Here is a 374104-nt window from a genome sequence, read left to right on the forward strand (position 1 = left end):
TTCGGTCTCGGCGCCGAAGGCCAAGCCGTCGGCGAAGTCTGCTTCAACACCGCGATGACCGGCTATGAAGAGATCCTCACCGATCCCTCCTATGCCGGCCAGCTTATCACCTTCACCTTCCCGCATATCGGCAATGTCGGTACCAACGAGGAAGACATCGAGACGGTGAACATGGCCGCGACGCCCGGCGCGCGCGGCGTGATCCTGCGCACCGCGATCACCGATCCTTCGAACTACCGCGCCACCAAGCATCTCGACGCCTGGCTCAAGGCGCGCGGCATCATCGGCCTCTCCGGCATCGACACCCGCGCGCTGACCGCGCTGATCCGCAGCAAGGGCATGCCCAATGCCGTGATCGCGCACGCCAAGGACGGGCAGTTCGACCTGCATGGCCTGAAGGAGGAAGCGCGCGAATGGCCCGGCCTCGAAGGCATGGACCTCGTGCCGATGGTCACCTCGGGCCAGCGCTTCACCTGGGACGAGACGCCCTGGCTGTGGGACAAGGGTTTTGGCCGCCAGGACAAGCCCGAGTTCAACGTCGTCGCCATCGACTACGGCATCAAGCGCAATATTTTGCGCCTGCTCGCCGGCGTTGGCTGCAAGGTGACGGTGGTGCCGGCAACGACCTCGTCCGAAGACATCCTGGCGATGAAGCCGGACGGCGTATTCCTGTCGAACGGTCCGGGCGATCCGGCCGCGACGGGCAAGTATGCCGTGCCTGTGATCCAGGACGTCATCAAGTCGGGCACCCCGACCTTCGGCATTTGTCTCGGACACCAGATGCTTGGTCTTGCCGTCGGCGCCAGAACCAAGAAGATGCATCAGGGCCATCACGGCGCCAATCATCCCGTCAAGGACGAGACCACCGGCAAGGTCGAGATCACCTCGATGAACCATGGCTTCGCGGTAGACGAGAAGACGCTGCCAAAGGGCGCGACCCAGACCCACATCTCCCTGTTCGACGGATCCAATTGCGGCATCCAGCTCGACGGCAGGCCAGTGTTCTCGGTGCAGTATCACCCCGAGGCCTCGCCCGGCCCGCGCGACTCGCACTATCTGTTCCAGCGCTTTGCCGATCTGATGCGGCAGAAGAAGAGCGCGTAAGGTACTATCGCGGTGCATTCAAAAAGCCCGGGCCATGCCCGGGCTTTTTCGTCAAGGAACGTCGCCTTACGCCATCCGTTGAACCCTGCTACGCCCGTGCAGGAGCCTGTCATGTCCGTCGTCCGCGACTATGCCGAACCGCTCGCCATCGTGTTCGAGGATGACGGGCTCGTGCCGAACAACATCCTGCCATTCCTGGTCTACCAGGGCGCAGTTACGCTCGATCCGAAGCAGCCCGAGCAGACCATCGAAAACCTGTTCGAAACCAACAATTGGGGCGGTACCTGGCGTAACGGCGTCTACGACTATCTGCATTACCACGCGACCGTGCATGAGGTGCTCGGCGTCGCGCGCGGCCACGCCCGCGTTCGCTTCGGCGGCGATCACGGCCAGGAGCTGGAGATCAAAGCCGGTGATGTCGCGATTTTGCCGGCCGGCACAGGACATCAATGCATCAAGGCGAGCGAGGATTTCTGCGTGATCGGCGCTTATCCGCCGGGTGCGAAAATGGAGATCACGCGCGCGACGCCGGAGAACCATGCCAAGGCGCTGAAGACGATTCCGAAAGTTGCATTGCCCCCGGCCGATCCGGTGACGGGCACGCACGGCGCGTTGATGCGGCTGTGGCGGTAGCGACAAGCGCGATGCCCGTAGGGTGGGCAAAGGCGCGCTCTTGCGCGCCGTGCCCACGATATCTATCGACCGCGAAAAATGCGTGGGCACGCTTCGCTTTGCCCACCCTACGAGGATTCCCTACGCCGCGTTGCTACCTTCCTGCCGTGTCGCCTCGAACAGGAACCACGTCCGCCGCTCGGTCTCGTCGATGAAGACTTCGAGGATGCTGGCGCTGGCGACATCGCCGGCATCGTCGCAGACCTCGTGCGCCTTGCGCATGGCCGCCGCGACATGCTTGTTGTCCTGCATCAGCTCGCGCAGCATCTCGCGCGGGGGCACGTAGTCCTCGTTGTTGTCCTTGATGGTCTGGAGCTTTGCGACCTGGCCGATCGACTTCAGCGTGGTGCCGCCGATCTTGCGGACGCGCTCGGCAAGCTGGTCGGTGGTGGCGAAGACCTGCTCGGACTGCTCGTCCAGCAGCAGATGGTAATCCCGGAAATGCCGACCGCTGATGTGCCAGTGGAAATTCTTGGTCTTGAGGTACAGCGCGAATGCGTCGGCCAGAAGCACGTTGAGCGCCTCGGAAACCTTGTTGACCGCCTGGGGCTGCAGATCGGTGGGGGTATCGAGATCGGGCGAGACCTTGCTGGGGGCTTTGCTCACGGGAAACCTTCCTGTTAGGACGCGGACATTGACGGCGCGCCGTCGCACCCCTAACGCAAGGCGGGCAATGCAGTTCCTCGGTAGGAACCGCCGGGCGGGATACCATGGACGATTGGATCGATTATTACGACTCGACGCATACGATCTATGTCAGCAAGCTGCATCGCGACTTGCACTTCCAGATCATTGCGCGGGACATCATCGGCTACATCACCTCGCCCGACGCGACGGTGCTCGACTATGCCTGCGGCGAGGCGCTATCGGCGAACGAGGTTGCGGCTGCCTGTGGTCAGCTGATCCTGGCTGAGCCCGCGCCCGGTGTGCGCGGCCGGCTGATCGCGCGTTTTGCCCCGAACACCAAGATCCGCGTCCGCTCGCTCGATGACGTCCGCAAGATGCAGGACCAGTCCATCGATCTCATCGTGATGAACTCGGTCGCGCAATACATGACGGCGGAGGAGCTCGATGCCGCGCTCATCAATGCCAGGCGGATCCTGAAGCCATCTGGCAAGCTCGTGCTCGGCGATATTCTCCAGCCGCATGTCGGCATGTTCAGAGACGTGACTGCGCTGCTCTCCTTCGGCCTGCGTCACGGATTCCTGAAGGATGCGCTGATCGGGCTCGTCAGCACCGCGCTGTCGGACTATCGCCATCTGCGCTCGCGCATCGGGCTGCAGCGCTACAGCGAGGACGAGATCGCTGCCAAGCTGAAGGCGGCGGGCTTCGCCAGCCAGCGCGCCAACACCAATATCGGCCACAACCGCTGGCGCATGACCTTCATCGCGCGGCCGCCTCTGGTCCGTTAAGCATAACGACCACCTGAGGTGGCTTGTCGCACCCCGATCGGACATGATCGCCGCGGCCCGGTGGCGGAAGCGTCTACGCGAGAGCGGTGCATCGCTCTTCATCCTGGTTCAAATCCAGGCCGGGCCTCCACGCTTCGCCCCTTCGGGGCTACGCGTGGCGCAGCCACGCAAGGCCTGAAGGGGCGAGGCGTGTCCGGCGTAGCTGGAGCGAAGCGCAAGCGAAGACGGACTGGATCCGCAGTCCTCACCCCGCCTCAACCACCTCACACTCCGCAACAAGCTGAAGCCTGTCCGCGTCCTTCGCCGCTGATTTGAGCACGGCATCGAGCAGGCCGGGGAAGCGCGCCTCGAGGTCCTCTCGCCGCAGCCGCATGAAGCGGTTCGTGCCCGCCACGCGCGTCTGCATCAGCCCGCAATCGCGTAGCTTTGCGAAGTGATAGGTGAGGTTCGACTTGCCGGCGAGCCCATTGAAGTCGCCGCAGCAAAGTTCGCTGCTGACACGTTCCTGCTGGGCGAGCTGATAGACGATCGCGAGCCGGATCGGATCGCTCAGACAATCCAGAACCAGGGGCAGCTCGATCTGCTCGCGGGTGGGGTGGGGCGGCGTGCGGCTCATGACCTGCGAATCATAGCGACGCGAGCGCAATGTTCAATAGTTCTTGAACCAATTGACTCCCGAATCGTCTTCTTTGATAGTTCAATAAACATTGAACATAGGATTTTGGACCATGAGCGTGTTCTGGCTGGCCCTTGGGGCCTTCGCAATCGGCACTGAAGGCTTTGTCATTGCGGGGCTTTTGCCCGCGATCGCCAATGATCTCTCGATTTCGGTGCCGGCCGCCGGCCAATTGGTCACCGCCTACGCCCTCACCTATGCCGTGGGGTCGCCGATCCTGGCGGTGGCGCTGAACAACATCGATCGTCGGACGGTGCTGGCCCTCGCGCTCTCGACCTTCATCGCCGGAAATCTGGCGGCGATGGTGGCGTCGAACTATTCGCTGCTTCTGGCCTCGCGGATGCTAATGGCGCTGGGTTCCGGGCTGTGCATGCCGACGGCGCTCGCCGTATCGGTTGCTGTCGCCTCGCCGGAACGCCGCGGCCGCGCCGTGGCGCTGGTGACCTCGGGCCTCACGGTTGCGACCGTCATCGGCGTGCCCCTCGGCAATCTCGTTGGCAGCCTGCTCGGCTGGCGCGCGACCTTCGCGATGGTTGCGGTGATCGGCACCGTCGCGCTCGCAGGCCTGCTGCTCGGCCTGCCCCGCGGCCTGCCGCGCAACACGGCCTCGCTCAGCGAAAGGCTGGCGGTGGCGCGCCATGGCAATGTCGTGATCGCCCTTGCCATCACGATTTTATGGGCGCTCGGCGGCTTCACCGTATTCACCTATTTCGCAGTCCCGCTGCGCGGCCTCGGCTTCGATGCCTCCCAGATCAGCCTGGCGCTGCTGGTGTTTGGCGGCGCGGCCGCGATCGGGAACATGCTGGGCGGCATCCTGGCGGACCGCCTGGGAACGCTCACGACCGCGGCCCTGGGGCTCGCGGGCATGGCGAGCGCACTGATCCTGCATTCGCTGGTCTTGAAGCTGATGCCGGGTCAGGCCTACTACGCGGTGCTGGCCGCGATCTTCCTCTGGGGCCTCTCGGGCTGGGCGTTCTACCCGGCCCAGATCGCCAGCATCATCCGGATCGAGCCGCAGGCCTGGATGATCGCCCTCTCGCTCAATGCCTCCGCGATGTATCTGGGCTTTGCCATCGGCGGGGCCGTAGGGGGCGCGGTGCTGGCCACCCTCTCGCCTGACGATCTCGGCTGGATCGGCGGATCGAGCGTTGCCGCCTCGCTTCTGGTGCATCTCGCCCGCGGCTGGCAGGCCCGGCCAAAACCCGTCAAAATTGCCGGTTGATGGGCATTTTTCGGGGTTTCGCCGCCCCGAAAACTGGTCTAAGACCCACCCGCGCGCGAGGGAAGACCCCGCGCTCTCGGCTCAGGGGACGCGCGGCAGCGCGCCCTTTTTTTGTGCCCAAAATCCAGTCCGGCGAGAGTTGATGCCCAAACGTACAGACATCTCCACCATCCTGATCATCGGCGCCGGCCCCATCGTGATCGGCCAGGCCTGCGAGTTCGACTATTCGGGCACGCAAGCGGTGAAGACGCTGAAGGAAGAGGGCTACCGCATCGTCCTCGTCAATTCCAATCCGGCCACGATCATGACCGACCCGGAATTGGCCGATGCGACCTATATCGAGCCGATCACGCCCGAGATCGTCGCCAAGATCATCGAGAAGGAACGTCACGTCATTCCCGGCGGCTTCGCGCTGCTGCCGACCATGGGCGGCCAGACCGCGCTGAACTGCGCGCTGTCGCTGCGCCGGCAGGGCACGCTGGAGAAGTTCGACGTCGAGATGATCGGCGCCACGGCCGACGCCATCGACAAGGCCGAGGATCGCCAGCTGTTCCGCGAGGCCATGACCAAGATCGGGCTCGAGACGCCGAAGTCGCGCCTTGCCAATGCTTCCGAGCTGAAGAAGTCCTTCCGCGACAAATACCACGCCGAACGCGAGAAGCTGTCGGGCGCAGCGCTCGAAGAGCTCGACCGGCAATGGACGCTCGGCGAGAGCGACCGCCGCAAGCGCTACCAGGAATACGCTTTCGGCCAGGCCATGATGGCGCTGTCCGAGATCGGCCTGCCCGCGATCATCCGCCCCTCCTTCACCATGGGCGGCACCGGCGGCGGCATTGCCTACAACAAGGAAGAGTTCCTCGACATCATCGAGCGCGGCCTTGACGCGTCTCCCACCAACGAAGTGCTGATCGAAGAATCCGTGCTCGGCTGGAAGGAGTACGAGATGGAGGTGGTGCGCGACAAGAAAGACAATTGCATCATCGTCTGCTCGATCGAGAACCTCGACCCGATGGGCGTGCACACCGGCGATTCCATCACGGTGGCGCCGGCGCTGACGCTGACGGACAAGGAATACCAGATCATGCGCGACGCCTCGCTGGCGGTGCTGCGCGAGATCGGCGTCGAGACCGGTGGCTCCAACGTGCAGTTCGGCGTCAATCCCGAAGACGGCCGCATGGTCGTGATCGAGATGAACCCGCGCGTGTCGCGTTCGTCCGCACTGGCCTCGAAGGCGACGGGCTTCCCGATCGCCAAGGTCGCGGCCAAGCTCGCGATCGGCTACACGCTCGATGAGATCGCCAACGACATCACCGGCGGCGCGACGCCGGCCTCGTTCGAGCCGACGATCGACTACGTCGTCACCAAGATCCCGCGTTTCGCCTTCGAGAAATTCCCCGGCGCCTCCTCCACGCTGACAACCTCGATGAAGTCGGTCGGCGAGGTCATGGCGATCGGCCGCACCTTCCAGGAGAGCCTGCAGAAGGCGCTGCGCGGGCTCGAGACGGGGCTGACCGGCCTCGACGAGATCGAGATCGAGGGGCTGGGCCGCGACGACGACAAGAACGCGATCCGCGCTGCGCTCGGCACGCCGACACCGAACCGTATCCTTCAGGTCGCGCAAGCCATGCGACTGGGTTGGTCGAACGAGGACATCTTCAACTCCTGCAAGATCGATCCATGGTTCCTCGGCGAGATGCGCGGCATCGTCGACATGGAGGACAAGGTCAGGAAGCACGGCCTGCCCGGCAACGCCTTCGGCATGCGCACGCTCAAGACCATGGGCTTCTCCGACGCGCGGCTTGCAGTGCTCGCCCAAACGACCGAGGCCGAAATCACCGCCAAGCGCCACGCGGTGGGCGTCCGCCCGGTCTACAAGCGCATCGACACCTGCGCAGCCGAGTTCGCCTCGCCCACGGCCTATATGTACTCGACCTACGAGTCGCCGTTTGCAGGCAGCGACGCGGACGAGAGCACGCCCTCGGACAAGAAGAAGGTCATCATCCTCGGCGGCGGCCCGAACCGCATCGGCCAGGGCATCGAGTTCGACTATTGCTGCTGTCACGCCTGCTTCGCGCTGCATGACGCCGGCTATGAATCGATCATGGTCAACTGCAACCCGGAAACGGTATCGACCGACTATGACACGGCAGACCGGCTCTATTTCGAGCCGCTCACCGCCGAAGACGTGCTGGAGATCATCGCCAAGGAGCGCAGCAACGGCACGCTGCATGGCGTCATCGTGCAGTTCGGCGGCCAGACGCCGCTGAAGCTCGCCCGGGCGCTCGAAGCTGCCGAAGTGCCGATCCTCGGCACCTCGCCCGACGCCATCGACCTTGCCGAAGACCGCGACCGCTTCAAGCGCGTGCTCGACAAGCTCCGCCTGAAGCAGCCCAAGAACGGCATCGCCTATTCAGTTGAGCAGGCCCGTCTCGTCTCCGCCGATCTCGGCCTGCCGCTGGTGGTGCGCCCGTCCTACGTGCTCGGCGGCCGCGCGATGCAGATCATCCGCGAGGAGAACCAGCTCAACGACTACCTGCTCGGCACGCTGCCGGAGCTGGTGCCGGCCGACGTCAAGGCGCGCTACCCGAACGACAAAACCGGGCAGATCAACACCGTGCTCGGCAAGAACCCGCTGCTGTTCGACCGCTATCTGTCCGATGCCACCGAGATCGACGTCGACTGCCTCTGCGACGGCAAGGACACGTTCATCGTCGGCATCATGGAGCACATCGAGGAAGCCGGCATCCATTCCGGCGACTCTGCCTGCTCGCTGCCGCCGCATTCGCTTGATGCCAAGATGATTGCGGAGCTCGAGCGGCAGACGCGCGAGCTCGCGCTCGGCCTCGACGTCGTCGGCCTGATGAACGTGCAATACGCAATCAAGGACGGCGAGATCTACGTGCTCGAAGTCAATCCGCGCGCCTCACGCACGGTGCCGTTCGTCGCCAAGGTGATCGGCACGCCGGTTGCCAAGATCGCCGCGCGCATCATGGCCGGCGAGAAGCTCGCCGACTTCAAGCTGAAGAAGGCGGATCTCAAGCATGTCGGCGTGAAGGAATCGGTCTTCCCGTTCGCCCGCTTCCCCGGCGTCGACACGGTACTCGGGCCCGAGATGCGTTCGACCGGCGAGGTCATGGGCATTGACCGCAACTTCGAGGTCGCTTTCGCCAAGAGCCAGCTCGGCGGCGGCACGCGGGTACCTCGCAAGGGGACAGTGTTCGTCTCGGTGCGCGAGAGCGACAAGGTCCGCATTGCGGATGCCGTGCGCCAGCTGCATTCGCTCGGCTTCAAGGTGCTGGCGACCTCGGGCACGGCGCGCTTCCTCACCGATCAGGGCATCCCGGCCGAGAAGGTGAACAAGGTGCTGGAGGGACGGCCGCATATCGTCGACGCCATCACCAATGGCGACGTCCAGCTCGTTCTCAACACCACGGAAGGCCCACAGGCGCTCGCCGACAGCCGTTCGCTGCGGCGCGCGGCCCTCTTGCATAAAGTGCCGTATTACACCACTCTTTCCGGGGCCGTGGCGGCCGCGCAGGGCATCCGCGCCTATCTGGGCGGGGACCTTGAGGTTCGTACCCTGCAGAGCTACTTTTCGGAAACCTGATCGTTGGCGGCGGCAAAGCCTCCGCTAAGTGATTGGCAATGAAGCCACAATGGCCGGAGGAACTGTCCGGCCATGTGGTTGTTCTGTTCCGGCGCCGGACCCACATAACGCTCCGGCGGCCGCGTGTTCAGCGCCGGGAGCAGTGACGAATCAAGGTTGCGGCGCCCTTCGTTTTGGGGCGCACGACTGGAGAACGAGAGAAGCGATGGAAAAGGTTCCGATGACCGCGAGCGGCTTTGCCGCGCTCGGGGAAGAATTGAAGAAGCGCCAGTCCGAGGACCGTCCGCGCATCATCGAGCATATCGCGGAAGCGCGCTCGCATGGCGACCTGTCGGAAAACGCCGAATATCACGCCGCGAAAGAAGAACAGTCCCACAATGAGGGCCGGATCGCCGAGCTCGAGGACAAGCTTGCGCGCGCCGACATCATCGACATTTCCAAGCTCTCCGGCGACACCATCAAGTTCGGCGCCACCGTGACCCTGGTCGACGAGGACACCGAGAAGAAGACGGTGTGGCAGATCGTCGGCGAAGTTGAGGCCGATGCCAAGAAGGGCCGCATCTCCATCACCTCGCCGCTGGCGCGCGCGCTGATCGGCAAGAAGAAGGGCTCCACCGTCGAGGTCAACGCACCCGGCGGCGCCAAGGCCTATGAGATCACCAAGGTGGAGTGGCGGTAAGGACTTGCCTCTGCCACTGACGTTTGAAAAGGCCGCGCGTCGAGCGGCCTTTTTGTTTCGGCGTGGTGCTTGTGCAAATAAAGCAGCGCTCGCACCAACCGTCATTGCGAGCGCAGCGAAGCAATCCAGACTGCCACCGCGGAGACACTCTGGATTGCTTCGTCGCAAGCGCTCCTCGCAATGACGAGGTAGGAGCAGCGCGCCCAACTACATCACCGTCATCCTGAGGTGCTCGCCTCTTCGGCGAGCCTCGAAGGGCGACGGCCCGACTATTGCCGCACGTTGATACATGCGGGCCGTTCATCCTTCGAGGCTCCCCCTGCGGTGCTCAGCACCGCAGGCCTTGCACCCGATAGGCCGATCGGCGCCCTACCGTCTTCCCTTCACCTCCAGCGGCACCGCCGCCTCGTATTTCGAATTATGCAGAACCAGCGATGTGCGCACGTTGCGCACGTGTGGTGCTGCGGTCAGGTGCGTCACGAAATCCTGGAACGTTGCCATGTCGGGGGCGACGCATTTCAGGATGAAATCGACCTCGCCCGACAGCATCCAGCATTCCCGCACCAGCGGCTCGGCACGGACGAACTCCTCGAAGGCTCGCAAATCCGCTTCCGCCTGGCTGGAGAGGTGCACTGCGGCGAACACAGTGACGTCGAAGCCGAGCTTCCGCGCGTCCAAGAGGCCGCGATAGCCGTGGATATAGCCTTCCTCCTCCAGAGCCCGGACACGGCGCAGGCAGGGCGGCGGGGAGATGCCGACGCGTTTGGCCAGCTCGACATTTGTGATTCGACCGTCAGCCTGGATCTCGGCGAGAATTTTGAGGTCGATCTCGTCTAGGTTCCGCGACACGTGATTGGAACTCCTGGCCTTGAGGCGGTATCGGGTGGGTCTGTCGCAATCCTCATAACCCAGTCTGCAGCAAATGAGCAATTTTATTGCGCGTGCAGCGCAAGCGACTTTTGTTCCTTGTTGGAAAAATCCGCTGATTGGGAATGCAATTCTTGCATAGCTCACCAGAAGGCTTAGATTAGCTCTGATATTTCAGCGCCTCCGCGAGGCCTCCCGGCACTTTCCGCGCCCGCGCTGCAAATCCCCCGTGAAAGGCGTCCATCGAAATGTCCGCTCCTATTCATGCAAAGGTCGTCATCATTGGCTCCGGCCCCGCCGGCTACACCGCCGCGATCTACGCCGCGCGCGCGATGCTCGAGCCGATCCTGATCCAGGGCATGCAGGCGGGCGGCCAGCTCACCATCACCACCGACGTCGAGAACTATCCGGGCTTCGCCGACGTCATCCAGGGTCCCTGGCTGATGGAACAGATGGAGAAGCAGGCAGTCCATGTCGGCACCAGGATCGTCACCGACCTGGTTATCAAGCTCGACACCTCGCAGCGGCCGTTCCGCCTCACCTGCGACTCCGGCGACGTTTATCTCGCCGACAGCGTGATCCTCGCCACCGGCGCGCAGGCGCGCTGGCTCGGGCTGCCTTCTGAACAAAAATTCCAGGGCGGCGGCGTTTCGGCCTGCGCCACCTGCGACGGCTTCTTCTACCGCAACAAGGAGGTCGTGGTGGTCGGCGGCGGCAATACCGCGGTCGAGGAGGCCCTGTACCTCACCAACCATGCCTCGCAGGTCACGATCGTGCACCGCCGCGATCACTTCCGCGCCGAGCGCATCCTGCAGGAGCGCCTGTTCAAGCACCCGAAGATCAAAGTGATCTGGGATTCGGCCGTCGACGAGATCTGCGGCACCGAGAACCCGAACAAGGTCACCCATGTCAGGCTGAAGAACGTCAAGACCGGCGCGCTCAGGGACGTGAAGACCGACGGTGTCTTCATCGCCATCGGCCACGCGCCCGCGACCGATCTCGTGAAGGACCAGATCAAGTTGAAACCGTCGGGCTATGTCGAGGTCGCCCCGAACTCGACCGCGACCTCGGTGCCCGGCCTGTTCGCCGCCGGCGACGTCGCCGACGAAACCTATCGCCAGGCCGTGACGGCCGCCGGCCTCGGCTGCATGGCCGCACTCGAAGCCGAACGTTTCTTGGCCCTGCGCGCCAGCGAGCGCGCGGCAGCGGAATAACGATCATGCCCCGAACACGCGACGGATTCACGGATATGGACTGGGACAAGCTGAAGGTGTTTCACGCGGCGGCGGAAGCGGGCAGCTTCACGCATGCGGGCGAGCAGCTCGGCCTGTCGCAATCGGCGGTCTCGCGCCAGGTCTCGGCGCTGGAGCAGGAGCTCTCGGTCTCGCTGTTCCACCGCCACGCCCGCGGCCTGATCCTCACCGAACAGGGCGACCTGTTGTTCCGCACCGCGCATGACGTGTTCATGCAGCTGCAGGCGGCGCGCGCGAAACTGACCGACAGCCGCGAGCGGCCGAGCGGCGATCTCAAGATCACCACCACGCCCGGCGTCGGCATCAACTGGCTGATCCCGCGGCTCGGCGAGTTCACTGCGCTGTATCCGGAAATCCGGATCTCGCTGATCGTCACCGACGAGGAGCTCGACCTGTCGATGCGCGAGGCCGACGTCGCGATCCGCACCCGCAAGCCGACGCAGCCGGATCTCATCCAGCGCAAGCTGTTCGCAATGGGCTTCCACGCCTATTGCTCGCCGGAATACATCAAGCGCTTCGGCACGCCGCGCACGCTGGAGGAGCTCGACTCCCACCGCATCATCACGCTCTCGGACGGCAACTTCGCGCCGCATCTGCAGAACCGCAACTGGCTGGTCGAAGCTGCGCGCAACGGCTCGGGTCCGCGCGAGGCCTATTTCAAGGTCAACAACATCCTCGGCCTCGTCCGCGCCTGTCAGCAGGGCCTCGGTATCGCCGCCCTGCCCGACTATCTGGTCGAGGAGCAGAGCAAGCTCGTGCAGCTGTTCGGCGAGTCGGATTCGATCCAGCTCGACACGTACTTCGTCTATCCCGAGGAGTTGAAGACGGTCGCACGCGTGCAAGTGTTCCGCGACTTCGTGGTGAGCAAGGCGCAGCGCTGGCCGTCCTGATTTCCGCATGTCTGACATGCGACCTCGGCTGTTGCTGCATGGCGCTCGTCAAGCTCATACTGGTTACACGCTGAGCCTTCGCGTTGCGCATTTGTCCCCCTCCTCCAGTGGCGCGGGAGTTCAGTAATCCCTCTTGGAAGGTGATTGTGTCGGCCTCACGTGGCCAATACCTAAGCCGGGCCCTTCGGGTCCGGCTTTTTTTCTGTCCAAACAAGCGTTCGCCTTCCGCGAGTATTGACAGTTCTGGGTATACCCCTCATCATTTCCAAATGATCACGAAGTCGTGCGCAATCATCTCGAAAAAAGGCCCCCATCCGGGGACCTCGGATTTTTGCGCGCGCTAGGCTGACTTCGTCATCGCGAGCCAATCCCGAAAACCCCGCCACCTGGACGGGGTTTTTTCATGTGCCCTCCGTCTCAGGTCCATCTGTGAGAAGGAGACAGGAAACATGACCGATTTGCGAACCCATCTGCATGGACTCTGGCTACCGCTGGTGACGCCGTTCCGCGACGGCCGTCTCGACGAGAATTCGCTGCGGCGGCTGACGCGGCACTACTGCACGCAAGCGATCGACGGCTTCATCCTGGGGGCGACCTCAGGCGAAGGCATGACGCTGCGCGAGGTCGAGCTCGAATGCCTCGTCGCCGTCGTCCGCGACGAGATCGCGGCCAGTCGCCGAACGTTGCCGATCGGTCTCGGCCTCTCCGGCGCGGACACCTCGCGGCTGAAGGACCGGCTCGATGAGAGCGCGGACTGGCCGATCGACTTCTATCTGATCGCGAGCCCGTATTACGTGCGGCCGTCGCAGCGCGGCATCCTTGCGCATTTCGAGGCGCTGGCCGATCACGCCGCCTGGCCACTCGCGCTCTACAACATCCCCTATCGCTGCGCCGTCGGCATCACCAACCAGACCCTGCTGCGGCTCGCCGAGCACCCCAACATCGTGGGCTTGAAGGATTGCGGCGCCAGCCGCGAGCAGTCGATCGCGCTGCTGCGCGACCGGCCGAGGGGCTTTGGCGTGCTCACCGGCGAGGACGCGAATTATTTCGAGGCGCTCAGCGACGGCGCCGATGGCGGCATCCTGCTGTCCGCCCATCTCGAGACCGCAACCTTTGCCGCCGTCCATGCCGAGCTGAAGCGCGGCAGTGCCGCCGCGGCAGAGGCGCGCTGGCAGGAGGTCGCGGAGCTGACGCGGCTCTTGTTCACCGAGCCGAGCCCAGCGCCGGCGAAGTACTGGCTGTGGCGGACAGGCCTGATCGACAGCCCCGAGGTGCGCCTGCCGATGGTCGAGGTGAGCAGCGAGCTCGCCGCCACGCTCGATCGCGAGATCGAGCGGCGGGTGAAGGTCGCAGCGTAGCGCGTTCTCTTGGCTCTCCCCGCAGAAGCGGGGAGAGCATCACCTTGGTTAACCGGGCGCGAACGGCCTTCGCTGTCGCGGCATGGCGCATCCACGACTCGTTTACGCAATGGCGCCTATCGTTTGGCCTCGACGTCTTTCAAAAGGGGGAATGACCATGGGGCAACGCGCTCGCCCGACTGCGGCGGAAACCTTTGCGCCTGCCGATTTCCTGCAGGGAATCCTGCTGGTCTCGTCGTTCGGCTTCTGGGCCGTGATGCTCGGCCTGATGCCGGTGCTGCTATTTCGGGTCTGGCTCGCAGGCTGACGGGATGGTTAAGCCGCGGTCGCAAATGCGCTCAAAATGCGAGCGGAGCTGCAACCCGGAATTTTAAAACATCCTGCGTATCGTTCACCCCATAAGCGAAGAAATCGCGGGGGCGAACTTGACCAATCAGAACGATATGGCGTCGCATTACGGCGCCACGCAGCGCAGCCTTGACGACACCGAGCAGCAGGGCTTTTCCACCGAGGACATCATCTGGGCCGTCGGCATCTGGTCGGTGATCCTGACGCTGTCGCCGGTCATCGTGTTCTACATGCTGATGGTCGCGTAACTTCGTCGACATTTTGAGCACGATCTCCGCGCAAACGCGTTCCGCGTTTGTCGCGAGGGAAAACCGCTTCACACTTTTCCGGATCGTGCTCGCCCCACAAACGCAAAACGCGCGGACTTCCCGCGCGTTTGTCGTCCGGGGAATGATTGAATGAAATTATGCCGCCTGCTTGTGCATTGCGCCGGACGCCGACGCCGTGCCGCGAATAGCCTTCACTGAACGCTCGATCGCCGCCCACAGCCTTGCAATTTCCTGGGCCGCACGGCTCTCGGCCTGATACTCACGCGCGCCTTCGCCGTGGCTGAGTGCCATCAACAAATCCGAACGATTGGTGATCTGACCGCCCCATACCGGAGCGCGGAACTTGGCCAGCGCCTCGCGGGCGATGGTGACGATCGGGCTTTCGGCTTCGTCGCGCTTGGCCGGCGCACCGTTGAGCACGACCGCGTAGGGCTTGCGCGCCGCGCGGCACATCTGAATGGTTTCCTGCACCGCATTGACGTCGAACACGCCGGGACGGGCGGGGATCACTACCATCGTTGCATTCTTGATCGCGTCGTCGACGACGGCCGACAGGTTCGGCGGCGTGTCGATCAACACCCATTCGTAACCGTCGCGCTTGGCAGCGGAGACGATGCCGCTGACCGAGTTCACGGCCGCCTTGATCGGCGGCTCGTTGGTGCCGCGCAGCTTGTGCCACAGCGTCAGCGAGCCCTGTGGATCGGCGTCCACCAGCATCACCTGCTTGCTCGCCTTGATCTGCGCAGCGAGATGTGCAGCCAAGGTACTCTTGCCCGAGCCGCCTTTACGCGATGCAAAAACAATAACGTTCATACCTCTGGCCTCCAGATTGACCCCAGGCCGCGAAAATGAATCAGCGCGCTGATTCGTGAAAGAAAAATTTATCGAAGGTTGCGACGCCGCCACGAAATAACAAGACGTGGCGCATTTGAGTCACACTGCTTCGCGCGACGACCGGGGCGAACTGCCATAAATCAGCGGTTTGCGCAGGCAACCGCGCATTTTTTGCGGCAATCACGCGGGAAACATCCAGCCACAACCTGGCCGCGCAAATCCTCGCAGCGAGCTTTTCCATCGCGCGCGAAGCGCGATCGTTGCAGGCGTGTGAACAAAACGAGTCCGGTAGCTGTCGCGAGGCTGATGCCGCTGCCGGCATTTCGGCGCAAGGGGCATCAAGGAGCTTCAAGCAGGGGACGTGAGCGCCTAGCCGTCGTCGGTCTTTTTCTTCTTGGCTTTCGGCTTGGTCTTCTTCGCCGCGACGGGCCTGATGTTGGTGGGGGCGCCTGCTCGGCCCTCGCCCGGCTCGGGTCCGCGGCGGAAGAACACCGCGCATTGCGGCGACAGCTGCGCCTTCTTCTGGACCATGCAGGCGGTGATGGCATCGACGTTCGGAACGAACTCGCCGCACAGCCGCATCGCATCCGGCGTGCAGGCCTGCTGCTGCTCGGGCGTATAGGCGAGACCAACGCCCGGCTGGACCAGCATGGCGAGCGCCGTTCCGAGGGTTGCAGCAGCCAAAAATGTCCTGAAGCGAGATACCGGCATCGATCCCCCCAAAGTGTCGAACAGGCCAGGAGTGTGGGTGAACGGGCCTGCGTTGGCAACGAGGCCGGAGGCGAAACCCGCGGGCTGTGCGGTCTCGGCAACAGGAGGGAGCCCACCATCTTCTCTGCTGTCGTCACCCGCGAAGGCGGGTGACCCAGTATTCCAGAGGCGCCCGACGTCCCCCGAGAAGCCGCGGCGTACTGGATCCCCCGCTTTCGCGGGGGATGACGGCGGTGGGTGCGGCGGCCCCTCGGCCGAAACCGCGAAAACAACCCCATGCACAGTAGCGAGGGCCTTGCGCCGCCTTGCGAAGTCGCCGATTTTGCGGATTTTACGAATTTCCTTTGACTTGTCGGGCAAAACACCGGCATGATGGCATGATCGAGACGCGCGTGGGGTGGTCGGCCGAAATCCCCGTGAGGGGGAGGACCGCATGGCCACAATGTTGATCGTTGCACCGGTATTTGCGCTGATCGCGGCCGGCTATGCGGCGGTGCTGTTTCGCTTCGTCTCCGAGGGCGCGCACAAGGGCATCTCCGAATTCGCCTTCAGCATCGCGATCCCCGCGCTGCTATTCCGCACCATCGTCGTCTCGGAATTTCCCGATGTCAGTCCGTGGCGGATGTGGGGCGCCTATTACGGCGCGCTCGCCCTCACCTGGATCGCGGCGCTGCTGATCTCGGCACTGATCCGCGAACGGCGCGAGGACCGCGAGGACGGCGTCGTGTTCGCGATCGGTTCGGTCTACGGCAACATCGTGATGCTCGGTATTCCGCTGGTGCTCTCCGCGCTCGGCAACGAGGCGGCCGGCCCGATGTCTCTGATCCTGTCGGTGAACACGCCGCTGCTCTGGCTCTGCGGCATCCTGCAGATGGAGCTGGTTAGCCGCAAGCGGACCGGCTCGGTGCTCTCGGTGCTCCGGCCCATCCTCGCCGATCTTGCGAAAAATCCGCTGATGCTGGGCATCGGCTTCGGTGTCGTCTGGCGCTTCACCGGCCTCGGCCTCACGCCCGTCGTCGACAAGACGATCGAGCTGCTCGCGCAGGCGGGATCGCCGGCCGCGCTGATCGCGCTCGGCATCAATTTGTTTCGCTTCGAGGTGAAGGGCGAGATGACAAGCGTCGCCGCGATGAGCGCGTTGAAACTGCTGGCGATGCCGGCAATCGCCTTCGCGCTAGCCAAGCTGTTGAACCTGCCGCCTGTGGTAACCGGCGTCGTCGTGCTGTTCGCGGCGATGCCAACAGGCGCGAATGCCTATATCTTCGCAGTTCAATATCAGCGCCTGGTGAACCCGGTCTCGGGCGCAGTGGCGCTGTGCACGCTGCTGGCGGCACTGACGTTGCCGGTGGTGGTGATGGTGGTGGCGGGAGTGAGGTAGTTCGGCCCACCCCAATCCGAACAAGAAGAAGCCCCGGCGCAGGCCGAGGCTTCCCGATAGTGACGGCGCGGCCCGTTCGCCGATCCCAGGGCTACTGAAACTTGTAGCTGAACCTCACGCGCGCGACGTCGGTCGTGAGCTGGCTTCGGATGACGCAACCGGAAGCGGGTCTGTCCGTGCAAGCCGCGCTGCCGTTGGCGAGGCGAAGCGGCGCATCGCGATCCCCATACATCGTATGCAGGAATTCGCCGCCGACAATCCAGTTCGAGTCGAGCGCATATTCGACGCCGATGCCGATTACGCCACCCCAGACAACGCCGCTGGCATTGGCCGTTGTCCCCGTCGGCTGTCCAAAGGTTGGGCTTGAGAGGACATTGTTGATCTCCGTCCCGGTCTGCCTGAGATCGGCCCAGGCTGCACCAGCCGTCGCATAGGCCAGGACGTTGTCGATGACGAGGCCGGCGCGTGCGCGGATCGTGCCGCTGGTCTCCGCCTTGAGACCGACCTGCAGGGCCCTGAAGTCGTCACCGCCAATCAGCGATTCCTTGAAGCCGCTGTTGCCGTTGATGTCAGCTTCGACGCCAACGAGGCCGTGACCGAACTGATAGTTGTAACCGATTTGCGCGCCGCCGGTGACGAAACCCCGCGTGGGGGTCGCCGACGAGCAAAAGAAGCAGGGGTCGTCGAAATGCGACGAAGCCATGCCGCCGCCGACATTGCCGCCGACGTAGAAGCCGGTCCAGCTATACACGGTCGCCGCAGGCGTCGCCTTGAACCTCATGGCGCCGATGTCGGCCGCGGAGCTCGCGGCCGTGGCGGCCAGCAACAGAGCGACCGCAGCCGCGAAAGTGTGTCTCATAGTCAATCTCCCAATGGACGTGTCTGGCGCTGCTCGCCATCACCCGGACTTGAATCTGTCGTCCGAGGCGCTGACAGAAAGCCGCGAAATCGCGCCGCGCGCGTCCTTCGAACGCGGTAGATCGGTTGCAATCTTCGGTGGCGTTGCAGAATTGACACGCCGGCGCTGATCCAGCTCGCGCCGGTCATTCTTTCGGAGGATGCGGCCCCGATCGTCGCAATTGCGATGACGGCGTGGCCGTCACTCGATAGCCATCTTGATCTGGTTCGACTTGAGCCTGGATACAGGTCGACATGGTGAGCTCAGGTGATCACCCCGGGCAGATACGCCGTTTGGTTCAAGACGCCGGTCGGTGAAGGCGCCGGCGTGGTCGAGTTCGGTCCTGACGGAACACTCGCCGGCGGCGACGATACGTTTGCCTATGCGGGAAGTTGGACGCAGCAGGGCGAGCACTTCAAGGCCACTCTTTCCGCCCGGCGCGTAGCACCGGGGCCGCCCGGCGTCTTCGGATTGGATGAGATCGACATCGTCGTGTCGGGGCGGTCGGTCGACGACTCATCCACGTTGTGCACGGGATTTGCGAAGCAAGCGCCCGGCTTGAGGCTGGAGGTGGAGTTGGTGCGGATTGTTGGCGATGACTGACAATCAGCGCTGGCTTGCGCGGCGGAGGTTTAGTGCACTGGACTGCGCCCCTGAAGTGAGACACGGTAATTGCAGCGACAGTAGCGCGTAGATGGGTTGAGCCCCTGCGAAACCCATCTTTGTATTAGCGCGATCGCCTACGAGCTGCCGAACGGGCTACTGAACGTGCTGGCCCGCGCGCCAGGCCATCTCCCAAAAGTCCGCCTCGAGTCGGGTGGCTTCCTTGAAGATCGCAATCAGCTCGGCCTCGCGGGCCGGCGTGGCGTAGAGATCGGCGAGATGGTCCAGATGCGCCCGCGCTCTGGCTGCGACCTCCTGGTACGGCACGCCGGCGTACTCGGCGATCCAGACGCGATAGGCGTTCGTCGCAACGTCCGCATGAGGTCGCGAGGCGAGCCGCGTTGCGATCTCCGCGTACCCGATCACGCAAGGCGCAAGCGCCACCTTGAGCGCCAGCAGATCGCCTCGCATGCCCGCATCGAGCACGTAGCGTGTATAGGCCAGCATCTCGGCCGCCGGAGGGGCCCGCTCAAGGTCGGTCGGGGACAGGCCCCAATCTGCACATAGCTTCACATGCAGGTTCATCTCGACATCGAGGATGGCCGAAAGGCCGGCCGCGGCTTCACGCATGTCGGCAAGCATGGGCGACTTGTAGACCGCGAGCGCGTAGGCGCGGGCAAACTCGATGAGGAACAAATAGTCCTGAACGAGATAGTGACGAAACGCCGCTTCGGGGAGCGAGCCGTCTGCCAACCCGTTCGTGAAGGGATGTTCGGTGTAGGCCCGCCACTCAACGGATGCTTCTGTCTTGAGACGCTCGAAGAAACTCACGATGTTTTCCGCCTGGTTTGCTTGTCCATGAACGTCCTTGGCTCGCTACCGATATCGCATTGCGAACCAGGGAGCTACGGTGCCGCGCACAAAACTAGAGAGGCATCGCGGATAGGACACTCCCCGCGTCGGGAGTTTGGTGCGTCACCGTAGTCCCGTAATCCCTGTGCACGCTGCTGGCGGCGGTGGCGTTGCCGGTGGTGGTGATGGTGGTGGGGGGGGGTGGTAGGGCTCGCAAGGTCCGCCGGACGGCCCCAGGGCGAGCTCGCGAAGAGGACGCGTTTGGCCCGCGATGGCAACGCCATCCTTATTTTCGATCCGTCGGCTTTGTGGTCTTCTAGCGCCCGGGCGGCGCTGGTAGAGCATTGAGCACAGCGTCCGCTTGATTGCCTTTTTCATACTGATCAAATTGGAGAAGAGTTATGAAATACATGATCGAGTATACGATCCGTCATGGCCTCGGACATGAGCAGAATTTCGGGACGGCAGAGGGACTGCTGACCGCGTTCGGCAAGTGGAAGCCTGAAGACGGACTGACGGTGCACGCATTTCTTTCGAACCTGGTGGGCGACAAAGGTTACGTGTTTGTCGAGGCGAATGATCCAAAAGTGGTCGTCTCGTTCGTTTCGAAGTTCACCTTCTGGAACGATGTGGACGTTCATCCTGTGGTCGACGTCGGCGACGTGATCCCGGTGACGTCAGCTTCGCTGGCGTGGGCGCGGAGCGCATCAAAAGCCTGAAGGCTGAACCCGATAGTTGCGCAGCCAGGGCCGACGGTCCCCTCACGGGCACAACCGTCGGCCCGGTGCGCGCCAGTGCGCCGGCGATGATTGAACCGAAGGAGACCGATCTTGCGCCTGCCATGGCCGCTTCTGTTGGGATATGCCGTCGTCACCAATTGGTTCGTGACCATACCGCTGGCGCTCGCGTTGGCATTTTCGGCCTGGTATGGCTCGCCCTGGATCGGCGGACTGCGCTTTGTATTGATTGCTTGCGCTGCCCTTCTAACATTGCCGTTTCCAGCGGCGGGCGCCCTCCATCTTTACCAGAGCTACGACGCAACCAAATACTGGCGCACTCTCGAGACCGGCGAGACCATCGCTGATTTGCCTTTGCCGGCCGGCAGCAAAATCCAGTTCGCCGACAAGGCGCATTCCATCGTCGTCTTGATCGAGCTGCCGCAGGTGACCGAGATTCTCGGCATGCGGCTCACGGGAACTCTCAAGCCGTGGAAGAGAGAAGGCAATGACGTCACGCATTGGGGAGGCGATCTCCACGGCTATCAGATCATCGACGGATTGCCATGCAAGGGTGGACCCTACGCGAACGACCGCTTCGGCGGCGTTCTGTTCGATAAGGCCGGTACAATCCACCGCTTCACGCTCGGTGCGCCGCACGAGCTGCTCGGGCTGAAGCTGCCAGACCAGACGACGATCCGGCGCGGCAACGACATGGAACCCTGGAGCTTTCTTCTCTCGGCGCGCGAAGCCTACATCCCGATGCTGGACACGACGGCCCCAGTCGGAGTCACGCTGGATGTCGCGGATGACGGCCGGCTGGTGCGCATCAGCTCGGGACACGGCCAGACCATCGTCCTTCGCGGTGTGCCCTTGAACAGCGGGAGCTTCGAGGTGCGGGGAGGCACCGTCATCTCACAGCTCGCCGAACCATTCGCCCTCGCTGGAGACATGCGACCGGCCGGCACTTGGTTGCGGATAGATTTGGATACGGGAGAGATGTCGGTCATAAGCGAGTGATGAGATCTCCCGGGGTTCGGGGTGCACGGCTAAACAACGGGACCGGTACCGCAGATACGGTGGCGGGCACGACAGGGAATTTTGTGCACCGTCACCGCAATCGCGGCCGCCACGCGGCCATTTGCTACTGCGCCAGTTTTGTGCTGCCAGTATCATTCTGGATGTTTAAGGTTGGTTTAGAAAGCGGTCATGGAACAAGAGCCGAAACTCATCGATTGCCTCTTCAAATCGACCAAAACCCTCCTGGCGCATTAAGGCGGCAAAGCTAACGCTCTTCTCAGTGCCAACGATGGCTGACCAGTAGTATTGGATCATCCCGGCTGCATCTCGCTCTTCCAAACGCATGATAGTGTACCGTATGCCCTGCTTTAATTTTGCAGAGGCGGTTGGAGAAGTTAGTATGGGATCGAATATCCGCTCGTGAAGGAACGACATGATCTGGCGCTCTTTCGCTCCAAGCAACTTCATTCAAAATCTCCGTCGACTGGCGAGCTGTGACTACGGTGATGGTGTACTCAATTGAGCAGTCTTCACGTCGTGAGTTTCGTGCACAAAACTGACCGGCGCTACGGATAGCGCGCTCCTGCGATCGAGAGCTTTGTGCGCTGTTGCCGCAATATCAAATGCCCAATTTGTGGAAGAAGACCTTGTTCCGCATTTCGGCATCACGCTGCACCTTGGTCCAGCTTAAGACCTCAATATAAAGCTTGATATTGCCGTACCAACGAAAGTAGCCGAGGCCATCCGGCATCACAGTGAAATCCTTTTCCCGCTCCAGCCAGTTCTTCACCTTTTGCGGAAAGTCGCACACCACGTACCCATAGAACGGTGTGTTAGGGCTGACGAGGATATCGCGCCCGTAAGGCGTCTTGTACTTTCCGTCCCTTATGTCGTTCACGTAGCGGACGATCTGCTCGATCGGGTCTTCGTCGGATGAAGGATTGACGAAGTCGTGACGCTGAGGCTTTTTGAACTCGAAGATCGTAATCGGATTCGAGGCCTCGTTGTCTCCGCGAAAGGCAACTCGTTTGCCGAAGATCGACAAATCCGTTCGGTCGCCGTTCCTTCGTCCATAGGCTTATCGGACGCGACGTATTCGGTGAAATTAAGCCGCTCGTCGAGTATCCAAAGATTGTGCTGGTCGTAGTCGATCTGATCCGTATCTTTCTTGCGCGGCATCACGATGTCATGCACGTCGCCTTCGGACTTGTATTTTCCGTCATCGCCGATTCGCAGCGACTTATCGAAGAGTTCGAGAACGCATTTACGCAGCGACACGTAGTGAATAAGGTCGTTCTTGCTCGTCTGAGATATTTTTCCAACTACTTCCGTTACCCGATCTTTCAGGTCTTCAGTTTCCTCGCTCTGGAGTATCTGTTTCACCTCTGCGCGGACGCGCGTTTCCAACTGGAATTTCGCAGCCTGAAGGTGGAGTTCGATCTCCTGTGGAGTAGGCTTCATGGATAATGACGAGAAGTCGGTTTCGCGGCTCAAGCCTCGGTGCCACGGCGCTTCATCGTTTATGTAATCTCTGATGCGCGCCTGTTTGCGCTCTCTTCGCGCCGAGATTTCATGACCGACTGCCTGCTGAGCAATCGTTGCCGCTTGCGCCTCGATTTGAGACTGCGAAATTCCAAAGACCAGGTCATTGTCCTTGCCAAAGCTGAAAGCTCCGCGCTCGAGCGAGACATTTCGATCGAGATAATCACCGAAGACGTATGCTTTTATGATGTAGTTCCGATCTTTGGCGTCCTCTACTTCATTCGTCTTGTCGTAGAACTCATCGGCAAACTCCGGAATGTACGTCTGCATCGTCACGTCGGTGACCTCTCTCCGATGGGCCACCAAGCTGACCTTACTCTTGTTCGCGCGGGGAGCGTAGAACTTGAACACGCGCACGGTGAATACTTCGTCCTTGTCTTTATCGAGAGACTTGAGACGCAGTTCGTTGTTCTGCACGGACAGTTCGACGATCTGTCTATTGGCTTGACCGAGATAGTCGTTGAGTAGGATAGGGTCCCCGCCCAGATCATCGCGCATGACGATTTGGGGGCATTCCGAATTTGGATCGATGAAGTAAGGAAGCAGCTTCTCAACCAGGACTCTCGCGATGACATCGAGTCCCTTGTCTGGAAACTTGACCGCTTGCGCACCAGAGATGGTGACCGTTGATCCGGTCGCGGCAACTCCCGCGTCTGTCACTTTCTCATCGATTATTATGTCGTTGCCATGCCCCATCGCGAAAGAGCGCTTCTTCCGCATTAGCCCATCCTCGAACACGCTCTCGACGGTGAGCCGATGGAAGTATTTGAGGCATGTGAATCGCCCGAAACCCTTCCCCCCATCGCCGGCTTTGAGGGCCGTATACAAGGTGTCGAAGGAGTTTCGGTGTTCTTCGTTAAACCCGATGCCATCGTCCCGAACGATAAAGCCATCCACCGGGGCGATTTTGTCGATCATGTCGGCTTGATCGTGCCGAAGGATTCTAACCTCGATCAACCCGCCCTTTGGCTTTACCGCTCGAATGGCTTGGATCGCATTCACGATAAGTTCGATAACAGGGGTGTAAACGGTCGTGCCCGAACGAATGTTCTCAACCGCTCGCCTGATGTTAATGCTGCTCAACTCGTTCCCCCTCTGCCGCTCAAGCTCGTAGGATAGGTTGAGCCGTCGCGAAACCATCTAATCTGGTTCTTCGTGGCGTCACATCAGGACAAACGCCACGCATCAAGTGACGCAATCGCGGAAGTACTAGCCACGCGTCTTTATCGAAATGACTCGATCGTAGCGGAAAGTCTTTCCAAATATATCGAGATAGCGGATCTCGATTTTGATTCCGTCCAGTGCTTCGCTCCAATCCTGCAGCGCCTGGGCGGTCTTTCCCTCTGCAACAGCGAGCATCAGCTTGTCGCCAGGGCGCACGAAATACTGATCTTGCACAAAGTCGATGAAGCCGCGAATTTTGTAGTTCGGTGAATAAGTCAATAGAGCACCTAGCGACGTCTCTGACGAGCCGCTCCCTCGGCATATCGAGATTTTCTTGATGATCGCAACACCAGCTCCAGTAGTTTGAGAGTGAAACACTCATGTCGTCCGCAGCAAGGTGCACGCCTGTACTCAAATATGGCCTGACGCTTTCTCTGGCGCGACGATCCCCACGGAGCGATAGAATCGCGGAAAAAATCGAGACAGTCAGTGCGATCGCGGAAGTAGGTGCAGAAACCGCTGAAGTAAGCTCGGATATGGGAAGAGCTGAAAAAAATTCAGAAATACTCATCGGCGCCATCTCTCAATTTAGTCTTGCGAGACACACTCCTGATATTGTTGAGCTAACGCAATCTTGAATGTCAATGACAATTCCTGGCTCGTTCAGAGCGAGATTACGCTAGCAAACGTGGGCCCTCGCTCATGCTGCAATATCCGCTCGTACTGCACATGCCAGTCGATCGGTATTGCTATGCGATGCGTTCGGCGGCGCCGTTGCCATTCTGGGGAGATCTTCGGCGAACAGGATCTTCGCTCTCGGACGCTTTGAAGCCACCGGAATAGCGAAGGCCGTTCAGTCGCTGGTAGCGGAAGCGCTCAGGAAAACCGCTGGTACAGTTGGGTGGGCTCGAACCACCGACCTCCTGTTCCACAGACAGGCGCTCTAACCAACTGAGCTACAACTGCATCCTTGCGAGCCGCCCTTTGGGCGCCCTTGACGGGCCGATAACCGAGGGGGCTGGACGGGGCGGAAACTAGGTGCAACGGGCGTTTTTGGCAAGGCCGCAAAACCCGTTATTTGCCTCTCTTGAGGGCGATAAATCCCTCAGATTCGAGGGCGGCCGGTGGTCCACCTCTCCCCGACGGGGAGAGGTCGGATTGCGGAGCAATCCGGGTGAGGGGCCGCAGCCCCAAGTGAGACCTGAACCCCTCACCCGGATCGCGCCGGCCGATGCTGCGCATCGCCGGGGCGATCCGACCTCTCCCTTCGGGAGAGGTAAAAAAGAAAAAACCCGGGCCTTGGGGCCCGGGTTTCTTGATTGATCGATCCGCCGTTTTGGATCAGGCGGCGGGCTTGTAGAACTTCGAGGCGCTGGCCTTGATCGGCTCGGCGGTCTCGGCAGCGACGCGCTGGGTCAGCTCGACGAGCTCCTTGGCCTGGGCCTGGAGGGTCTCGAGCTGGGAGCGGGCATGGCCGGTCCAGAGCTGGAAGGCGTCGTTCGGCGACTTGGTGCCAAGCAGCTCCTGGGTGAAGTCCAGATGGGCCGTGGTGTTGGCCTTCATGAACTCCATCAGCTTGGCGGCATACTCGTTCGCGCCCTTGGAGGCCGAAGCGAACACGGCCTCGACGGTGCCGTTGTGGGTTTCGGCGGCGTCCTTGAACTTGGCGTAGTTCTCGCGGGCCTGCGACACGCCCTTTTCGGCGAACGCACGCACCTGCTCGGGGACCTCGAACGGGATGATCGAGGCAGAAAACGGATCAGTCGCACCTGTCATTGATGTCCCTCACGCTAATGAAATGAAAAGTGGGCCTTCTGGCGCGCCCGCCGGCCAACCGGGGCCATTTCTTGTTACGAGGTGGCGGGTACGAAGACTGGACACGCAGAACCAACAAGATGGCTCGTCCAGCGCCAGTACTGTGGCTCACTAACATGTCAACATTGTGCAACGCAATGTGATCACGGGGTGCGTTGCGATAATTTAATCCGGAGCGCGAGGTTCCCCGGGTGGGGAACCGGGGGTTGAGGCGCCGAGGCGGCGGAGGCTTACCCCCTGGAGGGGTCCGGGACGAGCGTCGCTCGCCCGTGGTCGATCGCGCGAAGCGCGAGCGGGGTGGGGTGATCTCTCCACGCGGGCAGCGCCTGAAGGGGAGAGACCGTCACCCCACCTCGGTTCGCATGTCATGCGAACCGATCCTCCCCCTCCAGGGGAGGATGGGGTACCGCAGCCGGGGCGACAGAGCCCTAATGCTTCGCCCTGGTCGCATCCATGGCGGCGCGGCTGACGGCTTGGCTCATTTCGCTGGCCTGGTCGGCCAGGATGCGCATCTGGGCCTGGACGTAGTCGCCGTGCAGCCGCATCACCTCGGTGAGATCCCTGGCGTGAACCAGCGACTGGGCGTAGTCGAGCGAGGCCTGCACATTGCTCTCGGCGAAGGCGATCGCGCGGGCCCCGATGTCCTTGGCGCCGGCGCGCATGCCGGCGCCGCGTTGCTCCATCGAGCCGGCGGCGGCCTCGGCATTGGCGAGCAGTTTCTCGAACGCGTCGCGGGCCTGCCTGAAGCTCGATTCCGCCATGTTGCGCATCTCCGGCGGAAGCTCGAAACGATCGTGGTCTTGGCGTTGGGCCTGGTCGGTCATGGCTTGGCTGCTCCTGTGCTGTTTTTCTGGTTTTGCCGGCCGCCTCGGCCGGTCCGCCCCGCCCGGCCCAATACTAGCTTGCGATGGTATTGCCGGTATGACGCCCGCCCGCTGGCGGATTCCTGCGGATGCAACGACCGCGCGGCTTGCGGGTTCGGCCACATTAAGGTTATCGCGGCTTAGGCTGCCCCTTAAGGGTCGGGGGCCGTGGACCTGCCCGCGCCCGCGGGCGATACTAACTCTTTCTTAAGGCTGTCATTCCCGGCAGCCTCGAACGTGTGCCTTTGGACGTGAACCAGACAAGCGGGACTTAAAGCCGGTCGGATGACGAGTTCGGATTTCCAGTTGCGAGGCGTCGGCGATCCCAGGCTGTCCGTGCATGCCACCTCGTCCCTGCCGGCGTGGCTCTGGTCGCTCGACGGCAGCCGCGTGCTGTGGGCCAATGCGATCGGCGCAAGGTTCTTCGGCGCGGACAACGCGGCGGCGCTGGCAGACAAGACATTCGGACCCGCCGATCCGCATCGCCGCCAGGTCGCGCAGCTCGGCCGGCAGCTGTCCGCAAACGGCGCTATCAGGCTCGAGCGGCTACGCGGCTTCGGCGCCCGGCTCGGCACACTGATGACCTGCGCCTGCGCGCGGCTGGTGTTTGCGGATGGCGGCGAAGGCGTGCTGGTCACGGCGATGGAGAGTTGCGCGCGCACCATGCCGCTGGTCGAGCGGCTGCATCGGCTGGTCGACGGCGTCACCACGCCGATGGCGGCGTTCGCACCGGACGGAATGTTCGCCGGCGCCAGCGAGGCCGCGCGCCCCCTGCTCGGCTTTCGCGATCTCGGCGAGGCCGGCCTCGAACAGGCGCGCAGCGAGGCGCTGAGACAAGGCCGCGTCGAGCTGCCGATCGGCATCGGCAAGATGGTGCTGCAACGGGTCGGCGTCGGCAGCGATGTCGGTCTGGTCGCGCTGATCGAGCCTGCAGTGGCGGAAGCTGTGCCTGCGGCGAACGAGCCCGCGCCGCAGGACCAATCTTCCGCGAACGAGCCTGTCGCGGGAATCGACCTGTTCGATGCCTTTGCCGAGCTCGACGAGACGCCAGCCGAGACGAGCACGCCGGAACCGGCTGTGAGCGAAGCCGCAACCGAGATCGTCGCGATCCAGGACGCTGTGACGGACGTGGCTGAGCCGCCTGCCCCGGAGACGATCGCGGATGCGGCGGACGCCGCGCCGGAAACACCTGTCGAAAACCCGCCTGCGGCCATCGTGCCGCCGCAAGCCGCGCCGATCACCGCAGCCATGGTCGAGCCGCCGTCCGGACACACGGAACAGCCGCGCCAGCATCCGCTACGCTTCCTCTGGCAGATGGATGCGGAAGGCCGCTTTGTGCTCGGCTCGGACGAGTTCATCCGCCTGATGGGCGCGCACACCGCGGCCGGCTTCGGCCGGCCCTGGCGCGAGATCGCCGACGAGTTTGCGCTCGACCCTGATGGCCGCGTCGCGCAGGCGCTCGCCAGCCACGACACCTGGGCCGGCATCACCGTGAACTGGCCGGCCGATGGCGGCGAGCATCTGCCGGTCGAGCTCGCCGGTCTTCCTGTTTACGACGGGATGCGCAATTTCGTCGGCTTCAAGGGCTTTGGCGTCTGCCGCGATCTCGACGGCCTCAACCGGCTCGATGCGCTGCGCCGCTATGAGCTGTTCGCCGAGCCGCACACGCAGAGCCTGTCGGCCGACGTGGTCGAGCCTGATCCCGAAGCGGAGGCCAAGGCTGAGATAGAGACGGAGGCAGAGGCTGCGCCTCCGCCGATCGAGCCGCCGCCGGAGCCTGAACCGCCCACTGCAACCGAACCCGAACCGCCCGCACTCTTCATCGAAGCGAATTCACACCCAACCGATCCGGAAACGCCAGTGGAAACGCCCCCGAATGTCGTGCCGTTCCGCGCACCCGGCGATCCCCGCTCACAGGGCGATCAGCGGGCGCCGACGCTGACGCCGGTCGAGAACAGCGCGTTCAACGAGCTCGCGCGGCAATTGTCCGAGCGGCTCGAACGCGAGCGCGAGCAGATCGCCTCCGTTGCGGCCGAGCCGCCCGCGGACGAGATCGCATCCGAACCGCAGATGCCGCCGGCGCCCTTGATTTCGGAGCCCCTGATCTCGGAGCTCGCAGCACCGCCCCCCGCGGCCGAATGGCTGGCCGAGCCGGCGCCGCCGGCGCGCGGCGACAGCGCGCGCGACCGCACGCTGCTCGACCTGCTGCCTTCGGGCATCCTGATCTACCGGCTCGACCGCCTGCTCTATGCCAACCCCGCCTTCCTCGCGCGCATGGGCTATGCCGACCTCGCCGCGCTGGAAGATGCCGGTGGCCTCGACGCGCTCTATGTCGAGCCGGGCGTCTCCGCCGCCTCGAGCATGTCGCAATCCGGCACGCCGGTGACGATCAGCGCCGCCATCGCCAATGGCGAGCAGCCCTTAGCGACGACGGAAGCGCATCTGCACACGATCGACTGGAACGGCGAGAGCGCGCATGCGCTGATCTGCGCGCTGCCGCATGCGGTGCCCGTCGTCGTTGCGCCCGTGGTCGCGCCGCCTGAAGCCGCCGAGACCGAAGTCGACGAGCCGATCGTCTTCGCGCCCGAGCCGGAAGCCGGCGATGCCGACGCGGAAGATCTCGCCGCCATCCTCGACACCACGGCCGAGGGCATCCTGATGTTCGATGCCGAGGGCAACATCCACGCCTGCAACCGCAGCGCGGAGGCGCTGTTCGGCTATGACGGCGAGGCGCTGATGCAGCAGAATCTGCTGACGCTGTTCGCGCCGGAGAGCCAGCAGATCGTCGTCGACTATCTCGACAGCCTGAAGAGCCAGGACATCGCGAGCCTGCTCGATCACGGCCGCGAGGTGCTGGGCCGCGAGAAGAAGGGCGGCGTGCTTCCGCTCGCCATGATCATGGGCCGCACGCGGCCTGACGGCCCGAACTTCTTCGCCGTGTTCCGCGATCTGTCGCGCGCAAAGAGGGGCGAGAGCGAGCTGACGCAGGCGCGACGCCTGGTCGACGGCGCAGCGAACGCCAAGGCCGACATGCTGGCGCGGATCAGCCACGAGATCCGCACGCCGCTCAATGCCATCATCGGCTTTGCCGAAGTGATGATCTCCGAGCGATTTGGTTCGCTGGGCAACGAGCGCTATGGCGAATACATGAAGGACATCCGCGCCTCCGGCGAGCGCGTCATCACCATCATCGACGATCTGCTCGAGCTGTCGCGGATCGAGACCGGCAAGCTCGACCTGAATTTCGCCAACCTCAACCTCAACGACCTGGTGGAAGCCTGCGTCACCGTGATGCAGCCGCAGGCCAATCGCGAGCGCATCATCATCCGCACCTCGCTCGGGCATGCGCTGCCGCAGGTGACGGCGGATGTGCGCGCGCTGCGCCAGGTCACCATGAATTTGATCTCGAACTCGATCCGGCTTGCGGGCGCCGGCGGCCAGGTCATCGTCTCGACCGCGCTGTCCGATCGCAGCGAGATATGCTTGCGCATCCGCGACACCGGCCACGGCCTCAGCGAAAAGGAAGTCGCCGCCGCGATGGAGCCGTTCCGCACGCCGCCGCCCGGCGATGCCTCCGACGGTTCGGCCCTGAGCCTGTCGTTGACCAAGGCGCTGGTCGAAGCCAACCGCGCCCAGTTCAACATCAAGAGCGCAGGCCATTCGGGGACGCTGATCGAAGTGACCTTCGCGCCGATCGCGGCGCGCGCCTAAGCCGCGCGCACGCTATCGAGGAACTTGCCGACCTCGAACTTGAGGCGATCGCTGTCGCCCGACAGGGATCGGGCCGCGGACAGCACCTGGGTCGAGGCCGAGCCGGTCTCGACCGCGCCCTGCCTGACATTGCTGATGTTGGCGCTGACCTGCGTGGTGCCTGCCGCCGCACTCTGGACGTTGCGCGATATCTCGCTGGTCGCCGCGCCCTGCTGTTCGACGGCGGCCGCGATGGTGGACGAGATCTCGGACAGACGCTCGATGGTGCCGCCGATGGTCCTGATCGCACCGACCGACTCGTTGGTCGCGCCCTGGATGCTCGCGATCTGCTGACCGATTTCGCCGGTCGCCTTCGCGGTCTGCTCGGCCAGCGCCTTCACCTCGGAGGCGACGACCGCAAAGCCGCGGCCGGCTTCGCCGGCGCGCGCCGCCTCGATGGTGGCGTTGAGCGCCAGAAGGTTGGTCTGGCCTGCGATCGCGTTGATGAGCTCGATCACGTCGCCGATCCGCGCGGCGGCCTTCGACAATTCGCCGACGCGATCATTGGTGTGTCCGGCCTGACTGACGGCCTCGCCGGCGATGCGCGCCGAAGCCTGCACCTGGCGGCTGATCTCGGTGACGGAGGCGGTCAGCTCTTCCGCGGCTGATGCCACCGATTGCACGTTGGTCGCAGCTTCTTCCGAAGCGGCTTCGACCAGCGTGGCAAGCTCGGTCGAGCGCCCCGCAGTCGACGTCAGCGACGTCGCCGACGCCTCGAGCTCGGTCGCAGCCGACGACACCGTCTCGACGATCTCGCCGATCGCGCCCTCGAAATCGTCGGCCATCCTGATCATGTCGGCGCGGCGGCGTTCGGCGGCGAGCTTGTCCTGCCGGATCTTCTCGTCCGCCTCCGCGCGCGCCTTCTGCTCGGCATTGATCTTGAACGTCTCGACGGCTAACGCGATCTCGCCGATCTCGTCGGGACGCCCGAGGCCGGGCAGCACGATGGCGAAATTCCCCCTGGCGAGCTCGATCATCGCCGCTCGCATCGCAGCAAGCGGCTTCGAGACCGAGCGTCCGATGAAGACGCCGAGGCCGAGCACGCCCGCAGCGATCAGCGCGATCGCAACGGCAATCCAGAACTGGATGGCGTCGCGCTCGGCCTCGTTCCGCCGGTCAGCGTCGGCGCGGATGGTATCGACCGATTTGGAGACCTCTTCGATGACGGGCTCGACCGTTGCGAACGCTTCCGACATCGCCTTCAAATCCGTCGCGAGCCTCAAGGCGGTGTCCATCCAGGCGGAGAAGTCGCGTTGATAGTCGGAAAGCTTCTGCCGCAGCTCGGCCTTGGCCGTATCGGGAATGGTGTCCGCGTCGATGCCGGCCAGGAATTCCGCGGCGCGCTTCTTCATCTCGCCGCCATATTTGGCGTCACGACGCAGCATGAAGTCCTTCTCGTGCCGGCGCATCATCAGCATGATCACCTTGAGCGGGGCATTATGCAGCTGGTCGACCTTGCTCTCGATCTCGTGGACGGAGCCGCGCAGGCGGCCTTCGAGGCCCGAATTCTCGTCAAGCCCGAGACCCTGCTTCTCCTCGACCATAGCCGCGAAATGCGCCTGATAGGTCTTCAGCGACGCATTCATGGCGTCGATCTTCTGCGCCAGCTCGGGCTTGCCGAGCGCCGCGATCCTGCCGCGCAGTGTCTCAATGTCCAGCGCGACCTGCCGCGAGATCTCGACCTGGCGCTGTGCGCGAGCGGGGTCGTTGCGCAGCAGGAAATCCTTCTCGGCGCGGCGCGCCTCCAGCAGCTCGACCGCGACCCTGCTGTTCAGCTCGAAGATCGTGCGCGCGTTCTCGGCGGCCTCGCGCGACAGGCCCATCGCGCGCTCGCCATAGAGATGAATGCCGCCGATCAGGACGACGCCGATGACGCCGATGATGCCGATCGCAGTGATCTTGTGGGTAAGGCGAAGAGAGAGATTCCGCATCTTGATCGCAAAGCCTGAGGTGATGAATGCACTTGATGAAGCGCTAACGCGAGAAAACTTCCGTTAATTTGCGGGCACGTAGGACTACGTGCATTGTGACAGAATGCACGTCGGAGTGCATAGCGGACTCAGGGACATCCGCGCGTCGTGGGTTCGCCGAACCAGCGCGACGCGGCTTGGGCGGCTTCGCCCTCATCGGGCGCACCGTCGCTGGTCCAGGCAACAAAGCCATCGGGACGCACCAGCACCGCGCCGAGGCCCAGCCGATCCCGCGGCGCGCCTGCAATATATGTGAGCCGATCACCCCAGCAGCTCGCGAGCGCTTGGAGCGATGGGCGCGCGTCGAAGTCCAGCAAGATGCCTTTCGCTTGCCTGAGATGTTCTCCAACCGTCGTACCGTCAGGGAGTTCGAAATCGGGAACTGTGCGGCCGACCAGCGGATGGCTGCCGCCGAGGTCGTAGCGCAGCGAAACGCCGCGCACGCGTTCCGCGAAATAGGTCGCGCCGTCGCGGGTCGCGATGAGATCGCGGACGATGGACTGGAGCGCTCGGGTGCCCGGCGACGGCCGCATGATCGCGACCTGCGCGCGCGACCAGTCGAGGATCCGTGCGCCAACGGGATGCCGCTCCTGCGAATAGCTGTCGAGGAGATTTGGCGGCTCATGACCACGGACCGTCGCGGCCAGCTTCCAGCCGAGGTTCATTGCATCGCCGAGGCCGAGGTTGAGGCCCTGGCCGCCGAGCGGCGAATGGGTGTGCGCAGCATCGCCCGCGAGCAGCACGCGGCCTTTGCGATAGGCCGTGACCTGACGGGCTCGATCCGTCCAGGTGGCGGCAAGGCGGAGCGCTGTGATCGTGACGTCCGTGCAGGAGACGCGGCGCAGGACGCCCTGCACATGCTCGATGGTGATCGGCGTGGTGCGGTGGAACGCGCCGCCGTCGAAATCGACCATCGCGATCGTGCCTGGCTCGGCATAAGTGTACATGCCCGTCGGCGTGTAGTTGCGACCGGGGCTGAGTTTGTCCGGATCGGCGAGCTCGACGTCGATGGAATAGCCGGTGAATTCGGGATCGGTGCCCGCGAAATCAAAGCCGCACGACTTGCGCACGGTGCTGCGGCCGCCGTCGCAGCCGACCAGCCAGCGTCCACGAAACGTCTCGCCGGCCGCCTGCACGGCGACGTCGTTGTCCGAGGCGGCAATGGCGGTGACGCCAAAGCCGCGCCTGATGTCGACGCCCAAGCGGCATGCGTGCGCCGCCAGCACGGTTTCAAGCGTATCCATGTCGACGGCGACGCTGGCATCGGCCGGCGTCGGCAGGCGCCAGGACCATTTCGCGGTATCGACGTCGTCCTCAAAGAACTGGATGCCGGCGAAATGACCGGCGGGCCGCCGCGTCTGCTGCATCCAGTGCGCAGCACGTTTGATGGCACCTGACTTCACGCGCTGCGCGGTCGCGATCTCCCCCAGCAGGCCGCGCCGGTGAAAGGCCTCGGTCGTCGGGATCGACAGGCCACGCAGGCCGAACGGGAGCTGCTTCAGCGCCGAATGCGGATCTTGCGCTTGCTCCAGCAAGAGCACCGAGCGACCTGCGAGCCGCAACTCACAAGCGAGAAACAGGCCGACGGGTCCGGCACCGGCGATGATGACGTCATAGATATCAGTGGATCGGGTTTGCATGAGACGCTCCTGGGGTCGATGTTCGACCGGAGCGTTCCCTGAAGCCGAGGATCACACGGACGAACGATGAGCGCCCGAATGGCACCCGCTGTTCGTCGTGGGGATCTCGTGCACAAGGCCAAAGACCAGAGCCTTCGTTACCGAAGGGACTTGGGCTTACCAGACCAAGTCTGCCTTTTCCGACACGGGCTATATAGTTTCGTAGGCTTGGATGCGCAACGAAAAAGGCACGGCGCTGGTGGCACCGTGCCTTTCACATGTCTGCGCGTCAGATCAGCTGTAGATCTCGAACAGGCCGGCGCCACCCTGGCCGCCGCCGATGCACATCGTCACAACGCCCCACTTGGCCTTGCGGCGGGCGCCTTCCTGCAGCAGATGGCCGGTGAGACGAGCGCCGGTCATGCCGAACGGGTGGCCGATCGCGATCGAGCCGCCGTTGACGTTGTACTTGTCGGGGTCGATACCGAGCTTGTCGCGCGAATAGAGGCACTGGCTGGCGAAGGCTTCATTGAGCTCCCAGAGATCGATGTCGTCGATCTTCAGGCCATGACGCTTGAGCAGCTTCGGCACGGCGAAGATCGGGCCGATGCCCATCTCGTCTGGCTCGCAGCCCGCCGCCGCCCAGGCAACGAAGCGGCCGAGCGGCTTGAGGCCGCGCTTCTCGGCGTCCTTGGCTTCCATCAGCACGACGGCGGCGGCGCCGTCGGAGAGCTGGCTGGCATTACCCGCGGTAACGAACTTGCCCGGGCCCTTCACCGGCTCGAGTTTTGCCAAGCCTTCCAGCGTGGTTTCGGGGCGATTGCACTCGTCGCGGTCGACGACGTAGTCGACGATCGACTCGGCCTTGGTAGCTTTGTCGACGACCTTCATCTTGGTCTTCATCGGGACGATCTCGTCCCTGAACTTGCCGGCCTGCTGCGCGGCCGCCATGCGGCGCTGCGACTCCAGCGAATATTCGTCCTGGTATTCGCGGCTGAGCTTGTAGCGCTCGGCGACGATGTCGGCGGTGTCGATCATCGCCATGAAGATGTCAGGCGCGGTCTTGAGCAATTCGGGATCGACTGCTTCCTTGGGCAGAGGACCGCCGGGAATCGAGATGCTCTCGACGCCGCCGGCGACGATGCAATCAGCACCGTCGGAGCGGATCGAGTTGGCAGCCATCGCGATAGTCTGGAGACCCGAGGAGCAGAAGCGGTTCACCGACACGCCGGCGGTCGACTTCGGCAGACCGGCGAGCAGCGCGGCCTGGCGGCCGATATTCGGCGCGCCATGGGCGCAATTGCCGAGATAGCAATCCTCGACATAATCCTTCTCGACGCCGGCGCGATCGACCGCGTGATGGATGGCATGGGCCGCGAGCGACATTGGCGGCGTGATGTTGAATCCGCCGCGGCCGGACTTGGCCAGGCCCGTGCGCGCATAGGAAACGATGACGGCTTCACGCATTGTTTTCTCCCTTTCGAACGATGGTACGGAGGCGTTGGTCAGAACGCTCTTGCCGCCATTGGTACACAAAGTTTGGGGGCCGGGGGAGAAATAAAGCGGGCCGCAGCATCAACAAAAACGCCGCCCTTCGCGAGAAGGGCGGCGTTGTTCCGCACGTCGAAATATATGATGGCCGTCATTCCGTGGGGCGCGCACCGCTCTCGACTCGTCATGCCCGGGCTTGTCCCGGGCATCCACGTTTTTCCGCGCGAAAGGCTAGGCGTGGATGGCCGGGACGCCCAGCCATCACGACGCGGTGAGAGCGCGATCAGAACGTCAGAGCCTTGGCCTGCTTGACCTGCGGCAGGGCCTGCACCTTGGCGAGCAGGTCCGCCGGCACCGCGCCGTCGACCTCGACCAGCGCGATGGCATCGCTGCCGGGCGCGACGCGGCCGAGATGGAAGGTGGCGATGTTGATCTTGGCATCGCCCAGGAGGCTCGCGAACTGGCCGATGAAGCCCGGCTTGTCCTCGTTGGTGATGTAGATCATCGACTTGCCGAACTCGGCGTCGACGCGGATGCCCTTGACGTCAACCAATCGCGGCTTGCCGTCATGGTACACGGTGCCGGAGACCGAGCGCTCCTGGCGTTCGGTCGCAACCGTCACGGTGATCAGGCTTTCATAGTCGCTCTGCGCGGCGCGGACGATCTCGTCAACGATCATTCCGCGCTCCTTGGCGACGACGGGCGCCGACACGACGTTGACCTCGCCCAGCATCGGCCGCAGCAGGCCCGACAGCACCGCCGAGGTGATCGCCTTGATCTTCATCTCGGCGACGTGACCTTCATAGGTGATCTCGACCTTGAGGATGCCGGTCTCGGTGAGCTGGCCGGCGAACGAGCCGAGCTTCTCGGCGAGCGCGATGAACGGCTTCAGCTTCGGTGCCTCCTCGGCGGTGATCGAGGGGAAGTTGACGGCATTCGAGATCGCGCCGGTGAGCAGATAGTCCGACATCTGCTCTGCGACCTGAAGCGCGACGTTCTCCTGCGCTTCCGTGGTGGAAGCGCCGAGATGCGGCGTGCAGATCACGTTGGGATGGCCGAACAGCACGTTGGTGTTTGCCGGCTCCTCGACGAACACGTCGAAGGCGGCACCCGCAATGTGCTTGGAATTGAGCGCATCGACCACGGCCTGCTCGTCGACGAGACCGCCGCGGGCGCAGTTGATCAGGCGCACGCCCTTCTTCATCTTGGCGATCGCGGCAGCATCAATGATGTTCTTGGTCTTCTCCGTCAGCGGCGTGTGCAGCGTGATGAAGTCGGCACGCTTCAGGAGATCATCGAGTTCGACCTTCTCGACGCCGATGTCCTTGGCGCGCTCGGGCGACAGGAACGGATCGAACGCAATCACCTTCATGCGCAGGCCGAGCGCGCGGTCGGCGACGATCGAACCGATGTTGCCGCAGCCGACCACGCCAAGCACCTTGCCGGTGATCTCGACGCCCATGAAGCGGTTCTTCTCCCACTTGCCGGCCTGGGTCGAAGCATCGGCCTGCGGGATCTCGCGGGCCAGCGCCAGCATCAGCGTGATCGCATGCTCGGCGGTCGTGATCGAATTGCCGAACGGCGTGTTCATCACGATGATGCCCTTGGCCGTGGCGGCGGGGATCTCGACATTGTCGACGCCGATACCGGCGCGGCCGATCACCTTGAGGTTGGTGGCCCTCTCCAGGATCTTGGCGGTCGCCTTGGTCGCGGAGCGGATCGCGAGACCGTCGTAATTGCCGATGATCTCGGCGAGCTTGTCCTTGTCCTTGCCGAGGTTGGGCTGGAAGTCGACCTCGACGCCGCGGTCTTTGAAGATCTGCACGGCAGCGGGCGAGAGCGCGTCGGAAATGAGAACTTTGGGTTTGGTCATAGGGATGTGTCCTTCACACCCTCCCGGGAGGGGGAGGGTCGGCGCGCACAGCGCCGGGGTGGGGTGAAGCCGCAACAAAGAAAATTGCCGGTGCGCCGTGTGGAGAGATCACCCCACCCCGCCGCACCTGACGGTGCGTCGACCCTCCCCCTCCAGGGGAGGGTAAGAACTTAAGCTGCCTTGGCGAGTTGCGCCTTGGTCTCGGCGAAGGCCCAGTCGATCCACTGCGTCAGCAGCTCGACGTCCTTGGCCTCGACGGTGGCGCCGCACCAGATGCGCAGGCCTGCCGGCGCGTCGCGATAATAGGCGAAGTCGTAGCCGGCGCCTTCCTTCTCGACGAGGGCAACCAGCTTCTTGGAGAACTCCGCCTGCGCGTCATCCGACAGCGAGGTGATCGCGGGATCGGTGAACTTCAGGCACACCGAGGTGTTGGAGCGGATCGCGGCGTCCTTGGCCAGGAAGTCGATCCACGGCGTCTTCGCCTTCCAGTCGGCCAGCACCTTGGTGTTGGCGTCGGCACGCGCGATCAGCGCCTTGAGGCCGCCGATCGACTTGGCCCAGTTCAGCGCGTCGAGATAATCCTCGACGCAGAGCATCGACGGCGTGTTGATGGTCTCGCCGACGAAGATGCCTTCGTTGAGCTTGCCGCCCTTGGTCATGCGGAAGATCTTCGGCAGCGGCCAGGCCGGCTTGTAGGTCTCGAGCCGTTCCACCGCGCGGGGCGAGAGGATCAGCATGCCATGCGCGGCTTCACCGCCGAGCGCCTTCTGCCAGGAGAAGGTGACGACATCGAGCTTGGCCCAATCGAGCGGCTGCGCGAATGCGGCAGAGGTCGCGTCGCAAATGGTCAGGCCTTCGCGGGTCGCGCTGATCCAGTCAGCGTTCGGCACGCGTACGCCCGACGTGGTGCCGTTCCAGGTGAAGACGACGTCGCTCTTGGGGTCCACCTTGGAGAGATCAGGAATCTCACCGTAAGCAGCGTTGAGCTTGGTGACGTCCTTGAGCTTCAATTCCTTGACGATGTCGCTGACCCAGCCTTCGCCGAAGGATTCCCAGGCGAGCGTGGTGACGGGCCGTGCACCGAGCAGCGACCACAGCGCCATCTCGACCGCGCCGGTATCGGAGGCCGGCACGATGCCGATGCGATAATCAGCCGGGACTTCAAGCACTTCGCGCGTCAGATCGATCGCGAGCTTGAGCTTGGTCTTGCCGACCTTCGCGCGATGCGAACGGCCGAGCGCTGCGTCCTTGAGATTTTGGGCGTTCCAGCCGGGGCGCTTGGCGCAGGGGCCGGAGGAGAAATGCGGCACGGTCGGCCGCGAAGCGGGCTTCGCTACAGTCATGATCTACCCTTCCAGATAGTAAGCCTCCCGTTGGGGGGAGGTGTCCCGCCGCGGCTGATACGGGAATCGGGTAGACCAGTCAAGAAACTTCCGGTGGCTCACGGCGGAGTGAAGGCAATTCCGGCGCGATATCGGGGGCTTCGACCACGGCGAGCGCGTTCAGCAAGTCCGTGGCATCACTGATCAATTGCGCCGCGCGACGGCGGCTGCCGACCTTCAAAATGCATTTGTCGTTGGCCTGCACAACGTAATCGTTGCCGACCTTGATCATGGAATAGCTTGTCATTGAAAATCCCCGAACCGACCGAGCCCGGTGTCTGAAGCACTGGTAGCACCCTTCGTTCCTCAAACAGAGTGAACGACCAAGGGGTAGTTTATCAGCTGTTAAGATGAACGAACGCGCGATCCGATTTGGCAGCTTGCGCAACGCCTGCCGCGAGCTGCCTCAAAAGCGGACAGTCATGCCGGCGTGGCTCAGGGAAAATCCAAGACGCTTGTAGAAGCGCTGCGCGTCAACCCTGCTCGAATGTGTCAGCAGTTCGACCAGGTTGCAGCCGCGTGCTTTGGCTTCCGTAACAGCCCATTGCACCAATTGCTCGCCGATGCCGCGACTGCGGCAATCGGCGGCAACACGGACATCCTCGAGCAGACCACGGCTGCCGCCTTGCGAGCTGATGCCTGCGAGCACCGCGAGTTGCAAACAGCCCACCACCCTGCCCTCGCTCTCGGCGACAACGAGCGTGAGATTCTGGTCGCGCTCGACGCGCTCGTACGCCTGATAGTAACTGGCCGGAAGCGGATCCTCGACGCGCTCGCGGGCGCGGCCGAGATGATCGTCGGCGAGCATCGCCACGATCGCGGGCACGTCCTCGCGCCGCGCGAGACGGATGGAGACGGACTTATCGTTCATACGGCAAACTCCAGAACTCGGCGCAAAGGCCTCAGCGCGCCGGCGGCAGGCCGAGATGGGCTTCGGCCTCGGTGATCCAGCGGCGGACGGCCGGATAGCGGCCAAGATCGAAGCCGCCTTCATGGGCGAGGCGGGTATAGGCGAGCAGCGAGACGTCCGCGAGCGAAACCGCATCGCCTACGAAGAAACGGCTTGCCGCCAGGTGCTGCTCCATGCGGTCGAGCGCGGCATAGCCGCGCTTGACCTTGTCAGGATCGAGCTCGGAAGCATCCTTGCCGAGATAGACCATGAGGAAGCGACACACCGCGATGTAGGGCTCGTGGCTGTATTGCTCCCAGAACAGCCATTCATCCATCTTGGCGGCGGTAAAGGCATCGCGCGGAACGAGTGCACTGTCGCGGGCGAGATAGCGGATGACGGCATTGGACTGCGCCAGCGTGCGCCCGTCGTCGAAGGCCACGGTCGGCACCTGGCCGGCGCCGTTCATCTTGAGGAATTGCGGCGTGCGCGTCTCGCCCTTGCGCGTGTCGATCTCGACCCAGCGATAGGGCAGCGCGAGATGATCGCAGACCCATTTCACCTTCAGGCAATTGCCCGAATTGCTGTCGCCGTAAATCTGCATCGCTGTCGCCCCTTGTCGAGCGACAGAGCATCAGGACGCGGCAAACCTGTCAACCGCGGCGCAGTGAAGCGGCGTCAGAACTTGTAGCCCACGCCGACGCGCGCGTTGTTCAGCGTCACCGAGGTGTTCATGACGGGCGAGAACTTGACGTATTCGTATTCCACGCGCGCGAACAGACCGTCCCAGATGCAGTATTCGAGGCCGAGGCCGGCGGTCCAGCCCACCGCGAAGGTGTTGGTCCGGTGCTGGCCCTGCGTGCCCGACTGTGCCGGAACGGGCCCGTAGACACCCAACGTGGTCGTCGTGTTGCCGAAGATATCCGTTGTCGTCACGTCGGTGCGCAGTTGCACGTTGCTCGTCACCGTGCGCGTGACGTCCATCCGCCCGACGGCTGCGCCGAAGAAGGCGTACGGCATGAAAGGCCCGCCGTCCCATCCAACGCGGCCGCGCAGCGAGATCATGTCCTTGACCTGAGCCGTGGCGGTACCGGTCAGCGACACGGCATAATTGTTGGTGATGCCGGGGGCGCGCACCTCACCGGGCGGGTTGACGATCACGAGCGAGTTGGAGCCGGTCGACCCCGTCGAGAGGTTGCCGAAATAGCTGTAGGTGCCTTCGAGGCTGAGGATGGCGTCGTACCACTGCCAATTCTGGCCGACGAAGCCGCCAAAATTGACGCCCTGCGTGTTGGCCTTCTGCAGCAGCGACCACGTCGACGTTGGCCCCTGCAGCACGCTGTCGCGGAAGATGTAGTTGGTCAGGCCGATCACGCTCTGGCCGAAATCGGTCGTGTCGGTCGTGTAGCCGGCAGTGCCGCCGAAATAGGTGCCGTCCCAATTGTGGGACGTCTTGGACAGACCGTCGGTGAAGCCGCCGCGCAGGACGGGCAGATCCGGCATGTCGGCCGCGTGTGCGGCGGACATAGATCCGAACATCGCCGCCACCAACCAAAGCCTACGCATTGCAACGCTCCATCGAACTCGAACTCTCGAGCATGATCATCGCCCGTTAACCTTAACCAATGGTTGCGTCAGAGGCCTTTGTCGCCGCTGCCTATGAAAAATACGCAAAGCAAAACGGCGCGGGATGATCCCGCGCCGTTAAGAGACGTTAAGCGATGAGGCTTGCGATCAGCCCTTGGTGACGAGCGGCGGCGGCGGCATGTAGGCCGGCGGGCTGTTGAGATCCCAGCGCACGCCGAGCTTGACGTCGTGCGAGGTGATGTCCTTGATCTTGATCGTCGAGGGGCCGGAGATGCTGTTGTCGAAGGCGCGGAAGTTGCCCGGAGCGGCGTCGCCGAGATCCATGTAGCTGTAGGCCAGTTCGACGGTGAAGCCGGGATTGACCTTGTAGGCGAGACCGGCATGAGCGGCCCAGGCGAAATTCCACTTGCCGTTGTCGGCGAAGTAGGTGGCGCTGCTGGAAGGCACGCCGCCGGCGATCTGAATGCCGTCGTCGCGGAAACCGCTGAGCTTGTTGTAGGAGCCGCCGAGGCCGGCGCCGACGAACGGGGTGATACACCACCAGGTGCCGAGATCGACATAGGCGTTGGCCATGACGACCCATTCGGACTTGCTGCCGCTGTAATTGTCGTTTCCGACGAAGGCGGGCCCGACCACGTTGTCCGAACCGTGCAGGTTGGCCCTGCCGCGGTACTGGGTGATCACGTCGGCACGGAACCAGTTGTTGAAGCGGTAGCCGACGCCGAGATCGAACAACGGCGAGGAGTCGAATCCGAGGCCCTGCGTCGTCTTCGAGAATCCGGCCGGCAGGACGGCGTCAATGCGCTTGGCGCTCTGGTTGGTCATGCCGATATCGCCGCGCAGATACCAGCCGCCGAAATCTGCGGGCGGGGCGGGCGGCGCGTACATCGGAGGGGGAGCGGCGATCGGCATATCGGCGGCGAATGCCATCGACGAGATCAGTGTTGCCGCACCCGCGGCAAGGAGAGACTTAACGCTACGCATTGGCTTCGTCCTTATGACCGGTGGGGCAAAATACGGGCGCCCCACGTTCTGGAAACTCACGGCTCGGACGATGGCAGCAAATGCTTAAGCGCCGCTTAACCCTAATTTTTAAGGTTGATTTTTTCTCACCCCACACGCGGATGCAGCGCTAGCGTTGCAAAAAAGCGGCAGCTGGAAGCCGCAATTGCTAACGATGTGTGAAGCCGCAATGCAGCGAAGCAAGGTTTGTTAACGCGCGTGCCGCGGCAGCTTCGGCAAGAACACCGCGAGCAGGCCGATGGCCGGCAGATAGGCGCAGACCTGATAGACGAACTCGATCGAGGTGTGATCGGCGAGCTTGCCGAGCACGGCGGCACCGAGACCGCCGATGCCGAAGGCGACGCCAAAGAACACGCCGGAGATCATGCCGAAGCGGTGCGGCACCAGCTCCTGCGCGAACACGATGATCGACGACGTCGTCGAGGAGATGATGAGGCCGATGATCACCGACAGCGCCGCGCTCGCGTAGAGCCCGGCGAACGGCAGCGCCAGCGTGAACGGCAATGCGCCGAGGATCGAGATCCAGATCACGATCTTGCGGCCGAAGCGATCGCCGAGCGGGCCGCCGAAGAACGCGCCGACCGCATTGGCGGCGAGGAAGACGAAGAGATAGATCTGCGCCGTCTGCGTCGACACGCCGAAGCGGTCGATCAGATAGAAGATGTAGTAGCTCGACAGGCTCGAGACGTAGAGCTGCTTGGAGAACAGCAGCGCGACCAGCACGAGGAGCGCAACGGCGACGCGGCGCGAGCTCGGCGCATCAGGATGGGCCTGAACCACTGCTGCCTTCTTCGCCTTGATCTGCGGCGCGTACCAGCGGCCGATGCGCCAGAGGATCAGAATCGCAAGGAAGGCGATCGAGGAGAACCAGGCGATGCTGCCCTGCCCGAACGGTACGACGATCAGCGCCGCGAGCACCGGCCCCATCGAGGTACCGAAGCTGCCGCCGAGCTGGAACACCGATTGCGCAAAGCCGTAGCGGCCGCCGGAGGCGAGCCGCGCGATGCGCGCCGATTCCGGGTGAAACACCGCCGAGCCGAGACCGACCAGCGCGGCAGCGACGAGGATGACGAGATATTGCTGGGCGACGCTGAGCAGCAAGAGGCCGAAGAAGGTCGAGGCCATGCCGATCGACAGCGAGTAAGGCTGCGCCTTCCTGTCGGTGTAGTGGCCGACCACCGGCTGCAGCAGCGAGGCCGTGAACTGGAAGGCCAGCGTGATCATGCCGATCTGCGCGAAGTCGAGCGCGCAGGTATCCTTCAGGATCGGATACACCGAGGCGATCAGCGACTGCATGGTGTCGTTGAGGAAATGCGAGACGCTGATGCCGGCGAGCACGATATAGGCCGGCCCCGCGGCCGTCTTGACAGCAGACGTGGCGGCAGCAGGCGCGACGTCGCTGACGACGACGGGCTCGGTCAGCGTTTCCGCATGGACGACGACAGGCTTGTTCAATGCAGCATCCCGGCGCGGCAGATTGCCGCGATCTCACAGGTACGATGCGCGCGGCGGCCGAACCAGCGCCAATCGCAAATGGCTGGGATGCGCGAGACTCTCTCCACGAGTCCGGAATCGTAGGGTGGGCAAAGGCGCCCTTGCGCCGTGCCCACCATCTCTCTCGATTCGCGAGCACGCGTGGGCACCCTTCGCTTTGCCCACCCTACGATACTGCTTGTGGGGTGAGCTTTGCCCACCCTACTGCGCGCGATCGACCCTCCCCCTCCAGGGCAGGGGAATCGCATATGGATTTGCGGCCTCTATTGCATTGTTTGACAAGGTGGATTCTGAGAACGACTCCCACAACGCGGAGGGAGTCGGATGGGGAAGTTCAAGAAGGCTTTTCGGCGGTTGTCGGACCCGCGCGCGGCGAACGCACGGCACGATCTGCTGGAGGTGCTGGTTATCGCCTTGGCTGCGGTGCTGTGCGGAGCAGAGACCTGCTCGGACATGGCGGAGTTTGGAGAGGCCAAGGAAGACCTGCTGCGACTGTTTCTGCGCCTGACGCACGGGATTCCCAGTCACGACACCTTCAGCCGCGTGTTCCGTTTGCTCGAGCCGGAAGCGTTCGAAGCTGCGTTCCGGCGTTTCATGGCGGCGTTTGCCAAGGCTAACCGGCTCAATCTCACCGGAGTGGTCGCGGTCGACGGCAAGGCGCTGCGGGGCGCCTTCGAGCGTGGTTCGCGCTACGAGCCTCTGCACCTGGTCAACGTCTTTGCGGTGGAGGCGCGAATGTCTCTTGCCCAGCAGAAGGCCCCCGGCCGCAACGAGACCAAGGGGGCATTGGAGGTATTGGCGCTGCTGTCTCTTGAAGGCTGCATCGTCACGGCCGATGCGCTGCATTGCCATCGCGCGATGGCAAAGACGGTGCTCGATCGCGGCGGCGACTATGTGCTGGCAATCAAGGCCAACCGTGGACCGCTGTTCAAGGCCGTGGTCGGGCAGTTTGCTCGGTCCGGCGAGCGTAGGGCCACCAAAACGGTCGAACCCTCCACCCACGACCGGCGCGAAGCGCGCCGGGCAACCATCATGCGCAATACCAGTCTGGCTGCCGTCCACAGCTTCCCTGGCGTCGTTGCGATCGGCCGCGTCACCTCGCGCAGGCAATTGCAGGGCAATCGCGCCGAGCCGCCGGTCGTGCGCTATTACCTGCTCTCCAAGCCCATGTCCGCCAGGCGGCTGCTGTCGGTCACGCGCAGTCATTGGACGATCGAGAACCAGTTGCATTGGGTGCTCGACGTCCACTTCGACGAAGACGGCAACCGGGCGAGAATGGATCATGCTCCCGAGAACCTCGCCATCCTGCGCAGACTCGCGCTCAACATCCTTCGATCTTGTCCTGGTCCCACCTCCATACGCCGGAAAATCAAGCGCGCCGGCTGGGACGACACCTTCCTCCTCGCCCTGTTCGGCCATATGCGATAGCCCTGCCCTCCAGGGGGAGGGTAAGAGCGACCTTACGCCGCCGCCTGGCCCAGCGCGGAGACGATGGTGTCGACGATGTCCTCGACCAAGATGCGGTCCTCCCCCTCGCCCATGACGCGGATCACGGGCTCGGTGCCGGAGGAGCGGATCAGGAGGCGGCCATGGCCGTTGAGGCGCTTCTCGCCGTCGGAGATCGCCGACTTGACGTCGGAATCGTCGAGCGGCTTGCCGCCCTTGTGACGGACGTTCTTGAGGATCTGCGGCAGCGGATCGAAGCGGTGGCAGACCTCGGACACCGGCCGGCGCAGCTTCTGCACCACGGCCAGCACCTGCAGCGCGGCGACGAAGCCGTCGCCGGTCGTCGCGTAGTCGGACAGGATGATGTGGCCGGACTGCTCGCCGCCGAGATTGTAGCCGCCGTTCAGCATCTGCTCGAGCACGTAGCGATCGCCGACCGGCGTGCGCACGAGATCGATCCCCTGCCCTTTCAGGAAGCGCTCGAGGCCGAGATTGGACATCACGGTGGCGACGATGCCCGGACGCGACAGACGTCCGTCCTCCTTCCAGCTCTGCGCGATCACCGCGAGCAGCTGGTCGCCGTCGACGACATGGCCGCGCTCGTCGACCAGGATGACGCGATCGGCGTCGCCGTCGAGTGCAATGCCGATATCGGCGCGCATCTCGCGTACCTTCTTCGACAGCGCCTCCGGCGAAGTCGAGCCGCAATCCTTGTTGATGTTGAAGCCGTCGGGCTCGACGCCGATCGGCACCACGTCGGCGCCCAATTCCCACAGCGCTTCCGGCACCACCTTGTAGGCGGCGCCATTGGCGCAATCGATCACGACGCGCAGGCCCTCGAGCGAGAGGTCGCGCGGCAGCGTGCGCTTGGCGAATTCGATGTAGCGGTCATGCACGCCGTCGATGCGGCGGGCGCGGCCCAGGCTCGCGCTTTGTGCCAGCCGCTTGTCGAGCGATTCGTCGAGCAGCTGCTCGATCTGCCTCTCGACGTCGTCGGAGAGCTTGAAGCCCTGCGGGCCGAACAGCTTGATGCCGTTGTCCTCGAACAGATTGTGCGAGGCCGAGATCATGACGCCGAGATCGGCGCGCATCGACTTGGTCAGCATTGCGACCGCCGGCGTCGGCATCGGGCCGACCAGCAGCACGTCCATGCCGACCGAGGTGAAGCCTGCGACCATCGCATATTCGATCATGTAGCCGGACAGGCGAGTGTCCTTGCCGATCACGACCCGGTGGCGGTGGTCACCGCGCTGAAATGCAAGGCCTGCGGCCTGGCCGACCTTGAGCGCGAGCTCCGGCGTGATCAGTCCGTTGGCGCGGCCCCGGATCCCGTCCGTCCCGAAATATTTGCGGCTCATATCGTCCCCCAAGCAACAACCAGGGATCCCCAAGACAACCTCCGGGTGCCCGAACGAGCCCCGCATCCCTGATTTGCTGGGGTCTTATAACGCCCACACGGCTAACTTGGCTTCAAAAAATATGATGAATCATTACGGAACCGGGAACCCCAGCGGCCCGGTAACCTGCTGTTAGTATTATATTTCCGCCTTAGGGGCAGAACGAAGCGGAACCCTTCGCTAGTCTTTCCGCTTCACATGGCCGTCTCCGCGGCTGGGCGCGGGCTGGGTGACGTTGACCGGGTCGGAGCCCGGAAAGGTCTCTTCCAGCCCCTCCTCCAGCGCGTCGTCGAGGGCCTGCTTTTCCTTGATCTCTTCCGGCGAAGGCCTCGCGTGCGGCTTGGTCATGGCGTCCCTCCGGCAAACGATTTGGCTGTGCATCCAACCATGCTAGATGACCCCTCAATCTTCCGATGCAAGACTTCGCCACGAGACGGGCCGGGGAACGTTCATGAAGCACATCACCTGTATCGACGATCTTCGCGCGCTGCATAAGCGCCGCGTGCCGAAGGCGTTCTTCGACTATTGCGACCGCGGCTCCTATGCCGAGGAAACGCTGCGCGCCAACCGCGAGGACATGCAGGCGATCAAGTTCCGCCAGCGCATCCTGGTCGACGTCTCCAAGCGCGACACCTCGACTACGATCCTCGGCGAGCCCTCGACCATGCCGCTGATCCTGGCGCCGGTCGGCCTGCTCGGCATGCAACATGGCGACGGCGAGATCCATGCCTGCCGCGCCGCGCAAGCCGCCGGCATCCCATTCACGCAATCGACCATGTCGATCTGCTCGATCGAGGACATCGCGGCCGCCGTCGACAAGCCGTTCTGGTTCCAGCTTTACGTGATGAAGGACCGCGGCTTCATCAAGGACCTGATCCAGCGCGCGATCGCCGCCAAGTGCAGCGCGCTGGTGCTCACCGTCGATCTTCAGGTGATCGGCCAGCGCCATGCCGACATCAAGAACGGTATGACGATCCCGCCGGAGTGGACACTGTCGAAGTTCCTCGATTTCGCGACCAAGCCCGCCTGGGTTTCCGGCGTGCTGCAGGGCAAGCGCCGCACCTTCGGCAACATCGCCGGTCACGTGAAGAACACCGAGGACCTCAACCGCCTCGCCGAATGGACCGCCTCGCAGTTCGACACCTCCTTGAACTGGAAGGACGTCGAGTGGATCCGCAGCATCTGGCCGGGCAAGCTCATCATCAAGGGCATTCTCGACGTCGAGGACGCCGAGGAAGCCGCCAAGACCGGCGCGCAGGCGCTGGTGGTGTCGAACCATGGCGGCCGTCAGCTCGACGGCGCGCCGTCCTCAATCGAGGTGCTGCCGGAGATCGCCGACGCGGTCGGCGACAAGATGGAGATCATGTTCGACGGCGGCATCCGCTCCGGCCAGGACGTGATGCGCGCGCTCGCGCTCGGCGCCAAGTCCTGCATGATCGGCCGCGCTTATGCGTATGGCCTGGGTGCCGGCGGTCAGGCCGGCGTCGCCAAGGCGATCGACATCATCCAGAAAGAGCTGCTGACCACGATGGGCCTGTGCGGCGTCAACAGGATCGACGAGATCGACGATCACGTGATTGCGGTGGCACCGTAGGGATGGCGAGGTGCCGCTACTAACTCAGCCGTCGTCCCGGCGAAGGCCGGGACCCATAACCACGGGAGTTGGTTTGGCGAAGACTGGAAGTTGCTGAGCCTTCGCGCGGTATTGATACCTGCAACTATCGATAAATCACGCGGTATGGGTCCCGGCCTTCGCCGGGACGACACCGAGAATATAGCAGCAGCTTCGCCTCACATCGGCGGCGTCACGCCGTCACGCCCCACATTGACCCGGTTCGCCTCCAGCGTGCCGTCGTCCTTCTTCGCCGCGCCGAAGATGATCAGCTTGGCGCCGGACTTCACTTCCGATTTGTCGCTGGCGACGAAGGTGACAACAGGGGTATCAGGCGGCACCACGACTTTCTTTTCGCCGTCCTTGTATTTCACCGTGATGTTCTGGCCGTCGGTGCCCTTCACCGTCTCTGCCACAGTGGCGTTGGTCATGGTGGAATTGGCGCGCGCATCCCAGGGGCGAAAACCTTCAGCGACGCCGCGCTGGTTTTCCGGGAAGATGTGGACGGCAATGGCCTTCTGCGTGCCGTCGGGCTCCGGCATCGCGGTGACGCCGATGTAAGAGCCCTCCTTGATCGCGGAGAGCTCCGTCTTCACCACGGCGAAGACGGCGACGTTGTCGGTCATCTTCACCTTCACATCGCTGCCCTCGCGGGTCTTGATCGCGAGCGTGTTGCCGTCGACGTCTTCGATGATGCCGCGGATGCGGACCGTCGGCGCCTGCTGCGCCGACACTGATGACGTCACGAGACAGGCAACGAACGCGGCCGCGACGGCGCACAGCATCCAGTTGTTCAGCTTCGACATGATTGTCCCCTCGGGAAGTGGCGGCGATCAACGGCAAACCCCGTGCGATCGCCGCTATTCCCTGAGACCCCCGATCACATCGGCGGTGTCAGGCCATCCCGCCCGACGCTGACGCGATTGGTCTCGAACGAGCCGTCGGGCAGTTGCTTCATGAATGCGATGACCTGGGCGCCGGCCTTCAGTTCCGACTTATCGCCGGGAACGAAGGTCACGACCGGTGTCATATCGGAGACGAACACCTTCTTCTCGCCGTCCTTGTACTTCACCAGCAGCGTATGGCCGTCATTGCCGATCACACTCTCCGACACCGTGGCATTGGTCATGCTGGAATTCGGCTTGAGATCATAGGGCCGCGAGCCCTCGCCGGTGCCGCGCATGCTCTCCGGAAACACATGGACCTCGACGGCGTTGTTGCCGCCGTCCGGCCCCGGCACGGTGGTGGCGCCGACAAAGGAACCGACCTTGACGTCGGCGAGCGAGATCTTGGTGACGCCGACGACGCGCGCGTCGGAGGCGATATGCAGCTTGACGTCCTCGCCGGTGCGCGACTTGACCTGCAGGATGTCACCATCGACGCCCTCGACCGTGCCGCGCACGCGCGTCGGCACCGGCGCCTTTTGCGCGACGGCAGCAAAGGTGGAAGCAGCCACCATCGCGACGGCGATGAGTGGACGCGTGAAACTTGCACGTTGGATCGTCATTGATGTCTCCGATTGTCCCACGGGGTAGAACGCCGGAGACGGCGCACTATTCTCTCAAGTCTTTGTGAGATCGGCCTCGACCAGCGCGCGGAGCTCGGCGGTCACCTCGGGTCGCTGGCCGAACCATAGCTCGAAGCCGCGCACCGCCTGGTGCAGGAGCATGCCGAGGCCGTCGGCGGTCCTCAGTCCGCGGGCCGTTGCGGCGCCGAGCAGCGGCGTCACCAGGGGAACATAGACGAGATCGGCGACCACGGCCCCTTGCGGCAGTCGCGCCGCATCGACCTCGAGCGCGGGTTGCCCGTGCATGCCGAGCGAGGTCGTGTTCACGAGAAGTTTTGCGCGCGGCAGGACGTCGTTGATCCCCTCCCAGGGCAGCGGCCGTACGTTCGGCCCGAACTGCGTCGCCAGTGCCTCGGCGTGCGCCAGGGTGCGGTTGGCAAGATGGACATTGGTGAAGCCGCGGTCGAGCAGGCCGAACACCACCGCGCGCGAGGCGCCCCCCGCCCCCAGAACCAGCGCCTCACTGGCTTTGTCCCACCCGGGCGCACTGGCGTCGAGATTATCGAGAAAGCCCTCGACATCGGTATTGGTCGAACGCAGCTCACCGTCTTCGAACCACAGCGTGTTGGCGGCGCCCACGGCCTTGGCGCGCGCGTCGGGGGTCGACAATTCGAGCACGCCGACCTTGTGCGGGATGGTGACGTTGGCGCCGACGAAACCGCGTAGCGACAGCCGCAGCACGAAATCCCTGAGATCATCGGGCGGAACAGCCTCGATGACATAGCCGCCTTCGATGCCGAGCGTGCGCAGCCAGTAATGATGGATCAGCGGCGAGCGCGAATGCGCGGCCGGCCATCCGATCAAGCAGGCTGCGGGGGTTTTCGGCGCGCTCATCTGTCCCTCGGGTCGTGTCGAGGCCGATCCATTTCGCGTCCTGTCGCTCCTGTCAAGCAGGCGGAGGCTACTCCGTGGCTTCGGCCACGCCGGGGGCCGCCTTGATGTCGGCGACCGCGCGCTCGAAGCTGACTTGCAAAGATGATCACGGCGATGCCGGCAGTGCAGCCGACCGTGACGGGACAGGGAATGAACTTGATGTAAGTGCCGACGCGCAGCAGGCCCGCGGCGACCAGCATCAGACCCGCCATCGGGGTGGCGAGAATGACCCCGTCGACGCCGTGCCGCTCCGCCGTCACCGCGACCAGCACGATGAAGGCGCCCGCGGGCCCGCCGATCTGGAAACGACTGCCGCCGAGCAGCGAGGCGATGAAGCCGCCGACGACCGCGGTGTAAAGGCCGCGGTCCGGCGTCACACCGGAGGCGATCGCGATCTCCATCGACAGCGGCAGCGCGACGATCGCAACCGTGAGGCCTGCGAAAACGTCGGCGCGGAAATCCGCAAGGCCATAGCCTTCGCGCCAGACATCACCTTGGGGCGAGCGCAAAGTCTCCACACCCGCTTCCTTCGTCGCACAACAGCGTTGGCTCCGTCATCCTGAGGTGCGAGGCCGGCGATGCGAGCGCATCGCTGGCCGAGCCTCGAAGGATGCACGGCCTCGATGCAGCCGGGCCGTCGCCCTTCGAGGCTCGCCTTGCTTCGCAAGACGAGCACCTCAGGATGACGGTGATAGATAAGCTCCCGCTGGTTCCTCCGTCATTGCGAGCACCAGCGAAGCAATCCGCGGGGAGACCGACTGGATTGCTTCGTCGCTTCGCTCCTCGCAATGTCACGTGGAGAGGCCGCAGCACGACGTCTCCTCTCCCCGCGAGAGCGGGAAGAGGAGAAGGTTGTGCCTCCCTAACCGACCTACGCCGCGTGCTGATGCGCGGCGATGATCTGGTCGGCGGCGCGGCCCGTGACTTCGGCCATGTGGTCGAACTGACGGGTGAAGCTGCCGGCGCCGGCCGTGGCCGAACGCAGCTCGACGATCAGTTCGCCGATCTCGGCCTCGGGCATCATGGCGCGGACGCAGTCCCAGCCGCTCCAGCCGTCGCGGGTGTCGAAGCCGAGGATCTGGCCGCGCCGCGCCGACAGGATCGCGTTGATCTTGGCGGTGGCATCGGTCGGACAGACGATCTCGACCATGTGGATCGGCTCCAGCAGCACCGACTGGCATTGCGGCAGGCCCTCGTTCAGCCCGACCCGCGCCGCCGTGCGGAAGGCGAGGTCGGAGGAATCGACGCTGTGATAGGAGCCGTCGGTGAGCGTCACCTCCAAATCGGTCACGGGAAAGCCGAGCGGACCGCGCGCGAGCCCATCGACGACCCCCTCTTCCACCGCGCCGATGTAGTTGCGCGGCACAGCGCCGCCGACCACCTTCTCGGCGAACCTGAAACCCTCGCCACGCGGCAGCGGCCTGATGTCGAGCACGACATCGCCGAACTGGCCGTGTCCGCCGGACTGCTTCTTGTGGCGGCCGCGCTGAACGATCGGCTTGCGGATGGTCTCCTGGTAGCCGATCGCGGGCGGATGCGAGGCGATCTTGACGCCGAAACGGTCACGCAGCCGTTCGCTGGCGACGCGCAGATGCATCTCGCCCTGCCCCCACAGCACGGTGTCGTGGGTCTGGGCGTTCTGCACGATGACGAGCGAGGGATCCTCCTCGTGCAGCCGCATCAACGCCTGGCCGAGCTTGACATCGTCCTTGCGGTCGGTGGCCGCAACCGACATGGCGAGCACAGGCGACGTCGGCTCTGGTGCAGCGAGCGCGGCAGGCGCGGTCTTGCCGCTCGAGACGGTGTCGCCGGTCTTGACCGCGTCGAGCTTGGCGAGCGCAACGGTGTCGCCGGCTTCGGCCGCAGCACGCTTGCTGTCGTAGGCGCCGTTGACGGCGAGGATGCCGGAGATGCGGCCCGTTCCGCCGGAGGAGGATTGCAGCGTGGCGCCGTCGTCGAGATGGCCGGCGAGCAGCCGCGTCAGCGACAGCTTTCCGCCGTGCTGCGAGTGCAGCGTCTTGAAGACGAAGCCGAGCGCGTCCTTGCTCTCGGGCGCGCCGAGACGTTTTGCGGTCTCGGCAATGCCGGGCGCCTCGTGGCGCAACGCCTTCATCAGGCGCAGCACGCCGTTCTCGCGCGCAGCAGCGCCGAGCAGCACCGGGCAGATCAGGCCTTCGCGCAATTCGCGGGCGAGGTCGTCGAACACGGCATCGCGGGGCGGCTGGATGTCCTCGAGCAATTGCTCCATCAGCGCATCGTCATGATCGGCGAGCTTCTCCAGCATCGAGAAGCGCGCCTCCTTCTCGCGATCGAGATCGCCGCCTTCGAGCGCGATCACTTCGGAGGCCTTGTGCTCGCGATAGACGAACGCACGTTCCAGCGCGAGATCGACGAAGCCCTCGATCAGCTCGCCCTTCCAGATCGGGATCTGGCGCAGCACCAGCGGCACGCGCGAGGCGGGCTGGAGCATCGCGAGCGTCTCGCGGATGCGCTTGTTGGCGCGGTCGATCTTGTTGAGGAACAGGAAACGCGGGATCTTCAGCTCCTCCAGCTCGCGGAGGATGATCTGAAGCTGCGGCAGCTTCTTCTCGTCGGCCTCGCAGACCACGATGGCGGCATCGACCGCCGGGAGCGCGGCGCGCATGTCGTGGGCAAACTCGACGGAACCGGGACAATCCAGGAAGGTGTAGCTGTCGCCCATGAAACTCGTGGTGGCGGCAGTCAGCCCGACGGTCATCTTGTGATGACGAGCCTCGGGCAAGGCGTCGCCGACGGAAGTTCCGGCATCGACGCTGCCGGCGCGCGGGATTGCGCCCGTTCGCGCCAGGATTGCTTCGAGAAGTGTGGTTTTACCTGATTGGAAAGGGCCCACCAGCGCAATGCACCGTGGACCTCGGGGACTTCTGACGTCTTGTCCCATTCGCCGCCTCCTTGATGTGGAGCTCGGCCCATGATTGGGTCGGCAAACGCAGATGCTCTGCCCGTCCCCGAGATTTGGCAAGCGTCAAACGTCGCTGCGGTGCGTCGTCAGTTAGATCAAGTCTTATAGTGCCGGCACGGCTATCGCCGCTTGTTCCACCTCTCCCCGACGGGGAGAGGTGGAGAGAGAGCCTCGCTCGCGATATCTTAACGGCCCGGACGCAGTTCCAGGCTTTCGAGACCGGCGGCGACATTGAGCCCGACCTGGCCCTGCACGCTGAGCGGCTGGAGCGCGATCGAATTGTTGGAGCCACCGACCAGCACATTGCCGCCGAGGCCGACGCCGACCGAAGCGCTGCCTTGCGCGCCCGCGTAATTGCCAGAGAGATCGCCGGGACCGAGCCGGTCGACCGGCGCGAACACGCCCCAGGCGAGCGTGGTTTCCTGGGTGATGCCGATGTCGAGGCCGACCTTGCGAATGGTCGCGACGTAGCGGTCTTCAGGCAAGCCGTCGGCGCGCAGCACACAGCCGAGATTGGTCACCGATCCCACGATGAAGCCGACGCTGGCGCCGCCGCGGCATTCGAGCACGCCGACCCGAACCATCCGCTGCTGCGCGCTGCCGCTCACGACGGAGGCAACGAGACTCGCGACAGTGAGCCCGGCGAAGATGAACGAGCGGCGCATGAAATATCTCCGGCTATGAGTGTGATGCGAGCAGAGAAAAGCGCCCCACCCGTGTTGCGCGATGGTCTATGCCACAAGAGTTTTGGAGTTGCCAGATCGCGCGCATCTAAAACCAGTTTCGCGGAGAGAGCCCCTCACCCCACCCTCTCCCCGTAAGAACGGGGCGAGGGAGTGGCCGAGCGGCGCGTCCCTCACAATGCGGACGAACGACGGAGCGCTCCCTAAACCTCTCCCCGCCCTTGTGCGGGGAGAGGTCGGATCGCGCAGCGATCCGGGTGAGGGGCATGGCAAGACGCCGACCCGATCAAAGCACCATTCGACTCCACCTGGTCGAAGCACAAACAAAAAGGCCCGCCGAAGCGGGCCTTTTCAATTCGCACTGTCTTCGGCTCAGCGCAGATTGCCGCAGAAGCGCTGGATGCGCTTGCAGGCGTCTTCGAGATCCGAGGTCTTGGTCGCATAGGAGATACGGAACGCAGGTCCAAGGCCGAAGGCCGAACCCTGCACCACCGCGACGCCTTCGGTCTCCAGCAGCTCGGTGACGAACTGCTCGTCGTTTCCGATCACATTGCCCGACGGCGCTTTCTTGCCGATCGTGCCGGCGCAGGACGGATAGACGTAAAACGCACCTTCGGGACGCGGGCACTCGATGCCGTTCGCCTGGTTGAGCATGGAAACGACGAGGTCGCGGCGCTCCTTGAACACCTTGTTGTTGGCCGGGATGAAGTCCTGCGGACCGTTCAGCGCTTCCACCGACGCCCACTGCGCGATCGAGCACGGGTTCGAGGTCGACTGCGACTGAATGGTCGACATCGCCTTGATCAGCTGGGCCGGGCCGCCGGCATAGCCGATGCGCCAGCCGGTCATGCAATAGGCCTTCGACACGCCGTTCACGGTCAGCGTGCGGTCGTAAAGGCTCGGCTCAACCTGCGCGACCGTGGTGAACTGGAAGTCGTCATAGACAAGATGCTCGTACATGTCGTCGGTCATCACCCAGACATGCGGATGCTTGACCAGCACGTCGGTGAGCGCCTTGAGCTCGGCGCGCGTATAGGCCGCGCCCGTCGGGTTCGACGGCGAGCACAGGATCACCCATTTGGTCTTCGGCGTGATCGCGCGCTCAAGCGCTTCGGCGCCGAGCTTGAAGCCGGTCGCCGCGGTGCAGACCACCGGCACCGGCTCGCCGCCCGCAAGCGCCACCATTTCAGGATAGCTGACCCAGTACGGCGCGGGGATGATCACCTCGTCGCCCGGATTGATGGTCGCCATCAGCGCGTTGTAGAGCACCTGCTTGCCGCCGGTGCCGACGATGATCTGGTTCGGCTTGTAGACGACGCCGTTCTCGCGCTGAAACTTCGCGATGATCGCGTCCTTCAGCTCAGGGATGCCGTCGACCGCGGTGTACTTGGTCTTGCCGGCCTCGATGGCGCGGATCGCCGCCAGCTTGATGTTGGCGGGCGTGTCGAAGTCGGGCTCACCGGCACCGAGGCCGATGACGTTGCGGCCCGCCGCTTTCAGCGCGCGTGCTTTATCCGTGACCGCGATGGTCGCGGACGGCTTCACACGGTCGAGCGCAGCGGCAAGGAAGGACATCGTCATCTCCTGACAAGCGTCGTGAACCCTTTGGCCTCACGACTCTGATTGTGGGAATACAGACACCCTAAAACGTGTGCCGCTGCACCGCAAGAAACTTCGGCCTGATCTCGCAAAAGTTTGCGGATTTCCGGCGGCCAAAGCCCGATTTCCCGCAATTTTCCGCAACTTTGCCGGGCAACCTCCTCATATCCGGCAAGGCTTGTCCTCGGAGCAATTTTGCGTGGTGCGATCAAGCTTCGGTACCGTCATGGCCGGGCTTGTCCCGGCCATCCACGCCTCGCCGCGCGGCACGAAGAACATGGATGCCCGGGACAAGCCCGGGCATGACGAACCCGCCGCTTCGCACACGATCGCGCGACGCGATGCGTCGCGCGTGCTGACGCAAGCGTGATCTGATTTGCAGCGCCTCGCGAACAAGATCTTCCCTGGCGTTGCAGTGCGGTAGGGTTTTCGAGTTTTTCTATGGTGCGGCCCTTGCGGCGGATTCGCATCGGCATCATTGTTTAGCCGCGGTCCGGGGCAACATGCACCGCACCTTTCCGTCCATTGCCCGTCCTTGGAATCGAACTCCCAGAATGTACAAGCTCTATTCGATGCAACGCTCGGGCAACAGCTACAAGGTCCGCCTTGCGCTGGCGCTGTTGAACCTGCCTTACGAAGCGATCGAGGTGGACATTCTGCGCGGCGAGAGCCGCACGCCTGATTTCCTGACCAAGAACCCGTCGGGCCAAGTGCCGCTACTCGAGGTCGGCGACAATCGCTTCCTTGCCGAGTCCAACGCCATCCTCTGGTATGTCGCCGTCGGCACGCCGCTCGCGCCGGAGAACCGGATCGATCGCGCCGAGGCGCTGCAATGGATGTTCTTCGAGCAGCACGCGCTCGAGCCGAATATCGGCGCCGCCTATTTCTGGCTGTCGCTGGTCAAGGGCGGCCGCGACCTGCAGACCCATGCGCTGGAGGACTGGATGGAGCGCGGCTATGGCGCGCTCCAGGTGATGGAGAACCATCTCAAGACCAGCGCCTATTTCGCCGCCCGCCAGCTCACGGTCGCCGACATCGCGCTGTACGGTTACACCCACCTCGCCGATCGCTGCGACTTCGACCTCCAGCCCTTCCCGGCAATCCGGGACTGGCTGAAGCGCGTCGAGGCGGCGCCCGGCTTCGTGTCGATGGATTGGCGGCCGGCCGACATCGACGACCCCGCCAGCATCGCGGCCGGGGCCTGAAATCCGGTGCAGCGTTAAGAAATAGCGGGTATAGCGTTAACCTTTGCCGCAATCCTGCCGCTTTCGCCGCGTTCGCCGCCGCAATATTGCCAGTTGAAATTGTGAAGTTGTTCGGCGTCGCGGGTGATTCGCCCGCACGTTGAAGGATTTAGACCATGATTCGGGCGTCCGGCACGGTCGGCTTTCAGGGCCGCTCCGCCATTGCCGCCTCTTCCCGGTTGACCCATGCGGTGGCGGCCTCGCTTGCCGTCGCAGCACTGTCGTTGTGTCTGATCGTCACCCTCACGGTGCTGTCGACCAGGGCGACCATGGCGATGGGCCTGCCGGTCTGATCCCCGTTTCATCCTGGACCAGCCTTCACGGCGCCGCGGGACCCGCGCCTGATGGCATCGCGACAGGACACCGATGAAATCGCCTGTGGTAGTTGTGGCAATCACCCTGACTGCGGCCATCCTGGTCGCGGCATCGCTGTTGATTTTCGTCGGCACCCGCAAGGATCCGAGGACGTCGACACAGAATGCACCCACGCTGCAACAGCGCGTGATGCGTACGCATTTGGTCTAAAATCATCCGAAAGCTTTGAGCGCGCAGGCAAGCTCCGCTTAAGCGCGCCGCACGAAACCGCATTGCGCTCGCGCAACCAAGGGTCAGTCTGGCGGCCTTATCTCGTTCAGGAAGGAACGAGCGAAGCCCATGCGGTTCGGATGGCGTGCCATGTCCGGTCCCGTGCTGACGGCAGCGATCGCGCTGCTGGCGATTCTGCTCGACCGTGCCGTTCCTCTTCCCTCGCCTGCGCCGTTGTTCGTCTGCGTCGTTGCCCTTGCCGGCGCGCTGTCGGGCTTCGCCTCCGCCATGACCAGCGCGGCGCTTGCCGTGGCAGGCGCGGCGCTGTTCTGCCTCGGCCACCGTGCCATGCCCTTTCAAGCCGCCGCCGATCTGATCGGACTCCTCGCGGTGACAGCCTTCGGCACCGCAGGCATCACCGGCCTGATGCGCGAGCGACTGCTCGATGCCTTCGCCGCCGAGCGGCACACCCACGCCACGGCCGCGCGGCTATCCGCGGCGCTCGACCAGGTCGACATCGGCATCGTGCTGCTCGATGCCGAGACCCGCGCCGAATTCATCAACCGCGCATTCCGCGACTATTTCGCGCTGCCCGACGACAAGGCCGACGAGAAGCCGCCCTTCATCGCGCTGATGTATCACGGCCGCGATACCGGCGCGTTCGAGCTGCCGGAGGAGGAGCTCGGCGTCTTCATCGCGCAGCGCATGGAGATGGTGCGGACCGGCGACGCCACGCCGATCAACATCGCCTTGCGCAATGGCGAGGTGCTGCGCTTCGTCTGCACCGCGCTGCCCGACGGCGGGCGCATGCTGAGCTACACGCCGGTGACGGACCTCGTCCGCCACACCGACGCCCCGGCACGCGCCGACCATTATCGCTCGCTGCGCGATCCCGCGGCGCGGAAGCTGATCCGCTACTTGCGCGTTGCGGAGTGATGCGCGACAGCGCGATTGATCAGAGCGCCCATCGTCACGTATGAAGGACGCCTCATCGATCCCGTGGATGTCCCAGATGTCGCTCACCATTCGTTCCGTCACCCGGCAGGACTACGATCAATGGCTGCCGCTGTGGGACGGCTACAATGCCTTCTACGGCCGCTCCGGTCCGACCGCGCTCGCGCCCGAGATCACACACATGACCTGGCAGCGCTTCTTCGATGCCTATGAGCCGGTGCATGGATTGGTCGCCGAGAGCGACGGCAAACTGCTCGGGCTGACGCACTATCTGTTCCATCGCAGCACCACGGCGATCGAGCCGTCCTGCTATTTGCAGGACCTGTTCACGAACGAAGCCGCACGCGGCAAGGGCGTCGGCTCGGCGCTGATCCATGGCGTCTACGAGCGCGCCAGGCAGGCAGGCGCGCCCAGGGTCTACTGGCAGACCCACGAGACCAACACCACCGCGCAGAGCCTGTACGACAAGGTCGCGGAACGCTCCGGCTTCATCGTCTACCGGAAGATCTTCTGATTTTTTGGGGGGGCCTCTTTTGAGCATGATCTTTTCGGAAAACCGCTTCGCACTTTTCCGGATCATGCGGCCCTGTGGATAACTCCTGATGTCACCGGCGCGTTACATGACGGGGTTAGGCTGCAGTTGCGTCTGATCAGGCCCCCCGTCACCGATCAAGCGCCCCAAGCGGTCCCCGTCAGTCGCCGCGTCTACGGGGGCCGCATTTTTTTGTCTCGCTCCCTGTCGGCATGGCAGCAACGCAAGCGGCCGCTTGCCGGTGCCGTGCGCCGCGGTCACAATGGGTGCCTGCTTTGTTCTGACAGGATCTCCCATGGAAATTCGTAATCTCGGCGGCTCCGGCCTGCGCGTGTCCGCGGTCGGGCTCGGCTGCAACAATTTCGGCCAGCGCACCGATCTGGAAACCTCGCGCAAGGTGATCCACCGCGCGATCGATCTCGGCATCACGCTGTTCGACACCGCCGACATCTATGCCGGCATGGGCGGTTCGGAGACGGTGCTGGGCACCGTGCTCGGCGATCGCCGCAAGGACATCGTGCTCGCCACCAAATATTCCAAGCCGATGGCGGCCGACGGCACCAAGCAGGGCGCCTCGCGCCGCTACATCATGAACGCGGTCGAGGCCAGCCTGACGCGGCTCAAGACCGATTACATCGATCTCTACCAGCAGCATGATTACGATCCGCTGACGCCGCTGGACGAGACGCTGCGCGCGCTCGACGATCTCGTCCGCCAGGGCAAGGTCCGCTACATCGGCCATTCCAACTTTCCGGCCTGGCGCATTGCCGAGGCCGAGTTCACCGCGCGCGCGATGAATGTCAGCCGCTTCGTCTCGGCGCAGGACGAGTACAGCCTCCTCGTTCGCGACATCGAGAAGGACCTGCTGCCCGCAGCCCAGGAATACAAGCTCGGCCTGTTGCCGTTCTTCCCGCTGGCGAGCGGCCTGCTCACCGGCAAGTACCAGCGCGGCGCAGCCGCCCCCGCCGACACGCGCTTCGGCAAGGCGCCGGCATTGCGCGACCGCTATGTCACGCCGCGCAACGAGGACATCGTCGAGAAGCTCCAGGCCTTTGCGAAAGCCCGCGGCCATTCGATGCTGGAGCTCGCCTTCTCCTGGCTCGCCGGGCGGCCGCAGGTCTCGAGCGTGATTGCCGGCGCCACCCGCGTCGAGCAGGTCGAGCAGAACGTCAAGGCGATCGCCTGGCAGCTCACGGCCGAGGATCTCGCCGAGATCGACAGGATTACCAAGGCGTGAGGGTTTGGTGCGCGGCGCGCTATTTGGCGCCGCGTCCGACCGTCTGCATCACCTCAAAGCCTTCGAACTGGGGATGGCCGAGGTAGAGCGGCTTGTTGTCGCCGGCCCGGGCATGCGCCGCGCGAAACGCCTCCGACTTGGTCCAGGCATCGAACGCCGCGTGATTGGCCCACACCGTGTGCGAGGCATACAGCGTGTGGTCCTCGAGCTCTGGGCCGCGCAGCAGATGGAATTCGACGAAGCCCGGCACCTTGTCCAGATGCGTGTCGCGCGAGAGCCAGACCTGCTCGAAGGCGGCTTCCGATCCCTTGGCGACGCGGAAGCGGTTCATGGCGATGTACATGCGGGTGGTCTCCTGATGTCAGAAGATAGTTCGTCATTCCGGGATGCGCCGCAAGGCGCAGGCCCGGAATCCATTTTGCGACAACGCCCGGCGATGAATGGATTCCGGGCTCTCGCTACGCGCGCCCCGGAATGACAGTGCTTGTAGATTAAGCCACCAATCCCTTCATCGGCCTGGCGCTGGCGCTATCCGGAAACACGGTCTGGGCCAGCACTTGATCCGACAGGCCGAACTGTCCCTGCAGCACGCCCTTGATGACGGAACGCAGATCGGTGGTCGGCTTCAGGTCGCGGCCTTCATAGAGGTTGGCGGGCTTGAGGCCGGGCCAATCCGAGATGACGCGGCCGCCTTTTACGGCACCGCCGGCAAGCAGCGCGATGGTGCCGGTGCCGTGGTCGGTGCCATCGGTGCCGTTGATGCGCGCGGTGCGGCCGAACTCGGTGGCAACCACGACGACGGTGTCGCGCCAGCGATTCCCCAAGCCGCTTTCGAATTCGGCGAGCGCACTGTCGAGACCGCCAAGCAGGAAGGCGAGGCGCCCGACCGGGCCGCCTTCATTGGCGTGCGTGTCCCAGCCGTCGAAGGCGAGCGCTGCGATGCGCGGCCCGTCGTCGGCGGCCATCAGCTTGGCGGCGCCACGCGCGACCTGCCGCATCTGTGCGGCCTGGTTGCCCGGCTTCGGCTTCATGTCGTCGCCGCTCGCAGCCTTCTCGAGCTGCAGGCCCTGCGTTAGCGCCGAGGCCAGCGCGGGATCGCGATGACGGTAGAGATCGACCAGCCGCATCGCGGTGTCGTCATCGGCCTGCGGCAGCGCGACCGGCGCCCAGCCGACGGTCGGCGCATTGCCGCGCAGCACCAGCGGCGTGGTGGGGCCGACCGCAAGTCCGCTCGACACGCGCTCGCCGCGCGGCAGCGCTTCGAGGGCGCGGTTGAGCCAGCCGGACTGCACGCGGCCCGGACCGGCATAGCCGCTCTCGAGCACGTCCTGGCCATCGAAATGCGAGCGGTCGCGATAGGGGGTCGAGACAGCATGGATCACAACGGCATGCTGGTCGCGATACATCCGCGCAAATTCCGGCATCGCCGGATGCAGCGCGAAGAAGCCGTCGAGCCTGGTCGCGGGATGCGCGCCGTCCGCCGCGAGCGCGATCGCGCCATGCAGGCCGGCATAGTCGGGGTCGCCGATCGGCGCGACGGTCGCGAGCCCGTCGAGCGCGCCGCGCAGGATCACCACGACCAGGCGCGGATCGCGTCCGTCGGCCGCGCGCGCAAATTTCGGCAAATAGGCCCAGGCCGCGAAGGAGGCGCCGCCGAGCAGAAGGCCGCGGCGCGAGGTGAGGAGCCGGTTTTCGACGCAGTCGATCATCTTCATCTCCTCTGCAGTTCCGGCGACATCAACAGCAGCGCCAGCGCCTGCTGGCGCGATTCCGCGCGCTCGATGGTCCGCCGGGTTTCAACTGACGCCGCCGCGCCCGCGGCGAATTCCAGCAGGTCGAGCGGATCGATGTTCGGTCCGAGCCGCGCGCCCATCTGGGAGGCAATGTCGAGCCGGAGCTTCAGGCCTTCGGGCGCGGCCCAGGCGGCCGCGGTATCAGGGAAACCGTTGGGGCCGGCAGGCGTCCACAGCGGCTGGCCGAGCAGGTTCAGACCGTTCAGGTAGAGCCCGGGATCCTCCGGTACGCGCGCAAGCAGCCGGCCGCTCGCGACCAGGAAATCGTAAGGCGAGCGCATCTTGGTGAGCGGCGCCTGCCAGGCCTCGTTGGCATCGACCAGCGCCATGGCGAGCGCCTTGAGGTCGCCGTCGGTCTTGACGAAGACATCGCGCAACCGCGCCACCAGCGCCGGCGGCGGATCGTCGGCGACGAAGTGCCGGACGAATTTTGTCGCAATGAAGTTCGCAGTCGAGGGATGACGCGCGATGTCGGCGAGCGCGGCCTCACCCTGCGCCAGGCCCGTCGCTTCATAGGTCTTGCCGAGCAGCACCTGCGGTCCGGGCTGGTGCGCGTTGGCGTTGAAGGCGAAGGAACCGGGCACCCCGATCTGCCCTTTCCGGCCCGCAAAGGTCCAGCCGGTGATGATGCGCGCGAGCGAGGTGACGTCCTCCTGCGTATAGCCGCCGCCGACACCGAGCGTATGCAGCTCCATGATCTCGCGCGCGAGATTTTCGTTCAGCCCGCGCTTGCGGTTCTGGCCCGCGCGCGAGTCCGGTCCGAGCGATTGCTGGTTGTCGAGGAAGAACAGCATCGCCGGATGCTGCTCGACCGCCTTCAGCATATCGGCGAAGCGCCCGAGCACGTGGGGACGGATCGCCTCGCGCTCGAACGCACCGGCCCACATCCGCGCCAGCTCGCCCTTGCTGGCGGAGATGCAGAAATGATTGGACCAGAATACGACGAGGCGCTCGGTGAAGCCGCAATCGACCAGCATCGCGCGCTGCAACCGCGCCAACGCTTCAGTGCGAAAGGTCTTCTGGATCACGTTGAGCGGCTGCGCCGGCTTTGCTGCAGCCGGCGCGGCGGCGCCGGGCTGCATGCTGCCAGGCTTCATCGCGTTGTCGGCCGCAGGCTTCGCCTCGGATGTCTGACCGGCGATCTCGGTCATGACGGTGTTGAGCGAGAGATTGCGCCGCAACTGGTTGTCGGGCTTCTGCTCAGCGGGCGGCTGCGGCGCCGGTGCTTCGGTCGGCGTGGCCGTCTTCGGCGCCTCGCGCGCCTGCTTGACCTGGTCCTGATAGGCGAACGCCGCCTGCCCGAGCTGCGGCGTCGATTGCAGGCCTGGCGCCTCCAATAGCACGCCAAAGGGACGGGCCAGTTCCGCCTTCACGAATCCTCTGGGATCGGACGCTGCATTGATGAGATCGCCAGATGCACCGCCGCGGGCGCCGAAGCCGAAGCGGTTCAGCGCAACGAGGGCGGCTTGCGGATCGCGGGCCATCGATTTGTCCTCCGCGCGTTGCCGACCGCTTTTCGACTGTGTCGGCGAAGCCTAATATATCGAGGCAGGGAGATGAACCCGACATGAAAATGACGGCGAAGCTATTGCGTAAATCATGACAATTTCGAAAGAATTCGCGTTGCAGGAACCATCGGCACGCCGCCTCGCCTGCTCCCGCTGCGGCACCGAGTTCGGCTGCGACATGTCCGGCGCCTGTTGGTGCGCGGAGGAGACGGTGCGGCTGCCGATGCCCGCAAAAGGCGAGGATTGCCTGTGCCGCGAATGCCTGCGCAAAGCGGCGGCGAAGTAGTTTGCGCCGCTAATGATGAGGCGCGGTCGCGGATGCCTCCGGAGGCCGATCGCGATCCGCCCCGCGCGGTATCCTGTTCAGAAACGACCAGAAACATTTGGCGCGGGCGTGACATTCCGAGCACAGCCTGTGCGCGAGAGGCGTGCTATCAATTTCTACCTAAGATTTGAATGGCTGGGACTTACATGACGCGAGCTGGCTTGTTGCGACCCGTGCTCTTCGCCGTCATCGGCGGGATGGCGTCCATCGCCGCGGCATCTGCCGCCGATATGCGCGCGCCGATTTACAAGGCTCCGCCTGCGGTCGCTCCGTTCAGCTGGACGGGATTTTACGTCGGCGCAACCGCCGGCGCCGGATGGACCCAGGCCGATCCGAGCCTGAGCATCGTGAATGGAGCCATCCCGCTTTACATTCCTGCCGATATTCCCGGGCTGAGCGCGCTCGGGTCTCCGGGCCTGTCGGGCACCAACGCGATCGTCGGCGCCAAGGCTGGCTACAATCAGCAATGGGGTGCCTTCGTCGGCGGTATCGAAGGCGACATCTCCTGGTTCCATTTCAACAAGACGGTCGCGACGGCCGGTGCTCCGTTCCTGACGTTCCCCGCCGGCACGGCAGCGTTTTCAACCACTGTCTCGACCAACTGGCTGGCGACCATTCGCGGCCGCGCCGGTTACGCGGTCAACAAGGCGCTGTTCTATGCGACCGGCGGTGTCGCCATCGGTGACGTCAGATATTCGAACACCTATGTCGGTTTCTCGCCGCTCGGATCCGGTTTCGAATTCGAGGCGGCTACGGTCAGCCAGACACGCGTCGGCTGGACCGCGGGTGCCGGCATCGACTACGCGATCACGCCGCATTGGGTGGTGAGCGGGGAATACCTGCACGTGGATTTCGGCTCGGTCTCGACCTCCGGCCTCGTCACCACCGGCAGCACGCGTACCGCGACCTTCAATATCTCGACCAAGCTGACCAGCGACATCGGCCGGGTCGGCATCGCCTACAAGTTCTGACCAAGGTTCACGCGTCACGGGGATGAGCTGCCTTCGGCCAGCTCGCCCCTTGAGCCACTAGACGGCAAACCCCGGCGATCGCCTTGCCATGCCGTCGAACGCATCGAGCATCTTTTCGCGCCAGGCATAGACCGGATCGTCGGCCTCGAGCAGCTTGAAGGGGCTCACCACGCGCGCCCATTGGAAACCGCCGAACACGATGTAGTCGGCATAATCAGGTGCATGCCCGCCGATGAAGGGCTGCGTCTTGAAGGTCTGGCGCATCACCTCCAGCGATTTGCGGAAGGTGACCACACCCGCATCGCGGTTCGCCATGATTTCTTCCAGTCTCTTGCCGCCAAAGCGCGCCTCGCGCGACTCTCGGAAATAGGCGGCATCGACCTCGGCCAGATTTTTCGAGATATCAGCGATGATGAGCGGAAAGATGCCGCCGACGATGGCGATGTCGCCCCATGCATTGATCATGCGCGCCATGGCGCGGCCGCCCTCGCCGCCGAACAGCGACGGACGATCCGGAAAATTGTCTTCGAGATAATTCGCGATCGTCCAGGAATCGACCACCGCCCTGTCGTGATGTAGCAGCACCGGCACACGCTGCGAGCCGTGCGGGGCGATCGCGCTCTTCTCGGTGAAACGCCAGGGCAGCGATTCCGCCGTCAGCCCCTTATGCGCCAGCGCCATTCGCGTACGCCAGCAGTAAGGACTGAAGGGGCGCGAGGCATCGGTGCCGACGAGTTCGTAGAGCTTGAGCGACATGGTGGTCTCCACACGCTCCGTCATTGCGAGGAGCTCTTGCGACGAAGCAATCCAGACTGCTTCCGCGGAGACATTCTGGATTGCTTCACTGGCGCTCGCAATGACGATGTGGGGGCAGAAGGGCGTATCAGCGCCCGTTCGCGCGCAGCAGCCTCTCGCCCTCTTCCGTCACCGCAATGACCAGCCCCATGCCGGGCAGTGTCTCGCGCGCGACGAAGCCACGGTCGGCGGCGTCCTCCCAGATGGTGAGGCGCGGGCACGAGGTCTTCCAGGTCGAGATTACCTCGGCATAGGCGCGCGGCTCGCGCGCGATCCATTCGACGAAGTCCAGCACCAACGGATCCGCGGTCTGGCTCATTGCAAACCTCCCTTGTCGAAGGCGGCCAGCACCGGCGTGCGAACCAGCAGCCAGCCGCCATAGGCGATGTAGTAGCAGGCGATGGTGGTGATCAGCTTGTACGACCAGGCGACGAATTGCTGGTCTGTCATGGCTTCGAGCAGGCGCCGCGCCAGCGTGGTGCCGAGCATCGAGGCGAGAATTGCGACGCCGGCAAGCACCGGATCGAGCGAGGCGGCCTGGTCGATGATGCCGCCGAAATAGATCAGCTTGGTGAGATGGCTGACAACCTGGCACATCGCCTTGGTCGCCACCTTCTCGCGCCGGCCGAAATTGCCGCCGAGGAAGAACGTGTCGAGCAGCGGCCCAGAAACGCCGGTCATCAGCATCAGGCCCATGCAGATCGTGCCGTAGACGGTGCCCTGCCAGAGGCGATCAGGGTCGGGCTTGATGTTCGCAGGCAGCAGTCGCGCCATGAACGGCGTGGCCCCCAGCATCAGGAGTGCCATCGGCTTGTCCGGCACGTAGCGGGTGAGCGACCACGCACCGAGCGCGATGGCGGCGCCGACCAGATAGTTCGCGACCGGCCGCCAGCGGATATGCGCGCGCCACAGCAGAGCGCGCCAGCCGTTCGAGGCCATCTGCGTGATCGCATGCAGCACCATCGCGGTCGGCAGCGGCATCAGGGCCAAGAGCACGCCGATCAGGATCAGCCCGCCCGCCATGCCGAACAGCCCCGACAGGAACGCGGTGGCGACCATCAGCAATCCGAGGGCAGCGATCATGATGGGCGTCACGTGGGAATTCTCCAATGTTCGACGGGTAAGGGACGCAAGACTGTCTGCTCTCCCTCGCCCCGCTTGCGGGGAGAGGGTGGGGTGAGGGGGAGCCTCCGCGCGGACGGTGAAAGCTGCACTCGCGGAGAGTCCCCCTCACCCGCCACGCTTCGCGTGTCGGCCTCTCCCCGCACGCGGGGAGAGGCAATGGGAAGGTGCCTCGCTTGCCCCATCAGCGCAAACTGAGTTATCTTGGCCTGGCATCAGCTTTCCTGAGGGTCCCTCGTTTGCGGCGGTTGCTCTTTCTCAACGGCATCAAGGCTTTCGAAGCGGCGGCCCGGACCGGCAGCTTTGCTGCGGCTGGGATCGAGCTGAACGTCTCTGCGGCCGCCGTCAGCCGCATGGTGCATCTCCTGGAAGAGCGGCTCGGCGTCGCGCTGTTCGAGCGCAAGGCCAACAAGCTGGTGCTGACGCAGGCGGGCCGCGCCTACCAAAGCGGCCTGACGCCGATCTTCGATGCGCTCGCCAGCCTCACCGCGCAGGTGACGGCGCCTGCAAGCGTGCGCGTGCTCACCATCGGCGTCGGACATACGTTTGCGATGCGCTGGCTGATCCCGCGGCTGTCGGAGTTTCGCAGCGAGGAGCCCGATATCGAGGTGCGCTTCACCACCGGCGGCGCCGAGGTGCCGTTCGGCGAGGACTGGAGTTGCGGCATCAAGCTCGGCACCGGCGACTGGCCCGGCCTCGTCGCCGAACCGCTGTTCGCGGGCGATTTGACGCCGGTCTGCGTGCCCCGCCTCGCCAGCGGCCTGAAACGGCCGGCCGACCTCAAAGGGCCCGGCCTGATCCGCGTCACGCATTCGCCGGAGGATTGGCCGATCTGGCTGAAGGCTGCCGGCCTCACCCGGATCAACGCGCGGGGCCCCGAGTTCCAGTTCTACGGCCAGGCGCTCCAGGCCGCCGCCGACGGGCTCGGCATCGCCATGGGCATCCGCCCCTACATCGACGATGACCTCGCTGCCGGACGCCTGGTGGCACCGTTCGACCTTTCCGTCCCTAAGGGCATGCGCTGGTATCTGCTGTACCGCAGCTTTCAGACCGAGCAGCGCGACTTTGCCGCGTTCCGCCGCTGGATCATGCGCGCTGCGGCGGAACCCGCCGCCCGTCCGCGGCGGTTCGGACGCACTAGCGGACGGAACTAGGTTCTTGTTTTGACGCGTTTTCTTGACGCGAACCGGTATCCACTTCGCTCGAAAACGCTCTGGCGCATCAACCATTCGGCTGAAAAAGCCGGCCGCTTGTGAACGGCTTCACATTTCGAAATCGGCAATCGTGGTCCTCTAACCCTCCGACAAGAGCATTTGGGGACTACCAATGACGACCCTCTACGACGGCTTTGACATCGAATCCTTCGAAGCTGGCAAGGGACTGTGGCACGCCCGTATCCGGCGCGCCGATTTGAGCCCGCTTGCCATCGACGGCGTGCTGTTTCCGACCATGGAAGTCGGATTCGCCTGGCCCGATCCGGACGCCGCGATCGCCGACGCCAAGCATCACATCGACCGCTTCCGCCGGCACGCCGACGACAGCGACGACGAATAGATCTGGCGAGACGACAGCGGGATTGAGCCACAGCGCGGCATAACAGGGGGACACCGGTTCATGTCAGTCATCGAATACGACGACACTCCGCGACCGAGAATCTATTCGCGCGAGGTGCTGTCGATATGCCCGGAATGCGACGGCAATCTCACGGTGCTCCGTGTGATCGGCGGCCGCGCCGGCTGCGAGTACTGGACCATGCGCTGCACCGATTGCGGCGGGATCCATCTCGACATCCTCGAGCCGCGCCTGACCGTGGTCGATGGCGACGGTCCGCTGCCGGCGGCGTAAGAGGCCTGCTGCCAACCTGCTGTCAGCAGCCTGCGCAGGGATCTGGCTTCGCCCTTTTCTGAAGGGCGGACTCGTCCCATATTCGCCTCATGGCGAAGAAACCTGCTCCCCCAAAATCCCCGAAAACCAAGGCTCCGAACTCGAAGGCACATCGGCCTGATGTGCAGCCGATCGGGCCGGCGCTGGCCGAACTGCTCAATCCCGCGATCAATCGCGGCGATGCCGGGCTTGGCTCGGGCACCGGGTTGCAGCCGCCACCGGACAATTCGCGCGACCGCCGCGCCGGCGGCGAGGCCGCCGCGCATCGGGCGCGCGCCTCGACCCCGAAGGAATTTCCGCAGGATTCGACGCGGCCGATGCCGCTGCGACCCAATCCGCAGCCGGTGGGAGTGCGCAGCTCGACCGAAGGTCTTGAGGAGGCGCCGCAGGCCAATTACGGAACTGCGGCCACGATCCCGACGCTCGATCCGGAACTGGCGCGGCAGCTCGGCCTTCCCACTGAGGAGGACGATGCCGAGGCGCTGGCGCGGCCGCCGCGCAGCAAGATGGAGGCGCTCGGCGTCAAGGCCACGGCCGATGCGCTGGAATCGCTGATCCGCGAGGGCCGGCCCGAGTTCCGCAAGGACGATGGCTCCATGAAGGTGTGGACGCCGCACCGGCCGCCGCGCCCGGAAAAGTCCGAGGGCGGCGTGCGCTTCGAGATCAAGTCGGAATACCAGCCGCGCGGCGACCAGCCGACCGCGATCAAGGAGTTGGTCGAGGGCATCGAGCGCAACGACCGCTCGCAGGTGCTGCTCGGCGTCACCGGCTCCGGCAAGACCTACACCATGGCCAAGGTGATCGAAGCGACGCAGCGCCCGGCCCTGATCCTGGCGCCGAACAAGACGCTGGCCGCCCAGCTCTATGGCGAGTTCAAGAATTTCTTCCCTGACAATGCAGTCGAGTATTTTGTCAGCTATTACGACTACTACCAGCCGGAAGCCTACGTTCCGCGCACCGACACCTATATCGAGAAGGACTCGTCCATCAACGAGCAGATCGACCGCATGCGCCACTCGGCGACGCGCGCGCTGCTCGAACGCGACGACGTCATCATCGTCGCCTCGGTGTCCTGCATCTACGGTATCGGCTCGGTCGAGACCTACACCGCGATGACCTTCGCGCTCAAGAAGGGCGAGCGCATCGACCAGCGCCAGCTGATCGCCGACCTCGTCGCGCTCCAGTACAAGCGCACGCAAGCCGATTTCACCCGCGGCACGTTTCGCGTGCGCGGCGACGTCATCGACATCTTCCCGGCGCACTATGAGGACCGCGCCTGGCGCGTGAATTTGTTCGGCGACAGCATCGAGAACATCGAGGAATTCGATCCGCTCACCGGCCACAAGCAGGACGAGCTCGAATTCATCAAGATGTACGCCAATTCGCACTATGTGACGCCGCGCCCGACGCTGGTGCAGGCGATCAAGTCGATCAAGTCGGAACTGAAGCTGCGGCTCGACCAGCTCAACAACCAGGGACGCCTGCTGGAAGCGCAGCGGCTGGAGCAGCGCACCACTTTCGACCTCGAGATGATGGAGGCGACCGGAAGCTGCGCCGGTATCGAGAACTATTCGCGCTATCTCACCGGCCGTCGCCCCGGCGAGCCGCCGCCGACGCTGTTCGAATATGTGCCCGACAACGCGCTGATCTTCGCCGACGAAAGCCACGTCACCATCCCGCAGATCGGCGCCATGTTCCGCGGCGACTTCCGCCGCAAGGCGACGCTGGCCGAATACGGCTTCCGGCTGCCCTCCTGCATGGACAACCGCCCGCTCCGCTTCGAGGAGTGGGACATGATGCGGCCGCAGACCATCGCAGTGTCGGCGACGCCCAGCGGCTGGGAACTGAACGAGAGCGGCGGCGTGTTCGTCGAACAGGTTATTCGCCCGACCGGACTGATCGATCCGCCCGTCGATATCCGCCCGGCGCGCACCCAGGTGGACGATCTCGTCGGCGAGGTGCGCGCGACCGCTCAGGCCGGCTATCGCTCGCTGATCACGGTGCTGACAAAACGCATGGCGGAGGACCTCACCGAATATCTGCACGAGCAGGGCATCCGCGTCCGCTACATGCACTCCGACATCGACACCATCGAGCGCATCGAGATCATCCGCGACTTGCGCCTCGGCGCCTTCGACGCGCTGGTCGGCATCAACCTGTTGCGCGAGGGGCTCGACATTCCCGAATGCGCTCTCGTCGCAATTCTGGACGCCGACAAGGAAGGCTTCCTGCGCAGCGAGACCTCGCTGATCCAGACCATCGGCCGCGCCGCGCGCAACGTCGACGGCAAGGTGATCCTCTATGCCGACCAGATGACCGGCTCGATGGAGCGCGCCATCGCCGAAACCAACCGGCGCCGCGAGAAGCAGGTCGAGTACAACACCGCCAACGGCATCACGCCGGCGAGCGTGAAGAAGAACATCGGCGACATCCTCAATTCCGTCTATGAGCGCGACCACGTGCTGGTCGAGGTCGGCGGCCACGACATGACCGACGACGTCATCTCGATCGGCCACAATTTCGAAGCCGTGCTCGCCGATCTCGAGACAAGGATGCGCGAGGCCGCCGCCGATCTGAACTTCGAGGAGGCCGCCCGCCTGCGCGATGAAGTCAAGCGCCTGCGCGCCACCGAACTCGCCGTGGTCGACGACCCCACGGCAAAGCAGCGCGCCGTGACGAGCAAGGCGGGCGCCTATGCCGGCACCAGGAAATACGGCGACGCCGCCAACCTGCCCGTCAGCGCCATGAAGAACAAGAGCGCCGCAACGGCGCTCAAGGCCGGCAGCGGCAAGGGCTCACGCGTCCACAAGCCGCATCTCGACGAGATGCACGGCCCGGAATCGCTGCCCTACCGCGCCAGCCCATCGCTGCCATCAAAGCCGTTCGGCAGCACGAGCCGCATCATCCAGCCGACGGATTCGCGGCAGTCGGGCCCGGAGTTCGGGCCCGCGCCGAAGTCGACGGGCGGGATGCCGGGGCGACGGGGTGGGTGGAAGAAGAGGTAATTCGCTTCAGTGGCGACGGGCCTGCCATCACCCCATTCTCGCCGTCACCGAAAACTTCAGCACGATCGCAGACGCTGGCGCTCGTCGCGACAGACGGCATCAGAGCTGTCGGAAGAAAACGAGGTAGAGGGCGAGGCCGATCGTCGAGAACGACAGCAGGACGCCGAACCAATTATATTTGACGCCCTGCGCGCGGGAGGCTCTTCTGATGAAAGCGCCGAGGAAGCACAGGAACAGGATTGCGAGGACGATACCCCACAAGAGCTTCCTGACGTCCATCGTCCCCTCGCCCGGCTCAACCCCAGCGTTTACAGATGGAATTTACCATCGAAGCATGCCGGATCAAAGGCGGCGGGAGCGCAGCTTTCCATACCGTTACAGCTTGCCCTGCCCGTTCACCTGGCTCTGCTGTTGCTGCTGCTTCTCCTGCTGCTCTTGCTGTTCCTTGGCGTGATGACGCCCGTAGAGGCAGCCGGCGGCGGCACCGAGCATGCCGTGATGGCCGGCATAATGGCCGGCCACGCCGCCGACCACGGCGCCCTTGATGCAGCCCTTGGCATTGGCGGCGGAGCTCGCGCCGAGCATGAGAAGCGCGGCCGTGACGGCGAGAAGCGGGGATTTCATGGGTCATGTCTCCTGCGGTGTCGGCGTCTCAACAAGCACCAGCGGGCTGAAGTTCCCGCGCTCGTCGCAGGGCGTGACGCGCCGACCGTCATGCCCTGCCGGCGCCCGCCGGTCTTGCGTGCCAGTGCAAGCACGGCCGCCCCCCGGGAAATTACGGGGTTCTATTGTAAATCTCACACCTTGCGCTCACTTGTGCATTGCGAAAACGTGAATTGCGGTTTGGCCGAAATCCGGTATTTTGTTCGCATACAAATGAGTTGAGCAGCCCCGAGGCACATTGCCGTGCATGGGGTTGTTTTCCGTTTTTTCCGTAAAGCCAGCGTCAGGACTGCCCAAGATGACAGAGCACAGCCTCTGGCGTTTCTCGCGTGCGTTGCACCGCGCGATCAACGACCGGCATTTCGAGGATATCGAGGCCCTGATCGACGAGGACGTCGAGTGGGCCATCTACGGCCCGATCGACATGTTCCCCTTCCTTGGCGCGCGCCAGGGCAAGGCGGCCGTGCTCCAGGTCATCCGCCAGCTCGCCGACAATTTCCGCGTCCGCCGCTTCGACCGCGAGAGCATCATGCTGGGTGTCGATTCCGCATCCTCGATGCTGCGCTATTCGCTCACGGCGCTGGATTCCGACAAGCCGATCAGCTTGCGCGTCGCGCAGTTCGCGCAGTTCAAGGCTGATAGGCTCATCAGCATGCGCGTGCTGGTCGACACTTTCGACCTGGTCGAACAGGCACTCGGCCGCGCCATTCATCTGCCAAAGATGACCAGCGTCGGCTGAGGGGGACACCAACGGGCTCCGAGAGTTCGGGACCGGTTCGACTGATGCTCCTGCGACGCGTCCTGGCCTCCAGCCCCGCCGGACGCGCATCGTGGAGATGCTCGTCATCCGGCGCGCGCGATTCGCGCGCAGCCCGTTGGTTCGTCATTTGTGATGGTGTGAGCGCCACAATTTTGCAACGATAGTTCCGCATCTTCTGCGCGAACTGGGCTTGCGGGCAAGGCAATGGAATTCAAGACAGGTTTCGGCTGGATCCGGCTGCCGCTGGCGGCCGCGTTCATTTTCGGCTCAGCGTTATCAGCCCAGGCGCAGATCATTCCGCCCTTCTCCCCCCCTCCGGCCGCGACCGCGCCTGACGAGGATGCCGACGAGGTCGCCGAGGCGACCCCCGACGTCAACGACGTCGACGTGCTCAAGGGCATCGACGTCGACAAGCTCGACTGGAGCCAGCTCGCCATCGACGCCGGCACGCTCAACGACATCATCGCCGCCAAGAAACGCGCCAAGGCCGCGGCCAAGGATGGCATGGACTGGGCGACCAACGCCAACGCCAACGGCTCCTCGGCCGTGACCGTGAAGCAGTCGGTGTCCCCGTTCTGGGACACCCGCGTCGGCGCCGACATGACCGTGACGAAAGAGCCGACCACGATGTCGGAGCTGCTGGCGGAGAAGGCCGCCAATGGCGGCAACCTGCCGCAATCCTCCGGCAGCGCCTGGGCCGCCGCGACCGCGCCGGGCGCGGGCGTGATCTGGGACAAGACGGCGGTCGAAGCCCGCGTCGATCCCGGCTCTGAACAGAGCAAGCTCGGGGCCTCGCTGACCAAATCGGTGCCGCTGTCGGGCGACACGTCGCTGACGCTCCAGAACGGCTACAGCGTCAACCAGCAGGGCACCACGGCGCTGCCCGGCGTCGGCGGCCACGTCACCCGCAACTACGAGACCGACCAGTCGGCCAAGGTCACCCTCACCGACACTGGCACCAGCATCAGCGCCGCCCGGACCCTGTCGACCAACGACGACAAATGGCTGGGCAAGGTCGGCGCGGAACAGAAGCTGTTCGACAACGTCACGGTCTCCGGCTCGGTCGGCGAGACCTCGCAAGGTGCGATCAACAAGAGCGTGACGGCCGGTTTCAAGAAGAGCTGGTGAGCCTTCTTTAGACTTCCCTAACCATACGCCACGGCAAGGCCCCCGAATGGTCCGCCCTTGCCGCATCTCGGCCCTGTTGCGGTCAAAATCGGACGCCCAGATGCCCCGGCCTGACACACATCGTCGTGCGGGGGACACTCGCGCTGCGCTCAACGCGAACAGGGGAATACGATGAACGCCATCCGCCCGGAAAAGATCGAAGCCACCGAGACCGAAACGGTCGACAGCAATCTCGCCGCCGTGACGGAAGTCGAAGCCGGCATCCGCGATTTCGTCCGCAACGACATCGCCTATCTGCGACGGCCGGCTGCGACCACCACCGATGCGCCGCCGCTCGATCCGAGCGCGGAAGCCACCGTCACCAACGTCAACTCGCTGATCCAGCGCGTCGCCGGCACCTCGCTCGCGGAGATCGAGAATCTGATCTCCGAGCTGGAGAGCCTGCGCGACCTGCTCCATGCCGAAGGCCAGCGCGTCCAGCGCGAGATCTCGGGCTATGCCCAGCTCAGCCAGGCCGCGATGAAGTCGACGCGCATGATCGCCGACAACGTCGCCCAGTGGAAGCGCGCCGCCGACGGCCTGCGCAACAGCTGATCGGACGTCTCAAGCGTCACCAGCCGCCGCGTTCCGAAAGGAACGCGGCGGTTTTGATTTTTCGGGTCCCGGGGTCTCGTGCCCCGGACACGGTGCGGCACGCATGAATATGTGACGCGCTGGGTCCCGGCTCTGCGCAGCAGCGCAAGAGCGCTGCAGCGCGTCCGGGACACGAGACCCAGCCTTGAACCCCCCGCCCCGCCGCGGCGACCAATGCCAAGCGCCCATGCCAGTAACGGCTAAGGCCTCGGGGACATCTCACATGGAAAGCATTCGGCCCGATACCACGGACCCGATACCGCTGCGGCCGGCGCCGAACCAGTTCGGCACTATCATGCTGCGCTTTGTCGGTCTGCTGGCGGTTGCGATCGCGATTCTCGCATTGGTCTATAGCCGCTGAGGCCGGAGGCCGCGGCCCCGCGCGGAGGCCACTTCGTGGCCGCGTGGAGTAAACAAGCTCTTAACGGCTCGCGTCGACCGTCGAGGCTTCCAGGGTGTAGGCGCCGTCGGCGTAGCTCTTCACCACGATACCGGCCACCAGCATCACAGCCAGCGTCGCGGTAGCGAAGATAAATCCGACCAATTTGAGTGCGCCGCGGTCTGCCATTGTGCTCGTCCCCTGTCCTCTGCCCAGTTCGTTCAAATAGACAGCGACAGGTTCATAATTGGTTAGCAACTCGATGGTTCCGGCAACTGCTTGGTGAGCCGCCGACCATCTCGGGACGGCTTATGGCAGCCGCCCCGAATCGCGTCCATAGCGCGCGGGCAACACTCGCGCTCATTTCAGCCGTTCATACTGGAACTGGTCTAACCGCCCTTGCTCCGCATCGGCACGAAGGCGCTGGCGGTGATGGAATAGACGTCCTCGCCGCGCTGATTGGTGCCGGTGGTGCGGGCCGTCAAAATGCCCCAGCCGGGACGCGAGGCGGAGCTGCGCTTGTCGATGACGACGTTGGAATAGCTGATGGTATCGCCGGCAAGCACCGGCTTGATCCAGCGCAGGTCGCGAAAGCCCGGCGACGGACCCCACACCGCGACCTCCTCGCCGCGCGCAGCGGTTTCGCGCGCCAGGCGTTGGCCATCAGCGACAAGCAGGCTCATGCAGGCCGAGCCGACATGCCAGCCGGAGGCAGCCAAGCCGCCGAACAGCGAGTTCTTGCCCTCCTCCTCGTCGAGGTGAAAGCGCTGCGGATCGAATTTGGCCGCGAAAGCCTTGATGGACTCCGCCGTGAACGTATAGGCGCCGATCTCGCGCTGCTGGCCGATCTCGATATCCTCGAAGAACCGCATCAGACCGCTCCCGCGCGCCGCTCGATCAGGATCGGCGAGGTCATCTCGGCGAGCGCTTCGCCCCTGGCGTTGCGCGCGGTGCATTTGAACTTGACGATGCCGAGGTTGGGCCGGCTCTTCGAGGCGCGCGCCTCAAGCACGTCGACATCGAGCGTCAGGTCGTCTCCCGGCCTGAGCGGCGAGAGCCAGCGCACCTCGTCGACGCCGGGCGATCCCAGCGACGCCGCGCGGGTGATGAAGCCGTCGGCCATCATCCGCATCATCAGCGAGCAGAGGTGCCAGCCCGAGCCGGACAGGCCGCGCAGCATGCTGTTACTGGCCGCCTCCTCGTCGAGGTGCATCGGCTGCGGATCGAACTCGGCGGCGAAGGCCAAAATCTCGTCGCGGGTGACGTGGCGCGGGCCAAACGTTCCATACCGGCCGGCCGGGAAATCTTCGAAGGTCAGGGTCATCTTGGAAAAAGCTTTGCGGGAAGGACAGATTGTGGCCGCACTTTGCGGCAATCTCAACCCGCCGGCTCGCATGGCTCGTGCTACATTCGGCGAGTCGGGCTAAACCTGCCTCATTGTCGAGATGACACGGCCGGCGGCACGATCTGCCCGGGGGAGAGAGATGTTTTCATTCAGCGATCTGTTTCAATGGGACCGCTTCATCACGCCGACGATCATCAAGACCTTCTACTGGCTGGTGATCGGCGTGATCTGCCTGTTCGGCCTCTCCGGAATCTTTGCCGGCCTCACCGCGATGGCGATCAGCCCGTTCGCCGGCTTCCTGGTGGTGCTGGAGTCGATCGCCGGCGTCGTCGTCGGCGTGGTGTTCTCGCGCATCGCCGCGGAATTGATCCTGATCGTGTTCCGCATCAACGAGCATCTCGGCGCGATCAGGGATCAGGGCGGCGGGGTACGGTAAGGTCCGTGTCCCGGACGCGACGCAGAGCCGGGACCCATGCATCCGCAATCAAGATCCTGGGCCCCGGCTCCGCAGCGCTGAAGAAGCGCTGCGCTGCGTCCGGGGCACGAGACCGTCTTACGTATTAAACCTGAAATGCATCACGTCGCCGTCAGCGACGACGTATTCCTTGCCTTCGAGGCGCAGCTTGCCGGCATCGCGCGCACCGGCTTCGCCGCCAAGCGCGACATAGTCCTCATAGGCGATGGTCTCGGCGCGAATAAAGCCCTTTTCGAAGTCGGTGTGGATCACACCGGCCGCGCCCGGCGCCTTGGTGCCGCGATGGATGGTCCAGGCCCGCGCTTCCTTCGGGCCCACCGTGAAATAGGTGATGAGGTTGAGCAGCGTGTAGCCGGCACGGATCAGGCGATCGAGACCGGCCTCTTCCAGGCCCAGCGTCTCCAGGAAGTCGGCGCGCTCCTCGCGCGAGATCGTCGCGATCTCGGATTCGATCTTGGCGGAGATGACGACGGCAACCGCGCCCTCCTTCGCAGCCTGCTCCTCGACCGCCTTGGAGAAGGCGTTGCCGGTCGCGGCCGAACCTTCCTCGACGTTGCAGACGTACAGCACCGGCTTGGACGAGAGCAGGCCGAGCATCGAGAAGGCGCGTTCCTCTTCCGGCTTGCGCTCGACGAGCCGCGCCGGCTTGCCGTCACGCAGCAGCACCAGCGTGCGGTTGACGAGGTCGAGCTGCTCCTTGGCGTCCTTGTCGTTGCCCTTGACCTTTTTGGTCAGGTTGTCGACGCGCTTCTCGAGGCTGTCGAGGTCGGCGAGCATCAGCTCGGTCTCGATAGTCTCGATGTCGGCGAGCGGGGCGATCTTGCCCTCGACATGAGTAATGTCGGAATCCTCGAAACAGCGCACCACATGCGCAATGGCGTCGACCTCGCGGATGTTGGCGAGGAACTGATTGCCGAGGCCTTCGCCCTTGGAAGCGCCGCGCACGAGGCCAGCGATGTCGACGAAGGTCAGCCGGGTCGGGATGATCTGGCCCGACTTGGCGATCGCCGCGAGCTTGTCGAGCCTGGGATCGGGCACCGCGACCTCGCCGACGTTGGGCTCGATGGTGCAGAACGGATAGTTCGCGGCCTGCGCCGCGGCCGTCTCGGTCAGCGCGTTGAACAAGGTCGACTTGCCGACATTGGGCAATCCGACGATTCCGCATTTGAATCCCACGAGCCTATTCCTTGCCGTTCTCGTCCTTGGTCAAAAATCCCTTCGCCTGCATCGCAAGATGCACCCTGTTGGCGAAGGTCGCGTCCGTGCCTTTGGCGATCAGCGCGGCATGCTCGGCCACCGCGTCGCAGAGCGTCATCACCCACTCATTGTCGGCCTTGGCGAAGTCCGACAGCACGTGGCCGTGCACCATCTCCTTGACGCCGGGGTGACCGATGCCGAGCCTGACACGGCGATACTCGTTGCCGATATGCGCGGAGATCGAACGCAGGCCGTTGTGGCCGGCGATGCCGCCGCCGATCTTCACCCGCACCTTGCCCGGCGGCAGTTCGAGCTCGTCGTGAAACACCGTGGTGTCGCCGGGCACGATCTTAAAGAAGCTCGCCGCCTCCTGAACGCTGCGGCCGGACTCGTTCATGTAGGTCGTGGGCTTGAGCAGGATCACGCGCTCAGGCCCGAGCGTGCCTTCCGAGGTCTCGCCCTGAAACCTGCGGCGCCATGGTGCGAAACCATGACGCCGCGCAATCTCGTCGACGGCCATGAAGCCGATATTGTGCCGGTTACGTGCGTATTTCGCGCCGGGATTGCCGAGCCCAACAAAGAGTCGCATGACGCGGCGCGCCCCTCAGCCAGCGCGCGATCAGGGATCACGCGCCGGCTCTCTTGAGAGATTACTTCTTCTTGTCGCCGCCAGCCGGAGCCTTGGCAGCAGCCGCCGGAGCCGCAGCGCCCGCAGCCGGAGCCGCAGCGCCAGCCGCCGGAGCAGCAGCGCCCGCCGCCGGAGCCGCACCACCAGCAGCAGCTGCTGCAGCCGCGGCCTTCTGCTCTTCGGCGTAGCCGGACGGCGGCACGATGGTGACGAGGGTCGCGTCCTCACGGGTCAGCGCCTTCACGCCGGCCGGCAGCTTGACGTCAGCCAGATGCAGGGAGTGACCGATTTCCAGCGAGCCGACATCGGCCTCGATGTATTGCGGAATGTTCTCGACACCGCATTCGAGCTCGATCGCGTGGGCGACGATGTTGACCGTGCCGCCGCGCTTCACGCCGGGCGAGCCTTCCGCCTTCACGACATGCAGCGGGACGCTGATGCGGATGGTGGCGCCTTCGCCGAGACGCATGAAGTCGACGTGGATCGGGAAGTCCTTGACCGGATCAAGGTGGTAGTCGCGCGGAATCACGCGATGCTTCTTGCCATCGAGGTCGATGTCGACCAGCGTGGTCAGGAACCGGCCGGCGAGGATGCGCTGGCGCAGCTCGCGATCTGCAATCGAGATCGTGACGGGGGGCTGGTTGTTACCATAGATCACTCCGGGCACTCTCCCGGCGCGACGCTCAGCCCGGGCGGCCCCCTTGCCGCTCTTCGGACGTGCGGTCGCCTTCAATTCCTTGACGGTCGTCGCCATAGTCTAAGTCCTTGTTTTTGCAAAAGTTAATGGGCCGCAGCGCGGCCCATGGCATGGTTCGCAGCAAGCCTCCAGGGGTGCGGGGGCCGCGAACGTGGCGGGCTTTTACCCGGAAGATGCGGAAATGACAAGGAGAATGGGCTGGTAACCCGGGGTTCCTACCCTCCCCTGGAGGGGGAGGGTAAGAAGGGCGCCCTACCCGCCGAGCTTGGCCTCCAGCGCGGCGATGCGCGCCTTCAGGGCTTCGTTCTCCTCGCGCGCCAGGCGGGCCATGTCCTTGACCGCCTCGAACTCCTCGCGCTTGACCAGATCCATGTCGCGCAGGAACTTCTCCGCCTGCGTCCGCATCACCGTGTCGAACTCGCGCTTGACGCCCTGGGCGGCGCCGGCAGCGTCGTTCATCATGCGGCCGATCTCGTCGAAAAACCGGTTGGTGGTCTGGGTCATGGCGGTCTCCTGATCGGTCTCTCGATGGGTCTCTTGGCGGCCGATAAACTTTGCGCGAACGCGCGAAAAGACAATGGCAATCCGCGGAGGCTGGTTCAAGACCTACGCGGCGGTATCCTTGTCATGCCCCGGTTTCCTTGCAATCGTATTCAACGTCCCTGCATAACAAGAATCACACGGCGGAACGCAAGACATGATCGAGCAGCAGATCGCAATTCCCACCAAGGACGGCCACACCGCAACCTTCATCGTCCATCCCGAGCGTGGCGGACCGTTCCCGGTCATCCTGTTCTACATGGACGCGCCGGCGATCCGCGAAGAGCTGCGCGACATGGCGCGCCGCCTTGCGACCTCGGGCTATTACGTGATGCTGCCGAACCTCTATTACCGCTCCGGCGTGATGGAGCTCGGCGCGCTGCCGGCCGACCCGAATGCGCCGGAGCGCAAGCGCATGTTCGCGCTGATGGGCTCGCTCACGATTCCCTTGATCATGGACGACACGCGCGCGCTGCTCACCTATGCCGAGGGGCAGACCGCTGCGAACACCAAGATCATCGGCACCGTCGGCTATTGCATGAGCGGCCGCTACGCCGTGAACGCGGCCACGCACTTCCCTGAGCGCGTCAAGGCGGCTGCCTCGATCTACGGCACGCAGCTTGCGACCGACCAGGACGACAGCCCGCATCTCGCGGCAAGTAAGACAAAAGCCGAACTCTATTTCGCCTGCGCCGAGACCGACATCTATGCGCCGACCGAGATCATCGAGAAGGTCAAGCAGGGCATGAGCAGTGCCAAGGACGGAGCTAAGGCCGAGGTCGAGATCTATCCCGGCACCCATCACGGCTTCGCCTTCCCCAAGCGTCCGGTCTATGACCGCGACGCCGCCGAGCGGCATTGGGGGCGGCTGCTGGCGCTCTATCGCCGCAATCTTGTTTAAATCTAGAAGGCCTTGATGCTTTTCCTGCTGATCGACTTCCCCAAGTTCAAGCCCATTGCCTTCGAGATCGGTCCGTTCGCGATCCGCTGGTACGCGCTCGGCTACATCTGCGGGATCACGTTCGGCTGGTTCTATGCGCGCTCGCTGTTGAAGAAGCAGCGCCTGTGGGGCGGGCCGGCACCGATCTCGCTGGTGCAGATCGACGATTTCATATTGTGGGTGACGCTCGGCATCATCGTCGGCGGACGCACGGGTTACGTGCTGTTCTACAATCTGCCCTTCTTCGTCGAGCATCCGGCCGCCATCTTCAAATTGTGGGAAGGCGGCATGTCGTTCCACGGCGGCTTCCTAGGTTGCGTCGTCGCAGTGATGGCGTTCGCCCGGAAGAACCGCATCTCGATCCTGTCGCTCGGCGACATCACCTGCGGCGTTGCGCCGATCGGGATCTTTCTGGTGCGACTGACCAACTTCATCAATGGCGAATTATGGGGCCGCCCCGCCGACCCCAGCCTGCCCTGGGCCATGATCTTTCCGACCGGCGGCGATGTGCCGCGCCATCCGAGCCAGCTCTATGAAGCCGGCATGGAGGGCCTCCTGCTCTTTGCCGCGCTCGCGGTAATGATCCGCCTCGGCGCCTTGAAGCGGCCGGGACTCATCCTCGGCAGTTTCATCCTGATCTACGGCCTGACCCGGATCATCGGCGAGCATTTCCGCGAGCCGGACGTCCAGCTCGGTTACCTCTGGGGCGGATTAACCATGGGCATGCTGTTGTCGATCCCGATGCTTATTGTCGGCACCATCCTTATTGTAATGGCGGTGCGGCGCGGTGCGCCGAAGCCCGTCGAGGCCATTCATTAATTCATTTCGAGAAGACAGCTCGTGACCGACCAGCCACTGCTTAACGAGATCAAGGCGCTGATCAAATCCTCGGGCCCCATGCCGGTCTGGCGGTACATGGAGACGTGCCTGATGCATCCGCGCTACGGCTATTACGTCTCGCGCGATCCGCTCGGGCGTGAGGGCGACTTCACCACCTCGCCCGAGGTCAGCCAGATGTTCGGCGAGCTTTTGGGCCTGTGGACCGCCTCCGTGTGGAAGCAGATGGGCTCGCCGCAGTTCCTCCGGCTGATCGAGCTCGGCCCCGGCCGCGGCACCATGATGGCGGATGCGCTGCGCGCGCTTCGCGTGCTGCCGCCGCTCTATCAGGCGCTTCACGTCCACATGGTCGAGGTCAATCCCGTCCTGCGCGAGCGCCAGAGTGCAACGCTCTCGGGCCTGCGCAACATCACCTGGCACGACAGCATCGACGACGTGCCCGAGGGACCGGGCATCATCCTCGCCAACGAATATTTCGACGTGCTGCCGATCCATCAGATGGTGAAGCGCGAGGATGGCTGGCACGAGCGCGTGATCGAGATCGACCCCAACGGCAAGCTCCAGTTCGGCGCGGCATCCGAGCCGACGCCGCGCTTCGACGTCCTGCTGCCGCCCTTGGTGCGCGCAGCGCCCGTAGGTGCGGTGTTCGAGTGGCGCCCCGACACCGAGATCATGAAGCTCGCCACCCGCGTGCGCGACCAGGACGGCGCCGCGCTGATCATCGATTACGGCCACTTGCGCAGCGATGCCGGCGACACCTTCCAGGCCATCGCACGCCACAGCTTCACCGATCCCTTGAAAGCGCCGGGTCAGGCCGACGTCACCGCCCATGTCGACTTCCAGGCACTGGCGCGCGCGGCCGAGGACGTCGGCGCCCGCGTGCACGGGCCGGTGACGCAGGGCGACTTCCTCAAGCGCGTCGGCATCGACACCCGCGCGGCCGCGCTGATGCAGAAGGCGACGCCGGAAGTTGCCACCGACATTTCCGTGGCGCTGAAGCGGCTGACCGATACGGGACGCAGCGGCATGGGGTCGATGTTCAAGGTGCTCGGCATCTCCGAACCAAGATTGACCGGCCTTGCCGGCCTCAGCGATCTCGAACAGGCCGGAGGCAATTGATGACGCTCACTTCGTCGCTGCTGTCGGCGGTGCCCGGCCTGCGCCATTCCTTCTTCACGCGTGAGGGCGGTGTCTCCAGCGGCATCTATTCCGCACTGAACGGCGGGCTCGGCTCCAATGACGATCAGGCCCTTGTCGCCGAGAACCGCCGCCGCATGGCCGAGCATGTCGGCGTCGCAGCCGACCGCTTCCTCAGCCTGCATCAGATCCACTCGCCCGATGTCCTCATCGCTGATGCGCCATGGCCGAGCGGCCCGCGACCGAAGGGCGATGCGCTGGTGACCAAAACGCCGGGCATCGCGCTCGGCGTCTCCACCGCCGATTGCGGCCCGGTGCTGTTCGTCGATCCCAACGCGCGCGTCATCGGCGGCGCCCATGCCGGCTGGAAGGGCGCGCTGACAGGCGTGCTGGAAGCAACCATCGCAGCGATGGAGAAACTTGGCGCCACACGCGGCGGCATCATCGCCGCGATCGGCCCGTTGATCCGCCAGGACAGCTATGAAGTCGGCAACGAGTTCGTCGCGCGCTTCATCGACGCGGATGCGGACAACGCCGTGTTCTTCATCCCGTCGGCGCGCGAGGGCCATGCGATGTTCGATCTCGCCGGCTTCATCCGCAAGCGGCTGGAGGCTGCCGGCATCCTGATGATCGACGACCTTGGTCTGGACACCTACGCCGACGAGCGCTTCTTCAGCTATCGCCGCTCGGTGCATCGCAAGGAGCCGGACTACGGACGGCATATCCATGCGATCGCGCTGGAAGGGTGAAGGTCTCGTGCCCCGGACGCTGCGCAGCACGCAGTGATGCGCTGCAGAGCCGGGGCCCACGTCTCCGCGACTTGATCTCCTCGGCTTTCTGGGTCCCGGCTCCGCGCAGCAGCGCTACGCGCCGCAGCGCGTCCGGGACACAGCTTCCGTGTACTCAGATTCAATGTTCGCGCTGGAAGGGTGAACACACAGGCAACGTCGTTTCATTACGGGGCGATGCACAAACGTCGCGCCCGTATTGCCCCGGCCCTGTGTCGCCTCCGCCCTAGACCTTAATCGATTTTAACGATATCGCTGCCCTCAATGAGGGAAGCGTCATCTTTTCTGCACCGCGCCGGCTCGCGCGTGCTGGCAGCCATGCTGCTGGCGGCGGCGACCATGCTGGCCGGCTGCGCCGGCGGCAACGCGCCTGCCAATTCCTATGCGATGGCGACGCCGAACGCCGGCTCCGGCGCGACGGTGGCCTTCGAGTCGATCGACGGCCCGCCCCCGCAGGTGTTCGACCGCATGGTCGGCGTGCTCGACAGCGAATCCAAGCTGAGGAGCCTCTCGATCGTCTCCCGCGAGGGAACGGCAGCCTACCGCGTGCGCAGCTACCTCTCCGCCCAGGTGGTGCGCGGCAGGACCGTGATCGCCTGGGTCTGGGACGTCTACGACGCCAACCAGCAGCGGGCGCTGCGCGTCTCCGGCGAGGAACCGACCACCGCCAGGGGCGGAAAGGATGCGATCCGTGATCCTTGGGCTGCCGCCGACGACCTCGTGCTGCGGAAGATCGCCCAGGCCGGATTCAGCGGACTTTCCAATATGATCAACGGAACGCCGGATGCGCCGGGCAGCGTCCCCGGCCTGCGCGGACCGGCCGTGGCAAGCGTGACGCCGGGTGCTCCGGCGCCTGAGATACCGGCCACCGCGCTCGGCTATGCCCCGCAATAACCACCGCTAAACCACGGGCCCAGTTTGCGCCCAAGCCGTTGGCCCGACTCAGGATTTTCAGAGGGAAAACGTAGCATCCCGGGTTGCCAGCGCAGCCCCCGGCCTGATATTTGCTCGCTCGTCGTAACCGTGCTGCCAGTGGGTATCTTGAGATGTTGAACGTCGTATCCAGCAAAGCGCGGGAGGAAGCGTCCATGTCGGCCAAGAACGGCTCCATCAAGCTTGTCGCCGGCAACTCCAATCCGGCTCTCGCCCAGGCCATCGCGCAGGGCCTCGACATGCCGCTAACCAAAGCGGTGGTCCGGCGCTTCGCCGACATGGAGATCTTCGTCGAGGTCCAGGAGAACATCCGCGGCTCGGATGCCTTCATCATCCAGTCGACCTCGTTTCCGGCGAACGACAATCTGATGGAGCTCTTGATCATCACCGATGCGCTGCGCCGCTCCTCGGCGCGCCGCATCACCGCGGTGATCCCCTATTTCGGCTATGCCAGGCAGGACCGCCGCTCCGGCTCGCGCACGCCGATCTCGGCCAAGCTCGTCGCCAATCTGATCACCCATGCCGGTGTCGATCGCGTCATGACGCTCGACCTGCATGCCGGCCAGATCCAGGGCTTCTTCGACATCCCGACCGACAATCTGTTCGCGGCCCCCCTGATGGTGCGTGACATCCGCGAACGTTTCGACCTCGGCAAGGTGATGGTGGTGTCGCCCGACGTCGGCGGCGTCGCCCGCGCCCGCGGCCTCGCCAAGCGCATCAACACCCCGCTTGCGATCGTCGATAAGCGCCGCGAGCGTCCGGGTGAATCCGAAGTCATGAACGTGATCGGCGATGTGTCCGGCTATAGCTGCATCCTGGTCGACGATATCGTCGATTCCGGCGGCACGCTGGTGAACGCAGCCGATGCGCTGATCGCCAAGGGCGCCAAGGACGTCTACGCCTACATCACCCACGGCGTGCTCTCCGGCGGCGCGGCCGCGCGCATCGCCGGCTCCAGGCTGAAAGAGCTCGTGATCACCGACTCGATCCTGCCGACCGAGGCGGTGACCAAGGCGCCGAACATCCGCACGCTGCCGATCGCCAGCCTGATCTCGGACGCGATCGCGCGCACCGCGGCGGAAGAGTCGGTGTCGAGCCTGTTCGACTAGTTTTCCGATCCGGAAGGTCCCGTAGGGTGCGCAAAGGCGCAAAGCGCTGCGCTCACCTTTCTTCTTTGGTAGCACGCCTTCGCTCTTCGAGCTAAGGCGCATAAGTCGCTTTGCCTCCCTGGGTCGAACTCTGACGCGCCGCAGCACGTCCCGTGCCACGGGTTGTTGCCGGCTGTCGCCCATGACATCATTCAGATTCCGAGTCTTCTCTGCCCTCTGGATGCCTGATGTCCCGCCGGAAATTTGCTTGGGAAAAACTGTCCGATGACGCGTTGCTCAAGCAGCGTCTCTCCAGCCTGAGGGTCACCGTCGAAGGCACCTGGCTCGAAGACTGCGTTGGCACGCTGCACGAAGAGCTCGAAGAGCGCGGCATCCGGCTCCGGCCGCATACGTGGATCTCGAGCGAATGGTTCAGCCCCGGAGATGTGCCCGGCATCGCCATCCCCTTTTATCTCGCCCATCCCCGCCTGATGAAGCTCGAGAAGAAGATGATGTTCGACGTCGAAGGCGGAACCTGGCGCGAGTGCATGGCCATCCTCCGTCACGAGGCCGGCCATGCCATACAGCACGGTTTCCAGTTGCAGCGACGACGGCGCTGGCAGCAGCTGTTTGGTCCGTCGTCGAAGCACTATCCGCGCTACTACCGACCCAATCCCGCGAGCCGGCGTTACGTCCAGCATCTCCGGCTCTGGTACGCGCAGAGCCACCCGGACGAGGATTTCGCCGAGACCTTTGCGGTGTGGCTGCGGCCCCGCTCGAACTGGCGGACGCGATACGCCGGCTGGCCCGCGCTGAAGAAGCTCGAATATGTCGACGAGCTGATGGGCGAGATTGCCGGAAAGCGACCGGTGATCACGACGCGGGAGCGTGTCGATCCATTGGGCAAGCTCAACCAGACGCTCGAAGACCACTACAAGAAGAAGCAGGCATTCTACGCCTTCACGCCGCCGAAGACCTACGACCGCGACCTTTCACGGTTGTTTTCCGCCGATCCACGGCATCACCGCTCCAAACCCGCTTCAGGCCTGATCCGGCGGCACCGCGCCCAGATCAGGCAATTGGTCGCGCGATGGACGGGCGAGAACCAGCTCACGCTCGATGCCGTGCTCGACGACATGATCTCCCGCTGCCGCGAACTCGACCTGCGCGCGGTGGGCCCCGAACAGAAGCTCGTTCTCGATTTCACCGTGCTCGTAACCGCCAAAACAATGCACGCGCTGTTTGGACCGTCTCAGCGCAAATGGATCGCGCTATGAGACGACTCCGTATTCTCGTGCTGATGCATCCGGACTTCATGCCCCCGGACTCCTCCGACGGATACACGCCGCAGGAAATCAACATCTGGAAAACGGAATACGACGTCGTCAGCACGTTGCGTGCGGCTGGTCACGAGGTTCGCCCGCTCGGCGCGCAGGAGGAAATCAGGCCCGTCCGCGAGGCGATCGAAGAGTTCAAACCGCACGTCGTTTTCACGCTGCTGGAGGAATTTCATTACAACGTTGCCTACGACCAGCACATCGCCAGCTATCTCGAGCTGATGAAGGTCCCTTACACAGGCTGCAATCCCCGCGGCCTGATCCTGGCGCGTGGCAAGGACCTGTCCAAGACGCTGGTGCATCATCGCCGCATCGCGGCGCCAGCCTTCGCGGTCTTCCCGATGCGCCGCAAGGTGAAACGGCCGAAACATCTTGCGCTGCCGCTGATCGTCAAGGCTCTGAACATGGATGGATCCTTCGGCATCTCGCAGGCCTCCATCGTCGATACGGACGAGAAGCTTGCGGAGCGGGTCGCCTTCATCCACGAGCGGGTCGAGACAGCCGCCATTGCCGAGCAATTCATTGAGGGGCGAGAGCTCTATGTCGGCGTGCTCGGCAACAACCGGCTGCGCGTGCTTCCGGTCTGGGAATTGAAATTCGGCAACATGGGCGGGCGCAGGTCACGCCACATCGCGACCGAAAGGGCCAAGCACGACACCGATTATCAGGAACGCGTCGGTATTGTCGACGGACCGGCGAAAGACCTTGCGCCCGAAGTTGCCGCGCGCATCCAGCATACTGCGAAGCGCATCTACCGGGCGCTCGGCCTCGACGGCTACGCGCGCATCGATTTCCGTCTCGCCGCCGACGGCACGCCGTATTTCATCGAAGCCAACCCCAACCCGGAGATCGCCAAGAACCAGGAGTTCGCCACGGCGGCTCAACATGATGGACTCAAATACAAGGAGCTGCTGGATCGCATTCTGACCCTCGGGATCAACCGCGCCAAGGCGGGCGTGTCTCTGGGCTGAGAGCGACGCCGGATTGCGCGAGCCGCGCGCCGAGACGGGAAATGCGCCGGCGGAAAAGATGCGCGGTCATCCGGGGTGGCGCAGCCGCCGCCCCCGGACCAACCTCGATGTGACTACCCGACAATCCCGGCCGCGACCTGACCGCGCAGGCGCTCGAGGCCGAGCAGCGTCTCGGCACAGGCGGCCGCGACCTCGACGCCCTTGATCGCGAAGTGCCTGCGGAAGAAATCGTAATGCACTTCGGTCTCATGGAATTGCTGCGGCGTCAGCACCGCCGAGAACACCGGCACCTCGGTGCGGAGTTGCACGTCCATCAGCGCCTTGATCACGGTGTCGGCGACGAATTCATGGCGATAGATGCCACCGTCGACGACGAGGCCGGCCGCGACGATCGCGGTGTAGCGCCGCGTCTTGGCGAGGACCTGCGCGTGCAGCGGGATCTCGAACGATCCCGGCACCTCGAACACGTCGACATGGGTGAGGTGGCGCGCCTCGGCCTCCCTCACGAAGGCGATACGGGCTTCCTCGACCACCTCGCGGTGCCAGCAGGCCTGCACGAAGGCCACCCGCTGCGGCTTGGCGAAGCGCGGATGCTCCTTCGCCGGCCCTTGCGGAACCGGCTGTGGCTGGGAAGTCTGGGCTTGGGGATCTTGCAACATCTGATTCATGGCTTTCCTTCAAAGGACCAGAATCAGGGCACACGGAACGACAAACAGCCGCATCTCGCGATGCGTCTGCCTCCGACCGTTCTCTTTCATCCGGACTTTAACCGTCGGCTTCGGAGTTGCACCGAATCTGCTGACCCTTCCCTTCGGGAAAAACCTCGGGGAAGGCGCTCGCGGGCTTAGGCCTTTCGGCCCTTACCGCCGGTGGGGACTTTCACCCCGCCCTGAGAACATCGGCCGCCCGGGATTGAGCGACCTGGCTGGAAATATGCCGCCGGTCCGGGGCAGCAAGCAAGCGTGTTCCGCAGCAAAAAACCGCATGGTCCCATGCTTCTGGGGCGATACGGCCCCCGCGGAGCGGAATTAACGATTGAGCCGAGGCGTCTCGATCCGATTCCGATTTGTTCTCAAATTAATAATTGTGTCCGAGATGAGCTGTGGACGAACGAGTCCTGGCTTGTGGACGGACTCGGGACCCAGTTGCGCAGATTCCGCAAATCACATCAGTTGATCCGCGACAGGCCGCGCCGATCGAAGGGAGATCGCGAAAGCGACTCCCGAGATCGACGACGTTTAGGGAGCGCGCGCCGGACCCAACCGCGTGCGTATCAAAGACAACAAGAAGGCAAGAGGTCGAGACGGCATGTCCCTGCTCGAAGGCAATATCGATTCCCGAAATCACCCGCTCGCGGTGGTCGAGGATATCGCTGCCAGCAACAACTGGCCGTTCGAACGCTCCGGCGAAGACGAACTGACGATTGTCTCGAAGGGGCAATGGACCGACTACCAGATCTCCTTCACCTGGATGGGCGAGATCGAGGCGCTGCATCTGGCCTGCGCGTTCGACATGAAGATTCCGCTCGCGCGGCGGGGCGAGGTGCAGAAGCTCGTTGCGGCAGTCAACGAGCAATTGTGGATCGGCCATTTCGACCTCTGGACCAACACCGGCATGATCATGCACCGCCAGGCCCTGGTGCTGCCAGGTGGACTCACCGCCTCGACCGCACAATGCGAAGCCATGCTCGCCGGCGCCATCCACGCCTGCGAGCGCTACTTCCCGGCGTTCCAGTTCGTGGTGTGGGCGGGCAAGACCACCGCGCAGGCCATGGACGCCGCGATGTTCGATACGGTCGGCGAGGCGTAGTCGCGCCTCACCCACAACTGTCATCCCGGACGAGCGCAGCGAAGATCCGGGATCCATACCCCGCAATGCCGCTTGTGGCACCCGGCTTGTTGCTGTGCCCTTCATCCACTAGAACCGCCTGTGGTTATGGGTCCCGGCCCCCCTGCGCAATCGCGCACTAGGCCGGGACGACACCGAATTTGTGGTGACGACAGTGGCTAACAGCAACACTCTCCAAAACATCACCGGCACCGTCCTGCTTGCCGGCGCCGGCAAGATGGGCGGCGCGATGCTGACCGGATGGCTGGCGGGCGGGCTCGATCCGCGCCGCGTCGCGGTGATCGAGCCGCACATCTCGCCAGAGATCAGCGCGCTCGCGACCAAGGGTATCGCGCTCAATCCCGACGTGACGACGGCAGGCTTTGTCGAGACGATGGTCGTCGCGGTGAAGCCGCAGATGTTCCGCGAGGCCGGTGCCAAGCTGAAATCGTTCGTCTCGGACAAGACCTCCGTGGTCTCGATCATGGCGGGCACCACGATCGCGGCGCTCGAGGAGGTCTGCGGCGGCGCCGTGGTGCGGGCGATGCCGAACACGCCGGCCGCGATCGGCCGCGGCATCACCGTGGCCATCGCGGCGAAGAATGTCAGCGCCGCGCAGCGCGCGGTGGCCGATGCTCTGCTGCGCGCCACCGGCTCGGTCGAATGGGTCGAGGACGAAAATCTCATGGATGCGGTGACCGCCGTCTCCGGTTCGGGGCCCGCCTATGTGTTCCTGCTCGCCGAGGAGCTTGGGCGCGCCGGCGTCGAGGCGGGATTGCCCGAGGCACTGGCAACCAAGCTCGCGCGCGAGACGGTCGCAGGCTCCGGCGAGTTGCTGCACCAGTCGGATCTGCCCTCCGCCACGCTGCGCCAGAACGTCACCTCGCCCGGCGGCACCACCGCCGCCGCGCTCGGCGTGCTGATGGGCGACCCGGGCTTGCGCGAGTTGATGATCCGCGCGATCGCAGCGGCGACGAAGCGGTCGAAGGAGCTCGCGAAGTAACAGCTGCCGTAGGGTGGGCAAAGGCGCAAAGCGCCGTGCCCACCATTCCTCTGAAACGGATACGGATCGTGGGCACGCTTCGCTTTGCCCACCCTACGGCAGCGCGCGCTTGGCTATGCGCCGAGCCGCTTGTTGAACATCTCGACGTTCACAAGCCCGCGGGCATGGCGGCCTTCGCCAAGCTTGCGCGTGCCCTCGAAAGCCTCGACCTCGAACCGGATCACGCGGCGCTCAACCGCGATCACTTTCGCGGTGGTCCGCACCGTCGCACCGACGAGCGCTGCGGCGAGATGGCGAATGTCGACCTCGGTGCCGACGGTGACCCAGCCCGGCTGAAGCGCGGCGCGGATCGCATCGCCCGACGTCATCTCCATTTCCAGGATCATCATCGGCGTCGCATAGACCATCGGCATGCCGGGCACGAAATGTCCGACCGTGCGCTCGGCCGGCACCGCCAGCGTGCGCTCGGCGCTCATGCCGATCTGGATGAAATCGCGTGCGTCCATGGTATTTGCTCTATGTCGTCCCGGACAAGCGAAGCGCAGATCCGGGACCCATAACCACAAGATTGAGTTTGGCGAAGACCCGGAGTTACCTGCTTGTCCCTATAACCACTGCCTGTGGTTATGGGTCCCCGCGTTCGCGGGGACGACAGTTGCGATTGGCGCTGCAGCGCGAGCTACTTCTTCGCTGCCGCCGCGCGCTCCACAAAGGTCTTGCCGCCCTTCATCTTGTGGCGAAGCGGGGCTTCGTTGATCTGGATGACGACGGCATCCGCGTCGACGCCGAGATTTTTCACCAGCGCCTGCGTGATGTCGCGCATCATGCCGGCCTTCTGCTCGTCGGTGCGGCCTTCGGCCATGCTGATGGTGATCTCGGGCATCGTTGTCTCCCTGTTGTCGCGATGACCGGGCACACCCCGGCCGTTCATGAAGGTGCGCATCAAACAGGACGTGGGTGCCCGGGACAAGCCCGGGCATGAGGACCAGCCGGAATGGCTATCCCCAGTTTACGTCATGGCGCGCAAGAACCTCGCGCACCTTCGTGACGAGGTCGGCCTCACTGCAGGAGAACTGCGCTGGTCGCGTCTCGCGCCATTCCTGGTTGGAGGCGATCGCGGCGGCGGCCTTGGCGCCCTCGATGAGATCCTTGATCTGAAGCTCGCCGCGCGCCTTTTCGTCCGAGCCCTGGATGATCACGCACGGCGAGTTGCGGCGATCGGCATATTTGAGCTGGTTGCCCATGTTCTTGGGATTGCCGAGATAGAGCTCGGCGCGAATGCCGGCGGTGCGAAGGCTCGCGACCATCTTCTGATAGTCGGCGACGCGGTCACGGTCGAACACGGTGACGACGACGGGGCCGACCTCGGGCCGCGTGTCGAGCTTGCCGAGCAGCGTGAGCGCGGCCTGCAGGCGCGACACGCCGATCGAGAAACCGGTCGCCGGCACCGGCTCGCCACGGAAGCGCGAGACCAGGCCATCGTAGCGCCCGCCGCCGCCGACCGAGCCGAACCGCACAGGGCGGCCCTTCTCGTCCTTGGTGTCGAGCAGCAGTTCGACCTCATAGACGGGGCCGGTGTAATATTCGAGGCCGCGGACGACGGACGGGTCGATGCGGATTTGATCGACCCCATATCCAGACTTGCGAAACAAGGCTCGCATGTACTCAAGCTCTGCCCACCCCTCCATGCACAGAGTCGAACCTGCATAAAATGATCCCTGCTCGGGAATCATAAAGGCATCTTGATCAATGTTTTGAGGCGCCAAAAACTCACTGCCCTTACCTGCCGCCAAATCGTTGGAGGTCTTAACGGCCATTTCGACAAATTCACTTAGTCGGGCAATTTGCTGCTCATCAAGTTCGGCTCCCTTTGTAAAGTCTCCGCTCTCGTCTTTGCGTCCGCTTCCCAGCAACTGCTTGACGCCTTCGACGCCCAAACGATCCAGCTTGTCGATCGCTCTAAGTACCACTAGGCGTTTCCCGGCGTTGGCTTCTCCTGCAAGCCCTACGACCTCCAGCACGCCATCGAGCACTTTACGGTTGTTCACCTTAACAACGAACTGCCCTTCAAGCCCGAGCGCCTTCATCGTATCGGCCGCCATCATGCACATCTCGGCGTCCGACGCAGGTGTGGGCGCCCCCACCGTGTCGGCATCGAACTGCATGAACTGACGAAAGCGGCCGGGGCCGGGCTTCTCGTTGCGGAAGACGTAGCCGACGCGATAGCTGCGATAGGGCAGGACCAGACCGTCGGTGCCGTAGCGCTCGCCGACGTAGCGCGCCAGCGGCGCGGTCAGGTCGTAGCGCAGCGAAATCCACTGCTCGTCATCGTCCTGGAACGAGAACACGCCCTCGTTCGGACGGTCCTGGTCGGGCAGGAACTTGCCGAGCGCGTCGGTGTATTCCATCGCCGGCGTCTCCACAGGCTCGAAGCCGTAGAGCTCGTAGACCGCGCGGATCTTTTCGACCATCTCGCGCGTCGCCCGGATCGCGGCGGGATCGCGATCCTCGAGCCCGCGCGGCAAGCGCGCCTTCAGTTTCTGGGGTTTTTTGGGTTTTTCGGCCATGCGGGCGTTTACCAGCCGACGCGCGATGCGGCAACTGCCGGCTGGGCCTTACGGCTGCTCCATCCGCGCCCGGAGCGCATCGGCATCAGCCTTCGGCATGGATTTGAGCAGCGGTTTGATGGTTTCACCGCCGACGATCTTGCCGTTGCGCATGAACATCCAGTCGGAGATATCGGCGTCTTTGAACGTAGTGAGGTCTCCGAACTGCTTTCCGGGCAGATTCCGAGGTGTGTCGGCCAAACGCGCTGCATAATCCCCACCCGGAAGCCTCTGCACGTCACCCACCCAGATGTACTCGTCGTTCCCGCCGGTCTGAAAGCGCACCTTGAGAGAATGCTCGGTCTCCGAGGCTTTTGGTGCGGCATAGGAAGCCCAGAACACCGGCAGCGTGGCCCGTGCGCGAGCGATCGCTGCGTTCATTTCCGCGTCAGTGTCGGACACGCTGATGACGCGGTTCACCACCTCAAGCTTGGGCCCGCGGCTCCATGTCAGAATACCGAAGAGAACGACGGCCGTTACGACCGCGGATGCGGCAAATTTGACCGGCTGAGAGAAAGAGGGGGGCATGATCGCAATATCTGAGAGCCTTGATGTCTCAGGCGTTGTCGCACAGTTGCGCTCATGCGCTCAACAACTAAAGGTTACTGCCCTCCGAGCATAGCGCAGCGCGCCGCCTTCCCAGCTGACGCGCGCCGCCGATCCGCTATTCGCGCCAGTTGGGTCCCGGCTCGCGCTTCGCGCGTCCCGGACACGAAAGATCAAAACACCTTGCGGATCCAGTTGTGCGGATCGTTGGTGCGGCCGTACTGGATGTCGACAAGCTGCTTGCGCAGGCCCATGGCGACGGGGCCCGCGACGCCACCCGAGATCTCGAAATCGCCGCTGACCGAGCGCACCTTGCCGATCGGCGAGATCACCGCGGCGGTGCCGCAGGCGAACGCCTCCTTCAGCCTGCCGGAGGCCGCATCCTTGCGCCACTGGTCGAGCGAGTACGGCTCCTCGCGCACGGTCTTACCGGCGTCGCGGGCGAGCGCGATGATGGAGTCGCGGGTGATGCCCGGCAGGATGGTGCCGAGCGGCGGCGTCGACAGCGAGCCGTCATCGAACACGAAGAAGATGTTCATGCCGCCGAGCTCCTCGATGTAGCGGCGCTCGACCGCATCCAGGAACACGACCTGATCGCAGCCGTGCTGGATCGCTTCGGCCTGGGCGCGCAGGCTCGCAGCATAATTGCCGCCGCATTTGACGGCGCCGGTACCGCCAACCGCGGCGCGCGTGTAGTTCTCGGAGACCCAGATCGAGACTGGCGCCGGGCCGCCCTTGAAGTAGGAACCGACCGGCGAAGCGATCACCGCGAAGATGTATTCGGCCGACGGCTTCACACCGAGGAAGGTCTCGCTGGCGATCATGAAGGGACGCAGATAAAGGCTTCCCTCGCCGCCCGGCATCCAGGCGCGATCGATGCGCACGACCTGCTCGACCGCCTCGATGAAGACATCCTCGGGCAGCTGCGCCATCGCCATGCGATCGGCGGAGTCCTTGAAGCGGCGCGCATTGGCGTCGGGGCGAAACAGGTTCACGCCGCCGTCGTCGCGCTTGTAGGCCTTGAGGCCTTCGAAGATTTCCTGGGCGTAGTGCAGGACCGCGCCGGCCGGATCCATCTGGAAGTTGGCGCGCGCCTCGATCTTCGCCTCGTACCAGCCGCCCTTGGCCTGGTTGTAGCGGACGATTGCCATGTGATCGGTGAAGACCCGCCCGAAGCCGGGGTCCACCAGCTTGGCGATCCGGTCCTTCTCGGACGTCGGATTGGATGCGGGCTGGATGTCGAATTTCATGCTCATGGTCTTGCCTCCCGCTGCCGGTAGCGGCGCTGTTCTGGCGCCCGCCAGCCCATTTTCGGGCCCGGCTGGCTTGATGTGGTTTCTGGCCGAACCACCGCCAGCCTTGTTACGGCCGGTTTCCGTGGCCAGCATGTCGTCCGAGGACATGCTTTTGCGGAAGGCGGAAGTCCAGTATGTTTTGCCGAAATGCCGCTCGACAATCGCACGGTAGATCTGATCGGCCGTCGCCGCCTGTCCGGCTCACTCCGGCCGCTCTTCGAAATGCCACCCGACGCGAAGCGATCTAAAATTTCGTGCCGGACGATGGTTTTGTAACATTGAACCCAAGATACGTCAATATGCCTGACATAAATTTCGCGACTCCCTCTCAAAACGCTGCCGAGCCACGGCCGGCGGCAGGCGATGGAGGCAATTTGCGCTGGGATATCATCGAGCTGCTGTTCTTCGCCTATCGCGATTTCGTCGGCGATCCCGACCAGGAGCTGGAGGCTTTCGGCTTCGGCCGGGCTCATCACCGGGTCATGCATTTCGTCTATCGCTACCCGGGCCTGAAGGTCGCCGACCTGCTCGACGTTCTGCGCATCACCAAACAGTCGCTCGGCCGGGTGCTCAAGCAGCTCCTGGACGAGGGCTACATCGTGCAGAAGACCGGCGATAATGACCGCCGCCAGCGGCTGCTCTATGCGACGCCGAAGGGCGAGGCGCTGGTGCAGAAGCTCGCCGGGCTGCAGACCACGCGGATCACCAAGGCGCTCGCCGAGATGGGTCCGCAGGACGCCGAGACCGTCAAGCGCTTCCTGCGCGCGATGATCGACCGCGACGATCCGGACAAGGTGCTGGAGACGATCTTCGCCACCGTCAATCAAGACTCAAAGGAGTGACCGTGCCGCTCGCTGCCACGCTCGCCCGCCCGCCGGTGGAACCGGCCGACGACGCGCCGCATCTCCTCTTGGTCGACGACGACCGCCGCATCCGCGACTTGCTCTCGCGTTTCCTTGCCGCCGAAGGCTATCGCGTCACCACCGCGCCGAGCGCCGGCGATGCGCGTTCGAAGCTGCTCGGCCTGCATTTTGATCTTCTCATCCTCGATGTGATGATGCCAGGCGAGACCGGCTTCGACCTCGCCCGCTTCATCCGCACATCTTCCTCGGTGCCGATCGTGATGCTGACGGCGCGCCATGAGGCCGAGGCGCGCATCGAGGGCCTGCAGATCGGCGCCGACGATTACGTCGCAAAGCCGTTCGAGCCGCGCGAGCTGGCGCTGCGCATCAACAACATCCTCAAGCGCGCCGCACCGCCGGCGCAAGCCGTGACCGTCGAGAAGATCGCGTTCGGTCCCTATGTCTACCATCTCGATCGCGGCGAGCTGCGCCAGGGCGAGGAGGTCATCCACCTCACCGACCGCGAGCGCGAGATGCTGCGGATTCTCTCGGAGACGCCGGGCGAGACCGTGCCGCGCAGCGCGCTGACCGGCAATGGCAGCGTCAACGAACGCGCCGTCGACGTGCAGATCAACCGCCTGCGGCGCAAGATCGAGACCGATCCGGCCAATCCGCTGTTCCTGCAGGCGGTACGCGGCATCGGCTACCGGCTCGTAGCTTCGCCATAAAGCAGTGAAGCGCGCTAGATGAGCACGATCGACACCGGCCTGACGCTGCTCAAGAGCGCCGCCGGCCGCGTCTCCGCCGCCAATGGCTGGATGGGCAATGCATTCAAGGGCTGGATGCCGACCGGCCTCTACGCGCGCGCGCTGCTCATCATGATCGTGCCGATGGTGATCCTGCAATCGGTGGTCGCCTTCGTGTTCATGGAGCGGCACTGGAACACGGTGACGCGCCGCCTGTCGGCCGCGGTGGTGCAGGACATCGCCGCGCTGATCGACGTCTACAAGGGCTATCCGCAGGACCGGGATCGCGACCAGATCCGCCGCATCGCGCAGCAGCGCCTCGGTCTCGTCGTCGACTTCCTGCCGCCAGGCGACATGCCGCCGCCGGGACCGAAGCCGTTCTTCTCGCTGCTCGACCAGACGCTGTCGGTCCAGCTCGGCCGCCAGATCGGACGCTCGTTCTGGATCGACACGGTCGGCCGCTCCAACCTCGTTGAGATCCGCATCCAGCTCGACGATGCCGTGATGCGCGTGTTCGCGCAGCGCAGCGCCGCCTATGCCTCGAACTCGGAGATCTTCCTGTTCTGGATGGTCGGCACATCCTCGATCCTGTTGATCGTCGCGGTGCTGTTCCTGCGCAACCAGATCAAGCCGATCCTGCGGCTCGCCGACGCCGCGGAAAGTTTCGGCAAGGGCCGCGAGGCGCCGAACTTCAGGCCCAGAGGCGCGCGCGAGGTGCGGCGCGCTGCGGTCGCCTTCCTCGAGATGAAGTCGCGCATCGAGCGCACGATGGAGCAGCGCACCGCGATGCTCGCCGGCGTCAGCCACGATCTGCGCACCATCCTGACCCGCTTCAAGCTCGAGCTGGCGCTGCTCGGCGATAGCCCCGAGATGGAGGGCATGCGCAAGGACGTCGACGAGATGTCGATGATGCTGGAGGATTACCTCGCGTTTGCCCGCGGCGATTCCGGCGAGCAGTCGCAGCCGACCGACATGGCGCAGGCGCTCGAGGAATTGCGCAGCGACGCCGAGCGCCACGGCCACACCGCGACCGTGACGTTCAGCGGTCTGCCTGTCGTGACGGTGAAGCCGGCCTCGTTCAAGCGCTGCCTCGCCAACCTCGTCACCAATGCCGCGCGCTACGGCAAGGCCATCGCCATCTCCGGCCAGCGCGACCACCGTTATCTGACCGTGACGGTCGACGACGACGGCCCGGGTATCCCGGCGCATTTGCGCGAGGAAGTGTTCAAGCCGTTCCTGCGGCTCGACAACGCCCGCAACCAGGACGAAGGCGGCACAGGCCTTGGGCTCGCCATCGCCCGCGACATCGCTCGCTCCCACGGCGGCGACATCACGCTCGGCGACAGCCCGATGGGCGGACTGAGGGCGAGCGTGCGGATTCCGGTGTAGTTGAAAGGGGCGCAACTACAGGCGCGCTAATCCTGCGGAGTTAGAGAAGGCATGAGTGGCAAGGACGGATTCACAGCCAGATTCGTCTCACCATTCGATGAGAGCGCAGCCATCATCGAGGATGACGGCAGGGTCGCATATGCCTACATGCTCGACAGCGACGGAACGATTTGTAGCGACGTGTGGCTCTACAATCGCTGCCCGCCGCCACCTGAACCCGAGTGGCACGAGCCGGCGAACCTGCCGTTCGCGAACCCCGTCGCGTTCGTCAACGCAAGCTCTCGCTTCACGTCCCCCGAGTCGGCTCGCGATTTCATCGTCGCGTGGGACGAGGCTGGCGGACTCCTCGTCGCCAAAATCCTTTTGCGCGATAACTATCTCGCGAGACTGGAAGCGGGAGCCAAGCCGGGCTGGTCGACCTTGGCGGCCAAAGACGGCCCCTTAGCGCAGGTGTTGAAATAGCAGGCCACTTATTTCGGCAGCAGCGCCTTCAGCTTGTCGACGTCGCGCACGTTCATCTTGAAGCCGCCGGGCATCACGATGTCGCCGGGCTTCTGGTCCGGCTTGCAGGCGCCGAGCCATTTCGCTTCCAACGTCATGGTGGTATCGCGCCCCGCGCTACCGGCGGCGCCGCCTTGGGCGTGCGAGGAGGTCTTCACCGTATAGGCTGAATTGAAATCGCCCGTGACCTCTGAGTGCGAGGTCGTGTTGATGCCGGCGACGCTGCACTCGGAATCGCTGACATAGCCGGTCGCCGTCTTCTTGACGTCCCGCTTGGAGCAGATCTGCTTGGCCATCGGGGAGACGTTGTTGGCCATCTCCTTGTCGACGCTCTCGTCGGTGCAGTGCTGCATGGTCATCTCCGGCATCGCCGAGCCTGATCTGACCATCTTCATTTCCCAGAGGCCGGCCTTGCGCACCGGCAGATCGTCGGCGAAGGCACTGCCCGCAGACAACACAAGACAGACGGCCGAACCGAGCAAAGCAAGCTTGCGCGTCATACGAGAGACTCCCCGCTGAGATGTCCTGGCTTTTTCTTTGGCGTGACCTTGTTGGCGCCCCGAAACGCCTCAGTAGAGCGTGCGGATCGGCCGGTCGGCGGCGCCATAGGGCACCCAGCGGCAGGAAAACGAGATGTAGCCACCCTCATAGGCCTGCACCGCGAGGAATTTCACCACCTTGCCGTAGCGCGCGCAGTGATCGACCGCGAGCTGGCGCGCATCGACCTGCGTCGCCATCGAATAGGCGATGATGCCGCCGGTGTCGTTGCCCTTGAAGGGCGGCACCGGGAGGATGTCGGCGCGCGCCGACTGGCCCGCCATCATCCCCGAGACAACCAGGCTGGCAAGAAGGCCCGCGGCCGCAATGATTCGCATTCCCGTCACTCCGATTGGTTGGCACCAGTTTACGGTGCCGGCGCGGCGGTGAAAAGAACGGAAGGCCCATCGGCTGCGACGTTGTGATCAACTCCTGGCCAAGTGTTGCCGCGCTGCACTTGACCTCCCCCGGCCTTCGCGGCACCGTCTGGGCTTCGCAAGACCAGCTGTCCGGATTGCCCATGCGCGCGCCCTCCCTGAAATCGCTTCGCTTTGCCGCCGTTCTCGGCCTCATGTTCGGAGCGCTGTCGCTCGGCGAGGCCAAGGCAGCCAATCCGCTGGAGCTGAATTTCTGGCTGAGCGGTCCGCGCTATGACGGCCGCGTTGCCGATTGCGAGAAGGCGCTGCCGACCATCTCGACCCAGTTCTGGGAGAAGGAAAGCTCGTTCTGGAATTCGCCGCTGAGGATCACGGGCTTTTCGAACGTTCACGAGACTGCTTTCCGCCCCTGGGCATCGGACAACATTCCGCGACGCTACTGCACCGGCGAGGCCATGCTCACTGACGGCAAGATGCGCAAAGTGCACTTCTCGATCGTCGAGGATGGCGGCTTTGCCGGCTACGGCCAGGGTGTCGAATGGTGCGTGGTCGGGCTCGACCGCAACTGGGCCTACAATCCGTCCTGCCGCGCCGCCAAACCGTAAAGCCGAACAGCTCTGATTCGGACCAATCGAGCGACCAACTGCCGCTCGCTCGAATTTTGTTCTTGAAATGTTCTTGTTCGCTGCTAGGCTGATTTCACAGTCTAGTTGAGGGGCGTTGCCATGTTTCACTTTAGATTGCATTCGTTTTCCCGTCTCGTGATCTCGCTGGCCCTCCCCCTGGTTCTTGCCGCCGGGCTGGCGGGCGGCGCCAAGGCCCAGGACAAGCGGCAGAATGCGCCCGGCGAGTTCGATTTCTACGTGTTGTCGCTCTCGTGGTCGCCGTCCTTCTGCGAGGAGGCAGCCGAGCGGGGCCGCGGCAACGGGCGCACGAACATCCAGTGCGAGGGACGGCCTTATTCCTTCGTGGTGCACGGGCTGTGGCCGCAATATGAGAACGGCTTCCCGGAATATTGCCAGCGGCCGTCGCCGCGGCTGAACCGCAGCATCGTCTCCTCGATGCTCGATCTGATGCCGGCGCCGGGGCTGATCTTCAACGAATGGGACAAGCACGGGACCTGCTCCGGGCTCACCGATCGCAATTATTTCGAGACGATCCGAAAAGCGCGCGCCGCGATCAAGATCCCGGCCGAGTATCTCGACCTGTCGGAGGCCAAGACTGTGGCGCCGGGTGAGGTGGAGGAAGCTTTCATCAAGGCCAATCCTGGCCTCAGCAACACAGCCGTCTCGGTCACCTGCAACCGGACCCGCCTCTCCGAGGTCCGCATCTGCCTCAGTAAGGACCTGCAATTCCGCGCTTGCGAGGAAATCGAACGCCGCGCCTGCCGCCGCGACCAGGTGACGATGCCGCCGATCAGGGGCGGATAATTTTGCGCACCTGACGCTGCACCGTCATGGCCGGGCCTGTCCCGGCCATCCACGTTCACCCCCGGGTACAAACTACGTGGATGCCCGGGACAAGCCCGGGCATGACGAGTAGAACATGCTGCGCATTCTCTCTCACGAACCGCAGATCTTATGAACTACCGTCACGCCTTTCACGCCGGCAACTTCGCCGATGTCATCAAGCACATCGTGCTGGCACGCATCCTGACCTATCTGCAGGACAAGCCGGCCGCCTTCCGTGTCATCGACACCCATGCGGGCGCCGGCCTCTATGATCTCGACAGCGACGAGGCGCGCCGCGGCGGCGAGTGGCTGACGGGGATTGCGCGGCTGATGCAGGCGCGGCTCTCGAACGAGACCGTCGCGCTGACCAAGCCGTACATGGATATCGTCCGCGCGTTCAACCCGAAGGGTGAGCTCAAGGCCTATCCGGGCTCGCCGCTGATCGCGCGCGGCCTGATGCGGCCGCAGGACCGGCTCGTGGCCTGCGAGCTCGAGCCGAAGGCGCGCAAGGCGCTGATCGATGCGCTGCGGCGCGACGAACAAGCGCGGGTGGTCGATCTCGACGGTTGGATGGCGCTGCCGGCCTTCGTGCCGCCGAAAGAGCGGCGCGGGCTCGTGCTGATCGACCCGCCCTTCGAGGCCAAGGACGAGTTCGAAAGACTGGGCGAAGCCTTCTCGACCGCTTTCGCGAAATGGCCGACTGGTATCTATGTAATCTGGTACCCCGCCAAGAGCCGGCGCGCCACCGACACGCTGGCGCAATTGGTGGCCCGGCTCGCAGCTGCAGCAAAGCCTCAGGGCAAATGCCTGCGGCTTGAATTCAGCGTCGCGCCGCAAGCCGACGGCGGGGCGCTTACATCAAGCGGGCTGCTGATCGTCAATCCACCCTACACCCTGCAAGGCGAGCTCAAGACCATCCTGCCGGAGCTGGAAATGCCGCTCGGCCAGGGTGGTGCTGCCAGATTCCGATTAGAGGTGCCCAAGCCTTAACAGCGGGCCGTAACACTCCGGCATTCATGGGAAAAATATGCAGGAGCGGTAGTCAATCTGCGAAGAACCGTATTATGCTGTTTTTGTGACTGGCTTTGCGTTCCGCTTCCGCGAATGGTTGCGGCGGAGTGAAGGCCGAAGAAAGATCCAGTCGGACCGAATGGTCCGCCCAAGGATGGCCAGCTCCCGGGCTCCGTAATGCCCGGTCATGTCGCGGCGCGCGTCTGCGTGGCGACGGAGGAGCAATGAGGGGGAGTTTCCCGATGGCCATGACGGGAACGGTCAAGTTCTTCAACGGCGAGCGCGGCTACGGCTTCATCAAGCCTGACGACGGCGGTCGTGATGTCTTCGTTCACATCACCGCTGTGGAGCGGGCGGGACTGAAGGATCTTGCCGAGGGACAGCGTATCACTTTCGAAGTCGAACCGGACAAGAAGGGGAAGGGGCCGAAGGCGGTCAATCTCGTGATCCTTTCGTAGCGGACCTGCCCCACAACACCTGGCGCAAAAAAAGTCCCGGCCGCGAGCGACCGGGAGGTTGTAGTCCGGTATTTTCTTATTTGGCTATCAGAAGTGATAGTTCACGCCTGCACGGACAATGCTGGCGCTATAGCCGTTTGACACGCCTGTAATTGCGAACTGGCTCGTCGACAGATCGATGTAGAGATATTCGAGCTTCGCGCTCCAGTTCGGCGCAAGGCCAACTTCCGCGCCGACGCCGGCGGTCCAGCCAGCTGACGTGTGCGATTCCGTCCAGCCGAAGGTCTGCGCGCGCAGCTCGCCGAAGGCAAGGCCCGCGGTGCCGTAGAACAGCACGTTGCTGAAGGCATAGCCGGCGCGGCCGCGTAGCGTGCCGAACCAGGGATTGGAGAACTTCCACGGCGCGAACGTATCATCGGCACCGGCGGCCTGGATGTCGCCTTCGACGCCGAACACCCACGGGCCGTTCTGAAAATTGTAGCCGGCCTGCACGCCGCCGACGAAGCCGGAGGGCTTCACGGACGTGTTGCTCACCGAGCCCCACTCATAGCCGAGATTGCCGCCGAGATACGGGCCGGCCCAGCTATAGGCATTGAGCGGCTGATTGACGGTATAGGGCGCACGCTGACCGTAATTGAGATCGGCGGCCTCTGCCGAAGCTGTCCAGCCGGCTGCAACCAACGCGGCTGCGCCCACCACGAACCTCTTCATCGATACTCTCCAACGCAACTGCCGTAACCGGATGCGATGGCCGCGCCGCCGCGCGAGGCCAGACCGCATGGTTACGGAACCACCACTTTTTCGCGTAAGATTTATCGAGAGTTTTAAGTTAAAGGCCTGTTAAGACCCGTTACCGCGCTGTTAACAGACTTAAGGAAGCGTTACCGGGAACTGCGCGCCCCATCCTGTGCGTGCGGCATGGCCGGAACTTCAAATCGGTCCCCCCAGCGCCTAAATTCGCTCCATGGCTCACGATTCCAACGACAATCCGGACGGCGCACGCGCACGCAAATCGCCGCGGGCCGCGACCGCCGGCGCCCCGCCCGAAGGACTGACACCGCCCGACCTCGATCCCGCGGCCGCCGGCGGCGATGACGAGGACGATTCGCGGCTGCCGGACATTCTGGAAGAGAGCGGCGCGATCGGCGAAGAGCCGCTGGCGTCAGGCCACGAGGCGATCGAGCGCGCGGTCCGGCTCGCGCCGACCTCGCCCGGCGTCTATCGCATGCTCAGTGCGAACGCCGACGTGCTCTATGTCGGCAAGGCCAAGAACGTCAAAAAGCGCCTGTCGAGCTACGCGCGCCAGAGCGCGCCGCTGCCGGCGCGAATCCTGCGCATGATCGCAGCCACGGTGACCGTGGAGATCGTCTCGACCACGACCGAGACCGAGGCGCTGCTGCTCGAGGCCAACCTCATCAAGCAGCTGCGGCCGCGCTTCAACGTGCAGCTGCGCGACGACAAGTCGTTCCCCTACATCCTGATCACCGGCGACCATTGGGCGCCGCAGATCCTCAAGCATCGCGGCGCGCAGACGCGGCCCGGACGCTATTTCGGCCCGTTCGCCTCCGCCGGCGCGGTCAACCGCACCATCACGGCGCTGCAGCGCGCGTTCCTGATCCGCTCCTGTACGGACTCCTTCTTCGAGAGCCGCACCCGGCCGTGCCTGCTCTACCAGATCCGCCGCTGCGCCGGCCCCTGCACCCGCGAAATCGATTTCGGCGGCTATGCGACGCTGGTGCGGGAAGCGAGCGACTTCCTGTCCGGCAAGAGCCACGCGGTGAAGCAGGAGCTTGCCGCCGAGATGGAGAAGGCCTCCGGCGAGCTCGAATTCGAGCGCGCGGCACTTTACCGCGACCGCCTCGCCGCACTGTCGGCGATCCAGTCGCAGCAGGGCATCAATCCGCGCACGGTGGAGGAAGCGGACGTGTTCGCCATCCATCAGGAGGGTGGCTTCTCCTGCGTCGAAGTGTTCTTCTTCCGCACCGGACAGAACTGGGGCAACCGCGCCTATTTCCCGCGCGCGGAAAAGACCTTTACCCCCGAGGAAGTGCTGGGCTCCTTCCTCGCGCAGTTCTACGACGACAAGCCGCCGCCGAAGACTATTTTGCTCTCGCACGAGATCGAGGAGAGCGACCTGCTGGCCAACGCGCTGTCGATCAAGGCCGGCCACAAGGTCGAGGTCCTGGCGCCCAAGCGCGGCGAGAAGAAGGAGCTCGTCACCCACGCGCTGACCAATGCGCGCGAGGCGCTCGGGCGCAAGCTTGCGGATACCGCAACCCAGAGCCGCCTGCTCGAGGCGATGGCCGCGACGCTCAGCCTGCCGCATGCGCCCAAGCGCATCGAGGTCTACGACAACAGCCACATCCAGGGCACCAACGCGGTCGGCGCCATGATCGTCGCAGGCCCCGATGGCTTCGTGAAGAACCAGTACCGCAAATTCAACATCAAGTCGGAAGGGATCACGCCGGGCGACGACTTCGCCATGATGCGCGAGGTCCTGGAGCGCCGCTTCAAGCGCCTGATCAACCCGCCCGAGGAGGGCGCGGCCAAAGCCAAGGACGACGACTTCCCGCAATGGCCCGATCTCGTCATCATCGACGGCGGCCGCGGCCAGCTCAACGCCGTCAGGGAGATCTTTGCCAATCTCGGCCTCACCCAGGTGTCGCTGATGTCGGTCGCCAAGGGACCGGACCGGGATGCCGGCCGCGAGACCCTGTTCATGCCGGAGCGCGAGGCGATCAAGCTGGAGCCGCGCGATCCCGTGCTCTATTTCATCCAGCGCCTGCGCGACGAGGCCCACCGCTTCGTCATCGGCTCGCACCGCAAGCTGCGCAAGAAGGACATCCGCGAGGCCGGTTTGCAGGAAATTCCGGGCATCGGCCCGTCACGCAAACGTGCCTTGCTGCATCATTTCGGAACCCTGAAGGAGATCGAACGGGCCTCGATCGCCGATCTCGGCAAGGTTCCTGGGGTGAGCGCCGAGAGCGCCCGCAGGATTTTCGACTATTTCCATCCCCAACCGGGATGAACTAAAGGGGGCGTAGTCATATGGTCGTCGCATCCTGTACCCCAATGGGGACGGACGGTTGACCTTCAGGCTTGAGCGGTATTGGTAGGACGGATGAACATCGCCACGACACGAGGGACAACCAGCCGCGCGATGTCCCTCCCGAACATCCTGACCTATGGCCGGATCGCCGCGATCCCGGTCGTGGTCGGATGCATCTATGCGCAGTCGATCATGGATTACCCGCTGTGGCTGCGCTGGGTCGCGGTCGCGATCTTCATTGGCGCGGCGGTAACGGACTATCTCGACGGCTATTACGCGCGGATCTGGAATCAGCAATCGGCATTCGGCCGGATGCTCGATCCGATCGCCGACAAGCTGCTGGTCGCCTCGTGCCTGCTGATGCTGGCCGCCGACGGTATCATTCATGGCTGGTCGCTGTGGGCCGCCATCGTGATCCTGTGCCGCGAGATCCTGGTCTCGGGCCTGCGCGAATATCTGGCGGCACTGCGCGTCAGCGTGCCCGTGACCAAGCTCGCCAAGTGGAAGACCACGGTCCAGCTCGTCGCCATCGGCTTCCTGCTCGCCGGTCCCGCCGGCGACGAGGTCGTTCCCGTGGTCTCGCTGGTCGGCCTCATCCTGTTGTGGGCCTCGGCAATCCTGACCATGTATACCGGCTACGACTATTTCCGTGCCGGCATCCATCACCTCATCAAGGAGGACGAGGGATGAAGGTGAAATATTTCGCCTGGGTGCGCGAGCGCGTCGGCAAGGCCGAGGAGACCATCGAGCCGCCCGCGACCGTGCGTACCGTCGAGGAGTTGATCGCCTGGCTGTCCGGCCAAGGCGAGACCTATGCGTATGCTTTCGAGAAGCCGAAGGTGATCCGCACCGCGATTGACCATGCCCATGTCAAGGCGGATGCCGCGATCGCCGGCGCCCGCGAGATCGCGTTCTTCCCGCCGATGACCGGCGGCTAGGCTCATGACTTCCCCTGTCACCCCCCGCCCCGTCGCCATCCGCATCCAGGAAGACGATTTCGACATCGCGCGCGAGATCGCGGTCCTGACCAGGAGCCGCACCGATATCGGCGCCGTCGTCAGCTTCTCCGGCATCTGCCGCGCCGATGACGACAGCTCGAAGATCGCGGCGCTCACACTCGAACATTATCCAGGCATGGCCGAGGAAGAGATCAGGCGTCATGTCGACGAGGCCATGTCGCGCTGGCCGCTGAACGGCGTCACGGTGATCCATCGCGTCGGGCGGTTCATGCCCGGCCAGAACATCGTGCTGGTGCTCACCGCCTCGCAACACCGGCGGGCGGCATTCGAGGCGGCGGAATTCCTGATGGACTATCTCAAGACCAGCGCCCCGTTCTGGAAGAAGGAAGAGAGCGCCACCGGCACCGGCTGGGTCGAGGCCCATGCCCGTGACGACGAGGCCGCCGCACGCTGGACCAAATCCTGATGGCAAAAGCATCCAAGAAGACCGCGCGTAGCCGCGCCGCACCGAAACTTGCCAAAGTCGGCCCCGGCGAACTGCTCACGCTACTCGATTTCGTCCGCTATGCGGTGAGCCGCTTCGTCGAGGCAAAGCTTGCCTTCGCGCATGGCACGACCGATCCGGTCGCCGAAGCCGTCTTCCTGGTCTGCGAGGCGCTGCATCTGCATCCCGACCAGTTCGAGAGCTTTGCCCACGCGCGCGTCACCGCGGCGGAAGGCAAGACGCTGCTCGACCTCATCCATCGGCGCGTGACGACGCGCAAACCGAGCGCCTATCTCGTCAACAAGATCTACATGCGCGGCCTGCCCTTCTATGTCGACGAGCGTGTCATCGTTCCACGCTCCTTCATCGGTGAGCTCCTGGACTCGCATTTCGGAGGCGATGGCGAGGCGGGCTCGCTGATCGACGATCCCACCGCCGTCGAGCGCGTGCTCGATCTTTGTACGGGATCGGGATGTCTTGCGATCCTCGCCGCGTATCACTTCCCGAACGCCACGGTCGATGCCGTCGACATCTCCAAGGGCGCGCTCGAAGTCGCGGCGCGCAATGTCGGCGAACACGGGCTGGATGGGCGGATCACGCTCCATCGCGGCGACCTGTTCGCCCCGCTCGGCGATGCCAAATACGACCTGATCATCACCAACCCGCCCTATGTCGACGCCGAAGGCATGGCGGCGCTGCCCCCGGAATGCCGGGCCGAGCCGAAGCTGGCCTTCGACGGCGGCGCCGACGGTCTCGACGTCATCAGGCGGATCCTGCGCGATGCGCCCGATCATCTGACGCCGGATGGCGGCCTGATCTGCGAGATCGGCCGCGGCCGCGAGCTGGTCGACGAGGCCTTTCCGGAACTGCCCCTGCTCTGGCTCGACACCGAGGAGTCCGAGGGCGAGGTGTTCTGGATCGCCGCGGCCGATCTCGGCTGATCGCGCGCACGCGCGGAACAAGTCAAATTCCGCCACGTTCATCCCCCGACGAAGTTCTCGCTCTCGGAGGATGTCCGCATGCTCGCGCCATCGGGCGAATTGCTGCGCGCCGGCATGGCGCTGAAACTCAACCACGTCAAACGCGCCGCTCAATCCTATTTGCGCGACCAGACCAGCCAGGCGACCGGCAAGGTGACATCTTACGCTGTAGCCGGCGGGCTATTCGCGGTCGCCGGCCTGTTTCTCATCGCCACATTTTTCGTTGGACTGATGGCCCTTTATCGCTGGGTGGCTATCACTTACGGACAATTCTGGGGTTTTGGTGCCGTCGCGGTGGTGTTGTTGGTGCTCGCCGGGGCCTGCGCCGGGATTGCGACGGCACAGATGAAGCGCAAGGCAAAGCCGATCGTTCCGCTTGCCAGCCGTTTGCGCGTGGCGGTCGCGACGCCGCGGATCCCGCGTGGAACGGTCAAACAGGCTGTGAAAGAGGTCGCGACGACAATTCCCCTGGTGCCGCTTGCACCGGGCGAACGCGGCCATCGCGGCAAAGCTTGGCCGGCTCGCGCCAACCGGCCCGTGCAGCTTGGCCTGATGCTCGCGGCAATTGGGCTCGCGGGGCTCACAGCGGCGCGACGAAGGCGTCACAGCCGAAGATTGGACGCTTGAATGCTGGTACGGCGCTCCGACCAAATCGACTCCTGGCTGCTGGTCGCGGCAACGGCTGTCTTCGTGCTGAGCGCCGAGCGCTACTTCCGAGAGTCCGGCCTGATCGGGTCGGGGCGTCCGCAAGACCACCGCAAAGCCGAGGCAAATTCGCCTGAAACAAACCCGGCACGTGCGGCGACGCAGCCCGGCCATGGTCGCCGCGCGAAAAGCCCCTTCACGATTCCCTGGGTCGGCTGGAAGGATATTTTCTGGCGCACCTATCAACGCATCGACGACGATCGCCTGCTCGCGACGGCCGGCGGCGTCGTGTTCTTCGGGCTGCTTGCGATCTTTCCTGCCGTGACGGCGCTCGTCTCGTCCTACGGACTGTTCGCCAATCCTGCGACCATCAGCGACAACCTCCAGAAGCTGGCGATGATGCTTCCCGAAGGCACCTTCCAGATTGTCCAGGAGCAGGTCGGACGCGTGGTGTCGAAGGGCAATACGGCGCTCGGCGCCACCTTCCTGTTCGGCCTCGTGCTCGCGATCTGGAGCGCCAATGCGGGCGTCAAGGCGATCTTCGACGCCCTCAATGTCGCCTACGAGGAGCGCGAGAAACGCAGCTTCATCAAGCTGAACATGGTGTCACTTGCCTTTACGGTTGGCGGCATCGTGGCGCTGCTGCTGATGGTGGGCGCCGTCGTCGCTTTCCCGCTCGCACTCGATCATCTCGGCATGGCGCCCGAAAGCAAGCTGATTGTCGCGCTGGCACGATGGCCTCTGCTGTTCCTCATCCTGCTGGTGGCGCTCGCCATCCTCTACCGCTTCGCCCCGAGCCGCGATGCACCGCGCTGGCAATGGCTGAGCCTCGGCGCGGTGACGGCCTCCATCCTCTGGATTGCGGGCTCGGCGCTGCTCTCCTGGTATCTCTCGTCCTTTGCCAACTACAATGCGACCTACGGCTCGCTCGGCGCCGCGATCGGCTTGATGATGTGGATGTGGATGTCGGCGATCGTCGTCATGTTCGGCGCCGAGCTGAATTCCGAGATCGAGCGGCAGACGCTGCGCGACACCACCACCGGCCGGCCCAAGCCGCTCGGCAGCCGCGAGGCCGTCTCGGCCGACACGGTTGGCGCCGCCGCACCGTCCTGAGCCCGCGACTATCCCCTCGAATCACCGATGATGCTAAGCTCCTGCCGACAGGGAAGAGCGTGCCCGTTTGGGCCCGTGTTTTCCCGGGTGGGCATCATTTGAGGGCGCAGTACGCGGCATGATTCGCATTTCGACGATCTTCATCGCCATCTGCATGGTTCTGGTCGCGGCCTCGCTCGGGCTCGTGCTCTACGCGGTCGCCGGCATCAGCGGAACCGAATCCGCGATCGTGGCGCTGACCGCGCTGACCTTCCTGATCCTCTACAACGCGGTCTCGATGCGGCTGCGCGACCGCAGCGACGTCGGCGGCCAGATCGCCGACCTGTCGCGGGGCACCGCCGACCTCGCCCGGCAGGTCGCCGAGTTCGGGCGCCGGTTGGCTGCGATCGAGGGCCGCATCGCCTCGTCCAATTCGGCCAATTCCGATCGGGTCCAGTCGGTGGTCGGCGAGATCAACGAGCTCGGCGGACTGGTCAGGCAGCTTGCCGCCACGGTGTCGACCCACGAGGACCTGCTGGCCGGCAGCGCCCCGGCGCCGTCTCCCGCGCCGGTCGCCCGGCCGGAGATGGAAGTGCCAGTCGACCTGATTGCGCCATTCGAGGAGCGAACGGCCGCTCCTCCCCCGCTCCCTGCAGCCCCACGGCCGGCGCCACCGGCCATCCAGGCCCGGACCGCCAACGCCGTTCAGACCGTCAACGGCCGCAACCAGACCCAGATGCTGGCGACGCTGCGCAACGCCATCGACGAGAACCGCATCGACATCTTCCTGCAGCCGATGGTGACGCTGCCGCAGCGCAAGGTCCGCTTCTATGAAGCCGTGACCCGGGTGCGCGACGAGCGCGACCAGCTGATTGCCGCCGAGGAGTTCATCAGTATCGCCGAGGCCTCCGGGCTGATCGGGCGCATCGACAACATGGTGTTGCTGCGCTGTGTCCAGGTGTTGCGCCGCCTGATGGTGCGCAACAAGGATGTCGGCGTGTTCTGCAACGTCGCGGCGTCGACGCTCGGCAATTCCACCACCTTCGCGCAATGCCTCGACTTCCTCGAAGCCAACCGGGCCCTCGCCCCATCGCTGGTGCTGGAGTTCAAGCAATCGACCTTTCGTAGCCTCGGTCCGGCCGAGACCGAAAATCTCGCGGCGCTCGCCCAACGCGGCTTCCGTTTCTCGATCGACCACGTCACCGACTTGCGTATCGAGCCGCGCGAGCTCGCCGACCGCGGCGTTCGCTTCATCAAGGTCCCCGCGTCACTTCTACTCGATCCGAAGCAGGCCTCAACCTCGGACATTCACCCGTCCGACCTATCCGACCTGCTCGGCCGCTTCGGCATCGACCTGATCGCCGAGCGGATCGAGGGGGAGCGCGCGGTGGTCGACCTGCTCGACTATGACGTGCGGTTCGGCCAGGGCTTTTTGTTCGCGCCACCCCGGCCATTGCGGCCCGAGGGGGCATCTGCTACCGGCGGGGCCTCGCCGAACCAGGACATTCAGGGATCCAATGGCCCCGGTACACCCAGCCCAGGCACAGCTGCGACGCCTGCCACCCCGTCACAGCGCATCACCGGAAACGCGGCGCTCGCGCGCCGCATCTGATCGGCCGCGCGCATCATGACCACGCTGCATTTCGCACAGAGCCTGCGCGAGCTCGTGAGCGGGGTCGATGTCGTGCTCAGCGACATCTGGGGCGTGGTCCATAACGGCCTGGAATCCTTCCCCGAGGCCTGCGATGCGCTGCACACCTATCGCAGCCGCGGCGGTACGGTGATCCTGATCACCAACGCGCCGCGCCCGGCCGACTCCGTGCAGCGGCAATTGCGCAAGCTCGGCGTCGCCGACGAAACCTACGACGCCATCGTTTCCTCCGGCGATTTAACGCGGCTCTATGTCGCCGAGCATCCCGGCCGCAAGATGTTCTGGCTCGGCCCCGAGCGCGACAACTCCATCTATCGCGGCCTCGATGCCAAGACCGCGTCGCTGGAAGAGGCCGACTACATCGTCTGCACCGGCCTCTATGACGACGAGACCGAGACCGCGGAAGATTATCGCGGCATGATGCTGAAGGCGCGCGAGCGCCAGCTGACGCTGGTCTGCGCCAACCCCGACATCGTGGTCGAGCGCGGCGACCGGCTGATCTATTGCGCCGGCGCCATCGCCGAGCTCTATCGCGAGCTCGGCGGCGAGGTGATCTTCTACGGCAAGCCGCACCGGCCGATCTATGAGCGCGCGATGACGCTCGCCGGCGAACGCCAGGGCCACCCGATCGACCGGAAAAAAGTGCTGGCGATCGGCGATTCCGTCCGCACGGACCTGACCGGCGCGCGCGAATTCGGCATCGATTGCCTGTTCGTCACCCGCGGCATCCATGCCGAGGAGTTCGAGGGCCTCGACCAGCTCGATCCCAAGTCGGTGCTCGAATTGTTCGGCCACCCGCCGAAGGCGCTGATGCGGGAATTGAAGTGGTAGGCTGAGAAACGCAGAAAGCCCGGGACGAGCCCGGGCTTTCCAAATTCAACGGATGGCTTTGCAGCGCGCCTTACGCGCTCGCCATGTCCGGGAACACCGCCTCGATTTTGGTCTTCAGCGTCGCCGCGTTGAACGGCTTGACGATGTAGTTGTTCACGCCGGCCTTCTTGGCCGCGATCACGTTCTCGGTCTTCGATTCCGCCGTGATCATGATGAAGGGCGTGGTGGCGAGGTTGGGATCGGCACGCACTTCGCGAAGCAGGTCGTAGCCCGTCATCGGCTCCATGTTCCAGTCGGAAATCACGAGCCCGTACTTCTTGCCGCGCATCTTGTTCAGCGCCGCCGAACCGTCGCTGGCATCATCGATATTATCGAAGCCAAGCTGCTTCAGCAGATTCCGGATGATACGGATCATGGTGCTGTAGTCATCTACCACCAGAACCGGCATCGACAAATCAACCGCCATCTCGACTCCCCCAACGCATACCCTGGAATATTCAAAAACGGACCTGACAGGCCGAGCCCCTCAGTTCCAGCCCCCAAGCACTAGCACCAAGGCGTTAAACAGCGCGTTAACTGGGGTCGGACCGAGCCGGATCGAAATCGTGTTCCCTGCGGCCATATCCGCCCGCTTGACTTCATCGGCCGGGTCAAGCCACGGTCCCGGCCGATCCCGCCGGCTCGAGAATTCCCCTGATGGCCCCGCAATTTACTGTTATCCGCGATACCACGCCGGATTCTGCCATCCTGAAGGGAGCGGTGGTCGCCATGGGCAATTTCGACGGGGTCCATCTCGGCCACCGGGCCGTCATTGCCGCAGCCCTGGAAATGGGCCGGGCGCATGGCCGCCCTGCGCTGGCGCTGACCTTCGAACCGCATCCGCGCCGGTTTTTCAGCCCCAACACCCCGCAATTCCGGTTGACGGACGAACGGGCCAAACTGCGGCTGCTGGCCGGGACGGGGCTTGCCGGTGCCGTGGTCATGACCTTCGACAAGGCGCGCGCCGGCACCAGCGCGCAAGATTTCATTCACCATGACCTGATCGGCCGCCTCGGCGTCAGCGGGATTGCGGTCGGCTACGACTTCCATTTCGGCAAGGGCCGGGTCGGCTCGCCGAGCCTCTTGGTCAACGAGGCGCCCCGTCTCGGCATCGAGGTCGACGTGCAGCCGCATATCGATATCGACGAACGGCCGGTCTCCTCCAGTGCCATCCGGATCGCGCTCGCCGAGGGGCTCATCGACGAGGCCACCACCATGCTGGGCGCGCCCTGGTTCATCACCGGCGAAGTGATCCATGGCGAGAAGCGCGGCCGCGACCTCGGCTATCCCACCGCCAATATCCGGCTCGATGCCAATTGCGGCCTGAAGCACGGCATCTATGCGGTGCGGGTCGGCCGCGGGTCCGAGCGCCTCAACGGGGTCGCAAGCTTCGGCCGCCGCCCGACCTTTGACAATGGCGCTCCCCTCCTCGAAATCTTCCTGTTCGACTTCAAGGGCGATCTTTACGGCCAATCGCTGGACTGCGCCTTTGTCGGCTTCATCCGCGAGGAGCTGAAATTTGGCGATATCGACGCCCTGATCCGGCAGATGGACGACGATTCCGCCCGCGCCCGTGCCATGCTGGCGGCCGCCCCGGACGCGTTTCCACGACTTGGGACCGTCGATTGAACCGCCAAAGCCGGCCAGCCCGACCTTTGCGCTTGCCCCGTCCGGCTGCTATGGAGAGCCCCATGTTTGCGCGGCGCATCATAGGGATTAGCGGCCCGGCTTCCGCCTGAGCCTCAAGGCTCGGCGCAAGACCGGGATTTTGTCGTTTCACCCCGCGATTCCGCATCGCCATCCGTTCCCCGCGCCATTCCGAGCCAGTCAGTCTCATGTCCGAAAAGCCGCAGAAATCCCAAAAGTCTGAAGCCAAAGACTATTCCAAGACCCTGTTCCTGCCGCAGACCGAATTCCCGATGCGCGCCGGCCTGCCGCAGCGCGAGCCGGAGATCCTCAAGCGCTGGTACGAGATCGGCCTGTACGAGAAGCTGCGCGAAGCGGCCCGCGGCCGCGCCAAGTTCGTGCTGCATGACGGCCCGCCCTACGCCAACGGCAACATCCATATCGGCACGGCGCTGAACAAGATCCTCAAGGATCTCGTCACCAAGAGCCAGCAGATGCTCGGCTTCGATTCCAACTATGTGCCCGGCTGGGACTGCCACGGCCTGCCGATCGAGTGGAAGGTCGAAGAGGAGAACTATCGCAAGAAGGGCAAGCAGAAGCCCGACTTCCGCGACAGTGCCGCGATGATCGATTTCCGGAAAGAATGCCGCGCCTATGCCACGCACTGGCTCAATGTGCAGCGCGAGGAGTTCAAGCGGCTCGGTGTGATCGGCGACTGGGCGCATCCCTATGCCACCATGAATTATCCGGCCGAAGCCCAGATCGCGCGCGAGTTGATGAAGTTTGCGGCGAACGGCACGCTCTATCGCGGCTCCAAGCCGGTGATGTGGAGCGTGGTCGAGAAGACCGCGCTCGCCGAGGCCGAGGTCGAGTACGAGGACTACACCTCGGACATGGTCTGGGTGAAATTCCCGGTGACCTCGCCGGCGCATGGCGCGCTCGCCTCCGCAAGTGTCGTGATCTGGACCACCACGCCCTGGACCTTGCCCGGCAATCGCGCCATCTCGTTCTCGCCGAAGATCGCCTATGGCCTCTACAAGGTGACGGACGCCCCTGCCGACAATTGGGCCAAGACCGGCGATCTCCTGATCCTGGCTGACGCGCTCGCCGCAGAGGTGTTCAAGCAGGCGCGCGTGACAGCTTTCGAGAAGGTCCGCGACATCCCCGGCGATACCATGGACGCGATCGAATGCGCCCATCCGCTCAAGGGGCTCGCCGGCGGCTACGACTTCACCGTGCCTCTCTTGTCCGGCGACCACGTCACCGACGACACTGGCACCGGCTTCGTGCATACCGCGCCGAGCCACGGCCGCGAGGACTTCGACGTCTGGATGGCGAACACCCGCGAGCTCGACGCGCGCGGCATCAACAGCGCGATCCCCTACACGGTCGACGAGAACGGTGCCTATACCGACCAGGCGCCGGGCTTCACCGGCAAGCGCGTCATCAACGACAAGGGCGAGAAGGGCGACGCCAACGAGGCCGTGATCAAGGCGCTGATCGAGGGCGGCAAGCTGCTCGCGCGCGGCCGGCTCAAGCATCAATATCCGCATTCCTGGCGCTCGAAGAAGCCGGTGATCTTCCGCAACACGCCGCAATGGTTCATCGCGATGGACAAGGACATTGCGGATAGCGGCAAGACCAAATCCGGCGACACGCTGCGCGCCCGCGCGCTGCAGGCGATCTCGGTGACGCAATGGGTGCCGCCATCGGGCGAGAACCGCATCAACGGCATGATCGAGGCGCGCCCCGACTGGGTGATCTCGCGCCAGCGCGCCTGGGGCGTGCCGATCGCCGTATTCGTCCGCGAGAAGGGCGACGGCTCCGCCGAGATCCTCCAGGACGAGGCCGTCAACACCCGCATTGGCGATGCCTTCGAAAAGGAAGGCGCTGACGCCTGGTACGCGACCGGCGCGCGCGAGCGCTTCCTTGGATCGCGCGCGAATGAAGACTGGCAGAAGGTCGATGACATTCTCGACGTCTGGTTCGATTCCGGCTCAACGCACGCCTTCGTGCTGGAAGACCCCGTGCAATTCCCCGGTCTCGCCGGCATCAAGCGCAAGGTCGACGGCGGCACCGATACCGTGATGTATCTCGAAGGCTCGGACCAGCATCGCGGCTGGTTCCACTCCTCGCTGCTGGAGAGCTGCGGCACGCGCGGCCGTGCGCCCTACGACATCGTGCTGACCCACGGCTTCACCCAGGCCGAGGACGGCCGCAAGATGTCGAAGTCGCTCGGCAACACCATCGAGCCGCAGGCCGTCATCAAGGAATCCGGCGCCGACATCCTGCGCCTCTGGGTCGCGTCCTGCGACTACACCGACGACCAGCGCATCGGGCCCGAGATCCTGAAGAACACGGTCGAGACCTATCGCAAGCTGCGCAATACCGTGCGCTGGATGCTCGGCACCTTGCATCACTACAAGCCGGCCGACGCCGTCGCGCCCGCCGAGATGCCCGAGCTCGAGCGGCTGATGCTGCACGAGCTCGCGCTCCGCGCAGAATTGGTCCGCAAGGCCTACGAGACGTTCGACTACAAGAGCGTGGTCGCGACCCTGTCCGCCTTCATGAACAGCGAGCTCTCGGCGTTCTATTTCGACATCCGCAAGGACACGCTCTATTGCGATCCGCCGTCCTCGCTGACGCGCAAGGCGGCGCTGACCACGATCGACCTGCTGTGCAATTCGATCCTGAAATGGCTGGCGCCGATCCTGAGCTTCACCGCGGAAGAGGGCTGGCGCTTGTACAGGCCGGATGCCGAACCGTCGGTGCACCTGACGCTGTTCCCGGAAGGCCTCGAAAAGCTCCGCGATGACAAGCTCGCCGCGAAGTGGGAGACGATCCGTGACATTCGCCGTGTCGTCACCGGCGCACTCGAGCTCGAACGCGCCGCCAAGAACATCGGCTCCTCGCTCGAGGCCTCGCCGGTGATCTATGTCGCCGACCGCGACATGTTGGCGACATTGTTCGACTCCGATCTCGCCGAGATCTGCATCACCTCGAATTACGAGGTGCGCGAGGGCGAGCCGCCGGCCTCTGCATTCCGCCTCGATGCGGTGCCCGGCGTCGCGGTCGTGGTCGAGAAGGCCGTCGGCACCAAATGCGCCCGCTCCTGGAAGATCTCGCCGATGGTCGGCGAGGATTCCGAATATCCCGACGTCACCCCGCGCGACGCCAAGGCGTTGCGCGAATGGAAGGCGTTGGGCGTGAGCGTCTGATCGGCCTGCCATGACCCCGCTCCGCGCCGGCATCCTCGCGGCAATGGTCACGCTCGTGGCCGACCAGGCTTCGAAACTTTGGCTGCTGAACGGCTTCGACCTCGCCCGTCGCGGCGTGGTGAAGGTGATGCCGTTCTTCGACCTGGTGCTGGCCTGGAACATCGGGATCAGTTTCGGCTGGCTCCAGAACGACGGCCATGCGGCTCAGCTCGCCCTGATGGCGGTAAAGGTCATCGCGGTGATTGCACTGGCTGTCTGGATGGCGCGGTCGCAAACCCGGCTCGCCACCATGGCCCTGGGGATGATCATCGGTGGCGCCATCGGCAACGGCATCGACCGCCTGGCCTACGGCGCGGTGGTCGATTTCGCCCTATTCCACATCGAAATCGCCGGAAATACCTACAATTGGTACGTTTTCAACCTCGCAGACGTGGCTATCGTTGCTGGGGTGGCGGCCCTATTGTATGATTCCTTCTTGGGGGTACCCGCCGCAAAAGCGCCCTGATCCCGGCCGATACGGGCCGGAGGCGGAACCTTGCTTGGCGAGGGGTGGCCGCGCGAGGCGCGGCAAGACTGGTGCATCAAGACCGGCACGACCAAGACTGCCACAATATGGAACAGGTATAGGTATGCGCAGCTCCGAGACCAGCGGTTCGATGGGTCGAGACCCCCGGCGGGGACTTTGGCTGGCGCTGAAATTGTCGGCCGTCGCATTCGGCGTTGGTCTCGTCATGTCAGCAGGCCCGGTCCGCGCGGGCGATGATGGCGACGACGAGGACGACGGGATGACCTTCGAAGAGAGGATCATCGACAATCTGATGTCCGGCATCGGCGCCAAGAGCATGGAGAAAAAGGGCATCGAATACCGCGAGCGGTCGCCGTTGGTGGTGCCGCCCAAGCTCGATCTGCCGCCGCCCACCGGCATGGAAGCCAAGAATGCGCCGAACTGGCCGAAGGATCCTGACGTGAAGCGCCGCAAGGAGGCCATCGCCGCGCGGAAGAAGGAGTCCAAGGCAACGGAGAGCTGGCAGGCTGCCAGGCCGTTGACCCCCGCCGAACTGAACGTCGGCAGGACGGCCGCGCCCGAGCGGACCAGCAACGACCCGATCGAGCCGGGCACTAACAGCAATCCGTCGCTCAGCCCAGCCCAGCTCGGTTTCACCGGCGGTCTGTGGAACATGATGACGAACAACAAGGGCGAGACCAAGCAATTCACCAGCGAGCCGCCGCGCCAGTCGCTGGTCGAGCCGCCGCCGGGCTATCAGACGCCTTCGCCGAACTATGCCTATGGCGAAGGCGAGGATAAGTCGCGGCGGACCTACTACGACATCATGTCCGGCAAGGACAAGGAGCAATAAGCTCCTTGCCTGTCATGCGCGGGCGCGAAACCGTCGCAAAGGTCCGGTGTAGGCCGGACGCGGCAGATGACCTATTTTTAAGTACAGTTTGACCGCGTTCTCTGCTTCGTGACCCGAAGCTCAAAGCCGCGCGGTATAGCATGCCGTGCTTTCACGCCCGGACATCAGGTCCGGGCTTTTACAAGGATCGTGATGTCCTCACACCGATCGGTTGCCTGCCTCCTCGCCGCGCTGCTCTCGACGTCGACGTTCCCCGTCGGCAGCGCATTCGCCCAGACCACGGTCACCTCAGCACCGCCGGCCAGCTTCACGCTCCCCAACGGCCTCCAGGTCGTGGTGATCCCTGACCACCGCACACCCGTGGTCACGGAGATGATCTGGTACAAGGTCGGCTCGGCCGACGAGACGCCAGGCAAATCCGGTCTCGCCCACTTCCTCGAACATCTGATGTTCAAGGGCACCGAGAAACATCCGGTCGGCGAATTCTCCCAGACCGTGCTTCGCGTCGGCGGCAACGAGAACGCCTCGACCTCGGTCGACTACACCAATTACTACCAGCGCGTACCGAAAGAGCAGCTCCCGACCATGATGGAGTTCGAGGCCGACCGCATGACCGGCCTGATCCTCAAGGACGAGAACGTGCTGCCGGAGCGCGACGTCGTGCTCGAAGAGTACAACATGCGCGTTGCCAACAATCCGGATGCCCGGCTCAACGAGCAGATCATGGCCGCGCTCTATCTCAACCATCCCTATGGCCGGCCGGTGATCGGCTGGCACCAGGAGATCGAGAAGCTCGATCGCGAGGATGCGCTGGCCTTCTACCGCCGCTTCTACGCGCCCAACAACGCGATCCTGGTGATCGCCGGCGACGTCGAGGCCGCCGACATACGCCCGCTGGTCGAACGCAATTTCGGCCCGATCCCGGCGCAGCCCGCGATCCCCGCGCGCCGCATTCGCCCGCAGGAGCCCGAGCCGGCCGCGCCACGCACCGTCACGCTGTCCGACCCGCGTGTCGAGCAGCCGGGCCTGCGCCGCTATTATCTCGTTCCCTCGGCGACCACAGCCGCGGCCGGCGAGAGCGCTGCGCTCGACGTGCTGGCGCAGTTGATCGGCAGCGGCAGCAACTCCTATCTCTACCGCGCGCTCGTCGTCGACAAGCCGCTGGCTGTCTCCGCCAGCGCCAGCTATTCCAGCATTTCGCTCGACCCGACCCAGTTTGCGATCTCGGCTTCGCCCAAACCCGGCGTCAGCTTCGCCGACATCGAGCAGGTTATCGATGGCGTGATTGCGGACGTCGCGCAGAACCCGATCCGCGCCGAGGATCTCGAGCGCGTGAAGACGCAGCTCATTGCGGAAGCGATCTACGCCCAGGACAATCAGGCGGTGCTGGCGCGCTGGTACGGCGGCGCGCTCACCACGGGCCTGTCAATCGAGGACATCAGAAGCTGGCCCGACCGCATCCGCGCGGTCACCGCCGAGCAGGTTCGCACTGTCGCGCAGAAATGGCTCGAGAAGAAGCGCTCGGTGACGGGCTACCTGATCAAGGACACCAGTGCCGCTAAGCGCGAGGAGAAGCGTTCGTGACCCATCCCTTCCTTCGCACGCGCCATTTCGCATTGTCCCTCCTCACCGGCGCAACGCTCGCGCTCGCCTCGATTTCGCCGTCACAGGCCGCCACGAATATCCAGCACCTGGTCTCGCCGGGCGGCATCGAGGCCTGGTTCGTGCAGGACGCAACCGTGCCGCTGATCGCCATGGAATATTCCTTTGCCGGTGGCTCGGCGCAGGATCCCAAGGACAAGCCCGGCGTCGCCAATCTCGTCGGCGATCTCCTCGACGAGGGATCCGGCGATCTCGATTCCAAGACGTTCCACGAGCGGCTCGACCGCCGCGCTATCGAGCTCTCCTTCAGCGCCACCCGCGACACCTTCCGCGGCAGCCTGCGTATGCTGCGCGACAACAAGGACGAGGCCTTCGACCTGTTGCGCTCGGCCCTGACCTCGCCGCATTTCGAAACGGCCGATGTCGAACGCATTCGCTCGCAGGTCATCTCGAACCTGCGCCGCGACACCACCAACCCGACCTCGCTCGCGAGCCGCAAATTCCTGGAGATGACGTTCGGCGACCATCCCTATGGACGGCAGACCAACGGCACGCTGGAGAGCGTGCCGACCATCACGGTGGCCGACATGAAGGACTATGTCGGCCGCATCCTGGCCAAGGACACGCTGAAGGTCGCGGTGGTGGGCGATGTCGATCCGGCGACCCTGGGTAAATTGCTCGACCATACGTTTGGCAGCTTGCCCGCCAAGGCCACTCTGACACCGGTCCCCGACGTCGACGCCGCAAAGCCGCCACAGCGCGCCTTCGTGCCACTCGACGTGCCGCAGACCGTGATCACGTTCGGCGGCCCCGGCGTGATGCGCAGCGATCCGAACTTCATGGCGGCCTATGTCGTCAATCATATCCTCGGCGGCGGCGGATTGTCGTCCCGGCTCTATCATGAAGTCCGCGAGAAGCGTGGGCTGGCCTATTCGGTGTTCGAATCGCTGCTCTGGATGGAGCATTCGGCGATCTTCATCGGCAACACCGGCACCCGCGCCGACCGCGCCGGCGACACCATGGATGCCATCGAGAAAGAGGTCCGCCGCATCGCCGACGAGGGGCCGACCCAGAAGGAGCTCGACGAGGCGAAGTCTTACCTCAAGGGCTCGCAGATGCTGGCGCTCGATACCTCCTCCAAGCTCGCCCAGGCGCTGCTGCAATACCAGCAGGACAAGCTGCCGATCGACTATATCGAGAAACGCAACGCCGTCGTCGACGCAGTGACGCTTGATGACGCCAAGGCCGCCGCCAAGCGGCTGTGGGGTCAGGGGCTTTTGACTGTCGTCGTCGGCCGCGCCCCGCAGGCCGCCGCGCAACCGGCCGCCGCACCGGCGCCGAAGTCGAACTGACGTCCCGACGCTTCCTGAAATGGCCGGGCTTTCGCCCGGCCATTTGCGTTTGGCCTGACGCGCCATTGCCGAATTTGGATCTCCGGGATATGTCCGGATATCACTGATGGTGCTCCCATGCTGCGGATATCCCGCGATCTCGTCATCGACGAGGACGACATCGAGATCGGCTTCGTCCGCGCCTCCGGCCCGGGCGGGCAGAACGTCAACAAGGTCTCCACCTCAGCGCAATTGCGCTTCGACACGCGCAAGCTGACCATCCCCGAGGACGCGACGATCCGGCTCGCCCGCATCGCGGGCCAGCGCATGACCAAGGACGGCGTCATCGTGATCCACGCCCAGCGCTTCCGCACCCAGGAGCGCAACCGGCAGGACGCTATCGACCGCCTCGTCGAGATCCTGCGCGAAGCGATGATCCGCCCGACGCCGCGCCGGGCGACGCGGCCGACCTTTGCCTCCAAGCAACGCCGGCTCGACGGCAAGAAGCGTCGCAGCGATGTCAAGGCCGGCCGCGGCGGCCGTTTCGACGATTGATTGCAAAAAACCTCCGGCCGCCACGCGACCGGAGGTTCGTGCACTCAAATCTCGCGCGTCAGCGATTACCGCTCGTGGCCGCCCCGCCCGGAGCCGACCCGTCGGTGGCGCTCTTACGCGTGGCACTGCCCGTGGTGCCGACCGCGCCTTTCGTGCTCTTGGCCGGCTTCATGCCCGTTTGGGCCGCACCGCCCGACTGTGCTTCCAGCTCCTCCTCGCTATTGCCAGCGACGCCGCCCTGCGTCGTCTTGCCTTGCGCGCCGCCACGCAACTTGCTGTCGGACGACATTCCTTGCGCGAGCACGGGGCCCGCAAGCAGAGCGGAAAGAGCACAAGCGATCACTGAGGTCTTCACCAACTTCATCCATTTCTCCTGGATTTTATTCGCGATGAGCGGTTCGGCTGTTCCCCACGCCGTTCGTCTGGACCGGACCGCCCCATCGCGCAAAGAGCTGAACGGCGCGATCGCGATGCAATCCGGGCCGTGTGGTCATCGTTTAGGGATTTCGCGGCGCTTTCGCGGAATTGTGCTCCTCATATGCGGCGGCAAGGAACACACGCGTGCGGGACATCCAGATCTGATATGTGGGCAGCAGGACTTATCCCATGCATTTGAGTTCCGGCGGGGATAAACTGCGCCGTCATTGAGCGAATCCATGCCCGTCCGTCAGCTTCCAGAACAGGTCGTCAACCGCATCGCCGCCGGCGAGGTGGTCGAGCGTCCGGCGAGCGTGGTCAAGGAGCTCGTCGAGAATGCGATCGATGCCGGCGCAAGCCGCATCGACGTCTTCACCGATGGCGGCGGGCGGCGGCGGATCGGTATTACCGACGACGGTAGCGGGATGACCGCGAAGGATCTCGCACTCGCGGTCGAGCGCCACGCCACCTCCAAGCTCGACGACGAGGATTTGCTCCAGATCCGCACGCTCGGGTTCCGCGGCGAGGCGCTGCCCTCGATCGGCTCCGTCGCGCGTCTCTCCATCACCACGCGGCATGCCAGCGAGTCGCACGCCTGGGCGCTCACGGTCGAGGGCGGCGAGAAGTCCGAGATCATGCCGGCGGCGCTTGCGCACGGCACCCGCGTCGAGGTCAACGACCTCTTCTACGCGACGCCGGCGCGGCTGAAATTCCTCAAAACCGACCGCACCGAGGCCGAAGCGATCCGCGAGGTGGTGCGACGGCTCGCGATGGCAAGGCCTGACGTCGCCTTCACGCTCGCCGGCGAAGAGCGCGCGCCGGTGACCTGGGCTGCTGCACTGCCCGGCGCGGCCGGCCGGCTGACGCGTCTCGGCGACATCCTGGGCGCGGAGTTCCGCAGCCATGCCTTTGAGGTTCATGCCGAGCGCGAGGGCGTCGTCGTTGCCGGCTATGCGGCAGCACCCGCGCTGACCAAGGCGAACGCACTCGGCCAGTACCTCTTCGTCAACGGCCGCCCGGTGCGCGACAAGCTGATCCTCGGTGCGGTGCGCGGCGCCTATGCCGATTACCTGCCGCGCGACCGCCATCCCGTGCTGGCGCTGTTCGTCACGCTCGACCCGCGCGAGGTCGACGCCAACGTGCATCCGGCCAAGACCGAAGTGCGCTTCCGCAATGCAGGGCTCGTGCGCGCGCTGATCGTGCACGGATTGAAGGAAGGGCTTGCGCGCGAGGGCCGCCGCACCGCCGCCAACAGCGGCGAAAGCGCATTGTCATCGTTCCGCCCGGCTTTCACGCCGCCGCGTCCGGCGGGTTGGGACTGGCGGGCCTCACCATCCGCCCCCGTCGCGCCGATGCCGTCATTCGAAGGCGCCGCCGCGCCCGCCTTCGCGGAGCGCGCGCAGGCGGCCTTCGATGTCGGCGCACCCAGTGCGGACGTCCGGGTCGAGACCCAGCCCGTGGCCGATCTCCTCGACCGTCCGCTCGGCGCGGCGCGCACGCAACTGCACGAGACCTACATCGTGTCGCAGACCCGCGACGGCTTGATCATCGTCGATCAGCACGCCGCCCATGAGCGGATCGTCTATGAGCGCCTCAAGGCCTCGCTGGCTGCAAACGGCGTGCAGCGGCAGATCCTGCTGATCCCCGAGATCGTCGAGATGGATGAGGCCACGGTGGAGCGCCTGCTGGAACGCAGCGAGGAACTGGCATCGTTCGGCCTCGCCATCGAATCCTTCGGCCCCGGTGCGGTCGCGGTCCGGGAGACGCCGTCGCTGCTCGGCAAGACCAATGCTGGCGGCCTGCTCCGCGATCTCTCCGAACACATGGCTGAATGGGACGAGGCTCTTCCTCTCGAACGCCGCCTGATGCATGTCGCCGCCACCATGGCCTGCCACGGCTCGGTGCGCGCCGGCCGAAGGTTGCGGCCGGAAGAGATGAATGCGCTGCTCCGCGAGATGGAGGAGACGCCGAATTCCGGCCAGTGCAATCACGGCCGGCCGACCTATGTCGAGCTGAAGCTCGCGGATGTGGAGAAGCTGTTCGGGCGGCGGTGACGGTCTCGTAGGGTGGGCAAAGGCGCAACGCGCCGTGCCCACGATCTCTGCATGATCGAGACAGGTGGTGGGCACGCTTACGCTTTGCCCACCCTACGGCAGCGGGACTACGGCTTCTTCAGAAACACGAATTCCGTGTCGTCATACGCCCGCCGCTCCAGCTCCTCAAAACCCTCCGGCGCCGTGAACTGCGCGGCCTTCGCCTCTTCCACCACGAGCAGCGCGCCCGACGTCAGCCAGCCGCCATCGCGCAAGCTCGCCAGCGCCTTCTCCGCAAAACCCTTGCCGTAGGGCGGATCGAGGAACACCAGCGAGAACGGCTCGACGGGATGTGCGGGGCCGAGGTCCGTCGCGTCGCGGCGGTAGACTTTGGTGACGCCGCCGAGGCCGAGCGACTCGACGTTGTTCCGGAGCAGCGCCCGCGCCTCCGCGCCATTGTCCACGAACAGCGTGAATTTCGCGCCGCGCGAGGATGCTTCGATGCCGAGCGCGCCGGTGCCGGCGAAGAGATCGAGAACGCGCGCATCCTCGATCGGATTGTCATAGGCATGCACGAGGATGTTGAACACGGACTCGCGCAGGCGATCCGCCGTGGGACGGATGTCGCGCGAGGACGGTGAGGCGAGATTGCGCCCCTTCAAGCGACCGCCGACCACGCGCATGCTATTCGTCCCGCGGTGTCAGATCGCGCTTGCCGTGATAGCCGCGCTTGGGACGGCGCGGCGGGCCGTAGCCATTGGCCTCCAGCTCATTGCGCTCGCGCGCTTCGTCGCTGCCGGTACGCTGCACCAGCACGCGGCGGCCCTTGCGGTCGGCGATCACGGCGCGCTTGGACGTCTTCTCGGCCTCGCCCGATGATTTCTTCGGCACGTCGAACTGCGCGCCGGACTTCTCGATCACCTTGTCGCCGAGCTGTTCGCGCAGCACGCGCGCACGGACCTCCTCGACCTGGCCTTCGGGGATTTCGCCGAGCTGGAACGGACCGTAGGAGACGCGGATCAGCCGGTTCACCTCGAGCCCGAGATGGGCACAGACGTTGCGCACCTCGCGGTTCTTGCCTTCGCGGATCGCGAACACCAGCCAGACGTTGGCGCCCTGGTCGCGCTCCAGCGTCGCCTCGATCGGCCCGTATTTGACGCCCTCGACCTCGATGCCGTTCTTGAGCTGGTCGAGCTGCGCCTGGGTGATGTCGCCATGGGCGCGGACGCGGTAGCGGCGCAGCCAACCGGTGTCGGGCAGTTCGAGCGTGCGCGCGAGGCCGCCATCGTTGGTGAGCAGCAGCAGGCCCTCGGTGTTGAAGTCGAGCCGGCCGACGCTGATCAGGCGTGGCAGGCCTTCGGGCAGATTGTCGAACACGGTCGGACGCCCCTCAGGGTCGTCATGCGTCGTCATCAGCCCGCGCGGCTTGTGATAGAGGAACAGCCGCGTACGCTCGCGCTCCGGCAATGGCTTGCCATCGACCAACACGACGTCGTTCTTGGTGACGTCGAGCGCCGGCGAGTTGATGACGCGGCCGTTGACGGTGACGCGGCCCTGCGTGACCATCTCCTCGGCATCGCGGCGCGAGGCTAGGCCCGCACGCGCAAGTGCCTTGGCGATGCGCTCACCGGCCTTTTTCGGCTTCGGCGCCTCTTCGCGGCGCGGCCGTCCTTCGAAATCACGATCGCGCTCGCGATAGGCGCCGCGGCCGCCGAAGGCCGGACGCTTCTCGAAGATCCGGCTGTCGTCCTCGTTTTCGCGGCGCGGACGGTCGCGGAAGCGGCCTTCGCTGCGTGGATGCTCCTGCCAGTCCATGCGACCTTCGGGCCGCTCGCGCGGACGATCGAATTTCGGACGGTCGCGGAACGGACGATCACCTGACGCGCGATCATCGCGTGAACGCGAAAAGCGCGGACGGTCTTCACCGCGGCCTGCCTCGCGACGATCATCGCGCTGACGCCACGGCTTCTCCTCGCCGCGATCGCGGCCGCCGAAATCCTTGTCGAACGACTTGCGCGGACGGTCACCACGCGGACGATCGTCGCGCTTCTGCCACGGCTTGGAATCGCTGCGCTCGCCGCGATCGCGCGAGAACTTCCGCTCACCCTCGAACTTGCGCTCGGAACGCTCGCCGCGCGGCGCATAGGGCCGCTTCTCGCCGAACTTCTTGTCACCGAAGCGCCCCGCCGGACGCGCATCGTCGCGATCCCGGCTGCGCGGCGGGCGGTCGTCGCGCCCGTACGAGGGACGATCCCCGCGCGGCTTGAAGGAGCGCTTCTCGCCATCGCGCGGTCCGCGCTCGGAGAAGGGCCGGTCGCCACGCGGCTTGAAGCTGCGCTCGCCGCGGCCCTCATTGCTGCGATCGTCGCGCTTGAAGCGGGGACGGTCGGAAAAATCACGGCGCGGCGCATCGCCCTCCTCGCGGCGGCGGAAAGGTCGCCCCTCGCCACGCGGCGGACGGCTATCGCGGTCGCCCCTCCCCTCGCCCTTGCCCTCGAAACCGCGCTTGGCGAATTTCTTCTCGGGGCCGCGCGGCTTGCCGCTGCGGCCGCCTTTGGGCGGGCCTCGCCGGCCGCGGGAATCGTTGTCTTTGTCGCTGTCGCGAGGCATGAATAATCTCACTCAGGGGGTGGCCAGACGCATTGTGCGCGCTCGTTCCGAGCCGCATGCTCAGGCAAAACAGGTAAAGCACTTCTGCTGAAGGCGCAGCTAGTAGCAGGTTTCTTCGGATGATACGAGGCTTGAAAGCCCCCTCTTTCATGGATTTGGCGCTCAAAACGGCCGAAAACGCCGGAAAATCGGGCGAAGTCCCGATCGGGTGCGTCATCGTCCGCAATTACGAGGTCATCGCCACCGCCGCCAACCGGACCCTGACCGATTACGACCCCACGGGACACGCCGAAATCGTTGCGCTGCGCGAGGCGGCGAAGAAGATCGGCAGCGAGCGCCTGGTCGACTGCGACCTCTACGTGACCTTGGAGCCCTGCACCATGTGTGCGGGGGCGATCTCCTTTGCAAGGGTCCGCCGGCTCTATTACGGCGCCGCCGACCCCAAGGGCGGCGCGGTGGAGTCGGGCGTGCGGTTCTTTGCTTCCCCAACCTGCCACCACGCCCCCGACGTCTATTCCGGCGTCGGCGAGAGCGAGGCGGCGCGGCTGCTCAAGGAGTTCTTTCGCGAGCGGCGCTAGCCCCCGGCAAAAAACGCGCGCAGCGCCTGCGCGGTCACCTCAGGATTCTCCTCGGTGAGGAAGTGGCCGGAATCAACCGGCATGCCGTCGACATTGGTGGCCCATTGCTTCCAGACATCGAGCGGGGTCGCCGCGGCCTGCGCCACGCCGGCATTGCCCCACAGCGCCAGCATCGGCACGGTGATCTTCTTGGCCGAGTCGTAATCGCCCTTGTCGAGGTCGTAGTCGATATAGGCGCCGGCGCGGTAGTCCTCGCACATCGCGTGCACGCGGGCGGGATCGCGGAACGGGGCGATGTAGTGTTCGAGCGCGCGCTTGTCGATCGCGTCCAGCGTCCTCGACTTGGTCTGGCTCGCCATCTTGAAGCGCAGGAAGAATTCGCCCTGGGCCGAGATCAGCGTCTCCGGCAGCGGCGCGGGCTGGGCGAGAAAGGTCCAGTGATAGATCTTCAGCGCGTAGGCGCGGTTCATCCGCTCCCAGTAATTATAGGTCGGCAGGATATCGAGCACGGCGAGCTTCGAGAGCCGGCCGGGATGGTCGAGCGCGAGCCGATACGACACGCGGCCGCCGCGGTCGTGGCCGGCCAGCGCGAAATGGACATGGCCGAGGCGCTCCATCATCTCGACCATCGCTTTCGCCATCGCGCGCTTAGAGTAGGGCATGTGCAGCGCATCGCTCTCGGGCATGTCGGACCAGCCATAGCCCGGCAGGTCGGCGATGATCAGCGTGAACTGGTCGGCCAGCGCAGGCGCGACGCGGTGCCACATCACATGCGTCTCGGAGAAGCCGTGCAGCAGCAGCAGCGGCGGACCCTTGCCGCCGACGCGGGCGAAGATACGGCCGAACGAGGTGTTGACCCATTCGGAGGCGAAACCGGGATAGAGGTCGGCGAGATCGGACATCTTGTTGCATCCTTGTCAGGTCAGTTTCAGGGCCAACGACAAACCAAATGTCGAAAACAACCCCATGCACAGTAGCGGTATTATCAGCGGGGTGGCTAACCCCGTCTGCTGATTGCGCATTTCTGGGACGTCGAGATGGCGCCGTGATGGCGCCCGCGTATCGAGGCTCCGGACCGGCGCGTTGCACGCGCCGGCGGAAATGACGCTATTGTTTGAGCATGATCTTTTCGGAAAACCGCTTCACACTTTTCCGGATCATGCTCTAGCCCTTCGCCTTCTCGGCTTCCACCGCCTGCCAGCCGATGTCGCGGCGGCAAAAGCCCTCCGGCCAGACGATGCGGTCGACGGCCTGATAGGCGCGGGCCTGCGCTTCGGTCACCGTCGCCCCCAGCGCGCAGACATTGAGCACGCGGCCGCCATTGGCGAGGATGGCGCCGTCCTTCGCCACCGTGCCGGCGTGGAAGATCTCGACGGTGTCGACCTTGGCGGCGTCCTCGAGCCCCTCGATGCGCGTGCCCTTCTGATAGTCGCCCGGATAGCCTTTTGCCGCCATCACCACCGTCAGTGCAGACTCCGGATACCAGCGCAGGTCGAAGTTCTTCAGCTGGCCGTCGCAAGCGGCGAGGAACGCCGGCACGATGTCGCTCATCATGCGCAGCATCAGCACCTGGCATTCAGGATCGCCGAAGCGGACGTTGAACTCGAACAGCTTTGGGCCCTGCGTCGTCAGCATGATCCCGGCATAGAGCACGCCGCGGAACGGCGTGCCGCGCTGCTTCATGCCCGTGACCGTCGGCAGGATGATCTTGGCCATGATCGCGTCGTGGATCGCGGGCGTCACCAAAGGCGTCGGCGAATAGGCGCCCATGCCGCCGGTGTTCGGGCCGACGTCGTGGTCGAACACGCGCTTGTGGTCCTGCGCGGAGGCGAGCGGAATGGCGGTCTCGCCGTCGCACAGCGCAAAGAAGCTGATCTCGCGGCCCGGCAAAAACTCCTCGATCACGACTTCAGTGCCGGCCTCGCCAAAGGCGCCCTCGAACATCATGGCGATGGCGTCCTCCGCCTCGCGCACTGACTTCGCAACGACGACGCCCTTGCCGGCGGCAAGGCCATCGGCCTTCACCACGATCGGGGCGCCCTGGCTCTGCACATAGGCGCGCGCCTCATCGGCGTTGGTGAAGCGCTTGTAGGCGCCGGTCGGAATGCCGAACTCGGTGCAGAGCGCCTTGGTAAAGCCCTTGGAGCTTTCGAGCTGGGCCGGGATCTTGTCCGGCCCGAACGCCTTGATTCCGGCGGCGGTCAGATCATCGACGATGCCGGCCGCCAGCGGCGTCTCCGGCCCGACCACGACCAGCTCGACCGCGTTCTTCTTGCAGAAGTCGATCACCGCGGCATGGTCGGCGACATCGAGCGCCACGCATTCCGCCTCCCGCGCGATGCCGGCATTGCCGGGCGCGCACCAGAATTTGGTCACCAGGGGAGAGGCTGCGATCTTCCACGCCAGGGCATGTTCGCGGCCGCCGGAACCAAGCAGGAGAATGTGCATCGAAGGCTCGAAATGAGGGGTTTTGCTGGGGCCGGAGGTCGCATGAATCGGGGTGGGGCTCAAGGGCGCTGGCCCCGAACTCCCCGTCATTCCGGGGCACCGCCGAGGCGCGAGCGGGTAATTCATCGGGGCCACTATGCGCCGACCGGTTGGCGACGCTACGGAATTTACCTCCGCTTCGGTGGATTAGGCCTATTGTGGGGGAAGTGTCGAAATTTAGATTTGACAACTAGCGGTATTGCGACTTGCTGGATGCGTCTAAAACGTAACCATGAGTCGGCGTGGGTAAGCAGTTGGACACGGCAGGGGGAGAGGACACACCGGAGGGGTTTTGCTTTCTATGCTCCCCCTCGTCTGAACTCGTGTTTCTCGAATCGCAGAATTTCTATGCGCTCGCCGGGCTTGGACCGGTCGTAGACGGCTACTGCGTTGTTGCAGCAAAAGCGCACTCTAGATCGATGGCAGACCTAGCTCCGACTTTGCGAGCGGAGCGAGATTCATTCCTAGGTGCGGTCCGAACTAGGCTGTCTGCAATGTACGGAAACTGTCTCATCACGGAACATGGCCGCATGGCGGTTTGTGCGGCCGGTGAGCACGACCATCATTGTTTCCATGCGCACTTCCTAGTGTTTCCAGGTAGTGAGGATGTTTCGTCCCTCGCCAGTTCGTACTTTGCCAACACCGCCGAGTTTTCGACGTTGGAAGGCGCGCTGGCCTTTGCTGCACTGCACCCTGAGTATCTTCTAACATCACCCAGCTCGAGCCGCCTACTTATCCATTCGACACCGCTCAATGCTCCTCGACAGCTCGCCCGGTTCCTCGTGGCATGGAAAAATGGCAATGCGCATCTAGCTGACTGGAAAGCTTGGCCACAGCGTGAACGCGCTATTTCCATCGCCAATACACTGCGGACCGCCTTTGTTTCGGAAGATCAATGCTAACGGACGCAAAGATCGATAGCGCGCTCAAGAAGCTAGCGGATTCGTTCCTGAACGAGCAACGCGCTGTTGAGGGCGGCTCCGACTTCAAGGGCTGGGGCCAATTCATCGGTCAGAAAAATCGAAACCAAGTCGGCCTGTACGGCACCTGCGCGGGAGTTATTTGCATCTCGCTAGCATATGGCTATCCCCGCATTCCGGCGCCGGTAATAGATTATCTAGCTTCACTCTGGAACGACAGGAACGTGCCGGGCACGAGAGGCGGACGTGATTTTGCGCTCACGGCGAGGCGCGCCTTTTTCTTGATGGCCGTGCGACAATCCAAACATCCCAAACTGCAAGCGATAGCCCCGGAAGCGGACCGTGAGCTGCGAGAGAGAATACTTTCCGATGGGCTCTTGGTAGGATGGCAAATCGACAAGTCCACGAGAGCTGCAACGGGGAATGAGACGGCGACGTGCGTTGCAATTTTAGCTTACGCCTTGACCGGGAAGAAGAGCGATATTCCCCCCGAGATGCAAAGAGCAGCGAACGTTCTGCAGGAACGTCTTGAGGGCGCCCCCTCTTCGAATAGCGGCCTAAGAAAATTCTCTCTTTGCGCTCTTTGTCTAGCTCTGGACCGGGGGAACCTACGGCCCCGGATCAAGCAGTGGATTGCGAGGAGCAAGATCACGCAGGAGACTCGCGGGCAAGACACTCTGGATTTTTGGGATTATGATTATCGGGCGAGTGAAGGCCTGATCTCTCGGCGCGACTACCTACACGTTCCTGCGGATTCCGTTGACATTCTTTTGGCAAGTGGACTGACAGGCGACAAAGGGCAGCATCTAGAGGCGCTCAAGCTGGCCGATGAAGCGGCTGACTCGTTTATCGATTCAGGCTTTTACTTCGGAGGAAGAGAGAGAGCTACGAGCCTAAGCCAAGCCTGGGTTGCCTTGGCGCTTGAGCATTCAAAGAACCTTATTGCGGCCCGATCCGACAGCAAACACTGGTATTCTTACTTTTGGCGTGGATCGTGAAGCAGGGGTGCAACCATGATAATTCATGATCCCATTTATGGGGCATTTGAGCCGCCAAGCTTCTTAGACCGTCTGATACTCGCTCCTGAGGTGCGCCGTCTCATGGGGGTTCGGTTGCTAAACGCACCGTCACCCTCACTACCGACGCTATCGGAGGTCCGACGGTTTTCTCATACGCTTGGAGTTCTTAGGTTAGCGCTCCTCAATCCTCACAACGGGCTAGCGCGAGACGAAGTTAGGGCGCTTTCCGCAGCGATTTTGATACACGATGCTGCAACTCCGCCGTTTGCTCACCTGCTTGAATATTACCTCAAGGATCGCGCTGGATGGGACCACGAAGCCGCGCTGCCTGATCTACTTACCGGACATAACTTGTTCGGCAATATCGCACATCAAATACTGCCGGGAGAGGAACTGAGGTTCAAGCGGCTCTGCAGCGCCAGCAAAATCGATTTTGAATTGGTATTACAGATCGTGCGGAAGGAGCATCCCTCGTCCGCTTTGCTGTTCGGAGCGTTGGACTTCGACAACCTTGACAACGTCCTGAGAATGGCTTGGGCGCTAGGGCTGAACACGCAATCGGCTTCGTTTCTGCAGATTGCGCGGGAGATCGGTGTTTCGATAGACGGGAAAATGCTCCTTTCAGAGCGTAACGCTTCGTCAGTCGAGGCTTGGGCCGAGACGCGTCGGAGAGTTTACGACATCCTGGTGTTCGATTCCATAACGGTCGCAACACAGGCGGTCCTTACCAAGGCGATTTCGCTGCTATTCAATGAAAGCGCCGTGTCAGAGATACATTGGGCCAATCGCGACCAAGACTTTCTCGATCTGCTAACGCGTGCACCAAAAACGAAGGATTTGATGCTGCGACATTTTCATCAAAGCCTTCCTTCCCACGTCTTCGCGCTGCAAGTGCCGGGGTCGCTTGCGAGCCTGGGATTTTCATCGCGCGATGCCGCGATAAGCTTAGTGGAGAAGCTGGCGCAGGACGAATTTGGTATCAAAAAGCCTTTCGGATACGCCTTCGTTGATAAGTCCGCGTTTTCGAAAAAACTAGAGTTCACCGATCCGGCGACAAGACACCGGTGGACTTTTGGTGCTGCGTCGCAGAGCGTTGTGTTCTATTGCTTTGCCACTGAGGCGGAGAGGCCAGCGCAGCCAATCCAAGAGCGATTCCAGAATATTCTGCTTAAAGAGCTGGGCGGGGCGGTTAAGGTAGATGTTGACACGAACGAAAACAATCGATTTGCGCGCTAGGTTGAAGCGTCTAGAGGAAGTCGATTGGGACTTCTCCACAAGCCGCAGTCAGTCGGCATTTTCAAGCCTTCACTGGCATCCCTGCCGCTATCCATCTCAGATCCCGGCCGTTTTGATCGGCGCGCTGACTGAACCAGGCGAAATCGTTCTTGATCCTTTTCTTGGCTCTGGCACCACCGCAGTGGAAGCTCAGCGCCTCGACCGGCCTTGCGTCGGCGTAGAACTCAATCCCGTCTCGGCGTTGATGGCTCGCGCGAAGACACTATCGCGGGGCTCTGATCAAATAAGAAAGCTAGTAGATCGAATTCGCATCCTCGTGCGCCAGAACGCTAAGAGGGACGCGGTTCCTAAAACTGTGCAGAGCGAAAAGTGGTATACGCCAAGGACCCTTAGCGACTTGCGAAAATTGCGAAGCAGCATCACAGAATTGCGTGGGGACGGTCGTGTTCTCGCCGAGGCTGCATTTTCATCGATCTTGCTGCCCGTATGCCGTGAAACGCGGCATTGGGGCTACGTCTGTGACAACACGACTCCTAAAGATAATCACGAGAGGGATGTGATTGATCTCTACGAAAAGGTACTGATTGGATTTGCCGAGGCTTATGAGGCGCGGGACACATATCGAAATGCATCACAGCGCCGGGAGACGGCTGCTTCCGAGGTGAAGATTTTGGAAGGTGATGCTGCGACCATCCTGGGAGACAAGCCGATCGCTGGTGCGCAACTAATCGTCACCTCGCCGCCGTACTTCGGAGTGGCAGACTATGTGAAGGCGCAACGTTTAACTTTGGAGTGGCAGGGAGTAGAAATCGAACCACTGCGCCAGAAAGAGATTGGAGCGCGAAGCAAGAGGCACCGTTTGGTCGCGGCTGAACAATACCTTGCCGAATGTAAGCGTGTGTTTGAAGGATGCCGGGAGGTCCTTGATCGAGGCAGAGCTTGTGCGGTCGTCTTTGGTGAATCAGGTGACCGAACCCCGATGAACGAAAAGTTTGAGCAGGTCGTAGAAAGCTGTCACTTCAAGCTAATGTATAAACAGTCTCGGAAAATCTCGACAGGTCGACGGCAGAACCCCAGCCTGCAAATGGAGCACCTCCTCATTTTTGCGTGAGCAACGAATGTCTAAACTCATCGACCTTGGCGAGCGAGAAATCCTTAAGCAAATCATTCCCCGGTTTGCGGAAGGCGCTGGAGATGATTGTGCCATTATCCAAATTTCCGGCGGGCACCTTGTGGTCACCACCGATCCCGTACCGCCTCCTGCAGCCGCGGCTATCGGACGAGACGATGATCCTTTCTGGATGGGCTGGCTCCTCGTCACAATTAACGTCTCGGATTTGGCAGCAGCGGGAGCCGTCCCGCTGGGTTTTCTAGCGGCAATAGAATGTGAATCCGAGAGGACGACCGAGTCCTTTGAGCGTCTGTTGGAGGGCATACGAGCAAGTTGTGCGGCGGCTCAGATAGCTTACGTGGGAGGCAACCTTCGGGAGGCCTCGCGGCTGTCGGCGGTCGGCACAGCATTTGGAATATGTGATTCATACTCGCCCTTAACGCGGGTAGGGGCCAAAGAGGGGGACTCCATCATTAGCATCGGCCAAGGCGGGGGCTTTTGGCGTGACGCCTTACGGCTCCTGGTCGGCAAAGACATAGGACCAAAGGACAGGTCTCCAGTTTTTAAGCCGATATCTCAAATTGGCTTTGTTCACTGCTTAGCCCGGGAGCATCTCGTCAGGGCGGCGATGGACAACAGCGATGGCCTTCTTCCAAGCTTAAACGAGCTAGCAAGCAAGAATAACCTTGGGGTCGTGTTAGACCTTGAAGCACTCACTGTTCCGGGTCTTACCGCAGAAGAGAGCGGCGATGCTGCGCGTTACTGGTTAGGGTGGGGGGATTGGAACGTCATTCTTGCTGTATCGCCTGCACATGAAGATCGGTTGTTTGAACTGGCTAATGCGTCGAGAGCATCCGCCCATCGAATTGGACGCTTTACAACAGAACACCCCGGGCTAGTGATGCTGCAACGGGGGAGTAACACCGCTCTCGCGCCTCGCCTCGAATCCGAAAGATTTGCAAGGGATTCTTGGATGCTAAAGGGTGTAGGAGAGTATGTACGTATGCTGAAGGAAGTGCCACTTCCGTAGGAAAGACCGAATGCCGGTGAAAATCTTAAGCCTAAGCGGAGGCGGGATTCGTGGCATCTTTCAAGCAGTATTCCTTCGGGAGATGGCGTCACAGCTTGGGGTACCGCTCCGCGAACAATTCGATCTAATTGCCGGAACCTCGACGGGCGCTATCATCGCGCTCGGAATCGCACTCGACGTGCCACTGGGCGACGTGGTGGATTTATTCGAAAAGCACGGCGGTGAGATTTTTCCCGAAAACGTGAGGCGCGCGAGCCAGCGAACACTCTCGTACGCCTGCAAAGGACCCATTTACAAACAAGCGCGGCTTCGCAGCCTGCTGACCGAAGTCTTCACAGACGACGGCCGACAGCTTCAACTACGAGACTGTGTGCCCCCCGTCGTTATACCGGCCACGATATTGGACCGTTATCAAATTAGGTCCTTTACTACTCTCGCACGGTGCGGCGCCCCCGAAAGCCTCGATGGAGAGCTATTTGCCGCGGACGTGGCGCTCGCAAGCGCCGCAGCTCCACTCTTTTTTTCGGCCTATCGCCCGCGCGGTCGGCGTTCATCAGACGAACAGATACGAACTGAGGAGCGCTCGTATACAGACGGGGGACTTTGGGCCAACAATCCGGTTCTCCAGGCTGTTATGACTGCACGGCGATGCCTGGATACTCCATTTGCCGACATGCGCGTCATAAGCGTTGGAAATGGTGAGATCCCGGGTGGCAGTGTGGGCCTTGACTTCAACAGCACGCGGCGCGCGCGAATGTTGAAACCGACGCTCAACATGATGTTCGCCACACAGAGTGAACTTGCCGATCAAACGGTCGGAACATTGCTCGATGACAGCACATTTTCGGGCGCTAGAATGCTCAGGATCAACACCCAGCTCGATGCTCCTATAGACCTCGACGACGCTAAGCTTGCCATCAGCCGCCTCAAGCCTCTTGCCGAAGACGAAGCTCGTGGAGCGGTCGGGAAGTTTCGGCGGTTGCTGGGTTTGTGAGAGGTGCTAAAGAGCCTACACCTGCTTCCCCGCAATGATCTCCTGCAGCGTCGCCACATGTCGCGCGAAGGCTCCGCGGCCCGTGGCTGTAGCGGTCACCGTCGTCTGCGGCTTCTTGCCGACGAAGGCCTTCTCCACGGAGACGTAGCCGGCCTTGGCGAGGGTCTCGATGTGGGCGCCGAGATTGCCGTCGGTCGCGCCGGTGAGTTTTTTCAGGCGTGCGAATTCCAGGCCCACTTGTTGCGGGAGCGCGTTCAGCGCGGCCATGATCTTCAGGCGCAGCGGCTGGTGGATGATGTCGTCGAGCTCGGCCATTCTAGCTCCGCCGCATCCAGAGACCGCCGAGGGTCAGCCCGCCGCCATTGACGGCCGCCATCCACAACAGCAGCGACAGGCCCGGGACGTAGACATATCCGATCAATGTCAGCGCGACGATGGTGGCGCCGATGACGAGGAAGGCGGTGCCGAACCAGACGCCCGCCATCATGTAGAACAGCATGATGTAGATCGGCCAGAACACCGTCTGCTGGCGCGGCGTGAAATGGCCGAAGTAGCAGCAGAAGATGCCGAAGGCGGCGATCAGCGCAAAGGTCAGAAAATAGCGGCCGTCGAACACGCGTATGCCGCTCTTCGACCGGTGATAGGCGCTGAGCGCGACAAAACCGATCGCCGACACCCCATACAGCGCGAGCCAGAAATAGAGCCCGTAGCGCGGCCAGAACCAGCCCGCGATGTTGCCGGCGAAGGCCAGCACGCCCCACATCAGCAAAGCGAGGCTGGAGACCTCGTAGATCTGCGACTGGCGCAGGCGGCGGACGGTGTCCTCGATGTCATCAAGCGCCTCGGTTGCCTGCCTGCTGTCGATCACGATGGCGCTCCGCTCTGCCCGGCCAGGGCGGTGGACAGTGTTGGGGCCTCCGAGGGAGGCCGATGCTTCCGGATCAGGACATAGGCGATCGTCATCGTCACGAGCGAGATGACGAGGGCGATCCATGCGACCTGCTCGCGTGTCGCGAGCGGCAGCAGCCGTGTCGCGATGTTCGTGAGTCCGGCCGATATCGGAGACACGTAGGACCAGGCGATGAAGCGATAGTGGATCCTGCGCCAGGTCGCAGGTCTCGGCGTGCGCAGCAGCGGGACGATCGCAAGCACGATCAGCGTGAAGTTCACGATGGCGGCAGCGTGGAACAGGTTGAAATGGCCGGTGAACCGATAGACCGCCAAGGACGCGGCATCGGCGGCCAACATGGCGTAGACGTAGAGATAGCCGCGCGCGCGATGGCCTGCCCCGCGCTTCGGGCGCAGAAACTGGACGAAGCCGACAAGGAGGCACAGCGTTGCCAGCACGGCGTGGATTGCGCCAACCGGGCTCACATGCGCGATCATGCTCAGCTCCCCGCCGCTCCCCGCGTCGCCACGTCCTCGGCGATCGCATTGACGGCCTTCGGATTGGTGACCATGCCCATGTGATTGACTCCGTCGATCAGCTTGACGTCGACGCCAGGCTTGATGGCCTGCACGGCCGCGGCATATTTGGCTGATATCATCATCTCATCCTCGGTGCCGCCGAAGATCGTCATCGGATGCGTCACGTGAGGCAGATCGAGCCGATAGCCGCGCGTCGCGAAGTTGCGCATCAGGCGGTCGGAATAGACAGGCGTCAGAATCCGCTCAGAATTCGCGGGCACGGCGAAGGCGAGCACCGGAAGCTGCGCGCAGCAGTCGATGCCGAGCTTGCGGAGCGCGGCGAGGGCGAGGAGGCGCGGGATGTCGGCATTGGCCCAGCCGCCGGAATGCGCGACATTGGTCGGCGCGTCATAGCCGAGATAGGGTGCGACGAGCACGGTGCGGACGAACATGTCCTGCACGATCGGCGTCGCGGCCACGCGCAGCGAGAAGCCGGCGCCGGCGGAGTGACCGATCAGGGTCAGCGGCAGGTCGGGCGCGCTCTTGCGGACATGGGCGACGAAGTCGACGAGATCGTCCTCGAGTTGGCCGACATAGCCGATGTCGCCGCGGGTGCCCGAAGCGCCGTGGCCGCGAATGTCGAGCGCCCAGGTCTCGACGCCGTGCGCTGATATCGCCGCGGTCAGGGCGTGGTTGACGGTGGCGGAGGATGCCGAGGAGCCGTGGATGAAGATGGCGCCGCGATCCGTAGCCGTCCCCTTCGCCTGATAGTGGCGATAGCCGAGCCAGGTGCCGTCGCGGGCCTGGAAACGCTCGAGCGGCGGCAGGGTGGACCAGTCGATGCCCTTGGCGGAGTCGGAGACCGAGCGCATCTCCGCGGGCCGCTGCAGCGGTGTCGCGATCAGGGCGGTGAAGATCAGGGCCACGGCGCCGACTGCACACAGCCCCCATTTGAGCAAGCCCATCGCACCGCGCAGCAATTGCATCGCCATGGCTCAACTCCACCGAACTCGCCATCAATAGAGAACTCTATAATACAGAGTACTCTTCCGATCAATCCCCGGATTCGCGCTTGCCGGCGAAAATCCTTAACGTCGAAATCGACCCCAAAATGCCGAATCGTTTGCCGATGCCGCCTGCGGAACAACTTCACAACGCGCCCGAATTCACCGTCTCCGAGCTCTCGCAGTCCCTGAAGCGGACGGTGGAGGACACTTATGGCCATGTCCGGGTCCGCGGCGAGATCTCGGGCTTCCGTGGCGCCCACTCTTCCGGCCATTGCTATTTCGCCCTCAAGGACGAGAGCGCCAAGATCGAGGCGGTGATCTGGAAGGGCGTGCACGGCCGGATGCGCTTCAAGCCCCAGGAGGGGCTGGAGGTGATCGCGACCGGCAAGCTCACGACCTATCCGGGCTCGTCGAAATACCAGATCGTGATCGAGGCGCTGGAGCCGGCCGGCATCGGCGCGCTGATGGCGCTGATGGAGGAGCGCAAGAAGAAGCTCGCCGCCGAGGGCCTGTTCGACGAGGCGCGCAAGCAGCTGCTGCCGTGGCTGCCCGAGGTGATCGGCGTGGTGACCTCGCCGACCGGCGCCGTGATCCGCGACATCCTGCACCGGCTGGAGGACCGCTTTCCCCGCCGCGTGCTGGTGTGGCCGGTGAAGGTTCAGGGCGAAGGCTCGGCCGAACAGGTCGCAGCCGCGATCCGCGGCTTCAACGCGCTGCCGGAAGGCGGCAAGATTCCGCGGCCGGATGTGCTGATCGTCGCGCGCGGCGGCGGCTCGCTGGAGGATCTCTGGTCGTTCAACGAGGAGATCGTGGTGCGCGCCGCGGCCGAGAGCATGATCCCGCTGATCTCGGCGGTCGGACACGAGACCGACATCACGCTGATCGACTTCGTCGCCGACAAGCGCGCGCCGACGCCGACCGCGGCGGCCGAAATGGCGGTGCCGGTGCGCAGCGAATTGTTCGTCGAGGTCGCCGATCTCGGCCGGCGCACGCGGGCTTATTGGCAGCGTGCGCATGAGAGCCGGCGCAGCGAGTTGCGCGCGGCCGCACGGGCGCTGCCGGCGGCGACGGATCTGCTGGCGATCCCGCGGCAGCGGCTGGATTCGGCGGGCAGCGCCCTGCCCCGCTGCCTCAAGGCCAACACGCATGCGCATTTCCGCCGGTTTACCGCGGCGAGTGCCAAGCTGACGCTGCGCGTGCTGCACGGCCAGATCGCGCAGGCGGATCATCGCCTCACCGTGTGTGGCGAACGGCTCGGCCTGTCGGCGCGCTCGCTGCTGCGGCAACGGCGCGACCGCTTCGCCGGACTGGAAGTGCGCCTGCGCGCCTCAAAACTTTCCAACGCGCAGGCGCAGCGCAACGCGATACTCCGCCAGCGCGAGCGCACGCATCGCTTCGCCGAGCGCGCCGGCCGCGCGCTGGCGACGCTGCTGCAGCGGCTGGATGCCCGCGTCGAGAACAGCGGCAAGCTGCTCTCGGCCCTGTCCTATCGCGGCGTGCTCGCCCGCGGCTTTGCACTGGTGCGCGACGAAGCCGGGCATCCCTTGCATTCGGCAGACAGCGTGGGACCGAACGCGCGGATCGCGATCGAGTTTGCGGATGGACGCGTGGGCGCGACCGCGGATGCGGATCGGCCGCCGCCTGTGGCCAAGCGCGCGCCGGCGCAGCCGAAGCCGGCGGCGCAGGAGACCAAGCCTGCGCCAAAGCGCGTGGCGAAGCCGGTGGATCAGGGCAGCTTGTTCTGAGATGAGATAGCGGTGCTCCACACTCGCTGTCATTCCCCGCCTTGTGCGCAATTGCGCACTGGAGCGGGGAATCCAGTACTCCGCGGCTTATCGGTGAATCACTGCCGTCTCGGCGTACTGGATCGCCCGGTCAAGCCGGGCGATGACACCGTCTGTGTGGAATGCGCGCACCCCTACCGGCAGGACAATCCCGCGTCCATCGTGGTCCAGAAGCCGCAATGATCGGGCGCGCGCTCCGGCGAGCCGGCGTGGGCTTCGAACAGGAAGACCGCGACGGTGAAGATGGCCAGGGCGGATGAGAAGATGACGATGCGGTTGCGCATGAACGATGCCTTTAGCCGACATCATGGTCGAACTAAGGCACCGCGCGCGGCTGACACCGCGATCCGTAGACTCACGGTCGGCCTACCGCGCCAGCCACTCGGCGACATCCTTCTGCGACTCCGCGCGCGCCTCGGCATCGGTGCCGAGATGGCCGTGCTCGGGCGCGGCGGCATCAAGGCTGCTGCTTGCTGCGTGCAGCGGCGTGTTGGCGCGGTCGAAATCGTGATAGGCGCCGGGATAGACCACGATGCGCGCGAGCGCGCTGCGGCCATGGGCGCCGTCCACCATCTGGCGGCAGGCCGGCGGCGAGGAGACATCGTCATTGGCGCCGATCAGCACCAGCGTCGGCACCCGCGTGCTCCAGCCGAGACCGGCGGAGATCCGGCAATCCGGATAGAACGCGACCGCGGCGCGGAAATCCGGACCCGCATCGCGCGCCACGGCCTGCGGACGCACGGCCCAGAGCAGCGCGCTGGCGCCGTTGGCCCAGCCGATCAGGCTGACACGCTCGCGCGCCACCCAGTTCTGTTTCATCAGCCAGGCGCGCGAGGCCGCAATGTCGGTGACCCGCTCGCGCCGTGCCTTGACGTGCATCTCCTTGACGCGGCATTGCGGGCCGAGCTCGCGCGAGCCGTAGCTGTCGGGCAGCAGCACCGCGCTACCGGATTTGAGCAGGCGCTCCGCCCAGTCGCGATAGCGCGGCTGCACGGAATCGGAACGGCTGCCGAGGCCGCCGCAGCCATGCAGGGCGATCACGGCCGGGAACGGCCCCGCCCCCTCGGGCTTGAACAGCTGAGCGTGCAGGACGCCGGAGGACAGCGGGATCTCGACCGGCTGCGGCGCAGGCGCAGGCGCGGCGTGCGCGGCCGACATCAGGAGCGTCAGGAACAGGGCGGAAAGTACGGGGCGCATCGAACTCAATCGCAGGAGATGCCGCATGGCCTCAAGCACTATCATGCGAAAACGGCGGCAAAACATCACAAACCGGTGGGTTTAACGGGCGGACAAGCCACCCTATCTATGCTAGATCCAGTCCAACACATCGTGCCCCTGCAAGGTTCTCCAGGCAGGGCCCTTCCACGGAGACTTTCGACCGTGCTGAACAAGTTCGGCCCTTCGGGCCATGGCGAAGCGCAAGTGCAATATCTCGACGGCGATTTCCGCGTGATCTCGCCGGGGACGTTCGTGCGCTGCGCCATATCGGACACGCGGATTCCGCTCGACGAGCTGAAATACTGGAGCGTGGATTTGCAGGAAGCCTACGCCACGCCCGCCGCCGTGCTGCAGCGGCATTTTCCCAGCGCGCCGAAGCCGCAGACGTGATCGCGATTTCGTAGATCTCGCAGGGTGGGCAAAGCGAAGCGTGCCCACGTTCTTCGTTTTGATCATGGAAAGATCGTGGGCACGGCGCTTCGCGCCTTTGCCCACCCTACGTACCGTGCGTGCGGCATCGTCCGGCTATTGCGGCTCCGCGCCATCCGTGCCGACGCAGGTCTTGATCGCACTCTTGCGCGCTTCGCCGACAACCTTCTGATCGATCGCCTGCTTCAGGCAATCGAGCCGCGCCTGCGCCATGCACAGCTGCATCTGGTCGCGCTTGTCCTGCCCCTTCAGACCTTGTGTCGAGCCGAGGCACGCCATGCGCTTGGTCGCCGGAACCGGCACCGTGGCGGCGGGAGCAGCAGGGGCCGGCGTCGTCTGGGCAAGAGCCGGCGCAACGATCAGACACACAAGGCTGGCGGCCAGGGCCGCAAAGGGCAGTTTCATCTTAGTCTCCAGGATCGCACGAGATCGATAGAGGCTTTGCGATGAATGTCGGCTGAATGGCGCTCGTCCCAGGCGAGTGTTAACGTTCACGCCACCGTGGGCAAAATGGCGCATCATTCGAATGATCGGCGCGGATCGAATCTTCGGTCAAACGACGAACAGGCTAGGCGCATTCCTTGTCGCGATCGGGTGCTGTTCACCTGCCGAGGTGCTTGCATGGCGCAGGCGTGCACGGCTTCGTCGCGGGCGAGCTTCGCAGCGACGCACAGGGGCGCCTCGAACTGGTGGCAATCAATGAGAACATGCGCAAGGCCAACGCGCGGCCGCGGTGAGCGCGATGCGCAATAATTCGTAGCGCTCGTCGAGAGCAGCCCTTCTGGCGTTGCTTCTGATGTTGCCGCTTTCATCCCGGCGAACGAAATTGATGATGGCTAATGATGCGGGAAGCACCGCTGCGTCATCAACTTCGAATTGAACCGCGACCGCCAATCGAGTCGAAGAAGCCAGACAAAGGCAACGATTGCCGGCGAAATCTAAAATTGTCTCGTTCGTCTTGACCTGCATTTAAGCCGGCTCGCATCAGGCTTCCACGGGAAAAAGTGGCAAGCCGCGCAGGAGGGCGCATGGACCACGGGACATTCTGCAGCCGTTCGTTCAATGCGTTGGTGCGCCGGCAAGGTCGTGCGCGCCGGCACGATCGAACGATCCGTCTGCTTCATGAATTCGTTAAAGACCAGTCGGGCAGCTACGCGCTCCTTTCAGCGCTGCTGATGCCGGTGCTGGTCGGCACGGCAGGGCTCGGCACCGAAGTGGGCTGGTGGTACTACAAGCACAAGAACATGCAGAGCGCGGCCGACTCGGGCGCCGTGAGCGCCGCGACCGCGGAAAGTGCAGGCACCGACCTGCTGGCCGAAGCTAATGCGGTCACGGCAAATTACGGTTACACGAACGGGGCCAACAACGTCACGGTCGCCGTCAACCAGCCGCCGAAGACGGGCAATTATGCATCGAACCCGCAGGCGGTCGAAGTCATCGTCAGCCAGCCGCAGCAGCGATTGCTGTCGGCGCTGTTCGGCTCGGATCCCGTGCTCATCACCGCACGCGCCGTCGCGCTGCCAAATTCCGGCACGGGCTGCGTGCTTGCGCTCAACTCCGGCGCAAGCCCCGCGGTCAACGTGAGCGGCGGCAACCAGCTCAATCTGATCAAGTGCAATCTTTACAGCGACTCGAGCGCAAGCCCGTCGCTCAACGTTGCCGGCAGTGCGACGGTCTCTGCAAATCAGGTCGGAGTCGTGGGCGACGTCTCCGGCGCGAGCAGCATCACGACCACCAACGGCATCAAGTCGCACACGCTGCCGGTGGCCGATCCCTACGCGAACGTTTCTCCTCCGCTGGAGCCGAGCTGCACCAACGCCAAGATCACGGTCAACGCCAATGGAAAAACAAACTCGCTCGATCCCGGCTGCTACACCGGCAGCATCACGGTCAACGCCGGCGCAGTCCTGAACCTTAGTCCGGGCATCTATTATCTCGATGGTGCCAATTTGAGCGTCGCCGGAAACGCCACGATCACGGGCAGCGGCGTGACCCTGGTGTTTACCGGCTCGGGAAGCGACTGGGGCACCGCGTCGATCGGCAGCAACGCCACGGTCAACCTGACCGCCCCGACCAGCGGCGCCACCAAGGGCATCGTCGTGTACGGCGATCGCAACATGCCGACCGGGACGGCCTTCAATCTCACCGGCGGCAGCACCCAGAATTTCGGCGGTGCCATCTACCTGCCGAAAGCCAATCTCAGCTTCAGTGGCGGCAACGGCACGAGCACATCCTGCACCAAGATCATCGCGGACACGCTGACATTCAGCGGGACCTCCAACCTTCAGGTCAATTGTTCCGCGCTCGGCACTGCGACGATCGGCTCGCAAACCGCCCAGCTCACCGAATGAGGTTCGGATCGATGCAACACCGCAAATCTTCATCCAATGTCTGCCGCCGATGGCTGGGGTCTCTCGGCGGGCATGTGCACGCTGTCGTCCGCGACAACAGGGGCGTCGCGGCGGTCGAATTCGGCATCATGATCCCGGTGCTGTCCCTGATGGTCGTTTCGGTCACCGACATCGGACTCGCACTCTATCGCAAGATGCAGGTCGAGGAGGCCGCGCAGGCGGGCGCGCAATACGCAATTGCGCGGGGCTTCGATGCGGGCGGCATTTCCAGCGCCGTCACCAGCGCCACGAACTCCTCCGACATCACGGCCTCGCCCGCGCCGGTCACGTTCTGCGGATGCCCGACGAGCACGGGCGTTAGCACCGTCGGCTGCGGGACGGTCTGCACCGGCGGCGCACAGGCGGGAACCTATACGACGATCTCGGCACGGGCGACGTACTATACGCTCATCAATTACCAGATCGTGGCGACCACATACACTTATAACGCCCAGTCGACAGCGAGGCTGCAGTGAGGCTTCGTTCCCTATGGCGAGACGAGCGGGGAGCGTCCGCGCTGGAATTCGCGCTGACCGCTCCCGTGTTCTTCCTGTTCATATTTGGCATCATCGAAGCCGGGCTGATGTTCTGGACCCAACTCGGGATCCAGCATGGTGCCGAAATGGCGGCGCGCTGCGCCACGGTCAACAGCACGCTCTGCCCGAGCGCCAGCGCCATAACGAACTATGCTGCCCAGGAGGCGTTCGGCCTCACGCTTCCGGCCGGGACATTCACCTATTCCGCGCCGACATGCGGCAACCAGGTCAGCGCAAACGTCGCATTTGACTTTCCGCAAATTCTCAATCTGTCCCCGGTGACGCTGACCGCCCGGGCATGCTTTCCGAGTTGAGCCTGCGGCAAGCCGCCTGGTCGACGCTGCGGATCATCGCGCGCTGAACCGCCGCTCTCGGGCCTTGTAGAGATGATCGCTGATCAGCTGCCGGAGCGCGGCCGGCTCGTCGAATTCGAGCCGCACCGCGAAGGGCACGATGCCCTCGGGCGCGCCCTCGACGCCACGCAGCCGCGCGAGATCCTTCTCCGTCGTCACCAGCGTAAGCTGCTCGCGCTGTGCGTCGGCTGCGAGCGCGGCGAGCTCGGCTTGCGAAAACATGTGGTGATCGGCGAAGGAGCGCGTGCGCGCGACATCGAAGCCGCCGGCCTGCAAGGTCCTGAAGAAGCGCTCGGGATCGCCGATGCCGGCGAAGGCGAAGACGCGCTTGCCCTGCAGCCTTGCAACCGACGCCGCATCCGGCTTCAGCCGTGCGCGAAGCACCGGCTTGCCGCGCGCGGAAATTTCCGCCGCGACACCGTCGGCGGCATGGCCGTCGCCGATCAGCACCAGCGCATCGGTGCGCGCAAGCTGTGGCTTGAGCGGCCCACGTAGCGGACCTGCCGGAAACACCTTGCCATTGCCGAGGCCGCGCTCGCTGTCGATCACGATCAGGGAAGCATCCTTCAACAGAAGCGGATTCTGGAAGCCGTCATCCATCAGGATCACGGTGGCGCCTTGCGACTTCGCCAGCGCGACGCCGTCGAGGCGGTCGCGCGCGACCGCGACCGGGACGTCACGCGCCATCATCAGCGGCTCGTCGCCGATGTCGGCGGCGGTATGACGCTCGCGGTCGACCATGACCGGGCCCTTCAGCCGTCCGCCATAGCCGCGGCTGAGCACCACAGGGGTTTCGCCGAGCTCGCGCAACAGCGTCGTCAGCGCCAGCACGGTCGGCGTCTTGCCGGCGCCGCCGACATGGTAATTGCCGACGCAGAGCACAGGGATGCCGGCGTCAAAACCCTTGCGCGCCATCCGGCGCGCGGTGATGGCGCCATAGAGCGCGCCCAGGGGGCTGAGGAGAAGCGACTTCGGGGAGCGCGGCCGGTACCAGAAGGCCGGCTCACGCATTGGCGGCTCCCATCTCGATGCGCAACTGCATCAGATACGGTTCGAGCGCCGTCATGGTGCGATCAAGCGCGCCGCCGAGCTGATCGACCACGCCCGCGCCGGCGCGATGGACCTTGTCGCGCGCAGCGGGATCGGCCAGCAGCAGACCGAGCTGCTTGACCAGCGCCTCCTGCGTATCGGCCTGCCGCGCACCGCCGCTTTGATCGAGCGCCGCGTAGACATCGGCGAAATTGAAGACGTGCGGACCATGGACGATCGCCGCCCCTAACTTGATCGCCTCGATCGGATTCTGCCCGCCATGGTGGATCATCGATCCGCCCATGAACACGATTTGCGAGAGTCGGTAGAACAGGCCGAGCTCACCCATGGTGTCGGCGACATAGATGTCGGTCGTGGCCGTCGGCAGCTCGTCGCGAGAACGCAAGGCCGGCTTCAGGCCCGATGCGGTGATCATGCCTGCGATCGACGAGCCGCGATCCGGATGCCGCGGCACGATCACGGTCAGCAGCTGCGGGAAGATCCCGACGAGGCCGCGATGCGCCGCGACCAGCATCTCGTCCTCGCCCGGATGGGTCGAGGCTGCGACGATGATCGGGCGGCCCCGCGTCATCGCCATCAGCCGATCGAGCTTGGCGGGATCGGCCGGCGGTGCCGGCACGTCGAGCTTGAGATTGCCCGTGGTGACGACATCGCGGCTGCCGAGCGCGGAGAAGCGTTCGGCATCGGTCTTCGACTGCGCCAGGCAAATGTCGAACCGCGACAGCAGCGCCGAGATGGTGCCGTGCATCCGCCGCCAGCGCGGGAAGGAGCGCGGCGACATCCGGCCGTTGATCAGCACCATCGGCACCCGGCGCGCCGCGCCCGCCAGGATCAGGTTCGGCCACAGATCGGATTCGATGAACAGCGCCAGCGACGGCTTCCAATGGTCGAGGAAGCGGGCGACGTAGCGCGGGGAATCATACGGCACGTATTGATGGATGACGTCGGGCGGAAAGCGTTTTGCGACGACCGCGGCCGAGGTGACGGTGCCCGAGGTCAGCAGGATGCGTAAGTTGAGATCGCGCAGGCGCTCGATCAGCGCCGCCGCCGCCAACACCTCGCCGACGCTGGCGCCGTGGATCCACACCAGCGGGCCATGCGGCCGGACATCCCGGCTGAGGCCGCGCCGCTCGCCGACGCGCGCCGGATCCTCCTTGCCCTGCTTCAGCCGCCGCTTGATCAAGGCAGGGGCGAGCGGCACCAGGCTCGTCGCCAGGCGCCGGTACATCCGCAGCGTCATTGGCAGGGACTTGGGCAGCGCATGCGGCAGCGAGCCAGCCATCGTTTTAGCCATCTTGGGGCCCCGGGCGGCCGAGCTGCGCATAGGCGCGGCGGGTGGCTTCGTTCAGGGTCTCTTCGAGCTCCAGCCGCAGCGTTTCCATCATGGCGGCATCGGCGTCGGCGGGAACGTGGATTTCCTTGATGCCGACCAGCGCGCCCCGTCCGAACGGCAGATTGATGGTGGTACGGTCCCAGTTCTTGAGCCGGATGAAGCGGCTGGTCGCCATTGCGAAAGGCATGATCGGCCGTCCCGATTCCCGTGCCAGCATGATGATGCCGAGTCCGGCGACGCGGGCGCGCTTGGGGACATCGGCGGTCAGCGCGACATTACAACCGTCCTGGAGCGTTCGCACCATCTCCTTGAAGGCGCCGACGCCACCTTTGCGGTGGAAAGCGCCACCATGGTCGCCGGAACCGCGGATAAGACCGATGCCGAGCCGCTCCACCGCGATCGCGTTGAACTCGCCGTCGCGGTGACGGGAGATCAGGACCTTGGCCCGGTAGGACTCCTTGTTCTTGATGAACGGGGTGAGGAAATGCTGGCCGTGCCAGAAGGCGAAGATCGCCGGGATCTGCGGCTCGACGATGTCATAGACATCGGGCGGATCGAAGGTGAACTTGTTGGTCCGCCAGACCAGCCGCAGATATTCGGCCGCCAGAAACCCGACGGCACGCTGAAACCAGCTGCTTCGCAGCGTATTGCGAAGCAGTCTTTTCAACGCGCCGGTTCTTGATTGGGGTCGAGCAGCCGGTGGAGATGGACGATGAAATAGCGCATCTGCGCATTGTCGACCGTGCTCTGCGCCTTGGCGCGCCAGGCAGCGTGGGCGGTGGCATAATTCGGGTAGAGGCCGACGATCTCGACATCATCGAGATTCTTGAAGACGTTTTGCTCGAGATCGACGAGCTCGCCGCCGATGACGAGATGAAGCAGTTGTTGCGGGGCACTATCTGGCATGAGTTCTGTTCCTAAGAGGCTGCCCGGCAAAGCAGTGTTCGACAAGCACGACGACAGGCGCTTCAGGGCAAGGGACGGTTTCGAAAATGCGCGACAATGCTCGCATGACGATCGCGTCCCGCTGCCACCAGCACCCCGTGCGTCACTTCCCGACGATTATAAAGGATGGGACCTCCGGAGAGGTCGCTCATCCTACCATCCGCTTCCTGCACGATCAAATCGGCCGCCGCAAGGTCCCAATCATGGCTATTGCCCCCCGCAAAAGCCGCATCCAGGGAGCCATTGGCGACCCGGCACAGCCGGAGCGCCAGCGAGCCGATTCGCGGATGCAGCTTGATCTCGCCGCCTGAAGCGTTGAGCCGCTCGACCATCGGCTTCGGCCCGGCGACCCGGGTGAAGTCGAGCGCCGATCCGCGCGCCGCCTGCACCGGCTTGTCGTTGAGCGTCGTGCCCTGACCGCGGGCGGCGAAGAAGAACTCGTTGGTGGTCGGCGCGTACACGACGGCCAGCACCGGCGAGGCATCCTCGACCAGTGCGACGCTGACGCACCATTCGTCATGGCCACCCAGATAGTTGCGGGTGCCGTCGATGGGGTCGACCACCCAGGTCAAGCGCCGCGACAGCCGCGCCTGATCGTCGGCGCTCTCCTCCGACAGCCAGCCATAGTCCGGCGTGGCGCCGCGCAGACGCGCTTCGAGCAGATCGTTGACCGCGATGTCGGCTTCCGACACCGGCGAGGACGCGCCCTTGATCCACTTCTTCAGCTCGGTGCGGAACATCGACTGCGCGAGCGCGCCCGCCTCCCGCACCGTGTCCTGCAGCAGCGCGGCGTCGCGCGCCAGAACGTCTGCGTCGGAAGAGTCAGCGTCCGCCAAGCGTCAGTCCCTCGATGCGCACCGTCGGCGCATTGATGCCGTAGCGGAATTCGAGATTGTTGGCCGGCTGCATCGACTTGAAGATCTCGAACAGATGGCCGGCGATCGTGACCTCGCTGACGGGATAGGTGAGCTGGCCGTTCTCGATCCAGAAACCGGAGGCGCCGCGGCTGTAGTCGCCGGTGACGCCGTTGACGCCGGAGCCGATCAGGTCGGTGACGTAAAAGCCCTGCTTGATGTCGGCGATCAGCTCGGCCGGCGTCGGTATGCCGGGCTCGAGATGCAGATTGTAGGGTCCGGGCGAGGGCGACGACGAGACACCGCGATGGGCGTGGCCGGTGGTGGTTAGGCCGAGCTCGCGCGCGGTCGCGCAGTCGAGCAGCCAGGTCGTGAGCACGCCCTCGTCGACCAGTGCGATCTTCTTCACGGCAACGCCTTCGGCGTCAAACGTCTGCGAACGCAGGCCGCGCTTGCGCAGGGGATCGTCGATGATGCGGATGTTCTTGGCGAACAGCTGCTGGCCGAGCTTGTCCTTCAGGAAGCTGGTCTTGCGCGCGATCGAGGCGCCGTTGATGGCGCCGACGACATGACCGACCAGCGAGCCGGCAACGCGCGGATCGAACACGACAGGCACCTTGCAGGTCTCGACCTTGCGCGGATTGTACCGCGCCACGGTGCGTTCGCCAGCCGAACGGCCGACCGTTTCTGGCGACAGCAGATCGGCACCGTGCGGCGCTGAGGTGAAATCGTAGTCGCGCTCCATGCTGGTGCCCTCGCCGACGATAGCGGTCGCCGAGATGCCCTGGCTGGAACGCAAATAGGAACCATGGAATCCGGTCGAGGTGACGAGCACCATGCCGCCGATGCCTGATGAGGCCGAGGCGCCGCCGGATTTGGACACGCCCTTCACGGCGAGCGCGGCAGCCTCCGCTTCGAGCGCGCGGCGCTCCAGTTCGGCGGTCGCAGGCACGTTGGGATCGAGCAGGTCGAGATCGGGGAAGTCGCGCGCCAGCAGCGCGGGATCGGCGAGGCCGACATATTTGTCAGACGGAGCGACCTTGGCCATCGCGACGGCGCGTTCGGCGAGCTTGGTGACGGCATCTCCGCTGACATCGTTGGTCGAGACCACGGCCTGGCGCTGGCCGACCAGCACGCGCAGGCCGACATCGTCGCCCTCGGACCGCTCGGATTCCTCGACGCGGCCGTCGCGCACCTCGACGCCTTGCGAGATGCCGCGCACCGCGACCGCATCGGCGGCATCCGCGCCGGCGCGCTTCGCCGCCTCGACCAGGCGCTGAGCGAGATCCGAGAGCACGGACTGATCGAACAGGTCGCGGTTGGCCTTGGGCGAATCCTTGGACGAATCTTGGGGCGAAAGCGTCGAGCTTGGTGAAGGGTTCACAAACGAAATCCTGTTGCGGCGGGAGGTTTCGGGGCGATCTCAGACCCTGAACACCAGATGTGCCCAAATGGTGCGGACTTCAAGCATTTTCAGCCTGCAAATGGCTCAGATTCGCGCAAACGGCGCAACGTCTCGTCAATCATGCGCGCCAAGCTCTTGTCAATCATGACGGGCGGTGACGCTGGGTTAACCAGCCTTTTTAAGCGGTTTTCGGAAGGCCCGCGCTAAGGTCCTCGCATCGACCGGGAACATAATCCTGGCGGGGAGAATGAAAGCCGTGAGGCGTCAAACAGCAACATGCGGGGTCAACCCCGCCGGGTCGAGCCGCTCACTGCGGCTCGACCCTCTTTCCCTTCCGGTCCGCTTCGATGCGCATGATCCGCGCGCCGACGGTTACACCCGGCAGATCGAGCTTCATCGCGAGCGTGTCGTGCTGCGCCGTGCCGTCCGCGGCATGCAGATGGCAATCAACGTCCGCGTCAGCGACTTCACCGGCGTCGCGCTGCGCGGCAACGACGAGGCGCAGACCCTCGTGCTGGTGCATCGCGATCCCTCGCTGTCCGTTCCGCTGCTGGTCAGCGCCGATGGCGACGAACTCAACGAGGCCTGGGCGACCTGGAGCGAGATCTTTGCACTGCCGCAGCTCGACGAGGCTGCCCGCAAGCCGGCACCGCGCCGTCGCCGCGCCAACGCGATCCGCGCCCGCCGCCCGAAATTCCTGATGCGTCGTCGCACCGCCATTGCGCGCGAGCTGCCGGTGCATCGCGAGGAACGCGAGATCATCGCACGGAACTGAGCGGGGTTTAACACAGGTCCCAAGAGTGGTAGGGACCTACGAACGCATCTGATGCGGGATCCCCTTGCTCAAGAAGATTGGAATATTTCTCTTGTTCTTGCCAGCGGCCGTGCTCGCCGCTGGCCTGTTCGGCATAGTACACGACCAGATAAGCTATTCCGTTTCCAACGAATATTTTACAAAGTTCAAATTCATCCAGTTTCGGTTGCTCGATCCTGGCGTCCCCGAACGCATTCGAGCGGCCGAAGTCGGATTTCTGGCGTCATGGTGGATGGGAATTCCGCTTGGCATTCTTTGTGGCTCGGCCGGCTTCATCCAGCGCTCGCCCACTCTTATGTCACGCGCCCTCGCACAAATGCTCATCATCGTTGCCATCTTTACGATGCTCGTTGCACTTGCGGGCCTGGCTTACGGCTGGGAGCAAACTGCAACGATCGATCTGAACAGTTATCGTGGCTGGTTTATCCCGCGCGATGTGAAAGAGATTCGTCGATTTCTCTGCGCTGGTTATATGCATAACAGCGCGTATCTCGGCGGAGTTCTATCCATCGTTATTGCGTGGCTTTTCCATCTGACCTTTAGGGCGCGCCACGTGAACCCCATCTGAGATATGTTCGACTGGCTGAGGATGCGAACAGGCAGCTACGCTGCCCGCATCACCGCGTCGGCAAGCAATCCCGCAAACAGCAACAAGCCCGCATATTTGTTCGAATAGAACAAACGCTTGCACAATTCCGGATCGTCGATCCTGAGGCGCGTGATCTGCCTGCCCAGATGCGCGGCAAAGGCCGCAAGGCCGATCCAAGCTGGCCAGCCCACGTCGCCAGAGGCGAGCGCGACGCCGATCAACATCACCGCGAGCCCGTAGAACAGGATCAGGGCCTGGTGCGTATGGGCGCCAAACAGGCGCGCGGTGGATTTGACACCGATCAGGGCGTCGTCCTCGGAATCCTGATGCGCATAGATGGTGTCATAGCCGATCACCCAGGCGATCGACCCTGCATAGAGCACCAGCGCGGTGACGTCGATGCGTCCGAAGACGACGGAAAAGCCCATCAACGCGCCCCAGGAGAAGGCAAGACCGAGAAAGACCTGCGGCCACCAGGTGATGCGCTTCATGAAAGGATAGATGGCGACGATCACGAGCGAGGCGATGCCGGTCGCCACCGCAAAGCGGTTGAACTGGAGCAGCACGACGAGGCCGATCAGCGCTTGCGCGATCATGAAGGCCAGCGCCTGCTTCACGGTGATCTGCCCCGCGGGCAGCGGCCGTGAGCGGGTGCGCTCGACCTTGGCATCCAGGTCGCGGTCGGTGATGTCGTTCCAGGTGCAGCCCGCCCCGCGCATCACGAAGGCGCCGACGAAGAACAGCACGATGGTGAGCGGCAGGTGGCTCGTGTCATGCGCCATGCCGCTCGCGAGCGCGGCCGACCACCAGCACGGCATCAAGAGCAGCCAGGAGCCGATCGGACGATCGAAGCGCGCCACGCGCAGGTAAGGTCGCGCCCATTGCGGCGCGAGCGTATCGACCCAGTTGCCGGTGGAGTCGGCAACACGGGCTGATGTGTCGCTCATCGGGTGAGGACGTTGCCGTTAAGCGTGTCGAAGGTGCTGCCGCCCTTCTTGCCGGCATTGGCTTCCGGCGCCGAACCCGAACCAACCACTTCGCTGAGCGACGGGCCGGCCGGACCGCGCGGCTGGTTTGCCATCTGCTGCGCGACGTTGCAGACCTTCGTCTGCATGGTCTCGGTGTTCTTGTGACCGTCCTTCATCTGCGCGCCGATCTGCGGCGGGATTCCGCATTTGGCGGCATTGGTCTCGACATATTTGATCATCTTGGACTCGGCCTGGCCGAAGCTCTTGATCAGCTTGCAAGCCTCCTCGGGCGAGGCATGGCGGTCACTCGCAGCCTTGATCAGCTTGCCGCGCCTTTCGGCCTCCTCGCGGAGCGGAACGAACGCCTTCATGCAATCCTGGCCGGGACCGGCTTGGGTCGGCGGAGCCGCGCTGAAGGCACCGCCGCCACCTCCGAGGGGCGCTGCGCCGTTGACCGGGAATGAGGCCTGCGGCGCGGTGCCGACGGAGGCGACCGGCGCTGAGCCGTTCACGGGCGGAAATGCGGGATCGGTTGCAGCCTGGCCCGGCAGCGGCGCCGGGAATCCCTGGGCGTAAGCGCCCGTGGCCCCCATGGTGAGCATGGCGGCAGCAATCGGAACCATCAAACGACGGATCATCAAGGCAGTCTCTCCGGCAGGAGCTTACGGGTTTCAGGCGTCTTCCCAATTGAAGCGCAACCAGCGTTTTCGCAATTTTACGATTCCCGCCGGCCCTTAACAACCCGTCGAATGGGGCAAGAGCGCGGCGCGCTGGCGCACCAATTTGGCAATATTTACCCCCGAAATGGCTGCTTTCGGTTAAGAACGGCAGCAAATTGGACTTTTGATCAATGCCCTCCCACGATTTTCGTGCGCCCCGCCTGTTCGTCGATGCCCCCCTGGCCCAGGATGCCAGGGTTCCGCTCGACCGCGACCAGAGCAACTATCTCGGCAATGTGCTTCGGCTGTCCGCCGGGGCCGAGGTTCTGGCCTTCAACGGCCGTGACGGCGAATGGCAGGCCGCGATCGAAGGCCGCAAGCGGCCCGACAGCCTCGTCATTCTCCAGCAGGTCCGCCCGCAGGATCGGCTGCCCGATCTCGCTTACGTCTTCGCCCCGCTCAAGCACGCCCGGCTCGATTACACGGTGCAGAAGGCCGTGGAGATGGGCGTCGCCATCCTGCAGCCGGTGCAGACCCGGTTCACCCAGGCCTCCCGCGTCAACACCGAGCGCATGCGCGCCAACGTGATCGAGGCGGCCGAGCAATGCGGCATCCTGAACCTCGCCACCGTGGCCGAACCCGCGCCGCTGGACCGCTATCTCAGCCAGCGCCCCTCGGGCCGCCTGCTGGTGTTCTGCGACGAGGCCGCCGAGGTCGAGGACCCGATCCGCAGCCTGCAACAGGCGCGCGACTCCGGGCGCGGTATCGACATCCTGATCGGCCCCGAGGGCGGCTTTGCTGAGGAAGAGCGGGCCCTGCTGCTGCGCCAGCCCAGGATCCTGCGGCTGGCGCTCGGCCCACGGATCCTGCGGGCCGACACCGCCGCGGTGGCGGCGCTGGCGCTGGTCCAGGCCGTGCTGGGCGATTGGGCCGGCGGAAACGACTAGGCCGCGCGAGCTAGCTGTGCTCGCGCACCGATCGATACAGGGTTTCGGACGGCAGCTCTCCGAATGCCGCCCGGTAACTCGCCGCGAACTCGCTCAAATGCCAGAAGCCGTGCGCGATGGCGCAGGCCTTGACGCTGCGTCGTCCGGGGCCGGTGCGCAGCTGCCGGCGCACCGACCAGAGACGCAGGACCCGGCTATAGCGATGCGGGCTCATGCCGCAGATCGCCTTCGTCGCGCTTTGGAGAGTCCGGACCGACACACCCACACACTCGGCCAATTCCGTCGTCTTGTGCCAGATCGTCATATCGTGCCGGATCAATCCTTCCATGTCGCCGACGATCCGCAGGTAGCCTTCCGTCGTGGCTTGCACAGATTTGCTGTTCGCGCTGGACCGAATCGCGGTGTCCATCGCGCCGAGCAGGGATTGTTCGACCATCGCCTGCGAGGTCGGCTCGGTGAGGAAATCCGGATCGTTAGCGGCGGTTTCAAGCGTTGCGGAAATCAGGCCACGCAGGGACGCGAGCACGTCCGGTGGCGCGCTCAGCAAGTGATAGCCGTCATCCAGCCGAGACCAGGGCTCGGACGCGGGCGGCGTGAAGTAGACGACACCGATCAGACGGCCGACCGGCTCGTAAACCAGACAGTCTGAAGTGCCCTTCAGAACCACGATGGAGCTGCCGATGGATTGTCCGTTGATGCAGGTCGAGGTGACATGGTCCATCGGCACCACCACGGCGACGGCATGTGCCAGCTGGTAGCCCCTGATAATCCGCGGGAAGGTCTTCACCAGAGACAGGCTCAGATTCGGCAGCTCGAGCCGCGCGCGCATGATTGCAGTGGTGCCGGCCGACAATGGCATGCTGGACGCACCGGCATATCTCTCACTGTCGGCAAAATGATCGATGTCATACGACTTCAGCTCGAGCACGGGAGATGGCTTGAGCCCCTGGAACGACAAGCTCTCCGCCTGAGATTCGTCGGGAGCAATGTTGAGAAGGCCTTGATCCATATCCTACCGCTTACTTCGCTTTCCTGATCGGTGCAGCGCCCTTCGGCGCGCCTAGATCATCCGGCCCATTGATGCCCGCCGGATTGGCCGCAGTCGAGGCTGCGACTGTGGAAAGAATGCAGAGACGTCCCTGACTGAATGAGGAAGCAGCTCTGCGGCGCTGACAGGACTACCCGCTGCTAGATAAGCGCTAAGGTATTATATTACTGTCGTCGTCGCCTGTGGTCGGCCCTTGGCAGCTTCGCGACGCCCGGCGGCGGCCCCCGGGGCACGATCGTCCGAGGCGGCTCCAGAGTCGTTAAGCGATTGATCCTTTGGAGGTCGAAACCGCTTTCCGGCCATGCTAAGGGCTGCGCCAATTCAAATACCTTCCTTGCCCTGCCCGGTTCCCCCGGGACGATGGACCCCTGACATGACCGCGACCGCCACCTCAAATGCTGCCGGCTCCGCCGCCTGGGCGGATACGCTGCTGTTGTCGTTCGCGCAGGCCGGTTACGTCAGGGCCGAGCCGGCCATCCTGCAACCGGCCGAGCCGTTCCTCGACCTGTCCGGCGAGGACATCCGCAAAAGCCTCTATTTGACGACGGACCTGTCCGGCGAGGAGCTTTGCCTGCGCCCCGATTTGACGATTCCGGTGGCGCGCGACTACCTCGCCTCCGGCCGCGCCGGCCAGCCCGCCGGGTTCAGCTATCTGGGCCCCGTGTTCCGTTACCGCAGCGGACAGGCCAGTGAATTCCTCCAGGCCGGCATCGAATCGTTTGGCCGCCAGGACCGCGCCGCCGCGGATGCCGAGATGCTGGCGCTGGCGCTGGAGGCAACCGCCGCCTTCGGCGTGCGCGACGTCGAGATCCGGACCGGCGACGTGGCGCTGTTCAATGCGCTGCTCGACGCTCTCAATCTCTATCCGGTCTGGCGTCGCCGCCTGGTCAAGGACTTCAACCGCAAGATCAGCCTGGAGCAGGATCTGGAGCGGCTGGCGGCTGCGACCACCGCAACCCGCAGCGAATATGAGGGCGTGCTGGCCGCGCTCGCCGGCTCCGACCGCAAGGCGGCACTGGCCTTCGTCACCGATCTGATGTCGATCGCCGGGACCACCAATGTCGGCGGCCGCACCACGGCCGAGATCGCCGACCGCTTCCTCGAGCAGTCGACGCTGAAGGGCGGCGCGCTGCCGCGCGCAGCGATCGACGTGCTGAAGCGCTTCTTGTCGATCTCGGGCAATCCTGACGATGCCGTCGCCGCGCTGCGCGCGCTCACTGCCGACGCAAGGCTCGACCTCGCAGGCGCCATCGACCAGTTCGAAAGCCGCATCGGCTTCATGGCCGCGCGCGGCATCGACGTGAAGAACACGCGTTTCTCGACCGCGTTCGGCCGCGGGCTCGACTATTACACCGGCTTCGAATTCGAGCTGCATCACAGGGGCAACGGCGCCGAACCGCTGGTCGCCGGCGGCCGTTACGACGGACTGATGACCCAGCTCGGGTCCGCAGCACCGATTCCGGCGGTTGGCTTCTCGGTCTGGGTCGACGCGCTGACCCGGATCGGGCGCAAGGCGGGAGCTTAAGTCATGAGCGCGCCATTCGTTCTGGCCGTCCCCTCCAAGGGCCGCCTGCAGGAAAACGCGGAAGGCTTCTTCGCCCGCGCAGGGCTCAAGCTGTCGAAGGCCGGCGGCGCCCGCGACTATCGCGGCACCATCGCAGGCCTCGACAATGTCGAGGTGGCCTATCTCTCGGCGAGCGAGATTGCCTCGCAGCTGTCACGCGGCTTCGCGCATCTCGGCGTGACAGGTGAAGATCTGGTGCGCGAGAACATCGCCGATGCCGACAAGCACGTGTCCCTGATCGACGGGCTCGGCTTCGGCTATGCCGACGTCGTGGTCGCTGTGCCGCAGGCCTGGATCGACGTCCGCACCATGGCGGATCTCGACGACGTCACCACCGGCTTCCGCGAACAGCATCACATGCGGATGCGGGTCGCGACCAAGTTCGTCAACCTCACCCGCAGCTTCTTCCAGAGCCACGGCATCACCGATTACCGCATCGTCGAGAGCGCGGGCGCGACCGAGGGTGCGCCGGCGGCCGGCAGCGCCGAGCTGATCGTCGACATCACCACGACGGGCGCGACGCTCGCCGCAAACGGCCTGCGGGTGCTCGACGACGGCGTGATGCTGCGCAGCCAGGCCAATCTGGTGGCCTCGAAGCACGCGGACTGGTCGCCCCAGGCGCTCGAGACCGCGCGCGTCATCCTCGACCACATCGCGGCACGGGCGCGCGCCAACAAATACCGCGAGGTACGGACCCGCTTCCGGCAATGCGACGCCGCGCTGCTCGGCGAGGCCCATAGCCGGTTCGGCGTCGAAGCCCCGTTCGGCGGGCCGACCTCGTCGGGGATGCTGACACTGCACTGCCCGCCGGGCCAGCTCTACGCGCTGGCGAGCTTCCTGCGCGAGCACGGCGCCGAGACCGTCTCGGTGGTCTCGCTCGACTACGTGTTCGACCGGGAGAACCCGCTGTTCGCCAAGCTCGAGGCTTTCCTGCGGCAATAAGCCCAAACTTGTCGAGCTGCTTCGTTCAGCGTAGCGACAGCAAGCGACGGCTACCATATGCTGTTGAGATGACTGTGAACGCCTCTGGAACCTTGATCGATGATGCTGGGCTCTGACGTGTCCGCCCTGACCACCACCGCAGCCAATGCCGCTGCGAAGGGGCTGTCGATTGTCGTCCCCGTCTATAACGAGGCGGCGGGCCTGGCCGCGCTGCACCAGCGCATCTGCGATCTCGCCAAGACCTTGCGGCAACGCTATCGCCTCGCCTGCGAGGTCGTTTACGTCGACGACGGCAGCAAGGATGCGACGCTGTCGATCGCACGCTCACTGCCGGCCGACGCCGTCGACGTCCAGGTGGTCTCGCTGTCGCGCAATTTCGGCAAGGAGGCGGCCCTGATGGCCGGCCTCGACCATGCCCGCCTCGGCGCCGTCATGTTCATGGACGGCGACGGTCAGCATCCGCCTGTCCTGATCGAGCAGCTGGTACGGCACTGGATCGATGACGGCTACGACGTCGTCTATACCGCCAAGGCGCATCGCGACAACGAGACCTTCCTGCGCCGGGTCGCCGTGCACGGCTTCTACGCGCTGATCAACTGGGGCGCCCGCCAGAAGATTCCGGAAGACGCCGGCGATTTCCGCCTGCTCTCGCCACGCGCGGTCACGGCACTGAGGCAGCTACCGGAGCGCAACCGCTTCTTCAAGGGGCTGGCAAGCTGGATCGGCTTCCGTCAGATCCGGGTCGATTACGAGCCCGCGGCGCGCGCCCATGGCGTCACCACCTTCAACGCCGCGCGCCTGCTCGGCCTGTCGATCGAGGGCCTGACCTCGTTCTCTGTGGCGCCGCTGCGCTTCGCCAGCCTGCTCGGCGTCGCGCTTGCCGGCGTCGCCTTCCTGTTCGGCCTCTCGATCCTGTGGGAGGTGTTCACCACAGGCAAGCAGGTGCCGGGCTATCCCTCGCTCGTGGTCGGCCTGATGACGATCGGCGGCGTACAGCTCATCATGATCGGCATCGTCGGCGAATATATCGGCAAGATCCTTTCCGAGCTGAAGGCGCGTCCGATCTACTTCGTCGCCGAACACAGCGAAAAGCATTTTGAGGTCGACAAGGCCCAAGACACTTCGAGCCAGGACGCTTCAAGCAAGGACGCATCGAACCGGACCGCGGCCGAATGAGCGCGGCCGCGCGCCTGCGGCGGATCTGGCTCTGCGCCGACGATTACGGCATCAGCCCCGGCGTCAACCGCGCCATCCGCGACCTGATCGAACGCGGCCGCCTCAACGCCACCTCGGTGATGATGGTCGGACCTGCGATCGAACGCGGCGAGGTCGAGGCGCTGCAGGAAGCGGCGAAGGCGAGCCCGCGCTGCGCGATCGGATTGCATGTGACGCTGTCGGCGCCGTTCCGTCCCCTCACCATGCATTTCCGCCCCTTGGACGGCGACATGTTCATGGCGTTTCCGAAGCTGTTGCGTGCTGGATTTCTGCACCGGCTCGATCCCGAATTCTTCCACAATGAAGTGAGAGCGCAGCTCGCGGCCTTCGCGGACGCCTTCGGCCGTACGCCCGACTTCGTCGACGGCCATCAGCATGTGCAGCTGTTTCCGCAAGTGCGGGACGGCTTCGTCGAGGCCGTCAGCGAGATGGCGCCAAAAGCCTGGGTGCGCCAGGGCGGCCGCGACCTGCCGCTGACGCAGCGACTCACGTCGCCAAAAGCCCTGGTGCTCGATGTCCTCAGCGCGCAATTCCGTCGCCGTGCCGCCCGCGCCGGCCTCGCATTCAATCCCGCCTTTGCCGGCGCCTATGATTTCACCCGCGCGGCCGATTTCGGCGAGCTGATGCGGCAGTTCCTGGAAGGGCTTCCGGACGGCGGCCTCGTGATGTGCCATCCCGGCTTCGTCGACGACGTGCTCACCGGCCTCGATCCGATGACTGAGGTCCGCGAGCGCGAGCACGCCTATCTCGCGAGCGACTCCTTTGCGCAGCTGCTCGCGGCCAGCCGTGTAACATTGGGATGAAACCGGCAAGCGCAAGCCGTGGGGCTGGATGTCGCATACCGAAATTTAATCCGGCCGCCACTGTTGGGGCCACAATGGAACCCTACATCCCGCTTGCGCTTGTTTCGCGCGAGGGAGACAGACCATGACGCCGCAGGAACGCCAGCTCGTCGACGATCTTTTCGACCGGCTTTCGAAACTGGAAAATGCACCGCGCGATCCCGACGCGATCGCCGCGATTTCGGACGGCTTGCGCAAGGCCCCCGGCGCCGTCTATGCGCTGGTGCAGACCACGCTGCTGCAGGACGAAGCGCTCAAGCGCGCGCATAACCGCATCCAGGAGCTGGAAGCGGCCCATGGGCCCGAGCAGCCGCAGTCCGGCGGCTTCCTCGACACCATGCGCGACACGCTGTTCGGCTCCAGCCAATCACGCGGCTCGGTTCCGAACGTGCCGCCGCGTGATCAGCGGCCGGTCTGGAACAGTGGCCAGACGATGCAGCAGGCCCAACCGGGATACGGCGCGCCGCCGCCTTATGGTCAGGCTTACGGGCAAGGTCAGGGATATGGACAAGGTTACGGCGCACCTCCGGTCGGCGGTGGCGGCGGCTCGTTCCTGGGTACTGCGGCGGCCGCTGCAGCCGGCGTGGTCGGCGGCTCGCTGCTGCTTTCCAGCATCCGCGGCATGATGGGCGGCGGATCGCATCAGGCCTTTGGCGACACCACCATCATCGAAGAACGCGGCGGCAGCTCACCGTGGGGCGGCGATCAATCGAATAGCTCGCTCGCCCGCGATGCCGGCCTCAATGACATCGGGTCGAACCGCGACTCTCGCCAGGATTCTCATCAGGGCTTCTTCGACCAGAACTCGAACGATCGCGACAACGACGATCAGAACTACGACAACAACGACAACGGCAATATGGACGTGGCCGACGACAGCGATTTCGGCGGCGGCGACGATGGCGGCAGCGATTACGCGTAAGGCCAGTCTTCTCCCGATCCCCGTTCTTACGGGGAGAGGGTTGGGGTGAGGGGCTCTATCGGCGAAGTCGGTAAGAGTTGCGTTTGCGGAGGCTCCCCCTCACCCGGAATTCGCGCTTCGCTCGAATTCCCGCCTCTCCCCGCTAGCGGGGCGAGGCGAAGGAACATCATCACATCACCACGACCTTGGTGCCGACATTGACGCGGCCATAGAGGTCGATGACGTCCTCGTTGCGCATGCGGATGCAGCCGGAGGAGACGTTGGTGCCGATGGTCCAGGGCTCGTTGGAGCCGTGGATGCGGTAGAGCGTGGAGCCCAGATACATCGCACGCGCGCCGAGCGGGTTTTCCGGGCCGCCCTCCATGTGCCTGGGCAAATCGGGACGGCGGGCGAGCATTTCCGCCGGCGGCGTCCAATCCGGCCATTCGCGTTTGGCGGTGATCGACTTCACGCCGGTCCAGGTGAAGCCTTCGCGTCCGACGCCGATGCCGTAACGCATTGCGCGGCCGTTGCCCTCGACGAGATAGAGGAACTTGTTGGTGGAATCGACCACGATCGTGCCGGCACTTTCCTTGCCGCTATAGTCAACAAGCTGCTTCTCGAATTTCGGATCGAACGGACGCTGCCGCGGATCGATCGCTTCCTGCTGGTAACTTGCGCCTTGCTGATACCCGCCCTGCATCTGCGGCTCGCCCATCGGCGGCAGGCGGCGCGGATCGTTGTAGGCGGGCTGCTGCTGATAGATCGGCTGCTGCGGCGCATAGGCCGGGCCACGGCCGGGACCGTCGCCGAACAGGAACTCGATGAAGCCGCCGCCCATATTGCCATTGGACGCCACGCGCACCGGGGCCGGGACGATCTGCGGCTGGTAGAGCACCGCGGGTGGATCGTGCGGCACGGTATTGTCGAAGGCGCTGGCGCTGGTCGCGCCGACAATGAAGGCGCATGCGCTGCCGAGCAGCGCGACAGACATTTTCTTGAACATCGACGTACTCTGTACTGTTTCGTCTCGTTGCATTCGCCGCCGAACGCGCAGGCTGCGTCCTCGACGTGGTCAATAAAGAGCAAACTCCGTTTCGTTTGGTAAACGGATCGGGCGTTTCGATTCACCACGTCGCGAGCAACGGGCCAATTCGGCGATCAGCGTTTATTTTCGGTGAAGGCGCAAGCCACATGGTTAATCGCCCGTTTGCACGCCGTCGCGCGCGACCGCTTCTCAGTTCCTGCTGTGAACCTCGTGTTAAATTGCTTCTGGCTACAAAGACGCGTGAAAGAGGTGGGGGGAGTATCCTGATGGCTGTTCACCGCAAACGTTTTCGTGTCGAGGATATCACCGGCGGCGAGATGCCAATGCTGGACGTGACTGAAGAGGCAGGCCCGATGCACAGCGAGATCATGGCGGAGCTGCGTGCAATCCGCGCACAGATGGCACGGAGCAGCCAGGTCGCAATGCCGCCGAGCGACGCTGTCGTGGCGCAGGAAATTGCCGATACGCGAGCGTTGCTGGATACCTACCGCGCCCAAATCGAGCAGTGCGAGAAGCTGAAGGTCGAGCTCGACCTCATTCACGACGCCATCGACCGCACCAAGCGCGAGATCGCGACCCTGCACGGCAAGAGCTTCGACGGCGGCGAGATGGCCAAGGTCAATGGCGAGCTCGGCGCGGTGGTCGGCGGCACCGAGCAGGCGACCCAGCAGATCCTCGAAGCCGCGGAGTCGATCGACCAGGCCGCGAGCGCGATGTCCAAGGTCGACTCGGTTGATCAGCAGAAGCGGCTCGCCGACGACATCCAGGAACGCGTCATCTCGATCTTCGAGGCCTGCAACTTCCAGGACCTGACCGGCCAGCGCATCAGCAAGGTCATGAACACGATGAAGTTCATCGAGCAGCACATCAATGCGATGATGGACATCTGGGGCGGCGTCGACGCCATCAAGTCCCACGTGCCGACCCAGGTCGACAATCGCAGCGAAGACGAAAAGCTTCTCAACGGCCCGAAGCTCGCCGGCGACGTCGGCCACGCCTCGCAGGACGACATCGACGCGCTGTTCGACTGAGCAAGCGCGACGGACAGATCAGCAAAACGCCGGCGCAAGCCGGCGTTTCTTGTTTTGGGGACCCCTCAACTGTCATCGCCCGGCTTGACCGGGCGATCCAGTATTCCAGAGACAGCGAGGCTAGGGCCGAGAAGCCGCGGCGTACTGGATGCCCCGGTCAAGCCGGGGCATGACGGAGAAGACAGATTACGCCCGCGGCGCGCAGCGGACGTAGACCATGTTGCCGTAGCGGGTGGCGGCGTCCTTGTCGACGAAGCGGGTGATCATGACGCGGCCGTCGAAGGAGACGATCTCGCGGTCCTGCTCACCCGGCGTCGGACCGGAAGGGCCGATATAGTTCTTGCCGCTCGGCGAGCCCTTCAGCCGCAGCTCCTGGGGCGTCGCCTGGTCGGCCAGATGCATGATCACGCCGCCGGAGGAACCGGCGCCGATCACGTAAGGATTCTTGCACTGGGCCCTTGCGGCCGCCTCGGTGCGGGCACGATCGGCCGGGTTCTGGAACGAGGCCAGGCCCCAGCGGCCGACGATCTCGTCGGCGCGGATCGAGGCCGGCATTTCCGGCGCGGTACCGGGCTCGGCCTCGGGCGCCGGCTGGGACGACGAGAAGGACGGCAGGCTCATGCCGCCGCCGCAGGCGCCGAGCAGCAGCGCCAGACAAGAAGCGGCGGCCAGATTGGCGACCGTGCGCGCGTGAGCTGAACTGATCATGGCATCCCCCCGAACAAGACCATGGCCACACCCATCCCGCAGCCAAGCGCAAAACCGCTGCCGGAGCAATGACGTCCTTTGATACGCCGGAGCCCCGAACAAGTTTCCAATGCCACCATCCTATATCCGCCTCACCAATCGCTTAACCACCTTTGCTTGACAGGATCGCAGCCAAGCCATATCCCCTGCGCACTATTAGCACTCGGAAAGACCGATTGCTAAGCGCGCCGTTCAGCCCTCGGGAAGAGGAAGGACGGAAGCGCCGCCCTCATCCACTTCCGCTGCTTATCGAAAAGCGAGCCTCCAAAGGGAAACGTCATGGCTAAGTCCAAATTTCGTCCGCTGCATGACCGTGTCGTGGTCAAACGTATCGACGCCGAGGAAAAGACCAAGGGCGGCATCATCATCCCCGACACCGCCAAGGAAAAGCCGTCCCAGGGCGAGGTCGTCGCCGTCGGCCCCGGCGGCCGTGACGAGGCTGGCAAGCTAATCCCGATCGACCTCAAGGTCGGCGACCGTGTGCTGTTCGGCAAGTGGTCGGGCACCGAGGTCAAGATCGACAACGAAGAGCTCCTGATCATGAAGGAGTCGGACATCATGGGCGTGATGGCCTAGGGCCATCAGCCTGAACGGCCGCTGAATGCCATGCCCGGATCATCAGGTCCGGGCATCCATCATTCAGCCTGATATCACCAAGCACGACACATCAAGACACTATAGGGATTGCAGACAATGGCTGCCAAGGACGTCAAATTCTCCGGAGACGCGCGCGATCGCATGCTGCGCGGCGTCGACATTCTCGCCAACGCCGTCAAGGTGACGCTCGGCCCGAAGGGCCGCAATGTCGTCATCGAGAAGTCGTTCGGTGCGCCCCGCATCACCAAGGACGGCGTCACCGTCGCCAAGGAGATCGAGCTCGAGGACAAGTTCGAGAACATGGGCGCCCAGATGGTGCGTGAGGTCGCCTCCAAGACCAACGACCTCGCGGGCGACGGCACCACCACCGCGACTGTGCTGGCCCAGGCCATCGTGCGCGAAGGCGCCAAGGCGGTTGCCGCCGGCATGAACCCGATGGACCTCAAGCGCGGCATCGACACCGCGGTCCACGCCGTCATCAAGGACATCGAGAAGCGCGCCAAGCCCGTTGCCGCCTCCTCCGAGGTCGCCCAGGTCGGCACCATCTCGGCCAACGGCGACGCCGCCATCGGCAAGATGATCGCCCAGGCGATGCAGAAGGTCGGCAACGAGGGCGTCATCACCGTCGAGGAAAACAAGTCGCTCGACACCGAAGTCGATATCGTCGAGGGCATGAAATTCGACCGCGGCTATCTCAGCCCCTACTTCGTCACCAACCCAGAGAAGATGACCGCCGAGCTCGAGGACGCCTACATCCTCCTGCACGAGAAGAAGCTGTCCGGCCTGCAGGCCATGCTGCCGGTGCTGGAAGCCGTGGTGCAGTCGGGCAAGCCGCTCGTCATCATCGCCGAGGACGTCGAGGGCGAGGCGCTGGCGACCCTGGTCGTCAACCGCCTGCGTGGCGGCCTCAAGGTCGCCGCCGTCAAGGCACCGGGCTTCGGCGATCGCCGCAAGGCCATGCTGGAAGACCTCGCGATCCTGACCGGCGGCCAGCTGATCTCCGAAGACCTCGGCATGAAGCTCGAGAACGTCACGGTGAAGATGCTCGGTCGCGCCAAGAAGGTCGTGATCGACAAGGAGAACACCACGATCGTCAACGGCGCCGGCAAGAAGCCCGACATCGAGGCCCGCGTCGGCCAGATCAAGGCCCAGATCGAGGAGACCACCTCGGACTACGACCGTGAGAAGCTCCAGGAGCGCCTCGCCAAGCTCGCCGGCGGCGTCGCGGTGATCCGCGTCGGCGGCGCGACCGAGATCGAGGTCAAGGAGAAGAAGGACCGCGTTGAGGACGCGCTCAACGCCACCCGCGCCGCGGTGCAGGAAGGCATCGTCCCCGGCGGCGGCGTGACGCTGCTGCGCGCCAAGAAGGCGGTCGGCCGTCTCACCAACGCCAATGCCGACGTTCAGGCCGGCATCAACATCGTGCTGAAGGCGCTGGAAGCTCCGATCCGCCAGATCTCCGAGAACGCCGGCGTTGAGGGCTCGATCGTGGTCGGCAAGATCCTGGAGAACAAGTCCGAGACCTTCGGCTTCGACGCCCAGACCGAGGACTATGTCGACATGATCGAGAAGGGCATCATCGATCCCGCCAAGGTGGTGCGCACCGCGCTCCAGGACGCCTCCTCCGTCGCCGGCCTGCTGGTGACCACCGAAGCCATGGTCGCCGAGATGCCGAAGAAGGAAGCTGCGCCCGCCATGCCGGCCGGCGGCGGCATGGGCGGCTTCTAAGCCCATCCTCACCTGACGGTATTGCGAAGGCCGCCTCCGGGCGGCCTTCTTTTTTGCGCACCCTGAGGCGCGCTTTCCGATTCAACCTGTGGCCAAAACCCACTACGGTGGCGCGCCGATTCTGCTTCCTTTCAAGGATTTCGTCGATGCGCGCACTTTCGTTTTGCTCGATTGGGTTTCTGGCAGCCCTGCTTGCCGCTTCGCCCGAGGTCGCCTCAGCCCAGATGAAGCTGTCGCCGAAGACCACCGCGCCCGGCGGCATCGAGACGCGCTATTTTACCTCGATCGACGGGCTGATGGACGGCAATGCCGACGTCATCCTGAAGGAGACGCGGCAGGGCAAGACGGTCACCGCAGCCGTGCTCGACGTCTGCTACCCCGTCGCCAAGAATTCCGATCGCAAGGACCGCTTCGTCGTCAATCTCCAGGTCTCCGGGCAGACGCTGACCGGCACGACCACGAGCATCGGCGCCAAGGCGCCTGTTACGGTCAAGCTCACCCGCAAGCCGACCGGCGACACCTTCGAGTTCCGCGGCCAGATCGGTATCGGCCAGACCGTGACCGAGGTGACCTCGCCCGACAATGCCGACCTCAGCGAGAAGGAATTTCTGGACAACCAGACCACCGACGACGGCATCACGCCCCAGCCGAAGGATTTCACCGAAGTCTCGCCGGAGGCGATCGCGGTCAAGGTCAAGCTGGATAACGCGACCGACTTCCTGAAGAGCCTGAAGGGCCAGGACGTCGAGGTGACGTTGGCAAGCCTCAGTGTCGGCTGCGACGCACTGCGCGCCGGCGAACAGACCATCAACATGTCAGTCGATCCGGAGCGCGCGACCGCACTGCTGGCGAAATTCAAGGCGATGCCGGGCGTCACGGCCGCCGGCTGGACCGCGGGACTCGCCGAGATGGACCGCACCATCCGCCTCCCCGCCGCCGATTGGCGCGACGGCGACAAGATCAACCGCGACAAGCTCGCTACCGCGGTGGCCAGCGTGCTGAGCAAGACGCTTGCGGCGAAGCCGGTGTCGCAGAGCTTCAATCCCGCCACCGGCAAGCTCAAGCTCGTGTTCAAGCGGCCGAACCAGGATTTCCCCGCGCTCGAGCTCACCGACACGATCGAGGTCGCGGGCCTCATCTCCGCCGACAAGCCAGGACCATCAGACAAGCTGATGGTCTGGATCGGCAGCCCTTCGACAACCACTGCCGACGAGAGCACCGGCGCAAAGCTCAACGTGTCGGACGAGGCGACGGCCGACGAGGAAGGCGACCAGCCCGACGACAACGGCTCGATCGAGGCACTCGCCAAAGAGCTGAAGGGCCAGCGCTGGGACGCCGACAAGTCGGTGTGGAAGTAGGGCTCTCGTGCCCCGGACGCAGCGCGCCAGCGCTGCAGAGCCGGGGCCCAGAGGCCACACGGTCGCTCGCGGGTAGACTCTGGGTCCCAGCTCTGCGGCGCATCGCTTATGCGCTACGCCTTGTTCGGGACACGAAAGACCTAATTCCCGTTCTCGCGGAAGCGCAGCTGCTTCGGGCCGATCAGCGTGAGAACGTCACCCTGGCGCTTCCAGGTCTCGACGGCGGCGAGCGCGGCGACGAGTTCGTCGTCGGCCTGGGCCTTGGCCGGCGGACAGGAGCGATCCTGGATCTGGCCGGGCACGAAGATCACGGTGTTGCCGGCGACCGAGAACTGGCCCTTGCCGCCCTTGCACCAGAGCTCGAGCACGACCTGGCCATTGTCGCCGATCTCGAGGTTCGGGATCCGCTTCGAGCCGGGCTGCGGCACGGCCTCCAGCGTCATCTCGGTGCCGAAGGGAAAGCCCTCTTCCGCGCGTGCGCCGGCGGACATTGCAAGCAACGCAGCCGCGGCACACACCATCTGCTTCAACGACACCATGAAACCTCTCGACCGACCCAATTTGCCGGGTCTTCTATAAGACGACAGGGGCTTTGAGAAGGTTCGTCGATTTCAACACGCAAAAATCCCCGCGGGGACAATCCCGCGGGGATTTTGCATCGAAGCCGGGCCTCGCTACTTCAGGACGAGCTCCGTGAACGGATAGACATAGGCCTGCAACGTCACGAACACGCCGACGAGGCAGGCCAGCACGATCGAGTGTCGGAACACGAAGCGCAGGATGGTGCCTTCGTGGCCGTACCAATTGGTCGCGGTGGAGGCGACGACGATCGATTGCGCGTCGATCATCTTGCCCATCACACCGCCGGACGAGTTCGCCGCCGCCATCAGGATCGGCGACAGGCCGAGCTGCTGCGAGGTGATCTTCTGGAGGTTGCCGAACAGGATGTTCGACGACGTGTCCGATCCGGTCAGCGCCACGCCCAACCAGCCGAGCAGCGTGCCGAAGAAGGGATAGAGCACGCCGGTTGCGGCAAAGGCGAGGCCCAGCGTCGCATCGACGCCGGACAGGCGCGTCAGCGTGCCGATCGCAAGCATCGCCGAGATCGTGATCAACGAGATCGCGCAGAGCCGGATGGTGCGGCCATATTCAGCCAGCAGCCGGACCGGACCGACGCCCATCAGGACGCCGGAAATGATCGCCGCAATCAGCATGCCGGTGCCGGTGAAGGACAGATAGGTGAAGCCGAACACCGCCGCCTCCTTGGTCGGCGCGGGCGCCACCGGCGGCATCTTGTTGATCATCTGGTGCAGCTCGGGAACGGCGTAGTTCCAGGTGAAGATACCATTCGCCCAGTTCTTGAAGGCACCGTTGCCCCAGATCAGCATCACGACACAGACGATGAACCACGGCAGCAAGGCGCTGAGGAGCTCACCCTGCGTCAGCGGCGTCTTGTCGAGCGGCTTTGCCGTGGCCATGGTCGCCGCCGATTTATCGTGTCCGCGCAGCGCTGGCGAGAGCCACAGCTGTTTCGGCCGCCAGACCTTCAGGAACAGGATCAGCGCACCCATCGAGATCAGCGACGCACCAATGTCGACGATCCAGGGATTGACGTAGTTCGAGATCACGAATTGCGGCACCGCGAACGACACGCCGGTGACGAGGATCGCCGGCCAGACGTCCTTCATACCCCTCCAGCCAGCGAAGGCCCACACCACCCAGAACGGCACGATCAGCGAGAACACCGGCAGCTGCCGTCCGACCATCGCACCGAGGATGTAGGGATCAAGTCCGGTCACCGATGCGAGGCCCTGGATCGGCGTGCCCAGCGCGCCGTAGGCGACAGGCGCAGTGTTGGCGATCAGCGACAGGCCGGAAGCTGCAAGCGGCGAGAAGCCGAGGCCGATCAGCACGGCGCCGGTGATCGCCACCGGCGTGCCGAAGCCGGACGCGCCCTCGAAGAAGGCGCCGAACGAAAACGCGATCAGCAGCAATTGCAGCCGCCGGTCCTCGGTGACACCGCCGACCGCGCGCTTCAACAGTTCGAACCGCCCGGTCGTCACCGTCACCTGGTAGAGGAAGATGACGTTGAGGACGATCCAGCCGATCGGGAAGAAGCCGGTCACGATGCCAAGGATCGAGGCGCGGATCGACATGTTCACCGGCATGGTGAAGACGAAGATCGTGATCAGGTTGGTCACGATCACCGCGATGATGGCTGCGATGTGCGCCTGAACGCGCCCGCTTGCGATCAGGACGAGCAACGTGACGACGGGCACTGCCGCCGCGATCGTCGACAGCACCGGGCTGTGCAACGGGTCGTAGATTTGATTCCACATAGTCTTCCTCCCCCACGCATGTGTGCGGCAGGCGGCCCGCGTGGACAGCCGATCCTGCTTGACGCTGGAAACGATAACCCCCGAAGGGGACGCGAATTCCTCGCGAATGCGGCGGTTCCCGACTGCTCACAAGCTCGCGAAATCCCGGAGGCCCCCACCCCGCGCCGTTGAAGCCCATGCTAGGGTTGCTGACCCGGACAAGCCAACGCAAATTGCAGATCTTGCGACTTTAGTCTAAGCGCGCTCATTTCCGCCCTTGCCGCAACGGTTTGGCTCCAGGCATTAGCGCACAGCCCCACCAGGAGATCCCGCTCTGTGAACAACCTCCGCGCCACGCTCGCGATTGTCTGGCGAATCGCCGGCCCGTATTTCCGATCGGACGACAAATGGGCCGGTCGCGGCCTGCTCGCCGTCGTCATCACACTGGAGCTGGCGCTGGTCGCGATCAATGTGATGCTCAATCAGTGGCAGAACCGGTTCTACAGCGCGCTCCAGGCCTACGATCTGAATGAGTTCGTCATGCAGGTCTGGATATTCCTCGGTCTTGCCTTCGCTTATGTCGCGGTGGCCGTTTACAAGCTCTATCTGAACCAATGGCTGCAGATCCGCTGGCGCCGATGGTTGACGCAACACTATCTCGGCGAATGGCTCGAGGGCGCCACGCATTACCGCATGCAGTTGAAGGGCGATGCGGCCGACAACCCCGACCAGCGTCTGACCGAGGACGTCACGAACTTCGTCGAGCAAACGCTCGTCCTCGGCCTTGGCCTGCTGTCGTCGATCGTGACGCTGGCTTCGTTCATCGTCATTCTCTGGGGTCTGTCCAACAAGGCTCCCCTACACATCTACGGCACCGACATCGTCGTCCCGGGCTTTCTGGTCTGGTGTGCGCTTGCCTACGCGCTCCTCGGCACAGCACTGACGCACTGGATCGGTACACCACTGATCAATCTCTATTTCGAGAAGCAGCGCTACGAGGCCGACTTCCGCTTCAATCTGATCCGAGTGCGCGAAAATTCTGAGCAGATTGCACTCTTGAAAGGAGAGGGTGCGGAGCGAGGTCATCTCCTGCAGCGCTTCGGCTCCGTCATCGGCAACTGGTATGCGATCATGAGCCGGACCAAGCGCCTCACCGCCTTCACGGCGAGTTACGGTCAGGCTGCGACGATCTTTCCCTACGTGGTGGTGGCGCCCGCCTACTTTGCCAAGAGCATCCAGCTCGGCGACATGATGCAGACGGGTTCGGCCTTTGGCCAAGTGCAGGATGCGCTGTCCTTTTTCGTTACGTACTATCGGCAGATCGCAGAATGGCGTGCCATTGTCGCCCGCCTCGACGGGTTCGAGATGTCGGTTGCCACGGCGGCAAACCTGCCGGCGCATGAAGCAACGATCGAGCTCAAGGCGGCAGGCGGCAGCCGCAATATCGGCCTCGAGAAACTTTGCGTGTATCTCCCCAACGGCACGCCGCTGGTCGCAGCCGACGGCTTCACCATCCAGGCGCCGGAACGCGTGCTCGTGACCGGCCCATCCGGCTCGGGCAAATCGACGCTATTCCGCGCCATCGCCGGCATCTGGCCGTTCGGCACCGGCGTCATCGAGGTTCCCGCCCAGGCGAAACTGATGATGCTGCCGCAACGTCCCTATTTCCCGGTCGGTGCGCTGGGTAACGCCGTAATCTATCCCGCAGCACCCGGTGCATTCCAGGCGACGCAGATTCGGGACGCGATCATCGCGGTCGGCCTGCCTGACCTCGCCGAACGGCTCAGCGAAGATAGCCATTGGAACCGGATGCTGTCGCTCGGTGAGCAGCAGCGCCTGGGGCTCGCTCGCGCGCTGCTGCACGCACCCGACTATCTTTTCCTGGACGAGGCCACCGCCTCACTCGACGAACCATCCGAGGCCCGGCTCTACCGCCTGCTGGCGGAGAGGCTGCCACAAGCCACCATCGTTTCGATCGGCCATCGCTCGACGCTCGACGCCTTCCACACCCGGAAGGTGACTATGGTGGAGGACGGAGCCATCCACATCCTGGCCAAGGGCAGCGCGGCGGCCGAGCCGGAGCCGAGCACGGCGCGCTAAAGCGTGATCCGGAAAAGTGCGAAGCGGTTTTCCCTCGCGACAAACGCGGAACGCGTTTGCGCGGAGATCATGCTCAAACAACAACCTAAAGCGCGATGATGATTCATCCTAATCTCATCGCGCTTTAAGGCGCTGGATGATGCTCTGCATCGCTGAGCGCTCAGCTTCAAAACAAAAGGGCGGCAGATTGCTCTGCCGCCCTTGTTAGTCGTCTCGGGACAAGACTTACTTCAGGTTGGTCATCGCCGTCAGGTCGAAGGACAGCTTGGCGATACCGGCCGCGCCGCACCAGTTGGAGCCGGCGCCGCCCGGGTTGATCGCGGTCACGTTGGTGGTGCCGGTGGCATTGAAGGCGCTGGTGAAGGCGTTGCAATCACCCTTGTTCAGGTCGGTGTCGGAGTAACGCAGGTCCAGCGTGAACACCTTGTAGGTGAAGCCGACGCCGACGTTCCAGGTGTTGTAGCTCTTGTAGGGAATGCCGTTGGCGTAGATCGTTCCCGGGAGGCCATAGAAGGCATCCGAGGTGCCGAGCCACTGACGGCCGAACTCACCCGACACGTACATGCCGACGCCGGAAGCACCGAAGGTCGTGCTCGGTGCGATCCACTTCGCGGTCACCGACGCGTAGTCGCCCCAGGCACCCGAGTTCAGGAAGTTCGGCGAGTAGTACTCGTTCACGCCGACCGACCAGTTGTCGTTGATGGTGTAGTTCACCTTGCCGTAAACTTCGAAGAAGCTGACGTCCTTCTTCATGACGTTGCCGTCGGCGAGGAAGATGGTCGTGGTGCTGACGGGGCAAACGCCGCCGCCGGGGATGCCGCCGGTGAGCACGTTGTCGGCGCAGCTGCCGCCCGGATACAGGTAGCCCCAGACGCCGATATCGAACGCGAAGGCGCCGAAGGTCGGGCGGATACCGCCGTAGACGTCGACTTCAGCCGCGGCGCGGTTGGCGAAGGAGATGCTCTCCGCGGACACGCCGGCGTAGAGCTGGAGATCCTTGTTGATGTTGTAGCGGGGCTCGAAATAGGCGGCCACCGACGGCTTGTGGTTCGACTGGGTCACGCCGCGGAAGATGTAGTCGCTCATGATCGCGCCGCCGAAGGCGATATCCCAGGGATCGAAGGCGGGCGCCGGGGGAGCCTTCAGGGCCTTCAAGGGCATGTCTGCCGCGAAAGCCGAACCCGTCACCATTGCCAGCGCCGTTGCCAACAAAGTTACTTTCTTCATTTGATCCCCATCACCAGTTCTAAAACCCCGGTCGAGCTCCGGACCCCCCGGGTGCCCGACCTGAATTGCAAATTTCGTTACTGCGGCAATCTGGCTGGCGGAACGCAAAGCGAGAAGCAAAAAACACGGGCATCTGCCGACTTTTTGGGCGTTCTCACGATTCCGCGAAAGGTTGTCAGCCGGTGTTGCATCTCGATCACATTATTTTCACGCCAAAGTGCATAGCGGGTCCCGGGAGACTACGTAGGCCGACCGCCCCGTGGCCCCCGCGCTACGAATCAGCTGACTCAAAAAAGAGCAGCCCTCCGCCCGCTGCGGGTAGCGATGCAAAAAGGCCGCAGCATCACCGCTGCGGCCTTCCTGTGATCGATGAGGCCAAGGCAGCAGACCCTGCCTCTGGTCCAGTCGTGATCCAGCCTTGATCCAGCCTTGATCCAGCCTTTGGGGCCTAACCTTGCCCCTCGGCCGGTGTCGGCTCCGCAGAAGACGAAGGCATCGCCCAGCTTGTCTCGGCAGCAGGCTCGGGAGCCGGCGCAGCCGCGGGAGCCGCCGGCTTCGGCGCGGGAGCTGCCTTCGCCTTCTTCGGAGCCGCTTTCTTCGCAGTCTTCTTGGCGGCCTTCTTGGGCGCCGCCTTCTTGGCCGCCTTCTTCGGCGCGGCCTTCTTGGCAGATTTCTTCGCTGACTTCTTGGCAGACTTCTTTGCGGACTTCTTGGCCGCCTTCTTCGTCGCCTTCTTTGCGCTTACGGCCTTCTTGGCCTTTTTGGCCTTCTTGCTTTTCTTCTTGCTCGCTTTCGCCATCGTGGTCCTCCTGTTGCCGCCGAACAATGGTCGATCGGGCGCCCTTCTGCCGTCACCTCAAGGCGAAAGCTCAGCGCGACGCATCCAATGCCGGCCGCGACCCGCCCGTAGCCCAATCGAGAAGCTCAATCGTGTGTACGACCGGAACTGACGTGCCACTGGCAATCTGCACCATGCAGCCGATATTGCCCGCGGCAATCATGTCCGGCTTGACGCTCGCGATGTTGGCGACCTTGCGATCGCGCAACCGGCCCGCAAGCTCGGGCTGGAGAATGTTGTAGGTCCCCGCCGAACCGCAACACAAATGGCTCTCGGGCACATCTTTCACCACGAATCCATTCTTGGAAAGCAATTCTTTCGGAAGGCCCGTGATTTTCTGTCCGTGCTGCAACGAGCACGCAGAGTGATAGGCGACGACGATGTCGTCCCGCTGCGTGCTCGGCGCAAGGCCAAGACCAGCGACGTATTCGGTGATGTCCTTCGCCAGCGCCGACACGTTCGCCGCATCGGCCGCGAACGCTTTGTCCTCGCGCAGCAGATAGCCGTAGTCCTTGACGACAGTGCCACAGCCGGACGTCGTCACCAGGATGGCGTCGAGCCCCTCGCCGGCGACCTCTTTTTGCCACGCCGTGACGTTGGCACGCGCCCGCGCCAGCGCATCTTCGTCATGACCAAGATGATGGGTGAGCGCGCCGCAGCATTGCTCGTCCTTGACGAGGACGACCTCGATGCCGTGGCGGGTGAGAAGGCTGATGGCGGCCTGGTTGATGCGCGGTGCCAGCACCTGCTGGGCGCAGCCCTGGAGCAGCGCGACCCGGCCACGCTTCTTGCCGAGCGCTGCGAATACGCTGCCCGGCAGCGCACCCGGCGCCGGCAGCCGGTCCGGCGCCAGCGCCAGCATCGCCTTGAGGCGCTCGATCAGGCCTGGCGTGGCCGAGGGCCGCGGGGTTGGCAGGAAGACAGCAAGCGGCCGGGCCAGCTGCGCCAGCCGCATGCTGATGCGAAACCATTGCGGGTCCGGTAGCACGAAGGCGAGCACCCGGCGCAGCATCCGCTCGACGAGCGGCCGCTCGTAGCGCTGCTCGATCCTGACCCGGGCCTGGTCGACGAGGTGCATGTAGTTCACGCCGGAGGGGCAGGTGGTCATGCAGGACAGGCACGACAGGCAGCGATCGATATGCTTGACCACGTCGGCGGACGGCGCCTGGTCCTTCTCCAGCATCTCCTTGATCAGATAGATCCGGCCGCGCGGGCTATCGAGCTCGTCACCGAGCAACACATAGGTCGGACAGGTCGCGGTGCAGAAGCCGCAATGGACGCAGGCGCGCAGGATCTTGTCGGCCTCCGCGATGTCGGGATCGGCCAGCTGGGCGAGTGAGAATTCGGTCTTCATGCCGTAGCGCCCCGCCTCAAGCGTCCCCGGTTCAAGATCGACTTCGGATCGAAACTAGCGCGGACCCGTTCGCTGAGGGCGGCGATTCCAGGCGATTGAGGATGGAACACGTCGACATCGCGCCTGACGTCTTCAGTCGCCCGGATCAGCGTGGCATGCCCGCCGGCGGCCTCCGCACTCTGACGAACCGCCGGAGCATGCGCATCGTCCTTCGGCGGCAGCGCCGCCCAGATCAGGCCGCCGCCCCAATCGTAGACGACCTCGCCGCCGGTCTGGCGGGCCAATTGCGTGCCGAGCGCCGAGCCCGAGGCTGGCGGGCAGACGATCCGCCATACCGGCCAGGCGCCAAGCGCGCCGCTCGCCGCAAACGGCAGCACGTCGCGGATGGTGGCCCATAGCGTGGCGGAGACCGCATCCTCGATCAGGTCTGCGGCTCCGAACGGCGCCAGCAATTCGCGTAAGGAGCCGGCGCGGTGGCTGGCCGAGGCGGTGATGCCCTCGAGCCGCAGCACCGTCAGCGGCTCGCCCTGGCCGGCAATGTCGCCAAGCCCATCGGTCCCGGCCCGGACAGCCGATTTCGGCAGATGGGCGGCGGCGGACACGTCGAAGGGCGAGCCGAGGGCCGCGGTCATCGCCTTGTTGGCGGCGGCATCGTCGAGGCCGCGCAGCAGCACCGTCCGCTCCGCTTCCGGCTTTGGCATCACCTTGAGCGTCACCTCGGTCATCACCGAAAGCGTGCCCCAGGACCCCGAAAGCAGCTTGCAGAGGTCGTAGCCGGTGACGTTCTTCACCACCTTGCCGCCAGTCTTGAAGCTGTCGCCAAAGCCGGAGACGGCATGCGCCCCCAGGAGATGGTCGCGCGCCCCGCCTGCCCTGATCCGGCGCGGGCCGGCCAGGCCCGCCGCGATCATGCCGCCGATCGTGCCTGATACGGGCGTGCCGAGCAGCCGTGCGGTGCTCATTGGCTCGAAAGCGAACTGCTGGTTCTTGGCATCGATCAGCGACAGCACGTCGGCGAGCGGCGCGCCGGCCTGCAGCGTGACGATCAATTCATTGGGCTCGTAGGAGGTGACGGCATTGAGCGCGGAGACGTCGAGCACGGCGTTGGTCGCCATGGCGTGCCCGATGCTGCGCTTGCTGCCATGGCCGACGATCTCGAGCGGCTGCTCATTGGCAATCGCCGCACGCACCACCTCTTCGACGTCTTTGGCGTCTCTGACCCTGAGCGTATCCACGGGAGAAGGCGGTAGCGAAATTCGCAGCCAAAATCAAATCTGACGTGAGCTCGCGACCACGGCCGGTGCGTCGAAGATCCGGCGCGAAGCTACATCAACGCTTCGATTGCAATCGAAGCGTTCACGACATCGACACTTCGATCATCGGCGAACCAAAGCCGGCGGGCCGTCGCTACAAATCTGCGTCGATCGCGATCAAGACCACCGCATGGGGACAAACAAGGAGGAAGGACCATGAACCATTATGCAGTACAGAAATCGATCAGCGACGCCGTCGACGGCGGCGGCCTGCTGGTGGTCGCGCAATGGGAAGCGAAGCCGGGCGAGGCCGACAAGATCGCCGACATCCTCGACCGCTTCCTGCCGGAGGCGCAGCGCGAGGAGGGTGTCAAGCTGTTCCTGATCTCGCGGGCGAAGGACAATCCGGCCCAGTTCCTGTTCTACGAACTGTTCCGCGACGAAGCCGCTTTCAAGGCGCATCAGGAAAGCACGCACTTCAAGGCCTACATCGCCGGCCAGGCGCTGCCGTTGCTGGCAAAGCGCGAGCGCGCGCAATACGGGCTGCTTTAACGTAGCATCCAGAAAGCGGACGGCGCGGCCTCACCGTGCCGTTCTGCTCTGCATCATTCCGGATGAGGCCCCGCCTGCCAATCGCCGCCTCTTACGCGCTGTCGAACCGAAACGTGACCGTCGACCTTCCGAGTGTGGATTTCGGCGAGGACTTCGCCCGACACGGCGTCCACATAGACAGCCCAAGAGGAGAGCGATCCGACTTTGTCCTGGTTGCCAACGATCTGGATCTCCCAGAGATGCGGATGGTCGTTGAACGACCTCAGAGCCATGGCTCCCGAGCGCCCTCCGTCAAATCCGCTGGGAATGGGCAGGTCTGCCATGATCGCCGCAATATCCGGACTGTCGAGCCACTTTTCCGGCAGCTGGATCGCTTTCATGAGATGGTCCGTCACATAAGACGGTGCTGAATCTGCGCTGAACAACAACCGGCCGTCATCCATGAGGACAGCCTGCACGGTGTCACCGCTGTCACCGTAGCGCCATTGTGCCCGCCAGACGCCGCGACCGTCGGGGATCGCGAATCCGTAAGTGTGCACGCTCGTCAGGCTCCAGGGCGGCTTGAATTGCGCCATGAACGGGGTGATGAGGTTCAGGGCCTCGCGCGCGCTCGGAGCGGGGTCTGGGAATGAGATCTTCCGATTTGGGGGAAGCTGAAATCGCACCGCCGTGCTGGCCGGCTTGGTGCCGAGCTTGCGCCCGTGCCGATCGAGAAGGTCCTGCGTATCGTTCTGCGCCAGGTCGGGGGACAGCCATTGGTAGGCGGGAAGGCCGAGCAACTCGCCGAACCGATAGGCCGGCTGCGCGCGCATCGCTTCGCCCTTGTCGAAGGGACGAAGCAACGGCTCGAGCGCCTCCGTTGCGACAAAGGGAGCGAGTGCGGGAGGGTCGAATTGGTCGCGTTCGACCACCGGCTGCGGGTCCCACCAGCACGCAAACTGCACCAGCGGCTCTTCCTTGCGAGCGAGCGCGAAGCTCCAGCCATGATCCTCAGCGTAGCAATAATACAGGACCGCAAGGCCGGTCAGCTTGGCAAGATAATCCGCGAAGCGCGCTTCGCCCGCACTTCGATACGTCGCTAAGCCAGCGTACGGCACGAAGGTCAGCCATCCGTTCGCCGGCCCAAAGACGACGCCGCTAGCCTTGGCCAGGCGCAGCAGTTTCGGCACATCAATGCCTTCGCCGACGCGAATATGATAGCTGACGCTGAATTCGCTCATCGCACGCTAGAACCGCGGAATATCCGGAAACGCCAGCTTGCCGGCATGGACATGCATGCGGCCGAGTTCGGCACAGCGGTGCAGGGTCGGAAACACCTTTCCGGGGTTGAGCAGGCCCTGCGCGTCGAACGCGCATTTCAGCCGTTGCTGCTGGTTGAGATCGATCTCGGTGAACATGTCGGGCATCAGGTCGCGCTTCTCAATACCGACGCCGTGCTCGCCCGTCAGCACGCCGCCGAACTCGACGCAGGCGCGCAGGATGTCGGCGCCGAAGGCTTCGGCGCGCTCGATCTCGCCCGGCTTGTTGGCGTCGTAGAGGATCAGCGGATGCAGATTGCCGTCGCCGGCGTGGAACACGTTGGCGCAGCCGAGCTGATATTTTTCCGAGAGCTCGCGGATGCGCGCCAGCGCCTTCGGCAGCGCGCCGCGCGGAATCGTGCCGTCCATGCAGAGATAGTCGGGCGAGATGCGGCCGACGGCCGGAAAGGCGGCCTTGCGGCCGGCCCAGAACAGGTTGCGCTCGGCCTCCGAATTCGAGGTCTGCAGCGTCACCGAGCCACAGCCTCTTGCGATGCTCTCGACCCGGGTGATCAGCTCGTCCACCTCGATCTTGGGGCCGTCGAGCTCAATGATCAGTAACGCCTCGACATCGAGCGGATAGCCGGCATGGACGAAGGCTTCGGCGGCGTGGATCGCCGGCTTGTCCATCATCTCCATGCCGCCGGGAATGATGCCCGCGCCGATGATGCGCGCGACGCATTCGCCGGCTGCCTCGACCTGTGCAAAGCCGACCATCAGCGCGCGCGCCGTCTCCGGCTTCTGCAGGATGCGCACCGTGATCTCGGTGATGACGCCAAGCAGGCCCTCCGAGCCGGTGATGACGCCCATCAAATCGTAACCGGGATTCTCTGCGGATTTGCCGCCGATGCGCAGGATCTCGCCGCTCATCAGCACGATCTCGCAACCGAGCACATTGTTGGTGGTCATGCCGTATTTCAGGCAGTGCACGCCGCCGGAATTTTCCGCGACATTGCCGCCGATCGAGCAGGCGATCTGCGAGGACGGATCGGGCGCGTAATAGAAGCCGGCATGGGCGACCGCCTGGCTGATGGCGAGGTTGGTGACGCCGGGCTCGGTGACGACGACCCGATTGTCGAAATCGATCTCGCGGATGCGCTTGAACTTGCCGAGCCCGAGCAGCACGCCGTCCTCGAGCGGCAGCGCGCCGCCGGACAGCGACGTGCCGGACCCGCGCGGCACCACCTTGATACCCTGCGCGGCACAATATTTCAGGACCAGCGAGACCTGCTCGGTCGTGTCGGGCAGCACCACGACCATCGGCGGCTGCCGATAGGCGGTCAGGCCGTCTGATTCATAGGCCCGCATCTCGGCAGGCGTATCGATCACGCCCTCGCCCGGCACGATTGCGCGCAATGCAGCAACGATCTCCGCACGGCGCGCGAGCACCGCCTGATCGCTCGCAGGCATCATGATGGCCATATTAAGAAACCTTCGTCCGGCATTGAAAATTGTTCCGCCAAATCAATCATGCCTGCCCATATTTGAACAGGTCCTCCAAAGGTCGCATTGCTTTGTTGCAGCGCAAGTTCTCTCTGGGGCAAGTCTGTTATCGCAAAACCTGCCAAGGTTTCCCGGCTTGTCCACTTGCACCGGACCTGCCAAAACCGACGACACTCAATCTGACCCGGGAAGAGACGAAGAGCACCCCATGAAAAAATTGACTTTCGGCGCGCTGATTGCCCTCGCCATGATGGCCGCAGCCTCCTCCGCAATGGCGCAGGACGCCGCCGCGGGCAAGACGTCGTTCAACAAGTGCCTGGCCTGCCACGCGATCGGCGAAGGCGCCAAGAATAAGGTTGGCCCCGAGCTCAACGGTCTGGACGGCCGCAAGTCCGGGACCGCGCCGGACTACAATTATTCCGATGCGAACAAGAATTCCGGCATCACCTGGAACGAGGCGCAGTTCAAGGAATACATCAAGGACCCGAAGGCCAAGATCCCCGGCACCAAGATGGCGTTCGCCGGCATCAAGAACGAGACCGAGGTCAACAACCTCTGGACCTATGTCTCCCAGTTCGACAAGGACGGGAAGGTCAAGCAGTAAACGGGTGAACGGCGCCGCTAAAGCTTCGGTTCCGATTGAATCAGAACCGAAGCCTTGGCTTTTTGCTTTGACGCGCTTTCTTCACGCGAACCGGTATCCACCTCGCTCGAAAACGCTTCAGTCGGCGGCCGCCTACGCCGGGGCGATGTGACCGATCATCGCCTCGATCTCCGTCTTCACGAGATCCGGCACGGCGTTCTGCACCATGTGGCCGAGATCGGGCAGCACGATCAGCTTTGCATTCGGCACCGTCGTGGCGAACGGGCGCGCGTGGATGTCGGTCTTCACCGTCTTGTCCGGCGCGCCGGCAATGATCGTGACGGGCACCCTGATCTCGCCGTAGCGCGCGGCCTGCGCGGCCACCGACGCCTTCAGTGTCACCAGATCAAAGGCATTGGCGATGAATTCGCGCGGACGCAGCAGCAGCGGCGTCGCGGACTCCTTCACGAACCCATCAGGCATGGTCTGCGGCAGGAAGACGTTGCGGGCCCCGGACTCCGTGACGAAATAGCCCAGCGGCAACGTGATCGTGTAGGCGAGCAGCGGACCGATCACCGGCATTGCGATGACCTCGTTGTAGCGGCCGACGCCGCCCCGCCAGGGATGAGTCACCGGCGCCAGCATCACGAGGCCGGCGACGCGGCTCGCATGATCGAGCGCCAGGCGTGCGCCGAGCGCGCCGCTCCAGGAATGCACGACGAAGACCGCACGAGCGACCCCGAGCTGGTCGAGCGCCGCGTCGATCATCCGCGCCTGGATGTCCGGCGTCGAATCCTGTCGCCGCGCGCGTGTGCTCCAGCCATGGCCCGGACGGTCGATCAGGATGACGCGATGTTGGCTGGCCAGGAGGTCGCCCAGCGGCCGGCGCATCGCTTCAAGGTTGGAGCTCGCACCGTGCAGCATCACGATCGGCAGGCCAGCGTCGCGCGGGCCGATGTCGACGACGTGGAGCGTTGCGCCCTCGACCTCGACCATCCGGCCCTGCGGTGGGTAGGCGCGTTGCACGGCGACAATTCCGGCCTGCGTGACCAGCGCCAGCAACACCAGCGCCGTCACGGCTGACATCACGATCATGAAGAGAGTCCGGGTGATCCAGGGCACATCGCAGTTACGGGTGGCGCGGGCGGCAGTTTCGCGCAAGCGCGCTCGGCGCTTCCACAGGAAATGCCACCCCTGTGGATATGTGCACAATTGGGAAATCCAAAAACTCAACAAAATCAATGATCGAGCGCGATGGTACACAAGCCTCGGACCAGCTTCATGCAGCCGTCATCGCAGCTTCCATATAATCGCCACGGTCGGTTCCGCCATCTAGACGCGGATGGGCGCCGATCCCTCCTCGCAGCCTCAGGGGATGCGGGAAAGACCGGCAGGATGTCCTGGTTTGAACCGGAGGATTTTTCGATGAGCTTCAGATCGAATGACACCGCAATCGACGAGATCGTCGCAAGCTGCAACGGCGACTTGCGCGGAGCCGTGCGGGCGCTGCTCCTGATCAACGAGCACCTCGAGAGCGAGCTCGCAAAGGCCTATGCGGCCGCCGCCGACCGCGGTCTCGCCGAACGCGGCACCAGCGTCCTGCACTAGCCCGCCTCGTCCTCGGCCTTTTCCTCGTCGGGCGTGAGCGCTGGACAGGCGCGGATGGTCGAGCGGGCAAGCTTGGCGTCGTCCTTGGATTTGTAGGGACCGTCGCCGAACCAGATGTCGCCATAGATGACCGGATTGCTGGTCACGATGTCGCATTTGCCGGTGGCGCGATTGCCGACCACCCAGAACAGTCCGTCGGCGAGGCTCAGCGTTCCCGACGCCAACAGCAAGCTACCAGCAAAGATCAGACGCTTCATGGCTTTCGCTCCTGCCATGCAGGTAGGCCTGCCGCGGCCGCGACAATAGTGCTGGCGCCATGGTGGTTCCGATCGTGGTTAATCGGCAGGCGCTGCAATCGCTCGGGAAATGATCAACTTGTCCGCTAGATGTCGCGGCCTTCGATCTTCTCGGTCAGAGACTTCACCCGGTCGGGGATATTCTCCAGGTGCGGATTGACGGCAAGCGCCTTGCGGTAGGCCTCGAGCGCGCGCTTCTCGTCACCGACATCCTGCATGATCATGCCGAGGCCTGCGAGCGCGCCGAAATGACGGGGCTCGCGGACCAGCACCTCGCGGATGTCGGCGAGCGAGCGGCCATAGTCGTTCTGTATGTAATAGAGCGCGGCGCGCCGATTCCAGGCCTCGAGATAGTCGGGCCGGAGCTTGATGACGGAATCCAGAATCTTGATCGCGACGTCGATCTTCTGCGCATCGACCGCGGCCTTGGCCCGCGCCATCAGAAGCGCTGCGGTGTCGCTCGGGGTCTGCAGCCAGATCGCCCAGATCCGCGCCTCGACATGCTTGGCGCTGGCATCGTCGGGGGCGGCCTTCAGCGCGCCAAACAGGAAATCGAGATTCTTGGCGCGGTCGGCCTTGGGCAGCTTGGCCGGCGCCTCGGGCAGCTTCTTCTGCTGCTTCGCCGGTGGAGCCGGACCATCCTGCGCCAGCGCCGGCGCGAGGCCTGCGGCTCCCAAAACCAGAGCCAGGCACAGCGTACGCGCGATAAGGAATCTCACGGTCATCGTGAAAGTCTAAACGCGCAAAGCCGCCCTTGCAAAGCAAAGGCGGCGTCAAACTCGTGTGAGACCGTGGTCTTGCGGGAACGCGCGACGGCGCGGCCGGGGCAGATCAGCCGCTCGGCTCAGCCCTGGCGAGCCTTGAAGCGGCGCTGCACCTTGTTGATCACATAGACCCGGCCCTTGCGGCGGACCAGGCGGTTGGCGCGATGGCGACCGCGCAGCGACTTCAGCGAGTTACGGACCTTCATGGCAGAATCCTGAACGTTCGAAAGGCCGTGTTCGGCACTACCGTTTCGGCACGCGCGAATGTGGCAAAATGAGACCTTTCCCGCTGGCGGACCGGCCGCCCGGGATGTGGCGGTTCTTAAGGCATGGCGGGAGGTCATGTCAATGTTAACTGGCCGGTTCCCAACGAGCAAATCGCGAAAACAACCCCATGCACAGTAGATGAGGCCGGATCGGTCCGATTCGGCACGTCCGAGGCTAAGCCCGGCAAAGACGTGTGCGCGCTGCGGTTTCCCCACCAGCAACGCCTTGCCAAATTCGTTATATCATATAATCAATTCGGCAACCCGTCGGGAGGACACCCATGCCGAAGCTGAAGCTGCCTGATATCGACAAAGTCGTCGCCATCGACATCCACACCCATGCCGAGGAGCCCTGCGGCTGCCATCCCGACGATGGCTACGACGATTTCCAGGCGCAGATGGCCGAGTATTTCAAGTCGCCCAACAAGCATCCGCCGACCGTGCCGGAGACCGCGGCCTATTACCGCGCCAAGAACATCGCCGCCGTGATCTTCCCCGTCGATGCCGAGCGCGAGACCGGCTTCCGCCGCTACAACAATTACGAGATGATCGAGGCCGCCTCCGACCATCTCGACGTCCTCATCCCCTTCGCCTCGATCGACCCGCACAAGGGCAAGCTCGGCGCGCGCGAGGCGCGCAAGCTGATCGAGGAATACGGCGTGCGCGGCTTCAAATTCCACCCGACCATGCAGGGCTTCTACGCCAACGACCGCATGGCCTACCCGCTCTACGAAGAAATCAACAATGGCGGCGCGATCGCGCTATTCCACACCGGCCAGACCGGCGTCGGCTCGGGCATGCCCGGCGGCATGGGCATGCGGCTGAAATATTCCAACCCGATGTACATGGACGACGTCGCGGCCGACTTCCCCGACCTCAAGATCATCCTCGCCCACCCCTCCTTCCCCTGGCAGGAAGAGGCGCTGTCGGTCGCGACCCACAAGCCGAACGTCTATATCGACCTCTCCGGCTGGTCGCCGAAATATTTCCCGCCGATCCTGGTGCGCTACATCAACTCGATCCTGCAGGACAAGATGCTGTTCGGCTCGGACTGGCCCGTGATCACGCCGGACCGCTGGCTGTCGGATTTTTCCAAGATCGAGATCCGCGACGAGATCCGGCCGAAGGTGTTGAAGGCCAACGCGCGGAAGATTCTGGGGATCTAACGCGTGTCGGCGCGCGACGCCATCGTTGTCGCTAATTTCGCGGCGATGGCTGCGGCGACGGCATCGCGGCAGGTTGCTGCGACGCCGGAGCAGAAGGTTGCTGCTGCGGTGCTGTGAGCGGCTGCGGATCGCCGCCACCGTGCGGGACGCACGTCCCGACGTTGCTGAGCAGCCGTTTGGCTTCGATATCGCGGGCTTTCTTGTAATCCCTGCGCCGGTCGATCCTTGCCGCAGCCGTACGATCCCACGCATCGAACGCGTCAGCGTAGTGCTGCCGCATCTGCTCCTCGGCAGAGAGGCAGTCACTGAACTTGTCGAACACAAGATCGGTGTTGACCGGTGAGACGCCACCTACCAGGACGACCAACATCCACTTCATCGCGCCCGCCTATGTTCGTGCCCGCTAACGGGAACGGAAAGGCGCCGGCAAAGTTCCGAGCGGAGCAGAGGCGCTGGCGATTATGCGCAGGGGCAATTGCGATGGGAGAGCACGTCCCCCATGGCCATCGTTCGAGACGCCCGCCGGTGGCGGGCCCTCAGGATCAGGACCGAGTGTACGGCCGTCGCTTTGACGCGCGCCGATGCGGCTTGGCTTCATCCTGAGAGCCTGACTCAAAAAGCAGAGCTAGATCCCCATATCCGCCTCAGTCCGCAGGCGGTGAGCCAGGCCAGAACGAGGGGAAGGATCACGATGACGGCGATCGCACCCCGATGGACCACGAAGAAGACAGTAGCGCCCGCACATGTCGGGTCAGCCGTGAAAGAGCAATAAAGCTTCCAGGCCGCGAGCCAGGTTTCGTTCCAGGATGCGAGCAGACCACTCGCGACCACCCAAATCACTGACGCCAACAGGCCGAGACGTTGCCAGCGCTTGATTTGCATGCTCTCGCTCCCTGGCGCCGCTCGCCCGTTGTGGCCGAGGACAAGCCGGCCAGATATATCCGGTCAGCATGGAGGATGGGTAGAGCAATGCGATCCCATCGCTTGGTATCGGCTCTGTAGGCAGGTGCCGAGCCTCGCTACTGCAGCACGTCGGAAATCGTTAGCGGTCGCTCCGGCTCGACATCCGATCTGTTCCACCAGCCGCCGCCCAGCGCCTGGAACAGCGCAACCGTATCGGCGTAGCGCGCCGCGCGGGCCTGCACGAGGCTCACCAGCGCCTGCTGATAGGTCTGTTGCGCGTTGAGCAGCGAGATGTAGTTGATATCGCCGAGCTCCAGGCGGTGCCTCGAGATTTCGAGGCTTTTGGCCGCCGCCTTCTCGGAGGCCGCGGCTTTTTGCAGAGCGACCGCGTCGGCCTGGATTGCGCGCAAGCTGTCGGCGACATTCTGGAACGCGGTGATCACCGTCGAGCGATACTGCGCATCGGCCTGGTCAAAAGTCGCCTTCGCCGCGAGCTCGCGATGCAGCAGCGTGCCGCCATGGAAGATCGGCTGCGTGGCGACGCCGGCGACGTTCCAGAAATTGTTGCCCGGCGTAAACATCTGATCGACTGCAATTGCGGTGCTGCCGGCGCTTGCGCTTAACGTGATGTTCGGCAGTCGGTTGGCTATGGCGACGCCGATCTGCGCGCTCGCGGCATGAAGGTTGGCTTCCGCCGCGCGAATGTCGGGCCGCTGCTCGACGAGCCGCGACGGCAGACTGACCGGCAAGTCGCGCGGCAGCCGCAGGCCCGACAGCACGAATTGCTCCGACAGAGCCTGGCTCGGAAAGCCGCCGATCAACGCGGCGATGAGGTCGCGCTGTTGCGCGAGCTGCTTGCGCAATGGCGGTAGCGCCTGCTCGGACTGCGCCAACGCAGCTTCCTGCGCCACCACATCGGCGTCGGCAACAGCGCCGAGGCCGCGCTGCTTGCGCAGCAGGTCACGAATGTCGGTCTCGATCTTGATGATGCTTTGCGTCGCCGCGATCTGGCCGCGCAACGAGGCTTCCTGCACCGCAGCTCCGGCAAGATTCGAAGTCAGCGTGAGGTATGTCGCCTCCAGCGCAAAGCGTTGCGAGTCCGCCTGCGCGGCAAGCGCCTCGATCGAGCGGCGTGTGCCGCCGAACACGTCGGGGGAATAGGAGACATTGAGCTGAGTGGTGAAGAGATTGAAGGTCGGCGCGCCGGCGCCAACGTCGGACGGGCTGCCGATCGCCGGCAACTGTCTGATGCCGCCGACGTTGGCATCGACCGTCGGAAACAGCGCGCCCTGCTGGGCATAAACGTTCTCTCGGGCGACGCGGAGCGCTGCCTGCGCCGCCTGGAGGTCGGCATTGGCCGCCAGCGCCCTCTCGACCAGTGTGTTCAGCGCGCGGGAATGAAACAACGTCCACCATTGGCCCGGCAGATCGCGCGTCGAGTCGAATCGCTGCGCCGCTCCGGAACCAGCGCTGGCCGCGGCGGTGCTCGTGAGCGGCTCCGGCGTGTAGCCGGTCACATCGGGCGGCGGAGGGGTGACGAAATCAGGTCCGACGGCGCAATCGGCGAGCAGCAGTGCAAGCGCCAGCGCCGACACTGCCTTGCCCGCCGCGCGTCGCGCACAATACCTTCCGATGAGCGCACGCCCTCGCATCATGAATTGCTCAACTCTCGTTAAGGGCAGCGCGGCTCGCTGCCTCCGCGGCGCGGCGTTCGGCGCGTCGCTCGATCGCGAAATACAGTGTCGGAATGATGAACAGCGTCAGCAGGGTCGCCGGAACAAGGCCGCCGGCGACCACGGTGGCGAGGCTGCGCTGCACGTCACTGCCGACGCCGGCGGCGAGCGCCGCCGGCAGCATGCCGGCGGTCGCGACCGCGGCCGTCATCAGCACCGGCCGCAATCGCTCGCTCGCGCCGGTCACAACCGCATCTCCCAGAGACAGCCCCTGCTCGCGCATGCGATTGAGGTTCGCGACCATGATGACGCCGTTCATGACCGCGACCCCGAACAGCGCGATGAAGCCGACACCGGAGGCGACGTTCAGCGTCGTGCCGGTGAGATGCAGGGCCAAAAGTCCGCCGAGCGTCGCCAGCGGCACCACACAGATCACCAGCAACACCTGCCGCAATACTCCGAACTCGGCATAGAGCAGCACCATCATGGCGCCGAGCACCATGCCGAGGATCAGGCGGAAATGCGCCTCGGCGCGCTGCTCGCCCTCGAACTGCCCGCCCCAGACGATGCGGTATTTGGACCGGTCGAACGACACCTTCTGGTCGATGTCGCGGCCGAGCTCTTTCACCAGCGCGATGGGATCGCGGTTGCGGTAGTTGAATTTCACGAGGAGATATCGCTGATCCATCTCGCGATTGATCATGCTCTCGCCGGTCTGGAAGCCGATGTCGGCAATTTGCGACAGCGGAATGAGCGCGCCATCGCTGGAGGTGAGCACGAGGCTCTTGATTGCCTCGGGACTCTCGCGCGCATCCGGGCTAAAGCGAACGCTGACGTCGTAGTGCCGTTCGCCGATGAAGACTTGCGTGACCGCGCCGCCGCCGATGCCGGTCGAGATCAGGTTGGCTACGTCGCCGACATTGATGCCGAAACGCGCCGCAGCCTCCCGGTTCACCTTGATCGAGATCTGCGGCAGCGGCGTGTACTGGTCGATCGAGGCGTCGCTGACACCTGGCGTCTGGTTCAGAACGCCGATGATGTCCTTGCCGATCCGCTTCAGCTCGCCGAAATCCTCGCCGAAGACTTTCACGGCGAGCGAGGAATGCGGGTCAAACACCTTGTCCAGCACGCTGTCGATGATTGGCTGGCTGACCGCAATTTCGAAGCCGGGCTCCTGGTCGAGCCGCGCCTTGATGTGGCGAACCAGCTCGGCCTTGGTTTCGCCGGCCGGCCAGCTCCTGTAGTCGCGCAGGCCGATCGCAGCCTCCATATGCGACGGCGTCCATGGGTCGGTGCCGTCGTCATTGCGGCCGATATGGCTGACGATATACGCGACCTCGGGGAAGCCGTTCACGATGCGGCGCAGGTCGGCGACCATGTCGGTCGCCTTGCGCAGCGAGATACCCGGCGGCAGCTCGGCATGCAGCCACAGCGCGCCCTCGTCGAGCTCCGGCAAAAATTCGCGCCAGACGGTGGACCCCAGGATGACGATTGCTGCGGCCGCGGCGGCGCTGAGCGCGTAAACGATCCGCGGACGCGCCAGCGAGCCCTGCAACGCGCCGCGATAGCGCTGCTCGAGCCGCTGCAAGACCATGTTGTGGAACAGGCGGCGCGGCCGGCGCCACGCGAGATAGGCAAGGCCCGGCGCGACCAGCAGCGCGAACGCCAGTGCACCGAACTGCGTGTAGCCGACCGCGTAAGCCAGCGGATAAAACAGCTTTGCCTCGATCCGTTGCAACGCGAATAGCGGCAAATAGGTGGTGATGATCACCGCGGTGGCAAAGAAGATCGGCCGCGCCACCTGCCGCGCGGCGTCGCGCACGTCGGCCTCGCTGAGCGGCTGCTCCGGCCGCGCCTCGCGGCGGCGCAGGATCGCTTCCACCATCACGATCGAACCGTCCACGATGATGCCGAAGTCAATCGCCCCGAGCGACAGCAAATTCGCCGAGATGCCGGTGTGGCGCATCAAGATGAACGCGACGACCATCGCGAACGGAATGGTGGTGCCGACAATCAAGGCGCTGCGCGGGCTGCCGAGAAACAGGATCAGGATCACCAGCACCAGCGCGATGCCGGTCACCACCGTCGTCGCGACCTTCTCGACCGTGGCATTGACCAGCTCCGAGCGATCGAGATAAGGCACGATCTGCACGCCATCGCCCTTCAGTCGCGCATTGAGCTCCTCGATCTTCGCGTGTACGCCTTGCAGCACGCGCGACGGGTTTTCGCCACGCAGCAGCAGCACGGTGCCTTCGACGACGTCGTTGAGGCCGTCCTTACCGACAATGCCGTGGCGCTCCTGGTTGGCGAGCTTCAGCTTTCCGAGATCGCGCACAAAGATCGGCGTGCCGTTGTGCTGTGTGACGACGATGTTGCCGAGATCGTCCAGCGTCTGCACCAGGCCGATGCCACGAATGACATAGCCGAGCTCGCCGCGGTTCAGCACGCTGCCGCCGGCGCTGGCGCTGTTGGCCGAGATCGCGTCGGTGACATTCTTGAGCGACAGGTTGAAGCGGACGAGCTGTTGCGGGTCGAGCTCGAGCTGGAATTGCGTGGTGACGCCGCCGAAGCTCGAAACGTCTGCGCCCCCCGGCACCTGCTTGATGGCGGGGATCACGGTCCACTGCTCGATCTCGGATAGCTCCCGCAGGTTCTTGGTGTCGGACTGAAGGATGTAATAGAGGATCTGGCCCGTCGGCGACGACAGCGGATCGAGACCCGGGGTCAATCCCGACGGCAAGGTCGCGTCCTGGATCCGCTCCATGATCCGTTGCCGTGACCAATAGTCTTCTATGCCATCGCGAAACACCAGCGTGATCAGCGACAATCCGAATGTCGAGCGCGAACGCATCATGGCAAGCCCCGGGGTGCCATTGAGCTCGCGCTCGAGCGGAATGGTGACCTGCTGCTCGACCTCCTCGGCGGCAAGACCCGTCGCCTGGGTCACCACCTGCGAGGCGGTGTCGGCAACGTCGGGATAGGCTTCGACCGGCAACTGGGTCCAGCAGTAGGCGCCGTAGATCGCGACGATGATGCAGATCATCGCGACGACAAGACGCTTTTCGAGCGCCAGCGTGACCAGCCGGTCAATCACCGAGCAGCACTCCTCCTTTGACCACGATGCGATCGCCAGGCTTGATGCCTTTCGCAATGAACGCCTGCTCACCCTGCTGGAACGCGATATCGACGGTGCGCGGCTCGAACTGCCACGGGGAGGTCTCGACATAGACCTGCGTCAAGTCGTCCTTGAGCAAGAGCGCGCTGGTTGGCGCGATCGCGAGCGTCCGGCTGCCGGCGTGGAATGTTGCGGTCGCAAACATTCCCGGTCGCAGCCGGCCGTCGGAATTGTCGAAGGCGATGCGGACCTTCGAGCGCCGGGTGTCAGCATCGAGCACGTCGCTGACGAACAGCACATTACCGTGCCTGATTTCGTCGGGGTAAGCGACGAGCCGGACGTCGACCGGCTGGCCTTTGACGATCTGTGCGATGTCCTTCTCCGGCACGTTTGCCGTGACCCAGACGCTGGAGAGATCGGAAACCGTCAGCAGGGCCTGGGTCGAGTCGTTCCAATAGGCACCGGGCGCAACGCCGAGATCAGTCACGCTGCCGTCCATCGGCGCCACCACGGTCACGGTGCGCGACTTGTTCGGCGTCTCGGGATCGATGCCGATCTGTTTCAAGTGCGCGGTGGCGCGCTGGTCCTCGACCTCCGCGGTCGCGTAGTCGGTTTCGGCTTGCTGCAAATCCTTCTCGGCAGCGCCGCCGATCTTGGACAGGCCGCGCTGGCGGTCGCGGTTCTTCTGCGCCAATGCCAGCAGGGCCTTGGCGCGATCGTAGTCCGAATAGGCCGCGGCGAGATCAGGCGAGTCGATCACGAACAGCGGCTGGCCGGCCTTGACCTGCTCGCCGAGCGTGACCTTCAGCTGGGTGACGCGGCCGGCCAGCGGCGGCGCCACCTTGATCAGACGGGCCGGATTGACTTCGACCACGGCGGGCAGCGCAAGATCACGAGGAACCTCGCGCGCGACGACGGATGCGATCGCGAGCTTGCCCCGCACTGGCGAACCATCGGGTACCGCGACGGCGTCACCCGAGTGGATCAGCGCGGCCGGTTTCACGGTCGCGTCGGGACGGCCGGGGGTACCGCCGACGAAGCGATAGAGGGCGACGCCGATCAACAGCACCACCACCAGCGCAGCGATACCTTTTGCGCGCGACGGTGCAGCGGCTACGCGATCGCGGCCGGCGGGTTCCGCTGTGGCCGGAAACGAATCGTTTGGGCCAGCGGGCTTGGAATGGGAATCGACGAGCATGTGGCGTCTCGTCCGAATGGAACTTGGAAAGGCACGCGCAAACGAAAGCGTTTGACGCGAAGCCGGCTCAATCGTCTTGGGAAGCGCGTTTTGACAGCAAACGCCGCAAGGCGCGGCTCCGCCTTCAGGCGACGGGCGGGCCGCGGGCCTGGAATGACGCTGGCGGCTCGGCCCCCGCGGACAGCTCGAGGCGTGGCTGCAGGACCAGGAAATCGACCGCGAGCGGCAGGGGCAGCTCCGGGGCGACCGATGGCGCCGATATGGCGCTGAGCTGGATCAGCGCGCAGGTCGGACAATCGATATCCGCGAGTCCGTTATGGTTCGGACCTTGCGGCGCCGTGCTGTCCGACTGTGAGGTTTGCACTGCAAAGGCGAGCGCGGCGGACGGTGCGTGTACGTGGCCGAACGTCAGCATGAGCTGCAGCGTCAGCGCGATCAGCGCGAGACGACCACCAAACTGCCTGTTGGTTCGGAACCAGCGCATCGACCGCCTGTGATCCCCTTAGAGATTGACGCCCCCGGGCGCGTGCAGGCGATTAGCTTGGGCAGGCTTTTCGGTTGCTGTCAATCTCCGTCCCCAATTGCGCTCACGATTTGGCGCGCTTATTTGCGGGTTTGGCACGGAGTCCATGGTACAAAACGGCAAGGTCTTCGGAATGTCCGAGGTGGGCCCAAGAGCTGATGTCAGCAGCTTGATCGCTCGAAGTCAGTTCATCCCTTTGAGGCAGACATATGAGTCGGTATCATCGAGGGCCGTCAGAGGCACCAACCAAGAGCGGAAACTTTGAGAGCAAGGTTCTGACCAGAAATCCTTTGGTCGCCTGACGTTTATGCGCACTCCCCAAAGCAGAGGTCTTGTAACCCCAACGGCCCGAAAGGACAGCCCATGAGCATCAAAGCCGTCGTGTTCGACGCCTACGGGACGCTCTACGACATCCAGTCGGTCGCTGAGATCACCGAGGATGCGTTTCCGGGCTATGGCGAGATCATCACGCAGGTCTGGCGGATCAAGCAGCTCGAATACAGCTGGCTGCGCTCGCTGATGCGGCGCTACCAGGATTTTGCGGCCGTGACGCGCGACTCGCTGGCCTATACGCTGCGCGTGCTCGGGCTTGCCTATGAGACCGACGCATTCGAGCGCGTGATCGAGAAGTACCTGCATCTCGATCTCTATCCGGATGCGACCACCGCGCTCGCGGCCTTGAGGCCGCGAAAGCTTGCCATCCTGTCCAATGGCAGCCCGGACATGCTGAACGCGCTAGTGCGCAATTCCGGCCTCGATCGCCTGCTCGATGCCACCATCAGCGTCGATGCGAAGAAGGTCTTCAAGCCGAGCCCGGAGGCCTATAAGCTGATCGGCGAAGTGCTCGGCACTGCGCCTGAGGAGGTACTGTTCGTCTCCTCCAATCCTTGGGACGTCGCCGGCGCAAAATCATTTGGGCTCAACGTCGCCTGGATCGAGCGGGTGACGCCGGAGGCGATGGCGCTGGCTTGCGTCGAGAACGAACTCGTGGCACCGCTGACGATGTTCAGGGCGATCCGCACCCAGATGGACGAGCTCGGCCTTGCGCCGGATTATCGGGTTCGTTCGCTATCGGAGCTGCCCGCCGTTGCCGCCCGCCCGTAAGTCCTCGATGAGCCAACTGGAATGAGCCTGGAATCCGTTCGCGCCTTTTTCGCCGAGAAAGCCCCCGACATCTCTGTCATGGAATCCCCGATCAGCTCGGCGACCGTGACGCTGGCCGCCGAAGCCTATGGCGTCGAGCCCGGCATGATCGCCAAGACTCTGTCCTTGCGCGTCGGCGAGCGCGTGATCCTGATCGTCGCCGCCGGCACCTCGCGCATGGACAACAGGAAGGTGAAGGCGCAGTTCGGCGGCAAGCCGAAGATGCTGGGGCTGGAAGAGGTCGCCGACATCACCGGCCACGAGGTCGGCGGCGTCTGCCCGTTCGGGCTGAAATCGCCGCTGCCGGTCTATTGCGACATGTCGCTGAAGGCGTTCGAGGTCGTGGTGCCGGCCGCGGGGTCGACCCACAGCGCCGTCCGCATCACACCGGATCGGATGGCTGAGCTGACCTCGGCCGAATGGGTCGATGTCTGCGAGCACAAATCCTAGACGACGCTAGTCATCGTCGTCATAAGGCCGCGGCTGCACCTGTTGGGGCGGCGGCGCATTGTTATAGCGCGGCGCGGCATGGTTGCGGGGGACCTGCTGCTGCGGCGGCATCTGGTTGTTGGACTGGAACACCGCACGGCACCCGCTGGAGAGCTGCGGTGTGTTCTCTCGCAGACAGGCGGTGATGCGGCTCACATCCGGAATCTGGTCGCTGCACAGGCGCCAGACGTCGGGCGTGCAGGCCATCTGCTGCTCCATGGTTCCGCGATATTCTTCGGCGAATGCTGCGCTCTGCGCGGCGATGCCGCCGATCGCAAGCGCCACACCCAGCGCAATCCGCTCTGTTCGCATGATCGTGATCCTTCCCGAGTCGGGGGAATTCTTCTCAATCAATGAGGCGGGAGCCGGTTCTGAACCAACAACAAAATGTGAAAGCTCCTCTGGAACCTATTGAACCTGCCGATATTCTTGACCGCCGCAATCAGCCGCGCGCTGTCGGCCGCCACGACGTCCGAGAACGCCGGCGCATCCTGATCGGCGACGAGACTGCAGTCGTCATCGCGTCCTCCATATGATCGACACGGACAAGCCGTTCACGAAGCGTTAGCCATGTTCGCCCCGGCGCGGAACGCTTCCCTGCCCCCTCCGTTGGCCCACCAAGGAGTGCGCCATGGGACAACTCGCGACCATCGACGTCGCCCTGGACGAGATGCTGGTGAATCTTGCAGCGATCGTCCTGCGGCTATCAAAACCCGAAATCACGCGAACGCCGGAGGCGCGGCGCGCCCTGACGCAATCCGTGCATCAATATGCGGTGTGCGCGGCGCGCTCGACCGACCCGCGCGTACATGAGTTGAAGTCGCAGTTGGAGAAGACGCTCAAGCCGAGCCTGCGCATCGTCGCGATCGACGGGGTGATGGTGTCGTAGGCGGGTCCATGTCATTGCGAGGAGCTCGCGACAAAATTGCGGAGCAATTTTGCGCTGATGCGACGAAGCAATCCAGAATCCCTCCGCGGAGATATTCTGGATTGCTTCGCTGCGCTCGCAATGACGAGCCGACGGAGCCGTGCCCACCTTACCAATGCTACCCCGCCTTCCCGCCCTTCTTCGGCCGCCGCTTGCAGGTACCCGGCAACTTCGCTGCGAGAAAATCGCTGAGCGCTTCGACGCGCGCGGGGCGCGGGCCGCCGGGTGGAGTGACGAGGTGCACGGCGCCTTCGGCCTGCTTCCAGTCTTTCAGGATCACTTCGACGGCGCCGGAGGAGATGGCCTCGCCGACGATGAATTCGGGCAGCTCGGCGATGCCGAGGCCCGATAGCAGCGAGGGCATCACGGCTTCGCCATTGTTGACGCGGAGCTGGCCGCCGGGCCGAACGCTGGCCTGCTCACCGGCGGAATTGGTGTAGTGCCAGACATTGGGCGTCGAGAGATAGGCGTAAGCGAAGCATTTGTGCTCGGCCAGATGCATCGGATGCGTCGGCCGGCCGTGCTTCTTGAGATAGGACGGCGCCGCCACCGTGAAGCGCGGCATGGTGAAGAGCCGGCGCGCGATCAGCGAGGAATCCGGCAGCCGCGCGATCCGCACCGCCATGTCAAAACCTTCGCCGATCAGATCGACAGTCGCATCGCTCAAATGAAGATCGACCGAGACCTCCGGATAGGTCTCGAAAAACTCCGGCAGCAGCGGCGCCACCGCCTTGATCCCGAACGTCATGGGCACCGCGAGCCGCACCAGGCCGCGTGGCGCGACCGACTGCGCCAGTGCCTCGTTCTCGGCCGCTTCACCATCGGCGAGCAGGCGCGTGGCGCGATCGGCGAGCTTGTGGCCGGCGTCGGTCAGCGCGAGGCGGCGCGAGGTGCGGTTGAACAGCCGGGCGCCGAGACGCTCCTCCAGCCGCGTGACCGCCTTCGACACCGTCGCCTTGGACATCGCGAGCTCGCTCGCAGCTCCCGCAAACGACCGCAATTCCACGACTTTTGCGAAGATCGCGAGCGCCTCGAAGTCGGGGAGTTTGGCCATGGGTCGATCCGTAGGGTCACTTCAGGAAACAATGCGTTTCAACAGTTTCTATTTCTATACCACAGGCGGAGGCTTATCCAAGCGCCATCAACCAAGGAATGACGCAAATGATCGAACTCAGACCTTTCAACGAGCTTGGCGGCGCCGATCACGGCTGGCTGAAGGCAAAACATCATTTCTCCTTCGCCAGTCACTATGACCCGAACAACATGGGCCACGGCGCGTTGCGGGTGTGGAACGACGACGAGATCGCGCCGAACACCGGCTTTCCCGCCCATCCCCACGCCAACATGGAGATCATCACCTATGTGCGCGAAGGCGCGATCACCCATCAGGACAGTCTCGGCAACAAGGGCCGTACTGAGGCGGGCGACGTGCAGGTGATGAGTGCCGGCAACGGCATCCGCCACTCCGAGTACAATCTGGAGCCGACCAGGACCCGGATCTTCCAGATCTGGATCGAGCCGACGTCGCGCGGTGGTCAGCCGACCTGGGGCTCGAAGCCGTTTCCGAAGGCGGACCGCTCCGGCAAGCTCGTCACCATCGCAAGCGGCATCGCAGGCGATACCGACGCGTTGCCGATCCGCGCCGATGCGCGGGTGCTCGCCACCACGCTGAAGGCCGGCGAGAGCGCAGAGTACGAGCCGCAGAAGGCGCGGCACCTCTATCTCGTCCCGGCGGCAGGCGCAGTCGAGATCAACGGCGTGCGCGTCAATGCACGCGACGGCGCCGCGATCCGCGACGAGGAAAAACTGAGGATCACGGCGCTGGAAGACTCCGAGCTCGTGCTCGTCGACGCCGCGTAACGACACCTCAACTCGTCATGCCGGCCTTGAGCCGGGCATCCATCGCCTTCGTAAGACGCGCGACGGATTGCCGGTCAAGCCCGGCAATGACAGCGAACAAGACAACTCAACCCGGCAAATCTGCATCCAACGGAGACCACCATGACCAAAGTTCTCGTCCTCTATTATTCCGCCTATGGCCATATCGAAGCGATGGCCAATGCCGTCGCTGAAGGCGCGCGCGAGGCCGGCGCCAGCGTCGACATCAAGCGCGTGCCTGAGCTGGTGCCGGCCGAAGTCGCAAAGGCCTCCCACTACAAGGTCGACCAGGCAGCACCAATTGCCAAGATCGAAGACCTCGCCAATTACGACGCGATCATCGTCGGCACCGGCACGCGCTTCGGCCGCATGGCCTCGCAGATGGCGAACTTCCTCGACCAGGCCGGCGGGCTCTGGGCCAAGGGCGCGTTGCACGGCAAGGTGGGCGGCGCCTTCACCTCGACCGCGACCCAGCATGGCGGGCAGGAAACGACGCTGTTCTCGATCATCACCAACCTGCTGCATTTCGGCATGGTCGTGGTCGGCATGAACTACGGCTTCGCCGGCCAGATGAAGCTCGACGAGGTCACCGGCGGTGCGCCCTACGGCGCCACCACGATCACCGGCGGCGACGGCAGCCGCCAGCCCAGCGCCAACGAGCTCGCCGGAGCGCGCTATCAGGGCCGCCAGATCGCCGAGACCGCGAAAAAGCTGCACGGCTAAATTCACGGCTGACCTAGACGCGACCCGGGCGGCATTTTCTCAAGGGAATGCCGCCCCTTCTCCGGGAGCAGAAACCCCAGGACTTAACGACACGCGGGACTCAGGCCTAATTCTAGCGCGCGCCCTTGCCCATCGCCCGCGCCGCCAAGGCGGCGAGCCGCGGATAGCGGCGCAAGCCCTGCGCAGCATGATCGCGCAAGACGAAGGGCAGCCCACGCCAGGACAGGGCGACGCTGGCGTCGGTCAGCGGCACCGGCTCGGCGCCGAAGCGGTGCTTGTAGTCGTGGTTGCCGATGCTGAGATCAAAGCGCCGCACGCCCTGCGCATGCAACGCCGCCATGGTGCGCTCGGTCACGAGCAGACCCGGCGAGCAATTTGCCCACGGCTTGCCAGCATGGCCGATCCGCAGCAGGTAATAGGTCGCGCCATATCTAACGCCGAGCGTGGTGGCGACGATGCCCTCGTCGCAGACCAGCGCGGAGATCACCGCATAGCCTTCCGCAACACCTTGGCGGGCCACCTCGCGGTAGAAGTGGGCGTGAGCCCCGTCGTTGAGGACGAACCGCGAGCCGAGCTGCCGCATACGCTCCTGCTGCTGCAGGTCCATCACGTCGAGAAGTTCATGCGCACGAGCAACGTCGGTCGCGAGCTCGAACCGTGCGCCGGCGTGCCGGCTGAACACGCGCCAGCAGCGCGGCATCTGCATGCGCTTGATCGACGCCTGATAGGCAGCATAATCGTCGCCGATCAGCACGAGATTGCCGTTGAGCGAGCAGGAGCCGAGCCGGCCGAGCGACACCAGCGGGTTCGGCCTCGCGCCGACATAGGCCGGCATCTTCTTGAGGCGCAGCAGGTCGAAACGATCAGGCAAGGTGCGCAAGGCATCGACCAGCGCGGCGCCGATCGCCTGTGCGCTGGCCGCATCGAAACTCTCGTCACGGGCGAGGATCGGCGCGTTGTTGTCGGAGACACCGAGATCGGCAAACTCGACGACGCGGATACCGCGCCGCGTATGGGTAAACATCGGCACCATCGCGATGTCGCTGCCGGTCGTCGCATCGGTGATGACGGCGATCAGCGGCGCGACGGCATGAAAGGCCTCGTACCAGGCGCCGAGCCAGTAACCATGTTGGAACGCGGTGCGACGGCCGTCGTTCAGGCGCAACGCGGCCTGCCGCCAGTCGCGCAAGAAATCAATCGAGATCCCCGCCGTGCTGGACACGCGACCGTCTAACTGCTCGACGCTGAGAAACGCCATTTGCTGGGCATACGATTACTGAACATGTCCAGATAGATTATGTTTTGCCGCAGACCACAAGTTATGTCGCCGCTTATCGTTAAATCGATACCGTCCTGTCGCACGCATGGTCTCCCGCCCCGCGACCGCGTGGTCAGCGGCGAGGTTCCATTTCTGCGACGCATTGGAACCTGGCCAGGAAATGCAGGCCGGCGACCGCGAGGGCGAACATGAACCAGACCGGATTCTGCCGTTCGAGCAGGAAGGTCTCGGTCGTCCCGAAATACAGGCCGAACAGCCAGATGGTCAGGAACAGCTTGCCCAGCGCGTTGCTGCGATTGTGCGCCTGGGTCTCCTGGAAATTGCGCAGCGGCGCCCAGACGAAGATGAGAACGACCAGCAGCAGGCCCGGCAGGCCGATGGTGACGGCGAGGTCGAGATAGCTGTTGTGGCTGTGAGCCGCAGTCACCGCCCATTCGGAGCCCTTGGCGGTCTGCCGCTCCGTCACGTCGTCCCAGAAAGCAGCATAGCCGTGCCCGGTCATCGGCTTTTCCGCCACGGCGGCGAGCGCGAATTCCCAGATGTCGGAACGGCCGGTGAAGGTGGGATCGATCGGAAGCATCCGCGTGATGCTGCCGAGCACCGGGCTCATGACGCTGCCGACCGTCAGCAGGTTCATCACGATCAGCGGCGCGAAGCAGATGATCCGCTTCAGCCACAGGCTTCGCGTGACGTAGACCAGCGAGGCCAGGGCATAGATGGAAAGGCACAGCACCGACGAGGTCTTGCCGCCGGTGAAGATCAGGAAGATGCCGGCCAGTATGGCGATCGCGGGCCCCATCACGAAGGAGCCGGCGGCGGAAAGGTAAATGCCGACATAGACCAGGATGGTCATCACCGGCGACGCCACGTTCTTGTGGCCAAAACTGCCGCGCCAATCGCCGGCGAGCTGCGGCTCGGTGATGTCGAGCGCGCTGTGGATCGAATATTGCGGGGCGAGGATGACACCGAGATAGCATACAACCAGCAGCAGGAGCGCGGCGACGCCGAGGCAGAGGTTGAAGCTTCGCTGCGTCGGCGGTAGCAGCAGCAGGATCACCGCGAGCGAGGTCACGCTCGCCGCGAGCACGAAGCGCTGGATCGAGACATCGCGGCTCTCCGACAGAACGACATTGATCAGCATCCAGCCGACGAGGCAAAGATGCAGGGGCGTCACCAGCGTCTTCAGCGAGGGCGCATCGGTGGCAAGCACGAACAGCACGCCAACCGCAGCGAGCAGGCCGAACGTGACGTAGTTCAGCGCCATGCGCCCGCCGACGACATTGGCGACGTCCTCGCTGCGCAGGTCGGGAAACGGATCGAGCGTGATCATGACCAGCAGCACGGCCGCCACCGCGATCAGGCAGCGCGCCACCTGCACGACGTTGAGCCCGGCAAGCTCCCCGCGCAGCGCATGGCCGAACGAGCGGGCCTCGACGTCGGTCATGTCTGCGGCGCTGCGATCCATGCCTCGAGGCCATACGGGACGATGGGGGACCCCGACAGGTCTAGCCCATCCCCGTTAACCATCCGTCAACCAGCATGCCGGCGGCGGCAGGAACCTGGCTCTGTCGCGCGACGCTGCGCGCGATCTCGTAATATTGCAGCGCGCGCTGCTCCAGCGTGAGATTGTCCAGGATATAGCTGCGCGGATCGAATTTGCCGGCGGTGCAGCCGGCCCAGAAATCAGACCAGCGGTCCTCGAAGCCGGCGCGGTCGGTGAATTTGAGCCCGCAGCGATCATCCCAATAGGGCACCGATGACACCGGCTCGAACTGCACCCGGTGCGGATAATAGTCGGGATCCGGCCAGGGGCCGCCAGGATCCCAGGCAAACACCGGCACGCCGCAGGACAGCGCCTGCTGATAGGCAATGCCCTGGCTCTCGTTCTGGCACAGGAAGATCATCGCGCGCGAGCGCGCCAGCGCAGCCTGGTAATCCTCCTCCTTGTAGCTGCCGTAACGCAGCTCGGTGAACGAGCGGCCTTCCCTAATCAATCGCGCGCGAACCGGCTCGACCAGCTCGGACACGTGGCGGTCGCGGTCCCAGCTCACCTTGTCGTAGAGCAGGACGTCGATGGTCTTGTCGCGCGGTCGCGACGGCGCCCACAGATCGGTATCGATGCCCACGGGCCAGGCTTCCGTGTCAGGCCAATGCGGCCGGTACATCTCGGCGTACCAGTCGCCGGGCACCAGGAATTTCTTGACCGGGAGGCGCTTGAACAGGTCGGGATCGTCGAGCGGATGGTTATACGCGGCAACGCCGAGCAGGATCGGATTCTTCCATGCGAACTTGTCCAGCAGGAAGGCGCGGCCGATGATGCACGCCACCTCTTCCGGATGCTCCGCGATATAGCGGTAATCATTGACGCGGTAGCGGATGCCGAGCCGGTCGAGGCCTGCGCACAGATTGAGGAACACGCGGAGCTGACCGCTCATGCGCGGCTCGCCGAACAGCATCCTGCGCGCCATGCGCCGCAGATGGCGGTCGCCGGGAAACCAGCGATCGTCCTTGTCCTCGTAGAAAAGGTTGAGGACCATGTCGTCGGGATCGTAATCGAATGTCTTTGCGGGCACTTGCATCCATCCGCGGCATCAAGGCCCGCATTCTCGCATGCGACCGGCCACTGCACCTCTCGAAAGCTGCGACAGACTTAACGCCGCAGGGTTTAACGCTAATCTACGAAACCGCCAGCGAGACGGCCTTCGCAACAACGATTTGATCGTTATGCCTGTATCATTCGCGGCGACCTCACGACGCCGCCCGGTTAACGAAACCTTAAAGACGACGAGCCATCGCTTGACCCTCGCCGACGCCACGCTCGAAGCACCGACCGCAGCGCCTGCGGCGACGGATGCGCGTGCGACGATGTCCTGGGTGTCGGTCATCATCCCAGCGAAGAATGCCGCTTCCTATGTCGGCGAGACCATCGCAAGCGCGCTGGCGCAAGATGGCGTCACCGAGGTGATCGTCGTCGACGACGGATCGACCGATGACACCGTGGCCATCGTACGCTCCAACCACGATCCCCGCCTGCGCCTTGCGACGAATGACGCTTCCGGCGTATCGGCCGCGCGAAACCTCGGCGCACGAGGCGCGCGCGGGAACTGGTTGATGTTTCTCGACGCCGATGACCGCCTGCGGCCCGATGCGGTGGCGGCGCTGCTGGCGGCGGCAAAGGCCGCGCCGCACGTGGTGCTGGTCTATGGCGACTACAACACGATCGACAGCGCGGGCCGGACGATCGGCCGCCGCGGTCTGCTGAAGGGACGCCTCAAGCCCTCCGGCCACGTGCTGGGGCGGCTTGCCAGCGGCAATTTCATCGTCAACGGCGGCATCATGCTCATCAGCGCCGACGCCTTCCGCGCGATCGGCGGCTTCGACGTCTCGCTCCGCTATTGCGAGGACTGGCATTGCTGGTGCCGGCTCGCCGCAACAGGCGCGTTCGCCTATGTGCCAAAGCTTCTGCTCGACTATCGCCTGCACACGGCCAACACGATGAATGCAGCGCTGCGGACGCCGCAGGATTTCTTCCCGGCGGTCGCGCGCGTATTCGGCGACGAGCTGATCCTCGGCAGGCTGCCATCAGGCGCAGCGCCCCGATTGCGTCAGGCGGCTGAAGTCCATCTCGTGACCTATGCGGCGACGCAGGCGGTCCGCTTCGGAAGATATCGCGAGGCGCTTTCCTATCTCGGCATGGTCGGACGGCGCTCGCTCAGGGCGATGCCGCGATCCGCGGTCAAGGTCGCGCTGTCCTGTTTCGGCATCTAGCCGTGCGTCAGGAGGCGATCTTCGAGGCCTCATAGGGCTTCGGGTCGAAGCCGAACGCCGCCAGCGCGGAGCCGACGGCCACCAGCACGGGGTGCATCGCCACGACGGCTTTCGACGACGTCAGCAGACCAGCCGAACGCAGCAGCGACAGCGGCAACCGTCCGAGCATCTGTGCAAACACCCGCGCCCGTCCCGCCGCGCCCGATGCGGCCTTGATCTGCACACGATAGTTGATGGCGCCGATACGCAGGCTCCGCTTGACGATCCAGCCGAGACTGGTCCGGCTTTGCGGCACCGTCTCGGTGATGACCGCCTCCGCGGTCCAGTGGAAGATCATGCCGGCGTCACGGCAGCGCGTGAAGAAATCGCAATCGCCGCCGCCGAGGAAGTTGAAGCGCAGATCGAATGCGGGACTGCCGAGCCGGTCGAACGCCGCGCGCGTGATCAGGCAATTGCCGCAACCATAGATCATCGGCACCGCACCGGTATAGTCATAGGCAGGACAGAAGGCAGGATGGCGCGCGAGCCACGGCTGGCTGTCGTCGTCGAAATCAGGCTGCACCGGCCCGCCGACCACGTCGGCCCCGGTCGCTTCCGCGGTACGAACCATCAGCTCGAGCCAGTCGGGCGAAGCGATCTCATCATCGTCGATCATCAGGAAGCGGGTCGCGGCAGGAAACAGCGCCTGCGCCGTCTCGAAGGCAGCATTGATTGCCTGGCAATTGCCCTGCCGCTTCTCGACAATGCAGATACCCTGGAGCCTGCCGGCATCGAGATATTCGGCGGCAACAGGTGCGCTCGCGCGCCCTGCCGCATCGTTCTCGACCATCACCACCGCGAACGAGCGAGGCGTGCGCTGGTTGACGAGCGAATCCAGCGTCAGCCGCAGATGGTCGGGGCGGCGGAAGCAGGGAATGCAGACGACGATACCGACCGAGAGGTCGATGACGCGCGAGCTCGCCGCGATCTCCCTGAAGGGATCGCGTACGGCATCTGAGATCCGCGCGGCGGACAGGTCGGTCGGGATCAGCGTCATGACGTTCTAGATGTCCGAGATTGATTGAGAAAGCCCTGCGCCGACCGCATTCATCGACGCCGTCCCGCGACGGCACAACCCGTCAGGACAAGTCCGTCCCAGAATGAGCAACCAGCCAAGGCGCCGGATGCGCGCCCCGCTGCCGCTGTGTCGCAATACAGACCCATCGCCACGCGTTTAACCGCTTTCCCGTATTTTTCCCGTGTCGTCCTACGCATGTGGTACTGCAATTTGCAGTCCATCACCCGCGAACAACCCGACATGGACAATGCTGTAGTTAACGCATGGCCGCATTAACCCCGCCGTAAGCACCACGACCGGTGACACGACGCGGCATCGGTTTTGCTATTCGGGCATGAGAGCCTCCTCTTGTAATTTAGGTCGAACAAGCGCGGTCCAAGAAAAATGAACAAGTCAGCCACGATCGATTTCGCAACGGCTTCCAATATTCCCGTGCAAACTCAGGCCCTACTCCAGCTTGTCCCCGGCGAAGCCCGCGACAGCCTGCTCGGCATTCACGAGGTGCTGCGCCACGAGTTGCCGCAAGGCCGGCTTGCGATCTACGAGGCCGGTGGCGGCTCTTCGAGCTTCCTGCCGACGGACGTGCTCGGCCGCAGTCACGTCACCGTCGTCGACATCGACGAAGACCAGGTCCGCAATAACACCTACGCCGACGAGGCGATCCTCGGCGACGTGCAGACCTATCGCTTCGGCCCCGAAACCTTCGACATCGTGATCTGCTACAACGTGATCGAGCACCTGCCCGACGTCGAGGCGGCGCTGCTGAACTTCCGCGACGCGCTCAAGCGCGGCGGAATGATCCTGATCGGCGCACCGAACCCGCACTCGCTGTCCGGCGTCGTCACCAAGTACTCGCCGCACTGGTTTCATGTCTGGTTCTACCGGAAGATCCGCGGCATCAAGAACGCCGGCCTGCCCGGCGAACCGCCATTCCCGACCTTCTTCCATCCGCTGGTGACGCTGCCAAGGCTCGAAGCCTTCGCAGCCGCCCATGGTCTGGAGACGATCTACCGCCGTGAGGTCGAGAGCCCGCGCTATCCCGAGATGCGCCAGCGCAAGCCGCTGCTCGCCGCCCTCGTCGACGCCGGCGCCGCGCTGATCAACGCCGTGCTGCCTGGGGGCACCGACGTCCGCCGCGGCGACTATCACGTCATCCTGCGAAAGCGCTGACGGTCATGCCCGCGCCGGCCCGCTGCCACGCTGCGAGGCCGCACGTGCGCGCGCCGCGAGGCGCGTACGGTAACGAACCGTTAATCATCGAGGCAATGCTGCGGCCGAAGCGTCACAACGACGCGCCAGATCGCAGCTCGCGCTTAAACGCTTTGTTTGCCATTTCGGTGAATAGTCCCTCAATGAGTATGGTTAATTTTCCCTGTTGCGTTGATTGCGCGCCTATACCCCTGGTGCGAGGCGTAGAGCGAAGAGTAACCCCTCAGCCCGCGGCCGTTGGAATGAAAGCTGGGGACTATGCTTGACTATAGCCAGCCGATAGACCGGGCCAAGTCTCCGACCGGTTCGGAGGCCTCGCAACGGAGATCCGAGGCCAGCTTCAACGTGCTGGAGCTCGTCAACCTGCTGTGGCGGCGCAAGATCGCGATTGCCTCCGCGGCCCTGATCGGCGCGTGCCTTGCCGTTGCCGTCGGCAAGAGCCTGACACCCCGCTACACCGCCACCGCCCAGCTCTATGTCGACCCCCGCGAGCTTCAGCTGGTCGATCGCGAGCTCACACCGCGCGCGCAGGACGTCTCCGGCATGTCCATGGTGGTGGAGAGCCAGGCGCGCCTGATCACCTCCAACAGCGTGCTGCTGCAGGTGATCCAGCAGGCGGGTCTCGACAAGGATCCGGAATTCGGCGGCAGCGACGGCAAGACCCTGACCTCGTCCCTGCTCGGCCTGATCGGCCTCCAGCTCCGCGCGCCCTCGGCCACCGAGGCCAAGGAGGTGCAGCTCGCCGCACTCGATGCGCTGAACAAGCACATCACGATCCGCAAGACCGAGAAGAGCTTCATCGTCGACATCGAGGTCTGGTCGATTGATCCGGCGAAGGCGGCGATGCTCGCCAACACGCTCACCAATGTCTACCTCACGGAGTCCCGCAACTCGCAGGCGCTGGCGGCACGTCGCGCGACCAGCGAATTGTCCGGCCGGCTGAAGGAGCTGCGCGAGCGCCTGCGCAACGCCGAAACCGCGCTTGCCACCTACAAGGCGCAGAACAATTTCGTCGGCACCCAGGACTCGCTGATCTCCGATCAGCAGCTCTCCTCCAGCAACCAGCGGCTGTCCGCGGCCCGCGCGGCGACGATGGACGCACAGGCCCGGCTCGACCAGATCGAGGCGAACAAGCGGACCGCGGCGGATGCAGGCGCGATCCCCGAAGCACTGCAATCGCCGACGATCGCAAACCTGCGGGCGCAATATGCCGATGCCCGCAAGAAATATGCCGAGCAGACCGCCGAGCTCGGCCCTCGGCATCCGGCGTTGCGCCAGACCGAAAAGCAGGTCGAGGATCTCAAGCGCACCATCAACGAGGAGATCGAGCGCTTCGCGCTGTCCGCCAAGAACGATCTGACGCGCGCCCGCGACTACGAGGCCTCGCTCAACCGGGCGCTGGAAGTGCAGAAGCGACAGAGCGTGCAGCTCAGCCAGGCCGCCGTGCGCCTGCGCGAGCTCGAGCGCGAGGCCGACGCCAGCCGCGACGTCTACCAATCCTTCCTCAAGCGCTCGCGCGAGACCGAGGAGCAGGAGACCCTGAACACCTCGGCGGCCCGCGTCATCGGCGAGGCGACGGTGCCCCAGCGCCGCTCGTTCCCGCCGGGAATGAGCCTGTTCGCAATGATCGGCTTCGTCTTCGGCGCGCTTGCCGCAGCCTGCTGGTTCGTCGCGGCGGAGCATCTGTTCAACGGCGCGTCCACTCCCGAGCCGAGCCGCCGCGCGCGTACGCCCTCGCCCGACGTCCCCCAGCCTCAGCCGGAATCCGCAACGCCTTCACCTGCGCCTGCGCTTGCGCTGGTCGAGAAGCCGCTGATCGCCCGTCTGCAGGAGGCCGATGTGATCCGCACGCTCGGCGCCATTCTTGCCACCGGCAGCGGCGTCGATCTGACCCGGATCGGCTGGCCGACGCTCCGGCCCGGATTTCCGCTGACGACGCTGCTCAACGCCTTGCGCGACATGCGCGCGGCGATGGCCCGCCGCGCCGGCGGCAAGACCATGCCGGTGATGGCCCTGGTCGGCACCGGCGACACCGCCGGACGCAGCGTGGCCGCGTTGAATTTCGCGCTTGCAGCGGCACGTGACGGCAGCCGTGTGCTGATGATCGATGCCGACCATCAGGCGCACACGCTTTCCAGCAGGATCAATCGTCCCGGCAAGAGCGAGCCGAGCAAGCGTGGCTGGCTCTCGATCGGCAACAAGACCGTGCGCGAGATCAAGACCGTCAACGGCATCTCGATTCTTCCGATAACCGAGAGCGATGCCGGCAAGGCCTCTGATGCCATCCGCAAGTCGATCGCGCAGGCGCGCGCGGCCGGCGGCTACGACCTCGCCATTCTCGACGGTCCCGCGATGCCGCTCTCAGCCGCCGGCCGCAAGCTGCTCGATGCCACCGATGCGCTGGTGGCGGTGCTGCCGACCAGCCTCGACATCAACGACAGCATGGAAGAGATCCTGGCCGCGCTTGGCGGCACCGGAAGCAAGCTCGTCGGCGTCGTGCTTGACGAGCTCACCCCTGCAACCCAAACGCGCCAGCGAGGCAAACAATATGCTTGAGCGCCGCCTCAATCTGGAAGGCCGGGCCGCGACCGCCGAGGTGCCACGGATCACCGTCGGCGGCCTCCGCATGGCTGCACTCGACCTGGAAGCGACCGCCGATTTCATGATCGAAGCGACCGATCCGAGCCACCGCATCAGCCGTCCGCTGTACCTGACCTCGGCCAATGGCGAAGTGCTGGCGCGCTGTTCGACCGAGCCGCAAACCGATCGCCTGTTCCGCGCCGCCGATCTGATCAATGCCGACGGCCAGCCGCTGGTGGCGGCGTCAAGGCTGCAGTCCTGGTTTCCACTGCCGGAGCGCGTCGCGACCACGGACCTGTTCCATGTCGTCGCGCGCAAGGCGGAAGCTTCCGGCCGCAGCTTCTACATGTTCGGCGCCAGCGAGGAAGAGAACGCTGCGGCGGTCGGACGTGTCCGGAACTTGTACCCGAAGCTCAGGATCGTCGGGCATAGCCACGGCTATCTGCGTGGCGAGGCACTGCGGGCCAAGGTCGAGGAAATCAACGCGCTCGCACCGGATTTTCTATGGGTCGCGCTCGGCGTGCCCAGCGAGCAGGCCTTCGTCGAGGAGTTCACGCCACTATTGACCAATGTCGGCGTTATCAAGACCTCGGGCGGCCTGTTCAATTTCCTGTCGGGCAGCCGTTCGCGCGCGCCACGATGGATGCAGAAGATCGGACTTGAATGGGCCTGGCGCATCTGGCTCGAGCCGCGCCGCCTGTTCTGGCGTTATTTGACCACCAACCCCCGCGCGATCTATCTTCTCTTCAGCCGGAACCGGCCATTTAATCGCTGAGAAGAGTAGAAAACGACATGACTGATCGACCGACCGTCCTCGTCACAGGGGGCGCGGGCTATATTGGCTCGCACGCCTGCCGCGCCCTGGCCGCCGCCGGCTATCGGCCCGTCGTTTATGACAATCTTTCGACAGGCCATCGCAATTTCGTGTCGGGGGAACTGGTTACGGGCGATCTGCTGGATGGCGCGACACTGGCGCGTGCCTTTGCCGATCACAGGGTTGCGGCAGTGATGCATTTCGCGGCAGCAAGCCTCGTCGGCGAGTCCATGACCGACCCGCAGAAATATTACATCAACAACGTGCAGGGAACGCTGTCGCTGCTCCAGGCGATGCGCAATGCCGGCTGCCATCGCATCGTGTTCTCCTCGACCGGCGCCGTCTATGGCAATGCCGATTCCAAGGCGCTGCCCGAGGATTTCCCCTGCGCGCCGATCAACCCCTACGGCGCCTCGAAATGGATGATAGAGCGCATGCTCGCTGACTACCGCGCAGCTTACGGCTTTGGCGCATTCTGCCTGCGCTATTTCAATGCCAGCGGCGCGGATCCGGCCGGCGGCATCGGCGAATTGCGCGACAACGAAACTCATCTCATTCCACGGGCCATGATGGCCTTGCAGGGTCATGTCGAGTTCGCCGTGTTCGGCGACGATTACGACACGCCCGACGGCACCGCGATCCGCGACTACATCCACGTCACCGATCTTGCCGCAGCGCATGTCGCGGCCCTGAAGCTCCTCGAAACCGGACATGCCGGCGGCAGCTTCAATCTCGGCACCGGCTCGGGCTTCTCGGTGCGCGAGATCCTCACCGCCATCAGGCAGGAGACCGGGCGAGAGGTGCCGCACACCGTCAAGGCGCGCCGCGCCGGCGATCCGACCTACCTCGTTGCCGATCCCTCGGCGGCGCGAAAGGTGCTGGACTTCGTGCCGCGCTATTCCGACCTGCAGACCGTGATCCTGACCGCCTGGGCCTGGCACCAGAAGGCGCATCCGCTCAAGCTCCGTTAAGCAACTGTAACGCCCCTGTCTTGCCGGCCGCGCTCCCGAGCGGCTAGAATGGATACTCGCTGCCGCCGTCGGCGCTTCGCCGACGGCCGCATTCCGGGCATGGCCGACGATGATGTCGGCATGCATGGCTCCGCCGACTGCGCGAGCCGATCTTTTCCGAGCGTCAAGGCCACGACCACATCCGCGCGTCGGCCCGTCATATCGCGCGGATCCAGGGAGTATCGACGCATGCATCAGGCCGCACGCCTGACGTTCGAGCGCGTAATGGATGAGTTCGTTCGCTGGCATGTCGTGCCCGAGAGCGAGCGCTCGCCTGCGCCGGCCTGGTGGTGGGGACCCGCCATGGCGGTGGTCGACGACCGCGAGCCATTGAGCGCGACATTGAGTAAAAATTGGCGTGGCGCGCTGGGCCTCGGCGACGACGCAAGCTTCGCCGACGCCGCCTGCATGGTTCTCTCGCTGTTCGTCGAGCAGACCTCGCTGACGGGACCCCAGGATTTTCCGAGCAAAGCGGAGGCCGCCGATCACGACGTCCGCGAACTGCACCCGCTGCCGTCAGACGACAGCGCTTTTCAGCCGTAGCGCGACGGCTTCGTCCGCGGCCGGGTCCGTCTCCGGCTGCAGCGGCGGCGCGACCGGCAGCTCCATCGGGCGCAGCAGCTCGGCCATCTGCTTTGCCGGCAGCGGCTTGGAAATCAGGAAGCCCTGCATCTCGTCACAGCCATGGGTGCGCAGGAATGCCTCCTGCTCGGCATTCTCGACGCCCTCGGCGACCACGGTCATGCCGAGTGCCTTGCCCATGCTGATGATGGCCTGCGCGATCGCCTGGTCCTCCGAATCCTGCGGCAGGTCGCGCACGAAGGAGCGGTCGATCTTGATCGTGTCGATCGGGAAATGCTTCATCAGCGACATCGACGAATAGCCGGTGCCGAAATCGTCGATGGCAAGACGGATGCCGCGGCTCTGAATGGCGTCGAGCACCTTCAGCGCACGACCGACATTGCGCATCATCATGCTCTCGGTGACCTCGAGCTGGAGCAGCACCGGTGACATGCCGGAGGCCGCCAGCGCCTCGTCGACGTCCTGCAATAGATGCTCGTCGGCGAATTGCCGCGGCGACAGGTTCACCGCCATCGACAACGGCAACAGGCCGCGGCGCTGCCAGGCCATGGCCTGCGCGCAGGCCTCCTTCAGCACCCAGCGGCCGATCGGTACGATCAGACCGGTCTCTTCCGCGAGCGGAATGAACTGCGCCGGCGAGACGTTGCCGAGATCGGGATGGTTCCAGCGCAGGAGCGCCTCCACGCCGGTGATCTGGCCGGTCTCCATGTCGACCTTGGGCTGGTAGTTCAGCGAGAACTGGTCGCGCTCCAGTGCACGGCGCAGCGCGCTTTCGAGCGACAGCCGCTCGATCGACTGCGTCTTCACTTCCTTGGAGAAGAAGCGATAGCCGTTCTTGCCGTCTTCCTTGGCGAGGTACATCGCCATGTCGGCATTCTTGGTCAGCGTCTGCACGTCGGCGCCGTTGGCCGGATACATCGCGATGCCGATCGAGGCCGTGGTGTGGCACTCGTGGCCGGCGAGCTCCATGGGCTCGGCGAGCGCCGCGAGCAGTCCGGTGGCGATGCGCTGGACGTCGTCGATCTCGCCGCATTGGTCGAGGATCACCACGAACTCGTCGCCGCCGAGACGCGCCACCACGTCGCTTGTGCGCAGCGCCTTGCGCAGGCGAGCGGCGACCTCGAGCAGCAGCAGATCGCCGGCCTCGTGGCCGAGCGAATCATTGATGACCTTGAAGCGGTCGAGATCGATGAACAGGACTGCAAACTTGTGATCGCCGCGTTGCGCCGTGCCGATAGCCTCGCGCAGCAGGCCGTTGAAGGTCTCGCGGTTCGGCAGATTGGTCAGGCTGTCGTGGGACGCGAGATACTCGATGCGCTCGTCGGCCTTGTTCTTCTCGTCGGCGCGGTCGAAGTTCTCCATCGCAAAGGAGACGTTGGCCGCAAGACGACGCAACAGCTCGACGAACTCCCCCGTGAAGGTGTCGAGCTCGGTCGACATGTAGATCATGACGCCCACGGACTCGTCATGCGTGATCAGCGGAAACGCCGCGCCGGAGCGCGCGCCGTCGCTGCGGACGATGGCCTGGAATGCGCTCACCCTGCTATCATTGACATAGTCGTTGCTGACGCAGGGCTGGCGGGAGCGGAACGCCGTGCCGCTCATGCCGCGGCCTTCGGGCCGGTTGGCATCGATGGAGAGACGAACGTTCCTCGTGGTCTCGGCCGACGGTCCCGCGGCCGCGACGATCTCGAGCTGATCGCTGTCGGCCTTGGCGAGGGCAATGGTCGTCGAGGTGAACTTGCCGCCGGTGGATGCCGCCTGGCACACCAGCTCGAACAACTCGGGGCGCGACTTGGCACGCATGATCGCTTCGTTGGTGGCGCTCAGCGCCGCGAACATGCGCGTCAGGCGCTCCTTCTGCGCCTCGGTCCGCGACCGTTCCTCGGCACGGTCGAAATTGTCGAGCGCAAAGGAGACGTTCTCCGCGAGGCGTCCCAGCAGCTGGATGAGATCCGGTGTGAAGGTGCCTTCATCCGGCGAGAGGAACAGCAGGACGCCGATGGCATCGGTGCCATTCTTCAAAAGCGGAAAGCAGCCGCCTGATTTCGTGCCCTGATCGTGCGCGATTCGGCGCCAGTGCTTCGCACGAACGTCGGTGAGCAACTCGTTCGCGACGCTGGGGGCCTTGGTCCGGAACGCGGTGCCGACGAGGCCCCGCCCCTCGACCTCATCCGCGGACGTCGCGAAGCGCCATTGGCCGACGTGGTGGCGGCATTCGCCCTTGGTGACGGCGATGTCGAGACGCTGCCCGGTCGGATCGACCATGGCGATCGTGGCCGACGAGAACGTGCCGCCGAGAACGGCCGCGTCGCACACCGCTTCGAACAGCTCGGCGCGGGTCTTCACGCGCATGATGGCTTCGTTGGTCGCGCTTAGCGCCTCCAGCATGCCGCGCAGACGATTGCGCTGCATCTCGGCCTTCGCCTTCTCGTCCGCCCGATCGAAATTCTCGAGCGCGAAGGCGACGTTGGCCTGGAGCCGCTGCAGCAGCTCGACGAATTCCGGCGTGAACGTGCCGAGCTCCGGCGAGTTGAAGAGAAACACCCCTTCGATACGGTCGCCGTTGAACAGCGGCAGCGCCGCGGAGGATCCGATGCCGTTGCGGCGGGCATTGTCCTGCCAGGGCTTGGTCCGCTCGTCGGCCAGCACGTCATTGCTGATGCAGGGCCGGCGCGTGCGGAAGGCCGTTCCCGTCAGCCCGCGCCCTTCGGGCACCTGATCGGAGATGGAGAACTTGAAGCCGCGGATCGTCTCCGCGTTGGGTCCATAGCAGGCCGTGACGCGGAGCAGCCCGGCATGGTGATCGACCAGCGCGATGGCGGCCGTCGTGAACTTGGCGCCCTTCGCTGTCGCCTCGCAGACGAGATCGAACAGCTCGGCCCGCGAGTGCGCGCGCAGGATCGCCTCGTTGGTAGCGCTCAGCGCCGCGTACATGCGCGCGAGGCGATCCTCCTCCTCGGCAATCCGGGCCTTCTCGGCCTCACGATCGAAATTGTCGATCGCAAAGCAGACGTTCTCGGCGATGCGCAGCATCAGCGCGACGATTTCGTCGTCCTTCGCCCAGGACCGGCTGAGAAAGGACAGGATGACGCCAATGCTTTCGCCGCGGCTGACCAGGGGCGCCACAACGCAGGCCGCAACACCCGTGTTGACGTTGATCCGCTCCCACGGCGTCCCCTTGGTGTGGCTCGCGAGATCGCGTTCGACATGCGGCTTCTGCGAACGAAAGACCTGGCCGGAGATACCCCGGCCATAGGGATTGTCGGGATCGACCGAATAGCGGGTCTGGGTTACGAGCTCCATGTTTTGACCGGTACCCGCGACGGGCGTCAGCCAATGGGAGTCCGGCTCCTTCAGCAGAACGAAGGTCGCCAGCGACTTCCCGCCATGCACCGAGGCGTCGCACACCAGTTGATACAGCTCCTGCACGGTTTTCGCACGCAAGATGGCTTCGTTGGTCGCGCTGAGCGCGCCGAACATGCGGTTGAGCCGCCGCGTCGCACGTTCGCTGGTGTGCCGCGCGGTCTCGCGCGCGAAATTCTCCAACGCATAGGAAATATTGGCCGACATGCGCTCGAACAGCGAGACCATTTGCTCGCTGAGCGAGCCAACCTCGCTGCGGGTCACGTAGAGCACGCCGACGCCGTTGCCATTGCAGAACAGCGGCACTGCCGCAGCTGCGCCAATGTTGGCCTTCGCGGCGCCCTCGCGCCAGGCCAGCGAACGCGGATCGTTCAGATAGTCGTTGCTGACGCAGAGTTTCCGGTTGCGAAATGCCTCGCCGCCGACGCCCATGCCTTCGGGCGTTCCGGCTTCGACGGTGATCTCGATCGCACGCAGCCGCGCAACATCGTCGCCGCAACCGGCCGCAAAGCGCAGATGCCGGCCGTCCGGTCCCACCAGGAATACGGCCACGGCCAAAAAGTCCCCGCTCGAAAACCCGGCGTCGCAGACCTTCTGGTACAGCTCATCCGGCGATTTCGCGTAGAGGATCGCTTCATTGATGGCGCTCAACGCCGCAAAGGTGCGCGCGAGTGTCGTCGGCACGATCTCAGCTCCCGGGCATTTCTGCCTTTTTTCCCGGGTCACGTTATGGGGGCGGATCGCCTAAGTGGTCGTTATTGCGCGCTGCAAACCGCCAATCAAAGTGAACGAGCTGCGAACACCGAGCGAGAAACTTCCGGGAATACCGCTGCGCGGGAGGATGCTTCGACGAAAGGCGCGTTCTCTTTACGAATTTGCAGCCCTGTATTGGTTTACAGGAGATTGATATCGCAGCTCCGCTTTGAGACGATGGCTTCCAACAAGCAGCCCGTGAAGGGCACGAAAGCCGAGGGAACGCCATGCCCGTCGTCAAGGCCGACCGCCTCACACGCGTCAGCGCTGCGCTGCTCCGCGCCGCCGGAGCCTCGGAGGAAGAAGCCGACGCGGTGGCCACCGGCTGCGTCAACGCCAATCTCGCCGGCCACGACTCCCACGGCGTCATTGCGGTTCCAACCTATATCGACCGCATCAAGGCCGGCCACATCGTCCCCGGTGCCATTTGGACCATCGAGCAGGAATCGCCGACCACGACCGTGATCGACGGTCATTGGGGTTTCGGCTTCCACGTCAACGCCAAGGCGATGGCGCTGACGATCGAGAAGGCGAAGACGGCGAATGTCGCAGCCTGCACCGTGTTCCGGCAGAGCCATGTCGGACGCCTCGCGGCCTACCCGCTGATGGCGATGCGCGAGGGCATGATCGGGATTGCAACGGCGGATTCCGGCCGCTCGCCGAAGCACGTCGCGCCGTTTGGCGGCAAGGAAGCGCGGCTCGGCACCAATCCGATCTCGATCGCGGTGCCGTCCGATCTCGACACGCCATTCTATCTGGACATGGCGACCTCGGCCGTGGCCGCCGGCAAGATCCAGCTCGCGGTCGCCCGCGGCGAGGAGATCCCGACGGGGTGGATCATCGATGCTGAGGGCCGGCACACCACCGATCCCACCCAATACCGCAGGGGCGGCGCATTGCTGCCGCTCGGCGGGACCGAGGGCTACAAGGGCAGCGGGCTCGCCGCGATGGTCGAGGTGCTCTGCGGCCTGCTCACCGGCCTCGGCTTCGGCGTCGAGCCGACCGGGCGGCACAATGACGGGTGCTTCATGGCGGTGTTCAACGTCGCCGCCTTCCGCCCGCTGAAGGAGTTCAAGCGCGAGGTCGCGGAGTTCGCGCGCTATCTGAAATCGACGCCGCCGTCCGAGGGCAGCAAGGGCGTCTATTACCCCGGCGAGATCGAGGGCCTGCGCGAGCAGCAGCGCCTGCGCGACGGCATCGAGGTCGAGGATGCGACCTGGGAGAAGTTGCGTGCGCTGGCGCGCGACTACAGGCTCGACACCGTGCTCGATCTGTCCTGAGCCAATCCGGAGAACAGCAGCATGAACAGGCAAATGGTCCTGGTCGGTTTCCTGCAGGCGCAGAACTGCACGAACTTGCCGAGCTCGTGGCGGCATCCGGATTCGCGCAGCGACTCGATGTCGGCGGATTATTATCAGGAGATCGCGAGGATCCTCGAAGCCGGCAAGTTCCACATGGCGTTCTTCGACGATCGCCTGGCGATGCCGGACCGCTACGGCAACGACCACGCCCACACCGTCGAATACGGCATCCGCTGCGTGAAGATGGATCCGCTGATCGTGCTGACGACGATGGGTATGGTCACCGACAAGCTCGGGCTGGGAGCGACCTGCTCGACCACCTATTACGAACCGTTCGACGTCGCACGCCGCTTTGCCACGCTCGATCTGATGTCGGGGGGACGGGCGGGCTGGAACGTCGTCACCTCGCTCAACGACGGCGAGGCGCTGAACATGGGTCGCGACTCCCACCCCGAGCACGATTCCCGTTACGACAAGGCCGACGAGTTCATGGAGGTCGTGCTCGGCCATTGGGACACCTGGGAAGACGGCGCGCTGATCATGGACAAAAAGAGCGGCCGCTTTGCCGACCCGACCAAGGTGAAGCGGCTCGACCACAAGGGGCCGTCCTTCAAGTCCCGCGGACCATTCACCGTGCCGCGTTCGCAGCAGGGCCACCCCGTCATTATCCAGGCCGGCGCCTCCGGCCGTGGCCAGCGCTTTGCCGGGCGATGGGGCGAGGTGATTTTTACGGCCGCGCGCAATCTCCAGGGCGCCAAGGATGGCTATGCGGCCGTTCGCAATGAAGCCGCGAAAGCCGGCCGCGATCCGGAGCAGATGTTCCTCTGCAATCTGACGACGCCGGTCTGCGCCGCGACCAAAGCCGAGGCCGAGGACAAGATGGCGCTGATCAACAAGCTGCCGCTCGAGATCGACGCGCTGTCGCTGCTCGCCGAAGCGCTCAATTACGACTTCGCCTCCAAGGATCTCGACGAGCCGCTGACGACCGACGAGCTGAAGAGCATGCAGGGCATCCTCGGCATCCGCGACGGCGTGCTGAAGAATTCAGGCAAGAGCAATCCGAGCGCGCGCGACTTCGTCACCTTCTCCGGCCGCGGCCAGGTGCACGACGCCATGGTCGGCGGCCCCAGGGAGATCGCGGACAAGTTGGAGGAGATGTTCGTCGAGCGCGGCTGCGACGGCTTTGTCATCGCCGCGACTTATGTGCCCGGTTCCTACGCCGATTTCGTGCAACACGTCGTGCCGGAATTGCAGCGGCGCGGCCTGTTCCAGAAGGAGTATCGCGGCAAGACGCTGCGGGAGAATCTCGGGCTGAAGCGGCCCGCGGCCGGCGCCTGGAAGGTGCGGCCGCGGGATGCCGCGGAATAACGACGAGGACACATCATGCGCTGGCTGAAATTCACCGCCTCGGACAAGACGTCCTGGGGGATCGTCGAGGGCGACAAGGTGATCGCGGTCGATGGCGATCCCTTCGGCGAATGGCAGCGCACGTCGCGAACGCATCCGTTGGCCGAAGTCAAGATCGAGCTGCCGCTGATCCCCCGCACCTTCTATTGCGTCGGCCTGAACTACCTCAAGCATTTGAAGGAAGCCGCCGACAAGGCCGGCACGGTGCCGGCCGTGCCTGACAGGCCCGAAATCGGCTACCGCGCGCAGAACGCACTGATCGCGCATGACGAGGACGTCGTGATCCCGGCCTTCGCGACGGAGAAGATTCACTACGAGGGCGAACTCGTCGTCGTCATCGGCAAGAAGGCGAAGCATCTCACCGAAGCGAACGCAATGGATTGCGTGTTCGGCTACACGATCGGCAACGACGTCAGCGAGCGCAGTTGGCAGAAGGCCGACCGCAGTCTGTGGCGCTCCAAGAATGCCGACACGTTCAAACCGATGGGCCCGTGGATCGAAACCGAGGCTGATCTCGCAACCATGGAGACGATCGTGCGGGTCAACGGCCGTGAGACCAACCGCTTCGCGACCAACGACATGATCTTTGGCGTGGTGCCGTTTTTGGTCGAGTTGTCCAGGTACTTTACGCTCTGGCCCGGCGACGTGATCTGGATGGGCACGGACGGCGCATCGCCCGACATCAAGCACGGCGACGTCGTTGAGATCGACATCACCGGTGTCGGCACGCTTCGCAATCGATTTGTGCGGGAGGGACTGTGAATCAACCCGCGGTGCCCGAGCGGCTCTTCACATAGTCGATAAAGGCACGCAGCTTCGGCATGATCTGCCGATGGCCCGGATAATACAGGAACACGCCCGGTGTCATCGGCGCGAATTGCTCCAGCACGGGGACGAGTCTCCCCGCCGCGATGGCGCTACTCGCCAGCGGAGCGGGCACTTGCGCAAGACCCACACCTTCGATCGCGGCTCCTAGCATGGTCGGGAAATCGTAGGCGATGAAAGGTCCCGACACCGCGATCTCGACCGAACGGCCACCGTCGACGAGCGACCACGATGCCAGCGCACCGTTTGATCGCCGCAACCGCAGGCAGGCGTGCGCGCGGAGATCGTCCGGACGCTCGGGCCGGCCGCGACCGGCAAGGTAGGTCGGGGCCCCGACGACAATGAGAGGAAACGGCTTCGTCAGCCGCACCGCAATCATGTCAGGGGTGATGAACTGGCCCATCCTGATGCCGGCATCGAATCCTCCGGCCGCGAGATCGACCAGCTCTTCGCTTGCGGCAAGCTCCACCTCGATCTCCGGATAGGCCTGGCAGAACGAGGCGATCAGCGGCTCGAGCAGGATCGGCACCACCGAGCGCGGGACGGTAAGGCGCAGCAGCCCGGCCGGCCGCTGACCGAGCTCACGCGCAGCTCCGCTTGCCGCGACGAGCTCCTCAAAGGCCGGTCGTGCGCGCGCAAAAAATCTCTCGCCGGCTTCGGTCAGACCAACGCTGCGGGTGGTGCGGATGAAGAGCGCGGCGCCGACACGCGCCTCGAGTGCGCGAACTGCCTGGCTGATCGCCGAGGGCGTGACTCCCAATTCGGCAGCCGCCCGCCGGAAACTGCGATGCTGGGCGACGCTCAGAAACGCCTCGACACCGTCGAGCGCTCCCTGCCTGACTGTGAAGTTCTGCTTCATAGCCCGTCAACATTATCGCGAATAGTCGCCCATGGAAAGGCGCCCTACATCCGGATTGCAAATGAGCCGCACCGGAGAAGCGAACCGATGAAGGCAATCCGCAACGCCATCCTGACACTCGCCCTCACATTGACAGGTGTTACCGCCATGACCGAGCCATCCGCTGCCCAAGCACAAGCGCCATCACCCACGACCACCGGGGTCGTGGTCATCCTCACCGCCAAGGCGGGCGTCACGCGTGAGCAAATCATGGCCGTCATGCCTGATGAAATCAGGCAGACCGTCCAGCTCTATCTCACTGGAAAAGTCCGTGAATGGTATTCGCGATCCGATGGGCGCGGCGCCGTCTTCCTGCTGGATGCCCGCAATGATGCCGAAGCGCACGCGATCATGGATGCTTTGCCGCTCGCCAGGCAGGATCTGATCGACCACGAATACATCGCGGTCGGTCCGCTCATGCCACTCCGTCTGTTGATGGCCAAGCCCTAGCGGCCGCCGCCATCAGATCCAATTCGAACCTCAGCCGAAGGACGTCGCAACGTGCCACCGGGCTTCAACCTTCCATTCGTCCTCAGTGTCGCAGGCGCCTTGCTGGCGAGCGCGGCGGTTGCCGTGCTCTATGTCTGGCCTGTTGTCCGCGCGATGCCACGCTATGACGCCCTTCGACTTCTCGCAGCGTTCCATGCGTTCCGCTTCCTCGGAATGAATTTCATGGTCGCAGGCTTCGTGTCTGCGGATTTGAACCCTGATTTCGCCGGCGAAGTCGCGTGGGGAGATCTCATCGCCGCCACGCTCGCGCTCATTTCCATGGCGGCACTATCCTGGCGGTGGTCGATCGCCGTTCCGATGGTCTGGATCTTCAACGTCTGGGGTACGCTTGATCTCCTGAATGCGTATTATGTGGGCGCGACGAAGATTCAGAATCCCGGCCTGTTCGGCGCCGGCATTTATCTCCCGGCCCTCTATGTGCCTTTGCTGCTGGTCAGCCACGTGCTCGTCTTCATGCTTCTGCTGAGGGCGGGGTCGGAAGAAAAAACAGCGTGACGGTGCCTACGACACTTCCCGTATGTCAAAACGGCAGCGCCACGCCGGTCTTGATCTCCTTCAGCACCACGTTGCTGCGGACGTAGCGGATGCCGGGAATGCGGAACATGAACTCATCGAGGAAGCGGTTGTAGGCCGCCATGTCCTGCACGACGACGCGCAAATGGTAGTCGGCATCGCCCGTGGTCGCAAAGCACTCCAGCACCTCGCGGCGCGTGGTGACGCGCGAGACGAACTCGTCGACGAATTTGGCGTCGTGCCGCTCCAGCGAGACGTGAAGGATGGCCGACATGGCAAAGCCCGCCTGCTCACGTGCGATCAGCGCCACGTAGCCCTGGATGACGCCGCTCTCCTCCAGCGCACGCACCCGACGCCAGCAGGCCGAGGTCGACATGCCGACCTCGTCGGCAAGCTGCTGGTTGGTGGCGCGGCCATCCTTCTGGAGATGGGCAAGTATCCGCGTATCCTGGTCCTCGATCATCGAAAGCCCTCAAATCGATCAATCCTACCAGATTTGCGTCAATCTCGCAAAAATCTCCCGATTTCAGGCCGCCACCGGTAAAAATAGGTAAGACCTACCAGAGCCCCGGGCCTACCCTTCGCCTATCCGGCAGCATGCCGCGCGAGGTCCGCCATGGACGCCATTCCGTCACTCGACACCTACGAACTCTCCGACCGCTATGAGCGCGAGGAGGGCCGCGTCTTCCTCACGGGCACACAGGCCATCGTCCGCATCGCACTCGACCAGATCAGACGCGACCGCGCCGCGGGGCTCAACACGGCCGGCTTCATCTCCGGCTATCGCGGCTCCCCTCTCGGCGGCATCGATCTCGAACTCTGGCGCATCAAGGATCAGCTCAAGCGAAACCGCATCGAATTCCTTCCCGCAGTGAACGAGGATCTCGCGGCCACCGCGGTGCTCGGCTCGCAGCAGGTCGAGACGCAAGGAGACCGTGAGGTCGATGGCGTGTTCGGGCTCTGGTACGGCAAGGGCCCCGGGGTCGATCGCTCCGGCGATGCGCTCAAGCATGGCAACGCCTATGGCTCCTCGCCGCATGGCGGCGTGCTGGTGGTCGCCGGAGACGATCATGGTTGCGTCTCCTCCTCGATGCCGCACCAGTCGGACGTCGCCTTCATGAGCTGGTTCATGCCGACGTTGCATCCGGCCAGCGTCGATGAATATCTTGAATTCGGCGAATATGGCTATGCGCTGAGCCGCTTCTCCGGCATGTGGGTCGGCTTCAAGGCGATCTCGGAGATCGTCGAGTCAGGCGCTTCGGTCGCGCTGCGTCCGCCGCGCGTCTTCCACGCGCCCGATTTCACGCCGCCGCCTGGTGGACTGCACTATCGCTGGCCGGACCTGCCGGGCCCGCAGATCGAGGAGCGGCTGGAGGCAAAGAAGCACGCGGTCTACGCCTTCGCCAAGGCCAATCCGATCGATCGCCACATCTACGACATCCCGGGCGCCACCTACGGCATCGTTACCACAGGCAAGGCCCATCTCGACCTGATGGAAGCGCTGCGGTTGATGGGCCTCGATGAAGCGGCCTGCCGCAGCATCGGCATCGATATCTACAAGGTCGGCATGGTCTGGCCGCTGGCCCTGCACGACGCGATGGACTTCGTGAAGGGCAAGCGCGAGATCCTCGTGGTCGAGGAGAAACGCGGCATCATCGAGAGCCAGTTCAAGGAATATTTTTACGACTATCCCGGCGCCAAGCCGGAGCGCATGGTCGGCAAGCATGACGAGACTGGCGCGCGGCTGATTTCGTGGATCGGCGAATTGTCGCCGCGCGCGCTCGCATCCGTGCTGGCGCGCCGGCTCGATCCGATGTTTCCAGGCCTCAATCTGGCCGCACGCGCGGCCGCCTTGCTGCCGGAGGCGGCGCGAACGATCAATGTCAGCGGCGCGACGCGCACGCCGTACTTTTGCTCGGGATGCCCACACAATACCTCGACGAAAGTACCTGAGGGATCGAAGGCGCTGGCCGGCATCGGCTGTCATTTCATGGCGAGCTGGATGGACCGCGAGACCTCCTCGCTGATCCAGATGGGCGGCGAAGGCGTGAACTGGGCCGCCTCGTCGCGCTTTACCGGCCACAAGCACATCTTCCAGAATCTCGGCGAGGGCACCTATTATCACTCCGGCTCGATGGCGATCCGGCAGGCGATCGCGGCCAAAGCGAACATCACCTACAAGATCCTGTTCAACGATGCCGTTGCCATGACCGGCGGCCAGCCGGTCGACGGCCCGGTCAGCGTGCAGGCCATCGCGCACAGCGTGCGAGCCGAAGGCGTGGCCCGCATCGCGCTGGTGTCGGACGCTCCGGAGCAATTCCTGCCCGCGGACCTGCCCAGCGGCGTCACCATCCATCCGCGCGAGGAGATGGATGCCGTCCAGCGCGAGCTGCGCGACGTCGCCGGCGTCTCGGTCCTGATCTACCAGCAGACTTGCGCCACCGAGAAGCGCCGCCGGCGCAAGCGTGGACAGATGGCCGATCCCAAGCGCTTTGCCTATATCAACGACCTCGTCTGCGAAGGCTGCGGCGACTGCTCCGTCGAGTCCAACTGCCTCAGCGTCGAGCCGAAAGAGACGCCATTCGGCCGCAAGCGCCAGATCAACCTGTCGGCCTGCAACAAGGATTTTTCCTGCCTCAACGGCTTCTGCCCGAGTTTCGTCACCGTCGAAGGCGCCACGCGCCGGAAGAAGAGCGCGAGCCAGATCGACGCGATCAGTCGGGCGGTCACGCTGCCTCTGCCCGTCGCTGCAACGCTCGATCGTCCCTACGACCTGCTCGTGACCGGTGTCGGCGGCACCGGCGTGATCACGGTCGGCGCACTGATCGGCATGGCCGCGCATCTGGAGCGGTGCGGCGTCTCGGTGCTGGACTTCACCGGCTTTGCGCAGAAATTCGGTCCCGTGCTGAGCTACATCCGCCTGGCTGCGAGCCCTGAGGCGCTGCACCAGGTTCGCATCGACCAGGGCGCGGCCGACGCACTGATCGGCTGCGACCTCGTCGTCAGCTCCTCGCCGAAGGCGTCCGGCACCTATCGCCGCGGCACCCGCGCCGCCGTCAACACCGCGGAGATGCCGACCGGCGACGTCGTTCGCTTCCGCGACGCCGATCTCGCCTCCCCTGCCCGGCTGCGCGCGATCCGGCAGGTCATCGGCGACAACAATCTCGACACGATCAACGCCAATGCTCTTGCCGAGCGCCTGCTCGGCGATGCCGTCTATGCCAACATCATCATGCTGGGCTTTGCCTGGCAGCGCGGGCTGGTACCGGTCTCATTGCAAGCGCTGCTGCGCGCGATCGAGCTCAATGGCGTTGCGGTCGAACGCAACAAGCAGGCTTTTGCCTGGGGCCGCATCGCCGCCGCCGATCCGGACTTCCTGCCGAAGACGGAAGACCCGCCAAAAGCCGAAACGCTTGATCAGGTCATCACCCGACGCGCGGATTTCCTCACGGCCTACCAGGACCAGGCTTACGCCGCCCGCTATCGGGCGCTCGTCGCGAAAGTCCGCAATGCCGAAGCCGGGCTCGAAAGCGAGGCGCTAACCGAGGCCGTCGCGCGCGCCTTGTTCAAGCTGATGGCCTACAAGGATGAATACGAGGTTGCGCGTCTGCACATGAGAAGCGGCTTCCTCGACGAATTGAAACGCGAATTCGAGGACGGTTTCAGCGTCAAATATCACCTCGCGCCGCCGTTCCTGCCTTCCGGCCGCGACGCGCGCGGCCGCCCGCGCAAGCGCGCCTTTGGCCAGTGGATCCAGATGCCGCTCGCGGTGCTGGCACGGTTGAAATGGCTACGCGGAACGCCGTTCGACCCGTTCGGCTACACGGCGGAACGACGCGCGGAGCGCGAGCTGATCGCCTGGTATGAGAGCTTGATCGAAATGATGCTCGTCCGGCTCGACACACCGAATCTGCCCAGCCTCATCGCGATCGCCCGAGCTCCTACGGAGATCCGCGGTTATGGCCCGGTGAAAGAGGCTGCAATTGCGAAGGTCAAGACCGACGTGGACACGTTGCTGGCTCGACCAGAAGCGGCCAAGGCGGCCTGAACTGCCGCGCCAACCGTCAAGAATACGGATTTATCAGCTTCTGCTGCTCGGCGCTGTGCTGCACGAGCAGGTCGATGAAGATTCTGACTTTCGCCGACAGATGATGGCGGTGGGGATAGACCGCGTTCATCGACAGTTCGACCGTGCGGTATTCGGGCAGCAGACGAACCAGCCGCCCTGTTTCGAGGTCGTCGTGGATGAGAAATCCGGCCATCAGGCACACGGCCGCGCCCTCCAGTGCCACTTTGCGCAGCGCCTCCCCGCTGTTGGTGACGAAGCTGCCCGAAATGCGCACCGAGGCTGGCACGCCCTTGCGATCGAGGAAGCGCCACTCGTCGCCGAACGGATAGTTCAGATGACGACCGCAATTGTGCGCGGAGAGCTCGTCAAGTTTCTGCACGCGACCGTGCTTCTCGAGATAGTCGTGCGAGCAGCACAGCACGTGACGCCAGGTGGCCAGGCTGCGGACGATCAGGCTCGAATCCGGCGGCGGGACCATCCGCAGCGCCACGTCGTAGCCTTCCTCGATGAGGTCGATATCGGCCTCGCCCATGCGCAGATCGACTTTGAGCTCGGGATAGCTGGATAGGAGCTTTGCCACGACCGGCGCGACGAACGGCACCATATGCGTGGCAACATGGACGCGTAGCGTCCCGCGCGGGGCCGATTGCAATTCGCTGGCGATATCGTCGGCCTGTTCGAGGTCGGCCAGGATCTGCGTGGCGCGATCGTAATAGGATTGACCGATCTCGGTGAGGCTCACCTTGCGCGTGGTGCGGTTCAGCAACCGCACCCCCAGCCGGTCCTCAAGTGCCTGGACATGGTTGCTCACCATGGTCGTCGACATGTTGAGCCGGCGGGCGGCGGCCGAGAATCCGCCGTTTTCAACCACCCGGACGAAGGCGCTGAGGCTGGTGAAGCGATCCATGGTTCAGGCCTCGATTATCCGCTCTGACCGGATAATGCTTCCAGCAATTCCGGGATTATCGCAAGCGCCGGGATAACGCATCTTAGCGGCGTGAACGGCGCCTGTTTCAAGCGAGGGCCGTTGGAAATTTGCGAGGACGCCATGTCGAACGCCTCTTATGTTACTGAAAAACAAGATAAAATCAGCCTTCGCCCATCTCGCCAGGCGATCAAGCGGGCGGCCCTCGCGCTGGCGCTGACCCTCGGCGTCACTGTCGCCGGCGACTACGGCTACGATTACCTGACGACCGGCCGCTACCTGGAATCCACCGACGACGCCTATGTGAAGGCGGATTCCACCATCATCGCGCCGAAGGTCTCCGGCTACATCGCCAAGGTGCTGGTAGGGGACAACGAGAAGGTCGGAGCGGGCCAAATGCTGGCCCGGATCGACGACCGTGATTTCAAGGCGGCGCTTGGTCAGGCCCGCGCCGACGTTGCCGCGGCCGAGGCTTCGGTCCGCAACCTCGACGCGCAGCTTGAGCTGCAACAGCCGGTTATCGAGCAGAGCACCGCCGACGTCGCGGCTGCCGACGCCAATCTGAAATTCGCGCAGGAAGAGCGCGCCCGCTACGACGACCTCATGAAGTCGGGCTCCGGCACGATCCAGCGCGCGCAGCAGACCGATGCGGCGCTGCGTGCCAGCAACGCGCAATTGCAGCACGCCAGGTCGGGCCTGGTGGCCGCGCAGCGCAAGGTCGACGTGCTGACCACCCAGCGGGCGCAGGCCGCAGCGCAGCTCGATCGCGCGCGCGCCGTCGCGGACCAGGCCGAGCTGAACCTGTCCTATACCGAGATCACCGCGCCGGTCGACGGCACCGTCGGTGCCCGATCCTTGCGCATCGGCCAGTTCGTCCAAGCCGGCACGCAATTGATGGCGGTGGTGCCGCTCGATGCGGTCTATGTGGTGGCAAATTTCAAGGAGACACAGCTCACACATGTGCGCGCGGGCCAGCCGGTCGAGCTGCACGTCGATAGCTTTCGCAATCGCACGCTGCACGGCCATGTCGACAGCCTGTCGCCGGCCAGTGGGCTGGAATTCGCCCTGCTGCCGCCCGACAATGCCACCGGCAATTTCACCAAGATCGTGCAGCGCGTGCCGGTGAAGATCGTGCTCGACGATTACAGTCTGACCGGGCTGCTGCGGCCCGGCATGTCGGCGGTTCCGACCATCGACACCAAGCAGGCCGTCGTGGCCGAGCGCGAGACCGCCAAGCGCGTCGCCGACAACACCGCGCGATCGAACGGCGGCTAACGCCAGGAGGTTTGCCGGCGGGATTATCAAATCCTGCCGGACGATCCTTCCCGAACTTTCCTGATTATCGAACCCATCCGACTGCCGCATCCTGTCTCCGTAACCGAGACGAGGCTTCCATGAGCACGCTCCAACCAACCGTCAACGCCGCCAACATCCCCGCTCCGGTTGCATCCTCTGTCACGCCCGCCGTCTCAGCCAAAACCTGGATCGCCGTGATCGGCGCCACGCTCGGCGCCTTCATGGCAGTCTTGAACATCCAGATCGTCAACGCTTCGCTCGCCGACATCCAGGGCGCGATCGGCGCCGGCATCGATGACGGCGGCTGGATCTCGACCTCTTATCTGATCGCCGAAATCGTGGTGATCCCGCTCTCCGGCTGGCTCGCACAGGTGTTTTCGATCCGGATCTATCTGCTCGCCAACGCGATCCTGTTTCTGGCTCTGTCCGCGGCCTGCGCGCTGGCGCAGGACCTGCCGCAGATGATCGTGCTGCGCGCGGTGCAGGGCTTTACCGGCGGCGTGTTGATCCCGATGGCGTTCACGCTGATCATCACATTGCTGCCGCGTGCCAAGCAGCCGGTCGGCCTTGCGCTGTTCGCCCTGTCGGCGACGTTCGCGCCGGCGATCGGGCCGACCATCGGCGGCTATCTCACGGAGAATCTCGGCTGGCAGTACATCTTCTACGTCAACCTCGCGCCCGGGGCGATCATGGTCGGCATGCTCTGGTATGCGCTCGAGCCCAAGCCGATGAAGCTGCCGCTGCTGCGCGAGGGCGACTGGGCCGGCATCATCGCCATGGCGATCGGTCTCTCTGCGCTCCAGACCGTGCTGGAAGAAGGCAACAAGGACGACTGGTTCGGCTCGCCCTTTATCGTCAAGCTGTCCGTGATCGCAGCAGTCGCGCTGACGACCTTCCTGATCATCGAGCTCACGGTGAAGAAGCCGCTGCTCAACCTGCGCCTGCTGGTCCGCCGCAATTTCGGCTTCGGCATGCTCGCGAACTTCCTGCTCGGCGTCGCGTTGTATGGTTCGGTGTTCATCCTGCCGCAATATCTGTCGCGCATCCAGGGCTACAATGCCGAGCAGATCGGCACGGTGCTGGCCTGGACCGGTCTGCCGCAGCTCGTGCTGATCCCGCTGGTGCCGCGCCTGATGCAACGTTTCGACGCACGAATCATGATCGGCATCGGCTTCGTGCTGTTCGCAGGCTCGAACTTCATGAACATCCTCATGACCAACGACTATGCCGCCGACCAGCTGTTGTGGCCGAACGTCGTCCGCGCCATCGGGCAGGCGCTAGTGATGGCGCCGCTGTCGGCAGTCGCGACATCCGGTATCGAGCCGGAGAATGCGGGCTCGGCCTCCGGCCTGTTCAACATGATGCGCAATCTCGGCGGCGCCGTCGGCATCGCGCTGCTCCAGACCGTGCTGACCAAGCGCGAGCAGTATCACTCGAACGTGCTGATGCAATCGGTCTCGGTGTTCGAGCAGGCCACCCGCTCGCGGCTGGAACAACTGACGCAATATTTCGTCAATCGCGGTGTGCTCGACCGTGCGGACGCGTCGCATCGTGCCTATGTCGCGGTCGGCCATGTCGTGCAGAAGCAGGCTTACATCCTCGCCTTCAGCGACACCTTCTATCTGCTCGGCATGGCGCTGATCGTGGCCTTGATCGCAGTCCTTTTCCTGAAGAAGCCCGGCCATGTCTCGGCGGGTGAAGCCCACTGACCCCACCTAGAAGCAAGGAGAACGACCATGAAACCCCGCATGAATTTCTACCAGGCTGCCCCCGATACGATGAAGGCGCTGATGGCGCTGGAAGAGCAGATCCAGTCGACGGGTCTGGAGAAATCGCTGATCGAGCTCGTCAAGATCCGGGCCTCCCAAATCAACGGCTGCGCCTTCTGCATCAACATGCACACCGAGGACGCGCGCAAGCGCGGCGAGACCGAGCAGCGCATCTATCTGCTCAATGCCTGGCGCGAATCCCCGCTCTATACCGATCGCGAGCGCGCCGCGCTGGCCTGGACGGAAGCCGTGACGCTGATCTCCGAGACGCACGCGCCCGACGATGTCTATGAAGATGTCCGTGCGCAGTTCTCGGATGCGGAGACGGTGAACCTGACCATGCTGATCGGCGCGATCAACGCCTGGAACAGGATCGCGATCGCATTCCGGGCGGTGCATCCGGTGAAGGTGAAGGCGTCGGTGGCATAGGGGGCGGCGTCGTCCCTACATCCACAACTGTCATGCCCCGCGAAGGCGGGGCATCCAGTACGCCGCGGCCCATCGATAGAAACACAACCGTCTCGGAGTACTGGATCGCCCGGTCAAGCCGGGCGATGACTGTGAAGAGCGCAGCTTAAACCGCCGTCGCCTTGGCGAACTCCACATAGATCTCGCGCAGGCGCGTCGCCATCGGGCCGGGCTTGCCGTCGCCGATCGCCTTGCCGTCGATTGCGACCACCGGCTGCACGAACGCCGAGGCCGAGGTAACGAAGGCCTCCTTGGCGGCAAGCGCTTCGGCGACTGTGAACAAACGCTCCTCGACGCGGAGCTGACGTTCCTCCGCAAGCGCGATCACCGCCTTGCGGGTGCAACCCGGCAGGATCGCGTTCGAATTCTGTCGGGTGACGATGACGTCATCCTTGGTCAGAATGAACGCCGTGGAGGAGCCGCCCTCGGTGACGTAGCCGTCTTCCAGCATCCAGGCTTCGCTGGCACCTGCTTCCGCCGCGGCCTGCTTCGCCAGCACCTGCGCCAGCAGCGCGACGCTCTTGATGTCGCGACGCTCCCAGCGGATGTCGGGCACCGTGATCACATTGATGCCGGTCTTGGCGGAGGGAGCATCGATGATGTCCTTCTCGGAGGTGAACATCACCAAGCTCGACTTGACGTCCCCTTGGGGGAATGGGAAGTCACGCCCCTTGTCGGCGCCGCGCGTCACCTGGAGATAGACGAGGCCGCTTTCGAGCTTGTTGCGGGCGATCAGCTCCTTCTGGATTTCGGTGATGCGCTCGATGGTTTCAGGCAGCTTCAGCTTGATCTCGCCGACCGAACGCTCCAGCCGCGCCAGATGCGAGGCGTTGTCGACCAGCTTGCCGCCCAGCACGGCCGAGACCTCGTAGATGCCATCGGCGAACAGGAAGCCGCGGTCGAGCACCGAGATCCTGGCTTCCGAGAGCGGGACGAATGAGCCGTTGACATAGGCGATCGAGTCCAAGGCAGGTCTCCTGGCGGGCATAAGGGGATTTTGGATCTTATACGCCAGTTGGGGGACGCGATCACCCCACGTTTCGTCATTCCGGGGCGGCGCGAAGCGACGAGCCCGGAATGACGGCAGTGGTCAGTGCGACAGAATCTTCGACAAGAACTTCTGCGCGCGGTCGCTGCGCGGCTTGCCGAAGAAGTCGTCCTTCGGTGCGTCCTCGACGATCTCGCCGCGGTCCATGAAGATCACGCGGTTGGCGACCTTGCGGGCAAAGCCCATCTCGTGGGTCACGACCATCATGGTCATGCCCTCGCGGGCGAGGTCGACCATGACGTCGAGCACCTCGCTGACCATCTCCGGGTCGAGCGCCGAGGTCGGCTCGTCGAACAGCATCACGATCGGGTCCATGGCGAGCGCGCGGGCGATGGCGACGCGCTGCTGCTGGCCGCCGGACAGTTGCGCGGGGAATTTCTGCGCCTGCTCCTTCAGGCCGACGCGCTCCAAGAGCTGCATTCCCTTGGTGACCGATTTGTCGTGCCCCCGGCCCAGCACCTTCTCCTGCGCAAGGCAGAGATTGTCGATGATCTTCAGGTGCGGAAACAGCTCGAAGTGCTGGAACACCATGCCGACGCGCGAGCGCAGCTTCGGCAGATTGGTCTTGGGATCGTTGACCTTGGTGCCGTCGACCGAGATGTCGCCGCTCTGGAACGGCTCCAGCGCGTTGACGCATTTGATCAGCGTCGACTTGCCCGAGCCCGAGGGGCCGCAGACCACCACGACCTCACCCTTGGTGACGCTGGTGGTGCAATCCGTCAGCACCTGAAAGCTCGGAGTGTACCATTTGTTGACGTGGCTGATTTCGATCATGACCGATACGCTTTATCGAATGATGGCGATGCGCGACTGCAGGCGACGAACGCCGAAAGACGCGATACAGGAAATGGTGAAGTAGACGATTGCTGCGAACAGATACATCTCGACGAGACGTCCGTCGCGCTGTGCGACCTTGCTGGCGGCACCGAGGAAATCGGTGATCGACAGCACGTAGACCAGCGAGGTGTCCTGGAACAGCACGATGGTCTGCGTGATCAGCACCGGCAGCATGTTGCGGAAGGCCTGCGGCAGCACGACGTAGCGCATGGTCTGCGCGTAGGTCAGTCCGAGCGCGCTGGCCGCCGCCGGCTGCCCGCGCGAGATCGACTGGATGCCGGCGCGCATGATCTCCGAGAAGTACGCCGCCTCGAACATGATGAAGGTGATCAGCGAGGAGGCGAACGCGCCGACGCTGATCGGACGCGACGCCCCGGTCAGCCACTGCCCGATATAGGGCACCAGGAAGTAGAACCAGAAGATCACCAGCACCAGCGGCAGCGAACGCATGAAGTCGACATAGAGGCCGGCGATGCGTCCGAGGGTCTTGAGGCCGGAGAGCCGCATCAGGGCGAGCGCCGTGCCGAACACCAGGCCGCCGAATGCGGCGAGCCCCGTCAGCGTCAGCGTGAACGTCATGCCCTCGTAGAACAGATAGGGCAGTGCGCGGCGGATGACGTCGAAATCGAAATTGGCCAGCATCGCTTACTTCCCCGTGATGTAGCCGGGGATCGCGACCCAGCGCTCGAGGAAGCGCATCGCGGTCACGACGACGGCGTTGACGAGGAGGTAGAGGATGGTCGCTGCAGTGAAGGCCTCGAACACCTGGAACGAGAACTCCTGCATCGAGCGCGCCTGTCCGGTCAATTCGAGCAGGCCGATGGTGATGGCGACCGCCGTGTTCTTGATGGTGTTGAGGAACTCGGAGGTCAGCGGCGGCAGGATGATGCGGAACGCCATCGGCAGCAGCACGTAGCGGTAGCCCTGCACGGTGGTCAGGCCGAGCGCGGTCGCCGCCATCTTCTGCCCGCGCGGCAGCGACGAGATGCCGGCCTGCAACTGCACGGCGACACGCGCCGACATGAAGAAGCCGATGCCGATCGCTGCCGTCCAGAACGGCGCGTTCGGCAATTGCTTCAGCCACAGGCCGGCGGCTCTCGGCAAGATCTCAGGCAGCACGAAGAACCACAGGAACAGCTGCACCAGCAGCGGCATGTTGCGGAAGAACTCGACCCAGCAGAAGCCGAACCAGGAGGCGCCCTTCGACGGCAGCGTACGCATCACGCCGACGATCGAGCCGGCGATCAGCGCGATGATCCAGGCGAGCACCGCGGTTTCGAGAGTCAGCGCCAGTCCCGACAGCAGCATGTCGAGATAGCTGCCGGTCCCCATCGGGTTCGGCTGGAAGAAGATTCCCCAGTTCCAGTTATAATTCACGTGTCCCCCGCGCGAACGCGCCAATTATGGATGTCCCGGCGCTATGCAAATGTCCGGCCACCCTGGTGTCAAGAGTGGCCGGACATGATCCCGATCCAAAGATCGAGGTTTTACCTTACTTGTAGTCGTCCGGGTTCGGCGAGTCCGAAGGCTTGGCGAACTCGTGCTTCAGCTCTTCGGAGATCGGCGTGTTGAGGTTCAGGCCCTTCGGCGGGATCTTCTGCATGAACCACTTGTCGTAGATCTTCTGGCCTTCACCGGAGGTGTAGAGCGCGGCCGTCGCCGCATCGACCACCTTCTTGAACGCCGCATCGTCCTTGCGCAGCATGATGCCGTAGGGCTCGGGCTTGGAGAACGCGTCCTTCGAGATCACGTAATCGTTCGGCGACTTCGAGCCGGCGACGAGGCTGGCGAGCAGGATGTCGTCCATCACGAAGGCGACTGCACGGTCGGTCTCGACCATCAGGAAGGCTTCGGCGTGGTCCTTGGCCGGAATGATGTTGGCGCCGAGCTTCTTCGCGACGTTGGCCTCGGTGAGCTGCTTGATGTTGGTGGTGCCGGCGGTGGAGACCACCGTCTTGCCCTTGAGATCATCGATCGACTTCAGGCCGCTCGACTTCTTGAACACGTAACGGCTCGCGGTCAGGAAGTGGGTGTTGGTGAACCACACCTGCTTCTGGCGCTCGGCGTTGTTGGTGGTCGAGCCACATTCGAGGTCGATGGTGCCGTTGGCCATCAGCGGAATACGGGTCGCCGAGGTGACGGGATTGAGCTTGACCTCGAGCTTGTCGAGCTTGAGCTCCTTCTTCACGGCATCGACGATCTTGTAGCAGATGTCCATCGCGAACCCGACGGGCTTCTGGTTGTCGTCGAGATAGGAGAACGGGATCGAGGAGTCGCGGAAGCCCAGCGTGATGGCGCCGGTGTCCTTGATGTTCTTCAGCGTGCCGGTCAGTTCCTCGGCCCCGGCCTGGCTGACGACGAAGGTCGCGGCGAGCGCGAGCCCGATGTGACGGAAATGCTTCACTTTTTTATCCCCTTTCAGGATGATGCGGCCGGATGCAAGCACAAAACGGCCCGGATTAGAATGTGACTTTCGGCTGGATCACAGCTCAGGTTAACGGGCTCAGGTCAGCGGCTTCGGCAATTCCCCGAGATCCCAGAACAGTCCCGCCATCACCGTCAAGGCTTCTTCGGTCAATGGCAGCAGAATGTGCTCGTTGGGCGCATGCTGGGAGCAGCCGGGATAGGAATGCGGCACCCAGATCGTCGGGAGGCCAAGTACTTCCGAAAACACGTCATTCGGCAGCGAGCCGCCGAAGTTTGGCAGCACTGCCGGTGCCTTGCCGGTGGTGTTTTGGACCGAATCGGCCGCCCATTTGATCCATGGGCTGTCGAAATCGGTGCGCGAGGCGGCAAAGCTCTGGGCTGCCCGCACCTCGACCATGGGAAAGCCCCTTGCGACCAGATGGGCGCGGACCGCATCGATCAGACCGTCGATCTTGGTGCCGACCACGAAACGCAGTTGCAGCACAGCGTTGGCGTGGCCGGGAATGGCATTGGCGGGCTTTTCGATATTGCCCGACGACATCGCCAGCACTTCCAGCGTGTTCCAGGCATAGAGCCGCTCGGCCGCGGACAGGCCCTCCTCGCCCCAGTTCTCCGCAAGCTGTGGCTCGTCCGCGGTCGGCACCACCTGCACGTCGGCGAGATAGCTGCGGATCTGGTTGGTCAGCCGCGGCGGCTTCAGCGCCTCGAGCTGGAGCCGGCCATGGCCGTCGACCAGCGTCGAAATCGCGTTGACCAGGATGGTCGCGGGGTTGGCGAGCACGCCGCCCCAATTGCCGGAATGATTACCGCCGTCGCGCAAGTTGACATCCAGATGAATGCGGATGCCGCCGCGACAGCCCAGGAACAGCGTCGGCCGATCCGCCGACAGCCGCGGCCCGTCGGAAGCCATGAACAGGTCCGCCTTCAGCGCGTCGCGGTTGAGGTCGCAGACCTTGCCGAGATCGGGCGAGCCGATCTCCTCGCCCATCTCGACGATGAATTTCGCATTGAAGCCGAGCTTGCCGCCCCGGGCCTCGCGCACCGCACGGAGCGCGGCCATGTTGATGCTGTGCTGGCCCTTGTTGTCGGCGGTGCCGCGGCCATAGAGGCGAATGCCCGAAGCCGTCGTGCGCCAGGGATCGCGGCCATCGCGCCACTCGCCCTCCATGCCGTCGACGACGTCGCCATGGCCATAGATCAGGACGGTCGGAGACGAGGTGCTCTCGTGATGCTCGGCAAACAGGAACGGCGCCTTGCCGCTCGGAGATTCCACGATGCGGCTGGTGAAATCGAGCGCCGCAAAGGAGGGCATCATCTCCTGTTCCAGATAGGCGCGCAGCTCGGGGCCGCGCGAGGCATTCTGGCTCTCGGTCCTGAAGGCAACGCGGCGGTCGAGTTCAGCGAGGAACGCACCGGATTTGAAGTCGTCCCGGGCGCGGGCGATGGCGTCGGCTCTGGTCATTCGTACCGTCTTCAACTCGATGGAACGAGGTAGCGTAGCGAGCTACGCAGGCGCTCGAAAGTGGCGGGACTTGCGATTTCGTTCTTGCTCTCTTGAGATTGGCTTGCCAAGGGCTGCAGCCCACTGATTTTGGCCTTGCCAAGTGCAAGGTATATGCAAGAACTTCGCCAAGTTCGGGCGTACGTCTATCATTCGAAGAGCGCTCGGTACAGGGCGCCGAGGGACCAGTTATGGCCAAGCAGATCAGGCTCAACGCATTTGCGATGAATTGCGTCGCGCATCAATCACCGGGGTTGTGGACCCACCCGCGCGACCGCACCGCCGAATATAACCGCCTGCCCTACTGGATCGATCTCGCCAAAACGCTGGAGCGCGGCCGCTTCGACGGGCTGTTCCTGGCCGATGTGCTCGGCGTCTACGACGTCTATGGCAACAGTCCTGACGCGGCCTTGCGCAACGCAGCACAGACGCCGTCGAACGAGCCGCTGCTGCTGCTCTCGGCGATGGCGGCGGTGACCAAGAACCTGGGCTTCGGCGTCACCAGCAATCTCTCCTTCGAGCCGCCCTACCCGTTCGCACGCCGGATGTCGACGCTCGACCACCTCACCGAGGGGCGGATCGGCTGGAACGTCGTCACCGGCTATCTCGACAGCGCCGCGCGCGGCGCCGGCAAGGACAAGCAGACCGGGCACGACGACCGCTACGACATCGCCGACGAATATATGGAGGTGGTCTACAAGCTCTGGGAGGGAAGCTGGGAGGACGACGCGGTGCTGCGCGATCGCAAGCGCGGCATCTTCACTGATCCCGGCAAGGTCCATCGCATCAATCACGAGAGTGCGAATTACCGCATCAACAACACCATTCATCTGAGCGAGCCGTCGCCGCAGCGCACGCCCGTGCTGTATCAGGCCGGCACCTCGCCGCGCGGCCGGCAGTTCGCGGCCAAGCACGCCGAATGCGTGTTCATGTCGGGGCCATCGGCCAAGATCATTGCGCCGCGGGTCGCCGCGATCCGCGAGGAAGCGGCCAGGCTCGGTCGCAACCCCGCCGAGATCCTGATGTTCAACATGATGACGATCATCCTCGGCAACACCGAAGCTGAAGCTGCGGCGAAATACGCCGACTACCGTTCGCACATCAATCCCGAAGGCGCGCTGGCCCTGATGTCGGGATGGACCGGCATCGACTTCTCCGGCTACGAGCTCGACCAGCAGGTCCGTCACGTCCAGAACGATGCTGGCCGCAGCGCACTGGACAACGTGACCCGCGGCGACCCCGACCGCGTCTGGACCGTGCGCGACGTCATCGAACATGTCGGCATCGGCGGCGCCGGCCCGGTCGTCGTCGGTACGCCCGAAAGCGCCGCCGACAAGATCGAGGACTGGTTCGAGAAGACCGATGTCGACGGCCTCAACGTTGCGTTCGCGATCTCGCCTGGCGATTTCGAGGATATCAGCGACATGCTGGTGCCGGAGCTGACCAAGCGCGGACGCTACAAGCCGGAATATGCGAAAGGCACGCTGCGGGAGAAGCTGTTCGGCGACGGCCGCGCGCGGCTGAATGCGCCGCATCCTGCGGCGGGGTATCGGGTGGGGAAGAAGGCAGGCTAGCGCCCGACGCTGAAGATCCCGTCATCCTGAGTGCGCGCCCTTCGCGCGCCTCGAAGGATGAGCGGCCCCGATGCAGCCGGGCCGTCGCCTTCGAGGCCTCCGCTTCGCTCCGGCACCTCAGGATGACGGTGAGGGGCCGAAGGCCGCGCTCGCCGCACCTTCGTTGTATCTACACCTTGCCGTCCACCATGACCTCGATCAGCTTGGTCCCCGGCCGGCTGAACGCCAAGGACAGCGTCGCCTTCAATTCCGTGGGATCGCTCACCTTGATCGCTTCACATCCCAGCGCTTTCGCGACGCCGGCGAAATCCACAGGCGGATCGACAAAGTCCATGCCGACGTAATTGTCGTCGCCATGGAAGGCGAGCAGGCGCTGCTTGATGATGCGGTAGCCACCGTTGTTGGCGATGACGACGTTGAGCGGCAGCTTGTGGTGCGCCGCGGTCCACAGCGACTGGATCGAATACATCGCGCTGCCATCGCCCGAGAAGCACACCACTGGCCGATCCGGATTGGCGAGGCTGACGCCGACGGACGCCGGCAGGCCCCAGCCGATGCCGCCGGAGGCAAGGCCGTGATAGCCGTACCGATCGCGATGCGGACGGAGGTTCGTGATCTGGCTGCTGGAGGTGAGGCCTTCATCGACGAGAATGGTGTCGTCAGGCATGGCTTCGACCATTTGCAGCACGAGATAGTCGGGATTGATCGGCGCGCGGCCGGCGCTCTTGCTGATGTGTTCGACCAAAGCGGTGCGCCGCGCGGTCCAGTTCTTCGGTGCGAGCTCAGCAAGGCGCTGTTTTGCGCGCTGGGCCAAAGCCGCGCCGCCCATGTCCATCAGCACCGGAATCAACGCGCGCAGTGTTTCCTTGACGTCCGCCTTGAGCGCGATCTCCACGCCAAAATTCTTGGCGATCTCCCAATCAACCAGGCCGACCTGCACAATCGGCAATCCATCCGGCAGCGGGTCGATCTCGCTATAGACCGACATGCGCACTGGATCGCCGCCGAGTCCGATCAGAAGGTCGTAAGGCGCCAGCATATCGCGCACGAGCTTCTGCACGCGGGTCAGCGTGCCGACAAAGCTCGGGCTCTCGGAGAGAAAGTGCGAACCATAGGCCGTCGAGGATTGATAGGCAGCAGCGCCGAGCAGCTCGGCAAATTCAGCGGCTTCCTTCAGCGCATCGCTCTTGACCACCTCGTCCATGGTCACGATCACGGGGCGTTCGGCCTTGAGCAGGCGCGCGGCGAACGCTCTGAGCGCCTCGTCCGATGGTCTTGCGCGAGCGTCGATGCGGGTGGAGCGGCCGAGATCGATGCCGGCTTCGCTGTTGAGGATGTCACCCGGCAGCGAGATGAACACCGGTCCGGTCGGCGGCGTGGTCGCGACCTTGGCGGCGCGGCGGACGATGCGTGGCAGATCCTCCAGCCGCGTGACCTCGACCGCCCATTTCACCAGCGGTTCGGCCATGCGCACCAGCGGACCATAGAGCACCGGCTCCATCAGGCCATGGCCCTGCTCCTGCTGACCGGCAGTGAGGATCATCGGCGTGCCCGTGAACTGCGCATTGTAGAGTGAGCCCATCGCATTGCCGAGACCGGGCGCCACATGGACGTTGCAGGCGACGAGTTTTCCCGAGGCGCGGCTATAGCCGTCGGCAATCGCCACCACCAGGCTCTCCTGCATCGCCATCACATAGGTGAGATCGGGATGGTCCTTCAGCGCATGCATGATCGGCAGCTCGGTGGTCCCGGGGTTGCCGAACAGGTGGGTGATGCCCTCGTCCTTGAGCAGCGCGAGGAAGGCGGAGCGGCCGGTGATCTTGTTCTTCATGTTTCCCCCAAGAAGCGGACGTTGCCGCAAGGACGGAAGACATGATGGCCGAAGTCCTGGGAGGCGCGCAAGGAAGCGCGGTCATGGCTGCCTTGCGCACACAAGGAGAAGCTGGAAAGATCGACCCAAGCCGGGAGGACCGTCATGGCCTACGACGAAGGCACCGCGTCACGGGTTCGCAAGCTGCTGGCGGGCCAGCGGCACGTCGCAGAAAAGAAGATGATGGGCGGGCTTTGTTTCATGGTGGACAACGTCATGTGCTGCACCATTAGCGGCCGCGGCGGCATGCTGTTCCGCGTTGGCCCTGAGGCGCACGCGCGGATGCTAAAGGAGCCTCACGCGAGTCCGATGGAAATGCGCGGGCGGATCATGACGGGATTTGTGCGCGTTGCGCCGGAGGGCTACGAGACCGACGCCGATCTGAAACGATGGGTCAGACGGGGGCTCGACTTCGTAGCGGCGGCTCCGAAGGAAGCCAAACTCAAGAAGACGGCGCCGCGCAAGGCCGCAACCAAGACGAAGAAGCCGACGGCTAAAACTGCCCCTCCTCGCGCCCGAGCTCGAACGGATCCTCACCGCTAGCGCGTTTCTTCTTTTTCGAGCGCTGCCAGACCACGCCCGGAAAGCCCTTCAGCGGCACCAGCGGCTCGCCGGTATAGGCCCATTCCTGCAGCTCCTCGATGGCGATGTGATAGAGCGGCTGGCGGCCGGTGCGTTCCTTGAACAGAGCGCGTGGGATGTTGACCATGTGCGGGCCGCGCGGGCGCTCATAGGCGATCGGCGTGCCGCAATGCGAGCAGAAGCTGCGCGCGGTCTTGGTCGCCTTGTCCTCGTAGCGGGTCAGCGCGGTCTTGCCCGACGTGATGCGGAAGCGCTTCTTCCAGCTGCCGACATAGGTCGCGTAGGCCGCGCCATGGGCGCGGCGGCTGGCGGCGGAGTGATCATGCCAGGCCCAGCGCGCGGGGACGTCAATCTCGAAGGTGACCTTGCCGCAGAGGCATTGGCCGGTGGCGGTTCCTGCGGCGACTGCGGCTTTGGCCATGGTGGTCTCTCCGTCGTCATTGCGATGACGACAATACACGATCGTCATTCCGGGGCGCGACGAAGTCGCGAGCCCGGAATCCATTGGGCAGCAAGTCAAGACGTTAGATGGATTCGGGGCTCGATGCTTCGCATCACCCCGGAATGACAGGGGAGATATCCTACGCCGGCGTCAGCTCGTCATATCCAGGGTAATCCGTATACCCCTTCTCCTCGCCGCCATAGAACGTCGCGCGGTTGTAGGGCGTGATCGGATAGTCATGCTCAAGCCGTCGCGGCAGATCGGGATTGGAGATGAAGATGCGGCCGAAGGCGATGAGGTCGGCATGGCCATCGGCGATCGCGGCATTCGCGGTCTCTCCGGTGAAGCCGCCGGCGGTCATCAGCACGCCACTGTAGTGCGGACGGAACAGCACCATCGCCGAGGGCACGTTCTCCCAATGGACGTCGGCGCGGCCGGCGCCGCTGGAGCGCGGCTCGATGAGGTGCAGATAGGCCAGGCCGAGCTTGTCGAGCGCCTTCACCACGTGCGTGTACAGCGGCATCGGATCGGGCTCGGCGGAATCATTGGCGATGCCATGCGGGGACAGCCGCACGCCGACGCGGTTCGCGCCCCAAACGTCGATCGCGGCCTGGGTCACTTCAAGGAGCAGGCGCGTGCGGTTCTCGATCGAGCCGCCATATTGATCGGTGCGCTGGTTGCTGCGCGACTGCAGGAACTGCTCGAGCAGATAGCCATTGGCGCCGTGGATCTCGACGCCGTCGAAGCCGGCCGCGAGTGCGTTCTTCGCGCCCTGCCGGAAGGCCTCGACGATGCCCTTGACCTCGTCGGTCTCCAGCGCGCGCGGCGTCTCGTAATCGGCGATCTTGCCGTCGGCAGTCATCGCTTTCATGCCGTCGGCCCTGATCGGGATCGCCGAGGCCGAGACCGGCAGCTCACCGCCGTGGAAGGAGGAATGCGAGACGCGGCCGACATGCCAGAGCTGGAGGAAGATGATGCCGCCCTTGGCGTGCACGGCATCCGTCACCTTGCGCCAGCCGGATACTTGCGCGTCCGTATAGATGCCCGGCGTCGCAGGATTGCCGCGGCCATGCGAGAGCACCGGCGAGGCTTCGGCGATGATCAGCCCGCCCTTCGTCGCGCGCTGGCCGTAATATTCTGCGTTGAGCGGGCGTGGCGAAAAGCTGTCGCGCTCGGCACGCATGCGCGTCAGCGGCGCCATCGCGACGCGATGCGCAAGCTTGTACGGACCGACCTGCGACGGTCTAAACAACGCCGGATATTTCATGACTACCCCGAAGGTCTATGGAAAGACGTGGATCATATAGCGAGGGGCGGTCGCCGGAAAAGGCGCCGCCCCACCAAAAACAGATATTCCCCCGCACGGAACGCGGGAGAGAACGGGCCTTACGCCGTCTTGATCCAGACGGCCTTCACGTTGAGATACTCCTCGACATGCTGCTTGCCGGATTCGCGGCCGTAGCCGCTCATCTTGTAACCGCCGAACGGCACGGCCGGGTCCATCGCCTGGTAGCAATTCACCCATACCGAGCCGGCGCGCAGGCGCTTGGCGACCGCATGCGCCTTGGTGACGTCACGCGTCCACAGGCCGGAGCCGAGGCCGAAGGTGGTGTTGTTGGCACGTTTGACCAACTCGTCCATGTCCTTGAACGCGATCGCGGAGATGACGGGACCGAATATCTCCTCCTGTGCGATCCGCATGTTGTCCTGGACGCCCGCGAACACCGTCGGCGAGACGAAGAAGCCTTTTGACAATGCGCCTTCCGTAACGCGGCCGCCGCCGGCGAGCGCACGCGCACCTTCCTTCTGGCCGATGTCGAGATAACCGGTGACGCGATCGAGCTGCTGCTCGGAGACCAGCGGGCCGATCTGCACGTTGGGATCGAGACCGTTGCCGACCTGCAGCTTCTTGCCGAACTCGGCGACGCGGCCGACGAACTCCTCGTAGATCGCCTGCTCGACGAACAGGCGGGTGCCGGCGCTGCAGATCTGGCCGGAATTGGCGAACACCGCCATCGCCGCGCCCGGCACGGCCGCATCGAGATCGGCATCCGCAAACACGATATCAGGCGACTTGCCGCCGAGTTCGAGCGAGACGCGCTTGAGGTTGCCTGCCGAGGCACGGATGATCGACTGGCCCGTGACATGCGAGCCGGTGAAGGCGACCTTGTCGACGTCATGATGCGAGGCGAGCGCAGCGCCTGCAGTCTCGCCATACCCGGGCACGACGTTGACGACGCCGGGCGGAATGCCGGCCTCCATCGCGAGCTCGGCGATGCGCAGCGAAGTCAGCGGCGCTTCTTCCGCCGGCTTCAGCACCACGGTGCATCCGGTCGCGATCGCCGGGCCGATCTTCCAGATCGTCGCGGTGAGCGGACCGTTCCAGGGAATGATGGCGCCGACGACGCCGACCGGCTCCTTCAGCGTGTAGGAGAAGATCTCGCCGGGCAGCGAGTTCTCGATGGTCTCGCCGTGGATCGCGGTGGTCTGGCCGGCGTAATAGCGCAGCATGCCGACGGCGCGCAGGCGATAGGCGCGGGTGCGGCTGAGCGGCGCGCCCATGTCGAGCGTGTCGAGCTGCGACAATTCGTCGAAATTCTTCTCGACGAGGTCGGCGAGCCTCAGCAGCAGGTTCTGCCGCTCGAACGGCTTGACCTTGCTCCAGGAACCTTCGAAAGCGCGGCGGGCGGCGGCGACCGCACGATCGATGTCTTCCTTGTCGCCTTCGGCGACGGTCGCGAGCAGTTCGCCGGTGGCGGGATTATGGGTCTCGAAGCGCTTGCCGGAAGCGGCGTCGACCCACTTCCCGTCGATCAGCATCTGCTTGTAGGACCCGTTGGCGAACGGATGGCGCGTGATCGGAATAGCCTGCGACACAGCCATGTCTGCACTCCCTAGGTTTATGATTTTGATGGGCTCGATCTGGCCGGGATCGTTAAGTCAAACAGAATACAGCGCGGTCGGAAGAGCGTAAAGTCGGCGCGGAACGAAGCCCTGCCATGCCGACTTGTGCAGGGTCGCGCGAATGCCATGTTATAGCTCGACCAAGAGCAAGTCCTGGAGAACAGCCATGCCGCATCCTGTCATCACCAAGGGCAATGTCGCCGTGATTACCGGCGGCGCATCCGGCATTGGTTTCGCCGCGGCTATGGCATTCGCACGCGCCGGAATGAAGGTGTGCGTCGCTGACGTTGACGAGGGCCGGCTGACGGAGGCCGCAAAAAAACTGTCATCGATCGCAGGCGCCGCGAATGTGATGATATCAGCGGTCGATGTCAGCCGGATCGAGAGCGTGACGGAACTGGAACGTGCCGTGGGCGCGCACTTTGGCGGCACCGACCTGCTCATGAACAATGCCGGCATCCAGCCGGGCAGTTCACTGTTCGGCGTATCAGACAATTGGCAGCGCATCATCGGTGTCAACATGTGGGGCATCATCAACGGCACGCGCATCTTCGCACCGAACATGATCGCGCGCGGCAAGGCCGGATTGATCATCAACACCGGTTCCAAGCAAGGCATCACCACCCCGCCCGGCGATCCCGCCTACAATGTCTCCAAGGCCGGCGTGAAGGCGTTTACGGAAGCGCTCCAGCACGAGCTGCGCAACACGCCCGACTGTCACATCACCGCGCATCTCTTGATCCCCGGCTTCGTGTTCACAGGGCTCACCGCGAAGGGCCGCACCGAGAAACCGGCTGGCGCGTGGACGCCGGAACAGACGGTCGATTTCATGCTGACGCGGCTTGAAGCCGGCGATTTCTACATCCTCTGCCCGGACAATGACGTGCCGCGCGCGCTCGACGAGAAGCGCATGCTGTGGGCCGCCGGCGACATCGTCGAGAACCGCCCGCCGCTGTCGCGCTGGCATCCGGATTATGCGGATGCGTTCACGAAGTTCGTGAAGGGGAGTTAGGCGGGCACAGCTCTCTCACTCCCTCGCCCCGTTCTTACGGGGAGAGGGTGGGGTGAGGGGCTGCCTCCGCAAGCTGGATGTGAATAGCTAAGGTGGACTTCCGTAACCGGTCCCGGTGAAGTCGGTCAGCGTTTGATTGCGGTAACCGCGTGCCCGACCCCTCACCCGGATCGTTTCGGACGATGCTTCGCATCGCCGAGCGCGATCCGACCTCTTCCCGCAGAAGGGCGGGGAGAGGTAAGAAGCCTACAGCGTCTCTTGCTTGTGCCCGCAATTCTTGCAGGCGAACTTGACGCGGTTCTGGCCTTTTTCCGCCTGAACCCGGTTTGGCGCGCCGCATTTGCCGCAGACGGCCTCGATGCGGGTGGTGCCCTGCTTCACGACGATGGTCTTCTTTTCCATCGATTCGCGGATCAGGCGTTCAGCCTCTTCACGCAGGGATTGTTTCGACAAAGCTCATCTCCGCCACTGAAAGCGCGAGAGCCATATCCCACCTGCATTCGAATCTCAATCGGCAATACCGATCAGACCTCGACAATCACATAGGAGTCTTCGACACGTACCGGAAATGTCTCAGCCACATACGGCCCCTTCTGCAATTCGTCGCCGCGCTCCACCGCGACCGGATATGATCGAATCTTGAACCGTTTCGGGTCGAACCAGGACTGGCCGTTGCGCATGTCGAATTCCCAGCCGTGCCAGGGACAGCGCAGCATCTCGCCAACGCGCGAGCGCTCGTAGACGCCGGGCTCGGGCGAGGTCAGCCGCGCCACGCAGGCGGCTTTCTCCAGCGGCGCGCCTTCATGCGGACAGCGGTTCAACAGCGCGAAGTACTCGCCATTGACATGAAACACGACGATATCGCGGCCAGCCACATCGACGACCTTGTTGCCGCCGGGCGGGATCTCTGACGTCGATGCGACGATGTGACGAGCCATGGTGATCAGAACTTGTAGACCGCGCGGGCATTGGTGCTGAAGATCTTCTTCCGCTCGACTTCCGTGAGCGGTGTCTTGAAGGCGAAGCGCGGATCGTCGAAGTCCCAGTGCGGATAGTCCGACGAGAACAGCAGACGGTCGATGCCGACCCATTCGATCAGCGCACGCAGATGCCGCGCCTCGTCGGGCTCGTCGATCGGCTGGGTCGTGAACCAGAAGCTTTCGCGCACATATTCCGATGGCTTGCGCTTCAGATGCGGCACCTCGCTGCGGAACCGTTCAAAGTGCTGGTCCATGCGCCACACCGCCGAGGCAATCCAGCCGAAGCCGCCCTCGATGAAGACGATCTTCAGCTTCGGGAACCGCTCCGGCACGCCCTCGATCACGAGGCTGGCAAGCTGCGCCGCGATGGTGTGTGCGTTCGACTGGTGCTCCTCGACATAATAAGACGGCCAGCCGCCGCCGGTCGGCGCGTGGCCGCCATAGCCGCCGACATGGATGCCGAGCGGCAAATCCAGCGCCTGCGCGCACTCGTAGATCGGCCAGTAGCGGCGGCGGCCGAGCGGCTCGTTGGCGCGCGGCGAGACGTTGATCTGGATGTACTCGCCGATCTTGGCGCAGCGCTCGATCTCGGCAATCGCAAGGTCAACGCCATCCTGCCCGACCAGGATCGAGGCCTTCAGGCGCGGATCCCTGTGCGACCAGAACGCCAGCTGCCAGTCATTGATGGCGCGCTGGATCGCGGCGCCGAACTCGAGATTCTGCTGCGAGAAGATGAAGAGATCGAGCACCTGCAGGATTCCGAACTCGACATCGAGCGGATCGAGATGCTGCTTCTGCATGAAAGCGAGATCAGAGCCGGGCGGCCCGCCCGTCGGCGGCCAGGCATCGCGCCGCGCGATCAGTGGCGAGGAGCGCGGATAGGGCGTCGTGAACAGGTACGGCGTGCGTAGATGGCTGCCATATTCCTTCAGGTGTTGCTGCCATCGCCTCGGCAGGAACTCGTTGAGATCGTCCGTCGAGCGCAGGCTCGGATGGACGTCGCAATCGACGATGCGCAGCCTTGATGCTGCGGGCTTCTCGTCGTCGCGCAGCGGACGGTCGATGACTTCACTCATGCGGTCCTCCAAGCTTTTTGTTTGCGCATGATCTTATCGGAAAATCGGTGCCCACTTTTCCGGATCATGCGCTAGTTCAACGACAACCGCGGAAACGTCTCCAGCGGATTGTCGACGCACATCTTGTCGATAATGCTCTTCGGCAGATGCGGCGGGATCGGATCGTCGCCGTCGAACTGCCAGTGCGGATAGTCGGACGCGAACAGGAACATCTTGTCCGAGCCGATCTGATCGATGATCTCCTCGACGCTTTTGGCGTCGCCGGGCGCATCGAACGGCTGCATGGTGACGCGGAAATTGTCGCGGACGATCGATGCAGGCTCGCGCTCGACCCAGGGCACCTCGACGCGGACGCCGCGCCAGGTCTTGTTGGCACGCCACATGAAGGCTGGCAGCCAGCTCACGCCTGATTCCATCAGCACGACCTTCAGGTTCGGAAACTTGCCGAACACCCCCTCGTAGATCAGGCTCAAAATCTGCGCCTGAAACGCCTGGGCTTCGACGAAATAAGATTCGTAGCGATACGACGGCCAGCCGGCAGAGCTCGGCGCCTGCCGATATTGCGTGCCGGCATGGATGGCGAGCGGCAGCTTGTATTTCTCGGCGAGCTGATAGACCGGCCAGAAGTGCCGCCGGCCCAGCAAGGTCTCGCCCTGTGCCAGCACCAGGATGGAGACGAACCTGTGGTCGCCGGCGCGGCGCTCGATCTCCTCGACCGCGAGATCCGGCGCCTGCATCGGCACCACGATCGAGGCGCGCAGACGCGGGTCGCGCGACAGCCATTCGGCGGCGATCCAGTCGTTGATGGCTTTGCAGAAATCGGCGGCCATATAGGCGTCGAACACGGCCTGCGCGCCATAGAGCACGTTGAGGATCGCGTGGCTCGCGCCGAGCTGGTCGAACGCGCCCTTCTGCACCATGGCGAGGTCAGAGCCCGGCCTGGCACCATTGGCCGGCCGCCAATCGGCGCGTCCGGTGAGCGGCATGCTCGGCGGATAGGAGGTGAGATCGAGGCCGTCGATGGCGCGGCTCACCACCTGCTCTTTCCAGTGATCGCTGAGATAGGGAAGCAGCGTCGTGCGCGTGCCACCAACCGCCGGATGGATGTCGCAGTCGATCCGCGTCACCGCCATGGATGCTTTCCTCGCGTCATCTTCTTGGCGGTGTTCTCGGCACCGCCTGCGCAGAGTGCGCCGGGCTGCGCCGACGCGCAAGACCGCGGACCTGCGCGATCCGTCATGGCTCGGTTGCATTTCGCAGACGCGATATGAAGTCAGGCCGTCATGATCAAAATGCGCTGCACCAGCGCGATCGCGGTCTCGGTGGCAGGATCGGCCGAGGTTACGGGAACCGCGAGCGCGAGGATATCGACAGGGTCGGATGAGAGTACGACGAGATGCGTCGCGCTGACCGCGGCCATCAGCGACGCGAGCCGCTCCGCCGCCGGATCGATCGGCAAATGTCCCCACGGCGCATCCGCGCGCCGGAGCACGCGGTGGCTCGCAAGGCGGTTGCGCAGCAAGAGCGGATCGTAGGCCGCAAGTTCGTCCTCGCGATAGCGTCTCGCGCTCTCGAACAGCGGGTGACGCAGCAGCTCGGCGATGAGCTGGTCCCGCGTGGTCGCCGGCGAGATCGCAACCGAGCTCAGCACGCCCGGCGCACGGGATTCGAGGAAGGACCGCAAGGTATCGGTCATCAAGCCGATGGCCAGCACACCTGACACGGCGATAGCGCAGAACCGCATCACCTGCGCCGCGTCGACGTCGGGCGCAACGAAGGCCGCAGCGAGCCCGAGCAGCGTCGAGCTCACCAGCCGGAGCACGGTGAGCAGCACCGCGTGCCAGCGCGCCTCGCCACTGCTGCCGGCGATCAGCATGGCGGTGACCACGAGCAGCGCGCCGAGCGCACCCAGCTTGACCGGCATATCAGGCATCAACGCGCCGAAATCGGTGACGATGAAGGGCAGCACGACGACGGCGCCGATGGTCATGCGATCGACGGCGCGGTTCTCCGAGGCCATCAGCGAATGGCGGTCGCGGGTTGCGAGCAGGAAAGCGCAGGCCGCGAACCCGGCGAGCTGGAACAGCGCCAGCGCGATGGCGTAAGGCGTATCGAAACGTTCGAGCCCCAACGCGCCGCCAAGGCCGAGCACCACGGCGCCGACGATCACCGCAAGCTTGATGGCTCGGGGCGCGTGCCGCCGCAGCATTCCTTCGGTCACGATCAGCGCGCCAAAGGGAATGGCCGCAGCGGGAATCACCGAGAGGTCGTCGAGCAGGCTGCTTCCCGTCAGCCACGCGGCGCTTCGCACCAGAAACAGCAATGCAACGATGCCGAGCGCGATCAGGAAGCGCCCGGTCAACGGGCTCCGCGCGTCGCGGCGATGAAGCGCCAGCATGGCGACGACGAGCCCGATCACGCCGCAGCCATTGACGATCGCGTTTGCTATTACGGCTGAAGTCATCGGCCACGCTCCTGCCGGGGCCGCAACGAGCCGAACGTCCTGTCATCGTCGAGCCAGTGCACGACCGGCAGCACCAGCCGTTGCAATCCCAGGAACAGGGAAGCAAGCAGCAGGCCGGGCAGCGAGCGATGCGGCACCTGCTCGAACAGATAGGCGCGCGCAGCGGCAAGATCGACGCGGCCGATCTGGAGCACATCGTCGCCGCGCGCGTAGTTCAGCTCACGGGCGCAGAATTCGGCATATTGCGGATCGCGATGTTTTGGCGCCTCGTCGAACGTCTTTTTCAGCGCGTCGGAGCCGCCAGTATAAGCGTCCGTGATCACGAACCGGCTTTCGTCGAAGCCGGCCTCGTCGCCGACGCCGAACACGCCGCGATGCTGCCGCATGATGCCGCGGCCGAGCTGAAGGTGGGCAAAGCTCTGGCGCGCCTCGGGACGCGGCGACGGATAAACATCGGAGAAGGTCTCGGTGACCATGCCGACCACTGACGGCACCTGGGTTACGTTGGAGATCCAGCGTGGGCGCAGGCCGTCGCGCAGGAACATTACAAGCGTGGTCAGGCCGTAAAGCACCCATGACAGCCCCTGCCCGCGCGCATCGGGATCGACCATCACGAGCCCGAGATGGGTGACATCGACGGGCGCGCCGTCGAGCTCGACCTGCATCACCGAGAGCGCGTTGAACGCGACGGGGCGTCCGCTTTGTTCCTCGGAGACCAGGGTGACGATGGCGCGGCAGAGACGGTCGCGTTCGCCGGAGAAGATGCCGTAGGTCAGTTCATTCGCCGGCAGCGTCTTGGCTGCGACGATGCGGAGCTGCGCGACCAGTTGGTCAAGCTCCTCCTGCGGCAGAGACAGGCCGGGACTCTCGACGATGCGGGTCACGTGCCCGGGATGGGTGCGCAAGGCGAGATCGATGGTCGGCTGGGCGAAGGCCTTGAGCCAGAATGAGGCATAGCCGGGCAGCCGTCCGGCGGCCTCGCGCAGATGTTGCCAGCTCCGTGTGCTCCCAGCGTCTGCCATTCCCGCCTGCCCGTGATCGGAGAGGTTTGTCGCGTAAGGCGATTAAGGAGCGATGATCACCGTTTCGCGCGCCGGTTGCAGGGTAAAGGATGTCTTTCGGCGGCCGAGGCAAATGACCGGAAATGTGCCAGGGCGGCGGATGAACCGTCCGCCGCCCGCTCCGACATGGTCTCCGCTCAAGCGGCTTTCGAGACCTCCATCAACAGCCGCTCGGCCTTGGCGTCCTCGATGCGGTTCACAAGGCGGCTGCTCTCGTGGTTGTCACGCACGGTCTTGGTCAGGGTGACGCAGGTCTGGATCAGCATCACGATGCCCATGGTGAGATAGCCCTTCATCCAGAGGTCGATCGGCAGGAAGAAGACGCCGAGGGCGACGAGGAAGGCGGAGGCTGCGAAGGACGCGTAAGTGAAGGTCACCCAGGCGCTGCTGTGGGGTTGGCCGTTCTGGTTCATGATCGTCTCCTGTTGGTTCTGATGTTTGATGGGTTCGTGATCAGGCAGTCGGTGTGCGCTTGGACTTCAACCGCGCCAGCACGTCGTCTGCGGTCGTCTTGAGCCGGGGGCCAAAGCCCTGCTCGGCGAGTTTCTCGGCCGTGGCGAGCGGACCGGTGGCGGCATCAAGCTCGACCAGCGCGTCATCGGCGGCCTGGGCCTCGATCTGCCGATCGCGCAGACGCCTCAAGGTGCTCTCGGCCTCCGGCAGCGTGGATTCGTAAGGACGCGCTGCCTCGATTCCGCTGCGGCGAAGCGAGCGCACCGCTTCCGAGGCGCGGGCGACACGGCGGCCACGATCGAGCTCGGTGATGCGCGCCTGCGCGTTTGCGACGTGGCGCTTTAACCTGATGATCTCGGTCGCGAACAGCGCGCGGGCCGTCAGCGCCGCATCGCGGTCGGCTTCGAGTCCTGCGATGGATTCCGCAGCCTCCTTGGCGAGATCCTCGCGGCCACCGTCGAGCGCCGCGACCGCGCGGGTCTCGAGATCGGCGATGCGGGCGACTGTGGCCTCGAGCTTGCGGCCTTCCTGCTGGTCCTGCGCAATCGCCAGAGCCAGCGTCCGCTTGCTGCGTTCGACGGCTGCGGCCGCATCGCGCATCTGCTGGTCGAGGATCAGAAGGGCCGTGCGGTCCTCCAGCTCCTCGCCGGCGGCGGCGACGCTGCCGCGAAAAAGTGTGACGACGGTCTTGAACATTGGCTGCTCCCTGTTATGAGCATTGCTCACAGATGTTTTGTAGCATATCTTGAACATCGCTCAAGAGAAATTTGAGCAACGCTCATGAATTTGGTTAACAAATGACTAAAGCCTTGGAACGTCGAGAGAAACTTCGAGCTGACCTGATCCGGTCAGCCGAGCGGATGATCGCCGAACGGGGACTGGCGGGGCTGAAGACGCGCGATCTCGCCCGCGAGATCGGCTGCGCCAATGGCGCCGTCTACAATCTCGTCGCTGACGTGGACGAGCTGATCCTTCGTGTCGGCTCGCGCACGCTGCTCCGGCTTGATGCGGCGCTGAGCGCGGCGGAAAGCGCCGGCCCTTCCTCGCCACAGGAGACGCTGGTCCGCATCGCGATCGCCTATTGCGATTTCGCCGCGGAGAATCTCCAGCTCTGGCGTGCGCTGTTCGAACATCGCATGGAAGCCGACAAGATCGTCCCCGACTGGTCGATCGACGATCAGATGCAATTGTTCAGGCACATCTACGTGCCGCTCGCCGCGCTGTTCCCCAAGCGCAGTCCTGAGGAGCTCGGCATCACCGCCCGCAGCCTGTTCTCGGCGGTGCACGGCATGGTGGCGCTCGGCCTGGAGCAGAAGCTGGTCGCCGTACCGCTGCCGGCGCTGCGCAAGGAAATCGCCGGCCTCGTGCGCGCGATGATCGACGGATTGATCGCGCGGGCGGCGTAGCGCCGCGAGGGCGTCAGCGAGCCGAGGGCAATGGCTGACTAAAATTTCGCCTGTCACATCGCGACCGGCGCGCTTAGCCTTCGTGTTTCCTTGTCTCCTCCCTCTCCTTTCGGAGTTCCCATGTCCCTCCTCATCCGCGGTGGCACCGTCGTCAATCACGATTATTCGCGTCGTGCCGACGTGCTGATCGAGGGCGACAGCATCGCCGCTGTCGGCGCATCGATCCCGGCGCCGACAGGTTGCGAGATCATCGACGCCGGCGGCGCCTATGTCATCCCGGGTGGCATCGACCCGCACACCCATCTCGAAATGCCGTTCATGGGCACCGTCACTGCCGACGATTTCGAATCCGGCACGAAAGCGGCGCTCGTCGGCGGCACCACAATGGTGGTGGATTTTTGCCTGCCCGATCCCGGCCAGTCGATGCTCGCGGCCTATCAGGAGTGGCGGCGCAAATCCGAGAAGGCGGCTTCCGACTACGGCTTCCACATGGCGGTGACGTCGTGGTCGAAGCAGATCTATGACGAGATGGAGACCGTGGTCAAAACCTACGGCATCAACACCTTCAAGCACTTCATGGCCTACAAGGGCGCGCTGATGGTGAACGACGACGAGCTCTACAACTCGTTCGCACGCTGCGCCCATCTCGGCGCGATGCCGGTCGTGCATGCGGAAAACGGCGACGTCGTCGCGCTGATGCAGGAAGCACTGATCGCACGCGGCGTCACCGGCCCCGAAGGCCACGCCTATTCACGGCCGCCGGAAGTCGAGGGCGAGGCCGCCAACCGTGCCATCATGATCGCAGATATGACGGGCACGCCCGTCTATATCGTGCACACCAGCTGCCGCGAGGCGCATGAAGCGATCGCGCGGGCACGCGCCGCGGGCAAACGCGTCTTTGGCGAACCGCTGATCCAGCATCTGCTGCTCGATGAGGGTGAATATCAGAGCAAGGACTGGGATCATTCGGCGCAACGCGTGATGTCGCCACCGTTCCGCGACAAGTCGCATCAGGACAGTCTGTGGGCCGGCCTGCAATCAGGCTCACTGCAAGTGGTCGCAACAGACCACTGCGCCTTCACGACCGAGCAGAAGCGGTTCGGCCTCGGCGATTTCAGGAAGATCCCGAACGGCACCGGCGGCCTCGAAGATCGCCTGGCGCTGCTGTGGACCGCCGGCGTCGCCACGGGGCGGCTGACCAAGGAAGAGTTCGTTGCGGTCACCTCGGCGAACATCGCCCGCATCCTCAACATCTATCCCCGCAAGGGCGCGGTCGCTGTCGGCTCGGATGCGGATGTCGTGGTGTGGGATCCGAAGGCGACAAAGACCATCAGCGCGAAGCGGCAGATGAGCCGGATCGACTACAATGTGTTCGAAGGCTTTGCCTGCACCGGCGGTCCGGCCGTGACGCTCTCGCGCGGTCGTATCGTGTGGAAGGATGGCGATCTGCGCGCTGAGGCGGGCGACGGCCACTATGTCGAGCGTCCGGCCTTCTCGCCGGTCCATGTCGCCAACTCGACCTGGAAGGAGCTGACCACCCCGCGCGCCGTTGCACGCGGAGCGGTCACGCCGTAGCGACTCAAGCCGCCTTGTCGGCCCGCAACCGGTCGAGCACTGGCAGCAACTCGGACGGATCGGGGCGGTGTGTGTAGTCCGGGTTCACTTCCGCATAGGCAATGATCCCGTCACGGCCGACGACGTAGCGCGCGGGCATCGGCAGCACCCACTCGGGATTGTCGTTGAACGTCGGCAAGTCGTTCTTGAAGGACTTGTAGAGCGAGACGAGATCGGCGGGTAGTGCGAAGCGGATGCCGAAGGCATCGGCGATTTCGCTCCTGGCGTCACTCAGGATCGGGAACGACAGCTTGTTGTCGCGCTCGGATTTGCGGCTGTTCGGCGCAGTCTGTGGCGAGATCGCAACGAGGCTGGCACCGCGCGCAGAGATTTCAGGCAAGGCCTCCTGGAGCGCCTGGAGCTCGAGGTTACAGTACGGGCACCAGACGCCGCGATAGAACGACACGACCAGCGGCCCCTTCGCCAGCAGGTCGCGCGAGGCGACCGGCTTGCTGTCGGGATCCTTCAGGATGAATTCCGGCGCGACGTCGCCGGCCTTTTTGGCGCGCTGCGCCTGGCCGCTTGCGGTCAGCTCCGCGGTCGCGCGGTGCATCGTGTCCAATGCCTCCTTGGTCGGCTTGAGCGGGAAGCGGCCGCCTTCGAAATCGGCTTTGAAAGCATCGAGTTTGTCTTGCAGGGCCATGGGAAAACTCCATCGGTTGGACGTTGGCCCGCTCTATCTGGATCATTTGGAAATAAAGGGGTATACGGTTCCAGCGGACAACATTTATTTGGATCTCAAATGAGTGACCGGCTTCAGGAATTGGCCGTGTTCGTGCGCGCGGCGGAGAGCGGCAGCTTTTCAAAGGCCGCGCGCGAGCTTGGCCTGTCGCAGCCTTCGGTGTCGCGCATCATCGGTGAATTGGAGAGCCGGCTCGGCGTCAAGCTGCTGCTGCGCACCACGCGCCGCATCACCGTGACTGATGCCGGCGCATTGTTTCTCACTCGCGCGCGTGAAGTCTTGGCCGACATCGAGGATGCCGAGGACGCCGCGCGCGGCGTCGACTCCTTGCGCGGGACGCTGCGCATCACGATGCCCATCATGTACGGCACAAGGCACATCATCCCGCGCTTGCCGAAATTCCTTAAGCTACATCCTCTGCTGCGCATCGAGTTGTCTGTCGCAGACGAGCGGCAAAACCTCGTTGTCGAAGGCACCGACGTCGCCATTCGCCTCGGCCCGCTCGACGACTCCGGCTTTGGCGCACGGAAGCTCGCGTCTCTGCCGCGCTTTCTCGCCGCGGCGCCGTCCTACCTTGCCGAACGCGGCACCCCAAAAACACCAGCCGACCTCGCTTCGCATGACTGCATCTTCGGTCCCGGCCTGTTCGGCCGCACCACGTGGTCGTTCACCCGCAACGGCGCAGAGACTTCGGTCGATGTCCGCGGCCGCGTCACCACCGATTCCGGCCCCGGCGTGTTCGCAAGTGTGCTGGCCGGGCTCGGCATTGCGATGACCTCGCCGGTGATGGCCGGCCCCGAGATCGCGACGGGCGCGCTGGTGCCCGTGCTGAAGAACTACATGCTCGCGCCGGTTGACGTATACGCCGTCTTTCCCGCGGGTCCGCGCCCCTCGACCAAGGTGCGTGCTCTGGCCGACTTCCTGGCTGGAGAGTTGAGATAGGCCGCACTTGGCTCAGCCCAACGGAAAGGCATGGACGAGCCGCGCTGCGCTCGCACCCAGCATGGCCGCATCGAGCTTGCCCTGCCGCGATCCATCGAGGGCACATCCAAATATCCGGTAGAATTGCGCGCCGTCATAGGCGACCAGCAACAGATCGACGCCGGCATTGATGGCCTCGACCACGGCCTTGCAGACGTCATGCTGATAGATTGCCCCCATCACGAGATCGTCGGTCATCACCACGCCCTGGTACTTCCAGGTGTCGCGGATGATGCCTTGGACGACGCGCTTGGAATGCGAGGCAGCCCGGTCCGGATCCACCGCCGTAAGCGTCACATGTCCGACCATCAGCGCACTGTGCGACTGCGACAGCACTTCGCGGAATGGCAGCCAGTCGGTCGCTTCCAGCTCCTTGACCGGCGTATTGAGGTCGGCGCTGAAATGATGGGTATCGGTGCGCACGCGGCCGATACCCGGGAAATGCTTGAGCGTGGCGCCGACGCCGGATTCTTCCAATCCCCGCACGTAAGCAGTGGCGATCGTGCTGACGACAGCCGGATCGGTGGCAATCGCCCGCTGGCCGATCAGCGTGTGGAAGTCGAGGCGGTTGCGCCGCTGCGGCGGTTTGAGATCGAGCACCGGTGCGAGATTGAGATTGACGCCAAGACCGGCGAGCTCGCCGCCGTGGATCCGGCCGAACTCTTCTGCTTTGGCCTGCTGGTCATCGGGCGCAAGTCCGGCGAGCGTCGCCAGCGCCGGCACCTTTGTCAGCGGCGGCGCGAGATGTCCGACGATGCCGCCCTCCTGGTCCGCCGCGACGATCAATGGCGGCAGGCCTGCTGCACGCCTGGCGTCCTGCAAGGCCGCGATCTCGGCTCGCAGCGCATCGACCGTCCGGCCGCGGATGTTGTGCCGGGTGACGTAGATGCCGCCGATCAGGCCCTGCTCGGTCAGGCGCGCGACCGCGGGAAATGACGAATAGCCGACCATGAAGTGTGGGCCGAGCTGACGCGCCTCGGTCACGCTGGCGCTGAGGACATCGTGCTTGCGCAGCTCGAAACTGAGATGTGCCACCGCCATCAGCATCGGCGGCAGGCACCAGAGCACAACGAGCAGCCTGCCGGAGAGGCTGTGCCAGCACCCGCGGCGAAGCAGCAGAGTGGCAATCGCGACGCTTGCGATGACAAGCGCGACGTTTCCAACGCCGCGCAGCGGGACCAGATAAGGATCGTTCTTGTTCGCGGCCGCGAATGCAACGAGAGGCGCGGCAGACCAGAGCAGGATGAGACCGATACGACGGAGGAATTGCATGATGCATCGCGTCCGAGCAGTGGTGGATGCTTCGCACCTATCAAAGCAATTCACGTGGCGCGAGAGACAAAAGCGCGCCTGCACGAAATCTGCAAAAGACTCCTGAAACCGTGCAGACCTCGATCCCGACTTCTGCACGAGGGCCATGCAGATTTCGAGCTGCCACCCATCACGAAAGGTCATTTGGACATGACGAGTCTGGCTTCGACGATCGCGGATGACATCCGGCCAACAGGGCATTCATCGATTCCAGCCAAAGTCGGCCTCGCACTGGCGCTGGCCGCGCTCGCGGACTGGCTATTCTATGGAGAGCGAATTGGGCTGTCGCTTTCGCTTTTCGCGATCGCGACCGCCTGCGTATCGGCGCTGTTCAATCACGCGGTAATGGATTTGCGTCGCGCTTTGACCAGCGCGGCCATTCTCGTCGCAGGCCTCGTGCCTGCCGTCGAGGAGCTCAATCCGCTGTCGTTCCTGATCCTTGTCGCCGCACAGCTGCTGGCCCTGCTGCTCGCGACCAATCCTGAGACGATCGAATTCGCTGACCGCGCCCGGGCGCTGCGCAATTTCGTCCTGACCGGCCCGCTCAGGTTCTTCCCCGATGTCCTCCAGATCTTCAACATGTCGGCCTTCACCCGCGGCATCGCACTCTGGCTTCTGCCGGCGGTGCTTGGTACCGTCTTTGTCGCGCTGTTCGCGGCGGCCAATCCGGTGATCGAACAATGGGTGTCTCTGCTCAATCCAAAAATCATCCTCGACTATATCAGCGTCCCGCGCGTGCTGTTCTGGACCATGATGCTGGCGCTGGTCTGGCCGTTCATCCATGTGCGCTGGCGGCGCAGGAAGGTGGTCACCACGACCGATGTCGATGTCGCGGTGCCGCCGCTGCTCCCGCCCCTTGTCCCGGCCGAATTCCTCGGACCATCGACAATCCTGCGCTCGCTGATCCTGTTCAACCTGCTGTTCGCGGCGCAGTCCATTCTCGACGGACTCTATCTTTGGGGCCATGTCGCGTTGCCCGCCAACATGACCTACGCGGCCTACGCCCATCGCGGCGCCTATCCGCTGATCGCAACCGCGCTGCTGGCCGCTGCCTTCGTGCTGGTTGCGATGCGACCGGGCGGGGCCGCCGAGAAGTCCCGCGTGATCCGCCCGCTGGTCTATCTCTGGGTCGGGCAGAACCTGCTGCTGGTCGCCTCTTCGATTCTCCGGCTCGACCTCTATGTCGACATCTATATGCTGACCTATTGGCGCGTCGCGGCCTTCATCTGGATGGGGCTGGTGGCGCTGGGACTGCTCCTGATCACGGCGCGCATCGTGCTCAACCGGTCCAACCGCTGGCTTATCGGCGCCAATCTGATCGCGTTAACGATCGTGCTGTATGGCTGCTCGCTGGTGAACTTCGACGCACTTATCGCCGACTATAATGTCGCCCACAGTCGGGAAATCTCGGGCAGAGGCATGCCGATCGATACCCGCTATCTTGCGCAGCTCGGACCACAGGCCCTGCCCGCGATCGAGAGGATGATGCAGATTCGCGCCGACGGCACTCTTGTTGGATGCCACGATCGCCTTGTAGATACTCAGCGCATGGACATGGCCTGGCGGGCCTGGGGCTTGCGGAGCTGGCGGCTGCAACGCCGGCTGGAGGCCGAGGCCAGAGGCGAGTCCGGCGGTCAACCGGCCGGGTGAGCGGAGAGTTTCCTTGGCGCATCGCATTCTCATCGTCGACGACGAAGGCCACATCCGCGAGGTCATCCGCGTCGCCCTGAAGAAGGCCGGCATGGACGTGATCGAGGCCCGCGACGGCAAGGAGGCGCTGCTCCGCTATGCCGCCGACAGGCCCGACCTGATCGTGCTCGATATCGGCATGCCCGAGTTCGACGGCCTCGACGTCTGCCGCGAGATCCGCAAGGTCTCCGACGTGCCGATCCTGTTCCTGTCGGCCCGCGACGAGGAGATCGACCGCATCCTCGGCCTCGAGATCGGCGGCGACGACTATGTGACGAAGCCGTTCAGCCCACGCGAGCTGGTGGCGCGGGTCAATGTCATTCTGCGCCGCCTCACCCCCCGCAATGGCGAGGCCAAGGCCAGCCTCGCGGCGCTGTCGCAAGGCGGGCTCTTGATCGACCCCGAGCAGCATGTCGCGACCTTCGCCGGCACGCCGCTGAAGCTGACTGCGATCGAGTTCGGCATCTTGCGGGCGTTCCTGACCCGGCCGACCTCGGTGTTCAACCGCGAGCAGCTGATGCGGGCGGCCTATCAGCTCAACATCCAGGTCTCCGACCGCACCATCGACAGCCACATCCGCAACATCCGCGCCAAGCTCGCCGCGCTGGCTTGCGACAACGTGATCGAGACCATCCACGGCGTCGGCTTCAAGCTCGGCCGCTGCGAGAAAGAGGCATGAGGGCTGCGCCCGACAAATGGCGGCCGTCGCTCGCCCTCGTGATCTTCGCGGTGCTCGCAACCGTCGCCGTGCTGCCGCTGGTCGGCCTGTTCTTCTTCCGCCTCTACGACAACCAGCTGATCCGCCAGACCCAGGCCGAGCTGATCGCCCAGAGCCGCGTGCTGGCGACGATCTATGCGCAGGAGGTCACGGCACGGCTCGACAGCGGCCTGACGCTCGGCGCCGAGGTACCGCCGAACGTGCTGCCCGATCCGGGCGACCAGATCACGCCGATCCGCCCCGCGCTCGACCTCACCGCCAACGATTTGCTGCGACGGCGGCCGGACGCGTTGCCCGCGACTCAGCCACCGCAGCAGGGTTACGTCGAGATCGGCGCAAAGCTGACGCCGATCATCCGCGAGACGCAGAAGGTGACGCTGGCAGGCTTTCGCATCCTCGATCCCCAGGGCGTCGTGATCGCCGGGCGGCAGGAGGTCGGCCAGTCGCTCGCCCATATCGAGGAAGTGGCGGACGCGCTGCACGGGCAGTATCGCGCGACGTTGCGCAACCGCGTGCCCGACAAACCGCCGCCGCCGATCTATTCCATCAGCCGCGGGCTTGGCGTGCACGTGTTCTCGGCCATGCCCGTCATCGTCAATAACCGCGTCGCGGGGGTGATCTACACCACGCGGACGCCGAGCAACATCTTTGACCATCTCTACCAGGAGCGGGCCAAGTTCGTGCTGGCGGGGCTTGCGGTGATCCTCGGCACGATCGCGATCGGCCTCGTGTTCTCGCGCACCATCACGCTGCCGATGCGCGAGCTGATCGAGCGCGCGGCGCGGATCAGAAGCGGCGACCGCGAGGCGTTCCAGCCGCTCAAGCATTATGGCACGCGCGAGTTCGCGCAACTCTCGCACAGCTTTCTCGGCATGGCCGAGCAGCTCGCGCGGCGCTCCGACTATATCGCGACGTTCTCGGCCCATCTCACCCATGAGCTGAAATCGCCGCTGACCTCGATCAAGGGCGCGGCCGAGCTGTTGCAGGATTCGTTTCAAGGCAAGGCCGAGGGCCTGACGCCATCGGAGCAGCGAACCTTCATCGCCAACATCCTGTCCGACACGCAGCGGCTGGAGGCGATGGCGCAGCGGCTGCGGGAGCTCGCCCGCGCCGAAAGCCTGCCGCAGAACGAACGCACCGAGCTCGCCCCCGTCATCGCCGATCTCAGGAGCCGGTTTCCGACGAGCTCAATCGAGGCCAGCGGCAACCTCGACCGGGCGATCGGCATGTCCGGCGAGAAGGCGCTGATCGTGCTGTCGCATCTCGCCGACAACGCGATGCGGCACAAGGCTGGGACGATCAGGCTGGAGGCGGTGGACGAGCGGACGACGTTGCGCCTGACGGTGAGCAATGACGGCGAGTCGATCTCGGCGCCGAACCGCGACAGGGTATTTGACGCTTTCTTCACGACCCGGCGCGATCAGGGTGGTACCGGGATGGGGCTCGCGATCGCGCGCGCGGTGATGGCGAGCCATGGCGGCTCGATCAAGCTCGTGCCGACGGACGCCGGCGCGGCCTTCGAGCTTCAGTTTCCAGTCGCCTAGATCGCAAACACCCAGGCGGCGACGATGGTGCCGATGGTAACGAGACCGGCGATGGTCCAGCCGGCAGCATATTCCAGTTCAGGATGACCGGTCGCCCGCATGATCTCTGCCGGGTCGGCGGTATGCTTCTCTGCCATGACAGCCTCGCACGTTGTTCCCCGTGTCATGGATAAGTCGCACCAGCCGCCTTAAGGTTCCGTCACGGACGCGCGAGCGACGAAAAAGTCGAAAACAACCCCATGCACAGTAGAACGGCCGCCCTGGCATAAGGCGGGGGTCGCGCCGCACAACCATTTGACGTTGCGCGGCAAACCAGCCGTCCTGCGCGATCGCCACGCAACCTGTCTCTTGCGCCGCAAAAATCCGATGGCGTGCTAGAGTTGATCCCACGCCACATGGCAGGAGGGAAGCATGGCCGACGACAAGACCAAGCGGAGCGGACTGGACCGCAAGCTGATTGCGCTCACCGAGACATACGAGGTCGCCTACTGGTCGAAGAAATTCAAGGTGACGCCGGCCAAGCTGAAATACGCCGTCAAGAAGGTCGGCCATTCCGCACGCAAGGTCGAGGACTACATCAAGCTTCAGAAGCACCGCGCCGCCGACAAGAGCCGGATCGCACTGAGCGAAGCCTATGAGGTCCGCTACTGGTCGAAGAAGTTCAAGATCACGCCGGCGAGGCTGAAGGCCGCCGTCGCCGCCGCCGGTCATTCCGCCAAGAAGGTCGAAGCATATCTGACCGCCCGGAAGACGGCGAAGAAGAAGAAGGCAGCGAAGAAGACTGCAAAGAAGAAGACGTCCGCTTCGCGGAAGAAAGCCGCCTGACACCTCGGACACCTATCCAACCAGCGCGACACATCCGCCGGCGTGCAACGCGCGCGCATGCACGCGCGACGATTGCGATGAGCCAACTACGTCAGATCGATTGGCTCATCGCTAAGGCGTGGCTTCCGATAAGCTGACGCAATTGTGAGACGCGCACGACGCGATCGGCTTTGCCGCATCAGCATCCCGCTGCTAGGATGCATCGCGTCGTTTTACTATTTTAGGTTTGATCTATTTCATGCCGGCTTTTTCGGCCGGCACGCTGCGATCCATTTTCGAACACCTGAACAGTTTCGAACCAACAGGACCCGCGTCCGCAATCTCACTTTTCCAGCGCGCCACCCCCGTACAAGGAGGAAATACTATGTCCCCTAGTGCAACACCCCGCATGGTCGAACTTCCCAACAGCGTCCATCAACTGCCGACAGGCTCGAAGGCGATGCGCCGAACCAACGGCCAGCGCTGGATCGAGCTGACGCTCGGCGTCAAGCGATCCGCCGACCTGCCAGACCTGTCGGAGCTCGACAACAAGCTCCCGAAGGCGCGCAAATACATGACGCGCGAGCAGCTCGCGAGCCAATACGGCTCCGACCCCAAGGCCATCAAGTCGATCGAGGATTTCGCCAAGGCGCATAAGCTCGTCGTCACCCGCAACGAGCCCGCTGCCGCGCGGCTCGGAATCGCCGGAACAGTCGACGACGTCAGCGACGCCTTCGGCGTCACGCTGTTCGACTATTCCCATCCGAAGCTCGGCGACTTCCACGCCCGCACCGGCCCGGTGCATGTCCCGGCTGAAGTTGGCGATGCCATCACCGGCGTATTCGGCCTCAACAACCATCGTGTGCTCCACCGCTCACGTCATTCGGCGACCAGCGCGAAGCCGGATTTCGCAAGCTCGGTGCGGCACTGGTTCGTTCCGACCGAGCTCGGCGCCATCTACGGCTTCCCCAAGGTCGATGCCAGCAAGCAATGCATCGGTCTGCTCGAGTTCGGCGGCGGCGTGGAGACACCCGATGTCGCGGCCTATTTCGCCAAGATCGGCGTTCCCGCGCCGGAGGTTGCCGTCATCGCGATCGACGGCGTCTCGACCGACCCGGCCGGCGATCCTGAATCGACCGGTGAAGTGATGCTTGATGTCGACGTCGCCGGCGCGCTCGGCGGCGGCGCCAGGATCGCCACCTATTTCTCGACGTTTGACGAGAAGGGTCTGGTCGATTGTCTCGCCAAGGTCGTCAGCGATTCCGTCAATGATCCCTCCGTCGTCTCGATCAGCTGGGGCTGGGACGAGAACCAGGCCTTCAACAACAGCGGCGTGATCTGGTCACCGGCGGCGATCGACCATTGCAACCATAGCTTCCTTGCGGCCGCCCATCTCGGCATCACCTTCTGCGTCTCGACCGGCGATGACGGCTCGGAAGCGCAGATGCAGGACGGACGGGCGCATGTGAACTTCCCCGCCACCAGCCCCTATGTGCTGGCGGTGGGCGGAACGACGCTGCATGCGCGCGCAAACGCCAAGAAGCAGGTGCAGATCACCGAGACCGTCTGGAATGACGGACCAGGCAGCGGCACCGGCGGCGGCGTCAGCGACATCACGCCGGTCCCGAGCTGGCAGCAGGGCATCGTGCCGAAGTCGATCAATCCCAGGCATTTTGCGGGACGCGCGATTCCCGACGTCGCGGCCAACGCCGATCCGGCCACGGGCTATCTGACGATGTCGGGCGGCAAGCTCGGCATTGTCGGCGGCACCAGCGCCTCCGCGCCGCTCTGGGCGAGCCTGATCGCCCGGATCAATGCCGCGATCGGCGCACGATCCGGCAATTTCAACGCGCTGCTCTATTCCAAGTTCGGGCCATCAGGCGTACTGCGCGACATCACCGTCGGTAACAACGACACCGACGGCCTGCTCGATGGACAATACAAGGCAGGTCCGGGATGGGATGCCTGCACCGGCTGGGGCGTGCCTGACGGCGGCAAGCTGCTCGCGGCGCTCCAGGGTGGCCCCTCCAGTTAGCCAATACGGCCTGGTGCAGGCAGGCGATCGCCTGCCTGCACCAGATCTCGATGCCTGGCCACGTGGGTACGCTTTCAGAAGACGTTGCGTGCCGCGCTAGCTATGGCGGCGGACATGATAGATCGGCTAGGTTGCTTGGGGACCTTGTGGAGAGAATAAGCAGGTAAAAATGCCAAGGCCGATGAAAGTCAAAGTGTTTATGGACACCAGCGCAAGCACCATTGAGGGACAGATCAATGCTTGGTTGGATCAGTTAGGTTCGGCAACGATCATCAAAACGGAAACGGTCGCTACTCACGTGGCTGAAAAGCCAAATGACGGGACCCATCCCTGCATCGTCGTAACCGTGTGGTATGAGCCGCCGCCTTCGAATTAGGACACTACCGCGGCCTCCGCGCTCGCCTCTCCCTAAAGTTGTGATCTATTGTTGCTGCTGACGGCCAGCCAATTGCGGCCGGCGACGACCGCGGTGATTTTTCGAAAGGCATTTTCGATGCGTTCGCTTTTTGCGCGGCTGCACCGGCGTTACGGGCCCAAGATTTCGGGCGCCGAGCATCAAAGTCGGGTCAAGGATAAGCTCGCCAGTCAACCCACCCTGCCCGCCCTCGCCCCGCGGGCGATGCGCCTTGCCGCCGAACGGCGCCCGAAAGTGGCCATTGTCGGCGGCGGCTTCAGTGGCCTGATGGCGGCCTCCGAGCTCGTCGCGCACTGCGACGTCACGCTGTTCGAAGCTCGCGACCGTTTCGGCGGCCGGGTCTGGAGCAAGAAAAAGCCGAGCGGCATCGTCGAGGCCGGCGGCGAGCTGATCGGCTACAACCATCCGATCTGGCTGAGCCTTGCCAAGCGCTTCGAGCTCGGCCTGTCCGTCATCACCTCGGATACCAATTTCGACGCGCTCGATCTCGACATGCCGCTGTTTCTCGACGGCCACAAGCTGTCCGACCGCGAGATGAAGCTCATCTATCACGAGATGGACCATGCCTTCGGCAAGATCAGCCGCCACGCGCGGAAGGTCGATCCCCGAAGACCCTGGCGCGCCAGGCACGCGAAGAAGCTCGACAGCAAGTCGATCGCCAAATGGATCGCCGGTCTCAACTGCTCGAAGCTGACCAGGCTCGCCATCGAGCAGCAGTTCTCCAATGACGCCGGCCAGCCGACCAACAGGCAGAGCTTCCTTGCCAATCTCGCCGTCATCGCGGGCGGGCGCCTGAAAAAGCAGGACGATGCTGTCTTCACGCAGACCGAGACGTTGCGCTGCGCCGAAGGCAATCAGGAGCTCGCCATTCGCCTGGCGCGCGAGGTCAGGAGCAAGGGCGGCCAGACCGTTCTGTCGGCACCCGTCCGCGCCATCCGCATCGAAGCTGAAGGCGTCACCCTGGAGTTCGGCAAGGGCCGCCGCCCCTTCGCGGCCGACTATGTCGTGCTGGCCATTCCTCCGAGCCTGTGGCCGGACGCGCCCGGCGCGAAGATCGCGATCAAGCCCAGATTGCCGCGCGACTACTACATCTCGATGGGAACGGCGGTGAAGTATCTCAGCCCATTGAAGAAGCGGTTCTGGATCGGCGAGGGTCTGGCACCAAGCTCGACGTCCAGCCAGTTCGGCGTCACCTGGGAAGGAACCGACAACCAGATCGGACCGCCAAGCCGTCCGGTCGAGCTCAGCCTGTTTGCCGGCAGCGGCGCGGCGAAGAATGCACTCAAACACTACAAGCCCGGGGACCAGAGTGCGGTTGACGCTTTCTATGCAAAGCGGATCAGCGAGGTCTACGAGGGCTACGGCGAATATCTGGCCGGCGAGCCCGAGTTCATGGCCTGGCCGAAGGACGAATGGACTGCCGCGGGCTATTCCTGTCCCGCCCCCGGCGAGATCTGCCGCGCCGGGCCGCTGCTGGAGAAGGGCTTCAGGGATCGCCTGTTCTTTGCCGGCGAGCACACCTGCTTTGCGTATTTCGGCTACATGGAAGGCGCGCTTGAATCAGGTAGGACAGCGGCGGCGGCGATCATCCGAGCCGTGGCGGCTTCTGCCGCAGGCGCGGCGAGCACCCGCAAGCCGAAGCCATGACGAGGGAGGAGCAATGCCAATGAAATTCCCGATCTCAGCCTCCATCACCTGCGCGCTCGCCTTTGCCGCATCCGGCATCGCCGCCGCCTCCGACGCGGCGCCCTCCAAAATCTCGGGCACCACCGCGCTGGCGCTGGCAGGCGTGATCGCGCCGTTGTCGCCGGTGTTGTCCGGCGCCGAGAAGAAGGCGGTGGCGATGTTGTTCGCTGCCAACGCCGACATTCCCTACAAGAAGCCGATCGTGGTGACCGCAGACCGGATCGTCTGCCGCACCAGCAATGTCGACATCACCTTGCGCAATTGCGAGGTGACCTTCGGCAAGAAGGTCAGGACCGTGAACGGTCCCACCGCCAACGAGATCTTCGCGACCGAGGCGCTGGCAGGCATCCCGCCCGATGGTGCGGCGGGATCGAATTTCGAGAGCCTGAGCAGACTGAGCTGCACCATCGATCCCAACGCCATCAGGCAGAAGGACGGCAGCGGGGCGGATTGCACGTTCCAGCCGGGGAATTGAGCCGGGTTCAAACGACGCGCCCGGGGTGCCGCGAAATCGCCGCAAGATAAACTGACAAACCAAGTCATAAGGCGAATTGAAAAGACAGGCCGAACCCGCGTTTCAACATGAGGCGCGCAAGGCCGGCACCAACATGATGAAGAATTGTCTCGCTTTTATCCTGCTTCTGACCATGGCGGCGGCCGCGGCGCACGGCCCCCGGCCGGCGCGGCTGACGGCGCCGTCCGATCTGGTCCTGACAGGCCTCACCGATAGCGCCACGACCGCCGGCGGCGTCGCACGGCTGTGCGAGCAGGTCACCTTTTCGCGCGGCCTGCGTTACGGCGACAGCGAGGCCAATGTGCTCGACGTCGCGACAAGCGAGGCTACCAAGACGGACACGCCGCGGCCGGTGCTGCTGTTCGTGGCCGGTGACACCTTTACGGGCGATCGCGGCGCGCCGGACCTGTCCCGCGACATCCAGGACGAGGCGATGTGTTTTGCCGCCCGCAACGGCATGATCGGGGTGCACGTGAATTATCGCCTGGCGCCAACAGCGACCTGGCCGATGGGCGCAACCGACGTGGCGGCGGCGCTGTCCTGGATCCACGGCAATATCGACCTGTTCAACGGCGATGCCCGCGAGATCGTCGCGGTCGGCTACGGCGCCGGCGCCTTCCATGTCGCAAGCCTGCTGGCGCATCCCGAACTCCAGGCCGACCGCGCCGACGTCGCCGCCGTGGTGCTGGTCTCAGGCATCTACCGCGCCGGCAAGGATGCTGGCGACAGCGAGAAGGCCTATTTCGGAACCGACGCCAGCCAATATGACAAGCGATCAGTCTTTCCCGGCATTCTCAATGTCGACGAGCCGATCGTGCTGGCCTGGGCCGCCAACGATCCGGCGAACCTGATCGCGCAAGGCGAGACCTTGAAGAAGACGCTGTGCGGCGCCGGCCATTGCCCACGCACCACGCTGCTGCGCAGCCATGACGGCATCGCGGCCGCGTTTGGGCTCGACGGTTCCGGCGACAGCCTGGCCGAGCCGACGCTGCTGCTGGTGCATCAACTGGAGGCGCGCGGGCTGCCGTAGGGGAGGCGGCCCCGTAATCGCTGCGCTTGGCAGGCGACCAATCCCAGCGCAACAACTAGTCCATACCCGTCACCCCCGCGCAATGGCGAAGTCATTGTCGCTGGAGGTGGCCGCTTCTTCAGCGGCCCTCGAAGGGCGACGGCCCGGGTCTCTCCGCTCGGTTGCAGCGGGGCCGTTCATCCTTCGAGGCTCCTCATGGGACGCGTTGCGTCCCATGCCTCGCATCTCAGGATGACGGGGTCAGTGCAACGTTATCGGCCAGACCCGGCACGTCAGCACGCCTGCCGCTTTCATCGGGCCGACAGTCACAGGATTGCCAAACGCTTGACGTAGATCAACTCGCCTTGGTGCGATGAGCCGACCTCGTTGGGGGCCAACGACAAGGTGTCGAGCATGCGTGTCACCGGCAGACTGCTGTTCGTATTGATCGCCGCGCTCGCCTCGCTGGGGGCGATGTCGCAGCAGCGTTCGGATCAACCCGATTCCGACTCAAAGTCCGACTCGGAAATCCGCATCGGCAACATCGTGCCCTATTCGGGATCGCTGTCGGAATTCGGCGCGATCGGCAAGGCGGAAGCCGCCTATTTCGACATGATCAACGATCGCGGCGGCATCAACGGCCGCAAGGTGCGCTTCATCACCCGGGACGACAATTCCGATCCCGCGACCGCGCTGGAGCTGACCCGCAATCTCGTCGAGAAGGACGACGTTGACCTGATGTTCGGCTCGTTCGGCACACCCGGCAATCTCGCCACGCGCCGGTACCTGAACGAGAAGAAGATCCCGCAGCTGTTCGTCGCCTCCGGCGACGAGGAGCTGAGCCAGGCCGGGGCGTTCCCCTGGACCATGGGCTGGCAGCCGCCGTTCCGCTCGGAGGGGCGCATCTACGCCAACTACATCCAGGCCTATTATCCCCGGAAGAAGATCGTGGTGCTCTGGCAGAACGACCAGTTTGGCCAGATGCTCTACAAAGGCATCCGGGAAGGGCTCGGCGATCTCAACCGTCATGTCCTCGTCGACGTCGCCTTCGACATCTCGGACCAGCATCTCGAAGGCCACGTCTCGATCCTCAAGCGCGCGGGGGCGGACATCTTCGTCTTTCTCGGCGTGCCGTCGACCGCGGCCAAGGTGATCCAGCTCGCCGCGTCGCTGAACTGGCACCCGGTCTTCATCGTCAACGATGCCTCCGCCTCGATCGCCAATGCGATGGCGCCCGCGGGGCTGGAGAATTCGGCCGGCGTGATCTCGGCGGCGTTCCTGAAGGACCCGAGCGATCCCGCATGGAAGGACGATCCTGCCATGAAGGACTGGTTCGCCTTCATGGACAAGTACCACCGGGTCGAAAGCACCAACAACAGCGCAGCGCTCTATGGCTACGCCGCGGCCGAGGCGCTGACCAAGGTGCTGAGACAGTGCGGTGACGATTTCTCGCACGACAACATCATGCGCCAGGCGGCATCGCTGCGGGACTATCACCCCTCGGTCGCGCTGCCCAATATCCGGATGAACACCTCGCCCGACAGCTATCTGCCGATCAAGCAGATGCGGCTGGTGCAATTCGACGGGCGGTCGTGGCAACCGTTCGGGGCGGTGATCGAGACGGCGTTTACGGAAGGTGCGACGAGATAGGCATTTCCGTCATGGCCGGGCTTGTCCCGGCCACCCACGCCTTTCCTCGCGGCACAAAGAACGTGGATGCCCGGGACAAGCTCGGGCATGACGATTTCCTTTGGATGCCTCACGCAGGCTTCAGCGACGCCGATGCGCTTTCCAGCAGCGAGCGCACGCGCGCCGCATCGCCCGACTTCACCACGGCCGGATCGAGGTACAGCTCCAGCCCCGGCGCGCGCTCGGTGATGACGCCGCTCTTCTCCGCTGCCGCATCGCTCAGCGCATCGACCGAATAGAGAATGACCTCGCGGCTGATGCCCTTCATCGTGATCGCCGGTCTGGTCAAACGTCTTTTCGTTTCACGACGAATGTTTAAGATCGATCTCAACCTGCATTGACAATCCGGACCGAGGCCAGAGCCGACACCATGACCGACACCATCCGCATCATCAGCTTCAACGCGCGCCCCGTGATCGTGCCGATGAACCTGCCGCTTCTGACCTCGACCGGGGCGGTGGCCAAGGCGCCGCTGGTGCTGATCGACTGCGAGACCGACCAGGGCGCGGCCGGACACGCCTATCTGTTCTCGATCACGCCGGCGGCCTTGAGGCCGCTGACCGCCATGGTCGCGGAAATGTCCGACCTGCTCAAAGGCGACGAATTGCTGCCGTTCGAGATCGAGCGCAAGCTGACCCGGCACTTCACCCTGCTCGGGCTCGCCGGCCTGCAACGGCTGGCGCAATCGGGCATCGACATGGCGGCCTGGGACGCACTGGCCCGCAGCAAAGGCCTGCCGCTCGCCCGAGCGCTTGGCGGCGCACCGAAGCCGGTCAAGGCCTACAATTCGAAGGGGCTTGGCATCATGCCGGCGGGCGCTGCTGTGGACGAGGCCCACAAGCTGCTGGCCGAGGGCTTTCACGCCGCCAAGATCCGCGTCGGCCGCCCCGACGCGCGGGACGACCTCGCCGTGGTGCGCGCGGTGCGCAAGGCCGTCGGCGACGAAGTGACGCTGATGTGCGACTACAACCAGGCGCTGACGGTGACGGAGGCGATCCGCCGCGGCGAGATGCTCGACGACGAGGGGCTGAGCTGGATCGAGGAGCCGATCCGCCACGACGACTACGCCGGCTGTGCCCGCATCGCGGATGCACTGCGCACGCCGGTCCAGATCGGCGAGAATTTCGACAGCGCGTTTTCGATGCAGGCGGCGCTGTCGGCGGAGGCGTGCGACTACGTGATGCCCGACGTGCAGCGCATCGGCGGCGTCACCGGCTGGCTCCGCGCCGCATCGCTCGCCCACGCCGCCGGGATCGAGACGTCGACGCATCTGTTCTCGGAGGTCAGCGCGCATCTGCTCTGCGTGACGCCGTCAGCACATTGGCTGGAATTTGTCGACTGGGCAGACGCGGTGCTGACAACCCGGCTGAAGATCAAGGACGGCTTTGCACAGCCGAATGAGACGCCGGGCAACGGCCTTGAATGGGACGAGGCGGCGGTGAGGAAATATGCCGCGAGCTGAGCCCGGCTAGGCTGGCGCGAGGGAAAAACCGGGCTGGCCGCGGACGAAGCCATTGGCAAAGGCGACACCAGGATAAAGCGCCGACAGGCGGCCGCTGGCATCTTCGGCTGAACCACGCCCGTCGAGCACATCGCGAAAGGTTCTGGCGACCGCGACCATGTCGCAATCCTGCGGCGACAGGCGTAGCGAGCCGATGCCGGCCGCGCGCAAGCCCGCGATGTCGCCGATGAGATTGGTGCAGGCATGCGACAAGGTCTGAACGCCGTTGATCGTCAGGAAATCCTGCTGGTCGAGCGTCTTCAGCGCGAGCCCGTCCGGGTCCTTTTCGCAGACGAAGCGGCAATTGTCCTTGGAGAGCTTGTGCAGCCGCGCATGGTAGCAGCGCCCCGCGATCGCCAGCGGCACCCGGCCGAAGGCGAACATTTCGATCAAGGCCTGAGGGACCGCCGCCGCGATCACCGCCGCTGACGAGAGCGGCAATTCGGGCGGCAGGCAGATTCGCGTGGCGCCTTGCTGGACGTGAAAGGCCGCGCTCGCCTCGTTATAGATGTTGACGTAAGGGCCGATCGCATGCGGCCGGCCCTTGATCGACCGGAGGCAGGTCAGATCGTTGACCTCGACCAAGGCGCCGTCAGTCGCACAGAGCTCTTCGGTCTGGCGCCGCTCACGGCGGAGCGACACCAGGATCAGCGAACCGATCAGCACCTGCTTGCCGGCCCGCTCGAGGCGTTCGAGCACGTCAGGCAGATGCTCCGCAAAAAATGGAGCGCGTTTCGAGCATACGATCTCGCCCACGGACACGACGTCAACCGGCGCCTCGTCGGCGATCCGGAAATAGAAGTCGCGCCAGCGTTCCGGCGCCCAATTGTAGAGCACCGGTCCGAGACTAAACTGCATCGGATGTTCCTTCATTCGTGGCCTGCATCGTCAGCGCCATGTCTTGCGATAGGCGCCGAGCGTCGAGGCCTGGCCTTCGGTGAACGGCTTCAGGCTGACGATGTCGGCTTCGCTGCCATCCTCCAGCGTATCGAGCGCGCGGCGGAAGTGACGGACCACGCTCTCGATATAGGCGCGTCCGCGCTGCCGCCCCTCGATCTTCAGTGCGGCGACGCCCGCGCTGCGCAATCCGCTCAGCAGCGTCGTGGCGTCGAGACTGACGGGGTCCTCGAAGATGTAGCCATCGCCAAGCGCGGTGGAGAACCGGCCCTTGCACAGGGTCGGATAGCCCGCGGCCTCCTGCGGGGCGAAGCGGTTGATGGTGAAGCCGCCGAGCCGTGACGTGGTTCCCTTTGCGGTCTCCTCATAGGCGACGTGGCTCGCCGGCGAGCAGACGCCCTGCATGTTCGGCGATTTTCCGGTGGCATAGGACGACAGCGAGCAGCGCCCTTCGGCCATCACGCAGAGGCCGCCGAACACGAAGACTTCGGTCTCGCAGGCCGTCTCGCGGATGATCTCGGCGATCTCCGCGACACTGAGCACGCGCGGCAGCACGACGCGGCGTGCTCCGAACGTCTCGACATAGAAGGCGATGGCATCGGGATTGGCGGCCGCCGCCTGCACCGAGACATGCAGCCGCTGGTTCGGATGGCGCCGCGCGACATAATCCATCAGCCCGATATCGGCGACGATCAGCGCATCGGCGCCTGCCTCGACGGCGTCATCGACGGCACGCTGCCAGAGCGCGGTGGCCGAGGCGCGCGGAAAGGTGTTGATGGCGACGAGGACGCGCGCGCCGCGGCCGTGGGCGAACGCGATACCCTGGCGCAGCTCGTCGCGGCTGAAATTCAGTCCGGGGAAATTGCGCGCATTGGTTTCGTCATTGAAGCCGCAATAGACCGCGTCCGCGCCGGCGTCGATGGCGCTCCGCAGCGCAGCCGGCGTCCCGGCGGGACAGATCAGCTCCATCACCTCTGCTCCCCTGGCGAGCTGGTCAGCCTGTCCCGCGCGAATTCGAACGAGCGCCTGGCCAGCTCGCCCAGCGGACCAAACAAGCAGACCAGCTCTTCGGCGAGATCGATCCCGGCATCGTCGATGGCGTTGCGCAACGCGAGCACCGCCTCCATGTCGCCCTCGATTGCGAGCTGGCGCGAGAACATCAGCGCATCGCCGTCCACCCTGCCCTCGACCAGGGCGAGCAAATTCGCGAGCGAGGCGGAGACCCGGGCGTCAAGGGTCTGCGGCAGCTCACGCACCGCCGAAAGTCGCGGCGGAGCGGCCTCGACAATGAACGCAAACGGCAGATCTACCGGCTTGATCCCGAACCGGGCGCGGCGATGTTCGCCGAGCCTGTCGAGCAGGCCGGGATTGCGCCTGAGAATGCGTTGCAGGAAGCCGCTGAGAACGAGTTGCAGCGGCAACAGCGGCAAGGGACGGATCGCGAGGGCGAGAAGCGGCGGAATTGTCGGCAAGGGGCCGGATGCAGCGGACGAATGACTCATTGCGCCATCTGAGCCATTTGCGCGCCGATGTATTTGACCGGGAACAAGGAAGACCAAAATCGCGCCGGCTAGCTTCCGCCTTTTCCGGAGTCTGCCCGCTTGCAACGTGACGTTCCGCGCTTTCGCGATCTATCCGACTTCGTGCGCTTCCTCGAAGGCAAGGGCCAGCTGCGACGCATTCGCGAGCCGGTCTCCGTGGTTCACGAGATCACCGAGATCCACCGCCGCGTCATCGGCGAGAACGGCCCTGCATTATTGTTCGAACGGCCGGTCAAGGCCGACGGTCGTCCATCCGGCGTGCCGCTCCTGACCAATCTGTTCGGCACGGTGGAGCGAACCGCGTGGGGCATGGGCATCACGCCTGACAGGCTCGACGAGCTCGGCGCGATGATGGCCGAGCTGCGCGCGCCGCGGCCTCCGCACGGCATGCGTGATGCCTGGCACAAGCTGCCGCTGGCCCGCGCCGCGCTTGCGACCCGGCCACGGTCACGTGTCGCCGCGCCGGTTCAGGATCGCGCCGCCATGGGTGAGGACATCGACCTTGCCAGATTGCCGGCGCAGATCTGCTGGCCGGGCGAGCCCGCGCCGCTGATCACCTGGCCCCTGGTGATCACGACACCACCTGAAACGGCGGCAGGGGAGCAGAAGGAGAATGTCGGCGTCTACCGCATGCAGATCCTTGGCCGCAACCGCGCCATCATCCGCTGGCTCGCCCATCGCGGCGGCGCCCGGCACCATCAGCAATGGAAGGCACTCGGGCGCGACATGCCGGTGGCGATCGTCATCGGCGCCGATCCCGCGACCATTCTCGCCGCCGTGCTGCCGTTGCCCGAGACCATCTCCGAAATGCGCTTCGCCGGCATCTTGCGCGGCGAGCGTCCCGAGCTGACGCCATGCCTCACCGTGCCGGTCGAAATCCCCGCCGCGGCCGAGATCGTCATCGAAGGCTTCGTCTCGGCCACCGAGACCGCCGCCGAGGGGCCCTATGGCGACCACACCGGCTACTACAATTCGGTCGAGCAGTTTCCGGTGCTCAAGGTCACCGCGATCACCTCGCGGCAACAGCCGATCTACCTGTCGACCTTCACCGGCCGCGCGCCGGACGAGCCGTCGCGGATCGGCGAAGCCCTGAACCAATTGTTCGTGCCGCTGATCAAGCAGCAGTTCCCCGAGGTGACCGATTGCTGGCTGCCGCCCGAGACGTGCTCCTACCGTATCGCGATCGCGTCGATCAAGAAGCGCTATCCCGGCCAGGCGCGGCGGCTGATGCTCGGCCTGTGGTCGATGCTGCCGCAGTTCAGCTACACCAAACTCCTGATCGTGGTCGATGACGACATCAACATCCGCGACTGGCGCGAGGTGATGTGGGCCGTCGCGACACGGAGCGACAGCTCGCGCGATCTCGTCACGCTCTCCGACACGCCGATCGACTATCTCGACTTCGCCTCGCCGAAATCCGGGCTCGGCGGCAAGCTCGGGATCGATGCGACGACGAAGATCCCCCCTGAAACGGATCGAGCGTGGGGCGCACCGCTGGCGATGGACCCTGCCGTGATCGCCAGGGTCGATGCGCTATGGCCCGCGCTCGGGCTCGGCGGGATACGAGAGCCGGCATGAGCCAGCGGCACGGCGTGATCGTCGGCATCAGCGGCGCCTCGGGCGCGGCGATCGGGATGCGGATCGTCGAGCGGCTGGCGGAGAATCCGCGCTGCGCGGTGCATCTGGTGATCTCGCCGGCAGCCGAGCGGACGCTGACCGAAGAGGTCGGCGCCGATGCGCTGCCGCGGCTGCGCGCCCTTGCCTTCCGCAATCATGCGGCGTCGGACATCGGCGCCAGCATCGCCAGCGGCTCGTTTCCGGTCAGCGGCATGATCGTGGCGCCGTGCTCGATCCGGACATTGTCGGCCATCGCCTGGGGACAGCTCGACAATCTACTGGTCCGCGCCGCCGACGTGCAGCTCAAGGAGCGGCGGCGCCTGGTGCTTTTGGTGCGTGAGAGCCCGCTGCATCTCGGACACTTACGCGCGATGACCCAGGCCACCGAGATCGGCGCGATCATCGCCCCGCCGCTGCCGGCCTTCTATCTGAAGCCGCAATCGCTGGCCGAGATCATCGACCAGATCGCCTGCCGTGCGATCAATCTGCTGGGCCTGCCCGACATCAAGGCGCCGGCCCTGCAATGGCACGGCGAAACCTGAGCATCAGCGCACGGCGGCGTGGAGGTCCATGGTCTCCAGCAGGCTGTTTTGGCGCCAGTCGATAAAGACGTCCTTGAGGCGGCTGATCTCGCCGGCGTGCTCGGAGACACCCCAGAGATTTCGCTGCTCGAGCGGATCGCTCGCGAGATCAAACAGCTGCCCGTCCGCGGCGCCGTGAATGAACACGACCTTCCAACGGTCGTCCCGCACCATCGTGATCAGCCGCGCGCCGGTCATGGCGACGTCGCCGGCCTGCTCGGAGAACACGACGTCACGACCGCTCCATTCCTCGCCCTTCAACGCCGGGAGCAGGCTGCGCGCCTGGAACGGCTTTGGATGCTGCGCGCCGGCGAGATCGAGGATCGTCGCGCCCAAATCGAACAACTGGCATTTTCCACGAATGCGGCGTCCACCGGAAAACAGCCCTGGCGACCAGAACAGCAGCGGGATGCGCGTGACGGGCTCGTACATCGACCATTTCTGGCTGAGGCCGTGCTCGCCGAGATTGTCGCCATGGTCCGACATGAAGATGACGACGCAATTGTCCAGGTACCCCTTGTCTTCCAACGTCGTCAGCAGGCGGCCGATCTGCTCGTCGATCATCGTGACGTTGGCGTAGTAATGCGCGCGCAGGCGTCGCATTTCCTCATGCGTCGGCGCGAGCTTCCATGACACCGCGTCGTGGTCGACCTCGGTGTCATGACGGCGCTTCTCCTTGAGGTACGCCGGCAGGCCCTCGATCTCGGCCTCGGTCGGTTGCGGCACCGGAAGGTCGTTACGGGCGAGGTAGTGCTCGAGATATTCCGGCAGCGGGTCATAGGGCGGATGCGGGCCAGGCAGGCCGATCTGCATGAACAGCGCCTCCGGCCTGGGCCGCGTCTGGAGCCACCACATCGCGGTCTCCGCGACGAAGATGTCCGGATGCAGCGATTTCGGCATCTCCCAGGTGAAGGCCCCCATGCGGTCGCCATAGTCGGGCAGGCTGCGATAGCCGGCACGCGAGGGCTTGTTCAGCTTGTGTGCGGCAAAGGCTTTATCGAGTTCATCGGCGAACCAGCGGCCCTCGAAGAAGCGGTCCTTGTTCTCGACCACGAAACGCTCGTGGAAACCGGCCTTCGCGTCATAGGGGATGGTGTGCATCTTGCCGACATTGACGCAGTGATAGCCGGCCTCCCCCAGTTTGCTGACCCAGGTCTTCTGCCAGTGCTGTCCGTTCTTCAATACGCCCGAGGCGTGCGGATAGAGGCCGGAGAACAGCGCCGCGCGCGAGGGCACGCAGCTCGGCGCGTTGATGAAGCAATTGTCGAAATACACCCCCTCGCGCACCAGGCGGTCGAGATTGGGCGTCTTCATATAGGGATGCCCCGTCGCCGCGATCGTGTCGAACCGTTGCTGGTCGGTCATGACCAGGATGATGTGGGGCTTTGTCAAGGTTGCCTTGTCCTGCGCGGTGTCGAGTCAATAGAAAATATGTCTGACATAATAATTCTTGTCAAACCAGGGTAGATTTGATTATCTGGATATGGCGGCGGGATTTATCGCGTGCATCCGCCAACGCCTGCAATAAATCAGACATTTTGTTCAAGAAATCCGGGATCGCCGTGGCAAAATCTCCCAGCAAGGACAGCCCGCAGTCGAGCGCCCAGGTCGCCCGCGAAGTGGCGCGGCTGATCCTGACCGGCGTGTGGCGCGAGGGCGCGACCTTGCCGCGCGAGATCGAGCTGGCGTCACGCTTCGATGTCAGCCGCGCCTCGATCCGCGAGGCGCTGTCGCTGCTCAAGGCCAAGGGGCTGATTGCCTCGAAGCAAAAGGCCGGCACGCATGTGCGGGCGCGGTTCGACTGGAACATGCTCGACGAGGAGCTCCTGAACTGGACCCTGTCGGCGCTGCCGACGCAGGAGTTCGCCAAGCAGATCCTCGAGGTTCGCCGCATCGTCGAGCCGGAGGCTTGTGCCATTTGCGCGGTGCGCGGCACCGACGAGGATTTTGCCCGGATCGAGCGCGCCTACCGCGGCATGGATGCGGCCGGCATGGACCGCGTCGCCTATGCCGAGCCGGACCTGCAGTTCCACCGCGGCATTCTCATCGCCACCGGCAACGATTTCCTCATCGCCTTCGGTGCGACGGTCGCAGCGGCCTTGCGGATGTCGTTCGACCTGTCGAGCACCAACCCGGGCGCGCCGCGAAAGAGCCTGCCCTATCACCGCGCGGTGCTCGACGAGATCTGGGCCCGCAACGCCGACGGCGCCCGTCAGGCCATGCACAAGCTGATGGATCTCACCGAGCAGAACATCGTCACGGCCATGTCGCGCCAGAGGAAAAAGGACGCCGAGGACGAGAACGTCCGCACCAGACGGACGCGTTGAAGCGCAAACGATATTGAGGGAGGTAAGGATGAAGAACACATCGCGCACGAGCTCGATCACCCGCCGCACGTTGCTGAAGGCGAGCGCCGCGCTCGCGGCATTCCCCGCACCGCTGATCGCGCAAACGAAGCCGTTTGCCGGGATCACGCTGCACGGCGCTTCGTTCCAGCACCGCTTCTTCACGCTACTGCAGAAATATATCCCCGAGTTCGAGGAGAGCAGCGGCATGAAGGTCGACCTGCAGCTCTCGGCCTTCCCGGTCTACAACCAGCAGGCCAATCTCGAACTGTCCTCGGGCGGCTCGGCCTATGATTTCGTCAACGTCACCTTCATCCTGGCCGCGCGCTGGGTCGCCGCCGGCCTGCTTACCGATCTCGACGAGTTCACGTCCGACCCCAACCTGACGCCGGCCGAGTGGAATCCGAAAGACTTCGTCGACGGCGCGCAGGTGCCCTATCGCGACGCCAAGGGCGCGACTTACGGCTATTCCTGGGAAGGCGGCGCGATGCTGATGGGGCTGTCGCGCATGGACCTGATGGAAAAAAAGGGGCTGAAGATCCCAAAGACCTTCGCCGAGCTTCAGCAGGTCTGCGCCGAGATCAACGGCACCGATGGCGTGGCCGGCATCACCTCGTTCCAGCTGCATCACTGGAACTTGCCGCCCTATATCCAGGGCTTCGGCGGCAACATCTTCCGCAAGCCGCCCGGCGACATCATGCCGACGCTGAACACGCCGGAAACCATTCAAGGCATCGAGTTCTACGCCAATCTCCTGAAGAGCGCGCCGAGGGGCGTGCTCACCTACACCGAGGACCAGGCCCGGCAGTCGCTGCTGACGGGACGCGCCAACATCTTCATCCATTCGAGCTCCTGGGTGACGCCGATCCTGCTCTCCGAGGAGAGCAAGGTGAAGGACACCTCGCGTGTGGTGCGCTCGCCCGCCGGCCCCGTGCACGACTATCCCGCCTCGAACAGCCAGGGCCTCGGCATTCCCAAGAATGCCAAGAACAAGAAGGCGGCGTGGGAGTTCATCAAATGGGCGCTGTCGCCCGACATCTCGATGCGGCTCGTGAAGGAGCATGGCCACTCCTCGGTCTGCCGCCGCTCGATCATCACGAGCGAGGCCTATCGCAAGCTCAACACGGTGAACGGCCAGGATCTCGGCGCAATGTATCTCGAGGTGCTGGAGCTGCCGGCCAAGGGCGAGAACTACATGGCCTATCGCACGGTCAAAGAGTTTCCGATCGTTGGCGACGTCCTCAACAAGGCGTTCGAGCAGGTCGCAACCGGGCAGCTTCCTGCCAAGGACGCGATGAACGCGGCGCAGGACCAGGCCATCGCAGCGCTGCGCCGGGCCGGGACGCAGCTTTGAGCGAGAGCGGAATTGACGGCGAGCGCCGCAGGTTCATCGCCTTCGCGCTCGCGCCGAGCTTGATCGTGTTGTTCGCGGTCGCGGTGCTGCCTGCGATCTATCTCGTCGTGACCAGCCTGACGCCGTTCCAATTGACCAATCCGGGCTCGGCGATCGATTTCAGCGCGCCGCTGCGAAATTACCGCCTGCTCCCCGGCGATCCCCGCTTCGTCAATTCGCTGATCGTGCAGGCCAAGCTGTCGTGCTGGAGCGTGCTGTTCCAGGTGCTGCTCGGCATGCTGCTGGCGCTGCTATTGAACGTGCCCTCGCGCTTCGTCGAGTTCGCCCGCACCTTTTTCCTGATCCCGATGGTGCTGCCGCCGATCGTGGTCGCGGTGATCTGGAAGCTGATCTACACGCCCGACATCAGCCCGCTCTATTACGCCGCGCAAGCCCTGCATGTCACCATGCCCGCGCTGACGTCCAGCGTCGACTTCGCGCTGACCTCGATCGTCATCGCCGACACCTGGGAATGGCTGCCCTTCACTTTCCTGATGGTGCTGGCCGCGCTGCAGACCATTCCGGACGAATATTCGGAAGCCGCCCTCGTCGACGGCGCCAGCCGCTTACAGATATTCTGGTACGTGACGCTGCCCTTCATCACGCCGATCCTGGTGATCTCAGGCATGTTTCGCCTGATCGACAGCGTGAAGGCGTTTCCGTTGATCTTCCTGCTGACCAGCGGCGGTCCGGGCACGGTCACCGAGGTCACCAACTATTATGCGTATCTGCTTGCCTTCGACACCAACGAGATCGGCTATTCCAGCGCCGTGACGGTGGTGATGCTGCTGCTGGTCTGCGGCATCAGCCTAGGGCTGGTCTGGATGGGCCGCCGCCGGGAGGCGATGGCATGAACATGCCGTCCTCGCGCCGCGCGACGCCCGGCCGGCTGGCCGCAATATCGGCCACGCTGCTGATCCTGCTCTCGCCATTCCTGTGGCTGCTGCAGATGAGCTTCAAGTCGAACGACCAGATCCTGCAATTCCCGCCGCCCCTGATCTTCACGCCGACGCTGGAGAACTACATCTCGCTCTGGCACAGCGCGTTCTCCGCCTCCTTCGTCAACAGTCTCTTGAGCGCCTCGTTGTCGACCTCGCTCGCGCTGTTGTTCGGCGTGCCCGCGGCTTACGCGTTGTCGCGCTGGACCGGGCGCGGCAAGCATTCGCTCTCCTTCGCGATTCTGGTGACGCGCATGGCGCCGCCGATCGCTTTCACGATTCCCTTCTTCCTGTTCTATCGCTGGATCGGGCTGCTCGACACCATCACCGGCCTCGTGCTGGTCTACACCAGCTTCAACCTGCCGCTGGTGATCTGGATGATGCAGCCCTTCTTCGACACCATTCCGGTCTCGCTGGAGGAGGCTGCGCTGGTCGACGGCGCCAGGACGCGCACGGTGTTCACCAGGATCGTGCTGCCGATGGTGACGCCCGGCATCGCCGCCACCGCAATCCTCTGCTTCCTCTACGCCTGGAACGATTTCTTCTTCGCGCTGATCCTGACCCGCACCAATGCGCGCACGGCGCCGGTCGCCGTGGTTAATTTCATGAACTATGAGGGCTGGGAATGGGGCAAGATCGCCGCCGGCGGCTCGCTGGTGATGGCCCCGGTGCTGATCTTCTCGCTCGCTGTGCGCCGCTATCTCGTCTCCGGGCTGACGGCCGGTGCCGTCAAAGGCTGACCGCATGAAGTTTCCGGCCAGCATCTCGCGCAGTGTCTTCATGCAAGCCTTCCCTGCGCGTGGACTCAAGCTCGTCGATGACGTCGCGATGATCCGGCAGCAGCTGCCGCGGCAAACCGCATTTTGACGAGCGTCAGCGACGGTCTAAGCTCCGTCATCCTGAGGCGCCGGAGCGTAGTGGAGGCCTCGAAGGATGAACGGCCCCCGCTCTACCCGGCCGTTCATCCTTCGAGGCTCTCCACGCGGCGCGCTGCGCCACGTGTCTCGCACCTCAGGATGACGGGGATGGACTGCCGCGGTCACCTCCGTCGTTGCTAAGAAACGCAAAGCCGACTAACGATGCCCCATGACCACATGGCGCCCCCATCCCCACATCCGCGTCGTCGCGATCGGCCTGCACTGGCGGGACGGGCGGCTGCTCGCGGCTGAGGTGCGCGACGATGCCGGGCGGATCAAGGGCGTGCGCCCGCTCGGCGGGGCGATCGAGTTCGGCGAGAGCTGGCGGACTGCGCTCTTGCGCGAATTCAACGAGGAACTCCGCATCGACGTCAGCATCGTCGGCGAGCCGCTGATGATGGAGAATATCTTTGTCCACGAGGACGCAACCGGGCACGAGGTGATGTTCATCGCCGAGATCGCGTTTCCGCAGGGCGCCTTCGATGGCCAGGATCGCATCGACTTCCGCGAGGACAACGGAGAGGAGATCGTCGCCCGCTGGTTCGACCTCGCCGATCTCGACGTGCCTGATGGCCCGAGCCTTTATCCGACTGGACTGAAAGACCTGCTGCTCACACTCAAGGCCGGGCGCGATTGATCGTCCCGGCTACCACGTCTCCGCGCCGGGGATTTTCTTGCGCACCGCCATGCGCTGGATCCAGATGCAGCGACGGACGGACCTGGTGGAGCGACCGACGGCGGATATGCCCTCGCCGGCCTGAAGCAGCGGCGCCACGGTCTGGCGCAACGCGCGGCAGCGTTCGAGCTCGGCCTGCCAGTCGATGATCGCCGCGTTCGCGTTTGACGCCATCAGCGCCGATACGCCGACGGCCAGACAAAGCGTCCGCATCATTCACGTTTCCTTCCCTGGCGCTTCGTCGGCAACGCGCCGGTAGCGGAAATCGCAATGATCTGCGCCTTGCATGATCGTCTGCGTCCGCGTGAGGTTGATGTCCAGGCCGAATCCTTCCGCCGTGGCAAAATCGGCGGTGCAGACCATGAGGAAGCCGAGCTCCGGCTCGCCCAGCGCCTTGTAGAACTCGGCATAGGCGCATCGCTTCACGTCGAAGGCGAATGCATCCGGCGTCTGCTCGATCACGTCATAGGCGAGCGCGTCATCCCGGGCGTAGGTCTTGAAGGCGGAGTCCACCGCCCGGCCGAGATTGGGATCGTTCTTCGCTGTCCAGAACGCCTCGCCGAAACCGCGATAGAGATCGCCAAGCGTCTTGCGCACCAGCGCGTTCGCGCGCGCCTCGCCGAGCTCGGCCTGCAGCGCCTTGACCAGCGGCACCAGGACCTGCGCCTGGATCTTTGCCTGTTCGATGACGGATATGCTCATCGCCGGCCTGCCTGTGAAATGGAACACACTTGAAACACCCCTCAGGTTGTATCATGCTCCAGATGTAACCAAGGCGAACGGGCGTGCGAACCCGTATCGATTTCTCGATTATTTCATTCTCGAAGACAAAATTGGAGTCCCGCGCAGGGTGATATGGACGATCCCTGCGACGGGAGCGCCTCAAGGGATCGCGATCAGTTTCGAAAAATTCCGACGTCTCGCCGGCCTCGGCGATGCGACGGTCGCTTCATGCCCGCAGACACGATCAGCCCGGAGGGCCGGCCCGGGACAGCGCCGGCATCGACAATCGCGCTTGCAGCCATCGAGAGGAGCGCCCCATGGACGAACCCAAACCGCTCACCAGCGCCTTCAACAAGACCGCAAACTTCTCCATCCACCAGGTCGACAGCGTATTCAGGGCTGTCGCACACGCCGCCGTCCCCGTTGCCGTGCCTGTTACGCTGCCGCCGACGCTCGGGCCGCTGTCGGCCTTCACCGGCACCTTCACGGGACAGGGGTTCAACACGATCTTCCGGCCGGACAGCGCGACGACACCGACGCAGATGCCGGGGCCGATCAACACCACCGACCCGCCCGACAATGTGCTGGAGCTGAACCTCACCGACGAGACGCTGTCGTTCTCGAACAGTCTCGGCGCGATCCCCAATCGCGGCTCGGGGCCGCAGGCCGACGCTTTCCTCAACGGCGTGCCGTATCTGCAGACCATCAACGACGTGACCACGGGAACGCCGGTCGGCATTCACTTCGAGCCCGGCATCTGGCTCGCGGTGCCAGCGACCACCAACCCGCACGAACCGTTCACTGTCGCGCGCATGGCCTCGATCCCGCACGGCACGACGATCACCGCGCAAGGCGCCGCGCTGCCGCCGGTCGCGGGCAAGCCCGTTATCGCGCCGATCGACATCACGCCGTTCTCCGGCGGCAATCCGGCCAACAAGTTCACCTTCCAGAATCAGACAGCGGCCAACAAGACGACACGCAGGCTGCCGCAGGATCTCACCGCGCTGATCGCCTCCGGCAAGCTTACCCAGGCCATGATCACCGATCCGAACACCGTGCTGCGCAATCAGATCGCGCACCAGACCATCAGCCAGACGATCATCATCGAGACCTCGACCAGGCCCGGCTCGCCGCTGTCGGGCGGTCCGTTGCCGGTTGTCGCTTCGCCGGGACCGCATCCGCAGGCGCCGAATTTCGCCGGCGGCACCGCGAACATCGCGTTCCTGCAAGGCGTGCCCGCGCCGGCGCCGGGCGGCAACGGCGCCAACGCCAACGCATTCCAGATGGATGCGGTGTTCTGGATCGAGACTGTCATCTACGACATCGACGTGCCGCGCATCGCGTGCGGAGAGCCGCCGATCATCCTCCAGCCGGCGCAGAAGGACACGGTGCCGCTGGTGCCGAGCTTCGTCGCCACGCTTCCCTTCGTGCCGGGCAAGGGATTTGCCGGCGGCCGCGTGCGGGTGGCGACGACGCAGATTCAATATTCGCAGAAGGTCATGCTGGATTTCAACGGCCTGACCTGGCCGCACGTCTCCGTGGCTTCACTGGTGCCAGCGGCGCCGGTGCCGATTCCGGAGCATCTGCTGCCGCTGACGTGAGTGGGCCGCGGGTTCGCGGCGGTCGCAAACATGTTTCTATACCGAACGGTATAGAAACATGTTTCGGAGTGCGGGCGCGTGGAGATGTTCGATCAGGTGGGGTTCGGCGTGAAGATCACCTTGCCCTTGAAGCTTGCAGCCTGAGCGATTGCGTCGGGAAACTGCTCCAGGCCGTAGGTCGCAGCGACCGGCGCAGTGAGCGCCCCTGATGTGACCAACGGGATCAGGTGATCGTACATTTTGCCCATGGTCTCGTCCGTGGCAGTCTTAAGCCAATGCAAGAGCCAGAAGCCGCGCATCGCTACCTCGGCGAAGATCGCTTTTTGGGTCGAGCCGGAGAAGGGCTGCCCGCTCATTCCGCTGTAGAGAACGACCGTGCCTTTCGGTGCAACGCAGTTCATGAGGTTCAGGGTCGCTGCACCGCCGACCATGTCGAGCGCCAGATGGATGGGAGCTCCCCCCGTCTCGCTGGCGACGCGCTTGGGCAGGTCGGGTCCGTCGACGAGCGCGACATCCACTCCCAGCGCGCGGAGCTCCGGCACCAATTCCTCGCGTCGAACGACATTGACCAGCTTGAGTCCCAGCGATTTCGCAACCGCGATGACCGCACGCCCCGTCGCCGAATTGGCACCATTCTGAATCACCCAGCCGCCGCTCGGGACCTTCACCACATCGGTCAACAGCAGGTACGCCGTCGCGGGATTGACGCCGACCATCGCGAGCTGCTGGACGTCCGCTTGCGGCGGCAACGCCCGCTGCCACGTCGCGGCGAACTTCACCCGCTCGGTCCAGGTCGGAACCATGATCGGTATCAGGGTTCGGTCGCCTTCCTTCAGGCTCTTGACGGCTGCACCGGCGGCAACCACGCGGCCCACGCCTTCGATTCCGAGGATGGCCGGCAGCGGCGGCAGGTATCCGTAGCGTCCCGCGGCGATCATGAGGTCGGTGGCATTGACCGGAGCGGCCTCGACGACGACCACGACTTCACCGGGGCCGGGAGAGCCGACATCGGGGACGTCATTCAGCTTCACCGCGTCCGCGGGCTTTCCAAACGTCACGACTTGAAGCGCCTTCATCTGTCATCTCCCGTTGCCTCGTTCTGTACTTAGTAGTACATAATTGGGAGAAAGTCAACGAAGGCGCCGGATGCGCCCGTCACATCTCCTTGAGGACTTAACATCCGCAGCCGGAGCGCATAAACAGGTTGAATGGCAAGACCACGCAGTTTCGATCCCGACGACGTGCTCGAAGTCGCGCGCGAGGTTTTCTTGCGCAAGGGCTATCAGGCAGCGTCGCTCGACGAGATCACGGCGGCGAGCGGCATCGCCAAGCCGAGCCTCTATGCCGCCTTTGGCGACAAGAGCGCGCTATTCCTTCGCGTGCTCGATCGTTATCACGACCGCATTCTCGGCTGGGCTGAGCGTGTCCTGGCCCAGCCGGGCTCGGCCCGCGACGCCATCAGGCAATGGCTCACGGGCTTCGTGCCGTATTGCTCTGGTACAAAGGGAGCGCGAGGCTGCCTGTCGATCAACTCGGCGACCGAAGGCTCGCTCGATCAGGCAGAAGTCCGCAAGAGTATCGAACGCTACAACAGGCAACTCGAGCAGCTGTTGCGCGCACGCCTGCACGCCGACCGGGCGCAGTTCAGGAAGGGCTTTGATGCCGATCTCACGGCACACACGATCATGGTGGTGCACACCGGATTGATGTCGCTCGCGCATCAGGGATCCGACGCGAAGCAGGTGCAGGCGGTGATCGATCAGGTGATGACGCTGCTGGCCTAGGGATGGCCGGATTCATTTGGGCCTCGTCGACATGAGCCATGGCAGCCCGTCAGCTCAACTGGTGTCGCTCAGCTGCGCAGCAACCGCAACGCCCGGCCCTTGTGCAGGGCGACATGATCGGTCTTGTCGCTCTTGATCTCGTATTGCGGATCTTCCGGGCTCGCATGGTGCGTGTGCCCCTTGTAGTCGACGTCCTCAGTGTGGACGCGCAGAATATGGCCGCGGACACGGCCGGCCTCGGAATTCCAGCTGACGTGATCGCCGCGGTGGAAGGATTTTGTGGAGGCTTTGGGCATGGGGAACAATGCCAGGCGTGAGGGCGTGTTCCAAGGGGAGTAGAGAACGACGCACCAGTCCGTCTACGCTCTTCGAGCTACGCCGGACACGCTTCGCCCTTATGGGGCGTGGCTGCGCCACGCGAAGCCTCTTGGCGAAGCGTGGTGGGCACGACAGGGATCGAACCTGTGACCCCTACCATGTCAAGGTAGTGCTCTCCCGCTGAGCTACGTGCCCTAATAGTCCACTTACGTCGGGTGGGGGTCCCTATAACGGCTCAGGGGACCGTGCGCAAGGACGGAACGCTGTGGATTTAGGCCGCCAGCATCTTGTTCACTTCGCTCACCAATTCGCGCAGGTGCACGGGTTTCGACAGCACCTTGGCGTTCTTGGGGGCGTCCGAATCCGAGTTCAGGGCGACCGCGGCAAAGCCAGTGATGAACATGATCTTGATGTCGGGGTCGAGTTCCGAAGCCCGGCGGGCGAGCTCGATCCCGTCCATCTCCGGCATCACGATGTCGGTCAGCAGCATCTCGAACGGCTCTTCCCGCAACCGCTGATAGGCGGCCATGCCGTTGTCATGGGACGAGACCTGAAAACCGGCGTTTTCCAGCGCCTTGACCAGGAAACGGCGCATGTCGTTGTCGTCTTCGGCGAGCAGGATTTTGGCCATGGCAGGAACGTCGAATCCCCAGAGGATATGCAGAGGTCACTAAGCCCGACAGAGGGTAAATTTGGGGTGAAAATCTTAACCCAGGACCGGCCGCCCTGCGAGGGGTGTTGTGAACCGGAACGGGTCGCGAATCAATCGAGCCGCGCCCACGCGTCCCCGCCTCCCTGCTCACACGGTTAAGACATGTTCCAGCGCGGATCACGCTTTTTCACTTGGCAGACTGGTTGCGATTCCGGACAATGACGACACATAAGAGCCGCTCGATCGGCCGAATCATTCGATCCGAAATCTATGCCGGGTGATGCGGCATGAAGGGACGAAGCCTGAGAAGATGACCCGGTTTGACGGCGAGGTGTCGCCAGCCTTCGAAATCGTGGAGCCCGCCGAATGGCGCGCGCCTGTTATCTTCAACTCGCCCCATTCCGGCTCGACCTACCCGGATGAATTCCTGAGCGCATCGCGGATCGACCTGCCGCAACTGCGGCGGTCCGAGGATTCCTTCATGGACGAGCTGATCGGCCATTTGAGCGAGCGCGGCTTTCCGACCGTGCGGGTCAACTTTCCGCGCTCCTTCGTCGACGTCAACAGAGAGCCCTATGAGCTCGACCCCCGGATGTTCACCGGCCGGCTGCCGAGCTTTGCCAACACCCGCTCGATGCGGGTCGCGGGGGGTCTCGGCACCATTCCGCGCGTGGTCGGCGACGGCCAGGAGATCTATCGCGACCGCATCGCGGTCGACGAGGCGCTGGCGCGGATCGAGACGCTCTACAAGCCCTACCATCGTGCGCTGCGCCGGCTGATCAACAAGGTGCACCAGATGTTCGGCACCGTGGTGCTGGTCGACTGCCATTCGATGCCGTCGGTCGGGGTCTCTAGGGACGAGCCGCGCCGGCCCGACGTCGTGATCGGCGACCGCTACGGCACCAGCTGCACGCCGCTGCTGCCCGACCGCGTCGAGGAAACCATGACCGGGCTCGGCTATTCGATCGGCCGCAACAAGCCCTATGCCGGCGGCTTCATCACCGAGCATTACGGCAACCCGGCGAGCGGGCTGCACGCGGTGCAGCTCGAGCTCAACCGCGCGATCTACATGGACGAACGGCGGCGCGAGCGCGGCCCACGTTTTGCGCAAGTGGCGAGCGACTTCGGTATCCTCGCCGACGTGCTGGCGACCACGATCCCGTTCGGCGATCTCGGCCCGTTCCAGGCCGCGGCGGAATAGACGACAGCTTCTCTTCGAACGACCGGATTGGTGCGAGGGCGTTTTCGCTTCGCGAGCATGTGCGCGGAAAACTGAAAGCGGAGCCCCCAAGAAAAAAGGGCCGCTCGCGAATGACGCAAGCGGCCCAAGTCTAGGGAGGAAACGCCCAAGGAGGGCAGCGGTAACGCCAAGCGCTACCGCACCGCAACAATATGCGGCCGCGCCGCACAAAGTGCAAGGGCTTTTGAGCCGTTTCCCATGCAAAAACACATGGCTCATTTGCTCCCAGAGAAACCCAGATTCAGTTTCTTTAATAAGTAATTTCAATGGGTTGATAACCGTTTGCATACAAACAAGGCATGGGAGGAACTAAGTTCTCAATACCGTGATCGATATTTGGCCAGCAGATGGCTCGCCGAAGGCAGCACGACAACCGCATCCAAAATACCAGGGTGCAAATCAACACAGCGCTGCACCCGAGAGGCGATTTGAGCTAGCTAGATGCGAGCTTCGCCCAACTTTCGTTTTGAGGATGCACCGTGACGGTGATCGACTTCTCCGCCTTCATCGGACGGCTCGCCACCGCGTCCGGCGAAACCATCCTGCCGTTCTTCCGCACCTCGCTGTCGATCGACGACAAGAGCAAGACCAAGGATTTCGATCCCGTCACGGAGGCCGACCGCGCGGCGGAAGCCGTGATGCGGCGGCTGATCAAGGCCAGCTTCCCCCAGCACGGCATCGTCGGCGAGGAATTCGGCAATGAGCGGGAGGACGCCGACTATGTCTGGGTGCTCGACCCCATCGACGGCACGAAGTCCTTCATCGGCGGCTTTCCGATCTGGGGCACGCTGATCGCGCTCCTGCACAAGGGCATGCCTGTTTATGGCATGATGCACCAGCCGTTCATCGGCGAGCGCTTTGCCGGCGACAACGGCTCGGCCAATTACAAGGGCCCATCCGGCGAGCGCCGGCTCCAGGTCCGCCGCTGCGCCTCGCTGTCGGAGGCCACGACCTACACCACCTCTCCGCTGCTGATGAACGCGAGCGACCGCGCCATTTTCGGCCGGATCGAGCAGGGCGCGCGGCTGTCGCGCTATGGCGGCGATTGCTATTCCTATTGCATGCTGGCCGCCGGCCATGTCGATCTCGTGGTCGAGACCGAGCTGAAGCCCTACGATATCGCAGCGCTGATCCCGATCGTGACCGGCGCCGGCGGCGTCGTCACCACCTGGGAAGGCAAGCCGGCCCAGGGCGGCGGCCGCATCGTCGCCGCGGGCGACGCGAGAGTCCACGAAGAAGCGCTGAAGCTTCTGAACCAATAACAAACGCGAGCGGAGGCTTGCATGATCCTCTCACGCAGGCTTCTTGTTGGATTGCTCGTGCTATTGCCGTCGATCGCAGCGGCGCAGAATTTTCCGGCAAAACCGATCAAGCTGATCGTGCCGTTCCCGGCCGGCGGCCCCAACGACATCATCGCGCGCGTGGTCGGCCAGCGCATGTCGGAGCTGGCAGGGCAGCCGGTGCTGATCGACAATCGCGGCGGCCAGGGCGGCGTGCTCGGCACCGATGCCGTCGCCAAGGCCGCGCCCGATGGCTATACCATCGCCATCTCCTCGGCCGGCGCGCTCGCGATCAGCCCCAGCATGGAGAAGGTCGCCTACGACACGCTCAATGACCTGACGCCGGTGACGCTGGTGGCGACCGTGCCGGAAATGCTCGTTGTTGCGACCAACGTGCCCGCCAAAGACATCGGCGAATTGATTGCGCTGGCGAAGGCCCAGCCCGGAAAACTCAACTTTGCCTCCTCCGGCCCCGGCAGCCTGCCGCATCTCGCCGGCGAATTGTTCAAGCTGACGGCGAAAATCGACATCGTGCACGTGCCCTATCGCGGCGCCGCGCCGGCCGTGAACGATCTGCTCGGACAGCAGGTGCAGATGACGTTCCTCGATCTCCCGGTGCTGCTGCCGCAGGTCAAGGCGGGCGCACTCAAGCCGATCGCGGTCGGCTCGGTGGAGCGCGCCCCGACCGCGCCCGACGTGCCGACCACCAAGGAAGCGGGCTTTCCGGATCTGCGCATCGAGAACTGGTACGGCATGGTCGCGCCCAAGGGCACGCCGAAGGAGATCATCACGGCCCTGCACGACCTCGCCACCAGAGCCATGGCGGATCCCGCGGTGAAGGAGAAGCTCGCCCAGCAGGGCGCAACGCTTGTCGGCGACGAGCCAGAGCATTTTCGCGCCTTCATCGCGGATGAGACCAAGAAGTGGGCGAAAGTGATCAAGGACGCCGGCGTCGAGACGGCGAAGTAGGCTTGCTTACCCTCCCCTGGAGGGGGAGGGTAAGAGCACCTCACACCGCCTCGGCCCTCAAATGCTCCACCAGCATCTTGGCCGGGCGTGGCAGCGCCTTGAAGCTGCGCGCGCAGATCACGAGGCGGCGGTTGGCGAAGGCGTCGCGCAGGCGGACGATCGCGAGCGGCATCAGCTTGGCGCAGCGGCGGGCGGCAGCTTCAGGCACCAGCGCGACGCCGACATCGGCCGACACCAACTGGCAGATCGCGTCGAAGTCGCGCAGGCGCGCGCGAAAATGCGGACGCATGCCGAGTCGGGCGGCGTGCTTCGAAATGTGCATCTGAAGTGCGGTGGCGCTGGTCAGACCAACGAACTCGCAAGAGCCCGCCTCCTGGAAGTCGATCTGGCGGCGGCCGGCGAACGGGCCGCGCCTGGACGTCACCAGCGTCAGGCGGTCCTCGTTGAACACGAAACGCTCGACATGATCAGGCAGCGCATGCTCGGCAGCAAAGCCGAGATCGGCGGCGCCCGCGGTGATCGCCGCCGCAATGTCGGTGCTCTCGCGCTCCTCGATGTCGATGGCGATGTCGCGATGCTCGCGCAGGAAACCGGCGAGCGCCTTCGGCAGATGCTCCGAGAGCCCGGAGGTGTTGGCAAGGAAGTGCACGCTGGCGCGCACGCCGCTGGCAAAGCCGGCGAGATCGCCGCGCATGGCGTCGACCTGGTGAATCACGAGCCGCGCGTGATCGAGCAGGCTCTCGCCCGCCGCGGTCAATTCCACGCCGCGGCGCCCGCGCTTGAGCAAGGCGACGCCGAGCGCATCCTCCAGCCCCTTGATGCGGGCGCTGGCCGAGGCCAGCGCCAGATGCGATCGCTCCGCGCCGCGGGTGATGCTGCGCTGATCGGCGACCGCGATGAAGAGCTGGAGATCGACGAGATCGAAGCGCACGGCTGCTTCCTCCAAATTTAGCCTTCGCCATTGGCGAAGGCTCGCTCCGTAACCTCCAGATTGTGCCCGGGCGCGGCTTCGGTCAATGTGGCCGGCATGCTCGACCCTCTCCTCATTCTCATCGCCGCCGTCTTCCTGGTCGCCGGCTTCGTCAAGGGCGTCGTCGGGCTCGGCCTGCCGACGGTGTCGATGGGCCTGCTCGCGGTGAACATGGCCCCCAGCCGCGCCATCGCCATCGTGATCGTGCCCGCCATCGTCACCAACATCTGGCAGACCTTTGTCGGCCCTTACTTGCGCGACATCCTGAAACGGCTGTGGCCGCTGATGATCGGCACCGTGATCGGATGCTGGCTCAACGCCGGCGCACTGACGGGCCCCTATGCCCGCTACGGCACCGTCGTGCTCGGCGTGCTCCTGGTGATCTACGCCATCATTGGCCTCAGCAAATTCAAGTTCCACGTCGCCCCTCGCAACGAGAAATGGGTCGGCGGCATGGTCGGTGTCGTCACCGGCGTGATCTCGGCCTCGACAGGCGTGCAGGTGATTCCCTCGATGCCGTTCATGCAGGCGATCGGCATGGAGAAGGACGAACTGGTGCAGGCGCTCGGCGTGTTCTTCACCACCGCGACGCTGGCGCTCGCCTTCAATCTCACCGCCGGCGGATTGCTGACCCCGGCCAATGCCGTGCCGGGCGCTGTCGCCATGGCCATGGCCTTTGCCGGCATGTTCATCGGCCAGTCGGTGCGGGCGCGGATGCCGGCGGAGGCATTTCGCCGCTGGTTCCTGGTCGCGATGATCCTGCTCGGCGTCTATCTCGCCGGCAGCGCGCTCGTGAAGGAAGTCGCGTGAAGAATGTAGGGTGGGCAAAGCGGAGCGTGCCCACGCATTTGTCGTGACCGAGAGAGATGGTGGGCACGGCGCAAGTGCGCCTTTGCCCACCCTACGCAGCTCCATCATTCGTTCGAATGAGTTACCGCGCCTCCAGCATGGCGACGCGGATACCGAGATAGATGAAGAGGCCGCCGAGGGCACGGTTGACCCAGGCGATCACGCCCTCGGACTGCCGCAGCCGGTGAGCGGCCCTGGCCGCGAACGCTGCCAGCACCAGGCACCACAGCGTCCCCGTGCAGATGAAGATCAGGCCGAGCGCCAGGAAGGCCAGCGGCTTGTGCGGCGCATCGGCTGCGACAAATTGCGGCAGGAAAGCCAGGAAGAACAGCGCGACCTTGGGATTGAGCGCGTTGGTGAAGACGCCCTGGAGGAAGACCCGCCGCAGCGAGCTCCTCTCGGTCGCGTCCTTGACCGCCAGCAGGGCCGGCCGCGACCACAGCATCTGAAGGCCGGTCAGAACCAGATAGGCCGCGCCGGCCAGCTTCAGCACTGCGAACGCGGTGGATGAGGCCATCAAGAGCGCCGAAAGGCCGATCGCGGCGCCCGCGACGTGGAAAAAACAGCCGCAACTGATGCCGAAGGCCGCAGCCGCCCCGCCGCGCCAGCCCATCTGCATGCTGCGGCCGATCACATAGACCGTATCCGGCCCCGGCGTGATGTTGAGCAGCGCGCCCGACAGGACGAAGAGCCAGATTTCGTGAATGCCCAGCATGAGAGGCTCCCGCCGCCCGGCCGGGCGGTCTCAAAGGACTGGCCTTAGTCGGTTCACACCCGATCGTCCACCGCCGGGAATGCCTAGGATTTGCATCAAATTTGCAATGCGGATCATACTTCCGATCGGCCTCATGTGCTCTATAAAGGCTGAGTTTTTGAAACGCGGGATTCGCGGGCCGCTGCCGGACATTGGCCGTCCCCTCTCCCTTGGAGCTCCGAGGATATGGAAAGACGTCTGGCCGCCATCGTCTGCGCCGATGTCGCCGGCTATTCGCGCATGATGGGCACTGACGAGGCCGGCACCCATGCCGCCTTCAAGGCCCATCGCAGCGCGATCCATCCCATCATTCTCAATCATGGCGGCCGTGTCGTGAAGAACACGGGCGACGGCTTCCTGCTGGAATTTCCTTCCATCGTCGGCGCCGCTGAGGCCGCGATCGCGATGCAGGTGCTGATGGCGGACCGCAATCACCATCTGCCCGCCGACCGCGCCATGCAATTCCGGCTCGGCATTCACATGGGTGACGTCATCGCCGACGAGGACGAGGTGTTCGGCGACGACGTCAACATTGCAGTCCGCCTGGAATCGGTGGCGAGCCCCGGCGGATTCGCGATCTCGGCCAAGGCGTACAAGGAAGCGAGCAAGCATCTCACCGTGCCGTTGGTCGATGGCGGCAACCATCGCTTCAAGAACATCAAGGATCCGGTCGGGGTCTGGACCTGGACGCCCGAGGGCGCGCCGGCGCTCGCACCCGAGTTCAGGGAAGGCTCGGCGCTGTCGCAAGCCTACCGCACGGCGATCGTCGGCGTGCTGCCCTTCGCCAATCTCAGCGACGCCCAGGACGAATATTTCTCCGACGGCCTGACCGAGGATCTGATCCACGCGCTGTCGCTGCAATCCTTCTATCGCGTGCTGAGCCGCAACTCGACCTTCGCCTTCAAGGGCAAGACGATCAGCACCCGCGTGATCGCGCGCGAGATCGACGCCACCTATTTGATCCAGGGCTCTGTCCGGCGCGCCGGCGCCAAGATCCGCGTCACCGCCGAGCTGATCGCGCCGGAGACCGGCGAGCAGCTCTGGACCGGCCGTTACGACCGCGACATCGGCGACCTCTTCGCGATGCAGGACGAGATCACGACCAATCTGTCCGCGGCCATCGCCACCGAGATCGTCAGGGCCGAAGCCTCCGCGCCGGCGCGCCCCACCACCGACGTGAGTGCGTGGGACCGCTTCCTCAAGGGTCTGTCCCATTACTACCGGCTGACCAAGGAGGACCAGAGCGCCGCCGTCGCCCTGTTCAGGGAGGCGATCGCGCTCGATCCGAAACTGTCGATCGCACGCGCCTATCTCGCCACGGTCCAAATCCAAAGCATCCAGTTCGGCTGGATCAAGGGTACGCGCGAGATGTGGGCGGAAGCGATGTCGCTCGCCGAAACCAGCGTGCGGCTCGACCCGCGCTCATCCTTCGCGTTCTCGATCCTGTCGTGGGTTCAGGGGATGGAGGGCCATTACGAGGCGGCGATGGATGCCGCCAAGCGCGCGGTTGCGTTGAATCCCTACGACATGGGCGCGCGCGGCGTGCTCGGCATCTGCCATTTCGTCATCGGCGAGCACCGGCAGGCGATCGAGCTGTTTTCGATGGCCGCCCAGCGCGGCAACAGCGATCCGCGCTACCAATGGGCCACGCTGAACGCCTTCAGCCACTACCTCCTCCGCCAATATGACGCGACCCTGTCCTGGGCTCGCGAGCAGCTCTACATCAACCCGAACCATATGCAGGCGCTTGCGATCCGAGCTGCGGCACTGGCGCAATTGGGCCGGACTGCCGAAGCAGCCGAGGCGACCTCTGTGCTGATGAGCAATTACCCGACCTTGAATGTCGACCGTCACTTGCGGAATTTTCACTGGAAGCGGCCAGAAGACATCGCGCATTACCGCGACGGGCTTCTGAAGGCAGGTGTCCCGGCCAGCAAGCTCACCTTGGTCCAGAGCGACGTCAGACGCGCCGCCGAATCCTGAGCGCAAGATCCGCCACCATCTCGCCTTCCGGCTTTATTGACACAACAGTGAATTCAGCCACACTTCGTCACACGCTGAAGTAGTATAGGTTGCTGCTGGTTTGTTAGGACTTTCCGCGCTGTATCGGCGCGTCGGTATTTCACGATTCGCTGTTTTCAGGATTTTGGGCCATGAACGACCCCGTCTCGAAGCCCCCCTTCGCCCCCTCAATTCAGGTCTCGCCAAACAATCCCTGCCCGTTTCTGCGCGGCCTCGTCGGCGAAGGTTTTGTCGACGGCGGCACCGTCCCGCTCCGCACGCTGTCGCAGACCATCGCGAATGCAAGCGGCGAGACCGGAGCGAAGAAAGTATCGGCCCGCATCCAGGTCCGCGGCGTCGCACTGATCGCCAACGGCGCCTGTCACATCCTGCAAAGCATCTTCTGGGGCGCGCAGCTCAATCGCTTGCGCGGCGGCCCGCTCGACAAGCTCGGCGCCGGCTCACGCATCCTCGGCGTCGACGGCAAGGTCCATGAGGACGAGATCGCGCGGTTCGCCAGTTTCGGCGCCACCTATGCTGCCCCCGAGGGCGGCAACGAGACCGGGCTCAACGCCTCGCAAATCCAGACCTTCATGAACGACAATCTCAAGCGCGCCGGCAATCAGGCGCGCTGGTACTACCCGATCCTGATGAAGTTCGAATGGCCGGTCCTGCTCAAGATCATGGGCAAGGGTCAGGGTGATGACCGCTATCTCAGCGTGGCCGAGGTGACGACGTTGTTCAACGAGCGCAAATTCCCTGACAGGATCACCCAGCGGGTCGCCAGCCAGCCGGTCAAACCGCCCTCGCTCATCTTGCGCGCGGCCGGCGGGCTCGTCGCCGCGCTGCTCGTCCTGGGCATCGTGGCGCTGCGCTTTCCCGATCAATTCCAGCCGATGCTGCCCCATGTCATCGGCCAGTTCCTGGCCCCGCCGTTGCCGAAGCTTGTCGAACCCAGGGCCGCGTACTGGCTCGAGCAGAACTGGGCGCTCGAGGACCGGCACTGGTTTCATCACGCCAGCCAGGGCACCGCGACCTTCCCGGTGCCCTATCGCTGGTTCATGGCGCTCGAGCAGCCGCGGCTTCATTTCTTCGCCAAGCCCGGGATGCTGCACGACAGCGATCATCTGCAGCGCTTCGGCTTCATCCCGAGCCCGCAGACGATCAACACCGACGACGCCACGCTACGCCGGTTCGGCTATGCCAATGTCTACGACAAGACCAAGCCGGTGCCGGCGCGACTCTGGGATCCGCCAGTCAACTGGGGCAGGCAGGCTGAAAACGTCGACGGCCTGCCCGTCGGCTTCGCGCGCATGACCGGCGTGCCCGATCCTGCGACCGGCCAGGTCGGCGAAGACCGGATCGGCCTGACCTGCGCCGCCTGCCACACCGGCCAGATCCACTACAAGGGCGTCGCCATCCGCTTCGACGGCGGCCCGGCGATGACCGACCTCAGGAAGCTCGAGATCACGACCGGCCTGTCGATCGCCTACACGCTGCTCGTGCCGGGCCGCTTCACGCGCTTCGCCGATCGGGTGCTCGGTCCCTCCGCCAGCGATGGGGATCGCGATGCACTGAAGCAGAAGCTGAGCGCGATCGGCACGTTCCTGAAAGACTGGGAAGCAACCTACGACAAGACCATTGCGGGCAAGACGAGGTTCAACGAGAAGACGAAGCAGAACGAGCAGCAGCAGGACACCGAGGAAGGTTACGGCCGCCTCGACGCGCTCAACCGCATCGGCAACCAGGTCTTCTCCCAGGACATGGCGCTCAGCGGGCTCAGCGGCTTCGAGAAGAATCTGCACGCCAAGGACGCGCCGGTCAGCTTCCCGCCGATCTGGACGGTGCCCTGGCTCAAATATGCGCAGTATGACGCCTCCATCGAGCAGCCGCTGATCCGCAATGCCGGCGAAGCGCTGGGCGTGACCGCGCTGCTCAACCTGTCCGACAGCACGCCTGGGGACACGCTGTTCCGCTCGTCGATGGACATCAAGAATCTGAACTGGATCGAGGATCTGCTGAAGGGGTCGGCGCCCTATCCGAAGAAGCAGCTGTCCGGACTGACGTCGCCGAAATGGCCGTCGGACATCTTCGGCGATGCTGCCTGGAAGATCGATGACGACCGCGTCAAACGCGGCCGCAAGCTCTATTCGGAGATCTGCGTCGAATGCCATCTCGGTCCGGTCAACGATCCCGTGTTCGACGCCGAATTTCCGCAACAGAGCATCTGGTCCTCCGACCGCTGGGAGACCATCGGCAAGGACAAATTCTTGAATGAGGTGCAGAAAGGCGTCAGGGGCATGGGGACCGACCCCGCTCAGGCCAGCGTGCTGGCGACGCGCACGGTTCAGGTGCCGGGTTTCCTTAAGCTCGACCCCACGCAGAAGCTCAATGCCTGGTGGAATTGCAATCTGCCTGAGGTGTCGTCGACCGACATGCCGTACGCGCTCGGCCTGATGGTGCTCGTCGACATCGTCAGCCGCAAGGCGATGGACGATGCCAAGATCGACCCGAAGGTTCAGGATATCTGGTGGGGCAAGCGCAAAAACTGCCCGAACCCCGGCCCGCAGCCGCCCGACAAGAAGGAGCCGCCGCCCTGGTATCGCGCGCGCCCGCTCAACGGCGTCTGGGCCACCGCGCCGTACCTGCACAACGGATCGGTGCCGTCGCTCTACTGGATGCTGAGCCCCGCGGCCGATCGCCCCAAATCGTTCTGCATGGGTGGCGATCGCGACTTCGATCCGAAGCAGGTCGGCTTCGCGGTCTCCGACGGCGAGAGCTGCAAGACCGGACAGTCGCGCTTCTCGACGCGCGCATCTGATGGCACCGAACTGTTCGGCAACAGCAATGCCGGCCACTCGTTCGATGGCACGCCGGGTCCCGGCAAGGACGGCACCATCGGCCGCGTGCTCAAGGAGCAGGAGCGCTACGATCTGATCGAGTATCTGAAGACGCTGTGAGCGGTCTTCACCTCTTCCTGCTTGTGGGGAGAGGTCGGGATGCACCCACACCGTCATTGCGAGGAGCCCTTGCGACGAAGCAATCCAGGCAGCCTCCGCGGAGACAGTCTGGATTGCTTCGCTGCGCTCGCAATGACGGAGAACGGGGACGGTCCGCCCGTCCAACTCTCACCACCCCCATCACCCCGCTCCTCTCAGCGCGAGCGAAGCTCGTCGCGCCCGCAAGCGGGGCGAGGGAGCACACCGCCTTCGCGGACCCCCCTCACTTGAACAGCGGCGTGCCCGGCACGAACGCGTCGAAGGCTGCCCAGAACTGGGAGCGGTAGCGGTCCTGCTCCTGCAGGATCTCGTGCTTGGAGCCGGCGATCACGAGATGCGAGCCGGCGCGCAAGTGATAGGCGAATTCCTCGATGGCCGCGGTCGAGACCACCGTGTCGTTGGACGCCGCCAGCATCAGGATCGGCTGGCGGATCTCGGATGGGTAGTTCATGCCCTTGAAGGTGTGCATGGCACGGAAGGCGGTATCGGCCCAGGCGACCGTCGGTGAGGCGAGGCCAAGCGTCGGGTCCTCCTCCAGGATCGCGGCGTTGCGCGCATAGCGCACGGGATCGCTGGTGAGGGGATTGTTGATGAAGGGCGACAGTCCGGTGATCTGGTCGCTGCCGCCGGGAACGTACGCGCCGCCCCGCCCCAGCATGCGCATCGTCTTCAACAATGCGCGTACCGGAAACGACGTGGCACGACCGGGCAAGTCGATCATCGGCGCGGTCAGCACCATACGATCGAACCAGCGCTTCTGCGCATGCGCCAGCCGCAGCAGCACCGCGCCGCCCATGGAATGCGCCAGCGCGAAGAACGGCGGCGGACAGTCCGGCAGCACCACCTGCTGCACGAAGGTCTCGACGTCGATCTCGTAGTCGGCGAAGTTGCGCACATAACCCTTGCGCGGATCGCGCAGGCGGCGCGACGAATGTCCCTGCCCGCGCCAGTCGATCATCGCGACGGCAAAGCCGCGGTCACGCAAATCGCGCACGGTCTCGAAATATTTCTCGATCTGCTCGCTGCGCCCGGTGAAGACGCAGACGGTGCCCTTGCGGTTCGCCGGCGGCGCCCAGCGCGCGTAACGCAGCTCGACGCCATCGGGTGTCTTGATGGTGCCGCTGACGACGTCTTCGGGCACGGGGTTGGACGGAATCGAGACCAGCGTCATGAGAGTGCGTAGGCGCCAAGTGCTGTAAATCAAGGGGCGGGAGCGCCGAAAAGGCGCCGCTACCGCCCTCTTGAACGCCGTCTGGACCCACCCATATCACCTCAGTGCAGGCCGCTACCAGTGTTTCGGAACCGGAACATCAGGCTGCACACAGAGATGAGCCCGGCCCGATTGGCGGGCGGGTTACCCAACAGTCGCTCAATGGAGGACTTGACCATGCGTACCTACGATCTCACCCCGTTCTATCGTTCCACCGTCGGCTTCGACCGCCTCTTCAACCTGCTCGACCAGGCCGGTTCGGATGGCAGCAGCCCCGGTTATCCCCCTTACAATATCGAGCGCACCGGCGAGAACGCCTACCGCATCACCGTTGCGGTCTCGGGCTTTGCCAAGGATGAGCTCTCCATCGTCGCGAAGGAAAACACGCTGACGATCAAGGGCGAGAAAGTCGCCAATGAGAACTCGAAATCCGAAGTGCTCTATCGCGGCATCGCGGCCCGCGCCTTCGAGCGCGCCTTCCAGCTTGCCGACTTCGTGCAGGTGAAGGACGCCTCGCTCGAGAACGGCCTGCTTCATGTCGACCTCGTACGCGAGATTCCCGAAGCCAAGAAGCCGCGCCAGATCGCGATCAACAGCGGCGCGAAGCCGCAGGTGATCGAGAGCTCGGTCGCCGCGTAAAGCCGCGCGTCAGCTTCCAAGTTACGATAACGCCCCGGTGCCCCGGGGCGTTTTTTTGCTTGGCGCGGCTCCCTCCCCAAGCGTCGTCCTAGCGAAAGCCAGGATTGCCCTTTTCGCATCGCATCACAGGCAGGTGAGCAGCGTAACACCCTCGCCTTCCGCTCCGTCCTTTGGACATCGCTACCCAAAACAAGACGGAGCACGATCATGACTTTCTGGCGCAGCCTTTTCGTCGCCGCGAGCCTGTTGGCGGCCCCCATCAGCCTTGCTCACGCGCAGACCCCGCAGGCGGTGAAGGCCAAGAATGTCGTGCTGGTGCACGGCGCCTGGGCCGACGGCTCGAGCTGGTCGGAGGTGATCCCGATCCTCCAGGCCGCCGGCCTCAACGTCACCGCCGTGCAGAATCCGCTGGGCTCGCTCGCTGAATCGGTCGAGGCGACCAAGCGAGTGCTGGCCGAGCAGGATGGTCCGACCGTGCTGGTTGCGCATTCCTGGGGCGGCACCGTGATCAGCCAGGTCGGCACCGATCCGAAGGTCACCGGCCTCGTCTACATCGCCGCGCGCGCCCCCGATGCCGCCGAGGATTTCGTCGCACTGTCAAAACAGTTTCCGACGGGACCGGCGCGCGCCGGCATCGTCGAGCACGACGGCTACACCAAGCTTTCCGAAGACGCGTTCCTGAAATATTTCGCCAACGGCGTCGCGCCCGAGCGCGCCAGGGAACTCTACGCCGTGCAATGGCCAACGGCGGCCTCGATCTTCGCCGGTCGCACCACCGAAGCCGCCTGGCACACGAAGCCGAGCTGGTATGCGGTGTCGAAGAACGACGGCACCATCAATCCCGATTTCGAGCGTTTCCTCGCCAAGCGCATGAACGCAACCACGATCGAGCTCGACGCCGGCCACCTCTCGCTGGTGTCGCATCCGAAGGAGGTGGCGAATTTGATCCTGGAAGCGGCGGGGTATCCGCGGAGCTGAGCGGCGATCGCTGAAATGCAAAGGCGCCTGGGGGTCTCCAGGCGCCTTTTGTTTTGCTCAACTGTCTCCACAATCACCGCTGTCGTCCCCGCGAAGGCGGGGACGACAGAGTGCGCGTGGCTGGCACTCTCGCCTCCAACTCGCAGTGCTACTCCAGCCCCTGCACGGCCGGCATCTCCTGCGTCGGCAGGATCGTGACGGTCGGCTTGGCCTGGCCGACGGTCGACGCGGCATCCGCGGGTTTCGCCTGCACGGCGGCCGTCTGCTGTGTGGGTTGAGCCTGAGGGGCCTGCTCGGCGGGCTTGGCAGCCGCCACCGGCGTCTCGGCGCGGTGCGGAGCCGCCTTGGGCAGCGGGACGGTGCGGCTGGCGACATGCGGGATTGGGGCCGGCGGGCGCGGCGGGACGCTGCGGACCATGGTCGGCGGCGGCAGCGCGCTTTGCGGCCGGTAAGGTGCCACCTGCGGCTCCTCATAGGTCGGTGCCATGCCAAAGGCGTCGGCGGCCGGCATGAAGCGGATGATCCGGCCATCACGGGCATCGATCACGAGCCGGCCGTCGTCGCCGCGCTCGTCGATCACCGCGATGGTGTAGACGGCGCCGCGCAGGCGCGGGATGCCGAGCGGCGAGAAGCCGTTTTCACGGAGCACCGCGTAGACCTCGGTGGCCGGTAACAGTGCCGGCGCCGGGGCGCGTTCCTCATAGCCGTAGCCGTAACCATAGCGTGGAGGCGGTGGCGCGGCTTCGGGAGGCCCGTAAGGACCGTCGAGATCCGAGACCGCGATCGTGGCCCCGCCGGAAATACCGCTCGCCGGACCTTGTGCCTGGGCAGCGGTTGCAGCCAGCGCCACCGTGGCGGCGGCCACACATTCTGTGAAAAACTTCATGGTCGACACGCTCCTGTCAGGCCCCTCATGGCCTAGCGCTCTTTCGCTTTTGACGGCGTGGCGCAGGTTCCGAAGGGGCGATCCGAAGCTTCATTCGGGATTTCGGCGGGGCTTGGGCCGGATCGGGGCGCGTTTGCTTCAAAACCGGGGCCGCGCAACTTTCGGAAAGCGATTGATTGACTTATCGGGAATCGGGACTTCCGCGCGCTTGTGTGCTAGACAAAAATTTGGCAAGGTGATGGTTAGGACAGGAAGACTGTCTCAATTTTGCTCGCGGTTCCGGCATAGGGATTGCAGCGAAAACCGGTGCTTTCGAGCACCATAAGGCAACAGGCAAAGCCGTTCTCGGGGACGAAGAGCGCCTTGGCCTGAATTTAAGAAAATGCGGCTCGCTAGCGGACGAGCGGTGACCCAGAGGCGGGTGCCGCGGAACGCCCAAGGTGCGCCGAAGATGGCGGTGAGACAGCTTGCCGCATGGAGAGGATTGGAACAATGAACGGGTCGCAATTCGAGCGCGCAAACATCGTGGCAGAAGAGCTGTCGGCGACGGTCGCCTCGAAAACGACCGATCCGATTCAGGAACACAATTCGCGCCCCAAAGCCGAAGGCCTGTACGATCCGAGCCTGGAGAAGGATTCCTGCGGCGTCGGCTTCATCGCCAACATCAAGGGCAAGAAGTCCCACGAGATCGTCTCGGACGCGCTCAGCATCCTCTGCAACCTCGAGCATCGCGGCGCCGTCGGCGCCGACCCGCGCGCCGGTGACGGCGCCGGCATCCTGGTGCAGATCCCGCACGCCTTCTTCAGCCGCAAGGCCAAGGAGAACAAGTTCGAGCTGCCGGCCCCGGGCGAATACGCCATCGGCGCGCTGTTCATGCCGCGCGACACCGCCTGGCGCAACGTCATCAAGAGCATCATCGCCGACCAGATCAAGGCGGAAGGCCTGACGCTGCTCGGCTGGCGCGACGTGCCGACCGACAATTCCTCGCTCGGTGTCACCGTGAAGCCGACCGAGCCCGCCTGCATGCAGGTGTTCATCGGCCGCAACGGCGTCGCCAAGACCGAGGACGAGTTCGAGCGCCGGCTCTACATCCTGCGCAAGTCGATCTCGCAGGCGATCTACCAGCGCCGCGACCGTGGGCTCGCGGGCTATTACCCCTGCTCGATGTCCTGCCGCACGGTGATCTACAAGGGCATGTTCCTCGCCGACCAGCTCGGCAAATACTATCCCGATTTGCACGAGAAGGATTTCGAGAGCGCGCTCGCGCTGGTGCACCAGCGCTTCTCGACCAACACCTTCCCGGCCTGGTCGCTGGCGCATCCCTACCGCATGATCGCGCATAACGGCGAGATCAACACGCTGCGCGGCAACACCAACTGGATGGCGGCGCGCCAGGCCTCGGTGAGCTCCGAGCTGTACGGCAAGGATATCAGCCGGCTGTGGCCTATCTCCTATGAGGGACAGTCGGACACCGCCTGCTTCGACAACGCGCTCGAATTCCTGGTGCAGGGCGGCTACTCGCTGCCGCATGCCGTCATGATGATGATTCCGGAGGCGTGGGCCGGCAATCCCTTGATGGATGAGAAGCGCCGCGCCTTCTACGAATATCACGCCGCGCTGATGGAGCCGTGGGACGGCCCCGCCGCGATCGCCTTCACCGACGGCCGCCAGATCGGCGCCACGCTCGACCGCAACGGATTGCGGCCGGCGCGCTATCTCGTCACCAAGGACGACCGCATCGTGATGGCGTCCGAAATGGGCGTGCTGACCATCCCCGAGGACCAGATCATCACCAAGTGGCGGCTGCAGCCCGGCAAGATGCTGCTGGTCGACCTCGAGCAGGGCCGCCTGATTCCTGACGACGAGATCAAGGCCGAGCTCGCCAGGAGCCATCCCTACAAGGAGTGGCTGGAGCGGACCCAGATCGTGCTGGAAGATCTGCCGAAGGTGCCGACCACGGGCGTGCGCTCGAACTTGTCGCTGCTCGATCGCCAGCAGGCGTTCGGCTACAGCCAGGAAGACATCTCCATCCTGATGACGCCGATGGCGGCCACAGGCGAGGAAGCCGCGGGCTCGATGGGCAACGACACGCCGATCTCGGCGCTGTCGGACAAGGCCAAGCCGCTGTTCACCTACTTCAAGCAGAATTTTGCACAGGTCACCAACCCGCCGATCGACCCGATCCGCGAAGAGCTGGTGATGAGCCTCGTCTCCATCATCGGACCGCGGCCGAACCTGTTCGATCTTCAGGGCCTTGCCACCACCAAGCGTCTGGAAGCGCGCCAGCCGATCCTGACCGACGCCGATCTGGAAAAGATCCGCTCGATCTCCGACGTCGCCGAATCGCACTTCAAGTCGCGCACGCTGGACACCACTTTCCACGCCGGTCTCGGCGCGGCGGGCATGGACCAGGTGCTGGACGAGCTCTGCGCGCGCGCCGAGAGCGCGGTGCGCGAAGGCGTCAACATCATCATCCTGTCCGACCGCATGGTCGGCACCGACCGCGTGCCGATCCCCTCGCTGCTGGCCTGCGCCTCCGTGCATCACCATTTGATCCGCACCGGCCTGCGCACCTCGGTCGGCCTCGTCGTCGAATCCGGCGAGCCGCGCGAAGTGCATCACTTCGCCTGCCTCGCTGGCTACGGCGCCGAAGCGATCAATCCTTATCTCGCGTTCGAGACCATCATCGCGATGAAGGACCGCCTGCCCGGCTCGCTCGACGACTATGAGATCGTCAAGCGCTACATCAAGTCGATCGGCAAGGGCCTCCTCAAGGTGATGTCCAAGATGGGCATCTCGACCTACCAGTCCTATTGCGGCGCGCAGATTTTCGACGCGGTCGGCCTCAAGGCTGATTTCGTCGCAAAATTTTTCGCCGGCACGCATACCCGCGTCGAAGGCGTCGGCCTTGCCGAGATCGCCGAGGAAGCCGTGCGCCGTCACGCCGACGCGTTCGGCGAGGCGCTGGTCTACAAGACCGCGCTCGATGTCGGCGGCGAATATGCCTATCGCAGCCGCGGCGAGGACCATGCCTGGACCGCGGAGTCCGTCGGCCTGCTGCAGCACGCCGCGCGCGGCAATTCGCTGGAGCGCTATCGCGCCTTCGCCAAGATCCTCAACGAGCAGTCGGAGCGCCTCTTGACGCTGCGCGGCCTGTTCCGGATCAAGAACGCGGAGGAAGAGAAGCGCAAGCCGATCCCGCTCGAGCAGGTCGAGCCGGCCAAAGACATCGTCAGGCGCTTCGCCACCGGCGCGATGAGCTTCGGCTCGATCTCGCGCGAGGCGCACACGACGCTCGCGATCGCCATGAACCGGATCGGCGGCAAGTCGAACACCGGCGAAGGCGGCGAGGAAGCCGATCGCTTCAAGCCGATGCCGAACGGCGATTCCATGCGCTCGGCGATCAAGCAGGTCGCCTCGGGCCGCTTCGGCGTCACCACGGAGTATCTCGTCAACTCCGACATGATGCAGATCAAGATGGCGCAGGGTGCCAAGCCCGGCGAAGGCGGCCAGCTGCCCGGCCACAAGGTCGACGCGACCATCGCCAAGGTGCGTCACTCGACCCCGGGCGTCGGCCTGATTTCGCCGCCGCCGCACCACGACATCTATTCGATCGAGGATCTAGCGCAGCTGATCTACGACCTCAAGAACGTCAACCCGACGGGTGACGTCTCGGTCAAGCTGGTCTCCGAAATCGGCGTCGGCACGGTGGCCGCGGGCGTTGCCAAGGCGCGCGCCGACCATGTCACCATTGCAGGCTTCGAGGGCGGCACCGGCGCTTCGCCGCTGACCTCGATCAAGCACGCCGGATCGCCCTGGGAGATCGGCCTCGCCGAAACCCACCAGACGCTGGTGCGCGAGCGGCTGCGTAGCCGCATCGTGGTCCAGGTCGACGGCGGCTTCCGCACCGGCCGTGACGTCGTGATCGGCGCGCTGCTTGGGGCCGACGAGTTCGGCTTTGCCACCGCGCCGCTGATCGCGGCCGGCTGCATCATGATGCGCAAGTGCCATCTCAACACCTGCCCGGTCGGCGTCGCGACCCAGGACCCCGTCCTGCGCAAGCGCTTCACCGGTCAGCCCGAGCACGTGATCAACTACTTCTTCTTCGTCGCGGAGGAAGTCCGCGAGATCATGGCTTCGCTCGGCTTCCGCACCTTCAACGAGATGGTCGGCCAGGTGCAGCTGCTCGACCAGACCAAGCTGGTGGCGCATTGGAAGGCCAAGGGCCTCGATTTCTCGAAGCTGTTCGTCAAGCAGAAGGAAGAGAAGGGCCAGAAGATCTATCACTCGGAGCGCCAGAACCATCATCTGGAGGCCGTGCTCGACCGCTCGCTGATCGAGAAGGCCACGCCCGCGCTCGACCGCGGCGCGCCGGTCAAGATCGAGGCTGCGATCAACAGCACCAACCGCTCCGCCGGTGCCATGCTGTCGGGCGCGGTCGCCAAGATCTACGGCCATGCCGGCCTACCGCATGACACCATCCATGTCGGCCTCAAGGGCACTGCCGGCCAGGCATTCGGCGCCTGGCTCGCCCACGGCGTCACCTTCGACCTCGAGGGCGAGGCCAACGACTATGTCGGCAAGGGTCTGTCGGGCGGCAAGATCATCGTCAAGCCCCCGAAGAACTCCGCCATCGTGCCGGAAGAGAGCATCATCGTCGGCAACACCGTGATGTACGGCGCGATCGAGGGCGAATGCTACTTCCGCGGCGTCGCCGGCGAGCGTTTCGCCGTACGCAACTCGGGCGCGGTCGCCGTCGTCGAAGGCGCGGGCGACCATTGCTGCGAATACATGACCGGCGGTATCGTCGTCGTGCTCGGCAAGACCGGCCGCAACTTCGCGGCCGGCATGTCCGGCGGCATCGCCTACGTCCTCGACGAGACCGGTGATTTCGACAAGCTGTGCAATCTCAGCATGGTCGAGCTCGAGCCGGTGTTGTCGGAAGAGCTGATCAACGCCGGCACCTACCATCACGCCGGCGATCTCGAGGCGCATGGCCGCGTCGACGTGTTCCAGAACCTGCTCGCCTCCGACGTCGAGAGGCTGCACGTCCTGATCACGCGCCATGCGAAAGCGACCGGCTCCAAGCGCGCCGCCGACATCCTTGCCAATTGGAAGGAATGGCTGCCCAAATTCCGCAAGGTGATGCCGGTCGAGTACCGGCGCGCACTGCGCGAAATGGCCGCCAACGCGGACGCCGAGCCGAAAATCGCGATCGGGGCGTAAGGCATCACACCCCGTCATTGCGAGCGAAGCGAAGCACTGGATTGCTTCGTCGCTTCGCTCCTCGCAATGACGAGCAGGAAACAGAACGAATCTAAGCGGCAGGGACTTCGGGTTTAATGGGCAAGATCACGGGTTTTCTCGAAATCGAACGGCACGATCGCAAGTACACCCCGGTCGCCGAGCGCGTGAAGCATTACAACGAGTTCGTGATTCCGCTCTCCGAGAAGGAAACGCGGGACCAGGCCGCACGCTGCATGAATTGCGGCATTCCTTATTGTCACGGCACCGGCTCGGTCGCGCCGGGCACGCCGGGCTGCCCGGTCAACAACCAGATCCCCGACTTCAACGATCTCGTCTACCAGGGCAACTGGGAAGAGGCCTCGCGCAACCTGCACTCGACCAACAATTTCCCCGAGTTCACCGGTCGCATCTGTCCGGCGCCGTGCGAAGCGTCCTGCACGCTGAACATCGACGACAACCCCGTCACCATCAAGACCATCGAATGCGCGATCGTCGACCGCGCCTGGGACAATGGCTGGCTGAAGCCTGAGGTCGCCGCGGTCAAGACCGGCAAGAAGGTCGCGGTGATCGGCTCCGGGCCGGCCGGCATGGCCTGCGCGCAGCAGCTCGCGCGCGCCGGACACGACGTGCATGTCTACGAGAAGTACGCCAAGGCCGGCGGCCTGCTGCGTTACGGCATCCCCGACTTCAAGATGGAGAAGGGCATCATCGACCGCCGCGTCAAGCAGATGGAAGGCGAAGGCGTCACCTTCCACTACAACAGCCATGTCGGCACCGCCGGCAACGTCGATCCGCGCGAGATGCTCAACCAGTATGACGCGATCGCGTTGACGGGCGGCGCCGAAGCCCCGCGCGATTTGCCGATCCCCGGCCGCGAGCTCGACGGCATCCACTATGCGATGGACTTCCTGCCGCAGCAGAACCGCCGCGTCTCCGAGGAGCCGCTGAACGGCGTCAAGGACATCCTCGCCGGCGGCAAGCACGTCGTCGTCATCGGCGGCGGCGACACCGGATCTGACTGCATCGGCACCTCGCTGCGCCAGGGCGCGCTCTCTGTGACCCAGCTCGAGATCATGCCCGCCCCGCCCGAGCGCGAGAACAAGGGCCTGACCTGGCCGAACTGGCCGCTGAAGATGCGCACGTCCTCCAGCCAGGCCGAAGGCGCCATCCGCGAATACGCGGTGCTGACGCAGAAGTTTTCGGCTGAGAACGGCAAGGTCAAGAAGCTGCACTGTGTGCGCGTGGACGACAAGTTCAAGCCGATTGCCGGCACCGAGTTCGAGCTCGATGCCGAGCTGGTCCTGCTCGCGATGGGCTTCGTCCATCCGGTGCACGAGGGCCTCTTGAAGCAGCTCGCGGTCGAGCTCGACCCGCGCGGCAACGTCAAGGCCAACACGCTTGATTACCAGACCTCACGCCCGAACGTATTCTCCGCCGGCGACATGCGCCGTGGCCAGTCGCTGGTGGTCTGGGCCATCCGCGAAGGCCGGCTGTGCGCCCGCTCGATCGACACGTTCCTGATGGGGAAGACGGATCTGCCGCGCTGAGTTCTGCTCCGCTGCCAGATTAATTTAGCAAACGGTGTCATCGCCCGCGAAAGCGGGCGATCCAGTATTCCGAGACAGTTGTGATCTACTGAGAAGCCGCGGCGTACTGGATGCCCCGCCTTCGCGGGGCATGACGGCGGAGTGAGTGGCCGCGAGCGAAGTTCAGTCCAGGACGTGCGGAAAGTGCTGTGCGTCCCACTCGTCAAGTCGGAACAGCACCTTACCGTATTCGAGAAGCTTGTCGTTCGGTCGATAGGGGCGCGTCGAGACCTCAACGTCCGACGCTACTTCACTTGGCATCAAGTGAAAATGGTCATTGCTCTCGCTCAGGGCCTGCAGTTCCTTGACGAGAAGGTCTCGGCCTTCGGGATTAAGCCATAGCTCGAATTCACCGGCCGAATTGATGTCCAAAGTAATTCTAACTGCCATGGCGGCTTCTCCTAATTCTGCAACCTAACCCCCAGCATCACCACCGTCCCCTGCGAGCTCGCTCCCGCGACATTCGAATCCAGGACGTCGTGGCGCAGCGTGCCCTTGATCCAGACATTGCGGTTGAGCTTGTAGATCAGGTTGCCTTCGAGCGAGTAGGTCTTGTCGTTGCGATTCTGGCCCTGGTAGTCGTAGGTGCCGTAGGTGAACTTGACGATCGCTGTTAGCCAGCGGCGGAAGTCGTGATCGACTTCGGCGGCGTAGGTGTGCACCAGCACGCCGGAGGAGCCGGGAATCGTGGTTTCCGCGATCTGCGTATCAGTGTTGAATTTCACCGTCGTCAGCCCGCTGGCGTTCCAGATCAGCGAGCCCGAGGTCAGGAAGCCCGAGAGCTGGCTCAGGCGCGGATCGACATAGGTGCGCGCGGAATAGCCGACCGAGACCTCGCCGGTGAGGATGCGCGAGAACTCGAAGGACGAACCGACCTTGGCATAGCCGCCGGATGAATCGCGCAGATAGCCGTTACGGTCGGCGGCCTGGTCGTGAACGCGGTTGTCGCCTTCGATCTCGACGAACGGCTTGAGGCCCGGCTTCAGCTCGTAGGAGAAGCGCCCGACGCCGCCATACTGGTTGAAGTCGCGATCGTCGTTGCTGGAGGTCGAGCCGTCGGTGAGCTTTGAGTCCGTGTAGGCGGTGCGATCGAAGGTGGCGCCGGCGGCGACCTGGAAACGGTTGAAGGTCTGGTCGAAGCCGACCGTGGTGCCGTAGGTGGCATAAACAGGATATTTCTGCAGGCCGGCCTGCACGTTCGGGCTGCCCGGATTGTCGGTGGCGAGCCGCAGGCGCAGCTGCGAGGTCAGCTTGAGATCGCGATCGACGTCGAACCGGCCGTCGATATGGCCAGTGAAATCGGGGCGGTTGATCTCGACCGGCGACGGCGAGGGAAGCCCGTCGATGGTCGCCGGCATGTTGGTGGTGTAGCCGGAGAAGGAGCCGCGCAGATCGGCGACCAGCGCGTGGCGCTCCCAGTCGGACATCACGAGAAGATCGGGTGCGACGACATAGACCGGCGAGCCGACCGGCTTCTGAAGGCGCGCGGGATTGCTGTCGTAGCCGGCCGAGAGCTCGAGCCCGCCCTTGATCAGAAAGCTGCCGGCGTAATCGCCGACCGCGCCGAACGCATCGTCATCGGCCTTGAGACGGCGGCGCAAGGGCTGGCCGGGGACTGTGCCCGCCATCGCCGGCGGCACCGGCGCCTTGTGCGCGGTCTCCGAAGGTGGCGGTGCGATGCGTGGAGGGCCAAGACTCGTGTCCGGCGTCGCCAGCGGCACCGGCGAGCCCGGACCTGCGGGCTTCCTGGGCTTCGGCTGTCCGGGATAGAGCTTTGGCTGCTGGCGCTTGCGATTGAGCGAGTCGTAGCCGGAGCTGCTCGCGCCATTGGCGGCAGGCAGGCCATAGGTCGGCACCTGGCCGAGGCGCGTCGTCGCCGGCGCATCGCCCTTCCTGCGCGGATCGTCGTTGGGATCCGGGGGCTGCGGGACCGCGTCCGATGGCGGCTGCAGGACACCGGCCGTGCGGCGCATCGGCAGAGCCTCAGGCGAGACGAAGCCGCCGCGGCTGGGATTGAACAGGTCGGGCGTGAGGCTCTGGGCGGCCGCCGGGCCGCTTTCCAGCGCGGTCAGCAGCAGGCATGGCAAAGCGGCGCGGAAGATGTGCGCGCAGCTGCTCCGGCCCCTGCCTGGAGGCGACCCCACGATGGAATAACTCCAACGAAATCAAATACTTTCACGATCGTCCTCGCCGGCTCGCGGGAACCATCGTTAATGGAGTTAAAACAATTATGGTTAATGACCCGTTGAGGGGGTTCGGGCCCGCGTCGCCTCTCGCCCCGGGGCGTGCTAAGCAGGCGGCCAACGGGCCGACGCCCTCCTCCCCTGGACCAGAACATGCCGAGCTCGAAACCGCTGATGACCTCCTCATCCGGCCCCACCCCCGCCAGCGTCGAATCCGCGCTCCGCACGCTGGAGACGGAGAGCGGCGGCATCAACGCACTCGCGGCCGCCTTGCGCGGCCCGCTGGGCGAAGCTTTCGCCAGGGCCGTCGACCTGATCCGCAACGCCAAGGGCCGCGTCATCGTCACCGGCCTTGGCAAGTCCGGCCACATGGCCCGCAAGATCGCAGCGACCCTGGCCTCGACAGGCACGCCGGCTTTCTTCGTTCACACCGCTGAAGCCGCCCATGGCGACCTCGGCATGATCACTACCGACGACGTCATCATGGCGCTGTCCTGGTCCGGCGAGCAGCCGGAGATGAAGACGCTGGTGAACTATTCGGCGCGCTTCGCGATCCCGATGATCGCGGTGACGTCGAACGCGGCCTCCTCTCTGGGTCAGGCCGCCGATATCGTGATCGAGCTGCCGAAGGCGCGCGAGGCCTGCCCACACAATCTAGCGCCGACCACCTCGACCATGATGCAGGTCGCGATCGGCGATGCCATCGCGATTGCGCTGCTCGAAGGCCGCGGCTTCACCGCGCTCGAATTCGCGCATTTCCATCCCGGCGGCAAGCTGGGCGCGATGCTGAAATTCGTCCGCGACTACATGCGCACCGGCGCGGAGATCCCGGTCAAGCCTGAAGGCACCCAGATGTCGGACGCGGTGGTCGAGATGTCGGCCAAGGGTTTGGGCTGCGTCTGCATCGTCAACGAGGCGAACGAGGCCGTCGGCATCATCACCGACGGCGATCTGCGCCGCCACATGCGGCCCGATCTGCTGACGGCGTCGGTTGACGAGATCATGACGAAGCAGCCGAAGACGGTGCCGCCCTCGATGCTCGCGACCGAGATGATCGAGGTGCTGAACACAAGCAAGATTACGACGCTGGTCGTGACCGATGCGGACAAGGTGGTCGGCATCGTGCACCTGCACGATCTGTTGCGGGCGGGCGTGGCTTAAGCTCAGCTCTCCCCACTCGTCATTGCAAGCGTAGCGAAGCAATCCAGAGTGCCTCCCGGGAGACAGCCTGGATTGCTTCGTCGCAAGAGCTCCTCGCAATGACGGCGGCTGGAGCTACCCCGGAAACCGCGCCGCCGTCTCCTCCAGCGGCAGCTTCAGCCCGTTCGCCAGATACGACACCGTGCGGTAGAAGCCGCATAGCAGCATGATCTCGAGGATCTGCGCCTCGTCGTAATGCGCCGACAGGGCGGCGAACTCGGCGTCGGTGAACGTCGCGCGGGTGTGCAGCGCGTCCACGGCCGCGATCAGCGCCTGCTCGGCCGGCGACCAGCAGGTCGACGCCGCATCGCCATCGACCGTCGCGCGAACCTCATCCTCGGTGAGCTTCGCAGCTCCAGCGAAGATCGCGACATGGACACCCCACTCGTATTCGCATCGGTTGAGCGCACAGGTGCGGTCGATGACGATCTCGCGCTGGCGGAGCGACAGCGGCCCGGGATCGAGCAGCCCGCCGGCGCGGAACTTGTCCCAGGCGCGGCTGTGGCCTGCCATCACCCGGAACAGCAGCAGCGGCGGCGCGCCGCGCATGATGCGGTCGAACTTCGCCTGGATCTCCGGGGGATAAGGCGGGGTGAGCGGCGCAATGCGCGGTGTGGCTTGAGACACGGGCCGTCTCCGTTGCTACATTTATCGTAGCACGACGCTACATTATCTGTAGCAAGACGCAAGAGGGGCGCGATGGCGAAACAGGCAGCATCGAGGAAAGTCCGCGGCTCGCGCACCGGGCGGCCGGTCATGGTGCTGCTCGACCTACTCGGCCGCCGTTGGGCCTTGCGGATTCTCTGGGAATTGCGCGGCGAGCCCCTCACCTCGCGCGCCTTGCGCACGGCCTGCGACAAGGCATCGCCGACGGTGCTGCAGACGCGGCTGACGGAGTTGCGCGAGGCGGGGTTTGTGGATCTGGGTGACGGCGGAGGTTATGCGCTGACGCCGCTGGGGCGGGAGCTGTGCGAGATGGTCATGCCGCTGCACCGGTTTGCGGAGAGGTGGAGGAAGTAAGAGCGTTTTCTTACCCTCCCCTGGAGGGGGAGGGTCGATGCGCATGAAGCGAAGCGAAATGCGCAGCGGGGTGGGGTGACAGTCTGTCCCCGATGAACGCTGCCCGAGTGGAGGGATCACCCCACCCCGGCGCTACGCGCCGACCCTCGCCCTCCAGGGGAGGGTAAGAAACTACGCCGCGGCGACCGTCAGGTTCGCACCGTCCACCTGCACCACTCTCACCCGCGTTCCCGCCGGCGTATCCGGGCCCGCGACGCGCCACACCGTGTCGCCGATGCGGACCGTGCCGTTGCCGTCGATGATGGGCTTTTCCAGCGTGAACTCGCGGCCCAAGAGCGCCTCGCTGCGCTTGTTCAGGAAGGGGCTGGCGCTGGCCTCCGGCTTCGGCCGGGCCAGCCGGCGCCACACCGGCACCGCGGCGGCTGCGAACACCGCGAACATCACCAGCTGGATCTGCCAGGAGATGACGGCAGCGAACGAGATCAGGCCAACCAGAAGCGCGGCCAGCCCGAGCCAGAACAGGAACACGCCCGGCACAATCACCTCGAGCGCCATCAGGATGAAGCCGAAGATCAGCCAATTCCAGTTGCCTAGCGATACGAACATGTCGGTCATGACATGACCTCTTTCCATAAGCGCCGACCTTAGCAGAAGGTCACGCGCTATTGCTTACCCCTGGCGCGGCGGTGGGGCCGGCGGCGTTGGGCCGGTCGGCGGCACTGAAGCGGTGCGGCGCGCGGCAGCGGTCGCGGACGCAGCACTTTCGCCAAACGTCGCCTTCGCGATCTCGCCGATGCCGGCGAGCGAGCCGAGCATGCTGGTCGCCTCCATCGGCAGCATGATGATCTTCTGGTTCGGCGCATCCGCGAACTGACCGAATGCCTTGATGTATTTATCGGCGATAAAATAGTTGAGCGCGGCGACGTCGCCCTTGGCGATGGCTTCCGACACGGCCTGCGTCGCTTTGGCCTCGGCTTCGGCCAGACGCTCACGCGCCTCGGCATCGCGGAAGGCGGCTTCGCGACGGCCCTCGGCCTGGAGGATCTGGCCCTGCTTGGCGCCCTCGGCGCGCAGGATCTCCGATTGGCGCTGGCCTTCGGCGGCGAGAATGTCGGCGCGCTTGACGCGCTCGGCCTTCATCTGCCGGCCCATCGCCTCGACGAGGTCGGCCGGTGGCACGATGTCCTTGATCTCGATACGGTTGACCTTGACGCCCCAGGGCGAGACCGCGGCGTCGACGACGCGCAAGAGGCGCTCGTTGATCTCGTCGCGATGCGACAGCACCTGGTCGAGATCCATCGAACCCATCACCGAACGGATGTTGGTCATGGTCAGCACCGTGATGGCCTGCGTCAGATTGGCGACCTCGTAGCTCGCCTTCGCCGCATCGAACACCTGGAAGAAGGCAACACCATCCACCGTCACGGTGGCGTTGTCCTTGGTGATGACCTCCTGCTCGGGGATGTCAATCACCTGCTCCATCATGTTGATCTTGCGCCCGACGCGATCGAAATAGGGCACGATCAGATTGAGCCCGGGGCTCAGCGTCTGCGTGTATTTGCCGAACCGCTCGATGGTCCAGTCATAGCCCTGCGGCACCGTCTTCACGCCGGCAATCAGGGTGATGATGACGAGCAAGACCAGAACAATCGCGAAAATATCGAAACCGCTCATATTTCCTCCAAAGCGGGAAAGAAGCCGGAAAAAAGCCCTTCCCGCGCTGCCATTGGTCGGGATCAGCACCCTACCGGTTCAGCGGTCGCTTTTCACGTCGGCATCCAGGCCATTCTGCACAAGATAAGACGAGAGGGAACGGTCGCGATTATGTATTTGCGAACGGCTCTTGAAAGCGCGAAAGCGCAGACCTAACGGCAAAAGTTGAGGATTCCGCCCTACTCGATGACGTCGTTCGCGATTGCGAGCAGGCCCGGGGAAAGCGTGACGCCAATCGCCTTGGCCGTCTTCAGGTTGACAGCCAGCTCGAACTTGGTGGGGTTCTGGACCGGGAGGTCCGCAGGCAGCGCACCCTTGAGGATACGATCGATATAGCCGGCGGCTCGGCGGAGCTGCTCGGCGCTGTCCGTGCTGTATGACATCAACCCACCCTCATCGACAAAGGCGCGAATGCAGAACACGGCCGGCAAATGCGCCTGCTCGATCGCCGCCAGCAGCGGCGCGCGATTCGCGATGGCGAAGAAATCCGGCAGCACCAGGAAGCCGCCGTCCCTGCGTGAGGCCAGCGCGGCGATCGAAGCGACGTCATGCACCGGCGCGGGCTCGACCGTCACATGCAGCGTCCGCGCAGCGTCTTCGATCGTGCGCAGCATCAGCGGCGCGAATGACGCGGTGGCGGGGTTGTAGACGACGAAGACGCGCGAGACCCTTGGCGTGACCTGCGTCAGCATCTCCAGCCATTTGCCGGCGAGCGGACCATCGTAATCGGTGAAGCCGGTGATGTTGCCGCCGGGACGGGCAAGGTTCTGGACAAAACCCTGGCTGACGGGATCGGTGACCACAGCAAACACGATCGGGATCGTCGTGGTGCGCTGGCGCAGTTCCTCCACCGACGGTGTGCCGATCGCAAGCAGGACGTCCGGCTTGAGTGCGATCAGCTGATCGGCAAGCCGGGCGATGGTCGCGCGGTCGCCGACCCCGCTCCGCCAGTCGATATTGAGATTGTCCTGCTCTTTCCAGCCATGAACGGCGAGCGCCTCGGCCAGATGAGCCTCGCCGATCACATTATCCGCCGCGACGACCGAGAGCACACCGAGCCGGCGGGTCGCAGTCGGTTGCTGCGCCAGCACTGAGGCCGGCCATGCCGCGAGCGTCCCCAGAAGCGCCAGATAGTCGCGGCGGTTCATGGGAGGCGCCATCAGATCCAGCCCTGCAGCTCGCGCAGCACCAGCGTACGGATCACGTCCATGCCGGGGTCGCTGTCATTGAGGCAGGGGATCGCGGAAAAGTGCTCGCCGCCGTTATGCCTGAAGATCTCGGCATTCTCCTGCGCGATCTCCTCCAGGGTCTCCAGGCAATCGGCGGAAAAGCCCGGCGTCACCACCGCGATGCGGCGCACGCCTTCTTTCGCCAGCCGCTCCATCGTCTTGTCGGTGTAGGGCTGCAGCCACTCGTCATTGCCGAAGCGCGACTGGAAGGTCAGCAGCAGCTTTGTCTCATCCATGCCGAGCCGGCGGCGCAGCGCCTCGGTCGTCGCGATGCAATGGCTTTGATACGGATCACCCTTCTCGACATAGGATTTCGGCATGCCGTGGAAGGAGGCAACGATCAGCTCGGGCTTGAACGGCAGCGCTGCCAGATGCGCCTCGATCGAGACGGCGAGCGCCTCGATATAGGCCTCGTCCTCGTAGTAAGGCGGCGTCACCCGCAGCGTCGGCTGGTTGCGCAGGCGGGCGAGCACGCGGAACACCTCGTCGCAAACGGTCGCCGAGGTGGAGGCGGAATATTGCGGATAGAGCGGCACGGCAAGGATACGCTCGCAGCCCTTCGCGATCAGCGCATCAATGCCCGCCTTGATCGAGGGATTGCCGTAGCGCATTGCCCAATCCACCACGACATGCGTGCTGTCACACAGCGCGGATGCGAGCTTGTCGGCTTGCGAGCGCGTGATCGTCTTCAGCGGCGACTCGTTCCGCTCGGTGTTCCAGATCTTCTGATAGTCGAGCGCCTTGGTGCGGGGGCGGCTGCGCAGGATGATGCCGTTCAGCACGACCTTCCAGATCAGGCCCTGGTCCTCGATGACGCGGGCGTCGGACAGGAATTCCTTGAGGTAGACCCGCACGCCCGGAGCATCGGCGGTGTCGGGTGTGCCGAGATTGACCAGCAGCACGCCAACGCGCGGCTGGGCCGATGGCGCTGCCGGTTTCGCTGAAACGATGGGGGCTAAGGTCGTCATGGTCAATTGCGTCGCGCGTTGCTCCGAACTTGTCAAGATGAGCCCGGTTTCGCTAGGGTCCAGCCTAGGGGGAGGGAAGATGACACTCGCGGAATGGTGCGTTCTCGGAGCGCTGCTGCTCTATCTCGTCACGATCGTCTCGATCAAATGGATCCGGTTTCGCGGCTTCGACAATTCCCGGCCGCGCGATCCCGCCTTCTATGAGGATGCCATCGCGCAGCGCGCACTGGGCGCGCACCAGAACGGCATCGAGACCTTTCCGTTCTTCGCCTTCGCGGTCCTGCTCGCCGAATTCCGCGACTCGCCGCAACGCCTGATCGACGAGCTTGCCGTGCTGTTCGTGATCGTCCGGATCGCCTATGTGCTGACCTATCTCGGCAACCGCCCGACCCTGCGCTCGATCCTCTGGAGCATCGGCTTTGCGATCAATCTGGCGATCTTCTTCATGCCGATGTTGAAGCGGTTCTTGCCGGTGTGAAGATGCACGGCTCCCTCCAAATCCGTCATCCTGAGGCGCGAGGTCCACGGTGCAACGCACCGTGGAACGAGCCTCGAAGGATGACCGGCCTCGATGCAGCCGGGCCGTCGCCCTTCGAGGGCCGCTGAAGAAGGCGGCCACCTCAGGGTGACGGGACTAGCTGATCGCAGCCCGCCTCAAAAACACGTCGTCCGCTCAGCCGCGATGTAGCCGAACAGCAGCCCCGCCCCGAACAGCAGAACCATAGCCGCGGCGCCGAATTCGATGCCGCGCATGAACAGCGCACCACCGCCGTCGCGCCCCGCGCTGAGGCGGCCAGCGATGTCCTTGGCGGAAACGGCGACGACCGCGATGGCCGCAACGGTGATGGCGGTGCCCAGCCCCATCAGCAAGGTTGCGGCAATGCCGGCCCAGAACAGGCCTTGGACGAGTGCGAACACCAGCACCAGGATCGCGCCCGAGCAGGGGCGGATGCCGACGGTGAGGATCGCAGCAAACCCGCGCCGCCAGCCGCCGGGACCGGCGAGCTCGCTCGGGGTTGGACCGTGGGAATGGCCGCAATGCTCGTCGTGGACGTGGTCATGCCCATGATCGTGATCAGCGTGCGCGCGATCGTGATGCTGGTGATCATGCATATCATGATGGTGATGGCCATGATCATGATGCTCATGCGGCACGCCCGCGATCGCCGGCACCGGCTGCGTGGTCTGGAGCGCGCGGATGAACGTGCGCCCCTTGACCCAGACCAGGCGCAGGCCGAACAGCGCGATCAGGGCGTAGCTTGCGATCTCGATCGCCCCCTCCGCCTTGCACATGGTCCTGGCGGTGGCGTTCAGGATCCAGGCCGAGATGCCGACGATCAGGATCGCGACCAGCGACTGCATCAGCGCCGAGGCGAACGACAGCGCGATGCCGCGCCGCGCGGTCTCGCGGTTGGCGACCAGATAAGAAGCGATCACCGCCTTGCCGTGGCCGGGGCCCGCGGCATGGAAAATGCCGTAAGCAAAGGAGATGAAGAGCAGCGTCCACACCGCCGAGCCGTCGGACTTGGCGGCGCGGATGGTCGACGACATCTGGCGATAGAATTCCGACTGCTTTGCCAGCAGCCAGCCGATCAGGCCACTGGCCTCGGGCGCCGCCGCCGGTGCCTGCTTCGGCGCGCCGAATGGATTTTGCGCGAGGACCTCGTGAAGCACCGCATCGGCTGCGCCCGCGACCAGGAGCACGGCGAGGCAGGCAATCAGCCCACGCACGAGCGGCGGGAGATGCGGCTTCAAGGGCAATCCACCGTGATCTTGTTGGCGAACATCATGCCGAAATTGGCGTTCGGGCCGTCGGTGAAGGTCTGCTCGTTGAGCTTCTGCGCGGTCGCGGTGCCGTCGCTGGGACGATCGAGCTTCATCTGGCAGGCGGAGGGCGCGCCGACCAGCTTGACCGGATTGTCCTTGGCCATCTGGAAATCGATGAAGAAGGAACGGTCGAACACTTCGAGCACCAGCTGCTTGGGCTTGAGCGGGTTCTTCAGCGGCAGCGTGAAGTGCAGGGTGAGCACCGTATCCTTGTAGTCGAGGAAGTAGTCGACCGGTTCGCCAAAGCGCTCCTTCTTGCCGTCGGCTTTGGCGAATGTGAAGTAGGCATATTCCTTCAGCGACTCGACATTGGTCTGCGCCAGCGGCCCCAGTTCCTCGCGGGTGTAGGCGCCCTTGGTCTTGCTCTCCAGGCCCTGCACCGCATAGGCCGAGAACATGTCGTCGAAGGTCCAGGCGTGGCGCACGCCAGTGATCGAGCCATCCTCGGCATAGAGCAATTCGCTTGTCGCGGTGATCCAGACATGCGGATGCGCGCTCGCCGCGCCTGATGCGAGCATCATGGCGGCGGCGAGCAGCCGTCCCAGCAGGGCGCGCATGCCGGTCAAGCCGCCTTGTCGTCGAGCAGGCCGCGACGGCGCAGCAGCGCGTCGGGCTCGGGCGGGCGACCACGGAAGGCCTCGTAGGCTGCTTCCGGATCGACCGATCCGCCGCTCGAATAGATGTCGTCGTGCAGGCGTTTTGCCACCGCAGGATCGAAGATGTTGCCGGCCTCCTCGAAGGCACCGAAGGCGTCGGCGTCCATCACCTCGGACCACATGTAGCTGTAATAGCCGGCCGCATAGTGGTCGCCGGAGAAGATGTGGCCGAATTGCGTGGGCCGGTGCCGCATCGAGATTTCCTCGGGCATGCCGATCTTCTCCAGCTCCCTTTTCTCGAAGGCCCGGACGTCCTGCGCGTCCGCGGCTGGCTGGGAGTGGAATTCGAGATCGACCAGCGCCGAGGAGACGAATTCGACGGTGGCAAAGCCCTGGTTGAACTTGCGCGCGGCCAGGAAGCGCTTGAGCAGATCGTCCGGCAAGGGCTCGCCGGTCTGGTAGTGACGGGCGAATTTCTGCAGCACTTCGGGCCGCTCCTGCCAGTGCTCGTAGAGCTGCGAGGGCAGCTCCACGAAGTCGGTGAAGACAGAGGTGCCCGACAGCGACGGATAGGTCACGTTGGAGAGCATGCCGTGCAGGCCGTGGCCGAACTCGTGGAACAGGGTCCGGGCATCGTCGGGCGACAGCAGCGAGGGCTCAGCTCCGGTGCCCTTGGCGAAATTGCAGACGTTGATGATGAGCGGCGCGATCTCGCCGTCGAGCTTCTGCTGGTCGCGCAGCGAGGTCATCCAGGCGCCGGAGCGTTTTGATGGCCGGGCGTAGTAGTCGCCGTAGAACAGCGCCTTGTGCTTGCCGTCCGGTCCCTTCACCTCCCAAACCCGGACGTCGGGGTGCCAGACCGGCACGTCCTTGCGCTCCTCGAAGGTGATGCCGAACAGGCGGGTGGCGCAGTCGAAGGCGGCGGCGATCATGTGGTCGAGCGTGAGGTACGGCTTGATCGCGGCATCGTCGAAATTGGCGCGCTGCAGGCGCAGCTTCTCGGCGTAGAAGCGCCAGTCCCACGGCGCGAGCTTGAAATTGCCGCCCTCCTCCGTGATCAGCGCCTGCATTTCGTCGCGGTCGGCGAGCGCCCGCGCCCGGGCCGGCTTCCAGACCCGCTCCAGCAGGCCGCGCACGGCGTCCGGCGTCTTGGCCATGGAATCCTCGAGCCGGTAGGCGGCAAAGGTCGGGTAGCCCAGGAGCTTGGCGCTCTCCTCGCGCAGCTTCAAAATCTCGCCGATGGCGGTGTTGTTGTCGTTGGCATTGCCGTTGTCGCCACGCGCTGTGAAGGCCTTGTAGACCTTCTCGCGCAGGTCGCGCCTCGCCGAACTCTTCAGGAACGGCTCGGCCGAGGAGCGCGACAGCGTCACGATGGCCTTGCCGGCCATGCCGCGATCTTCTGCCGCAGCCTTGGCGGCGGCGACGAAGCTCTCCGGCAGGCCCTGGCGATCGGCCTCCCCCAGCTCCATGAACCAGTCCTGCTCGTCGCCGAGCAGATGATGGCTGAAGCCGGTCGCGAGCTGGGCCAGCTTCTCGTTGATCTCCGCCATCCGCGTCTTGGCCTCGTCCGACAGGCCGGCGCCGGCGCGGTGGAAGCGGGTATAGGTGCGCTCCAAGAGGCGGAGCTGCTCCGGGGTGAGGCCGAGATTGGCGCGGTTCTCGTGCAGCTGGGCGATGCGGCCAAACAGCACGGCGTTCATCATGATCGGATTCCAGTGCCGCGCCATCCGCAAGGAGACCTCCTTGTCGATGTCGAGAATGGCCGGGTTGGAATGCGCCGAGACGAGATCGTAGAAGACCGCGGCGACCTTGTTCAGTAGCTTGCCGGAGCGCTCCAGCGCCGTGATCGTGTTGGCGAAGTCTGGTGCGGCGGGATCGTTGGTGATCGCCGCGATCTCGGCAGCGTGGTCGGCGAAGGCCTGCTCGAAGCCCGGGAGGAAGTGCTCTGGCTTGATCTCGTCGAAGGGCGGGGTCGCAAACGGCGTCACCCAGGCCTTCAGCAGCGGGTTGGTCTCGGCGTCCGTAGTTTGGCGGGGTTCTGACATCACAAGTCCCGATTTTCGAGGCAATTTATTGGAGCCAGCTATAGCACGCGATCGGGCTTTTTTGGGCCATTTGGCCTTGCTCCCGCCCGCCTTTTCGGGGAGATTGCGGCCCTCGAAACCACGGACCTCAACGCCCATGAATGCGCCCTCCTCGTCCTCCCGTCAGATCGTCTGGCCGAGCGTCATCACCGTCGTCAGCGCCGCCATCCTGATCGGCGCCGAGGTGTTCGGCGCAGCGTTCGCCGGCGGCTGGGCGCTCGCGATTCTGTTCGGGCTCGGTGACCAGGGCGCGCACATCCTCCAGGCCGTGCTGTTCACACTCGGCGTGCTGGTCATGACCGCCTTCCTCCGCGCAGCTCAGCGCGTCGAGCCGTTCTTCAAGCGCGGCTGAGGCGTCTTGCGCGACAGAGTTACGCGCGCGACACAGAAAACTTAACGCGCGTTCATCTTCCGCGTCGCTCGCGCAACACCGCGCAAGCAGATGTTAGGCAATTCTGTTCTCAGCCTAAAAAAATTCTTGCGAAGCCGAGTCAAAACGCTTATGTGCGGACTTGCCCAATTTCGCACGTGCCTGTGGTCGTGTGTCAGTCGGTAGGTATCCGGACAAGAGGCCGGACAGCCGCCAAGGGGTGAAGAAGCCGAGGGGCTCTTCGGAAGTGCAGAAGTCTGGGACCGAAAGGTCGAACGGCTGAAAGCAAACCCGGAGCGTCCAGCATCTCTCTCAAAGAGATGCCTTGTCGAAGGTGACTTCGCTCTTTGCAACCGTGACTGGCAGCCGGAGGCGAACCGGCGCACCCCGCTCTCAACGGGGGACGCGACTTAAAGCAACGACGGATCGGGCTTTTTTGGTCTCTACCGGCATTCCACCGCCGGCGCGGGCTACTGAAAAGGCTTGTCCTTCATTGCCAGGTGAGCGGGCGGGAAACTCTCCCAACCAATCCACGGCAGCACAGTCTGGTTTGAGTTTTTTGGCTTCAGCGCGCCTCCATCGCGCGATGTGGCCGAAGCGCTCTTATCCGACGTCACGTTGATGCGGATCCTGTCGCTGGGACCGTTGGAGAGTGCCATGACCGAACGTATCCAGGAATTCCTGCGTAACCGCCGCAAGGAAGGTCTCGACACCGAGCCGTGCCTCGTCGTCGACCTCGAGGTCGTGCGCGACAATTACCAGAGCTTCGCCAAGGCGCTGCCCGACAGCCGTGTGTTTTACGCCGTCAAGGCGAACCCGGCGCCGGAAGTGCTCTCGCTGCTCGCCTCCATGGGCTCCTGCTTCGACACCGCGACGGTCGCCGAGATCGAGATGGCGCTGGCCGCTGGTGCCACGCCCGACCGCATCTCCTTCGGCAACACGATCAAGAAGGAGCGCGACATCGCGCGCGCCTTCGCGCTTGGCATCCGCCTGTTCGCCGTGGACTGCGTCCCCGAGGTCGAGAAGATCGCCCGTGCCGCCCCCGGCGCAAAGGTGTTCTGCCGCATCCTCTACGACTGCGCCGGCGCCGAGTGGCCGCTGTCGCGCAAGTTCGGCTGCGACCCGGAGATGGCCGTCGAGGTGCTCGACGTCGCCAAGCGCCTGGGCCTGGAGCCGTGCGGCATCTCCTTCCATGTCGGCTCGCAGCAGCGCAAGGTGAAGGCATGGGACCGTGCGCTGGCGATGGCCTCGCAGGTGTTCCGCGACTGCGCCGAGCGCGGCATCAACCTGACCATGGTCAACATGGGCGGCGGCTTCCCGACCAAGTATCTGAAGGACGTGCCGCCGGTTGTCACCTACGGCCGTTCGATCTTCCGTGCGCTGCGCAAGCACTTCGGCAACCAGATCCCGGAGACCATCATCGAGCCGGGTCGCGGCATGGTGGGCAACGCCGGCATCATCGAATCCGAGGTCGTGCTCATCTCCAAGAAGAGCGACGAGGACGAGGTGCGCTGGGTGTACCTGGACATCGGCAAGTTCGGCGGTCTCGCCGAGACCATGGACGAGTCGATCCGCTACGCCATCCGCACCCCGCATGACGGCGCGGACATGACCCCGTGCGTGCTCGCCGGCCCGACCTGCGACAGCGCCGACGTGCTGTACGAGAAGACCCCGTATCCGCTCCCCGTCACGCTCGAGATCGGTGACAAGCTGCTGATCGAAGGCACCGGGGCCTATACGTCGACCTACTCGGCGGTGGCGTTCAACGGCATCCCGCCGCTGAAGACGTACCACATCTAAGCGCCTCTCCTTCCGGAGGCCTGACGAACCCGGGAGCCGGTTTGCCGGCTCCTTCCTCACATCTCTGATTTCTGACGACGCCTTGAACCGGGCGTGCCGCGCGCACGTCGGTTCAAGCGGGGACCGACGCGCCATGACTACTCTTCGGAAGCCACAAGTCGCCCTCACCTCGAAAGCCGCCCCGTTCGCGATCCGAGCGGAACGTGCTGCCGACGTCGCGATGCGTGAAGCGCTGCTGGATGCGTGCTTTGGCGAGAACCGCCACGGCCGCACCTGCCAGCGCCTGCGCGACGGACGCGCGCCCGCCACAGGCCTTGCCCTGTCGGCCGTGCGCGAGGGGACGCTCGTGGGAACCGTGCGGTTGTGGCACGTCAGCGCCGGAGGCAGGCCCGCTCTGGTCCTCGGACCATTGGCGGTGGACCCTGCCTGCCGCGAGCTCGGGATCGGCGCCGCGCTGATGAATCAAGCGCTGGCCGCCGCCCGGGCGCGCGGGCATGACGCCGTGATCCTGCTCGGCGATGCCCCCTACTACGCCCGTTTCGGCTTCTCGGCCGAGAAGACCGGCGCGCTGCTGCTGCCCGGTCCGTTCGAGCGCTACCGCCTGCTGGCGATCGAATTCACCGACGGCGCGCTCGATGGCGCCGAAGGGATGATCGTCCCGACCGGCGCGGCCCTGCCCAAACGGAGGGTAGTTCGTCCCCTCCAGGCGCGCGCGGCGTAAGGACTTGCCATGATGGCGACGACCGGTGCCGCGCCACGCGGCAATGCCCGGCCGCGCCTTCGCTAAGCCTGTTCCTTTGGGGTTGCGTGAGCCGCGGAAACGCCCTTTAACCCCACGAAACTCCCCTTTCAGTCGAGGCCGAAACGATGTCCCGTCGCCTGATTTCCACTGGCTCCCCTTTCGAGAAGACCGCCGGCTACAGCCGCGCCGTGGTCGACGGCGAGTTCTGCTTCGTCGCGGGAACCACCGGCTATGACTACACGACGATGACGATGCCTGATGATGTCACGAGCCAGTCACGCAACTGCTTCAAGACCATCGAAGCGGCCCTGAAGGAGGGCGGTTTCGAGATGGCCGACATCGTCCGCGCGACCTACTACATCACCGACGCCAAGGACGCCGACGCCCACTTCGCGGTCTGCGGCGAAGTCCTCGGCGAGATCCGCCCGGCCGCCACGCTCCTCGTCGTCTCGGCGCTTTTGAAGCCCGAGATGAAGGTCGAGATCGAAGTCACCGCCAAGCGCCGCAGTATCTAATAGGCGCCGCAGCGCCTGATCCACCCACCAATTGTCCGTTAGCACGTTTCGGAGAAACCTATGAGCCCCCCCTCGCAGATCTACGCGAAGATCACCGGTCCCATCGTCATGGTCGGCTTCGGCTCCATCGGCAAAGGCACCTTGCCGATGATCGAGCGGCATCTCGACTACGACAAGTCGCGCGTCACCGTGATCGATCCCAAGGACGAGGGCCGCAAGGCGCATTGCGAGAAGCAGAATGTGCGCTTCATCCAGAAGGCCGTCACGAGGGACAATTACCGCGAACTGCTGACCCCGCTGCTCACCGAAGGCGGCGGCCAGGGCTTTTGCGTCAATCTTTCTGTCGACACCGGCTCGACCGATATCATGGAGCTCTGCAACGAGATTGGCGCGCTCTATATCGACACCGTCAACGAGCCCTGGCTCGGCTTCTATTTCGACGCCTCGAAGGGCCCCGAAGCGCGCTCCAACTACGCGCTGCGCGAAGTGACGCTGGCCGCCAAGAAGGCGCGCCCGGCGGGCTCGACCACGGCTGTCTCCTGCTGCGGCGCCAATCCCGGCATGGTCTCGTTCTTCGTCAAGCAGGCGCTGCTCAATGTCGCCGCCGATCTGAAGCTCAATGCCCCCAAGCCGAAGACCAAGGCCGAATGGGCGGACCTGATGCGGCAGGCCGGCATCAAGGGCATCCACATTGCCGAGCGCGACACCCAGCGCGCGAAGAAGCCGAAGGAGCCTGACGTCTTCGTCAACACCTGGTCGGTGGAAGGTTTCCTGTCGGAGGGCATGCAGCCGTCGGAGCTCGGCTGGGGCACCCATGAGAAGTGGATGCCCGAGAATGCGCATACCCACGAAGCCGGCTGCGGCGCTGCGATCTATCTGATGCAGCCCGGCGCCAACACGCGCGTGCGCACCTGGTGCCCGACCCGCGGCGCGCAATACGGCTTCCTGGTCACCCACAACGAGTCGATCTCGATCGCCGATTATTTCACGGTGCGCGACGCATCGGGCAAGGCGATCTACCGGCCGACCTGCCACTACGCCTATCATCCAGCCGACGACGCCGTGCTGTCGCTGCACGAACTGTTCGGCCGCGCCGGCAAGATGCAGGAGAAGCACCACATCCTCGAAGAGGACGAGATCGTCGACGGCATTGACGAGCTCGGCGTGCTGCTGTTCGGTCATGACAACAACGCGTACTGGTACGGCTCGCAGCTCTCGATCGAAGAGACCCGCGAACTCGCCCCCTATCAGAACGCCACCGCCCTGCAGGTGACCTCCGCCGTGCTCGGCGGGATGGTGTGGGCGCTGGAGAATCCGAACGAAGGCATCGTCGAAGCCGACGAGATGGATTTCGATCGCCTGCTGGAAATCCAGCTGCCCTATCTCGGCCCGGTGAAGGGCTTTTACACCGATTGGACGCCGCTGACGGACCGTCCCGGCCTGTTCCCGGAAGACATCGACACCAGCGATCCCTGGCAGTTCAAGAATATTCTGGTGCGCTGACAGGCGCACCTATCCGAGCCGCAACTGACGGGAGGCTAATAGCCTTCCGTCAGCCCGGGTGCTAACCAACCGCCCGGTCGCACGGCAACCGGGAGGTCCGCATGAAACTTATCGTCTGCATCGCGGGAGGCGTCAGCCTCCTGATCGCGTCGCACGCCTTGGCCGCGGACACCGGTCAGCTACCCTGCAAGACCACGCAGGAATGCAACGAAAACGCCGCCAAGATCGGCGCCAACGCCCCCAGGGACGCGCAGCCTTCGACCAGCAAATCCGACGCCGCAGAGGACCAGTTCTACTGGCTCAACAAGATCAACAAGGCCTCCACCGTGATGCTGGTGGAGGAAGGCATCTTCCCGAAAGATACCGGCCAGCTGATCGCCTCCGGCGTGGACTACACGATCCGCCAGGCGCGTGAGCCCGATGGCAAGCGCCCGAGCGACGTCCTTCAGATCGAGAAGATCATGACTGACAAGGTCGGCGAGGAGGCCTCCGTCATCCATGCCGGGCGCAGCCGTCAGGACATGTACGCGACCTTTCGCGCTGCCAAGCTGCGCAACCAGACGCTGGATTTCGCCGAGGCGCTGCTCGGCCTGCGCGCCAAGATGCTCGCCAAGGCGGCCGACAATCTCGATGCATTGATGCCCGGCTACACCAACGGCGTACAGGCGGTGCCGATCACCTATGGTCATTACCTGCTGGCCTATGAGGAAGCGTTCGAGCGCGACCAGCAGCGCGTCAGCGAGGCTTATCGCCGGCTCAATCTCAGCCCGATGGGTGTCGGCGTCATGTCCGACTCGATCTGGCCGCTGAACCGAACACGTCTCGCCCAGCTGCTCGGCTTTGACGGCATCGTCGAGAATTCGATGGACGCCAACCAGGTGATCCCATTCGACAACCAGCTCGAGGCCACCGCGATCGCCAATTCGGCCGCTATCCGCATCGGCGCGATGATGCAGGACCTGCATACGCAATACGCCGAGGTGCGACCGTGGCTATTGCTGCAGGAGGGCTCGACCTACACCAGCAGCTCGATGCCGCAGAAGCGCAATCCGGGCCTGATCACGCAGGCGAGGATCGCAGCTTCAGATGTGGTGGGGCTGTCGGGGGCGGTGTCGATCCGCGCTCACAACGTCATGTCGGGCATGGTCGATTCCAAGTCTCAGTCCGAGGACATCGGCCTGTTCCCGCGTGCCATCAAGATGGTCACCGCGACCGACCGGGTGTTCGATGCGATCGTGGTCAACAAGGCCCGCGCCAGGGAAGAGCTGGAGAGCGACTGGACCTCGACCATGAACCTCGCCGAACTGCTGTTGCAGGCGCACCAGATCCCGTTCCGCGTCGGACATGGCTTTGCATCACAAATGGTCAGCTACGCACGGCCGCTGGATCTCACGCCCAAAACCATCCCCTTCAGCCAAGTGACCGACCTCTTCGACAAGACGCTTGCCAAATTCAACATGCCGGCGAGGCCCTTCCCGATGAGCGAGGCTGAATTCAGGGAGGTGATGTCACCGCAATGGATCGTGGCGCACACCAAGGGCGTCGGCGGTCCGCAGCCGGAGGAGACTGCACGCATGCTCAAGGCGGCCCAGCAGCGCCTCGATGCCGACAAGATCTGGCTTGCCGCCCAGCGCGACAAGCTCGCGAAGGCCGATACCGCGCTCGATCAGGCATTTGCGGCGCTCTTGCCGAACGACGCGGCACATTAGCCACGGAGCGGAGCGCGTCATGCCGCGTCCCGCCTACGTCACCTCCAGCCGTCGCGGTTATTTCTTCTCAAGCGGCGGCGCGATCTTCTCGGCCGGTGCCGGCGGTAGTGCCGGCTTGGTCGCCGCGCCTTGCGTCTGCGGGTCGGGGCGCGCTGGCTCGGGCGCCGGCGTGGTCGGCCGGTCGCCGCCAGGCTTGGCCTCGGCGGGCGTCTTGGTCTGATCGTCGGAGGGCGTGCCCTGAAGCGGCTGGGTGGCCTGCGCCAGCTCCGTCCGGCTCTCGGCGCGGATCTGGGCCAGCGACATCACGGACACCACGACACCCGCTGCAAACAGCGAACAGGCGATTGTGAGGTCGAGCTTCAAGTTTCGCTTGTTGTTCTGGCCGGTCATGTCGATCACCGCCTTTGTCCACGGGATCAACGAACTTCCACGACTGGGGTTCCGCGTCCGACGAGGCGGGAACTGCCGTTCCCGCGCCCAAACGCCGCGCCTATTCCGTAGTGCTCACTTCCCAGGTGGCGTGGCGCACACCGGGCAGGTGCTGGAGATCGGTCGCCACCGCGTTAAGCTCGTTCGGATCGACCGCGCTCGCAACCAGCCTTGCGACGATCTCCAGCAGGTCGTCATCTCCGATCTCGACCACATCGACATCGGCCACCGGATATTTGGCGGCCTCGAGCTTGTCGATGAGACGATCCCGCATGTCGGGCAAGGCGTCGGTCGTGACCGCAAGCTTGAAGTAATAGGTCGCCTCCAGCGCCTTCTCGTTCAGCGGGATGCGGTTGATGGCATTGACCAGCGGGCGCAGCATGGTGTTGCCGGCGATGACGAAGACGGTGAGCGCCGCGGCCTGCGCGACCATGTCGGCGCCGGCGCAGGAGCCGACCGCCGCCGAAGACCACAGCGTTGCAGCCGTGTTGAGGCCACGCACGTCCATGCCCTGCTTCATGATGACACCCGCGCCGAGGAAGCCGATGCCGGAGACGACATAGGCAATCACCCTGACAGCACCGTCAGCGCCGTCCAGATGCATGGCGAGGTCGACGAAGGCGGCAGCACCGACCGCGACCAGCACGTTGGTGCGCAGGCCCGCGGTGCGCTGGCGATATTGCCGCTCGGCGCCGATCAGCGTGCCGAGCACAAAGGCCGTGAACAGGCTGACCAGTGTATCGGCGAAATCGGCAAGCTGGAAGGTCGTCAGAAAGCGCATGAGTGTCAGCTGCAGTAGAGTGGCCAAAGCGACTTGTCCGCCGTAGCTCGAAGAGCGAAGGCGGAAGCGTGCCCACGGCTTCCATCAAAGCAAGAGATCGTGGGCACGGCGCAAGGGCGCCTTTGCCCACCCTACGGCCGGAACGATGACGAATTAAAGCTCGAGAAGCCCGCCATCCCCATTTTCGTCGGCAAAGGCCAGCAGCGTGCCCTTGGCGTTCCAGGCGAGTGCGGCGACGGGCGGCGTGCCGTTGCGGCGGACCAGGATTTCGGCGCCGTCTTCCAGCCGCACCATCAGCACGGTGCCGTCACTGTAGCCGGCGGCGAGGATATCGTTCTTGGGGTGACAGGCGACCACGGCGACGCGCGCCTGCAACGGCGCCAGCATCGCGGGCTCCTTGCCCATCGGACCATCCTTGCTGCCGAACGGCCAGATGATGACGGTGTCAGCCCCGGAGGTCGCCAGCCCCTTGCCGCCAGTACTCCAGGACATGGAGCGGACACGGCCGGGATAGCCGGTCATGCGCATGTGCCTGTTGTCGGCGAGGCGCCAGCCGTGCAGCGCCGCCTCGTGCATCGAGGTGACCAGGAACTTGTTATCAGGGCTGAAGGTGACGCCGAGATGCGAACCGGCCCAGGGCAGGAATTCGGCTGAGCCCTCCATGTTCGGAAACCACAGCGTGGCGCCGTTGTAATGCGCGATCGCGAGCCGCAATCCCTTAGGCGCGAAGGCGAGACCGCCGACGGTCGAGGGCACCTCGAGCGACTTCTCCTCGTTCTTGCCGCTCTTGACGGTTGCCGTCTTGCCGGCCGACCAGGCGAAGGCACCATCGGGATGCAGCGCCACCGCGTCGATCCAGCGCCGCTTCGGGTCAGTGGCGAGCAGCGTCACCTCGCCCTTGGCATCGAGTGCGACGACCTTGCCGTCGTCGCCGCCCATGACAAGGCGCTTGCCGTCGGAGGCAGCCGAGAGGATGCCGCCGCTGTGCACGGCGACGGTGATGATTTCACCCTTGTCGTCGACGAAGGCGACGTTCTCTTCCCCGCCGACGAAGGCGGCACGATCCCTGAGGAAATGCACCGAGGTCACGGCCATGCCGAGCTTAACCGGCTTGACGCGGTCGGTGACGGAGACGATCGAGGCGGAATCGGGGGCCGGCGTAAACTCTTTCATCACGAGACGATGCAGCTCTCGAAACCTTCGCGAATGGCCTTCTCAGGCAGGTCGCGACCGATGAAGACGAGGCGGCTCTCGCGCTTCTCGCCCTTCTTCCATTTCCGCTGGTGGTCGCCCTCCAGCATCATGTGGACGCCCTGAAAGACGTAGCGGTCGTCATCGTCGTGGAAGGCGAGGATGCCCTTGGAGCGCAGGATCTTGCCGCCCTCGACCTGCACCAGGTTCTGCAGCCAGGGCATGAACACGTTCGGATTGAGCGGCTTGTCGGTCTTGAGCGACAGCGACTGCATGTCCTCGTCGTGATAGTGCTTCAGCCCGTGGCCGTGATCATGGTGATGATGGTCGTGGTCGTGATGGTGGTGGTGATCATGGTCGTGATCATGATCATCGGCCTCGAGGAAGTCAGGCTCGATGTCGAGGATGCGGTCGAGGTCAAACGCGCCGCGGTCGAGCACGTCGGCCAGCGCCACCGAACAGCGCTCGGTGCGATGCAGTTTCGCATAGGGGTTGATGCCGCGGATGCGGGCCTCGACCTCGGCGAGCTCGCCCTTGGTGACGAGATCGGTCTTGTTCAGCACGATGACGTCGGCGAAGGCGATCTGGTTCTTGGCCTCGGGCGCATCCTTGAGCCGGTCGGACAGCCATTTGGCGTCGGCAACGGTGACCACCGCATCGAGCCGGGCGTTCTTCTGCACGTCCTCGTCGACGAAGAAGGTCTGGGCGACGGGCGCGGGATCGGCAAGGCCCGTGGTCTCGACGATGATGGCGTCGAACTTGCCCTTGCGCTTCATCAGACCGTCCATGATGCGTACGAGGTCGCCGCGCACCGTGCAGCAGATGCAGCCGTTGTTCATCTCGAACACTTCCTCATCGGCGCCGATGATGAGGTCGTTGTCGATGCCGATCTCGCCGAATTCGTTGACGATGACGGCGTATTTCTTGCCGTGGTTTTCCGACAGGATGCGGTTGAGCAGCGTGGTCTTGCCGGCACCGAGGTAGCCGGTCAGGACGGTCACGGGAATCTTCTGGGCGGTCGCTTCAGACATAACAACTCCGGACTATCGGGCTTTTCGCGCGACGCCAGGCGGGGTGGCCCCTGCCCTATTGGTCAAGCGCGCTGGTCAGGGCCTTTATATTGTGCCTGACCATGTCAATGTAAGTGGGTGCGGGCCCCTTTTCGCCGGTCAAACCGTCCGAAATCAGGGTCCCTCCGACCTTTGCGCCGGTCTCGGCCGCGATCCGCCGGATCAGGCGGTCATCGCTGATATTTTCCAGAAATACCGCCGGGATCCTCGCGGCCTTGATCTGGCCGATGATGACGGCGATGTCCCGGGCGCTGGGCTCGGTTTCCGTGGAGACGCCCAAGGGGGCAATGAACTGGATGCCATATTCGGCGGCGAAATAACCGAAGGCATCATGGGTCGAGATCACCTTGCGCCGCTCGGCCGGAATTTTGCCCATGGCTTCGCGCACCTCGCGATCCAGCGCTTCGAGCTTTTCCAGATAGGCTTTTGCCTGGGCGCGGAAAAACTCCGCGTTATCCGGATCAGCAGCGGTTAGTGCGTTGGCGATGTCGGCCACATAGATTTTGGCATTCGGCACGGACTGCCAGGCGTGGGGATCGGCCGCCGAGCCCAGCTTTAAGGGCGCGATGCCGGCGCTCGCGGTGATGATTTGTGCCTTGCTGCCTGCAGATTGCACCAGACGCGGCAGCCAGCCCTCGAGGCCAAGCCCGTTGACGATGACGAGCTTTGCCGCCGCGATCCGCTTCGCATCTGATGGCGCCGGCGTGTAGACATGCACGTCGCTGTCGGTGCCGACCAGCGTGGTCAGGTTGATGCGGTCACCTCCGACATTGCGGACGAAGTCGGCGAGGATCGAGAAGCTCGCGACGACGTTGAGCCGTTCCGCGGCGTGCAGCGGCGAGACAATCAGAAGCGAGGCCAGGAGCAGCAGGACGCGCACCGTCACGCCTCCAGATGCCGGCCGGGAAACATCTGCCTGACGATGCCGCCGACGCGGCCGAACAGGACGGAGACGATGTAGAGCACCGTCGCCACGAGAATGATCGCAGGACCTGACGGCACGCGGGTCTGGAACGACAGCACGAGACCGGCATAGCCCGAGAGCGCGGCAGCGGCGACCGCGATGCAGATCATCGCCGTGAGATCGCGCGACCAGAACCGCGCAATGCCGGCCGGCAGGATCATCAAGCCGACGGCCAGCAACGTGCCGAGGGCCTGAAAGCCGTTGACGAGATTGATGACGACGAGCGCAAGGAAGGCGAGATGCGCTGGCCCGCCGGCGCGGCTGACGGTGCGCAAGAACAACGGATCGACGCTCTCGATCACCAGCGGGCGATAGATCACCGCGAGCACTAGCAGCGTGACCGTGGCGTTGAAGGCGACCACCAGCAGCGTCTGGTCGTCCATCGCGAGGATATTGCCGAACAAGACGTGAAGGAGGTCGATATTGGTGCCCTTGATCGAGACGATGGTGACGCCGAGCGCGAGCGAGGCGAGATAGAAGGTCGCGAGCGAGGCGTCCTCCTTCAGCCCGGTCGAGCGCGCGACGACGCCGGCGAGGATGGCCACCGCAAAGCCCGCGATCAGGCCGCCCGCCGTCATCGCAAACAAATTGAGGCCCGAAAGCAGAAAGCCGACCGCAGCACCAGGCAGGATCGCGTGCGCCATGGCGTCGCCGACAAGGCTCATCCGCCGCAGCATCAGGAACACGCCAATCGGCGCGCCCGCCAGCGACAGCGCGATCACGGCCGCGAGCGCGCGCCGCATGAACTCGAATTCGGTGAACGGTCCGATCAGCGCGTCGTAGATCATCTGCGATCACGCCGCCCGTGAACGGACATCGTCGGCGGCGCAGGCCGCGGCGCCGTCGTCGAAGGCCTCGCACATCCGCATCGCGACCGTCAGATTCTCCGGCGTCAGCACCTCCGCCGTCGGCCCCCAAGCCACGGGGCCACGCGCCAAGATCAACGTTTCGCTGAAATGCGCGCGCACCATCTCCATGTCGTGAAGCGCGGCGAGCACAGTGCGGCCCTCGGCGTGCCAGTGCTTCACCAGCGCGAGCAGGTCGGCCGTGGTCTTGCTGTCGATGGCGTTGAAGGGCTCGTCGAGCACGATCAGGCGCGCATCCTGGAGCAGCACGCGGGCGAACAGCACGCGCTGCATTTGCCCGCCGGAGAGCGTGCCGATCGGGCGGTTCTCGAAACCGTTGAGGCCGACGGCGGCGATCGCGCGAAGAATCTTGTCGCGCGCGGCCTTGCCGATGCCGCCAAACAGGCCCGTCCCGCGCCACAGCCCGGTGCCGACGAAGTCGAACACCGAGATCGGGAAGCTGCGGTCGATGTCGGCGCTCTGCGGCAGATAGGCGATGTCGCGGGCATCCAGCCCGCCGAGATGGATGCTGCCGTCGAGCGGCTTGAGGATTCCGACAATGCCGCGCAGCAGCGTCGACTTGCCGGCGCCGTTCGGACCAATCACCGCGACCAGCGCGCCTGATGCAACCTCGCCATTGAGATGATGCACGGCCGGATGCCGGTCATAGCCGAGCGTGACGTTACGGAAGGCAAGTTGGGCCATCGTCACCTCATCGCCAGAAAGACGATGCCCCAGAGCACGGCGCAGACGGCCGTCGCGGCCGCGAGGCGCTCGGCCATGGTCATCCGCAGGATCGACCAAGGCGCGTCCTGGGCCGGATGCGGTGAGGCCGCGTCGTGGACATGGGCGTGGGTGTGATCGTGGCCGTGCGAATGCCCGTGGGCGTGCGAATGACCATGGGAATGACCATGGGAATGACCATGAGCATGGTCGTGATGGGGGGCATGGGACGCGGCGGGAACCATCTAATAATGTTATATTATAACATAACGTCTGTCCACGCCCCGTTCAGGGCTTGCCGATCACCATCGCAATGGCGGCCGCCACGAAGGGGAACGGGACCGAGACGGCACAGCGGAACCAGACGAAACGGGCCGGCATGAACGGAATCTCCCACAGGATCACCCGCTGGAAGGCGAACAGGGCCCAGGCCACGACATAAGCGACCACCTGGGGCACTCCGCCACCCGACTTCAGCGCCACCGTCCCGATGGAAAAGCCGATCACCGGGCCGCCGGGCGTGGCGGCGCCGGCGACCACGGCGGTCGCAACCCCGAGCCAGCCGCTGTCCGGGCCGAGCCAGCCGGTAATGACCTCCTGCGGGATGATGGCGGCGATGTAGCCGGAGCCGATCACACCCAGCGCGATCCGCGGCACGATGTTGATGAAGTCCATCGAGCCCTCGCGCAGCGAGGCCTTGAACACCGGAGGGCCACGGCGAAAGGCGATCAGGCCGACGCCGAACACCGAGCCCCACAGCAGGATGTCGATCAGGAGCGCCGCGCTCATGCGGCATCCTCATCGCTTTCGCGCTTCGGATAGAGCCGGACATAGACGAAGCGGCCGAGCGCGCCTGCGAGCACCGGCAGCGGCAGCGAGATCACGATCCGCCACAGCGTGAAATCGGTGCCCATGATCGGGATTTCCCAGGCCACCGCCCGGCCGTAGCCGATCAGGGTCCAGCTCACGACCATGGCGATGGTGGCACCGAAATCGGCGCCGACGGCGAGCAGCGCGCTCGCCACGGGATAGGCGGTGAAGGGACCGCCGGGCAGGATCGCACCGAAGGCGGTGCCGATCAAAAGACCCATCAGGCCGGATTTCGGCCCGAGCGAGCGCGAGACTTTTTCGTGCGGCAGGATTTCGGAGATGAAGGCGCCAAGCAGGCAGCCCGCCAGCACGCGCGGCAGAATGCCTGAGAACAGCGACAGGTCGTGGGTGAGAATATCAAGAACGCCGTCAGTGCCGTCGCGCCGCCAGACCAGCGCTGCGCTCACGGCGACCAGCACTGCGATGATGATGGTCGACCAGCCGATCGGCTTGCGCACACGCCCCGGCCGCGGCTCGGATTCCGCATCCTCGGCTGGCGCAGGACTGTTCGGGGAAGGGTCTGACAACGGGCGTGGGCGGCTCGAGGGCGATGCCCATCCTGATTAAGGGCGCCGCCGAGGTGATGCAAACGGTACGATGACAGACCCGTGCGCGCGCGACGCAGGACTGTTTCATCAGCCAATTCCGCACAGCAAAAAGGCGGCCGCGTGAGCGACCGCCTTTCCGTTTCCGACGGTGTAAGACCTCAGGCCTTCTCGAACAGGGACTCGACATATTCCCAGTTCACGAGATTCTCGACGAACGCCTTGAGATAATCGGGACGGCGGTTGCGATAGTCGATGTAGTAGGAGTGCTCCCAGACGTCGCAGCCGAGGATCGGGGTGGCGCCGTGCACCAGCGGATTCTCGCCGTTCGGGGTCTTGGAGATCTCGAGCTTGCCGTTCTTGACCTGGAGCCAGCACCAACCGGAGCCGAACTGGCCGACGCCGGCCGCCTGGAAGTCGGTCTTGAACTTCTCGAAGCCGCCGAGGTCCTCGTTGATCTTCTTCTCGAGCTTGCCCGGCAGCTTGGTGCCGCCGCCATTGGGCTTCATCCAGCTCCAGAAGTGGATGTGGTTGTAGTGCTGGCCGGCGTTGTTGAACACCGCGGGATTCTTGCCAAACGAGCCCTTGACGATCTCCTCAAGGGACTTGCCTTCCCATTCGGTGCCCTTGAGCGCGTTATTGCCGTTGGTGACGTAAGCCTGGTGGTGCTTGTCGTGGTGGAATTCGAGCGTTTCCTTCGACATGAACTGGCCGAGGGCGTCATAGGCGTACGGGAGTGGGGGCAGCGTAAAGGTCATGGGTTCTTGTCCGCAACTGGTGGGGAACGTTTCAACGGTCACCCCTTATAGAAGGTTCCTGCGCCGTAAAATACCGTCAATTTGCGAAAAGGCGCGATGCGACCCGCGCGGATGGATTGCGCAACTTCGCCGCAGGCAAATGAGGGCCCAACCAAACGCGCCGAAAAATGTCATTGCCTTTGAAGCGCTTATGACAGAACCAATGCATCACGCAGCCGGGGCTGCTAGGTAGAAGCCATGAGCATCGAGATCGACATTTTGAACGGCGACGCCTCGTGGCCGATCGCCAGGCCACTGCATCAGGCGGTCTGGGGACCTGACATCGTCGAGAAGCTGCCCTGGGGCCATGTCAAATGGGCCAATGCCGATCTGCGCGTGCTGATCGAGACGCCCGAGGACGGGCTGGTCTGCCATGTCGGCATCTATTTCCGCACCATCACCTGGAATGGACAGAAGGTGCATGTCGGCGGGATCGGCGGCGTCTGCACGCGCGAGGATCGCCGTGGCCGCGGCTATGCGACGCTGGCGATCGACGCCGCCGTGCACACCATGCGCGCCAACGAGGCGGTTCGCTTTGCACTGCTGTTCTGCGAGCCGCACAATTTCGCGTTCTACCAGGCCCGCAGCTGGCTGCCCTTCAAGGGCGAGGTCTATTGCGAGCAGCCGGAGGGACGAATCCGCTTCGACTATATGGCACCCTATGTCTTCAACATCGTTCGCGCACCGACCCTCGGCACCATCGATCTTTGCGGCCTGCCCTGGTGAGAGGTTCGCGGGGCAAATGAGCGTGGGAATTTGATTCCATCAGGCGTTGCACGATTCTGATTTGCTGCTATGGAGACGCCTCCATTTTCGAGGTTCCTCCCATGTCCCGCAGATTTGCTATCCTCTCCGTCCTCCTGGCTGCCCTGTCGGGCGCGACAACAGCCCAGGCGCAGAACGCCGAGGCGAGCGGGACCTGGCTAACTCAGGCTGGCGACGCCCGCGTGAAGATCAGCAAATGCGGCGGCGGCATCTGCGGCGTGATCGTCTGGCTGAAGGAGCCTTACGACACTGCAACCGGCAAGCCGGCGACCGACAGCAAGAATCCCAATCCAGCGCTCGCCAAGCGATCGATGATCGGACTGCCGCTGTTCTCCGGCATGCAGCCGACAGGATCGAACAAATGGTCGGGCCAGATCTACAACGCCGACGACGGCAACACCTATGCCAGCAGCATCACCGTGTCAGGCGCTGAGACGCTGCGGGTCGAAGGTTGCGTCGGCGCGCTCTGCGGCGGCGAGACCTGGACGCGTGCGGGACGCTAACTCGAAGCCGCCATCGCCTTCAGCGCCGTCGCCGCCGAAGCATAGCCGCCCCGCGCGCCGTCGATGAAGTGGACGTGGTCGCTGCGCAGCGCCGAAGGGGTGAAGCAGGTCATCATCGCGGCATCCTGCTGATAAAGGCCGTAGCGCACGACACCGTCGCGCGCGGCAGCGGCGAGACGATCGCTCAGCGCGCGCTCGAGCTCGGGCGTGCAATCGAGGATCATGCGCAGGCCGTCGTCATATTTTCGGAAGTCGGAATTCTCGACGACCTGGCGCTTGTAGACTTTTGGCAGGAAGCCGCCGACCTTGATGTCGAAGCGCATCAGGATGTAGGCGAAAAACGTGAAGGCGAGCAGGCCGGCGCGGCGCTTGAACAACGACCCGCCACGGATCGCTCGCGCCTCATAGTCCAGCCCCTGCGGCGGCCATTTGAGCGGCGGCCCCTGCGGCGGTACCGGACGCCCCGAATCCGGACTGCGTTCGACGAGATGGATGATGTCCTCGATCACCTTGCGGAAGGCCGGCGCGTCGGCGCCAACCACCGGCATCACCAGCACCGACAGGATCAATCCGCGCGAGGCCGGCATCACCTCGAAGCGGCAGGATAGGCCGGAGAGATCGGGCTGGGTCCCCGGGGGTGCTTCTGCGACGGCAAACTCGCCGCGCTTCATCGCGGCGTCGGCGAAGGCGAGCCCACCTCCGGAGAACATAGCATAGGACAGATTGGCCGACGGACCGAAGCGCGCTACCCGTACGTCGAGGCCTTGCGCACGGATCGCACTCACGGGCACCAGCGCGACGCGCATTTTCAGATCGAGGTCTTCCCGCACCCAGGTCGCGGTCGCGGCCAACGCCTGGCGCGCCGCGTCGAGATCGCCAGGTGCGACCGCAAAGCTCGCGCCGTCACCGCCGAACACAAAGGGAAATTCGCGCCCCTCCAGCGCATTCGTCACCGCCGCGATCACGGCGGCACCGGCCATGTTGACCGCCTTGTAGCGCTGCGCCGCGATCGCCTTGGTGGAATCGACGATGTCGGCGACGCCGATGCTCCAGTCCTCCGGCAGCGGCGAATAGAGTTTCGGCTCCATCAGGCTGGTGAAGCCGCGGAAGACGGGGATGCTGCCGTAGAAGGATTCGCCTGAGGTCATCACCTGATGCCGGATGGTTGGAAAACGCGTCCGAACGAGATACGTGGCAGGATCGATCGGGGTTCGCCTGGGCGTCCCGCTTCGAGACCCCGATCATTGGCCGAAACGGCGCCGGACAACAAGGTCGCGCCGCGCCGCAATGCCGCACGTCGTCATTGATCGGCATCAAACAGCGGGCCGGCCAGCGCGTTTACGATCCGCTTACCTTAGAAGGTTGCACGGGACATCAGGGGTGCCTGACTTCGGCAGTAAGAATTCCGATCTGCCGGTACGTCGACGTACCGGCCTCGACATCATCAGTGCCGTCAAGATGCCGGAGGGGCTGACTGCGGCCGTGGACGCCTGGGCTGAGGCGCATCAGCTGTCACGCGCGGTTGCCATCTGCAAACTGGTCGAGCTGGGTCTCAGGAGCGCGCCGCCAGTGCCCGTGTCATCACACGTGACGACGGTCGCGTCGGACGCCGCCAAAATCGAAGAAATCGCCGTGCACGAGATCGAGGGATTGCTCGATCCCACCCTCCCCGCGGACGAACGCGAACGCCGCATTCGCCGCCTGACAGAGGGACCGCCGGAATTCTCGCACGAGCGGATTGATCTGCCGAAACCCCAGACGTAGGCGCTTGCGCGCGCTAATGCAGCTTCTCGTCCTGGCGCTTGCGCAAGCTCGGTGCCGGCACATCATGACAGCCAATCAGCCGCACGAATTGCTGCGGATACATTTCATGGCCGTGGCTGCCGGAGTTTTGATGCGCCATCGGCGGGCAGCGGACATCGTCCAGTTTCGCGGGCGATGGCTCCGCAGGAGTCCGGCCTGGATTCGCAACGGTCACATGAAGACTGGCCATAGACTGCTCCCTGTCGTTTAGGGCAGTTCGATTGACGTAACCCAATCGATTACGAGGCATCTTACGACCAAATCCGGCTGGCTGTCATTGGGCCGGATCAACCCGATTGCGACGGCAGAGTTCCGCCTCAAGCCGTATTCCCGGCATCGATCGTGAACACGGTGCCGGTGACATTGCGGCCGCCCTCGCCGAGCAGATATTCGACCATGCGCGCGACGTCGTCGGTCTCGGGCAAGCGGCGCAGCGCGCTGCGGCCAGCGATGCGCTTGCGCCCGTCGTCCGAGAGATTGTGCGTCAGCTCCGTATCGATGAAGCCGGGCGCAATCGCGTTCACGGTGATGCCGAGCTTGCCGACCTCGCGCGCGAGCGAGCGGGTGAAGCCGGTCGCTGCCGCCTTGGTCGCACCATAGACCGAGAGGCCATTATAGCCCGTGGTCGCGATGATCGAGGAGATGTTGATGATGCGGCCGGCGCCGTCCGCCATCATCTGACGCGCGACATATTTGGTGAGGATGATCGGCGACAGCACGTTGAGCTGCACCAGCGCCTCGATCTCCGAATTGTGCATGGTTGCGAGCAGGCCTTCGGTGCCGAGGCCGGCATTGTTGACGAGGCCGTAGATCGGACCGAACTCGTCGCGCACGAGCTTTGCGAAGGCCGGGATCGCGTCGATCACGGCAAGGTCGCAGCTGCGGAAATGCAGGCGCCCCTCGGACTCGACGATAGCAGCCTTGAGCTCATCGCTCTCGCGCCGCGCCGCCGCGATCACGTTGTAGCCGGCGCTGGCCAGGCGCCTGCCGATCGCAAGACCAATGCCGCGGCTGCCGCCGGTGACGAGGACATTATGCATCGGTGCGCGCCAGTTTGCCGGCCGGGGTGACGTCGAGCGCCTCGACGAAGCGGATCACCGCCGGCACCTTGTGGGAGGCGAGCTGGCTGCGGCACTGATCCAGGATCTGGTCGCGGATCTCCTTCGCCCGCGCCGGATCGGTGCCCTCAGTGAGGATCACGTCGGCCACGACGATGCCGCCGGTGATGGGACTGCGGCGCGATTTCGCCCGCGACATCCGCACATCAGGATGGCGGTTGATCGCTGCTTCGATCTCCTCGGGGTGAACCTTCAGCCCGCCGATATTGATGATGCCGCCGCGGCGGCCGACGAAATAATAGCGATCGCCCCGCAACTCGACGATATCGCCGCTGTCGACGAAACCGTCGCCATCGGTCAGCGCGGCCGCGTTGCGGCCGATATAGGCGTGCGCCGTGCGGGTCGAGCGGATGCGCAGCGAGCCGTCGACGACCTTCATCTCGACGCCGTTGCGGTTGCCGAGATAGTTGGCCGGGAAACCTTCGAGCCCGTCATTGACCGCGAAGCCGACGCCGGCCTCGGTCGAGGCGTAGGCATGGCCGACGGAGGCATTAGGAAACGCCGCCTTCAGGCCGTCGAGCACCGCCTGATCGGCGATCTCGCCGGAGAGACGAACATAGCCTGGCGCAAACTGCGCGGCCGAACCGCTCATCAAGAGCTTGCGCCAATGCGAAGGCGTGCCGGAGATGTGGGACACCGCGCGCGCGTTCAGCCGCGCAACGTGATCGGCGAGCGCCTCGTGCGGATCGGACAGCACCATGGAGCCGCCGGAAAGAATGGCGCGGAGGAAGATCTGCAGGCCGCCATAGCGGCGAATGTCGTAGAACGTCGCCCAGACCGGTGCGGGACCCTTCGCAGGGCCCTCGGCGACGATGGCGCCGGTGAGTGCCTCCAGCGTATGGCCGGCGATTTTCGGCACGCCAGAGGTGCCCGAGGTGAGCATCAGCCATTCGGTCGCCCGCTCGGTCCTGGCGGGCGTCGCGGCTTGAAGCGGCAATTGTGCGGTGACGACCAGCGACACGCCGGTGCCGGCCCAGCGATCAGGCTCGTCGGTGACGACGGCATCGATCCCGGCATCCGCGATCAGCGCATCCAGATGCGCGGGATTGAGGTCCGGCGGGCACAGCAGCATGCGACGGGCGATGCCATCGAGCTCGATCATGGCAAGGCCCGAGCGGAGCTGGTCCGACAGCCTCAGCAGGACGGCGCAGCCGGACAGCTCGCGCAGGCGGCCGCCCAGCACGGTCTGCGACAGGATGTCGGTCAGCGACACGACATCGTGTGCATCCGACAGCGTGCGGCCCTTCAGCTCGGCGCCGAGATGGTCGCGAAGCGCAAAGATCTCACGCGGGGACATTTTCGTAGGCCCGCACGAAATCACCGACGGTGGCGGGGAACGCTGCGTCCTCGGAGATGGTGAAGGGATCGACGCCGGTCTCGTCCTCGAGACGCGCGACCAGGATCGCGAAAGCGAGCGAGTCGAACCCGGTCTCGTGCAGGGACAGATCGTCCGAAAGGGCGGGAAGCGTGACGTGTTGTTCCTTAGCGATCTGCTGGATCGCTTCGATGACCTTGGACCGTACCGACATGGCTGTTCGCCTCTTGCTTAGTTAATCGATCGTATGTCTTGCGGCGGCTCATGATGACCGCCTCCCATGGCCGCCTGTTTACCCGACAGAAGTAAATGGCCTCTTGGACAATTCAGATAAAATTTGACCTATCTGGCGGATTTTGCTGCGGCTACAACCTGATCGTACCGTTCGCGATCTGCGCAAACATCCAGGCATCGAGTGCGACATAGCTTGCGGATTTCAGATCGAGCATGAACATCGGATCCGTCACCGCGCCCGGGTCAAAACCTTCGCGAGCGAGCTCGCCCTTCTTCTGCTTGAACGTCTCGGTCGCGTCGAGCTCGCGTGAGATGCGGATAAAGACCGGGCGGGCATAGGCGGGCAAGCGCGATGCGAGATGCGCGGGCAACGCCGCGACATCGAATCCCTCGTTCACGACGATTGCGCTCATGCCGGCGCGGCCGTCGGCGCCGGGGATGCTGACGCCATAGGTGGTGGCATCGACCACGCCAGTGAAATCGCGCACGGCATCGTTGACCTCCGAGGTCGCGACGTTCTCGCCCTTCCAGCGGAAGGTGTCGCCGATCCGATCGACAAAATGGAAGAAGCCCTTGTCGTCGAGCCGCATCAGATCGCCAGTGCGGAACCAGGCATCGCCCTTGGCGAAGACGTCGCGCAAAATCTTCTTCTCGGTCTCACCGGCGTCGGTATAGCCCTCGAAGCGGCCACCGCCCTCGTCCGCCTTGCCGATGCGGCCGATGGCTTCGCCCGCTTCACCGCGGGTACATGCGATGCAAAATCCCTCTTCGTTGCGGAGCGGCGTGCCGCTGCCCGGATCGAGCTTGACGAGCCCTGCAGGAAAGCGATGCGCCAGCAGCGGCGGGATGCGGCCGATGGCGCCCGGCTGGCCCTCGACATTGAACAGCGAGAAATTGCCCTCGGTCGCGGCATAGAATTCGAGAATGCGGGGAATGGCAAAGCGCGACTGAAAATCCTCCCAGATGTCGCCGCGCAGGCCGTTGCCGCACGCCAGTCGCAGCTGATGGCGGTTCTCATATTCCGACGGCGGCGCCTTGAGCAGGTAACGGCAGAGCTCGCCGATATACTGGAACAGCGTGCACTCGTGGCGCACGACGTCGGGCCAGAAGTTCGAGGCCGAGAACTTTTCCGCGATGACCACCGTCCCGCCGGCAGCGAGCATGCTGCACGGCGCGACGACGCCGCCAACCGAGTGGAATAGCGGCAGACAATCATAGAGCCGGTCCTGCGGCGTCGCGCCGGTGAGGCCGGCAAACCAAAAACCCCAGTTGAGGATGCGGCGATGGCTGATGCTAGCGGCCTTGGGCAGGCCGGTGGTGCCCGAGGTAAAGATCAGCAGGGCGCGATCATCGATCGTGACGTCGCCGCGCTCCTCCGGCGACAGCCGCCCGTCGTCGAGCGCGGCGAGCGCAATATCGATCGCACGCTCGCTGCGGGCATCGCCATGAGTCCAGATCTTGGCTTCGGTCTTCAGATGCGGTGTTGCGCTCTCCAGCGTCTCCGCAAGCCCATGCGCGACGATGATGTGCGCGGGCCTGGCGACGTCGATGCAATGCGCGAGAGATGTTCCGACAAGCCTGGTGTTGATCAGCGCCACCGCACCGCCGATTCGGCTGATGCCGAGCCAGGCTGCGACATAATCGACGCCGTTCGGCATGATCAGGCCGACGGTAACGCCTTTGCTCACACCGACCGAGCGCGCCCAGCGCGCATAGCGGTTGATACGTCGCGACAGACCATCGTAGTCGAGCGTTGCCTCGTCCACGACCAGCGCGACGCGGTCGGGCTGGCGCCGCGCCCAATCGTCGACGACGTCCGCGAACAAGCGGCCCGGCAGCGTCTCGATCCGCGCGGTCAACTCGATCGCCTTCAGCCAGATCTTTGAGGCCGAGGGCGCGCGCGCGGCTTTGGGTTGCTCGATGACGCCAGTGGTCATGCCGTTTGTTCTTTCGGACGGTATCTGCTTGTTCCGGCAGCTTAGCCCGCACGCCCTGCCCAGGTGTTAAGAGACAAGGTAAAACGCGGTTAGCTCCCGATTAACTGCAATCATCCTTTACCAAGCCGATCGGAACGACGTGCGGGTTGGTGTAATTCTTGCGATAGCAATTCCACTCATTCGGGCGCGCCATGCGCGTCCTCTCGCTCTGCGAGCAATGAACTGGAGGCCACGATGATCACCAGGCGACATTTCCTTCAGACAGCCGCGTGCGTCGCGGCCACGCTCGCCGCTCCGCGCGCCTTTGCGATCGGCAATCCGTCCTACCCGTCGCGCAGCGTGAAATGGGTGGTGCCTTACGCGCCGGGCGGAGCCACCGACGTGCTGTCGCGCCTGATCTGCCAGCGCTTGTCCGAACGGCTCGGGCAGACCTTCGTGGTCGAGAACAAGCCCGGCGCCGGCAGCAATATCGGCACCCAAGCGGTGATCGCGTCCGCGCCGGACGGTTACACGCTACTGCTGACCTCGACCGCGAATGCGATCAACGCTTCCTTCGATCCAGCACTGCCATACGACTTCGCCAAGGGCATCACGCCGGTTGCCGGCGTTGCGCGCATTCCGCTGGTGCTGGTCGTCAACAACGATCTGCCCGTGAAGAGCCTCGCCGCCTTCATCGCTTACGCCAAGGCCAATCCCGGCAAGATGTCGATCGCCTCTTCCGGCATCGGCACTTCGCTGCATCTCTCCGGCGAGCTGTTCAAGTCGATGGCCGGCGTGCAGTTCACCCATGTGCCGTATCGCGGCTCGGCGCCGGGCCTGACCGACGTGATGAGCGGTCAGATCCAGGGCATGTTCGACAACGTCACCTCGTCCTTCGAATTGGTGCGTGCCGGCAAGCTGCGCGCGCTCGGCATCACCACGCGCGAGCGTTCGGAGACCTTACCCGACGTGCCGCCGATCGCGGATACCCTGCCCGGCTACGAGACATCCTCCTTCTACGGCGTCGGCGCGCCCTACGACACGCCGCGCGAGATCGTCGAGCTCCTCAATCGCGAGGTCGACACGGCGCTGTCAGATCCGGCCATCAAGGCTCGCATCGCCGAGCTCGGCGCGATCCCGCTGCATGGCAATGCAGGTGAGTTCGGCGGCATGCTCACCGCCGAAACCGAGCGCTGGCGCAGGGTGGTCGAGCTGTCGGGGATCAAGAAGGAATAGGCCACGGCCGCCCCCGCCGGGACGAGTGATCGCCTGGCTTTAGCCAGTTCTCCTGTGGCGTGGCCGCGACGGCCGCCCGCTGACCGGATAATACGGATTGAGATCGCAGGTCGCGGCCTGGCCCGACGCGGTCGCACGACACTGCGACAGCGATGTGAAGGAGCAGTCATACCACTCCCCACCGCCGCCGCTTGCGCCGGAATAGACGTGCATGCAGACGGGAAAACGGGAGTCAAAGGTCTGGGCCTGTGACGGCACAGCCAGGAGCAATGCGCCGACCGTCACGACCAGAGCGAGCGGGCGGAAAATCAGGATGTCCGCCGAGATCCGCATCGCGGACCCTCAGTACGCCCTCTTGTGACGCCTGCGCGGCGGAGGCGGCGGAGGCGGCGGTTCATCGAAGGCGTAATAGGGATTGAGGTCGCAGCTTGCGGAGCGGCCCGCAGCCGAGGCATGGCATTGCGGCAGCGAGGTGAAGGAGCAATCGAAATAGTCGCCGCCGCCGCCGAAGCCGCCGGTCGTGAATATGTGCATGCACACCGGGTAATGCGGATCATAGGTCTGCGCGCTGGCATCTGCCGCCACGAACAGCGTTGCAATCGCGGTGAGAGTCAGAAGAGGCAGACGCATCGGATATTTCCTCGAATCGATGGTAACGGCACGCGTTATGCCATTTCGATATGGCACAACAACGCGGAAGAAGCGATCCTTCCTATTTATACCTCTCTCGCTTGTGACACGCACCAAAAACGATGCGACACAGCGCCGTAATGATCCGAAACCGCAAAGATGCTCCGTATCCGGCCTGCATTCAACGCATATCTCGCCGCGGACATTCTTCGACAAAGGTCGCAAGCGATTGGCGCAGGAATCCGTTCGCAGGCTTGGGCGAACCGACTAGTCTTCCACCCACAATGCTGGCCCCCGGACCAATGACGTTCCGGGGCAATCAACGAACATATGGGCTGAAGGAAACGCACATTCGCGCTCGGGCTCTCGAGCGCGGCTCCGCCCTGAGCGGGGAGAAGATGCGCGGGCCGGTCCGTGGTCTCAGGGCATGCAAGAGAGCATCTCGTCTCCGTTCATCCGCTACCCGATCGGCACCTCGCTGCTGATGGCCGGCATCCTGTTCGTAGGCCTGGTGGCCTACCCTCTGCTGCCAGTTGCACCGCTGCCGCAGGTCGACTTCCCCACCATCCAGGTTTCCGCGTCACTTCCGGGCGGCAGCCCCGAAACCATGGCCTCCTCCGTGGCGCAGCCGCTCGAGCGCCAGCTCGCACAGATCCCCGGCATCACGCAGATGACCTCGACGAGCTCGCTCGGCTCGGCAGCGATCACCATCCAGTTCGATCTCAACCGCCTGATTGACGCTGCCGCCAACGACGTGCAGGCTGCGATCAACGCCGCGAGCGGCCAATTGCCGAAGAACCTGCCCTCGCCGCCGACCTACCGAAAGGTCAACCCGGCTGATTCCCCGATCATGATTCTGTCGGCGACCTCGGATACGCTGCCGCTGACCACCGTCAGCGACCGCACCGACGCCCAGCTCGCGCAGCAGATCAGCCAGATTCCCGGCGTCGCCCAGGTGTTCGTCGGCGGTCAGCAGAAGCCCTCGGTGCGTATCCAGATCGACCCGGCCAAGCTGGTGGCCAAGGGATTGTCGCTGGAAGATGTTCGCAGCCAGATCGCGACCGCGACCACCGACAGCCCGAAGGGCAACATCGATGGCGCAAGCCGCGCCTACACCGTCTATGCCAACGACCAGCTGCTCGAGCCCAGCCAATGGCAGGATGTGATCATCGCCTATCGCAACGGCGCACCGTTGCGGATTCGCGACATCGGCGAAGCGGTATCGGGACCGGAGGACATGAAGACAGCGGCCTGGGCCGACGGCAAGCGCGGTGTCTTCCTGGTCATCTTCAAGCAGCCCGGTGCCAACGTCATCGAGACGGTCGACCGTATCAAGCAGAAGCTGCCGCGGCTGATCGCGGCGATCCCGCCCGCGATCAGCATCAAGACCATCAGCGACCGGACCATCACCATCCGCGCCGCGGTCGACGACGTCCAGATCACGCTCATGATCACCATCGGTCTGGTGGTGATGGTGATCTTCATCTTCCTGCGCAGCTTCTGGGCCACGATCATCCCGAGCATCACCGTGCCGCTGGCACTGCTCGGGGCCTGCTCGCTGATGTGGGTGTTCGGCTACTCCTTGGACAATCTGTCGCTGATGGCGCTGACCATCGCGGTCGGTTTCGTGGTCGACGACGCCATCGTGATGCTGGAAAACATCACGCGCTATGTCGAGCGCGGCGAAAATCCTGTTACCGCCGCCTACAAGGGCGCCGCCGAGATCGGCTTCACCATCGTCTCCATCAGCATCTCGCTGGTTGCCGTGCTGATCCCGCTGCTGCTGATGGGCGGCATCATCGGTCGCCTGTTCCGCGAATTCGCGGTGACGCTGTCGATGGCCATCTTCGTCTCCCTCGTGGTGTCGCTGAGCCTGACGCCTATGATGGCCTCGCGCTTCCTGCGTTCCGATCACGAGGCTCGCCACGGCCGCGTGTACCAATGGAGCGAGCGGCTGTTCGAGCGCCTGCTTGGCGCCTATGAGCGCGGGCTCGACGTCGCGCTGCGGCACAGTCTCATCACGCTCTGCGTCTTCTTCGCCACCGTCGCACTGTCCGCCCTGCTGTTCATCCTGATCCCCAAGGGTTTCTTTCCGCAGCAGGACAACGGGTTCCTCACCGCGGTGTCGGAGATGCCCCAGGACATCTCCTTTGCCGAGATGAAACGGCGGCAGGAGGAGCTCAATGCCATCGTACAGGCCGACCCGGCCGTCGATTCCATCGCGATGTTCATCGGCGGCGGCGGCACGGCGCTGAATTCGGGACGCATGTATGTCACGCTGAAGCCGATCGGGGAGCGCAACGCCAATGCGCAACAGATCATCGCACGGCTGCGGCCGAAGCTCGCCGAGGTCGAGGGCGCACGCCTCTATATGCAGGCTTCACAGGACGTCCGGCTCGGCGGCCGCGCCACCCGTACCCAGTTCGAGTTCACGCTGCAGGACGCCAATCTTTCGGAATTGAACGCGTGGGCGCCAAAAATCCTGACGGAGATGAAGGGACTGCCGGAGCTTCGTGACGTCGCCACCGACCAGCAGACCGAGGGCACGACGCTGCAGCTCACGATCAATCGCGACACGGCGGCACGCTATGGCATCCAGCCGCAGCTGATCGACGACACGCTCTATGACGCTTTCGGCCAGCGTCAGGTGACGCAATATTTTACGCAGACCAACAGCTATCACGTGGTGCTCGAGATCACGCCGGCGCTGCAAGGCAGGCTCGATACGCTCGACAAGCTCTACATCAAGTCCCCGCTGACCGGTGAGGAGGTCCCGCTCTCGGTCATCTGCAGCTGGAACAACGTGCCGGTGCGGCCGCTCGCGATCGCGCATCAGAGCCAATTTCCGGCAGTGACGATCAGCTTCAACCTCGCCGAGGGCGTTGCGCTCGGACAGGCGACCGTAGCCGTGATGCGCGCAGTGAGCGAGATGGGCGCGCCGCCGACGCTGTCAATGAGCTTCCAGGGGACTGCGCAGGCGTTCCAGCAGTCGCTGGGCACGGTGCCGATGCTGATCCTTGCCGCGCTCGTCGTGGTTTATCTGGTGCTGGGGGTGCTCTACGAGAGCTACATCCACCCGCTGACCATCCTGTCGACGCTGCCGTCGGCCGGCGTCGGCGCAATCGCGATCCTGATGGTCTCAGGCTTCGATTTCAGCCTGATTGCCCTGATCGGGATCATCCTCCTGATCGGGATCGTCAAGAAGAACGGCATCATGATGGTGGATTTCGCTATCGCCGCCGAGCGCGAGCAGCATCTGACGCCGGAGCAATCGATCCGCCAAGCCGCGCTGCTGCGTTTCCGGCCGATCATGATGACGACGATGGCGGCCCTGCTCGGCGGCGTGCCGCTGATGCTCGGTCATGGCACCGGCGCCGAGATCCGCCAACCGCTCGGCTACGCCATGGTCGGTGGTCTCGTCGTGAGCCAGGCGCTGACCTTGTTCACGACGCCCGTCGTCTATCTCTACCTCGACCGCTTCTCCAACGCGCTGTCACGCTGGATGGAGAAGAAGCCGGAGGCTGGGGTGGAGGTCGAGAGCGAAGAGCAGAAGGACGCCGCGGAGTGAGCCGGGCTGGCGTCAGCCCAGCCCCTGCAGCACCAGCCGGTTCAGCCTTGCCGCAAACGCAGCCGGATCCTCCGGCAGCTCGCCGTCCAGAATCTGCGCCTGTTCGAGCAGGAGCAGGCTGAGGTCATCGACCGTCTTGGAGCCGGCCTGCGCCCTGGTGATCGCCGTCACCATGGGATGGCGCAGATTGATCTCCAGGATCGGCTTGGTGCGCAAGCCGCGGTTCTGCTGCGCCAGGATGCGCTCGAGCTCGCGGCTCGGGCCCTGGCTGTCGGCGACGAGACAGGAGGCGGAACTGGTCAGGCGGGTCGAGGCCTTGACGTCGCTGACGCGCTCGCCGAGCGCTGCCTTGATCACCGCGATGGTGGCGGCCTCGTCCGCTGCGGGCTCGTCCTTCTTCTCGTCCTTCTCATCGACACGCGGGATCAGGTCGAGATTGAGGTCGCCCTGGCTCAGCGACTTCAGCGGCTTGCCCTCGAACTCCGATGGCATCGAAGTCCAGAACGCATCGACGGGATCGGACAACAGCAGCACCTCGATGCCGCGCGCGGCTGCGGCTTCCAGCCGCGGACTGGACTTCAGCCGCTCGATGCTGTCGCCGACGAGATAATAGATCTCGGTCTGGTTCGGCTTGAAATCGGCGACGACGTCCTTGAGCGCGCGCTTCTCGCCGGTCGTGGTGGTGAAGCGCGACAGCGTGAGCAGCTTTTCGCGGCGCTCGAAATCCTCGTAAATGCCCTCTTTCAGCACCGCGCCGAAGGCATCCCAGATCTTGGCAAAATTCTCCGCATCCTTCTCGGCGAGGCTTTCGAGCTCGTTGACGACGCGTGTCGCCACCGCCTTGCGGATCTGCGCCAGCTGCGGGTTGTTCTGGAGCATCTCGCGCGAGATGTTGAGCGGAAGATCCTCGCTGTCGACGACGCCGCGGATGAAGCGCAGATATCCCGGCAGCAGGTCGGCATCATCGGTGATGAAGACGCGACGGACGTAGAGCTTGACGCGGCCCTTGCGGTTCGGCTCGAACAAATCGAACGGCTTTGTCGAGGGCGCAAACAGCAGCACCGCATAGGAGTATCGCCCCTCCGCACGATAGTGCAACGTCATTGCGGGATCGTCAAAGGCGGACGCAATCTGCTGATAGGCCTTCTTGTAGTCTTCCGTCGAAAGCTCGGATTTCGAGCGCTGCCACAGCGCGCTCGCCGAGTTGATCTGGCGCGGCTCGCCTTCTTCCGGCACCAGTTCGATGGGAAACAGGATGTTGTCGGAATAGGCGCCGACGATGCGTTCGATCTCGTAAGTCTCGAGATATTTTTTCGCGTCGTCCTTCAAGTGCAGGACGATCTCGGTGCCGCGCACGACGCGCGAGGCTTCCTCATCGCTGGCGCGCGCGATCTCGAAGCCGGAGCCGCCCGATGACGTCCAGGTCCAGACGTCGCTCTCGCCGGCGCGGCGGCTGCCGACCACGATCTTCTCGGCGACCATGAAGGCGGAATAGAAACCAACGCCGAACTGGCCGATCAGGCCGAGGCCGTCCTTGGCCTCCTTCAGCTTCGAGACGAAGGCCTTGGTGCCGGAGCGGGCGATGGTGCCGAGATGGTCGATCAGCTCCTGCCGCTCCATGCCGATGCCGTTGTCGGCGATCGTGAGCGTTCCGGCCGCCTTGTTCGGGATGATGCGGATCTTGAGCGCGTCGCCCTCGCCCAGCAGGTCCGGATTGGCGATCGCCTCGTAGCGCAACTTGTCGCAGGCATCCGAGGCGTTGGAGACGAGCTCGCGCAGGAAAATGTCGGTCTCCGAATAGACCGAATGCACCATCAGGTGCAAAAGCTCGGAAACCTCGGCCTGGAAAGGCTGCGTATGCGTGGCCGTATCGGACGTCGTCATGCGTTTACCCGGTCAATCGGAAATGGAGAAAGCCGGGATATAACGCGGTGGGACAGGGGATCAAGTGGACGTGCAAAACCGCCCTCCCAAAAGGAGCGCGGTTTTGCACGGGGGCCGACGCGGATCAGGTCACGCAGCGGCCGGGTTGGAGCAGTTTGGCGACCTCGGTCAGGGAACTGACCATCGGCTCGCAGGCGATCGTCGGCTTGCGGCCAGGCTTCAGCATCGAGGGGGCGGGCTTGGCGTTGCCGGTCTCGATGACCGCGGGGACGCGGAGCAGCACCGACGTGTCGGGCAGGTCGTTCAGCCGCATCGAGACGGTGCGGGTGGGAACCGCCGCCGGCTTCAGGTCGGCGAGCCGGTCGGACTTACCGGTGCGGTTGACGTTGTGACCTGGCAGGTTGCGACCTGAGGTTCGGCCCGGCTGGTCGGCGACCGCCTCCCAGCGGTCGGCCAGATCATGGCCGGAAGCCAGTTGCACGGCGCCCACCTGAACGGCACCAAGCGTCGCGGCGATGGCGACGGCACCAAGAAAAACCTTTTGAATCTGTGACATGGCTGTCGGTCCCTCGCCCCATGGCGATCGCGGGAACAACGCGAGGGAAGGATCGGAGTTTCCCAGGCGTTAAGATCACTTAACCGTGTGCGAAAAAAAGCACCGCCTCAGAAAAATTTTGCAACCGCCTGGAACGACTCCCGCAGATGGGAGTCGTCTCAACAGCCGGCTATTCCCCCCTGCCCCATAAGCCGGCGACGTAGGGCGCGACTGTGGTGATGCCAGTCGCGCCTTACTTTTATCTGGGGCCAGCCTGTGACCCGAACCGAACTATGGGGTCTTCCCCGCTGAAGACGATTCAGGCCGCCTGAGATCCGCCGGAGGATAATTCGGCGCGAGCAGGCAATCCTGCATCCAGGGTTCATCATAACCAGCCGGGCCATCGGGGTCATATTTCCAGAGGCTGCCGGCGCGCGGCGGAGCGAGATCGCCGGCCGATATCTGAGGGTTCGTGTCCCAGTGAGCGGCCGCCCCGATGTCGGGTTCTGGGCAGCTATGCCCCGCATAGCCTGTATAACAACTCGCGACTGGCTTGGGTTCGCCATTCGTCACAACGCTGACGAGCCGTCGCTCGGTCGTATGCCCGCTGGTCCACTCCTCTCCGACGCTACAGACTCGGTCCTTGTGCTGGCGATGCGTGGCGATCCAGCAAGCATACTCCCAATGACCATAGCGCGGAGGCATGAAATCGCAGGGACCTTCATAGCCTGCGAACGGTCCACCGCCGTCCTTGGACGCGACTTTCCGCTGTAGCTCCATCGTGCGGATCGGTGCGTTGCCTTTCAAGAAACCGAGACGATCCTTCGTGACCTTCAGCAACACCTTGCGATCGTCGGGTTCTTCGTCTTGCTCTCCATCAATCCTCGGGACGCCGCGCGACCGCGCCTCGATCCATCGTCGTTGGCTGCGGATGAGAGCTTCGTGGAAGTCCGGGTCCGTGGTCCGACGCAGCAACGCGAAATAGGCGGCGCTCATCTCCTCGTCGGCCTGCTTCGCCTCTGGAAAAGCACAAATGAGCTTGTCCGCCTTCAGCGAGGCCTTGGCACAGTCCAGCGCATACAGAGGGGACGAAGAAACGACAGCGCAGGCGACCAAAGCCAGAGCGGAAACGAATGTCATGGCCATCCGCGGCTCACTTCGTCTTCCCCGCCAGCCAGTCCCGCCCCTCGCCATAGAGCTTCTCGACCTCGGGGCCGATGAGGCCGGGCATGTCGCGCTTGACCTTGTAGCCGATCAGCTCCTGCATGTAGGCGAGGTGGCGGTAGCCTTCGGGGAGCGCGGCGAGCACTTTTTGATCGAGTTGAAGCATCGCGGCGGGGTTGACCGGGTCGATCCGGTCCTTCTCGTAAATCGGTTGGCGGCGGACGATGCCCCACTGGCCCTTTCGCTTCTCCAGGAAATCGTAGAAGCGGCCGGTGCAGACGACATCGCAGAGCACGTCGTGCACCAAGGCACGCTGCGAGATCGTCATCTTGGTCTGCGCAATGGCCCGCTCGCCCGACAGGTCGATGCTGGTACCACCGAGGAAATGCAGGATGCGCACGCCCTTGGCAAAGCCCTCCTGGCTGACCCGCATGAACTCCCGCGCCGGCCCCTGAAACCAGGTGGCGGACATCCAGCCCTCTTCGTGCCAGACGGCGGCAAATCGCTCCCAATCGCCGGCATCGCGCCACACCGCCCAATTCTCGACGAGGTCGCGGATGGCGAGGCGATCGAGAAGTTGCTGATCCATGGGCGCGTCTCCAATTCAGTGCAATAAGCGAGGTATGAGCGGCGAACGCGACGCTCGTCAAGCAGACGCGAAAAATCCGGCGCGCCTCGCAGCACGCCGGATTGGATCGTCTTTGCCAGATGGACCGCGGCCTCTTAGGCCGCAGCCGCCTTGTTATGACGCGGCCACCGTCTTATGCCGCCGGCGCCTTTGGCGTGCGGTTGCGCGAGTTGCGCTGGAAGAACAGCGCCTGGCTCGCCACCGCCGACACCATCGCGGGCTGGAACGGCTTCGAGATCAGGAAGGCCGGCTCCGGGCGTTCGCCGGTGAGGAAACGCTCGGGATAGGCGGTGATGAACACGACAGGAACCTCGAAGGTGCGGAGCAGCTCGTTGACCGCATCGAGGCCCGACGAGCCGTCGGCGAGCTGGATGTCGGCGAGGATGAGGCCGGGCCGCTTGTTCTTGGCCAGCGCCACCGCGTCGGCATGGGTGCGCGCGACGCCCACGACATTGTGACCGAGATTCTTCACCAGGCTCTCGAGGTCCATGGCGATGAAGGTCTCGTCCTCGATGATCAGGACGTCGGTTGCGATCTCCGCCGCCATCTCGCGGCCGGCAGCATCGGCCAGGCGCCGCGTCTCGGCGACATCGGTTGCGAGGATGTAGGCGACTTCCTCCTCCGAGAATCCTTCGAGCGAGAGCAACAGGAAGGCCTGCCGCGGCAGCGGCGTGATGTTGGACAGTCGCCGCTCCGGCGGCATCGGCAGCGTCGCCACCTCGGCATCGTCATTCACGGAGACGGAATTCCAGATCTGGGTGAACAGCCGAAACAGGCCGGCCCGCGGCCCATGGGTCTCGTCGAGCACGCTGGGATCCCCGAGCATGGCTTCCAACATGGCTGCGACATAGGCGTCGCCGGAGGCCTGGCTGCCCGTCAGGGCGCGCGCATACCGGCGCAACAGCGGCAAGTGTTCAGCAACGAGCTGTGAACGGGACATCCCCACTCCATTCATCATCGGACCAACCTTGCAGAACCAGGCAACGTGAGGGGAGGCCCGGGTTCCCCTGCTGTAGCAGACTACGCCCCAGGACAAGAAAAGTTCCGCAGAGGTGGGAACTTTTTATCGAACCTGGAATTGTGCCTATCCAGGGAACGGCTCCCGGTTGAGAAAATTTCTCTATTTTGCAGTCACTTAACTCGGGGAAACGTGGAACAGGTCATGAAAGATCTCAAGTCTCAAGCCAGCAAAAGCACGACCCCCGGCAAGGGAGGGCTCACACCGGAGATCCAATCCCGGATTGGGCACCAATTGCGCGCCATGTACGACGACGTCGTACGGCAAGGGGTTCCGGACCGGTTCGCGGAGCTCATCAAAAAGCTTGATGCGCCGGGAGGCGGGTCCCAAAACGAGAATGGAGCTGGGGGCTCCAACGACAACCATGGGAGGGATTAATGCCTCTCACGAACTCCCTGCGTGACGACATCCTCGCGGCCGTGCCGAGCCTGCGCGCGTTTGCGATCTCGCTCAGCGGCAATGCGGACCGCGCCGACGATTTGGTGCAAGAGACGCTGCTCCGCGCGCTCGCCAACATCGATTCGTTCCAGCCTGGCTCCAACCTGCCGGCATGGCTGTTCACGATCCTGCGCAACCTGTTCCGCTCCGACTATCGCAAGCGGCGGCGCGAGGTCGAGGACGCCGAGGGCAACTATGCCAAAACACTGAAGACGCAGCCCTCGCAGAACGCCCATCTTGAATTCGAGGAGTTTCGCTCCGCGCTCGACAAGCTTCCGCAGGACCAGCGCGAAGCCTTGATCCTGGTCGGGGCCTCCGGCTTCTCCTATGAAGATGCGGCCTCGATCTGCGGCTGCGCGGTCGGCACCATCAAGAGCCGCGTCAATCGCGCCCGCTCCAAGCTCGCCGCGCTGCTCTATGTCGACGGCGCCGAGGACTTCGGCCCCGATGAGACCGTGCGCGCCGTGATCGGCGGCAGCGGCGGATAGCGCGTCAATCGACCCGGACGATGTGAAGGCGGCCGTTTACGCGGCCGTCCTTTCACATGTCTGATCAGTGGTCGACGAACGTCACCGTGTCAGCGACTGATGCGCGTGAGGTGCGGTAACTGTTGACCTTGTGCGCATGATCGGCATAGCCGAACGAGATGCCGCAGACGACACGGCGGTCGTCGGACAGGTTGAATTGGCGGCGTATCAGGCCGGAATGGCGCGCCAGCGCGGCCTGCGGAATCGTGCCTAGGCCGAGCGCCTGGGCCGCGAGCATGAAATTGCTGACATACGCCCCACAGTCGATCGCGCCATAGATGCCGAGCGGCTCGTTGGTGTGGATGATCGCGACGTGCGGCGCGCCGAAGAAATTGTAATTCTCCAGCGCCTGCTTGGCGTAACCCATCTTGTCGCCGCGTGGGATGCCGAGCGTATTGTAGAGCTGAAAACCGCTCTCGCGGCGGCGCTCAAGATAGACCCCGACATATTCGCGCGGCGGGGTGAAGTCATAATCGTCGCCAAGGCCACCTGAGGCCTCCTTGTAGATCAGCTGGCGGAAGCGTTCCTTGGCCTCGCCGCTGGCGATGATCACCTGCCAGGGCTGGCTGTTGCACCAGGACGCTGTGCGCTGCGCCGTCGTCAGCACATGCTCGATGGTGGCGCGATCGACCTCCTTGGGCAGGAAGGCGCGCACGGAGTAACGCTCGTTGAGGAGTTCTTCGAGCACGCCAATGCGGTCGTCGCTCGAGTAACGGGCATTGGGTACTTTGGCGTCCATCAGTTTGCTCGCTCTCGTAGGGTGGGCAAAGGCGCGACAGCGCCGTGCCCACCGACAGACTTACCTCAGAGCATCTGTATATGGTGGGCACGCTTCGCTTCGCCCACCCTAAAAGATGCGGCGAGAGTATAGATCACCGCCCCTTGGTCGGGATCTTGTTGTAAGGCACATCCTTGTCGACGCGGATGTCGCCCGGCAGACCCAGCACCCGCTCGGCGATGATGTTGCGCAAAATCTCATCGGTGCCGCCGGCGATGCGCATCGAGGGCGAGGACAGCAGCATCTGCTGGAATTGTCCGTGCACCGTCTCCTCATCGGCTCCGGTGAGGACGCCGGCCGCGCCCTGGAGGTCCATGGCATAAGTCGCGATGTCCTGCAGCATCATGCCCGAGACCAGCTTGCCGATCGAGTTCTCCGGTCCCGGCCGCTCGCCCTTCGACAGCGCGGAGATCGCGCGGTAGCTGGTGTATTTCAGCCCGCTCGACTTCACGGCCCAGCTCGCGAGCTTCGAGCGCACCGCGGGATCGTCGATCGCAAGCCCGTCCTCCAGCATCAGGTTCGAGCAGAACTCGAACATTTCAGGCACGCCGGTCGCGAGCCGCGCGCCGATCGACATGCGCTCGTTCATCAGCGTGGTCAGCGACACGCTCCAGCCTTCGCCGACGGCTCCTAACCGCTGGCTGTCGGGGATCACGACATCGGTGAAATAGACCTCGTTGAACTCCTGCATGCCGTTGGCCTGCTTGATCGGGCGGACCTCGACGCCGGGGCTCTTCATGTCCAGGAAGAACATGGTGAGGCCCTTGTGCTTGGGCACGTTGGGATCGGTGCGTGCGATCAACAGACCGTAGTCGGAATAATGCGCGCCCGACGTCCAGATCTTCTGCCCGTTGACAACCCAGACGTCGCCCTTCTTCTCCGCGCGCGTGCGCAGGCCCGCGACATCGGAGCCGGCGGACGGCTCGGAGAACAGCTGACACCAGATCTCCTCGCCCGAGGCGAGCTTCGGCAAATAGCGGCGCTTGGCGTCTTCGCTGCCCCAGGCCATCACGGTCGGGCCGCACATGCCCTCGCCGATCTGGAATGGCTGTGTCAGCTTGCCGTAGACGCCCTCTTCCTGCTGCCAGATCACGCGCTCGATCGGCGTCGCGCCACGGCCGCCATATTCCTTCGGCCAGTGCAGGCAGGTCCAGTTGCTTTCGAACTTCTTCTTCTGCCAGGCCTTGCCGACCTCGACCATGTCGTGCTTGGCAAGCCTGATGCGGCCGAGCGAGGATTTTGACAGCTCCTGCTCGAACTCCTTCGGCGCGTTGGCGGCGATCCATTTGCGCGCGGTCTCGCGGAATGCGGCTTCCTGCGGGGTGTCGTCGAAATTCATGGCGCTCTCTCCTCTCTCGTGCCCCGGACGCTGCGCAGCACGAAGTGATGCGCTGCTGAGCCGGGGCCCATTGTAGCTTTCTGGGTCCCGGCTCTGCGAAGCAGCACTGCGTGCTGCATCGCGTCCGGGACACGAACTCATCTTCCCCTCGTCGGGATCTTGTTGAACGGCACGTCCTTGTCGACCCTGATGTCGCCGGGCAGGCCCAGCACCCGTTCAGCGATGATGTTGCGCATGATCTCGTCGGTGCCGCCTTCGACGCGCGTGCCGGGCGCACGCAGCAGCATGGCCTGGAAACGACCGGCGAGTTCGGCATCCTCACCACTGACAACGCCGCTCGCGCCCTGCAGATCGAGCGCGTAGGTTGCGACGTCCTGGATCATCGAGCCCGCGACCAGCTTGCCGATGGAATTTTCCGGCCCCGGACGCTCGCCCTTCGACAGCGCGGAGATCGCGCGCATGCTGGTGTATTTCAGCCCGCTCGCCTTCACCGCCCAGTTCGCGAGCTTCGAGCGTACCGCGCGATCTTCGATCGCCGGGCCATCGTCGAGCATCAGGCTGGAGCAATATTCGAACAGTTCGGGGAAACCGGTCGAGACGGCCGCGCCGATCGCACTGCGCTCGTTCATCAGCGTGGTCAGCGAAACGTTCCAGCCGTCACCGACCTCGCCGAGGCGCTGATGGTCGGGGATGCGGACATTGGTGAAATAAACTTCGTTGAAGTCGGAGGCACCGCTCGCTTGCTTGATCGGCCGCACCTCGACGCCAGGACTCTTCATATCCAGGAAGAACATGGTGAGGCCTTTGTGCTTGGGCACGGTGGGGTCGGTGCGGGTCAGCAAAATGCCGTAGTCGGAATAATGCGCGCCCGAGGTCCAGATCTTCTGACCGTTGATGACCCAGTCGTCGCCATCCCTCTCCGCGCGCGTACGGAGCCCTGCGACGTCCGAGCCGCCGGCCGGCTCGGAGAACAGCTGGCACCACACCTTCTCGCCGGAGGCGAGCGGTGGCAGATAGGTGCGCTTATGCTCCTCGCGCGCGAACGCCATCATGGTCGGCCCGCACATGCCGTGGCCAATGATGAACATGCGGGAGAGCTGGCCGAACGGCCCCTCTTCCTGCTGCCAGATCACGCGCTCGATCGGCGATGAGCCACGGCCGCCATACTCCTTCGGCCAATGCAGGCAGGCCCAGCCGGCATCGGCCTTCTTCTTCTGCCAGGCCTTTGCAACCTCGAGAATGTCAGCGTTCTTGAGCACGGTGCGGCCGAGCGAGGATTTGCGCAGATCCTCCTCATATTGCTTCGGTGCGTTGGCGCCGATCCAGGCGCGCGCGATGGCGCGGAATTCGGCTTCCTGCGGAGTATCGTCGAAGTTCATGGTCTCATCTCTCGGTTCGTTCCCCGGACGCTGCGCAGCACGAAGTGATGCGCTGCAGATCCGGGGTCTATGCGGCCCCTGGGTCCCGGTTCTGCGAAGCGGCACTGCGTGCCGCATCGCGTCCGGGACACGCGTGGCTAGTTACGCCGCGTTCTTCTTGCGCATGCGGTCAATCAGCTGGTCTTCCCAATAGGTGAGGCTGCCGAGCCCGAGTGCCATCGCGTTGGCGCGGCGGTAGTACATGTGGCAGTCGAACTCCCAAGTGAAACCCATGCCGCCGTGAACCTGGATGTTGTTCTTGGCGCAGTGCTGGAACGCCTGCGTCGCGCTGATGCGCGCGGCGGCGGCGGCTTCCGGCAGTTCGGCGGCGTTGGTCGAGAGCGCCCAGGCGCCGTAATAGCTGTTGGAGCGCGCCAGCGTCGCCGACACATACATGTCGGCCAGCATGTGCTTGATCGCCTGGAACGAGCCGATCTGGCGGCCGAAGGCGATACGGTCGAGCGCGTAGTCGCGGCCCATCTCCAGCGCGCGGTCTGCACCGCCGACCTGCTCGAAGGCGCACAGAACCGCGGCGCGGTCGAGCACCTGGGTCAAGATGCTCCAGCCTTCACCGGCAGCGCCCAGCGGCTCGGCTTTAGCGTCCTTGAAAGTAATCTCGGCCTGCCCGCGGGTCGGATCAAGATTGGTGAGGCTTTTCACCTCGACGCCACCGGCCTTGAGGTCGACCAGGAACAACGAGATATCGCCATCGCGCCCGCTCGATCCCGTGCGCGCAGCAACCACTGCGAAGTCGGCGATCGCCCCGTCGGCCACCGGCTTCTTCACGCCGTTGAGCACGCCATTCGCGGCCGTCAGCTTGACGTTCTTCGGCGCTGGATTGCCCTTACCCTCGAACAGCGCCAGCGTGCCGATCGCTTCGCCCGAAGCGATCGCGGGCAGCCACTTCTTCTTTTGCGCGTCACTGCCGGCGATCAGCAGCGCCTCGGCGGCGAGGTAGACGGTCGAGGAGAACGGCACCGGCGCGTTGGCCCGGCCCATCTCCTCCGCGATCACGCAGAGTTCGAGATGGCCCGCACCCGCACCGCCGAACTCCTCAGGGATGGCGACACCGAGGAAGCCCATTTCTGCGAGGCCCCTCCAGAGCTCCTTGTCGTACGGCGCCTTGCCGTCGAGCACGACACGCACCGCCTTGGGTGAGCATTTTTCAGTGAGGAATTTGCGCGCCTGATCGCGGAGCTGTTTCTGGTCGTCAGAGAAATCGAAGTTCATGGCGGCTTACCCTTGCTTATTCATTGTTTTCATTGGTGCCGTCATTCCGGGGCGCGCGCAGCGCGAGCCCGGAATGACGAGGTGAGAGAGTTGCGCACTCATCGCAGCACGATCACACCCTGGTCCGGCTTGTCCGCATAGAGCCGCTCCACCAGCGCCGCGCGACGCTCGAGGCCGGCGCGCTGGTTGATATAGCCCTTGTCGGTGAGCTCGTTGCCGTCGATCGAAGGCGGCTCGGCCATCAGCATCGCACGCGCGATGATGCGGCTGCTGGCGCCCTCGCATTCCGTGTTGTGCGCTTCCAGTCCGCGCTTGAAGCAGGCGATCACCTCGGGATGCTTCACCGCGTCCTCGAAATTGAGATCGGGATTGCCGACGAGCTGGCGGCAGGCATGCAGGTTCGGCCAGGCAAGGAGCCCGATGAAGGCGCGATCCTGCCCCGCGACCAGCGCGTCATGCACGACGGGCGTCGCGGCGGCGATGGCGTCAGTGCGGAGCGATCCGACATGGACGAACGTGCCGGTGGTGAGCTTGAAGTCCTCGACCACGCGACCGGCAAAGATGATGCCTTTCACCGGATCGGCATCGTCAACGAAAATGCCGGCGTCTCCGATGCAGTAAAAGCCTTCTTCGTCGAACATCTTCTTGGTGAGATCGGGCTGGCCGAAATAGCCGGGCGTGACGTTGACGCCGCGCAGCCGCAATTCGTATTTCGAGCCGCACGGCACCATCTTCAACTCGACGCCGGGGAATGGCAGGCCGATCAGGCCGACACGTTCGGTGTCCCAATAGGTGCCGGTCGAGGTCGGCGCGGTCTCGGTCGAACCCCAGCCCGTGTAGAACACGATGCGCTCGCCGGTGGTCTTCACCGCGAGCGCCTGCATGCGCTCGTAGAGATCGTCAGGCAGTCGCGCGCCGCCATAGGCCATGATCGACAGATTCTTGAAGAAGGAGCGGCACAGCGCATCGTCCTTCTCCATCGCTGCCGCCAACGCAGCATAGCCGGCCGGCACGTTGGCGTAGTAAGTCGGCGAGATCTCGCGAAGATTCCTGATCGTCTCCTCGAGCTGTCCCGGCATCGGCCGGCCGTCGTCGATATAGAGCGTGCCGCCGTCCACCAGCACCGGGTGGAACGCGGCATTGCCGCCCATGGTGTGATTCCAGGGCATCCAGTCGAGCACCGTGGCGAGCGGACCGCCCGGCATCCGCGGCCGCACCTGCATCATCATCGCGGCATTGGCGCACATCATCTCTTGCGTATTGATGACGGCCTTGGGCATACCGGTCGAGCCCGACGTGAACAGCAGCTTGCCGACAGTGTCGGGTGTGATCTTTGCAATCGACGCGTCGACGTCGGCCGTCACCGGCGTGGCCGCAAGCTCGGCAAAGCTGACGCTCTTGACGCCCTCGCAGGGTCGGACGACGTGAACGACGGTGACGCCGGTAAGATCGAGCGCCTTCAGCGCCTTTTCGAACGTCGGGCCGTCCTGCACCATTACCAAGGCCGGCTTGATCAGGTCGAAAAGATACTTCAGCTTGACGTGATCATGGCTCATCAGCGAATAGGCCGGCGACACCGGAGCGGCTGGCGAACGGGCCTGCATCGCCGCCTGCGTCATCAGCGCATGCTCGATCGAATTGCCGGAGAGGATCGCGACCGAGCGGCCGTCAAGCTTGAGATTCAGCAGCGCCTGCGTCAGCGCATCGACCGTGCGCTTGGCTTCGCCATAGGACACCTTGCGCCACTCGCGGTTCGGGCCGCCGCGCTGCGCCAGCCAGATGCGCTCCGGCGCTTCCTTCGCCCATTTCGCCAGCGAAGCCGGAAGATGCTTCTCGTAAGCCTGCAGCGGAATGCGCGACTTCAGCACCAGCGTGCCGTCGGCGCGGCGCTCGACGTCGATGTCACGTGCCAGCCACTCGACCTTGCGAAAGGCGGGCTTTCCCATCACCGCCGCCGCGCTTCCACTCATTTTGCGTCTCCCGGAATTATCGTCCTTTGCGGATCTTTGTCGTTCAGCGTTTGATATAGACAGGCTTTCGCTTCTCAAGGAAGGCCCTGATGCCTTCCGAAAACTCTTCCGAGCGGCTGCACAGGACCTGATTGCGGTCCTCCATCGCGATCACAGCTTCCAGCGATCCGGCATCGACACTCATGTTGAGACATTCCTTTGACAGGCGCAGCCCCACGGGCGAGGTCGTCATCATCGCATCGACATAAGGCTCAGCCGCGGCATCGAGCTTGTCTTCGTCGACGACCTCCGAGACGAGCCCAACCGCAACGGCGCGCTCGGCTCCGATGAAGCGTCCAGTGAGGATCAACTCTGAGGCCACCGAGACGCCAACGAGCCGCGGCAGAAAATAGCTGGTGCCGATGTCGCAGCCGCCAAGGCCGAGCTTGATGAAAGCGCAGTTCATCCGCGCCGATTTGGTGGCGATACGGATGTCGGAGGCGAGTGCCAGCGCAAAGCCGCCGCCGGCCGCCGCGCCCTGCACCAACGACAGGATCGGCTGCGGACAGCGCCGCATCAGCATGACGATGTCGGCGATGCGGCGTTGCGAATCCAGGGATTCGGTGACGCCAGGCGGCTCCTGCTGCCCTGCGCGGCGCGCGATCGCCGCCTTGAGATCGAGGCCTGCGCAGAAGTTCTTCCCCGCACCCTTCAGCACCACAACGCGCGTATCGCGATTGCGCTGCAGGCCCTGGAAATAAACGTTGAGCGCATCGATCAGCGCAGGATCGAGCGCGTTGAGGCTGTCAGGACGATTGAGCGTCACCCGGTCGACGCCGTCGTCATGCTCGATCAGCAGCGGTTGGGACATGGGGCGCTCCTGCATCCGCAACGTTGGTGCTCTTCTTACCCTCCCCTAGAGGGAGAGGGTCGCTTCGCATGGAGCGAAGCGAAATGCGGAGCGGGGTGAAGGTCTCTCCACATCGAACACTGCCCGTGTTGAGAAATCACCCCACCCCGCTCGCGCTGCGCGCGATCGACCCTCCCCCTCCAGGGGAGGGTAAGAAAGTCCAGCGCCTACCGCGGAGCCATACGAATGGCGCCGTCGAGGCGGATGGTTTCGCCATTCAGCATCGCGTTCTCGACGATGTGCACCGCGAGTGCGCCGTATTCCTTGGCATCGCCGAGGCGCGAAGGATGCGGCACCTGGGCGCCCAGGCTCTTGCGGGCTTCCTCGTTCAGGCCCATCAGCAGCGGCGTGAAGAACAGGCCGGGCGCGATGGTGTTGACGCGAATCTTCTGGCTGGCGAGGTCGCGCGCAGCCGGCAAGGTCAGGCCGACGACACCGCCCTTCGAGGCCGAGTAGGCGATCTGGCCGATCTGGCCTTCATAGGCGGCCACCGACGCGGTGTTGATGATGACGCCGCGCTCCTCACCAACAGGCTCGATGGTGACGAGGCGCTCTGCGAACAGCCGCAGGCAGTTGAAAGTGCCGATCAGATTGACGTTGATGATGCGCGCAAACTTTTCCAGCGGGTAGACGCCGTCGCGACCGACGATGCGCTGCGAGCCGCCGATGCCGGCGCAGTTCATCAGCACGCGGGCAACGCCATGGGCGGCTTCCGCCTTCGCGATCGCGGCCTTGATCTGCTCTTCGCTGGTGACGTCGGCATGCAGCGCGATGCCCTTCACCTCGGCGGCGACCTTCTCGGCATTCTCCTTGTTCTGGTCGATCACGCCGATCTTGGCGCCCTTGGCCGCCATCGCGCGCGCGGTCGCTTCGCCGAGACCCGAGCCACCACCGGTGATGAGAACGGCTACGTCTTTCAATTCCATGACAAGCTACCTTTCCTTGGGCGTTTCTTCTCTAGACTTATGAGTGATGGCCGGATTATCCGGCCACGGCGGCTTCCTCGGCTTGCGTGAGGATGCCGCCGCAAATCAGCGTTTCCATGTGCTTGATGTATTGCCGGCAGACTTCGTCGGTGACCGGGCCGACGCCGGTTGCGCGAGACATCGCGTGCCGGCCGAAGAACAAATGATCGCAGGCGCCGATCAGGCTGGTGTAGAACAGCACCGGATCGGTTTGGCGGAACTCGCCACGGCTGACGCCTTCGTCGAGCAGGCGACGATGAAAGTCGAGCAGCGGCGCGACGAAAAATTTCGAGACTTCGTCCGCGGAGCCCGCGACGCTCTCATGCAGCAGATAATGAATCAGCCGGTTCATATAGGGGAACCGGTGATAGGCGCGGATGATGCCGCCAATGTGCAGTTTCAGCTTCGCCGTCGACGTGATCGGTTGCGCCAGCAGATATTCGAGATTGGACATTTCGGTCGCGGCATCCCGCGCGAGCAGGGCCAGCAGCAGGCCGTCCTTGTTGCCGAAATGATATTTGACCAGCGCGGCATTGGCGCCCGATTTCTGCGCGATGTCGGAGAGCGAGATCTCGATCGAGGAGCGCTCGATCATCAGCTCGCTGGCGGCCACGAGCAATTTCTCTGCCGTGGAATTTTTTCCGCTGGGGAGCCGGTTCGGTACGCTGGTAGCCACGGAGATCCCTGTTCTCGCCGCTTGAAGCGGGCTGCAGATAAGCCGAAGCAGCGCCTCATCACAAGAGTTAGTTGATCGATTGACTAAATCATATCGTGCCCGTTTAATCCGCGCCCGACAACCAAACCTATCCAGAAGAATCCAGGGAGAAACCGAAATGGCCGAGGCTTACATCGTCGCCGCTGCGCGTACCGCGGGCGGGCGCAAGGGGGGCCGCCTCGCCGGCTGGCATCCGGCCGATCTCGCCGCGAAAGTGCTGGACGAGCTGGTCGATCGCACCAAGGTCGATCCTGCGCTGGTCGAGGACGTGATCATGGGCTGCGTGATGCAGGTCGGCGAGCAGTCCAATAACGTCGCGCGCAACGCGATCATGGCCTCGAAGCTGCCGGAGAGCGTGCCGGGCACCTCGATCGACCGTCAGTGCGGTTCCTCGCAGCAGGCGCTGCACTTTGCCGCACAGGCCGTGATGTCCGGCACCATGGACGTGGTGATCGCCGCCGGCGTGGAATCGATGACGCGCGTGCCAATGGGCCTGTCCTCGCAGCTCGCCGCCAAGAACGGCTTCGGCCACTACAAGAGCCCGGGCATCGAGGCGAGATATCCGAACATCGTGTTCAGCCAGTTCACCGGCGCCGAGATGATGGCCGAGAAGTACGGCCTGTCGAAAGATGATCTCGACGAATATTCCTTCCAGAGCCATCAGCGGGCGATCGCCGCGACGCAAGCCGGTCACTTCAAGAAGGAGATCGTGCCGCTCGAAATCACCCGAGCCGACGGAAGCAAAGACACCCACCACATCGACGAAGGCATCCGCTTCGACGTGACTCTCGACGGCATCAAGGGCGTCAAGCTGATTGCCGAGAACGGCAAGCTCACCGCGGCCAGCGCGAGCCAGATCTGCGACGGCGCCTCGGGCGTCATGGTGGTCAACGAGCGCGGCCTCAAGCAGCTCGGCGTCAAGCCGCTCGCACGCATCCATCACATGACCATGACCGGCGGCGATCCCGTCATCATGCTGGATGCCCCACTGCACGCCACCAAGAAAGCGCTGGAGAAGGCCGGCATGACGGTCGACGAGATCGACCTGTTCGAGGTCAACGAGGCGTTCGCCTCGGTGCCGACAGGCTGGCTGAAGACCACCGGCGCCGATCCGGCCCGCCTCAATGTCAATGGCGGCGCGATTGCGCTCGGCCATCCGCTCGGCGGCTCCGGCACCAAGCTGATGACGACGCTGGTCCATGCCCTGCACCAGCGCGGCAAGCGCTACGGCCTGCAGACCATGTGCGAAGGCGGCGGCATGGCCAACGTGACGATCGTGGAGCGGCTGTAGACCGAGACATCGCTACACCAAAGGCGTCGTCCCGGCGAAAGCCGGGACCCATAACCACAAATGTCTGTGGTCGGGGCGAGCTGGGGCGACATCGCGTTTCGACAATCTAGATAGGTGGTTATGGATCCCGGCTTTCGCCGGGATGACGCCGTTATTGTTGCGAGATCTCGACCATGACTCACCCGTCCATCTACGCCCGCGCCACACCCGACAAGATCGCCTACCGGATGGCCGGGACCGGCAAGGCGATCACTTATCGCGAGCTCGACGAGCTCTCGAACCAGGGCGCGCAGCTATTCCGCTCGCTAGGCCTGAAGGCCGGCGATCACATCGCGCTGCTGATGGAGAACCGGTTGGCCTTCATGGAAATCTGCTGGGCGGCGCAACGGAGCGGGCTCTATTACACCGCGATCAGCCGCTATCTGAAGCAGGACGAGATCGACTACATCATCGGCGATTGCGGCGCCAAGGTCGTGATCACCACGCCGAAATGCGCCGAGCAGATCAAGGACCTGGTCAAGGGCAAGCCAGGCGAGCCGATCTTCTACATGGTCGACGAACCCCTGCCCGGCTTCCGCTCTTACGACAAGGAAGCATCCGCGCAGCCGACAACCCCAATCGCGGACGAAGTCGCCGGCTACGACATGCTATATTCGTCGGGCACCACCGGCCGTCCCAAGGGCATCAAGAAAGCATTCGAAGGCAACAAGATCGACGTGCCAAACGCGTTCCTGCGCGTGCTCTGCGCCGACATGTGCGGCATGAACGCCGAGAGCATCTACCTCTCGCCGGCGCCGCTCTATCATGCGGCTCCCCTGCGCTTCAACATGATGGCGATCGTGCTCGGCGGCACCTCCATCATCATGGAGCATTTCGACGCCGAGGAGTTTCTCAGGCTCGTCGAGAAATACAAGGTCACCCAATCGCAGCTCGTACCGACCATGTTCGTGCGCATGCTGAAGCTGCCGGACGACATCCGCACGAAATACAACGTCTCGACGCTGAAGGGCGCGATCCACGCCGCTGCGCCCTGCCCGGTCGACGTCAAGGCCAAGATGATCGAGTGGTGGGGTCCGATCCTGATCGAGTATTACGCCGGCTCGGAAGGCAACGGCGTCACCGTCTGCAACTCGCAGCAATGGCTGGAGCATCGCGGCAGCGTCGGCCGCGCCGTGGTCGGCAAGATCAAGATTCTGGACGAGAACGACGAGGAGCAGCCGGTGGGTGAGATCGGCACGGTGTATTTCGCCGACGCACCCGCCTTCACCTATCACAACGATCCAGAGAAGACGAAGAAGGCCTACAACTCCAAGGGATGGTCGACGCTCGGGGATGTCGGCTATCTCGACAAGGACGGCTTCCTCTATCTCACCGACCGCAAGTCCTACATGATCATCTCCGGCGGCGTGAACATCTACCCGCAGGAGACCGAGGACGTGCTCATCACCCACCCTGACATCGCCGACGTCGCGGTATTCGGCGTGCCGAACGAGGAGATGGGCGAGGAGGTCAAGGCGGTCGTGCAGCCGCACGACATGGCGCGCGCCGGCAAGGCGCTAGAGGCCGAGCTGATCGCCTACTGCAGGGCCCGCCTCTCCGCGATCAAGTGCCCGCGCTCGATCGATTTCGAAGCCGAGCTGCCGCGTACGCCGACGGGCAAGCTGGTGAAGCGGCACTTGCGCGACCGGTATTGGTCGAAGACGGTGGCGAAGCTTTAGGGCTCAATCAAACAAGCTCGGCGTGTGGTTCACCAGCGCGCCTTCGATCTCCAGCATCTTCAGCTTGGTCACGACACCGCCATTCGCCGAGAAGCCGCCGGGCTTGTTGCCGGCCGCAAGCACACGGTGGCAGGGCACGACGATCGGGCACGGGTTGCGGCCGAGCGCCTGGCCGACATCGCGCGACAGCTGGACACCGCCGAGCTGCTTGGCGATATCGCCATAAGTGACGGTCTTGCCGGGCGGAATGGCGCGGGCGATCTCGTAGACGCCGCGGTTGAACTCGGGCACGCCGTCGAGATCGAGTTCGATATCGGTGAGGTCGTCGTGTTCGCCCGCGAGCAGTTTTGTCATACGGTCGATGGCGTGCTGCACCTCGGGGGTCGGCTCGGCCTCGGTGGCGTCGGCGTGGCGCTGGCTGATGCGGGTGCGGATCTTCTGCTCGCCGCCCATCGGTAGCTGCGTGCCGTTGATGCCGCGCGGGCCCCAGGCGATGGCACAGAGGCCGATCCTGGTGTCGAACAGGGCAAAATGCTGGTCGGTCATGGCTTGGTTCCTGAGCTTGCGTCCTTCTCGCATGCCCCCCTTGTCATCTGGGCCTAAATCTAGGCTTGGAAATAGTTGCGATCCACCCGGTTTCCGGGAATCTTGCATAGGAGTTCCGCCCCGTTTCACGAGCCCAGAATGCAAAGCCTCCACGTCTTTGGATATGACATGCCCTATCTCGACGTGGGCGAAGACAGAGGCCGGCCGCCGCTGGTCTGCGTGCATGGTTCGCTCAACGACTTCCGCGTCTGGGGCTGCGTGCTCGGGCCACTGACGCAGCGGCATCGGGTGATCGCCGTCAGCCTGCGCCACTTCTTCCCGGAAAAATGGGATGGTGTCGGCAACACCTATTCGATCGCCCAACATGTCCAGGACGTCATCGCCTTCATCGAGAAGCTCGACGTTGGCCCGGTCGACCTGATGGGGCATTCCCGCGGCGGCCATATCTGCTTTCGCGTGGCGCAGCAGCGGCCCGACCTGTTGCGACGGCTGATCCTTGCGGAGCCCGGCGGCGAGCTCGATGCGAGCCTTGATCCCGATTATGCCGGCGGTCCCTCGCCGCTACTGGCCCGGTTCACGGCGTCGGCCGAGAAGATCGCGGCCGGCGATGTCGACGGCGGCCTTGCGGTGTTCGTCGACACGCTGGAGGGCGTCGGCACCTGGCCGCGACTGCCGGCGCTGGTGAAGCAGAATTTGCGCGACAACGCTTATACGCTGATCGGCCAGGTCCGCGACAATCGCCCGCCATTCTCGAAGGCGGATGCCGAGTCCATCAAGATGCCGACGTTGTTCATCCTGGGCGCGCGGACCAAGGGCCTCTTGCCAAAGGTGCTGCACGCGCTGGCCGCGCACGTGCCTTACGCCAAGACGGCGATCATCCCGAACGCGACGCATCCGATGTTCGAGCAGGCGCCGCAAAAATACTCCGAAGTCGTTCTCGATTTCCTGGCGAGCTGACCATGCAGAGCTTTCGCGTCAACGGTTACGACATGGCCTATCTCGACGTCGGCGAGGGCCATCCGCTGGTCTGCGTGCACGGCACGCTCGGCGATTTCCGCACCTGGTATCCGGTGCTCGGTCCGCTGTCGAAGAACCATCGCGTGATCGCGGTCAGTCTGCGGCATTTCTTTCCCGAGCATTGGGACGCCGTCGGCGACGACTACAAGATGGCGCAGCACGTCTCCGACATGATCGCGTTCATCGAGCAGGTGAAGCCGGGTCCGGTCGATCTGATGGGCCATTCGCGCGGCGGGCACATCGCCTTTCGCGTCGCGCAGGCGCGGCCTGATCTGGTGCGAAAGCTGGTGCTGGCCGAGCCCGGCGGCGATCTCGACACGAGCCTGCCGGTGCCGGAAGGCACGCCCGCGTATCCCCCGCTCGCGGCGAAGACGATGCGTTCGGTCGAGATGATCCGCGCCGGCGACATCGAGGGCGCGCTGCAGAATTTCTACGACGGCATCGAAGGCGACGGCTCGTGGCGGCGGGTGCCGGCGGCGGCCAAGCAGCAACTGCGTGACAATACGCTCACCTTGCTCGGCCAGATCAACGAGCAGCGCCGTCCCTACACGCTCGCGGATGCGCAGGCGATCAAGACGCCGACATTGCTGATCGGCGGCGGCGCGACCACCGGCAGCCTGTCGGTGATGTGGCGCGTGCTGGCCGCGCATATCGCGGGCAGCAAGACGGCGGTGATTGCGAATGCCGGCCACTGGATGTTCGAGCAGGCGCCGCTCGAATTCGGCGAGGTGGTGAGCCGCTTCCTGGCGGAGTAGCTGCCCCGCCTGACTTTGCCGAAAACAACCCCATGCACAGTAGACCCGCCCTAACGAAATCAAGGGCTTGCCGGCCGCTGACGCATAAGCATTGACGGCCTCCCCCTCCTGCGATACCGTCGAATACGGAATTCCGTATTCCATTTATGGAGCTGCCGGCGTGATCCCTCTCGACCCGCTCCCGAATCTGATCGACCAGGTCTACGCCCGGATCCTGGAGGCGATCTCCGACCGCACGCTCCAGCCCGGCCAGCGCATTCGCCAGAACGAGCTCGCCGACAAGCTCGGCGTCTCGCGCCAGCCGGTGTCGCATGCGCTGCATCTGTTGCATCGTCAGGGTCTCGTCGCCGAAAGCGGCAAGCGCGGCTTTGAAGTCACCCAGCTCGATCCTGCGCGCATCCGCCAGCTCTACGAGGTGCGCGGCGCCATCGACGCGCTCGCGGCCAGGCTTGCAGCCGAACGCGCGGCAACCGACGCAGCGGGCCGGGCGCGGCTCGAGGCGGCGCTCGCCGCCGGTCGTCGCATCGATCGCAAGACAGAGCTCGGCGAGCTGATCTCGCTCGACGTCGAATTTCATCGCGCCATCTATCAGCTCGCCGGCAATCCCGTGATCGAGGAGACGATCACGCCGCAATGGCCGCATATGCGCCGCTCGATGGCGACCGTGCTGTCGGAGCTGGATTATCGCGGCAGCGCATGGTCGGAGCACGCGGACATCGCCAAGTTCATTTTCGCCGGCGACGCAAACGCCGCCGAACGCGCCGCGCTAGCGCATACACAGACAGCGGGACGGATGACTGAGGAGAGACTGAGGGCGACGGACGAGGTGGCGGCGTAAGCCGCAAATGCCGCCGTCGTCATGGCCGGGCTTGACCCGGCCATCCACGTCTTCGCTCCACGGTGAAGAAAGAACGTGGATGCCCGGGACAAGCCTGGGCATGACGAAAGAGAAACAAACAAAACAGGAGGACGACCCATGAAATTGTCCCAGGAGCAACTGGAGTTCTTCCACCGCGAGGGCTGGCTGTTCCTGCCCGAACTGTTTGCCCAAGAGGAGGTCGATCTGCTGGCGCGCGAGGCGGTCGGCATCTATGACGCCAACCGGCCCGAAGTCTGGCGCGAGAAGAGCGGCGCACCGCGCACGGCCTTTGCGGCGCATCTCTACAATGAGGCGTTCCGCATCCTGGCTAAGCATCCGCGCATGATCGAGCCGGTCGAGCAATTGTTCGGCGAGCCTGTCTACATGCACCAGTTCAAGATCAACGCGAAATCGGCCTTCACCGGCGATGTCTGGCAGTGGCACCAGGATTACGGCACCTGGAAGCGCGACGACGGCATGCCGGAGCCGCGCGCGATGAACATCGCGATCTTCCTCGACGAGGTGATGCCGATCAACGGACCCCTGATGCTGGTGCCGCGCAGCCAGGACGCCGGCGATCTGGAAGCCTCGCACGACCTCGCCACGACGTCCTATCCGCTGTGGACGCTGGACGAGGACACGGTGACGCGCCTGGTCAAGCAGGGCGGCATCGTCGCGCCGACGGGAAAACCCGGCGGCATGCTGATGTTCCACGGCAATCTCGTGCACGGCTCGAGCGGCAACATCACGCCCTACCCGCGCAAGATCGTGTACCTGACGCTGAACGCGGTCTCGAACTACATTCGCACCCCGACGCGGCCGGACTACATCGCGCATCGCGATTTCACGCCGATCAAGACGGTGGATGATGATGCGCTGCTGCGGCTTGCGCGGGCGCCGCGGCAGGCGGCGGAGTGACTGAGTCTCGTGCCCCGGACGCAGCGCAACACGTCAGTGATGCGCCGCCGAGGCGGGGCCCATGCCACACGGACAGCTTGTCTTTCTGGGTCCCGGCTCTGCGGAGCGGCACTTCGCGCCGCACCGCGTCCGGGAACACGATAGTTGATCGGATAGCAACATGAACCTCTTCCGTCTCCTCCAGGCCCGCGCATCCGCCGGCAAGCCTGTTCGCGTCGCGCTGATCGGCGCCGGCAAATTCGGCTCGATGTTTCTGGCGCAGGTGCCACATACGCCGGGGCTCGAAGTTCCCATCATCGCCGACATCGACCGCGAGCGGGCGCGCGAGGCCTGCCGGACCGTCGGCTGGAGCACCGAGCGGATCGCGGCGACCGTCTTCACCGATGACGGGGTCCGCGCCATCGCTGGCGGCGCGATGGACGTTGTGGTCGAGGCGACCGGCAATCCCGCCGTCGGAATCCGCCACGCGCGCGCCGCGATTGCGGCGGGCAAGCACATCGTCATGGTCAATGTCGAGGCGGACGTGCTTGCCGGCCCGCTGCTCGCCGAGGAAGCACGGAAGGCAGGCGTGGTCTATTCGCTCGCTTATGGTGACCAGCCGGCGCTGACGGCCGAGATGGTCGACTGGGCGCGCGCCACAGGTTTTCGCGTCGTCGCCGCCGGCAAAGGGACGAAGTATCTGCCTGCTTATCACGACGTGACGCCTGACGGCGTCTGGCAGCATTATGGTCTCACCGCGGGCGAAGCACAGTCGGCCGGCATGAACCCGCAGATGTTCAACTCCTTCCTCGACGGCACCAAATCGGCGATCGAGATGGCCGCGATCGCAAATGCTTGCGCCCTCGACGTGCCCTCAGAGGGACTTCTGTTCCCGCCCTGCGGCGTCGACGACCTGCCGCACATCATGCGGCCACGGTCGCGCGGAGGCGTGCTGGAGCGATCGGGCGTGGTCGAGGTCGTCTCGTCGCTGGAGCGCGACGGTAGGCCGGTGTTTCGCGATTTGCGCTGGGGCGTCTATGTGGTGCTGGAGGCACCGAACGACTATGCCGCCGACTGTTTCAAGCAATATGGCCTGAAGACCGACGCCAGCGGGCGCTTCGCCGCGATGTACAAGCCCTATCATCTGATCGGGCTCGAGCTGAACATCTCGGTGCTGTCGGCCGCGCTGCGGGGCGAGCCGACCGGCCAGGCTTTTGGCTTCCGCGGTGACGTCGCCTCCGTGGCCAAACGAAACTTGCGCGCCGGCGAGATGCTGGATGGCGAAGGCGGCTACACGGTGTGGGGCAAGCTGGTGCCCGCAGCCGCGAGCCTCAAGGCCGGCGCGCTGCCGATCGGCCTCGCGCACCGCCTCACGCTGAAGCACGACGTCGCCCATGGCGAGATCGTGCGCTGGAGCGACGTCGCGTTCGATGCAAACAATGAGACGATCAAGACAAGGAAGGCGATGGAGGCGGCCTTCGCGAAGCAGAGCTAGGTGTGGATTCATCAATTGGGATTCAACGACGTGGCTTGATCTGCGTCCGGTCTCCGATGCTTTGAGGACTCAAACCGAACATCGGCGAAGACCCATCGAGGGCCAGAAGCTGACGTCCGGGGTTAGGCCCCTTGCAGGTCCGAGTTCGAGCGGCGACGGCTCGAATATCTGCCTGTCCTCAACTGCAGAAAGGACAACAGGATTGAGCTACCGGGCCTCGGCGACCTTCGGTCCGGACGACAGCATCTGCGCGTTGGCTGCCGTGGGGCGTTTCGACGGCGAGGCCGGGTCCGGCGATCGGGAGGCGGCGTCGGGCGCCGCAGCCTGGGATGGTCCATGGGCTGCGGTTGCCGGAAGCACGATCACTTTCGCTCCGACTTTCACCCGATCATAGAGATCCTGAACGTCGTCATTGGTCAGCCGGATGCAGCCGGACGAGACCCGCTTGCCGATCGTGTCGGGCTTGTTGGTGCCGTGAATGCGATATTCGGTCTCGCCCAGATACATCGCGCGAGCGCCGAGCGGATTGCCGGGACCGCCTGCCATGAACCGCGGCAGATATGGCTGACGCGAAATCATCTCGGAAGGCGGACGCCAATCCGGCCATTCCATCTTGCGGGCCACAGTCTGCTCACCGGACCAAGTGAAGCCTTCGCGGCCAACGCCGATGCCGTAACGCATCGCCTGACCGTCGTTCAGAACGAGATAGAGGAACGTGTTCCCGGTATCGATGATGATGGTGCCCGGCGTCTGGTGGCTGGCGTAGTCTACGACCTGCCGCGCAAACTTTCCGGGGACGTCCGCAGCTTTTGGCGGTTCGACCAGAGCAGCCGGAGACGGCGTCGGAGCTGGAGCCTGAGCTGGAGCCTGAACCGGCGCCGCGACATGAGCCGGGGTCGCGACGTAGACCGGGGTCGAGGATGCCGCGGCCTGATGCACAGCCGGCTTGCGCATCGGCTGAACGGTCGCCGGGCGAGACCACAAGACATATCCGCAGGCGGCAACGGCCGTGGCGCCAATTGCAACTCGTCCGACCATCGGCAGCGCGAACGTCTTTGCCTTTCCACGTTTAGCCCGCTTGCCCATGTCTTTCCCCGTCTCGTTGCCTCGAAGGGGTAGCCCGCAAGTTTTAATAAACTTCGAAGTGCCGTCGGCTCGGACTGGAACCGTTAAGCGTCGTTAACGCCAGCTTCGTTCTGACCGGCAGGAACGGGCAGAAATTTCTCGTGTGACGCGCGTCACAGTCGAAACGAATTCGCCGCGGTACACCTGCGACCACGAAATGAGAGGGGATGGCACCCTCCTTCGACAGCGGGAGACACCAATGACTGAGCATAGCAATCGGAAGCATAAAGAGTTGGAAGAGCGTGAACTCGATACCGTGTGCGGTGGCTTCATCAACGATGGCGGCTGCATCGGCCCGTGGATCGTGAATGGAAAGATCACGACCCATCAACCTCCCGGCCCGAACCCCTGGCTGCCAGGCGGCATCTTTCACGGCTGAACCTCACGACCTCAACATTTCTGACACACACAATCTGAACAGGAGCAACGACAATGCTGAACTCTGACCATGTGAAATCTGGAATGATCGAACTGACCGATGCGGAGCTGGAGACGATCGTCGGCGGCAACTGGCTCGGCGACGCCTTCCGTGCCATCGGCAGTGCCATCAAGGACGCCGTCACGTGGGTCGGCGGCCTGATCTTTGGTGGCTTGCAGGGCCCGGGCAACCAGCGCGGCCCGTTCGGCCCGGGGTCGGGCCCCGGCCAGCCGCCGTTCTGATCACGTCTTTTCTGACTTGCTCGAAAGCGGAAACGACGAAAGCCCCGGAGATGTCTCCGGGGCTTTTTGATTATGCATCAGTGAAGGTGTCATCGCCCGGCTTGACCGGGCGATCCAGTATTCCAGAGGCTTGCGTTGGAGAGCTCGCTTTCGCGACGTCCGCGGCGGCGTACTGGATGCCCCGCCTTCGCGGGGCATGACAGCGAGAGCTCAATTCTGATCGTCACCCAGCGCCGCAACGAGCTTGTCGTAGTACTTGCCGACGAGATCGATGTTGCCCTTGTTCTCGACCGCGGGCGCCGGCGTCTTCAGCGCCTGGTTGAGCTCATCGAGCGCTTCCTTCTTGTCCTTGGCCGGCATCTTCTTGTCGGCCTCGACCTGCGCTATCTGCGATTTGATCACGGCGTCATTGCCGACATATTTCTTGGTCGCGGGATCGAAGCCGCCGAGCACGAGGCTGATGTTGTCGACGACGTTGTTGTAGTCGTCATAGCTGGCAAAGCCGTGCTTCTTGGCGACGCCGTCGAGCTGGGCGATCACCTTCGCGTCCGGCGCGGTGTTCTCCGGCAGTTTTTCGGTGATCGCATCCATGTCCTTCTGCGCGGCGAGCACGCCGTCGAGCTGCTTGTCGGTCAGCGCGATCTGCTTGAGCACGGGAGCCTGCGCGGGCGCGGCCTGTTGCGCCTGTGCGGGCTGCTGCTTGGCTTGCGCGAACGCGGCGCCGGAGGAGGCGAGCGATGCAGCGGACACGAGGCACGCGACGCCGAACGCGGCGAGGGCGGGACGAAGCAATGCTGGCATGGGAGTCTCCTCCTGAAGGGGATGGCTGGTTTTGATCGCGGAAGGTTTGGCCGTGGAAGGTCTAGACCGTCGGAAACTAGGGAACTCGAAATGAACTCCGCATGAACTCCGCGTCCCTGCTAGCGGCCGATCATGGCTGAATGATCACAACCCCGTGGTGATCCCGGCGATCACCAAACATTGTTCTGCGTGCAATTCGGCTGTTGCGCGACAGCTGCCTCTTCCCCGATGCTCGAGCGGTTCGAACAAGAAAGAGCATGCATGCCGACCTATCATGGCGCCTGCCATTGCGGCGCTGTCACGTTCAGCCTGGTGTCAGATATCACCGAGCTCACGACCTGCGACTGCTCGCTGTGCAGGCAGAAGAACGCGCTGATGACGAAGGTGCATGAGAGCGCGCTCACCGTGTTTTCCGGCGAGGAGCTGCTGTCGGTCTACGAATGGAATACGCGCCGCGCGAAGCACTTCTTCTGCTCGCGCTGCGGCATCTACACGTTCCATCGCAAGCGCGCCGCGCCGGATCATTTCGGAGTCAACGTGTTTTGTCTGGAAGATTTCGATGCGGCTTCGGTGCCGGTGCGCGCAACGGAGGGCATCGGCATGTCGGTTGTCGATCCGAACGCGCGGAGCGAGTGGCCCGGGCCGCGGGAAGTTGGCTAAGCCATAAACGCCCTGGACAGATTTCATCTCCCTGGAGGGATATGGGTAAGTTGAAGATGACCGGACTGATGGAAGTTGCGTTCAGCTAT

373 protein-coding genes, 3 tRNA genes, 1 pseudogene and 1 riboswitch (1 of these 378 cut by a window edge) are annotated in these 374104 nt (G+C 64.2%); of the genes and pseudogenes, 183 read left to right on the plus strand and 194 right to left on the minus strand.

Annotated elements, in window-relative coordinates:
• Together carA and XH89_RS32030 are read left to right on the plus strand one after the other, a co-directional pair.
• Positions 1-1104, plus strand: partial view of a glutamine-hydrolyzing carbamoyl-phosphate synthase small subunit gene (gene carA, locus XH89_RS32025; protein ID WP_194464300.1) — the 3' portion only. It extends 87 nt beyond the left edge of the window; only the last 1104 of its 1191 coding nucleotides appear in the window; its start codon lies beyond the left edge, outside the window; the stop codon is at positions 1102-1104.
• Between the two features lie 111 nt (positions 1105-1215).
• Positions 1216-1737 (plus strand): cupin domain-containing protein, encoded by a 522-nt coding sequence (locus tag XH89_RS32030; RefSeq protein ID WP_194464301.1) that lies wholly within the window; start codon positions 1216-1218, stop codon positions 1735-1737.
• A 120-nt stretch (positions 1738-1857) separates the two neighbouring features.
• Here the strand turns inward: XH89_RS32030 and XH89_RS32035 are convergent, their stop codons facing one another.
• A complete protein-coding gene (locus tag XH89_RS32035; protein WP_194464302.1) occupies positions 1858-2382 on the minus strand; it encodes a Dps family protein in 525 nt (174 codons plus the stop codon).
• A 104-nt stretch (positions 2383-2486) separates the two neighbouring features.
• Between XH89_RS32035 and XH89_RS32040 the strand changes: the two genes are divergently transcribed.
• Both XH89_RS32040 and XH89_RS32045 read left to right on the plus strand, forming a co-directional pair.
• Positions 2487-3188 (plus strand): class I SAM-dependent methyltransferase, encoded by a 702-nt coding sequence (locus tag XH89_RS32040; protein WP_194464303.1) that lies wholly within the window; start codon positions 2487-2489, stop codon positions 3186-3188.
• A 54-nt stretch (positions 3189-3242) separates the two neighbouring features.
• Positions 3243-3318, plus strand: a tRNA-His gene (locus XH89_RS32045).
• A 114-nt stretch (positions 3319-3432) separates the two neighbouring features.
• Here the strand turns inward: XH89_RS32045 and XH89_RS32050 are convergent.
• Complete coding sequence (locus XH89_RS32050) at positions 3433-3804, minus strand: helix-turn-helix transcriptional regulator (protein ID WP_194464304.1); 372 nt, start codon at positions 3802-3804, stop codon at positions 3433-3435.
• A 112-nt stretch (positions 3805-3916) separates the two neighbouring features.
• Between XH89_RS32050 and XH89_RS32055 the strand changes: the two genes are divergently transcribed.
• From XH89_RS32055 to greA, 3 genes are all read left to right on the plus strand, one after another.
• Positions 3917-5086: an MFS transporter gene (locus XH89_RS32055; RefSeq protein WP_194464305.1), complete on the plus strand. Its 1170-nt coding sequence runs from the start codon at positions 3917-3919 to the stop codon at positions 5084-5086.
• 142 nt (positions 5087-5228) lie between these two features.
• Positions 5229-8693: a carbamoyl-phosphate synthase large subunit gene (gene carB / locus XH89_RS32060; RefSeq protein WP_194464306.1), complete on the plus strand. Its 3465-nt coding sequence runs from the start codon at positions 5229-5231 to the stop codon at positions 8691-8693.
• A gap of 205 nt (positions 8694-8898) precedes the next feature.
• Entirely contained in the window at positions 8899-9372 is a 474-nt protein-coding gene (gene greA, locus XH89_RS32065) for a transcription elongation factor GreA (RefSeq protein WP_018318257.1), read from the plus strand.
• 369 nt (positions 9373-9741) lie between these two features.
• On the opposite strand, the gene XH89_RS32070 is transcribed toward greA, so the two are convergent.
• On the minus strand, positions 9742-10221 hold the full coding sequence (locus XH89_RS32070) for an Lrp/AsnC family transcriptional regulator (protein WP_122401062.1): 480 nt from the start codon (positions 10219-10221) through the stop codon (positions 9742-9744).
• Positions 10222-10487: 266 nt separating this feature from the next.
• Here XH89_RS32070 and trxB point away from each other — a divergent pair, with 266 nt between their 5' ends.
• From trxB to XH89_RS32095, 5 genes are all read left to right on the plus strand, one after another.
• Complete coding sequence (gene trxB, locus XH89_RS32075) at positions 10488-11453, plus strand: thioredoxin-disulfide reductase (RefSeq protein ID WP_194464307.1); 966 nt, start codon at positions 10488-10490, stop codon at positions 11451-11453.
• Between the two features lie 5 nt (positions 11454-11458).
• Positions 11459-12382 (plus strand): LysR family transcriptional regulator, encoded by a 924-nt coding sequence (locus tag XH89_RS32080; RefSeq protein WP_026312114.1) that lies wholly within the window; start codon positions 11459-11461, stop codon positions 12380-12382.
• A gap of 449 nt (positions 12383-12831) precedes the next feature.
• Positions 12832-13740, plus strand: a complete 909-nt coding sequence (locus XH89_RS32085; protein ID WP_194464308.1) for a 4-hydroxy-tetrahydrodipicolinate synthase — start codon at positions 12832-12834, stop codon at positions 13738-13740.
• A 157-nt stretch (positions 13741-13897) separates the two neighbouring features.
• The gene (locus XH89_RS32090) at positions 13898-14047 is read left to right on the plus strand and encodes a hypothetical protein (protein ID WP_194464309.1); all 150 of its coding nucleotides are present in this window, start codon (positions 13898-13900) and stop codon (positions 14045-14047) included.
• A 118-nt stretch (positions 14048-14165) separates the two neighbouring features.
• Complete coding sequence (locus tag XH89_RS32095; protein ID WP_194468745.1) at positions 14166-14336, plus strand: hypothetical protein; 171 nt, start codon at positions 14166-14168, stop codon at positions 14334-14336.
• A gap of 156 nt (positions 14337-14492) precedes the next feature.
• Here the strand turns inward: XH89_RS32095 and XH89_RS32100 are convergent, their stop codons facing one another.
• The 3 genes from XH89_RS32100 to XH89_RS32110 all read right to left on the minus strand — a co-directional run bounded on the left by XH89_RS32100 (position 14493) and on the right by XH89_RS32110 (position 15902).
• Positions 14493-15170 carry a ParA family protein gene (locus XH89_RS32100; RefSeq protein WP_025032179.1) on the minus strand — a complete coding sequence of 226 codons (678 nt, stop codon included), beginning with the start codon at positions 15168-15170 and terminating at the stop codon, positions 14493-14495.
• Positions 15171-15210: 40 nt separating this feature from the next.
• Positions 15211-15432 (minus strand): hypothetical protein, encoded by a 222-nt coding sequence (locus XH89_RS32105; protein ID WP_194464310.1) that lies wholly within the window; start codon positions 15430-15432, stop codon positions 15211-15213.
• 128 nt (positions 15433-15560) lie between these two features.
• Positions 15561-15902, minus strand: a complete 342-nt coding sequence (locus XH89_RS32110; protein WP_194464311.1) for a hypothetical protein — start codon at positions 15900-15902, stop codon at positions 15561-15563.
• Positions 15903-16335: 433 nt separating this feature from the next.
• Here XH89_RS32110 and XH89_RS32115 point away from each other — a divergent pair, with 433 nt between their 5' ends.
• Complete coding sequence (locus tag XH89_RS32115) at positions 16336-17280, plus strand: AEC family transporter (RefSeq protein ID WP_194464312.1); 945 nt, start codon at positions 16336-16338, stop codon at positions 17278-17280.
• A gap of 91 nt (positions 17281-17371) precedes the next feature.
• Here XH89_RS32115 and XH89_RS32120 read toward each other — a convergent pair whose 3' ends face one another.
• Positions 17372-18139: an outer membrane protein gene (locus XH89_RS32120; protein ID WP_194464313.1), complete on the minus strand. Its 768-nt coding sequence runs from the start codon at positions 18137-18139 to the stop codon at positions 17372-17374.
• 306 nt (positions 18140-18445) lie between these two features.
• On the opposite strand from XH89_RS32120, the gene XH89_RS32125 reads away from it, so the two are divergent.
• Positions 18446-18781 carry a hypothetical protein gene (locus tag XH89_RS32125; RefSeq protein ID WP_194464314.1) on the plus strand — a complete coding sequence of 112 codons (336 nt, stop codon included), beginning with the start codon at positions 18446-18448 and terminating at the stop codon, positions 18779-18781.
• A gap of 156 nt (positions 18782-18937) precedes the next feature.
• Here XH89_RS32125 and tenA read toward each other — a convergent pair whose 3' ends face one another.
• The gene (gene tenA / locus XH89_RS32130) at positions 18938-19612 is read right to left on the minus strand and encodes a thiaminase II (RefSeq protein WP_194464315.1); all 675 of its coding nucleotides are present in this window, start codon (positions 19610-19612) and stop codon (positions 18938-18940) included.
• A 422-nt stretch (positions 19613-20034) separates the two neighbouring features.
• Here tenA and XH89_RS32135 point away from each other — a divergent pair, with 422 nt between their 5' ends.
• Both XH89_RS32135 and XH89_RS32140 read left to right on the plus strand, forming a co-directional pair.
• Positions 20035-20352: a DUF3303 domain-containing protein gene (locus XH89_RS32135; RefSeq protein WP_194464316.1), complete on the plus strand. Its 318-nt coding sequence runs from the start codon at positions 20035-20037 to the stop codon at positions 20350-20352.
• Between the two features lie 111 nt (positions 20353-20463).
• On the plus strand, positions 20464-21369 hold the full coding sequence (locus XH89_RS32140; RefSeq protein ID WP_194464317.1) for a hypothetical protein: 906 nt from the start codon (positions 20464-20466) through the stop codon (positions 21367-21369).
• Between the two features lie 165 nt (positions 21370-21534).
• On the opposite strand, the gene XH89_RS32145 is transcribed toward XH89_RS32140, so the two are convergent.
• The 4 genes from XH89_RS32145 to XH89_RS32155 all read right to left on the minus strand — a co-directional run bounded on the left by XH89_RS32145 (position 21535) and on the right by XH89_RS32155 (position 24453).
• A complete protein-coding gene (locus XH89_RS32145; protein WP_194464318.1) occupies positions 21535-21837 on the minus strand; it encodes a hypothetical protein in 303 nt (100 codons plus the stop codon).
• 151 nt (positions 21838-21988) lie between these two features.
• A complete protein-coding gene (locus XH89_RS41450; protein WP_246767678.1) occupies positions 21989-22267 on the minus strand; it encodes a hypothetical protein in 279 nt (92 codons plus the stop codon).
• The gene (locus tag XH89_RS32150) at positions 22264-23994 is read right to left on the minus strand and encodes an ATP-binding protein (protein WP_246767679.1); all 1731 of its coding nucleotides are present in this window, start codon (positions 23992-23994) and stop codon (positions 22264-22266) included. The genes XH89_RS41450 and XH89_RS32150 overlap by 4 nt, the downstream gene beginning before the upstream one ends.
• Before the next feature lie 126 nt (positions 23995-24120).
• Positions 24121-24453, minus strand: coding sequence for a hypothetical protein (locus XH89_RS32155; RefSeq protein WP_194464319.1), 333 nt, complete (start codon positions 24451-24453; stop codon positions 24121-24123).
• 2 nt (positions 24454-24455) lie between these two features.
• On the opposite strand from XH89_RS32155, the gene XH89_RS32160 reads away from it, so the two are divergent.
• The gene (locus XH89_RS32160) at positions 24456-24713 is read left to right on the plus strand and encodes a hypothetical protein (RefSeq protein WP_194464320.1); all 258 of its coding nucleotides are present in this window, start codon (positions 24456-24458) and stop codon (positions 24711-24713) included.
• Between the two features lie 251 nt (positions 24714-24964).
• Here XH89_RS32160 and XH89_RS32165 read toward each other — a convergent pair.
• From XH89_RS32165 to XH89_RS32175, 3 genes are all read right to left on the minus strand, one after another.
• Positions 24965-25041: transfer RNA gene (locus XH89_RS32165), tRNA-His, on the minus strand.
• 375 nt (positions 25042-25416) lie between these two features.
• The gene (locus XH89_RS32170; protein ID WP_194464321.1) at positions 25417-25851 is read right to left on the minus strand and encodes a phasin; all 435 of its coding nucleotides are present in this window, start codon (positions 25849-25851) and stop codon (positions 25417-25419) included.
• Between the two features lie 467 nt (positions 25852-26318).
• Positions 26319-26714 carry a phasin family protein gene (locus XH89_RS32175; RefSeq protein ID WP_194464322.1) on the minus strand — a complete coding sequence of 132 codons (396 nt, stop codon included), beginning with the start codon at positions 26712-26714 and terminating at the stop codon, positions 26319-26321.
• A gap of 324 nt (positions 26715-27038) precedes the next feature.
• Here XH89_RS32175 and XH89_RS32180 point away from each other — a divergent pair, with 324 nt between their 5' ends.
• Positions 27039-30464, plus strand: a complete 3426-nt coding sequence (locus XH89_RS32180) for a PAS domain S-box protein (protein ID WP_194464323.1) — start codon at positions 27039-27041, stop codon at positions 30462-30464.
• On the opposite strand, the gene XH89_RS32185 is transcribed toward XH89_RS32180, so the two are convergent.
• The 11 genes from XH89_RS32185 to XH89_RS32235 form a co-directional block, all read right to left on the minus strand.
• Positions 30461-32434, minus strand: coding sequence for a methyl-accepting chemotaxis protein (locus XH89_RS32185; RefSeq protein WP_194464324.1), 1974 nt, complete (start codon positions 32432-32434; stop codon positions 30461-30463). The genes XH89_RS32180 and XH89_RS32185 overlap by 4 nt on opposite strands.
• Before the next feature lie 128 nt (positions 32435-32562).
• Positions 32563-34113 carry an FAD-dependent monooxygenase gene (locus tag XH89_RS32190; protein WP_194464325.1) on the minus strand — a complete coding sequence of 517 codons (1551 nt, stop codon included), beginning with the start codon at positions 34111-34113 and terminating at the stop codon, positions 32563-32565.
• A 273-nt stretch (positions 34114-34386) separates the two neighbouring features.
• A complete protein-coding gene (locus XH89_RS32195) occupies positions 34387-35559 on the minus strand; it encodes an acetyl-CoA C-acyltransferase (protein ID WP_194464326.1) in 1173 nt (390 codons plus the stop codon).
• 307 nt (positions 35560-35866) lie between these two features.
• Positions 35867-37456 carry a phosphoglycerate dehydrogenase gene (gene serA, locus XH89_RS32200; protein ID WP_194464327.1) on the minus strand — a complete coding sequence of 530 codons (1590 nt, stop codon included), beginning with the start codon at positions 37454-37456 and terminating at the stop codon, positions 35867-35869.
• Positions 37457-37626: 170 nt separating this feature from the next.
• The gene (locus XH89_RS32205) at positions 37627-38799 is read right to left on the minus strand and encodes a phosphoserine transaminase (protein ID WP_194464328.1); all 1173 of its coding nucleotides are present in this window, start codon (positions 38797-38799) and stop codon (positions 37627-37629) included.
• Between the two features lie 79 nt (positions 38800-38878).
• Positions 38879-39070 carry a hypothetical protein gene (locus XH89_RS32210; RefSeq protein ID WP_246767680.1) on the minus strand — a complete coding sequence of 64 codons (192 nt, stop codon included), beginning with the start codon at positions 39068-39070 and terminating at the stop codon, positions 38879-38881.
• A gap of 174 nt (positions 39071-39244) precedes the next feature.
• A complete protein-coding gene (locus XH89_RS32215; protein ID WP_194464330.1) occupies positions 39245-39709 on the minus strand; it encodes a GNAT family N-acetyltransferase in 465 nt (154 codons plus the stop codon).
• 31 nt (positions 39710-39740) lie between these two features.
• Entirely contained in the window at positions 39741-40331 is a 591-nt protein-coding gene (locus XH89_RS32220) for a glutathione S-transferase family protein (protein ID WP_194464331.1), read from the minus strand.
• A gap of 74 nt (positions 40332-40405) precedes the next feature.
• A complete protein-coding gene (locus XH89_RS32225) occupies positions 40406-41293 on the minus strand; it encodes an outer membrane protein (RefSeq protein ID WP_194464332.1) in 888 nt (295 codons plus the stop codon).
• Positions 41294-41461: 168 nt separating this feature from the next.
• Complete coding sequence (locus tag XH89_RS32230) at positions 41462-42298, minus strand: outer membrane protein (RefSeq protein WP_194464333.1); 837 nt, start codon at positions 42296-42298, stop codon at positions 41462-41464.
• A 228-nt stretch (positions 42299-42526) separates the two neighbouring features.
• Complete coding sequence (locus tag XH89_RS32235) at positions 42527-43792, minus strand: MFS transporter (RefSeq protein WP_194464334.1); 1266 nt, start codon at positions 43790-43792, stop codon at positions 42527-42529.
• A 363-nt stretch (positions 43793-44155) separates the two neighbouring features.
• On the opposite strand from XH89_RS32235, the gene XH89_RS32240 reads away from it, so the two are divergent.
• Positions 44156-45259 (plus strand): ISAs1 family transposase, encoded by a 1104-nt coding sequence (locus XH89_RS32240; RefSeq protein WP_194462274.1) that lies wholly within the window; start codon positions 44156-44158, stop codon positions 45257-45259.
• A 32-nt stretch (positions 45260-45291) separates the two neighbouring features.
• Here the strand turns inward: XH89_RS32240 and glmM are convergent, their stop codons facing one another.
• Positions 45292-46635: a phosphoglucosamine mutase gene (gene glmM, locus XH89_RS32245; protein ID WP_194464335.1), complete on the minus strand. Its 1344-nt coding sequence runs from the start codon at positions 46633-46635 to the stop codon at positions 45292-45294.
• A 219-nt stretch (positions 46636-46854) separates the two neighbouring features.
• Entirely contained in the window at positions 46855-47022 is a 168-nt protein-coding gene (locus XH89_RS32250) for a hypothetical protein (RefSeq protein ID WP_194464336.1), read from the minus strand.
• A 103-nt stretch (positions 47023-47125) separates the two neighbouring features.
• Here XH89_RS32250 and XH89_RS32255 point away from each other — a divergent pair, with 103 nt between their 5' ends.
• Positions 47126-48268 (plus strand): alpha-hydroxy acid oxidase, encoded by a 1143-nt coding sequence (locus XH89_RS32255; RefSeq protein ID WP_194464337.1) that lies wholly within the window; start codon positions 47126-47128, stop codon positions 48266-48268.
• Between the two features lie 197 nt (positions 48269-48465).
• Here the strand turns inward: XH89_RS32255 and XH89_RS32260 are convergent, their stop codons facing one another.
• The 7 genes and pseudogenes from XH89_RS32260 to XH89_RS32290 form a co-directional block, all read right to left on the minus strand.
• Positions 48466-49092: a hypothetical protein gene (locus XH89_RS32260; protein WP_246767681.1), complete on the minus strand. Its 627-nt coding sequence runs from the start codon at positions 49090-49092 to the stop codon at positions 48466-48468.
• Positions 49093-49166: 74 nt separating this feature from the next.
• Entirely contained in the window at positions 49167-49793 is a 627-nt protein-coding gene (locus XH89_RS32265) for a hypothetical protein (RefSeq protein WP_194464338.1), read from the minus strand.
• Positions 49794-49847: 54 nt separating this feature from the next.
• Positions 49848-50687 (minus strand): shikimate dehydrogenase, encoded by an 840-nt coding sequence (locus XH89_RS32270; RefSeq protein ID WP_194464339.1) that lies wholly within the window; start codon positions 50685-50687, stop codon positions 49848-49850.
• A 122-nt stretch (positions 50688-50809) separates the two neighbouring features.
• Positions 50810-51244: pseudogene (locus XH89_RS32275) on the minus strand (SulP family inorganic anion transporter); the annotation flags it as partial.
• Between the two features lie 353 nt (positions 51245-51597).
• Positions 51598-53646, minus strand: a complete 2049-nt coding sequence (locus XH89_RS32280; RefSeq protein WP_194464340.1) for an elongation factor G — start codon at positions 53644-53646, stop codon at positions 51598-51600.
• Between the two features lie 206 nt (positions 53647-53852).
• The gene (locus tag XH89_RS32285) at positions 53853-54332 is read right to left on the minus strand and encodes a DUF992 domain-containing protein (protein WP_194464341.1); all 480 of its coding nucleotides are present in this window, start codon (positions 54330-54332) and stop codon (positions 53853-53855) included.
• Between the two features lie 390 nt (positions 54333-54722).
• Positions 54723-55925 carry a pyridoxal phosphate-dependent aminotransferase gene (locus XH89_RS32290; protein WP_194464342.1) on the minus strand — a complete coding sequence of 401 codons (1203 nt, stop codon included), beginning with the start codon at positions 55923-55925 and terminating at the stop codon, positions 54723-54725.
• A gap of 76 nt (positions 55926-56001) precedes the next feature.
• Between XH89_RS32290 and XH89_RS32295 the strand changes: the two genes are divergently transcribed.
• The 6 genes from XH89_RS32295 (at position 56002) to XH89_RS32320 (ending at position 60441) form a co-directional block, all read left to right on the plus strand.
• Positions 56002-56319, plus strand: coding sequence for a hypothetical protein (locus tag XH89_RS32295; protein ID WP_194464343.1), 318 nt, complete (start codon positions 56002-56004; stop codon positions 56317-56319).
• Between the two features lie 184 nt (positions 56320-56503).
• On the plus strand, positions 56504-57154 hold the full coding sequence (locus XH89_RS32300; protein WP_194464344.1) for a glutathione S-transferase family protein: 651 nt from the start codon (positions 56504-56506) through the stop codon (positions 57152-57154).
• A 155-nt stretch (positions 57155-57309) separates the two neighbouring features.
• A complete protein-coding gene (locus XH89_RS32305) occupies positions 57310-57486 on the plus strand; it encodes a hypothetical protein (RefSeq protein ID WP_194464345.1) in 177 nt (58 codons plus the stop codon).
• Between the two features lie 361 nt (positions 57487-57847).
• Complete coding sequence (locus tag XH89_RS32310; protein WP_194464346.1) at positions 57848-58654, plus strand: PAS-domain containing protein; 807 nt, start codon at positions 57848-57850, stop codon at positions 58652-58654.
• Between the two features lie 76 nt (positions 58655-58730).
• The gene (locus tag XH89_RS32315) at positions 58731-59186 is read left to right on the plus strand and encodes a GNAT family N-acetyltransferase (RefSeq protein ID WP_194464347.1); all 456 of its coding nucleotides are present in this window, start codon (positions 58731-58733) and stop codon (positions 59184-59186) included.
• A 313-nt stretch (positions 59187-59499) separates the two neighbouring features.
• The gene (locus XH89_RS32320) at positions 59500-60441 is read left to right on the plus strand and encodes an aldo/keto reductase (protein WP_194464348.1); all 942 of its coding nucleotides are present in this window, start codon (positions 59500-59502) and stop codon (positions 60439-60441) included.
• A 19-nt stretch (positions 60442-60460) separates the two neighbouring features.
• On the opposite strand, the gene XH89_RS32325 is transcribed toward XH89_RS32320, so the two are convergent.
• The 3 genes from XH89_RS32325 to XH89_RS32335 form a co-directional block, all read right to left on the minus strand.
• The gene (locus XH89_RS32325) at positions 60461-60784 is read right to left on the minus strand and encodes an antibiotic biosynthesis monooxygenase (protein ID WP_194464349.1); all 324 of its coding nucleotides are present in this window, start codon (positions 60782-60784) and stop codon (positions 60461-60463) included.
• A 148-nt stretch (positions 60785-60932) separates the two neighbouring features.
• Complete coding sequence (locus XH89_RS32330; RefSeq protein ID WP_194464350.1) at positions 60933-62150, minus strand: DUF1501 domain-containing protein; 1218 nt, start codon at positions 62148-62150, stop codon at positions 60933-60935.
• A gap of 2 nt (positions 62151-62152) precedes the next feature.
• Positions 62153-63718 carry a DUF1800 family protein gene (locus XH89_RS32335; RefSeq protein WP_194464351.1) on the minus strand — a complete coding sequence of 522 codons (1566 nt, stop codon included), beginning with the start codon at positions 63716-63718 and terminating at the stop codon, positions 62153-62155.
• Positions 63719-63833: 115 nt separating this feature from the next.
• On the opposite strand from XH89_RS32335, the gene XH89_RS32340 reads away from it, so the two are divergent.
• The gene (locus tag XH89_RS32340; RefSeq protein ID WP_194464352.1) at positions 63834-64028 is read left to right on the plus strand and encodes a cysteine-rich CWC family protein; all 195 of its coding nucleotides are present in this window, start codon (positions 63834-63836) and stop codon (positions 64026-64028) included.
• Positions 64029-64240: 212 nt separating this feature from the next.
• Entirely contained in the window at positions 64241-65038 is a 798-nt protein-coding gene (locus XH89_RS32345) for an outer membrane protein (protein ID WP_246767923.1), read from the plus strand.
• Between the two features lie 57 nt (positions 65039-65095).
• Here XH89_RS32345 and XH89_RS32350 read toward each other — a convergent pair whose 3' ends face one another.
• From XH89_RS32350 to XH89_RS32360, 3 genes are all read right to left on the minus strand, one after another.
• Positions 65096-65794 (minus strand): glutathione S-transferase family protein, encoded by a 699-nt coding sequence (locus tag XH89_RS32350; RefSeq protein WP_194468700.1) that lies wholly within the window; start codon positions 65792-65794, stop codon positions 65096-65098.
• A 127-nt stretch (positions 65795-65921) separates the two neighbouring features.
• Positions 65922-66152 (minus strand): hypothetical protein, encoded by a 231-nt coding sequence (locus tag XH89_RS32355; RefSeq protein WP_194464354.1) that lies wholly within the window; start codon positions 66150-66152, stop codon positions 65922-65924.
• On the minus strand, positions 66149-66928 hold the full coding sequence (locus XH89_RS32360) for a sulfite exporter TauE/SafE family protein (RefSeq protein ID WP_194464355.1): 780 nt from the start codon (positions 66926-66928) through the stop codon (positions 66149-66151). Before XH89_RS32360 ends, XH89_RS32355 begins: the two co-directional genes overlap by 4 nt.
• A gap of 266 nt (positions 66929-67194) precedes the next feature.
• On the opposite strand from XH89_RS32360, the gene XH89_RS32365 reads away from it, so the two are divergent.
• From XH89_RS32365 to uvrB, 4 genes are all read left to right on the plus strand, one after another.
• The gene (locus XH89_RS32365) at positions 67195-68109 is read left to right on the plus strand and encodes a LysR substrate-binding domain-containing protein (protein ID WP_194464356.1); all 915 of its coding nucleotides are present in this window, start codon (positions 67195-67197) and stop codon (positions 68107-68109) included.
• A gap of 172 nt (positions 68110-68281) precedes the next feature.
• A complete protein-coding gene (locus XH89_RS32370) occupies positions 68282-68509 on the plus strand; it encodes a hypothetical protein (RefSeq protein WP_194464357.1) in 228 nt (75 codons plus the stop codon).
• A gap of 60 nt (positions 68510-68569) precedes the next feature.
• Complete coding sequence (locus XH89_RS32375; protein WP_194464358.1) at positions 68570-68800, plus strand: hypothetical protein; 231 nt, start codon at positions 68570-68572, stop codon at positions 68798-68800.
• Positions 68801-68889: 89 nt separating this feature from the next.
• The gene (gene uvrB / locus XH89_RS32380; RefSeq protein ID WP_194464359.1) at positions 68890-71844 is read left to right on the plus strand and encodes an excinuclease ABC subunit UvrB; all 2955 of its coding nucleotides are present in this window, start codon (positions 68890-68892) and stop codon (positions 71842-71844) included.
• A 99-nt stretch (positions 71845-71943) separates the two neighbouring features.
• Here uvrB and XH89_RS32385 read toward each other — a convergent pair whose 3' ends face one another.
• On the minus strand, positions 71944-72123 hold the full coding sequence (locus XH89_RS32385) for a hypothetical protein (protein WP_194464360.1): 180 nt from the start codon (positions 72121-72123) through the stop codon (positions 71944-71946).
• A 96-nt stretch (positions 72124-72219) separates the two neighbouring features.
• A complete protein-coding gene (locus XH89_RS32390; protein ID WP_194464361.1) occupies positions 72220-72468 on the minus strand; it encodes a hypothetical protein in 249 nt (82 codons plus the stop codon).
• Positions 72469-72805: 337 nt separating this feature from the next.
• Between XH89_RS32390 and XH89_RS32395 the strand changes: the two genes are divergently transcribed.
• From XH89_RS32395 to XH89_RS32410, 4 genes are all read left to right on the plus strand, one after another.
• Positions 72806-73246, plus strand: a complete 441-nt coding sequence (locus XH89_RS32395) for a nuclear transport factor 2 family protein (protein ID WP_194464362.1) — start codon at positions 72806-72808, stop codon at positions 73244-73246.
• A 225-nt stretch (positions 73247-73471) separates the two neighbouring features.
• Entirely contained in the window at positions 73472-74395 is a 924-nt protein-coding gene (locus tag XH89_RS32400) for a hypothetical protein (RefSeq protein WP_194464363.1), read from the plus strand.
• Between the two features lie 171 nt (positions 74396-74566).
• Positions 74567-74989 carry a hypothetical protein gene (locus XH89_RS32405; protein ID WP_188106343.1) on the plus strand — a complete coding sequence of 141 codons (423 nt, stop codon included), beginning with the start codon at positions 74567-74569 and terminating at the stop codon, positions 74987-74989.
• Positions 74990-75251: 262 nt separating this feature from the next.
• Positions 75252-75389, plus strand: coding sequence for a hypothetical protein (locus XH89_RS32410; protein ID WP_194464364.1), 138 nt, complete (start codon positions 75252-75254; stop codon positions 75387-75389).
• 60 nt (positions 75390-75449) lie between these two features.
• Here the strand turns inward: XH89_RS32410 and XH89_RS32415 are convergent, their stop codons facing one another.
• The 3 genes from XH89_RS32415 to XH89_RS32425 form a co-directional block, all read right to left on the minus strand.
• Positions 75450-75596, minus strand: coding sequence for a hypothetical protein (locus tag XH89_RS32415; protein WP_164933652.1), 147 nt, complete (start codon positions 75594-75596; stop codon positions 75450-75452).
• A 200-nt stretch (positions 75597-75796) separates the two neighbouring features.
• Positions 75797-76279: a MaoC family dehydratase gene (locus XH89_RS32420; RefSeq protein WP_194464365.1), complete on the minus strand. Its 483-nt coding sequence runs from the start codon at positions 76277-76279 to the stop codon at positions 75797-75799.
• On the minus strand, positions 76279-76731 hold the full coding sequence (locus XH89_RS32425) for a MaoC family dehydratase (protein ID WP_194464366.1): 453 nt from the start codon (positions 76729-76731) through the stop codon (positions 76279-76281). The genes XH89_RS32420 and XH89_RS32425 overlap by 1 nt, the downstream gene beginning before the upstream one ends.
• A gap of 160 nt (positions 76732-76891) precedes the next feature.
• Between XH89_RS32425 and XH89_RS32430 the strand changes: the two genes are divergently transcribed.
• The gene (locus tag XH89_RS32430; protein WP_027534247.1) at positions 76892-77188 is read left to right on the plus strand and encodes a DUF4282 domain-containing protein; all 297 of its coding nucleotides are present in this window, start codon (positions 76892-76894) and stop codon (positions 77186-77188) included.
• Positions 77189-77305: 117 nt separating this feature from the next.
• Here the strand turns inward: XH89_RS32430 and ychF are convergent, their stop codons facing one another.
• The 4 genes from ychF to XH89_RS32450 all read right to left on the minus strand — a co-directional run bounded on the left by ychF (position 77306) and on the right by XH89_RS32450 (position 80253).
• A complete protein-coding gene (gene ychF / locus XH89_RS32435) occupies positions 77306-78403 on the minus strand; it encodes a redox-regulated ATPase YchF (RefSeq protein ID WP_194464367.1) in 1098 nt (365 codons plus the stop codon).
• 4 nt (positions 78404-78407) lie between these two features.
• Positions 78408-79013, minus strand: coding sequence for an aminoacyl-tRNA hydrolase (pth, locus tag XH89_RS32440; RefSeq protein WP_194464368.1), 606 nt, complete (start codon positions 79011-79013; stop codon positions 78408-78410).
• Positions 79014-79074: 61 nt separating this feature from the next.
• Positions 79075-79806: a 50S ribosomal protein L25/general stress protein Ctc gene (locus XH89_RS32445; RefSeq protein ID WP_194464369.1), complete on the minus strand. Its 732-nt coding sequence runs from the start codon at positions 79804-79806 to the stop codon at positions 79075-79077.
• 195 nt (positions 79807-80001) lie between these two features.
• Complete coding sequence (locus tag XH89_RS32450; protein WP_027534243.1) at positions 80002-80253, minus strand: accessory factor UbiK family protein; 252 nt, start codon at positions 80251-80253, stop codon at positions 80002-80004.
• Positions 80254-80446: 193 nt separating this feature from the next.
• On the opposite strand from XH89_RS32450, the gene XH89_RS32455 reads away from it, so the two are divergent.
• The 8 genes from XH89_RS32455 to XH89_RS32490 all read left to right on the plus strand — a co-directional run bounded on the left by XH89_RS32455 (position 80447) and on the right by XH89_RS32490 (position 88320).
• Positions 80447-81190: a dienelactone hydrolase family protein gene (locus XH89_RS32455; RefSeq protein ID WP_194464370.1), complete on the plus strand. Its 744-nt coding sequence runs from the start codon at positions 80447-80449 to the stop codon at positions 81188-81190.
• A gap of 15 nt (positions 81191-81205) precedes the next feature.
• Positions 81206-82048, plus strand: coding sequence for a prolipoprotein diacylglyceryl transferase (gene lgt, locus XH89_RS32460; protein ID WP_194464371.1), 843 nt, complete (start codon positions 81206-81208; stop codon positions 82046-82048).
• 21 nt (positions 82049-82069) lie between these two features.
• A complete protein-coding gene (locus XH89_RS32465) occupies positions 82070-83185 on the plus strand; it encodes a class I SAM-dependent methyltransferase (protein WP_194464372.1) in 1116 nt (371 codons plus the stop codon).
• Positions 83185-83952 carry a peptidoglycan editing factor PgeF gene (gene pgeF, locus XH89_RS32470; RefSeq protein ID WP_194464373.1) on the plus strand — a complete coding sequence of 256 codons (768 nt, stop codon included), beginning with the start codon at positions 83185-83187 and terminating at the stop codon, positions 83950-83952. The genes XH89_RS32465 and pgeF overlap by 1 nt, the downstream gene beginning before the upstream one ends.
• A gap of 303 nt (positions 83953-84255) precedes the next feature.
• On the plus strand, positions 84256-84885 hold the full coding sequence (locus XH89_RS32475; protein WP_194464374.1) for a hypothetical protein: 630 nt from the start codon (positions 84256-84258) through the stop codon (positions 84883-84885).
• A gap of 194 nt (positions 84886-85079) precedes the next feature.
• Positions 85080-86033 (plus strand): ribose-phosphate pyrophosphokinase, encoded by a 954-nt coding sequence (locus XH89_RS32480; RefSeq protein WP_194464375.1) that lies wholly within the window; start codon positions 85080-85082, stop codon positions 86031-86033.
• Positions 86034-86260: 227 nt separating this feature from the next.
• Positions 86261-87289 carry a putative zinc-binding metallopeptidase gene (locus XH89_RS32485; protein ID WP_194464376.1) on the plus strand — a complete coding sequence of 343 codons (1029 nt, stop codon included), beginning with the start codon at positions 86261-86263 and terminating at the stop codon, positions 87287-87289.
• The gene (locus XH89_RS32490) at positions 87286-88320 is read left to right on the plus strand and encodes an ATP-grasp domain-containing protein (RefSeq protein ID WP_194464377.1); all 1035 of its coding nucleotides are present in this window, start codon (positions 87286-87288) and stop codon (positions 88318-88320) included. The genes XH89_RS32485 and XH89_RS32490 overlap by 4 nt, the downstream gene beginning before the upstream one ends.
• A gap of 113 nt (positions 88321-88433) precedes the next feature.
• Here XH89_RS32490 and XH89_RS32495 read toward each other — a convergent pair whose 3' ends face one another.
• Entirely contained in the window at positions 88434-88988 is a 555-nt protein-coding gene (locus tag XH89_RS32495; RefSeq protein ID WP_194464378.1) for a 6,7-dimethyl-8-ribityllumazine synthase, read from the minus strand.
• Between the two features lie 74 nt (positions 88989-89062).
• A riboswitch (FMN riboswitch) is annotated at positions 89063-89221 on the minus strand.
• 407 nt (positions 89222-89628) lie between these two features.
• Between XH89_RS32495 and XH89_RS32500 the strand changes: the two genes are divergently transcribed.
• Together XH89_RS32500 and proC are read left to right on the plus strand one after the other, a co-directional pair.
• Positions 89629-90129 (plus strand): YbjN domain-containing protein, encoded by a 501-nt coding sequence (locus XH89_RS32500; RefSeq protein ID WP_194464379.1) that lies wholly within the window; start codon positions 89629-89631, stop codon positions 90127-90129.
• 193 nt (positions 90130-90322) lie between these two features.
• The gene (proC, locus tag XH89_RS32505; protein WP_194464380.1) at positions 90323-91150 is read left to right on the plus strand and encodes a pyrroline-5-carboxylate reductase; all 828 of its coding nucleotides are present in this window, start codon (positions 90323-90325) and stop codon (positions 91148-91150) included.
• 113 nt (positions 91151-91263) lie between these two features.
• Here proC and XH89_RS32510 read toward each other — a convergent pair whose 3' ends face one another.
• The 5 genes from XH89_RS32510 to XH89_RS32530 form a co-directional block, all read right to left on the minus strand.
• The gene (locus XH89_RS32510; protein WP_194464381.1) at positions 91264-91656 is read right to left on the minus strand and encodes a thioesterase family protein; all 393 of its coding nucleotides are present in this window, start codon (positions 91654-91656) and stop codon (positions 91264-91266) included.
• Between the two features lie 173 nt (positions 91657-91829).
• Positions 91830-92033: a tautomerase family protein gene (locus tag XH89_RS32515; RefSeq protein WP_025033847.1), complete on the minus strand. Its 204-nt coding sequence runs from the start codon at positions 92031-92033 to the stop codon at positions 91830-91832.
• Between the two features lie 115 nt (positions 92034-92148).
• Positions 92149-93717 carry a histidine--tRNA ligase gene (hisS, locus tag XH89_RS32520; protein ID WP_194464382.1) on the minus strand — a complete coding sequence of 523 codons (1569 nt, stop codon included), beginning with the start codon at positions 93715-93717 and terminating at the stop codon, positions 92149-92151.
• Between the two features lie 48 nt (positions 93718-93765).
• The gene (locus tag XH89_RS32525) at positions 93766-94284 is read right to left on the minus strand and encodes a YegJ family protein (RefSeq protein WP_194464383.1); all 519 of its coding nucleotides are present in this window, start codon (positions 94282-94284) and stop codon (positions 93766-93768) included.
• A 191-nt stretch (positions 94285-94475) separates the two neighbouring features.
• Positions 94476-95558 (minus strand): branched-chain amino acid aminotransferase, encoded by a 1083-nt coding sequence (locus tag XH89_RS32530; protein ID WP_194464384.1) that lies wholly within the window; start codon positions 95556-95558, stop codon positions 94476-94478.
• 338 nt (positions 95559-95896) lie between these two features.
• On the opposite strand from XH89_RS32530, the gene XH89_RS32535 reads away from it, so the two are divergent.
• From XH89_RS32535 to XH89_RS32550, 4 genes are read left to right on the plus strand one after another with little or no spacing between them, the layout of a single operon-like run.
• Positions 95897-96439 carry a MarR family winged helix-turn-helix transcriptional regulator gene (locus tag XH89_RS32535; RefSeq protein WP_246767682.1) on the plus strand — a complete coding sequence of 181 codons (543 nt, stop codon included), beginning with the start codon at positions 95897-95899 and terminating at the stop codon, positions 96437-96439.
• Complete coding sequence (locus tag XH89_RS32540) at positions 96436-97167, plus strand: response regulator (protein ID WP_194464386.1); 732 nt, start codon at positions 96436-96438, stop codon at positions 97165-97167. Before XH89_RS32535 ends, XH89_RS32540 begins: the two co-directional genes overlap by 4 nt.
• Before the next feature lie 18 nt (positions 97168-97185).
• Positions 97186-98574 (plus strand): ATP-binding protein, encoded by a 1389-nt coding sequence (locus tag XH89_RS32545; RefSeq protein WP_194464387.1) that lies wholly within the window; start codon positions 97186-97188, stop codon positions 98572-98574.
• A gap of 51 nt (positions 98575-98625) precedes the next feature.
• Positions 98626-99036, plus strand: a complete 411-nt coding sequence (locus tag XH89_RS32550) for a hypothetical protein (protein WP_194464388.1) — start codon at positions 98626-98628, stop codon at positions 99034-99036.
• Positions 99037-99044: 8 nt separating this feature from the next.
• On the opposite strand, the gene XH89_RS32555 is transcribed toward XH89_RS32550, so the two are convergent.
• Together XH89_RS32555 and XH89_RS32560 are read right to left on the minus strand one after the other, a co-directional pair.
• Complete coding sequence (locus XH89_RS32555) at positions 99045-99575, minus strand: DUF3617 family protein (RefSeq protein ID WP_194464389.1); 531 nt, start codon at positions 99573-99575, stop codon at positions 99045-99047.
• 69 nt (positions 99576-99644) lie between these two features.
• On the minus strand, positions 99645-99950 hold the full coding sequence (locus tag XH89_RS32560) for a hypothetical protein (protein ID WP_194464390.1): 306 nt from the start codon (positions 99948-99950) through the stop codon (positions 99645-99647).
• 182 nt (positions 99951-100132) lie between these two features.
• Here XH89_RS32560 and XH89_RS32565 point away from each other — a divergent pair, with 182 nt between their 5' ends.
• The 4 genes from XH89_RS32565 (at position 100133) to XH89_RS32580 (ending at position 102909) form a co-directional block, all read left to right on the plus strand.
• Positions 100133-100594, plus strand: a complete 462-nt coding sequence (locus XH89_RS32565) for a hypothetical protein (RefSeq protein ID WP_194464391.1) — start codon at positions 100133-100135, stop codon at positions 100592-100594.
• Between the two features lie 120 nt (positions 100595-100714).
• Entirely contained in the window at positions 100715-101419 is a 705-nt protein-coding gene (locus XH89_RS32570) for a ribonuclease T2 (RefSeq protein ID WP_194464392.1), read from the plus strand.
• A 150-nt stretch (positions 101420-101569) separates the two neighbouring features.
• Positions 101570-102430, plus strand: a complete 861-nt coding sequence (locus tag XH89_RS32575) for a 23S rRNA (adenine(2030)-N(6))-methyltransferase RlmJ (protein WP_194464393.1) — start codon at positions 101570-101572, stop codon at positions 102428-102430.
• Between the two features lie 263 nt (positions 102431-102693).
• Positions 102694-102909: a cold-shock protein gene (locus XH89_RS32580; protein WP_008544396.1), complete on the plus strand. Its 216-nt coding sequence runs from the start codon at positions 102694-102696 to the stop codon at positions 102907-102909.
• 87 nt (positions 102910-102996) lie between these two features.
• Here the strand turns inward: XH89_RS32580 and XH89_RS32585 are convergent, their stop codons facing one another.
• The gene (locus XH89_RS32585; RefSeq protein WP_194464394.1) at positions 102997-103620 is read right to left on the minus strand and encodes an outer membrane protein; all 624 of its coding nucleotides are present in this window, start codon (positions 103618-103620) and stop codon (positions 102997-102999) included.
• Positions 103621-103873: 253 nt separating this feature from the next.
• Between XH89_RS32585 and uvrC the strand changes: the two genes are divergently transcribed.
• From uvrC to XH89_RS32630, 9 genes are all read left to right on the plus strand, one after another.
• A complete protein-coding gene (gene uvrC, locus XH89_RS32590; protein ID WP_194464395.1) occupies positions 103874-105937 on the plus strand; it encodes an excinuclease ABC subunit UvrC in 2064 nt (687 codons plus the stop codon).
• A 93-nt stretch (positions 105938-106030) separates the two neighbouring features.
• Positions 106031-106648, plus strand: coding sequence for a CDP-diacylglycerol--glycerol-3-phosphate 3-phosphatidyltransferase (gene pgsA, locus XH89_RS32595; protein ID WP_194464396.1), 618 nt, complete (start codon positions 106031-106033; stop codon positions 106646-106648).
• A complete protein-coding gene (gene moaD, locus XH89_RS32600; RefSeq protein WP_194464397.1) occupies positions 106645-106896 on the plus strand; it encodes a molybdopterin converting factor subunit 1 in 252 nt (83 codons plus the stop codon). Before pgsA ends, moaD begins: the two co-directional genes overlap by 4 nt.
• A 4-nt stretch (positions 106897-106900) precedes the next feature.
• Positions 106901-107383 (plus strand): molybdenum cofactor biosynthesis protein MoaE, encoded by a 483-nt coding sequence (locus XH89_RS32605; RefSeq protein ID WP_194464398.1) that lies wholly within the window; start codon positions 106901-106903, stop codon positions 107381-107383.
• Positions 107383-108342: a 50S ribosomal protein L3 N(5)-glutamine methyltransferase gene (prmB, locus tag XH89_RS32610; RefSeq protein ID WP_194464399.1), complete on the plus strand. Its 960-nt coding sequence runs from the start codon at positions 107383-107385 to the stop codon at positions 108340-108342. The genes XH89_RS32605 and prmB overlap by 1 nt, the downstream gene beginning before the upstream one ends.
• Before the next feature lie 78 nt (positions 108343-108420).
• A complete protein-coding gene (locus tag XH89_RS32615; RefSeq protein ID WP_194464400.1) occupies positions 108421-109008 on the plus strand; it encodes a phage holin family protein in 588 nt (195 codons plus the stop codon).
• Positions 109009-110139 (plus strand): YihY/virulence factor BrkB family protein, encoded by a 1131-nt coding sequence (locus tag XH89_RS32620; RefSeq protein WP_194464401.1) that lies wholly within the window; start codon positions 109009-109011, stop codon positions 110137-110139.
• A gap of 118 nt (positions 110140-110257) precedes the next feature.
• Positions 110258-111730 carry an EAL domain-containing protein gene (locus XH89_RS32625; RefSeq protein ID WP_194464402.1) on the plus strand — a complete coding sequence of 491 codons (1473 nt, stop codon included), beginning with the start codon at positions 110258-110260 and terminating at the stop codon, positions 111728-111730.
• A gap of 15 nt (positions 111731-111745) precedes the next feature.
• On the plus strand, positions 111746-112600 hold the full coding sequence (locus XH89_RS32630) for a TIGR01459 family HAD-type hydrolase (RefSeq protein ID WP_194464403.1): 855 nt from the start codon (positions 111746-111748) through the stop codon (positions 112598-112600).
• Between the two features lie 70 nt (positions 112601-112670).
• Here the strand turns inward: XH89_RS32630 and XH89_RS32635 are convergent, their stop codons facing one another.
• Complete coding sequence (locus tag XH89_RS32635; RefSeq protein WP_027551917.1) at positions 112671-113066, minus strand: response regulator; 396 nt, start codon at positions 113064-113066, stop codon at positions 112671-112673.
• Positions 113067-113296: 230 nt separating this feature from the next.
• Between XH89_RS32635 and XH89_RS32640 the strand changes: the two genes are divergently transcribed.
• The 7 genes from XH89_RS32640 (at position 113297) to arfB (ending at position 122329) form a co-directional block, all read left to right on the plus strand.
• The gene (locus XH89_RS32640) at positions 113297-114268 is read left to right on the plus strand and encodes a bifunctional riboflavin kinase/FAD synthetase (RefSeq protein WP_194464404.1); all 972 of its coding nucleotides are present in this window, start codon (positions 113297-113299) and stop codon (positions 114266-114268) included.
• Positions 114269-114474: 206 nt separating this feature from the next.
• Complete coding sequence (gene ileS, locus XH89_RS32645) at positions 114475-117483, plus strand: isoleucine--tRNA ligase (RefSeq protein ID WP_194464405.1); 3009 nt, start codon at positions 114475-114477, stop codon at positions 117481-117483.
• 10 nt (positions 117484-117493) lie between these two features.
• Complete coding sequence (lspA, locus tag XH89_RS32650; protein WP_194464406.1) at positions 117494-117988, plus strand: signal peptidase II; 495 nt, start codon at positions 117494-117496, stop codon at positions 117986-117988.
• Positions 117989-118112: 124 nt separating this feature from the next.
• Complete coding sequence (locus XH89_RS32655; RefSeq protein WP_194464407.1) at positions 118113-118841, plus strand: hypothetical protein; 729 nt, start codon at positions 118113-118115, stop codon at positions 118839-118841.
• 192 nt (positions 118842-119033) lie between these two features.
• Entirely contained in the window at positions 119034-120425 is a 1392-nt protein-coding gene (locus XH89_RS32660; RefSeq protein WP_194464408.1) for a pitrilysin family protein, read from the plus strand.
• Positions 120422-121795, plus strand: a complete 1374-nt coding sequence (locus tag XH89_RS32665) for a pitrilysin family protein (protein WP_194464409.1) — start codon at positions 120422-120424, stop codon at positions 121793-121795. Before XH89_RS32660 ends, XH89_RS32665 begins: the two co-directional genes overlap by 4 nt.
• Before the next feature lie 117 nt (positions 121796-121912).
• A complete protein-coding gene (gene arfB / locus XH89_RS32670; protein WP_194464410.1) occupies positions 121913-122329 on the plus strand; it encodes an alternative ribosome rescue aminoacyl-tRNA hydrolase ArfB in 417 nt (138 codons plus the stop codon).
• 58 nt (positions 122330-122387) lie between these two features.
• On the opposite strand, the gene XH89_RS32675 is transcribed toward arfB, so the two are convergent.
• Positions 122388-122693 (minus strand): hypothetical protein, encoded by a 306-nt coding sequence (locus XH89_RS32675; RefSeq protein WP_194464411.1) that lies wholly within the window; start codon positions 122691-122693, stop codon positions 122388-122390.
• 292 nt (positions 122694-122985) lie between these two features.
• Between XH89_RS32675 and mutL the strand changes: the two genes are divergently transcribed.
• Positions 122986-124800, plus strand: a complete 1815-nt coding sequence (gene mutL, locus XH89_RS32680) for a DNA mismatch repair endonuclease MutL (protein WP_194464412.1) — start codon at positions 122986-122988, stop codon at positions 124798-124800.
• Between the two features lie 107 nt (positions 124801-124907).
• On the opposite strand, the gene rsmD is transcribed toward mutL, so the two are convergent.
• Together rsmD and XH89_RS32690 are read right to left on the minus strand one after the other, a co-directional pair.
• Positions 124908-125462, minus strand: a complete 555-nt coding sequence (rsmD, locus tag XH89_RS32685) for a 16S rRNA (guanine(966)-N(2))-methyltransferase RsmD (protein WP_194464413.1) — start codon at positions 125460-125462, stop codon at positions 124908-124910.
• A gap of 1 nt (position 125463) precedes the next feature.
• A complete protein-coding gene (locus tag XH89_RS32690; RefSeq protein ID WP_194464414.1) occupies positions 125464-127389 on the minus strand; it encodes a pseudouridine synthase in 1926 nt (641 codons plus the stop codon).
• Between the two features lie 119 nt (positions 127390-127508).
• Between XH89_RS32690 and XH89_RS32695 the strand changes: the two genes are divergently transcribed.
• Complete coding sequence (locus tag XH89_RS32695) at positions 127509-127967, plus strand: nucleoside deaminase (protein WP_092288672.1); 459 nt, start codon at positions 127509-127511, stop codon at positions 127965-127967.
• Here XH89_RS32695 and XH89_RS32700 read toward each other — a convergent pair.
• Both XH89_RS32700 and purD read right to left on the minus strand, forming a co-directional pair.
• Positions 127964-128869 carry an alpha/beta fold hydrolase gene (locus tag XH89_RS32700; RefSeq protein WP_194464415.1) on the minus strand — a complete coding sequence of 302 codons (906 nt, stop codon included), beginning with the start codon at positions 128867-128869 and terminating at the stop codon, positions 127964-127966. The two genes, XH89_RS32695 and XH89_RS32700, sit on opposite strands and share 4 nt — an antisense overlap.
• Positions 128870-129131: 262 nt before the next feature.
• Positions 129132-130415, minus strand: coding sequence for a phosphoribosylamine--glycine ligase (gene purD, locus XH89_RS32705; RefSeq protein ID WP_194464416.1), 1284 nt, complete (start codon positions 130413-130415; stop codon positions 129132-129134).
• 569 nt (positions 130416-130984) lie between these two features.
• Between purD and XH89_RS32710 the strand changes: the two genes are divergently transcribed.
• The 6 genes from XH89_RS32710 to XH89_RS32735 are packed head-to-tail and all read left to right on the plus strand — an operon-like array spanning position 130985 to position 136764.
• Entirely contained in the window at positions 130985-131356 is a 372-nt protein-coding gene (locus XH89_RS32710) for a hypothetical protein (protein WP_194464417.1), read from the plus strand.
• The gene (locus XH89_RS32715) at positions 131350-132372 is read left to right on the plus strand and encodes a hypothetical protein (protein ID WP_194464418.1); all 1023 of its coding nucleotides are present in this window, start codon (positions 131350-131352) and stop codon (positions 132370-132372) included. The genes XH89_RS32710 and XH89_RS32715 overlap by 7 nt, the downstream gene beginning before the upstream one ends.
• 15 nt (positions 132373-132387) lie before the next feature.
• A complete protein-coding gene (locus XH89_RS32720; RefSeq protein WP_210345234.1) occupies positions 132388-133629 on the plus strand; it encodes a hypothetical protein in 1242 nt (413 codons plus the stop codon).
• A 1-nt stretch (position 133630) separates the two neighbouring features.
• Entirely contained in the window at positions 133631-134740 is a 1110-nt protein-coding gene (locus XH89_RS32725) for a DNA methyltransferase (RefSeq protein WP_246767683.1), read from the plus strand.
• Between the two features lie 7 nt (positions 134741-134747).
• Positions 134748-135770, plus strand: a complete 1023-nt coding sequence (locus tag XH89_RS32730) for a thiamine-monophosphate kinase (RefSeq protein WP_194464421.1) — start codon at positions 134748-134750, stop codon at positions 135768-135770.
• A 10-nt stretch (positions 135771-135780) separates the two neighbouring features.
• Positions 135781-136764: a patatin-like phospholipase family protein gene (locus tag XH89_RS32735; protein ID WP_194464422.1), complete on the plus strand. Its 984-nt coding sequence runs from the start codon at positions 135781-135783 to the stop codon at positions 136762-136764.
• Positions 136765-136779: 15 nt separating this feature from the next.
• On the opposite strand, the gene XH89_RS32740 is transcribed toward XH89_RS32735, so the two are convergent.
• From XH89_RS32740 to XH89_RS32755, 4 genes are read right to left on the minus strand one after another with little or no spacing between them, the layout of a single operon-like run.
• Positions 136780-137079, minus strand: a complete 300-nt coding sequence (locus XH89_RS32740; protein ID WP_194464423.1) for a transcriptional regulator — start codon at positions 137077-137079, stop codon at positions 136780-136782.
• Position 137080: 1 nt separating this feature from the next.
• Complete coding sequence (locus XH89_RS32745; RefSeq protein WP_194464424.1) at positions 137081-137632, minus strand: hypothetical protein; 552 nt, start codon at positions 137630-137632, stop codon at positions 137081-137083.
• Positions 137629-138150, minus strand: coding sequence for a DUF2306 domain-containing protein (locus XH89_RS32750; RefSeq protein WP_194464425.1), 522 nt, complete (start codon positions 138148-138150; stop codon positions 137629-137631). The genes XH89_RS32745 and XH89_RS32750 overlap by 4 nt, the downstream gene beginning before the upstream one ends.
• Positions 138151-138152: 2 nt before the next feature.
• Positions 138153-139163 (minus strand): alpha/beta hydrolase, encoded by a 1011-nt coding sequence (locus tag XH89_RS32755; protein ID WP_194464426.1) that lies wholly within the window; start codon positions 139161-139163, stop codon positions 138153-138155.
• A 137-nt stretch (positions 139164-139300) separates the two neighbouring features.
• On the opposite strand from XH89_RS32755, the gene xseA reads away from it, so the two are divergent.
• Positions 139301-140923: an exodeoxyribonuclease VII large subunit gene (gene xseA, locus XH89_RS32760; RefSeq protein WP_194468701.1), complete on the plus strand. Its 1623-nt coding sequence runs from the start codon at positions 139301-139303 to the stop codon at positions 140921-140923.
• A gap of 173 nt (positions 140924-141096) precedes the next feature.
• Here the strand turns inward: xseA and XH89_RS32765 are convergent, their stop codons facing one another.
• A complete protein-coding gene (locus tag XH89_RS32765; RefSeq protein WP_194464427.1) occupies positions 141097-141246 on the minus strand; it encodes a hypothetical protein in 150 nt (49 codons plus the stop codon).
• A gap of 82 nt (positions 141247-141328) precedes the next feature.
• The gene (locus XH89_RS32770; RefSeq protein ID WP_194464428.1) at positions 141329-142159 is read right to left on the minus strand and encodes a dienelactone hydrolase family protein; all 831 of its coding nucleotides are present in this window, start codon (positions 142157-142159) and stop codon (positions 141329-141331) included.
• A 183-nt stretch (positions 142160-142342) separates the two neighbouring features.
• On the opposite strand from XH89_RS32770, the gene XH89_RS32775 reads away from it, so the two are divergent.
• Positions 142343-142570, plus strand: coding sequence for a DUF2093 domain-containing protein (locus XH89_RS32775; protein ID WP_194464429.1), 228 nt, complete (start codon positions 142343-142345; stop codon positions 142568-142570).
• 135 nt (positions 142571-142705) lie between these two features.
• Here XH89_RS32775 and XH89_RS32780 read toward each other — a convergent pair whose 3' ends face one another.
• Together XH89_RS32780 and XH89_RS32785 are read right to left on the minus strand one after the other, a co-directional pair.
• Positions 142706-143014 carry a hypothetical protein gene (locus tag XH89_RS32780; protein WP_194464430.1) on the minus strand — a complete coding sequence of 103 codons (309 nt, stop codon included), beginning with the start codon at positions 143012-143014 and terminating at the stop codon, positions 142706-142708.
• Positions 143015-143305: 291 nt separating this feature from the next.
• The gene (locus tag XH89_RS32785; protein WP_194464431.1) at positions 143306-143578 is read right to left on the minus strand and encodes a hypothetical protein; all 273 of its coding nucleotides are present in this window, start codon (positions 143576-143578) and stop codon (positions 143306-143308) included.
• A gap of 59 nt (positions 143579-143637) precedes the next feature.
• On the opposite strand from XH89_RS32785, the gene XH89_RS32790 reads away from it, so the two are divergent.
• The 3 genes from XH89_RS32790 (at position 143638) to XH89_RS32800 (ending at position 145849) form a co-directional block, all read left to right on the plus strand.
• Entirely contained in the window at positions 143638-144960 is a 1323-nt protein-coding gene (locus tag XH89_RS32790) for a TadE/TadG family type IV pilus assembly protein (protein ID WP_194464432.1), read from the plus strand.
• Positions 144961-145034: 74 nt separating this feature from the next.
• Positions 145035-145475: a TadE/TadG family type IV pilus assembly protein gene (locus tag XH89_RS32795; RefSeq protein WP_194464433.1), complete on the plus strand. Its 441-nt coding sequence runs from the start codon at positions 145035-145037 to the stop codon at positions 145473-145475.
• A gap of 65 nt (positions 145476-145540) precedes the next feature.
• Positions 145541-145849, plus strand: a complete 309-nt coding sequence (locus tag XH89_RS32800; protein ID WP_246767684.1) for a TadE/TadG family type IV pilus assembly protein — start codon at positions 145541-145543, stop codon at positions 145847-145849.
• A 33-nt stretch (positions 145850-145882) separates the two neighbouring features.
• On the opposite strand, the gene lpxK is transcribed toward XH89_RS32800, so the two are convergent.
• From lpxK to XH89_RS32830, 6 genes are all read right to left on the minus strand, one after another.
• Positions 145883-146899: a tetraacyldisaccharide 4'-kinase gene (lpxK, locus tag XH89_RS32805; RefSeq protein WP_194464434.1), complete on the minus strand. Its 1017-nt coding sequence runs from the start codon at positions 146897-146899 to the stop codon at positions 145883-145885.
• Positions 146892-148262: a 3-deoxy-D-manno-octulosonic acid transferase gene (locus XH89_RS32810; protein WP_194464435.1), complete on the minus strand. Its 1371-nt coding sequence runs from the start codon at positions 148260-148262 to the stop codon at positions 146892-146894. The genes lpxK and XH89_RS32810 overlap by 8 nt, the downstream gene beginning before the upstream one ends.
• A complete protein-coding gene (locus XH89_RS32815; protein ID WP_194464436.1) occupies positions 148225-148938 on the minus strand; it encodes a lysophospholipid acyltransferase family protein in 714 nt (237 codons plus the stop codon). Before XH89_RS32815 ends, XH89_RS32810 begins: the two co-directional genes overlap by 38 nt.
• Positions 148935-149177: a DUF4170 domain-containing protein gene (locus XH89_RS32820; protein WP_028134338.1), complete on the minus strand. Its 243-nt coding sequence runs from the start codon at positions 149175-149177 to the stop codon at positions 148935-148937. The genes XH89_RS32815 and XH89_RS32820 overlap by 4 nt, the downstream gene beginning before the upstream one ends.
• Before the next feature lie 62 nt (positions 149178-149239).
• Positions 149240-150052: a 3'(2'),5'-bisphosphate nucleotidase CysQ gene (locus XH89_RS32825; RefSeq protein ID WP_194464437.1), complete on the minus strand. Its 813-nt coding sequence runs from the start codon at positions 150050-150052 to the stop codon at positions 149240-149242.
• On the minus strand, positions 150039-151454 hold the full coding sequence (locus XH89_RS32830) for a TldD/PmbA family protein (protein WP_194464438.1): 1416 nt from the start codon (positions 151452-151454) through the stop codon (positions 150039-150041). Before XH89_RS32830 ends, XH89_RS32825 begins: the two co-directional genes overlap by 14 nt.
• Before the next feature lie 277 nt (positions 151455-151731).
• On the opposite strand from XH89_RS32830, the gene XH89_RS32835 reads away from it, so the two are divergent.
• Together XH89_RS32835 and XH89_RS32840 are read left to right on the plus strand one after the other, a co-directional pair.
• Positions 151732-152250: a DUF6101 family protein gene (locus XH89_RS32835; RefSeq protein WP_194464439.1), complete on the plus strand. Its 519-nt coding sequence runs from the start codon at positions 151732-151734 to the stop codon at positions 152248-152250.
• Between the two features lie 64 nt (positions 152251-152314).
• Entirely contained in the window at positions 152315-152857 is a 543-nt protein-coding gene (locus XH89_RS32840; protein WP_194464440.1) for a hypothetical protein, read from the plus strand.
• Between the two features lie 35 nt (positions 152858-152892).
• Here the strand turns inward: XH89_RS32840 and ubiA are convergent, their stop codons facing one another.
• Both ubiA and XH89_RS32850 read right to left on the minus strand, forming a co-directional pair.
• Complete coding sequence (gene ubiA, locus XH89_RS32845) at positions 152893-153825, minus strand: 4-hydroxybenzoate octaprenyltransferase (RefSeq protein WP_194464441.1); 933 nt, start codon at positions 153823-153825, stop codon at positions 152893-152895.
• Positions 153822-154484 (minus strand): hypothetical protein, encoded by a 663-nt coding sequence (locus XH89_RS32850; RefSeq protein ID WP_194464442.1) that lies wholly within the window; start codon positions 154482-154484, stop codon positions 153822-153824. Before XH89_RS32850 ends, ubiA begins: the two co-directional genes overlap by 4 nt.
• A 212-nt stretch (positions 154485-154696) precedes the next feature.
• Between XH89_RS32850 and XH89_RS32855 the strand changes: the two genes are divergently transcribed.
• On the plus strand, positions 154697-155452 hold the full coding sequence (locus tag XH89_RS32855; protein WP_194464443.1) for a 16S rRNA (uracil(1498)-N(3))-methyltransferase: 756 nt from the start codon (positions 154697-154699) through the stop codon (positions 155450-155452).
• 10 nt (positions 155453-155462) lie between these two features.
• On the opposite strand, the gene XH89_RS32860 is transcribed toward XH89_RS32855, so the two are convergent.
• Positions 155463-156461: a helix-turn-helix domain-containing protein gene (locus XH89_RS32860; RefSeq protein WP_194464444.1), complete on the minus strand. Its 999-nt coding sequence runs from the start codon at positions 156459-156461 to the stop codon at positions 155463-155465.
• A 412-nt stretch (positions 156462-156873) separates the two neighbouring features.
• Here XH89_RS32860 and XH89_RS32865 point away from each other — a divergent pair, with 412 nt between their 5' ends.
• From XH89_RS32865 to XH89_RS32885, 5 genes are all read left to right on the plus strand, one after another.
• Positions 156874-158025, plus strand: coding sequence for an ATP phosphoribosyltransferase regulatory subunit (locus XH89_RS32865; protein WP_194464445.1), 1152 nt, complete (start codon positions 156874-156876; stop codon positions 158023-158025).
• 3 nt (positions 158026-158028) lie between these two features.
• Positions 158029-159006, plus strand: a complete 978-nt coding sequence (hisG, locus tag XH89_RS32870) for an ATP phosphoribosyltransferase (protein WP_194464446.1) — start codon at positions 158029-158031, stop codon at positions 159004-159006.
• A gap of 99 nt (positions 159007-159105) precedes the next feature.
• Positions 159106-160182 (plus strand): glycosyltransferase family 2 protein, encoded by a 1077-nt coding sequence (locus XH89_RS32875; RefSeq protein ID WP_194464447.1) that lies wholly within the window; start codon positions 159106-159108, stop codon positions 160180-160182.
• A complete protein-coding gene (locus XH89_RS32880; RefSeq protein ID WP_194464448.1) occupies positions 160179-161024 on the plus strand; it encodes a ChbG/HpnK family deacetylase in 846 nt (281 codons plus the stop codon). The genes XH89_RS32875 and XH89_RS32880 overlap by 4 nt, the downstream gene beginning before the upstream one ends.
• 124 nt (positions 161025-161148) lie before the next feature.
• Positions 161149-161985: a DUF2076 domain-containing protein gene (locus XH89_RS32885; RefSeq protein WP_194464449.1), complete on the plus strand. Its 837-nt coding sequence runs from the start codon at positions 161149-161151 to the stop codon at positions 161983-161985.
• 169 nt (positions 161986-162154) lie between these two features.
• Here XH89_RS32885 and XH89_RS32890 read toward each other — a convergent pair whose 3' ends face one another.
• Positions 162155-162970: a L,D-transpeptidase gene (locus XH89_RS32890; protein WP_194464450.1), complete on the minus strand. Its 816-nt coding sequence runs from the start codon at positions 162968-162970 to the stop codon at positions 162155-162157.
• Positions 162971-163278: 308 nt separating this feature from the next.
• Here XH89_RS32890 and XH89_RS32895 point away from each other — a divergent pair, with 308 nt between their 5' ends.
• Positions 163279-164043: a protein phosphatase CheZ gene (locus XH89_RS32895; protein ID WP_194464451.1), complete on the plus strand. Its 765-nt coding sequence runs from the start codon at positions 163279-163281 to the stop codon at positions 164041-164043.
• A 186-nt stretch (positions 164044-164229) separates the two neighbouring features.
• On the opposite strand, the gene XH89_RS32900 is transcribed toward XH89_RS32895, so the two are convergent.
• Entirely contained in the window at positions 164230-164751 is a 522-nt protein-coding gene (locus XH89_RS32900) for a hypothetical protein (protein WP_194464452.1), read from the minus strand.
• 318 nt (positions 164752-165069) lie between these two features.
• Here XH89_RS32900 and groES point away from each other — a divergent pair, with 318 nt between their 5' ends.
• From groES to XH89_RS32915, 3 genes are all read left to right on the plus strand, one after another.
• Positions 165070-165366 (plus strand): co-chaperone GroES, encoded by a 297-nt coding sequence (groES, locus tag XH89_RS32905; RefSeq protein ID WP_014491914.1) that lies wholly within the window; start codon positions 165070-165072, stop codon positions 165364-165366.
• Between the two features lie 117 nt (positions 165367-165483).
• Positions 165484-167115, plus strand: a complete 1632-nt coding sequence (gene groL, locus XH89_RS32910; RefSeq protein ID WP_194464453.1) for a chaperonin GroEL — start codon at positions 165484-165486, stop codon at positions 167113-167115.
• A 146-nt stretch (positions 167116-167261) separates the two neighbouring features.
• On the plus strand, positions 167262-168473 hold the full coding sequence (locus XH89_RS32915) for a hypothetical protein (RefSeq protein WP_194464454.1): 1212 nt from the start codon (positions 167262-167264) through the stop codon (positions 168471-168473).
• A 140-nt stretch (positions 168474-168613) separates the two neighbouring features.
• Here XH89_RS32915 and XH89_RS32920 read toward each other — a convergent pair whose 3' ends face one another.
• Together XH89_RS32920 and XH89_RS32925 are read right to left on the minus strand one after the other, a co-directional pair.
• Positions 168614-169012, minus strand: a complete 399-nt coding sequence (locus tag XH89_RS32920) for an META domain-containing protein (RefSeq protein ID WP_194464455.1) — start codon at positions 169010-169012, stop codon at positions 168614-168616.
• Between the two features lie 135 nt (positions 169013-169147).
• Positions 169148-170812, minus strand: a complete 1665-nt coding sequence (locus XH89_RS32925) for an L-lactate permease (RefSeq protein WP_194464456.1) — start codon at positions 170810-170812, stop codon at positions 169148-169150.
• A gap of 315 nt (positions 170813-171127) precedes the next feature.
• Here XH89_RS32925 and XH89_RS32930 point away from each other — a divergent pair, with 315 nt between their 5' ends.
• Complete coding sequence (locus XH89_RS32930; protein ID WP_194464457.1) at positions 171128-172891, plus strand: ABC transporter ATP-binding protein/permease; 1764 nt, start codon at positions 171128-171130, stop codon at positions 172889-172891.
• Between the two features lie 225 nt (positions 172892-173116).
• Here the strand turns inward: XH89_RS32930 and XH89_RS32935 are convergent, their stop codons facing one another.
• The 4 genes from XH89_RS32935 to XH89_RS32950 all read right to left on the minus strand — a co-directional run bounded on the left by XH89_RS32935 (position 173117) and on the right by XH89_RS32950 (position 177545).
• A complete protein-coding gene (locus XH89_RS32935) occupies positions 173117-174118 on the minus strand; it encodes a TorF family putative porin (protein WP_194464458.1) in 1002 nt (333 codons plus the stop codon).
• 448 nt (positions 174119-174566) lie between these two features.
• Positions 174567-174917, minus strand: a complete 351-nt coding sequence (locus XH89_RS32940; RefSeq protein ID WP_194464459.1) for a hypothetical protein — start codon at positions 174915-174917, stop codon at positions 174567-174569.
• A 70-nt stretch (positions 174918-174987) separates the two neighbouring features.
• Positions 174988-176310 carry a glycolate oxidase subunit GlcF gene (gene glcF / locus XH89_RS32945; RefSeq protein WP_194464460.1) on the minus strand — a complete coding sequence of 441 codons (1323 nt, stop codon included), beginning with the start codon at positions 176308-176310 and terminating at the stop codon, positions 174988-174990.
• The gene (locus XH89_RS32950; protein ID WP_194464461.1) at positions 176307-177545 is read right to left on the minus strand and encodes an FAD-binding protein; all 1239 of its coding nucleotides are present in this window, start codon (positions 177543-177545) and stop codon (positions 176307-176309) included. The genes glcF and XH89_RS32950 overlap by 4 nt, the downstream gene beginning before the upstream one ends.
• A gap of 234 nt (positions 177546-177779) precedes the next feature.
• Between XH89_RS32950 and XH89_RS32955 the strand changes: the two genes are divergently transcribed.
• On the plus strand, positions 177780-178115 hold the full coding sequence (locus XH89_RS32955; RefSeq protein WP_194464462.1) for a putative quinol monooxygenase: 336 nt from the start codon (positions 177780-177782) through the stop codon (positions 178113-178115).
• A 53-nt stretch (positions 178116-178168) separates the two neighbouring features.
• Here XH89_RS32955 and XH89_RS32960 read toward each other — a convergent pair whose 3' ends face one another.
• Both XH89_RS32960 and XH89_RS32965 read right to left on the minus strand, forming a co-directional pair.
• On the minus strand, positions 178169-179335 hold the full coding sequence (locus tag XH89_RS32960; RefSeq protein WP_194464463.1) for a hypothetical protein: 1167 nt from the start codon (positions 179333-179335) through the stop codon (positions 178169-178171).
• 6 nt (positions 179336-179341) lie between these two features.
• The gene (locus XH89_RS32965; RefSeq protein WP_194464464.1) at positions 179342-180835 is read right to left on the minus strand and encodes an FAD-linked oxidase C-terminal domain-containing protein; all 1494 of its coding nucleotides are present in this window, start codon (positions 180833-180835) and stop codon (positions 179342-179344) included.
• Positions 180836-181064: 229 nt separating this feature from the next.
• Between XH89_RS32965 and cycA the strand changes: the two genes are divergently transcribed.
• Complete coding sequence (gene cycA / locus XH89_RS32970; RefSeq protein WP_194464465.1) at positions 181065-181460, plus strand: cytochrome c-550 CycA; 396 nt, start codon at positions 181065-181067, stop codon at positions 181458-181460.
• Positions 181461-181592: 132 nt separating this feature from the next.
• On the opposite strand, the gene XH89_RS32975 is transcribed toward cycA, so the two are convergent.
• Positions 181593-182534 carry an alpha/beta fold hydrolase gene (locus XH89_RS32975; RefSeq protein ID WP_194464466.1) on the minus strand — a complete coding sequence of 314 codons (942 nt, stop codon included), beginning with the start codon at positions 182532-182534 and terminating at the stop codon, positions 181593-181595.
• 330 nt (positions 182535-182864) lie between these two features.
• Here XH89_RS32975 and XH89_RS32980 point away from each other — a divergent pair, with 330 nt between their 5' ends.
• A complete protein-coding gene (locus XH89_RS32980; RefSeq protein WP_188105566.1) occupies positions 182865-183047 on the plus strand; it encodes a hypothetical protein in 183 nt (60 codons plus the stop codon).
• On the opposite strand, the gene XH89_RS32985 is transcribed toward XH89_RS32980, so the two are convergent.
• The 3 genes from XH89_RS32985 to ykgO form a co-directional block, all read right to left on the minus strand.
• Positions 183044-183304 carry a hypothetical protein gene (locus XH89_RS32985; RefSeq protein ID WP_194464467.1) on the minus strand — a complete coding sequence of 87 codons (261 nt, stop codon included), beginning with the start codon at positions 183302-183304 and terminating at the stop codon, positions 183044-183046. The two genes, XH89_RS32980 and XH89_RS32985, sit on opposite strands and share 4 nt — an antisense overlap.
• A 125-nt stretch (positions 183305-183429) precedes the next feature.
• Positions 183430-184068: a tetratricopeptide repeat protein gene (locus XH89_RS32990; protein ID WP_194464468.1), complete on the minus strand. Its 639-nt coding sequence runs from the start codon at positions 184066-184068 to the stop codon at positions 183430-183432.
• A 119-nt stretch (positions 184069-184187) separates the two neighbouring features.
• Positions 184188-184313 carry a type B 50S ribosomal protein L36 gene (gene ykgO / locus XH89_RS32995; RefSeq protein WP_006611362.1) on the minus strand — a complete coding sequence of 42 codons (126 nt, stop codon included), beginning with the start codon at positions 184311-184313 and terminating at the stop codon, positions 184188-184190.
• Positions 184314-184654: 341 nt separating this feature from the next.
• Here ykgO and XH89_RS33000 point away from each other — a divergent pair, with 341 nt between their 5' ends.
• Complete coding sequence (locus tag XH89_RS33000) at positions 184655-185539, plus strand: amidohydrolase family protein (protein ID WP_092288720.1); 885 nt, start codon at positions 184655-184657, stop codon at positions 185537-185539.
• A 31-nt stretch (positions 185540-185570) separates the two neighbouring features.
• Here XH89_RS33000 and XH89_RS33005 read toward each other — a convergent pair whose 3' ends face one another.
• The 6 genes from XH89_RS33005 to XH89_RS33030 form a co-directional block, all read right to left on the minus strand.
• Positions 185571-185918 (minus strand): hypothetical protein, encoded by a 348-nt coding sequence (locus XH89_RS33005; protein ID WP_194464469.1) that lies wholly within the window; start codon positions 185916-185918, stop codon positions 185571-185573.
• Between the two features lie 233 nt (positions 185919-186151).
• Complete coding sequence (locus tag XH89_RS33010) at positions 186152-186421, minus strand: hypothetical protein (RefSeq protein ID WP_194464470.1); 270 nt, start codon at positions 186419-186421, stop codon at positions 186152-186154.
• A gap of 137 nt (positions 186422-186558) precedes the next feature.
• A complete protein-coding gene (locus tag XH89_RS33015; protein ID WP_246767685.1) occupies positions 186559-188097 on the minus strand; it encodes an efflux transporter outer membrane subunit in 1539 nt (512 codons plus the stop codon).
• Positions 188098-188104: 7 nt separating this feature from the next.
• The gene (locus XH89_RS33020) at positions 188105-191209 is read right to left on the minus strand and encodes an efflux RND transporter permease subunit (protein WP_194464471.1); all 3105 of its coding nucleotides are present in this window, start codon (positions 191207-191209) and stop codon (positions 188105-188107) included.
• Complete coding sequence (locus XH89_RS33025) at positions 191202-192428, minus strand: efflux RND transporter periplasmic adaptor subunit (protein WP_194464472.1); 1227 nt, start codon at positions 192426-192428, stop codon at positions 191202-191204. The genes XH89_RS33020 and XH89_RS33025 overlap by 8 nt, the downstream gene beginning before the upstream one ends.
• 124 nt (positions 192429-192552) lie before the next feature.
• Positions 192553-192912 (minus strand): hypothetical protein, encoded by a 360-nt coding sequence (locus tag XH89_RS33030; RefSeq protein ID WP_194464473.1) that lies wholly within the window; start codon positions 192910-192912, stop codon positions 192553-192555.
• Positions 192913-193314: 402 nt separating this feature from the next.
• On the opposite strand from XH89_RS33030, the gene XH89_RS33035 reads away from it, so the two are divergent.
• Entirely contained in the window at positions 193315-194055 is a 741-nt protein-coding gene (locus XH89_RS33035; RefSeq protein WP_194464474.1) for a haloacid dehalogenase type II, read from the plus strand.
• Between the two features lie 21 nt (positions 194056-194076).
• A complete protein-coding gene (locus XH89_RS33040; protein ID WP_194464475.1) occupies positions 194077-194544 on the plus strand; it encodes a YbaK/EbsC family protein in 468 nt (155 codons plus the stop codon).
• Between the two features lie 6 nt (positions 194545-194550).
• Here XH89_RS33040 and XH89_RS33045 read toward each other — a convergent pair whose 3' ends face one another.
• On the minus strand, positions 194551-194895 hold the full coding sequence (locus XH89_RS33045) for a hypothetical protein (RefSeq protein ID WP_194464476.1): 345 nt from the start codon (positions 194893-194895) through the stop codon (positions 194551-194553).
• A gap of 319 nt (positions 194896-195214) precedes the next feature.
• Here XH89_RS33045 and XH89_RS33050 point away from each other — a divergent pair, with 319 nt between their 5' ends.
• Complete coding sequence (locus XH89_RS33050) at positions 195215-195472, plus strand: hypothetical protein (RefSeq protein ID WP_194464477.1); 258 nt, start codon at positions 195215-195217, stop codon at positions 195470-195472.
• Between the two features lie 157 nt (positions 195473-195629).
• Here XH89_RS33050 and XH89_RS33055 read toward each other — a convergent pair whose 3' ends face one another.
• Positions 195630-196565 (minus strand): LysR family transcriptional regulator, encoded by a 936-nt coding sequence (locus XH89_RS33055; RefSeq protein ID WP_194464478.1) that lies wholly within the window; start codon positions 196563-196565, stop codon positions 195630-195632.
• Positions 196566-196672: 107 nt separating this feature from the next.
• On the opposite strand from XH89_RS33055, the gene XH89_RS33060 reads away from it, so the two are divergent.
• Together XH89_RS33060 and wrbA are read left to right on the plus strand one after the other, a co-directional pair.
• Positions 196673-197371 (plus strand): pirin family protein, encoded by a 699-nt coding sequence (locus XH89_RS33060; protein ID WP_194464479.1) that lies wholly within the window; start codon positions 196673-196675, stop codon positions 197369-197371.
• Between the two features lie 141 nt (positions 197372-197512).
• A complete protein-coding gene (gene wrbA / locus XH89_RS33065; RefSeq protein ID WP_194464480.1) occupies positions 197513-198112 on the plus strand; it encodes an NAD(P)H:quinone oxidoreductase in 600 nt (199 codons plus the stop codon).
• Positions 198113-198224: 112 nt separating this feature from the next.
• Here wrbA and XH89_RS33070 read toward each other — a convergent pair whose 3' ends face one another.
• From XH89_RS33070 to XH89_RS33080, 3 genes are all read right to left on the minus strand, one after another.
• Entirely contained in the window at positions 198225-199370 is a 1146-nt protein-coding gene (locus XH89_RS33070) for a GNAT family N-acetyltransferase (RefSeq protein WP_194464481.1), read from the minus strand.
• Positions 199371-199503: 133 nt separating this feature from the next.
• Positions 199504-200856, minus strand: a complete 1353-nt coding sequence (locus XH89_RS33075; protein ID WP_194464482.1) for an O-antigen ligase — start codon at positions 200854-200856, stop codon at positions 199504-199506.
• A 40-nt stretch (positions 200857-200896) separates the two neighbouring features.
• Entirely contained in the window at positions 200897-201964 is a 1068-nt protein-coding gene (locus XH89_RS33080; protein WP_194464483.1) for a glycosyltransferase, read from the minus strand.
• Positions 201965-202256: 292 nt separating this feature from the next.
• Between XH89_RS33080 and XH89_RS33085 the strand changes: the two genes are divergently transcribed.
• Positions 202257-203159, plus strand: a complete 903-nt coding sequence (locus XH89_RS33085) for a glycosyltransferase (protein ID WP_194468704.1) — start codon at positions 202257-202259, stop codon at positions 203157-203159.
• A gap of 7 nt (positions 203160-203166) precedes the next feature.
• Here the strand turns inward: XH89_RS33085 and XH89_RS33090 are convergent, their stop codons facing one another.
• Positions 203167-204195, minus strand: a complete 1029-nt coding sequence (locus tag XH89_RS33090; protein WP_194464484.1) for a glycosyltransferase family 2 protein — start codon at positions 204193-204195, stop codon at positions 203167-203169.
• A 405-nt stretch (positions 204196-204600) separates the two neighbouring features.
• On the opposite strand from XH89_RS33090, the gene XH89_RS33095 reads away from it, so the two are divergent.
• The 5 genes from XH89_RS33095 (at position 204601) to XH89_RS33115 (ending at position 210372) form a co-directional block, all read left to right on the plus strand.
• Positions 204601-205386, plus strand: coding sequence for a bifunctional 2-polyprenyl-6-hydroxyphenol methylase/3-demethylubiquinol 3-O-methyltransferase UbiG (locus XH89_RS33095; protein WP_194464485.1), 786 nt, complete (start codon positions 204601-204603; stop codon positions 205384-205386).
• A gap of 297 nt (positions 205387-205683) precedes the next feature.
• A complete protein-coding gene (locus tag XH89_RS33100; RefSeq protein WP_194464486.1) occupies positions 205684-207981 on the plus strand; it encodes an exopolysaccharide transport family protein in 2298 nt (765 codons plus the stop codon).
• A complete protein-coding gene (locus XH89_RS33105) occupies positions 207974-208780 on the plus strand; it encodes a WecB/TagA/CpsF family glycosyltransferase (RefSeq protein ID WP_194464487.1) in 807 nt (268 codons plus the stop codon). The genes XH89_RS33100 and XH89_RS33105 overlap by 8 nt, the downstream gene beginning before the upstream one ends.
• A 17-nt stretch (positions 208781-208797) precedes the next feature.
• Complete coding sequence (gene galE / locus XH89_RS33110) at positions 208798-209790, plus strand: UDP-glucose 4-epimerase GalE (RefSeq protein ID WP_194464488.1); 993 nt, start codon at positions 208798-208800, stop codon at positions 209788-209790.
• Between the two features lie 228 nt (positions 209791-210018).
• On the plus strand, positions 210019-210372 hold the full coding sequence (locus XH89_RS33115; protein ID WP_194468705.1) for a hypothetical protein: 354 nt from the start codon (positions 210019-210021) through the stop codon (positions 210370-210372).
• On the opposite strand, the gene XH89_RS33120 is transcribed toward XH89_RS33115, so the two are convergent.
• Positions 210346-214461 (minus strand): GAF domain-containing protein, encoded by a 4116-nt coding sequence (locus XH89_RS33120; protein WP_194464489.1) that lies wholly within the window; start codon positions 214459-214461, stop codon positions 210346-210348. The two genes, XH89_RS33115 and XH89_RS33120, sit on opposite strands and share 27 nt — an antisense overlap.
• Positions 214462-214757: 296 nt before the next feature.
• Between XH89_RS33120 and XH89_RS33125 the strand changes: the two genes are divergently transcribed.
• Genes XH89_RS33125 through XH89_RS33135 form a run of 3 tightly spaced genes read left to right on the plus strand, consistent with a single transcriptional unit; the run spans position 214758 to position 218000 of the window.
• Positions 214758-215810, plus strand: a complete 1053-nt coding sequence (locus XH89_RS33125; RefSeq protein ID WP_194464490.1) for an Ldh family oxidoreductase — start codon at positions 214758-214760, stop codon at positions 215808-215810.
• Positions 215811-215831: 21 nt separating this feature from the next.
• Complete coding sequence (locus XH89_RS33130) at positions 215832-217199, plus strand: LLM class flavin-dependent oxidoreductase (protein ID WP_194464491.1); 1368 nt, start codon at positions 215832-215834, stop codon at positions 217197-217199.
• A gap of 15 nt (positions 217200-217214) precedes the next feature.
• Positions 217215-218000: a fumarylacetoacetate hydrolase family protein gene (locus XH89_RS33135; protein ID WP_194464492.1), complete on the plus strand. Its 786-nt coding sequence runs from the start codon at positions 217215-217217 to the stop codon at positions 217998-218000.
• A 1-nt stretch (position 218001) separates the two neighbouring features.
• Here the strand turns inward: XH89_RS33135 and XH89_RS33140 are convergent, their stop codons facing one another.
• Entirely contained in the window at positions 218002-218922 is a 921-nt protein-coding gene (locus tag XH89_RS33140) for a LysR family transcriptional regulator (protein ID WP_194464493.1), read from the minus strand.
• 87 nt (positions 218923-219009) lie between these two features.
• Between XH89_RS33140 and XH89_RS33145 the strand changes: the two genes are divergently transcribed.
• Together XH89_RS33145 and XH89_RS33150 are read left to right on the plus strand one after the other, a co-directional pair.
• Positions 219010-219411, plus strand: a complete 402-nt coding sequence (locus XH89_RS33145; protein ID WP_246767686.1) for a hypothetical protein — start codon at positions 219010-219012, stop codon at positions 219409-219411.
• 51 nt (positions 219412-219462) lie between these two features.
• Positions 219463-219966, plus strand: coding sequence for a hypothetical protein (locus tag XH89_RS33150; RefSeq protein WP_194464494.1), 504 nt, complete (start codon positions 219463-219465; stop codon positions 219964-219966).
• A 25-nt stretch (positions 219967-219991) separates the two neighbouring features.
• Here XH89_RS33150 and XH89_RS33155 read toward each other — a convergent pair whose 3' ends face one another.
• Positions 219992-220447, minus strand: coding sequence for an Lrp/AsnC family transcriptional regulator (locus tag XH89_RS33155; protein WP_194464495.1), 456 nt, complete (start codon positions 220445-220447; stop codon positions 219992-219994).
• A 153-nt stretch (positions 220448-220600) separates the two neighbouring features.
• On the opposite strand from XH89_RS33155, the gene XH89_RS33160 reads away from it, so the two are divergent.
• Positions 220601-224032, plus strand: a complete 3432-nt coding sequence (locus tag XH89_RS33160; RefSeq protein WP_194464496.1) for an indolepyruvate ferredoxin oxidoreductase family protein — start codon at positions 220601-220603, stop codon at positions 224030-224032.
• Between the two features lie 16 nt (positions 224033-224048).
• On the opposite strand, the gene XH89_RS33165 is transcribed toward XH89_RS33160, so the two are convergent.
• The gene (locus tag XH89_RS33165) at positions 224049-224960 is read right to left on the minus strand and encodes a LysR family transcriptional regulator (RefSeq protein ID WP_194464497.1); all 912 of its coding nucleotides are present in this window, start codon (positions 224958-224960) and stop codon (positions 224049-224051) included.
• A 141-nt stretch (positions 224961-225101) separates the two neighbouring features.
• Here XH89_RS33165 and XH89_RS33170 point away from each other — a divergent pair, with 141 nt between their 5' ends.
• The 3 genes from XH89_RS33170 (at position 225102) to XH89_RS33180 (ending at position 228472) form a co-directional block, all read left to right on the plus strand.
• Positions 225102-226253 carry an HlyD family secretion protein gene (locus tag XH89_RS33170; protein ID WP_194464498.1) on the plus strand — a complete coding sequence of 384 codons (1152 nt, stop codon included), beginning with the start codon at positions 225102-225104 and terminating at the stop codon, positions 226251-226253.
• A gap of 119 nt (positions 226254-226372) precedes the next feature.
• Positions 226373-227983, plus strand: a complete 1611-nt coding sequence (locus XH89_RS33175; protein ID WP_194464499.1) for an MDR family MFS transporter — start codon at positions 226373-226375, stop codon at positions 227981-227983.
• Positions 227984-228010: 27 nt separating this feature from the next.
• The gene (locus XH89_RS33180) at positions 228011-228472 is read left to right on the plus strand and encodes a carboxymuconolactone decarboxylase family protein (protein ID WP_194464500.1); all 462 of its coding nucleotides are present in this window, start codon (positions 228011-228013) and stop codon (positions 228470-228472) included.
• 145 nt (positions 228473-228617) lie between these two features.
• Here XH89_RS33180 and XH89_RS33185 read toward each other — a convergent pair whose 3' ends face one another.
• The 6 genes from XH89_RS33185 to XH89_RS33210 all read right to left on the minus strand — a co-directional run bounded on the left by XH89_RS33185 (position 228618) and on the right by XH89_RS33210 (position 234285).
• Positions 228618-229478, minus strand: coding sequence for a D-amino-acid transaminase (locus XH89_RS33185; protein ID WP_194464501.1), 861 nt, complete (start codon positions 229476-229478; stop codon positions 228618-228620).
• 123 nt (positions 229479-229601) lie between these two features.
• Positions 229602-230333, minus strand: a complete 732-nt coding sequence (locus XH89_RS33190) for an amino acid ABC transporter ATP-binding protein (RefSeq protein ID WP_194464502.1) — start codon at positions 230331-230333, stop codon at positions 229602-229604.
• A gap of 12 nt (positions 230334-230345) precedes the next feature.
• The gene (locus tag XH89_RS33195; protein ID WP_194464503.1) at positions 230346-231038 is read right to left on the minus strand and encodes an amino acid ABC transporter permease; all 693 of its coding nucleotides are present in this window, start codon (positions 231036-231038) and stop codon (positions 230346-230348) included.
• Positions 231039-231041: 3 nt separating this feature from the next.
• On the minus strand, positions 231042-231773 hold the full coding sequence (locus XH89_RS33200; RefSeq protein ID WP_194464504.1) for an amino acid ABC transporter permease: 732 nt from the start codon (positions 231771-231773) through the stop codon (positions 231042-231044).
• Between the two features lie 115 nt (positions 231774-231888).
• On the minus strand, positions 231889-232800 hold the full coding sequence (locus XH89_RS33205) for an amino acid ABC transporter substrate-binding protein (protein ID WP_194464505.1): 912 nt from the start codon (positions 232798-232800) through the stop codon (positions 231889-231891).
• A gap of 99 nt (positions 232801-232899) precedes the next feature.
• On the minus strand, positions 232900-234285 hold the full coding sequence (locus XH89_RS33210; protein ID WP_194464506.1) for a M20 family metallopeptidase: 1386 nt from the start codon (positions 234283-234285) through the stop codon (positions 232900-232902).
• A 230-nt stretch (positions 234286-234515) separates the two neighbouring features.
• On the opposite strand from XH89_RS33210, the gene XH89_RS33215 reads away from it, so the two are divergent.
• Entirely contained in the window at positions 234516-235898 is a 1383-nt protein-coding gene (locus tag XH89_RS33215; protein ID WP_194464507.1) for an LLM class flavin-dependent oxidoreductase, read from the plus strand.
• A 169-nt stretch (positions 235899-236067) separates the two neighbouring features.
• Here the strand turns inward: XH89_RS33215 and XH89_RS33220 are convergent, their stop codons facing one another.
• Positions 236068-237729, minus strand: coding sequence for a thiamine pyrophosphate-binding protein (locus XH89_RS33220; RefSeq protein WP_194464508.1), 1662 nt, complete (start codon positions 237727-237729; stop codon positions 236068-236070).
• A gap of 144 nt (positions 237730-237873) precedes the next feature.
• Between XH89_RS33220 and XH89_RS33225 the strand changes: the two genes are divergently transcribed.
• Positions 237874-238311, plus strand: a complete 438-nt coding sequence (locus XH89_RS33225; RefSeq protein ID WP_194464509.1) for a TfoX/Sxy family protein — start codon at positions 237874-237876, stop codon at positions 238309-238311.
• Here XH89_RS33225 and XH89_RS33230 read toward each other — a convergent pair.
• The 3 genes from XH89_RS33230 to XH89_RS33240 all read right to left on the minus strand — a co-directional run bounded on the left by XH89_RS33230 (position 238262) and on the right by XH89_RS33240 (position 241675).
• Positions 238262-238771 carry a GFA family protein gene (locus XH89_RS33230; RefSeq protein WP_194464510.1) on the minus strand — a complete coding sequence of 170 codons (510 nt, stop codon included), beginning with the start codon at positions 238769-238771 and terminating at the stop codon, positions 238262-238264. The two genes, XH89_RS33225 and XH89_RS33230, sit on opposite strands and share 50 nt — an antisense overlap.
• 160 nt (positions 238772-238931) lie before the next feature.
• Positions 238932-240059, minus strand: a complete 1128-nt coding sequence (locus tag XH89_RS33235) for an alkene reductase (RefSeq protein WP_194464511.1) — start codon at positions 240057-240059, stop codon at positions 238932-238934.
• Between the two features lie 119 nt (positions 240060-240178).
• Positions 240179-241675: an aldehyde dehydrogenase family protein gene (locus tag XH89_RS33240; protein WP_194464512.1), complete on the minus strand. Its 1497-nt coding sequence runs from the start codon at positions 241673-241675 to the stop codon at positions 240179-240181.
• Between the two features lie 187 nt (positions 241676-241862).
• On the opposite strand from XH89_RS33240, the gene XH89_RS33245 reads away from it, so the two are divergent.
• Positions 241863-242708, plus strand: coding sequence for an SDR family NAD(P)-dependent oxidoreductase (locus XH89_RS33245; protein ID WP_194464513.1), 846 nt, complete (start codon positions 241863-241865; stop codon positions 242706-242708).
• 246 nt (positions 242709-242954) lie between these two features.
• Here XH89_RS33245 and XH89_RS33250 read toward each other — a convergent pair whose 3' ends face one another.
• The 8 genes from XH89_RS33250 to XH89_RS33285 form a co-directional block, all read right to left on the minus strand.
• Positions 242955-243161 (minus strand): hypothetical protein, encoded by a 207-nt coding sequence (locus XH89_RS33250; protein WP_194464514.1) that lies wholly within the window; start codon positions 243159-243161, stop codon positions 242955-242957.
• A 71-nt stretch (positions 243162-243232) separates the two neighbouring features.
• The gene (locus XH89_RS33255) at positions 243233-243646 is read right to left on the minus strand and encodes a Rieske (2Fe-2S) protein (protein WP_194464515.1); all 414 of its coding nucleotides are present in this window, start codon (positions 243644-243646) and stop codon (positions 243233-243235) included.
• Between the two features lie 5 nt (positions 243647-243651).
• The gene (locus tag XH89_RS33260) at positions 243652-244764 is read right to left on the minus strand and encodes an amidohydrolase family protein (protein ID WP_194464516.1); all 1113 of its coding nucleotides are present in this window, start codon (positions 244762-244764) and stop codon (positions 243652-243654) included.
• Between the two features lie 71 nt (positions 244765-244835).
• Positions 244836-245897, minus strand: a complete 1062-nt coding sequence (locus XH89_RS33265) for an amidohydrolase family protein (RefSeq protein WP_194464517.1) — start codon at positions 245895-245897, stop codon at positions 244836-244838.
• Positions 245898-246037: 140 nt separating this feature from the next.
• The gene (locus XH89_RS33270) at positions 246038-247228 is read right to left on the minus strand and encodes a hypothetical protein (RefSeq protein WP_194464518.1); all 1191 of its coding nucleotides are present in this window, start codon (positions 247226-247228) and stop codon (positions 246038-246040) included.
• Positions 247225-248250, minus strand: coding sequence for a hypothetical protein (locus tag XH89_RS33275; RefSeq protein WP_194464519.1), 1026 nt, complete (start codon positions 248248-248250; stop codon positions 247225-247227). Before XH89_RS33275 ends, XH89_RS33270 begins: the two co-directional genes overlap by 4 nt.
• Before the next feature lie 176 nt (positions 248251-248426).
• The gene (locus tag XH89_RS33280) at positions 248427-248702 is read right to left on the minus strand and encodes a YiaA/YiaB family inner membrane protein (RefSeq protein WP_194464520.1); all 276 of its coding nucleotides are present in this window, start codon (positions 248700-248702) and stop codon (positions 248427-248429) included.
• Between the two features lie 40 nt (positions 248703-248742).
• Positions 248743-249438, minus strand: coding sequence for a PspA/IM30 family protein (locus XH89_RS33285; RefSeq protein ID WP_194464521.1), 696 nt, complete (start codon positions 249436-249438; stop codon positions 248743-248745).
• 101 nt (positions 249439-249539) lie between these two features.
• Between XH89_RS33285 and XH89_RS33290 the strand changes: the two genes are divergently transcribed.
• Positions 249540-250148 (plus strand): TetR/AcrR family transcriptional regulator, encoded by a 609-nt coding sequence (locus XH89_RS33290; RefSeq protein WP_194464522.1) that lies wholly within the window; start codon positions 249540-249542, stop codon positions 250146-250148.
• Between the two features lie 120 nt (positions 250149-250268).
• Positions 250269-251723, plus strand: coding sequence for a dihydropyrimidinase (gene hydA, locus XH89_RS33295; protein ID WP_194464523.1), 1455 nt, complete (start codon positions 250269-250271; stop codon positions 251721-251723).
• A 4-nt stretch (positions 251724-251727) separates the two neighbouring features.
• Here the strand turns inward: hydA and XH89_RS33300 are convergent, their stop codons facing one another.
• Positions 251728-252405 carry a peroxiredoxin-like family protein gene (locus tag XH89_RS33300; protein ID WP_194464524.1) on the minus strand — a complete coding sequence of 226 codons (678 nt, stop codon included), beginning with the start codon at positions 252403-252405 and terminating at the stop codon, positions 251728-251730.
• A 99-nt stretch (positions 252406-252504) separates the two neighbouring features.
• Between XH89_RS33300 and XH89_RS33305 the strand changes: the two genes are divergently transcribed.
• Positions 252505-253386, plus strand: coding sequence for a LysR family transcriptional regulator (locus XH89_RS33305; protein ID WP_194464525.1), 882 nt, complete (start codon positions 252505-252507; stop codon positions 253384-253386).
• 12 nt (positions 253387-253398) lie between these two features.
• On the opposite strand, the gene XH89_RS33310 is transcribed toward XH89_RS33305, so the two are convergent.
• Positions 253399-254697, minus strand: a complete 1299-nt coding sequence (locus XH89_RS33310) for a glycoside hydrolase family 3 protein (RefSeq protein WP_194464526.1) — start codon at positions 254695-254697, stop codon at positions 253399-253401.
• A 189-nt stretch (positions 254698-254886) separates the two neighbouring features.
• Between XH89_RS33310 and XH89_RS33315 the strand changes: the two genes are divergently transcribed.
• Genes XH89_RS33315 through XH89_RS33325 form a run of 3 tightly spaced genes read left to right on the plus strand, consistent with a single transcriptional unit; the run spans position 254887 to position 258687 of the window.
• On the plus strand, positions 254887-256386 hold the full coding sequence (locus tag XH89_RS33315; RefSeq protein WP_194464527.1) for a DUF4173 domain-containing protein: 1500 nt from the start codon (positions 254887-254889) through the stop codon (positions 256384-256386).
• 13 nt (positions 256387-256399) lie between these two features.
• Complete coding sequence (locus tag XH89_RS33320) at positions 256400-257104, plus strand: response regulator (RefSeq protein WP_194464528.1); 705 nt, start codon at positions 256400-256402, stop codon at positions 257102-257104.
• A complete protein-coding gene (locus tag XH89_RS33325; protein ID WP_194464529.1) occupies positions 257101-258687 on the plus strand; it encodes an ATP-binding protein in 1587 nt (528 codons plus the stop codon). The genes XH89_RS33320 and XH89_RS33325 overlap by 4 nt, the downstream gene beginning before the upstream one ends.
• Here XH89_RS33325 and XH89_RS33330 read toward each other — a convergent pair.
• Positions 258684-258824 (minus strand): hypothetical protein, encoded by a 141-nt coding sequence (locus tag XH89_RS33330; RefSeq protein WP_007597071.1) that lies wholly within the window; start codon positions 258822-258824, stop codon positions 258684-258686. The two genes, XH89_RS33325 and XH89_RS33330, sit on opposite strands and share 4 nt — an antisense overlap.
• A gap of 274 nt (positions 258825-259098) precedes the next feature.
• Between XH89_RS33330 and XH89_RS33335 the strand changes: the two genes are divergently transcribed.
• The 6 genes from XH89_RS33335 (at position 259099) to XH89_RS33360 (ending at position 266800) form a co-directional block, all read left to right on the plus strand.
• Positions 259099-259512, plus strand: coding sequence for a DUF3606 domain-containing protein (locus tag XH89_RS33335; RefSeq protein ID WP_194464530.1), 414 nt, complete (start codon positions 259099-259101; stop codon positions 259510-259512).
• Between the two features lie 364 nt (positions 259513-259876).
• Positions 259877-261526, plus strand: coding sequence for a protease pro-enzyme activation domain-containing protein (locus XH89_RS33340; RefSeq protein ID WP_194464531.1), 1650 nt, complete (start codon positions 259877-259879; stop codon positions 261524-261526).
• Positions 261527-262019: 493 nt separating this feature from the next.
• On the plus strand, positions 262020-263588 hold the full coding sequence (locus XH89_RS33345; protein WP_194464532.1) for an NAD(P)/FAD-dependent oxidoreductase: 1569 nt from the start codon (positions 262020-262022) through the stop codon (positions 263586-263588).
• 19 nt (positions 263589-263607) lie between these two features.
• Positions 263608-264102 carry a hypothetical protein gene (locus tag XH89_RS33350; protein ID WP_194464533.1) on the plus strand — a complete coding sequence of 165 codons (495 nt, stop codon included), beginning with the start codon at positions 263608-263610 and terminating at the stop codon, positions 264100-264102.
• A gap of 136 nt (positions 264103-264238) precedes the next feature.
• Positions 264239-265171: an alpha/beta hydrolase gene (locus XH89_RS33355; RefSeq protein ID WP_194468707.1), complete on the plus strand. Its 933-nt coding sequence runs from the start codon at positions 264239-264241 to the stop codon at positions 265169-265171.
• A gap of 393 nt (positions 265172-265564) precedes the next feature.
• A complete protein-coding gene (locus XH89_RS33360; protein ID WP_194464534.1) occupies positions 265565-266800 on the plus strand; it encodes an ABC transporter substrate-binding protein in 1236 nt (411 codons plus the stop codon).
• A 109-nt stretch (positions 266801-266909) separates the two neighbouring features.
• On the opposite strand, the gene XH89_RS33365 is transcribed toward XH89_RS33360, so the two are convergent.
• Complete coding sequence (locus XH89_RS33365; protein ID WP_246767688.1) at positions 266910-267107, minus strand: hypothetical protein; 198 nt, start codon at positions 267105-267107, stop codon at positions 266910-266912.
• A gap of 102 nt (positions 267108-267209) precedes the next feature.
• Between XH89_RS33365 and XH89_RS33370 the strand changes: the two genes are divergently transcribed.
• Positions 267210-268301 carry an enolase C-terminal domain-like protein gene (locus XH89_RS33370; RefSeq protein ID WP_194464535.1) on the plus strand — a complete coding sequence of 364 codons (1092 nt, stop codon included), beginning with the start codon at positions 267210-267212 and terminating at the stop codon, positions 268299-268301.
• A gap of 6 nt (positions 268302-268307) precedes the next feature.
• Here XH89_RS33370 and XH89_RS33375 read toward each other — a convergent pair whose 3' ends face one another.
• The 3 genes from XH89_RS33375 to XH89_RS33385 are packed head-to-tail and all read right to left on the minus strand — an operon-like array spanning position 268308 to position 270739.
• Positions 268308-269198, minus strand: coding sequence for a U32 family peptidase (locus tag XH89_RS33375; protein ID WP_194464536.1), 891 nt, complete (start codon positions 269196-269198; stop codon positions 268308-268310).
• A gap of 30 nt (positions 269199-269228) precedes the next feature.
• The gene (locus XH89_RS33380) at positions 269229-270206 is read right to left on the minus strand and encodes a peptidase U32 family protein (protein ID WP_194464537.1); all 978 of its coding nucleotides are present in this window, start codon (positions 270204-270206) and stop codon (positions 269229-269231) included.
• A complete protein-coding gene (locus XH89_RS33385) occupies positions 270206-270739 on the minus strand; it encodes an SCP2 domain-containing protein (RefSeq protein ID WP_194464538.1) in 534 nt (177 codons plus the stop codon). The genes XH89_RS33380 and XH89_RS33385 overlap by 1 nt, the downstream gene beginning before the upstream one ends.
• A 99-nt stretch (positions 270740-270838) precedes the next feature.
• Here XH89_RS33385 and XH89_RS33390 point away from each other — a divergent pair, with 99 nt between their 5' ends.
• Complete coding sequence (locus XH89_RS33390) at positions 270839-272356, plus strand: UbiD family decarboxylase (protein WP_194464539.1); 1518 nt, start codon at positions 270839-270841, stop codon at positions 272354-272356.
• Positions 272353-272937 (plus strand): UbiX family flavin prenyltransferase, encoded by a 585-nt coding sequence (locus tag XH89_RS33395; RefSeq protein WP_194464540.1) that lies wholly within the window; start codon positions 272353-272355, stop codon positions 272935-272937. The genes XH89_RS33390 and XH89_RS33395 overlap by 4 nt, the downstream gene beginning before the upstream one ends.
• A gap of 3 nt (positions 272938-272940) precedes the next feature.
• On the opposite strand, the gene XH89_RS33400 is transcribed toward XH89_RS33395, so the two are convergent.
• Positions 272941-274368, minus strand: a complete 1428-nt coding sequence (locus XH89_RS33400; RefSeq protein ID WP_246767689.1) for a sulfatase — start codon at positions 274366-274368, stop codon at positions 272941-272943.
• Between the two features lie 170 nt (positions 274369-274538).
• On the opposite strand from XH89_RS33400, the gene XH89_RS33405 reads away from it, so the two are divergent.
• From XH89_RS33405 to XH89_RS33425, 6 genes are all read left to right on the plus strand, one after another.
• Positions 274539-275303, plus strand: coding sequence for a FadR/GntR family transcriptional regulator (locus tag XH89_RS33405; protein WP_210345235.1), 765 nt, complete (start codon positions 274539-274541; stop codon positions 275301-275303).
• A 28-nt stretch (positions 275304-275331) separates the two neighbouring features.
• The gene (locus XH89_RS33410) at positions 275332-276675 is read left to right on the plus strand and encodes an ABC transporter substrate-binding protein (RefSeq protein ID WP_194464541.1); all 1344 of its coding nucleotides are present in this window, start codon (positions 275332-275334) and stop codon (positions 276673-276675) included.
• On the plus strand, positions 276672-277568 hold the full coding sequence (locus tag XH89_RS33415; RefSeq protein WP_194464542.1) for a carbohydrate ABC transporter permease: 897 nt from the start codon (positions 276672-276674) through the stop codon (positions 277566-277568). The genes XH89_RS33410 and XH89_RS33415 overlap by 4 nt, the downstream gene beginning before the upstream one ends.
• Positions 277565-278392: a carbohydrate ABC transporter permease gene (locus tag XH89_RS33420; RefSeq protein ID WP_194464543.1), complete on the plus strand. Its 828-nt coding sequence runs from the start codon at positions 277565-277567 to the stop codon at positions 278390-278392. Before XH89_RS33415 ends, XH89_RS33420 begins: the two co-directional genes overlap by 4 nt.
• 4 nt (positions 278393-278396) lie before the next feature.
• Positions 278397-278519: a hypothetical protein gene (locus tag XH89_RS41945; protein ID WP_256440018.1), complete on the plus strand. Its 123-nt coding sequence runs from the start codon at positions 278397-278399 to the stop codon at positions 278517-278519.
• 219 nt (positions 278520-278738) lie between these two features.
• On the plus strand, positions 278739-279206 hold the full coding sequence (locus XH89_RS33425; protein WP_194464544.1) for an NUDIX hydrolase: 468 nt from the start codon (positions 278739-278741) through the stop codon (positions 279204-279206).
• Between the two features lie 9 nt (positions 279207-279215).
• Here XH89_RS33425 and XH89_RS33430 read toward each other — a convergent pair whose 3' ends face one another.
• On the minus strand, positions 279216-279461 hold the full coding sequence (locus tag XH89_RS33430; protein ID WP_194464545.1) for a hypothetical protein: 246 nt from the start codon (positions 279459-279461) through the stop codon (positions 279216-279218).
• A complete protein-coding gene (locus XH89_RS33435) occupies positions 279462-279947 on the minus strand; it encodes an L-2-amino-thiazoline-4-carboxylic acid hydrolase (protein WP_194464546.1) in 486 nt (161 codons plus the stop codon).
• 338 nt (positions 279948-280285) lie between these two features.
• Between XH89_RS33435 and XH89_RS33440 the strand changes: the two genes are divergently transcribed.
• Entirely contained in the window at positions 280286-281569 is a 1284-nt protein-coding gene (locus XH89_RS33440) for a heme-binding protein (protein ID WP_194464547.1), read from the plus strand.
• A 92-nt stretch (positions 281570-281661) separates the two neighbouring features.
• Here XH89_RS33440 and XH89_RS33445 read toward each other — a convergent pair whose 3' ends face one another.
• Positions 281662-282645, minus strand: a complete 984-nt coding sequence (locus XH89_RS33445) for a zinc-dependent alcohol dehydrogenase family protein (RefSeq protein WP_194464548.1) — start codon at positions 282643-282645, stop codon at positions 281662-281664.
• 132 nt (positions 282646-282777) lie between these two features.
• Between XH89_RS33445 and XH89_RS33450 the strand changes: the two genes are divergently transcribed.
• Positions 282778-283353 (plus strand): TetR/AcrR family transcriptional regulator, encoded by a 576-nt coding sequence (locus tag XH89_RS33450; RefSeq protein ID WP_194464549.1) that lies wholly within the window; start codon positions 282778-282780, stop codon positions 283351-283353.
• 68 nt (positions 283354-283421) lie between these two features.
• On the opposite strand, the gene XH89_RS33455 is transcribed toward XH89_RS33450, so the two are convergent.
• The 3 genes from XH89_RS33455 to cpdR all read right to left on the minus strand — a co-directional run bounded on the left by XH89_RS33455 (position 283422) and on the right by cpdR (position 284302).
• On the minus strand, positions 283422-283649 hold the full coding sequence (locus XH89_RS33455; protein WP_194464550.1) for a DUF2945 domain-containing protein: 228 nt from the start codon (positions 283647-283649) through the stop codon (positions 283422-283424).
• A gap of 142 nt (positions 283650-283791) precedes the next feature.
• Positions 283792-283866 (minus strand) — tRNA-Val (locus XH89_RS33460).
• 76 nt (positions 283867-283942) lie between these two features.
• Positions 283943-284302: a cell cycle two-component system response regulator CpdR gene (gene cpdR, locus XH89_RS33465; protein WP_028179810.1), complete on the minus strand. Its 360-nt coding sequence runs from the start codon at positions 284300-284302 to the stop codon at positions 283943-283945.
• A gap of 331 nt (positions 284303-284633) precedes the next feature.
• Between cpdR and XH89_RS33470 the strand changes: the two genes are divergently transcribed.
• From XH89_RS33470 to XH89_RS33480, 3 genes are all read left to right on the plus strand, one after another.
• On the plus strand, positions 284634-285524 hold the full coding sequence (locus XH89_RS33470; protein ID WP_194464551.1) for an N-formylglutamate amidohydrolase: 891 nt from the start codon (positions 284634-284636) through the stop codon (positions 285522-285524).
• Between the two features lie 518 nt (positions 285525-286042).
• On the plus strand, positions 286043-286825 hold the full coding sequence (gene hisN, locus XH89_RS33475) for a histidinol-phosphatase (protein ID WP_194464552.1): 783 nt from the start codon (positions 286043-286045) through the stop codon (positions 286823-286825).
• 21 nt (positions 286826-286846) lie between these two features.
• Complete coding sequence (locus tag XH89_RS33480) at positions 286847-287812, plus strand: tripartite tricarboxylate transporter substrate binding protein (RefSeq protein WP_194464553.1); 966 nt, start codon at positions 286847-286849, stop codon at positions 287810-287812.
• A gap of 40 nt (positions 287813-287852) precedes the next feature.
• Here XH89_RS33480 and XH89_RS33485 read toward each other — a convergent pair whose 3' ends face one another.
• Positions 287853-288743 carry a LysR substrate-binding domain-containing protein gene (locus XH89_RS33485; protein ID WP_194464554.1) on the minus strand — a complete coding sequence of 297 codons (891 nt, stop codon included), beginning with the start codon at positions 288741-288743 and terminating at the stop codon, positions 287853-287855.
• A 96-nt stretch (positions 288744-288839) separates the two neighbouring features.
• Between XH89_RS33485 and XH89_RS33490 the strand changes: the two genes are divergently transcribed.
• Positions 288840-289592 carry a sulfite exporter TauE/SafE family protein gene (locus XH89_RS33490; RefSeq protein ID WP_194464555.1) on the plus strand — a complete coding sequence of 251 codons (753 nt, stop codon included), beginning with the start codon at positions 288840-288842 and terminating at the stop codon, positions 289590-289592.
• A 121-nt stretch (positions 289593-289713) separates the two neighbouring features.
• Here the strand turns inward: XH89_RS33490 and XH89_RS33495 are convergent, their stop codons facing one another.
• The gene (locus XH89_RS33495) at positions 289714-290346 is read right to left on the minus strand and encodes a LysE family translocator (protein ID WP_194464556.1); all 633 of its coding nucleotides are present in this window, start codon (positions 290344-290346) and stop codon (positions 289714-289716) included.
• 225 nt (positions 290347-290571) lie between these two features.
• Here XH89_RS33495 and XH89_RS33500 point away from each other — a divergent pair, with 225 nt between their 5' ends.
• Positions 290572-292368: an adenylate/guanylate cyclase domain-containing protein gene (locus XH89_RS33500; RefSeq protein WP_194464557.1), complete on the plus strand. Its 1797-nt coding sequence runs from the start codon at positions 290572-290574 to the stop codon at positions 292366-292368.
• A 170-nt stretch (positions 292369-292538) separates the two neighbouring features.
• Positions 292539-295346: a di-heme-cytochrome C peroxidase gene (locus XH89_RS33505; protein WP_194464558.1), complete on the plus strand. Its 2808-nt coding sequence runs from the start codon at positions 292539-292541 to the stop codon at positions 295344-295346.
• Between the two features lie 262 nt (positions 295347-295608).
• Here the strand turns inward: XH89_RS33505 and XH89_RS33510 are convergent, their stop codons facing one another.
• Positions 295609-296556, minus strand: a complete 948-nt coding sequence (locus tag XH89_RS33510) for an alpha/beta fold hydrolase (protein ID WP_194464559.1) — start codon at positions 296554-296556, stop codon at positions 295609-295611.
• A 216-nt stretch (positions 296557-296772) separates the two neighbouring features.
• Between XH89_RS33510 and XH89_RS33515 the strand changes: the two genes are divergently transcribed.
• Both XH89_RS33515 and XH89_RS33520 read left to right on the plus strand, forming a co-directional pair.
• Positions 296773-297234: an Hsp20 family protein gene (locus XH89_RS33515; RefSeq protein ID WP_194464560.1), complete on the plus strand. Its 462-nt coding sequence runs from the start codon at positions 296773-296775 to the stop codon at positions 297232-297234.
• A 207-nt stretch (positions 297235-297441) separates the two neighbouring features.
• Positions 297442-298212: an alpha/beta fold hydrolase gene (locus tag XH89_RS33520; protein WP_194464561.1), complete on the plus strand. Its 771-nt coding sequence runs from the start codon at positions 297442-297444 to the stop codon at positions 298210-298212.
• A 148-nt stretch (positions 298213-298360) separates the two neighbouring features.
• Here XH89_RS33520 and XH89_RS33525 read toward each other — a convergent pair whose 3' ends face one another.
• The gene (locus XH89_RS33525) at positions 298361-299098 is read right to left on the minus strand and encodes a hypothetical protein (protein WP_194464562.1); all 738 of its coding nucleotides are present in this window, start codon (positions 299096-299098) and stop codon (positions 298361-298363) included.
• A 492-nt stretch (positions 299099-299590) separates the two neighbouring features.
• Between XH89_RS33525 and gltB the strand changes: the two genes are divergently transcribed.
• Both gltB and XH89_RS33535 read left to right on the plus strand, forming a co-directional pair.
• Positions 299591-304324, plus strand: coding sequence for a glutamate synthase large subunit (gene gltB, locus XH89_RS33530; RefSeq protein ID WP_194464563.1), 4734 nt, complete (start codon positions 299591-299593; stop codon positions 304322-304324).
• 116 nt (positions 304325-304440) lie between these two features.
• Positions 304441-305892 (plus strand): glutamate synthase subunit beta, encoded by a 1452-nt coding sequence (locus tag XH89_RS33535; RefSeq protein WP_194464564.1) that lies wholly within the window; start codon positions 304441-304443, stop codon positions 305890-305892.
• Between the two features lie 162 nt (positions 305893-306054).
• Here the strand turns inward: XH89_RS33535 and XH89_RS33540 are convergent, their stop codons facing one another.
• Both XH89_RS33540 and XH89_RS33545 read right to left on the minus strand, forming a co-directional pair.
• Positions 306055-306321, minus strand: a complete 267-nt coding sequence (locus tag XH89_RS33540; protein ID WP_194464565.1) for a hypothetical protein — start codon at positions 306319-306321, stop codon at positions 306055-306057.
• Positions 306322-306332: 11 nt separating this feature from the next.
• A complete protein-coding gene (locus XH89_RS33545) occupies positions 306333-308075 on the minus strand; it encodes an outer membrane beta-barrel protein (protein WP_194464566.1) in 1743 nt (580 codons plus the stop codon).
• Positions 308076-308267: 192 nt separating this feature from the next.
• On the opposite strand from XH89_RS33545, the gene XH89_RS33550 reads away from it, so the two are divergent.
• Entirely contained in the window at positions 308268-309275 is a 1008-nt protein-coding gene (locus XH89_RS33550) for an SIS domain-containing protein (RefSeq protein ID WP_194464567.1), read from the plus strand.
• Positions 309276-309389: 114 nt separating this feature from the next.
• On the opposite strand, the gene XH89_RS33555 is transcribed toward XH89_RS33550, so the two are convergent.
• Positions 309390-309941, minus strand: a complete 552-nt coding sequence (locus tag XH89_RS33555; protein ID WP_194464568.1) for a carboxymuconolactone decarboxylase family protein — start codon at positions 309939-309941, stop codon at positions 309390-309392.
• A gap of 72 nt (positions 309942-310013) precedes the next feature.
• Between XH89_RS33555 and XH89_RS33560 the strand changes: the two genes are divergently transcribed.
• The gene (locus XH89_RS33560) at positions 310014-310334 is read left to right on the plus strand and encodes a helix-turn-helix domain-containing protein (protein ID WP_194464569.1); all 321 of its coding nucleotides are present in this window, start codon (positions 310014-310016) and stop codon (positions 310332-310334) included.
• 171 nt (positions 310335-310505) lie between these two features.
• Here the strand turns inward: XH89_RS33560 and XH89_RS33565 are convergent, their stop codons facing one another.
• The 4 genes from XH89_RS33565 to hemH form a co-directional block, all read right to left on the minus strand.
• Entirely contained in the window at positions 310506-310949 is a 444-nt protein-coding gene (locus XH89_RS33565; protein ID WP_194464570.1) for an NfeD family protein, read from the minus strand.
• Between the two features lie 54 nt (positions 310950-311003).
• Positions 311004-312008, minus strand: a complete 1005-nt coding sequence (locus tag XH89_RS33570; RefSeq protein WP_194464571.1) for an SPFH domain-containing protein — start codon at positions 312006-312008, stop codon at positions 311004-311006.
• Between the two features lie 218 nt (positions 312009-312226).
• Positions 312227-313195 carry an ABC transporter substrate-binding protein gene (locus XH89_RS33575; protein ID WP_194464572.1) on the minus strand — a complete coding sequence of 323 codons (969 nt, stop codon included), beginning with the start codon at positions 313193-313195 and terminating at the stop codon, positions 312227-312229.
• An 11-nt stretch (positions 313196-313206) separates the two neighbouring features.
• Positions 313207-314244, minus strand: a complete 1038-nt coding sequence (gene hemH / locus XH89_RS33580) for a ferrochelatase (protein WP_194464573.1) — start codon at positions 314242-314244, stop codon at positions 313207-313209.
• A gap of 79 nt (positions 314245-314323) precedes the next feature.
• On the opposite strand from hemH, the gene XH89_RS33585 reads away from it, so the two are divergent.
• Positions 314324-314722 carry an MAPEG family protein gene (locus tag XH89_RS33585; protein ID WP_194464574.1) on the plus strand — a complete coding sequence of 133 codons (399 nt, stop codon included), beginning with the start codon at positions 314324-314326 and terminating at the stop codon, positions 314720-314722.
• Between the two features lie 176 nt (positions 314723-314898).
• Here the strand turns inward: XH89_RS33585 and XH89_RS33590 are convergent, their stop codons facing one another.
• From XH89_RS33590 to XH89_RS33600, 3 genes are read right to left on the minus strand one after another with little or no spacing between them, the layout of a single operon-like run.
• Positions 314899-315999 carry a nickel/cobalt transporter gene (locus XH89_RS33590; protein WP_194464575.1) on the minus strand — a complete coding sequence of 367 codons (1101 nt, stop codon included), beginning with the start codon at positions 315997-315999 and terminating at the stop codon, positions 314899-314901.
• Positions 315996-316628 carry a DUF1007 family protein gene (locus tag XH89_RS33595; RefSeq protein WP_194468710.1) on the minus strand — a complete coding sequence of 211 codons (633 nt, stop codon included), beginning with the start codon at positions 316626-316628 and terminating at the stop codon, positions 315996-315998. The genes XH89_RS33590 and XH89_RS33595 overlap by 4 nt, the downstream gene beginning before the upstream one ends.
• A 5-nt stretch (positions 316629-316633) precedes the next feature.
• The gene (locus XH89_RS33600; protein WP_194464576.1) at positions 316634-318712 is read right to left on the minus strand and encodes a M3 family metallopeptidase; all 2079 of its coding nucleotides are present in this window, start codon (positions 318710-318712) and stop codon (positions 316634-316636) included.
• Positions 318713-318848: 136 nt separating this feature from the next.
• On the opposite strand from XH89_RS33600, the gene XH89_RS33605 reads away from it, so the two are divergent.
• Positions 318849-319103 (plus strand): hypothetical protein, encoded by a 255-nt coding sequence (locus tag XH89_RS33605; protein ID WP_194464577.1) that lies wholly within the window; start codon positions 318849-318851, stop codon positions 319101-319103.
• Positions 319104-319591: 488 nt separating this feature from the next.
• On the opposite strand, the gene XH89_RS33610 is transcribed toward XH89_RS33605, so the two are convergent.
• Positions 319592-319780, minus strand: a complete 189-nt coding sequence (locus XH89_RS33610; RefSeq protein ID WP_194464578.1) for a hypothetical protein — start codon at positions 319778-319780, stop codon at positions 319592-319594.
• Here XH89_RS33610 and XH89_RS33615 point away from each other — a divergent pair.
• The 5 genes from XH89_RS33615 to XH89_RS33635 all read left to right on the plus strand — a co-directional run bounded on the left by XH89_RS33615 (position 319779) and on the right by XH89_RS33635 (position 325390).
• Positions 319779-320921 (plus strand): type III PLP-dependent enzyme, encoded by a 1143-nt coding sequence (locus tag XH89_RS33615; protein ID WP_194464579.1) that lies wholly within the window; start codon positions 319779-319781, stop codon positions 320919-320921. The two genes, XH89_RS33610 and XH89_RS33615, sit on opposite strands and share 2 nt — an antisense overlap.
• A gap of 133 nt (positions 320922-321054) precedes the next feature.
• The gene (locus XH89_RS33620; protein WP_194464580.1) at positions 321055-321642 is read left to right on the plus strand and encodes a GNAT family N-acetyltransferase; all 588 of its coding nucleotides are present in this window, start codon (positions 321055-321057) and stop codon (positions 321640-321642) included.
• Positions 321643-321788: 146 nt separating this feature from the next.
• Positions 321789-322178, plus strand: a complete 390-nt coding sequence (locus tag XH89_RS33625) for a RidA family protein (protein WP_194464581.1) — start codon at positions 321789-321791, stop codon at positions 322176-322178.
• A 60-nt stretch (positions 322179-322238) separates the two neighbouring features.
• The gene (locus XH89_RS33630) at positions 322239-323681 is read left to right on the plus strand and encodes a homospermidine synthase (protein ID WP_194464582.1); all 1443 of its coding nucleotides are present in this window, start codon (positions 322239-322241) and stop codon (positions 323679-323681) included.
• Between the two features lie 101 nt (positions 323682-323782).
• On the plus strand, positions 323783-325390 hold the full coding sequence (locus tag XH89_RS33635; RefSeq protein ID WP_194464583.1) for a lyase family protein: 1608 nt from the start codon (positions 323783-323785) through the stop codon (positions 325388-325390).
• Positions 325391-325447: 57 nt separating this feature from the next.
• Here the strand turns inward: XH89_RS33635 and XH89_RS33640 are convergent, their stop codons facing one another.
• The 11 genes from XH89_RS33640 to XH89_RS33685 form a co-directional block, all read right to left on the minus strand.
• Positions 325448-325780 (minus strand): hypothetical protein, encoded by a 333-nt coding sequence (locus tag XH89_RS33640; protein WP_194468711.1) that lies wholly within the window; start codon positions 325778-325780, stop codon positions 325448-325450.
• A gap of 100 nt (positions 325781-325880) precedes the next feature.
• A complete protein-coding gene (locus tag XH89_RS33645; RefSeq protein ID WP_194464584.1) occupies positions 325881-326600 on the minus strand; it encodes an MgtC/SapB family protein in 720 nt (239 codons plus the stop codon).
• Positions 326601-326753: 153 nt separating this feature from the next.
• Entirely contained in the window at positions 326754-327773 is a 1020-nt protein-coding gene (locus XH89_RS33650; protein ID WP_194464585.1) for a WD40 repeat domain-containing protein, read from the minus strand.
• The gene (locus XH89_RS33655) at positions 327773-328822 is read right to left on the minus strand and encodes a GTP-binding protein (protein WP_194464586.1); all 1050 of its coding nucleotides are present in this window, start codon (positions 328820-328822) and stop codon (positions 327773-327775) included. Before XH89_RS33655 ends, XH89_RS33650 begins: the two co-directional genes overlap by 1 nt.
• Before the next feature lie 55 nt (positions 328823-328877).
• Positions 328878-329741: a metal ABC transporter substrate-binding protein gene (locus XH89_RS33660; RefSeq protein ID WP_194464587.1), complete on the minus strand. Its 864-nt coding sequence runs from the start codon at positions 329739-329741 to the stop codon at positions 328878-328880.
• 2 nt (positions 329742-329743) lie between these two features.
• Positions 329744-330613 carry a metal ABC transporter permease gene (locus XH89_RS33665; RefSeq protein WP_194464588.1) on the minus strand — a complete coding sequence of 290 codons (870 nt, stop codon included), beginning with the start codon at positions 330611-330613 and terminating at the stop codon, positions 329744-329746.
• 6 nt (positions 330614-330619) lie between these two features.
• Positions 330620-331375, minus strand: a complete 756-nt coding sequence (locus XH89_RS33670) for a metal ABC transporter ATP-binding protein (RefSeq protein ID WP_194464589.1) — start codon at positions 331373-331375, stop codon at positions 330620-330622.
• Positions 331376-331377: 2 nt separating this feature from the next.
• Positions 331378-331638, minus strand: coding sequence for a hypothetical protein (locus tag XH89_RS41455; protein ID WP_246767690.1), 261 nt, complete (start codon positions 331636-331638; stop codon positions 331378-331380).
• Positions 331639-331681: 43 nt separating this feature from the next.
• Entirely contained in the window at positions 331682-332182 is a 501-nt protein-coding gene (locus XH89_RS33675) for a hypothetical protein (protein WP_008138982.1), read from the minus strand.
• A complete protein-coding gene (locus XH89_RS33680; RefSeq protein ID WP_194464590.1) occupies positions 332179-332790 on the minus strand; it encodes a permease in 612 nt (203 codons plus the stop codon). The genes XH89_RS33675 and XH89_RS33680 overlap by 4 nt, the downstream gene beginning before the upstream one ends.
• A gap of 179 nt (positions 332791-332969) precedes the next feature.
• Positions 332970-333566, minus strand: coding sequence for a superoxide dismutase (locus XH89_RS33685; RefSeq protein ID WP_084808431.1), 597 nt, complete (start codon positions 333564-333566; stop codon positions 332970-332972).
• A gap of 237 nt (positions 333567-333803) precedes the next feature.
• Between XH89_RS33685 and XH89_RS33690 the strand changes: the two genes are divergently transcribed.
• Both XH89_RS33690 and XH89_RS33695 read left to right on the plus strand, forming a co-directional pair.
• Complete coding sequence (locus XH89_RS33690; protein WP_194464591.1) at positions 333804-334331, plus strand: GNAT family N-acetyltransferase; 528 nt, start codon at positions 333804-333806, stop codon at positions 334329-334331.
• 101 nt (positions 334332-334432) lie between these two features.
• Complete coding sequence (locus XH89_RS33695; protein ID WP_194464592.1) at positions 334433-334873, plus strand: DUF2147 domain-containing protein; 441 nt, start codon at positions 334433-334435, stop codon at positions 334871-334873.
• Here XH89_RS33695 and XH89_RS33700 read toward each other — a convergent pair.
• Complete coding sequence (locus tag XH89_RS33700) at positions 334870-336021, minus strand: DUF3095 domain-containing protein (RefSeq protein WP_194464593.1); 1152 nt, start codon at positions 336019-336021, stop codon at positions 334870-334872. The two genes, XH89_RS33695 and XH89_RS33700, sit on opposite strands and share 4 nt — an antisense overlap.
• Positions 336022-336253: 232 nt before the next feature.
• Between XH89_RS33700 and XH89_RS33705 the strand changes: the two genes are divergently transcribed.
• On the plus strand, positions 336254-336637 hold the full coding sequence (locus tag XH89_RS33705) for a hypothetical protein (protein WP_194464594.1): 384 nt from the start codon (positions 336254-336256) through the stop codon (positions 336635-336637).
• A 13-nt stretch (positions 336638-336650) separates the two neighbouring features.
• Here the strand turns inward: XH89_RS33705 and XH89_RS33710 are convergent, their stop codons facing one another.
• From XH89_RS33710 to XH89_RS33730, 5 genes are all read right to left on the minus strand, one after another.
• The gene (locus XH89_RS33710) at positions 336651-336866 is read right to left on the minus strand and encodes a hypothetical protein (protein ID WP_194464595.1); all 216 of its coding nucleotides are present in this window, start codon (positions 336864-336866) and stop codon (positions 336651-336653) included.
• 127 nt (positions 336867-336993) lie between these two features.
• On the minus strand, positions 336994-337716 hold the full coding sequence (locus XH89_RS33715) for an SDR family NAD(P)-dependent oxidoreductase (RefSeq protein ID WP_194464596.1): 723 nt from the start codon (positions 337714-337716) through the stop codon (positions 336994-336996).
• Positions 337709-339091: a class I adenylate-forming enzyme family protein gene (locus XH89_RS33720; protein ID WP_194464597.1), complete on the minus strand. Its 1383-nt coding sequence runs from the start codon at positions 339089-339091 to the stop codon at positions 337709-337711. Before XH89_RS33720 ends, XH89_RS33715 begins: the two co-directional genes overlap by 8 nt.
• Entirely contained in the window at positions 339078-339323 is a 246-nt protein-coding gene (locus XH89_RS33725) for an acyl carrier protein (RefSeq protein WP_015688794.1), read from the minus strand. The genes XH89_RS33720 and XH89_RS33725 overlap by 14 nt, the downstream gene beginning before the upstream one ends.
• A 151-nt stretch (positions 339324-339474) precedes the next feature.
• The gene (locus XH89_RS33730) at positions 339475-341280 is read right to left on the minus strand and encodes a long-chain-acyl-CoA synthetase (protein ID WP_194464598.1); all 1806 of its coding nucleotides are present in this window, start codon (positions 341278-341280) and stop codon (positions 339475-339477) included.
• Positions 341281-341514: 234 nt separating this feature from the next.
• Here XH89_RS33730 and XH89_RS33735 point away from each other — a divergent pair, with 234 nt between their 5' ends.
• On the plus strand, positions 341515-342495 hold the full coding sequence (locus tag XH89_RS33735) for a tripartite tricarboxylate transporter substrate binding protein (protein WP_194464599.1): 981 nt from the start codon (positions 341515-341517) through the stop codon (positions 342493-342495).
• A gap of 39 nt (positions 342496-342534) precedes the next feature.
• On the opposite strand, the gene XH89_RS33740 is transcribed toward XH89_RS33735, so the two are convergent.
• On the minus strand, positions 342535-342828 hold the full coding sequence (locus XH89_RS33740; protein ID WP_194464600.1) for a DUF3551 domain-containing protein: 294 nt from the start codon (positions 342826-342828) through the stop codon (positions 342535-342537).
• 9 nt (positions 342829-342837) lie between these two features.
• Positions 342838-343125 (minus strand): DUF3551 domain-containing protein, encoded by a 288-nt coding sequence (locus tag XH89_RS33745; protein ID WP_194464601.1) that lies wholly within the window; start codon positions 343123-343125, stop codon positions 342838-342840.
• 427 nt (positions 343126-343552) lie between these two features.
• Between XH89_RS33745 and XH89_RS33750 the strand changes: the two genes are divergently transcribed.
• Entirely contained in the window at positions 343553-346693 is a 3141-nt protein-coding gene (locus XH89_RS33750; protein WP_194464602.1) for an efflux RND transporter permease subunit, read from the plus strand.
• Positions 346694-346705: 12 nt separating this feature from the next.
• Here the strand turns inward: XH89_RS33750 and htpG are convergent, their stop codons facing one another.
• From htpG to XH89_RS33775, 5 genes are all read right to left on the minus strand, one after another.
• Positions 346706-348577 (minus strand): molecular chaperone HtpG, encoded by a 1872-nt coding sequence (htpG, locus tag XH89_RS33755; protein WP_194464603.1) that lies wholly within the window; start codon positions 348575-348577, stop codon positions 346706-346708.
• 124 nt (positions 348578-348701) lie between these two features.
• The gene (locus XH89_RS33760) at positions 348702-349133 is read right to left on the minus strand and encodes a hypothetical protein (RefSeq protein ID WP_194464604.1); all 432 of its coding nucleotides are present in this window, start codon (positions 349131-349133) and stop codon (positions 348702-348704) included.
• 270 nt (positions 349134-349403) lie between these two features.
• Positions 349404-350258: a lysozyme inhibitor LprI family protein gene (locus tag XH89_RS33765; RefSeq protein ID WP_246767691.1), complete on the minus strand. Its 855-nt coding sequence runs from the start codon at positions 350256-350258 to the stop codon at positions 349404-349406.
• Positions 350259-350265: 7 nt separating this feature from the next.
• On the minus strand, positions 350266-350865 hold the full coding sequence (locus tag XH89_RS33770; protein WP_194464605.1) for a nuclear transport factor 2 family protein: 600 nt from the start codon (positions 350863-350865) through the stop codon (positions 350266-350268).
• Between the two features lie 172 nt (positions 350866-351037).
• A complete protein-coding gene (locus XH89_RS33775; RefSeq protein ID WP_194464606.1) occupies positions 351038-351844 on the minus strand; it encodes a response regulator in 807 nt (268 codons plus the stop codon).
• A gap of 222 nt (positions 351845-352066) precedes the next feature.
• On the opposite strand from XH89_RS33775, the gene XH89_RS33780 reads away from it, so the two are divergent.
• Positions 352067-352300, plus strand: a complete 234-nt coding sequence (locus XH89_RS33780; RefSeq protein ID WP_194464607.1) for a NepR family anti-sigma factor — start codon at positions 352067-352069, stop codon at positions 352298-352300.
• A complete protein-coding gene (locus tag XH89_RS33785) occupies positions 352300-352848 on the plus strand; it encodes a sigma-70 family RNA polymerase sigma factor (protein WP_083513939.1) in 549 nt (182 codons plus the stop codon). Before XH89_RS33780 ends, XH89_RS33785 begins: the two co-directional genes overlap by 1 nt.
• A 64-nt stretch (positions 352849-352912) precedes the next feature.
• Here XH89_RS33785 and XH89_RS33790 read toward each other — a convergent pair whose 3' ends face one another.
• The 8 genes from XH89_RS33790 to XH89_RS33825 form a co-directional block, all read right to left on the minus strand.
• Positions 352913-353626, minus strand: a complete 714-nt coding sequence (locus tag XH89_RS33790) for a nitroreductase (protein WP_194464608.1) — start codon at positions 353624-353626, stop codon at positions 352913-352915.
• A 133-nt stretch (positions 353627-353759) separates the two neighbouring features.
• Positions 353760-355004, minus strand: coding sequence for an acyl-CoA dehydrogenase (locus XH89_RS33795; protein WP_194464609.1), 1245 nt, complete (start codon positions 355002-355004; stop codon positions 353760-353762).
• A gap of 137 nt (positions 355005-355141) precedes the next feature.
• On the minus strand, positions 355142-356383 hold the full coding sequence (locus XH89_RS33800; RefSeq protein WP_194464610.1) for an acyl-CoA dehydrogenase: 1242 nt from the start codon (positions 356381-356383) through the stop codon (positions 355142-355144).
• A gap of 141 nt (positions 356384-356524) precedes the next feature.
• Complete coding sequence (locus tag XH89_RS33805) at positions 356525-357652, minus strand: acyl-CoA dehydrogenase family protein (protein WP_194464611.1); 1128 nt, start codon at positions 357650-357652, stop codon at positions 356525-356527.
• Positions 357653-357750: 98 nt separating this feature from the next.
• Positions 357751-359622 (minus strand): AMP-binding protein, encoded by a 1872-nt coding sequence (locus XH89_RS33810; RefSeq protein WP_194464612.1) that lies wholly within the window; start codon positions 359620-359622, stop codon positions 357751-357753.
• Between the two features lie 43 nt (positions 359623-359665).
• Positions 359666-360472, minus strand: coding sequence for an enoyl-CoA hydratase/isomerase family protein (locus XH89_RS33815; protein ID WP_194464613.1), 807 nt, complete (start codon positions 360470-360472; stop codon positions 359666-359668).
• A 206-nt stretch (positions 360473-360678) separates the two neighbouring features.
• Positions 360679-361437 (minus strand): SDR family NAD(P)-dependent oxidoreductase, encoded by a 759-nt coding sequence (locus tag XH89_RS33820; RefSeq protein WP_128968562.1) that lies wholly within the window; start codon positions 361435-361437, stop codon positions 360679-360681.
• Between the two features lie 55 nt (positions 361438-361492).
• Positions 361493-362095, minus strand: a complete 603-nt coding sequence (locus tag XH89_RS33825; RefSeq protein WP_246767925.1) for a TetR family transcriptional regulator — start codon at positions 362093-362095, stop codon at positions 361493-361495.
• Positions 362096-362309: 214 nt separating this feature from the next.
• Between XH89_RS33825 and XH89_RS33830 the strand changes: the two genes are divergently transcribed.
• Both XH89_RS33830 and XH89_RS33835 read left to right on the plus strand, forming a co-directional pair.
• Positions 362310-363482 (plus strand): acetyl-CoA C-acetyltransferase, encoded by a 1173-nt coding sequence (locus XH89_RS33830; protein WP_194464615.1) that lies wholly within the window; start codon positions 362310-362312, stop codon positions 363480-363482.
• A gap of 173 nt (positions 363483-363655) precedes the next feature.
• Positions 363656-365200, plus strand: a complete 1545-nt coding sequence (locus XH89_RS33835) for an acyl-CoA synthetase (RefSeq protein WP_194464616.1) — start codon at positions 363656-363658, stop codon at positions 365198-365200.
• 3 nt (positions 365201-365203) lie between these two features.
• Here the strand turns inward: XH89_RS33835 and XH89_RS33840 are convergent, their stop codons facing one another.
• A complete protein-coding gene (locus XH89_RS33840; protein ID WP_194464617.1) occupies positions 365204-365746 on the minus strand; it encodes a methylated-DNA--[protein]-cysteine S-methyltransferase in 543 nt (180 codons plus the stop codon).
• A 138-nt stretch (positions 365747-365884) separates the two neighbouring features.
• Between XH89_RS33840 and XH89_RS33845 the strand changes: the two genes are divergently transcribed.
• The 5 genes from XH89_RS33845 (at position 365885) to XH89_RS33865 (ending at position 370769) form a co-directional block, all read left to right on the plus strand.
• Positions 365885-366703: an alpha/beta fold hydrolase gene (locus tag XH89_RS33845; protein ID WP_194464618.1), complete on the plus strand. Its 819-nt coding sequence runs from the start codon at positions 365885-365887 to the stop codon at positions 366701-366703.
• 2 nt (positions 366704-366705) lie between these two features.
• A complete protein-coding gene (locus XH89_RS33850; protein WP_194464619.1) occupies positions 366706-367518 on the plus strand; it encodes an alpha/beta fold hydrolase in 813 nt (270 codons plus the stop codon).
• A gap of 160 nt (positions 367519-367678) precedes the next feature.
• Entirely contained in the window at positions 367679-368356 is a 678-nt protein-coding gene (locus XH89_RS33855; protein ID WP_194464620.1) for a GntR family transcriptional regulator, read from the plus strand.
• Between the two features lie 138 nt (positions 368357-368494).
• A complete protein-coding gene (locus XH89_RS33860; RefSeq protein ID WP_194464621.1) occupies positions 368495-369295 on the plus strand; it encodes a phytanoyl-CoA dioxygenase family protein in 801 nt (266 codons plus the stop codon).
• 160 nt (positions 369296-369455) lie between these two features.
• Complete coding sequence (locus XH89_RS33865; protein ID WP_194464622.1) at positions 369456-370769, plus strand: NAD(P)H-dependent oxidoreductase; 1314 nt, start codon at positions 369456-369458, stop codon at positions 370767-370769.
• A 207-nt stretch (positions 370770-370976) separates the two neighbouring features.
• On the opposite strand, the gene XH89_RS33870 is transcribed toward XH89_RS33865, so the two are convergent.
• Positions 370977-371855, minus strand: coding sequence for a L,D-transpeptidase (locus tag XH89_RS33870; protein ID WP_194464623.1), 879 nt, complete (start codon positions 371853-371855; stop codon positions 370977-370979).
• Positions 371856-372093: 238 nt separating this feature from the next.
• Here XH89_RS33870 and XH89_RS33875 point away from each other — a divergent pair, with 238 nt between their 5' ends.
• Together XH89_RS33875 and XH89_RS33880 are read left to right on the plus strand one after the other, a co-directional pair.
• The gene (locus tag XH89_RS33875) at positions 372094-372273 is read left to right on the plus strand and encodes a hypothetical protein (RefSeq protein WP_194464624.1); all 180 of its coding nucleotides are present in this window, start codon (positions 372094-372096) and stop codon (positions 372271-372273) included.
• A gap of 83 nt (positions 372274-372356) precedes the next feature.
• On the plus strand, positions 372357-372554 hold the full coding sequence (locus XH89_RS33880) for a hypothetical protein (RefSeq protein ID WP_194464625.1): 198 nt from the start codon (positions 372357-372359) through the stop codon (positions 372552-372554).
• A gap of 210 nt (positions 372555-372764) precedes the next feature.
• Here XH89_RS33880 and XH89_RS33885 read toward each other — a convergent pair whose 3' ends face one another.
• Positions 372765-373355 carry a hypothetical protein gene (locus XH89_RS33885; RefSeq protein WP_194464626.1) on the minus strand — a complete coding sequence of 197 codons (591 nt, stop codon included), beginning with the start codon at positions 373353-373355 and terminating at the stop codon, positions 372765-372767.
• 261 nt (positions 373356-373616) lie between these two features.
• On the opposite strand from XH89_RS33885, the gene XH89_RS33890 reads away from it, so the two are divergent.
• On the plus strand, positions 373617-374015 hold the full coding sequence (locus XH89_RS33890) for a GFA family protein (protein WP_194464627.1): 399 nt from the start codon (positions 373617-373619) through the stop codon (positions 374013-374015).
• Positions 374016-374104 lie beyond the last annotated feature (89 nt).

The organism is Bradyrhizobium sp. CCBAU 53340 (assembly GCF_015291645.1).
GTDB lineage: Bacteria > Pseudomonadota > Alphaproteobacteria > Rhizobiales > Xanthobacteraceae > Bradyrhizobium.

What these genes read in the sequence shown, in the direction of transcription:
- XH89_RS32030 (WP_194464301.1), top strand. Translation starts at nt 1,216, where the DNA reads ATGTCCGTCGTCCGCGACTATGCCGAACCGCTCGCCATCGTGTTCGAG.
- XH89_RS32040 (WP_194464303.1), top strand. Translation starts at nt 2,487, where the DNA reads ATGGACGATTGGATCGATTATTACGACTCGACGCATACGATCTATGTC.
- XH89_RS32050 (WP_194464304.1), bottom strand. Translation starts at nt 3,804, where the DNA reads ATGAGCCGCACGCCGCCCCACCCCACCCGCGAGCAGATCGAGCTGCCC.
- XH89_RS32055 (WP_194464305.1), top strand. Translation starts at nt 3,917, where the DNA reads ATGAGCGTGTTCTGGCTGGCCCTTGGGGCCTTCGCAATCGGCACTGAA.
- carB (WP_194464306.1), top strand. Translation starts at nt 5,229, where the DNA reads ATGCCCAAACGTACAGACATCTCCACCATCCTGATCATCGGCGCCGGC.
- greA (WP_018318257.1), top strand. Translation starts at nt 8,899, where the DNA reads ATGGAAAAGGTTCCGATGACCGCGAGCGGCTTTGCCGCGCTCGGGGAA.
- trxB (WP_194464307.1), top strand. Translation starts at nt 10,488, where the DNA reads ATGTCCGCTCCTATTCATGCAAAGGTCGTCATCATTGGCTCCGGCCCC.
- XH89_RS32080 (WP_026312114.1), top strand. Translation starts at nt 11,459, where the DNA reads ATGCCCCGAACACGCGACGGATTCACGGATATGGACTGGGACAAGCTG.
- XH89_RS32085 (WP_194464308.1), top strand. Translation starts at nt 12,832, where the DNA reads ATGACCGATTTGCGAACCCATCTGCATGGACTCTGGCTACCGCTGGTG.
- XH89_RS32090 (WP_194464309.1), top strand. Translation starts at nt 13,898, where the DNA reads ATGGGGCAACGCGCTCGCCCGACTGCGGCGGAAACCTTTGCGCCTGCC.
- XH89_RS32100 (WP_025032179.1), bottom strand. Translation starts at nt 15,170, where the DNA reads ATGAACGTTATTGTTTTTGCATCGCGTAAAGGCGGCTCGGGCAAGAGT.
- XH89_RS32105 (WP_194464310.1), bottom strand. Translation starts at nt 15,432, where the DNA reads ATGGAAAAGCTCGCTGCGAGGATTTGCGCGGCCAGGTTGTGGCTGGAT.
- XH89_RS32110 (WP_194464311.1), bottom strand. Translation starts at nt 15,902, where the DNA reads ATGCCGGTATCTCGCTTCAGGACATTTTTGGCTGCTGCAACCCTCGGA.
- XH89_RS32115 (WP_194464312.1), top strand. Translation starts at nt 16,336, where the DNA reads ATGGCCACAATGTTGATCGTTGCACCGGTATTTGCGCTGATCGCGGCC.
- XH89_RS32120 (WP_194464313.1), bottom strand. Translation starts at nt 18,139, where the DNA reads ATGAGACACACTTTCGCGGCTGCGGTCGCTCTGTTGCTGGCCGCCACG.
- XH89_RS32135 (WP_194464316.1), top strand. Translation starts at nt 20,035, where the DNA reads ATGAAATACATGATCGAGTATACGATCCGTCATGGCCTCGGACATGAG.
- XH89_RS32145 (WP_194464318.1), bottom strand. Translation starts at nt 21,837, where the DNA reads ATGAAGTTGCTTGGAGCGAAAGAGCGCCAGATCATGTCGTTCCTTCAC.
- XH89_RS32160 (WP_194464320.1), top strand. Translation starts at nt 24,456, where the DNA reads ATGTCGTCCGCAGCAAGGTGCACGCCTGTACTCAAATATGGCCTGACG.
- XH89_RS32170 (WP_194464321.1), bottom strand. Translation starts at nt 25,851, where the DNA reads ATGACAGGTGCGACTGATCCGTTTTCTGCCTCGATCATCCCGTTCGAG.
- XH89_RS32175 (WP_194464322.1), bottom strand. Translation starts at nt 26,714, where the DNA reads ATGACCGACCAGGCCCAACGCCAAGACCACGATCGTTTCGAGCTTCCG.
- XH89_RS32180 (WP_194464323.1), top strand. Translation starts at nt 27,039, where the DNA reads ATGACGAGTTCGGATTTCCAGTTGCGAGGCGTCGGCGATCCCAGGCTG.
- XH89_RS32185 (WP_194464324.1), bottom strand. Translation starts at nt 32,434, where the DNA reads ATGCGGAATCTCTCTCTTCGCCTTACCCACAAGATCACTGCGATCGGC.
- XH89_RS32190 (WP_194464325.1), bottom strand. Translation starts at nt 34,113, where the DNA reads ATGCAAACCCGATCCACTGATATCTATGACGTCATCATCGCCGGTGCC.
- XH89_RS32195 (WP_194464326.1), bottom strand. Translation starts at nt 35,559, where the DNA reads ATGCGTGAAGCCGTCATCGTTTCCTATGCGCGCACGGGCCTGGCCAAG.
- serA (WP_194464327.1), bottom strand. Translation starts at nt 37,456, where the DNA reads ATGACCAAACCCAAAGTTCTCATTTCCGACGCGCTCTCGCCCGCTGCC.
- XH89_RS32205 (WP_194464328.1), bottom strand. Translation starts at nt 38,799, where the DNA reads ATGACTGTAGCGAAGCCCGCTTCGCGGCCGACCGTGCCGCATTTCTCC.
- XH89_RS32210 (WP_246767680.1), bottom strand. Translation starts at nt 39,070, where the DNA reads ATGATCAAGGTCGGCAACGATTACGTTGTGCAGGCCAACGACAAATGC.
- XH89_RS32215 (WP_194464330.1), bottom strand. Translation starts at nt 39,709, where the DNA reads ATGAACGATAAGTCCGTCTCCATCCGTCTCGCGCGGCGCGAGGACGTG.
- XH89_RS32220 (WP_194464331.1), bottom strand. Translation starts at nt 40,331, where the DNA reads ATGCAGATTTACGGCGACAGCAATTCGGGCAATTGCCTGAAGGTGAAA.
- XH89_RS32225 (WP_194464332.1), bottom strand. Translation starts at nt 41,293, where the DNA reads ATGCGTAGGCTTTGGTTGGTGGCGGCGATGTTCGGATCTATGTCCGCC.
- XH89_RS32230 (WP_194464333.1), bottom strand. Translation starts at nt 42,298, where the DNA reads ATGCGTAGCGTTAAGTCTCTCCTTGCCGCGGGTGCGGCAACACTGATC.
- XH89_RS32240 (WP_194462274.1), top strand. Translation starts at nt 44,156, where the DNA reads ATGGGGAAGTTCAAGAAGGCTTTTCGGCGGTTGTCGGACCCGCGCGCG.
- glmM (WP_194464335.1), bottom strand. Translation starts at nt 46,635, where the DNA reads ATGAGCCGCAAATATTTCGGGACGGACGGGATCCGGGGCCGCGCCAAC.
- XH89_RS32250 (WP_194464336.1), bottom strand. Translation starts at nt 47,022, where the DNA reads ATGACCAAGCCGCACGCGAGGCCTTCGCCGGAAGAGATCAAGGAAAAG.
- XH89_RS32255 (WP_194464337.1), top strand. Translation starts at nt 47,126, where the DNA reads ATGAAGCACATCACCTGTATCGACGATCTTCGCGCGCTGCATAAGCGC.
- XH89_RS32260 (WP_246767681.1), bottom strand. Translation starts at nt 49,092, where the DNA reads ATGTCGAAGCTGAACAACTGGATGCTGTGCGCCGTCGCGGCCGCGTTC.
- XH89_RS32265 (WP_194464338.1), bottom strand. Translation starts at nt 49,793, where the DNA reads ATGACGATCCAACGTGCAAGTTTCACGCGTCCACTCATCGCCGTCGCG.
- XH89_RS32270 (WP_194464339.1), bottom strand. Translation starts at nt 50,687, where the DNA reads ATGAGCGCGCCGAAAACCCCCGCAGCCTGCTTGATCGGATGGCCGGCC.
- XH89_RS32280 (WP_194464340.1), bottom strand. Translation starts at nt 53,646, where the DNA reads ATGGGACAAGACGTCAGAAGTCCCCGAGGTCCACGGTGCATTGCGCTG.
- XH89_RS32285 (WP_194464341.1), bottom strand. Translation starts at nt 54,332, where the DNA reads ATGCGCCGCTCGTTCATCTTCGCCGGGCTCACTGTCGCGAGTCTCGTT.
- XH89_RS32290 (WP_194464342.1), bottom strand. Translation starts at nt 55,925, where the DNA reads ATGTCCTTCCTTGCCGCTGCGCTCGACCGTGTGAAGCCGTCCGCGACC.
- XH89_RS32300 (WP_194464344.1), top strand. Translation starts at nt 56,504, where the DNA reads ATGTACAAGCTCTATTCGATGCAACGCTCGGGCAACAGCTACAAGGTC.
- XH89_RS32305 (WP_194464345.1), top strand. Translation starts at nt 57,310, where the DNA reads ATGATTCGGGCGTCCGGCACGGTCGGCTTTCAGGGCCGCTCCGCCATT.
- XH89_RS32310 (WP_194464346.1), top strand. Translation starts at nt 57,848, where the DNA reads ATGCGGTTCGGATGGCGTGCCATGTCCGGTCCCGTGCTGACGGCAGCG.
- XH89_RS32315 (WP_194464347.1), top strand. Translation starts at nt 58,731, where the DNA reads ATGTCGCTCACCATTCGTTCCGTCACCCGGCAGGACTACGATCAATGG.
- XH89_RS32320 (WP_194464348.1), top strand. Translation starts at nt 59,500, where the DNA reads ATGGAAATTCGTAATCTCGGCGGCTCCGGCCTGCGCGTGTCCGCGGTC.
- XH89_RS32325 (WP_194464349.1), bottom strand. Translation starts at nt 60,784, where the DNA reads ATGTACATCGCCATGAACCGCTTCCGCGTCGCCAAGGGATCGGAAGCC.
- XH89_RS32330 (WP_194464350.1), bottom strand. Translation starts at nt 62,150, where the DNA reads ATGATCGACTGCGTCGAAAACCGGCTCCTCACCTCGCGCCGCGGCCTT.
- XH89_RS32335 (WP_194464351.1), bottom strand. Translation starts at nt 63,718, where the DNA reads ATGGCCCGCGATCCGCAAGCCGCCCTCGTTGCGCTGAACCGCTTCGGC.
- XH89_RS32340 (WP_194464352.1), top strand. Translation starts at nt 63,834, where the DNA reads ATGACAATTTCGAAAGAATTCGCGTTGCAGGAACCATCGGCACGCCGC.
- XH89_RS32350 (WP_194468700.1), bottom strand. Translation starts at nt 65,794, where the DNA reads ATGTCGCTCAAGCTCTACGAACTCGTCGGCACCGATGCCTCGCGCCCC.
- XH89_RS32355 (WP_194464354.1), bottom strand. Translation starts at nt 66,152, where the DNA reads ATGAGCCAGACCGCGGATCCGTTGGTGCTGGACTTCGTCGAATGGATC.
- XH89_RS32370 (WP_194464357.1), top strand. Translation starts at nt 68,282, where the DNA reads ATGACGACCCTCTACGACGGCTTTGACATCGAATCCTTCGAAGCTGGC.
- XH89_RS32375 (WP_194464358.1), top strand. Translation starts at nt 68,570, where the DNA reads ATGTCAGTCATCGAATACGACGACACTCCGCGACCGAGAATCTATTCG.
- uvrB (WP_194464359.1), top strand. Translation starts at nt 68,890, where the DNA reads ATGGCGAAGAAACCTGCTCCCCCAAAATCCCCGAAAACCAAGGCTCCG.
- XH89_RS32385 (WP_194464360.1), bottom strand. Translation starts at nt 72,123, where the DNA reads ATGGACGTCAGGAAGCTCTTGTGGGGTATCGTCCTCGCAATCCTGTTC.
- XH89_RS32390 (WP_194464361.1), bottom strand. Translation starts at nt 72,468, where the DNA reads ATGAAATCCCCGCTTCTCGCCGTCACGGCCGCGCTTCTCATGCTCGGC.
- XH89_RS32395 (WP_194464362.1), top strand. Translation starts at nt 72,806, where the DNA reads ATGACAGAGCACAGCCTCTGGCGTTTCTCGCGTGCGTTGCACCGCGCG.
- XH89_RS32400 (WP_194464363.1), top strand. Translation starts at nt 73,472, where the DNA reads ATGGAATTCAAGACAGGTTTCGGCTGGATCCGGCTGCCGCTGGCGGCC.
- XH89_RS32405 (WP_188106343.1), top strand. Translation starts at nt 74,567, where the DNA reads ATGAACGCCATCCGCCCGGAAAAGATCGAAGCCACCGAGACCGAAACG.
- XH89_RS32410 (WP_194464364.1), top strand. Translation starts at nt 75,252, where the DNA reads ATGGAAAGCATTCGGCCCGATACCACGGACCCGATACCGCTGCGGCCG.
- XH89_RS32415 (WP_164933652.1), bottom strand. Translation starts at nt 75,596, where the DNA reads ATGGCAGACCGCGGCGCACTCAAATTGGTCGGATTTATCTTCGCTACC.
- XH89_RS32420 (WP_194464365.1), bottom strand. Translation starts at nt 76,279, where the DNA reads ATGCGGTTCTTCGAGGATATCGAGATCGGCCAGCAGCGCGAGATCGGC.
- XH89_RS32425 (WP_194464366.1), bottom strand. Translation starts at nt 76,731, where the DNA reads ATGACCCTGACCTTCGAAGATTTCCCGGCCGGCCGGTATGGAACGTTT.
- XH89_RS32430 (WP_027534247.1), top strand. Translation starts at nt 76,892, where the DNA reads ATGTTTTCATTCAGCGATCTGTTTCAATGGGACCGCTTCATCACGCCG.
- pth (WP_194464368.1), bottom strand. Translation starts at nt 79,013, where the DNA reads ATGCGACTCTTTGTTGGGCTCGGCAATCCCGGCGCGAAATACGCACGT.
- XH89_RS32445 (WP_194464369.1), bottom strand. Translation starts at nt 79,806, where the DNA reads ATGGCGACGACCGTCAAGGAATTGAAGGCGACCGCACGTCCGAAGAGC.
- XH89_RS32450 (WP_027534243.1), bottom strand. Translation starts at nt 80,253, where the DNA reads ATGACCCAGACCACCAACCGGTTTTTCGACGAGATCGGCCGCATGATG.
- XH89_RS32455 (WP_194464370.1), top strand. Translation starts at nt 80,447, where the DNA reads ATGATCGAGCAGCAGATCGCAATTCCCACCAAGGACGGCCACACCGCA.
- lgt (WP_194464371.1), top strand. Translation starts at nt 81,206, where the DNA reads ATGCTTTTCCTGCTGATCGACTTCCCCAAGTTCAAGCCCATTGCCTTC.
- pgeF (WP_194464373.1), top strand. Translation starts at nt 83,185, where the DNA reads ATGACGCTCACTTCGTCGCTGCTGTCGGCGGTGCCCGGCCTGCGCCAT.
- XH89_RS32475 (WP_194464374.1), top strand. Translation starts at nt 84,256, where the DNA reads ATGAGGGAAGCGTCATCTTTTCTGCACCGCGCCGGCTCGCGCGTGCTG.
- XH89_RS32480 (WP_194464375.1), top strand. Translation starts at nt 85,080, where the DNA reads ATGTCGGCCAAGAACGGCTCCATCAAGCTTGTCGCCGGCAACTCCAAT.
- XH89_RS32485 (WP_194464376.1), top strand. Translation starts at nt 86,261, where the DNA reads ATGTCCCGCCGGAAATTTGCTTGGGAAAAACTGTCCGATGACGCGTTG.
- XH89_RS32490 (WP_194464377.1), top strand. Translation starts at nt 87,286, where the DNA reads ATGAGACGACTCCGTATTCTCGTGCTGATGCATCCGGACTTCATGCCC.
- XH89_RS32495 (WP_194464378.1), bottom strand. Translation starts at nt 88,988, where the DNA reads ATGAATCAGATGTTGCAAGATCCCCAAGCCCAGACTTCCCAGCCACAG.
- XH89_RS32500 (WP_194464379.1), top strand. Translation starts at nt 89,629, where the DNA reads ATGTCCCTGCTCGAAGGCAATATCGATTCCCGAAATCACCCGCTCGCG.
- XH89_RS32510 (WP_194464381.1), bottom strand. Translation starts at nt 91,656, where the DNA reads ATGGACGCACGCGATTTCATCCAGATCGGCATGAGCGCCGAGCGCACG.
- XH89_RS32515 (WP_025033847.1), bottom strand. Translation starts at nt 92,033, where the DNA reads ATGCCCGAGATCACCATCAGCATGGCCGAAGGCCGCACCGACGAGCAG.
- hisS (WP_194464382.1), bottom strand. Translation starts at nt 93,717, where the DNA reads ATGGCCGAAAAACCCAAAAAACCCCAGAAACTGAAGGCGCGCTTGCCG.
- XH89_RS32525 (WP_194464383.1), bottom strand. Translation starts at nt 94,284, where the DNA reads ATGCCCCCCTCTTTCTCTCAGCCGGTCAAATTTGCCGCATCCGCGGTC.
- XH89_RS32530 (WP_194464384.1), bottom strand. Translation starts at nt 95,558, where the DNA reads ATGAGCATGAAATTCGACATCCAGCCCGCATCCAATCCGACGTCCGAG.
- XH89_RS32535 (WP_246767682.1), top strand. Translation starts at nt 95,897, where the DNA reads ATGCCTGACATAAATTTCGCGACTCCCTCTCAAAACGCTGCCGAGCCA.
- XH89_RS32545 (WP_194464387.1), top strand. Translation starts at nt 97,186, where the DNA reads ATGAGCACGATCGACACCGGCCTGACGCTGCTCAAGAGCGCCGCCGGC.
- XH89_RS32550 (WP_194464388.1), top strand. Translation starts at nt 98,626, where the DNA reads ATGAGTGGCAAGGACGGATTCACAGCCAGATTCGTCTCACCATTCGAT.
- XH89_RS32555 (WP_194464389.1), bottom strand. Translation starts at nt 99,575, where the DNA reads ATGACGCGCAAGCTTGCTTTGCTCGGTTCGGCCGTCTGTCTTGTGTTG.
- XH89_RS32560 (WP_194464390.1), bottom strand. Translation starts at nt 99,950, where the DNA reads ATGCGAATCATTGCGGCCGCGGGCCTTCTTGCCAGCCTGGTTGTCTCG.
- XH89_RS32565 (WP_194464391.1), top strand. Translation starts at nt 100,133, where the DNA reads ATGCGCGCGCCCTCCCTGAAATCGCTTCGCTTTGCCGCCGTTCTCGGC.
- XH89_RS32570 (WP_194464392.1), top strand. Translation starts at nt 100,715, where the DNA reads ATGTTTCACTTTAGATTGCATTCGTTTTCCCGTCTCGTGATCTCGCTG.
- XH89_RS32575 (WP_194464393.1), top strand. Translation starts at nt 101,570, where the DNA reads ATGAACTACCGTCACGCCTTTCACGCCGGCAACTTCGCCGATGTCATC.
- XH89_RS32580 (WP_008544396.1), top strand. Translation starts at nt 102,694, where the DNA reads ATGGCCATGACGGGAACGGTCAAGTTCTTCAACGGCGAGCGCGGCTAC.
- XH89_RS32585 (WP_194464394.1), bottom strand. Translation starts at nt 103,620, where the DNA reads ATGAAGAGGTTCGTGGTGGGCGCAGCCGCGTTGGTTGCAGCCGGCTGG.
- uvrC (WP_194464395.1), top strand. Translation starts at nt 103,874, where the DNA reads ATGGCTCACGATTCCAACGACAATCCGGACGGCGCACGCGCACGCAAA.
- pgsA (WP_194464396.1), top strand. Translation starts at nt 106,031, where the DNA reads ATGAACATCGCCACGACACGAGGGACAACCAGCCGCGCGATGTCCCTC.
- moaD (WP_194464397.1), top strand. Translation starts at nt 106,645, where the DNA reads ATGAAGGTGAAATATTTCGCCTGGGTGCGCGAGCGCGTCGGCAAGGCC.
- XH89_RS32605 (WP_194464398.1), top strand. Translation starts at nt 106,901, where the DNA reads ATGACTTCCCCTGTCACCCCCCGCCCCGTCGCCATCCGCATCCAGGAA.
- prmB (WP_194464399.1), top strand. Translation starts at nt 107,383, where the DNA reads ATGGCAAAAGCATCCAAGAAGACCGCGCGTAGCCGCGCCGCACCGAAA.
- XH89_RS32615 (WP_194464400.1), top strand. Translation starts at nt 108,421, where the DNA reads ATGCTCGCGCCATCGGGCGAATTGCTGCGCGCCGGCATGGCGCTGAAA.
- XH89_RS32620 (WP_194464401.1), top strand. Translation starts at nt 109,009, where the DNA reads ATGCTGGTACGGCGCTCCGACCAAATCGACTCCTGGCTGCTGGTCGCG.
- XH89_RS32625 (WP_194464402.1), top strand. Translation starts at nt 110,258, where the DNA reads ATGATTCGCATTTCGACGATCTTCATCGCCATCTGCATGGTTCTGGTC.
- XH89_RS32630 (WP_194464403.1), top strand. Translation starts at nt 111,746, where the DNA reads ATGACCACGCTGCATTTCGCACAGAGCCTGCGCGAGCTCGTGAGCGGG.
- XH89_RS32635 (WP_027551917.1), bottom strand. Translation starts at nt 113,066, where the DNA reads ATGGCGGTTGATTTGTCGATGCCGGTTCTGGTGGTAGATGACTACAGC.
- XH89_RS32640 (WP_194464404.1), top strand. Translation starts at nt 113,297, where the DNA reads ATGGCCCCGCAATTTACTGTTATCCGCGATACCACGCCGGATTCTGCC.
- ileS (WP_194464405.1), top strand. Translation starts at nt 114,475, where the DNA reads ATGTCCGAAAAGCCGCAGAAATCCCAAAAGTCTGAAGCCAAAGACTAT.
- lspA (WP_194464406.1), top strand. Translation starts at nt 117,494, where the DNA reads ATGACCCCGCTCCGCGCCGGCATCCTCGCGGCAATGGTCACGCTCGTG.
- XH89_RS32655 (WP_194464407.1), top strand. Translation starts at nt 118,113, where the DNA reads ATGCGCAGCTCCGAGACCAGCGGTTCGATGGGTCGAGACCCCCGGCGG.
- XH89_RS32660 (WP_194464408.1), top strand. Translation starts at nt 119,034, where the DNA reads ATGTCCTCACACCGATCGGTTGCCTGCCTCCTCGCCGCGCTGCTCTCG.
- arfB (WP_194464410.1), top strand. Translation starts at nt 121,913, where the DNA reads ATGCTGCGGATATCCCGCGATCTCGTCATCGACGAGGACGACATCGAG.
- XH89_RS32675 (WP_194464411.1), bottom strand. Translation starts at nt 122,693, where the DNA reads ATGAAGTTGGTGAAGACCTCAGTGATCGCTTGTGCTCTTTCCGCTCTG.
- mutL (WP_194464412.1), top strand. Translation starts at nt 122,986, where the DNA reads ATGCCCGTCCGTCAGCTTCCAGAACAGGTCGTCAACCGCATCGCCGCC.
- rsmD (WP_194464413.1), bottom strand. Translation starts at nt 125,462, where the DNA reads ATGCGCGTGGTCGGCGGTCGCTTGAAGGGGCGCAATCTCGCCTCACCG.
- XH89_RS32690 (WP_194464414.1), bottom strand. Translation starts at nt 127,389, where the DNA reads ATGCCTCGCGACAGCGACAAAGACAACGATTCCCGCGGCCGGCGAGGC.
- XH89_RS32695 (WP_092288672.1), top strand. Translation starts at nt 127,509, where the DNA reads ATGATACGAGGCTTGAAAGCCCCCTCTTTCATGGATTTGGCGCTCAAA.
- XH89_RS32700 (WP_194464415.1), bottom strand. Translation starts at nt 128,869, where the DNA reads ATGTCCGATCTCGCCGACCTCTATCCCGGTTTCGCCTCCGAATGGGTC.
- purD (WP_194464416.1), bottom strand. Translation starts at nt 130,415, where the DNA reads ATGCACATTCTCCTGCTTGGTTCCGGCGGCCGCGAACATGCCCTGGCG.
- XH89_RS32710 (WP_194464417.1), top strand. Translation starts at nt 130,985, where the DNA reads ATGGCGGTTTGTGCGGCCGGTGAGCACGACCATCATTGTTTCCATGCG.
- XH89_RS32715 (WP_194464418.1), top strand. Translation starts at nt 131,350, where the DNA reads ATGCTAACGGACGCAAAGATCGATAGCGCGCTCAAGAAGCTAGCGGAT.
- XH89_RS32720 (WP_210345234.1), top strand. Translation starts at nt 132,388, where the DNA reads ATGATAATTCATGATCCCATTTATGGGGCATTTGAGCCGCCAAGCTTC.
- XH89_RS32730 (WP_194464421.1), top strand. Translation starts at nt 134,748, where the DNA reads ATGTCTAAACTCATCGACCTTGGCGAGCGAGAAATCCTTAAGCAAATC.
- XH89_RS32735 (WP_194464422.1), top strand. Translation starts at nt 135,781, where the DNA reads ATGCCGGTGAAAATCTTAAGCCTAAGCGGAGGCGGGATTCGTGGCATC.
- XH89_RS32740 (WP_194464423.1), bottom strand. Translation starts at nt 137,079, where the DNA reads ATGGCCGAGCTCGACGACATCATCCACCAGCCGCTGCGCCTGAAGATC.
- XH89_RS32750 (WP_194464425.1), bottom strand. Translation starts at nt 138,150, where the DNA reads ATGATCGCGCATGTGAGCCCGGTTGGCGCAATCCACGCCGTGCTGGCA.
- XH89_RS32755 (WP_194464426.1), bottom strand. Translation starts at nt 139,163, where the DNA reads ATGGCGATGCAATTGCTGCGCGGTGCGATGGGCTTGCTCAAATGGGGG.
- xseA (WP_194468701.1), top strand. Translation starts at nt 139,301, where the DNA reads ATGCCGCCTGCGGAACAACTTCACAACGCGCCCGAATTCACCGTCTCC.
- XH89_RS32765 (WP_194464427.1), bottom strand. Translation starts at nt 141,246, where the DNA reads ATGCGCAACCGCATCGTCATCTTCTCATCCGCCCTGGCCATCTTCACC.
- XH89_RS32770 (WP_194464428.1), bottom strand. Translation starts at nt 142,159, where the DNA reads ATGCGCCCCGTACTTTCCGCCCTGTTCCTGACGCTCCTGATGTCGGCC.
- XH89_RS32780 (WP_194464430.1), bottom strand. Translation starts at nt 143,014, where the DNA reads ATGAAACTGCCCTTTGCGGCCCTGGCCGCCAGCCTTGTGTGTCTGATC.
- XH89_RS32785 (WP_194464431.1), bottom strand. Translation starts at nt 143,578, where the DNA reads ATGCAGGTCAAGACGAACGAGACAATTTTAGATTTCGCCGGCAATCGT.
- XH89_RS32790 (WP_194464432.1), top strand. Translation starts at nt 143,638, where the DNA reads ATGGACCACGGGACATTCTGCAGCCGTTCGTTCAATGCGTTGGTGCGC.
- lpxK (WP_194464434.1), bottom strand. Translation starts at nt 146,899, where the DNA reads ATGCGTGAGCCGGCCTTCTGGTACCGGCCGCGCTCCCCGAAGTCGCTT.
- XH89_RS32810 (WP_194464435.1), bottom strand. Translation starts at nt 148,262, where the DNA reads ATGCGCAGCTCGGCCGCCCGGGGCCCCAAGATGGCTAAAACGATGGCT.
- XH89_RS32820 (WP_028134338.1), bottom strand. Translation starts at nt 149,177, where the DNA reads ATGCCAGATAGTGCCCCGCAACAACTGCTTCATCTCGTCATCGGCGGC.
- ubiA (WP_194464441.1), bottom strand. Translation starts at nt 153,825, where the DNA reads ATGAGCGACACATCAGCCCGTGTTGCCGACTCCACCGGCAACTGGGTC.
- XH89_RS32850 (WP_194464442.1), bottom strand. Translation starts at nt 154,484, where the DNA reads ATGATCCGTCGTTTGATGGTTCCGATTGCTGCCGCCATGCTCACCATG.
- XH89_RS32855 (WP_194464443.1), top strand. Translation starts at nt 154,697, where the DNA reads ATGCCCTCCCACGATTTTCGTGCGCCCCGCCTGTTCGTCGATGCCCCC.
- XH89_RS32860 (WP_194464444.1), bottom strand. Translation starts at nt 156,461, where the DNA reads ATGGATCAAGGCCTTCTCAACATTGCTCCCGACGAATCTCAGGCGGAG.
- XH89_RS32865 (WP_194464445.1), top strand. Translation starts at nt 156,874, where the DNA reads ATGACCGCGACCGCCACCTCAAATGCTGCCGGCTCCGCCGCCTGGGCG.
- hisG (WP_194464446.1), top strand. Translation starts at nt 158,029, where the DNA reads ATGAGCGCGCCATTCGTTCTGGCCGTCCCCTCCAAGGGCCGCCTGCAG.
- XH89_RS32875 (WP_194464447.1), top strand. Translation starts at nt 159,106, where the DNA reads ATGATGCTGGGCTCTGACGTGTCCGCCCTGACCACCACCGCAGCCAAT.
- XH89_RS32880 (WP_194464448.1), top strand. Translation starts at nt 160,179, where the DNA reads ATGAGCGCGGCCGCGCGCCTGCGGCGGATCTGGCTCTGCGCCGACGAT.
- XH89_RS32885 (WP_194464449.1), top strand. Translation starts at nt 161,149, where the DNA reads ATGACGCCGCAGGAACGCCAGCTCGTCGACGATCTTTTCGACCGGCTT.
- XH89_RS32890 (WP_194464450.1), bottom strand. Translation starts at nt 162,970, where the DNA reads ATGTTCAAGAAAATGTCTGTCGCGCTGCTCGGCAGCGCATGCGCCTTC.
- XH89_RS32895 (WP_194464451.1), top strand. Translation starts at nt 163,279, where the DNA reads ATGGCTGTTCACCGCAAACGTTTTCGTGTCGAGGATATCACCGGCGGC.
- XH89_RS32900 (WP_194464452.1), bottom strand. Translation starts at nt 164,751, where the DNA reads ATGATCAGTTCAGCTCACGCGCGCACGGTCGCCAATCTGGCCGCCGCT.
- groES (WP_014491914.1), top strand. Translation starts at nt 165,070, where the DNA reads ATGGCTAAGTCCAAATTTCGTCCGCTGCATGACCGTGTCGTGGTCAAA.
- groL (WP_194464453.1), top strand. Translation starts at nt 165,484, where the DNA reads ATGGCTGCCAAGGACGTCAAATTCTCCGGAGACGCGCGCGATCGCATG.
- XH89_RS32915 (WP_194464454.1), top strand. Translation starts at nt 167,262, where the DNA reads ATGCGCGCACTTTCGTTTTGCTCGATTGGGTTTCTGGCAGCCCTGCTT.
- XH89_RS32920 (WP_194464455.1), bottom strand. Translation starts at nt 169,012, where the DNA reads ATGGTGTCGTTGAAGCAGATGGTGTGTGCCGCGGCTGCGTTGCTTGCA.
- XH89_RS32925 (WP_194464456.1), bottom strand. Translation starts at nt 170,812, where the DNA reads ATGTGGAATCAAATCTACGACCCGTTGCACAGCCCGGTGCTGTCGACG.
- XH89_RS32935 (WP_194464458.1), bottom strand. Translation starts at nt 174,118, where the DNA reads ATGAAGAAAGTAACTTTGTTGGCAACGGCGCTGGCAATGGTGACGGGT.
- XH89_RS32940 (WP_194464459.1), bottom strand. Translation starts at nt 174,917, where the DNA reads ATGGCGAAAGCGAGCAAGAAGAAAAGCAAGAAGGCCAAAAAGGCCAAG.
- glcF (WP_194464460.1), bottom strand. Translation starts at nt 176,310, where the DNA reads ATGAAGACCGAATTCTCACTCGCCCAGCTGGCCGATCCCGACATCGCG.
- XH89_RS32955 (WP_194464462.1), top strand. Translation starts at nt 177,780, where the DNA reads ATGAACCATTATGCAGTACAGAAATCGATCAGCGACGCCGTCGACGGC.
- XH89_RS32960 (WP_194464463.1), bottom strand. Translation starts at nt 179,335, where the DNA reads ATGAGCGAATTCAGCGTCAGCTATCATATTCGCGTCGGCGAAGGCATT.
- XH89_RS32965 (WP_194464464.1), bottom strand. Translation starts at nt 180,835, where the DNA reads ATGGCCATCATGATGCCTGCGAGCGATCAGGCGGTGCTCGCGCGCCGT.
- cycA (WP_194464465.1), top strand. Translation starts at nt 181,065, where the DNA reads ATGAAAAAATTGACTTTCGGCGCGCTGATTGCCCTCGCCATGATGGCC.
- XH89_RS32975 (WP_194464466.1), bottom strand. Translation starts at nt 182,534, where the DNA reads ATGATCGTGATGTCAGCCGTGACGGCGCTGGTGTTGCTGGCGCTGGTC.
- XH89_RS32980 (WP_188105566.1), top strand. Translation starts at nt 182,865, where the DNA reads ATGAGCTTCAGATCGAATGACACCGCAATCGACGAGATCGTCGCAAGC.
- XH89_RS32985 (WP_194464467.1), bottom strand. Translation starts at nt 183,304, where the DNA reads ATGAAGCGTCTGATCTTTGCTGGTAGCTTGCTGTTGGCGTCGGGAACG.
- XH89_RS32990 (WP_194464468.1), bottom strand. Translation starts at nt 184,068, where the DNA reads ATGACCGTGAGATTCCTTATCGCGCGTACGCTGTGCCTGGCTCTGGTT.
- ykgO (WP_006611362.1), bottom strand. Translation starts at nt 184,313, where the DNA reads ATGAAGGTCCGTAACTCGCTGAAGTCGCTGCGCGGTCGCCATCGCGCC.
- XH89_RS33000 (WP_092288720.1), top strand. Translation starts at nt 184,655, where the DNA reads ATGCCGAAGCTGAAGCTGCCTGATATCGACAAAGTCGTCGCCATCGAC.
- XH89_RS33005 (WP_194464469.1), bottom strand. Translation starts at nt 185,918, where the DNA reads ATGAAGTGGATGTTGGTCGTCCTGGTAGGTGGCGTCTCACCGGTCAAC.
- XH89_RS33010 (WP_194464470.1), bottom strand. Translation starts at nt 186,421, where the DNA reads ATGCAAATCAAGCGCTGGCAACGTCTCGGCCTGTTGGCGTCAGTGATT.
- XH89_RS33015 (WP_246767685.1), bottom strand. Translation starts at nt 188,097, where the DNA reads ATGATGCGAGGGCGTGCGCTCATCGGAAGGTATTGTGCGCGACGCGCG.
- XH89_RS33025 (WP_194464472.1), bottom strand. Translation starts at nt 192,428, where the DNA reads ATGCTCGTCGATTCCCATTCCAAGCCCGCTGGCCCAAACGATTCGTTT.
- XH89_RS33030 (WP_194464473.1), bottom strand. Translation starts at nt 192,912, where the DNA reads ATGCGCTGGTTCCGAACCAACAGGCAGTTTGGTGGTCGTCTCGCGCTG.
- XH89_RS33035 (WP_194464474.1), top strand. Translation starts at nt 193,315, where the DNA reads ATGAGCATCAAAGCCGTCGTGTTCGACGCCTACGGGACGCTCTACGAC.
- XH89_RS33040 (WP_194464475.1), top strand. Translation starts at nt 194,077, where the DNA reads ATGAGCCTGGAATCCGTTCGCGCCTTTTTCGCCGAGAAAGCCCCCGAC.
- XH89_RS33045 (WP_194464476.1), bottom strand. Translation starts at nt 194,895, where the DNA reads ATGCGAACAGAGCGGATTGCGCTGGGTGTGGCGCTTGCGATCGGCGGC.
- XH89_RS33050 (WP_194464477.1), top strand. Translation starts at nt 195,215, where the DNA reads ATGGGACAACTCGCGACCATCGACGTCGCCCTGGACGAGATGCTGGTG.
- XH89_RS33055 (WP_194464478.1), bottom strand. Translation starts at nt 196,565, where the DNA reads ATGGCCAAACTCCCCGACTTCGAGGCGCTCGCGATCTTCGCAAAAGTC.
- XH89_RS33060 (WP_194464479.1), top strand. Translation starts at nt 196,673, where the DNA reads ATGATCGAACTCAGACCTTTCAACGAGCTTGGCGGCGCCGATCACGGC.
- wrbA (WP_194464480.1), top strand. Translation starts at nt 197,513, where the DNA reads ATGACCAAAGTTCTCGTCCTCTATTATTCCGCCTATGGCCATATCGAA.
- XH89_RS33070 (WP_194464481.1), bottom strand. Translation starts at nt 199,370, where the DNA reads ATGGCGTTTCTCAGCGTCGAGCAGTTAGACGGTCGCGTGTCCAGCACG.
- XH89_RS33075 (WP_194464482.1), bottom strand. Translation starts at nt 200,856, where the DNA reads ATGGATCGCAGCGCCGCAGACATGACCGACGTCGAGGCCCGCTCGTTC.
- XH89_RS33085 (WP_194468704.1), top strand. Translation starts at nt 202,257, where the DNA reads ATGTCCTGGGTGTCGGTCATCATCCCAGCGAAGAATGCCGCTTCCTAT.
- XH89_RS33090 (WP_194464484.1), bottom strand. Translation starts at nt 204,195, where the DNA reads ATGACGCTGATCCCGACCGACCTGTCCGCCGCGCGGATCTCAGATGCC.
- XH89_RS33095 (WP_194464485.1), top strand. Translation starts at nt 204,601, where the DNA reads ATGAACAAGTCAGCCACGATCGATTTCGCAACGGCTTCCAATATTCCC.
- XH89_RS33100 (WP_194464486.1), top strand. Translation starts at nt 205,684, where the DNA reads ATGCTTGACTATAGCCAGCCGATAGACCGGGCCAAGTCTCCGACCGGT.
- XH89_RS33105 (WP_194464487.1), top strand. Translation starts at nt 207,974, where the DNA reads ATGCTTGAGCGCCGCCTCAATCTGGAAGGCCGGGCCGCGACCGCCGAG.
- galE (WP_194464488.1), top strand. Translation starts at nt 208,798, where the DNA reads ATGACTGATCGACCGACCGTCCTCGTCACAGGGGGCGCGGGCTATATT.
- XH89_RS33115 (WP_194468705.1), top strand. Translation starts at nt 210,019, where the DNA reads ATGCATCAGGCCGCACGCCTGACGTTCGAGCGCGTAATGGATGAGTTC.
- XH89_RS33125 (WP_194464490.1), top strand. Translation starts at nt 214,758, where the DNA reads ATGCCCGTCGTCAAGGCCGACCGCCTCACACGCGTCAGCGCTGCGCTG.
- XH89_RS33130 (WP_194464491.1), top strand. Translation starts at nt 215,832, where the DNA reads ATGAACAGGCAAATGGTCCTGGTCGGTTTCCTGCAGGCGCAGAACTGC.
- XH89_RS33135 (WP_194464492.1), top strand. Translation starts at nt 217,215, where the DNA reads ATGCGCTGGCTGAAATTCACCGCCTCGGACAAGACGTCCTGGGGGATC.
- XH89_RS33140 (WP_194464493.1), bottom strand. Translation starts at nt 218,922, where the DNA reads ATGAAGCAGAACTTCACAGTCAGGCAGGGAGCGCTCGACGGTGTCGAG.
- XH89_RS33145 (WP_246767686.1), top strand. Translation starts at nt 219,010, where the DNA reads ATGAAGGCAATCCGCAACGCCATCCTGACACTCGCCCTCACATTGACA.
- XH89_RS33155 (WP_194464495.1), bottom strand. Translation starts at nt 220,447, where the DNA reads ATGATCGAGGACCAGGATACGCGGATACTTGCCCATCTCCAGAAGGAT.
- XH89_RS33160 (WP_194464496.1), top strand. Translation starts at nt 220,601, where the DNA reads ATGGACGCCATTCCGTCACTCGACACCTACGAACTCTCCGACCGCTAT.
- XH89_RS33165 (WP_194464497.1), bottom strand. Translation starts at nt 224,960, where the DNA reads ATGGATCGCTTCACCAGCCTCAGCGCCTTCGTCCGGGTGGTTGAAAAC.
- XH89_RS33170 (WP_194464498.1), top strand. Translation starts at nt 225,102, where the DNA reads ATGTCGAACGCCTCTTATGTTACTGAAAAACAAGATAAAATCAGCCTT.
- XH89_RS33175 (WP_194464499.1), top strand. Translation starts at nt 226,373, where the DNA reads ATGAGCACGCTCCAACCAACCGTCAACGCCGCCAACATCCCCGCTCCG.
- XH89_RS33180 (WP_194464500.1), top strand. Translation starts at nt 228,011, where the DNA reads ATGAAACCCCGCATGAATTTCTACCAGGCTGCCCCCGATACGATGAAG.
- XH89_RS33190 (WP_194464502.1), bottom strand. Translation starts at nt 230,333, where the DNA reads ATGATCGAAATCAGCCACGTCAACAAATGGTACACTCCGAGCTTTCAG.
- XH89_RS33195 (WP_194464503.1), bottom strand. Translation starts at nt 231,038, where the DNA reads ATGCTGGCCAATTTCGATTTCGACGTCATCCGCCGCGCACTGCCCTAT.
- XH89_RS33210 (WP_194464506.1), bottom strand. Translation starts at nt 234,285, where the DNA reads ATGACCAGAGCCGACGCCATCGCCCGCGCCCGGGACGACTTCAAATCC.
- XH89_RS33215 (WP_194464507.1), top strand. Translation starts at nt 234,516, where the DNA reads ATGGCCAAGCAGATCAGGCTCAACGCATTTGCGATGAATTGCGTCGCG.
- XH89_RS33220 (WP_194464508.1), bottom strand. Translation starts at nt 237,729, where the DNA reads ATGAAGAACAAGATCACCGGCCGCTCCGCCTTCCTCGCGCTGCTCAAG.
- XH89_RS33225 (WP_194464509.1), top strand. Translation starts at nt 237,874, where the DNA reads ATGGCCTACGACGAAGGCACCGCGTCACGGGTTCGCAAGCTGCTGGCG.
- XH89_RS33230 (WP_194464510.1), bottom strand. Translation starts at nt 238,771, where the DNA reads ATGGCCAAAGCCGCAGTCGCCGCAGGAACCGCCACCGGCCAATGCCTC.
- XH89_RS33235 (WP_194464511.1), bottom strand. Translation starts at nt 240,059, where the DNA reads ATGAAATATCCGGCGTTGTTTAGACCGTCGCAGGTCGGTCCGTACAAG.
- XH89_RS33240 (WP_194464512.1), bottom strand. Translation starts at nt 241,675, where the DNA reads ATGGCTGTGTCGCAGGCTATTCCGATCACGCGCCATCCGTTCGCCAAC.
- XH89_RS33245 (WP_194464513.1), top strand. Translation starts at nt 241,863, where the DNA reads ATGCCGCATCCTGTCATCACCAAGGGCAATGTCGCCGTGATTACCGGC.
- XH89_RS33255 (WP_194464515.1), bottom strand. Translation starts at nt 243,646, where the DNA reads ATGGCTCGTCACATCGTCGCATCGACGTCAGAGATCCCGCCCGGCGGC.
- XH89_RS33260 (WP_194464516.1), bottom strand. Translation starts at nt 244,764, where the DNA reads ATGAGTGAAGTCATCGACCGTCCGCTGCGCGACGACGAGAAGCCCGCA.
- XH89_RS33265 (WP_194464517.1), bottom strand. Translation starts at nt 245,897, where the DNA reads ATGGCGGTGACGCGGATCGACTGCGACATCCATCCGGCGGTTGGTGGC.
- XH89_RS33270 (WP_194464518.1), bottom strand. Translation starts at nt 247,228, where the DNA reads ATGACTTCAGCCGTAATAGCAAACGCGATCGTCAATGGCTGCGGCGTG.
- XH89_RS33275 (WP_194464519.1), bottom strand. Translation starts at nt 248,250, where the DNA reads ATGGCAGACGCTGGGAGCACACGGAGCTGGCAACATCTGCGCGAGGCC.
- XH89_RS33280 (WP_194464520.1), bottom strand. Translation starts at nt 248,702, where the DNA reads ATGAACCAGAACGGCCAACCCCACAGCAGCGCCTGGGTGACCTTCACT.
- XH89_RS33285 (WP_194464521.1), bottom strand. Translation starts at nt 249,438, where the DNA reads ATGTTCAAGACCGTCGTCACACTTTTTCGCGGCAGCGTCGCCGCCGCC.
- XH89_RS33290 (WP_194464522.1), top strand. Translation starts at nt 249,540, where the DNA reads ATGACTAAAGCCTTGGAACGTCGAGAGAAACTTCGAGCTGACCTGATC.
- hydA (WP_194464523.1), top strand. Translation starts at nt 250,269, where the DNA reads ATGTCCCTCCTCATCCGCGGTGGCACCGTCGTCAATCACGATTATTCG.
- XH89_RS33300 (WP_194464524.1), bottom strand. Translation starts at nt 252,405, where the DNA reads ATGGCCCTGCAAGACAAACTCGATGCTTTCAAAGCCGATTTCGAAGGC.
- XH89_RS33305 (WP_194464525.1), top strand. Translation starts at nt 252,505, where the DNA reads ATGAGTGACCGGCTTCAGGAATTGGCCGTGTTCGTGCGCGCGGCGGAG.
- XH89_RS33310 (WP_194464526.1), bottom strand. Translation starts at nt 254,697, where the DNA reads ATGCAATTCCTCCGTCGTATCGGTCTCATCCTGCTCTGGTCTGCCGCG.
- XH89_RS33315 (WP_194464527.1), top strand. Translation starts at nt 254,887, where the DNA reads ATGACGAGTCTGGCTTCGACGATCGCGGATGACATCCGGCCAACAGGG.
- XH89_RS33325 (WP_194464529.1), top strand. Translation starts at nt 257,101, where the DNA reads ATGAGGGCTGCGCCCGACAAATGGCGGCCGTCGCTCGCCCTCGTGATC.
- XH89_RS33330 (WP_007597071.1), bottom strand. Translation starts at nt 258,824, where the DNA reads ATGGCAGAGAAGCATACCGCCGACCCGGCAGAGATCATGCGGGCGACC.
- XH89_RS33335 (WP_194464530.1), top strand. Translation starts at nt 259,099, where the DNA reads ATGGCCGACGACAAGACCAAGCGGAGCGGACTGGACCGCAAGCTGATT.
- XH89_RS33340 (WP_194464531.1), top strand. Translation starts at nt 259,877, where the DNA reads ATGTCCCCTAGTGCAACACCCCGCATGGTCGAACTTCCCAACAGCGTC.
- XH89_RS33345 (WP_194464532.1), top strand. Translation starts at nt 262,020, where the DNA reads ATGCGTTCGCTTTTTGCGCGGCTGCACCGGCGTTACGGGCCCAAGATT.
- XH89_RS33350 (WP_194464533.1), top strand. Translation starts at nt 263,608, where the DNA reads ATGAAATTCCCGATCTCAGCCTCCATCACCTGCGCGCTCGCCTTTGCC.
- XH89_RS33355 (WP_194468707.1), top strand. Translation starts at nt 264,239, where the DNA reads ATGAAGAATTGTCTCGCTTTTATCCTGCTTCTGACCATGGCGGCGGCC.
- XH89_RS33360 (WP_194464534.1), top strand. Translation starts at nt 265,565, where the DNA reads ATGCGTGTCACCGGCAGACTGCTGTTCGTATTGATCGCCGCGCTCGCC.
- XH89_RS33365 (WP_246767688.1), bottom strand. Translation starts at nt 267,107, where the DNA reads ATGAAGGGCATCAGCCGCGAGGTCATTCTCTATTCGGTCGATGCGCTG.
- XH89_RS33370 (WP_194464535.1), top strand. Translation starts at nt 267,210, where the DNA reads ATGACCGACACCATCCGCATCATCAGCTTCAACGCGCGCCCCGTGATC.
- XH89_RS33375 (WP_194464536.1), bottom strand. Translation starts at nt 269,198, where the DNA reads ATGCAGTTTAGTCTCGGACCGGTGCTCTACAATTGGGCGCCGGAACGC.
- XH89_RS33380 (WP_194464537.1), bottom strand. Translation starts at nt 270,206, where the DNA reads ATGGAGCTGATCTGTCCCGCCGGGACGCCGGCTGCGCTGCGGAGCGCC.
- XH89_RS33385 (WP_194464538.1), bottom strand. Translation starts at nt 270,739, where the DNA reads ATGAGTCATTCGTCCGCTGCATCCGGCCCCTTGCCGACAATTCCGCCG.
- XH89_RS33395 (WP_194464540.1), top strand. Translation starts at nt 272,353, where the DNA reads ATGAGCCAGCGGCACGGCGTGATCGTCGGCATCAGCGGCGCCTCGGGC.
- XH89_RS33410 (WP_194464541.1), top strand. Translation starts at nt 275,332, where the DNA reads ATGAAGAACACATCGCGCACGAGCTCGATCACCCGCCGCACGTTGCTG.
- XH89_RS33420 (WP_194464543.1), top strand. Translation starts at nt 277,565, where the DNA reads ATGAACATGCCGTCCTCGCGCCGCGCGACGCCCGGCCGGCTGGCCGCA.
- XH89_RS41945 (WP_256440018.1), top strand. Translation starts at nt 278,397, where the DNA reads ATGAAGTTTCCGGCCAGCATCTCGCGCAGTGTCTTCATGCAAGCCTTC.
- XH89_RS33425 (WP_194464544.1), top strand. Translation starts at nt 278,739, where the DNA reads ATGACCACATGGCGCCCCCATCCCCACATCCGCGTCGTCGCGATCGGC.
- XH89_RS33430 (WP_194464545.1), bottom strand. Translation starts at nt 279,461, where the DNA reads ATGATGCGGACGCTTTGTCTGGCCGTCGGCGTATCGGCGCTGATGGCG.
- XH89_RS33435 (WP_194464546.1), bottom strand. Translation starts at nt 279,947, where the DNA reads ATGAGCATATCCGTCATCGAACAGGCAAAGATCCAGGCGCAGGTCCTG.
- XH89_RS33440 (WP_194464547.1), top strand. Translation starts at nt 280,286, where the DNA reads ATGGACGAACCCAAACCGCTCACCAGCGCCTTCAACAAGACCGCAAAC.
- XH89_RS33445 (WP_194464548.1), bottom strand. Translation starts at nt 282,645, where the DNA reads ATGAAGGCGCTTCAAGTCGTGACGTTTGGAAAGCCCGCGGACGCGGTG.
- XH89_RS33450 (WP_194464549.1), top strand. Translation starts at nt 282,778, where the DNA reads ATGGCAAGACCACGCAGTTTCGATCCCGACGACGTGCTCGAAGTCGCG.
- XH89_RS33455 (WP_194464550.1), bottom strand. Translation starts at nt 283,649, where the DNA reads ATGCCCAAAGCCTCCACAAAATCCTTCCACCGCGGCGATCACGTCAGC.
- cpdR (WP_028179810.1), bottom strand. Translation starts at nt 284,302, where the DNA reads ATGGCCAAAATCCTGCTCGCCGAAGACGACAACGACATGCGCCGTTTC.
- XH89_RS33470 (WP_194464551.1), top strand. Translation starts at nt 284,634, where the DNA reads ATGACCCGGTTTGACGGCGAGGTGTCGCCAGCCTTCGAAATCGTGGAG.
- XH89_RS33480 (WP_194464553.1), top strand. Translation starts at nt 286,847, where the DNA reads ATGATCCTCTCACGCAGGCTTCTTGTTGGATTGCTCGTGCTATTGCCG.
- XH89_RS33490 (WP_194464555.1), top strand. Translation starts at nt 288,840, where the DNA reads ATGCTCGACCCTCTCCTCATTCTCATCGCCGCCGTCTTCCTGGTCGCC.
- XH89_RS33495 (WP_194464556.1), bottom strand. Translation starts at nt 290,346, where the DNA reads ATGCTGGGCATTCACGAAATCTGGCTCTTCGTCCTGTCGGGCGCGCTG.
- XH89_RS33500 (WP_194464557.1), top strand. Translation starts at nt 290,572, where the DNA reads ATGGAAAGACGTCTGGCCGCCATCGTCTGCGCCGATGTCGCCGGCTAT.
- XH89_RS33505 (WP_194464558.1), top strand. Translation starts at nt 292,539, where the DNA reads ATGAACGACCCCGTCTCGAAGCCCCCCTTCGCCCCCTCAATTCAGGTC.
- XH89_RS33510 (WP_194464559.1), bottom strand. Translation starts at nt 296,556, where the DNA reads ATGACGCTGGTCTCGATTCCGTCCAACCCCGTGCCCGAAGACGTCGTC.
- XH89_RS33515 (WP_194464560.1), top strand. Translation starts at nt 296,773, where the DNA reads ATGCGTACCTACGATCTCACCCCGTTCTATCGTTCCACCGTCGGCTTC.
- XH89_RS33520 (WP_194464561.1), top strand. Translation starts at nt 297,442, where the DNA reads ATGACTTTCTGGCGCAGCCTTTTCGTCGCCGCGAGCCTGTTGGCGGCC.
- XH89_RS33525 (WP_194464562.1), bottom strand. Translation starts at nt 299,098, where the DNA reads ATGAAGTTTTTCACAGAATGTGTGGCCGCCGCCACGGTGGCGCTGGCT.
- gltB (WP_194464563.1), top strand. Translation starts at nt 299,591, where the DNA reads ATGAACGGGTCGCAATTCGAGCGCGCAAACATCGTGGCAGAAGAGCTG.
- XH89_RS33535 (WP_194464564.1), top strand. Translation starts at nt 304,441, where the DNA reads ATGGGCAAGATCACGGGTTTTCTCGAAATCGAACGGCACGATCGCAAG.
- XH89_RS33540 (WP_194464565.1), bottom strand. Translation starts at nt 306,321, where the DNA reads ATGGCAGTTAGAATTACTTTGGACATCAATTCGGCCGGTGAATTCGAG.
- XH89_RS33550 (WP_194464567.1), top strand. Translation starts at nt 308,268, where the DNA reads ATGCCGAGCTCGAAACCGCTGATGACCTCCTCATCCGGCCCCACCCCC.
- XH89_RS33560 (WP_194464569.1), top strand. Translation starts at nt 310,014, where the DNA reads ATGGCGAAACAGGCAGCATCGAGGAAAGTCCGCGGCTCGCGCACCGGG.
- XH89_RS33565 (WP_194464570.1), bottom strand. Translation starts at nt 310,949, where the DNA reads ATGACCGACATGTTCGTATCGCTAGGCAACTGGAATTGGCTGATCTTC.
- XH89_RS33570 (WP_194464571.1), bottom strand. Translation starts at nt 312,008, where the DNA reads ATGAGCGGTTTCGATATTTTCGCGATTGTTCTGGTCTTGCTCGTCATC.
- XH89_RS33575 (WP_194464572.1), bottom strand. Translation starts at nt 313,195, where the DNA reads ATGAACCGCCGCGACTATCTGGCGCTTCTGGGGACGCTCGCGGCATGG.
- hemH (WP_194464573.1), bottom strand. Translation starts at nt 314,244, where the DNA reads ATGACGACCTTAGCCCCCATCGTTTCAGCGAAACCGGCAGCGCCATCG.
- XH89_RS33585 (WP_194464574.1), top strand. Translation starts at nt 314,324, where the DNA reads ATGACACTCGCGGAATGGTGCGTTCTCGGAGCGCTGCTGCTCTATCTC.
- XH89_RS33595 (WP_194468710.1), bottom strand. Translation starts at nt 316,628, where the DNA reads ATGCGCGCCCTGCTGGGACGGCTGCTCGCCGCCGCCATGATGCTCGCA.
- XH89_RS33600 (WP_194464576.1), bottom strand. Translation starts at nt 318,712, where the DNA reads ATGTCAGAACCCCGCCAAACTACGGACGCCGAGACCAACCCGCTGCTG.
- XH89_RS33605 (WP_194464577.1), top strand. Translation starts at nt 318,849, where the DNA reads ATGAATGCGCCCTCCTCGTCCTCCCGTCAGATCGTCTGGCCGAGCGTC.
- XH89_RS33615 (WP_194464579.1), top strand. Translation starts at nt 319,779, where the DNA reads ATGACCGAACGTATCCAGGAATTCCTGCGTAACCGCCGCAAGGAAGGT.
- XH89_RS33610 (WP_194464578.1), bottom strand. Translation starts at nt 319,780, where the DNA reads ATGGCACTCTCCAACGGTCCCAGCGACAGGATCCGCATCAACGTGACG.
- XH89_RS33620 (WP_194464580.1), top strand. Translation starts at nt 321,055, where the DNA reads ATGACTACTCTTCGGAAGCCACAAGTCGCCCTCACCTCGAAAGCCGCC.
- XH89_RS33625 (WP_194464581.1), top strand. Translation starts at nt 321,789, where the DNA reads ATGTCCCGTCGCCTGATTTCCACTGGCTCCCCTTTCGAGAAGACCGCC.
- XH89_RS33630 (WP_194464582.1), top strand. Translation starts at nt 322,239, where the DNA reads ATGAGCCCCCCCTCGCAGATCTACGCGAAGATCACCGGTCCCATCGTC.
- XH89_RS33635 (WP_194464583.1), top strand. Translation starts at nt 323,783, where the DNA reads ATGAAACTTATCGTCTGCATCGCGGGAGGCGTCAGCCTCCTGATCGCG.
- XH89_RS33640 (WP_194468711.1), bottom strand. Translation starts at nt 325,780, where the DNA reads ATGACCGGCCAGAACAACAAGCGAAACTTGAAGCTCGACCTCACAATC.
- XH89_RS33645 (WP_194464584.1), bottom strand. Translation starts at nt 326,600, where the DNA reads ATGCGCTTTCTGACGACCTTCCAGCTTGCCGATTTCGCCGATACACTG.
- XH89_RS33650 (WP_194464585.1), bottom strand. Translation starts at nt 327,773, where the DNA reads ATGAAAGAGTTTACGCCGGCCCCCGATTCCGCCTCGATCGTCTCCGTC.
- XH89_RS33655 (WP_194464586.1), bottom strand. Translation starts at nt 328,822, where the DNA reads ATGTCTGAAGCGACCGCCCAGAAGATTCCCGTGACCGTCCTGACCGGC.
- XH89_RS33665 (WP_194464588.1), bottom strand. Translation starts at nt 330,613, where the DNA reads ATGATCTACGACGCGCTGATCGGACCGTTCACCGAATTCGAGTTCATG.
- XH89_RS33670 (WP_194464589.1), bottom strand. Translation starts at nt 331,375, where the DNA reads ATGGCCCAACTTGCCTTCCGTAACGTCACGCTCGGCTATGACCGGCAT.
- XH89_RS41455 (WP_246767690.1), bottom strand. Translation starts at nt 331,638, where the DNA reads ATGGTTCCCGCCGCGTCCCATGCCCCCCATCACGACCATGCTCATGGT.
- XH89_RS33675 (WP_008138982.1), bottom strand. Translation starts at nt 332,182, where the DNA reads ATGAGCGCGGCGCTCCTGATCGACATCCTGCTGTGGGGCTCGGTGTTC.
- XH89_RS33685 (WP_084808431.1), bottom strand. Translation starts at nt 333,566, where the DNA reads ATGACCTTTACGCTGCCCCCACTCCCGTACGCCTATGACGCCCTCGGC.
- XH89_RS33690 (WP_194464591.1), top strand. Translation starts at nt 333,804, where the DNA reads ATGAGCATCGAGATCGACATTTTGAACGGCGACGCCTCGTGGCCGATC.
- XH89_RS33695 (WP_194464592.1), top strand. Translation starts at nt 334,433, where the DNA reads ATGTCCCGCAGATTTGCTATCCTCTCCGTCCTCCTGGCTGCCCTGTCG.
- XH89_RS33700 (WP_194464593.1), bottom strand. Translation starts at nt 336,021, where the DNA reads ATGACCTCAGGCGAATCCTTCTACGGCAGCATCCCCGTCTTCCGCGGC.
- XH89_RS33710 (WP_194464595.1), bottom strand. Translation starts at nt 336,866, where the DNA reads ATGGCCAGTCTTCATGTGACCGTTGCGAATCCAGGCCGGACTCCTGCG.
- XH89_RS33715 (WP_194464596.1), bottom strand. Translation starts at nt 337,716, where the DNA reads ATGCATAATGTCCTCGTCACCGGCGGCAGCCGCGGCATTGGTCTTGCG.
- XH89_RS33720 (WP_194464597.1), bottom strand. Translation starts at nt 339,091, where the DNA reads ATGTCCCCGCGTGAGATCTTTGCGCTTCGCGACCATCTCGGCGCCGAG.
- XH89_RS33725 (WP_015688794.1), bottom strand. Translation starts at nt 339,323, where the DNA reads ATGTCGGTACGGTCCAAGGTCATCGAAGCGATCCAGCAGATCGCTAAG.
- XH89_RS33730 (WP_194464598.1), bottom strand. Translation starts at nt 341,280, where the DNA reads ATGACCACTGGCGTCATCGAGCAACCCAAAGCCGCGCGCGCGCCCTCG.
- XH89_RS33735 (WP_194464599.1), top strand. Translation starts at nt 341,515, where the DNA reads ATGATCACCAGGCGACATTTCCTTCAGACAGCCGCGTGCGTCGCGGCC.
- XH89_RS33740 (WP_194464600.1), bottom strand. Translation starts at nt 342,828, where the DNA reads ATGCGGATCTCGGCGGACATCCTGATTTTCCGCCCGCTCGCTCTGGTC.
- XH89_RS33745 (WP_194464601.1), bottom strand. Translation starts at nt 343,125, where the DNA reads ATGCGTCTGCCTCTTCTGACTCTCACCGCGATTGCAACGCTGTTCGTG.
- XH89_RS33750 (WP_194464602.1), top strand. Translation starts at nt 343,553, where the DNA reads ATGCAAGAGAGCATCTCGTCTCCGTTCATCCGCTACCCGATCGGCACC.
- htpG (WP_194464603.1), bottom strand. Translation starts at nt 348,577, where the DNA reads ATGACGACGTCCGATACGGCCACGCATACGCAGCCTTTCCAGGCCGAG.
- XH89_RS33760 (WP_194464604.1), bottom strand. Translation starts at nt 349,133, where the DNA reads ATGTCACAGATTCAAAAGGTTTTTCTTGGTGCCGTCGCCATCGCCGCG.
- XH89_RS33765 (WP_246767691.1), bottom strand. Translation starts at nt 350,258, where the DNA reads ATGGCCATGACATTCGTTTCCGCTCTGGCTTTGGTCGCCTGCGCTGTC.
- XH89_RS33770 (WP_194464605.1), bottom strand. Translation starts at nt 350,865, where the DNA reads ATGGATCAGCAACTTCTCGATCGCCTCGCCATCCGCGACCTCGTCGAG.
- XH89_RS33775 (WP_194464606.1), bottom strand. Translation starts at nt 351,844, where the DNA reads ATGTCCCGTTCACAGCTCGTTGCTGAACACTTGCCGCTGTTGCGCCGG.
- XH89_RS33780 (WP_194464607.1), top strand. Translation starts at nt 352,067, where the DNA reads ATGAAAGATCTCAAGTCTCAAGCCAGCAAAAGCACGACCCCCGGCAAG.
- XH89_RS33785 (WP_083513939.1), top strand. Translation starts at nt 352,300, where the DNA reads ATGCCTCTCACGAACTCCCTGCGTGACGACATCCTCGCGGCCGTGCCG.
- XH89_RS33790 (WP_194464608.1), bottom strand. Translation starts at nt 353,626, where the DNA reads ATGGACGCCAAAGTACCCAATGCCCGTTACTCGAGCGACGACCGCATT.
- XH89_RS33795 (WP_194464609.1), bottom strand. Translation starts at nt 355,004, where the DNA reads ATGAATTTCGACGACACCCCGCAGGAAGCCGCATTCCGCGAGACCGCG.
- XH89_RS33800 (WP_194464610.1), bottom strand. Translation starts at nt 356,383, where the DNA reads ATGAACTTCGACGATACTCCGCAGGAAGCCGAATTCCGCGCCATCGCG.
- XH89_RS33805 (WP_194464611.1), bottom strand. Translation starts at nt 357,652, where the DNA reads ATGAACTTCGATTTCTCTGACGACCAGAAACAGCTCCGCGATCAGGCG.
- XH89_RS33810 (WP_194464612.1), bottom strand. Translation starts at nt 359,622, where the DNA reads ATGAGTGGAAGCGCGGCGGCGGTGATGGGAAAGCCCGCCTTTCGCAAG.
- XH89_RS33815 (WP_194464613.1), bottom strand. Translation starts at nt 360,472, where the DNA reads ATGTCCCAACCGCTGCTGATCGAGCATGACGACGGCGTCGACCGGGTG.
- XH89_RS33820 (WP_128968562.1), bottom strand. Translation starts at nt 361,437, where the DNA reads ATGGAATTGAAAGACGTAGCCGTTCTCATCACCGGTGGTGGCTCGGGT.
- XH89_RS33830 (WP_194464615.1), top strand. Translation starts at nt 362,310, where the DNA reads ATGGCCGAGGCTTACATCGTCGCCGCTGCGCGTACCGCGGGCGGGCGC.
- XH89_RS33835 (WP_194464616.1), top strand. Translation starts at nt 363,656, where the DNA reads ATGACTCACCCGTCCATCTACGCCCGCGCCACACCCGACAAGATCGCC.
- XH89_RS33840 (WP_194464617.1), bottom strand. Translation starts at nt 365,746, where the DNA reads ATGACCGACCAGCATTTTGCCCTGTTCGACACCAGGATCGGCCTCTGT.
- XH89_RS33845 (WP_194464618.1), top strand. Translation starts at nt 365,885, where the DNA reads ATGCAAAGCCTCCACGTCTTTGGATATGACATGCCCTATCTCGACGTG.
- XH89_RS33850 (WP_194464619.1), top strand. Translation starts at nt 366,706, where the DNA reads ATGCAGAGCTTTCGCGTCAACGGTTACGACATGGCCTATCTCGACGTC.
- XH89_RS33860 (WP_194464621.1), top strand. Translation starts at nt 368,495, where the DNA reads ATGAAATTGTCCCAGGAGCAACTGGAGTTCTTCCACCGCGAGGGCTGG.
- XH89_RS33865 (WP_194464622.1), top strand. Translation starts at nt 369,456, where the DNA reads ATGAACCTCTTCCGTCTCCTCCAGGCCCGCGCATCCGCCGGCAAGCCT.
- XH89_RS33870 (WP_194464623.1), bottom strand. Translation starts at nt 371,855, where the DNA reads ATGGGCAAGCGGGCTAAACGTGGAAAGGCAAAGACGTTCGCGCTGCCG.
- XH89_RS33875 (WP_194464624.1), top strand. Translation starts at nt 372,094, where the DNA reads ATGACTGAGCATAGCAATCGGAAGCATAAAGAGTTGGAAGAGCGTGAA.
- XH89_RS33880 (WP_194464625.1), top strand. Translation starts at nt 372,357, where the DNA reads ATGATCGAACTGACCGATGCGGAGCTGGAGACGATCGTCGGCGGCAAC.
- XH89_RS33885 (WP_194464626.1), bottom strand. Translation starts at nt 373,355, where the DNA reads ATGCCAGCATTGCTTCGTCCCGCCCTCGCCGCGTTCGGCGTCGCGTGC.
- XH89_RS33890 (WP_194464627.1), top strand. Translation starts at nt 373,617, where the DNA reads ATGCCGACCTATCATGGCGCCTGCCATTGCGGCGCTGTCACGTTCAGC.